Genomic DNA, 461,373 nt, shown 5'->3' with positions numbered 1-461,373 from the left:
GGCGCATCCAACCCAGGGCAACCGGCCAGGCCGAAGGCCAATAATGTTTCGCCATCGCGCTCAAACGCCGACAACCACAGGTCGTGGTGATGCTCGAGCATCGCCAGGGCTTCACCGCCATCGAGCTGCACGGCGAACTTGGCCGACAACTCATGGAACCGTGGATGGTTTTGCAAGGTGGCGAGGATCTGCCCGGCCAACGGTCGGGTGTCGAACAACATCTGAGTGTCGATACCGGCGCTGGGGCTGAGCATCAGGTTGCGCACATCATCGCCAGCCGCGTTGTTCGGGCCCAGGCCTGCGGCCAGCAGCGCGGCGATCAAGGCCTGCTGCTCGGCACCAATCCCGCGAATCTGCAGATTGGCGCGGTTGGTGGCCTCGATCACTCCACCGGCGTAGGCCTGGGCCGCGTCCGCCACGGCCATCGCCTGGGCGGCAGTGATGGCGCCACCGGCCAGTTTGATCCGACAAATGCCGCCATCCAACGCCTGGACAATACGCAGCAACCCCGGACAAGCCGAGGGGCGCAAGGTGTTCAGAGCAGGTGTTGGGTTCACGGGGCTACCGGTTGACGGGTAAAGGCGCGGTATTATGCCTGCTTTGTCCGGCGGCATGAAAAGCCTGCCCGTCGGATGTCGTTCAAGGAATTGATATGTCGCCCTGGCTGACGGTAGTAGGCATCGGTGAAGACGGCTTCAAGGGGCTGGGCAGAAACGCCCGGCACGCCCTGTTGCGCGCCTCCCGGATTATAGGCGGCCAGCGTCAGTTGGACCTGTTGCCGGTGTGTATTCGTGGTGAGCGGCAGTTGTGGCCAAGCCCGTTTTCCCTGGCGCCCGTGTTGGCGCGACGCGGCGAGCCTGTGTGCGTGCTGGCCAGCGGCGACCCGATGTTCTATGGCGTGGGCGCCAGTCTGGCGCGCCAGGTGGCGGCTGAAGAGTTGCTGGTTTTACCGGCGCCGTCGTCGGTGTCGCTGGCGGCGGCGCGGTTGGGCTGGCCATTGCAGGACGTGGTGACGTTGTCAGTGGTTGCGCGGCCGCTGGCGGCGCTGCATGCGCAGCTGGCCAGCGGCGTGCGGTTGCTGGTGTTGAGCAACGATGGCCGCAGCCCTGCGGCGATTGCTTCGCTGTTGGTTGAGTCCGGGTTTGGGGCCAGCCGTGTCAGTGTGTTTGAACACTTGGGCGGCGCGGATGAACAGCGCATTGACGGGCTGGCGGTTGATTGGCCACACGCCTCGGTTGCGGATTTGAATCTCGTAGCCATTGACTGCGTGGCCGACGCCAACACGCCGCGCCTGTCGCGCCTCGCCGGCCTGCCGGACTCAGCCTTCAAACACGACGGCCAACTGACCAAGCGTGACGTGCGCGCCATGACGCTCGCCCGCCTCGCACCGATGCCCGGCGAGTTGCTCTGGGACGTAGGCGCGGGCAGTGGCTCCATCGGCATCGAATGGATGCGTGCCCATCCCAGCTGCCGCGCGCTGGCGATTGAAGCCGACGCAGGCCGTCAAGGCCTGATCGAACATAACCGCGACGCCCTTGGCGTGCCCGGTTTGCAATTGATTCGTGGAAAGGCGCCGGACGTGCTGCACGGACTGGAAGCACCGGACGCGATCTTCATCGGTGGCGGCGTCACCCGTGATGGCGTGCTCGACATGTGCTGGCAGCACCTGCGCCCCGGCGGCCGTTTGGTCGCCAATGCCGTGACGCTGCAAAGCGAAATGACCCTGATGGCCTGGCGCGCAGAGCACGGCGGCGAGCTGACCCGCATTCACGTGGCCCAGGCCCAGCCACTGGGCGAGTTCGACACCTGGCGCCAGGCGTTGCCGATAACCCTGTTGGAAGTGGTCAAGCCGCTATGAAACGCATCCTGCTGTTGGGTGGCGTAACGGAAGCGCTGGCCATCGCCCGCACGCTGGGGCCGCAGCATATCTACAGTTTGGCCGGTGTGGGCCGTGTGCCTACCGATCTCCCCTGCCACGTGCGCGTCGGTGGTTATGGCGGGGCTGAAGGCCTGGCGCAGTTTGTTCGCGATGAAAATGTCAGCTTGATCCTCGACGCCACGCATCCCTATGCGGCTCAGATCAGTGGCAACGCCGCCCTGGCTGCGCAGTTGTGCGACATTCCTTGCTGGGCCTTGCGGCGACCCGCGTGGCAGCCGCAAGCCGGGGATGACTGGCGTGAGGTCAGTGATTGGGCCGAGCTGATTGAAGCGTTGAAACCCTTCAAGCGCCCGTTGTTTACGCTGGGGCGCGAGCCATTGCAGCACCTCGATGAAATCCCCGCCGATCAGTTCTGGACGCTGCGCGCCCTGGATGTGTATCCCGGCAATGCACGCTGTGAAGTGATCGGTGCACGTGGGCCGTTTCTGATCGAAGACGAGCGCGCATTGTTTGAGCGGCGTGGGATTGATGTGTTGATCAGCAAGAACAGTGGCAGTGCGGCCACTGAGCCGAAGCTGGAAGTGGCGCGGGAGCTGGGACTACCGGTGCTTGTCTTGAAGCGCCCCGTGTTGACTGCGGTAGATCGAGAATTCACCACCGTGGCTGCGGTGCTACAGGCAGTCAACACGCTCTAAATACCCCCTTTCCAATGTGGGAGCGGGCTTGCTCGCGAAGGCGGTGGGTCAGTCAATAAATCACTGGCTGACCCACCGTTATCGCGGGCAAGCCCGGCTCCCACATTTGGAGTGTGGCGGGCGCAAAATGTTGGTCAGGCACAAATAGGTGTGGGAGCTGGCTTGCCTGCGATGGCGGTGGGTCAGTGAGCCTGGCCGTTACTGATACACCGCCTTCGCGAGCAAGCCCGCTCCCACATTTGGTTTGTGGCGGGCGCAAAATGTTGGTCAGGCACAAATAGGTGTGGGAGCTGGCTTGCCTGCGATGCGGGCGACTCGGTCTTCCAGCCACGCCAAGGTGATGCCATCGCAGGCAAGCCAGCTCCCACAGGGTTAAGATTGGCAATCTGTGGTTCCCGACTATCATGAAGGCAACCACTGCGACACCAAACCACACCGCCCTTTTTTACTTATCCCCACCGATCAGGCTAAATACGCACCTGATCGCTTAACCCTACGGATTGTCCGCCATGGCCCGTCAACGCTTTGCAATTGTGTGGATCGCCTGCTTTGCAGTGCTGTTCAACGCCTTTGCCATGCCGATGGCGAGTGCGATGCAGCAGTCCAGCGACCCTGTTCAGCAATTGCTGTGGGGCAGCTTTTGCTCCTCCAATGGCGCCAGCCTGAAGACCATTGCCCTGGGCAAGCTGGACATTCCGGCGCCGCAGCAGGACGACCACTCCACCATGCAGCACTGCTGGTGTTGCTCGGGCTCACCGCCTTTGGTGGCCTTGCCGGGGCATGTGCCGCAGTTGTATCTCACGCGTTTTGCGGCGGCGCAGAGTCTGCCGCCGCCTTCATTGCAAGCCCCTACCCCGCGCCAGCAATGGCCGAGCCTCAACCCGCGCGCGTCTCCAACGGTCTGATTTCTTCGCAAGTGAACTGCGTTTAGAACCGTTCTGGAGAACTGCCATGCTCAAATCTTCCCTGCTTCTGGCTGCGTTGTTGCTGCCGGTGTGTGTTGCTGCGAATGCCGATGACTACAAGGCCGGCGACCTGCTGGTCAGCGATCCCTGGTCACAGGAGCTGCCACCGAATGCGCCGACCGTCGCTGCGTATTTCGTGATTCATAACACCGGCGAAACGCCGGACCGCTTGCTTGGCGTCGAGACGCCGGTAGCGGATAAGGCCGAGCTGCACGAGCATGTGATGCAGGGCGACCTGATGAAGATGCAACAAGTGCCCAGCGTTGCCGTGCCGGCCAAAGGGGATCTGACCTTCGCGCCAATGGCCTATCACGTGATGCTGCTGGGCCTCAAAGACCGCAGCCGGCTGGCCGACGGCAAGCAATTCCCACTGACCCTGACGTTCGAAAAAGCCGGCAAGGTTGAAGTGGAAGTTTCGGTGCAGAAAACGCCGCCAGCGGCTGGCCACGAGTCTATGCACGCGCAATAGGCCAACCTCGATGGGCGCCCCTCGCGCCAGGTTATCCGTGCAACGCCGCAAGCCCCCGGGGTTGATGCGCGCCAGCTGGATCAGCCTGTTCGCCATGCTGATGATCTTTATCGGTCCGCTGATTTCCCAAGCGATGCCGATGGATCATCACGCCGGTATGTCGATGGACATGTCCATGGACATGCCCAGCTGCCATGGCGATGCACCGCAACACAGCAAAGCGCCTGACGAGCACCACGTGCTTTGGGAAAAGTGCGGCTATTGCAGCCTGCTTTTCAGTTGCCCGGCCCTGCCCGGCAGCGTGTCTTATGTCACCCTCGCCACCGCGCCGCCGGCCAACGCCCTCACCCCCGCCCCACGCCTGGGCCATGCCCGGCGGAGCATTTTCCCCGGCGCGCGCAGCCGCGCGCCCCCCATCACCGCGTAAGCATTTCACCGCGTTACTTCACACCGGCCGACTTTAGACAGACAGCCGCAGGCTGCTGGCCGTGTTGTTTACGAATGATTGATGGAATTTTTCATGTCCAGGTTTTCTGCTGACACCCGTATGGGATGTACCCCCGTTTTCGCTGTTCTGTGTGGCGCGCTGTTGGTGCCACAGGTACACGCCGATGATCATGAGTTAAGCCCCACGGTGATCACCGCGATTGCTCCCAGCTCGCCGCTGACCGTGATCACCAACCCCAAAGACCCACGCCAGCCGGTGCCGGCCAGCGATGGCGGCGACTACCTCAAGACCATTCCTGGCTTCGCCCTGGTGCGCAACGGCGGCACCAATGGCGACCCGGTGCTGCGCGGCATGTTCGGTTCGCGCCTGAATATCCTCACCAATGGCGGCATGATGCTCGGCGCCTGCCCAGGCCGGATGGACGCACCGACCTCCTACATTTCGCCGGAAACCTACGACAAGCTCACCGTGATCAAAGGCCCGCAAACCGTGCTCTGGGGCCCGGGCGCGTCGGCCGGCACCATTCTGTTCGAGCGTGAGCCGGAGCAGTTCGGCGAGCTGGGCACGCGGGTCAACGCCAGCGTGCTGGCCGGCTCCAACGGGCGCTTCGACAAAGTCATCGATGCCGCCGCCGGCGGGCCGCTGGGCTACGTGCGCGTGATCGGCAACCAGGCACACGCCGATGACTACAAGGACGGCAACAACGACACGGTTGCCTCGCGCTACGACAAGTGGAACGGCGACGTCGCCGTCGGTTTTACCCCCGACGCCGACACCCTGCTGGAACTCACCGCCGGCCGTGGCGATGGCGAAGCGCGTTACGCCGGGCGCGGCATGGACGGCTCGCAGTTCCTGCGCGAAAGCCTGGGCCTGCGCTTCGAAAAATCCAACATCGGCGAGGTGCTGGATAAGGTCGAAGCCCAGGTCTACTACAACTATGCCGATCATGTGATGGACAACTACAGCCTGCGCACGCCGTCCGGCACCGGCATGATGGCAGGTCCCATGGCCTCCAACGTCGACCGCCGCACCCTCGGCGCGCGGATCAAGGCCACCTGGCGTTGGGCCGACGTGCAACTGATCAGCGGCCTGGACGCGCAGACCAACGAACACCGCCAGCGCAGCAGCATGGGCATCGACACCTACAAGGATCTGCCGCGCAACAGGGACGCCAACTTCCACAACTATGGCGTGTTCGGCGAACTGACCTGGTACGCCGCCGACCGTGATCGCCTGATCACCGGCGCGCGCCTGGACCGCGCCTCGGCCAAGGATTTTCGCCAAAGGACCGGTTCAGGAATGATGTCCCGCCCCAACCCGACCGCCGACGACACCCGCGCCGATACGCTGCCGTCGGGCTTTGTGCGCTATGAGCACGACTTGGCCGACAGCCCCACCACCGTCTACGCCGGGCTGGGCCATTCGGAACGTTTCCCGGATTACTGGGAGCTGTTTTCCCCTAAGACCGGCGCGGTCGGTTCAGTGAATGCCTTCGAGGGTGTGAAGCCGGAAAAGACCACCCAACTCGACTTCGGCGCGCAGTACAAAACCGCTGACGTAGAAGCCTGGGCCTCGGCTTATGTCGGCCAGGTGCGCGACTTCATCCTGTTCGACTACAAGCCCGGCATGATGGGCACCACCTCCCAGGCGCGTAACGTCGATGCACGGATCATGGGCGGCGAACTCGGCGCGGCCTACAAGTTGACCCGCCACTGGAAAGCCGATGCCAGCCTCGCCTATGCCTGGGGCAAGAACACCAGCGACGGCAAGGCCCTGCCGCAAATGCCGCCGCTGGACGCGCGTTTCGGCCTGACCTACAGCGAAGACGACTGGAGCGCCGGTGCCTTGTGGCGCGTGGTTGCAGCGCAAAACCGCATCGACCAAAACAAGGGCAACGTGGTCGGCAAGGACTTCGACAAAAGCGGCGGCTTTGGCGTGTTCTCGCTGAACGCGGCGTACCGCATCAATAAGCACTTCAAGGTCAGCACCGGTGTCGACAACCTGTTCGGCAAGGCCTACGCCGAGCACTTGAACCTGGCCGGCAACGCCGGGTTCGGCTATCCGGCCAGCGACCCGCAAGCGATCAAGGAACCGGGGCGCACGCTCTGGACCAAGGTGGACATGAGCTTCTAAGAGCTTCGCGAGCAAGCCCGCTCCCACACTTGGAATGCATTTCAAATGTGGGAGCGGGCTTGCTCGCGAAGGCGGCATAACCGACAAAAATTTTTAAAGCCTTTGCGGAGCACCCGATGACCACTCAAAAGATTTCCTTCTACAACCTGGCCTGGCGCTGGCACTTCTACGCCGGGCTTTTCGTCGCGCCGTTCATGGTGCTGCTAGCCCTCACCGGCATCATCTACCTGTTCAAACCCCAGCTCGACCCGCTGATGTACGGCGAGCTGCTCACCGTGCAAAGCGCCGAACACGCCCTGAGTGCCGACGAGCAATTACAGCGAGCGCAGGCAGCCTTTCCCCAAGGCAAAATCAGTAAATACCTGCCACCGGCCGACGCCACCAGCAGCGCGCAGTTCGTGATGCATGACAACGGCCGCGAAGTGACCGTATTCGTGGACCCGTACCGCGGCACTGTGCTTGGCGAACAGGATGCCAACTACAACCTGCAAGCCATCGCCCGCGCACTCCACGGTGAGCTGATGATCGGCACCGTCGGCGACCGCCTGGTGGAACTCGCCGCCGGTTGGGGCGTGATGCTGGTGGTGTCCGGCCTGTACCTGTGGTGGCCGCGCGGCAAGTCGTCCGCCGGGGTGTTGTGGCCACGGTTCAACGCGCGTGGGCGCGTGTTCTGGCGCGACATGCACGCCGTCGCCGGTTTCTGGGGGGCGGCGTTTTTACTGGTGATGCTGCTCAGCGGCATGACCTGGACCGGCTTCTGGGGCAAGCAATACGCCGCGTTGTGGAATCGCTTTCCGGCGGCGATGTGGAACAACGTGCCGCAGTCGGATCAGCAGGCGCGCAGCCTCAATACCGCCAGCCAGCAAACCGTGCCGTGGGCGATGGAAAACACGCCGATGCCGATGTCCGGCGACCACGCCGAACACATGAACCACGGTGCCATGCAGTCGGGCCCGGCCGCGCCGACCGTGCGCTTGCAACAGGTGGTCGATCTGGCCAATTCACGCAAGGTTGAGCCCGGTTACAGCATCACCTTTCCGAGCACCGCCGACGGCGTGTTCACCGTCGCGGTGTTCGCCAACGACCCACGCAACGACGCCACCCTGCACGTGGACCAATACACCGGCAAGGTGCTCGCCGATGTGCGCTGGGAACACTACAACACGCTGGCGCGCGCCACCGAGACGGGTGTGATGCTGCACGAAGGCAAGATGTTCGGTTGGGTCAACCAACTCATCGTGCTGCTGATCTGCCTGATGATTTTGCTCAGCGCGGTGAGTGGCGTGGTGATCTGGTGGAAACGCCGGCCTGCCGGTGGCCTGGGTGTGCCGCCGCTGCGCCATGACGTGCCGAAGTGGAAAACCGCGATGGTGATCATGCTCGCGCTGGCGATCATTTTCCCCTTGGTCGGCGCTTCATTGATCGCGGTGTGGGCCCTGGATCGGCTGGTGTTGGCGCGTATGTTCAACCAACGTGAATCCACCTCAGGTTCTGCATGAGGCAGGCGAGATGCGCCACCCTGGACGACACCTACAACGACCTGCGCAACCTGGGCAGGATCTTCGACGTGCAGGACGCACCAACGCGTTGATCGCGCAAATGCAAGCGCAAGTTGCCCAGGTGCAAAGGGCTGTTGTTGCTGCTGAGCATGGCGCGCCCGCTCAATGCCTTGATGGCCAGCGAACAGACCCTCGGCCTCAACGCACGCACTGTGCGGTTGAAGGTGTTCCTGGTCGCCTCGTTGATGGCCGCAGTGCTGGTGTCGATCAGCGGCTCCATCGGCTTTGTCGGGCTGATGGTGCCGCACATTGCCCGGCGTCTGGTCGGCGCCGAGCATCGGCGTCTATTGCCGGTGTGCGTGCTGCTGGGCAGTGTGTTCCTGTGTGGGTCGACGTGGCCGCACGCACGCTGATCGCCCCCGAGGACTTGCCGATCGGCGTGGCCACGGCGGCGATTGGCGGGCTGTTTTTTATCGGGCTGATGCGCAAGCGCTGATAACACCTCAGAGTTCGTCCTTGTCCCGGCCGTACTCGACGTCCAGCGGATCAGGTTCAGCCTGCAGGTTGGCTTGCCACGCCTTGCCCAACACCCCTGCGCGGGTCCAGAAGGCGTCGGTTTCCAGCACCGCCAGCTGGCCGGCCGCCCACAAACCGCTGACCAGCGCGCTGGGCAAAACCGACGCACCGGCACTCAGCAATTGCGTCTCGGCCGCCGTGAAACCGGGCACATACTTGAGCAGTGCGCCGCCCCGGCACGTCAGGTACACACTCTCGGCGACCGGGCGGTTGATCTTGACGATATCCAGGTACGACCTCAGCTCGTTGCCGGAGACAAAATTGTTCAGCAGCTTCACTTCCTGAGCTTGCAGGTCCGGCACAGCAGCCATGCCTTTGTAGAAGGCCTGCACGGCGTTAACGGCGTAGCCGAACAGAGGGTGCGCGACCGTGACCTCAAGCCCGGCGCGCTCGAACCGGAACAGTTTCACAATCGTGTCCTGCAGCCAGGCGTGGCGGTCCTCTACGGGTTCAAGTGGCACAAACCCGGTAATCCCGGGACAGGTCAGCACCGCGCCCAGGTATTCGACGCCCTTGAATGGGCCCACCTGTTTGCGAGCCCAGCGCGCCGCGTCATCGGCATGGCTGAACAGCGGCCCGCAAAACGACAGCAAGTGAGGGTTGTGTTCGAACGGCCAGGGTTCGGCATTGGGCTCCCACTGCGCCGTTACGGTCTGCTCCTTGCCCCACACGGTGCTGCGCACCCGCACCTCCAGCGCGCCCTTGGCAGCCAGTTCTTTGACAAAACTTGCGACGGTCGAGCCGCCCTCAAGCAGACGCCGGCCGATGGCGCCCGCCTGGCTGAGCATTGCGTAGGCCAACTGCCGGCCATTTTTATCGACCACATAGCTGAGCAGCGCACCGTCGGCACACAGCAGGTAAAGCGGCAAGCCGCGGCTTCTGGACAGACTGCCGAGGAAGCCGACGCCACCGGCCAACGCCTGGGGAGTGAAGAAACTGGTGGCCATGGCATCGCTGGACGGCGCAATCGCAGCGGTAGAGGCGCACAAATACAGGCCATCCAAGCCATAGCCCTGGGGCAGCAAGCCGTCGGCAAAAACCTGTTCTAGCCGCGTGTAATTCCCGCGTACCAGCGGCAGAGTAGTCATGTAGGCATTTTTATTGACGGACTTGAGCACGTAACCGAACTGTACCTCTGGCCGGGGCGATGCCAATCGTTGTGCATAACGTACGGCGTCGTCGGCGCGGGCAAAGATCGGGCTGCACGGTGCATCGGCGAATACCTGCTTGATCTCCAGGGCCGGCAGTGTCGCCAGATTCGCCACGAAAGGCGCGCTCAAGCGCCGGGCAAACCCCCACAACGCATTGCCCTTGACGACGCGCAGGTCGCCGGCCTTGGCGACCTGGCCGACGAAGTCACCCGGCAGCAGGGTACCGGCCCGCAGTTGGCGTTCGACCTCGGTGTCTACTTGGTTGCCGTTCAGTGGGTTCAGTGGCACCAGACGCGCTTTGAGCGCCGCTTCCTCCACCGAGCCGGTCAACTGGTAACGCAGGATCGTGCCTTGGGGCCCGAACAGGTATTCGCGCTGTATTCGAGGATCACGGTGCAACAGGTTCGACAGCACTGCGGTGGGCAGCATGCTCTGGTAGATAGCCTTTTGGTCGGCAGCTACCAGCATTTGCGTCTCCTCGCCAAGCACCGAGCGGTAGCGCGCAACGATGGTGCTGCCATGGGGATAAAGCCCGCCAGTGACGGCGACATCGGGGTATACCCAGTTCAGCGCAAAACCCTGGGGCGGCACGGCCAATGGGTCGGTCGCCACGTACATGCCATCCGCCTGCCGCAGCAGCACCCCGCCATAGGTGCGGCGGCGTCCCTCGCCGATAATGTCGGCGGCATAACGCGCCGCATCATCCGCGTCGGCGAAGGCCGGGCTCAATCGGCGTCGAGCCAGGTGCTCGTAGCCGGCCCAGGTACGCGATACCACTCCCGGAGTGTCCCAGCACTGGCTGGTATGAATCACCTTGAGTTCACCTCGGTCGGCCCAGTCCCGGACAAAGGCTTGCGTCGTTTTCTGGCCCGAGGCCAACAAGCGTTCGTCATCCTCAAGGAGCCTGTCCACCGGGCCGCCACTTCCCACGTTGAACGGCAGCGACACGTACCGCAGCAAGGCGCCCTCCTGGGTCGAGAAGTACACCGGCAGGGTGGTGCCATTGTTGTATTTCTCGCCTGCACGCTTGGTGTCATAGAGGGCGACGTACAGCACCTTGGGCATCACGAAGTAGCGGGTCAGCCAGGCTGTCGAGGCCGGCACGCCCGCCGGTTGCCACTGCTGCGAACGAAACAATGCGCACAGAACGAACCCGTCCGGAAACTGGAAATCGCCGCCCGCGATCGGGGTAAACACACGGTTGAGCTTGAACAGGGCACTCTGGTCGCCGACACCTGCAACCTCGCTCGCCAAGTACTGCTCGGTGTCCTTGTGCTTGAGAATAAAACCGAAGTAGGCCTGCTCGGCGAGGTTGCGCCCATGAACCCGTGCGTGAAGGTTGCGAGCGGCCGCATCAGCGCTGTCAAACAGCGCGCCGTAGGTCGCGTAGTCAGGCGCGCCGACTCTTGGCGCATAGTCAAAATACGCCGTCCAGTCGTCATAGACCGGTGAGCGCGGGCCCCACAACGCGTTGCCCAGGATCACCCGCAAATCACCGGCTTCGGCCAGCACGATGACCCATTGCGCAGGCTTGACCTGCCCGCTGTCCAGCCGTTGCTGAGCGGAACTGCCACCCGGTTGCGGCGCAGTATGGGTCAGCAGCCGTTGCTCAGCGCTGGAAGAACTGGGCGTGTACGCCAGTAAACAATCCTCGGCGGCCGACAGATAGGCCGGCTGCCCGTGACTGATCACATCGTGGATCTCATCGGCGGAAAAAACCTGCAGGTTGATCAGCGCGTCTTCACGGCTCCAGCGCCGCTGCGCCACCCAACCGGGGTCGACCATCGACAGCGCGGGGTGCGAGCCGTAACGCCCAAAAACCTGATAGGGCTCAGGCGCAATCAACGGGCCTTGCCCATCCGCAGGAAAAAACAGCAGCTGGGCAAACGGGTTGGCATCACTTGCCTCAGGCTCGGTGATAAAGAAACGTCCCTTATCGTCTTTGAGCACGTAGCCGCCATAGGCACGCTCGCGTCGCCGCCCTATCTGCTCGTGCGCATACACCGCTGCATCGTGAGCCGAAATAAAGGCGCGGCTCAACACGGCCCGATATGAACCGTCCAGCACCGCCGACCGGTTGTCCACCGGGCCGAGGGTTCGCCAGAGCAACCCCGCCGCCACTACCGACACCGTCGTTGAGGCAATCACCCGGCGCACATAGCCACGCGGGCTCAGCATGCCGGCCAGCAGCGCGGCCTGGGCGCCGTTGTCGTCACCATCGGCGCCAGCCAGGTCGGTCGCAGAACCGGGCACTTGCAGCTTGAGCAGCGCGCCATCCGACGCCTGCTGATACAGATGCAGCCCACGCGTCTTGTCCTGCAGCGCCAGGGTCGCGCGTGACTGGGTGATAGCGGCAGCCACTTCGGCCGGGGTAAAGAAAGTGGAATACAGCCAGGGTTCACGTGCGGGAATGTCAGCGGCCAAAGGCGTGGCGCGGTAGTAGATAGCCTCCAGTCGAAAGTTGGAGGGCAGGCGTAACTGGCCATCGGCGCGCAACGGGAACCGTGCAGCAGGAGAGAACAACGGCGTGCCAAGTTCCTCGGGGTAAGTGGCCACGTACGCTTCGCCGCGCGTGTGCTTCAGCACAAAGCCCTGGGCTGAGCCTTCAGGGAACAACGCGCGCGCGGCCATCAGCGCCAGCTCTGCGCGCTCGAAGACCGGCGTGCAGAACGGCTGTTCCTCTGTCACCTGGGTGACGGCCGTGTTGATCCGCCAGCCGTGCTTGACCCGTCCGCGCACGCCTCCCCAGTGAGCATTGGCCACCACCACGCGCAAATCGCCAGCTTGCGCGGCCTGCCAGATCAACGACTCGAAGTCCGCAGAGGGCGCGAATGGCTCCTCACCGACAATGCGCTTTCTCAATAGCACTTCGGCCGCCGAGCCACTGCTCACGTATTTGAGCAATGAGCCTTCGGGGCCGCACAGATAGTGCGCCGCCACTGAACGCCGGTGTTCGATGATAAAACGCAGATCGGCAGGCGAGAAAAAACTGACGAACACCGAGGCCTGCTCATCGCTCATGCCGGGGTTGTGCAGCTTCACCTGCGCCATGTCCGGCGGGTGGGAGTGATAGAGCGCCTCGCAGGTATAGCCCTCGGGGGCGATGAAATTATCGTCGGCGTCGGTGGCCAGCACGATCCGATGATCGAAGGTGACGTGCTGGTCGGCCATGGGCGTTGTGGCAAACCAGTGGTGGCCCTGCTTGAGGATCGCGCCACCGAATTCCTTGTCGGCCGATGCGTAATCGGTCTGTTCGTAGGCCCAACGCGCGGCATCGTCCGCGCTGATAAACGGCGGGCTCAAGACCGGCAGGGTCGGCTGCGGCGCAGCGACTCGGGGGGTACGTGGCATACATTCAGTCCTTGGAAAGTGAGGAGCGCTCACTGTTGCACCAACGAGATTCCAGGCGGCGCTAGATAGTTGTCGACCACAGCACCACTTCAGCGCACCCCGTGCACCCACACCCCGCCAGCGCGCCGATCTGGTGCGCATGACCGGCCCGGCAGCGTCCGTCTGCCGCGCAAACAAGCGCCCGCATGCACCTCGGCACAGCCTTTGCAAAAGCCTGTGCAATGCCCTCATAACAACTTGAGTTCCTGGAGATCGCACCATGAAGCGTCGCAGCTTGATCAAGGCTTTCACCCTGTCCGCCTCCATTGCCGCCATGGGGCTGACCTGGACCGTGCAGGCCGCCGAGACCATCAAGGTCGGCATCCTGCACTCGCTGTCCGGGACCATGGCAATCTCCGAGACCTCGCTTAAAGACATGGCGTTGATGACCATTGACGAGATCAACGCCAAGGGCGGTGTGAACGGCAAGATGCTCGAGCCGGTGGTGGTCGACCCTGCATCGAACTGGCCGCTGTTCGCTGAAAAAGGCCGTCAGCTGCTGACCCAGGACAAAGTCGCCGTGGTGTTCGGCTGCTGGACCTCGGTGTCGCGCAAATCCGTGCTGCCGGTGTTCGAAGAACTCAACGGTTTGCTGTTCTACCCCGTGCAGTACGAAGGCGAAGAGATGTCGCCGAACGTGTTCTATACCGGTGCGGCGCCCAACCAACAGGCGATCCCGGCGGTGGAATACCTGATGAGCGAAGAAGGCGGCGGCGCCAAGCGCTTCTTCCTGCTCGGCACCGACTACGTGTACCCGCGCACCACCAACAAAATCCTGCGCTCGTTCCTGCATTCCAAAGGCGTTGCCGACAAAGATATCGAAGAGGTCTACACCCCGTTCGGCCACGCCGATTACCAGACCATCGTGGCCAACATCAAGAAGTTCTCCGCCGGCGGCAAGACCGCGGTGGTCTCAACCGTGAATGGCGATTCCAACGTGCCGTTCTACAAAGAGCTGGCCAACCAGGGTTTGAAAGCCACCGACGTACCGGTGGTGGCCTTCTCCGTGGGTGAAGAAGAACTGCGCGGCATCGACACCAAGCCACTGGTGGGCAACCTCGCCGCCTGGAACTACTTCCAGTCGGTGGAGAACCCGGTGAACAAGAAATTCGTCGCGGACTGGAAGGCCTACGCCAAGGCCCACAACCTGCCGGGCGCGGATAAAGCGGTGACCAACGACCCGATGGAGGCCACTTACGTCGGTATCCATATGTGGGCGCAGGCGGTTGAGAAAGCCAAGTCCACCGACGTCAACAAGGTGCGCGAAGCCATGGCCGGCCAGACCTTCGCCGCGCCGTCGGGCTTCACCCTGACCATGGATAAAACCAACCACCACCTGCACAAGCCGGTGATGATCGGCGAGATTCAGTCTGACGGGCAGTTCTCGGTGGTGTGGCAGACCCAGGAACCGATCCGCGCACAGCCATGGAGCCCGTACATTCCTGGCAATGACAAGAAGCCGGATTATGCGGTGAAGAGCAACTGATCCGAGGGGTGTCGGCACTTGAGTGCCGACACACACCCTGTGGGAGCTGGCTTGCCTGCGATGCAGACGACTCGGTGTATCTGATGCACCGCTATCGCAGGCAAGCCAGCTCCCACATTAGTTCGAGCAAGGCCCACGAATATGCCCACTGCCCTCTACCGCTTCATCCTGGCTACCCTGCTGTTGCTGCCTTTTGCCGCACACGCCAGCGACGCCGAAGACTTCCTCAACGCCAACCCAATGCAACAAGCCAAGCTGCTGCAGGACTGGGCCGCCCAGCCTGACCCGGCGCGCATCGAGCTGGTGGACGCCCTGCAACACGGTCAACTCACGCTCAACGGCGAAACCAAAACCGTGCGCCTGAACAACCGCCTGCGCGGCCTGATCGACAACGTGCAGGCCAGTCAGCAACTGCTCGCCGCCGACCCCAAGGTACGCCTGGCCGCCGCGCAAACCCTGCAAAAAACCGCGCAGCCTGCGCAGCTCAAATTCCTCGACCAGCAAGTGGCCGCCGAAACCAATGAGGACGTGCACACCGCCCTCAGCCTGGCCCTGGCCAACCTGCAATTGGTTGATACCGACCCCGTGGTGCGCCTTGCTGCCGTGCGTTTGCTCGGCAGCACCGGCGACCCGTTGGCGCGCACGCGCCTCGAAGCCTTGCTCGCGCCTGGGGTCGAAACTGACGCCGGCGTGCACACCGCCGCCGAGACCAGCCTGGCGCAGGTCAAACGCAAATTGATGGTCGGCGAGATCCTCGGCCAGGCCTTCAGCGGCATGTCCCTGGGCTCGATCCTGCTGCTCGCGGCCCTGGGCCTGGCGATCACCTTCGGCCTGCTCGGCGTGATCAACATGGCCCACGGCGAAATGCTGATGCTCGGCGCCTATTCGACTTACGTGGTGCAACTGATGATGCAGCGCTACGTGCCTGCGGCCATCGAGTTCTACCCGCTGATCGCGCTGCCGGTGGCGTTTTTTGTCACCGCCGCCATCGGCATGGCCCTGGAACGCACAGTGATTCGTCACCTCTACGGCCGCCCGCTGGAAACCCTGCTCGCCACCTGGGGCATCAGCCTGATGCTGATCCAGTTGGTGCGCCTGGTGTTCGGTGCGCAGAACGTCGAAGTCTCCAACCCGCAGTGGCTGTCGGGCGGCATTCAAGTGCTGCCCAACCTGGTGCTGCCGTACAACCGCATCGTGATCATCGCCTTCGCGCTGTGCGTGGTGGTGCTGACCTGGCTGCTGCTGAACAAGACGCGCCTGGGCCTCAACGTGCGTGCGGTTACCCAGAACCGCAACATGGCCGCCTGCTGCGGCGTGCCCACCGGGCGTGTGGACATGCTCGCCTTTGGCCTGGGCTCCGGCATCGCCGGCCTGGGTGGCGTGGCCCTGAGCCAGATCGGCAACGTCGGCCCGGACCTGGGCCAGAGCTACATCATCGACTCGTTCCTGGTGGTGGTGCTCGGCGGTGTCGGCCAGTTGGCCGGTAGCGTGATGGCCGCCTTCGGGCTGGGCATCGCCAACAAGATTCTCGAACCGCAGATCGGCGCCGTGCTCGGCAAGATCCTGATCCTCGCGCTGATCATTCTGTTTATCCAGAAACGCCCGCAAGGACTCTTCGCACTGAAAGGACGGGTGATCGACTGATGAACCAGCCATTGATGCTTACGGCCACGCAAAAGGCCGGCCCCACGCTGACGATAGCCGTCGGCGCGGTGATCCTGATCCTGCTGCTGGCGTTGCCTTTGTGTTCGCTGCTGGCGCCGGAAAACCCGCTGCATGTGTCGGCCTACACCCTCACGCTGGTGGGCAAAATCCTCTGCTACGCCATCGTCGCCCTGGCCCTGGACCTGGTGTGGGGCTATGCGGGGATGCTGTCCCTCGGCCACGGTTTGTTCTTTGCCCTCGGCGGTTATGCGATGGGCATGTACCTGATGCGCCAGGCGTCCGGCGATGAGCTGCCGGCGTTCATGACCTTTTTGTCGTGGACCGAACTGCCCTGGTATTGGGTCGGCACCGAGCATTTCCTCTGGGCCATGTGCCTGGTGGTGCTGGCGCCGGGGTTGCTGGCGCTGGTGTTCGGCTTTTTCGCCTTCCGCTCGCGGATCAAGGGCGTGTATTTCTCGATCATGACCCAGGCCCTGACCTTCGCCGGGATGCTGCTGTTTTTCCGCAACGAGACCGGGTTTGGTGGCAATAACGGCTTCACCAATTTCCGCAGCATTCTGGGCTTCGGGATTACCGAGCCCGGCACACGGGCGGTGCTATTTTTGGCCACGGTCGTGTTGCTGGTCGCGAGCCTGTACACCGGCTGGCGCCTGGCGCAGAGCAAGTTTGGCCGGGTGCTGACCGCCCTGCGCGATGCCGAAAATCGCCTGATGTTCTGCGGCTATGACCCACGTGGCTTCAAGCTGTTTGTGTGGGTGTTGAGCGCGGTGCTGTGTGGCCTGGCGGGCGCGTTGTATGTGCCGCAAGTGGGCATCATCAACCCCAGCGAAATGTCGCCGACCAACTCCATCGAAGCCGCCGTGTGGGTTGCCTTGGGTGGGCGCGGCACGCTGATCGGGCCATTGCTCGGCGCCGGTGTGGTCAACGGCATGAAGAGCTGGTTCACGGTGGCCTTTCCGGAATACTGGCTGTTCTTTCTGGGGGCGCTGTTCATCCTCGTCACCTTGTATTTGCCCAAGGGCTTGATCGGCCTGTTGAAGAAACGGGGTGAACAATGAGAGTCACAGCGACGGCGGAATTTATGCTCGAACCCATTCTTGAGCCAAACAAAGACGCGGGCAGCAGCCGCGATGCAATCGGCCTCGGCCAGGCCGCCGGCAAGGGCCTGAACACCCGTCACGGCACCATCCTGACCCTGGAAGACATCAGCGTCAGCTTCGACGGTTTCAAGGCGCTCAACGACTTGAACCTGTACATCGGCGTCGGCGAATTGCGCTGCATCATCGGCCCCAACGGCGCGGGCAAGACCACGCTGATGGACGTGATCACTGGCAAGACCCGCCCCAGCCACGGCAAGGCCTGGTTCGGCGAAACCCTCGACCTGACAGGCATGAGCGAAGTGCAGATCGCCCAGGCCGGCATCGGCCGCAAGTTCCAGAAACCCACGGTGTTCGAAGCCCTCAGCGTGTTCGAAAACCTGGAGCTGGCGCAGAAAACCGATAAATCCGTGTGGGCCAGCCTGCGCGCCCGCTTGAGTGGCGAGCAAAAAGACCGCATCGATGAAGTGCTCGACACCCTCCGCCTGAGCGCCTCGGCGCAGCGCCCGGCGGGCCTGCTGTCACACGGGCAAAAGCAGTTCCTGGAGATCGGCATGCTGCTCATGCAAGACCCGCAGCTGTTGCTGCTGGATGAACCCGTGGCGGGCATGACCGACGCCGAAACCGAATTCACCGCCGAACTGTTCAAGCGCCTGGCGGGCAAACATTCGCTGATGGTGGTGGAGCACGACATGGGCTTTGTCGGCTCGATTGCCGACCACGTCACTGTGCTGCACCAGGGCAGCGTGCTGGCTGAAGGCTCGCTGGCACAGGTGCAGGAAAACGAGCGGGTGATCGAGGTTTACCTCGGTCGCTGAGCCAGACAGAGCGCTTACTGTGGGAACCGAATCAATGTGGGAGCTGGCTTGCCTGCGATGGCATCACCTGGGTCCATCAGGCATACCGAGTTGCCTGCATCGCAGGCAAGCCAGCTCCCACAGTTGATCTGGGTCCTACAAGGGAATTGAGGAGAATTTGAACATGCTGCAAGTCGACACGCTGCATCAGTACTACGGCGGTAGCCACATCCTGCGCGGGCTGTCCTTTGACGTGAAGATCGGCGAAGTCACCTGCCTGCTCGGCCGTAACGGTGTGGGCAAGACCACGCTGCTCAAGTGCCTGATGGGTTTGCTGCCGGCCAAAGAGGGCGCGGTGAACTGGGAAGGCAAGGCCATCACCGGGTTCAAACCACATCAACGCGTGCACGCAGGTATCGCCTATGTGCCTCAGGGCCGCGAGATTTTCGGGCGGCTCACCGTGGAAGAAAACCTCCTGATGGGGCTGTCGCGATTCCCCGGCTCCGAGGCCAAGGAAGTACCGGCATTTATCTACGAATTGTTCCCGGTCTTGCTGCAAATGAAACATCGGCGTGGCGGCGATTTGTCCGGTGGCCAGCAGCAACAGCTGGCAATCGGCCGCGCCCTGGCCAGCCGCCCGCGCCTGTTGATCCTCGATGAGCCCACCGAAGGCATCCAGCCGTCGGTGATCAAGGAAATCGGCATGGTGATCAAGAAGCTCGCCGCCCGCGGCGACATGGCGATCCTGCTGGTGGAGCAGTTCTATGACTTCGCCGCCGAGCTGGCGGATCAGTACCTGGTGATGTCACGCGGCGAAATCGTCCAGCAAGGCCGTGGTGAAAATATGGAAAGTGAAGGTGTACGCGGGCTGGTTACCATCTAATCTGTAGCGTCCTGACGATAAGCACTCAACCATGAACCTGCCCGTTTCCCCCGCCCTGTTCACCCCCAGCTGGCATGCCGAGCTGGACCTCGGCTACGCGCGTTTCGGCGACACCACGCGCCCGGTGATGCGCCGCCACCTCGGCCCGCTGCGCGTGCAAAAGCACCTGTACGCCGAGGGCCCCCAGGTGTGCCAGCACATCATCGTGCACCCGCCCGGCGGGATTGCCGGCGGTGATCGCCTGGACATCCGCGCCCATGTTGGCGCCGGTGCCTGGGCGCAATTGACCAGCCCCGGCGCAGCCAAGTGGTACCGCGCCAGCGGCCCGGCCTTTCAACAGCTTGAATTGACCGTGGAAGCGGGCGCCACGCTGGAATGGCTGCCCCAGGAAACCATCGTGTTCAGCGCCGCCCAGGCCGAACTCACCACCCGCATCGACCTGCAAGGCGATGCCCGGCTGTTCTACTGGGATGTCGTCGCCCTCGGCCGCCCCGCCAGTGGCGAGCGTTTTGACCTCGGGCACTTTCAATCGCACCTGGATATCCGCCGCGACGGTCAGTTGCTCTGGCATGAGCGCCAGCGCATTGTGGGCGCCGATGGGTTGCTCGACTCGCCCATCGGGCTGGACGGGCAACCGGTGTTCGCCACGCTGTTGCTCACTGGCGATATCGAGCCTGAGTTACTGGAAAGCTGCCGCGCCCTGCCCCATGCGGTGCGCGGCGACCTGACCCAACTGCCCGGGCTGCTGGTGGCCCGCTGCCTGGCCAGTGAAGCGCTGTTGGCACGGGGCTGGTTGATTGATTTATGGCGTCTGTTGCGCCCGGCGGTACTGGGGCGAGAAGCTGTTTCACCGAGAATCTGGAGCACATGAAGATCTGAAGTGGAACCAGCTCCCACACAAGCCCTTTCCCACATTGATCTTCAGTGTTTTTAAGAATGTTGTTTATGAAGGACCTTGAACCATGGATTTGACCCCACGGGAAAAAGACAAACTGCTGATCTTCACCGCAGGCCTGGTCGCCGAACGCCGCCTGGCACGTGGCGTGAAGCTTAACTACCCGGAGACCATCGCCTACATTTCCGCCGCCTTGATGGAAGGTGCCCGCGATGGCCGCACCGTCGCCGATTTGATGCACTACGGCACCACCCTGCTCAGCCGTGAGCAAGTGATGGAAGGCATCCCGGAAATGATCCCGGATATCCAGGTGGAAGCCACCTTTCCCGACGGCACCAAGCTGGTCACCGTCCACCAGCCTATCGCGTGAGGCCAATCATGATTCGTGATGCAACCGAGCAAGACCTGCCGGCCATTCGAGCCATCTACAACGACGCGGTGCTCAACACCACCGCGATCTGGAACGAACAACCCGTCGACCTGGCCAACCGTCAGGCCTGGTTCTCGGCGCGTCAGGCCCAGGCGTACCCGATTCTGGTGGCGGTGGAAAACGATGAAGTCACCGGCTACGCCTCGTTCGGCGACTGGCGACCCTTCGAAGGCTTTCGCTACAGCGTCGAGCACTCGGTGTATGTGCGCAATGACCAGCGCGGCAAAGGCCTCGGCCAGCGCCTGATGCAAGCGCTGATCGAGCGTGCCCGCAGCGCCGGCAAACACGTGATGGTCGCGGCCATCGAAAGCGGCAACCAGGCGTCTGTTCGCCTGCATGAGCGCCAGGGTTTCATCATCACTGGGCAAATGCCGCAAGTGGGCATCAAGTTCGGCCGCTGGCTGGACCTGACCTTTATGCAACTGACATTGAATCCGGGCGCCGAGCCGCCCAAGGAGTGAGATCGATGAACACGGCTCAACTGCGTCGAGTGAATGCTGAAAGTTTTGCCCATTACCGCCTGGGCTTGATCGAGCTGTTGCTGGACGCGGTGAAGCATGGTGCGTCGGTCGGCTTCATGGCGGACTTCGACGAAGCCCAGGCCCGCGACTATCTGAAGGGCGTACAAGCCAGTATCGAAGACGCCAGCCTGCTGCTGTGGGTGGTGGTGCGCGATGAACAGGTGATCGCCAGCGTGCAATTGGCGCTGTGCCAGAAAGCCAATGGCCTCAACCGCGCCGAAGTGCAAAAACTGTTGGTACACAGCAGCGCCCGCCGCCATGGCCTGGGCCAGCAATTGATGAACACTCTGGAACTCGCCGCGCGCCAGCACAAGCGCGGCCTGCTGTACCTGGACACCGAAGCCGGCTCCGGTGCCGAAGCCTTCTACCAGTCGCTGCGCTACACCAAAATCGGTGAATTGCCCGACTACTGCCAAAGCCCGGACGGGCGCTACAGCCCGACCGCCATCTACTTCAAGACCCTGGGGCAACCTGCATGATTCCTGGTGAATATCAGATCCAGCCTGGCGATATCGAACTGAATGTCGGCCGGCGTACCGTCACCCTCAGCGTGGCCAACAGCGGCGACCGGCCGATCCAGGTCGGCTCGCACTACCATTTTTTCGAGACCAATGACGCGCTGACGTTTGACCGCGCGGCGAGCCGTGGCATGCGCCTGAATATTCCGGCCGGGACGGCGGTGCGGTTTGAGCCGGGGCAGAGTCGCGACATCGAGTTGGTGGATTTGAGCGGCGGGCGGCGGGTGTTTGGGTTTGCCGGACGGATCATGGGCGACCTTTAGGGCCTCATCGGGGGCAAGCCCCCTCCCACATTTTGACCGCGTTCACACATCAAAGGTGGGAGGGGGCTTGCCCCCGATAGCAATTTCACATTCAACACAAATATTTCAGGGCACACACATGAAAATCAGCCGCCAAGCCTACGCCGACATGTACGGCCCCACCGTCGGTGACAAGGTCCGCCTGGCGGACACCGAGCTGTTCGTCGAAGTCGAAAAAGACTTCACTGTTTATGGCGAGGAAGTGAAGTTCGGCGGCGGAAAAGTCATCCGCGACGGCCAGGGCCAAAGCCAGTTGCTCGCCCATGAGGTCGTGGACACGCTGATCACCAACGCGCTGATCATCGACCACTGGGGCATCGTCAAGGCCGACGTCGGCCTGAAGAATGGCCGCATTCACGCGATCGGCAAAGCCGGCAACCCGGATATCCAGCCGGGCGTGACCATGGCCATCGGCGCCAGCACCGAAGTGATCGCCGGTGAAGGCATGATCCTCACCGCCGGCGGCATCGACTCCCACGTGCATTTCATCTGCCCGCAGCAGATCGAAGAAGCACTGACCAGCGGCGTCACCACCATGATTGGCGGCGGCACCGGCCCGGCCACTGGCACCAACGCCACCACTTGTACGTCAGGGCCGTGGCACCTGGCGCGCATGCTTCAGGCCAGCGACTCGTTCCCGATGAACATTGGCTTCACCGGCAAGGGCAACGCCAGTTTGCCGCAGCCCTTGATCGAACAGGTCAAGGCCGGCGCCATCGGTTTGAAGCTGCACGAAGACTGGGGCACCACGCCTGCGAGCATCGATAACTGCCTGAGCGTGGCCGACGAGTATGACGTGCAGGTCGCCATCCACAGCGACACGCTCAATGAATCCGGCTTCGTCGAAACCACGCTCGCCGCGCTCAAGGGCCGCACCATTCACACCTACCACACCGAAGGCGCCGGAGGCGGCCACGCGCCAGACATCATCAAGGCCTGCGGCTTCCCGAATGTGCTGCCCAGTTCCACCAACCCGACCCGGCCGTTCACCCGCAATACCATCGACGAGCACCTGGACATGCTGATGGTCTGCCATCACCTGGACCCCAGCATTGCCGAAGACGTGGCCTTCGCCGAAAGCCGCATCCGCCGCGAGACCATCGCCGCCGAAGACATCCTGCACGACCTCGGCGCGTTCTCGATGATCAGCTCGGACAGCCAGGCCATGGGCCGCGTCGGTGAAGTCATCACGCGCACCTGGCAGACCGCCGACAAGATGAAAAAACAGCGCGGCCCGTTGCCGGGTGACGGCGAAGGCAACGACAACTTCCGCGCCAAGCGCTACATCGCCAAGTACACCATCAACCCGGCGATCACCCACGGCATCAGCCATATTGTCGGCTCTATCGAAGTCGGCAAGTGGGCCGACCTGGTGCTGTGGCGCCCCGCATTTTTTGGCATCAAACCGACCCTGATTCTCAAGGGCGGCGCGATTGCCTCAAGCCTGATGGGCGACGCCAATGCGTCAATTCCCACGCCGCAGCCGGTGCACTACCGCCCCATGTTCGCCAGCTTCGGCAGTTCGTTGCATGCCACCAGCCTGACCTTTATCAGCCAGGCCGCGCAGGCAGCCGGATTGCCCGAAGCCCTGGGCCTGAAAAAGCAGATTGCGGTGGTCAAGGGGTGTCGCGACGTGCAGAAAACCGACCTGATCCACAACGACTACCTGCCGGATATCGAAGTGGACCCACAGACCTATCAGGTCAAGGCCGACGGCGTACTGCTGTGGTGCGAGCCCGCCGACGTGCTGCCAATGGCGCAGCGTTACTTCCTGTTCTGACGCCTCGGCGGCCTAGTCATGGGGTTCTGCGTGGACGTTTGCCAGAGACGGCGGAATGACAGAGGACAGAAACGCGTAATGCTGCACCTTCCCCCCCGGCAGCGCGAGCGCCGGGGGAGCAGGGTGATGTGAAGGCCCATGGTGGGTTCCCTTGGGCGGTGATAAAGCGCTGGAGCTTTTCACCACCCGCCATTGGCCGGACCTATCTATACAGTGCTGCCCTGCAGTGCTCGGCGCCTGAACGCGAGCGGCCCGGCGTCAGCTGTTCCAGTTTTCTCGCGGATCGAACGCGGCCTTTTTCGCCAGCTCCTGCCACAACGCCTTGACCTCATCGTCGCTGCTTTTCGGCATCACGGCCTTGAGCTGCACGAACAGGTAACCGCGCTGCCCGGCCTTGTTCAGCAGGCCATGGCCCTTGGCGCGCATGCGTTGGCCGTTTTGGCTGCCGGCCGGCACCTTGAGGTTGATCTTGCCGGTGAGGGTCGGCACGGCCACTTCCGTGCCCAACGCCAATTCCCACGGCGCCAGGGGCAAGTTGATGATCAGGTTTTCGCCGTCCACTTCAAAGCGTGGGTGCGGCGCAAACTTGATGATCAGGTACAGATCGCCATTGGCACCGCCGCCAATGCCCGGCGCACCCTGGCCCTTGAGGCGGATGCGCTCGCCGTCGGCCACGCCGGCGGGGATCTTCACGTTCAGGCTCTTGGTGGTGTTGCTGACGTGACGACCCGAGGCGTCGTATTGCGGCACCTGGAAGCTGATCTGCTTGGACTCGGTGGACAGCGTCTCTTCAAGGAATACCGACAGCTGCATTTCCACGTCCTGGCCCTTGCGCCCGGTTGGGCGGCGCTGACCGCCGCCAAACGCGTCGCCGCGCGAGCCGAAGATCGAACTGAAGAAGTCCGAAAAGTCGCCCGCGTCCTGGCCGCCGCCAAAGCCGCCACGGCTCTGCCAGCCCGGTGGCCCCTGGAATGGCTGGCCATGTTGGCCGTATTTGCGCAGTTCGTCGTATTCCGCGCGCTTATCGGCGCTTTTAAGCGCCTCATAGGCTTCGGACGCGTCCTTGAATTTCTCTTCGGCGTCTTTTTCCTTGCTCACGTCCGGGTGATATTTGCGTGCGAGCTTGCGATAGGCGGCCTTGATTTCCTTGTCATCGGCGCTCGGCTCGACACCCAGAATCTTGTAGTAGTCTTTGAAATCCATCGGCGGTTCACCATCCTTAATCGAGATCGCACAGCCCGGGGCACAACGTGCGCTGCATTGCACCTGTTGAGTGATGTGGCCTGGGGGTGCGTCAAAGTGTTATCGGCACTAGCCGTATGCAACAGATGTGGGGGCAAATCCCGCACTTTCAAGCACGATTTAACGGATGGTCGGCCTACGCATCCGTGCCCGACTGGCATACACTGCGCGGCCGTTTTTCAACCGGAACCCGATAGACATGAAAAACCCATCCCCAGCCCGTGCCTGCGGTATCGACTTCGGCACGTCCAACTCCACCGTCGGCTGGATCCGCCCCGGCATGGAAACGCTTATTGCGCTGGAGGACGACAAGATCACGTTGCCGTCGGTGGTGTTCTTCAACTTCGAGGAGCGTCGCCCGGTGTACGGTCGCCTGGCCCTGCACGAGTACCTGGAAAACTACGAAGGCCGGCTGATGCGCTCGCTCAAGAGCCTGCTGGGTTCCAAGCTGATCAAGCACGACACCAGCGTACTCGGCACGGCGATGCCGTTCACCGACCTGCTGGCGCTGTTTATCGGCCAGCTCAAGAGCCGCGCCGAAGCCAACGCCGGCCGTGAATTCGAAGAAGTGGTACTGGGCCGCCCGGTGTTCTTCGTCGATGACGACCCGATGGCCGACCAGGAAGCGGAAAACACCCTGGTCGATGTCGCTCGCAAAATCGGCTTCAAGGATATCTCCTTCCAGTACGAACCGATTGCAGCGGCGTTCGACTATGAGTCCACCATTGAGAAGGAAGAGCTGGTACTGATCGTCGACATCGGCGGTGGTACGTCCGACTTCTCGCTGGTGCGCCTGTCACCGGATCGCCGTCACAATGACAACCGTCACGACGACATCCTTGCCACCGGCGGCGTGCACATCGGCGGTACCGACTTTGACAAACAGCTCAGCCTGCAGGGCATGATGCCGCTGTTCGGCTACGGCAGCCGCATGAAAAGCGGCGCCTACATGCCCACCAGCCACCACATGAACCTGGCCACCTGGCACACCATCAACTCGGTGTACTCGCAAAAATCCCAGTTGGCCCTGGGCAGCATGCGCTACGACATCGAAGACACCGGCGGCATCGACCGCCTGTTCAAGCTGATCGAACAGCGCGCCGGGCACTGGCTGGCCATGGAAGTGGAAGAAACCAAGATCCAGCTGACCCACGAGGACAGCCGCCACGTGCTGCTCGACCGGGTTGAGCCGGGCCTGAGCGTTGAGCTGAGCCGCGCGCTGTTCGAGTCGGCGATTGATGGCTTGCTGGAGCGCGTGCGCAACAGCGTCACGCAGCTGCTGACCGATGCGTCGGTCAGTGTCGCGCAGGTGGACACGGTGTTCTTTACCGGCGGTTCCAGCGGCATTCCGGCACTGCGCCACAGCATTTCGGCGATGTTGCCGAATGCACGGCACGTGGAAGGCAACATCTTCGGCAGTATCGGCAGCGGTTTGGCGATCGAGGCCAGCAAGCGTTACGGCAGCTGAGTTTCTGCCCGCGCCGCGTCGCGCCCATCGCGGGCAAGCCCGGCTCCCACATTCATGCGTGTTTTTCCTTTGGGATACCTTTGAATGTGGCAGCGGGCGGGCTCGCGAAGGGCCAGCCCAGGCACTCTCAAGCGCTAGACCATGCCCGCCAGCTTCAGCTCACTCTTCAAATACGCATAGTAGATCGGCCCCGCCACCACACCCGGCAGGCCGAATGCGGCTTCGAACACCAGCATCGCCAGCAACAATTCCCACGACTTGGCACTGATCTGCCCGCCAACGATGCGCGCGTTGAGGAAGTACTCGACCTTGTGGATCACGATCAAGTACCCCAGCGCCGCCACCGCGACCCAAATCGACAGCGACAGCGCGACGATGGTGATCAGCGTATTGGAGATCAGGTTGCCGATCACCGGCAGCAGGCCGACCAGGAAGGTCAGCACGATCAGGGTCTTGGTCAGCGGCAGGTGAATCCCGCACAGCGGCAGCACGATCCCGAGGAAGATCGCAGTGAACACAGTGTTGAGCGCGGCGATCTTGATCTGGGCGAAGACGATGTTGCGAAACGCCTGGACCAACAGGTGCAGGCGGTCGAACAGGGCGGCGGCCAAGGGTTTGCGTTTGGTCAGGTCGGGCACGCGCTGCAGGGCGATGATCGCGCCCAGCACCATGCCGATGAGCAGGGTGACGAACATGTGGGCAGCGTCTTTGCCGACCAGTTGCAGTTCGCTCAAGTGCTTGCTCAGCCAGTCGCCGATGGCCACGCGAAACTCGGCGGCGCTGGCGGGCAGGTAGGCGTCGAGGAACGGCGGCAGCTGGCCGCGCGCGCGATCGACCACGCCCATGAATTTGTCGAGGGAGGCCCCGGGATTTTCCGCTTCGTGGAGCAGGAAACTGATGGCGCCGGCGAAGATCAGGGCCAGCACGCTGACGATCAAGGTGCCGAGCAACGCCACAGCGAGCCAGCGCGCGCGCCGACCTTCGATCAGCCGCTGCAACTGTGGGGTGAGCATGTTGACCAGTTCATAAACCAACAGGCCGGCCAGCAGGCTGGGCAGCAGCTTGAGCGGCAGGACCAGCAATAATCCACCGAAAATGATGATGCAACTGACCAGCAACAACACGTGACGCTGAGAAAACGTTGGCATACAGCCTCAAAACGAACGGCGTTAAAGGATGGGCAGTCTGCCAGCCTTGAGGGAATCAAGCGAGAGGCCAGGGTGTGAATGCGATCAACTGTGGGAGCCGGGCTTGCCCGCGATGCAGGCGCCTCGGTGCAGCAAACTTACCGAGGTGATGCTATCGCAGGCAAGCCAGCTCCCACATTGAGCTCCAGCGTTGGCGAAATCGTGATCAGCCTTTGAGGCAAGTGCTCATAAAGGTCTTGCGTGCATCGCCGGTCAACGCCTTGGTTTTCGCCGTGGCATTGCAGTCTTTCATCTTCTGCTGCTGGGGCGTCAGGGTCTTGGCGTCGTTGGCTGCGGGAGCGGCCTTGAGGCAAGTGCTCATGAATGTTTTGCGCTCGTCGCCGGTCTTGCCTTTGGCTTCGGCGTTGCAGGTGGTCATTTTTTGTTGCTGGGCGGTCTGTGCGGCGGTGGCGGCAAACCCTTGGGAACACAACAGCAGGCCCATCATCAACAGCGGAATACGCAGCATCTTCATGGAGTTTTCTCCCTGTTGCCGTGCCGGGGGGCACGGCCTACGCAGCAGTGTAGTCAAAGCCCGTTACATCTTCATCGGCCACGGATATTAGTTCGACGATACTGCTCCGGCGTACAGCCGGCGTGGCGCTGGAACATCGCGATGAACGCCGAGGCGGTGCTGTAACCAAGGTCAAACGCCACGTGTTGCACGCTGCGCTGGCTGTCGAGGGCTTCAATGGCGGCGAGGTAGCGCAGGCGCTGGCGCCATTCGCCAAAGCTCATGCCCAACTCCCGCACAAATTGCCGCGCCAGGGTGCGTTCGCTCACATGCACGTGCTCGGCCCAATGCGCCAACGGGCGATTGTCCCCGGGTTCGGCCTGCATGCCCTCAAGCACACCGAGCAAGCCGGGGTGGCGCGCATAGGGCAAGAAACAATCGTGAATCGGCGCTTGCTTGAGCTGGTCCACCAGCACCTGCGCCAGGCGCACATCCGCTTCGGTTTGCGCAATATTGACGTCGCGCCGGGCAAAGTCGCTGAGAATCGCCTTGAGAATCTCGCTGATCGCCAGAGTGCACGGCGCCTGCGGCAATTGCTCGCACAGCTGCGGGGCCAGGCCCACCGAGCGATAGACAATTGCCTGGGCATTGTAGGAACTGTGCTCGGTATTTGGCGGGATCCATACTGCGTATTGCGGCGGCGACATAAAACGGCTGCCCGCCACCTCCATGCGCATGACACCACTCGCCGAATAGTCCAGCGAACCCCAGCCATGCCGGTGCGGCGTGCACTCGGTATCGGGGGCGAAATCGGAGTAACGGAAGTAGACGGGGCTTGGCAGGCTGGGGAAATCGGCCAAGCGTACGGTGTGTCTGGGCATATTGTCTGGATACAAAGGTCGGTTGTCTGGATCGCAGTATAGGCTTCGATCCAGACAGGGGATAATCCCGCCTCATCAACACACCTGGTTTCCTTCAATGCAATACGCGTATCCCCTGCTGGCCATCTTTATCTGGGCCGGTAATACCGTGGTCAACAAACTGGCCGTCGGCACCCTCTTTCCGGCAGAAATCGGCTTTTACCGCTGGTTGCTGGCGGCGCTGCTGTTTACCCCGTTCATGCTCAAGCCGGTGATCGCCAACTGGGCGCTGATCCGCCCGAACCTGGGCAAGATCTTCATCCTCGGCGTGTTGGGCATGGCGGTGTATCAAAGCCTGGCCTACTACGCCGCAGCACTGACCTCGGCGACCAACATGGGCATCATCCTCTCGCTGATGCCGTTGATGGCATTGACCGCCGCCATTATCAGCCTCGGCCAGCGCCTGACCTTTGGCGCGCTGACCGGTGCGGTCCTGTCGTTTGCCGGCGTGGTGGTGGTGGTGTCGGCCGGCAGTCTGGGCGCGTTGCTGCAACACGGGCTCAACCTGGGCGACGCGATGATGCTGATCGCCACCCTGGCCTATGCGGTCTACAGCACGCTGCTGAAAAAATGGCAGTTGCGCCTGCCGCCCCTGGTATTGCTGTATTTGCAGGTGCTGGTGGCGGTGGTGGTGCTGTTTCCATTGTTCCTGTTCTCGAACAAGGCTGGCCTGGGCTGGGCGAATATTCCGCTGGTGCTGTATGCCTGCCTGCTCGCCTCGATGCTCGCGCCGTTGGCGTGGATGCATTCGGTGAAGACCTTGGGGCCAAGCCGCACCACGCTGTTTTTCAACCTGTTGCCGTTGATTACCGCGATGATTGCGGCGGTGGTGCTCAAGGAAAAGTTGGCGATGTACCACTTGGTGGGTGGATTGCTGACGTTGGGCGGGGTGATTTTGTCGGAGCGCTGGACCACGCCGGTGCGCAAAGAGGTCAGCGTCGCCTGATAGACCGCTATCGCGGGCAAGCCCGGCTCCCACAGTTAACCGTGTTCCAACCTGGGAGTGGGGGCGAATGTGGGAGCTGGCTTGCCTGCGATGAACGATAACGCGGTCCGCCTGCTAAACCCCCGCCGCCTTCAACCGCTGCGCATGCTCCACAAACAACCGAATCGGCGCCGCCCCCTTGCCCACCAGCCCCATCGACTGGTTGACGATATCAAAGTGGTCCAGCGGGTAGTCATCGCCAATCACCAGCCCCAGGTGTGAGCTGTAGCGCCCGACCATGCCGTCGCACTGGCCCTTTTCGCGCACAAAACTGCGCGCAAACAACCGACAACTGCGGTTCGTGCCGTCCAGCAGGTTACGCCCGCGATCGGTCTTGCCCGGCTGCAAGGTGCCGGACCACGAGTAATAACGCACGCCGTTGACCACCTCGGCGCCCTGCCCGCCCCATGTCGACGGCAAACCCTGGGGAAACTGACGGTTGAACAGCGCCACGCCTTCGCAGGTCAGGGACTGGTGCGAGGCCTGCACATCCACCTTGAAGCGCGGCCCGCGATAGCCGGTCTCAAGCACGCCCATCACCCAGGCAGCCACATGCAGCACCGCGCTCACGAGCCGGCCCTTCCAATGGTCTGCGCGGTAATGAACCTGAAAGTGGTCTGCCAATTCCGAGCCATGGTTAGGCCCGGCCACCGATGTCACCGACGCCACCCATTCCGGGCGCCTGGCCGCCGCATAACGCGCCGTCAGCGAGCCCTGGCTGTGCCCGATCAGGTTGACCTTTTCGGCACCTGTTTCCCGCCGAATGCGCTCGATCTGGGCCAGCAATTGCTCACCGCGCACCTCACTGGCGTTCAGCGGCGCCACCTGCACCGGGAACACCTGCGCGCCGCCCGCCCGCAGCGCCGGAACAATGCCATACCAGTAAGGGAACAGCCCCAGGCGCACAAAGCCCAGCATGCCGGGCACCAACACAAGCGGGTAACGCGTGGCGAGGGATTCGTCCATGCAGCGGATATCCTGATCGGAGAGGCGATACGGTCATCCTAGACCACACGAGATGACCGCCCCATGACCGCTGGCGCTTTAGAAATGCCCCGCCAGGTCGCGCAGCTGGCGCTCGGCTTCCTCACAAGCACGCAGGAACACGCTTTTGTCCGACTCTTCACCTTCGGCGGCGATCACCCGAATGTCATCGATGCCGATGTAACCCAGCGCTGTGCGCAGGTGCGGGTCGGCATGGTTCATCGCCTCGTTTTCGCCACCGGGGCCAAACCCGTTGCCGCCGCGGCGGGTATCGATCTGGTGATTCGCTACAGCCTCGGCGACTACCCGAACCTTTACGGCCAGTGTCTGCTCGATGAGTGCTTTGCGGTGTATGGCGCGCCTGACGTGGTCGCGCGGGCCAGCGCGCAAGTGCCGACGCTGATCAGCGTGCAAGGGGCCGGTTACAGTGCGCTCTGCGTGCCGGGCCGTGAGCGGCATCCGCCGGTGCGCGCGTTTTTCCAGTGGGTGCAGGCGCAAGCGGAGCTGTCCGGCCAGGCACTTTAAAATCCGATAAAACTTTTTGCGTCGCGCAGCACTCACAACTTGGAGCGATCACGCCGGCAGAGCGTGGCGTAAAACCGGATTAGCACCAGGAGATTGAGATGACTGAAGCACATTTGACTGACGTTGCGACCCTGCGCTCACGCGCCCGCCAGAACGTCGAAAACGGCGCCGTCACCGAAGGCTACGACGCTGACCGCGAAGAAATCATTCGCCTGCTCAACGCGTCGCTGGCCACCGAGCTGGTGTGCGTGCTGCGCTACAAACGCCACTACTTCATGGCCACCGGCCTGAAAGCCAGCGTCGCGGCCGACGAGTTTCTGGAGCACGCCACCCAGGAAGCCGAGCACGCCGACAAACTGGCCGAGCGCATCGTGCAACTGGGCGGCGAGCCGGAATTCAACCCCGACCTGCTGTCGAAAAACTCCCACGCTCAATACGTGGCCGGCAACAACCTGAAGGAAATGGTCTACGAAGACCTGGTAGCCGAGCGCATTGCGGTGGATAGCTACCGCGAAATCATCCAATACATCGGCGACAAAGACCCGACCACGCGTCGCATCTTTGAAGAAATCCTGGCCCAGGAAGAAGAACACGCCGACGACATGGCGGATATTCTGCAGGACCTGTAACCCGCCATACCGCTGAACCCTTGTGGGAGCGGGCTTGCTTGCGATAGTGCTGTGTCAGTTGATGAAGATGTCGACTGACTTACCGCTATCGCAGGCGAGCCAGCTCCCACATTTGGTTTTGGGTTTTGGCAGTTACTTTTTCACTGTCTTCAGGGCCTGACGGGGCGGTTTTTTGCCAGCCCTGTAACCCGCCACACCGCCGAACCCCTGTGGGAGCGGGCTTGCTTGCGAAAGCGCTGTGTCAGTTGATGAAGATATCGACTGACTTACCGCTATCGCAGGCAAGCCAGCTCCCACATTTGGTTTTGGGTTTTAGCAGTTACTTCTTCACAGTCTTCAGCGCCTGACGGGGCGGTTTTTTGTCAGCCCTGTAACCCGCCACACCGCCGAACCCTGTGGGAGCGGGCTTGCCCGCGATAGCGGTGGATCAGTTGATGAAGATATCGACTGATCTACCGCTATCGCAGGCAAGCCAGCTCCCACATTTGGTTTTGGGTTTTGGCAGTTACTTTTTCACTGTCTTCGGCGCCTGACGGGGCGGTTTTTTGCCGGCCCTGTAACCCGCCACACCGCCGAACCCCTGTGGGAGCGGGCTTGCCCGCGAAAGCGGTGGATCAGTCAACGAAGATTTCGACTCAACCACCGCCATCGCCGGCAACCCCGCTCCCACATTTAGGTTTTGTCAGCTACTTCACAGTTTTCGGTGCTTTGCCTTCCTTCATCTGCTGCAGCAACGGCGCGCACTGGTTCGGCTCATCGCCGCTCGGTGCTACCAATGCCAGCAACCCGGCCGCTGGGCCGGCGATGACGCCCAGTGCGACCATGCCGGCGCCGCGCAGGGCCAGAGGAATGGCTTTCACGCCCGCATTGGGCTTGATGAACGGCCCGTTGACGTACAGCGGTGAACGCAGGGAGAACAGGCGAAAGCCCTTGGACTCCGGTGTGATGGTGAGATCCAGCTGTTCGGTCGCCATGTTCGCGGTGCCGTCGATGTAGATGATCGCGTTCTCGGTATCGAACACAAACAAGCGAGTCGTGGCCAGGCCGGTCTTGATGCCGAAGTCTGCCGCCGCACAGTTGATCTTCACTTCCTTGTCGCCAAACAGGCGGCCCACCACGTAGTTGCCCACGTTAAGCCCGGCAATTTCCATCAGCCCACGGCTGATCGCGCCATCGTTAATGAGCATTTTCAAGTCGCCGTTGGACGTGCCCAGCAGCGCCGCCACGGAATTGCCGCGCCCGGAAATGTCCGCGTCGCCGTTGAGTTCACCGAAGCTGGTTTTCATCGGTTCGAAGGTTGGGAACAACTGCTTGAGCTTGAAGTTACGCGCGGTGAGTTTGGCGCGACCTTCCATCGGTACGGTGCGGCCGTTCAAGCGAATCTGCGCATCCAGCTTGCCGCCGGCGACGCCGAAACGCAGGGGTTCCAGGCTGAGTTCGCCGTCATTGAGCACCAAGTGGGTGTAGAGATCGGTGAACGGCAATTCGGCGCTGTGCACGATGCGCTTGCCGGTGAACTCCACGTCAGCGTCCATCTCGCGCCAACGCTCGGTGCGGAACTCTTCCACCGGCAGCACTTTGGTGGCCGGTTGCTTGCTTTCACCACCGCGGGCTTTTTGCTTGGCGTTGGAGTCGGCGCCGATCAAGGGCGCAAGGTCCGCCATCAGCAGCTGGTTGGAAACCAACGCGCCACTGAGCTTGGGCCGTGGCTGGCTGGCGACGTAGGCCAGGTTGCCATGGATGTCGCTGTCGCCGATCTTGCCGTTGAAGTTCTCGTAGCGGAATGACGCGCCGCTGGCTTCATGCAGTTTGGCAATCAGGTGGCCGTCAGTGGAATAAGCCGGCGAGTCTGGCAGCGTCACGCCGGTGAGTGGGTACAGGTTGCCCAGGCTGCTGCCGGCGAGTTTCAGGCGCAGGTCCAGGGCGCCAAGATTCAGCGGGTCGGTCAGGGTGCCGGCCAGCGCGATGCTGGTGTCGGCGATTTTCACCTGGGCTTGCAGCGGGAACGGCTTGGCCGCGTCCTGCAAGGCGAGCAGGCCGCCGATCTTGCCAGTGCCCTCGAGTTTCTGGCCGTGGTACTGGCCTTTGACCTTGAGGCCGAACGCGTAGTCCTGTGGCGCCGAACCTTTTTCCAGGGCCTTCTTGGCATCGGCGTCACCGACGATTTCGCCGAAGGGAATCGGTTTGCCCAGCGGGTCAATGATCACGTCCAACTGACTCTTGAGTGTCTGGTCGTCCAGGGTCACGTGGCCCTTGTCGAAGCCGATGGCACCAATGTCCACCACCCAGCTGGACGGCTCGGCGTTGGGGTCTTTGGGATCGAACTTGAAGGTCCAGTTGGCGCGACCGTCGGCCAGGCGCTGCAGGTCTGCACTCGGTTCGGTGAGGTCGATACGTGGAATCACCACACGCTGCGCCAGCAGCGCCAGCGGTGAAATGCGCAGTTCCACGCGTTTGAGCGTGACCATCTGCGGCTTTTTCGACCAGTCCGGGTTGCCCAGCGTCAGGTCTTCAGCGATCACGTGCGGCCATGGCACCCAGGCACGCCAGCCGCCTTCATCGGGCTCACGCGCCCACACCACCGCCAGGTTGCCATTGATGGCAAAGGGGCGATGCAGCTCTTCGGAGACCTTGGCATTGATCGGCGGTTTTAGGCGGTTCCAGTCAAAGAACACCAGCACCAAGACCACCACGGCGATTAACAGAACGAAGCTGGCGCAGCTCCAAGCGACGATTTTACGAGTGCGCGTCATTGCACAGGACTCCTGGTTACGACTGAGGGTGCGCGTTGCCACGCACCTTTTGACTACAGCTTATAAGGCTACGACTGACAAATGGCGTGGGGGTTTAGCCCAAGTACGAATTCCTAGCAAAAAAAGCGACTCCTCCTACAGCTCGAATCGACCAAACCATCAACAATGCACCGGTGTTACCCATGAACGGGTCGAAAATACCCACCATGGTGCAAAACCGCGGGCTTGAGAGGCGCGTTCTAGAGCCTCTGATGGGAACAATCAATTCTGTTGATTATTACCATTGTGTTTATGAACTTTTATATCGACTTATCGAGAGTAGCATTAGCCCTGTACCCACTTTATCGCCCTCCCAAGGAGCAACCCTCATGAAACGTCAAATACTCGCTACCGTTCTGCTGTCTGTCCTGGCTTCCAGCGCCTTTGCCCTGCCAGCCACTGAACAAGCCACTCCACAGAACAAAGCTCAAGCCGTTCAATCCAGCCAAACCCTGGCTCGCAGCGGTTCGCAAGAAGACGAAAACCGTGACTACGCCAAAGGCGCCGTCGCAGAAAATGGTTCGGAACACGCCAACAAACGTGCTTACACCGAAGGCGTTGCTGAAGGTGGCCGTGATCGCCTTGAACAGAAAGGTCTGGTAGAAGGCGGTGCTGAACAAGCCTACAAACGCGCCTACACCGATGGCGTTGCCGAAGGCGGTGCTGATCGTCTGCAAGAACTGCATCAAGCACAGAGCTAAGCCCGTGGTGGCCGAGAAAAAAGCCCGATCAGCCGATCGGGCTTTTGCTTTTTTATAGACTGCCTCACGCTTCACTCCCGCCAAGTTCGACGCCGACGAAGCTGTTTTGCTAGAGTGCGTCGCTGTACTTGCCGACAAAGTCCGCCCGCCGATGCTGCCCCGCGCTGAACAGAAGCAACAGACCCGCCTCGCCTTGATGGACGCAGCCCGCCATCTGATGGAGTGTGGCCGCGGGTTCGGCAGCCTGAGCCTGCGCGAAGTGGCCAAGACCGCCGGCATTGTGCCAACCGGCTTCTATCGCCATTTTGACGACATGGATCAGCTGGGCCTGGTGCTGGTAAGTGAAGTCGGCCAAACCTTCCGCGCCACGATTCGCCTGGTACGCCACAATGAGTTCGTGATGGGCGGCATCATTGATGCGTCCGTGCGGATTTTTCTGGATGTGGTGTCGGCCAACCGATCGCAATTCCTGTTCCTGGCCCGCGAGCAATACGGGGGCTGTCTGGCCGTGCGCCAAGCCATCGCCGCCTTGCGCGAAGACATCACCAGTGACCTGGCGGCTGACCTCACGCTGATGCCCAAGCTCCAGCACCTGGACGCCGAAGGCCTGCACGTGATGGCCGACCTGATCGTCAAAAGTGTATTCGCCACCCTGCCCGACATCATCGACCCGCCGGCCCATGCCCTGCCCGCCCACCTCACGCCCCAGGCGAAAATCACCCAGCAATTGCGCTTTATCTTCATCGGCCTCAAGCATTGGCAAGGCCTGGGCAGCACCGAGTAAGCCGATCAGCCCGCCGCATGAAAACGTTTGGCAGTGGTGTAGTGCTTTTTCCAATAGCGGCTGCTCAATGAATCGATGCGCACGCGTTTGCCGGTGCTGGGCGAATGGATAAATTTGCCTTTGCCCACATACAGGCCGACATGGCTGACCTGCCCGCTGCCATTGCCCTTGAAAAACACCGCATCGCCCGGCTTGAGCGCGGCTCTCTGAACCGTCGCGGCGCTTGATCGGTGCATCTGCGTTGTCGTGCGCGGCAGGCGGATATTGGCTTGGGTCTTGAACAAATAGACCAGCAAGCCGCTGCAATCGAACCCCTGGCCGACGCTGGTGCCGCTGCCGTTATAGGGTGTACCGAGCAACGCATGGGCGCGGTCGATAACACGCGTGATCGACGCGTCAGGCAGGGCATTGGCCGCAACCGTGTCTGCGGCGCACCACAGACCGAGAATGACCAGACACGTGAAGCCTTTGAACATGATCGACGCCGCGGTGGATTAAGGACGGCGAATATCCTAATGAAACAGCGACGAGCTTCTTGAACGCCCTATCCGGCGTTCGTGTAGGTCAATTCCTGGAAAATTCCAGCACGAATCAGATGAAAGAAATTTCATGCGGCGCGCTGCGGATCTCAACGCAAAACGCCCACATCCGGTGCTATAAATCCAGCCACGCACCAATTGAAGGCACTGTCAGAATCGACTGACGCCCTATTCGGTGGCACGCCGGTGCTTGCCTACAAGGATTTCCCACGCGCGTGCGTGATTGGCAAGCACCTTGCTCTAGCACTCTTATCGCTCATAGCTGGAAGCCTCCTGATGCTGGTGATCCACCGCCGAATCGCACCTCAACCTCTCTGGGCCGCTGAGCTGCTGCTGAATTTCGAAGCACGCAGCAAAAGCCGGCTGCGCTGTTTCAGTGCCGACGGCGAAGACGTCGGCCTGTTTCTGGAGCGCGGTCAGCCGCCGTTGCATGATGGTGAGTGCCTACAGGCCGAAGACGGACGCGTCGTACGCGTGGTCGCGCGCCCTGAACAACTGCTGCACGTCACCTGCAGCAGTGCGTTTGAATTGACCCGCGCCGCTTACCACCTCGGCAACCGCCACGTCGCCCTGCAAGTCGGCGACGGCTGGCTACGCCTGCTGGATGACTACGTGCTCAAGGCCATGCTCGAACAGCTCGGCGCGCAGACAGAAACCCTCGAAGCGCCGTTCCAGCCGGAACACGGTGCCTACGGCGGCGGCCATCACCATTCGCGCCATGGCGACGAAGACTTCAACTACCCGCCCAAGCTGCACCAGTTCGGCGTACGTCCATGAACCCAGCCTGGGCGCTGTTGCGTCTGGCCAGTCCGCAATTGCCGATTGGTGGCTACAGCTATTCCCAAGGCCTGGAAATGGCCGTGGAAAATGGCCGCGTCAATGATGCCGCCAGTGCCCGGCGCTGGATCAGCGACCAGTTGCTGCTCAACCTGGCGCGCTTCGAAGCGCCCTTGCTGCTCGCCCATTGCCGCGCGGCGGCGGACCAGGACTGGCCGCGCCTGAAACAGTTGTGTGAAGAACACCGCGCCAGCCGCGAAACCCGCGAGCTGTACCAGGAGAGCCGGCAAATGGGCTACTCCCTGCAGCAACTGCTCAATGGTTTGCCTGAACTGGACGCCGCCGCACGCGCATTTGTAGAAAGCTGCGCCGAACCGCACCTGGCCCTGGGCTGGGCGCTGGCGGCCCGCGCGTGGCAGATCAGCCCTGACGACGCCCTCGCCGCCTGGCTGTGGAGCTGGCTGGAAAATCAGCTCGCCGTGCTGATGAAAACGTTGCCGTTGGGCCAGCAAGCCGCCCAGCGCCTGACCAGTGAGCTGCTGCCGTTGCTGCAACAGGCCCAGCAGGACGCAGCCCGTATCGACCCCAACCATTTCGGCAGCGCCGCGTTCGGCCTGTCCCTGGCGTGCATGGCCCACGAGCGCCAGTACAGCCGCCTGTTCCGTTCCTAAGCCCTTTTACTTCTGTGGAGAAGCACATGAACACACAACCCTTGCGCGTCGGCATCGGCGGCCCGGTGGGCTCCGGCAAGACGGCCCTGACCTTGGCGCTGTGCCTTGCACTGCGTGATCGCTACAACCTGGCCGTGGTGACCAACGACATCTACACCCGCGAAGACGCCGACTTCCTGGTGCGCAACCAGGCCCTGGCGCCGGAGCGCATCATCGGCGTGGAAACCGGCGGCTGCCCGCACACGGCGATTCGTGAAGACGCCTCGATCAATCTTGAAGCGGTGGACCAGCTCAACCGCCGCTTTCCCGGCCTGGACCTGATTCTGGTGGAGTCCGGCGGCGACAACCTGTCGGCCACCTTCAGCCCTGAACTGTCAGACCTGACCATCTACGTGATCGATGTGTCGGCCGGCGACAAGCTGCCGCGCAAGGGCGGGCCCGGTATTTGCAAATCCGACCTGCTGGTGATCAACAAGATCGACCTGGCCCCGCTGGTCGGCGCCTCGCTGGAATTGATGAACAGTGACACTCAGCGTATGCGCAACGGTAAGCCCTTTGTGTTCAGCAACCAGAAAACCGGCGTCGGCCTGGATGAAATCGTCGCCTTTATCGAACGTCAGGGCTTGCTGACCGCAGCCTGATACCACCCTGAAAAGGAGCCTGTTCATGGGTCTCAACAAACTTCTCGCCACCGCAGCCTTGCTGCTCACCCCGGCCCTCGCCTTTGCTCACCCCGGGCACGGCGATAACGGGCTGGTCGCCGGTATCAGCCACCCACTGGGCGGCATTGATCACTTACTGGCCATGGTCGCCGTCGGCCTCTGGGCGGCGCAGCAAAAAGGCAACGCACGCTGGGCGCTGCCTTGCGCCTTTGTCGGCACCATGTTGATTGGCGGCCTGCTGGGCTTTGAAGGCCTGGAGCTTCCGGCGCTGGAAAGCGGGATCGCGGCTTCGGTGCTGGCGCTGGGCCTGGCCGTGGCGCTGGCGGTGCGGCCGCCACTGTTCGTCGCGGTGGCTGCAACGGCGTTGTTTGCCCTGTTCCATGGCGTGGCGCATGGCTTGGAGCTGCCGGACATGTCCAGCCCTTGGGCGTATGCCGCCGGTTTTGTCGGCGCGACGGCGGTGTTGCACGCGGCCGGGTACGCGGTGGTGCGTTTCCTGCCGGCGGCGGCTGCGCCGTTGGTGCGGGTGGCCGGGGCGGCTTCGGCGGCCACGGGGGTTTGGTTGCTGGCGGGCTGATTTGCGGCGCTGCTGAAGGCCTCTTCGCGAGCAAGCCCGCTCCCACATTCGACCGCATTCCAACGCCAGGACGCGGTTAAATGTGGGAGCGGGCTTGCCCGCGATTGCGGTGGCACAGACACCACGCAACTCAAGCCTGCTACCATGCGCGCCTACACCCCTGCCGTGACGACGCCAGCCGATGCCCACCGCTCCAAGTTCCGCCTCCCAGCCTTCGTTGAATGCCGTGCTCGCGCACTTCCATGACCTGATCGTGCCGCTGTGGCAGGGCCCGGGCTGGAATGCCGAGCTGGCGTTGCCCTATGAGGCGCTGGACGCCAATCATCAGCCTTTGCCCCCGCAACGCTACCGGGCCATGGCCTGCGCGCGGCAGCTGTACCTGTTCGCCAGCCTGATCGGCGAGCCGCGGGCGGCCTTTGCCGAAGAGCGCGCGGCGGCGCTGTTTCGCTCCCTGCAACGGCACTTTCACGACGCCGAGCACGGCGGCTGGTTCTACAGCATCGACGCGCACGGCAAGCCGCTGGATAAGCGCAAAGACCTCTACACCCACGCCTTCATCATCTTTGCCTGTGCCCACTACTGGGCCAAAGTGCGTGAGCCATTAGTGGAATCGGTGCTCAATGCGGCGCTGGCCGTGGTCGCCGAACGTTTCGCCACAGGCGACGGCCTGTACGAAGCGGTATTGGAACGCAACTGGTCATCCCTCAAGTCCGGCCCCCTGCAAAACCCGCTGATGCACTTGGCCGAAGGCTTTCTCGCCACCCTGGCCGTGCGTGAAGACGCCGTCACGCAAGATGCACTGCTGGACCTTGCCACGGCCATGCAGAAGCGCTTCATCGACCGCGAGCACGGCGTAATGATGGAGAAACCGCTGGGTGCTGTGGATAACTGGTTTGAGCCCGGCCATCAGTTCGAGTGGTTCTATTTGCTGGCGTCCTCAGACGTGTTGCGCGGCACGCCACTGCACGCCTCGCTGACGCGAGCGTTTGACTACGCCGAGCTCAAGGGTGTGGATAAATCGAGCGGCGCGGTCAGCGGCATGCTCGCCCTGGACGGCACCGTGCGCGATGGCACTCAACGGATCTGGGCCCAGGCTGAATACCTGCGCGCGCTGACCTTGCGGCCCGCCAGCGAGGCAGTGCTGCAACGCCAATTGCTGGCGCTGCAACAGCACTTTTTGCATGACAAAGGCTGGCATGAATGCCTGGATGCCAAGGGTGTTGTGAGCCGACGGGACATGCCGTCGACCACGCCGTATCACTTGGCGACCTGCTATCTGGGTTTGATCCAGCATTTGGGCTGACTTTCAGGGCCGCATCGCGGGCAAGCCCGCTCCCACATTTTGAATGTGTGAACCCATTCAAGTGTGGGAGCTGGCTTGCCTGCGATGGCCCCACCTCGGTCTATCTGCCTGTTAGGCAATCCACTTGCGATCCCCGGTAAAGCTGATCGTCAGCCAGCGCGCCGCATCCGGCGTGCCCAGCGCTGTGGATATCTCTTCGCGCAGCGCGTCGAGGGTCGCGACGTTGCCCACCGGGTAATCCGCCGGCAGCACCACATGAATCTCGATAAACCGCGCCCGCCCGTGCTTTTGCACGTAGGACTCGTAGTCATCGAAACCATGCTTGGCTTGCGCCGCCTCCATCACTTCGCGCACCTTGTCGTCCAAGTGATCGGGCGCAATCCCCAGCACTTCGCGCAAGGCCGGGCGCAGGATCTTGAACGCCGGCGCCAGCATACTCAGGGCCAACAGGATCAAGATCAGCGGGTCGACATACACCGCCCACTCGTCATACCCCTGAGACTTGAGCAACAGCGCCGCGAGAAAGCTGATCAGCAAACCCACCGAGAGCATCGCGTCCACCAGCCAACTGATGTTGTCGAACTGGATCAGCGAAGATTTCAGCGTGCGATTGCGGTAGCGCACGTAGAAGAAGTAGGCGAATTCGACGACGGTAAACACCGCCGCATAAACGATCACCAGCCCCAACTCGATCTCGCGCCCGCCATTGATAATGCCGAACACGCCGTTGAGAAACGCGTAGATGGCGATCAGCAGCAAAAAGCTGCCTTCGATCAGCAATACCATTGGCTCCAGGTGCCAATAGCCAAACTGGAAACGCTCGTTGCTTTTCTTGGCGATCAGCTTGGCCGTGATCAGCATCAACACCTTGATGGCGGTGGCGATCAGCGAGAAAAAGCCGTCGAACAGAATGGATTGGGCGCCAGATATCACACCCGTGACAATCCCGGCGATCGCTACCGCGAACATCAGGATGGTCGATTGTTTGAGCAGTGCCTGCTCACCTCGGTTACTCACATTTCCTCCCGTCAAAACCTTTAAACCGCACAGTGCGGAGGGGTTTTCAGGGGTGGAGTGTACCTTATGTCGTGTTTTGGCCGATTTGACGCCATCGGGGGCAAGCCCCCTCCCACACTCAACCGAGTTTCAACTTTGAAATGCGGTCAAATGTGGGAGGGGGCTTGCCCCCGATGGCAGCGACTCGGTCTTAAGCCTTACTTGGCCCCACGCTCAATCGCAAACCCAGCCCAGGTCTGGCTCACCGGCATCAGCTCCAAGCGGTTGATATTCACGTGCGCCGGGGTGTTCAGCACCCAGAAGATGGTGTCGGCAATGTCCTGCGGCTGGATCGGCTCAGCACCGGCGTAGGTCGCGTCGTAACGCGCCTGGTCGCCGCCGAAGCGCACCAGCGAGAATTCACTCTCGCACAGGCCTGGTTCGATGTTGGTCACGCGCACGCCGGTGCCTTGCAGGTCGCAACGCAGGTTCAGCGAGAACTGCTTCACGAACGCCTTGGAACCGCCATACACGTGGCTGCCCGGGTACGGGTAGCTGCCGGCGATGGAGCCCAGGTTGATGATCCCGGCGCCACGGCCGTGAGCGATCAGGCGCGGCAGCAGCAGGCTGGTGGTGGTCAGCAGGCCTTTGATGTTGGTGTCGACCATGGTTTCCCAATCGTCGAGGCTGCACTTGGGCGCAGGGTCAGTGCCCACGGCCAGGCCGGCGTTGTTGATCAGCCCGCGCAGCTTGGCGAACGAAGGCGGCAGGTTGGCGATGGCGTCTTCCATGCCCTTGCGGTCACGTACGTCCACGACCAGCCCGTGCACTTCGGTCTGCTTGGAAAGCTCTTCGACCAGTGCATTCAAACGGTCGGCACGACGGCCGGTGAGCACCAGTTTCCAACCGGCGTCGGCAAAACGGCGGGCGCAGGCTTCGCCGAAACCTGAGGTTGCGCCAGTAATAAACAGCGTGTCGGACATGGTGTTCTCCTTGCGGGCATCTGGGAAAAAAGTTGCCAGCAGAATGCCCTTACGCCGCGATTGCGGCAACCGCTGTGCACACACCTTCATGTACAGCTGGTCAATTTTTAACCATAGCGAGCGAGGCCTTATAAACCGTGGTCTGCAGCCATATGCGCGCAGGTTATCCACAACTGCGCCCACAGTCTTTGGGGGCAAGTGCAAAAAGCCAAAAGCCGCTGTGTACAAGGCCTGCAGGCAGTTTTAGAAAGTTTTTTGCTTGACCTTGGACGGGCCGTATGTAGGCCCGGTTGACAGATGCAAACTCGAACGATGGCTCCAGGCCAGTCATTCCGGCCTCTGCGGCCGTCTTTCCAGAGTTTAGTCACAGACTTATCCACAGGCCCAGACGACATAAATCGGTCATATACCTGTGTCTTTAAACAGGTTGACAAAGCGCTCGACAGCGCCCGAAAAAACCGCTGATCAATAAACAACCACCGCGCTGCAAGCCACGGTTTTAAAGGCGTTCAGCCAGCTACTCCCACGTTACCCACAGCCGGTTCCACAGCGGATGGGGACAAGTCAAAACTGTGACAAAACAGGGATTTGCGGCGGCTATATGTCGCGCTTTGGAAGGTGGCTGGATTTGTTTTCCACAATTTGGCGGGAAGCCTGTGAACACCCCAAAAACAAATGTGGGAACCGCCTTTATGTAGGAGCCGGGCTTGCCCGCGATAGCGTCACCTCGGTTTGCCTGACAGACCGAGGTGTTCGCATCGCAGGCAAGCCCGCTCCCACATTAAAGCCGGTTCCCACAGGGGTTATTGCATCAAGCCTTCAGATCAGTGCCCACCGAGGTAGGCATTGCGCACTTCCTCGTTCACCAGCAACTCCTTGCCAGTGCCGGTCAGGCGAATCTCGCCGTTGACCATCACATACGCCCGGTCCGACAAGCGCAACGCATGGTTGGCGTTCTGCTCCACCAGGAAGATGGTCATCCCGGTCGCCGCCAGTTCACGCAAGGTCGCGAAGATCTGCTTCACCACAATCGGCGCCAGGCCCAGGCTCGGTTCGTCGAGCAGCAACAGCTTGGGCCGGCTCATCAGCGCGCGGGCGATGGCGAGCATTTGCTGCTCGCCGCCGGACATGGTCATGGCGCGCTGGGTGCGCCGCTCCTTGAGCCGCGGGAACAACTCGAACATGCGCTGCATGTCTTCCTGCGCGTATTTGTCGCCAATCGGGATGGTGCCCATCAGCAGGTTTTCCTCGACGGTCATGTCGGGGAACACCCGCCGCCCTTCCGGCGACTGCGCAATGCCGTTGGAGGCGATGTAGTGGGACGACTTGTGGGTAATGTCGACGCCGTTGTAGAGGATCTGCCCGGACTCGGCGCGCGGCTGGCCGAAGATCGACATCAGCAGCGTGGATTTACCCGCGCCGTTGGAGCCGATCAGGCTGACGGTTTCGCCTTCGTTGATGTGCAGCGAGACTTTTTTCAGGGCCTGGATCGGGCCGTAAAACACGTCCAGCTCCTTCATTTCGAGGATAGGTGCACTCATACCAGCTCCTCTTCGTCGGCGCCCAGGTAGGCGGCAATCACTTTCGGGTCGTTGCGGATCGCGTCCGGGCCGCCTTCGGCGATCACGTTGCCGTGGTCGAGCACCACAATGTGGTCGGAAATACTCATCACCATGCCCATGTCGTGTTCGATCAGCACCACCGTGAGGTCGTGTTCGTCGCGCAGCAGGCGAATCATCGCGCTGAGCGCTTCGGTTTCCTGCGGGTTAAGGCCGGCTGCCGGTTCGTCCAGGCAGATAATCTGCGGCCGGGTGCACATGGCACGGGCGATTTCCAGGCGGCGCTGCTGGCCGTAGGAAAGCTCGCCGGCCAGGCGGTTGGCGCAGTCCACCAGGTCGACCACTTCCAGCCAATAGAAGGCGTGGTCGAGCGCATCGCTCTCGGCCTTGCGGTAGCCCTTGGTGTTGAGGATGCCGGCGAGCATGTTGCGGTTGACCCACATGTGCTGGGCCACCAGCAGGTTCTCCAGCACCGACATTTCCTTGAACAGGCGAATGTTCTGGAAGGTGCGCGCCAGCCCGGCACGGTTGACCAGGTGAGTGCCGCCAAACATCTTGTAGTAAACACGGCTGAAAAAGCTTTTCGGCGACACAAAGTCGGTGACCTTGAAGCGCTCGCCCAACAATTGGATCACGTTGGTCTGCTTGCCGCGGATGTTGAGTTGGATCTTGCCGCCGCTGGCCTTGTAGAAACCGGTCAGGCAGTTGAACACCGTGGTCTTGCCGGCGCCGTTGGGGCCGATCAGGGCGAAGATCGAGTTGCGTTCGACCTTGAGGCTCACATCGCTCAAGGCCTTGATGCCACCGAAGTGCATCATCAAATGTTCCACGGACAGGACGACTTCCTTGCTCATGGCGCCACTCCTTTACGTGGGGTCACACCGGTACGGCTGATGCGAATCAGGCCGCGCGGCCGCCAGATCATCATCACCACCATCAACACGCCAAACAGCAGCACGCGGTACTCCGAGAAGCTGCGCAGCAACTCGGGCGCGACGGTCAACACGAACGCCGCAATCACCACGCCGACCGTCGAGCCCATGCCGCCCAACACCACGATGGCCAGGATCAGTGCCGACTCGAAGAAGGTGAACGACGACGGGTTGACGAAACCCTGGTAGCTGGCGAAAAACACCCCGGCCAGACCGGCCGTGGACGCGCCGATGGTGAACGCCGAGAGCTTGACCAGCACGTGGTTCAGGCCCATGGAGCGGCAGGCGATTTCATCTTCGCGCAAGGCTTCCCAGGCGCGGCCGACCGGCATGCGAGTCAGGCGATGCTTGATGTACAGCACGGCCAGCACCACCAGGAATAGCACGATGTAGATGAACATGAACTTGATGTTGGGGTTGTAATCGATGCCGAAGAACTCATGGAACGGAATCCCACCGTCCTTCGCCTTGCGCCCGAACTCAAGGCCCAGGAAGGTCGGCGAAGGCACCGGCATGCCGTTCGGGCCGCCAGTGAACGACAGCCAGTTATTGAGCACTAGGCGAATGATTTCACCGAAGCCCAAGGTCACGATGGCCAAGTAGTCACCGTGCATTCGCAGCACCGGGAACCCGAGTATGCACCCCGCCAGCGCCGCACAGATGGCCGCCAAGGGCAGCACCGTCCAGAAGCCGAGGCCCAGGTATTGATAACCCAGCGCAAGGCCGTAGGCACCGATGGCGTAGAACGCCACGTAACCCAGGTCGAGCAAACCGGCCAGGCCCACCACGATGTTCAGGCCCAGGCCGAGCAACACATAGATCAACCCGAGGATGACCACCGTGAGCAGGTACTTGTTGGCGAAGATCGGGAAAACGATGGCGATCACGATCAGCGCCGGGATGATCCAGCGCAGCCGCGACTTGTAGTCCGGCGGCAGCACGTGCACGCCAGAACCACTGCTCTCGAAACCCTGCAGAATCTTCAGGCCCTTGGGGGTTTGCAGGAACAGGCTGAGGGCAAAACGGCCAGCCATCACAATGGCAACCAATACGGCCACGCGCGCCGGTTGCAGGTTGAAGCTGTAGCCGTCGAGGACCACGCCGACGATCGGACCGAACACGATCAACGAAATCAGCCCGGCGAGGACCGTATCGACCACACTTTTTTTGATATCAATCGATTTGGCAGCAGACATGTTTACACCTTCGCCACGAGCGGACGACCAAGCAGGCCCTGAGGACGGAAAATCAGAATCACCACCAGCAGGGAGAAACTGAACACGTCTTTGTAGTCAGAGTTGATCAACCCCGAGAACAGCGACTCGGAGATACCCAGGATGATCCCGCCGAGCATGGCCCCAGGCAGGGAGCCGATGCCGCCGAGTACCGCTGCGGTAAACGCCTTGATGCCGATGATGAAGCCGGCGTAGAAGTCGAACGTGCCGTAGTTGAGGGTAATCAGCACGCCGGCCAGGGCCGCCATCGCTGCACCAATCACGAATACGTAGGAAATCACCCGGTCGGTGTTGATGCCCAGGATCGAGGCCATCTTGCGGTCTTGCTGAGTCGCTCGGCACATGCGGCCGAGCTTGGTGTACTTGATGATGTAGGTCAGCAGCCCCATGCCCAGAAACGCGGCCACCAGGATGAACACCTTGGTGTAGGTCAACTGCACGAAACCGCTGCCGATATCGACGCGCCAGGCGCCGGCCAGCAGGGTTGGAATGCCTTGTTGTTTCGCGCCCTGAGCGATCTGCGCATAGTTTTGCAGGATCAGGGAGATGCCGATGGCGCTGATCAGCGGTGCCAGTCGGGTGGAGTTGCGCAGCGGTTTATAGGCGACACGCTCGATGACCCAACCGTAAACGCCGGTGACGACCACGGTGAATATCAGGGTGCCGAGAATGAGCAGCGGGAAGGATTCGATGCCGAAGTAAGCCAGCAGTGCCAGACTGATCGCCGCGAGGTAAGCGGAAATCATATAAACCTCGCCGTGGGCGAAGTTGATCATGCCAATGATGCCGTAGACCATTGTGTAGCCGATGGCGATCAGGCCATAGACCGACCCGAGGGTCAGGCCATTGACCAGTTGCTGCAGGAAAATACCATCCATAACGCAATCTCACGCGGTGAGCACCTGCACACCGGTGGGTGTGCGGCGCTTCTGGAGGAAAAGACAGACTTGTCGCCTGACACGATGGTGCGAGCAACCACACCCCCTGTGGGAGCCGGGCTTGCCCGCGATGACGGACTGACAACCAACACCTGTGTTGAATGTGAAACCGCTATCGCAGGCAAGCCAGCTCCCACAGGGGATCGAGGCGCTTAAACGATCGTGTTTGTTCTTACTTCTGCTTTTCCAGCTGGTGGTATTTGCCGTCTTTATCCCACTGGTAAACCACGTAGTCGGAGATCTTCAGGTCGCCCTTGGCGTCCCAGTTTTTCTCGCCCATCACGGTTTTGACCGGGTGCGATTTCAGCCACTTGGCGGCGTCTTCGCCTTTATTGGACTTGGCGCCGTTGAAACCGGCGGCCAGGGCCTGGATCGAGGCATAGGCGTACAGGGTGTAGCCTTCAGGCTCGGTGCCGTTTTTGCGGAACTCTTCCACGACGGTCTTGCTGTCTGGCAGCAGGCGCGGGTCGGCGCCGAAGGTCATGTAAACGCCGTCTACGTATTGCGCGCCGCCCGCGGTGGCGACCAGTTCGTCGGTCACGATGCCGTCATCGGACATGAACTTGACGTCCTTGAGGCCCGCTTCACGGATCTGGCGCACCAGTGGACCGGCTTCAGGGTGCAGGCCGCCGAAGTACACCACATCAGCACCAGTGGAGCGGATTTTGGTGACCAGGGCGCTGAAGTCTTTCTCGCCACGGGTCAGGCCTTCTTCCAGCACCGGCTTGACGCCACGTTTGGTCAACTGCTGAGCGGTGGCGTCAGCCAGACCTTTGCCGTAGGTGTCTTTGTCGTTGATCACCGCGACTTTCTTGCCCTTGAGCACATCGACAATGTAGTCGCCGGCGACGATGCCTTGCTGGTCGTCACGCCCGCACATACGGAACACCGCGCCCAGGCCACGTTCGGTCACCTGTGGGTTGGTGGAACCCGGGGTGATCATGATGATGCCGGCTTCGTCGTACACCTCGGAGGCCGGGATGGTGTTGGAGGAGCAGAAGTGCCCGACCACGCCGATCACTTTGTCCTGGTCTGCCAGACGGTTGGCGACGGCCACCGCCTGCTTCGGCTCGCAGGCGTCATCGCCGGCCACCAGCTTGAGTTGCTCGCCGTTGATCCCGCCGGCCTTGTTGATCACATCGGCTGCCGCTTGGGCACCCTTCATGTACTGCTCACCGAAAGCTGCGTTGGCGCCCGTCATCGGCCCCGCTACGCCAATCTTCACATCAGCTTGAACAAACGCAGAAACACCCAGCGCCGCTGCAACGGCGAGGGCCAGAAAACCTTTCTTGTAAAACGTCTGGGACATGAGTGGTGCTCCGAGGTTTTTGTTTATTGGCACTACGATTTCACTGCGAACCTTCAACTGAAACTTTCAGGGAAAGCCCAGAGCAAGCCGCGTGCCATTACTTTTTTATTCTTCAAAAAGACACGGTGTCATTGTTATTACAGGCGTTTCGACTCCTTTTGCCAGCACGTGCAACCGTCTAGCACCGAGAGGTGCAACCGACGGAGCAAAAAAGTACAACCCTGGCAGGTCGCACCTGCAACCAGACGGATAAACGACAGTTCCTACGCCTGTAACAATGTGCGTAACGGAACTGCACATTTACAGTGCGTGATTGCTACGACTTGCACCAATACAGATTAGTAGCCGGCTAAGAAAATGCAGGCTTCTGACAGGTATTTCGCTGATCAGATCACGATCCGCAGGCATTGGCCCGCGTGATACAGCGAAAATCCGGCTTCATACAGGCAACTGCGCAAGCCCACCCCGGCCAGCGGTTGCATCGGTGCGAAGGGAATCGGCAAGGCCTGGGCATTCTGGTGACACAAATAGTCGGCAAAGGCCTTGCCCACCACGCTGCCGGTGGTCACGCCGCGTCCGTTATAGCCGGTTACCGCCACCAGGCCCGGCGCGGGTTCGAACAGACGCATCAGGTGATCAGGGGTGAAAGCGATGCAGCCGGTCCAGGTGTATTCCCACTGCACCGATTTGAGGTACGGGAAGTAATGCTGCTGCACCCGATCGGCCCACGCCTTGAGGAACCAGGCGGGTTTCTGATTCCCGTTGCCCAGGCTGCCGAGCAACAGCCGGCCGTCTGCATCGCGGCGGATGCTGCTCAACACCTGGCGTGTGTCCCACGAGCCCTGCCCGCCAGGCAGGATCTGTTGGGCAGCGTCGTCCGTCAGCGGCGCCGAGGCGACCTGGTAGTAATAGCCTGGGAAGAAATTGCGCCGCAGCTCAGTCCATTCGCCTTCGGTGTAGGCATTGGAGGCGATCACCACTTGTGCAGCCTGCACCGAGCCCTGAGCGGTTTGCACCGACCAGGTTGCGCCCTGGCGCTCCAGCCGGGTGACCGGGGAATGATCGAAAAGCTGCCCGCCCAGGCCAACCGCCGCATTCGCCAAACCACTGGTGTAGGCCATCGGGTTCAAGGTGCCCGCACGCCGATCCAGCAATGCGGCGGCGATCTTTTTGGTGCCGGTGGCGTGTTCGCAGGCTTGCCCGGTCAGCAACTCAACCGGCGCGCCACGGCGCTTCCATTGTGCTTCACGACTGCGTAAATCCGCCTCGCCACGGGCGTTGTGCGCCATGTGCAAGGTGCCCTCGCGGCGCAGTTGGCAATCGATGCCGTACTTGTCGATCAGGCTGAACACCAGTGACGGTGCTGCGCCCAACATGCGGTTGAGCTGGCTGCCCACCGCCTCGCCGAAACCGGCTTCGATCTCGTCCGGGGGAATCCACATACCGGCATTCACCAGCCCGACGTTACGCCCCGAACCGCCATGGCCGGTGCGATGGGCCTCCAGCACGGCGACGCTTTTACCTTGCTCCAGCAAATGCACGGCTGCCGACAACCCGGTGATCCCGGCGCCGATCACGCACACATCGACCTTGACCTCGCCCTTGAGCGCGGCCCGGTCCGGGCGGCCAGGGGTAAGGTGTTCCCACAAACATGCTTCGCGTAATGCCATTGCCAGACTCCGATGAGACCTAACAAACCACCATTATTCTGAATTGCGAACTCAATCAACTGTGGGAGCTGGCTTGCCTGCGATAGCGGTGTATCAGTCACCACCGCTATCGCAGGCAAGCCAGCTCCCACATTGACCTCACTGCGGCCTGAAACTCAGTCGAAGGTAATGCCCTGCGCCAGCGGCAACTCCAGCGAGTAATTCACGGTATTGGTCTGGCGACGCATGTAGCCGCGCCACGCATCCGAACCCGACTCGCGCCCGCCGCCAGTCTCTTTCTCACCGCCAAACGCGCCACCAATCTCCGCACCGCTTGGGCCGATGTTGACGTTGGCGATGCCGCAGTCGCTGCCCACCGCCGACATGAACTGCTCGGCTTCACGCACATCGGTAGTGAAGATGCAGGACGACAGGCCTTGCGGGACCGCGTTGTTCAAACGCAGGGCTTCGGCAAAGTCGCTGTAGCCGATCACATACAGAATCGGTGCGAAGGTTTCGGTGCACACCACATCGCTTTGCTCAGGCATTTCCACAATCGCGGGCGACACGTAGTAGGCATTCGGGAATTTATCTTCCAGCTGACGCTTGCCGCCGAACACCTTGCCGCCTTCGCTCAAGGCCTGCTCCAGGGCGTCCTGCATGTTTTCGAAGCCGTGTTTGTCGATCAGCGGACCGATCAGGTTGCCTTCCAGCGGGTGGCCGATGCGCACCTTGGAATAGGCCGCCTTGAGGCGGGTGACGATTTCTTCTTTGACCGATTCATGCGCGATCAGGCGGCGCAGGCTGGTGCAACGCTGGCCGGCGGTGCCGACGGCGCTGAACAGGATGGCGCGTACGGCCATGTCCAGGTCGGCGCTTGGGCCGAGGATCATTGCGTTGTTGCCGCCCAGTTCGAGAATGCTACGGGCGAAGCGGGCGGCGACTTTCGGCGCCACTTCGCGGCCCATGCGGGTGCTGCCGGTGGCGCTGATCAATGCCACGCGCGGGTCATCGACCAGCGCGGCGCCGGCGTCGCGGCCACCGATGATCACCTGGCTCAGGTACTCGGGCGCATCGGTGAATGTTTTCAGCACACGCTCGAACAGCGCCTGGCACGCCAGCGCGGTGAGCGGGGTCTTTTCCGACGGTTTCCAGATCACGGCGTTACCACACACCAGCGCCAGCGTGGTGTTCCACGCCCACACGGCCACCGGGAAGTTGAAGGCGCTGATCACGCCGACCACGCCCAGCGGGTGCCAGGTTTCACGCATATGGTGGCCCGGGCGCTCGGAGGCGATGGTCAAGCCGTACAACTGGCGGGACAGGCCGACGGCGAAGTCGCAGATGTCGATCATTTCCTGCACTTCACCCAGGCCTTCCTGGGTGATCTTGCCGGCTTCCCAGGACACCAGCTCGCCCAGGTCTGCCTTGTATTCGCGCAAGACGTCGCCAAACTGGCGCACCAGTTCGCCACGACGCGGTGCCGGCACCTTGCGCCAAGCCTCGAATGCATGCTCGGCGCGACTGACCTGTTGCTCCACCTCGGCGGCGCCTTCCCAGTGCACACTGCCGATACGGCTGCCGTCGATCGGCGAATGCACGGGTTGTTTACCCGACTGGTACAGCGCCGGGCTCACCCCGAGACGATCAAGCAATGCGGCAACCATGGGTCACTCCTTCAATTTCAAACAGAAAATTCGCGCCGCCACAGACACGGCGATCCAGGCCTTATTTGTAGCTGGCCCAAGACTTGCCAACAAACGACGATTAGGCGAGATATCATTCCGTTTATTCATGCAAAGAATAAAAAGAGGCGTGCCGTGCTGAACAAAAGACATTTGCCCTCGATCACCGCCCTGCAGTGTTTCGAAGCCGCCACCCGCCACCTGAGCTTCACCCGCGCCGCCGAGGAACTGAACCTCACGCAAAGCGCGGTGAGCAAACAGGTCGCGCAGTTGGAAGAGTTGCTGCAACACCTGCTGTTTCGCCGGGTGCGCCGCCGCTTGCAGATGACCCCGGCGGGCGATTTGTACTTGGTGGAAGTGCGAAAAATCCTCACACAGGTGGAGATGTCCACCCATTACCTGCGCTCCTACGGCGGCGAGACCGAAGTGCTGCGGGTGTCCACGCCCTACACCTTCGGCGCGCGCTGGCTGGTGCCGCGCCTTAAAGGCTGGCGTTTGCGCCATCCGCACATCCATTTGGACCTGTGCAACGAGCAGGAGCCGGACGAATTGCTGCAAGGCAAGGCCGACATGGCCTTCTACTTCGGCCAGGGCTCACGGCCCGGCACCGAGAGCCTGAAATTGTTCAGCGAAGAACTGGTGCCGGTGTGCGCGCCGGAAAGCCTCCCTGCGCAGCCGTTCACTGACCCCACGCAACTCAGCGACCTGGTGCTGCTGCAGAACGCCTCGCGGCCCCAAGGCTGGCATGACTGGTTCGCCAGCCAGGGTTTCCACACCGAGCACAGCTACCACGGGCCGCGCTTCGACACCTTCTATATGTGCATTCGCGCGGCGCAAGTGGGCTGCGGCGTGGCCTTGCTGCCGCGCTTTCTGGTGGAAGAAGAATTGGCCGAGGGCAAGCTGGTGATTCCCTGGCAGCACGCGTTGCCCAGCCAGGATGCGTATTACCTGGCGTATCCGGAGCATTCGGCGGAGGTGCCCAAGGTGCGCGATTTTGTGAAGTGGATGATGGAACAGGTTTAGATCTTTTTTGGCTGCACCACCGCCATCGCAGGCAAGCCAGCTCCCACATTTGGAATGCATTTCAAGTGTGGGAGCTGGCTTGCCTGCGATAGGGCCAGTGGCCATTCCGAAAAAATCACTGGCAAAACCCCACGGGTCTATGCGCCACTAGCGCCATTCCTTAATAGTGCGTAAAGGTCGGCGCCCATCGTCGACCCGTCTGGAGATTCCCGTTATGAGCGAGAGTGTGTTTGCCGATCGCATCGTGCAGAACTTGCTCGACACCGACTTCTACAAGCTGACCATGATGCAGGCGGTGCTGCACAACTACCCGAATGTGGAAGTTGAATGGGAGTTTCGTTGCCGCAACAGCGAAGACCTGCGCCCGTACCTGGCGGAAATCCGCTACCAGATCGAGCGCCTCGCCGAGCTGAGCCTGAGCCCGGATCAATTGGGCTTTCTGGAGCGCATCAGCTTCATGAAGCCGGACTTTTTGCGCTTCCTGGGGCTGTTCCGCTTCAACCTGCGCTATGTACAAACCGGCATCGAAAACGGCGAGCTATTCATTCGCCTGCGCGGGCCGTGGCTGCATGTGATCCTGTTTGAAGTGCCGATGCTGGCCATCGTCAGCGAAGTGCGTAACCGCTACCGCTACCAGACCGTGATCCTCGAACAGGCCCGCGAGCAGCTGTACCGCAAATTCGACTGGCTGACCGCCAACGCCAGCAGCGACGAGCTGTCCGAGCTGCAGGTGGCCGACTTCGGCACGCGCCGGCGCTTCTCGTACCGGGTACAGGAAGAAGTGGTCAGCGTGCTCAAGCACGACTTCCCAGGCCGCTTCGTCGGCACCAGCAACGTGCACCTGGCCCGCGAATTCGACATGAAGCCGCTCGGCACCATGGCCCACGAATGGATCATGGCCCACCAGCAACTCGGCCCGCGCCTGATCGACAGCCAGATCGCCGCGCTCGACTGCTGGGTCCGCGAATACCGAGGCCTGCTGGGCATCGCGCTGACCGATTGCATCACCACCGATGCCTTCCTCGGCGACTTCGACTTGTACTTCGCCAAGCTGTTCGACGGCCTGCGCCACGATTCCGGTGACCCGGTGCAGTGGGCAGAAAAGGCCATCGCCCACTACCACAAGCTCGGCATCGAGCCGATGAGCAAGACGCTGGTGTTCTCTGACAGCCTGTCGCTGCCCAAGGCCCTGGAGATTTTCCGCGCGTTGCGCGGTCGCATTAATGTCAGCTTCGGCATCGGCACCAACCTGACCTGTGACATTCCAGGGGTTGAGCCGATGAGCATCGTGCTTAAAATGACGGCCTGCAATGGCCAGCCCGTCGCGAAAATCTCTGATGAAGCGGGCAAGACCCACTGCACCGATCCGAATTTCGTCGCCTATTTGCGTCACGTTTTCAAAGTACCTGCCCTTTCCAGCAAGGAGTGAATCATGCAAGCCGTACAGCGTGAGATTGCGCAGCAGCTCAAGGTCCAAGCCCCGTTCAAGGACCAGGCCGCCCTGGAGGCCGAAGTTGCCCGCCGCGTGACCTTTATCCAGGATTGCCTGCGCAATTCCGGGCTAAAAACCTTGGTGTTGGGCATCAGCGGTGGCGTCGACTCCCTGACCGCAGGCCTGCTGGCCCAACGTGCGATGCACGAACTGCGTGCCAGCAGCGGCGACGAGGCCTACCGTTTCATCGCCGTGCGCCTGCCTTACGAAACCCAGTTCGACGAAATCGACGCCCAGGCTTCGGTGGACTTCATCGAACCGGACGAGCGCCACACTGTGAACATCGGCCCGGCGGTCAAATCCCTGGCCAATGAAGTGGCAGCCTTTGAAGGCAAGGCGGCGGTGTCGCGTGATTTTGTACTGGGCAACACCAAGGCGCGCATGCGCATGGTGGCGCAGTACACCATCGCTGGCGCGGCCGGTGGCCTGGTGATCGGCACCGACCATGCGGCGGAAGCGGTCATGGGCTTTTTCACCAAGTTTGGTGACGGTGCCTGCGACCTGGCGCCGCTGAGCGGGCTGGTGAAAAACCAGGTACGTGCGATTGCTCGGCACTTTGGCGCGCCGGAATCGCTGGTGGAGAAGATCCCGACGGCCGACCTCGAAGACTTGTCGCCAGGCAAGCCGGACGAAGCATCCCACGGCGTGACGTACGCCGAGATTGATGCCTTCCTGCACGGCGAGCCAGTGCGTGAAGAAGCGTTCAAGATCATTTGCGACACGTATCGCAAGACCGAGCACAAGCGGGTCATGCCCTTCGCGCCGTGATACGTATTTTTTTGGCGAGCGGGCCTGTTGTGGCGAACGGGCTTGTTGTGGCGAGCGGGCTTGCCCCGCGTTGGGCTGCGCAGCAGCCCCAGTAAGCCAACCGCGGTGATTCAGTAACACTGAGTTGCAGGTATTTGGGGCCGCTGCGCAGCCCAACGCGGGGCAAGCCCGCTCGCCACAAGGTATTCAACGCCCACAAAAAAGCGCCCCGCAAGGCGCTTTTTTTTCGACCAGGGTCGGCTTACTTGACGGTCACAGTGCCTTTCATCATCGAGATGTGGCCTGGGAACGAGCAGAAGAACGCGTAATCCGTACCGGCGGCCAGTTTCGACACATCGAAGGTCACGGCGTCTTTCTCGCCAGCACCAATGATCTTGGTGTGGGCGATGATGCGCGTGTCGCCGTCTTTGAGGTAATTCTTTTCAATGCCGGCGGCCATGCCGTCGCTGGCGATGCCAGGCATGTCGGCGGCGGAGCTCAGCACCCAGTTATGGCCCATGACGTTCTTCGGCAAGCTGCCGGAGTGTTCCAGGTTTACGGTGAACGTCTTGCAGCTCTTGTCGATGGTGATTTCTTTGGTGTTGAAGGACATCTGGTCGGTGGACTCAACAGTGACCGCGCACTCTGCAGCAAGCAACTGGCCGCTCGCCAGTGTCAGCAGGGAAACAGCAACGATTTTGGCAAACATGTGAATCTCCATGGCAGGGTTTAAAAAACGCGTATTGCGACAAGGGTGCCTCAAGCAGGCCTGAATTCTTATGATCTGAATCAACAGATTGTATACAACTTTAGGCTATCAGACTGATCAACACAATCTACCAGCCAAAGTTCGAACACCTGCTTATGATCGGCTCATCCCCCCTGGAGCCCGCGCCATGCATCTGAATCAACTGTTCAACGGCCTGCTGGCCGCGTACGCCTGCGGTAAGTGAAGGCCAACCGCGCCGCTAAGCTGCTACCATAGCGACCCAAGGCAGCTGCGCGCCGCCACCCTCACCTTCGACCCTAGAGGATCGCCCATGGCCAAACCTAATTACTCCTTCGCCAAACGTCAGAGAGACTTGGCCAAGGAGCAGAAGAAAGAGGAAAAGCTGCAACGCAAGAAAGCCGCTGCAGATGAAGAAGCAAGTGCACTGAACCCGGATGCCGAAGGTGAAGTGGCAACCGACGAAACCGAGACACCGAAAGACCCGGCTGAATAAATTCTGTTGAGGTGAGCAGGCCTTCCCTGCTCGCCTCAATCCACTGCTATTTCAGCGGCATCACCGTCACCCGCACCTCCGGGTCATGGTTCCCTCCTCCCAGAATCACCCCCCGCAACGGCGACACATCCGAGAAATCCCGGCCCCAGGCCAAGGTGATGTGCTCCAGTGCCGGCTGCACATTGTTGGTCGGATCAAAATCTACCCAGCCCGACACCGGGCAATACACCGAAACCCACGCGTGCGATGCATCGGCGCCGATCAGCCGTGGCTGGCCGGGCGGTGGCTGCGTCAGCAGATAGCCACTGATGTACCGCGCCGCCAGGCCACGCGAGCGCAGGCAGGCGAGCATCAGGTGGGCGAAGTCCTGGCACACCCCGCGTCGGCGTTCCAGCACTTCCACCAGCGGCGTGGCGACCTGGGTGGCTTCGGCATCGAAGGTGAACTCGCTGAAAATCTTCTCCATCAACGCCTGCACGCCGAGCAGCAACGGCTCGCCGGGCGGAAAGCAGCTTTCGGAAAACTCGACGAAGGTTTTTTTCAGGTGCACGTAGGGCGATTCGAAGCGATAGCGGCAGGCTTCGATCAGTTCGGCTGACAGCGGCTGGCTGCTGTAAGTCAGGCTGTCGCGGGTTTGATCCCAGGCCGGCGACTGCTGAAAATCCAGCGCAGGCCGCGCCAGCACTTCGACGGTCAGCCCTGCATTCACCAGCAGCTCATCATGGGGCCGTTCGAACGCCAGCCGAGTGATCGGGTTGCCGAACACGTCCAGCTCATCGCGACGCGCCGTCGGCTCCGGGCTGATTTCCAGTTGCTGCGAACTGCAACGCTGCCACGCGCACGGCCGTGGCCACAAGTGCGCCAGCTGCTGCGCCAGCGACACCGGGCTGTCGTAGTGGTAGTGGGTATCGTGAAAAATCTGGTAGCGCGCACTCATCACACCGACACCGTCTGCTGGCTGACATCATCCACATGGGCAAAATGGCGCAACGCCAGGCGATCCGACACTTGCCCACTCTCATCGGCTACCGCTTGCAGCAGGTCAGCCAGGCCGCCCAACGCGGCACGCACGCTCGACTCGCCGAACAGCGGGTTCTCCAGGCAACCGAGGTCGAAACGTGCCAGGCGCTCCACCAGCGGCGCCAGCCCGGTTTCTCGAGGCACACCGAAGTCATCGTTGAGACGACGTAACGTGCGGCTGACCAGTTTCAGCTGGAACAGCACCGCATGCGGGTTCTGCTCATCCAGCAACAACAGGTCAAGTACCGGGATCAACTGCGGCACCGCCAGGTAGCGCGAGCGATAGGTGATGCTGCTGTTACCCAACTCCAGCAACCACTCCAGCCCGGCCTGATCAAACACCGCCACGCCACGCAGGAACGCTGCCAGGCTGCTGCTCAGGAACTGCAGACGCTCGATGCGCCGGCCCATCATCAAGAAGCGCCAGCCTTCATCGCGGGTCATGTCATCCAGGGCAAAGCCGGACAGCGCCGCCAGGGACATCACCAGGCGGTTGAGGAAATCCAGCAGTTCGCCGAAGTCCGGGGTCTCGCTTTCCAGCTCCAGGGCTTCGCGCTGCAGCTCGACCAAGGCCTGCCAGTTTTCCCGCGACAGCTTGCCGCGCACCTGGGACGCCGCCCACTGCAGACGCTGCAGGTTGGCGCGCAGGCTCGATGGCCAGTCATCGCCAAGCAAGGCGGCAAGCAGCCGCTCGGGCAACTCCCCTTCTTCGGGCAGCAAGCGCAGGGTCTCGCCCAGCTCGACCGCCGCCTGCAAGGCCAGCGGGTCGTCACCGTCCACATACCGCGCCAGCACAATCCGCAGCCAGCGCGCACTGTCATCACAGCGCTCGCAGTAACGGCCAAACCAAAACAGGTTTTCCACCACGCGTGACGGCAGGTAGGGGTCGCGGCGCACCAGATCGTGGGCGCCAATTGGCCGCTGCGCGCGCCACTGTTCGCCACCCGCCGTACGCTCGCCCAGCACCCAGGTGTCTTTGCTCGCGCCGCCGCGTTGCATCGATACCACATCGGCGTCGGCCTCGGCCGCCACACGGGTCAGGCCACCGGGCAGCACGCGGTAGCCCTCGTCGCTGGCCACCGCGTACACGCGCATGCCGATGGCGCGGTGTTGCAAATGGTCATCCACGGTATGCCACACCGGCGCCTGGGACAGTTGCGCCAACTCCTGGGCGACATACGCATAAGGTCGCGCACGCATGCGTTCGGCCAGCGCCTGGCGTTGTTCGTCGCTCAAGTCGCGGCCAAATACCGGGGCGAAACTTTGCGATGGAAACGCCGGTTTGATCAGCAGCTCGGGCAGTTTCTCCAGGGCCTCAGCGAGCACCGGCGCCTCACCGCACCACCAGGTGGCGATGGACGGCAGGATCAATTCTTCACCAAACAGGAACTGGTTGATCTTCGGCAAAAAGCCGAGCAAGCCCGGCGATTCCAGCACGCCACTGCCCAGGGCATTGGCCACCAACACATTGCCTTGGCGCACGGCATCCAGCAGGCCGGGCACGCCCAGCGCAGAGTCGGTGCGCAGTTCCAGCGGGTCGCAGAAGTCGTCGTCCAGGCGACGCATGATCGCGTGCACCCGGCGCAGGCCGCTGAGGGTTTTCAGGAACACGGTGCTGTCGCGCACGGTGAGGTCGCCGCCTTCCACCAACGGGTAGCCAAGCTGTCGCGCCAGGTACAGGTGTTCGAAATAGCTCTCGTTGAAACGCCCCGGCGTCAGCAACACGATCAGCGGCGACTGGTCGTCACAGGAAGCCTGGCGGGCCAGGGTTTCCTGCAGCGTGCGGAAGAAACCGGTGAGGTGCTGAACCTGCAGGTCGCGGTACAAATCCGGAAAGGCGCGGGACACGATGGTGCGGTTTTCCAGCGCATAACCGGCGCCCGAAGGCGCCTGGGTACGGTCGGCGGTGACCCACCAGCGGCCATCCGGGGTGCGCGCCAGGTCCACGGCGTACAGGTGCAGAAACGTACCGTCCGGCGGCTGGATGCCCTGGCACGGCCAGAGGAAGTTGTTATGCCCGAACACCAGCTCAGCCGGCAGCAGACCTTCTTTGATCAGAAGCTGCGGGCCATACAGGTCGGCCAACACGGCATTGAGCAGGCGCGCACGCTGGGCGATACCGGCCGACAGGTGCCGCCACTCATCGGCGGCCAGCACATGCGGGAGTAAATCCAGCTCCCACGGGCGATCGGCGCCCTTGGGGTCGGCGTAGACGTTGTAGGTCACGCCGTTTTCCTGGATCTGCCGGGTCAGCAGCGCCTGGCGCTGGGCCAATTGCGCGGGCGCGCTGCGTTGCAGGTGATCAAGCAAGCGCTGCCAATGGGCACGCACCGCGCCGCTGTCGTCCAGCAGTTCGTGGTAAGTGCCCGCAGTCAGCGGGTAACGGTCGAGCAAGTCGGACATGGAACGCTCGGCAGAGGCAAGGGAAGTCAAAGTCACCACAGTCTAATGTGGGAGCGGGCTTGCTCGCGAATACGGCGGGTCAATCAACTCATATATCGACTGATTCACCGCTTTCGCGAGCAAGCCCGCTCTCACATTTGAACAGCATTCAGTCATTTTTATTGGGGAAACGCCGCAAATCCAGGGTCATCGGTAGTTCATCATTGATAACCAAAGGAGGCACGGGCAACTTGCCTGGGCTATGCCCCAAGCGGAAAAACCGCGCCATGCGCCGGCTCTCTGCCTCATTGGCATTCACCGGCAAGCTGTCGTAATTGCGCCCTCCCGGGTGGGCGACGTGGTACTGGCAGCCGCCCAGCGAGCGTTGCATCCAGGTGTCGAGCAGGTCGAACACCAGCGGCGCGTGCACCGCGATGGTCGGCTGCAGGCAGTTGGCCGGTTGCCAGGCGCGGTAGCGCACGCCGGCGACAAACTCACCCACACGCCCGGTGGGCTGCAGGGGCACCGGAATGCCATTGCACGTCAGCAAATAGCGTTGTGGTGGCAGCCCGCTCAGCTTCACCTGCAAGCGCTCAAGCGACGAATCCACATAACGCACCGTGCCGCCCACCGCGCCCTCCTCGCCCAGTACGTGCCAAGGCTCCAGAGCCTGGCGCAGCTCCAGTTCGATGCCGCTGACGGCGTAGTCGCCAACCTTGGGGAAACGGAATTCCAGGTGCGCAGCAAACCATTCGGCGCGCAGCGGGTAACCGGCGGCGTTCAGTTCGACGATCACGTCGGCGAAATCCTGCTCGATGAAGTGCGGCAACAGGAAGCGGTCATGCAGCTCGGTGCCCCAGCGCGCCAGTTTCGGCGGCGCGTACGGCTCACGCCAGAAGCGCGCGACCAAGGCGCGCAGCAGCAATTGCTGGGTCAGGCTCATGCGCGCATGCGGTGGCATTTCAAACGCGCGCAGCTCCAGCAACCCCAGGCGGCCGGTGGCGCCGTCCGGCGAGTAGAGCTTGTCGATGCAGAATTCGGCGCGGTGGGTGTTGCCCGTCACGTCGATCAGCAAGTTACGCAGCAGGCGGTCGACCAGCCACGGCGGGCATTCTTCGCCGGGCTCGGGCATTTGTGCGAAGGCGATTTCCAGCTCGTACAGCGCGTCGTTACGCGCCTCATCCACCCGTGGTGCCTGGGAGGTCGGGCCGATAAACAGCCCGGAAAACAGGTACGACAGCGACGGGTGGTTGTGCCAGTAGCTGATCAAACTGCGCAGCAAGTCCGGGCGGCGCAGGAACGGCGAATCCTTGGGCGTGGCGCCGCCGAGCACAAAGTGGTTCCCACCGCCGGTGCCGGTGTGGCGGCCGTCGATCATGAATTTTTCGGTGGTGAGGCGGGTTTGCCGCGCCTCTTCGTAGAGAAATTCGGTGCGCTCGACCAACTCGTCCCACGTGGCGGACGGCTGCACGTTGACCTCGATCACACCTGGGTCCGGCGTGACCCGGAAGTTGCTCAGGCGCGTGTCGAACGGCGGCTCGTAGCCTTCCAGCAACACCGGGCAGTGCAGTTCTTCGGCGGTGGCTTCAATGGCGGCTACCAGTTCGAGGTAGTCCTCGACGCGCTCCAGCGGCGGCATGAACAGGTAGAGGCGCCCTTCCCGCGCTTCGGCGCACAAGGCGGTGCGGGTCAGCCAGTCGGCGGATTCGTCGACTTTCGGCACGCGCTCATCGCTCGTCGCGGGTTCACCGTGGCTTTGCAACTGCGCGGTGGTCGGCAGCGCCGGCTGATCCTGGTTCGGGTCGGTCGGATGCACGAACGGGTATTCCGCGGCGGTCACCCAAGGCTGCGAGGCCAACGGCAGGCGATAACCCAGCGGCGAATCGCCCGGCACCAGGCGGCAGTGGTTGTCGCGCAGGTACCAGCGCCCACTCTGCCAGCGGTCATTGGCGGCCGTGCGCGCCAGCGGCAGCACTTGGCCGATGACCTTATCCAGGCCCTGGCTGAACACTTTGCGCAGGCGTTCACGCTCCAGGTCGTCGCTCAGCCGTGGGTCTTGGGCGGTGACGTTTTGTGGCAACGCACCTTCGCGCCACAGGTAGTAGAAATTGTCTTCGAAAGCTGGAAACACGAAGCGCGCCGGCAACTTCAGGCGTTCGGCGACGCAGGCCAGGAAGCGCCCGGCCATCACGCCGTCGGCGCCGTAATCTTCCTGTTCATCGGCGATCAGCGCGCTGTTGTGCCAGATCGGCACACCGTCGCGGCGCCAATAGCAATTGAGCGACCAGCGCGGCAGTTGCTCGCCGGGGTACCACTTGCCCTGGCCGAAGTGCACCAGCCCCGTGGGCGCGTAGTGTTTGCGCATGCGCTGGAACAACTCGGCAGACAGGCGACGCTTGTCCGGCCCCAGCGCAGCGGTGTTCCACTCGGCGCCATCGGGGTCGTCGATCGAGACGAAGGTCGGCTCGCCGCCCATGGTCAGGCGTACATCGTCCTTGAGCAGGTCGCCGTCGATCTGCCGGCCCAGTGCCTGGATCGCCAGCCACTGCTCTTCGGTGTAGGGCTTGGTAACCCGAGGCGCTTCCCAGATGCGTTCAACCGACATCTCGTGGGTAAATTCGCACTCGCAAGGCTCCACCAGCCCACTGATCGGCGCGGCGGACGATGGATCGGGACTACAGGCCAACGGGATATGGCCTTCACCGGCAAACAGCCCGGAGGTCGCATCCAGGCCGATCCAGCCGGCGCCGGGCAAATACACTTCGCACCAGGCGTGCAAGTCGGTGAAGTCGACGTCGGTGCCGGACGGGCCGTCGAGGGCTTTGACGTCGGCGGTCAGTTGGATCAGGTAGCCCGACACAAAACGCGCCGCCAGGCCCAAATTGCGCAGCAACTGCACCAACAACCAGGCCGAATCGCGGCAGGAGCCAGAAGCGTTTTCCAGGGTGAACTCCGGGGTTTGCACACCCGGTTCCATGCGGATCAGGTAGCCGATATCAGCAGCCAGGCGTTGGTTGAGGCCGACCAGAAAGTCCACGGCCGGCAAGGGCGTGCGGTCGATGCCGGCCAGGTAGGCGGCGAACTTTGGCGTCAGCGGCAGGGTTTCCAGGTACGGCGCCAGCTCGCGCTGCTCATCGGCGGCGTAGCTGAAAGGGATCTTTTCGGCGTAGGGCTCAAGGAAAAAGTCGAACGGATTGAATACCGCCATCTCGGCGACCAGGTCGACTTCAATGCGCAGCTGGTCAGTCTTTTCCGGGAACACCAGGCGCGCCAGGTAGTTGCCCTGCGGGTCCTGCTGCCAGTTGATGAAGTGCTGCTCGGGCAGCACTTTGAGTGCGTAGGACAAAATCCGCGTGCGGCTATGGGCAGCCGGGCGTAAACGCACGATCTGTGGGCCGAGTTCGACAGCGCGGTCGTAGCGGTAATGCGTAACGTGGTGCAACGCGACATGAATCGACACGGCGGCCTCCTGCGAGCCAGGGCATGGACACAACGCGCGCAAGACTTATGCCAGAGCGGCAGTCATTGCGCTTTATCGTAAGACCCGCTGCAGTACAGCACCAAAACGGCGCCGTCGTCAGTGCATTGGTGCACGTGCTGCACATATTTGTGGCGTGTGTGCGCGGTTGGGGTGGTGAATCTACCCAGTCAAGCAGCCTTGGACGCGTTGCGCAGGCGCCGTACCTCAACCAATTTCCTGACCATCGCCCGATAGCCCTTGCTGTTGATCAGCAACAAACCGAGCAATGGCCAGAACAGGCTTTCGCTGTAGATAAACCAGTGAGGGTGAAACTGCAGCGTCGGAAGCACCACCAGCAAGCACACCACAAAAAAGCCGACCATGCCCCGCACCGCCCAAGCGTGCCCGCGCACGACCAGGAAGTTGCAGTTGACCACGAACAAGGCCGCGAAGATCACCACGAACCACGACACGGTGGCATTGGTGGCCATGGGCACGTCGGCAAAATAGGTGGCGGCCGCCAGGGAAATTGCGCCGGAACCGCCAAGGCAACCGGCGAGAATCACGCCGATGAACGAGGGAAAATGTTCTAGCAAAAAGGGTTTCAATGACGGGACGCCATTCATTATTCAAGCTCCTCGTACAACCCTATCGCCAAGGTTTTGAGCTGTTTGGGGTTGTCTGAGCGCACCAGCCCCCAGACGCTCAGCCCTGCACTGAAAGCGTCGCCGAGCTGGACGATGGTGGCGTGCTTGAGCTGAGTGTGGGTAAAGCGCTTGGGCAAATCGCCGCGCAATTGCAGCAGCTTGCGCATCTTGGTCGACATCTGTGGGTCGGCGATTTTCAGCAGCTCTTTTGTCAGCTTTTCCCGCTCCTGACCGTTCAGGCCTTTGAGCACTTGGCGCAGGGTTTTGCCGGTGGATGCACGGGCCACATTGACCAATTTGACCGTGGTTAGCGCAGACGCGCCCACGCCCACCAAGGCGGCGCCATCCATGATCTTGGTAGCGGTCTGGTACCACTCCTCGTTATCCAGATAATCATTCATGCCAGGGTTGACGATCTCATTGCGGGTGCGAAAGGCCCCCATCAAACAGGACGCCGTACTGGCGGTTGCGCTGGTGTAGCCAATGACGGTGATGACCGAGCTGGCGCCACCGCTGAACGGCACCGCGATGGTGCCGCTTAACATCACCAGCCAACCCAGCACCGCGCCGCCGCAGGACAAGGTGGTGTTGAAGGCTTCGCTGATCAACCGCGACTCGCGCGCGTTATTCATCACTTGGTCAGCAAACTGCGCTGGCGCGACGTATTTCTGCGCCTCACGCACAATGATGCGCTTGGGCTGAATGCTGCAGATGGGCTTGAACTCACGCAGGGTGACGACATTGAAGTCGGCGTCGATATACACCACGCCAGCACCAACGATGTTGGGGTCGGCGTCGATGGCGGCAAATATCCGCGGCAGGTTGAGTTCGCTTTCGATGCGCTGGCGCGCCATGAATTGGGAGCGGTTGGAGTCCATGCCGATGTTGAGCAAGGGGTTGCTCATGGGGGTGATCTTCCTTGATATAGGTGGTGACTGAACTGGCGCTTTCGCGGGCAAGCCCGCTCCCACATTCGACCGCATTCCAAATGGAGAATGCGGTCGAATGTAGGAGCGGGCTTGCTCGCGAAGGCGATTCAATGCGCGCCACCTTAACAAACAGACTACCCCACCGACTAGAAAGCAAAACGCCAGCACGAGGCTGGCGTTTTGCATATTCAGGCTGCGATCAACGCGGCACGACCGGGTTGCTGCCGTCGCGGCCACGCGGCGGCGGGCCGGCGTCGAGTCCCAAATGGCGCCGGCGTCAGTCCAATGGTGCACGCGCTGCACATATTGATGGCGAGCGTGCGAGGCTGCGTGGCGCACCTACCCAGTCAGCGGGCCTTGTGCTTTGCGCTCATGGCTTCGCGCTGGTGGCGGATTTCTCGTAGCTGACGGCGCATTTCCCGATGACGCTTACTGTTGAGCAACAGCAGTCCCAGCATTGGAAACAGCAACCCAATGGCATAGGCAGCCATATGCGGCCGATAGCCATAGGTCGGTAATACGATCAAAAAACACACCACGTAGAAGGCGACGATGGCCCAAACGCCCCAGGTTCTGCCCCTGATCATGACGACGTGGCTGACTGCCAAGAGCAGCCCCAGGACAACCGCCGCTACAAAGGAGTAACGCGCTCGCTCTGGTTCACCGCGAAAAAAGGTACTGGATGCCAATGAAATGGCAGCGGACAGGGAAAAACAGGCAAGGAAAAATGCACAAATAAACGCAGGGAAATACTCAGCCAAAAAAGCTTTTAACGAGACTTGGCGCACCATCACTCAAGCTCCTCGTACAACCCCACTGCAATGGTTCGAATATTGCCGGACAAGGCACTCCCGGTGAAACCGATAGCGGCACCGAGGGAATCCCTGATCTGCGTAATAGTCGCGTGATTGATCTCGGTCGCCGAATAGCGCTTCACCAACTCACCGGAGCGCTGGCGCAACTTCAACAGTTTATTGCTCAGGCTTGGGTCTTTCAGGCTTAGCAACTCTTTGGTGAGCGCCTTACGTTGCTGGCGGGTCAAACCCTTGGACAACTCGTACCAGCTTCTACCGGTCGTTGCTTTTCGAGCCTGCAACAGTCGAACAGTCGTCAGGGTAGAGGCGCCGGCGCCCAACAGCGAGGCCGCGTCCAAGACCGGCATTGCATAGCGATACCATTCCTCGTTGTCCATATCGTCGTTGGCGGTCGGGTCGTTGAGTTCGTTGAACGTTCTCATGCCTCCCACCACGCACTGCGCGGTACTGGCCGCCGCCGCAGTGGCGCCCAGGCCCGCCACCACCAGGCTCGCGCCACCTGTGAACGGTACGGCGACAGTGCCGCTGAACACCACAATCCAACCCAGAATTGCGCCGGCACAAGACAACGTCGTATTGACGGCCTCCCCCACGAGCCGAGACTCACGCGGATTGTTGGTCACCTGATCGGCAAACTGCGCGGGGGCTATGTACTTCTGCGCCTCACGCAAAATGATGCGCTTGGGCTTGATGCTGCAGATGGGCTTGAATTCGCGCAGCGTCACGACATTGAAGTCGGCGTCGATGTACACGACGCCCGCGCCGACGATGCCGGGGTCTGCATCGATGGCCGCAAACAGCCGAGGCAGGTTGATCTGGCTTTCGATGCGCTGGCGCGCCATGAACTGGGAGCGGCTGGAGTCCATGCCGATGTTGAGCAAGGGGTTGCTCATGGGGTGATCTTCCTTGATATAGGTGGTGACTGAACTGGCGCTTTCGCGGGCAAGCCCGGCTCCCACATTTGACCGCATTCCAAATGGAGAACGCGTTCAAATGTGGGAGCAGGCTTGCTCGCGAAGGCGATTCAATGCGCGCCACCTTAACAAACAGACCACCCACCGACTAGAAAGCAAAACGCCAGCACGAGGCTGGCGTTTTGCATATTCAGGCTGCGATCAACGCGGCACGACCGGCTTGCGCGCAGGCTTGCCGCCCTTGCCCTTGGCCGCGTCGGCGCGTTCCTTGGCCGCCTGCTTGTTGCGCGCCATGGCCGCAGCCTTGGCTTGTTCGCGCTTGTCCCACGGGTTGCTACCGTCGCTGCCACGTGGCGGCAGGCCGGTGTGCTGGGTGAGGATCCTGGTGGTGGTTTCCTTGGCGACCTTGTGGCTGCCGGCCGGCGTCGAGTTCTTGCGACGCGCGCTCTGGTAGCTGTCGGTGGCCGGCTGGTGCAGTGGGATCAACTGGTCCTTGCCCGGCCCGATCAGGTCGGCACGGCCCATGCGGGTCAATGCTTCACGCAGCATCGGCCAGCCTTTCGGGTCGTGGTAGCGCAAGAAGGCCTTGTGCAGACGGCGCTGCTCCTCGCTCTTGACGATGGTCACCGCGTCGCTCTTGTAGGTGACCTTGCGTAGCGGGTTCTTGCCCGAGTGGTACATCGCGGTGGCGGTGGCCATTGGCGAGGGGTAGAACGCCTGCACCTGGTCGGCGCGGAAGCCGTTGCCCTTGAGCCACAGGGCCAGGTTCATCATGTCTTCATCGGTGGTGCCCGGGTGGGCCGCGATGAAGTAAGGAATCAGGTACTGCTCCTTGCCCGCTTCCTTGGTGTACTTCTCGAACATGCGCTTGAACTTGTCATAGCTGCCAATGCCCGGCTTCATCATCTGGTTGAGCGGACCTTCCTCGGTGTGTTCCGGGGCGATCTTGAGGTAGCCACCGACGTGGTGGGTCACCAGCTCTTTGACGTATTCCGGCGACTCGACCGCGAGGTCGTAGCGCAGGCCGGAAGCAATCAGAATCTTCTTCACACCCGGCAACGCACGGGCGCTGCGGTACAGCTGGATCAACGACGAGTGGTCGGTGTTCAGGTTCGGGCAAATGCCTGGGAACACGCACGACGGCTTGCGGCACGCGGATTCGATTTCCGGGCTCTTGCAGGCGATGCGGTACATGTTCGCGGTCGGGCCGCCGAGGTCGGAAATCACCCCGGTGAAGCCTGGCACTTTGTCGCGGATCTCTTCGATCTCGCGAATGATCGACTCTTCGGAACGGTTCTGGATGATGCGGCCTTCGTGCTCGGTGATCGAGCAGAAGGTGCAGCCGCCGAAGCAGCCACGCATGATGTTCACCGAGAAGCGGATCATGTCGTAGGCCGGGATCTTCTCCTTGCCGTACACAGGGTGCGGAACACGGGCGTAAGGCATGCCAAACACGTAGTCCATTTCTTCGGTGGTCATCGGAATCGGTGGCGGGTTGAACCACACGTCGACTTCGCCGTGCTTCTGCACCAGGGCGCGGGCGTTGCCTGGGTTGGTTTCCAGGTGCAACACGCGGTTGGCGTGCGCATAGAGCACCGCGTCGCCGCGGACTTTTTCCACCGATGGCAGGCGGATCACGGTCTTGTCGCGGGTCATCTTCGGGCTGGCCAGGATCTGCACGACTTTGGCTTCTTCCGGGTCATCCACCGGGCCTTTCTCTTGCTCGATGGCGCAGGCCTGGGTGTCCTGGGTGTTCACGTACGGGTTGATGATCTTGTCGATCTTGCCCGGACGGTCGATACGCGTGGAGTCCACTTCGTACCAGCCCGCCGGCGTGTCACGGCGAATGAACGCGGTGCCGCGCACGTCGGTGATGTCTTCGATCTTGTGGCCCCACGACAGCCGCTGGGCGACTTCAACGATGGCCCGCTCGGCGTTGCCGTACAGCAGGATATCGGCAGTGGCGTCGATCAGGATCGAGTTGCGCACACGGTCCTGCCAGTAGTCGTAGTGGGCGATGCGGCGCAGGGAAGCCTCGATGCCGCCGAGCACGATCGGCACGTTTTTGTAGGCTTCCTTACAGCGCTGGCTGTACACCAGGCTTGCGCGGTCCGGGCGTTTGCCGGCCATGCCGCCTGGGGTGTAGGCGTCGTCGGAGCGGATTTTTTTGTCGGCGGTGTAGCGGTTGATCATCGAGTCCATGTTGCCGGCCGCGACGCCGAAGAACAGGTTCGGCTCGCCGAGCTTCATAAAGTCGTCTTTGGACTGCCAGTTCGGCTGGGCAATGATCCCGACGCGAAAGCCCTGAGACTCCAGCAGCCGGCCGATGATGGCCATGCCGAACGACGGGTGATCCACGTACGCATCACCGGTGACGATGATGATGTCGCAGGAATCCCAGCCAAGCTGATCCATCTCCTCCCTGCTCATCGGCAGGAATGGCGCAGGACCGAAACATTCGGCCCAGTACTTGGGATAGTCAAATAACGGCTTGGCTGTTTGCATGACGGTGACCGGTGTTGAGATGAAAAATCGCGGGCGCGGAATATAGCACAAAATTTGACCAATTCCGACGGTAATGGTCGGAATTGTGGTGACGCTATCGCGGGCAAGCCCGCTCCCCCTTTTGAAGGTATTCACCGTTCAAGTGTGGGAGCGGGCTTGCCCGCGATGAGGCCTCTACAGGCGCAGGAGAATTATTCGTCGTCGTCGAAGTTGTAACTGCCCGGCGCGAGGTTCTCGAAGCGCGTGTACTTACCGATGAATGCCAGGCGGATAAAGCCGATCGGCCCGTTCCGCTGCTTGCCGATGATGATCTCGGCAATGCCTTTGTGCTCGGTCTCGGGGTGGTACACCTCGTCCCGATACACAAACATGATCACGTCAGCATCCTGCTCGATCGCTCCGGATTCACGCAAGTCGGAGTTCACCGGGCGCTTGTTGGGACGTTGTTCCAGGGAACGGTTGAGCTGCGACAGCGCCACCACCGGGCAGTTGAATTCCTTGGCCAGGGCTTTGAGGGACCGGGAGATTTCGGAAATCTCGTTGGTCCGGTTGTCGCCACTGGAACCCGGGATCTGCATCAGCTGCAGGTAGTCGATCATGATCAGGGCGATGTCACCGTGTTCACGCACCAGGCGGCGAGTACGCGCACGCATCTCCGAGGGGCTGATGCCCGCAGTGTCATCGATGAACAGCTTGCGGTCATTGAGCAGGTTGACCGCCGAGGTCAGGCGCGGCCAATCATCGTCTTCCAGGCGACCGGCACGGACTTTGGTCTGGTCGATCCGCCCGAGCGAGGAAAGCATACGCATGATCAGCGATTCGCCTGGCATCTCGAGGGAGTACACCAGCACGGTCTTGTCGCTGCGCAACACGGCGTTTTCCACCAGGTTCATCGCAAAGGTGGTTTTACCCATGGATGGACGGCCGGCGACGATGATCAAGTCGGACGGCTGCAGGCCGCTGGTCTTCTCGTCGAGGTCGGTGTAGCCGGTGGAGATACCGGTGATGGCGTTGTCGGTGTTGAACAGCGTATCGATCCGGTCGATGGCCTTGGTCAACAGGTCGTTGACGCTGACCGGGCCGCCGGTTTTAGGCCGCGCCTCGGCGATCTGGAAGATCTGGCGTTCGGCTTCGTCGAGGATCTCGGCGGCGGTGCGGCCTTCGGGGTTGAAGGCGCTGTCGGCGATTTCAGTGCTGATGCCGATCAACTGGCGCAGGGTGGCGCGCTCGCGAACGATCTGGGCATACGCCTTGATGTTGGCGACGGACGGCGTGTTTTTCGCCAGTTCGCCCAGGTAACCCAGGCCGCCGACTTGGGAGGTCTGGCCTTCCTTGTCCAGCTGCTCGGCCAGGGTCACCACGTCGATCGGTGAGTTCTGGTCGGCCAGCTTGGCGATGGCGCGGAAGATCAGCCGGTGGTCATGGCGATAGAAATCACCGTCCGAGACTTGATCCAGCACGCGTTCCCAGGCGTTGTTATCCAGCATCAAGCCACCGAGCACGGCCTGTTCGGCCTCGATGGAATGCGGCGGCACCTTCAGGGCAGCGGTTTGCAGATCGTATTGCTCAGGAGCTGAAATATCGTTCATGGCCACTTGGAATTAGGGGATTGTAGAAAAACAAAAGGCACGACCTGTAAACAGGATCGTGCCCGATGTTAACCGCCTGGCACACGGGGTGCCAGTCAGTTAGCTTGCTTTAAGCTGCTACCACGACAACGCGTACGGTGGCTTCAACTTCGGCGTGCAGGTGCACGGCTACGTCGAATTCGCCTACGTTGCGGATGGTGCCGTTCGGCAGACGAACTTCGCTCTTCTGCACTTCAACGCCGGAGGCGGTCAGTGCATCAGCGATGTCGTGGGTGCCGATCGAACCGAACAGCTTGCCTTCGTCACCGGCGGTGGCAGTGATAGTCACTTCCAGCTCAGCCAGTTGGGCAGCGCGAGTTTCGGCCGAAGCTTTTTTGTCTGCTGCTGCTTTTTCCAGCTCAGCACGACGCTCTTCAAACGCAGCCAGGTTGGCAGCGGTTGCAGCGGTGGCTTTGCCGTATGGCAGCAGGTAGTTACGACCGTAGCCGGCCTTAACGTTCACTTTGTCGCCCAGGTTGCCCAGGTTGGCGACTTTTTCCAGAAGGATCAGTTGCATGTGAAAATCCTCTAACTTTTAACCTTCACCGTTCGCGTTATCAGCGTCTTTCGACGCCAGACGACCGCGAAAATCAATCAGGCCGTCGACAATGGCCAAAACCACGAGTAACGGATAGATCAGCTGCATGAACAGCAACAGCGTCACGTACAACCCCACCAGCCAAAACTTGGCCAGGCGCTTTCGCGCAACCAGCCCATGAATCAGGGCCAGTCCGGCAAACACCAGCGGTACGCTGCAAATCGGCGCCAGCAAGGCCATCTGTGGACCGAAGTTCGGTCCGACAACCATGCACGCCAGCAGCAACATCGCCGGCCCCGCGGGAATTCTGATACTGCGAAACTCGCGACCAAAACCACCCGGGTTGTACAACAACGCCTGCCAATAACGCCCAAGAATCAGGCTCAGCACGCTGACGACCTGCAACAATGCCGCAATCAGGCCGGTCAGGACCGGAGCAATCAGTGACACAAACCGCGCTCGCTCATCTACCGACAAATGCTGATAGAGATCCCCGAGGGCCAACGGCAGGATCTTGACGATTTCCTGCGACAGCGCCTCGATTTGCGGGCGGAAAGCCGCGCCAAGCATCACTGAGTACACCAACCCCAATGCCACGCTGACCAGCAGCGTGCGGACCCAGGACTCACTTGCGCGTAAAACCAACGCAAGGCTCGATGACCCCAGCAGTACCAGAAGTACCCGTGGATCACCCATTTGCAGCCACCAGATCAAGGCCGGCAACAAACCCAGGGCAAGAACGCCAAGGGCGTCCTTCAAACCGCGCCGCAGCAGCACAAGGCAACCTGCGGCAGCACCCAACCAATAAAGCAACGGCAATGCCGCACATCCAGCCACTACCAGAGTGGCCTGCACGCGACCGCGCATGATGAACTCAGCTAAGGCGCGCATGCATTCAATCCCTTACTACTTGTCGACTGCCCGGTCTCAGCGGCCGTGGCTGTCGGTGTAGGCCAGCAGGGCCAGGAAGCGGGCGCGCTTGATAGCGGTGGCCAGCTGACGCTGATAACGTGCTTTGGTACCGGTGATACGGCTTGGAACGATTTTGCCGGTCTCGGATACGTAAGCTTTCAGAGTGTTGAGATCTTTGTAATCGATCTCTTTCACGTCTTCAGCGGTGAAGCGGCAGAATTTACGACGACGGAAGAAACGTGCCATTTGATAGGCTCCTTAAAAGGTCCGTGGATTACTCGTCAGCGTTATCGCTGTTGTCGCTGTCATCACTATCAGCGCTTTCGGCGCCTTCGTGCTCAGGACGGTCGCGACGCTCACGGCGCTCACTGCGGTTTTCTTCAGCCTTGAGCATCTCGGATTGGCCGGTAACGGCTTCTTCGCGACGGATGACCAGGTTACGGATCACTGCATCGTTGTAGCGGAAGTTGTCTTCCAGCTCGGCCAGGGCCTTGCCAGTGCACTCAACGTTCAGCATCACGTAGTGAGCCTTGTGAACATTGTTGATTGCGTAGGCCAGTTGACGACGGCCCCAATCTTCCAGACGGTGGATTTTGCCGCCGTCTTCTTCGATCAGCTTGGTGTAACGCTCAACCATGCCGCCGACTTGCTCGCTTTGATCCGGGTGGACCAAAAAGATGATTTCGTAATGACGCATGAATGCTCCTTACGGGTTGTAGCCTGCCGCTCAAAAACGGTCAGACAAGGAGTGAATGACACTTATGGATCTTGCCGCAGGGAGGCACATAGATGCCTGCCAGGAAGGCAAGGGGCGCAATTGTAGAGAAGGGGGAGAAACGGCGCAAGGTGATTGGTGATTATTTGAACAATCTCCAATACACCAAAACAAATGTGGGAGCTGACTTGCCTGCGATGACAATGGCACAGGCAACCTCTCTGCTGACTGACACACCGCCATCGCGGGCAAGCCCGGCTCCCACAGGGTCTTGCGTCGCTCTTAAGCCTTATTTCTTGGCTTTGGCCTTCGCGCCACGCTGGCGCTGGGCTTCGAACAGGCAGACGCCCGTTGCGACTGAAACGTTGAGGCTGCTGACGCTACCGGCCATCGGCAGGTGCACCAGGTAGTCGCAATGCTCACGGGTCAGGCGACGCATGCCTTTGCCTTCGGCCCCCATGATCAGGATGGTCGGGCCGGTGAGGTCCTGGTCGTAAATGCTGACCTCAGCCTCGCCCGCCGTGCCCACGACCCACAGGCCACGCTGCTGGAGTTTCTCCAGGGTGCGCGCCAGGTTGGTCACGGCCACCAGCGGAATCACTTCCGCCGCGCCGCAGGCCACTTTACGCACAACCGGTGTCAGGGTGGCCGACTTGTCTTTGGGCACGATCACTGCCAGCGCGCCGGCAGCATCCGCCGAACGCAGGCAGGCGCCGAGGTTGTGCGGGTCGGTCACGCCGTCCAGTACCAGCAGCAGCAGCGCACCTTCGGTACGGTCGAGCAGCTCGTCGAGCATCGCCTCGCCCCAAACCTGGCTCGGACTGACGTCCGCCACCACGCCCTGGTGAACGCCTTCTACCCACACGTCCATTTCACGACGCTCGGCCTGGCCGATGGCAACTTTATTCTGGGTCGCCAGCTCGACCAGCGCTTGCACGCGCGGCTCGCTGCGACCTTCGGCCAACCACACCTGTTTGACGCGCTTAGGGTGATGACGCAGCAGTGCTTCTACGGCGTGCACGCCGTAGATTTTTTCCAGACTCATGACTTGGCCTTAGGTTTGCGCGACCCGCCGCTTTTCGCGGGGGCCGAACCCGCTTTTGGCGGGCCTTTACGATGTTTGCTCGACTTGCTCGACGGTTTTTCCGCCTCGCGGGACTTTCCCCCAGACGCCGCTTTACCACCGCTTTTGGCTTCGTTGAGCAACTGCTGCTTCAACTCACGGCTCTTGCGCAGCTCGGCGTTTTTCGCCGCAGCATCGCTTGGGCGGTAGGCTTCGGGGGCCTTGTCCTTGGCAGACGAACGACGAGCAGGTTTGGCTGACGCAGGCTCGGCGACCGCTGCTTTAGCAGGAGCGCCTTTGCCTTTGCTTGCCGGCGCAGTCGTCTCAGCGCCACGTTTTTTACGGCCAGTCGGCTCGGCTGGTTTATCTGGCATGCCAAAGTCGATCTTGCGTTCGTCGAGGTCGACGCGCATGACCTGCACTTCCACCGTGTCGCCCAGACGGAAGCTGCGACCGGTGCGCTCGCCCGCCAGGCGGTGATGCACAGGGTCGAAGTGGTAGTAGTCGCCCGGCAACGCGGTAACGTGCACCAGACCTTCGACGTAGATGTCGGTCAGCTCGACGAACAGGCCAAAGCCGGTCACGGCGGTGATCACACCCGGGAACGATTCGCCAACGCGATCCTTCATGAACTCGCACTTGAGCCAGTTCACTACGTCGCGGGTGGCTTCGTCGGCACGGCGCTCGCTCATGGAGCACTGCTCGCCCAACTGTTCCAGGGCTGCTTCGTCGTACGGATAGATCCGCGCCTTCGGAATGGTCATGGCACCGGCGCGCTTGACGTGCGGGGTGTTCTGCTTGGAATGGATCACGCTGCGGATCGCGCGGTGCGTGAGCAGGTCCGGGTAACGGCGAATCGGCGAGGTGAAGTGGGTGTACGCCTCGTAATTCAGGCCGAAGTGGCCCTGGTTATCCGCGCTGTACACCGCCTGGCTCAGAGAGCGCAGCATCACGGTCTGGATCACGTGGTAATCCGGACGGTCCTTGATGCTTGCCAGCAGTGCCTGGTAGTCCTTCGGCGTCGGGCCGCCCTTGCCTTTGTGCAGGGACAGGCCAAGCTCACCGAGGAACGCGCGCAGCTTCTCCAGACGCTCCGGCGGCGGGCCGTCGTGCACGCGGTACAGCGCAGGAATCTCGTGCTTTTTCAGGAATTCGGCAGTGGCCACGTTGGCCGCCAGCATGCATTCCTCGATCAGCTTGTGAGCATCGTTGCGCGTGGTCGGCGTGATTGCGGCGATCTTGCGCTCGGAGCCGAAGACGATTCGGGTTTCCTGGGTTTCAAAGTCGATCGCGCCACGCATATGACGAGCGCCCAGCAATACCTTGTACAGCGAATACAGCTGCTTGAGGTGCGGCACGACATGGCCGTACTCACCGCGCAAGGCTTTGGCTTCGCTGGTTTTCGGCTGTTCCAGAATGGTGCTGACCTTGTTGTAGGTCAGGCGCGCCTGGGAGTGAATCACCGCCTCGTAGAACTGGTAGTCAGTCATTTCGCCGGTTTTCGAGATAGTCATCTCGCACACCATGGCCAAACGGTCGACTTTCGGGTTCAGCGAGCACAGGCCGTTGGACAGCTGCTCAGGCAGCATCGGGATCACGCGCTCTGGGAAGTACACGGAGTTGCCGCGCACCTGAGCTTCGTTATCCAGGGCCGAACCGATCTTCACGTAGCTGGACACGTCGGCAATCGCGACGAACAACTTCCAGCCACCGGAGAACAGGCGCAGCTTGCCAGGCTTGGCTTCGCAGTAAACCGCATCGTCGAAGTCGCGGGCATCTTCGCCATCAATGGTGACGAACGGCAGATGGCGCAGGTCGATGCGTTTTTCTTTGTCTTTCTCTTCCACTTCCGGCTTGAGCTTGGCGGCTTCTTTGAGCACAGCCTCTGGCCAGACGTGAGGGATATCGTAGGTGCGCAACGCAACGTCGATTTCCATGCCCGGCGCCATGTAGTTGCCGACCACTTCAACGATGTCGCCCTGCGGCTGGAAGCGCGCAGTTGGCCAGTGGGTGATTTTCACCTCGACGAACTGGCCGACCTTGGCAGCGCCATTGCGGCCCGGGGTGATCAGCACTTCCTGCTGGACCTTCGGGTTATCCGGCACGACAAAGCCGATGCCGCCTTCTTCGAAGTAACGGCCGACGATGGACTCGTGGGCACGCGACACCACTTCGACGATCACGCCTTCACGGCGACCACGACGGTCGAGGCCGGAAACGCGCGCCAGGGCACGGTCGCCGTCGAACACCAGGCGCATTTGCGCCGGGCTCATGAACAGGTCGTCACTGCCGTCGTCCGGAATCAGGAAACCGAAGCCGTCACGGTGGCCGGCGATGCGGCCAAGGATCAGGTCGAGCTTGTCCACAGGCGCGTAAGTGCCTCGGCGGGTGTAGATCAGTTGGGCATCGCGCTCCATGGCACGCAAACGGCGGCGCAGGGCTTCGAGCTGGTCTTCGGTGGTCAGACCGAATTCTTCAACCAACTGCTCGCGGCTAGCAGGCGAACCACGATCGGCGAGATGCGCCAGGATCAGTTCGCGGCTAGGAATAGGGTTTTCATATTTTTCCGCTTCACGAGCGGCCTCGGGATCGAGGGACTGCCAATCGGCCATTAGAGAGTTTTCACCTTGTCTATATGCGGGTTAGTTTGGCATACGCGTATTGAAACGGGAAATTTCAGGCATCAACAAGCGTTTTATAGGCCTTTGTCGCCCTCGGAACGCACCTTGCACGACCATTGACGAAATTTTCCAGGATTTTTTCATAGCAGGGCTTTACAGCGCAAAATCGCCTCCGTATAGTGCGCGCCATCGACGACGGCAACGTTGTTGATGCTGCCCAGGTGGTGAAATTGGTAGACACGCCAGCTTCAGGTGCTGGTGATCGCAAGGTCGTGGAAGTTCGAGTCTTCTCCTGGGCACCAATTTAAAACTCAAGGTTCTGCCTCGAGTCTCCAAAAACCCGCGAAAGCGGGTTTTTGCGTTTCAGGCCTTTGATTTTTAACGAGAATCTTGATTTATATTTTTGAATCAGGGGTTTACAGATCAAAAAGCCCTCCGTATAGTTCGCTCCATCAACGGCGCAAGCGTTGTTGATAAGCCCAGGTGGTGAAATTGGTAGACACGCCAGCTTCAGGTGCTGGTGATCGCAAGGTCGTGGAAGTTCGAGTCTTCTCCTGGGCACCAAATTCAGATCAAACCCGCGAAAGCGGGTTTTTTCGTTTCCGGGGTTTGAAAACCTGCCTGGCGATTTCCCCGCTTGTCCGCACTTGAGAAGTTTTATCGTTTATCCTTGTAAGGATTTGTTGCACTCAAGTGAGGAAAACCCCGGATGATGATCCGCGATACCCGTCTCAAGACATCCCTTCTGCGTGGCCTGACCATCACTCTGCTCGGCCTGACCCTGCTCTCGCCCGCTGCCTATTCTGCCGACAAGGTTGCACTGACCTTGTACAACGGCCAACACAAGGAGGTCGGCGATGAACTCGCCAAAGCCTTCGAAGCCAAGACCGGCATTCACGTCAATGTGCGCAAGGGCAGCAGCAACCAGCTGGCCAGCCAGGTCGTGGAAGAAGGCGACCGCTCCCCTGCCGACGTGATCTACACCGAAGAGTCGCCGCCACTGAACAAGCTTGGCGAACAAGGCCTGCTGGCGAAGATCGATGCCAGCACCCTCGACGTATTGCCCAAGGATTACGTCGGCAGCAACGGCGACTGGATGGGCGTCACCGCACGCACCCGCGTTGTCGCGTTCAACCCCAAACTGATCGCCGAAAAAGACCTGCCCAAGTCGGTTCTGGATTTCGCCAGCCCCGAGTGGCAAGGCAAAGTCGGCTTCGTCCCTACCAGCGGCGCGTTCCAGGAACAAGCCGTGGCGATCATCAAACTGCACGGCCGCGAAGCCGCTGAAGAATGGCTGACCGGCTTGCGCGCGTTCGGCAAGGTCTACAGCAACAACATGGTCGCCCTCAAGGCTGTGGAAAACGGCGAAGTCGCCACCGTGCTGGTGAATAACTACTACTGGTTTGCCCTGAAGAAGGAAAAAACCAACCTGGATTCCCAGCTGCATTACTTCACCGATGGCGACGCGGGCGGCCTGATCACCGTGTCTTCGGCTGCCGCGCTGAAATCCAGCAAGCACCCCAAGGAAGCCCAACAGTTGCTCGCCTTCATGGCCAGCGAAGAAGGCCAGCGCGTGATCACCAACACCTCGGCCGAATACCCGCTGCGCAAGGGCATGGAATCCAACCGTGGCCTCAAGCCGTTCAGCGAGCTGCAACCACCGAAAGTCACCCCTGCGGACCTTGGCAACGCCGAAGAAGCCCTGGACCTGGAACGTGACGTTGGCTTGAACTGATGAACCCATCGCTATCCGCCCCTGCCTTGCGCGGGGGTTTGAGCCCGCGACGCAAGCGCCCGTCGATCTGGTTGCTGCTCCCCGTCCTGTTTCTGGTTGGCTTGAGCCTGCTGCCGCTGGTCTATGTCGGCACCAAAGCATGGCAGGCGGGCTGGGCGGAGGCGATACACCTTTTGTGGCGCCCCTATGTATTCGGCCTGCTGCGCAACACCCTGGCGCTGATGATTGGCGTGACGGTCGCCTGCGGCGTGATCGGCCTGTCCCTGGCGTGGCTGCTCGAGCGCAGCAACTTGCCCGGGCGGCGCATATGGGGCGTGATCCTGTGCCTGCCGTTTGCGGTGCCGGCGTTTGTCAGCAGCTTTACCTGGGTGTCACTGAGCGCCAACTTCGAAGGCCTGGGCGGGGCGATCCTGGTGATGACCCTGTCCAAATACCCGCTGGTGTTTCTGCCGGTGGCGGCGACGCTGCGCAATCTTGATCCTTCCCTCGAAGAGTCGGCCCGCACCTTGGGGCTGAATCGCTGGGGCGTCTTTTTTCGTATCACACTGCCCTTGCTGTGGCCTTCGCTACTGGCCGGGGCGCTGTTGATTGCTTTGCATATGCTGGTGGAGTTCGGCGCGCTGTCGATCATCGGCCTGCAAACCTTTACCACCGCGATCTACCAACAATTTGAACTCGAATTCAGCAATGCCAACGCCGCGATGCTGTCGGCGGTGTTGCTGGTGATGTGCCTGACACTGCTGTGGCTGGAACTGCGCGTGCGCGGCAAGGGCCGGCACGTGCGCATCGGCCAGGGCGCCGCGCGGCATGCCGAACAGGTCAAGCTGGGCAAGTGGGCCGCCTTGGGTCAGGTGTATTGCCTGGCGCTGGCGATCATTGGCAGCGGTATTCCGCTGGGGATGCTCGGGTATTGGCTGGCGGTGGGCTCATCGGCAGCCTTTCCCGTGGCCGAGATCAGTGAAGCACTGCTGTCGTCGCTGGCACTGTCACTGGGCGGCGCGGCGCTTTGCCTGGTGCTGGCCGTGCCGGTCGGGCTGCTGGTGGTGCGCTACAAAGGCCAACTGGCGATCTGGGCCGAGCGCCTGCCTTACCTGCTGCATGCCCTGCCCGGCTTGGTGATCGCATTGACGCTGGTGTATTTCGCCCTGCATTACGTGCCGGTGCTGTACCAGACTTCCGCGCTGCTTTTGATTGCCTATGCGCTGCTGTTTTTGCCACTGGCACAGGCGCCGATCCGTACGGCCTTGAACAAGGCGGCGCCGCAACTGGAAGAGGCAGCGCGCACGCTGGGCGCCTCGTCGTTCAGCGCGTTTTGCCGGGTGACCTTGCCAATTATTTTCCCGGCATTGGGCGCGGCGTTTGCGCTGGTGTTTCTGGACGCAATGAAGGAATTGACGGCGACGTTGCTGCTCAGTCCGACGGGGTTGAACACGCTGGCGACGGCCGTGTGGGCGCATACTTCGAATGTGGAGTTCGCGGCGGCGGCGCCTTATGCGGCGTTGTTGATTCTGGTGTCAGGGTTGCCGGTGTATCTGCTTACGACTCGGATGTATCTGAGCCGCTGAGACCGCTATCGCAGGCAAGCCAGCTCCCACATTCGAGTGCATTCCAATGTGGGAGCTGGCTTGCCTGCGATAGCGCCGGTACAGGCGGCGCTAAGCCCGAAACTGCCCCAGGCTCGCCTTCAACTGCGCCGCCAACCCATCCAGCACCTTGCCACTGGCGGTAGTCTCAACCACCGCCTGCGCAGCACGCTCGGCCTGGGCATGAATCACCTCGACCCGCCCACGCACCGCGTGCGCACCCTGCGCCTGATGCTCAGCCGCGCGCGTCGCCAACCCAATTGCTGCGTGCACCTGCTCCACTGAAGCCTGCACCGTTTGCTGCAAGCGCACGCTGTCGCGCAGCACCAACAAACCTTCATTGGCCTGACGCCCGGCCTTGCCGATGGTTTCCACCGCCTCGCGCGCGCCTTGCTGCAACGCTACGATGTGCGCCTGGATATCACCGGTCGAGCTTTGGGTTTTACTCGCCAGCGCCCGCACTTCATCGGCCACGACCGCAAAACCACGCCCGGTCTCACCGGCACGCGCCGCTTCGATGGCCGCGTTGAGCGCCAGCAGGTTGGTCTGCTCGGCAATGCCATGAATCACTGTGAGCACCACTTCAATTTGCTCGCTTTGCTGAGCCAGCCGCTCAATGACCTGGGAGCCGGCTTGCACCTGCCCGGCCAACGCTTCGATCAAGCCGCCGACCTCCGCCGACGTCCGCGAGTTTTCGTCCGTGGCCTGGCGAATATCCACCACCTGCTGCAACGCCGCCTGCATCGCGTGGCTTTCGGCCTGGGCCTCATCGGCCATTTGCGACAGCGCGCGCAAGCTCTCGGCCACCTCATCACGCTGCAGGCCCGCCGCCGCATCAGCGCCGGCATTGCGCAACGTCATCGCGCCGATTTCCACGCCGGTGCGCTGGGCCACATCGCCGGCCTCGCGCACGATGGGCTGCAACTTATCCACAAAGCGATTGACCGCCGAGGCCATGTCGCCGATCTCGTCCTTGCTGCTGATTTGCACGCGCTTGGTGAGGTCGCCCTCGCCCGCGGCCAGATCATCCATGGCCGCAATCAGCAGCTTCAGGCGATTGACCACACGGCGCCCCAGCACGACAGCGATCAGCAGCAATACGCCGAACCCAACCATCGCCAGCCCCATGCCGATGCGCCAGCGCAAGGTGCCTGCGGCCTCCTGCACGGCGCTGGTGGTGTTGGCGGCCATCTGCGTGGCGGTGGCTTGCGCAGACTGCAGCCGCGCGCCCATGGAGGCCGCGCTGTCTGCGGCAGCACCCTTAAGACTGTCGCCCACCAGCTGATCGCTGCTGGCGATCAGCGCGGCAAAACGCTTGTCCAGTGCCGCCAGGTCGGTTTCTACCGCCGCGGTCGAAACGCCCATGCGCACCTTGCCAATCTCTACGCCATTGGGGCTGATCGACGCTTCGACGTAGAACACGGCAGGATCATTTTTCGCCGCATCCAGGACTTTATCCAGCGCACGGTCGCCCTGACCTTTGGCCAGTAATGCCTGGTTGATCGGGTTGTCGCGGTTTAGATAACGGGTCAGATGCTCGCCGGCCGCATCGTCGTAAACCACAAACAGCACGTTGGGATTGCGCTGGGCACGCCGGGCGAACTCCGACAGCGTTGGCACGTCGCTGTCCCACATGGCGCGCGGCGCCACCGAGGCCAGCAGTTGTGCCATGTCACTGGCCGAGTCTTGCAGGTCTTTTTCCAGGGTCGCACGCAGTTGCTTCTGCTCATCCTGCAAGCGCGTGGAAAGCCCCGCCGTCAGACGCTGGCGCGTGCTCGAAGACAGACTGTCCAGACTGGAGGTGACTTCCTTGCCGGCTTGCGCCAGCTCGCCGGACAGTTTCTGGCTGTCGATACCCAGGCGGTTGCCCAGATCGGCTTCCAATGCGGTGACCGTGCTCCGCGTCAGAGCGACGGCGACCAGCACTTGCACCAAAAGAGCGATACCAAGGGTAACGAACACCGGCCGCAACAGCCGGCTTTGTAACAATGAGAGAACGGCAGACACTGGAAATCCCTCCACCACGGGTGCCATTAATTTGATAGCACCGCGAAAGAAAGAACCATAGCAAGGGTCGTGCCGTTTGCCAGCCGGATACGAAAAAGGGCTCCCGAAGGAGCCCTTTGCTTTTTACATCAACAGCTTATTAAGCGAACGGGTGACGCAGAACGATGGTTTCGTTGCGGTCCGGGCCCGTCGAAATAATGTCGATTGGCGCACCGATCAGCTCTTCAACGCGCTTGATGTATGCACGGGCGTTGGCTGGCAGCTCTTCCAGGGTTTTGGCACCCACGGTAGACTCGGTCCAGCCCGGCACTTCTTCGTACACAGGCTGCAGGCCCACGTAGCTGTCAGCGTCAGTTGGCGCAACGTCCTTACCGTCTGCATCTTTGTAGCCGACGCAGATGTTGATGGCTTCCAGACCGTCGAGTACGTCCAGTTTGGTCAGGCAGATGCCCGAGATGCTGTTCACATCGATAGCGCGACGCAGGATAACCGCGTCGAACCAGCCGCAACGACGAGCACGGCCGGTGGTGGCGCCGAACTCATGACCTTGCTTGGCCAGGTGCGCGCCGACTTCGTCGAACAGCTCAGTCGGGAACGGGCCCGAACCTACGCGCGTGGTGTAAGCCTTGGTGATGCCCAGGATGTAGTCCAGGAACATCGGGCCGACACCCGAACCGGTAGCAACGCCGCCAGCGGTGGTGTTGGAGCTGGTCACGTACGGGTAGGTGCCGTGGTCGATGTCGAGCAACGAGCCCTGGGCGCCTTCGAACATGATGTCTTTGCCGGCGCGACGCAGGTCGTGCAGCTCAGCCGTCACGTCGAGCATCAGCGGCTTAAGCAGCTCGGCGTACTCTTTGCACTCGGCCAGGGTCTTTTCGAATTCAATGGCCGGCTCTTTGTAGTAACCAACGAGCATGAAGTTGTGGTAGTCCACCAGTTCACGCAGCTTGTCTTCAAAGCGCGGCATGTTGAGCAGGTCGCCCACACGCAGGCCACGACGTGCAACCTTGTCTTCGTAGGCCGGGCCGATGCCGCGACCGGTAGTACCGATCTTCAGCTCGCCACGGGCCTTTTCACGGGCCTGGTCCAGCGCAACGTGGAAGGACAGGATCAGCGGGCAGGACGGGCTGATACGCAGGCGCTCGCGCACCGGCACACCCTTTTCTTCCAGCTTGGTGATCTCGCGCAGCAGGGCGTCAGGTGCAACCACCACGCCGTTGCCGATCAGGCACTGTACGCCTTCGCGCAATACGCCCGACGGGATCAGGTGCAAGACGGTTTTTTCGCCATCGATGACCAGGGTGTGGCCAGCGTTGTGGCCACCTTGGTAGCGCACTACGGCGGCAGCATGTTCGGTCAGCAGATCAACGATCTTGCCTTTGCCCTCATCACCCCATTGGGTGCCCAGGACTACGACATTCTTACCCATAACACTTGTCCTCATTCGCGCAAACTTGGTGCCGGCGATGGCCGGCAGGAAAACTCAAGAAGCCAGTGGCGATACTTGCCAAAGCCCGTTCTGCAGAATCAATTGCCGGTCGCAGTCCGCTTCACGGGCGGCGGCCAATGGCTGCCCAGGCAAAGCCTGGACGACACGCTGACCCTCACTGCGCAACTGGCAAACCTGCTGCCAGAGTGCTGCGTCCGTGCTGTCGGGCATCCAGACGCCACCAGACGGCAGCTCGACCTCAGCACGCCCCAGGGTCACCAGGGTTTTCAAATCGGTGGAAAAGCCGGTTGCCGGACGGGCGCGACCGAAGTCGGCGCCAATATCGTCATAACGACCGCCTTGGGCGATGGCCTGGCCAACACCCGGTACAAACACGGCGAACACCACACCGGTGTGGTAGTGGTAGCCGCGCAATTCGCCCAGGTCAAAATACAGCGGCAGTTGCGGGAAGCGCGCCGACAAACGCTCGGCAATCGCCAGCACGTCATCGAGCGCCGCCAATACAGGCGCCGGCGCATTGGCCAGGCGCTCGCGCGCAGCCACCAGCACTTCACGGCCACCGCACAGGTCAACCAGCGCACGCAGCATGCCGGCGAGGTCAGCAGGTACACCCTCGGTAAGGGCGATCACTTCATCGATAGCCTTGCGTTGCAGGGCATCGAACAACTGCTGCTCCACTTCACCGGACAAACCGGCCGCGCGGGCCAGGCCACGGTAGATACCGACGTGGCCCAGATCCATGTGCACATCCGGCACGTCAGCCAGTTGCAGCATGGCCAGCATCAAGCTGATCACTTCAACGTCGCTGCTCGGGCTGGCATCACCGTACAACTCGGCGCCCAATTGAATCGGGCTACGCGAAGACGACAAGGCACGCGGTTGCGCATGCAGCACGCTGCCGGCATAGCAAAGACGGCTGGGACCTTCGCGGCGCAGGGTGTGCGCATCGATACGGGCCACTTGCGGCGTGATGTCGGCGCGAAAGCCCATTTGCCGACCCGATTGCGGGTCGATGACCTTGAAGGTGCGCAGATCCAGGTCCTGGCCCGCGCCGGTCAGCAGGGATTCCAGGTACTCGATATGGGGGGTCACGACAAACTCGTAACCCCAGCTCTGGAACAGATCCAACACCTGGCGACGCGCTACTTCAATGCGCGCAGCTTCTGGTGGCAGTACTTCTTCGATGCCATCTGGCAGCAGCCAGCGGTCTACCGTTGCCATTACGCCATTCCCCTATGATCCGGGCGGCCAGCCCTCGGCCGAGCCCTGAGTGAAGCAGAAAATGCCCGGCCCCTGCATAAACAACGCGCAAGAACGACGTGACGAATGGCCTGCTAGCGGCCTCGTCGGGCACTTTCCTCGAAAAACCTGTGGCGTCTGCAACGCACCACAACAATCAAACATGCAGACGCAAAAAAGCCGGGAATTTCCCGGCTGCCGCATCATACACCCGTTTTCTGAAAGGATCACCCCGCCAGGCATTTTAGCCGCCCGACGGAGTGTGTCCTACAGAATCACCGGCTGGTTACTTGGACTTTTCCAGGTAGCGGAAGAAGTCGCTGCTTGGGTCCAGCACCATGACGTCGGTTTTGTTCGCGAAGCTTTCACGGTAAGCGCGCAGGCTACGGTAGAACGCGTAGAACTCCTGATCCTGACCGTAAGCCTTGGCGTAGATCGCCGCAGCTTGAGCATCGCCATCACCACGGGCCTCTTCAGACTCGCGATAGGCTTCTGCCAGCAGTACACGGCGCTGACGGTCGGCATCCGCACGGATACCTTCGGCCAACTCGTTACCTTTGGCGCGGTGCTCACGGGCTTCACGCTCACGCTCGGTGCTCATACGCTCGAACACGCTGCGGTTCACTTCCTTAGGCAGGTCGATCGCCTTGACCCGGACATCAACAACCTCGATGCCCAGTTCTTTTTCAGCCATGGTGTTCAGCGAACGCGTGATGTCAGCCATCAGCGCATCACGCTCACCGGACACCACCTCGTGCAGGGTGCGTTTACCGAACTGGTCACGAAGGCCCGATTCCAGACGGCGCGACAAACGCTCGTCGGCAATCTGCTTGAGGCCGGATGTCGCGGTGTAGAAACGCTCGGCATCCTTGACGCGCCACTTGGCGTAGGCGTCAACCATCACGGCTTTCTTTTCCAGGGTCAGGAAGCGCTGTGTCGGTGCATCCAGGGTCATCAGGCGGCCGTCGAACTTGCGCACCTGGTTCACGTAGGGGACTTTCACATGCAGGCCCGGCTGGACATCCGCCTGGACCACACGACCGAATTGCAGCAACACCGCGCGCTCGGTCTGAGACACGATGTAGAAGCAGTTCCAGGCAGCGATGACCACGACGACGCCTACAATCAGGGCGGTCAGCGATTTATTGCTCATCAACGACTCTCCCTGGTACGTGTTTGCTGTTGCAGCAAGTCAGCGGCCGCACGGGCGCTCGCTTCATTGGCAGCAGCGGTCGAACCGGTAGCCGGTGCGCTGGTGCTGCTACGACCACCTTCGATCATCTTGTCCAGCGGCAGGTACAGCAGGTTGTTCTGCCCACCTTTGCTGCCGGTCACGAGAACCTTGCTGGTGTTGCTGAAGACTTCCTGCATGGTGTCCAGGTACAGACGCTCACGCGTGACTTCCGGAGCCTTGCGGTACTCGGCGACCAGCTTGGTGAAGCGATCCGCCTCACCCTTGGCGCGGGAAACCACTTCGTCGCGGTAACCATTGGCATCCTCGAGGATACGCTGGGCCTGACCGCGCGCTTCCGGCACGACGCCGTTGGCATAGGTCTCAGCCTGGTTGCGCGAACGCTGCTCGTCTTCACGGGCGCGGATCACGTCGTCAAAGGCTTCCTGCACTTCGCGCGGTGCAGCTGCGCTCTGTACGTTCACCTGGGTAACGGTGATACCGGTGCGATAAGTGTCGAGGAACCGTTGCAGGCGCTCCTTGATCTCGCTGGCCATCAATTCACGACCTTCGGTCAGCACCTGGTCCATGGCGGTGGAACCGACCACGTGACGCAGTGCACTTTCGGTTGCGTGTTGCAGGCTGATTTCCGGCTGATCAACGTTCAGCACGAAGTCCTGCAGGTTGCTGATCTTGTACTGCACGGTCAGCGGCACTTCGACGATGTTCTCGTCTTCGGTCAGCATCTGGCCCTGCTTGGTATAGGCACGCTCACGCGTGACGTTTTCCATGTACTTCTTGTCGATCGGGGGGAAGTAGATATTCAGGCCCGGGCCGACAGTCTCGTAGTACTTGCCGAAGCGCAGCACCACGGCCTGCTCCTGCTCGTCCACGACGTAAACCGCGCTGTACAGCCACACGGCTGCGAGCACGACAAGACCCAGGCCCAGCAGGCCATAGCCACCGCCCTTGCTTGTGCGACCGCCGTCGTCACCACCACGTTTTTTCCCACCACCGAACAACCCATTCAGGCTTTCCTGCAGCTTTCGGAAGGCCTCGTCGAGATCCGGTGGCCCCTTGCGGTCGCCATTATTGCGGCGCTTACCACCCCAAGGATCCTGATTATTCGAGTTGCCACCCGGCTCATTCCAAGCCATAGCGCTCTCCATCTGATAAAGCAAAGACGCACCCACGGCGCGCCGACCAATGCTACAGAATGCCTGCTACTGCGGCACAACCGCTTTCGGAGGCTTTTATTGCAAAGTGTGTTGTTCGATGAACTCCGTCGGCACCACACCTTCACGGCTGACCAGCCGATTCAGCTCCGAGCGCGGCAATCGAACGGCCAGCAAGCTGACACCTTCTTCGTCGTATTCTTCTTTCTGTACGGCGCCCAGCTCGAAAAACTGTGCACGCAGTCGAGCAAAACGCTGAGGCAAGCGCAAGGTGCCGACAAACAAATCGCTGCCCAGCAACTCGGCAATGGCTTGTTCAAGCAATTCCAAACCACTGCCATCGCGCGCCGACAGCCAGACCCGCTGGGGCTTGCCGTCTTCATCACGCTGAATTTGTGGCTCCACGCCTTCAAGCAAATCGAGTTTGTTATAGACCTCGAGGATCGGCAAGTCCTGTGCACCAATCTCGCCCAGCACCACCATCACCTGCTCGATTTGCAACATGCGATCCGGTTCAGCCGCATCGATCACGTGCAACAGCAGGTCGGAATTGCTGGACTCTTCGAGCGTAGACCGAAACGCCTCGACCAGCTTGTGAGGCAAGTGACGAATGAAACCCACGGTGTCGGCCAGGACAATCGGCCCCAGGTCGTCCAGTTCCAGACGGCGCAAGGTCGGGTCGAGGGTGGCGAACAGTTGGTCGGCCGCGTACACGTCCGATTTCGTCACGTTATTGAACAGGGTGGATTTGCCGGCGTTGGTATAGCCCACCAGGGAAACGGTAGGGATATCCGCCCGCATGCGGCCGCGACGCGATTGCTCACGCTGGCTGCGCACTTTTTCCAGGCGACCCTTGATCTGACGCAGGCGAACCCGCAGCAGACGGCGGTCGGTTTCCAGCTGGGTTTCACCCGGACCGCGCATGCCGATACCGCCACCCTGACGCTCAAGGTGAGTCCAGCCGCGAACCAGCCGGGTGCTCATGTGGTCAAGCTGGGCCAGTTCGACCTGGAGCTTGCCTTCATGGGTACGGGCGCGTTGGGCGAAAATATCGAGAATCAGACCGGTACGGTCGATCACGCGACACTCGAAAACACGTTCGAGGTTACGTTCCTGACTAGGCGTGAGGGTGTGATTGAAGATCACCAGATCGGCTTCTTCAGCATGGACCAGGTCGCGCAGTTCCTCGACCTTGCCGCTGCCGATCAGGAATTTGGCGGTTGGCCGATGACGCGGTACGTTAAAAAACGCAACGGTCTCGGCGCCGGCCGAATTTGCCAACTCCTGAAACTCCTGCGGATCTTCGCGCGCCTCAGGGTCCTGTCCATCCAAGTGAACGAGGATTACTCGCTCACCACCACCGTGGCGCTCAAAGAACAAAGGAGACTCCTATCAGGCGTTACCTGGCTCAGCGTCACCCTGTTCGGTATCAGTTGCGCTAGGCAGACGGATAGGACGAACGGGAACGACTGTCGAGATAGCGTGCTTGTAAACCATCTGGCTGACGGTATTTTTCAGCAGGATCACGAACTGGTCGAACGACTCGATCGTGCCTTGCAGCTTGATCCCGTTGACCAGGTAGATGGAAACCCCCACTTTCTCTTTACGTAAAGTATTCAAGTAAGGGTCTTGTAGCGAATGCCCTTTTGACATGTGCCGCACTCCTTTAAGGATCAATAATAAAATTCGGAAAATAGATAGCTTATGGCCGTCACACCCCCAAGGATAGACGGCAATTGCAAGGACTCAGCTCAATATGGAGACCGTTCCCAAGTATTTCAAGGCGCGTGACAGATTGTCGCTGTCCAGGCTGTCCAGCCAGTGCAAATCGCTCCAGCTGCGCAACCAGGTGAACTGGCGTTTCGCCAATTGGCGCGTGGCAATGATGCCGCGCTCCTGCATTTCGGCTGACGTCAGCTTGCCATCCAGATGATCCCAGACTTGGCGGTAGCCAACAGCACGTATCGACGGCAACCCAGCATGCAGGTCACCTCGGGAACGCAGTGCTACGACCTCATCCACAAACCCCTGTTCCAACATAATTGTGAATCTTTGTGCAATTCGTTCATGCAGCACCTGACGATTTGCCGGAGCAATGGCCAGATTCGCCACAGTATAGGGTAATACTGCCTGTCCAGACGCGCCTGCGTCAGCACTTTGCGCAGTTTGTTTCAGCCGATGTTCAGTCATTGTCTGGCCGCTGACCCGCCAGACTTCCAGGGCGCGAGTGAGTCGCTGCGGGTCATTGGGATGAATGCGCGCCGCCGACACCGGGTCAACCGCCGCCAATTGGTCGTGCAGGGCTTGCCAGCCAAGGCGTGCAGCCTCTTCCTCGAGTTCGGCGCGAACCTGCGCGTCGGCCGGCGGCATATCCGCCAGACCTTCCTGCAACGCCTTGTAGTAGAGCATCGTGCCGCCCACCAGCAGCGGAATATTGCCCCGCGCGGTGATCTCGGCCATGGCGGCCAAGGCATCGGTGCGAAAATCTGCCGCGGAATAGCTCTCGGCCGGGTCGATAATGTCGATCAGCTTATGCGGATACTCGGCCAGCAGCGCTTTTGAAGGCTTGGCCGTGCCGATGTCCATGTCCCGGTAAACCAGGGCAGAGTCGACACTGATCAGCTCGCACGGCAACACCTTGGTCAGCTCGATGGCCAGGTCAGTCTTGCCGGCAGCCGTGGGGCCCATCAGGAAGATTGCGGGGGGCAAGGCGCTCATCAACGGCCGCGCAAGAACAGTTTGTCCAGATCGTCCAGGCCCATTTGGGTCCAGGTCGGTCGGCCGTGGTTGCATTGGCCGCTGCGCTCGGTGTTTTCCATGTCGCGCAGCAAACCGTTCATTTCTGGCAAGGCCAGCCGGCGGTTGGCGCGGATCGCGCCGTGGCAGGCCATGGTGCCGAGCAGTTCGTTGATGTGTGCCTGGATGCGGTCACTGGTGCCGTATTCCATCAGGTCCGCGAGTACGTCGGCGACCAGACGGTTAGCTTCAGCTTGTTTGAGCAGCGCAGGAATCTGGCGGATCGCCAGGGTTTCCGGGCCCAGGCGCTGCAACTCGAACCCCAGTTTCTGGAACACGCTGTGGTGCTCCTCAGCGCAATCGGCTTCACGCTGGCTGACGGCCAGGGATTCGGGCACCAGCAATGGCTGGCCGCTGAGGCCTTCGCTGGCCATGGCGATCTTCAAGCGCTCGTACATGATCCGCTCATGGGCGGCGTGCATGTCCACCAGCACCAGGCCGTGGGCGTTTTCCGCCAGAATGTAGATGCCCTTGAGTTGCGCCAGCGCATAGCCCAGCGGCGGGATATCACCGCCACCTTCTGGCAACGCGACAGCAGTGGGCTCGGCCCCCGGCAGCGGCGCGAAAAACTCGCGATAGGCCGCCTGGGCTTCTGCCACCGGCACTGCCGACTGCGGACGCGGCGTGTATTGATACTGATAACCCGCGCCCGCCCCGGAACCCGGCGCCGTGTAAGCAGGCTGAGGCGGTGGCGATTGCAGCAGGTTGGCCGCCAGGCTCATTTCGCCCTGAGGGCCGAACTCGCCGGCTTCCGGGCCGCTCGGCCGCACCACCGCCGTCACGATCGGCGCAGACAGCTGATCATCCGGGCGCACATCGCCCAGGGCGCGGTGCAAGGTGCCATAAAGGAAGTCATGCACCATGCGCCCGTCACGGAAGCGCACTTCGTGTTTGGTCGGGTGCACGTTGACGTCGACCACCGACGGATCGACTTCAAAAAACAGTACAAACGTAGGATGCCGCCCGTTGAACAGCACGTCGCGGTAGGCCTGGCGCACCGCGTGAGCCACCAGCTTGTCGCGTACCGCGCGGCCATTCACAAAGAAATACTGCAAGTCCGCCTGGCTACGGGAAAAGGTTGGCAAACCCACCCAGCCCCACAGCCGCAAGCCATTGCGTTCGATCTCGATCGGCAGCGCCTGCTCCAGGAAACCCGCGCCGCAGATTGCCGACACACGCCGAGCGCGCGCCGCGTCGTCATGGGCTTCGTGCAGGCTGAGGATGGTCTTGCCGTTATGGCGCAAGTGAAACGCCACGTCGAAACGCGCCAAGGCCAGGCGCTTGATGACTTCTTGCAGGTGATCGAATTCGGTTTTTTCGGCCTTGAGGAATTTGCGCCGCGCCGGGGTATTGAAGAACAGGTCGCGCACTTCCACCGAAGTGCCCACCGGGTGCGCCGCCGGCTGGACCCTGGGCGCCATGTCGCGGCCTTCGGTTTCCACCTGCCAGGCCTGCTCGGCGCTGCGGGTGCGCGAAGTCAGCGTCAGGCGCGCCACCGAGCTGATAGAGGCCAGCGCCTCACCGCGAAAACCCAGGCTCATCACCCGTTCAAGGTCTTCCAGGTCGCGAATCTTGCTGGTGGCGTGACGCGCCAGGGCCAGCGGCAGGTCTTCGGAAGAGATGCCACTGCCGTCGTCGCGCACGCGCAGCAGCTTGACGCCGCCCTGTTCCACGTCGACATCAATGCGCTTGGCGCCGGAGTCGATGCTGTTTTCCAGCAGCTCCTTGATCACCGACGCCGGGCGCTCAACCACCTCGCCCGCGGCAATCTGGTTGGCCAGGCGCGGGCTGAGCAGCTCGATGCGCGAGCCACTGTTCAAGACTGATTCGCTCATTACTGCGCCGCCAATTCGGTGCCAGGGATGGTCAACACCTGGCCGACTTTCAACTCGTCGGTCTTCAGGTTATTGGCGCTGCGCAAGGTAGCGGCCGACACCTGAAAACGCACGGCCAGCATCGCCAGGGTGTCGCCAGGCTGCACGCGATGGTCACGTGGGCCCTGGGCGATTTTCCCGGAGTCACGCAGCCAGGCAATGTAGGTGCCCGGCGGCGGGTTCTGCTGGAAGAACTGGCGAATGCCGGCGCTGATCGAGCGCGCCAACGCCTGCTGGTGGCTGGCGCTGGCCAGCTTCGAGGCTTCGTTGGAGTTGGAGATAAACCCGGTTTCGACCAGGATCGACGGAATGTCCGGCGACTTCAACACCATGAACCCGGCCTGCTCCACGCGCTGCTTGTGCAGCGAGGTCACGCGACCGATGTTGCTCAGGACCTTCTGGCCGACGTTCAAGCTGGAGGTCAGCGAGGCGGTCATCGACAGGTCGAGCAGTACGCCGGCGAGCATTTTGTCTTTGTCGTCGAGGGACACGTTGCCAGCCCCGCCGATCAAGTCGGAACGGTTTTCGCTGTCCGCCAGCCAACGCGCGGTCTCGGACGTGGCGCCGCGATCCGACAGGGCAAACACCGAGGCGCCGAAGGCAGCGGCCGATGGCGCGGCGTCGGCGTGGATCGACACGAACAGGTCGGCGCCCTTCTTGCGAGCGATTTCGGTACGGCCACGCAAAGGAATGAAGTAGTCGCCGGTACGGGTCAGCTCGGCGCGATAGCCTTTCATGCCACTGACCTGACGTTGCAGTTCACGGGCGATGGCCAGCACCACGTCTTTTTCATGCTGGCCGCGCGAGCCGGAGGCGCCCGGGTCTTCACCGCCGTGACCGGCGTCGATCACCACAATAATGTCGCGCTTACCCGCAGGTGCGGGCGGCGGCGGTGGCAGCTTGACCTGAGGCTGCGATGGATTGACCGGCACCGCTGGCACAGTCGCCACGCTTGGCGTCGGCGCAGGCGGCGGCGCGGCATCGGCGGCATTGTCGAACAGATCGACCACCAAGCGGTTGCCATATTGGGCGTTCGGCGCCAGCACAAAGCTTTTCGGGGTCACCGCCTTTTTCAGGTCGATCACCACTCGCAGGTCGGTCGGCGTGCGCTGCGCCGAGCGCATCGAGGTAATCGGCGTGTTGGCGGTGGAGACTTTCAACGGCGCGGCCAGGGTCGCACCGTTGATGTCGATCACCAGGCGATCAGGCGCCGTGAGGGTAAAGACGCTGTGCTGGACCGGGCCAGACAGGTCAAACACCAGTCGCGTGTTATCCGGCGCTCGCCACAGGCGAACACTTTTCACCTGTGAAGCAGCCAGAGCATTGAAAGTCATTGCCGCAAGCAACACCCCTACGACAGCAACCATCGCGCGAAAGCGCATACCTAACCCCACCAATTTTATTTGAATTCCAGTGCCAGAGCGGCGCACCACGACTCACCGCGCGCGCTCTGGGGCAACAACTTCAGCTGACGTCCGTGGCCATGCGGCGTAATGGTAATGGTCAGGTCCGGCTTTGGCAAAAAGCCTGTGCCTTTATCTGGCCACTCGATCAGGCACAAAGCGTCTTCGTCGAAGTAATCACGGATGCCCATGTATTCCAGTTCTTCCGGATCGACCAGACGATACAGGTCGAAATGGAAGGCGCGAACCCTACCGATCTCGTAGGGTTCGACCAGAGTGAACGTCGGGCTTTTTACCGCGCCCGTGTGGCCCAACCCGCGAATAATGCCGCGTGACAGCGTGGTCTTGCCCGCCCCCAGGTCGCCTTCGAGAAAGATCAGCCCCGCGCCGTTCGTGACTTGGGCAATGCGATTTCCGAACGCAACCATGGCGTCTTCATCGCCCAGAAAAAGCGTTACTTCAGACACGGTGACTGCTCCTCCAGCAATTGACGAATGGCAGGTATCAGGTCGCTGGCAGCCAGCCCGCGACCGAAAGTGCCTTGGCGATCCCCCGCCGTGGCGTGCAACCACACCGCCAGGCAGCTGGCTTCATAAGCCGGCATGCCCTGGGCCAGCAACGCGCCGACCAGACCACTCAACACATCGCCCAGGCCCGCCGTGGCCATCGCCGGGTGGCCCTGGTCACAGCGCGAAACACGCCCGTCCGGGCTGGCAATCAAACTGCCAGCACCCTTGAGAATAGCCACTGCATTGAATTTCTGGCTCAACGCGCGCGCCACCTTAAGGCGATCGGCCTGAACCTCGGCTGTCTTCATGCCCATCAAGCGCGCTGCTTCGCCAGGATGTGGCGTGATCACCGAGTTGGCCGGCAGGCTGACGCTGCCGGTAGCCAGTTGATTCAAGGCGTCCGCATCCCAGACTTGCGCCTGTTTGGCGTTGGCGGCGACGGATAACAGGCTTTTGCCCCAGGACGCCTCTGCGAGGCCTGGACCGATGACGATCACCGAAATTTTTTCCAGCAGCCCCATCAACTGATTGGCCGAACTCACGCCAACCGTCATGACTTCCGGCAGGCGCGCCAGTGCGGCGGGGACGTGCTCAGGGCGGGTGGCCAGCGAGACCATGCCCGCGCCGCTGCGCAAGGCGCTTTCGGCGCTCAGCAGCGCGGCGCCGCCAAAGCCGTGGTCGCCGCCGATGACCAGCAGGTGACCGAACTGGCCTTTATGGGCATCCGGGGCGCGTGCAGCCAGTTGCGGCAAATGGCCGTGCAACAGCGGCTGTACGTCGGTTATTGCGTGTTTTGTCTGCGGCATGCGTCTTCAAGCTCCGATGTCTGGCAGAATTATACCTATCTCACCTGCGGTTTCCCTTGTCTCATGCCTGCCATCACCACCGATCTGCTCGCCCTCGCCCAATCGATCAAAGACTGGGGTCGCGAGCTGGGCTTTCAACAAGTCGGCATCAGCGGCCTGGACCTGGCCGAGCATGAACAGCACCTGCAACGCTGGCTCGACGCGGGCTACCACGGCGAGATGGACTACATGGGCGCCCATGGCAGCAAGCGCTCGCACCCCGATGAACTGGTGCCGGGCACGCTGCGCGTGGTCTCGCTGCGCATGGATTATCTGCCAGGCGACACCCAAATGGCGCAGTTGCTGGCCAAGCCAGAAAAAGCCTACATATCCCGTTACGCCCTCGGCCGCGACTACCACAAGCTGATCCGCAAGCGCGTGCAGCAACTGGCCGATCGCATTCAGGCCCAGATCGGCCCGTTTGGCTTTCGCGCGTTTGTCGACAGCGCGCCGGTGCTGGAAAAAGCCATCGCCGAGCAGGCCGGTCTCGGCTGGATCGGCAAAAACACCCTGGTGCTCAATCGCAAGGCCGGCAGCTATTTCTTCCTCAGCGAGCTGTTTGTCGATTTGCCACTGCCGGTAGATCCGCCTCACGCCACCGAGCACTGCGGCCGCTGCACTGCTTGCCTGGATATTTGCCCCACCAACGCGTTTGTCGGCCCCTATGTACTGGACGCACGACGCTGCATTTCCTACCTCACCATCGAGCTCAAAAGCTCGATTCCTGAAGACCTGCGCCCGCTGATCGGCAACCGCGTGTTCGGTTGCGATGACTGTCAGATCGTTTGCCCGTGGAATCGTTTCGCCCGACCTACCGACGAAGGCGATTTCAAGCCTCGGCACAATCTGGATAACGCCGAGCTGGCCGAACTGTTTATGTGGGACGAGGATAAATTCCTCAGCAGCACCGAAGGTTCGCCACTACGCCGCGCCGGTTATGAACGCTGGCTGCGCAACCTGGCCGTGGGCCTGGGCAATGCGCCGTCGAGCATTCCAGTGCTTGAAGCCTTGAAGGCGCGCCGGGATTACCCATCGGACTTGGTGCGCGAACACGTCGAGTGGGCGCTCAACCAGCACGCTACGCGCTAGTGCACGTCGTCGTTGTAGACGAACTTGGGCATTTCCCAGTGAAAACGGATGGCCAGCAGGCGCAACAGAAAGCCGCTGAACAAGGTCAGCAGAATTGCTTGCTCGCTGGGCAACTGCAGATAAAGGCAGAGCATGTAGAACCAGGCGGCAAGGAACGACACGCTGGCGTACAGCTCGCGGCGGAAGATCAGCGGGATGTCGTTGCAGAAAATATCCCGCAGGATGCCGCCAAATACGCCAGTGATCACGCCGCTGACTGACGCCACCAACATGCCGTGGCCCATTTCCAGGGCGGTCATGCAGCCGATCAAGGTGAACGCCACCAGGCCCACGGCGTCCAGCGCCAGGAACAGTGAACGCAGGTGGCGCATCAACGGTGCAATAAAGATCGTCACCAACGCAGCGATGGAGGTCAGCACCAGGTATTCCGGGTGTTTGACCCAGGTCAACGGGTAATGCCCAAGCAACACATCGCGCACCGAACCACCGCCCAATGCCGTGACGCAAGCAATCAGCACCACCCCAAACCAGTCCATGCCACGCCGCCCGGCGGACAGCGCGCCGGTCATGGCTTCGGCGGTGATGGCGATGAGGTAGAGCATCAACAGCATGATGGCGATCCTTGCAATGAGGCGCGCAGTCTAATCATTTGGTGATGGCACCAAAAGGGGGCGCCAGGCGAAAGACCGCGTCAACAGCATCGCAGGCAAGCCAGCTCCCACACTTGAATGCATTCACACATCAAAATGTGGGAGCTGGCTTGCCTGCGATGAGACCAGAGCAGGCTCTGCAGACTCAGGCCTTGATGAAATGCTTACGGTAATGCTGCAGCTCAGCAATCGACTCGCGAATGTCATCCAACGCCAAATGCGTGCTGCCTTTATGGAAGCTGTCTTTGACTTCCGGCGCCCAGCGCGCGGCCAGCTCTTTGAGCGTCGACACATCCAGGTTGCGGTAGTGGAAGTAGCTTTCCAGCGCTTTCATGTGCGTATAAAGGAAGCGGCGATCCTGGCAGATGCTGTTGCCGCAGATCGGCGACTTGCCCTTGGGCACCCATTTTTCCAGGAAGGCGATGGTTTCAGCTTCGGCGTCGCGCATGCTGATGCGGCTGTCTCGCACCCGCTGGGTCAGGCCGGAGTTGCCGTGGGTGCGCGTGTTCCATTCATCCATGGTGGCGAGGACGGCGTCGCTGTGGTGAATGGCGATCACCGGACCTTCGGCCAAGGTGTTGAGATTGCTGTCGGTGACAATCGTCGCCATCTCGATGATGACGTCGGTGTCGGGGTTCAGACCGGTCATTTCCAGATCGATCCAAATCAGGTTCTGTGGGTTTTGCATGGCTTGATTCTCTTGGCACCTTGGCGTAGCTGCGCAGTTTAGCAGGCAGGGGCGTGCTAGACTCGCGACCGTTTTACCTAACTTTTGCATTATCGACACGGAACACCCATGGCCAAACGCCAGCTCAATCGTCGCCAAAACTGGCGCATCGAAAAGATCCAAGGTGAACGCGCAGCGCGCGCCGCCAAACGTGAATCCTCCGCCGTAGAGGCGCTCGAGGGCGGCGACCTGGGCCCCGAACAGACGGGTCTGGTGATCGCGCACTTTGGTGTGCAGGTCGAAGTCGAGGCGCTGGAAGGCGAACTCGCAGGCTCTGTTTCCCGCTGCCACTTGCGCGCCAACCTGCCTGCGCTGGTGACCGGCGACAAGGTCGTGTGGCGCGCCGGCAACCAGGGGATCGGCGTGATCGTCGCCCAGTTGCCCCGCACTACTGAATTGCGGCGCCCTGACAGCCGCGGCCAGCTCAAGCCGGTGGCCGCCAACGTCGACATGATCGTGATCGTGTTCGCGCCACTGCCCGAGCCGCATGCCAATCTGATCGACCGTTACCTGGTCGCGGCCGAGCATGCCGGCATTCGCCCGCTGTTGCTGTTGAACAAATTCGACTTGATCGACGAGCAAAACGCCCCGGCGCTCAACGCGCTGCTGGCGGTCTACCGCACGCTGGGTTACCCGGTGCTGGAAGTCTCGGCGCATCACGGCAATGGCATGGAACAGCTGCAACAGCAGTTGGACGGGCGCATCAGTGTGTTCGTCGGCCAGTCGGGCGTGGGCAAGTCGTCGCTGGTCAACAGCTTGCTGCCAGAAGTCGACACACGCGTGGGCCCGCTGTCGGAACTGTCCGGCCAGGGCACCCACACCACCACCACCGCGCGGTTGTTCCACTTCCCCGGCGGCGGCGAACTGATCGACTCCCCAGGCATCCGTGAATTCGGCCTCGGCCACGTCAGCCGTGCCGATGTGGAAGCGGGTTTCATCGAGTTCAACGACCTGATCGGCACCTGCCGCTTCCGCGACTGCAAACACGACCGCGAGCCTGGTTGTGCACTGCTCAAGGCGCTGGAGGATGGTCGCGTACAGCAGCAGCGCATGAACAGCTATCGGTCGATTATTGCGAGCTTGCCCGAGAGCAGTTACTGAAGATCCATTTCTTGACACACATAAACCAGGGCACTGCAGGCCCTAGCCCATTGATTTAGTAGGAGCAGGCATCAAGAATCCGGACCAACTGGGTGGCTCATACGCACAAGCCAGCTTGTATTCGGATTTCCCGATGCCCATAATTGCTCCGTCACCAGCGAAAGCTGGCAGGAGTCTGGATCCTTTTCGGGGTTGATCCAGCGGCGCAGAAGGGGCGAAGCAAGCTCCGCTGCGTGTCGAATGAAGCCGCCTTCGGGCGGCTTTGCTTTTTGTGGGGAATTAACACTTGGCTCTCTACTGTCACCCCAAACAAGGCGATGTGCTGCTCTGCGACTTCACCCGCGGCTTTGTGGCTCCGGAAATGCTGAAGATCCGCAAAGTCGTAGTGATATCCCCCACCGCAACTCACAGCCGCAAGCTCTGCACGGTGGTGCCGATCTCCTCCACCGCGCCAGATATCCAGCACGACTGGCACCATCTGTTGCGAACCAATCCCCTTCAATCCGATGGCTATAAACAGCTCTGGGTGAAGTGCGACATGATTTATACCGTCAGCTTCGAACGCCTCGACAAACTCCACAGAAAAACACGCGCCAAAGGACGAGAGTATTTCGTGCCGCGCCTGTGCAGCGATGACATGCGAGGCGTAATCAGTGGTATCAAAGCCTACCTGCCACTCTGAGCAGAATTGAAAACGCCCCGATTATCGGGGCGTTTTCATTGATGCTGTGTAAATACCACTAGGAGCCTGGCGCAGGCGCCGTAGGATCTTTCACCCCACCATCATCAAACAGGTTCAGCTTCTGCCGCAGCTCGTGGGCCGGCAGCGGCTCCTGCCCTGGCGGAATCGCGTTCGGGTCGGCCGGCACTTCGCCCGGTGCGCCCTCGCCTTGGGCCGGTGCCGCCGGCGCTGCGCCCTGATCGCCTTCGATCGCACGCTGGGCCTTTTTGGTCAGCACGACAATATCAATCCGACGGTTGATCGGGTTGAACGGGTCTTTAGGATCAAACAGCTGCGACGACGCAAAACCCACCACGCGCGCCACTTGCGGGTCCGGGTAGCTGCCCGCTACCAGCGCACGGCGGGCGGCGTTGGCGCGGTTGGCCGAGAGTTCCCAGTTGCCGAAGTCACCCTGGCCCGCGTACGGCTTGGCGTCGGTGTGGCCGCTGATGCTGATCTTGTTCGGCACCGCCTTGATGGTGTCAGCCATGGCCAGCAGGATGTCTTCAAAGTACGGTTTCAGACGCGCGCTGCCGGAGTCGAACATCGGCCGGTTGGCGGCGTCGGTGATCTGGATGCGCAAGCCTTCCGGCGTGATCTCGAAAGAAATCTGATCCTTGAACTTCAGCAACTGCGGGTTCTCTTCAACCTTGGTCTGCAGTTCCTGCAGCAACAATTCCAGGCGTTCCTGCTCGACCTGCTCGGCCATCGACTCGACGGTGTCGCGCTCGATCGGGATTTTTTCCTGCGGCGCTTCGGTCTTGACCTCCGGGTTGATGGTGCGCTCAGGCGCCAGCTGCGGAGAGCCGCCCAGGTCAATCACAAACGGTGTGCCGCTTTCCGAAAAGCCAATCGGGTCTTTGAAGTAACCGGCGATGGCGATCTTCTGTTCGGGCGTGGCGGTGGACATCAGCCACAGCACCAGGAAGAACGCCATCATCGCCGTGGCAAAGTCGGCGAAGGCGATTTTCCAGGCGCCGCCATGGTGCCCCGCAGCGAAGCGCTTGACGCGCTTGATGATTATCGGCTGGTTGTTTTCCATGATTTAGCGACCGCGAACCGCTTGTTCCAGCTCGGCAAAACTTGGGCGATGTTTCGGGTACAGCACCTTGCGCCCGAACTCCACTGCCAGCGATGGCGGCATGCCGGACGCCGAAGCCACCAGGCAGGCCTTGATCGCTTCGTACAAATTCACTTCTTCCTTGGCATCGTGCGCCAGGGAAGTGGCCAGTGGGCCGAAGAAGCCGTAAGCGGCGAGAATACCGAAGAAGGTACCCACCAGGGCCGCGCCCACGTGCATGCCGATGGCCTTCTGGTCGCCTTCGCCCAGGGATGCCATGGTCACCACGATGCCGAGTACCGCCGCGACGATACCGAAACCGGGCATGCCGTCGGCAACGCCGGTCACGGCGTGGGACGGATGCTCCAGCTCTTCCTTAAGGCTGAACAGCTCCATGTCGAACAGGCCTTCCAACTCGTGCGGCGCCATGTTGCCGGAGGACATGATGCGCAGGTAATCGCAGATGTAGGCAGTCATGCGCTCATCTTTGAGCACCGCCGGGTACTTGGCGAAAATCGGGCTGGCGGCGGCGTCTTCGATGTCGCCCTCGATGGCCATCATGCCCTCGCGACGACTCTTGTTGAGGATCTCGTAGATCAGCCCCAGCACTTCCAAATAAAAGGTGTGGGAGAAGCGCGAGCTGAACATGCCCAGCGACTTCTTGATCACGTGCATGGTCATGTAGCCGGGGTTGGCCTGCAGGAATGCGCCAAACGCGGCACCGCCGATGATCAACACTTCGAAGGGCTGGATCAGCGCGGCAATTTTACCGTGGGACAGGACGTACCCACCGAGCACACTTGCGATGACGACGATGATGCCGATAATTTTAGCCATAGGAGATTGGTACTTGCGCCGTCGGGTTCATGGACATATTGGGTGAAGCTGAAAACTCTTGTTCTACTTATCGGCAAAACTGCGCCAGACTATAGCCCGTTAAGGCGAAAAGCCAATTCGGCCCGTTCCGGGCGTGTAGAACGCAAGTGATGATCGCGCCCCAATCATGGCTAATGAAACGACAGCTCCAACGACAAAACCCACTACCCTCGCGGCTTGGATAAAGCGCCTGGACGATGTGCTGCTGCCTGTTCCTCAGGCTAGTCACGAACGCGTGTGCAAGGCCATCCGCGATAGCCGTAGTTCTTTACGGGATATTGCCGAGCTGATGCAACACAGCCCGGCGCTGGTGCTCAGCGTGATGCGCGAGGCCAACGGCCAGGCCCATGGCAGCCTGTCAGGGCCGGCGGAAAACCTCGAAGTGGCGCTCAACCGCCTTGGCCTCAAACGCGCCGAGGAGTTGCTGGCGCGCCTGCCCTCGGTGCCGGAAAAAGACATTCCGGTGGCCCTGCGCCAACTGCTGCTGGTGAGCCAGCACGCCTCCCAGCAAGCCAACGGTTTGTTCGCCAGCCGCCTCGCGCGGTTGTGGCAAGACATTCATTGGGGCAGCCTACTGTTTCTGTCGCCGCTGTGGCCGATGGCCGTCGCCTACCCCAAGCTTCTGGAAGAATGGGAACTGCGGGTGATCCACAAAGGCCAGTCGGCACACAAGGTCGAACAGGCACTGTTCGGCGTGCGCCTGCTGGACTTGTGCCGCGGCTTGACCGAAGCCTGGCACCTGCCGATCTGGGTCTCCCAAGGCTACAACCTGCTGCTGACCGAACAGCGCTTGCTGGTCAAGGCGCTGCACATCGCCCGTGAAGACGACGCGCTACGCCAACAGCAATTGCTCGACGCCGAACCCAACCTGCGCCGCTGGCTGAACCAGCCGGCCAACACTGTGCTGCTGGCCAACGGCCTGGCGATGTCGGCGCAGGAATCCTGGACCTGCCCGCACACCGAGCGCTGGCAGTACCTCACCGCGCTGTACCTGCAAGAGCCGCTGAGTGACGTGCAGCAACAGGTTCACCAGCAAGCGGTGACCAGCGCACGCACGACCTTGATGCCTGACCTCTGGCACCCGGCGTTGTCGCTGATCTGGCCGTGGCATGTGCAGAAAATCCATCGCGGCCTGTTGCCGGCGCCGCCGCCCACTGCCGAAGCACTCGCCGTGTGGCGCAAGCGTTGCACCGAGCTGCTGGTCGAACCGAGCCGTTTTGCCAATGCCATGCACCTGACCACCTGTGCCCGAGAAGCCTTGGTCGCCAGTGGCATGCAGCGCGTCTTGTTGTTCATGGCGGACCGCGCCTTGAGCACCTTGCGCGTGCACCAGGCCGACGGCTTGCCCAAGGACGCGGCGAACCTGAGCCTGGACGTGGTCAACAGCACGCTGCTGCAGCGCCTGCTGGAAAAGTCTGCCCAGGTACGCCTCACGCCAGACAATCACGCACAGTTCTCGGCCTTGCTGCCGCCGATCCTGCGCCGCCTGTTCAATGGCGAACACCTGTTGCTGCGTTCCTTGAGCTGCAACGGCAAGGTCGTGATGCTGATGGTCGCCGATCAGGGCGGCGGGCCGTTCTCGGAAACCACCGTGCAGGCCTTCGGCAAAACCGCTCAATGCATCGAGAAAGCGCTGCACAGCTTTACCAACCGCAGCGCTTGATGCTTGCGCTACAATCGCCCTCTTTTATCGCCAACAATTGTGCCCAGGAGACCTCACATGCCTGACTTCTCTGGCTTGCCGCTGGTGATCGAGTCCAGCGACCTGCTCGGTCAACTGGATGCCGAACACCTGATTCTGGTGGACCTCACCAGTGCCGCCCGCTACGCCGAAGGGCATATCCCCGGCGCGCATTTCGTTGACCCCAAGCGCACCCAACTGGGCCAGGCGCCCGCACCGGGTTTGCTGCCGCCCAAGGCCGACCTCGAAAAACTGTTCGGCGAACTGGGCCACACCCCGGATGCCACCTACGTGGTCTACGACGACGAAGGCGGCGGCTGGGCCGGGCGCTTCATCTGGATGCTCGACGTGATCGGCCATCAGAAATACCACTACCTGGACGGCGGCCTGCTGGCCTGGCTGGAAGAGAAATACCCAGTTTCCACCGAAGTGCCCGCCCCCGTCGGCGGCCCTGTCAGCCTCACGCTGCATGACGGCCCCACGGCCACTCGCGAATACCTGCAAAGCCGACTCGGCGCAGCCGACCTGGGTATCTGGGATGCCCGCGGCCCGCTGGAATATTCCGGCGAGAAAGTGCTCGCCGCCAAGGGCGGACACATCCCCGGCGCCGTGAACTTCGAATGGACCGCCGGCATGGACAAGGCGCGCAACCTGCGCATCCGCCGCGACATGCCGCAGATCCTCGAAGACCTCGGATTGACCAAAGACAAAGAAATCATCACCCACTGCCAGACTCACCACCGCTCTGGCTTCACCTACCTGGTGGCCAAGGCGCTCGGTTATCCGCGAGTCAAAGGTTATGCCGGTTCCTGGGGCGAATGGGGCAACCACCCCGACACCCCCGTTGAGATTTAAGGTTTAAGGACAGTTAATGAAAAAGCAGTTGTTTATCCTCAGCCAGTACTTGCTGCCGCACCACTTGCTCTCGCGACTGGCCGGCTGCATCGCCGAGTGCCGCGTGCGCTGGTTCAAGAACGCCTTCACCGCCTGGTTCGCCAAGCGCTACCAGGTGGACATGTCTCAAGCCCTGGTTGAAGACTTGACCGCCTACGAGCATTTCAACGCCTTCTTCACCCGCGCCTTGAAAGACGGCGCGCGCCCGCTGGATCAAACCCCAGGCGCGGTACTCAGCCCGGCCGACGGCGCCGTCAGCCAGCTTGGCCCAATCGAACACGGCCGCGTGTTCCAGGCCAAGGGCCACAGTTTCAGCGTGCTGGAATTGCTGGGCGGCGATGCAGCATTGGCTGCACCGTTTATGGGCGGTGATTTCGCCACTATTTATCTGTCGCCAAAGGACTACCACCGCGTGCATATGCCGCTGGCCGGCACGCTTCGCGAGATGGTCTACGTGCCGGGTCGGATTTTCTCGGTCAACCAGACCACTGCCGAAAACGTGCCTGAGCTGTTTGCCCGTAACGAACGTGTCGTCTGCCTGTTCGACACCGAACGCGGCCCGATGGCTGTAGTGTTGGTGGGTGCGATGATCGTCGCGTCGATTGAAACCGTATGGGCCGGGCTGGTGACGCCGCCAAAACGCGAGCTGAAAACCTTCCGCTACGACGAGGCTGCACGCGCACCGATTCACTTGGAGAAAGGCGCGGAGCTGGGCCGCTTCAAGCTGGGTTCGACTGCAATTGTGCTGTTCGGGCCGGATCAGGTTAAGTGGGCTGAACAACTGGTGGCGGGTACGCCGGTGCAGATGGGCCAAGGCATCGCCGCTCCTAAAGCCTGACACCGAACCCAATGTGGGAGGGGGCAAGCCCCCTCCCACATTTTTAACTGCGTTTTGCCAGTTACAACTGACCGTCGCGGTCGCGCAAGCCCAGCAGGTACAACACGCCATCCAGGCCCAACGTCGAGATCGCCTGCTTGGCCGATTGCTTGACCAGCGGCTTGGCGCGGAACGCCACACCCAAGCCGGCAATCGCCAGCATCGGCAAGTCATTGGCGCCGTCACCGACCGCAATGGTCTGTTCCAGACGCAAACCTTCCTTATGCGCCAATTCCCTCAGCAGATCCGCCTTGCGCTGCGCGTCGACAATCGGCTCCACCGCCACGCCCGTCACCTTGCCATCCACCACTTCCAGCTCGTTGGCGAACACATAGTCGATGCCCAGCTTGGCCTGCAGTTGCTTGGCGAAGTAGGTAAAGCCGCCCGATAGAATCGCGGTCTTGTAGCCCAGGCGCTTGAGTTCGGCGAACAAGGTTTCGGCGCCTTCGGTCAGGCGCAGCGAGGCGCCGATCGAGTCCAGCACACCCACATCCAGGCCTTTGAGCAGCGCCAGGCGCTCCTTGAAGCTGGCACGGAAATCCAGCTCACCGGCCATGGCGCGCTCGGTGATTTCAGACACTTGCTCGCCCACACCGGCAGCCTTGGCCAACTCGTCGATGACTTCGGCTTCAATCAGCGTGGAGTCCATGTCGAACACCGCCAGGCGGCGGTTACGGCGGAACAGCGAGTCTTCCTGGAAGGCGATGTCGACATTCAGCTCCTGAGCCACGCTCAAGAACTCGGCGCGCAGCGCTTGCGGGTCCGCCGGTTCGCCGCGCACGGAAAACTCGATGCAGCCCTTGCCCTTGTCGACTGGCGTATCGAGCGGCATGCGACCCGACAGACGGTCGATATGATCAATATTCAACCCGTACTGGGCAGTAATCGAGCTGACGCGCTGCAGCTGCTCGGCGGTGACTTTGCGGGTCAGCAGCGTCACGATGTGGCGTTTTTTGCCCTGGCCGTCGACCCAATGCTGGTAGTCGGCTTCGGAGACCGGGGTGAAACGCACCTGCTGATCGAGCTTATACGCCGTAAACAGGATGTCCTTGAGCACCGACGAAGCCTGTTCGGTACTCGGGATTTCCACGAGGATGCCGAACGACAGGGTGTCGTGGATCACCGCCTGGCCGATGTCGAGAATGTTCACACCACCCTGGGCCAGCACACCGGTAATGGCTGCGGTGAGACCCGGTCGGTCAACACCTGTGATGTTTATCAGGACAATTTCGCGCAAAGCGCACCCCCAGGCTGGAAAAAAACCGCATTCTACCCACTTTCAGTGACCATCGGGCACAGCCAGCGCTTTGCCGGTCCCAGGCCTGTCGCTATACTGCGCGTCAACTTCACGGACTAAAGAGCCGAGCTCAAGTGAACCGGCCTACGCCAGTAAAAACCGATAACTTCTTCCTGCTGATCTTCCGGGCACTGCGCCACCGCCGTGTACCGATCGCATTACGCATCGCCAGCCATAACGTGATCCTGGTCGCTCTGGCCCTGGTGATCTATGCCTGCGTGATGGGCTTGCAGTTCAAGCAGGCCATGCACGAGCAAGCCGACGCCCTGGGCGAGAGCCTGACCACTCAGACCGCCACGTCGGCGACTGAGCTGCTGGTGTCCAACGACATCCTCAGCCTCAACGTGCTGCTCAACAACCTGACCAAGAACCCGTTGGTGGCCCACGCCGCGATCTACAGCGTGGACAACCGGATCATGGCCGAAGCCGGGCAACGCCCGAAAAACGGCCTGCTGGGTGAAGCCGAAGGTTTGTATTCGAGCAATATCACGTTTCAGGATGTGAAGGCCGGCCAACTGCGCATCAGCCTGGACATGCAGCAATTCCAGCAGCCGATGACCATCAGCCTGCAAAGCATGGGCATCCTCAGTGCGATCCTGCTGGCATTGGCCCTGGCCTTGAGCTTGCGCCTGGGCCGGCATATCTCCACGCCGCTGATGCAACTGCGCATCTGGCTGCGCGATATTGACGAACACACCCCGGCCACCGATCGCCAGGATGAGATCGGCGACCTCGCCCGCCAGCTTCACGCCAGCTTCGCTCCCGAGCCGGTAGTGCCCGAGGTCGAACCCGAGCCCGAGTACGACGACACCGATTACGACGACGAACCCGAGTTTGAGGTGCGCGACCTGCGTGATCCGGGCTTTGACGAAAGTGCCCCGGTGGCAGGCCTCAAGCCCGCGCCCCGCCAGGTCATCAAGGCTGAGGAAGATGAACTGGATGATGAAGACCCGTTCTCCGACCTGCGCGATACCTCGGCCGCCCCCCCGGCGGTTGCGCCTAAGCCTGAACCGGCGAAGAACACCGAGCCACAGCACAGTGCCGTATTGGCCGTGCAACTGGGCGCCCAGGACCAACTGCGCCGCCTGCCCCGCGCCCGCCTGACGGAATTGCTGGAACGCTACCGCGACTGCCTGGACCAGGCCGCCTCGCTGTATCAGAGCGAGCTGCACACCCTGAACGACGGCAGCACGCTGATGCTGTTCCACAGCGAAGACAGCGGCGAAGATTACCTGACCAACGCTATTTGCTGCGGCGAGTTGTTGCGCGCACTGGGCCATGCTCTGCAGATCGAAGTGGCCGACAGCGGCATCACCTTGCAACTGCAGCTTGGTTTGACCGTGGGCGATGATCTGTTTGGCATGAGCCAGATCGACCTGCTGCTGACTGAAATCGCCCAGGATGCGCTGGCCTTGTCGCAACACAGCCGCAACCTGCTGCTGGTGGAGCGCAAGATCAGCGAAGACACGCTGATTCGCCAACGCGCGCGTATCCGCCCGATTGCCAGCCCTGAAGGCGCCAGCTGTGTGGAACGCTTGATGGAGCCGTATCCGTCGATGCTGGAGCGGCAGTTGGCGCGGATGCATGAGACCCGTACCAAGTCCTGAGGAACACCGCCAAGCCCACTGAGCAGTGGGCTTGTGGGGGTGCGGGTTTGCTCGAAGGCGGTGTGTCAGTCGCCAGACTTATCGACTGATCCAACGCATTCGCGGGCAAGCCCGCTCCCACAGTTGATCTTCAGCATGGCTCGAATCGCAGACAAACAAAAAGGCCCGCTGAATAAGCGGGCCTTTTGTTTGTCTGCGATTCAGATCAGAACCTGAACACTTCCATGTCCGTACGAATCGGCGTAGCCATCGGCATCTTCGGCTTTTCCGGCGCTGCGGGCTTGGCCTGAGCCGGGGCTTGCTTGCGCGGTGCCTCGGCAATCGGCGGCTGGTTGGCCAATGGCTTGAGCGCCACCGACAACTGCTGCGCCAGATGCTGCAACAACACGCCCTGGGCCTGGACCTGGGACGCGGTGGTGCCGCTGTGTTCTTCCTGCAAATGCACGATGCGGTTATCGCGCACCTGGCCACGGCGGTCGATCAGACGCCACTGCGCGTCGAGGATGGCCGGCTGCGAGGCGCCCGAGTCGAGCCGCGTAATGGTCAGCAACACCTGCACATCCGGAGTAAAGCCGGTTGGCGCAGGCGCGAGCACCACACGCTGACTGTCCAGATGACCGGCCACCTGGCGCAACATCAGCTGGTTGATGTCGGACGACAAGCTGCCCGCCCAACGGCCGTCAGTGGAACCTTGCAGGCTGCCGTCGTTCTGACGTTGCAGCAGGGTTTCGCGTTGCAGGTAATCGGCTACGACTACCGGGCCAAGCAATACGGCCATGCCAGCGGTTTGCGCCGGCTGAGCTGGACTTCCGCTGTCCAGCTGGTACAGCGACACCGGTTGGTGCGTGCTGCAACCCGCCAGCCCCAAAAGGCCAGCGAGCATCAAAAATAAAGGAAGGCGTGGAGCAGTCATCATCCCATCCAGGTGGCTGCCACAAGGCGAACCACAATGTAATACTAAAAATAACCTAAATACGCTCGGCCACGCCGGCGCTGGAAAGGCCATATCATCCGTGAATATGCGCCATGACTCCAGCGCGAAAGCGCCGATCTACGCGTTAAATCGTAGATCGAGGGCTCTAATACGCCTTAAACCGACGTTTCGACCAACAAAGCATCCACTCGCTGGAAGCCCCGCGGCAGTTTGTTACCGCGCCGACCACGCTCACCCTTGTAATGTTCCAGGTCGTCAGCACGCAGCGACAGCGTGCGTTTGCCAGCCTGAAGGACCAGGGTAGAGCCTTCCGGGATCACGGCAATGTCGGTCACGTACTCTTCGCGACTGGCCACCCGCTCCCCGGGAATCCCAATAATCTTGTTGCCCTTGCCTTTACCCAGCTGCGGCAAGTCACTGATCTTGAACACCAGCAGACGCCCTTCGGTGGTCACCGACGCCAGCCAGTTGCTCTCGCGGTCTTCCACTGTGCGCGGCAGGATTACCTTGGCGTTGTTGGGCAAGCTCAACAACGCCTTGCCCGCCTTGTTCTTGGCCTGCAGGTCTTCACCCTTGACCACAAAACCGTATCCCGCGTCGGAAGCGATCACATACAGCGAATCATCATCGGGCAGCAGCACGCATTCGAAACTCGCCCCCGGTGGCGGTGTGAGTCGCCCGGTCAGAGGCTCGCCCTGGCCACGCGCCGAAGGCAACGTGTGCGCCGGCACCGAGTAACTGCGCCCGGTGGAATCGATGAACACTGCAAATTGGTTGGAACGCCCGGCAGCCGCGGTCTTGAAGCCATCCCCGGCCTTGTACGAGAGCCCGGTAGCGTCAATATCATGCCCTTTGGCAGAGCGAACCCAACCCTTTTCCGACAGAACGACGGTAATTTTCTCGTTAGGCAACAGCTCGGTTTCTGTCAGAGCTTTCGCTTCTGCGCGCTCGACGATTGGCGAGCGACGGTCATCACCATAGGTTTCGGCATCTTTGATCAGTTCGCTGCGCACCAGCTTCTTGAGCTTGGCTTCGCTGCCCAGCAGCGCTTGCAGCTTGGCTTGTTCCTTGAGCAGTGCATCCTGCTCGTCGCGCAACTTCATCTCTTCCAGGCGCGCCAACTGACGCAGGCGGGTGTCGAGGATGTAGTCGGCCTGGATCTCACTCAGCTCGAAACGCGCGATCAGTTCGGCTTTCGGGTGCTCGGCGGTACGAATGATGTGGATCACTTCGTCCAGGTTGAGATAAGCAATCAGCAGGCCGTCCAACAGGTGCAGGCGACGCTCGACCTTGTCGAGGCGAAATTGCAGGCGGCGGCGCACGGTTTGTATGCGGAACTCCAGCCACTCCACCAGCAAGTTGCGCAGGTTTTTCAGCTGCGGCTTGCCGTCCAGGCCGATGATGTTGACGTTGACCCGGTAGCTCGACTCCAGGTCGGTACTGGCAAACAGGTGCTGCATCAGCACTTCGTGGTCGACCCGGCTGTTGGTCGGGATGATCACGATGCGGCATGGGTTCTCGTGGTCGGACTCGTCACGCAGGTCAGCGACTTGCGGCAGTTTCGACGGTTTGGCCTGCATCAGCGCGGCGATCTGTTCCAGCACCTTGGCGCCAGACACCTGGTGCGGCAGCGCGGTGACAATAATGTCGCCGTCTTCGATGTGGTACACGGCGCGCATGCGCACCGAACCCTTGCCGGTTTCGTACATCTTCAGCAAGTCGGCGCGCGGTGTGATGATTTCCGCTTCGGTCGGGTAGTCCGGGCCCTGGATATGCTCGCAGAGCTGCTCGACCGTGGCCTTGGGTTCATCCAGCAAGCGTACGCAGGCGGTGGCGACTTCACGCAGGTTGTGCGGCGGCACGTCGGTGGCCATGCCGACCGCGATGCCGGTGGTGCCATTGAGCAGGATATTCGGCAAACGTGCCGGCAACACCAAGGGTTCGTCCAGGGTGCCGTCGAAGTTCGGACCCCAGTTCGCGGTGCCCTGGCCCAACTCGCTGAGCAGCACTTCGGAGTAACGCGACAGGCGCGCTTCGGTGTATCGCATGGCCGCGAAGGACTTGGGATCATCCGGCGCACCCCAGTTACCCTGACCGTCCACCAGCGTGTAGCGGTAGCTGAACGGCTGGGCCATCAGCACCATGGCTTCGTAGCACGCCGAGTCGCCGTGCGGGTGGAACTTGCCGAGCACGTCGCCGACGGTACGCGCCGACTTCTTGTGCTTGGAATCAGCGTCCAGCCCCAACTCACTCATGGCGTAGATGATGCGCCGTTGTACCGGCTTCAGGCCGTCGCCGATATGCGGCAAGGCACGGTCCATGATCACGTACATGGAGTAGTTGAGGTAGGCATTTTCGGTGAAGTCAGCCAGCGACCGGCGTTCTACGCCGTCTAAGCTGTCTGCGAGGATGTCACTCATGCGGGCCTCATCATTGTGTGGTCTGGCGCAGCAGCAATGTGCCGCTGCGCTGGGTAAATTCAAGTTGTTTCAATGCACTCATGCCCAGCAGCACCTGTTCCCCGTCCAAGCCCGGCGCCACGATCGCGCGGACGTCCTGCAGGACGATATCGCCCAGTTTCAGGCGGTCGAGGTGGGTGCGGTAGCCCTGAACACGGCCGTTGGCGGTGCTCAAGGTCACCGGCAGGCCACGTTTAAGCCCGAGGCGGTCGGCCAATTCGGCCGGCACCGCCACATCGGTCGCGCCGGTATCGAGCATAAACTCCACCGGCTGACCATTGATCTGGCCGCTGGCAACAAAATGCCCTTGGCCGTTGCCCAGCAATTTCACTTCGATGTAACCCTCGTGTTGCTGAGAGGTCACCACCGCATTGGGATTTTCCTGACGTGCTTCCCACTGCCCAAAAAACCGCGTAGCCAAAAACAGCCCGGCGCCCCACGCCACAAACATCAGCACACGTCCGGCGCGCTTGCCGGGCGGCTGCCCGCTCATGGCTGGGCGCTCCAGCCGCCGGCAGGCGCGGCGAAACGATAGACCACAGGGCGTTTTTCACCATCGGCACGCGGGCCAAAATTGTTGTCGATCCCCAGCCAGGCGCCCTCTGCATCCACCACCAGGGCTTCGGCCAGGCCGTAGGGCTGGGCATAGCGCCGTTTCGGCATCAGGGTTTCGTCGGCAAACGACCAGCACAGCTCGACTTTGGCGGTGACCGCATCGCGCCGGCAAATCTGAAACGCATTGCGCTCCAGGGTAAACAGCTTGCCGTCAAACAGCGCCAGGTCGGCAAAGTCCTTGGACACAGCCTTGGCGTTGGTGAACTGCGCCGGCTGCACTTCCTGGCCAGCCTCGCTCAACAACACACAGGGACCGTCACAATCCCATACGCTCTGCCCGCGCTTGATCGAGATTAAGCCACGCCGCTCACGCTCGGCCGCCAGCCAAATCTGATTACCGGCAGGATTCACCGCCAGGCCTTCGAACAAAGCGTTGAAGTGCAGCAACATGCCACTGGCGCGGGCTTCACGCACCATGCCGGAGGCGATTTTCAACCATTCAGGGGCGCCCGCCATCGGCACTTGCAGCACCGCCGCATGGGCTTCGCTGACAATGTAGCGGTTGCCGGCGGCATCGCAGGTAATGCCTTCAAAATCGAGGTCGCCACCGCGGATGAATGACGCAGCCTTGGTGCGCGAGCGCAAACCCCAGGGCAAACCGGACTCGGGCACCGGCGGCACGTCAATCTTCACGGTTTCGGCCTGCCAGGTCGGCGCACTGATATCGAGTCGGTAAATCTGGTCGTCATCGCGATCGGACACCGTCCACAGCTCTTGGCCACATACCGCCAGGCCCGACAGGTTACCGCCACGCATGCCGTCCACCGGATGCTCGGATATCAGCTTCAGCTCAGCCACGGGCTCGGCAACCACTTGGGCCGCCGCCAACCCGCTCAACATCAGGATCGCCAGGGCGAAACCTGTGCGCATCAGCCCAGAACCTCGGCCAGGTTGCCTTTGGACTCCAGCCAGGCCTTGCGATCCGGTGCACGTTTTTTCGCCAGCAGCATGTCCATCATTTCCGACGTGCCGGCGAAGTCTTCCAGGGTCAACTGCACCAGGCGCCGCGTGTTCGGGTCCATGGTGGTTTCGCGCAGCTGCGGCGGGTTCATCTCACCCAGGCCTTTGAATCGCGTGACCTGTGGCTTGCCGCGTTTCTTCTCGGCGACCAGGCGGTCAAGGATGCCATCGCGCTCGGCTTCGTCCAGCGCGTAGAAAATCTCTTTGCCCAAATCGATACGGTACAGCGGCGGCATGGCGACGTAGACGTGACCGGCATCCACCAATGGGCGGAAGTGCTGGACGAACAGCGCGCACAGCAACGTGGCGATGTGCAAACCGTCGGAGTCGGCGTCGGCGAGGATGCAGATCTTGCCGTAGCGCAGCTGGCTCATGTCCGCCGCGCCTGGGTCGACGCCGATGGCCACGGCGATGTTGTGCACCTCTTGGCTGGCGAGGACTTCGCTGCCATCGACTTCCCAGGTGTTGAGGATCTTGCCGCGCAACGGCAGGATCGCTTGGAATTCCTTGTCCCGCGCTTGCTTGGCAGAGCCGCCGGCGGAGTCACCTTCGACCAGAAACAGTTCGGAACGCATCGGGTCCTGCCCGGCGCAATCGGCCAGCTTGCCTGGCAATGCCGGGCCTTGGGTGATGCGCTTGCGCTCGACCTTTTTGCTGGCCTTCAAACGGCGGCCGGCGTTATTGATCGCCAACTCGGCCAGGGCCAGGCCCAGCTCCGGGTGCTCGTTGAGCCACAGGCTGAACGCATCTTTGACCACGCCGGAGACAAACGCCGCCGCTTCACGCGACGACAGGCGTTCTTTGGTCTGACCGGAGAATTGCGGCTCCTGCATTTTCATCGACAGCACGAACGCGATGCGCTCCCACACGTCTTCCGGCGCCAGCTTCACGCCGCGCGGCAACAGGCTGCGGTATTCGCAGAATTCGCGCATGGCGTCCAGCAAACCCTGGCGCAAACCGTTGACGTGGGTGCCGCCCTGGGCCGTGGGGATCAGGTTGACGTAGCTTTCCTGCACGCTGTCGCCGCCTTCAGGCAACCACAGCAGCGCCCAGTCGACGGCTTCTTTATGACCGGCCAGGCTGCCGCAGAACGGCTCGTTGGGCAGGCGTTCAAAGTCGCTGACAGAGTCTTCGAGGTAGGAACGCAGGCCGTCTTCGTAATGCCACTCGACCTTCTCGCCGGTGCCTTTGTCTTCAAAGCTGACCAACAGGCCCGGGCACAGAACGGCCTTGGCCTTGAGCACATGCTTGAGGCGGCTGATGGAAAATTTGGGTGAATCGAAGTATTTCGGGTCCGGCGCGAAGTACACGCTGGTGCCGGTGTTGCGCTTGCCAACGCTGCCGATCACTTCCAGGTCGGTGGCTTTGTAGCCATCGGCGAAGGTCATCTGGTACTCGTTACCGTCGCGCTTGACCTTGACCCTGACCTGCGTGGACAGGGCGTTGACCACGGAAATACCCACACCGTGCAAGCCACCGGAAAACTGGTAGTTCTTGTTGGAGAACTTGCCGCCGGCGTGTAGCTTGGTGAGGATCAGCTCGACGCCCGACACACCCTCTTCGGGGTGGATGTCCACCGGCATGCCGCGACCATCGTCGGACACTTCCAGGGAATGGTCGGCGTGCAAGATGACTTGTACCGACTTGGCATGCCCGGCCAAGGCTTCGTCGACGCTGTTGTCGATGACTTCCTGGGCAAGGTGGTTCGGCCGGCTGGTGTCGGTGTACATGCCTGGGCGTTTACGCACCGGGTCGAGGCCCGAGAGGACTTCGATGGCGTCGGCGTTATAAGAGCTAGCGCTGGGAGTGGCCATGGGGTCTCGTCGTGAGTCGTTCGATTAAAAAGTAACCTGCGGCTTTACAGGGCTGCAAAGTCGAAGGATTGATACTGATCTGTACCAATGCCGGCAAAGCTCAACATCGCCGGCAGTTGCCGGGCGAACCCTTGGTAGCCATGGTCGCCACCGGCCTGGATGCGCAAGGCACAGGCCCGGTAATACTGTTGGGCGAGGCGATAATCCAGGGTTTCATCCCCGGTCTGCAACCACACCTGGTAACGCGCGGCGTCCTGCGGGGCTGGCACTTCCAGTTCGGCCAGGGCCGCAACGTGGTCGTGGGTCAGCTCCCAGGTTTCATCGGTATAGAGGTTCTTCTGGGTCCCCAGGTAACCGTCAAACATCCGATGCGGGCTGACCGCCGGGTTGACCAGCAGCGCCTTGAGGCCATGGCGTTCGGCAAGATGGGTTGCATAGTAGCCGCCGAGTGAGCTGCCTACCAGCAGCGGCCGCCCCAGCTGCGCAATCGCGTCTTCCAATTGAGCAATTGCCTTGCGCGGGTGGTGATGCAGCGCCGGCACGCGCAATTGGTCAGCCAGGCCGAGGCTGTCCATCACGGCGATCAACTGACTGGCCTTGTTGGAGGCTGGCGCACTGTTGAAACCGTGGATATACAAAATCGAAGCAGACATGCCGGGCTCTCCGTGCGTCAGCCAAAGAGGCGCAGTTTACAGGGATCGGGGTGGTGTGTGAGGCCCCTATCGTCCAGTCAGAGAAGAACCCATGTGGGAGCGGGCTTGCTCGCGAATACGGAGTGTCAGTCAATACATCGGGTGACTGATACACCGCCTTCGCGAGCAAGCCCGCTCCCACATTTTTAATCAGTGTTTGCAGGGTTTAGTAACCGTTGCTGCCGTAATCGATGGTAAACGCGAAGCCTTCGACCCGCTCTACGCCGGTCTCCAACCGCCCGTCGGCGTGCAGGCGCAGCCAGCGGTAACCCGGCGCTTGCTCGCTGACCTTGAAGTCTTCGCTGCCCGGCGCGAACTGAATGCAGGTGGACGGCGACGCCAGCAAGCGCACCCCGTTGCGATCGCGGTCGATCTCCTGATGCACATGGCCCCAGAGCAGCGCCTTGACCTGCGGAAAGCGCTCGAGCACCGCAAACAAAGCCTCCGGGTTGCGCAGGCCGATGGGCTCCATCCACGCACAGCCGATGGGCACCGGATGATGGTGAAAACACACCAGATGATGACGGGCAGGCGCCTCGCTCAAGGCCTGGGCAAGCAATTGCAGTTGCTGATCTTGCAAGTAACCGGGCACTGAGCCTGGAACAGCCGAATCCAGCAAGGTGACGCGCCAGTTGCCAATGTCGACGACCGGTTCCAGCAAATCACTGTGTTCGGCGGCGAGGGCCATGATCTGCGGCTCGTCGTGATTGCCGGGAATCCAGCGAGCCGGCGCGTCGATCTGTCGGGTCAGGTCGCGAAACTGTTGATAGGACTCAAGCGTGCCGTCCTGGGACAGGTCGCCGGTGGCCAGCAGCAAATCGATCTGCGGCTGTTGCGAGCGCACCAACCCGATCACTCGCTGCAGGCTTTCGCGGGTGTTCATGCCCAGCAGCGTGCCATCGGCCTCGGCATACAGGTGGCTGTCGGACAGCTGCACCAGCAGCGCTGGCGCATCAGGGTTCACGGTGGATACGCTCGGCAAGGCGCTCTCCCAAGGCAATCACAGAAAAGGACAGGTGGGCGATTATGCTAGGGCAGGACGCAAAGAGGAAAGACGCAGTTCACATCTACCGCACGACTTCAAACTCATGGCCCAGGGCCAGGCAGTGGCTCAGCCATTCACCGAGGAACACATTGAGCTGTGCTTTCTCATCGGGTTGGTGCATGAACACGTTCGGGTAAGGATAGATGCTGCGAAAGCGCCGCGCATGTTCGGCGCTGATCACTTCGGCCATGCGCGCATCGTGGTAGACCTGCACCTCCAACTGCGGCACCGGCAGCCACGGCAGGCTGTGCTCCTGACGCACGCGCAGGGTGGTGGTGTACGGGCAGTTGACGATGACTTCAAGAGTCAGCACGCCAAGCATCTGGTCGCCGTGGGTCACGGCAATACGCCGCGCCTCCGGGGTGTGGCGCATGTCGGGCAGCAAGCGCATCAGCCGCGCATAGTTGGCCTCGCAGGCGGCTTGCAACCCGATCAGGTCAACGCGATATCGTTCCCGTGCCTTTACTGCCATAACCCCCTCACTTCCGCGCGATTAAGCGCAAGCCATTGCAGGGCGATAATGCTGGCTGCGTTGGAAATTTTGCCGTCACGCACCGCTTGCAGGGCATCTTCGAAAGCCCAGGTGGTGACGCGGATATCTTCTGCCTCTTCTTCCAGTCCATGGACGCCACCGGCCCCGGTGCTGTCGCAACGGCCCAGGTACAAGTGGACAAATTCGGTACTGCCGCCGGGCGATGGGAAATATTTAGTAATCGGCCACAGCGCGGAGAATGTCAGCCCAGCTTCCTCCTCGGCTTCGCGGTGTGCAACCTCCTCAGGTTCTTCATCCTTGTCGATCAGGCCGGCAACCATTTCTATCAGCCACGGGTTGTCGGTACGGCCCATGGCGCCCACGCGGAATTGCTCGATCAGCACCACTTCATCGCGCTGCGGGTCGTAAGGCAACACGCACACCGCGTCATGCCGAACAAAGACTTCACGGTTGATCACCCGGCTCATGCCGCCATCGAATTTCTCGTGGCGCAGTTGCACGCGATCAAGCTTGTAGAAGCCCTTGTAGGCATTGTCGCGCTGAACAATCTCGATTTTGTTCGGCGTCGATTTAGCAATGTCCGTCATATTCTTCCTCGTTTACGCGGGTGCAATTCGCGCCATCCTAACGCGCCCTTGCCACTTGATGCAGCCCCTTTCCAGTTGCCGGGATAGACGGCGGAGGTCAAACTCACTCTAATCAGCTTAGTGGCGAACTGACGGCTCTGTTCGCAGTCGAAGCGCTACTCTTTTTCGCTTTCCATCGATTTCCGAAGGACGCACATGTCGCTTTTAAAAATCGCCTCCGTGGCTTGTATTGCCTTGACCCTGGGTGCCTGCCAGAGCCTGTTCCAGCCCAGCTACCTGAAGCCGCTGGACACCAAACCGGACGCCTCCGAACAGATCAAACCCGGCTGCGGCAGCCCTGACTGCCCGCTGGTGAACATTGATACCGTGCACTTCCCCAGCGAGCCGCAGCTCGACACGATTGTGGAGCAACGCCTGCTGCAAATGACCCGCACCACGCCCGGCGCCAGCGTGCCGCCGACGCTGAATGCCTACCGGGACAAGTTCCTGCGCGAATCGCCGGACCGCAACAGCATGTACTTGCAGGCCAAGGTACGTGACCAGCATGACGGACTGGTGATCATTGAAGTGTCCAGCTACCTGGACACCGGAGCCGCCCACGGTGAGCCCGGCCGCGGTTTCATCAACTATTCACGCCTGCAGCACAAAGAGCTGAGCCTGACCGACATGCTGCTGCCGGGTCAGGAACAGGCGTTCTGGAACACCGCGAAAGTCGCCCACAACAGCTGGCTGATCAATTCGCAGATGGACCGCGACCCGGAATTCGTGAAGAACTGGCCGTTCCAGAAAACCCCGAACGTGGCCCTGACCAGCGACGGCGTGGTGCTTAAGTACAACGTGGCCACCATTGGCCCGTACGCATTGGGGCTGATCGAAATGACCATCCCCTATGCGCGTCTGACGGGCGTGCTCAAGCCTGAACTAATGCCCGCGCGCCACTAAAGACCCGGCCCAGTATCAACTGCAACAGCCCTGCCAGCACCAGCGCCGGCAGGGTCGCGCCGATATCCGGATACAGGTTGGCCAGCACGTGATACGTGGCGATGCCACCCAGCCAGGCCACCAGCGCCGTCCAGTGCAGGTTGCCAACTGAACCCTGGCCACGGCGGCGCAGGATAAAGTGATCCACCAGCACCACGCCGAACAGCGGCGCGAATACCGAGCCGATCAGCAACAGGAAGTTCTGGTACTGCGCCAACGGCGCGAAGCAGGCGATCAGCGTGCAGATGACGCCGATGGCCAACGCCAGGTGTTCGACCTTCCAACGCAGCAAAATCCCGCTGGAGACTGCCGCCGAGTGAATATCGGCAAAGGCGTTTTCCGACTCGTCCAACAGGATCAGCAACAGCGGAATGCCCAGGCCCGCACCGGCCAGCGCCAGCAACAGCGCATTCACTTCACCGCTTGGCGCGAACGCCAGGGTGTAGGCCACGCCGAGGCTCATCAGCCAGAAATTGCCGATAAAAAAGCCCAGCGCCGTCCCGCCGAATACATTTTTTGCGCGTTTGCCGAAGCGAGAGTAATCGGCAATCAACGGCAGCCACGACAACGGCATGGCGATGGCGATATCAAAACCCACCGCAAACGGCATCGAGCCGTCACCGGATTTTGCCCACAACGCGGCGAGGTCGGCCTTGGCGAACAGGTTCCAGGTCAGCCACAGGCAGGCGGCCAGCAGCAGCCAGATGCCCCACTTGCGCAGGATCTGGCGCACAAAGGTCAGCGGGCCACTGACGGCCAGTAACGTCGCCAAACCGCCGAAAAACAGCGTCCACAGCAAAGGACTCGCCAGCAGGCTACCCTCGCTGAATGCTCGCGTGCCCAGCAAACTGGCGGCGTCGCGCATCACGATGATTTCGAATGAACCCCAGCCGACCAGCTGCAGCAGGTTCAGCAATGCCGGCAGGCTGGCGCCCTTGGCGCCGAGGCTGAGTTTGAGCGCGGCCATGGCGGACAAGCCCGTGTCGCTGCCGATCACGCCAACGGCGGCCAGCAACAGCACGCCCACCAGCGTGCCGAGAAAAATCGCCAGCAGCGAACCGGACAAGCCCAGGCCCGGTGCGAGCAAGGCGCCGGTTTGCAGGACCATCAGGCCGATGCCAAGGGAAAACCACAGGGAAAAGAGATCGCGGGCGCCGAAGACGCGTTTGTCGCTCGGCACCGCTATATCGGGGGAGTAGGTACTCGGTTGAATGCTCAAGGGTGTTATCTCTGAGGGGCATGTGTTGTTTGCTGGATCGCTATCGCGGGCAAGCCCGGCTCCCACATTCAACCGCATTCCAAAGGTAGAACTGGATCAAATGTGGGAGTCGGGCTTGCCCGCGAAGAGGCCCCTACAGGCGCCCGCAATCCCGGATCAGAACTTTTTGTACAGCTGACTGCCTTCCACATTCGACCGCATTCCAAAGGTGGAACTCGATCATGTGGGAGTCGGGCTTGCTCGCGAAGAGGCCCCTACAGGCGCCCGCAATCCCGGATCAGAACTTTTTGTACAGCTGACTGCCTTCCACATCCGACCGCATTCCAAAGGTGGAACTCGATCAATGTGGGAGCGGGCTTGCTCGCGAAGAGGCCCTTACAGGCGCCCGCAATCCCGGATCAGAACTTTTTATACAGCTGACTACCTTCCACATTCGACCGCATTCCAAAGGTGGAACTCGATCAAATGTGGGAGTCGGGCTTGCCCACGATGGCGGCGGTACGGGCATCGCCGCCTATGGATCAGACCTTCTTATAAAGCTGACTACCTTCCTGCTTGAACCGCTGCGCCTGTTCGGCCAAACCCTTGGCCACGTCCACATCCACCGCTTCAATGCGCTGGTTGGCCGCGTACTCACGCACTTCCTGGGTGATCTTCATCGAGCAGAATTTCGGCCCGCACATCGAGCAGAAGTGCGCGACCTTGGCCGAGTCTTTCGGCAAGGTTTCGTCGTGATACGAGCGCGCGGTGTCCGGGTCCAGCCCAAGGTTGAACTGGTCTTCCCAGCGGAACTCGAACCGCGCCTTGCTCAAGGCGTTATCGCGGATCTGCGCTCCCGGATGTCCCTTGGCCAAATCCGCAGCGTGCGCCGCGATCTTGTAGGTGATGATCCCGGTCTTCACGTCATCCTTGTTCGGCAGGCCCAGGTGCTCTTTGGGCGTGACGTAGCAAAGCATCGCGCAACCGAACCAGCCGATCATCGCCGCGCCGATACCGGACGTGATGTGGTCGTAGCCCGGCGCGATGTCGGTGGTCAGCGGGCCGAGGGTGTAGAACGGCGCCTCGTCGCAGCATTCGAGCTGCTTGTCCATGTTCTCTTTGATCAACTGCATCGGCACGTGACCGGGGCCTTCGATCATGGTTTGCACGTCGTGCTTCCAGGCGATCTTGGTCAGCTCGCCCAATGTTTCCAGCTCACCGAATTGCGCGGCGTCGTTGGCGTCGGCAATCGAGCCCGGACGCAGGCCGTCGCCAAGGGAGAAGCTGACGTCATAGGCCTTCATGATTTCGCAGATTTCGTCGAAATGCGTGTAGGTGAAGTTCTCTTTGTGGTGCGCCAGGCACCACTTGGCCATGATCGAACCGCCACGCGAGACGATCCCGGTGACGCGCTTGGCGGTCAGCGGCACGTAGCGCAGCAGCACGCCGGCGTGGATGGTGAAGTAATCGACGCCCTGCTCGGCCTGTTCGATCAGGGTGTCGCGGAACAGCTCCCAGGTCAGGTCTTCAGCGGCGCCGCCGACTTTTTCCAGGGCCTGGTAGATCGGCACGGTACCGATCGGCACCGGCGAGTTGCGGATGATCCACTCGCGGGTTTCATGAATGTGTTTGCCGGTGGACAAGTCCATGACAGTGTCCGAACCCCAGCGAATGCCCCAGGTCAGTTTCGCCACTTCTTCTTCGATGGACGAACCCAAAGCGCTGTTGCCGATATTGCCGTTGATCTTCACCAGGAAGTTACGGCCGATGATCATCGGTTCCAGTTCGGTGTGGTTGATGTTGGCCGGGATGATCGCGCGGCCACGGGCGATTTCTTCGCGCACAAATTCGGGGGTGATGATTTTCGGCACGCTGGCGCCGAAGCTGTGGCCGGCGTGTTGCTGGTCGAGCAGGCCGCTGGCGCGGGCTTCTTCGAGCTTCATGTTTTCGCGGATGGCGACGTATTCCATCTCGGCGGTGATGATGCCTTTGCGCGCGTAGTGCATCTGCGTGACGTTGGCGCCGACCTTGGCGCGGCGCGGGTTTTTCACGTGGGCAAAACGCAGCGCGGTGAGTTCGGCGTCGCTCAGGCGCTGTTGACCGAAGTGCGAGCTCAAGCCCGACAGGCGCTCGGTGTCGCCACGCGACTCGATCCACGGCGAGCGCACATCGCCCAGGCCTTTGCGCACGTCGATGATCACATTCGGGTCGGTGTACGGGCCGGAGGTGTCGTAGACCACCACGGGCGCGTTGATTTCGCCGCCGAAGTCGGTGGGAGTCACGTCCAGGCTGACTTCGCGCATCGGCACACGAATATCCGGACGAGTGCCTTGCACGTAGATTTTTTGCGAGCGGGTAAACGGCTGCACGGAGCCGGAGTCGACCTTGGCCGATTCACTCAAGTGCACGGTGGTTTTCAGTTTTGTACTTTTTATTTCTGTGCTCATCACGGGCTCTCCAACTATCCAGGCGGTGGATTTTTGTCGGAGCGAACCTGTGACGGATGGACGCACTGAAACCAGTGCTGTGCAAGGCACGAGGGCTGTTCGATTGTCGAACAACATCCCGGACGAAGCACAAGAGGACTCGCCGGGTGACGAGAAATCTTGTTCCCTACGCAGGCGCTAACCTGATCAGGTTCAACGGGATCCGGTATTTACCGATCTCAGCCTTCCAACAAGGCACCCCGACAAGAACGCGGCCAGTCTAGACCATGGCGTGGGCAAATTGCCAATGGCGGTGCATTCAGCGTGATGAATGGCGTGATTGCGGGATTGTTGCGCCGGGTCAGCAACACTACACTCGGTTGCCGCCACAATGGCTTGACGCCAGAAATGGCCAGCCTTAGCCTTGGGCGCTAAATTATCGCCGTAATATTCACACTAGGGATCGCCTCATGCTGCGCAAACTCTCACTGGCTCTTGCCGTGTCTTGTGCGACCAATGGAATGGTCTGGGCAGCTGAAGCGCCCTTGTCCGCCAAAACCGATTTGGTCAGCGTCTACCAGGAAGCGGTGAACAACAACGCCGACCTGGCCGCCGCCCGCGCCCAATACGGCGCGCAGAAAGAAGTGGTGCCCCAGGCCCGTGCCGGCTTGCTGCCAAACCTGTCGGCCGGCGCCGACAGCAATAATGTGCGCACCCAGATCGACCGGCCGGCGGCCACCGCCAACCGTGATGCGCACTCCTGGCGCGCAACCTTGAGTCAGCCGCTGTTCCGTGCCGACCGCTGGTTCCAGCTGCAAGCCGCCGAAGCCGTCAACGAGCAGGCCTCGCTGCAGCTCTCGGCCACCGAACAGAACCTGATCCTGCAAAGTGCCGAGAGCTACTTCGCGGTGCTGCGCGCCCAGGACAACCTGGCCTCGACCAAGGCCGAAGAAAACGCCTTCAAGCGTCAGCTCGATCAGTCCAACGAACGCTTTGACGTGGGCCTGTCGGACAAGACCGACGTGCTGCAATCCCAGGCCAGCTACGACACTGCCCGCGCCAACCGCATCGTCGCCCAGCGCCAGGTGGATGACGCCTTCGAAGCGCTGATCACCCTGACCAACCGCGAGTACAACGCCATCCAGGGCATCGTGCACACGCTGCCGGTGCTGCCACCGGCGCCGAATGATGCCAAGGCCTGGGTCGAGACGGCCGGCCGCCAGAACCTCAACCTGCTGGCCAGCAACTACGCGGTCACGGCCGCCGAAGAAACCCTGCGCCAGCGCAAGGCCGGCCACTTGCCGACCCTCGATGCGGTGGCGCAATACGAAAAGGGTGACAACGACGCGCTGGGTTTCAGCAACCCGAATCAACTGCCTATCCCTTACGGCGGTGATGTGTCGCAACGCACCATCGGCCTGCGCCTGAACATCCCGATCTACAGCGGCGGCCTCACCAGCTCGCAAGTGCGCGAATCCTATTCACGCCTCGACCAGAGCGAGCAACAACGCGAAGGCCTGCGCCGCCAAGTGGTGGAAAACACCCGCAACCTGCACCGCGCGGTGAACACCGACGTGGAACAGGTGCAGGCACGCCGCCAGTCGATCATCTCCAACCAGAGCGCGGTGGAAGCCACGGAAATCGGGTATCAGGTGGGCACGCGCAACATCGTCGACGTGCTGGACGCACAGCGCCAGCTCTACTCGTCCGTGCGCAACTACAACAACAGCCGCTACGACTACATCCTCGACAACCTGCGCTTGAAGCAGGCGGCGGGCACGCTGAGCCCGGGCGATTTGCAGGACCTGACGCGCTACCTCAAGGCTGACTACAACCCGGACAAGGACTTCCTGCCGCCGGACCTGGCCAAGGCCGCCGCCGAACAGCTCAAGGCCCGCCCCGGCTACTGAAAACACCTCAAAACCAATGTGGGAGCTGGCTTGCCTGCGACGCAGACACCGCGGTGTATCAGTTACACCCAGGTGATGCTATCGCAGGCAAGCCAGCTCCCACCTTTGGGTCAGCGTTGAATCAGTCTGTCCAGGCCATCCAGCAGGCGCTTGAGCGCGCCCTGGTTGGCCTGCATCACTGCCAGCCCCGCCTGCGCCATCTTGCGCGCGTCCTGCGGCAGCTCGAACAGCTGCCGCACCGCCTCGGCCAAGCCCTGGGCATCATCCACTTCGCGCAACGCCCCGGCCTCGCGCATCATCGCGCTGATTTCGAGGAAGTTGAACAGGTGCGGCCCCATGATCACAGGCTTGGCCAGCGCTGCCGGCTCCAGCGGGTTATGCCCGCCCGTGGGCACCAGGCTGCCGCCGACAAACGCGCTGTCGGCCAGGGCGTAGAGAAACAGCAACTCGCCCATGGTGTCGCCGAGCAGCACCGACGTTTGCGCGGTCACAGGCTCGCCACTGGAACGGCGCACCGTGGCAAAGCCTTGTTGCCCGCACAGCTCGAACATCGGGCCGAAGCGCTCCTGATGACGCGGCACCAGAATCAACAATGCATTGGGATAACTTTCGAGCAGCTGGCGATGCGCAGCCAGGACCACGTCGTCTTCGCCTTCGTGCGTGCTGGCGGCGATCCACACCGGGCGCTCGCTGGCGCCCCATTGCTCACGCAAGGCGGCAGCCCGCACCGTCAGCTCGGGGTCGATGGTCAGGTCGAACTTGATCGAGCCGGTCACCTCGACGGTTTCCGGGCGTGCGCCCAGGCTCAGGAAACGCTGGGCTTCAGTGCGCGTCTGCACCGCGAACAGGCTCATTTGCGCCAGCATCGGCGCCGTCAGCTTGGCTAACCGTGCATAACCCTTGGCCGAACGCGCCGACAACCGCGCATTGGCCAGTGCCACTGGAATACCGCGCTGGGCACAGGCGTGAATATGGTTGGGCCACAATTCGGTTTCCATGATCACGGCGAGCTTAGGTTGCACGCGATCTAGAAAACGCTTGGCCGCGCACGGCAAGTCATACGGCAAGTAGCAATGCTGTACGCGCGGCTCATTGGCGAACAACGCCTGAATGCGCTCGGACCCGGTGGGCGTCATGCAGGTGACGGTGATCGGCAGCGTCGGATGCCGCGCCATCAGCCCGCGAATCATCGGCGCGGCGGCGATGCTTTCACCTACCGATACCGCATGCACCCAGATCCCGCCCGGCTGCATCACCGGCAGGCCATAGGAAAACCGCTCGCCGACGCGCTTGGCGTAGGCCGGCGCCTTGCGCGCACGCAGCCACAGACGTAAAGCCACCAACGGCAGCGCCAGGTAAAACAGACAGCTATAGAGAGTTCTATTCATGGCGGCGGAGTTTATCGGCTTTTTCAGTCGATCGCCTGCAAGCACTCGGCAAATCGTGCAGCCAGAAAGCGCGCTGCGGGACCGAGGTGCTCGTCACGGCGCCAGACCAGTTCCACCACCAGCGCGGGCGGTGTCCATTCACTGTCCAGCTCAACCATTTGTTGTTGATAGGTGGGGTACTGCACGATGTGCCGCGGCAGCCAGGCCCAGCCCAAGCCACTCATCAGCCATTCGGCCAGCACGTAGAAACTGTCGGCGCGCCACACCAGCGGGCTGGCGGCCTCACTGCCGGGGTAGACGCTGGTCTGGGTCGACATCAACAGTTGGCGAAACTGCGCCAGATGCTGGCAGGTCACGTACGGTTGCTTGGCCAGCGGATGATTCACACCGCACACGGTGACCATTTCCACACTGCCCACCACCCGCCGCTCAAGCGCCTCAGGGATTTGGTCGTGATAAAACAACAGGCCCAGGTCGGCCTTGCGCTCCACCAACTTGCGCGCCACATCGCCTTGAGCAGCGCTGGAAAGCTGCACCTCCAGCTGCGGGTATTGCCCGGCGAGCGCCTCGAGGCTGTCGAGTACCGGCTGGAACAGCATGGCCTCGTCCTGGGCCAGGCGCAGGCAGGCTTCCTCGCCACGCGTCAGTGACAGCGCGCGGCCATTGAGCCGTTCACACTGGCGCAATACCTCACGGGCTTCCTCCAGCAACACACTGCCGGCTTCGGTCAGCCGGGGCTGGCGGCCGCTGCTACGCTCAAACAGGCTCAGCCCCAGGTCTGCTTCCAGCAGCGCGATACCGTTGTTCACCGCCGATTGCGCCTTGTGCTGGTCGCGGGCCACCGCCGAAAACGAACGCTGTTCGGCAACGCTGACAAACAGGCGCATCTGGTCCAGGTTCCACTGCACGCTCATGGCTTAACCCATCTTGAATTCGGATAGGTAATGACTTTATCCCATCTGCCGAAGCGTTAGAATGCTGACCTTATTCAAGCACGTCACACACCGAGGATTACCCCATGAATGCCGCCTACCTCTACCTGGCCATCGCCATTTGCTCGGAAGTGATCGCGACCGTGTCCATGAAAGCCGTCAAAGGCTGGAGCACACCGCTTCCCCTGGCGCTGGTCATCGTCGGCTATGGCATTGCGTTCTGGATGCTGACCCTGGTGGTGCGCACCGTGCCGGTGGGCGTGGCGTATGCGGTGTGGGCCGGCATGGGCATCGTGATGGTCAGTGTCGCCGCGCTGTTCATCTATGGGCAAAAGCTCGACCTGCCGGCGATGCTGGGCATGGGCCTGATTGTGCTGGGCGTGGTGGTGATTCAACTGTTCTCGAAAACCGCCGGGCACTGACCGCCACTCAACAGCCTGTATACTGCGCCTCTTGTCTTGAACACTGAGGTCGCCGATGCCATCCGTTATTTCCACCGACGTTCTGATTGTCGGCGCCGGGGTTGCCGGCCTCTGGCTTAACGCGCGCCTGCGCCGCCAGGGGTTTTCCACGGTGTTGGTGGAAAGCGCCACGCTGGGCGGCGGGCAAAGCGTGAAGTCCCAGGGGATCATCCACGGCGGCGCGAAATACGCCCTGCACGGCGCGCTCACCGGCGCGTCCGAAGCGATTGCCGACATGCCGCGCCGCTGGCGCGAGGCGTTGGCGGGTGATGGCGAACTCGATCTGTCCGGCGTGCGCCTGCTGTCCCAAGCCCATTACCTGTGGTCGCCCGGCACACTCGCCGGCAACCTCACCAGCTTCTTCGCCAGCAAGGCCGTGCGTGGCCGGGTCGACCAGGTCAAGGGCGACGAATTGCCGCCGGCCCTGCAGGACCGCCGCTTCAAGGGCAAGGTCTACCGCCTGGCCGAACTGGTGGTCGACGTGCCAAGCCTGATCGAGCGTCTGGCCCAACTGGCGGGTGACGGTTTGCTCGCCGGCCAGCACATCGAACCGCTGCGCGATGGCGACACCCTGGTGGGTTTGAAGGTTGACGGCCGCGAGATTCGCGCCCAGCGCATCGTGCTGAGTGCCGGTGGCGGCACGGCAGATCTGCTCAGCGCCCTGGGCCTGAGCCAGCCCGCCATGCAAAAGCGCCCGCTGCATATGATCATCGCCAAGGGCCCGGGCTTGAAGCCGCTGTATGCGCACTGCCTGGGCGGCGGCACCAAGCCGCGCCTGACCATCACCACCCACCCGGCCGCCGATGGCAACTGGGTGTGGTACATGGGCGGCGATATCGCCGAGGCCGATGGCGTGGCGCGCACACCTGAAGAACAGATCGCCACCGCGCAAAAAGAGCTGGCGCAATTGCTGCCGTGGATCGACATGAGCCAGACGCAATGGGCGACCTTGCGGGTGGACCGTGCCGAGCCGCTGCAGTCGGGCCTGACCCGCCCCGACAATGCGTTCCTTGCCGAAGAGGGCCGCCTGCTGGTGGGCTGGCCGACCAAACTGGCGCTGGCGCCAGACTTCGCTGACCGCGTACTCAACGCCCTGCAACGCGACGGCATCCAGCCGAGCGCCAACAACGACGCCCTGCCCGAGCTGCCAAAACCAGCCCTCGGCCAACCTGCCTGGGAGCACCTGTTGCCATGAGCCTGCCCACCCTGCACGACCTGCATCGCCCCTTGGGCAGCACCGGCCTGCTGGTGTCGCCACTGGGCCTGGGCACCGTAAAACTGGGCCGCGACCAAGGGGTGAAATACCCCAACGGCTTCCAGATTCCTGATGATGAAGAAGCGCGCATGCTGCTGCGCCAGGCGCGCCAGCTGGGTATCAACCTGATCGACACCGCACCGGCTTACGGCCGCAGCGAAGAACGCCTGGGGCCGCTGTTACGCGGCCAACGCAATGACTGGGTGATTGTCAGCAAGGTCGGTGAAGAGTTTGCCGATGGCGTGTCGCAGCATGATTTCAGTGCGGCCCATACGCGGATGTCGATCGAGCGCAGCTTGAAACGACTTGAAACGGATTTTATCGACCTGGTGCTGGTGCACTCCGATGGCAATGACCTGCATATCCTCAATGATTGCGAGGTTTACCAGACCCTGGCGGAGCTGAAAAAAGAGGGCAAGATTCGCGGTTTCGGCTTCTCCGGCAAAACCGTCGAAGGCGGCGTGAAGGCTCTGGAACAAGGTGATTGCGCAATGGTCACCTACAATCTGAACGAACAGAGCGAGAAAACCGTCATTGATTACGCCGCTGCCCATGGCAAAGGCATCCTGGTGAAAAAAGCCCTGGCCAGCGGCCACGTGTGCCTGGAACCTGGAATGGATCCAATTCATGCCAGTTTCATGTTGTTGTTTGCGCAAACGGGCGTCGCCAGTGCTATTGTCGGGACCATTAATCCGCTGCACCTGGCCCATAACGTGGCGACCGCTGCCAAGGTCATTCGTCAACTCTGATGCCGCCGACGCGGCCGACCCCGTCGCAAGAAGGAGCCGACATGCCGCGCACGCTTATTAGAAAAAACCCCAGCAACTTTAAAACACTGCCGCTGCACGTCGAAGCCACCCCCGAAGGCCTGAGTTACCAGAGCGTGGGCATGCCGCTCAACTTCGCCCAGACCCTGCAACGGCGCAAGCCGGTGGAGGTGGCGGACCCCGAGCGTTTCGCCCTGGAACTGGCGAATCTGGGCGTGTCGGTGCGACTGACCCTGCACTGGCAAAACAAGGATTACTGGGTGTTGGTACGCCAACGCCGTCAGGACCGTGGGGACGTGGTGCTCAAGCTGATCTCGGGCTATGTGCCGGCCCACGAATTGAACCTGCCGCTGCACACCGCCATCCAGGAAATTGCCGAAGAATGCCTGCTGGAGACGCCTGAAGGCTGGCTCGGTGGACGCTTCAACGACACCTGGCTGCCGGCGCCCTACTCCACCGCCCTGCATTACCGTGAAGCACTGCCGTTCCGGCTGAGCCCTTTGTCGGGCGCCGCCCGCCCGGTGCGCTGCGCGACCACGCAATTGATCGAGCGCCCGCGGGCCTACGTGCACCTGCCGACGGCGTCGCTGCAATTGATTTATGACTTGCGCCTTGAGGTGCCGAAGGAAGCCAAATCCCTCAGCCTGTTTCATGTGGATGAGCGACTTGAAGGCGACCAGCTGGTAGCCCGGCTGGACCGCAAGCGCCCGGACTTGTACCTGATGCCGCTCAAAGATGGCCAGCCTGTAGCAGAGCTGTACACCGTCAAGAAAGACCAGCTGTATCCAGCCAGCACACGCGGTTTATACCTGGCCGAAAGCTTTGCTCAGCAAGACGGCTGGCTGGTACGTGATGAGCGGATTCGCTGGAAGGATTGGCTCAGGCAACAAGGCCTGGCCCTGCCTGAAAAAGAGTCGAAACTGAAGCGATTGACCGGCAAGGCGCGGCAGATGCTGCGCAAGATTGTGCCGAAGAAAAAAGCCAAGGGGTGAAACCGCTCTAATCTGGGCGCTGGCTTGCCCGGCACCCAGATAAAGCGGCTCCCCCCTTTGACGGTGTTCAGCCCGTAAGCAACCGCTCCAGGCCCACCTTCAACGGCGTAGGCTCAGGCAGCGTGAAACTCGCCAACAGCCGCTGGTTATTGGCCCGCGAATGCCGAATATCCCCCGAGCGGGCCGGGCCGTAAGTGATCGTCGGCAACTGACCCACGACTTCTTCCAGCGCCTGCAATACCTGCTTGAGCGTGGTGGTGCGGTTCCAGCCTACGTTGATCGCACCCAGCGGCGCGTCGGGCGCTTCGATGGCCTGTACCAGCACATCGACCAAATCTTCCACGTACATGAAATCGCGGGTTTGCTCGCCATCACCAAACACGCTGATTGGCACACCCTGCTGCACGCGCTCGCTGAAAATACTGATCACCCCGGAATACGGCGAGGACGGATCCTGGCGTGGCCCGAAGATGTTGAAGAAGCGGAAAATCACCGGCTCCAGGCCATGCTGGCGGCGGTAGAAATCGAAGTAATGCTCACCGGCCAATTTGTCCGACGCATAAGGTGTCAGCGGCGCCTTGGTGGTCTCTTCGTCAATCGACGCGCCCTCACCATTGTTGCCGTACACCGCCGCGCTGGAAGCAAACACCACGCGCTTGACCCCGGCCTTGCGCATCGCTTCGCAGACATTCAGGGTACCGACGAAGTTGCTCTGGTGAGTGCTCACCGGGTCATCCACCGACGCCTGCACCGAGGCCACTGCGGCCAGGTGCACCACGGCGCTCACGCCAACGGCGGCTTGCGCCACCAGCTCGGCATTGGCGACATCACCTTCAATCAGCTGCACACGCGGGTTGCCCAACGCCAGGTTGCTGCGCTTGCCGGTGGACAGGTCATCGAGCACCCGCACGGCATAGCCTTTGGCAAGCAACGCATCAACCAGATGCGAACCGATAAAACCGGCACCGCCGGTGATCAGGACCCACTTATCAGCGTTACTCATTGTTGCGGATCTTCTCGACAATGGCGGTGGTCGAGCTGTTCTCGACCAGGCCGAGCACCTTCACCTTGCCGCCGTAAGCGCCGACGATATCGGCACCCACCACCTGGTCAACGGAGTAGTCGCCGCCCTTGACCAACACATCGGGCTTGACCTGGGCCAGCAGGTTTTCCGGAGTGCCTTCAGAGAAGCTGATCACCCAGTCCACCGCGCCTAGACCGGCCAATACTGCCATGCGCCGATCAACACTGTTGATCGGACGACCCGGGCCTTTCAGGCGGCTGACCGAAGCGTCGTCATTGACCGCCACGATCAGGCGATCGCCTTGGGCTCGCGCCTGCTCCAGGTAGGTCACGTGACCGGCGTGCAGGATGTCGAAACAGCCATTGGTGAACACAATGCTTTCGTTGTGGGCACGCGCATCGTCAATCGCCAGCAGCAATTGCTCGATGGTCAGCACACCGCGCTCGGAGCCTTCGGAGCGCTGGATAGCCCGGCGCAATTCCGGCGCGCTGATGGCCGCGGTGCCCAGCTTGCCGACCACAATGCCCGCCGCCAGATTGGCCAGGGCCACGGCGTGGGGCAACTCCTCACCGGCTGCAATCGAGGCGGCCAGCGTGGAGATTACGGTGTCGCCGGCGCCGGTAACGTCGAACACTTCACGCGCACGCGCCGGCAAGTGCATCGCCGGGTGGCCCGGACGCAGCAGCGTCATGCCGTGCTCGCCACGGGTCACCAGCAAGGCGCCCAGGTCGAGGTCGGCCATCAACGTGGCGCCCTTGGTCACCAGCTCGTGCTCGTCGGCGCAACCGCCGACGATGGCTTCGAACTCGCTGAGGTTGGGCGTGATCAGGCTGGCGCCCCGATAAATCGAGAAGTCCTTGCCCTTGGGATCGGCCAGTACCGGAATGTTGCGGGCCTTGGCGGCCTGGATCAGCATCTGGTGGTTCTTCAGGGCGCCTTTGCCGTAGTCGGACAAGACCAGCACCTTGATGCCTTCAAGCAACGTGTCGACTTGCTCGCTCAGTGCCAGGGCGTCGGTGGCGAAGGGTTCTTCAAAATCAATACGCAGCAATTGCTGGTGACGGCTCATGACCCGCAGCTTGACGGTAGTCGGCTGATGGGCAATGCGCTGGAACAGTGCGCGCACGCCGGCACCGCGCAGGCTGTTGGCCAGGCTGTCGGCGGCTTCGTCGTCGCCGGTCACACCCACCAGGGAGGCCGGGGCGCCGAGAGCGGCAATATTGAGGGCAACGTTGGCAGCGCCACCTGGACGGTCTTCGATTTGCTCGACCTTGACTACCGGTACCGGTGCCTCAGGGGAAATCCGTGAGGTTCCGCCATGCCAGTAACGGTCGAGCATGACATCGCCGACCACCAAGACAGGGGCTTGATCGAATCGCGGCATGGACAACTTCATGGAGCAACCCACATACAAAATGAACAGGGGCGCGATATTAGCACAGGGTTACAGGAGGCTTGTGGAGGGTGTGCACAGAAGATAGTGCGACGGGCCTGCCATTGAATCCACCGAGGAACACATGTGGGAGCGGGCTTGCCCGCGATGGCGGTGAATCAGTCGAAACATCGGTGACTGATACTCCGCTATCGCGGGCAAGCCCGCTCCCACAAGGTTTTAGGTGATGTCGGCCGCGACCGGCGCGTCCAGGCCCATGGCATGCAGGCGGGCGTAATAGCCGTTCTGGGCCAGCAGCTCGGCGTGGGTGCCGCGCTCGACAATCCGACCGTCGTCCATCACCAGGATCAGGTCGGCCTTCTCAATGGTGGAGAGGCGATGCGCAATCACCAACGTCGTGCGGCCCTGCATGACTTTGTCCAGCGCAGCCTGGATGTGCCGCTCGGATTCGGTGTCGAGGGCCGAGGTGGCCTCGTCGAGAATCAACAGCGGCGCGTTCTTGAGCAACGCCCGCGCGATTGCCAGGCGCTGGCGCTGGCCGCCGGACAACAGCACGCCATTTTCGCCAACCTGGGTGTCGAAACCCTTCGGCAACTGGTCGATGAAGTCTTTGGCATAGGCATCCGCCGCCGCCGCTTCAACGTCCGCGCGGGGTGCACCCGCCAGGTCGCCATAGGCGATGTTGTTGGTGACGGTGTCGCTGAATAAGGTCACGTGCTGGGTGACCTGGGCGATGTGCCGGCGCAGGTTGAGCAGCTTGTAGTCTTCGATCTCTACGCCGTCGAGCAGGATTTCACCGCTCTCGTGGTGGTAGAAACGCGGAATCAGGCTGGCCAAGGTCGACTTGCCGCTGCCGGAACGCCCCACCAGCGCGATCATCTGCCCAGGCTCGGCGGTGAAGCTGATGTCCTTGAGCACATGGCGTTCGGTGCCTGGGTAGGTGAAGTTCAGGTGACGCACTTCCAGGCGGCCGCTGACCTTGTCGCGCTCAACGGTGCCGCGGTCGATTTCCTGCTCTTCGTCCAACTGCTCGAAAATGCTTTCAGCGCCGGCCACGCCTTTCTGGATGGTCGAGCTGACTTCCGACAATTGACGGATCGGCTTGGGCAGCAAGCCAGCCAAGGTGATGTAAGCCACCATGTCACCGGCCGATGCGTCACCGCGAAGGTAAAGCACCAGGAACATCAACACTGCCATGGCGGTGTAGATCACCAGTTGCAGCAACGGGGTGTAGATCGCCCCGGTGCGGGTCATGCGCAGTTGCTTGTCGGTGTTGCCCTGGCTGGCCTTGAGGAAACGCTTCTCCTCGTAGACTTCACCGCCGAAGCTGCGCACCACACGGTAGCCCTGGATGGTTTCCGACGCGACGTGAGTCACGTCGCCCATGGCCACCTGGATCTTCTTGCTCTGCTTGCGGAATTTCTTGCTGGCCGTGCTGACCATCACCGCAATCAACGGCAGGATGGCGATCATCACCAGCGTCAGGCGCCAGTTCATGAACAGCAGCGAGGCGAACAGGAAGATCACCGTCATGCCTTCGCGGATCACCACCTTGATGGCGTCGGTCGCCGCACCCGTGACCATGGTCACGTTAAAGGTGATGCGCGAAATCAGGTGCCCGGAGTTGTGGTTGTCGAAGTATCGGTTGGGCAGCGTCAACAGGTTGTTGAACAACTGCACGCGCAGGTCGTGCACCAGGCCCAGGGAAACCTTGGCCAGCAGGTAGTTGCCCAGGAACGAACCCAGGCCCTGCCAGGCTGCGATCAGAATGATCAACAAGGGCACGGCTTGCAGCAATTGCAGGTCACGCAGGAACGGTACGCTGGGGAACAGCACCGCTTCAGGGTTGGACAAACCGTCGACGAAGTACTTGAGGATGTACCCCAGCATGGGCTGGGTCGACGCGAAAATCAGAAATCCGACAATACTCAACGCGAACAAGCCGGCATAGGGCTTAACGTACATGAGCAGGCGGAAGTATATTTTCAAGCTCGAAGGGCTTGCGCTCGGACTGGAGTCGGTCATATCACGCGGCGTTTTGAAAAAGGAGGCTGACTTTAGCACAGCTTCTCTGTTGTACTTGCACCCGGTATGACCCTCGGCCTGGTTGGATCCAGCCGACGACATTATATAGCCACTACTTTAAGATGGTCGGCTTTCTCTATTCTGGAATGGCTTTTCTGTATGCACTCCAAGCGCCTTATTTATGGCTCAAATCGCGTTTTCGACTTCCTGGTCCTATGGATTTTGCCCATTGGCTTGTTGTTGCTTCTGAGTTCATTGTTCTACGTCACCAACCGCAACGTCATGCACCGTCTCTACTACGGCTTTTTCAGTGTGCCGACCTTGTTCCTGCTGTGCCTGCGCCCGCGGGAAATCAAAGAACTGCTGCGCGAACCTTTGATCATTGCGCTTCTGGCATTTTGCGCCTGGGCACTGATCACCGTGCTGTGGAGCCCGCAACCCACCGGCGATTCCAACCTGTTCAAGGTGCCGCTGCAAACCTTCATGCTGTTTGCCGGCTGTGGGCTGTTGCTGCACTACCGCAGCGAGCTGTTCAAACCGATTTTTTTCAGCGCCGCCGTGATTGCCCTGGTGGTGTGCCTGTTCAACCTGGTGGCATTCGCCAAAGGCTTCGTGCCCGGCGTGAGCGTGCGCATGATCGGCGGCCTGGGTGCTCTCGATAACCCGCTGCTCAGCTCCCATCTGTTCGGCTTTTTCTGCATCTATTGGCTGTATGTCTGCATCACCACCCAGCGCTTGCAGGTGTTGTTGTTCAGCGCGCCTGCGCTGGCGGTCATGACGCTCGCGGTGCTGGCCACCGGCTCTCGCACGCCGCTGGTTGCGCTGACGCTGGCCGCCGTGTGGATGGCGTTTGTCAGCCGCAATCGCCGCTCGGCCCTGATGATCGCGGTCCTGGTGCTTGGCGCTGCAGCGCTGCTGCTGTTTTATCCTGAAGCGATTACCGAGCGTGGCAGTTCATACCGTTTTGAATTGTGGGGCATGACCCTGCAGCGTATCGCCGACCATCCGCTGATCGGCCACAGCTACGACTCCGAACTGTCCTTGATCGTGGACGGTTACGAACTGATGGAGCCGCACAGCTTTGCCCTCGGCGTGCTCTATTACGTCGGCATCATCGGCTTTATCCCGTGGATCTTCATGCTCGGCTGGGGCCTGTACAAAGGTTTCAAAGAGCGCGCACAACCGCTGTTTCTGCTGACGTCCGCCCTGCTGGCCTACGGCATCGGCGCCGGTCTGACCGAAGGCGGCGGGATCCTGTCGCGCCCCAAGGAGCATTGGTTCCTGCTGTGGATTCCGCTGGCGCTGATCGCCGGCCTGAGTATCGCCAAGCGCCGTCACAGCCTGCTGAGCATGCGTGTGCAAACGCCCGCACCGCTGGCGTTCGACGCCCTGCGTAAAGGCGCTGCCGTCATCGAGGAAGATGGTCTTGGGCCCAAGGTCCTGCGTCTTGAGGATGGCAGCTTCCTCAAGCTGTTCAGGGCGCGCCGCTGGTACACCTCCGGGGGCTTCAATCCGTATTCGGAACGCTTTGCCAGCAACAGCGAACACCTGCAGCAACTGGGTATCGCGTCACCGCGGATTCTCGATGTGTATAGCTTGCGCGATGGCAGCAGTGCCGTGCGCTATCAGCCACTCCCCGGCCTGACCCTGCGCCAGGCGCTGCAAAGCCTGGACAGCAGCCTGCGAGAATCGCTGATCGAACGCTTTGGCAGGTTCATGGCCCAGTTGCATGAACGCGGCGTGTACTTCCGCTCGCTGCACTTGGGCAACGTTCTGCTGATGGATGATGGTGAGTTCGGCCTGATCGACGTGGCCGACATGCGCCTTTATCCCTCGCCGCTGCGCAACACGCTGCGCCAGCGCAACGTGAAGCATATGCAACGCTACTCGCAGGACCGCAACTGGTTGTTCGAAGCGCACTTTGAACAGTTGGCCAGTGGCTATGCGTTGGTTGCGTCGCCGCAAGCCACGGTCAAAATCCGTGAGCACGTGCTGACCCTGGCACGCCCCGCCGCTTGAAGCACGCCAAGTGCGCCCCGGCGAGGGGCGCACACAGGGTGTGTCAGTCTTTTTCCAGCGGCGAAAAATACAGCCGCGCCAAACCACGCCAGGTTTTCTTGTTCCAGGCCCGAAACGGGATCTGCGCCAACAACTCTCGCGCCAACGCGCGATTGCGGTTGGAGGTCTTGAGGAACATGGAGCTGAGAAACTTGTAACGCACCTCGTCATAGAGCGGGTGGTCACTGAACAACGCGTAAGAACGCAGGATATTGTCGATCATGAATCGGTGGTTCTTGTACGAGTTGGTGGCGTGCTTGCGGTAGCGGGCCATGACCACGTTCAGACCATCGATGAAGTACCCGGCACGGGTGATCTTCAACTCGATCAACAAGTCTTCCAGACGAATCTCGGGGTCAAATCCACCGACCTTTTCCAGCGCCTCACGCCGAATCATCAGCGTGGGTGCCGGCGGATAGGGTTTGCGCTCCAGGAACATGTCATCGAAGTCCAGGCGCCGAAACGGCACGTCGCGGCGCTGGCGCTTCTCGGGAAGCAGTTCGCCTCGCGAATCGATCAGCTCGATGTTACCCGCACAGATACCCACTTCCGGCTTGCCGTCCATGTAAGCCACCTGAGTCGCAATGCGCTCTGGCTTCATGATGTCATCGGAGCCGAACGGCACGATCAGCGGGCCGTGGGAGCGTGCAATAGCGCCATTGAGCGTATTCGTCAGGCCTTGATTCTGCTGGACGCGAAAGTCGAACGTGTAGCGCTCCTGCAGGCGGCGGATGCGCTCGACACTGTCGTCTGTCGAGCCGTCATCGATCACCAGCAGTTCGATGTTGGGGTAGGTCTGGTTCAACACACTGAGGATGCTTTCCTCGATGTACGGGCCGTGGTTGTACGAGGCGATGATCACCGTGACCAAGGGCTGACTCTGGTTCATACGCTGTTCCTGCGTGCTTGGGCCAACCCGGACTCGATCAGCTCCAGGTATTGCTGGCGGAACACCTCAATGTCATGTTGCGCCTGAAGGTACTGGTAAGCCTGGTCGCCCTTTTGCGCGAGCGCCTCATCGGACAGCGCCAGATAGGTGTCCAGCGCCTGGGTCAATTCGGGCACGTTGGCCGGCTCCACCGCCAGGCCACCGGCACCTTCAATCAGTGGCAGCATGGCCGGCACACTGGAGGCGATCACCGGCAGGCGGCCGCTCATGCCTTCCAGCAGCGCCAGGCCCAAGCCTTCAGCCAGCGAGGGCATGGCCCAGATATCGAAAGCGCGCACGTACTGCAGGGCGTTTTCCTTGAAACCCAGCAAGTGCACCCGCCCATCAAGGCCAAGGCTCTGGATCTGCGCGGCCAGGTTGGCCTGCTCACGCCCCGCGCCAATGATGGCGAGTTGCGCCGCAGGGTATTTATCCTTGAGCGCTGCAAACGCCTGCAGCAAATAGGTGTGACCCTTGACCGGAACCAGACGCCCCAGGGCGCCGATCAACCGCACCGAAGGGTCGATGCCCAGTAACTCACGCGCGCGTTCGCGCGAATGCTGCAAGCCTTCGGCCTGCTCGATGTCGATGGCGTTGGTAATCGCGTAGGTATTGCTGTCGGTAAACCCGCACTGGCAGTCCAGCAAGTACTGTTTGACCGCCGGCGAAACCCCGACAAACCGCCAATGCTCGTCGATCCAGCGCTGCGCCTGTTTACGGCGGTAGAGACGGTCATACTCGCCAAAGCCGTGGGAGATCCCGATACACAGTGGAATCTTCAACCAGCGGTTGAGTTGCAACATCATGTTGACCGGCTTGAAGCGGTTGCACACCACCACGTCAAACTGTTCCTTGCGGCAGAACTTATACATCTGCCACATGGCGCGCAGCCTCAAGCCCTTGAGCGCCTTGTCGGAGAAATCGAAGTAGACCGACGTTGCCGCCCGGCTGACCGGGTCCGCAGGCCCGGGTCGGCCACGCAAAAACGCGGCGGTGACTTCGTAGCGGTCCGCAGGCAATGCCTTGACGATCTGTTCGGCCAGGTCGGCAAAATCATGGGATTTAACATTGTAGTCAGGCTGCAATTGCAGGACCTTGAAACGCCGACTCATAACTCTCCTCGATGGAAACCTGTGGCATCAACGACCCACGACGGTTCAGCCGCCAGCGCCTCGACGTACTCGCTGTCGGGCTCCGGTAACCGTGGCCACTGATTACGCTTCCAGCAGACAAAATGGAAATAGGGAAATTCGCGCTCGCCATCCAGGTCATTGGTGAGGCGACCGTTATTCCAGAACCACTGATGCGGGAAGCGATCACTGCCGTCGTGCCATTTGATCACACCGCCCGGCGTACTGAACGCCTCGGTGAACTCACTGCGGCGGCGCCAGGGATTGAGCTTGCCGACCAACTCGAACAACGGTTTCGGAAAATTCTTGCGCCACAGGAAAATCCTGCTGAACGCGCCTTCATCCAGCGCATGATGCGCCTGATCGGTGAAACGCGCTTCCCAATCCTTGATCTGCATGAACACCTGGCGCTTTCTGGCGGTATTGCGCATCAGGCACAAATGGCCGGCGACCCGTCGTTCGTGGGTCGAGAACAAATCATAGCCAGCCAGTCGGTCGGGCGTGAAATAGCGGCGCAGGTCGCCGTAAATAAGGTCCAGGTCGCCGAACGCCCAAAAGTCATACCCCTCGAGGCGATCGGCATGGATATGCCCCAGCGCAGGCTTGATGTCACACAACTTATAAGCCGCTTGCGGGGCAAACGGGATGTTCAACCGTTGTGAAACCAACGCGCAGTAATCGGCAAAGGTAATGCTTTCAATCCTGACGTTGTCCGGAACATTGCTCGGTATCGGGCAGTCGCTGAACAACAGCCAGTCAATATCTGCATTGTGTCGGCAGCTTTCGAGAAAAAACGGCATCCAGAATGGCCAGCGGCCAAAGTACGGAATGAGGAAGAGGATGCGGGGGCACTGATTGATCAAAACGGACTCACTGTCATTTTTTACGGGAGCGCGCTGCGCCCCTCCACGTTACGTAACCTTACTTATGCTTGATGAACCAAAAAAGTTCATGTCGCCTTACAGCCTTGCGGTAAAACTCATTTTCCCCCCAGGGTGAAATGGCCCTTGCGGCCAGTAACCGTTGGATCGCACGCCGCACGCGCCGCTTGAACGGCATCCTGGGCTGCAAGTCATGCATCATGCCCAGCGACATGGCCTTGTCACGCTGTTGTTCGGCAGACACCGGCACGCAAAAAGGCTGCAAGGTGATGCTCGAATCAAAACAGGGTGGCAACGCGATGCCGTTGCCCGAATCGCCCATCGGCCAGCGGTCATTGTCATGCAGGTGATTGGCGTAGCCGAGCAGCGTGGCCGGCTGCCACTCCAGCCCTTGCAGGGCTTGCAGCACGGCCTGCTGTGCGCAGACATGGTCAGGGTGCGGGTCGAGCACCGGATGCGGCAGCACGATAACGTCAGGACGCGCCATCAGCAGCACCGCCCGCAAATCTGCCAGCAGATTATTCCAGGTCGGCCGGCCATCGGCATCCGCAGGCAATGGGAACGGGTTGAATTGGCGAAACACGCGAATGTCGCTCAGCTCGGCCTCTCGGGACGCCACGGCGCGATCAGGCTCGGCCCGCATCGCCGCCAGCTGCAGGCAGAAATACCCCAGCTGCACGCAATTTTCCTGCGGCACACCCGCCCAACGCGGCACGGCGATACTGTCCCAGGCGCGCAACCGGCCCTTGAGGCGTGCAGCCTCGGGCTTGCCCAGGCCCATCTGTTGATAATGCTCGGCTTCGATTTCGCCGGCCGTCAACGTCACGATCCAGGGCTGCGCCGCCTGACTGTACAGGCCAAAGGCGGCAAGCTCGGCATCATCGGCATGGGGCGCAATCACCATCACCCGTTGCTGACTCACGTCGGGCTGGCGAAATACCGACAACACCGGCGTACCTTGCACACGGCAGAACCGGCCACTCAGGCGCAGTTGCCCAGCGAGCAGCGCTTGCGCCTGGCCGGTGAGGTTCAAGTAGCGCAAGCCGTTGACGCCGCGCTCGAACACCTGCCGATCACCCTGTGGCAAGGCGATAAACGGATCAATAAAGCGCCCCAGCAAGCCACTTTTGAGCCGCAGCGCAAGGATCAGCGTCTCGTCGCCCGACAGCTCCAGCGCCTGCTCCAGCAGCAATCGGCCGTTATCCAGAACAACCTTGGGTTGCTCGGTCTCGGCCGCAAAGGCGTACTGATAGTCGTCGCCGGGCGAGTAAAACAGATGGTCGGCAAACCAGGCTTCATGGGCCACCCAGGCCAGGATTGCCAGCAGCAACGGCAGCCACCAGGCCACCGCCACGCCGACGCCGATCAACACCAGCAAACCGACCAGCAGCGCCACGCGCTTGTTGCGGCGATGGCGTTTGAGCAGGGCTTGCTTGCGGCTGGGAGAATCACTCATACCTTGAACACCGGCACCGGGTTGCACCAACGGTCTTTGTACTCGCGGTCTGCCCGGCCAAACGAAAATCGCAGCGGCTTGCCGGCTTCCCGCGCCTGTTCCCAGGCACTTTGCGTATTGAGGAAACTCAGCACGCTACCGGGGCTGAACTCACGCGTCTGAGGGTCTACGCCGCCATTGACGTATTCAACGCTGACCCACTCTGGCGCCTCAACGCGGTAAACCAGCTGAATGGCGATCGGCGCATCGTTGAGGAAAATCACCGAACCGATCAACCATTCACGCAGCAGCTCGATCACCTGCGCCATGCGCTCGGCGCCGGTGGCGGGAAAGCCCCAGCGGCGCTGGAACAAATCACAGTAAATTGCCGCCAGCTCGGCACTGGTGAATGTCTGGACCGCACGCACCACACCGCCCGCCTCTTCCAGCAGACGCAACTCGCGGCGCTGGTTATAGCGAAATTTCTTCGACAGTTCTTCCGGGGTACGCGCCATGGCCAACTGCTCGGTCTGCAGCTGGATGCCGGCAAAACGGCCTTCATTCAGTGCCGACAGGTAGCGCGCGCGATGACGCAACGGGGCTTGGGCATCGGCGGTGGCAGGCAGAATCAACTCGGCATTGCCCAAGTCGAACAAGCCCTTCTTGCCTTTGCGCTTGAGCACATCCTTGGATAACGCCAAGTCCTGGCCCCAGGTCGCAATACAGGCCTTGAGCTCGCCGCCTTGCTCCCACGCCAGGTAGCGCACAGGAATCTCGGCCAGCCCGGCAAGACGCTCAACCACCTGCGGATGGGTGGCAACACTGCCGCCGTAACGCTGCCAGGCGTCGCTGTAGGTGGACGCGTCAACGACGGACCAGCCACGCTCGCGCCAGCCTTGGAATCGATTGAGCATCACGCCCTCGCGGTCAGTTCAGTAACGTGCGGCAGTTGCCAGAAGGCAGCGCGAACCGCCTGGTCCGAGAACTGCTCGTGCAAGCGCTCCAGCATCATCTGGGCGCATTGCGCGTGCTGCTGACGATCCATTGCCGCCAGGTGCCGAAGCCCCTGGCCCAAGTGTTCGGCATCGCCGAAGGGAAACAGGATCCCCACGCCTTCGACCACTTCCCGGGCGCCACCGCACGCTGTTGCCAACAGCGGCACGCCGGCGGCCATGGCCTCCAGCAGTACCATGCCGAAAGGTTCGTGATCGGAACTCAGGGCAAAGGCGTCGAAGGCGCGGAAGTAACGGCGCGCATCCGGCACCTGGCCGAGGAACAGCACCTGTTCGGCAATCCCAAGCTCCCGGGCCAAGGCCTTGAGGTCTTTCTCCAAGCGGCCGGTGCCGAGGATGGCCAGACGACTTTGTGCCGGCAAATGCGGCAGCGCCAGGGCAAACCCCTTGAGCAAGGTGGCCTGGTCCTTGTCCGGGTGCAGGCGGCCAACGTTGCCGACCACCCACTCATCCGGCGACAGCCCCAGCGCATCGCGCGCCGCTTCGGCCGGAACCTGCAGGGCCTGCATGGCGTCGACATCGATGCGGTTGTACAGCGTTTGAATCCGCGCTGCCGGCCAGGCTGGCAAGCAACGGCGCATGTCATCACGCACCGCATCGGACACACCCAGCAGGCTCAAACGCTTGCGGAAAATCGACGCAAACAGCTTGCGGCTGCGGCGCCCATAGTCACCAAACGCATGATGCACACCGATCACCGGCAAGCGCGTGCCGAGCAAGGCGATATAGATCGGCTTGAACCGGTGAGCAATGCAGAAACTGAAATTGCGTGACGCCGCGATCTTGCGCAGCTCACCGATGGCGCCCAGCTTCAGGCCACGAATGGCCTTGGAGCTGAATTCCATGAACAACACTTCATCAGAGGCACAACCGGCCGCCACATCGGGGTCGGCGACCCCGGTGAGAAACACCGTGGTCACCTTGTAGCCCGAGCCTGCGAACAGGCTGGCGTACTGCCGCGCGCAATCGAGGAACGGCCCGTCATAGCCGTGGCAGAACTGCAGGACGTGGCGATCAGCCGACCGAGTCATAAGGGTCCACGCCGTCTTTGACGACCAGGATGTCTTCCATGATCAGGTACTGCAGGTCCGAGCCGAAGAACATGTTCAGCGCGTCGGTCGGCGAGCAGATCATCGCTTCGCCACGACGGTTGAGCGAGGTGTTCAGCGACACGCCGTTGCCGGTGAGTACTTCCAGCTCTTTCATCATGTCGTAGTAGCGCGGGTTGTATTCGCGCTTGAGCACCTGGGCACGGGAGGTACCATCTTCATGGACCACTTCCGGCACGCGGGTTTTCCATTCTTCCGACACTTCAAAGGTGAAGGTCATGAACGGCGCCGGGTGATCGACCTTGATCATCTGCGGCGCAACGGTGTCGAGCATCGACGGGCAGAAAGGCCTCCAGCGCTCGCGGAACTTGATCTGGTGGTTGATGCGATCCGCCACGCCGGTGGCGCTTGGGCAACCAATGATCGAACGACCGCCCAACGCGCGCGGGCCAAACTCCATGCGGCCCTGGAACCAGGCCACCGGGTTGCCGTCGACCATGATCTTGGCGATGCGCTTGGGCATGTTCTCGATCTTGCGCCATACCGGTTTGCTTGCGTGCTTGGCGCACGCGGCGATCACGTCTTCGTTGCTGTAGGACGGGCCGAGGTAGACGTGTTCCATCTTCTCGACCGGTACACCACGGGCGTGGGACACGTAGGCAGCGGCACCCACCGCGGTGCCGGCATCGCCGGACGCCGGCTGCACGAACAGCTCCTTGACGTCATCGCGGGCAATGATCTTCTGGTTGAGCTTGACGTTCAGCGCGCAGCCGCCAGCGAAGGCCAGCTTGCCGGTGTCTTTGAGGATATCGCCCAGGTAGTGGTCGATCATCTGCAGGGCCAGCTTCTCGAACAGCGCTTGCATGCTGGCCGCGTAGTGGATGTACGGCTCGTCGGCGATATCGCCTTCGCGCTTGGGACCCAGCCACTCGATCAGTTTTGGCGAGAAGTAGAACCCCTTGCCCTTCTCTTTGTAGCGACGCAGGCCGATGACGTTGGCGTAGTCGGTGTTGATCACCAGCTCGCCGTTCTCAAACGAGGCCAGGCGCGAGAAATCGTACTTGCTGGCATCGCCATACGGCGCCATGCCCATGACCTTGAACTCGCCGTCGAGCATCTCGAAACCGAGGAACTCGGTGATCGCGCCATACAGGCCGCCGAGGGAATCCGGGTCGTAGAATTCCTTGATCTTGTGGATCTTGCCGTTTTCGCCGTAGCCGAAAAAGGTGGTGGCGTACTCGCCCTTGCCGTCGATCCCCAGGATCGCGGTTTTCTCCTGGAAACCCGAGCAGTGGTAAGCGCTGGAGGCGTGGGCCAGGTGGTGCTCAACCGGTTCAATCTTGATTTTCTTCGGGTCGAAGCCCAGTTGCTCCAGGCACCAGACGATCTTGTTGCGGTAGCGCTTGTAGCGACGGTTGCCCATCAGGATCGCGTCGAGGGCGCGGTCCGGGGCGTACCAGTAACGCTTGGCATAGTGCCAGCGCGCCTCACCGAACAGGCTGATCGGGGCGAACGGAATCGCCACCACATCAACGTCGGAAGGCTTGATACCGGCTTGTTCCAGGCAGAACTTCGCCGACTCGTAGGGCATGCGGTTCTTTGCATGTTTGTCGCGTACGAAGCGCTCTTCTTCGGCGGCCGCGATCAGCTTGCCGTCGATATACAAGGCTGCGGAAGGATCATGGCTAAGGGCGCCGGACAGGCCAAGAATCGTCAATGCCACAGGGGTCTAGCCTCTTTTAGTCTGCATGCAGGCGGGGTGCGCCTGAAAAAAGTGTGCCTCTCGCCTGGACGAGAAACAGCTAAAGGGCGGGATTATAGCGTAAACACGCCACGTGATGATCTAGGGAATGTGGCGACCGGTTGTCACTGCGCCTAGCGGTAGATCGTGTAGGGCAGCACCAGCGTGTCCGCCACACCGGAGGCAATCGCCTCAATGGCGATGATCGGGAACGCATTGCTTTCGCGCGGGGAAAGGTTGAGTCGTTATTGATGGTGCCGCAGCCGGTGAGCAGTGCAAGCGTCAGCACCCATAGAAGGGTGAAACCACGATTCATAGACAACTCCATTTGTCATGGCCGGCTCATGCGCAGCCTCGCTCAAGAACCGCCAGGGCGCCAATAGACGCTGATGTTGCCGTCGTTTGCCTGGCGATAAATCGTGTAGGGCAACACAACGGTATCGGCAACGCCGGACGCTGCAATGTCCAGCAGCACGAAGGGTATCAGTACGCCGGTCGGATCGGGAGCCGCGTGCAGCGCGCAGAAATCAAAGGCCACGCCACTGTAAACGCGAGGTATGGACTGGCAGTACGTTTTGATAAGCCGCAGCTCACGCGCGGTGTCGCCGTCTTTGCGGATGACGCTGTTGACGGTCCCACAACCGCCCACCAGCAGTGCGGCAATGCCCATTGCAGCCGTGATTTTCATTGTGATTGTCCTGTGATCGCCAACGGCCGGCCACGCTATCAGCGAAATGTCGGCTCCCCCACCCAAGTGCATCGCCAAATTGCGTACGAAAAATCCGAAATGGTAAAAACTCAGCATTTCACTAAACTCGCGCCCTTTTGCGCGTTTATGTCTTATGCGCCACGGATTCGGGCTGCCCCATGAAAACCCTCGCTCGCCTCACCCTATTGCTGCCAAGCCTGTTCACCTTGTGCGACACCGCCCAGGCTGAAGACGCAGCCCTGATCCTCGACCCCAGCGTGGTGACCGGTTCACGCAGCGCCAGCCCGACGTTCGACCTTCCGTATTCGGTCGACAGCATCAGCCGTGAGCAGATCAGCGACGGCCAACTCGGCATCAATGCCTCTGAAGCCCTGTCCCGCGTGCCTGGCCTGGTGGTGCAGAACCGTCAAAACTACGCGCAGGACCTGCAGATTTCCTCACGCGGCTTCGGTGCACGCTCGGCGTTTGGCGTGCGCGGCATCAAGCTGATCGCCGACGGCATCCCTGCCAGTACTCCGGATGGCCAGGGCCAGGCCGCCACGTTCAACCTCGACACCGCCGAACGCATCGAAGTGCTGCGCGGCCCGGCCGCCACGCTGTATGGCAGCAATGCCGGCGGCGTGATCCAGATGTTCGCGCGCGATGGCGAAGGCCCGCCGCGCATCGGCGCCGAAACGCTGGTGGGCAGCGACGGCCTGAACAAGAACCACCTGACGGCCGAAGGCGCGGCAAATGGCGCCGGTTTTGTACTCGACGCCTCGCGCATGGACACCGACGGCTACCGCGACCACAGCAGCGCCCGTCGTGACCAGACCTTTGCCAAGCTGAATGTCCACCCGGATGACGACAGCAAACTGGCGCTGATCTACAGCAGCCTGGAGCAAAACGGCACGCAAGACCCGTTGGGCCAGACCTGGGCCGCGTACAAGGCGGACCCGCGCTCGGTGGCGCCCGCCGCCTTGCAGTACAACACGCGAAAAAGTATCGATCATCAGCAATTGGGCCTGAATTACGAGCGCTATATCGGCGATGCAACGCTGCAGGTGAATGCGTATACCGGGCGGCGGAGTGTGATTCAGTATTTGTCGATTCCCGGCGGTACGCCGTCAGACAAGCGCGGTGGCGTGGTGGACTTCGACCGCAAGTTCTACGGCGGCTCCGTCCACTGGCTGCAACCCATCACCAGCGCCCCTGGCGACCTGACCCTGATCACCGGCCTCGACTACGACCGCAGCCAGGATGATCGCCAAGGCTACTCCAACACCCTCAACGGCGTGCACGGCGTCAAAGGCGCGCTGGGCCGCGATGAAATCGACACCGCCACCAGCCTCGACCCGTTCGTGCAGGCCAACTGGCTGCTGGGCGACTGGACCCTGCAAGCCGGCCTGCGCCACAGCACCATGAAGATGGACGTGGACGACCACTTCCTCAGCGATGGCAACGACAGCGGCAACAAGACCTACCAGAAGAACACGCCCTCAGTGAGCGTGATGTATGCCTTCACGCCGGACCTGCATGGCTATGTGAGCGCGGGCAAAGGGTTTGAAACCCCGACCCAGGCGGAGTCGGCGTATTCCAGCAGCTCGAACGGCTTCAATTTCGCGCTCAAGCCGTCGGTCAGCAAGCAGTATGAAATGGGGCTCAAGGCCCGGGTTGGCCAAGACACACGCGTGAATGCTGCGGTGTTCCAGATCACCACCGATGACGAACTGGTCGTGCAGCAATCCAGCGGCGGGCGTACCACCTACCAGAACGCCGGTCGCACCTTGCGCCGTGGCTTCGAACTGAGCCTGGAAAGCCAATTGACCGAACAGTGGAGCACCCACCTCGCCTACACCCGCCTGCACGCCACCTATGACAGCGACTTCGTCAGCGGCGCCAGCACGGCGATCGACAAAGGCAACTACCTGCCCGGCGTGCCCCAGACCACGCTCTTCGCCGAGCTGAACTGGAAACCACGCGACTGGGTCAGCACTGGCCTCGAAGGCATGTACCGCAGCAAAGTCTACGTGGAAGACACCAACCAGCAACGCGCCGCGCCGGCCTACAGCGTGTTCAACTGGCGTGCGCGCTTCGAGCAGAAGGTCGAGCACTGGACCTTCCACCAGACCCTGCGCCTGGATAACTTGCTGGATCGCCAGTACGTGGGTTCGGTGATCGTCGGGGACGGCAACTTCCGCTATTACGAAGCGGCGCCGGGAAGGTCGTGGTACGCGGGGGCGGGGGCCGAATATCAGTTTTGATCAGCCAGCGCAGCGCCTGGTCGACCGTCATCGCGGACAAGCCCGCTCCCACATTCACCTGTAGGAGCGGGCTTGCCCGCGATAGGGCCGAAGGCCCGTCTTAACCGGCGGCGCCGATCTCTTTGGGCAAACGCTGATCGATCAGCTGATACAGCGCGCTGCTCTCGGGCCAGTTGCGCATAAACCGCGCGCGGTCCTTGGCAAACGCCGGCGCGAAGCTGGCAAGTGAGCTGTGCTGACACATGGCGTCCAGGTCGATCAAGGCCCAGCGGTCTGCGTGCCAGAACAGGTTATGGCCTTTGAAGTCACCATGACTGATGCGCTCGCGAATCAGCTCGGCAAACAGATGATCCAGCGCCAGCAGCTCATTTTCTGGCGCGTCACCGCGCTCAACGTACGGCGCGAAACGCTCGATGATGTCCGGCCCGGGCAAGTATTCAGTCACCAGGTACGCCCGGCTGCGCAGCCACAAAAACCGCTTCTCCAACACCGCCAGCGGCTTGGGCGTCGCAATCCCCAGAAACGCCAGGCGGTTGCCTTCGCGCCACGAATGCCAGGCGCGGCTCGGGCGCCAGAAGCGCTTGAGCCAATGGGCAAACCCCTTGATGTTGTAGCGCTTGATCACCAGCGGCCGACCGGCCACCTCAACCTTGCCCACGCTGGCGGCCCCGCCGGTTTTGTACAGATGGCCCTGATCCAGCAATGCGTCGGCCTGCTCCAGCACCGGCAGCATGGCGGCCTCTTCTTCACGGCGAATCGCGCGCAAGGCAAAGGCGCCACGCACGACGCTGAACAGCGTGCAGTCGCGGCCAACCTTGTTCAAGAAGTCCTTCAAGCGCCAGGCGCTGACCTTGCGCACCTGTTTTTCGAGCGCTTCCAGCGGCACGGCATGCTCGCCATTGCTCAGCAGGTAATAGACCAATAATTCTTCGGTAAAGGGTTCGAGGTTTTTCGGCAATTGCGCAAAAAACACCCCGAGGTTTTCCAGTACCCGGTTGCGCGACAGCGGCTTGCCCGCGGCTTCGACACGAATGCCGGCGCCGTCAATCAGGTACAGCTTGCCGTCCTGGCGCAGCAGGTTGTCCAGGTGCAGGTCTTCCTGCCACAGCCCTTTGGCATGCATGTGGGCAATCGCCCCCAGCGCCTCGGCAAGCACGGCTGTTTGTTCGTCCGCCAGCGGCGGCAAGCCTTCAACTGCCTGCCAGGCATCGGCGAGGCTTTCGGCGCCCTCAATGAACTCGAACAGCAGCCAGCCGCCCTCGCCTTCCTGCAAGCCATCGGCCAACAGCTGCGGCGTGGTCAGGCCTTGCTCGGCAAGCAGGCGTACGCCGCTGAGCTCGCGCTGAAAATGACGTGCCGCCTTACTGCCCACCAATAACTTGGCCAGCACCGTGCGCCCGCGCCAGACGCCGGCGCCCACATAACGCTCGCCCGGCAACACACGCAGCAGACTGAGCAATTGCAACTGCCCTGGGCCTGCGGCATCCGCCAGTTCAATGGTCAGCGGCAGGCTGGGCGTGCGGCCGGCTTTTTTCAGCTCGGACAAACGCATCAGCGGTTCTCCTTGTGGCTGCGACGCGCCGTCAGCCGTTCAAACCAGGCGCCCACCTTTGCGCTGTTTTCAGGCTCTGCCAGGTAGGCCGCCAGCAACTGCCGCACTTGCGCGTCCGTCCACTGCGGCGCGCGGCGCAGCAGCGGCTCCAGGTCTTTGACCCGGTCACGTTGGCCGAACAACAGCGGGCGGGTTTTCTCCAGGTCGATCAGCTGCGCAGCGTAACCGTCGCCCAGGGTCTGCAGAAAAATATGCTTGGGATAAAAACAGCCATGCACCTGGCCTACGCTGTGCAGATGACGGGCCAACTGACCGCAGGCCAGCAGAATCGCGCGGTGCTGGGCGTCAGTCAGTTGCGACCACTGTTCCAGCAACGAATCCAGGTCGTTCCAACCGTCCAGGGCACGGGTCAGCAACATCGCGCGGTGTTCGCCGTCGACCTTGCGCTCACCGAAAAACGCGGCCTGCAACGCCGGAATGCCGAGTTTCTGATAACGGCTGATATTGCGAAATTCGCGCGCAAAGGTGGGCTCGCCAAACGGCTTGTGCAGCGTGCGTGTCAGGTAGTTGCTCTGGCGCTTGAGGTAGTAACCCTGCCCTTCAAGCTCCAGGCGAAACACGCTGCTCCAGCCACCCTTGCTGGTATTGGGCTCGTCCACCGCGTCCAGTTGCCTGGCCCACAGGGCGTCGAAGGTTGCCAGACCATGGCGCTCCAGCAGAGCGCGGTCTTCGGCCGCCAGGAAATCACTCATTCGCGTCCCTCGAAAAACTTCACCACGTGGCGAATTCGCTGTTTGTCTGACGCCGTCAGGTGCGTGCGTTGGCGGTATTGCATGTAGAAGCGCAGGCGCTGCGTGGCCGACAAGTGATACTTGGCGACCTTGTCCAGGCAGGCCAGGTCCTTGGTAATTCGGTACTTGAGCCAGAAACCGCGCCAGAAATCACCGTTGGGGCAATCGATGAGGTACAGGGTCTGCTGGTCGTCGACCAGCAGGTTGCGCCACTTCAAATCGTTATGGGTGAAGCGGTGCTCATGCATGGTGCGCGTGTATTCGGCGAGCTGGCGACTGATCACGCTGACCCACTTGGGGTCTTTCAAGCGCGGATCTTTGCGATCAGCCAGCATCGACAGGTCTTCAGTCTTGGGCAGCTCGCGGGTGATCATCGCGCCTCGCGCGTAGGCCAGGCCTTTGCGTTCCAGCCCCCAGGCCACCACGTCGGCGGTGGGAATGCCCCACTTGGCGAAACGCTTGAGGTTCTGCCATTCGGACTTAACCCGAGGCTTGCCCAAGTAGCGGCGCAGGCCCTTGCCGGCACCGACGTAGCGCTTGACGTAGTAATTGATCCCGCCGCGCGCCACCCGAATCACTTCCGACAATGGGTCGCGGGTCAGGCGCTCGCCTTGCAGGGCGAATACCGCTTCGAGGCTGCCGAAATCATCCGCCAGGGCGGCGTAAGCAGGTTCCAGGTTCCAACCCGCCATCAGAGCGCATCCCCGTAGCGTTGTTTACGTGCATAAAGCTTGTCGGCCTTGGTTTGCAGCCACTGCAACAAGGCATTTTCTTCAGCGAGGATCTGGCGCAACGGCTGCTGGAAGTAGCCTTTGAGGAAGCGCAACTTGTCACGACGCGTCAGGCCGATGTCCAGCGCCGAGAAGTACAACGCGGCCAGGTCTTTGTCGCGCCAGCGATGACTGATTTTGTCGCGGGTCTGGGCGCGGTGCAGGTCGATCACCGACAACTTGAAGTTATCAGCCGTCACCGGCGTATCGGTGTGCAACAGGAAGTGGCAGATGTAGCAATCGCGGTGGTTGACCCCACCGCGATGCATCATGCCAGTCATGCGCGCCACCTCGGCGATCAGCGCGCGCTTGAGGCGCGGCGCGGGCGGCTGCTTGAGCCAGTCGATGCTGAAGTCTTCCAGGCTGACAGTCGGCGCCAGTTCTTCAGTGATGATGAACGAGTGCTGGTCGGCCGGGTTGCTGCCGCGCTCGCCGTACGCCACAGCGGTCATGGTCGGCACGCCGATCTGCTGCAGGCGCTGGATGGCCTGCCACTCCTGGCCCGCACCGAGCACCGGCAGCTTGGCGGTGACCAGATTCTTGACGATCTCGCCCCAGCCGATGCCACGGTGGATCTTCACGAAATAGCCACGCCCATCCACCTCGGTGCGCAAGGTACGCCGGGCTTCAAGTTCACGGTACACCTCGCCTTCCAGCCGCTCGACTTCGGCGAAGGCATCACGCCCGGCCCAGAGGGTCTTGAACGGTTCGGCAAGCATCAACTTCATCGCTTTGGCTCCGCCAGAATCACATCCGCCGCGTGCTGCGGCATGCTGTAGAGGTCGGCCGTCTCGGCGTACGCCAACCCATTGCGGCCCCAGGCCGCGCGCTGTGCAGTGTCGGTAAGCATGCGTGTGAGGTAGTGGTTGAGCTGCGTTTGATCGAACGGCTCGTCCAGCACCAACCCACTGTCGGCCTCGCTGATGTAATGGGCGTAACCACACACCGCCGAGACCAGCACCGGCAACCCGGCCACCAGGGCTTCGAGCAACACGGTCCCGGTGTTTTCGTTGTACGCCGGGTGGATCAACAGGTCGGCGCCCAGCAGGAAACGCGGAATATCGCTGCGCCCTTTGAGGAACTGCACGTTATCGCCCAGCCCCAACGTAGCACTCTGCAATTGGAATACTTTGGGGTCGTCCTGGCCAATTACAAACAGACGCGTGCGTTTTTTCAGTTCCGCCGGTAAGGCGGCCACGGCCTTGAGGCTGCGGTCGACGCCCTTGGTCTTGAAACCGGAACCGATTTGCACCAGCAGCAAGTCGTCGCCTGCGAGGTTGAATTCCTGGCGAAAACCTTCGCGGATCTCGGCGGCATTCGGCGGCGCACGGCGGTCCTGGGCGATGCCCGGCGGCAGCAGGTGGAAACGCTCCAGCGGGGTGTCGTAATGCTTGATGAACAGCGGTTGCTGCACTTCAGAGATCATCAGGATTTCAGTCCTGGCGTCCCTGGCGAACACCGCGCGCTCGTACTCGGCAAAGTGGCGGTAACGGCCAAAGCGTTTGTACAGCGAATGACGCAGGTTTTGCGCCTTGTCTTCAAAGCAGCCATCGGCGGCGTAGTACACGTCCAGGCCGGGCATTTTGTTGAAGCCGATCAGACGGTCCACCGGGCGTTTGGCCAGGTCGGCTTCCATCCAGGCGCTGAGCTTTTCATTGCGCCGATGGTTGAAGAACGCCTTGACCGGCGCCACCAGCACTTCGAAGCCGGGCGGAATGTCGCCTTCCCAGATCAGCGTGTAGACACGAATCTGATGGCCGCGCTGCTGGCACTCCAGGGCGATACGCATGAAGTCGCGCTGCAGGCCACCGAAGGGGAAATATTTGTACAGAACAAAAGCCAGTTGCATCAGTGCAGCTCCTCAGCCAGTAACAACGTGCTCAGTCGGCTTGCCACACGCTCAGGGTTCAGGCGCGTGAAGCACAGGGGCGACTCGCGCTTGATGTCGAACCGACGCAGGTCGTCGGCCGTTGGTTGATAGGTACAGTGTTTTTGCAGGCACGGCGCGCACGGGAAGTCGCTGGCCAGGTGAATCTGGCCCTTGCCATAGGCGCCGGTCAGGCCGGGGTTGGTGGGGCCGAACAGGGAAATGGTCGGCACGTCCAACGCAGCGGCCAAGTGACCCAGGCCAGTGTCCACCGCCACGCAGGCACGGGCGCCGGCCAGCACGCGGGCCACGCCGGCCAGGTTGAGCTTGGGCAGCACTTCGGCGTGTTGCAGGCCATGGGCCAGGCGCTCGGCACGCGCCTTTTCGTCGGCATTGCCCCACGGCAACTTCACGTCCACACCCAGGCGGCCCATACGCTCGGCCAGCTCGCGCCAATAGGCTTCGGGCCAATGCTTGGTGTCCCAAGTGGTGCCGTGCAGCAGCAGCACAAATGGTTTTTTCGGCGGCAGGCCGAGCAGCTTTTCAGTGCTCAGGCCGTAGTCGCCCAGCCCTTTGGGCAGGTCGTAGCCCAGCGCAACGGCGAACAGCTGGCGCAAACGCTCCACCGCATGCTGCCCACGGGCCACGGCCAAACGGCGTGAGTAGAAACGCGCAGCGATGGGTTCGCGTGCAGAATGCTTGTCGAAACCCGCGACCGGAGCGCGCACGTAGCGCGTCAGCCAGGCGCTTTTCAGCAGGCCTTGGGCGTCAATCACCAAGTCATACTTGGTCGACTGAACACGCTGCTTGAACCGTCGCCACTCGCCGCTCTTGATGGTTTGCCAGATGTTTTTGCGCCAGCGACGAATTGCCACCGGGATCACCTGGTCCACCGCGGGGTGCCAGGTGGGGATCTCGGCAAAGCCTTCTTCCACCACCCAGTCAAAGCGAATGCCGGGGATCGCCCGCGCTGCGTCGGTCAGTGCCGGCAAGGCGTGGATCACGTCGCCCAGGGATGAGGTCTTGACTACCAGTACTCGCAAACTAACGGACCTCGACCACGGAGCCTTGCAACCGCTGCAACGCGTCGCTGACCGGTTGCGGCAGCAGTTGGCGCAGGCAATTGTAGTGGCCGAAACGGCAAGTACGCTCAAAACACGGACTGCAATCCAGGCCCAGGCGTACCACTTCGACCTTGTCGGCCAACGGCGGTGTGAAGCCAGGCGAGGTCGAGCCGTACACCGCCACCAGTGGGCGGTTCAACGCGGCAGCCACGTGCATCAGGCCGGAGTCGTTGGACACCACCGAGTCGGCGCAGGACAGCAGGTCGATGGCTTCGGCCAGTGACGTGTCGCCACTGAGGTTCACCGCTTCTTCACGCAGCCCAGGGATCAGCCGCTGGCGGATGTCCTCGCCCACCGAGTGATCGTTTTTCGAGCCGAACAACCACACCTGCCAGCCTTCGCGAATCTTCATCTCGGCGACTTTGGCGTAATGCTCCGACGGCCAGCGCTTGGACTCGCCAAACTCCGCGCCTGGGCACAGCGCCAGCACCGGACGGTCGAGCATCAGGCCGAACTTGGCCAGGGCTGCGTCACGGGTCACCGGGTCGATCTGCAAGCTGGGGCGCGGATACGGCATCGGCAGCTCGGCACCAGGCTCGTAGGCCAGGGCCATGAAGCGCTCGATCATCAGCGGGTAGCGTGCTTTGTCGAGGGTGCGCACATCGTTGAGCAATACGTAGCGAAACTCGCCGCGCCAGCCGGTGCGTTTGGGGATGCCGGCGAAATACGGCACCAGCGCCGACTTGAGCGAGTTGGGCAACAGGATCGCCTGGTCGTACTGGCCGACCATGGATTTGCCGATGCGCCGGCGCGTCGCCAATTCGAGGGCACCGTGGCCGAGCGGGAAGCTCAAGGCCTTGCGCACCTGGGGCATGCGCTCGAGGATCGGCCGGCTCCACTCGGGGGCGAGCACGTCGATTTGGCAGTCGGGATGACGCTGTTTCAGGCACTGGAACAGTGTCTGCGCCATCACCATGTCACCGACCCAACTGGGCCCAACGATCAGAATATTCATGTAGTTTCCACAAACGATGCGGGGAGGCTTATGCCTCCCCGCATCGACAATGATTGTAGATCGCGCTTTGTGTGGGAGCTGGCGTGCCTGCGATGGCATCGCTTCGGTATGACTGAAGTACCGAGGCGCCTGCATCGCGGGCAAGCCCGGCTCCCACATAAGGCCGATTTCCACATTAAATTGGCGCCACTCAATTAATCAGCTTAACCCCAGCGCCTGCCAGATTCGCATCACCTGGCGCCGTTCGTCGGCGAACTGATCCCCGGCTACCGTGCCAGCCTCATTTTGCAAGGCCTGGCGGTGCGCGGCGGAACGGTAGGCTTTATACACCTCGCGCAGCAGATGGGCATCGGCGGCGGGCATCAGCCCGACCTGCTCCAGGCCCTCCAGAATGCGGATATTGTCGGTGTAGCGCAGCAACGATGGATGTTGCGCAGACCACGCCAAAGCCGCGTATTGCACCATAAATTCAATATCGACGATACCTCCGGCGTCCTGCTTGAGGTCGAACACCACCGTGGGCTCAAAGGCATTGGCGCCGGTGCCGGCCGCCGTAGACCGGGTGCCCAGGTTGTCGCGCATCTTGGCGCGCATCTCGCTGACCTCCTGGCGCAGCTTGACCAGGTCGCGCTCACGCCCGAGTACTTTAGCGCGGACCTGCTCGAACGCCTGGCCCACATCCTGACTGCCCACCAGCACCCGCGCGCGGATCAGCGCCTGATGTTCCCAGGTCCAGGCCTCATTTTGCTGATAGCGCTCGAAGGCTCCGAGTGAACTCACCAGCAAGCCTGACGCGCCGGATGGGCGCAGGCGCATGTCGACCTCATACAGTTGGCCGGAGTTGGTCTGGGTGGTCAGCAAGTGGATGATGCGCTGGCCCAGGCGCGTGAAGAACTGCGCGCCGTCGATCGGCTTGGCGCCGTCAGTCTCGGCCTGCGGATCACCGTCGTGGATAAACACCAGGTCCAGGTCGGAACCATGCCCCAGCTCGATGCCGCCAACCTTGCCATAACCAACAATGATGAACCCCGGGTCGCACAGCGAACCGTCAAGCCGCTGCGGCGAGCCGTGGCGGGCCACGGTCTGGCGCCACGCCAGGGCCAGTACTTGTTCGAGAATGGCTTCGGCGAGCCAGGTCAGGTAGTCGCTGACTTTCATCAGCGGCAGGCTGCCGGCGATTTCCGAAGCGGCCACGCGCAGACGGTGAGCCAGCTTGAAGTGGCGCAGCGCCTCCATCTGCTGCTCAAGGTCATCCTCGGGAATGCGCGTGAGGCGCTCGCGCAGCTCGGCGGCCAGTTCCGGCGCCAACGGCGGCTTGAACAGGCGGCCTTCGTTGAGCAATTCGTCGAGCAACAGCGGGAAGCGCGTGATCTGTTCGGCGATCCACGGGCTGGCGGCGCACAGTGTGAGCAGACGGCGCAACGCGTCGGGGTTTTCGGTGAGCAGCACCAGATAAGCGGAACGGCGGGCGACGGCTTCGACCAGCGGCAGTACACGTTCAAGCACTAAATCCGGGTTGGCGTGTTCGACGGCCTGGGCCAGCAGACGCGGAATAAAGGCATCCAACCGCTCCCGCCCCAGACGCTGCATGGCACGCAATTGCGGGCTGCCGCGCAAGCCGGCCAGGGCTTTGAGGGCTTTGGGCGCGTCGGTGAAGCCACCTTCCTGCAATTGCAGGCGAGCGGCGTCTTCGTCCTGAGACTCTTCCCACAGCGGCAGCCACTCGCCGCCTACGACCAACTCACTCTCTGCGCCTTCCTCTTCGTCAGGGTCGGCGATGACTTGGCGGAAGTGCCAGTCCACCCGACCGCGCCAATACATCAGGCGCTCATGGAACGCGGACCAATCGGCAAAGCCCAGCATAAAGGCGATACGCGCCTGATCTTCCGGGGTGTCCGGGAGCATTTGCGTCTGGCGGTCGGCGATCGCCTGAATCGCATGCTCGGTGTAACGCAAGAATTCGTAGCCGTTGCGCAACTCGGCAATGACTGCCGCAGGCAAATAGCCCTGCCCTTCGAGGGTGCCGAGCACCTTGAGCAATGGCCGTTGTTGCAGGCTCAGGTCGCGGCCGCCGTGGATCAGCTGGAACGCCTGGGCGATAAATTCCACTTCGCGGATACCACCCGAGCCCAGCTTGATGTTGTCGGCCATGCCTTTGCGCCGCACTTCCTGCTGGATCAGCTGCTTCATGGTGCGCAGCGCTTCGATAGCCGAAAAGTCCAGGTAACGCCGATAGACGAACGGGCGCAGCATATCCAGCAGTTGCGCACCGGCCACCTGGTCACCGGCAACCACGCGCGCCTTGATCATGGCGTAGCGCTCCCAGTCGCGGCCCTGGTCCTGATAGTACTGTTCCAGCGCGTTGAAGCTGAGCACCAGGGCGCCAGCCGAACCGTAGGGGCGCAGGCGCATGTCGACGCGGAACACAAACCCGTCGACCGTCATCGGGTCGAGCGCCTTGATCAGTTTTTGACCAAGCCGGATAAAAAATTCCTGGTTGTCCAGCGCGCGCTTCACGCCCACCGTTTCGCCGCCCTCGGGGTAGGCGAAGATCAGGTCGATATCAGACGACAGGTTCAGCTCCACGGCGCCGAGCTTGCCCATGCCGAGGATGACCATGTGCTGGGCTTCGCCGCTGCGCCGGCCGGTGGGGGTGCCAAATTGCACGCAATGGCGCTGGTACAGCCATTGGTAGGCTTGGTCGATGCTGGCGTCGGCCATGTCGGAAAGGTCGCGACAGGTTTGCACCAGGTCGGCCTGGCGCGTCAGGTCGCGCCAGATGATGCGCACTTGCTGGCGAGTGCGCTGGCGACGCAGCACGCGACCCAGCTCATCTTCTGTTTCGGCCTGTTGCACGGCGCCGGCGATCTGGCCGCACAGCTCGCCGGGCGCAAAGCCGCGGTCCAGCTCGCCCCAGGCCACCAGCTCGAGCAACATCAAAGGGTCACGCAGGCTCTGTTCAATGACAAAATCACTGGCGGCGCACACGCGGGCGAAGTCAGCCCACCGTTGCGGCGTCCAGGCAGAAAGTCCATGATCGTCGTCCAGCGCGGCCACTGCGTCACGAAATGACTGCTCGGCCCGCTGGGCAAAAGGCAAGAGAATGGCCGGTAATGGGGCCAGCGTTGGAAGGCTCATGGTCTATCCTTGATCGGCGCGTAAAAGGCTTGTTGCTGTGAACGCAAGAACCACGCTCGGTGAAGGACTGTCGAACAAAGGTTATAAATAGCTGAAATTAAATTAATCTTGGCAGGCAACATCAAACTTTCACCTTTTCTTGTTCGCAAAAGATCAACAATAACGATTATGCTCACCAGCCAGACCGAGCAATCCACTCGGTCTTGTGTAGTTTTACTACTCGTATATACATTCGAAAGGCTGAAATGGCCGACGATTTGTAGTAAAACTACAGGACGCCGAAGCAACCTTCGGCCATCCAAGAATTTATGTCGTCTGCCCACAAGGCCAGTCGCAAACTTCAGGCAACCGATTCTGGTAGCCTTTCCGCCCTGGAGCAAGCCATGCAAGACCTCGATCCCGTCGAAACCCAGGAATGGCTGGACGCCCTGGAATCGGTTCTCGACAAAGAAGGCGAAGACCGTGCTCACTACCTGATGACCCGTATGGGCGAACTCGCGACCCGCAGCGGCTCGCAATTGCCTTACGCCATCACCACGCCATACCGCAACACCATCCCCGTTACCCACGAAGCACGCATGCCTGGCGACCTGTTCATGGAACGCCGCATTCGCTCGTTGGTACGCTGGAACGCCATGGCGATGGTAATGCGCACGAACTTGAAAGATTCTGACCTGGGCGGTCACATCTCCAGCTTCGCTTCCAGCGCAACCCTGTATGACATCGGCTTCAACTACTTCTTCCAGGCCCCGACCGACGAACACGGCGGCGACCTGATCTACTTCCAGGGCCACACTTCTCCAGGCGTTTACGCCCGTGCGTTCATGGAAGGCCGCATCACCGAAGAACACATGAACAACTTCCGCCAGGAAGTGGACGGTAACGGCCTGTCGTCGTACCCGCACCCTTGGCTGATGCCTGATTTCTGGCAGTTCCCGACTGTGTCCATGGGCTTGGGCCCGATCCAGGCGATCTACCAGGCACGTTTCATGAAGTACCTGGAAGCGCGTGGCTTCATCCCTGAAGGCAAGCAGAAAGTCTGGTGCTTCCTGGGCGACGGCGAGTGTGACGAGCCGGAATCCCTGGGCGCCATCTCCCTGGCCGGCCGCGAGAAGCTCGACAACCTGATCTTCGTCATCAACTGCAACCTGCAGCGCCTCGACGGCCCGGTTCGCGGCAACGGCAAGATCATCCAGGAACTCGAAGGCGTGTTCCGCGGTGCTCAGTGGAACGTGACCAAAGTCATCTGGGGCCGTTTCTGGGACCCACTGCTGGCCAAAGACGTCGACGGTATCCTGCAACGTCGCATGGACGAAGTCATCGACGGCGAGTACCAGAACTACAAAGCCAAAGACGGCGCGTTCGTACGTGAACACTTCTTCAACACGCCTGAACTCAAGGCAATGGTTGCAGACCTGTCCGACGACGAGATCTGGAAACTCAACCGTGGCGGCCACGACCCGTACAAGGTCTACGCGGCGTACCACGAAGCGGTCAACCACAAAGAACAACCGACCGTCATCCTGGCCAAGACCATCAAGGGTTATGGCACCGGTGCCGGCGAAGCGAAGAACACTGCGCACAACACCAAGAAGGTTGATGTTGAAAGCCTGAAGCTGTTCCGCGACCGCTTCGACATCCCGGTCAAGGACGAAGAACTGGAGAACCTGCCGTTCTTCAAGCCAGAGCCAAACAGCGCCGAAGCCCGCTACCTCAGCGAGCGTCGCACTGCACTGGGCGGTTTCGTGCCACAGCGCCGCGCCAAGAGCTTCAACATTCCGACCCCGCCACTCGATACCCTCAAGGCTATCCTGGACGGCTCGGGCGACCGTGAAATCTCCACCACCATGGCCTTCGTGCGGATCCTCGCGCAGCTGGTCAAGGACAAGGAAATCGGTTCGCGTATCGTCCCGATCATCCCGGACGAAGCCCGTACCTTCGGTATGGAAGGCATGTTCCGTCAGTTGGGCATCTACTCCTCCGTCGGCCAGCTCTACGAGCCAGTCGATAAAGACCAGGTGATGTTCTACAAGGAAGACAAAAAGGGCCAGATCCTCGAAGAAGGCATCAACGAAGCGGGCGCCATGAGCTCCTTCATCGCTGCCGGTACTTCCTACTCCAGCCACAACCAGCCGATGCTGCCGTTCTACATCTTCTACTCGATGTTCGGCTTCCAGCGTATCGGCGACCTGGCGTGGGCAGCAGGCGACAGCCGTACCCGTGGCTTCCTGATCGGCGGTACCGCCGGCCGGACCACGCTGAACGGCGAAGGCCTGCAACACGAAGACGGTCACAGCCACATCCTGGCTGCCACCATCCCGAACTGCCGCACCTTTGATCCAACCTACGGCTATGAGCTGGCGGTGATCATCCAGGACGGCATGAAGAAGATGACCGAAGAGCAGCAGGACGTTTTCTACTACATCACCGTGATGAACGAGTCCTACCAGCAGCCAGCCATGCCGGCCGGTGTCGAGGAAGGCATCATCAAGGGCATGTACCTGCTCGAAGAAGACACCAAGGAAGCGGCGCACCACGTACAGCTGATGGGCTCCGGCACCATCCTGCGTGAAGTGCGTGAAGCGGCCAAGATCCTGCGTGAAGAGTTCAACGTCGGCGCTGATGTGTGGAGTGTTACCAGCTTCAACGAACTGCGTCGCGACGGCCTGGCAGTGGAGCGTAACAACCGCCTGCACCCAGGTCAGAAGCCAGCGAAAAGCTACGTCGAAGAGTGCCTGGCCGGCCGTAAAGGTCCAGTCATTGCCTCTACCGACTACATGAAGCTGTTTGCTGAACAGATTCGCCAGTGGGTCCCGTCCAAGGAATTCAAAGTCCTGGGCACCGACGGTTTCGGCCGCAGTGACAGCCGCAAGAAGCTGCGTCACTTCTTCGAAGTTGACCGTCACTTCGTGGTGTTGGCAGCCCTGGAAGCCTTGGCTGACCGTGGTGAGATCGAACCTAAGGTGGTGGCTGACGCTATCGTCAAGTTCGGGATCAACCCGGAAAAACGCAACCCACTGGACTGCTGAGGAGATTTTTTGTGAGCGAACTCATTCGCGTACCTGACATCGGCAGCGGTGAAGGTGAAGTAATCGAGCTGTTTGTGAAGGTCGGCGACACCGTCGAAGCCGACCAGAGCATCCTGACCCTGGAATCGGACAAGGCGAGCATGGAAATCCCTGCTCCCAAGGCCGGCGTGGTCAAAAGCCTGAAAGTGAAGCTGGGCGACCGCCTGAAAGAAGGCGACGAACTGCTGGAACTGGAAATCGAAGGCGCCGCTGACGCGGCCCCTGCGGCGGCTCCTGCTGCCGCTGCTGCACCTGCACCGGCTGCTGAAAAGCCTGCCGCCGCTGCCGAGGCGCCTGCAGCCCCGGCCGCCGCTCCGGCTGAGGCCTCTGTTCAGGACATTCACGTCCCGGACATCGGTTCGTCGGGCAAGGCCAAGATCATCGAGCTGCTGGTCAAGGTCGGCGACACCGTCGAAGCCGACCAGTCGCTGATCACCCTGGAGTCCGACAAGGCCTCCATGGAAATCCCATCGCCGGCTGCCGGCGTGGTGGAAAGCATCGCGGTCAAGCTCGAAGACGAAGTCGGCACTGGCGACTTCATCCTCAAGCTCAAAGTACAAGGCGCTGCGCCGGCTGCTGCTCCAGCACCGGCTGCGGCTGCACCTGCTGCAAAAGCTGAAGCGGCTCCGGCTGCTGCCGCCCCTGCACCGGCTGCGAAAGCCGAGGCTGCACCGGCTCCTGCGGCTGCCGCACCTGCGCCACGCGGTGCCAAGGTTCACGCCGGCCCAGCCGTGCGTCAGCTGGCCCGTGAGTTCGGTGTTGAGCTCAATGCTGTGTCGGCCACTGGCCCGCACGGTCGTGTGCTGAAAGAAGACGTGCAGGTTTACGTCAAGGCCATGATGCAGAAGGCCAAGGAATCTCCGGCTGCCGGCGCTGCTACCGGTGGCGCTGGGATTCCGCCGATTCCGGTCGTGGACTTCAGCCGCTTCGGCGAAACCGAAGAAGTGCCGATGACCCGCCTGATGCAAATCGGCGCGTCGAGCCTGCACCGCAGCTGGCTGAACATTCCGCACGTGACCCAGTTCGACCAGGCCGACATCACCGACCTGGAAGCTTTCCGCGTTGCGCAGAAAGCCGTGGCCGAGAAGGCTGGCGTGAAACTGACCGTGCTGCCACTGCTGCTCAAGGCCTGCGCGCACCTGCTCAAGGAACTGCCGGACTTCAACAGTTCGCTGGCGCCAAGCGGAAAAGCGATCATTCGCAAGAAATACGTGCACATCGGTTTTGCAGTTGATACCCCGGATGGCCTGCTGGTGCCTGTGATCAAGAACGTTGATCAGAAGAGCCTGCTGCAACTGGCTGCTGAAGCGGCTGCACTGGCCGCCAAGGCCCGTGACAAGAAGCTGACTGCAGACGACATGCAAGGCGCGTGCTTCACCATCTCCAGCCTCGGGCACATTGGCGGCACTGGCTTTACGCCGATCGTCAACGCGCCGGAAGTGGCGATCCTGGGTGTGTCCAAGGCCACTATCCAGCCTGTGTGGGACGGTAAAGCGTTCCAACCGAAGCTGATGCTGCCGCTGTCGTTGTCCTACGATCACCGTGTGATCAACGGCGCCGCCGCTGCACGCTTCACACAGCGTCTGAGCCAACTGCTGAACGACATCCGCACCATCCTGCTGTAAGCCGCAAACGGGCCTCCCTTTCACCGGGGAGGCCTGGCTGCACCGATTTCCGAGCGCCACGCTCGTACCTCAACCCCGCCACTTGGCGGGGCTTTTTTTGGCCTGCTTTTTGTCGGGGTAAGGGCTGTAGCGCGTGCGTCAATGCGCCACCCATCACCCGGATTGTAGAAACCGCTCCCGCGGCCGATAACAGCCATATAGCACTTAGCCTTCATCCTCTCTTGTCAGTGCGTGCTGCATGATGCAACCTTGCCGCAGGCGACAGTAAAGAGGGCGTGAGCCCGGCGCCGTGCGCATTTTTCCAAGCGAGTTTCCCCATGAAAAGCCAACCCGATGCCGCCCGTATGGCGGCCGAGGTAGTGACGCAGTTACCGGTGCCTTCGCGCCTCGGCATGCTGCGTTTCGAACGGCTTAATGAGGCAAGCTGGGCGCTGCTGTACCTCGACCCCAATTGCGAGCGCCAGTTTGGTCTGCCGGCGGCCGAGCTGTGCGCCCTGGTCGGCACGCCCTACGCCAGCTTGATGGAACCGCAGGCGCGCTACCAACTGCACGACGCCATCCAGCAACAGCTGACCCAGAGCCCGCATTACCTGGTGCGCTACACCTTGCACACCAGCGACGGGCCTTTAAGCCTGCTGGAAATGGGCGAGACCTACAAACAGCACAATCGCCACCTGCTGCGCGGCTACCTGATGGTGGTCGACGGACTGTTTAGCGAAATCCCCACTGCCGTCCCGACCGCAGACCTGGAAAACCAGAACAGCCGCCTGCAGATCGCCCTGGAACTCAACCAGCGTGCCCAGCAGGAACAGTTGCAGCACCTGGAGCGCGTGCGCGCCCAACAGGAGCTGATCCTGCTGCTGGCTCGCCAGCGCTACACCACGCCCAACTCGCTGCAGGAAGCCGCCGAGCTGATCACCCGCAGCGCGTGCGACATCTACCAGATCGATTGCGCGAGCATCTGGAACCTGGAAGGCCAGCGCCTGGTGCCGATCTCGGCGTACCACCGCGACAACCAACAGCACCACTTGCCTGAAGCGATCGACGCCAGCGGCTTCCCGGACTACCTGGAAGCCCTGCACTCGAGCCGCGCCATCGACGCCACCCACGCGTTGCGTGACCCGCGCACCCGGGAAATGGCCGAAAGCCTGCGCGCCAAGGACGTGCACGCGATGCTCGACGCGAGCATCCGTGTGGATGGCCAAGTCATCGGCGTGCTGTGCCTGGAACAAAGCGGCAGCTCGCGTGCCTGGCAGGCTGATGAGATCGCCTTCGCCGGCGAGCTGGCGGACCAGTTCGCGCAAGTGATCAACAACCACAACCGGCGCGCCGCCACCAGCGCGCTGCACTTGTTCCAGCGGGCAGTGGAGCAAAGCGCCAACGCGTTTCTGCTGGTCAATTGCGACGGCGTGGTCGAGTACGTCAACCCAAGCTTTACCGCGATCACCCAGTACAGCGCCGAAGAAGTCCATGGCCATCGACTGGCGCAGTTGCCGGCCCTGGAAAACCTCAGCGAAATGCTCTTCGACGCACCGTCGAGCCTGGCCAAGAGCAACAGCTGGCAAGGTGAGTTCAAGAGCCGACGCAAAAACCTCGAACCCTACTGGGGCCAGCTGTCGATTTCCAAGGTGTATGGCGACAACCGTGAGTTGACCCACTACATCGGCATCTACGAAGACATCACCCAGACCAAGCTGGCCCAGCAGCGCATCGAGCGCCTGGCCTACACCGACAACCTGACCAACCTGGGCAACCGTCCGGCGTTTATCCGCAACCTGGATGAGCGCTTCGCGCGCGACAGCGACAGCCCGATCAGCCTGTTGCTGGTGGACATCGACAATTTCAAGCGGATCAACGACAGCCTCGGCCACCAGACCGGCGACAAGTTGCTGATCAGCCTGGCCCGGCGCCTGCGCAACAGCCTGAGTGCCAGCGGCAGCCTGGCGCGGTTTGCCAGTAACGAGTTCGCGGTGTTGCTCGACGACACCGACCTGGAGAGTGGCCAACAGGTCGCCAGCCAGTTGCTGGCAACCCTCGACAAACCGATGTTCGTCGACAACCAACTGATCAGTGTCACCGGCTCCGTGGGCCTGGCCTGCGCGCCGTTGCACGGCCGCGACCCGCAAACCCTGATGCGTAACGCCGGGCTGGCCCTGCACAAGGCCAAGGCCAATGGTAAACACCAGGTACAGGTGTTTACCGAGGCGCTGAACGCCGAGGCCAGTTACAAACTGTTTGTGGAAAACAACCTGCGCCGCGCCCTGACCCAAAACGAGCTGGACGTGTTCTATCAGCCCAAGCTGTGCCTGCGCAGCGGCCGGCTGTTGGGCATGGAAGCGCTGTTGCGCTGGAACCACCCGGAAAAGGGCATGATCCGTCCCGACCAGTTCATCAGCGTGGCGGAAGAAACCGGGCTGATCATCCCCATCGGCAAATGGATCGCGCGCCAGGCCTGCCGCATGAGCAAGCAATTGAGCGCCGCCGGCATGGGCAACTTGCAGGTGGCGATCAACCTGTCGCCCAAGCAATTCTCCGACCCGGACCTGGTGGCCTCGATTGCCACCATCCTCAAGGAAGAACAGTTACCCGCGAAACTGCTGGAGCTGGAGCTGACCGAAGGTTTGCTGCTGGAAGCCACCGAAGACACGCGCCTTCAACTGGACCAGCTGAAGAGCTTTGGCCTGACCCTGGCCATGGATGACTTCGGTACCGGCTATTCGTCGCTGAGCTACCTGAAGAAATTCCCCATCGACATCATCAAGATCGATCGCAGCTTTATCCACGAAATCCCGGACAACCAGGACGACATGGAAATCACCTCTGCAGTGATCGCCATGGCCCACAACCTCAAGCTCAAAGTGGTGGCCGAGGGCATCGAAACCTCCGAGCAACTGGCCTTCCTGCGCCGGCATCGTTGCGATGTGGGCCAGGGCTATTTGTTCGACCGGCCGATCCCCGGTGCAGAGCTGCTCGAGAAGCTTAAACGCTACCCGCGCGGGCCAATCGCCTGACAGCGCTGTAACACTCGGGCACACTGGCTGTCTGAATCTTTACCGCTAACTCAACCTGACGAGAGGACTGCTCATGGTCTTGCGCTCGGAAATTCTGGTGAACAAAAACGTGTTGCCCACTCAAGAACAAGCTTTGCCTGGCCGTGAAACCCCGATGGCACTGCCAGAGACGCATTTCGTCAACGGCAACCCGCTGCTCGGCCCCTTTGTCGACAACGTCGAGTTCGCGATCTTCGGCCTCGGTTGTTTCTGGGGTGCCGAACGCCGGTTCTGGCAGCGCGACGGTGTGGTCAGCACCGTGGTCGGCTACGCCGGCGGCTACACGCCGAACCCCACTTACGAAGAAGTCTGCTCGGGCCTGACCGGCCATAGCGAAGTGGTACTGGTGGTGTTCGACCAGGACAAGATCAGCTACGAAGAGCTGCTGAAAATGTTCTGGGAGCTGCACAATCCGACCCAAGGCATGCGCCAGGGCAACGACATCGGCAGCCAATACCGTTCGGTGATCTACGCCGTGAAGCCTGAGCACCTGGAAGCGGCCAAAGCCAGCGCCGAGGCGTATCAGGGCGAGCTGACCAAGGCCGGCCTGGGCACCATCACCACAGAAATCGAAGAAGCACCGACGGTGTACTTCGCCGAGGCGTATCACCAGCAATATCTGGCGAAGAACCCACAGGGCTATTGCGGGATCGGCGGCACGGGCGTGACCTGCCCGATCTAAGCACAACGCAGATCAAAAAATGTGGGAGCGGGCTTGCTCGCGAATGCGGTATATCAGTCGACATATCTGTTAACTGACACTCCGCTTTCGCGAGCAAGCCCGCTCCCACATTTAGTCTTGTGCTTGGCTTGAGATCTGATTACTCAGCGATAAGCCAATCCATCTGCCACCCACCCTGGGTCTGGCCAAGTTTCTTGGACAACCACGGCAGCAGCTCACGCAACTCCTCCTCCAAACCCCACGGCGGGTTGGCAATCGCCAGGCCCGAGCCGGTCAGGGTGTTGGGCGTGTCCAGCGGATGCACCAGCAACTCCACCCGCAGCAACTTCGGCGCACCGGTGCCGGCCAGGTCCTGGTAGAAGCGGCGCAACATGCGCTGGTCTTTCACCGGGTACCAGATCGCCGCAACGGTCTGGCGCATGCGGCTGACCGCTTCCTTGAGGGACGCCGCGCAGCGCTGCATTTCGTCGAGCTTTTCAAACGGCGGATCGATCAGCATCAACGCACGTTTTTCCGGTACCGGCAGCAAGGCGCGCGGCACATGCCAGCCTTCGCCCAAGTGCACTTTGACGCGGCGATCGCCCTTCATGTTGTCCTTGAGCAGCACGCCGTCTTCCGGGTGTTTTTCATTCAACAGGACACGGTCCTGAGGCCGCGTGAGGCGGCGCGCCAGTTCTGGCGAGCCCGGGTAGTAGCGCAACTGGCCATCCGGGTTCATCTCATGCAACACGCGCATGTAGTCGGCGGTCAGCGGCGGCAGGTCGCTCTCGCCCCACAAGCGGGCGATGCCTTCCAGGTATTCACCGGTGCGGTTGGCCTGATCACCTTGCAGGTCGTATAGCCCGATCCCGGCGTGGGTGTCGAGGTAGGCGAACGGCTGCTCCTTGCGCGACATCAGGGCGATGAGGCGGGTCAAGGTCAAGTGTTTGAAGACATCGGCGTGGTTGCCGGCGTGAAAGGCGTGACGATAATTCATGGTTGCTCCTGCGCAGGGGGCGAAGTTTACCTTCTACAGGCGCAAAGGGGCAGAGTGTGGCGAGCGGGCTCACCCCGCGTTGGGCTGCGCAGCAGCCCTGATACGGTCACCGCGTTCTTTTTTTGCCAGAACCCATTGGCAGGTTTTGGGGCCGCTACGCAGCCCGACGCAGGGCAAGCCTGCTCGCCACAACAACCCCTCGCACCGATGACTATTTTCAGCAGGCGCTGCGTCAACTCAACTCTGAGGCCAGATAGTCGGCCAGCGCCCCATGGCTGACATCCGCCCCGCGCGCAAAGCAGGCGACCTTGTGGCGCAAGATCGCAGGCTTGAAAGCGGTATGCAGGTCGGGGCGCTGCTCTTCGAGCCATTGCAGCAAGTTGTCGATCAGCACGTGGGGTGATTGCTCTGCCAGATGCTCCAACAACGAGGCAGGCACTTGCCACCATGGGCTGGTTTTGGCGGCAGTGACCGGGCCAGTCGCAACCGTTAGCGGTTGGCCGTTGATCAGGTAACGCTGAAATACCGGCAACACCTTCCCCGCCTCATCGCCGATGTTTTGCACAATCGGCAGAAATTGACCGCCATCCCAGAAGCGCAAAAACACTTCCTGCCTCTCGGGCAACAGCACCTTGGTCAAGCTTTGCAGGTGCGCGACCACTGTTTCCAGTGGGCTGGACGATACGGCCAGCCAACCCCAGTCCGTAGATTCGGTGGTTGCTATCCAGTCGAGGAATGGGCTTTCGGGCTCGATGATGGCGACGTAAGGCATGACCTCAGTCCACTCAGCATAGGCCGTGCTTGCCCAGATGGGCTGGGGCGGCATACCAGCTGCCATTTTTCGCCAGACATCTACCGGCTTTGCGTCGCTGGCGTTACTGAGAATGACGAAGGCATTCTCAGTCGTCTGAAGGGGACAATGGGTTAACCAAGTTTCTGGTAACAACTGATTCGGCATTAGGTACATTCCATTCAAAGGAGGACGCAAGCAATGATTCGTTTTTCATAACAATTGCTGTCACAAACAAAGCGTCAACAATTACATCTTGAAAAACGCTTGCCTAATCTAGAAACCATCAACACCCTCCCATCCCACAAGTTCTCCCATTACAAGCAAAATAAAAATGCCAAGGACGGAGGCCACTGAACAGACACCTAGACTTTTCAAAATAAATTTGAGCATCTTCGGAAACTCAGCGTAGTCCTCAGCACTAAGACGTCCGTTTTATAGAGTGTGCGGGAAGGGCGAAAGCACCGATCACAGCCCTTATCGCCCACGATCTACTTATAGGATCCCAACCGATACTTCCATCCGAACTTATAACATACCAACTACGCCTTAAGTTCTTTCGTATCTTTTCCATCTTAAAATAAGAAAGATACAAAGCCCACACGGGCACGACACACATCAATAAAAAAACGAAATCGAAAAAATAAAATAGACATCCTGCGCGTCATTTATATGCACCTTGATCCCCTCACTTAAGAGAGCGTTACCCAAGCCAGCCAACATATTTACCTATACCCCACAACGCAACAGCGTACCCTCCCATGCCCATCAAAAAAAACCCCCACAGCCTTAACTCAAGCATTAGTCGACGAGGGACGTTATCCAACTCCTCACGCGTTACGGCTCCATCCTTAATGTGCAACTTTTGAAAGACAAACATTCCCGCGACAGTATTTACGAACAACATCTTGCTGAAAAAATCAGCACCCACAAAAAGCTTACGATAAGAGACCAATCTTGAATTACCCAAACACTGCAATATTTCATCGATTTTACGATATGAAAAATATACCTGTCCTATTAAAACAAGAACACCCCATGCCGCCGCAACCAATAGGCAATACGAATATAAAACGCTAGCGTCTTCCATAATTACTTTATCCCTTCATATACGATCTCCCCCAACTTCCCCCCCAGGCCAGACCCGGCACTCCCCCGATTGCCGATGCAGCTCCCACCACCACCACGCCGCAAACTAACCCACCAACACCAAGCGTTCCTACACCTATAGCTATACACATAGGAGTGGCCCCTAATGCGCCCAAATACGCACCCGCCCCACTGCCTCCAACAGAACCTAAAAAGCTTCCGCCCTCCATGAGTTTCACTTTCTTACACTCCGCAGAACTTCCAACTCGACACGTTTCCTTCACCTTCAATGCGGACTCTGACCCCCCTAGCCCAATACCGATAAACCCGCCGACCTTCATATACTGGATACCGCCAGCCAGCCCCAATCCGTAGATTCGGTGGTTGCTATCCAGTCGAAGAATGGGCTTTCGGGCTCGATCATGGCGACGCAATGCATGACCTCAGTCCATTCGCTGTAAACCGTACCTGCCCAGATTGGATGGGGCGGTAGACCGGCTGAAAGGGTTCGCCAAGCGTCCAAAGGCCTGGCGGCGCTGGCGCTGCTAAAAATGACGAAGAGTTTTTCGGCTGGTTGAATCGAGGAGTGGAATAGCCATGTGCGGGGTATGGACTGCATTAGCATAAATAATGCTCCTTCACGACAAAATATGGCAAAACAATCGGCGAATAACCGAGCGTCTAAGAATATTTATTAAGCCAACCCATATACTCACCAATACACAATAAAGCGATGCAAACCCCAACCAAAAAAAACAAAACATACACCAGTGCTTTTAGTTGAAATCTAAGCCGATAAGGAACGCCTTCAAACTCCTCACGAGTAAACCCGCCGTCTTTTATATGCGTTTCAGGAAACACAAGCATCCCCGCAATCGACAGTACAAAAAACGACCTACTGAAAATCCCGTCCCCAAGAATAAATTGACTACCCAATACAACATTTGACTCACCTAGGCATTCCAATATCTCATTAACTTTAGAGTAAGAAAAATAAACCTGAACCAAAAATGTAAAAAAAATGAACATAAATACGCCTAACCAGCACCACATATAAAATGCGTAAAATTCACCCTTCATTACTTCCCCACCTCATAAATAAAATCTCCGATCCTCTCTCCAGCAAGCGCACCAACGGCGCCACCGGCAGCAGTGCCCGCACCTACAACAACCAAAATACATAAAATGCCTCCTAAACCCGCAGTACCTGCACCTATAGCAACACACACTGTTCCTGCACCCGCTGCTGCGGAAGCACCACCTAACCAGCCAACCGCGGCGTTCCCGACAAAATTCCCTCCTTCTGTATATTTCACTCTTTGACAATTATCTTTACTTCCAACTCGACACGTTTCCTTCACCTTCAATGCGGACGCTGATCCCCCTAGCCCAATACCGACAAACCCGCCGACCTTCATATACTGGCTCGCCCGCGCCACACTTTGAATATGCGTCGCATATCCAGGAATCCCCCCTGACACACCCGCTTTGCTCCAATGATGAACCAAACTACGACTGGAAATCCCCAATGCTTTTTTGAGCTTTGGGTGATCGGCAATGCCAACTCCTTTGCGTACCAGAGGCCCGAGGCTGTTATCCAGTTGAGTTAACAGCTTCTGACGTTTAGAGAAAAATTCTGCACCTTGCAAATTGCCCTGAGCCTGAAAGGTTTTGACGTGCAACTTTTCAAGATCTACGAGGACGGACTTGGTCCGCGTTAAATGATTTTCCACCATGCTGGATCCCACCCCCAACGCCATCGAACTCTGCGCCAAAAAAAGCACCAACCTCTTGCTGGTGCTCAACCATAAACGCCGCCTCGTCATCGCTCATCGGCGTCAGTGCATCGTTCACTTCTTTCGCCGCCTCCATCAGCAATGCCTCTTCACGCGTGCATTGGCTGTTAAGCGGGTCGCTGAGGACGAGCATTTGCCCCGGCCTGGCGTACTGCGTGAGTTGTGGATTGAGGCTGCGAAACCGCTCCAGCACGATCGCACTGGGCGATTCGAACAGCGACTTTTCCAAGGCATCCCGAGACATTGCGCGCTGCACGATATGAAACCCCGGCTCGACGCCAGCAGCTTTCCCGGCAGAGGGTCCCGGACCTTTATTCCCATGCTGCGGGAGGTCACACTGGCCGTTCTTGCAGCGCTCGCACTCTTCGCAAAAAGGTGCGCTACGTTTCAGGCTGGCCACTTGCACGCGGCTTAACGGGGCAGGAACAACCGCCAGCAGCTTTTCCTTTATTCCCGGCATTAACGGCGCCGTTGCGGCAGCGGGCGCGCCGCCAAGCTGAATCGGCACGCTGCTGAAAATCCCACCCGCCGACAGCGTGATCGACTGCCCTCCGGCCTGGATTGTCACGCTCGCACCGGCGTCGATGACGATGCTCTGCCCCGCTCCGATCTGGATGGTGCGACCTGCACGCATCTGCTGCGAGCCACCGACCACCAAATGATCGTCCTGCTTGAGTTCAGTCAGGCGGTTGCCATGGGTAATGCGCTGCTCTTCGCCTTGCAGCTCATGGTGCGACTCGCCGCCCACTTTCACCCGGCGCTGGTTATCCACCTGCACTTGCTGGTTATGCAGCACATGCTGAGTCCAATCGCGCTGGGCACGCAGGTAGATTTCCTCGGCGCCTTTGCGGTCTTCGATGCGCAGCTCGTTGTAACCGCCACCCCCCGGGCTGCTCTGGCTGCGAAAGATGCTGCGGGTCTTGTCTGCCGGCAGGTCAAGGGGCAGAGGGTTCGCCGCGTTGGGCAGGCAGCCCATCACCAGCGGCATGTCCAGGTCACCATTGGCGAACCCCACCAGCACTTCCATACCGACCCTGGGTATCAGCACCGAGCCGTAACGATCATGCGCCCAGCCACTGGCGACACGCAGCCAGCAGCTGGAGTGCTCGTTGTGTTCCCCGTCACGGTCCCAGGCCAGTTGCACCTTGACCCGACCGTATTCGTCGCAATGGATTTCACTGTCGGCAGGCCCGGTAACCACCGCGTGTTGATAACCGCCGATGCTCGGGCGCGGCAATTCAGGCAAGGGCGGGCGGAAAATCACATCCCATGGCACGGCGATAAACGTGTTGTGGTAGCCCTGACGAAAATCTCCCCCTGCCACCTCAGCAACAGCCTCTTCCAGCACCTGAGGTTGTTTGCCCTGATGGGAAACCTGGGTGACCAGCCACAAATCATTCCAGCTTTCTCGCGGGTGCCCGCCAAGCCTGAGGAACCGGCCACTGGCCAAGGCAGGATCATCCCCTTCACCCTGGGCGGCTCTTGAGTCTGTGCGCAGGCGCTCCAAGCCTCGCTGCGCAAGGTATTTGCCATGGGGGCGATCGGAAAAGTGGCCGGGATACTGCTGCATTTCAAGGCGCGGAAGCTGCTCGCCAGCCACGGCACTTTCCAACGTCAGGCGCGGCTTACGAAAATCATAATCGCGCAGGTTTATCGCGGTTGTGCGGGTTTCCAGGTGCATCGCAAAGCGCTTGATCGCCGGTGCCGCCGCCACCATCCCGGAACCGGGGCTGTAGGGAGTGGGCTGTTCGGCCTGGGCGAATACTGTCTGGTCATCACCGAATACCAGCAGGTGCCCATCGGGCGAATGCTGGAAGTGGTAGTGGATGCCCACCTCGGCGCACAGACGTTGAATGAACGCCAGATCAGTCTCGCCGAACTGCACGCAATACTCGCGCAGTGGATAAGTACCGCTCAGGCGAAACTCAAAGCGGTCGCTCAGGATGCCTTGCCCGACCAACACCAGCGCCACAATCTGCGGCACACTCTTGTGCTGAAAAATACGCTGATGACTGCTGTGCGCCAGGTACTTAAGATGCGGCACAAGACGGATCTGATAACGCGTCAGGCGCCGCCCCGACTCGCCCTGCCCGACTCGATAGACCAGGCCATGCACCCCATGCCCCTGCTCATCGAACCCCAGATAGGCCTGGCGATGCAGCAAGCTTTCCAAATCGAGATCGGGCTGTTCGCTGACCAGTTCAAGGTCGATACAGTAAGGCTGACTCAGCGCCTCCTCACCCTGGAAGCTGTAGACCTTGAGGTCGCTGGCAATCCCATCCAGGGTCAGGTTAAACGCACTTTGATTGGCAGGAGCGAACATCCGGTGTTTCTCTGCGAAGGGTAGGCGGCCGATTCTGCACTACGGGTGCGCCCTGCTGAGCACGCCCCAGACAAATCAGTAAATCCCTACGCGCGCGCATCAGAAAGTTCTTCGGACCAACCCAAATCACTCGCAAAAAAAGGCCCGCCGTCCGTAGGACGCGGGCCTTTTTTCCAATTCAACGGGCGCTTAACACCCAACGAATTACTTGTTGAGGTTGTAGTCTTTTTCCGCCGCGTCAAAACGCTCGACCATACCGGCAGTCGGTGCGCCCAGCTTGCTGACGACGTAGATCGCCAGGCTGGCGAAGATAAAGCCCGGGATGATTTCGTACAGGCCCAGCAGCTCGAAGTGCTTCCACACAATCACAGTTACCGCGCCGACCAGGATGCCGGCCAGTGCGCCGTTGCGGGTCATCTGTTTCCAGATCACCGAGATCAGCACCACAGGCCCGAACGCGGCGCCAAAACCGGCCCAGGCGTAGCTCACCAGGCCCAGCACGCGGTTGTTCGGGTTGGCTGCCATGGCAATCGCGATCAGGGCAACCAGCAGCACCATAGCGCGACCGACCCACACCAGCTCAACCTGGGAGGCGTTTTTTCGCAGGAAAGTTTTGTAGAAGTCTTCGGTCAGCGCGCTCGAGCACACCAGCAGTTGGCAGCTCAGGGTACTCATGACCGCAGCCAGAATGGCCGACAACAGCACGCCCGCGATCCACGGGTTGAACAGCAGCTTGGCCAGTTCGATGAACACACGTTCGTGGTTCTCGTTGACCGGGCCGGCCACTTCCGGGTGCGCCGAGAAGTAGGCGATGCCGAAGAAGCCCACCGCCACGGTGCCGCCCAGGCACAGGATCATCCAGGTCATGGAGATGCGACGCGCCTTGGCAATCGACTTCACCGAATCCGCCGCCATGAAGCGCGCGAGGATGTGCGGCTGGCCGAAGTAACCCAGGCCCCAGCCCATCAGCGAAATGATGCCGATGAAGGTGGTGTTTTTCAGCATGTTGAAGTTGTCAGGGTTCTTGGCTTCGATCGCCAGGAACGTGGTGTCGATGCCACCGGTGGCCAGCAACACAATGATCGGCGTCAGGATCAACGCGAAGATCATCAGCGTGGCTTGTACGGTATCTGTCCAACTGACTGCCAGGAAACCACCGACGAACGTGTAGGCAATTGTCGCGGCAGCACCGGCCCACAGGGCGGTCTCGTAGGACATGCCGAAAGTGCTTTCAAACAGACGGGCGCCGGCCACGATGCCGGAAGCGCAATAAATGGTGAAGAACACCAGAATCACCACCGCAGAGATGATCCGCAGCAGGCCGCTTTTGTCTTCGAAACGGCTGGAGAAGTAATCCGGCAGCGTCAGGGCGTCGCCGTTGTGCTCGGTCTGCACCCGCAGGCGGCCGGCCACGAACAACCAATTCAGGTACGCGCCGACGATCAGGCCGATGGCGATCCAGCTTTCCGACAGACCGGACATGTAGATGGCGCCCGGCAGGCCCATCAACAACCAGCCGCTCATATCGGAAGCACCGGCGGACAACGCGGTGACCACGCTGCCGAGGCTGCGACCGCCGAGGATGTAGTCAGAGAGGTTGTTGGTGGAGCGATAGGCCATGAAGCCGATCAACACCATTGCTGCGATGTAGATCACAAATGTGATCAGGGTAGGATTACTTACGCTCATAAGAGTGACGCCCTGGCTTTGTTTTTATGTAGCGACGGTCTGTGTCAGACGGCCACCCGTTGATAAGCGGATAGACGAGACTGCGTGCCGTGCATTTATGACTGGCGTTTCCCCAGGAAAGCCGCCAGCCGATGAACCGAACCTTGCAGGCGGTTGCACCTTGGGCGCGAATGCTATTCAACAAAGCAAATAAGGTGCAACCAGTTTCTTGAGAATAAGTTGCACCTAGACATGTTTAGGCCAAAACCACGGTTTTTTGCTCCTTTTCGGAGCAAGAACAGCCGACCTCAGAAGCAAACGCACCAAGGGAAAGCAGATTTTGCTGAGGGCCGGATTTTTTCCCGATCACGATCAAAAATTTCCTTAACAATTTGGGTTGCACCCGGTTGCACCTCTGCATGGGCAAAGCTAATCTTGCCGCCAGCAGATGCCACGCAGTAGTGGCACCCATGAGGATAAAAAGATGGCAACGACCACCCTTGGGGTCAAACTCGACGACCCGACCCGCGAACGCCTCAAGGCCGCCGCGACCTCCATTGATCGCACGCCGCACTGGCTGATCAAGCAGGCGATTTTCAATTACCTGGAGAAGCTGGAGGGTGGTGCAACCCTGAACGAGCTCAATGGCTTGGGCAGCAAGGACGCGGAGGACGCTGGCGAGGTTCAGCCTGACCACGCCCACCAGTGCTTCCTGGAGTTTGCCGAGAGCATCCTGCCGCAATCGGTACTGCGCGCCTCGATCACCGCCGCCTACCGCCGCCCGGAACCGGAAGTGGTGCCGATGCTGATCGAGCAGGCCCGTCTGCCGCAGCAGATGGCCGAAGCCACCAACAAGCTGGCCGCCTCGATTGCCGAGAAGTTGCGCAATCAGAAGAGCGCCGGCGGCCGTGCCGGTATTGTTCAAGGCCTGCTGCAAGAATTTTCGCTGTCGTCCCAGGAAGGTGTGGCCTTGATGTGCCTGGCCGAAGCGCTGCTGCGCATCCCGGACAAGGGCACGCGCGATGCACTGATCCGCGACAAAATCAGCACTGGCAACTGGCAGCCGCACCTGGGCAACAGCCCGTCGCTGTTCGTCAACGCCGCCACTTGGGGCCTGCTGCTGACCGGCAAACTGGTCGCCACGCACAACGAAGCGGGTTTGACCTCGTCCCTGAGCCGCATTATCGGCAAGAGCGGCGAGCCGATGATTCGCAAGGGCGTCGACATGGCCATGCGCCTGATGGGCGAGCAGTTCGTCACCGGCGAAACCATCGCCGAAGCCCTGGCCAATGCGAGCAAGTTCGAAGCCAAGGGCTTCCGCTATTCCTACGACATGCTCGGCGAAGCCGCGCTGACCGAACACGACGCCCAGAAGTACCTGGCCTCGTACGAACAAGCCATTCACTCCATCGGCAAAGCCTCTCACGGCCGTGGGATTTATGAAGGCCCGGGCATTTCCATCAAGCTCTCGGCACTGCACCCGCGTTACAGCCGTGCTCAGTACGAGCGTGTGATGGACGAGCTGTACCCGCGCCTGCTGTCGCTGACCTTGCTGGCCAAGCACTACGACATTGGCTTGAACATCGACGCCGAAGAAGCCGACCGCCTGGAGCTGTCGCTCGACCTGCTCGAACGCCTGTGCTTCGAGCCGCAACTGACCGGCTGGAACGGCATCGGCTTCGTGATCCAGGCCTACCAGAAACGCTGCCCGTATGTGATCGACTACGTCATCGACCTGGCACGCCGCAGCCGCCATCGCCTGATGATCCGCCTGGTAAAAGGCGCGTACTGGGACAGCGAGATCAAGCGCGCCCAAGTTGAAGGCCTGGAAGGCTACCCGGTGTACACCCGCAAGGTGTACACCGACGTTTCCTACATTGCCTGCGCACGCAAACTGCTGTCGGTGCCGGAAGCCATCTACCCGCAGTTCGCCACGCACAACGCCCACACCCTGTCGGCCATTTACCATATCGCCGGCCAGAACTATTACCCCGGCCAGTACGAGTTCCAATGCCTGCACGGCATGGGTGAGCCGCTGTACGAGCAGGTTGTAGGCAAAGTTTCCGAGGGCAAGCTGAACCGTCCGTGCCGCGTGTACGCACCGGTCGGTACCCACGAAACACTGCTGGCCTACCTGGTGCGTCGCCTGCTGGAAAACGGCGCCAACACCTCGTTCGTCAACCGCATTGCCGACCACACTATTTCGATTCAGGAATTGGTGGCCGATCCAGTGGCCAGCATCGAGCAGATGGCCACGCTGGAAGGCGGCTTCGGCCTGCCACACCCGCGTATCCCACTGCCGCGTGACCTGTATGGCAGCGACCGCGCCAACTCGGCCGGTATCGACCTGGCGAACGAACACCGCCTGGCGTCGTTGTCCTGCGCCTTGCTGGCTACCGCGCATAACGACTGGAAAGCCGCGCCGATGCTGGGCTGCGCCTCCAGCAATGAGCCGGCCGCACCTGTGCTGAACCCCTCCGACCTGCGTGACGTGGTGGGCCATGTACAGGAAGCCACCGTCGAAGACGTCGACAACGCCATTCAATGCGCGATCAATGCCGGCCCGATCTGGCAGGCCACCCCGCCCGCCGAGCGCGCCGCGATCCTGGAACGTGCCGCCGACTTGATGGAAGGCGAGATCCAGCCCTTGATGGGCCTGTTGGCCCGCGAGGCGGGCAAGACCTTCGCCAACGCCATCGCCGAAGTGCGCGAAGCCGTAGACTTCCTGCGCTACTACGCGGTACAGGCGCGTAACGATTTCACCAACGACGCCCACCGCCCATTGGGCCCAGTGGTGTGCATCAGCCCGTGGAACTTCCCGCTGGCCATCTTCAGCGGTCAAGTGGCTGCCGCACTGGCTGCCGGTAACCCGGTATTAGCCAAGCCAGCCGAGCAAACCCCGCTGGTGGCGGCACAAGCCGTGCGCATTTTGCTCGAAGCCGGCATTCCGCAAGGCGTGCTGCAACTGCTGCCGGGCCAGGGCGAAAGCGTCGGTGCCCGCCTGGTGGGGGATGATCGCGTCAAAGGCGTGATGTTCACCGGCTCCACCGAAGTGGCGCGCCTGCTGCAACGCAGCATCGCGGGCCGCCTGGATGCCCAGGGCCGCCCGATTCCGCTGATCGCCGAAACCGGTGGCCAGAACGCAATGATCGTCGACTCTTCGGCGCTGACCGAGCAAGTGGTCATCGACGTTGTGTCCTCGGCCTTCGACAGCGCCGGCCAGCGCTGCTCGGCCCTGCGCGTTCTGTGCCTGCAGGAAGATTCGGCAGACCGTGTGATCGAAATGCTCAAGGGTGCCATGGCTGAATGCCGTCTGGGCAACCCGGAGCGCCTGTCGGTAGACATCGGCCCGGTGATCGACGCCGAAGCCAAGGCTGGCATCGAGAAACACATCCAGGCCATGCGCGACAAAGGCCGCAATGTGTACCAGGTGGCGATTGCCGACGGCGAAGAGATCAAGCGCGGCACCTTCGTGATGCCCACCCTGATCGAGCTGGAAAGCTTCGACGAACTGCAACGCGAGATCTTCGGCCCGGTGCTGCACGTGGTGCGTTACAAGCGCAAAGAGATCGACCAGCTCATCGCGCAGATCAATGCCTCCGGCTACGGCCTGACGCTGGGCGTGCACACCCGCATCGACGAGACCATCGCCAAGGTGATCGACAATGCTCACGCCGGTAACGTCTATGTGAACCGCAACATCGTGGGCGCGGTGGTTGGCGTGCAGCCATTCGGCGGCGAAGGCCTGTCGGGCACTGGCCCGAAAGCCGGTGGGCCGCTGTACCTGTACCGTCTGCTGTCGACTCGTCCTACCGATGCGATCGAACAATCCTTCGTGCGTGGCGACAAGCTGGCCGCGCCGGACGTGCGTCTGCGCGATGCCATGAGCCAACCGCTGACCGCCCTGAAAACCTGGGCCGACAGCCACAAGTTCAGCGAACTGAGCGCCCTGTGCAACCAGTTCGCCGCGCAGTCGCAAAGCGGTATTACCCGCCAGCTGGCCGGCCCGACCGGCGAGCGCAACAGCTACGCGATCCTGCCCCGCGAGCACGTGCTGTGTCTGGCGGACGTGGAAGGTGATCTGCTGACGCAACTGGCGGCGGTATTGGCCGTCGGCGGTTCGGCGGTATGGCCGGAAACTGACCTGACTAAAGCGTTGTTCACACGCCTGCCGAGGGAAGTTCAGGCGAAGATCAAGCGCGTGGCTGACTGGACCAAGGATGAGGTGGTATTCGACGCGGTCCTGCACCACGGTGATTCCGATCAATTGCGTGCGGTGTGCCAGCAAGTGGCGCAGCGTGGTGGGGCGATTGTCGGGGTGCATGGTTTGTCACAGGGCGAGACGGCGATTGCGCTGGAGCGTCTGGTGATTGAGCGGGCGTTGAGTGTTAACACCGCTGCGGCAGGCGGTAACGCCAGCCTGATGACTATCGGCTAACTGACAAAACGCGGAGAAATGTGGGAGCTGGCTTGCCTGCGATAGCGGCGGGTCAGTGACAAAGATGTCGGCTGGCACTGCCTCATCGCAGGCAAGCCAGCTCCCACATTGACCGCGTTCGCAACGCCCTTCTCGCGTTCTGGCTCTGCATCACGCAAATCAATCTTGCTATCCAGCCTCTATTTGCGCACTTAGACTCCGGCCATTCCCTTAAAAGGTAAGCCGCCATGTCCGAGACGCTGCTCAGTTCCCGCAATCTGGCTTTCGAGCTGTACGAAGTCCTCGATGCCGAGGGCCTGACCCAGCGCGAGCGGTTTGCCGAGCACAACCGCGAAACGTTCGATGCCGCCATCAGCACCGCGCGCAGCATTGCCGAAAAGTACTTCGCGCCGCACAACCGCAAGAACGACGAAAACGAACCGCGCTATGAAGACGGCAAGGCGATCCTGATCCCGGACGTCAAACCCGCCGTGGACGCGTTCCTCGAAGCCGGCTTTCTCAACGCCGCGCGCAGCTTCGACGCCGGCGGCATGCAGGTGCCGACCCTGCTGTCGCAAGCCTGTTTTGCGCATTTCCAGTCGGCCAACGCGGCCTCGACCTCCTACCCGTTCCTGACCATGGGCGCCGCCAACCTGATCGAAAGCTTCGGCACCGAGGCGCAGAAGCAGCGCTTCCTGCAGCCAATGATCGAGGGCCGCTTTTTCGGCACCATGGCACTGACCGAGCCGCATGCCGGTTCATCCCTGTCGGATATTCGTACACGCGCAGAGCCAGCGGCTGACGGCAGTTATCGCCTCAAGGGCAACAAGATCTTCATCTCCGGCGGCGACCATTCGTTGTCGGAAAACATCGTGCACATGGTGCTGGCCAAGCTGCCGGATGCGCCGGCCGGGGTGAAGGGTATTTCGCTGTTTATCGTGCCCAAGTTCCTGGTCAACGAGGATGGCAGCCTGGGCGCGCGCAACGATGTGCTGCTGGCCGGGTTGTTCCACAAGATGGGCTGGCGCGGCACCACGTCCACGGCGCTTAACTTCGGCGATAACGGCAATTGCGTCGGCTATCTGGTTGGCAAGCCGCATCAGGGTCTGAGCTGCATGTTCCAGATGATGAACGAGGCGCGCATCGGCGTGGGCATGGGCGCAGTCATGCTCGGTTACGCCGGCTACCTCTACTCGCTGGAATACGCCCGCGAACGCCCACAAGGTCGCCTGCCCGACAGCAAAGACCCAGGCACCGCGCCGGTTTCGATCATCCAGCACGCCGATATCAAGCGCATGCTGCTGACGCAAAAAGCCTACGTCGAAGGCGCCTTCGACCTCGGCCTGTATGCCGCACGGTTGTTCGATGACACCACCACGCTGGAAACCGAAACCGAGCGCAAGCAAGCCCACGAACTGCTCGACCTGCTCACGCCCATCGTCAAATCCTGGCCGTCGGAGTTCTGCCTCAAGGCCAACGAGCTGGCGATCCAGATTCTCGGCGGCCACGGCTACACCCGCGAATACCCGGTGGAGCAGTACTACCGCGACAACCGCCTGAACCCTATCCATGAAGGCACCCACGGCATCCAGTCCCTGGATTTGCTCGGGCGCAAGCTCGCGCAAAACGGCGGCGCGGGCTTGAAGCAACTGATCCGTCTGATCGCCGAAACCGGCGCTCGGGCTCAGGAATACGCCTCACTGACGGCCCTGCGCGAACCGCTGGAGCAATTGGTCAGCCGCCTGCAAAGCGTGACAATTGGCCTGCTGACCGATCTCGCCCAAGGCAAGGTCAACAGCAGCCTGGCGAATTCGGCACTGTATTTGAAGGTGTTCGGGCACACGGTGATTGGCTGGCGCTGGCTGGAACAGGCGATTCGCGCCGAGGAAGGCCTGGCCAAAGGCAATGCGGCGGATGTTGCCTTCTATAAAGGCAAGCTCCAGGCCGCTCGGTACTTCCTGACCTGGGAAGTGCCGAGCTGCCATCATGAACTGGCGATTCTGGAGGCACGCGATGACACGTGCCTGGGGATGCAGGATGCGTGGTTCTAAGGCGTTCCGATCGCCTTGGAAATCACTTCGACCGTGGCGCTGACTTGCTCTTGGTAACGGTCGAGTTCCTGCTGGTGGTGCTTTTGCATTTCGATCTGCTCGGCGCACAGGTTCAGCGCAGCCAGTACCAATAATTTGTCACCGATCAGGGTCGGGTACTTTTTCTTGGTGGTGGCCAGGGAGGCCTTGAGCATGGTCACAGCGTGCATCAGGGTTTGATCTTCCCCGTCCGGCGCCTTGATCGAGTAATCCTCTCCGAGAATCGAAACGACCTTTATGCCTTCATTCATGCGCCGACAGGACCTGCGCTCACACGCTCAACCAGGGCCTGGATGCGTGCGGCGGTAGCGCCGTGCTTTTCTTCCTGTTCCATCAGGTTCAATTGCAGGCTGTCGTTTTCATCCTTGGCGCGGGCCAGTTCGGCCTTGAGGGATTCGTTGCTGCCCAGTAGGTCCTGATTCTGCTGTACCAAGTCGCTGACCAGTTGTTCCAGTTGGCTGAGGGATGCTTCTAACATTTTGATTTCTCGGGCTTTTTCAAAGGGCGGTGACGATAAAGAAAATTCACCTCGGATGCCAGGGTTATCCCAGGCGCGCAGCCCGATATTTAAGGGCCGGGCCGCACTTTCGAGCCTTAGTGACTGCATTTACCCGATCTGGTTCCTGAATCCGCCCAACCCCTCGTCAGATGCGACAAAAACGCACAGCCCCCTTTAGACTTTAGTCCTACGACCGATAGAGGTGGACTGACCGTCTCATGGCCGCACGGATCGCGCTCTCCCCCAGGATTCCCGCATGTCGCTTCGTAATATGAATATCGCTCCGAGGGCCTTCCTCGGCTTTGCGTTGATTGGCGCGTTGATGTTGTTTCTCGGTGTGTTCGCCCTGAACCAAATGAGCAAGATACGCGCTGCCACGGAAGACATCACCCTGGCCAGCGTGCCGAGCATTCGCGCCCTCGACGAGTTCACCCAACTGACCCTGCGCCTGCGGGTATTGTCGTACCGCCTGCTGACCAACCGCGAGCCGGAGATCCAGCAAAAAACCCTCGAAGCTTTTGAGCTGCGTAATCAGCAGATCCGCACCGCCCAGGCTGTCTACGAAAAACTCATCGAGGGTGCTGAAGAGCGTTCAGCCTACGACGAGTACGTGCGCTTGCTCGGTCAATACCATCAGATTGAAGAGCGCATGAAGAGCTTCTCCCAGGCCAATCAAGTCGACGATCTGCGCAAATTGCTCAACACCGAATTGCTCAGCAACGCCGAGCAGGTCAATGCCGTGCTCACGCGCCTGCTGGAGCTCAACAACAAAATGGCCCTGACCACCAATAAGGATGCCGAGGACCAATACAACATGGCCTTCAATATGGTGGTGAGCCTGTTGGTGATCGCTACCCTGCTGACCCTGTTGTTCGCCTGGCTGCTGACCCGCAGCATCACCCTGCCCATTTCCCAGGCACTGGAAGCAGCGGAAGAAGTGGCCGAAGGCAACCTGACCCGCCCGATCAAGGTCGACGGCAACGACGAGGCCGGACGCCTGCTGGCGGCGATGGCCAAGATGCAGGAAAAATTGCGCGACACGCTGCAACGCATTGCCGGCTCGGCTACCCAGTTGGCTTCGGCCGCCGAAGAGCTGAACGCCGTCACCGACGAAAGCGCTCGCGGCCTGACCCAGCAAAACAATGAAATCGAACAAGCCGCCACAGCGGTGAACGAGATGACCAGCGCCGTGGAAGAAGTCGCGCGCAATGCGGTCAGCACTTCAGAAGCCTCGCGCAACGCCACCACCTCCGCCGGTGATGGCCGTGATCTGGTGCAGGAAACCGTCAGCGCCATCGAGCGCATGAGCGGTGATGTGCAGGCCACCGCCACGCTGATTGGCGACCTGGCCAATGAATCGCGTGACATCGGCAAGGTGCTGGACGTGATTCGCGGCCTGGCCGACCAGACCAACCTGCTGGCGCTGAACGCCGCAATTGAAGCCGCACGCGCCGGTGAAGCCGGGCGCGGGTTTGCCGTGGTGGCTGATGAAGTGCGCGCCCTGGCCCATCGCACCCAGCAGTCGACCAGCGAGATCGAGCGGATGATTGGCAGCATTCAGGCCGGCACCGAGCACGCGGTGGATTCGATGCGTAACAGCACCGAACGCGCGGAATCGACATTGAACATCGCCAAAGGCGCGGGCCTGTCGCTGGACACCATCAATACCGCGATTGTGGAGATCAACGAGCGCAACCTGGTGATCGCCAGCGCGGCAGAAGAACAGGCACAGGTGGCGCGGGAAGTGGATCGTAACCTGGTGAACATTCGTGATCTGTCGGTGCAATCGGCCACCGGCGCCAGCCAAACCAGTGCAGCAAGCAGCGAGTTGTCGCGCCTGGCAGTGGATTTAAATGGGATGGTGGGGCGCTTTCGCCTGTAACTGACACACCTGGGTAAAAAATGTGGGAGCGGGCTTGCTCGCGAAGGCGGAGTGTCAGTCACTTGATGTGTAGCTGATACACCGTATTCGCGAGCAAGCCCGCTCCCACATCAGATCTGAGCCAACCCGCAAAAGCTTTTTGACAGCACAGCAATTCAACAGGTTAGAATCGCTGGCACGCAGACTGCATGGTCAGTTTGCGCCCTGTCTTCCCAGTTCTGGAGTACTGCCTTTGAATGCGACGACCATCAACAGCCTGTTCTTGATCGGCGCGTTGCTGGTGGGTGCGAGCATTCTGGTGAGTTCTCTTTCGTCCCGCCTGGGGATCCCGATTCTGGTGATCATCCTGGCCGTGGGCATGATCGCCGGCGTCGATGGCGGCGGCATCATCTTCGACAATTACCCGACCGCCTACCTGGTGGGCAACCTTGCCTTGGCAGTGATCCTGCTCGATGGCGGCTTGCGCACACGGGTGGCGAGTTTTCGCGTGGCACTCTGGCCGGCGTTGTCGCTGGCCACGGTCGGGGTGTTGATCACCACCGGCCTCACCGGCATGGCCGCGGCGTGGCTATTCAACCTCAATATCATTCAAGGCTTGCTGATCGGCGCGATTGTCGGCTCAACCGACGCCGCCGCGGTGTTCTCGCTGCTGGGCGGCAAAGGCCTGAACGAACGGGTGACCGCCAGCCTGGAAATCGAGTCCGGCAGCAACGACCCGATGGCGGTGTTTCTCACCGTGACCCTGATCGACATGCTCGCCACCGGCCAGACCGGCCTGCACTGGAGCCTGCTGACCCACCTGATTCGCGAGTTCGGCATCGGCGGCATCGTCGGTTTGGGCGGCGGCTGGCTGATGCTGCAGATGGTCAACCGCATCAACCTGGCCACCGGCCTGTATCCGATCCTGGTGATCGCCGGTGGCCTGGTGGTGTTCGCCTTGACCAACGCCCTGCACGGCAGCGGCTTCCTCGCCGTGTACCTGTGCGGCTTGGTAATCGGCAACCGCCCGGTGCGTAGCCGCCATGGCATTTTGCATATGCTCGACGGCATGGCCTGGCTGGCACAAATCGGCATGTTCCTGGTGCTGGGCCTGCTGGTCACGCCGCATGACTTACTGCCCATCGCCCTGCCCGCCCTGGGCCTGGCGCTGTGGATGATCCTGTTTGCGCGGCCGCTGTCGGTGATGGTCGGCCTGCTGCCGTTCAAGGCGTTCCACGGGCGCGAAAAAGCCTTTATCGCCTGGGTCGGCCTGCGCGGCGCGGTACCGATCATTCTGGCGGTGTTCCCGCTGATGGCCGGCCTGCCGCACGCGCAGCTGTATTTCAACCTGGCGTTCTTTATCGTGCTGGTTTCGCTGCTGGTGCAGGGCACGAGCCTGCCGTGGGTGGCCAAACTGCTGAAAGTGACCGTACCGCCAGACCCTGCGCCGATCTCCCGCGCCGCCCTGGAAGTGCACGTTACCAGCGAGTGGGAGCTGTTCGTCTACCGTCTGGGCGCAGAAAAATGGTGCATCGGCGCGGCCCTGCGCGAACTGAAAATGCCCGAAGGCACGCGGATCGCCGCGCTGTTCCGTGGCCAGCAACTGCTCCATCCGTCGGGCAGTACGGTGCTTGAAGTCGACGATTTGCTCTGTGTGATCGGCCACGAACACAACCTGCCGGCCCTGGGCAAACTGTTCAGCCAGGCGCCGCAACGCGGTCTCGACCTGCGCTTCTTCGGCGACTTTGTGCTCGAAGGCGACGCCCAGCTGGGCGCGGTGTCGGCCCTGTACGGCCTCAAGCTCGAGGGTATCGACCCGGATATGCCACTGAGTCGCTTCATCACCCAGAAGGTCGGCGGCGCGCCAGTGGTGGGCGACCAAGTGGAATGGAACAACACGCTGTGGACCGTCGCGGTCATGGACGGGAACAGAATCGGAAAAGTCGGCGTCAAATTCCCCGAAGGAAGTCGTCCAGGCCCTGGACTCTTCCTCTAAACTGCGGGGCTATGGCGCCACGCCCCCACCTTCTTTACCTTGCTCGACCGGTATCCATGACAACTCTGCGCACCTTTTTAGCCACTGCCCTGCTGGGCCTGACCCTCTGTGTCGGCAGCGTTTACGCCGCCGACCCGCCCAGCGCCGAGTCCATCCAGCAAACCCTGGACAAACTGCCCGACCGCAAGCTGCCCGACGCCGACATGAAGGCGTTGCAAACCATCCTGCAACAGACCCTGACCTACCTGGGCAACAAGCAGGATTACGAGCAGCGCCTTGTCGACCTCAAGCGCCAGCTCGAAGACGCTCCGCGCCAGACCACTGAAAACCAGCGCGAACTGGTGCGGCTCAAGGCCACTAAAATCATCCCGGTGGCGCAGCGCTACGCCACCCTGCCGGTGCCGCAGCTTGAGCAATTGCTGGTGCAACGCACCACTCAGCAAGGCGATCTGCAAAAAACCGTGGCCGACGCCAACAGCATGTCCGTCGCCGCCCAGACCCGCCCCGAACGCGCCCAGACAGAAATCAGCAACAGCCAGACCCGCATCCAGCAGATCAATTCGATCCTCAAGGCGGGCAAAGACAACGGCAAGACCCTCACCGGCGACCAGCGCAACCAACTGAATGCCGAACTGGCCGCCCTCAATGCCCTGATTCCACTGCGCCGCCAGGAACTGGCCGGCAACAGCCAACTGCAAGACCTGGGCAATAGCCAGCGCGACCTGGCAACCGAGAAAACCAGCCGCCTGGAGCAGGAAATCCAGGACCTGCAAACGCTGATCAATCAGAAACGCCTGGCCCAGTCCCAGCAGACCGTGACCCAACAGTCCATCGAAGCGCAGAAAGCCGGAGGCAGCAGCCTGCTGGCCTCGGAAAGCGCGGCCAACCTCAAACTGTCCGACTACCTGCTCAAGAGTACCGACCGCCTTAACGAGCTGACCCAGGCCAACCTCAAGACCAAGCAGCAACTGGACGCAGTGACGCAAAGCGACTCGGCCCTGGACGAGCAAATCAACGTGCTCAAGGGCAGCCTGCTGCTCTCCAAGATCCTCTACAAGCAGAAACAGGCGCTGCCCCGTCTCACGGTCGACCGCGACCTGGCAGACGATATCGCCAACATTCGCCTGTACCAGTTCGAGATCAACCAGCAACGTGAGCAGATCAACTCACCCAGTGCCTATGTGGATAACTTGCTGGCCAACCAGCCACCGGAAGACGTGACGCCGCAACTGCGCCGCACCTTGCTGGAATTGGCGATCACCCGCAGCGACTTGCTCGAGCGCCTGAGCCGTGAGCTGAGCGCACTGCTGAACGAATCGATCACCCTGCAACTGAACCAGAAACAACTGCTCAGCACCGCCACCACCCTGCGCGCGACGCTGGATGAGCAAATGTTCTGGATCCCCAGCAATAAGCCGCTGGACACCGAGTGGCTGGAAACCGTACCGGCGCACCTGAACAAACAGATCACCACTCTGCCGTGGGCCTCCAGCGTCAGCGAACTCTACGACGGCCTGACCCAGCGCCCGCTGTTGTTCCTGCCACTGCTGCTGTTGATCGGTGCATTGTTGTGGCGGCGTAAAGCGCTGTACCAGCGGCTGAACAAGGTTCACCTGGACATCGGCCACTTCAAGCGCGACAGCCAGTGGCACACGCCGCAGGCCATCCTGATCAACATTCTGCTGGCGATGCCGGTGTCCCTGGGCCTGGCGCTGTGCGGCTACGCGCTGCAGATCGACGCCCGCGGGCAAAACGCCAACCTGGGCGATGCACTGCTGCAGATCGCCCAAGCGTGGCTGGTGTTCTACACCGCATACCGCATCCTGGCGCCGGGCGGCGTGGCGGAACTGCACTTTCGCTGGGAGAAACCCCAGGTTGAATTCCTGCAAGGCTGGGTGCGCAAACTCGGCCTGGTAGTGCTGGCATTGGTGGCCGTAGTGGCCATCGCCGAGCACCAACCCGAGGCACTGGCCGACGACGTGCTGGGTATCGGTGTGGTGTTGACGTGCTACGCGTTGATGGCCTGGTTGCTGGGCCGCCTGCTGCTGAACAGCCCGACCCACGAGAAAGCCTCACTGTTTCGTAAAGCCGTGGGCCTGGTGTTCACCGCCCTGCCCGTCGCCCTGTTTCTGGCGGTGTGCTTTGGCTATTACTACACCGCGCTCAAACTCAGCGACCGCTTGATCAATACCCTGTACCTGCTGATGTTCTGGCTGGTGATCGAAGCCACCTTCGTGCGCGGCCTGGGCGTCGCCGCACGGCGCCTGGCCTACGCGCGCGCACTGGCCAAACGCCAGGCGGCCAAGGAAGCCGGGGATGGCGAAGCGGTGATCGAAGAACCGACCCTGGACATCGAACAGGTCAACGAACAGTCCATGCGCCTGATCCGCCTGGCCCTGCTCGGCGGCTTTATCGCGGCGCTGTACTGGGTGTGGAAAGACCTGATCACCGTGTTCTCCTACCTGGACAACATCACCCTGTACGAATACACCAGCGGCACTGGCGCCAACATCAGCATGGTGCCGATCAGCTTCGGCGACTTGCTGGGTGCGTCGATCATCATCGGCATCACCTTCGCCCTGGCGCGCAACTTGCCGGGTTTGCTGGAAGTGCTGGTGCTGTCCAAGCTGGACCTGGCTCAAGGCAGCGCCTACGCCACAACCACTTTGCTGTCGTACGTGATTGCCGGCGTCGGCTTTGTCTCCACCCTGTCCACGCTCGGCGTGAGCTGGGACAAGTTGCAATGGCTGGTGGCAGCGCTGTCGGTGGGGTTGGGCTTCGGGATGCAGGAGATCTTCGCCAACTTTATCTCCGGCATCATGATCCTGTTCGAACGCCCGGTGCGTATCGGCGACACCATCACCATCGGCAACCTGTCGGGCACGGTCAGCAAGATCCGCATCCGTGCGACGACCATCACCGACTTTGACCGCAAAGACATCATCGTCCCGAACAAGACGTTTATTACCGGGCAACTGATCAACTGGTCGCTGACCGACACCATCACCCGCGTGACCCTGAAACTGGGCGTGGACTACGGCTCCGACCTGGACCTGGTGAAGGAACTCTTACTCAAGGCGGCGCGAGAAAACCCGCGTGTGTTGAAAGAGCCGGAACCCCACGTGTACTTCCTCAACTTCGGCGAAAGCACCCTCGACCACGAATTGCGCATGCACGTGCGCGACCTCGGTGACCGCAACCCGGTGATCGACGAGGTGAACCGCTTTATCAACCGCGAGTTCAAGAACCACCACATCAACATCTCGTTCCGCCAGATGGAGGTTTACCTCAAGAACCTCCACGGCCAGGAATACAAACTGGTGGAAGTCGACACCCCAGCCAAACCCGCCAACGACGGCGGCGTGCAAGAACCACCGCCGAGCAAACTCGACTAACGCGTCTATCCCCAGCAGAATGCTCGGACATTCTGCTGGAGATGGCCGGTGAAAGCCCTCGACGAACTGACCTTCGACAACCGCTTCGCACGCCTGGGCGACGCGTTCTCAACCCACGTACTGCCTGAACCCCTCGATGAGCCGCGCCTTGTGGTGGCGAGCAACGCCGCCATGGCGCTGCTCGACCTCGACCCGGCGGTGGCCGAAACGCCGGTGTTTGCCGAGCTGTTCAGCGGGCACAAGCTGTGGGCCGAAGCGGAGCCGCGGGCGATGGTCTATTCCGGCCACCAGTTTGGCGGCTACACCCCGCAACTGGGCGACGGCCGTGGGCTGTTGCTGGGCGAGGTGTACAACGAGGCCGGCGAACACTGGGACTTGCACCTCAAAGGCGCCGGGATGACGCCTTATTCGCGCATGGGCGACGGCCGCGCGGTGCTGCGCTCTTCGATCCGTGAGTTTCTCGCTTCCGAGGCCTTGCATGCGCTGGGCATTCCCAGCAGCCGCGCCCTGTGCGTGATCGGCTCCAGCACACCCGTCTGGCGCGAGAAACAGGAACGCGGCGCCATGGTGCTGCGCCTTGCGCACAGCCATATCCGCTTCGGGCATTTCGAATATTTTTACTACACCAAAAAGCCCGAGCAGCAGGCTGAACTGGCCGAACACGTGTTGAACCTGCACTACCCCGAGTGCCGCGAGCAGCCCGAGCCGTACTTGGCGATGTTCCGCGAAATCGTCGAGCGCAATGCCGAAATGATCGCCAAATGGCAGGCCTACGGCTTCTGCCACGGCGTGATGAACACCGACAACATGTCGATCCTGGGCATCACCTTCGACTTCGGGCCGTTTGCGTTCCTCGATGACTTTGACGCGCACTTCATCTGCAACCACTCCGATCACGAAGGGCGCTATTCCTTCAGCAATCAGGTGCCCATTGGGCAGTGGAACCTCAGCGCGCTGGCCCAGGCGCTCAAGCCGTTTATCAGTGTTGACGCCTTGAAAGAGGCACTTGGCCTTTACCTGCCGCTGTACCAGGCCCATTACCTGGACTTGATGCGCCGCCGGCTAGGACTGACCACCGCCGAAGACGATGACCAGAAGCTGGTGGAGCAGTTGCTCAAGCTGATGCAAAACAGCGGCGTCGATTACACGCTGTTCTTCCGCCGCTTGGGTGATGAGCCCGCAGCGCAAGCTGTGGCGCGGCTGCGCGATGACTTCGTCGACCTCGCAAGGTTTGATGCCTGGGCCGAACGGTATAAAGCGCGCGTTGCGCGCGACGGGGACTACAGCGAAGTGCAGCGCCGTGAGCGCATGCACGCGGTAAACCCGCTGTACATCCTGCGCAACTACCTTGCACAAAACGCCATCGCCGCCGCCGAATCAGGCGACTACAGCGAAGTACGTCGATTGCATGAAGTGCTGAGCAAACCCTTTGAAGAGCAGGCGGGGATGGAGCAATACGCCCAGCGGCCGCCGGATTGGGGCAAGCATTTGGAGATTAGTTGCTCATCGTAGAGCCGACTAGATGAACGTTTCCACGGAAACGCCAAATCGCTCGGCCAGCCATCTAATCTGCCGCAGATTGAGCTTGCGCTTACCGCTCAGGACTTCCGACACAACCGACTGTGTGCCTACGCCTGGCAGATCACTCTGGTTCAAGCCGTGCTCGCGCATCATTGCGCGCAGCACGTCGACACCACTGGCGACAGGCATCGGGCGATGCTCAAGATCGTAGGCTTCGATCCAGTCACTGAGAATATCCACCAAGCTCATCAGCGGATTTGATTCATCCTCACCGATCAGCTCCAGCAGTTCGTCGAGAGCATTGACCAATACATCGTAATCCGCCTCGTTTTTTGGCTTGCGCAGCAAAGGTGAAACAAATTGCCAATGTTCAGCAGCGAGCCGGATGAGTGCGCTCATCTGATTTTCTCCTTCCAGTTGTCTTGTTCGTATTCACGGTGATCACTCGCATGCAACATCCTTATCGCATCTTGCTATGAAGGTTAAACCCGAAGTCGAATTATCGCAATTTGCTATATTTGCAAACAGACAGATGGCGCAAAACAACACACGCCCCAACAGCCTAGATAGGCGATCTCACATCAGCTTGGGCAAACTGTGAGTGGATGAGTCGTTTGCTCCACACCTTGATAAACCCGGTCGCGGACTCCAACTTCACTCCATGGTCAATTCCAAGGAGCCCTCCATGTCCGAACCTCTCGTCATTCCCTGCCCCCATTGCAACGGCCTCACCGCATCCCCGGCGAGCGCCTGGGTGATGCGCCTAAATGTGGGCGCTGTAAACAGCCGGTGTTGTTGAACAAGCCCTTTGAGTTGAAACAGGGCGACTACGCCAGCCAGATCAAGGGCGATCTGCCGCTGCTGGTGGATGTGTGGGCCGAATGGTGCGGGCCGTGCAAGTCGTTTGCGCCGGTGTTTGAGCAGGCGGCTGGGCAGTTGGAGGGCAAGTGCCGGTTGACCAAGCTCGACAGCGAGGCCAATCAGCAGCTGTCGGCGCAGTTGGGGATTCGCTCGATTCCCAGCTTGATTCTGTTCAAGAACGGCCGCGAGGTTGCGCGCCAGAGTGGGGCATTCCCGTTGCCGCAGTTGATGAGCTGGTTGCGTAGCCAGGGCGTATAACCCAAGCCGAATATTAACTCGGTCAAATGTGGGAGCTGGCTTGCCTGCGATGGCATCCCCTCGGTTTGCCTGACAGACCGGGTTGTCTGCATCGCAGGCAAGCCAGCTCCCACACTGATTGTGTTTTAAGCCCGTGCTACGGGGGTTTCGCGGTCCATCATCTGGCCTACGAGCTGTACGCCCAGCTCGCTTAATTGATGGATGGCCAGGGCAACGTCGCGGTGTTCGCCGCTTAGGTCGTTGGACAGCTTGAGTAATAGCGTGCGCACGGAAGAGAAGGTTTCGTAGCTGTTAAGCACGAGGGTTTCGGTGGGCAGGTTGGGTGCAACGGTATAAAGGTTAACCATGGAACGTCTCCGAGCAGGAGCCGCAACCAGCCGCTACTAAACGGAGGGTGGCAGCTGTACGCAGGTTAGTAGACCGGGGAGACGCAACCGGCGCGCTCGAAAGCGCCCTCCGTACAGCCACCATCACGCTCAGGAAGATCCTGACCGAAGAGTTGCTGTACGTCTCACCACGGGCTACTAAACCCGATCGCTGAACATTCAACGACCGAAGAACCTTAGAGACGCCCATCCAGACGCACAAGCCGGCGGATTCTGGCTTATCTGTAGGCAGCGAGACAAGGCGCAACCCCGCTTGCCAGACGTGTCCTACAGCCTCTGTGAGACAAATCCAAATCCCCCTGCAGGAATGCAAAAACAAATGTGGGAGCTGGCTTGCCTGCGATGCAGGCAACTCGGTTTGCCAGTTAAACCGAGGTGATGCTATCGCAGGCAAGCTAGCTCCCACAGGGTCAGGCGGTGCCGGCAAGGATCACGCGCTTTCCAGCAAGTTATGCAACTCCACAAACTGCTGCGTCAGCTTGTGCCGTGGGTCCAAGTGGATCAGCGGCTTGCTCTCCTGGTGCGACTCGCGCATGCGCACGGAGCTGGCCAGGTACACCGGCAGCACCGGCAGGCCTTCGGCAATCAGCTCATCGAGCATCTGCTGCGGCAGGCTCGCGCGGGCCTGGAACTGGTTGACCACGATGCCTTCCACTTCCAGGCCTTCGTTGTGGTCTTCCTTCAATTCTTCGATTTCCGCCAGCAGTCCATACAGCGCCTGGCGTGAAAAGCTGTCGCAATCGAACGGAATCAATACACGATCAGCGGCAATCAGCGCCGAAACCGCATAAAAATTCAGCGCCGGCGGCGTGTCCAGGTAAATCCGGTCGTAGTCCTCGCTCAGTTCATCGAGCAGCTTTCGCAGCTTGTTGATCTTGTGCTTGGCCTCAAGCTTGGGCTGCAGGTCGGCAAGCTCGGCCGTCGCGGTGATGACGTGCAGGTTGTCGAACGGCGTTTCGTAGATATCCACGCGTTTTTTTTTGGAAAACGGCCCGGATGACAGGGTTTGCTTGAAGAACTCGGCGATGCCCATCGGGATATCGTCGCCGGTCAGCCCGGTGAGGTACTGAGTCGAGTTGGCTTGCGCATCGAGGTCCACCAACAGGGTTCGATAGCCTTCACTGGCGCTGACCGCCGCCAGGTTGCAGGCAATGCTGGACTTGCCAACGCCGCCTTTCTGATTGAACACCACACGCCGCATGGAAAAACCTCCGTGTATCAATGAATGTCCGAGTGTAGAGGGCAAAAGCGCCTGTTAGCTACCTCGTTCATCCATGCACTGGCGCATTGCACGGCCGGATGCGCGATACCCGTAATCCAGCGCCGACAAACTAAAAGGAATACTCCGACAACCCCGTCAGTCCTCGCGTAAAGGACAATCTGTAAATCTTTCCCAGTAAATTGTAATCAGCCGTGAACAATTCTTTACCAAAGTTTGCTAGAAGCCCGCAGCACCGGGATAATGCGCGCCATTCGGCCTGCGTTCCCTGTCCCGGTATTCGGGGCCAACGGCCGCACATGGAAGCCCGCAGGGGCGGGATAACTTCTCAGTGATCACTTTCAACATCGCCCAATGGCGCGCCTGGGCTCCCGGCCTGGAGAGTGCGCACGACTGGCACGCCTGGTGCCAGGCCCCAGTGGCGCTGCCTGCCAGCGATGCTTGGCCTGACGTGTCCTTTTTGCCGGCCATGCAGCGCCGACGCCTGAGCCGCCTGGCACGCATGGCGTTCAGCGTCGGCTGGCCCCTGGCCGAAGGCCTGCAAGACCTGCCGCTGGTGTTTATTTCCCGGCACGGCGAAACCCCGCGCACCCTCGACATCCTCAGTGATCTGGCCGACGGCCAGCCACTGTCGCCGACCCAGTTCAGCCTATCGGTGCATAACGCGGTGATCGGCCTGTGGTCGATCCTGCGCAATGAAACCAGCGAAATGACCGCGCTCGCCGCCGCAGGCGACGGCCTGGAGCACGGCATGCTCGAAGCCGCCGCGCTGCTCAACGAAGGTGCCCCGGCGGTGTTGCTGGTGATCACCGAGGAACAGCCCCCCGAAGCCTATGCTCGCTGGATTCATGACGTGCCCTTCCCCTACGCCCTCGGCCTGCTGCTGACACCGGGCGACGAGTGGCGACTGGAACTAAACAGCGGCGCTGTCCAACTCACTCAAACCCAGTGGCCCCACGCCCTGAACCTGCTACGCACCCTGCTCACCGAACAGGTTGCCTGCCAACATGCCTGGAAGAACCGTGTATGGAACTGGCAACGCAAGCCCTGACCGAAAAACCCCGGGACGCCTATTACTGGCGCCTGTTCGCCACCGCCGCGAGCTTTTTCTTCTTCGGCGTCGGCGGGTTGTGCCTGCGTTTGCTGGTGTTTCCGCTGCTCAGTTGCCTGCCAGGCAGCGCTGAAAAACATCAGCGCCGCGCCCGCCACACCATCAGCAAACTGTTCTGGTTCTTCGTCCGCCTGATGCAGCGCGCCGGCGTGCTGACGTACAGCGTCGAAGGCGCGGAAAAGCTCGGTCGCCCGGGCCAGATGATCATCGCCAACCACCCATCGCTGATCGACGTGGTGTTCCTGATCGGCCTGATGCGCCAGACCAACTGCGTGGTCAAGCAGAGCCTGTTTCAGAACCCGTTCACCCGCGGGCCGGTGCGCGATGCAGGCTATATCAGCAATGACGGCAGCGCCGACATGCTCGACGCCGCCGCCGAGGCGTTACGCCAGGGCCAGACCCTGATCATTTTCCCCGAGGGCACCCGCACCACACCCGGCGCGGCGCCCGCCTTTCATCGCGGTGGCGCCGCCATCGCGCTGCGCGGTGCGACAATCATCACCCCCGTGGTGATCAAGGTCAGCCCTACGACGTTGACCAAGGCAGAACCCTGGTACCGCATTCCCAAACGTCGATTTCACTTCAGTTTGCGCGTGGGTGCCGATATAGAACCACACACCTTTGCCGCACTCGGGCCCGCGCCCCAGGCTTCACGCAAGCTCAACGATTACCTGCACCACTATTTCATTAAGGAGCTCGCCGAAGATGAGCGACCAACACCGCCTTGAGCACGACATAAAGATGCTGATCATCGAGGCCCTGGGCCTGGAAGACATCAGCGTCGACGACATCGGCAGCGAGCAGACCCTGTTCGGCGAAGGCCTGGGCCTGGATTCGGTAGACGCCCTGGAATTGGGCCTGGCGATCCAGAAAAAGTACGGCATCAAGATCGATGCCGACGCCAAAGACACGCGCAATCACTTCACCAACGTGGCCAGCCTTGCGGCGTTCGTCACGGCCAGACAGGCAGCTTGAGACCGGACCATGCAAACTCGTGACGATATTTTCAACACCCTGCGCGACGCCTTGGTGGAACTGTTTGAACTGGAGCCTTCGCGCGTCACCCTCGACGCCAATCTGTACCAGGACCTGGAAATCGACAGCATCGACGCCGTGGACTTGATCGATCACATCAAGCGCCAGACTGGCAAAAAGATCGCCGCCGAAGAATTCAAGGCCGTGCGCACCGTGAACGACGTGGTTGAGGCGGTGTACCGTCTGGTCGCACCTGCCGCATGAGCCGGCTGATCGGCCTTGGCCTGTTGTTGGCGGGGCTGTTGTACCCTTTTGCGGTGTATTACGGCACCGAGCACTTTGCGCCGTGGCAATTCGGCCTGCTGCTGGGCAGCCTGTGGTTGCTGCGCGCGCTGACCGGCGCACGCCGCCCGGGCAGCCGCTGGATGGCGATGGCGGTGATCGTGTTTTGCCTGCTGCTGGCCTGGTTCGACAACCCGCAGCTGCTGCGCTGGTACCCCAGCCTGGTCAGCGTGTTCATGCTGGCGCTGTTCGGCTTGAGTCTGAAATACGGCCCGCCGATGGTCGAGCGCCTGGCCCGCATCACTGAACCGCAACTGCCGCCCGAGGCCATCCGCTATACGCGTCAGGTCACCGTGGTGTGGAGTGTATTTTTTCTGTGTAATGGCCTGCTCGCCGCCGCCCTCACCCTGTGGGCGCCGCTGGGCTGGTGGACGTTGTACAACGGCCTGATCGCCTACGGGCTGATGGGGTTGTTGTTTGCCGTGGAATGGCTGGTACGACAAAGGGTTCGAGGCCGCGTATGAATGGGTTGAAACTTGAGCACCTGCTGCTTGAGCCGCTGCAACAGCGCTGGGTCACCACCGAGCCTGAAATGAACCATGCCCAACTGTGGGCGCACTCCCTGAGCTTGGCGGCGGGCCTGCAAGCGCGCGGCATCCGGCGTTTGGCCGTGCACCTGGAAGACGCCAGCATGTTGGCCATTGCCCTGCTGGGCGCTTGGCGGGCCGGGGTCAGCGTGCTGCTGCCGGCCGACCTGCAACCCCAGACCCGCCAGCGCTGGGACGACGCCGTGGACGCCTGGCTGGTTGAGGCCGCCGATCTCGACACGCTGTACCAGGCGCCGTTGAGCGCCGCCGCGCTCGACCTGGACGCCTGCCACTTGAGCCTGTGCACCTCCGGCTCCAGCGGCGAGCCCAAGCGCATCGACAAGACCCTGCGCCAACTTGCCAACGAAGTGGAAGCGCTGGAGGCCTTGTGGGGCGCAGACCTCAACGACGCCTGCATCATCGGCAGCGTCGCCACCCAGCACATCTACGGGTTGCTGTTCCGGGTGTTGTGGCCGCTGTGCGCCGGGCGCACCTTTGTACGCAAACAACTGGCCTTCCCCGAAGACCTGCAGCGCGCCAGCCGCGAACACCCACAATTTGCCTGGGTCGCCAGCCCCGCGCTGCTCAAACGCATGGGCGACAACCTCGACTGGCCCGCCCTGAGCCACGTGTCGCGGGTATTTTCGTCCGGTGGCGCGCTGCCCATCGAGGCTGCCGGCAGCCTGTACGACCGTTTGCAGCAATGGCCGACGGAAATCCTCGGCAGCTCGGAAACCGGCGGCATTGCCTGGCGCCAAGGCGCGCAGCCGTGGCAGCCGTTTGCCGAGGTAGAACTGAGCCAGGATGCCGACGGCGCCCTGCGCATTGCATCACCTTATCTACCGGCCGGGCACATTGAACAGACCGCCGATGCCGCCCGCATTCACTCTGACGGGCGCTTCGAGTTGCTCGGCCGCCTGGACCGTATCGTCAAGCTGGAAGAGAAACGCATCTCCCTGCCGATGCTCGAACAGGCGCTGATGGCCCACGCCTGGGTCGCCGAAACCCGCCTGGGCGTGGTGCAGGAAAACCGCGCCTCCCTCGGCGCATTGGTGGTGTTGAGCGCCGATGGCCTGCATGCCCTGCGCAATCAAGGCCGCCGCGCCGTCACTCAAACCCTGCGCCAGCATTTGAGCCAACATTGCGAAGCCTTGGCACTGCCGCGTCGCTGGCGGTTGCTGCGCCAGTTGCCGCTGAACAGCCAGGGCAAACTGCCGCAGACCGAGGTAGAGGCGTTGCTGCTGGCACCCCGGCCAAAAGCGCCGGAAGTGCTGGAGCAAGTCGAGGCTGACGGCGAATGGACCGTGCAACTGAGCATCCCGCCGGACCTGGCGTATTTCAGCGGCCACTTCCCGGTCACGCCGGTGTTGCCGGGGGTGGTGCAAGTGGAATGGGCGTTCAACCTCGGCCAGCAACTGCTGGATGTGCCCACGACCTTTGCCGGCATGGAAGTGCTCAAGTTCCAGCAACTGGTGCGCCCCGGCGATCAGGTTGAACTGCACCTGCGCTTCGACCAGGAACGCGGCAAGCTGTATTTTGCCTACCGCAATGGCGTCGCCGCCTGCTCCAGCGGCCGGATAGTGTTGGAGGCGCCAAGTGCATAACCTTTTGTGGCCAGCGGGTTTCCTGTGGCCAGCAGACTTTTTGTGGCGAGCAGGCTTGCCCTGCGCTGGGCTGCGAAGCAGCCCCAGTAAGGTAATCGAGGTGTGTCAGGCATACCGAGTTGGCAGGTTTTTGGGCCGCTTCGCAGCCCAACGCAGGGCAAGCCTGCTCGCCACAATGAGCCCGCTCGCCACAACAAGCGCGCTCACCACAGTAAGTCCGCTACCCGTCGGTTGGGTCAGCCATGCATAACCCCTGCGCGCTCATCCCGGTCTACAACCACGAAGCCGCCGTACCGGCCGTGGTGCACAGCTTGTTGAACAGTGGCCTGCCGTGCCTGCTGGTCGACGACGGCAGCAGCCCGGCGTGCGCGGCGGTATTGGCGCAACTGGCAACGCTCGATAACGTCACCTTGCTGACCTTGCCCAACAACACAGGCAAAGGCGGCGCGGTCATGGCTGGCTTTCGCGAAGCCGCACGCCGGGGCTTCACGCATGCGCTGCAAGTGGACGCCGACGGCCAGCACGACCTGCGCGAAGTCGAGAGCTTTCTCGATACCTCACGCAGGCACCCCGACGCGGTGATCTGCGGCTACCCCGAATACGACGACAGCGTGCCCAAAGGCCGCTTGTACGCGCGCTACCTGACCCACGTATGGGTGTGGATCAACACCCTGTCGCTGCAGATTCGCGACTCGATGTGCGGCTTTCGCGTGTACCCGCTGGCGCCTACGCTCGCGCTGATGGACTCGGCCTACATCGGCACGCACATGGATTTCGATTCCGACATCCTGGTGCGCCTGGCCTGGCGTAACCAGCCGATGCGCTGGCTGCCGACCCAGGTGCATTACCCCGCCGATGGCTTGTCGCACTTCCGCCTGTTCCGCGACAACGTGCGCATCTCGGCCATGCACACGCGGCTGTTTTTCGGCATGTTGGTGCGCGCGCCGATGATTCTGTGGCGACGGTGGCAGGCATGAGCGAGCGCACCAAACACTGGGCCGACCGCGAGGAGCGCGGCAGCTTCTGGCTGATGAAGCTCACTGCCGTCGCCGCCAAGGTCCTCGGCCGTCGCCTGCTGAGCCCTTTGCTGTACAGCATCGTGCTGTACTTTTTCGTGTTCGGCCGCACCGCGCGCCACAGCGCCTGGGAATACCAGCAACGCCTGGCCGACTGGAGCGGGCGCGATGAGCTGCGGCCCACGCATAAAAGAGTCTTCGGCCAGTTCATGGCGTTTGCCGACTCGCTGCTCGACAAACTCGACGTGTGGAACGGCAAGCTGCGCATCGAACAGATCGAAATCAACGACCCGGCGCAATTGCGCGGGCAACTGCGCGGCGAGCGCGGGCAGATGCTGGTGGGCGCGCACCTGGGCAACCTCGAAGTGTGCCGCGCGCTGGCCGAGATCGGTGAGCAAGTCACCATGAACGTGCTGGTGCACACCAAGCACGCCGAGCGTTTCAACCGCCTGCTGGGCGAAGCCGGGGCCACGCATCTGCGCCTGATCCAGGTCAGCGAACTGGACCCGGCGACCATGCTGCTGCTCAGCCAGCGCCTGGACGACGGCGAGTGGCTGGCGATTGCCGGCGACCGCGTGCCGCTGCACGGCGGGCGCAAGGTGCGCGTGGATTTCCTCGGCTTTGACGCGGCGTTCCCGCAAGGCCCGTGGCTGCTGGCCGGGCTGCTCAAATGCCCGGTGAACCTGCTGATGTGCCTGAAGCACGACGGTCGTTATCGCCTGACCATCGAGCCGTTCGCGCAATTGATCGAATGGAAGCGCAGCACCCGCGAGCAGGTCATCGCCCTGTGGACCGCGCGCTACGCCGCACGCCTGGGCCAGTTCTGCCTGGAAGCGCCCCAACAGTGGTTCAACTTTTACCCTTTCTGGAAAACCGATGACGACGCATCTTGAGCCAGTAACCTTTGGCGAACGCGCTTTGCGCATTGAAGACGTGCTGGCCTTGGCCAACCGTCAGGCGCCCACGCAGTTGCAGGGCGACGCCGCGTACCGCCAGCGCATTGCCAAAGGCGCGCAGTTCCTCGACTCGCTGCTGGACAAGGAAGGCGTGATCTACGGCGTGACCACCGGCTACGGCGACTCGTGCGTGGTGGCGGTGCCGTTGCAGCACGTCGAGGCGCTGCCGCGTCATCTGTATACCTTTCACGGTTGCGGCCTGGGCAAATTGCTCGACGCACAAGCCACCCGCGCCGTGCTGGCAGCGCGTTTGCAGTCGCTGTGCCACGGCGTTTCCGGGGTGCGTGTGGAATTGCTCGAGCGTCTGCATGCGTTTCTGGAACACGACGTACTGCCGCTGATTCCGGAAGAAGGCTCGGTGGGCGCCAGCGGTGATTTGACGCCGCTGTCGTACGTGGCCGCGACCTTGTCCGGCGAGCGTGAAGTGATGTTCCGTGGCGAGCGTCGCCAGGCGGCTGACGTGCACCGCGAACTCGGTTGGGAGCCGCTGGTACTGCGCCCCAAGGAAGCCCTGGCCCTGATGAATGGCACTGCCGTCATGACCGGCCTGGCCTGCCTGGCCTTCGCCCGCGCCGACTACCTGCTGCAACTGGCCACGCGCATCACTGCAATGAACGTCGTGGCGCTGCAAGGCAACCCGGAACACTTCGACGAGCGCCTGTTCGCCGCCAAGCCGCACCCGGGGCAAATGCAAGTCGCCGCGTGGCTGCGCAAAGACCTGGCGATTGATGCACCGACCGCCCCGCTGCACCGCCTGCAGGACCGCTACTCGCTGCGCTGCGCACCGCACGTGCTTGGCGTGCTGGCCGACAGCCTGAACTGGCTGCGCTCGTTTATCGAAATCGAACTGAACAGCGCCAACGACAACCCGATCATCGACGCCGAAGAAGAGCGCGTGCTGCACGGCGGGCACTTCTACGGCGGGCACATCGCCTTTGCCATGGACAGCCTCAAGACCCTGGTGGCCAACGTCGCCGACCTGCTCGACCGCCAGCTCGCGCTGCTGGTGGACGTGCGTTACAACCACGGCCTGCCGAGCAACCTGTCCGGCGCGCCGGCCGACCGCGCGATGATCAACCACGGTTTCAAGGCCGTGCAGATCGGCACCAGCGCCTGGACCGCCGAAGCGTTGAAAAACACCATGCCGGCCAGCGTGTTCTCGCGCTCCACCGAGTGCCATAACCAGGACAAAGTGAGCATGGGCACCATCGCCGCCCGCGATGCGATCCGCGTGCTGGAGCTGACCGAGCAAGTCGCCGCCGCCACGCTGCTCGCGGCCAACCAAGGCGTGTGGCTGCGCGCCCAGGCTGAAGATGCACGCGCCCTGCCGCCGGCCTTGGCCGCCATGCATGCAGAACTGGCCAAGGACTTCCCGCCGGTCATCGAAGACCGTGCGCTGGAAGGCGAACTGCGCCTGTGCCTCAAACGTATTGCCGAGCAACACTGGAGGCTGCATGCGTAGCCAGGGCGTGTTGCATTGCGACACTGAAATCCTCGTGCCGTTTTTCGACATCGACACCATGCACGTGGTGTGGCACGGGCATTACGTGAAGTATCTGGAAGTGGCGCGCTGCGCGCTGCTGGACAAGATCGGCCATAACTACACGGCAATGCTCGAGTCCGGCTACGCATGGCCAGTGATCGACATGCAGCTGCGCTACGTGCGCGGCGCGGTGTTCGGCCAGACGATCAATGTGCGCGCCAGTTTGGTGGAGTGGGAGAACCGTTTGAAGGTCAATTACCTGATCACCGACCTCGCCAGCGGCGAACGTCTGACCCGCGCCAGCACCGTGCAAGTGGCGGTAGAAATCGCCAGCCGCGAAATGCAGCTGGCCTCCCCCAACGTCTTTACAGACGCCGTAGAGAGAGCCTTGAAATGAGATTCCCTGTGGGAGCGGGCTTGCCCGCGAAGGTCTTGAGGGCCCTGTGTAGTATCAGACGGTCCGCGTCATCGTTAACGTCCTTCGCGAGCAAGCCCGCTCCCACAGGGATCGCGTTGACTCTGTTATTAAGCATTCCAGGTTTCGCCCATGCTTTTGATCTGCAACAGCTGAGCGATCAGTTGGCCAAGCCCTCGGTGATCCACGGCAACTTCATCCAGGAAAAACACCTGCGCGCCCTGCCCCAACCCCTGGTCAGCAAAGGCACCTTCGTGCTCGCCAAAGACCATGGCCTGCTGTGGCTGTTGAAAACCCCGCTGCAGCAGGACTACCGCATCAGCGCCCAAGGCATCGCGCGCCGTGACGCCAATGGCTGGCAACTGCTGCCAAACAAGAGCGCCGGGGCCGAGCAGAACCGCCTGTTCCTCGCCGTACTCCAAGGCGACAGCAGCGGCCTGCAACGCGACTTCGAATTGCAACTGCAAGGCGAAGCCAAGCAATGGAAGCTGACGCTGATCCCGCGCTCATTGCTGCTCAAGCAGGTCTTCACCCAGATCAATATCGACGGCGGCGAGTTGGTGCAGACCATCCAACTGCTGGAAACCCAAGGCGACAGCACCGTGCTGCGCATGCAGGACAGCACTGCCGCCCAACCGTTAAGCGATGCGGAGCAACACGACTTTGCCCAGTGAGCGCCTGCTGCCGCGCCTGTTCCTGATTCTGCTGGTGGCCGTGCTGGCGCTGGCCGGCTGGCAGTGGCGCCATGGCGCGCCGCTGTCGGCCAACCTGATGGAGCTGGTGCCGGGCAGCACGCCGGATGCGCTTGAGCTCAAAGCCGAACAACGCATGCAGGAGCCGCTGAACCGCGAAATGCTGGTATTGGTCGGGCATGCGGATCGGCAAACAGCCGTGGCGGTGGCGCAGCAATTGGGCGAGCGCTGGCAGGCCAGCGGGCTGTTTGAAAAGGTGCAGTGGAACCTGCAGGCCGACTTGCCGGCCCTGCGCGAGCAATTGCTGCGCGGGCGCCTGGCGATGCTCTCGGCCAAGGACCGCGAACAACTGATCGAGCACCCCGACGCCTTCATCCAACAGCGCGTGCAAGCACTGTTCGACCCCTTCACCGGGTTCAGCCTGGTGCCGAGCCAGGACGACTGGCTGGGCCTGACCGGGCGTATCCAGAACAGCCAGCCGCAACACGGCTCGGTGCAACTGGATATCGGCAGCGGCACCTTGATCGCCGATGCCGACGGCAAAAGCTGGGTGATGTTGCGGGCGCGCACCACCGGCAATGCCTTTGATATGAAACTGCCGGTGCAAGTGGCGGATCTGCTCCAGGCCAGCCGCGCGCAGGCCGGCGAACAGGGCGCGCAATTGCTCGCCGCCAGCGGTTTGCTCTATGCGGCCAATGGGCAGCAGCAGGCGACCCGGGAAATCACCTGGGTAGGCGGCGGCGCCACGCTGGGCATCCTGTTGTTGCTGTTGCTCGCCTTCCGCCGCTGGCGTGTGCTGCTGGCCTTTGTGCCGGTGCTGGTGGGCATGCTGTTTGGCGCGGTGGCCTGTGTGGCGCTGTTCGGCCATATGCATGTGATGACCTTGGTGCTCGGCTCCAGCCTGATCGGCGTGGCGGTGGATTACCCGCTGCATTACCTGTCCAAAAGCTGGAGCCTGCAGCCGTGGCGCAGCTGGCCGGCGTTGCGCCTGACCCTGCCGGGGTTGAGCCTGAGCCTGGCGACCAGTTGCATCGGCTACCTGGCGCTGGCCTGGACGCCGTTCCCGGCGCTGACGCAAATCGCGGTGTTCTCTGCCGCAGGCCTGGTCGGTGCCTACCTGTCAGCCGTGTGCCTGTTGCCCGCGCTGCTCAACGGCGTGGACCTGCGCCCGGCGCAATGGCCGCTGCGCATCGCTGAAGGCCTGTGGCTGCTGCGGGCCACCTTGATCAAACACTTGCCGAGCCCGCTGCTCCTGGCGCTGGTGCTGCTGTTTTGCGCCGGTGGCCTGTGGCACCTGAACAGCAAGAATGATATCCGCCAATGGATCGGCGCCCCGCCGCAATTGCTGCAGGAAGCCCAGGCCGTGGCGCGCATCACCGGGTTCCAGCCCACCAGCCAGTTCTTTCTGGTGCGCGCCGACAATCAGCAGCAGTTGCTCGAACGTCAGGCCGCCCTGGGCCAGCGCCTGGACCAACTGGTGAACATGGACAAGCTGCAGGGCTACCTGGCGCTCAACCAACTGGTCAACCTGCCCGCCGAGCAGCAACAGCTGCGCGACGCGCTCAACCAATTGCCGCAACACTGGCAGCCGCTGTTGGACCTGGGCGTGCCCGCCAGCGCCCTGCACGCCGAAATCGCGCAACTGCAAGCCTTGCCCACCGAAGACATCGACGCGGCGCTGGTCGGCCCGCTCGCCGAGCCTTGGCGCACGCTGTGGCTGGGCCCGGTGGACGGCGGCGTGGCGGCGATGGTCAGCTTGCAAGGCTTGAACAACCCGGCGCTGCTGCGGGTGCAGGCGCTGGACCTGCCTGGCGTGCAGTTGGTGGACCGCCTGGGCGACTTGAACCGGGTGTTCGCCGACACGCAGATCAGCGCCGCTGAATTGAAATTGATGTCGTGCGTGCTGATCGTGCTGTTGCTGATCCTGCCGTTCGGGTTTGGCGGCGCCTTGCGCATCGTCGCCCTGCCGCTGCTCGCGGCGCTGTGCAGCCTGGCCAGCCTGGGTTGGCTGGGCCAGCCACTGACTTTGTTCAGCCTGTTCGGCCTGCTGCTGGTCACGGCGATCAGCGTTGACTACGCGATCTTGATGCGCGAACAGATCGGCGGCCCTGCCGTGAGTCTTTTAGGTACGCTGCTGGCGGCGCTGACGACCTGGTTGTCGTTTGGCCTGCTGGCGGTGTCGAGTACACCGGCCGTGAGCAATTTCGGCCTGTCGGTCAGCCTGGGCCTGGCCTTCAGCTTTATGCTGGCGCCCTGGGCCGGCCATCAGAAGCACGCCTTATGAATGTGATTATCGCCATAGCGGCAAGGAGCCCTCGTGCCCACAGTTGAAATGGAACGTCGCCAGGTGGTGGTGATCGGTGCCGGCCCGTCCGGTGCCATCGCCGCCGCGCTGTTAAAGCGCAACGGGCATGATGTATTGATTATCGAGCGCCAGCATTTTCCACGCTTCTCGATTGGCGAAAGCCTGCTGTCGCACTGCATCGATTTTATCGAAGAAGCCGGCATGCTCGAGGCCGTGCAGGCGGCGGGTTTCCAGGTAAAAACCGGCGCTGCGTTTGCCTGGGGCGAGCGCTACAGCGCGTTTGATTTTGGCGACACGTTCAGCCACGGCAAACCCACCACCTTCCAGGTGCAGCGCGGTGAATTCGACAAATTGCTGGCCGACCAGGCCACCTTGCAAGGCGTCGACATTCGCTACGGCGAAAGCGTCGTCGGTGTGGATTTTTCCGGTGACAGCCGCTACCTGCACGTGCGCCGCGAGAATGGCAGCGAATACCACCTCAAGGCCAAATTTGTGCTCGACGCCAGCGGCTATGGCCGTGTGTTGCCGCGCCTGCTGGACCTTGAGGCGCCATCGAATTTCCCGGTGCGCCAGGCGGTGTTCACTCACGTCGAAGACCGCATCGAACACCCCGGTTTCGACCGCACCAAAATCCTCGTAACCACCCACCCGACCCAGCGTGACATCTGGTTCTGGACCATCCCATTCAGCAACGGCCGCTGCTCGGTGGGCGTGGTCGCAGCGAAGGCGCATTTCGACGGCCGCGACAGCGACCTCGACGCGTGCCTGCGCGGCTTTATCGCTGAAACGCCAAGCCTGGCCGGCGTGCTGCAAAACGCCGTGTGGGACACGCCTGCGCGCACCATCGGCGGCTACTCGGCCAACGTCAAAACCCTGCACGGTCCGGGCTTTGCGCTGCTGGGCAACGCGGCAGAATTCCTCGACCCGGTATTTTCGTCCGGCGTGACCATCGCCATGCGCTCGGCGAGCATGGCGGCAGGCTTGCTGCATCGCCAACTCAAAGGCGAAACAGTGGACTGGCAAACCGAGTTTGCCGAGCCGTTGAAACGCGGCGTCGACACCTTCCGCTGCTACGTCGAAGGCTGGTACGCCGGCACCTTCCAGGATGTGATTTTCCATCCGGGCAGCTCGCCGGACATTCGCCGGATGATCAGCTCGATCCTCGCCGGCTACGCATGGGATGAGCGCAACCCGTTTGTCAGCGAGCCCAAGCGGCGGTTGCGGATGTTGTCGGAGATTTGCGCGAGTGAGCCGGTATGAGCAGTCCAGCGCTGGAAAAAAACTACCTGAGTAAAAACTACGTCGAAGAAACCCGGTTCGGTTTCTGGTTCCTGCGCAGCCACACTTGGCAGCACCACGTGTTGCGCGTGGCGATCAACGACTTGCGCAGCTTGTTCACCGAGCCATTGCCGGCAGCGCCGGTGCTGCTGGACGCCGGTTGCGGCCAGGGCAAGTCGTTCCAGTATTTGCAGCAGGTGTTCGCGCCGCAGCGCCTGATCGGCGTGGATGCCGACCCGCATAGCCTGGCGCTGAGCAAGGCCGAAGCCGAGCGCCAGGGCCTGGCCGTCGAGCTGATCGGCAGTGACTGCGCCACCCTTGAGGTGCCCGACGCCAGCGTCGATATCCTGTTCTGCCACCAGACCTTCCACCATCTGGTGGAACAGCATCGCGCCTTGAAGGAGTTCTACCGCGTGCTCAAGCCGGGCGGCTACCTGCTGTTTGCCGAGTCCACCGAAGCCTATATCGATACCTGGGTGATTCGCTGGCTGTTCCGCCACCCGATGCACGTGCAGAGAAGCGCCGACGAATACCTGGAGATGCTGCGCGAGCAGGGGTTTGAATTCGCCCCGCAGAACGTCTCGTACCCGTATCTGTGGTGGAGCCGTTCCAGTGATTTTGGCCTGCTCGAGCGCTGGGGCCTGCGCAACCCGCCACCGGTGGGCCAGCGCGAAGAGACGCTGGTCAACTGCGTGGCGCGCAAACCTGCAGCGAGCGTCGCACCATGATCCGTCTGCTGTTGATCGGTTGCCTGTTGCTGCTGAGCGCCTGCGCCAGCCAACCGCCGCTGCCCGCAAAAACCCCGGCGCTGGCCTTGCCGATGCAATTGCATGTGCAGCGCCTTTCGGGTGGCCAGAGCCAGGACTGGCTGTTGGTGATCCAGCGCGAAGGCGCGGCCCTTCGCTGGTCGATGATGGACCCGCTGGGCATTCCCCAGGCCCGGCAAAAACTGCTCGATGGCCAGTGGCAGGCCGATGGTCTGCTGCCGCCCAACCCGGCGGCGCGCGAGCTGTTTGCTGCCTTGCTGTTTGCCCTGACTTCATCGGATGACGTGCGCGCGCTTTACCCGAGCGCCCAGGCCATGGACCTCACACGCACGCTGCCGGGCCATTGGCAAATCGTCTATCAGTCTTCAGAGGTGTTCAGCGTGAACATGACGGGCCAACCGCTGAGCTATCGCATCACACCGCTGGGGGTCGCTCGATGACGGCTTATCTGAATGCGCTGGGCGTGATTTGCGCCCTGGGACGCGGCCAGGCCGAGGTCAGCCGCAGCCTGTTTGCCGGCGACTGCTCGGGCATGCGCGCCGAAAGCGGCTGGGTGCCGGAACGCGTGTTGCCGGTCGGCGGCGTGCGCAGCGAGCTGGTGACTATTCCGCTCGAACTGAACCAGCAAAGCAGCCGCAACAACCAGTTGTTGCTGGAAGCGGCGTTGCAGATCGAGGGCGAGATCCGCCAGGCCATTCACACCTATGGCGCCTCGCGAGTCGGTGTGGTGCTGGGCACCAGCACCTCGGGCATCGACGAGGCCAGCCGCGGCATCGCCAATTACCTGCGCGACAAGCAGTTCCCCGGCGACTACGACTACCAGCAACAGGAACTCAGCGCCCCCGCCAACTTCCTCGCCGACTGGCTGCAACTGAGCGGCCCGGCCTATGTGATTTCTACCGCCTGCACCTCCAGCGCCCGCGCGTTGATGAGCGCCCAACGCCTGCTGGATCTGGGCGTGTGCGACGCGGTGATCTGCGGCGGTGTCGACAGCCTGTGCAAGCTGACACTCAACGGTTTTACCGCGCTGGAGGCGGTCTCCAGCGAGCGCTGCAATCCGTTTTCAGTGAACCGCAATGGCATCAATATCGGCGAAGCGGCCGTGCTGTTTCTGATGACCCAACAACCGGCACCGATTGCCCTGCTGGGCAGTGGCGCCAGTTGCGACGCGCACCATATCTCCGCGCCCGAGCCTACCGGCAAAGGCGCATTGCAGGCGATGCGCAAGGCTCTGGCCAGCGCGAAGCTGGTACCCGAGCAGATCGGTTACTTGAACCTGCACGGCACCGCCACCCAGCACAACGACGCCATGGAAAGCCTGGCCGTGGCCAGCCTGTTTCCCCACGGCGTGGCCTGTTCGTCGACCAAACCCATGAGCGGCCACACCCTCGGTGCAGCCGGCGCGCTGGAAGCGGCGTTCTGCTGGCTGAGCCTGACCCACGGCAGCGTGCCGCCGCATGTGTGGGACGGCCAGGCCGACCCGGCGCTGCCCGCCCTTCAATGGACGCAGACCGGCGACACCTTGGAAAAACGCTGCCTGATGAGCAACTCGTTTGCCTTCGGCGGTAACAACGTCAGCCTGATAATCGCAGAGGCCCCATGATTGATTGGCCACTCGCCCAATTGCTGCCCCACGCGGGCGACATGATCCTGATCGACCAGGTGCTGTCGTTCGATGAAGAGCAGATTCACACGCGCCTTACCGTCAAGCCCGGCGGCCTGTTCAACCGCCCGGACGGCAGCCTGCCGGCCTGGGTTGGCATCGAGCTGATGGCGCAGAGCGTCGCCGCGTATGCCGGGTGCCGCGCGCGCCAGAACGGCGAAGCAGTGGAGCTGGGCTTCCTGCTCGGCACGCGTAAGTTCGAGTGCAACGTGGAACACTTTCCGGCAGGCGCCGAACTGCGTATCCACGGCCTGCGCTCGCTGGAAGACGACAACGGCATGGGTGTGTTCGAATGCCACCTCACCGGCGACGGTATCCAGGCCAGCGCGCGCTTGAATGTATTTCGACCGCCCCAGGCGGCCACCTATTTAGATGAATCGAAGGACGAAACGCCATGACTGAATCCGTACTGGTCACCGGCTCCAGCCGTGGCATCGGCCGCGCCATTGCCCTGCGTCTGGCGCAGGCCGGGCATGACATCGTGCTGCATTGCCGCAGCGGCCGCGCGGAAGCGGACGCGGTGCAGGTCGAGATTGAAGCCCTGGGCCGCAAGGCGCGGGTGCTGCAGTTTGACGTGGCCGATCGCGCCAGCTGCAAGCAAATCCTTGAAGCCGACGTGGAGCAGCATGGCGCCTACTACGGCGTGGTGCTCAATGCCGGCCTGACCCGTGACGGCGCGTTCCCGGCCTTGTCCGAAGACGATTGGGACGTGGTGATGCGCACCAATCTCGACGGTTTCTACAACGTGCTGCACCCGGTGATGATGCCGATGATTCGTCGTCGCGCCGCCGGCCGCATTGTGTGCATCACCTCGGTGTCGGGGCTGATCGGCAACCGTGGGCAGGTCAATTACAGCGCGTCGAAGGCCGGTCTGATTGGCGCGGCCAAGGCGCTGGCCATCGAGCTGGGCAAGCGCAAGATCACCGTCAACTGTGTAGCCCCCGGCTTGATCGACACCGCGATGCTGGATGAGAACGTGCCGGTCGAAGAACTGATGAAAATGATCCCGGCGCAGCGCATGGGCACCCCGAAAGAAGTGGCCGGTGCAGTGAATTTCCTGATGTCGGCCGAAGCCGGCTACATCACGCGCCAGGTGTTGGCCGTGAACGGAGGCCTGTGCTGATGAAACGCGTCGTCGTCACCGGCATGGCCGGCATGACCTCCCTGGGCAGCGATTGGGACACCATCGCCGCCAACTTTCGCGCCAACCGCAGCGGCATTCGGCGCATGGACGAGTGGGACCGTTTCACCGAACTGAACACGCGCCTGGCCGGGCCGATTGACGATTTCGTGGTGCCGGCCCACTGGACGCGCAAGCAACTGCGCAGCATGGGCCGCGTGTCGCGCCTGGCAGTGTGGGCGGCGGAGCAGGCGTTGCAGGATGCCGGCTTGCTCGGCGACGAGTCGATCAAGGACGGGCGCATGGGCGTGGCCTGTGGCTCGTCCACCGGCAGCACCGACGAGATCAAGGCATTCGGCAACATGCTGCTGAACTCGGTGGCCGAGGGGCTGAATGCCAACTCCTATGTGCGCATGATGCCGCACACCACGGCAGCGAATATCAGCATCTTTTTTGGCCTTACCGGGCGGCTGATCCCGACGTCCAGCGCCTGCACCAGCGGCAGCCAGGGCATCGGCTATGCGTATGAAGCGATCAAGTTCGGACGCCTGCCGTTGATGCTCGCCGGCGGCGCCGAAGAGCTGTGCCCCACCGAAGCCATGGTGTTTGATGCGCTCTACGCCACCAGCCTGAAAAACGACGCGCCGCAGACCAGCCCACGTCCGTACGACAGCGGCCGTGATGGCCTGGTGATCGGTGAAGGCGGCGGCATGCTGGTGCTCGAAGAACTGGAACACGCGTTGGCGCGCGGTGCGCACATCCACGCCGAACTCGTGGGTTTCGGCAGCAACGCCGACGGCCAGCACACCACCCGCCCGGAGCAGAAAACCATGCGCCGCGCGATGGAGCTGGCCCTGGAAGACGCCGGGCTGGAGCCGTCGGCCATTGGCTACGTCAACGGCCATGGCACCGCCACCGATCAAGGTGATATTGCCGAAACCCTGGCCACCAGCAGCCTGTTCGGCCGCCACATGCCGATCAGTTCGCAGAAGAGCTTCCTTGGTCACACCCTGGGTGCATGCGGCGCGCTGGAGTCGTGGTTCAGCATCGAAATGATGAACCGCGACCAGTACGTACACACCTTCAACCTGGATGTGGTCGACCCGCAATGTGGCGAGCTGGATTACCTGCAGGGCGGCTTTCGCGAGATGCACCACGACTACGTGATGAACAACAACTTTGCGTTTGGCGGCGTCAACACCTCGCTGATTTTCCGTCGCTGGGCCTGATTTTTTTTAATTGATTGGAGAAAATGGAATGTCTTCCTTGCTACGCGCCACCCTGATCACCCTGGCCTTGCTGACCGCCGCCGGTTGCACCAGCAAACCCGTGCTCAACACCCAGCACGAGCTGCCGGCCGGCACTCAGGTGAGCGAAGAAACCATGAAGCAGGTCATCGTCACGGCCCTGCAAAAACGTGAGTGGACCGTGCAGCGTTTCAGCCCACAACTCGTACAGGCCCAGATCACCGTGCGCAACCAGTTCTACGCGGCCATCGACATCCGTTACAGCCGCAACAGCTACGCCATCACCTACCGCGACAGCCGCGACCTGGGCTACAAGGACGGCAAGATCCATCGCAACTACAACCGCTGGGTGAGCATGCTCGATCGCGACATCATGGCGGCGCTGCGCAGCAATGGCGTGGGTAACGCGCCGGGACCTGCGGCGCAGTCGTTTGAGCAGACAGGGGCGTCGAAGCAGAACTGAGGATCGCGGTCCGTCAGAAACGACAAAGGGCGCCTTTCGGCGCCCTCTTCACAAACAGGTTGGCTTGTCATCGCCGCTTCCTGCCTGGCTCTGCGATGGCTGGTTACCCAGGATCCTCAGAGTCTCACAAGCCCCTTTCGGGAACTCGGCCAGTATGCCTGAAAACAACTCGCCTGCAATCGGTGGCAAAGCGCCGCTTATTCCTTACCCACTTCATCGCAACCCCAGCGCACTGCGCACCGCTGCTTTTATCGCTGAAAACTGATCATTGGTGAGCTCCGCGATTTTGTAAGTTCGTTTTCCATGACGGTCTTTGCTTTTGATGCGATCCAGTCGCCCCAGGCTTACGGTCGCCACAATGTCGCACTTCGCCCAGCAGATGGGGTTCGCGCCCTGAAGATGACTGTGTAGCTGCAAATGATGCTCCAGCAGCGTCTGCGGGGCGGTGGTGCTCAAAGGCACAACCGTCACTAAGCCAGTTCCGTTACCTGATATGTGACTTCGCCTACACCACGGCCTTGCGCGTCAACAACTCCACAAACGCCTTCGCCCTCGGCGACTGCGCACCCTTGCGCTGCACCAGCCACACCGCCGTGACCGCTTCCTGATCGAGCAACGTGCGATACACCACGCCATCAATGCGTATGCGCTGGTAAGACGCCGGCAGCACCGACACGCCCAAGCCCGCCGCCACCAACCCGATAATCGTCATCGCTTCCCCGGCTTCCTGAGCGAAGTGCGGGCTGAAGCCGGCGTCACGGGCCAGGTTGAGCAGCTGCGCGTAGAGGCCGCTGCCATAGCTGCGCGGGAAGAATACAAACGGCTCCTGCGCCAGTTGCGCCAGGTGCAAACCGCGCTCGCTGCCTTCCGCCAGCGGGTGGCCGGCGTTCAGTACGGCAACCAGCGGTTCGCGCATCAGCTCGATGACACTCAGCGAATCCGGCAACGGCAGCGGGCGCATCAGGCCGACCTGGATCGATTGATCCACCAACGATTCGGCCACTTCGGTGCTGCTCATTTCCTGCAGGCTCAAGTGCACCGCCGGGAAGGCCTGGCGAAACGCAAAGATCGCCTGCGGAATGCTCGAATTGAAGGGTGCGGAAGACGTGAAACCAATCTTCAGTTCCCCCAGCTCTCCCAACTGGGCACGCCGAGCGACATCCGCGGCCTTGTCGACCTGCGCCAGCACCAGTCGCGCCTCTTGCAGGAACAAGCGCCCGGCCTCACTGAGCTCGACCCGACGATTGGTGCGTTCAAACAAGCGCGCGCCCACCTCTTGCTCCAGGGCCTGGATCTGCTGGCTCAGCGGCGGTTGCGAGATGCCCAGCACCTGCGCGGCGCGGCCGAAATGCAGTTCTTCGGCGACGGCGATGAAGTACCGCAGGTGACGCAATTCCATGCAAACCTCTTTAGGTCGTAAAAGCTATCAAACAGGTCGAACAATATATTGGAAAGAATCATTAGCCAGCTATATTCTTTTTTGCATTGCCAGTCCTGGCAGGCTTTCCCTCGCCGAGGTCCTCGTGAAATCTGCTGTCGCTCCATTCGCTCAAGAAGTCCCGCCTACCGCCCTGGATGAGGTGGTGGCGCAGCTCAACGAGCAATTCATCGAAAAAGGCACGCCAATGTTCATGCGCACCGTGCTGGCGCTGTTCTCCGGTGGGTTTGCCACCTTTGCCCTGCTGTATTGCGTACAGCCGATGATGCCCGCGCTGTCCCACGAGTTTTCCATCAACGCGGCGCAGAGCAGCCTGATCCTGTCAGTCGCCACCGCCATGCTCGCATTTGGCCTGCTGATCACCGGGCCGATTTCCGACACCCTCGGGCGTAAACCGGTAATGGTCGCCGCGCTGTTTTGCGCCGCCCTGGCCACCATCGCCAGCGGCCTGATGCCGTCCTGGGAAGGCATCCTGCTGATGCGTGCGCTGGTGGGCCTGTCCCTGAGCGGCCTGGCAGCCGTCGCGATGACTTACCTGAGCGAAGAGATCCACCCGCAACACATCGGCCTGGCCATGGGCTTGTACATCGGCGGCAACGCGATTGGCGGCATGAGCGGGCGCCTGATCATGGGCGTGCTGATCGACTTCGTCAGTTGGCATACCGCCACGCTGATCATCGGCGCCCTGGCGTTGATCGCTGCCACGGTGTTCTGGAAGATCCTCCCCGAGTCGCGCAACTTCCGCGCCAGCAGCCTCAAACCGCGCAGCCTGGTAGACGGCTTTGTGATGCATTTCAAGGATGCCGGCCTGCCCTGGCTTTTTCTCGAAGCCTTCCTGCTGATGGGCGCGTTCGTGACGATGTTCAACTACATCGGCTATCGCCTGCTGGCGTCGCCTTACGCGTTGAGCCAGGCCGTGGTCGGTCTGCTGTCGCTGGTGTACCTCTCGGGCATCTACAGCTCGGCGAAAATCGGCTCGCTGGCCGACCGCCTCGGCCGGCGGCGCGTGCTGTGGGGCACGATCGTGTTGATGCTTTCGGGCATGTTACTGACCCTGTTCACCCCGCTGTGGCTGGTGGTGCCGGGCATGCTGATCTTTACGTTCGGCTTCTTCGGCGCGCACTCGGTGGCCAGCAGTTGGATCGGTCGGCGCGCGGTCAAGGCCAAGGGGCAGGCGTCGTCGCTGTACCTGTTCTGCTACTACGTGGGCTCAAGCATTGCGGGGACGGCAGGCGGGTTCTTCTGGCACTTTGCCGGGTGGAACGGGATTGGCGGGTTTATCGTGGCGCTGTTGATTGGAGCGTTGCTGGTGGCGCTGAAGCTGGCGAAGCTGCCGCCACTGGGCCATGTGAAAGCCTGAAGATTTCTGGCTTTTAATGTGGGAGGGGGCAAGCCCCCTCCCACATTGGTTTTGCGTTTATTCGTGATACTGGGCGGACAACTCGTGCACCGCGCGCAAGAACGCGCCGGCGTGCTCCGGATTCACTTCCGGGGTGATGCCATGGCCGAGGTTGAACACATGCCCGGTGCCCTTGCCGTAGCTGGCCAGGATGCGGCCGACTTCGGTGCGGATCGCTTCCGGCTTGGCGTAGAGCACGGTCGGGTCCATGTTGCCTTGCAGCGCGACCTGGTTGCCAACGCGACGACGGGCTTCACCGATGTCGCAGGTCCAGTCCAGGCCCAGCGCATCGGCGCCCGCGTCGGCGATGCTTTCCAGCCACAGGCCGCCGCCTTTGGTGAACAGGATGACCGGCACTTTGCGGCCTTCGTGTTCACGGATCAAGCCGCTGACGATCTTGCGCATGTAGGCCAGGGAGAATTCCTGATACGCCGCCGCCGACAGGTTGCCACCCCAGGTATCGAAAATCTGTACCGCTTGCGCGCCGGCCATGATCTGGCCGTTGAGGTAGGCGGTAACCGACTGCGCCAGTTTATCCAGCAACAGGTGCATGGCCTGTGGGTTGTCGTAGAGCATGGCTTTGGTCTTGCGGAAGTCTTTCGACGAGCCGCCTTCGACCATGTAGGTGGCCAGGGTCCACGGGCTGCCAGAGAAGCCGATCAGCGGCACACGGCCATTGAGCTCGCGGCGGATGGTGCTGACCGCGTCCATCACGTAGCCCAGGTCTTTGTGCGGATCGGGGATCGGCAGGGCTTCGATGTCGGCCAGGGTGCTGACGACTTTCTTGAAACGCGGGCCTTCGCCGGTTTCAAAGTACAGGCCTTGGCCCATGGCGTCAGGGATGGTCAGGATGTCGGAGAACAGAATGGCCGCGTCCAGTTGTGGGTAGCGGTCCAGCGGCTGCATCGTGACTTCGCAGGCGAACTCCGGGTTCATGCACAGGCTCATGAAGTCGCCGGCGTGGGCGCGACTGGCGCGGTATTCCGGCAGGTAGCGACCGGCTTGACGCATCATCCACACGGGCGTGACGTCTACGGGTTGCTTGAGCAGGGCACGAAGGAAACGGTCGTTCTTGAGGGCAGTCATGTCGGCATCCGCAAAAAAAGTGCGGGCATTTTCTCAGAGCGCGACGCAAAAGGCACGGAGTGAGCCGTGCCTTTTGTCTATCGGGTCAATTTGTCGCGGACATGGAAGCGCTGCAAAACCAATGTGGGAGGGGGCTTGCCCCCGATTGCAGTGTGTCAGTTTCAGTCTTTGTCACTGAACCACCGCTATCGGGGGCAAGCCCCCTCCCACATTTTGATCCCATTTCAACCTGGGATCAGGGGTCAGACTTGCAGGTAATCCAGGATCCCTTCCGCGGCATTGCGGCCTTCGAAGATCGCGGTTACCACCAGGTCAGAACCGCGCACCATATCGCCACCGGCGAAGATTTTCGGGTTGCTGGTCTGGTGCTTGTACTGGCCTTGTTCCGGGGCTACAACGCGGCCCTGGCTGTCGGTCTGGATTTCGAACTGCTCGAACCACGGCGCCGGGCTTGGGCGGAAACCGAAGGCGATGACCACGGCGTCGGCCGGGATGATCTCTTCGGAACCCGGGATTGGCTCAGGGCTGCGACGGCCACGGGCGTCCGGCTCGCCGAGACGGGTCTCGACCACTTTCACGCCTTCAACACGGTCCTCGCCGACAATAGCGATCGGCTGGCGGTTGTAGAGGAATTTCACGCCCTCTTCCTTGGCGTTCTTCACCTCTTTGCGCGAGCCGGGCATGTTGGCTTCGTCACGGCGGTACGCACAGGTCACCGACTTGGCGCCCTGGCGGATCGAGGTACGGTTGCAGTCCATCGCGGTGTCGCCACCGCCCAGTACCACAACCTTCTTGCCTTTCATGTCGACGAAATCTTCCGGCGACTTTTCAAAGCCCAGGTTGCGGTTGACGTTGGCGATCAGGAAGTCGAGCGCGTCATACACGCCCGGCAGGTCCTCACCGGCAAAGCCGCCTTTCATGTAGGTGTAGGTGCCCATGCCCATGAACACCGCATCGTATTCGGCGAGCAGTTGCTCCATGGTGATGTCTTTGCCGATTTCGGTATTGAGGCGGAACTCGATACCCATGCCGGTGAACACTTCACGACGGTTGCTCAGTACGGTTTTTTCCAGCTTGAACTCGGGGATGCCGAAGGTCAGCAGGCCACCGATTTCCGGGTTCTTGTCGAACACCACCGGTGTTACGCCGCCACGCACCAGCACGTCGGCGCAGCCCAGGCCCGCCGGGCCTGCGCCGATGATCGCAACACGTTTGCCGGTCGGCTTGACCTTGGACATGTCCGGGCGCCAGCCCATGGCGAACGCGGTGTCGGTGATGTACTTCTCCACCGAACCGATGGTCACCGCGCCGAAGCCGTCGTTGAGGGTGCAGGCACCCTCGCACAGACGATCCTGCGGGCACACCCGGCCGCACACCTCCGGCAGGGTGTTGGTCTGGTGCGACAGCTCGGCGGCGGCGAGGATGTTGCCTTCGGCCACAAGCTTCAGCCAATTGGGAATGAAGTTGTGCACCGGGCACTTCCATTCGCAATACGGGTTACCGCAACCCAGGCAGCGGTGGGCCTGGTCGGCCGAGTGCTGGGGTTTGAAGGGTTCGTAGATTTCCACGAACTCTTTCTTGCGTTGACGCAACAGTTTCTTCTTCGGATCTTTGCGCCCGACATCGATGAACTGGAAGTCGTTATTCAGACGTTCAGCCATGTTAAAACCTCATCAAACTCTTCAGGCGCATATCACTGCGGGTTGGCACGGATGCTGGAAAGCAACGATTTCAGGTTGGCAGCCTTGGGCTTGACCAGCCAGAAACGACGCAGGTAGTCATCGAGGTTTTCAGCGAGGTTACGACCCCATTCGCTGTTGGTTTCCTCGACATATTCGTCCAGCACATGCTGCAAGTGGTTGCGATAGGATTCCATCGCTTCGCCGCTGATCCGCTGGATCTCGACCAACTCGTGGTTGACCTTGTCGACGAAGGTGTTGTCCTGGTCGAGCACGTAGGCGAAACCGCCAGTCATGCCCGAGCCGAAGTTGTAACCGGTCTTGCCCAGCACCGCGACAAAACCACCGGTCATGTACTCGCAGCAGTGATCGCCCGTGCCTTCCACCACGGTGTGGGCACCGGAGTTACGCACCGCGAAACGCTCACCGGCCGTACCGGCTGCAAACAGCTTGCCGCCGGTTGCGCCGTACAGGCAGGTGTTGCCGATGATGGCACTGTCTTGAGTCTTGTAGACGCTGCCGACTGGCGGAACGATCACCAGCTTGCCGCCGGTCATGCCCTTGCCCACGTAGTCGTTGGCGTCACCTTCCAGGTACATGTGCAGGCCGCCGGCGTTCCACACGCCGAAGCTCTGGCCCGCAGTGCCCTTGAAACGGAAGGTGATCGGCGCCTTGGCCATGCCCTGGTTGCCGTGCTTGCGCGCGATTTCGCCGGAGATGCGTGCGCCGATGGAACGGTCGCAGTTGCAGATGTCCAGGGCGAATTCGCCACCGCTGGCGTCGTTAATCGAGGCGCTGGCCATGTCGACCATCTTCTCGGCCAGCAGGCCTTTGTCGAACGGCGGGTTGCGGTCCACCTGGCAGAATTGCGGCTTGTCTGCCGGGATGTGATCGCTGCCCAGCAGCGGCGTCAGGTCCAGGTGTTGTTGCTTGGCGGTCTGGCCTTCGAGGATGTCGAGCAGGTCGGTACGCCCGATCAGTTCTTCGAGGGAGCGCACGCCCAGCTTGGCCAGCCACTCACGGGTTTCTTCGGCGACGTAGGTGAAGAAATTCACCACCATGTCGACGGTGCCGATGTAGTGATCCTTGCGCAGCTTCTCGTTCTGAGTCGCCACGCCGGTGGCGCAGTTGTTCAGGTGGCAGATGCGCAGGTATTTGCAGCCCAGGGCGATCATTGGCGCGGTACCGAAGCCGAAGCTTTCGGCGCCGAGGATCGCGGCCTTGATCACGTCGAGGCCGGTTTTCAGGCCGCCGTCGGTCTGCACGCGCACTTTGCCGCGCAGGTCGTTGCCGCGCAGGGTCTGGTGAGTTTCCGCCAGGCCCAGTTCCCACGGCGCACCGGCGTACTTGATGGAGGTCAGCGGCGATGCGCCGGTGCCGCCGTCGTAGCCGGAGATGGTGATCAGGTCGGCATAGGCTTTGGCCACGCCAGCGGCAATGGTGCCCACGCCGGCTTCCGCGACCAGTTTCACCGAGACCAACGCCTGCGGGTTGACTTGTTTCAGGTCGAAAATCAGCTGCGACAAGTCTTCAATCGAGTAGATGTCGTGGTGCGGCGGCGGCGAAATCAGGGTCACGCCCGGCACCGCATAACGCAGCTTGGCAATCAGGCCGTTGACCTTGCCGCCGGGCAGTTGCCCGCCTTCACCCGGCTTGGCGCCCTGGGCGACCTTGATCTGCAGCACTTCGGCGTTGACCAGGTATTCCGGGGTGACACCGAAACGGCCGGTCGCGACCTGCTTGATTTTCGAGCTCTTGATGGTGCCGTAGCGCGCCGGGTCTTCACCGCCTTCGCCGGAGTTGGAACGCGCACCCAGGCGGTTCATGGCTTCGGCCAGGGCTTCGTGAGCCTCAGGCGACAAGGCGCCCAGGGAAATACCGGCAGAGTCGAAACGCTTGAGGATCGATTCCAGCGGCTCGATCTCGTTGATGGCCAGCGGCGTGTCCAGGGTTTTCACCTTGAACAAATCGCGGATCATCGACACCGGACGGTTATCCACCAGCGCGGTGTATTCCTTGAACTTGGCGTAGTCGCCCTGCTGCACGGCGGCTTGCAGGGTGCTGACCACGTCCGGGTTGTAGGCGTGGTATTCGCCACCGTGCACGAACTTGAGCAGGCCGCCTTGCTGGATCGGCTTGCGCGCGCTCCAGGCTTCGGCTGCCAGGGCTTTCTGCTCGGCTTCGATGTCGACGAAACGCGCACCCTTGATGCGGCTCGGCACGCCACGGAAGCTCAGCTCGCAGACTTCTTCGGACAGGCCGATGGCTTCGAACAGCTGCGCGCCGCGGTAGGACGTGACGGTGGAGATGCCCATCTTCGACAGGATCTTCAGCAGGCCCTTGGTGATGCCTTTGCGGTAGTTCTTGAACACCTCATAGAGGTCGCCCAGCACTTCACCAGTGCGGATCAGGTCACCGAGCACTTCGTACGCCAGGAACGGGTACACCGCCGAGGCGCCGAAGCCGATCAACACCGCGAAGTGGTGCGGGTCACGGGCGGTGGCGGTTTCAACCAGGATGTTGGAGTCGCAACGCAGGCCTTTTTCGGTCAGACGGTGGTGCACCGCACCGGTCGCCAACGAGGCGTGGATCGGCAGCTTGCCCGGCGCGATGTGGCGGTCGGTCAGCACGATCTGGGTACGGCCGGCGCGCACGGCTTCTTCGGCCTGGTCGGCGACGTTACGCACCGCGGCTTCAAGGCCGAGGCTCTCGTCGTAGTTCAGGTCGATGATCTGGCGGTCGAAGCCTGGGCGTTCCAGGGTCATCAACGAGCGCCACTTGGCCGGAGACACCACCGGCGAGCTGAGGATCACACGCGAGGCGTGCTCAGGCGATTCCTGGAAGATGTTGCGCTCGGCACCGAGGCACACTTCCAGCGACATCACGATGGCTTCACGCAGCGGGTCGATCGGCGGGTTGGTCACCTGGGCGAACTGCTGGCGGAAGTAGTCGTACGGCGTGCGCACGCGCTGGGACAGCACGGCCATCGGCGTGTCATCGCCCATGGAGCCGACGGCCTCGTAGCCTTGCTCGCCGAGCGGACGCAGCACCTGGTCGCGCTCTTCGAACGTGACCTGATACATCTTCATGTATTGCTTGAGCTGGTCGACGTCATAGAAAGCCGAACCGTGGTCGTTGTCTTCCATGGTCGCCTGGATGCGCAGGGCGTTCTTGCGCAGCCATTGCTTGTAGGGGTGACGCGACTTCAAGCGGTTGTCGATGGCATCGGTGTCGAGGATCTGCCCGGTTTCGGTGTCCACGGCCAGGATCTGGCCAGGGCCGACGCGGCCTTTGGCGATCACGTCTTCAGGCTTGTAGTCCCACACGCCGATTTCCGACGCCAGGGTGATGAAACCGTTGGTGGTGGTGACCCAACGCGCCGGGCGCAGACCGTTACGGTCGAGCAGGCACACCGCGTAGCGGCCGTCGGTCATGACCACGCCCGCCGGGCCGTCCCACGGCTCCATGTGCATCGAGTTGTACTCGTAGAATGCACGCAGGTCCGGGTCCATGGTTTCGACGTTCTGCCACGCTGGCGGAATGATCATGCGCACGCCACGGAACAGGTCGATGCCGCCGGTGACCATCAGTTCGAGCATGTTGTCCATGCTCGAGGAGTCCGAACCCACGCGGTTGACCAGCGGGCCGAGCTCTTCGAGGTCCATCAAATCGTTGGCGAACTTGGTGCGACGGGCCACGGCCCAGTTGCGGTTGCCGGTGATGGTGTTGATCTCGCCGTTGTGGGCGAGGAAGCGGAATGGCTGAGCCAGCGGCCATTTCGGCAGGGTGTTGGTGGAGAAGCGCTGGTGGAACACGCAGATCGCGGTTTGCAGGCGCTCATCGCTCAGGTCTGGATAGAAGGCGGTCAAGTCCGCCGGCATCATCAGGCCTTTATAAATGATGGTCTTGTGCGAAAAGCTGCAGATGTAGTGGTCGGTGTCGGCAGCGTTGGCCACCGACGAACGACGACGCGAGGTGAACAGCTTGATCGCCATGTCCTGGTCGCTCAGGCCTTCGCCTGCGATGAACACTTGTTCGATCTGCGGCAGGCGCTCCAGGGCCAGACGGCCGAGCACGCTGGTGTCGATTGGCACTTTGCGCCAGCCGACGAGCTGCAGGCCGGCAGCCAGGATTTCGCGGTTCATGTTTTCGCGAGCGGCTTCGGCTTTAACCGGGTCCTGGTTGAAAAACACCATGCCCACGGCGTACTGCTTGGGCAGGTCGACCGCAAATTGCTCTTTTGCGACAGCGCGCAGGAACTGGTCGGGCTTTTGAATCAGCAAGCCGCAACCGTCACCGGTCTTGCCGTCGGCGTTGATCCCACCGCGGTGGGTCATGCAGGTCAGGGCCTCGATGGCCGTTTGCAAAAGGGTATGACTGGGCTCGCCCTGCATGTGGGCTATCAGGCCGAAACCGCAGTTATCCTTGAATTCATCGGGTTGGTACAGACCTGCTTTCATAGACACTTTCTCACCAGGCTGCCTCTTATAACGAGGCAAATTTCTTTTCAATTCAACCGGTTACCTTCCACGCCGAACGTACGCCGGCTTAGCGGGGGCAAAAGGGAGGTCATTGTACACACCGACACGAACGCTCACAAATTTAACGACGAAATGTCGCAAATCTATGTCGCATTTATGAAAGGTTTAAAACGATATGCTGTGCTAGTCAAAACTTTTTTAATTTTGACCGCGACGACTCAAAAGCAACGGGCGCAGACACCACAAAGCGCGCGGCCTTCAGGGCTGCACGCTTTTGTAGTTTTTTGAGGTGCCGGGAGAGGCGGCCTGGGTAAGGCCGCCGAATCTTCAGCGAGTTGTTGCCAGTTCCTGTTGGACGCTGGCGACAGTGCGAGGCCAAGGTTTACCAGCCTGAACCTTCGCTGGCAAGGCCTTGATAGCGGATTCAGCTGCTGCACGGCTGGAGAAGTTGCCGTAGGTGATCACGTAGAGAGGCTTGCCGTTGAGCACTTTCTTGAAATAACGGTACTCACCGCCCTGCTCTTTCACGAACGCCTGAGCGTTGGCTTCGGAGCTGGTGCCGAGGATCTGCACCACGAAGTTGCCGGTTGGCTGGCTGGTGTACCAGCTGCTGCCGGCGCCGCCTGCTTTGGCGACAGTCGCCGCAGGTTTCTCGGCAGGCTTGGCAGCCGGTGCCGGCGCTGGCTTGGCGGCTGGCGCCGGTGCAACAGGCTTGGTCACCGGCGCTGGCGCTGGCTTGGCGGTGGCGACAGTCGGTGCAGGGGTCGGCTTGGCAACCGGCGCTGCCGGCTGACCGGCTGGCACGCCCGCAGGCGGCGCGGTAGTGGTCACGGTCGGCGGCGTGGCGCTGGAGCCCTCCACCGGCACACCGTCGTCGCCTTCGGAAATGCCACCGGCTTCTTCGGCGAGCGGGCCACGCATTACCGGCTGGCCAACCATCGGCAGGTTGGTCGGTTGGCCGGAGTTGGCGAATTCGACGTTTGGTGTGGGCTTGCCCAGTGGCAACTGCGCCTGTTCGGTTGGCGCGCCGGCGGTGGCGGGCGCCTTGCTACGGCCAGGGATCAACCAGGCGGCGGCGACAGCGACCACGACAACGGCGGAAATAGCCAATACGTGCTTCTTAGGCATAGTAAACCCCATCTTTGGACGCTTAACCGCAGAGCGGCTTGCAATCATGGCTTCGATCAAGGCATCCCGGGCAACCTGGTTGATGGTGCCAGGCCAGCCGTCGGAGCTTTCGTGAATATCAGAGATCTGCGCAGCGGAGAAAAGTTCGATACCGGCCCCGGCGCCCTCAAGGCGCTGAGCCAGGTATTCGCGGGTTTCTTCCTCTTCGTACGGCTGCAATTCGATGACGTGAAACAGCTCCTGATCACCGCTGATCTGCTCCAGATCGGCGATCAACGACGACTCGCCAAACAGGAACACGTGCGGGCGGCCTTCAGGCGTGCCCGCAGCCAGCGCCAACAGCGCTTCCAGGGCGGATTCGTCGAGCTGCTCGGCGTCGTCCACCAGCAGGTAGACTTCCTGGCCGGTCAGGCCCAACTGCACCACTTGCTTGAGGATCGCGTTCGGCTCGGCATTGGACACGTTCAGCGCCTGGGCCACTTGGCGCAATACGCCCGCCGCGTCACCGGCACCGCGGGCCGACACCACCACGCTCTGTACCGATTGCTTGTTGGTGCTGGCGACCAGTGCCTGGCGCAGCAGGGTCTTGCCGCTGCCCAACGGCCCGGTGACCACCAGCAACAGCTGGCTGTAGCGCGCCAGATGGTGCAACTGGCCAAGCACCGGCTTGCGCTGGGCAGGGAAAAATTTGAAGCCAGGTACCCGCGGAGCAAAAGGGTCGTGGCTTAACTGGTAATGGCCGAGGAACGCCTCGTCGGCATGCAAACTAGTCATCGGGATCTTATTAACCTTTAAGCTGGGCCAGGGCGCGGTAATCCGCTCCCAGCGTGGCCTGTAAAATCTCTTTCGGATAATCGTCGGTCACTACCGCTTCGCCCATGTGGCGCAGCAGCACCAGTCGTAGGCGACCGTCGATCACTTTCTTGTCTATTGCCATATGTTCGAGGAAATCCGCCTCGGTCATCTCCTCAGGAGGAACAACCGGCAAACCGGCGCGCTGGAACAGGCCAATACCCCGATCCCGCTTCTGGGCACTGATCCAGCCCAGGCGTTGCGACATCTCCAACGCCATCACTGTGCCAGCCGCTACGGCTTCCCCATGCAACCACACACCATAGCCCATGTGCGTTTCGATCGCATGGCCGAAGGTGTGACCCAGGTTCAAGGTGGCGCGTACGCCGGACTCCCGCTCGTCGGCATTCACCACCAGCGCCTTGGCGGCGCAGGAGCGGGAAATCGCTTCGGTAAGTGCCACTTGATCCAGAGCGCGCAGGGCGTCCATATGCTCTTCAAGCCAGGTCAGGAACGGCTCGTCGCAGATCAGCCCGTACTTGATGACTTCCGCCAGGCCCGCCGACAGCTCGCGCGGTGGCAACGTGTTCAGCGTCGCGGTGTCGATCAGCACGGCCTGGGGCTGATAGAACGCACCCACCATGTTCTTGCCCAGCGGGTGGTTGATGCCGGTTTTGCCGCCTACCGACGAATCGACCTGGGACAACAAGGTGGTCGGCACCTGGATAAAGTCCACGCCGCGCTGGTAACAGGCCGCCGCAAATCCGGCCATGTCGCCGATCACACCGCCGCCCAGGGCGACTACCGTGGTCCGGCGGTCATGACGCGCAGTCAGCAGGCCATCAAAGATCAGTTGCAGGGTTTCCCAGTTCTTGTGGGCCTCGCCGTCAGGCAGGATCACCGAAATCACCGAGTACGCCGCAAGGCTGCGGCTCAGGCGCTCAAGATACAGCGGCGCGACCGTTTCATTGGAGATGATCGCCACTTGCCGACCGGCAATATGCGGGGCGAGCAACTCGGGCAGGTCCAACAAACCCTCGCCAATATGGATTGGGTAGCTGCGCTCGCCTAGATCGACCTTAAGTGTCTGCATGTGTCCCCGCGTGAAGATGGATATACGATCGGCAACGCTCGGATCTGACGCTGCCTGATGGCTCTACGCCACACCTCGAAGGCTGTTAGCGCGCCGCCGAGAATAGCGCATTTCGGGTCTGGCTTTAACGGGGTGGCAGCTGCTGTAAACGCTCGAGAATGTCGAGAACGACCATTCGCGGCGGCCGCTCATCGGTTTCCACCACCAGATCGGCAATTTCCCGATACAGCGGATCGCGCAGCGCCAGCAAATCCCGCAGGGTTTTTGCCGGGTCAGCGGTGCGCAACAATGGGCGATTCCGGTCGCGGGCGGTGCGACCCACTTGCTGCTCGACTGACGCATGCAGGTAGACCACGCGCCCACCGGCATGCAGCGCCCGGCGGTTTTCATCGCGCATGACAGCGCCGCCGCCGGTGGCCAATACCAAGCCGTCGCAACCGCACAGCTCGGCAATCATCGCCTGCTCGCGGTCGCGAAAGCCCAGTTCGCCTTCCTTATCGAAGATCCATGGGATATTGGCACCCGTGCGCAATTCAATTTCCTTGTCGGAATCTTTGAATGGCAGGCGCAGCTCTTTGGCCAGCAAACGGCCGATGGTGCTTTTTCCAGCCCCCATCGGTCCTACAAGAATCAAATTTCGCACAGAATCAACGACTCACAGCAATCGCCTGGTTATTCATAATACGCGGAGTCAGGAATACCAGCAGCTCGGATTTTCTTTCCGCCATCACATCGCGCCGGAAAAGGCGGCCAAGATACGGCACATCGCCTAAAAATGGCACTTTATCTACCACTTTGCTTTGGGTGTTGGAGAAAACGCCACCGATGACGATGGTCTCGCCATCCTTGACCAGCACCTTGGCGTTGACTTCGTTTTTCTTGATCGGCGGCACGTCGTTGAGCTTGTTCAGGTAGTCGGGCTCATCCTTGGTGACCTTGACCTCCATGATCACCCAGCCATCGGGGGTGATTTGCGGGGTCACCTCCAGCGATAGCGAAGCCTCCTTGAACGACACTGAGGTGGCGCCACTGGAGCTGGATTCCTGATAGGGAATCTCGGTGCCCTTGAGGATCCGTGCCGTTTCCTTGTCGGAAGTGACCACCTTGGGCTGTGAGACGATTTCGCCGTTGCCGGTTTTCTCCATGGCCGTCAGTTCAAGGTCCAGCAACAGGTTGTTGGTGATATAGGCGATGCCCAAGCCGGATGTACCGGTGAGCGCCCCCATGTCGACAAATGGCGAACTGACAGGGTTCTGCGGTGGCTCGGCACCGGCGGCCAAGGGTTTGCTGATGCCTCCAGCGCCCCAATTGGCACGGTTGAGTCGCCCTCCCCAGCGCACGCCGAGGCTTTTGTCGTAATCAACATTGGCCTCGACGATCCGCGCCTCGATCATCACTTGGCGCACCGGGACGTCCAGCTGCGCCACAATCCGGCGCAGCTCTTCGAGGCGCTCGCCAGTCTGGTAGGCAATGATGTTATTGGTGCGGTCATCCACTGCCACGGAACCGCGCTCATCGCCGGCGCCTTCAAGGCCTGTCACCGACTGGAACAGCTTGGCCAGGTCCGCCGCCTTGGCGTAGTTGACCTGCAACAGCTCCCGGCGCAAAGGCGCCAGCTCAGCCATCTGCCTGCGCGATTCCAGCGTGAGCAATTCACGCGCAGCCAGCTCATCGGCAGGTGCCACCAGCAAAACGCCGGCCTTCACCCGCTTATCCAGCCCTTTGGTTTGCAATACCAGGTCCAGCGCCTGGTCCCAGGGCACGTCCTTGAGCCGCAAGGTGATGGAGCCTTGCACTTCATCGCTGGCAACCAGGTTGAGCCCGGCGACATCGGCAATCTGCTGCAATACCGCACGTACATCGATGTTCTGGAAATTGAGGTTCAGCTTGGCGCCGTGGTAGGTGCCTGGTGCCGCGCTGCCAGGCGGCGGCAGCTGGATCAGGTCCACACGAGTGGGCACAGCGAATGCCGTCGGTGCCGTGAACGCTATCCATAGCGCCACACCGAAGGACGAGAAAGTCCATTTCATTGTTTGATTCCGTTATGAGTTGAGTTTCAACACGAGGGTTCGCGGGCGCTCCAGCCACGCGCCCTGTTTATCGGGGAACAGCTCTGCCAGTTCGATGTAGCCGTCATGAATGGCCGTGACCTTGCCGTGGTTCGGCCCCAGGTAGTCGCCAACGGCCAGCCGGTGCACCGTGGAGGCCACACGCAACAGCGCAAAGCTCTGCTCCCCACGGGACAGCGTACCGACCATCTCGAACTGGTCGATGGCGACCTTTTCCAGAGCGCCGCGGACCCGGGCAAGGTCAGGCGCCAGCACCGGGCGTCCGGGCAGGTGATTAACCTGCAATGCGACCGGCTGGAACGGGTCACGCAAGGAAAATGCGTCGTAGACAAATGCTGGCGCCGACTCGAAAACCGAGTCAGGTTCGCCGCGCAGCGACGTGCTCCGGTAGGTCTTCACCAACATGCCAAGGCGCAGCAACGACCCTTCAGAACGAAGCGTGATGTCATGCACGGTAACAATCCGAGACAAGCCGCCCAACGCACTCACGAAGGTAGCCAGGTCGTGGTAAGCCCCAACCACATCGACCTGCACCGGCTCCTCGATGTAAAACGGCCGAGTTTGCTCGTCCAGCACCGTGACACCTTCAACCACCACGCCGTTGGCAGCCACCAGCCGCGCAATTTCATCCAGCAGGGCTGGCATGTCCGGTGCGCCAGACAACTGCCCTAAGGCCCCATCGGTTTTTTCCTGCATCACCTGAGCCGGGTGGGCGCTGCCCTCAAGGCGGGTGGCCAGATCGACCTTCTGCTCGAGTACCTGTTGTAAGGCCTTTTCCTGCGCCTCCCACTCGTGCAAACGCTCGCGTGACGGGCTCAAATAAACGCTATCGCCCACCGCCAGCACCAAGCCTGCCAGCGCACAGCCCAGCAGAAGCTTGCCCGGCAAGGGCCATTTCGAAGCGTTGTGAGAAAACGTGGAAAAGTCGAGCCTGGGCAGGCTCAAGGCTGAGCCTCGGTGGATTCCCCCTGGCGCACCATCAATTGGAATTCGTTACCGCCCCGCTCGCCCTCTGCCCGCACATGCTGAAGCCGAGTGGCGTGGGTACCCTGCGAGGCTTCCAGGCGGCGCATCAGCTGAGCAATGTCCTGGCTGGACTCGGCACTGCCGCTGACACTGATGGTGTCGCCGTTCGCCACCACTTCATGCAGATGGACACCCTCGGGCACCGCGCGGGCCAGTTGATCAAACATCTGCGCGCTGGAAGAGCGAGCGTCATGCAGGTCCTGCACGACTTTCATGCGCGCGGCCAATTGCTGGCTTTGCTCCTGCAAGTCGCCGATGGTCTTGATGCGCGAATCGACGACAGTCACTTCTTTGCTCAGGTGGTTATTGCGTGCGCCCTGCCGGTCGATGGCCTGGTCAATCACCTGGTCCGCCAGCCATAACGCCGCGAAGGCCGCACAGGCAAACGCCAGCAAAAACATCAGAAAGTATTTGCGACGCCGGTCCGCCAGGGCTTGGCGCCAAGGCAAAAGGTTGATTCTTGTCATCAAGCGAAACTCCTCAGGGCCAACCCGCAAGCAATTCCCATCCCGTGGGCATCCACGGCCCATTGTGTGCCATCGACTTGATGACCCGGCGTGAAGCTGGCGAAATCCTGACTGCAAGCGCGCTCCAATGCAAACCCTTCGACATCCACCACCCGTGTCACGAGCCCCGCCAGGGCCAAAACCGCAGTGCGCGCCTCGACCTGCTCCCTCAGGCAGGCAGCCAGTAAAACCTCGACCCGGGCCGGATCCTGGGCCGAGGGGCCGCGCACCTGAAAATCGATGGCTACATCATCCAGCGGGTAAGGAATGTACTGATCGGCCTCCATCTGGATCTTCCAGACCATCTCTTCATCACTGAGCCCGGCCTCCATGTCGATGACCCGCGTGATGACCGACGGGCCCGCTACAGCGACGGCCGCCTGCCGAGCAGACGTACGCAGCCGGGATAACGCCAGGTGCAAGGCTCGCCCTGCCTCTTCAAGGTCCAGCAAGGTGCCGTCGACCATCGCATTCGGCGGCAACACCTGGGTGCTGTAGCCCTGCACCCGGTAACCCGCGGCCGAATGGTCCAGTTCTATCAGCTTGATGCCCGTGTCATTGATGTCGACGCCCAGCAGGGTGTCGGTTTTGCGCCTGAAAAATCCTTTTCTCATAAAACTCCCCAAAACTTTGCCTGTCATACCGCCTGATTGCCGCCGGCCATCGTGCATTCGGTCGACTTGTTTGAGTGGCGTGAATGACGCCCCAAGCCGAAAAATGCTTTAATGCCCAGCGTTTTTTCCCGCTATTTATCTGCTGCTCGGGTCGATCCATCGTTTGCCATGCATGCCCCGACGCCTAACTCATTCTTTTCTCTGGAAATCCAAAAGCCTTGATTCGTCTGCTGAAGTTTTTCGGGTACTCCATTGTCGCGATTGTCTGCGGGCTGCTGCTCGTACTCAGCGGTGCCTACCTCTACCTTAGTCCGGGTTTGCCTTCCGTAGAGGCACTCAGAAGTATCCAGTTGCAGATTCCTTTGCGGGTCTACAGCAGCGACGAAAAACTGATCGCGGAGTTCGGCGAGATGCGCCGCACACCGATCCGTTTCGCCGACATTCCACCCAATTTCATCAATGCCCTGCTGTCGGCAGAAGACGATAATTTCGCCAATCACTACGGCGTTGACCCCAGCAGTCTGGTGCGTGCGGCTACCCAGCTGGTAAAAAGCGGACACATTCAATCCGGTGGCAGCACCATCACCATGCAGGTGGCGAAGAACTTCTTCCTCACCAGCGAGCGCAGTTTTTCGCGCAAGGCCACTGAAATCCTGCTGGCCCTGCAGATCGAACGCCAGCTGACCAAGGACGAGATCCTTGAGCTGTACGTTAACAAGATCTACCTGGGCAACCGCGCCTACGGGATCGAGGCGGCGTCGCAGGTCTACTACGGCAAGTCGATTCGTGACGCCAGCCTGGCGCAAATGGCAATGATTGCCGGCCTGCCCAAGGCCCCATCGCGCTTTAACCCGCTGGCCAACCCGGCGCGCAGCAAAGAGCGCCGCGACTGGATCCTCGGCCGCATGTACAAGCTGGGCAAGATCGATCAGGCCGCCTATGAAAGCGCCGTGGCCGAACCGCTGAATGCCAGCTACCACGTGCCGACGCCGGAGGTGAACGCACCGTACATCGCTGAAATGGCGCGCGCCGAGATGGTCGGCCGTTACGGCAGCGAGGCCTACACCGAAGGCTTCCGCGTGACCACGACCGTTCCCAGCAACTTGCAGGAAATTGCCAACAACGCGGTACGCGATGGCCTTGTCACCTATGACCAGCGCCACGGCTACCGCGGTCCCGAATCCCGCCTGCCAGGCAAGACTTTGAGCGCCTGGATCACTGAACTGGGCAAACAGCGCCCGATCAGCGGCCTGGAGCCCGCCATCGTCACCCAAGTGAAGAAAGATGGCGTGCAGGTGCTGACCCGCTCCGGCGAAGCGCATGTGGCGTGGGACAGCATGAAGTGGGCACGCCCCTTCCTGAACACCAACAGCATGGGCCCGATGCCCAAGCAGCCGTCGGACGTGGCACAGGTGGGTGATTTGATCCGCGTGCAACGCCAGAAAGACGACAGCCTGAAATTCAGCCAGGTCCCTGTGGCCCAAGGCGCGCTGGTGTCCCTGGACCCGCAGAACGGTGCGATCCGTGCTCTGGTCGGCGGTTTTGCCTTCGAGCAGAGCAACTACAACCGTGCCATCCAGGCCAAGCGCCAGCCGGGCTCGAGCTTCAAGCCGTTCGTCTACAGCGCCGCACTGGATAACGGCTACACCGCCGCCAGCCTGGTCAACGACGCCCCGATCGTGTTTGTCGACGAGTACCTGGACAAGGTCTGGCGCCCGAAGAACGACACCAACACCTTCCTCGGCCCGATCCGCATCCGCGAGGCGCTGTACAAGTCGCGTAACCTGGTGTCGATCCGCCTGCTGCAGGCGATGGGCGTGGGCAAAACCATCGACTACATGACGCGTTTCGGCTTCAACAAGTCGGACCTGCCGCCCAACCTGTCCCTGGCCCTCGGCACCGCGACTCTCACGCCGATGGAAATCGCCACGGGCTGGAGCACCTTTGCCAACGGCGGCTACAAGATCTCACCGTACCTGATCGACAAGATCGAAAGCCGCAATGGCGACACCCTGTTTACCGCCAACCCTCCGCGCGTGCCGGGTGACGTGGTCAACGGCGTGGCGGCGCCTGATGGCATCGCGGCGCCGAGCAACGGCGGCATCACCATCGAGCCGACACCGGGCGCAGCGCCAGCCACACCGAACACCGCCGCCGCAAACGAGCCACAAACACCAGCTGTCGCTGAACGCGTAGTGGATGGCCGCACTACGTATATCCTCAACAGCATCCTGGAAGACGTGATCAAGAAAGGCACCGGCCGTCGCGCCCTGGCGCTGGGCCGTGCGGACATCGCCGGCAAGACTGGTACCACCAACGACTCCAAGGACGCCTGGTTCTCCGGCTACAACGCCGACTACGTGACCACCGTGTGGACCGGCTACGACCAGCCGGAAAGCCTGGGTCGCCGCGAGTTTGGTGGCACCGTCGCGCTGCCGATCTGGATGAGCTACATGGGCGCGGCCTTGAAGGACAAGCCGCTGCACACCCAGCCTGAGCCGGAAGGCATTCTCAGCCTGCGGATTGACCCGGTGAGTGGCCGTGCGGCTTCGCCAAGCACGCCGAACGCGTACTTCGAGCTGTTCAAGAGCGAAGACACGCCGCCGTCGGTCAACGAACTGGGCAATGGCGTTGCGCCGGGCAGCCCGCTGCCGGCGGATGAAGGGGCGCCGATCGATTTGTTCTGATCGCGACCTCAAGCTGATGAGGTGCAACATGTGGGAGGGGGCTTGCCCCTCCCACATTTGGATTTCTAAACAGCTCCAGTTAATCGCAGGCAATAAAAAAGCCCCGACTCGCAAGAGCCGGGGCTTTTTGTTGGTGCACTACAACGGCTTAGCCGTTGAACACATCATCCACGCTTTGCAGCGGGTAGTGCTTCGGATACGGCAGGGTCGCCACACCAGTCTCGATCGCGGCTTTGGCCACGGCATCGGAGATCAGGGTGATCAGGCGCTTATCCATTGGTTTAGGGATGATGTACTCACGACCGAACGCCAGTGGAGCACCACCGTACGCATCGCATACATCCTGAGGCACCGGCAGCTTGGCCAGTTCACGCAGAGCATTGGCCGCAGCCACTTTCATCTCTTCGTTGATGCGTTTGGCGCGAACGTCCAGGGCACCACGGAAGATGAACGGGAAGCCCAGTACGTTGTTGACCTGGTTCGGGTAGTCCGAACGGCCGGTGGCCATGATCACGTCGTTACGGGTGGCGTGGGCCAGTTCCGGGGAGATTTCAGGATCAGGGTTGGAGCAGGCGAACACGATCGGGTTGGCCGCCATCGACTTGAGGCCTTCGGCGCTCAGCAGGTTCGGGCCAGACAGGCCGACGAACACGTCTGCACCGTCAAGGGCGTCAGCCAGGGTGCGCTTGTCGGTGGCGTGGGCAAACATCGCCTTGTACTGGTTCAGGTCGGTACGCTCGGACTGAACAACGCCCTTGCTGTCGACCATGAAGATGTTTTCCAGCTTGGCGCCCATGCTCACCAGCAATTTCATGCAGGAGATGGCTGCAGCGCCGGCGCCCAGGCAGACGATTTGCGCGTCAGCCAGGGTTTTGCCGGCGATTTCCAGGGCGTTGATCATGCCGGCCGCGGTAACGATCGCGGTGCCGTGCTGGTCATCGTGGAATACCGGAATGTCGCACTGCTCGATCAGGGCCTTTTCGATCTCGAAGCACTCAGGTGCCTTGATGTCTTCCAGGTTGATGCCACCGAACGTGATGGAAATGCGCTTTACAGTGTCGATGAAAGCCTGCGGGCTTTCGGAATCGACTTCGATGTCGAAAACGTCGATGCCGGCAAAGCGCTTGAACAGCACGCCTTTACCTTCCATGACTGGCTTGGACGCCAATGGGCCAAGGTTGCCCAGGCCGAGAATCGCGGTGCCATCGGAAATCACTGCAACCAGGTTGCCTTTGCCGGTGTACTTGTACGCCAGTTCAGGGTCGCGGGCGATTTCACGTACGGGCTCGGCAACGCCAGGGCTGTAGGCCAGCGACAGGTCGCGGGCGGTGGCAGTGGCTTTGGTGAGCTCTACACTCAGCTTTCCTGGACGAGGATGGGCATGATATTCGAGAGCGGCAGTTTTCAAATCAGACATATCGGCATTCCGCTTTTACTGTTGGTCGACGGACCGCCGAGGATACGCGTGTCGCAAAGTCCCTACAAGACTGGGCAGTCACAGGTGTCAAGGGCCCTGCGCTACGACTTTTGGCCAAGAGCCACGGGATACAAGGGCTCAACTGTTCACAATCGCATTAAAAAATGTCTACAATTTTTTTATTAAAAATGATTTGAATCACGCGCGACCAAATTGCAGGCACAAAAAAGGCGTCCCAAAGGACGCCTTCTTCAACAGCTGACAAAAACCCGGAGGGCTTTTGAGCCTTACTCTGCTGGAGTAGCAGGCTTCTTGCCGAAAGCACCAAAGCGATCTGCGAAGCGCTGTACACGGCCGCCGGTGTCCAGAGTTTTCTGCTTACCGGTGTAGAACGGGTGGCACTCGTTGCATACGTCAGTACCCAGTGGCTTGCACAGGTTCGAACGTGTTTCGAACTTGTTGCCGCAGCTGCAGGTTACTTCGATGGTTTCGTACGCTGGATGGATATCGGCTTTCATGGTGACTTCCTCGGGCTAGCGTGCCGCCACTCGACACTATTGTCGAATACCGCACGTAATTAGGCCGCGGATTCTACCAGACCTTTTTAAACGCGCAAGCGGCGCTTGCGGCCGATTGCCCACATATAAGCCCCTTTCATCAGAAAAACCCCCGACACACCACGATCAATATGGGAGCCGGGTTGTGTTGTGGCGAGCAGGCTCGCCCTGCGCTGGGCTGCAAAGCAGCCCCAATAAAGCTAGTGCGATTTTGCAGTTGAAACTTGCTGCGGGCATCGGGGCCGCTGCGCGCCCCAACGCAGGGCAAGCCTGCTCGCCACAGTGGGCCCGACTCACACGGAAGCGCTGCCTGGTGCAGTAGAGACAGGACACCTCTACCGCAGGTCTGCTAGGCTCCCGCCCCTGCGCCACCGCCTGCCTTTATATGAGATTCCCCGCGTGCCCGACGCCATTTTGCGCCTAGCCCTGCCCTCGCCCCTGCGCCGTCTGTTCGACTACCGAGCCCCCGCCGGCGTGCTGCGGGCACAGTTGCAGCCAGGCATGCGCGTGCGCGTGCCGTTCGGGCGCCGGGAAATGATCGGCATTCTGGTGGAAGTCGCCGACCACAGCGAAGTACCCGCAGAAAAGCTCAAGCCGGCCATCGCGATCCTCGACACCACCGCGCCGCTGCCACCGGCCCTGTTCAAGCTGTGCCTGTGGACCGCCCAGTATTATCAGCACAGCTTGGGCGATACCTTGAGCTGGGCGCTGCCGGTGCTGCTGCGTCAGGGCGAGCTGGCCGAGGCACGCCAGGAGCGCTTCTGGTCGATGGTGCCCGGCGCGCGCCTCGATGACCCGCGCATCGCACGCGCGCCGCGCCAGCGTGAAGCCCTGGCCACGCTGGCGCAGCATCCCCACGGCGTGGCGCATCAGCTATTGAGCAAGCTGATGCTGAGCAAGGACAGCCTCGACCTGCTGCTGGCCAAGGGCTTGGTGCAGGTGGAAATCCGCAAGCACGCCCCCGACCCACGCCACGAACACTGGCTGGCCCAGCCCGAACTGCCGCTGAACACCGAGCAACGTGCTGCTTATGAAGCGATTCGCGCAGGCTTCGACAGCTTCCACGCGTTCCTGCTGGCGGGCGTGACGGGCAGCGGCAAGACCGAAGTCTATCTGCAGCTCATCCGCGAAACCCTGCAGGCCGGCAAGCAGGCGCTGGTGCTGATCCCCGAGATCAACCTGGGCCCGCAAACCCTGGCGCGTTTCGAGCAGCGCTTCAACGCGCGCATCGCCCTGGTGCATTCGGCGGTCAACGACCGCGAGCGCCTGGAGTCCTGGCTGGCCGCGCGGGACGGCGAAGCCGACATTATTATCGGCACCCGCTCGGCGCTGTTCACGCCGATGAAGAACCCCGGGCTGATCATCATCGACGAGGAGCACGACGGCTCCTATAAACAGCAGGAAGGTCTGCGCTACCACGCCCGCGACCTGGCGCTGGTGCGCGCACGCCAGGAAGACATCCCGATTGTGCTGGGCTCGGCCACGCCGTCCCTGGAAAGCCTGCACAACGCCTACACCGGCCGGTACGGGCTGCTGCGCCTGAATGAGCGTGCAGGCGGCGCCAAGCAACCGCGCTTCCTGCGCCTGGATGTAAAAAGCCGTCCACTGGACAGCGGCATTTCCGGGCCGATGCAGCAAGCCATCGGCCAGACCCTCGCCGCCGGCCAGCAAGTGCTGGTGTTTCTCAACCGTCGAGGGTTTGCGCCGACGTTGCTGTGCCATGACTGCGGCTGGATGTCCGAGTGCGAGCGCTGCGATGCGCGCATGACCGTGCACCAGCGCCACGGCGAGCTGCGCTGCCATCACTGCGGCCATGTGGAGCGGGTGCCGCGCCACTGCCCGCAGTGCGGCAAAGTGGATTTGCGCCCAGTGGGCGCGGGCACCGAGCGCGCCGAAGAGCGCCTGGGCATCCTGTTTCCGGACTACCCGGTGCTGCGGGTCGACCGCGACAGCACCTCGCGCAAAGACGCGATGAACCAGCTGTTCGCGACCATCCAGAAAGGCCAGCCGTGCATCCTGATCGGCACGCAGATGCTTGCCAAGGGGCACCACTTTCCACGGGTGACGCTGGTGTCAATCCTGGATGCCGACGGCGGCCTGTTCTCTGGTGATTTCCGCGCCAGCGAGCGCATGGCGCAGCTGATCGTGCAGGTCGCAGGCCGCGCCGGGCGCGCTGAAGAACCGGGCAAAGTGATTATCCAGACGCACCTGGCCGACCATCCGCTGCTGATCCAGCTGACAGAGCAAGGCTACTTCGCCTTCGCCGAACAGGCACTGAGCGAACGCCGCTCTGCCGGCTTGCCGCCCTTCTCACACCTTGCACTGTTGCGGGCCGAAGCCCATAAACCGGGGCAGGCGGAAGGTTTTCTGGATGAGGCGTGCAGCGCCGCCGAACGTTTGCTCGGCGAGTTGGGTCTGACCGGCATCGAATTGCTCGGCCCGGTGCCTGCGCCCATGGAACGCCGCGCCGGGCGTTATCGCGCTCAGCTACTCTTGCAGGCAACGTCCCGCGCGCCCCTGCATCGGCTATTAAGTGGCTGGTTGCTTGCTCTGGAGCAAATGCCCAGTGGCCGCCAGGTGCGATGGTCGTTGGATGTGGACCCGGTAGACCTGTATTGATCACAGGCAAGCCAGCGTCCACATTTTGAAATGTGAACACCTTTAAATGTGGGAGCGGGCTTGCCCGCGATGAGGCCCGCAGGTCCGCCATCTGGTCTGAACGGTTGGCAAGCCCGCCCTCGCCACGGATAATGCCCAGTTTTTCCACCTGCGCATCGCGCGCCGCCGCTTGCGGTCGAAAGAGAACACCATGAAAGACACCATTCGCCAGCTGATCCAACAAGCCCTCACCCAACTCGTCAACGAAGGTGTGTTGCCTGAAGGCCTGACGCCGGCGATCCAGGTGGAAAACACGCGCGACAAGACCCACGGTGACTTCGCCAGCAACATCGCGATGATGCTGTCCAAGCCTGCGGGCATGAAGCCGCGCGACCTGGCGGAAAAAATCATTGCCGCGCTGCCGGCTGACGACAGCGTCACCAAGGCCGAAATCGCCGGCCCAGGCTTCATCAACTTCTTCCAGAACACCCAGGCCCTGGCCTCGCGCCTGGACGCCGCCCTGGCCGACGCCAGGATCGGCGTGCGCAAGGCCGGCCCGCTGCAGCGCGTGGCCATCGACCTGTCGGCACCCAACCTGGCCAAAGAGATGCACGTCGGCCACTTGCGTTCGACCATCATCGGCGACGGCGTGGCGCGGGTGCTGGAGTTCCTCGGCGACACCGTGATCCGTCAGAACCACGTGGGCGACTGGGGCACCCAGTTCGGCATGCTGATGGCCTACCTGCAGGAAAACCCGATCACCAGCAACGAGCTGGCCGACCTGGAAAACTTCTACCGCGCCGCTAAAAAGCGTTTTGACGAATCCGAAGAATTCGCCGACCGCGCCCGTGGCCTGGTGGTCAAGCTGCAAGCCGGTGACGAGGAATGCCTGGCGTTGTGGGGCCGCTTCCGCGAGATCTCGCTGTCGCACTGCCAGGAAATCTACGAGTTGCTCAACGTAAAACTGACCATGGCCGACGTGATGGGCGAAAGCGCCTACAACGACGACCTGATCAACGTGGTCAACGACCTCAAGGCCAAAGGCCTGCTGGTCGAGAGCAACGGCGCGCAGTGCGTGTTCCTCGAAGAATTCAAGACCGCCGACGGCGAGCCGCTGCCGGTGATCATCGTCAAGGCCGATGGCGGCTACCTCTATGCCACCACTGACCTTGCGGCCGTGCGCTACCGCAGCGGCGTGCTCAAGGCCGACCGCGCGCTGTATTTCGTCGACCAGCGCCAGGCCCTGCACTTCCAGCAGGTGTTTGAAGTGGCACGCCGCGCAGGTTTCGTCACCCACCCGATGCACATGGAACACATGGGCTTCGGCACCATGAACGGCGCCGATGGCCGCCCGTTCAAGACCCGCGACGGCGGCACCGTGAAGCTGATCGATCTGCTGAACGAAGCCCAGGAACGTGCCTACAACCTGGTGAAGGAAAAGAACCCGGAACTGGCCGAAGCCGAGCTGCGCAACATCGCCCGCGTGGTGGGCATTGGCGCGGTGAAATACGCCGACCTGTCCAAGCACCGCACCAGCGACTACAGCTTCAACTTCGAACTGATGCTCAACTTTGAAGGCAACACCGCGCCGTACCTGCTGTACGCCTACACTCGCGTCGCCGGTGTGTTCCGCAAGCTGGGCAAGGACTTCAGCGAAGTTGAAGGCCAGATCGTGCTGGATGCCGCGCATGAACAGGAACTGGCGGCCAAACTGGCGCAATTCGGCGAAGTGCTGAACAGCGTCGGTGAGAAAGGCACGCCACATATCCTGTGCACCTATTTGTACGAAGTCGCCGGCCTGTTCTCCAGCTTCTACGAGAACTGCCCGATCCTCACCGCCGACGACGAAGCCCAAAAGCAAAGTCGCCTGCGCCTCGCCGCACTGGCTGGACGGACCCTCAAGCAAGGCCTGGAACTGTTAGGCCTGGAAACCCTGGAGCGTATGTAAGTTGGCTGCCAAGAAAAAACCTGCACCCAAGCGCGGCGCCAGCCGCTATCAAGCCCCGGCAAAGAAGCCTATTCCGGGCTGGTTGTGGATGGCCATCGGCCTGGCGGTCGGTGCGTTCGTTGTGATCCTGATGAAGCTGGAGCCGGGCAAGGGCGATGACGTCAAGCGCGTCAAGCAAGAGCAGCAGAAGGCCACGAAAATGGCCGAAGCCAACAAGACGGCGCCAAGCCCGACTGCACCGGTGAAGCCGAAATACGACTTCTACACGCTGCTGCCGGAATCGGAAGTGATTGTGCCGCCCGACGCCGTGCCGGAGAAAACCCTGCCGACGCCGCAAGTGCCGACCACGCCGGTGACGCCAGCGGAAGCGGCGAAAATCGATACCGCGCGGGCGCAAGCTGCGCTGGCCGGGATCACCCCGCCGCCACCGCCGCCCGTGGCCACCACCAAGGCTGCGCCGGTGACCAAGTTCTTCCTGCAAGCGGGCTCGTTCCCGAAACAGGCGGACGCGGATCGCGTGCGTGCGCAGATCATCCTGCTGGGCCAGGCGGTGACGGTGGAGTCCGGCACGGTGAAGGATGCGACCTGGTATCGCGTGCTGGTGGGGCCGTTCAGCAACCGTGAACAGCTGACCGTGGCGCAGAAGCAACTGGCCGGCGCAGGGTTTAGCAACCTGTTGTTACAACAACGCCAGAGCCGCTGATTCAGAGTCAACGCGGATCAAAATGTGGGAGGGGGCTTGCTCCCGATAGCGGTAGATCAGTCACTATTTTTGGCGACTGATGCACCGCCATCGGGGGCAAGCCCCCTCCCACATTTGGTTTTGCGGTGTGCTTGAGAAGGTGTAAGACCTATAAACACCGCCCGTCCGCCATAACCCTCTACGGTTGAAATCCCTCCCGCCACCCCCATATGAGATTCCATCAGGGCATTTTCGCCCCGCTGCGTGGAGACTCTCCCCTTGACCACCATCGTTTCAGTACGTCGCCACGGCAAAGTCGTCATGGGCGGCGACGGCCAGGTTTCCCTTGGCAACACCGTGATGAAAGGCAACGCCAAAAAGGTGCGTCGTCTATACCACGGGCAGGTTCTCGCGGGCTTTGCCGGCGCTACCGCCGACGCCTTCACCCTCTTCGAGCGTTTCGAGGGCCAGCTGGAAAAACACCAGGGCCACCTCGTTCGCGCCGCGGTCGAACTCGCCAAAGAATGGCGTACCGACCGCTCCCTCAGCCGCCTGGAAGCCATGTTGGCCGTCGCCAACAAAGACGCGTCCTTGATCATCACCGGTAATGGCGATGTGGTTGAGCCTGAACATGGCCTGATCGCCATGGGTTCCGGCGGTGGTTATGCCCAAGCGGCCGCCAGCGCCTTGCTGAAGAAAACCGATCTGTCGGCCCGTGAAGTCGTCGAGACTGCCTTGGGCATTGCCGGCGACATCTGCGTGTTCACCAACCACAACTTCACCATTGAGGAGCAGGACCTCGCCGAGTAAGCCGTAGGCTTATTCCCGCTTGAGGCCGCCAAACACTATGTCCATGACTCCCCGCGAAATCGTCCATGAACTTAACCGCCATATCATCGGCCAGGACGATGCCAAGCGCGCCGTTGCCATTGCGCTGCGTAACCGCTGGCGCCGGATGCAATTGCCGGAAGAATTGCGCGTTGAAGTAACGCCGAAGAACATCCTGATGATCGGCCCGACCGGCGTCGGTAAAACCGAAATCGCCCGGCGCCTGGCCAAACTGGCCAACGCCCCGTTCATCAAGGTCGAAGCCACCAAGTTCACCGAAGTGGGCTATGTGGGCCGCGACGTCGAGTCGATCATCCGTGACCTGGCCGACGCCGCCCTGAAGTTGCTGCGCGAACAGGAAATGACCAAGGTCAGCCACCGCGCCGAAGACGCCGCCGAAGAACGCATCCTCGACGCCCTGCTGCCACCGGCACGCATGGGCTTTAACGAAGATGCCGCGCCGTCGTCCGATTCCAATACCCGCCAGCTGTTCCGCAAGCGCCTGCGTGAAGGCCAGCTGGACGACAAGGAAATCGAGATCGAAGTCGCCGAAGTGTCTGGCGTGGATATTTCCGCACCGCCTGGCATGGAAGAAATGACCAGCCAGCTGCAGAACCTGTTCGCCAACATGGGCAAGGGCAAGAAGAAAAGCCGCAAGCTCAAGGTGAAAGAAGCGCTGAAACTGGTGCGCGACGAGGAAGCCGGGCGCCTGGTGAATGAGGAAGAACTCAAGGCCAAGGCCCTGGAAGCGGTCGAGCAGCACGGCATCGTGTTTATCGACGAGATCGACAAAGTCGCCAAGCGCGGTAACTCCGGTGGCGTCGACGTGTCCCGCGAGGGCGTACAGCGTGACCTGCTGCCGCTGATCGAAGGCTGCACCGTGAACACCAAGCTGGGCATGGTCAAGACCGACCACATCCTCTTTATCGCCTCCGGTGCGTTCCACCTGAGCAAGCCAAGCGATCTGGTGCCGGAGCTGCAAGGCCGTCTGCCGATTCGCGTGGAACTCAAGGCGCTGACCCCGGGCGACTTCGAACGCATCCTCAGCGAGCCGCATGCGTCGCTTACCGAGCAATACCGTGAGCTGCTGAAAACCGAAGGCTTGGGCATCGAATTCTTGCCGGACGGTATCAAGCGCCTGGCGGAGATTGCCTGGCAGGTTAACGAGAAGACCGAGAACATCGGTGCGCGTCGTCTGCACACCTTGCTTGAGCGCCTGCTCGAGGAAGTGTCTTTCAGCGCTGGCGACATGGCCGGTGCGCAGAATGGCGAAGCGATCAAGATCGACGCCGACTACGTCAACAGCCACCTGGGCGAATTGGCGCAGAACGAAGACCTGTCTCGTTATATCCTGTAAGCCTTTTAGAAAAAGGCGTATGTAGGAGCCTGGCTTTTGTGGGAGCTGGCTTGCCTGCGATAGCATCACCTCAGTGTTTCTGAAACACCGAGGTGCCTGCATCGCGGGCAAGCCCGGCTCCCACAGAAGCCCTCCCACATTTTTGAGCCGGTTTCTTCAGGATTATTATCAATGTCGAAATTTCCTACTGCCGTAAACCTGCACAAAACCTCCAACACCCTCGGCCTCACCTACGGGCCCGACGAGGTCTACCAGCTCCCCGCCGAACTATTGCGCACCCACTCACCTTCCGCCGAGGTCCAGGGCCACGGCAAACCCATCCTGCAATTCGGCAAGATCAACGTCAGGCTGATCAAGGTAGAACCGGCCGGTCAGTACGCACTGAAATTGACCTTCGACGACGGCCATGACAGCGGACTGTTCACCTGGGACTACCTCTACCAGTTGGCCGTGCGCCAGGAAGCCCTGTGGGCCGACTATCTTGCTGAGCTCAAAGCAGCCGGTAAAACCCGCGACCCGAGCGAGTCGGTCGTGCGGCTGATGCTCTAACTCAGGCGTCTTGCTCTTTAGAGGGCATTTTCTAATTTCATCTGCTTGAATGCCCTGTCGCGTGGTCAACGATTGGCCCGCTTGCGAAAAAAATTAAACTCGGGTAACCAATGGAACTGGCAAGTTCCCTGCATTTGACGATGCGGTATCAACGGTCACCCGAGTCGCAGTACCAGGCTGGTGTCGTGTATCGAAATTGGGTGCGCAGCAATCGCCGGTACTCGTCTTTCGGACAATGGAGCGTCGTAGATGAGTAACAAGAATAACGATGACTTGAAACGCCAGGCCTCTGAAAACACCCTGGGGCTGAACCCGATCATCGCGTTACGAAAAAAGGACTTACTCGCTTCGGCGAAGATGGTGCTGACCCAAGCCATCAAGCAACCGTTACACAGCGTCAAACACGTCGCGCATTTCGGTGTCGAGTTGAAGAACGTGATGTTCGGCAAATCCGCGCTTGTGCCTGAAGGCGATGACCGTCGCTTCAGCGACCCGGCGTGGAGCCAGAACCCGCTCTACAAACGTTACCTGCAAACCTACCTGGCGTGGCGCAAGGAACTGCACGACTGGATCGGCGACAGCAACCTGTCGGATCAAGACATCAGCCGCGGCCACTTCGTGATCAACCTGATGACCGAAGCCATGGCCCCCACCAACAGCGCGGCCAACCCGGCGGCGGTCAAACGCTTCTTTGAAACCGGCGGCAAAAGCCTGCTCGATGGCTTGTCCCATCTGGCCAAGGACATGTTGCACAACGGCGGCATGCCGAGCCAGGTCAACATGGGTGCCTTCGAAGTGGGCAAGACCCTGGGCACCACCGAAGGCGCCGTGGTCTTTCGCAACGACGTGCTGGAGCTGATCCAGTACAAGCCGATCACCGAACAGGTGCACGAGCGCCCACTGCTGGTGGTGCCGCCGCAGATCAACAAATTCTATGTATTCGACCTGAGCCCGGAAAAAAGCCTGGCGCGCTTTTGCCTGCGTAATGGCCAGCAGACGTTTATCGTCAGCTGGCGCAACCCGACCAAGGCCCAGCGCGAGTGGGGCCTGTCGACCTATATCGAGGCGCTCAAGGAAGCGGTCGATGTGGTCACGGCGATTACCGGCAGCAAAGACATCAACATGCTCGGCGCCTGTTCCGGCGGTATCACCTGCACCGCGCTGCTGGGCCACTACGCGGCGCTGGGGGAGAAGAAGGTCAACGCCCTGACCTTGCTGGTGAGCGTGCTGGACACCACGCTGGACACCCAGGTAGCGCTGTTCGTCGACGAACAGACCCTGGAGGCAGCCAAGCGCCACTCCTACCAGGCCGGCGTGCTGGAGGGCCGCGACATGGCCAAGGTGTTTGCCTGGATGCGCCCCAACGACCTGATCTGGAACTACTGGGTCAATAACTACCTGCTGGGCAACGAGCCGCCGGTGTTCGACATCCTCTTCTGGAACAACGACACCACGCGTTTGCCGGCCGCCTTTCACGGCGACCTGATCGAACTGTTCAAGAACAACCCGCTGGTGCGTGCCAATGCCCTGGAAGTGTGCGGCACGCCGATCGACCTCAAGCAGGTTACCGCCGATATTTACTCACTGGCCGGCACCAACGACCACATTACGCCGTGGCAATCCTGCTACAAGTCGGCGCAGTTGTTTGGCGGCAAGGTCGAGTTTGTGTTGTCCAGCAGTGGGCATATCCAGAGCATCCTCAACCCGCCGGGCAACCCCAAGGCACGCTACCAGACCAGCGATGGCCTGGCGGGCAAGGCGCTGGAATGGCAGGAAAATGCGACCAAACATACTGACTCGTGGTGGCTGCATTGGCAGGTGTGGCAGGCGGAGCGGGCGGGCAAGTTGAAGAAAGCTCCGACAATTTTGGGTAACAAAACCTATGCCGCAGCTGAGGCGGCGCCGGGTACATACGTTCACGAAAGGTAGGCTGGAATGGGATCAAATGTGGGAGCTGGCTTGCCTGCGATGGCATCCACTCGGTAGGCCTGATACACCGCAGCGCCTGCATCGCAGGCAAGCCAGCTCCCACATTGACCGTGTTCCCGCAGGGAAATAGCGCCATTTTGCAGGGTAAGCCCATGCCGCAACCGTTCATCTTCCGTACCATCGACCTGGATGGCCAGGCCATCCGCACGGCGGTACGCCCGGGCAAGCCTCACTTGACGCCGCTGCTGATTTTCAACGGCATCGGCGCCAACCTTGAGCTGGTGTTTCCGTTCGTCCAGGCGCTGGACCCGGATCTGGAAGTGATCGCCTTCGATGTGCCCGGCGTCGGTGGTTCCTCGACGCCGAGTCGGCCCTATCGCTTTCCTGGCCTGGCCAAACTCACCGCGCGCATGCTCGATTACCTCGACTACGGCCAAGTGAATGCCGTGGGTGTGTCCTGGGGCGGCGCGCTCGCGCAGCAGTTCGCCTATGACTACCCGGAGCGCTGCAAAAAACTCATCCTCGCCGCCACCGCCGCCGGTGCATTTATGGTGCCGGGCAAGCCCAAGGTGCTGTGGCTGATGGCAAGCCCACGGCGCTACATCCAACCGTCCCACGTGGTGCGCATCGCGCCGATGATTTATGGCGGCTCGTTCCGGCGTGACGCGAAACTGGCCGCCGAGCACGCCAGCAAAGTGCGCTCGGCCGGCAAGCTCGGCTATTACTGGCAGCTGTTCGCCGGGCTGGGCTGGACCAGCATTCACTGGCTGCACAAGATCCGCCAACCCACGCTGGTGCTGGCGGGCGACGACGACCCGCTGATTCCGCTGATCAATATGCGCATGCTGGCCTGGCGGATTCCCAACGCGCAGTTGCACATCATCGATGACGGTCACCTGTTCCTGATCACCCGGGCCGAAGCCGTGGCGCCGATCATCATGAAGTTTCTCGAAGAGGAGCGCCTGCGGGCCGTGATTCACCCGCGACCGGCCGTGTAAGGACCGCACCGCCGCGCAACTTGCCGAGAACCGACTATGGTTCTGAATTGGCGTGCCCGTTGTTGCCTTGACGAAGGAGTGTTGGCTCATGCGAGAAAGACCCGTGACGAACCCGGCGCCCACCCCTGCCGTGTTCATCAACGCGCAAAATGCAATCACCGGCCTGCGCGGTCGGGATTTGCTGGCGACCCTGCGCAGCGTCGCCGCCCACGGCTTGCGCAACCCGGTGCACACCGCGCGCCACGCCCTGGCGCTGAGTGGTCAGCTGGGCCGCGTGCTGCTGGGCGAAACCGTGCATGAGCCCAACCCCAACGACGCGCGCTTCATTGACCCGACCTGGAAGCTCAACCCGTTGTACCGCCGCAGCCTGCAAGCCTATTTGAGCTGGCAGAAACAAACCCGCCACTGGATCGACGACAGCACCCTCAACCCTGACGATCGCGCCCGCGCGCACTTTGCGTTCTCGCTGCTCAACGATGCGGTGTCGCCCTCCAACACCTTGCTCAACCCACTGGCCGTCAAGGAACTGCTCAACTCCGGCGGCAACAGCGTGGTGCGCGGCGTGAGCAACCTGTTTGATGATTTGCTGCACAACAACGGCCTGCCCCGCCAGGTCAGCAAGCATGCGTTCGAAGTCGGCAAGACCGTGGCGACCACACCCGGCTCGGTGGTGTTTCGCAACGAACTGCTGGAGCTGATCCAGTACAAACCCATGAGCGAAAAACAGTACGCCAAGCCGCTGCTGATCGTGCCGCCGCAAATCAACAAGTACTACATTTTTGACCTCAGCCCAGCCAACAGCTTTGTGCAGTACGCACTGAAAAACGGCCTGCAGACGTTTATGGTCAGCTGGCGCAACCCGGATGTGCGTCACCGTGAATGGGGCCTGTCCACCTACGTCGCCGCGCTGGAAGAAGCGCTGAACGTGTGCCGCGCGATTACCGGGGCCCGCGAAGTCAACCTGATGGGCGCCTGCGCGGGTGGCCTGACCATCGCCGCACTGCAAGGCCATCTGCAAGCCAAGCGCCAGTTGCGACGCATCTCCAGCGCCAGTTACCTGGTGAGTCTGCTGGACAGCCAGATCGACAGCCCCGCCACTCTGTTCGCCGATGAGCAGACCCTGGAAGCCGCCAAGCGCCGTTCCTATCAGCAAGGCGTGCTCGACGGCCGGGACATGGCCAAGGTGTTTGCCTGGATGCGCCCCAACGACCTGATCTGGAACTACTGGATCAACAATTACCTGCTGGGCAAGGAGCCGCCGGCGTTCGACATCCTGTACTGGAACAACGACAACACGCGCCTGCCTGCCGCGCTGCATGGCGACTTGCTGGACTTCTTCAAGCACAACCCGTTGAGCCATCCCGGTGGCCTGGAGGTGTGCGGCACGCCTATCGACCTGCAGAAAGTCACGGTGGACAGCTTCAGCGTCGCGGGCATCAACGACCACATCACGCCGTGGGATGCGGTGTATCGCTCCACGCAATTGCTGGGCGGTGAGCGGCGCTTCGTGCTGTCCAACAGCGGGCATGTGCAGAGCATCCTCAACCCGCCGGGCAACCCCAAGGCCAATTACGTCGAAAACCTCAAGCTGAGCAGCGACCCGCGAGCCTGGTACTACGACGCCCACCACGTCGAAGGCAGCTGGTGGCCGCAGTGGCTGGAGTGGATTCAACAACGCTCCGGCGTGCAGCGCGAAACCCTCACCGCCCTGGGCAACCAGAATTACCCACCGATGGAAGCGGCGCCGGGCACTTACGTGCATGTGCGCTGAGCTCAACGATCACATTAAGAAGACTGGATGAAGACCCGCGACCGTATCCTTGAATGTGCCTTGCAGTTGTTCAACCACAAGGGCGAACCGAACGTGTCGACCATGGAGGTAGCCAATGAAATGGGGATCAGCCCCGGCAACCTCTACTACCACTTCCATGGCAAGGAGCCGTTGGTGCTTGGGCTGTTCGAGCGCTTTCAGAATGAACTGGCGCCGCTGCTTGACCCGCCGGCGGACGCGCAGCTCAGCGCCGAGGATTACTGGCTGTTCCTGCACTTGATCGTCGAGCGCATGGCCCATTACCGGTTCCTGTTTCAGGACCTGTCAAACCTGGCGGGGCGCCTGCCAAAGCTGGCCAAGGGCATTCGCACCTTGCTCACGGCGCTCAAGCGCACGCTGGCGTCGCTGCTTGCGCGCTTGAAGGCGGCGGGGCAGTTGGTCAGTGATACCCAGGCACTGGGGCAATTGGTAGAGCAGATCACCCTGACGCTGCTGTTTTCGCTGGACTACCAGCGCATCCTCGACCGAGAAGGCGAAGTGCGCGTGGTGGTGTACCAGATCATGATGCTGGTGGCGCCGCATCTGTTGCTGCCGGCGCGACAGGCGACCGAAAAATTCGCCCTCAAGTACCTGGATGACATGGATTGAACCTGTGGGACTATGTGGGTAATAAGATCGCCAATAAAAAACGCCCGACCTTCACAGGCCGGGCGTTTTTTGTGCCCTGAAAAAATCAGGACTGACTGGATGGCGTCGGGGTTGCCGGCGATGCAGTCGGGGCAGTAGCAGCGTGCGTCGGTGCGGACACCGAGTTGGCTGTCGAAGCGGTCGGCGCCGGCGTTGCAGGCTTGGCCGCAACCGCTGGTTTTTTCGCTGCAGCAGGCTTCTTGGCGGCGGCTGGTTTTGCCGCTGGCTTGGCCGCCACAGCTTTGGCAGCCGGTTTTGCCGTGGCTGGCTTGGCTGCAGATTTCGCGGCAGGCTTGGCAGCGGGTTTTGCAGCAGCCGTTTTAGCCGCAGGTTTCGCAGCCGCCTTGGCAGCAGGTTTAGCCGCTGGCTTGGCAGTTGCTTTAGCGGCCACGGGTTTAGCAGCAGACTTGGCGGCTGGTTTGGCAGCGGCTGTTTTAGCGGCAGGCTTGGCAGCCGGTTTAGCCGCGGCTTTGGCTGGAGCCTTGGCCGCAGGTTTGGCAGCGGGTTTAGCCGCCGCTTTAACCAGAGGCTTGGTTGCAGCTTTCGCAGCAGGTTTTGCCGCAGCCGTTTTAGCGGCAGGCTTGGCAGCTGGTTTGGCCGCTGCGGCTTTAGCCGGGGCCACTTTTGCGCCCGTGAGTTTTTCGATTTGACGGGTCAGCGTATCGACCTTGCCGTGCAGCGTCTTCAGCTCAGCTTTGCTCGGCACGCCCAGTCGCGAAATGGCACTGTTAAGGCGCTTGTCGAAAGTTTCTTCCAACTTGCCCCACGTGTCAGAAATGCTCGACTTGGCAGAACCCGCACTCGCCTTTGCCGCTTCTACTTTCTTACCGACTGTAGTCTTGGTCAACTTCTCGGCCTTTTCGCCGTCCTTGACCAAAGTCTCGAAGTACTTACCGCCGTCACTGCTAACCTTCGAGTACACGCCTAAACCAGCAAGCCAGATCTTACGGGAATATTTTTCAACTTCCCCGATCCACGAGCTGCCTTCTTTCTGAGTAGTCTTTTTAACAGCCATCCCGATGTCTCCTTAGTGTTTACGCGCGACACGTTCTAGCAATGCCGTCAGCTCTTCGAGCTTAGCAGAGAGTGTCTCAACGTCATGTTTAGACGCAATGCCGATCCGATTCAAGGCACTGGCAACACGCGTGTCAAAAGCTTTTTCAACTTTATCCAGTTGAACTTCAACCAAACCTTTGACGCTTGAGACATTACTCTTTACTTGATCAATCTGACTGTTGGCAGCATCAAGTTGTTCAACGACAACTTTTTTGCCTTTACTTTCAACATGTTGACCAGTCTTAACCAGCTCTTTGAAATAGTCGCTGCCTTCACTGCCGACCTTGGCGTAGGCACCAAGACCTGCCAGCCAGATCTTGCGGGCGTAGCTTTTAACGTCACTCAGGGCGGTGGTCTGAATGTCGATTTTTTTCTTCAAAATAACTTTGGCCATGGTGCACCTCACGCAAATCAGGGTCGAGGAACGGCCCACAGGAGTTGAGGGCTTGGGCACAAAGTAGGGTGAAAAATTAGAATCGGCACCCTAAGCGCACTCGAATCAGGCCAACGCCTTATCCACGGCTTTCTCGATTTCGGATTTGATAGTGCCACTCATGGCCGACATCAACAGGCCGAGTTCCACATCAATGCGCAGCGAATCATCCGCCACAAGTACCGTGCCTTTAACCCCCGACCGTTTGAGCATCAGGGTGTCGCCGGACCACGTGGGCTCAAGGCCATATTGCTCTTTGAGTTTGTGCGCCAACTTCTCGGCCTTCGCCCGCGCGCCTTCTTTACCCAGGGAATGTGCACGCTCTACGGTAATACGGGCCATTGCAATGACTCCTCTTTATAACGACTCAGAACACCTGCCATGCGGCAAAAGGTCTCGGTGACCGTCTATCTTACCTTCAGCCTTGCCAAGACAAAGCAAGCCTTGGGGATTATCATGTCCCGCATTCTCTTTTGGTGACAGCGATATGACTGATCAGCGCAAAGGCAGCGATGCCGAACCCACCACTCACTTCGGCTTCAAGAACGTTCCGGAAAGCCAGAAAGCGGAAAAAGTCGCTGAGGTGTTCCACTCCGTAGCCGCCAAGTACGACCTGATGAACGACGTGCTGTCGGGCGGCATGCACCGCCTGTGGAAGCGCTTCACTATCGAGTTGTCGGGTGTACGCACCGGCAACCGCGTGCTGGACATTGCCGGCGGTACGGGCGACCTGGCCGCCAAGTTCTCCAAGCTCGTCGGCCCGACCGGCCAGGTGGTGCTGGCGGATATCAACGGCTCGATGCTCAAGGTTGGCCGTGATCGCTTGCTGGATAAAGGCGTGGCCGGCAACATCGAATTCGTCCAGGCCGACGCTGAAAAGCTGCCGTTCCCGGACAACCATTTCGACTGCGTGACCATCGCCTTCGGCCTGCGCAACGTAACCCACAAAGAAGACGCGATCCGCTCGATGCTGCGTGTGCTCAAGCCGGGTGGCCGCCTGCTGGTGCTGGAGTTCTCCAAGCCGACCAACGCGCTGATGTCCAAGGTCTACGACACCTACTCGTTCGCCTTCATGCCGTTGATGGGCAAGCTGATCACCAATGACGCCGAGAGCTACCGCTACCTGGCCGAATCGATCCGCATGCACCCCGACCAGGAAACGCTGAAGTCGATGATGGTAGACGCCGGTTTCGACCGCGTGACCTACCACAATATGACCTCGGGCATCGTCGCCCTGCACCGCGGCATCAAACCCTGATGCTGTTCGCAGGCCTTCTCGCCAGCGTTGAACACGGCCTCAACCGTGTGCTGCGCCTGGACAGCACCGCCCTGGCGCGGCTCGCGCACTTGAACGGCAAAATCATTGCCGTCGATTGCACGAGCCCCGCCTTGCAGCTGTTTATCCTGCCCAGCGATGAAGGCGTGCTGCTCGCGACCCAATGGGCCGCCGAAGCCGACTGCACCCTGCGTGCGCCCGCCTCGAGCCTGTTGCACCTGGCGCTGAGCCGCAACAAGACCGCCATCCTCCACGGCCCCGACGTGGAACTGGAAGGCGACAGCGCGGTGCTGATGGACCTGGCCGCCGTGCTGCAAGACCTGGAACTGGATTGGGAATACGAGCTGTCACGCTGGATCGGCCCCGTGGCCACTCAGTTGATCAGCGGGCACCTGCGCAGCCGCTCGCGCTGGTACCAGCAAGGGTTCGCCGCCCTCAACCAGAACCTTGCCGAATACCTGAGCGAAGAATCGCGCACCCTGGTCGGAGAACGGGAAGCGCAAGCGCGCTTTCGCGAACTCGACAAGGCCAAAATCGACCTGGAACGCCTCGAAGCGCGCGTTGAGCGCCTGAGCCGTTCCCTTGATCCAAGCGATAACGCATGAAGCTGCTCGCCGTCCGCCGTCTGTTTCGTATCCAGCGCGTCGTAATCCGCTACCGCCTCGATGACCTGCTGTTCGCCCTGCCCTTGCCGTGGTTTCTGCTGGCGGTGCGCTACGTGCTGCCGTGGCGCTGGTTCCCGCGCAGACCGCTGGAGCTGAGCCGTGGCGCGCGCCTGCGCCTGGCGTTGCAGGATTTGGGGCCGATTTTTATCAAGTTCGGGCAGATCCTCTCCACCCGCCGCGACCTGTTGCCCGAAGACATCGCCGACGAGTTGATGCTGCTGCAGGACCGCGTGCCGCCGTTTGATTCCCAACAGTCGATGAAGCTGATCGAAGAGCAGTTGGGCAAAAAAATCAGCGAAGTATTCAGCCGTTTCGACGTCGACCCGCTGGCCTCGGCCTCGGTCGCGCAAGTGCACGCCGCGCAGCTCAAGACTGGCGAAGAAGTGGTGGTGAAGGTGATTCGCCCCGGCCTCAAGCCGATCATCGGCCAGGACCTGGCGTGGCTGTTCATTCTTGCGCGCGCCGCCGAGCGCTTCTCTGCCGACGCGCGCCTGCTGCACCCGGTGGACGTGGTCGCCGACTACGAAAAAACCATCTACGACGAACTCGACCTGCTGCGCGAGGCCGCCAACGCCAGCCAGCTCAAGCGCAACTTCGAAGGCTCGCAACTGCTGTACGTGCCGCAAGTGTATTGGGACTGGTGCCGCCCCAAAGTGCTGGTGATGGAGCGCATCTACGGCGTGCAGGTCACCGACCTCGCCACCCTGGCCGACCAGCGCACCGACATGAAAATGCTCGCCGAGCGCGGCGTGGAGATCTTCTTTACCCAGGTGTTCCGCGACAGTTTCTTCCACGCCGACATGCACCCCGGCAACATCTTCGTCAGCACCGTCAACCCGTGGAGCCCGCAGTACATTGCGATCGACTGCGGCATCGTCGGCAGCCTGACCCCGGAAGACCAGGATTACCTGGCGCGCAACCTGTTCGCCTTCTTCAAGCGTGACTACCGCCGCGTGGCGCAACTGCACATCGATTCGGGCTGGGTGCCGGCAGAAACCAAGCTCAACGAATTCGAAGCGGCCATCCGCACCGTGTGCGAACCGATCTTTGAAAAACCGTTAAAAGATATTTCATTCGGCCAGGTACTGATGCGCCTGTTCCAGACCGCGCGGCGCTTCAATATGGAAGTGCAGCCGCAACTGGTGCTGCTGCAGAAAACCCTGCTCAACATCGAAGGCCTGGGCCGTCAGCTGTACCCGGACCTCGACCTGTGGAACACCGCGCAGCCGTTTCTGGAGCGCTGGATGCGTGAGCGCGTCAGCCCGAAAACCTTGCTGGGCAACCTGCAAAGCCAGGTTGAGCAACTGCCGCACCTGGCCAACATGACGCGCGACCTGCTGGAGCGCATGTCCCAGCCCCACGCCAAAGACCCCGCGCCGCCCTGGCAGAAGCGCAAGGACGATTGGTTCCTGCGCCTGCTGGGCGCCGCGCACCTGGTCGGCGGCGTAATGCTGGCCATCGGTGGGCCGTTGAACCAACTGGGCCACTGGCCGGCCGGCATCATGGTCGCCGTGGGTGTTTATCTGATCGTGCGTCGATAGCCGATCCGGTTATACACTGTCGCAAATTGCCGGAGCGGAACATGAAAGACTGGCTGGACGAGATCAAATGGGACAGTGACGGCCTGGTGCCGGCCATTGCCCAGGACTACAAGACCGGGCGCGTGCTGATGATGGCCTGGATGAACCGTGAGGCCCTGAGCCTCACTGCCACTGAGCAGCGCGCCATTTACTGGTCACGTTCGCGTGGCAAACTGTGGCGCAAGGGCGAAGAGTCCGGGCACGTGCAAACCCTGCACGAGATGCGCATCGACTGCGACGCCGACGTGGTAATCCTCAAAGTCGAGCAGATCGGCGACATCGCCTGCCACACCGGCCGTCACAGCTGCTTCTATCGCGTGTTCGAGAATGGCGAATGGAAGGTGGTCGAACCGGTGCTCAAAGACCCGCACGCCATTTACTCGGCAGGACACTAGACATGAGCGATACCCTCAACCGCGTGGCCCAGGTGCTGGAAGACCGCAAAGGCGCGGACGCCGACAGCTCCTATGTCGCCAGCCTGTACCACAAGGGTTTGAACAAGATTCTGGAAAAACTCGGCGAGGAATCCGTCGAAACCATCATTGCGGCCAAAGACGCTCAGATCAGCGGCGACTGCAGCGATGTCATCTACGAAACCGCTGACCTATGGTTCCACAGCCTGGTCATGCTCGCCCAACTGGGGCAGCATCCACAGGCCGTGCTGGACGAACTGGACCGTCGCTTCGGCTTGTCCGGGCACGCCGAAAAGGCCTCGCGCCCGTCCGCCTGAATAACTTTTACAGAGGAATTGCAGCATGGGCATTTTTGACTGGAAACACTGGATCGTCATTCTGGTGGTGGTGGTACTGGTGTTCGGCACCAAGAAACTCAAAAACCTGGGCACTGACGTGGGCGAGTCGATCAAGGGCTTTCGCAAAGCCATGAACGACGATGAAAAGCCCGCCGAACCTACCGCCAACCCGGTCCCCCCGGCGCAGCCTGTGCACCCGCAGGCGACCCAGCCGATCACTGAGCGTCGTACCTTCGACGTGCAGGCTGAAAAAGTCCAAGAGCCGACCCGCAAAGACTCGTGAGCACTGACTAATGTTTGGTATCAGCTTCTCTGAACTGCTCCTCGTCGGCCTCGTCGCCCTGCTGGTATTGGGGCCGGAACGCCTGCCCGGTGCCGCGCGCACGGCCGGCCTATGGATCGGGCGCCTGAAACGCAGTTTCAACGCCATCAAACAGGAAGTTGAACGGGAAATCGGCGCCGACGAGATTCGCCGCCAGCTGCACAACGAACATATCCTGTCGTTGGAGCAGGAAGCGCGCAAGATTCTGTCGCCGGTCAATGAGCCGAGCAAACCGACAGAGCCCGTGGCCGAGCACAGCATCGCGCCGCCGGCCGCGGCTGATGCTGCACCGGTGGTGGAACACCCCCCGGCACCCACCGCACCTGCCCCGACAGCGCCAGCGCCGACGCCCGTTGCGTCGCCCGCTCCCCATGACCCTACATTGCCGCCGCGAGCCCCATGAGCGCTGATAAACCGGAAAACGACCAGCACATGCCGCTGGTCTCGCACCTCACCGAGCTGCGTACCCGCCTGCTGCGTTGCGTAGCGGCGATCTTCATCATCTTTGCCGGGCTGTTCGCCTTCACCCAGCAGATCTACACCTTCGTTTCGACACCGCTGCGCCAGTACCTGCCGGCCGGCGCGACGATGATTGCCACCGACGTGTCGTCACCGTTCCTGACGCCGTTGAAGCTGACCATGATGGTTTCGCTGTTCCTGGCGATCCCGGTGATCCTGCACCAGATCTGGGGCTTTATCGCGCCGGGCCTGTACAAGCATGAGAAACGCATCGCGGTGCCATTGCTGGTGTCGAGCATCCTGCTGTTCTACACCGGCATGGCCTTCGCCTATTTCCTGGTGTTCCCGCTGATCTTCAAGTTCTTCGCCGCCGCCACCCCGGCCGGTGTGGAGATGATGACCGACATCACCAGTTACCTCGACTTCGTGATGACGCTGTTCTTCGCCTTTGGCGTGGCCTTTGAAATCCCGGTGGCCGTGGTGCTGCTGGTATGGATCGGCGTGGTTGACGTCAAGTACCTGAAGAAAGTGCGCCCGTACGTGATCATCGGTTGCTTTGTGGTCGGCATGATCCTGACGCCACCGGACATCTTCTCGCAGACCCTGTTGGCTGTGCCGATGTGGATGCTGTTCGAGATCGGCATCCTGTTTGGCAGTTTGATCAGCAAACGTGGCGAGCACCCGGATGACCAACCCGCCGACGACGATCAGCCGCCAGCGACCCAGCCGTGAACCTGCTGCTGCTTGAGGAGGCCGACTTTATCGCGGCCGACCGGGTGATCCTGCGTGATCGGCGCCTGGTGCATATGCAGGACGTCCACCGCGCAGTGGTGGGCGACAACCTGCGTGTGGGGCGCATTGGCGGGCTGATGGGCAACGCCCAACTGCTGCGCCTGGAGCCCGGCGAAGCCGAGCTGCAAGTCAGCTTCGACCTGCAGCCGCCGGCCAAACTGCCGCTGACCCTGCTGCTGGCCCTGCCGCGCCCGAAGATGCTGCGCCGAGTGCTGCAAACCGTCGCAGCCATGGGCGTGCCCAAGGTGGTGCTGGTCAACAGCTACCGCGTGGAGAAGAGCTTCTGGCAAACCCCGTTCCTTGAGCCCGAGGCGATTCGCGAGCAACTGGTTCTGGGTCTGGAGCAGGCGCGCGATACGGTGCTGCCCGAGATCGTTATCGAAAAGCGCTTCAAGCCGTTCGTCGAAGATCGCCTGCCAGCCATGACCGCAGGCACCCTCGGCCTGATCGGCCACCCCGGCGACTACCCAGCTTGCCCGCGTGCGCTGGATGAACCGGTAACGCTGGCCATCGGCCCGGAAGGTGGCTGGATACCCTACGAAGTGGACCTGCTGACCAAAGCCGGCTTGCAACCCGTGCAGCTCGGCGCACGAATCCTGCGCGTAGAAACCGCCGTGACCGCCCTGCTCGCCCGCCTGTTCTAAACCTCGCCGTTTGCTGCCAAGCGGGCTTTTTGTGGCGAGCGGGCTTGCCCGCGTTGGGGCGCGAAGCAGCCCAAAAACGGTCAACTGGGTATGCCTGACATACGGCGTTGCTCTGACTGCGGCTGCTGCGCAGCCCAACGCGGGGCAAGCCCGCTCGCCACAAAAAACCTGCCCACCTCAAAACGCGCAACATGATCCATCGCGCCTACAGAATAGTCCTGCGCAGCCGATAGCCTCTGAATAAGTCCAAGCCTTGTTCAAAGGGAGTTCGCAGTATGTATCGTTGGTTAGCCGAAAAACTGGGGAATGTGAGCGTCAACCGCAAGCTGAGCATTGGCTTTGGCTTGGTGTTAGTCCTGACGTTGTTGACCACCTTCACCGGCTGGACCGGCCTGGGCGATGTGATCAGTCGCGGTGACAAACTGGGCTTTATCTCCAGCCTCAACGGCCTGACCAAAGACCTGCGCCTGGCACGCCTGGACTTCGAAATGCGTCGCGGCGAACAAGGCACGGATGCGGTCAACGGCCTGCTTACCCAGCTGGACAACGGCCTTAAAACCGCACAAACCCTGATCGAGCAACCCGACGACAAGGCCCTGGTGGAGCAACAACAGGAGGCCTTGAACCAATACAAAAAAGCCTTCGCCACCATGGTCCAGGCCGGCCTGAAGCGCGAAGGCGCGCGCAGCAAGCTCGGCGACACCGCCGACAACGCCGTGGCCAAGACCAATGAGGTCGAGAAGGCGCTGCTGCAAGGTGACAGCGTCACCCAGTTCAACAGCGTGGTCGACTTGAGCAAGCTGATCCAGCAATCACGCTTCCAGGTGCGCGGCTACACCTACAGCGCCAAGACGGAGGCCGAGCAGCCTGCCCTGGATGCCATCGACAACGCCCTGAAGAAAATCACTGAACTGGAAGGCCAATTGCCTGCCCAGTACCAGGCCAACTTGCAAGAAGCCGGCGTGTCGCTGCAAGCCTATCGCGCCGCCGTCAGCCAGTACCGCGACTCCCAGGTCGCCAGCGCTGCGGCCCTGAAAATCATGACCGAGCAAGGCGATATCCTGCTGGGCCACAGCGAAAAACTCACCGTCTCGCAAACTGCAGTGCGCGATGCCGACGCGGCGCATGCCAAGCAGCTGTTGCTGCTGGCCACCGTACTGGCGCTGATCTTCGGCGTGGTCGCCGCCTGGGCCATCACGCGCCAAATCGTCATTCCGCTGAGCCAGACCCTCAAAGTCGCTGAGCACGTCGCCTCCGGCGACCTGAGCCACAACCTCAACTCTGCGCGCCAGGATGAGTTGGGGCAGCTGCAACGCGCCACGCAAAGCATGACCGTCGGCCTGCGCGAGCTGATCGGCGGCATCAGCGATGGCGTCACTCAGATCGCCAGCGCCGCCGAGCAACTGTCGGCCGTCACCGAGCAGACCAGCGCGGGGGTCAATAGCCAAAAGGTCGAGACCGACCAGGTGGCCACTGCCATGAATGAAATGGCGGCCACCGTGCAGGAAGTGGCGCGTAACGCCGAGGAAGCCTCTGAAGCCGCCGTGGCCGCTGACCAGCAGGCCCGCGAAGGCGACAAGGTCGTGGGTGAGGCCATCGCCCAGATCGAGCGCCTGGCCACTGAGGTGGGCAATTCCACCGAAGCCATGGGCCATCTGAAGCGCGAAAGCGACAAGATCGGCAGCGTGCTCGACGTGATCAAGTCGGTCGCCCAGCAAACCAACTTGCTGGCGCTTAACGCCGCGATCGAGGCCGCGCGTGCCGGTGAAGCCGGACGTGGCTTTGCCGTGGTCGCCGATGAGGTGCGCAGCCTGGCCCAGCGTACGCAGAAGTCCACTGAAGAGATCGAAGAGCTGATCGTCGGCCTGCAAAGCGGCACCCAGCAGGTGGCCACCATCCTGGACAACAGCCGTGGCCTCACCGACAGCAGCGTCGAGCTGACCCGTCGGGCCGGCAATGCGCTGGGCAATATCACCCGCACGGTCTCGACCATTCAGGCGATGAACTCGCAGATCGCCACCGCCGCCGAGCAGCAGAGTGCCGTGGCCGAAGAGATCAACCGCAGTGTGCTGAATGTGCGCGATGTGTCTGAACAGACCTCTTCGGCCAGTGAGGAAACCGCCGCCTCCAGTGCCGAACTGGCGCGCCTGGGGATTTACTTGCAAACCCTGGTAGGCCGCTTCCGCATCTGAGCCGCCTTGCACGGCGGCCGACCCGGGCCGCCGAACCCATTGAGCGTTTGAGCCTGTTTCGGCTCACCCGCTTGCAGGCACCGTGCCGGAGGAGATTAATCGCGGTGTGATGAGGGTGCGGTGTGCGTCGCCACACACCGCGGCCGCCGGTGCTCAATTGACCCAGTCGAGCCCGGCGTTGAGGTTTACAGGACCTGGCGCAGGAAGGCCTGGGCCCGCGGGTCTTTCGGCGCGTCAAAGAACGCGGCAGGGGACGCGTCTTCCAGCAATTTGCCATGATCGAAAAACAGCACGCGGTCGGCCACTTCGCGGGCAAAACCCATCTCGTGGGTGACGCAGACCATGGTCATGCCTTCCAGGGCGAGGGTCTTCATCACGTCCAGCACTTCACCGACCATTTCCGGGTCCAGCGCCGAAGTGGGCTCGTCAAACAGCATGACCTTGGGTTCCATCGCCAACGCGCGGGCGATGGCCACGCGCTGTTGCTGTCCACCGGACAAACGTGACGGAAACTCGTTGGCCTTTTGCGCAATACCGACCTTTTCGAGCAGCGCCAGGGCCTTGGCCTCGCGCTCTTGTTTGCCGCGCTTGCGCACGACTTTTTGCGCCAGGCACAGGTTTTCCAGCACCGTCATGTGCGGGAACAGGTTGAAATGCTGGAACACCATGCCGACTTCGCGGCGGTAGGCGTTCACGTCGGTTTTCGGGTCAGCCAGTTGCAGGCCGTCGATGCTGACGGAGCCCGAGTCGAATACTTCCAAACCATTCAGGCAACGCAGGAAGGTGGATTTGCCGGAACCCGACGGGCCGATCACTACCAGCACTTCGCCCTTGGCGACTTGGGTGGTGACGTGGTCCACCGCGCGCACCACGTGACCACGGGTGTCGAAGACTTTTACCAGATCGCGGACTTCAATCACTTTGCGCGAGCCTCCGCTCAAGCCGGCTGGCCATTTTCGACAGCGGCAGGTTGATCAGCAGGTACAGGCCTGCCACACAGAACAGGATTTCAAACGGCGAGAACGAGGTGGTGATCACCTCGCGGCCACTTTTGAGCAGCTCGGTAATCGCGATTACCGACACCAGCGACGTGTCCTTGACCAGGCTGATAAATTGCCCGGCCAAAGGCGGCAGCACGCGCTTGAACGCTTGCGGCAATACCACATGGCGCATCGACTGGCTGGCACTCAGGCCCAGCGAACGCGCGGCTTCATTCTGGCCGCGGGTGATCGACTGCACACCGGCGCGCACGATTTCCGCCACATAAGCGCCAGTGAACAGCGACAGCGCCGCGATCCCGGCAAACTCCCGCGACAGATTGAGCACCGTGCCGATGAAAAAATAGAAAATGAAGATCTGCACCAACAGCGGCGTACCGCGTACCAGCTCGACGTAGATCGTCGACAGGTCGCGCAGGGTCGGGTTACTGGACAGACGGCACAGGCCGGTTGCCAAACCGATCGCCAGGCCGAGAATGCCGGACACCACCGAGAGCCACAATGTGGTCCACAAGCCCCACATCAACGGCCCCAGCGCCCAATGCCGGGTGACGCCCACCACGTCGCCCTCGGCGACATCGTCGCCACGCGACACTTGCAGGCTGTTGTCGGCCACGGTGAGCTTTTGCTCGGTGCCGGCGTCGTTGCGCAGGGTCACTTCAGCGACGTCGCCTTTGTGCACCAGTTCCACCACGGTGGAGATGTCGGCGGCGCGCTGCGACGTTTCGGCCTGATAGGCGAAGTACTGCGGCACGCGGTTCCAGCGCCACTCGTAAGACATCAGCGAGGTGGCGTAGTACAACGCGCCAGCCAGGCCAACCAGCACGACCACAGTCAGCAGGTGCCAGGGCCATTGGGCTTTTTTCTGTTTCATTTCACTTTCCGAAGATGTATCGCCTGGCATGCCGTCATCGCGGGCAAGCCCGCTCCCATAAGGGAACGCATTTCAACTGTGGGAGCTGGCTTGCCTGCGATGAAGTCGACTGGGTGTCAGCCCTTATTCCATGTCCTTGAGCCACTCGGCGCTCTTGAACCACTTGTCATGGATGCGATCGTAGGTGCCGTCGTTGCGAATCTGGTGCAGGAAGTTATTGATGTAGTTAAGGCTGTCGTAATCGCCTTTTTTCAGGCCAAACGCCAACGGCTCGAAGGTGAAGGGTTCTTCCAGGAACACCAGTTTGCCGTTGCCGACCTTTTTCTCGGCAACCACGTTGTACGGCGCGTCATACACAAAGGCATCAGCCTTGCCATTGACCACGTCGAGCACGCCTTCCTGCTCGTTGTCGTAGCCGTGGTACTTGGCTTTGGAGATCAGCTTTTTGGCGACCATCTCACCGGTGGTGCCCAGCTTGGAGGTCAGGCGGTATTTCTCATCGTTGAGGTCTTTGTAGGACTTGATGGTGCCTTCCAGGTCCTTGCGAATCAGCAACGTCTGGCCGACCACGATGAAGGGTTCGCTGAAATTGAGTCGCAGGTTGCGTTCCTGAGTCAGGGTCATACCGCTGCCGATCATGTCGAACTTGCCGGTCAGGAAGGCCGGGATGATGCCGTCGTAACCGGTGGACACCAGCTCCAGTTTGACGCCCATCGATTTGGCCATGGCCTTGAGGATGTCGACTTCAAAGCCGATGATGTCACCGCGCTTGTCTGTCATTTCGAACGGCATGTAAGTCGGGTCCATGCCGACTTTCAGCGTGCCGCGCTTGACCGCATCATCGATGGCGCCAGCGTGGGCCGCAGTGGCCGCGACCAGCGCGGTGACGCCGAGCATCAGCATCGAAAGATACTTTTTCATCATCAAGTCCCCTGAACGGTTCTTATAAAGTCGGCGCGCAAAAGGGCTGCACCAATTCGGGGTGCGATCCTACCCCACTCGCTGCCCGTCACAAAGGTTTCACGGGTAAATGTTCCCTGCGTATGTCGGAAAAGCCCCACAACGGTGCAGCAACACGCAGGGTCAGACAGGTTCAGCGGGAGAGCGCGGCAACGTCTTGATAGATAAGTGGTTATGACGATCAATCAATCTCGGCCATCCAGGCGGTGTCCTTGAACCACTTGTCGTGCAGGCGATCGTAGGTCCCGTCCTGAGCCACCTGGCTAAGAAAGTGGTTGATCCAGTTGAGGCTGTCGTAATTACCTTTTTTCAACCCGAACGCCAGAGGCTCGAAGGTGAATGGCTGCTCAAGCGCCAACAGTGTGCGGTTTTCCGGCCGGGCCATTGCGATCAGGTTGTAGGGTGCGTCATGAATGAAGGCATCGGCATTGCCCTCCACCACTTGCCGCACGCCCTCTTCCGCGGTGGCGAAACTGGTTAACCGGGCCGCCCCGAGAAAGCGTCGCGCCGCTGTCTCTGCGGTGGTACCTGCCGTGGCGGCGATCCGATAACCCGCTTCGTCGAGGTCTTCGATACTGGAAATTTTGCCGGCCAGGCTCGGATGCAGCAGCGCGGTTTGGCCAACCACGATGAAGGAGTCGCTGAAATTCAGCTTCAGATTGCGCTCTTGAGTGACCGTCATGCCGCTGCCGATCAGATCGAACTTGTTCGCCATCAGCCCCGGTACCAGGTCGGTATAGGGCATGGTGACCAATTCGAGTTGGACGCCCAAGGCGTGGCTCATGGCCTTGAGCAAATCGATCTCGAAGCCGACGATGCGTCCCTGCTTGTCCGTCATCTCGAAGGGCACATAGGCGGGCGTGGTGCCGACCTTAAGCACGCCACGGCGCACGGCGTCATCCAGGGCGCCGGCACTCAGCAGACCCGCTTACACCCATGCGACAGCGCCTGTCAGCCACGCCCAACAATAGCTTTTGCTCATGATTCCCCCTGTGACCTCGTCAATTCGAGGGGGCGATGCTAACCCAGCCACAGGCACGGCAATACGTCGCGAACAAAGGACTTTTGTTTCGAAATAACAAGGCGTTAGTGCGTAGAGGAAGAAGCGCGAAACGCTGTAGGACCAGCGCTTCAAACGCCCCCCGAGGTGGGCCCTCGGGGGCGTATGAATCAGGCCGGTTGAGCCTGGGACGACAGCGGTTGCAGCGGCAGCAAAGGCGCGTGCGGGTCCGCCTTGATCGAAGCACGCCAGGCGCCGAGCCACTCGGCGTGACCTTCGCTCCAGACTTGCTGGTGCAGGCGAGCCAGGGCGACCGGATCGCTGAGCAGCGCCACGCGCTCGCCGTTGTTGAGGCCGGCAGGGCCGACTTTCAATGCGTGGCGGACACGCTCCTGACGCAGATGCTCGATCGGCTCCGCTTCACGGTGACGCGAGGTCGCCAGGGCGCAGGCCAGCGCATTCTGCTGCGGGTCGACGACCGAACGCACAAACCCGTCGTTCAGCGCGTGCCAACGGTTTTCGTGGGTGTACTTCTCGGTCGACAGCAAGGCCTGCGGCGGATTGTATTCCTCAGGGATCAGGAACAGGCTCTCGTCGCGGGACTTGAGGCCCAGCTTCACGCGGCTGGAAATCACCGACACCGGAATCGACAGCATCAGCGAACCGACAATCGGGATCAGCCACCACAGGAAGCTTGGGTTCAGCCACACCACCAACAACGCCCAGAGGAAGCCGAGCAATGTTTGCGGACCGTGACGTTTGACCGCCTCGCTCCACGGCGTGGAGTCGTCGTCACGCTGCGGCGAGTTCCAGGTCGCAGCCCAGCCGAGGAACGCGGCGAGCACGAAACGGGTGTGGAAGATCATCCGCACCGGCGCCAGCAGCATCGAGAACAGCATCTCCAGCAGCATCGACAAGGTCACCTTGAACTTGCCGCCGAACTCTTTCGCGCCCTTGGCCCAGATCAGGATGATGCTCAGCAACTTAGGCAGGAACAACAGCACGATGGTGGTGGAGAACAGCGCCACCGCCTTGTCCGGATGCCATTGCGGCCACAGCGGGTACAACTGGCGTGGCGCCATGAAGTACTGCGGCTCCATCAGGGTGTTCACCGCCAGCAACGCCGTCGACAGCACCAGGAAGAAGAACCACAACGGCGCCGACAGGTACGACATCACGCCGGTCAGGAACACCGCGCGGTGCACCGGGTGCATGCCTTTTACCAGGAACAGGCGGAAGTTCATCAGGTTACCGTGGCACCAGCGACGGTCACGCTTGAGTTCGTCCAGCAGGTTCGGCGGCAGTTCTTCGTAGCTGCCCGGCAAGTCGTAGGCAATCCACACGCCCCAGCCGGCACGGCGCATCAGCGCTGCTTCAACGAAGTCGTGGGAGAGGATCGCACCGGCAAACGCGCCTTTACCCGGCAACGGCGCCAGGGCGCAGTGCTCGATAAACGGCTTCATGCGGATGATCGCGTTGTGGCCCCAGTAGTGGGATTCACCCAACTGCCAGAAGTGCAGGCCAGCGGTAAACAGCGGGCCGTACACACGGGTGGCGAACTGCTGCATGCGCGCATACAGGGTGTCCATGCCCGACGCACGCGGCGCGGTCTGGATAATCCCGGCATCCGGCGTGGCTTCCATCAGGCGCACCAGGCTGGTCAGGCATTCGCCGCTCATCACGCTGTCGGCGTCGAGGACCACCATGTACTTGTAGTCACCGCCCCAGCGACGGCAGAAGTCGTCGAGGTTGCCGCTTTTGCGTTTGACGCGACGGCGACGGCGGCGATAGAAGATCTTGCCGAACCCCCCGGCTTCGCGGCACACGTCAAGCCAGGCTTGCTGTTCGGCGATGCAGATATCGGCTTCGTTACTGTCACTGAGGACGAAGAAATCGAAACGGTCCAGATCGCCCGTGGCGGCCACCGATTCGAAGGTGGCGCGCAGACCGGCAAATACCCGGGGCACGTCTTCGTTGCAAATCGGCATTACCAGAGCGGTGCGGGCGTCTTTGGGAATCGGCTCGTCACCGGCACTTTTACCGGAAATCCGGTATTTATCGTGACCGGTGAGCAGTTCCAGAAAGCCCATCAGCGCGGTCCAGAAACCGGCCGAGACCCAGCAGAACAAGATCCCGAACATGATCAGGATGCTGGTTTGCAGGGCGTAAGGCAGGACTTGGGTCGCGGTTTGCAGCAAGGTCTGGTTGCGCACTTCGTCGAAGTCGACCAGTGACCAGCCCTGGTACGGCATGATGCCTTTCATGTACCAGCCGGCAACGATGGTCTGACCGAGCATCAAAATCAGCAGGATGTAGCGGCGGATCGAACCGACGGTACGCCAGCGCGCGGCCGGCAGTACACGGTCGTCCTTGGGCGGCTTTGGCGGGTTGGTGCGACCGGTCATCCGGCGCCAACCACGCACCAGAATGTTGGTGCGCCAAGGCTCAGGCACCACTTTGGTCCGACGGATCGGCGGCGTGGCCTTCAGGCAAACCCGGCCGCTGGCGTCGAGCGCAAGCATTTCCGCGTCTTGCAGCTCTTCGGCGGTGTTGAGGGTCAGCCGACGGCCGACCGACGCTTGGGCAGCGTCGGTTGGTGCGTCGAACGTCGCGGACGAAAGCCGCTCATGCAGCTCGCTGAAGGACGTGCAGCCCGCCAGCTCGGCGCGCTGCTCGGCGGTCATCGGGAGGTGCGCCAGGTACTCGGACAGAGTCTCGGGCGTGGCTTGAGAATTACTCATCGGCAGGCAACTGATAGCTCCAGGTTTCGGTCAGGACGTGTTCTGTCTTGGCCGGCTCCGGATTAGAGAGTGGCGTGGCCGGGGCAGCTTCTGGCTGCTTGGCTTCCTTGTCTTTGGCTTCTTTCGCGTCTTTTGCTTCTTTAGCTTCTTTAGCTTCTTTAGCTTCTTTCTTGGCCTGTTTCTCGTGTTGCTTGGCCAGCAGCTTGTCGGCCTTGATCACCTGGGTCGACGCTTTTTCAGGCTCCGGCTGCGGGATGTCCTGGACCAGGGCCGCACGCATTTCAGTCGGTTTGCCTGCGTCCTTGATCTTCATCCGCAGGGTCAGGCGCCAGCCTTTGGTGTGTTCGTTGTAACGCACGCTGTTTTCAACGATTTCGGCGTTGTCGCCGACACTCACTTGGCTGCGCACCGCGGCGTCTGCCGGCAGGGCTTTGAGGGACGGGCCCTCGAAGTCAACCAGGTAGGCCACGCTGCCGTCCGGCTGACGGATCAGGTTGGATTGCTTCACGTCACCGGTCGAACGCAGGGTCTGCTTGACCCAGGCGCTGTCGGCCGGGTGCAGGGCTTTCTCGTCCATGGTCCAGTGCAGGCGGTAGCTGATGTCCAGCGGCTCGCCGACTTTTGGCAGCTCGGCCGGGCTCCAGAACGCAACGATGTTGTCGTTGGTTTCATCGGCGGTCGGAATCTCTACCAAATCGACCGAACCCTTGCCCCAGTCGCCTTCAGGCTCGATCCAGGCGCTTGGGCGCTTGTCGTAGTTGTCGTCCAGGTCTTCGTAGTGGCTGAAGTCGCGGCCACGTTGCAGCAGGCCGAAACCACGCGGGTTTTCGATGGCAAAGTTGCTGACCGACAGGTGTTTAGGGTTGTTCAGAGGGCGCCAGATCCACTCGCCATTGCCGGCATGGATCGACAGACCGCTGGAATCGTGCAGTTCACGACGGTAGTTGAGCACCTTGGACGGCTGGTTCGCACCGAACAGGAACATGCTGGTCAGCGGGGCGACGCCCAGTTTGCTGACCTTGTCGCGCAGGAACATCTGCGATTTGACGTCGACAACGGTGTCGGTGCCAGGGCGCAGGGTCAGGCGATAGGCACCGGTAGCGCGTGGGGAGTCCAGCAAGGCGAAGATCACCAACTGCTTTTCACCCGGTTTCGGACGCTCGATCCAGAATTCGGTGAAACGCGGGAATTCTTCACCGGACGGCAATGCAGTGTCGATCGCCATGCCACGGGCAGACAGGCCATACGACTGGCCTTTGCCGACGACGCGGAAGTAGCTGGCGCCGAGCATGGTCATGATTTCGTCTTGCTTGTCGGGCGTGTTGATCGGGTACAGCACACGGAAACCGGCATAACCCAGCTGTTCAGTGGACTTGGGATCGTATTTCACGTCGCCGAAATCGAAACGCGTCGGGTCGTATTTGATTTCCTGAACGGTGTCGGCGGTGACTTCGTTGATTTTCACCGGCGTGTCGAAGTGCATGCCCTGGTGATAGAAGGACAACTTGAACGGCGTGTTCTGATCGGCCCACTCGGCTTTTTCGTTACGGAAACGAATCTTCTGATAGTCGGCGAATTTCATTTCGCGAAATTCGTTCGGCAGATTGCTGCGCGGAGCTTCGTATTTCTGCCCGGCCAGCTCTTTTGCCTTGGCCGACACATCATCCAGACTGAATGCCCACAGTTGACCCGCGCCGAACAGGCAAAACAGGGCAGAGCCCGTTACCAGTGCGTTTCGTAACCGTTTGGCAGACAATTTTGGTGCATTACAGGGACTAACAATCACGAGCAACCCTCGCCGAAAACAGATCAAAAAACCAACGGCCAGCTATCTATATGCCAGGTTGGCGAGCATTGTTCCGACTCCCTTGGGTCAAAATGATTCCCCATTGGTTTGTCGGACAAGTCTCTACCTAAGTCAAAAATGGACCAAACAACGCTGATCCCCGTAGCGCGCGATTATCTAGTAGCCTGCGAAACAACGCATCAGGGACAACGAAGTATTTGTAGCGAAACCCTGCGTTTTTAGGCATTAACGTCGTTTTTAATACATTCATGTCTGTAAGAGGAAGGTCACAGGGCCATCATTGACCAAATGCACCTGCATATCCGCCCCAAAACGCCCTGACGCCACCTTGCCATGCAATTGTTGCGCTTGTAACAGCAAGTGATCAAAAAGCGCTGCTCCCAGCGCCGGAGGGGCCGCCGTGGAGAAGCTTGGCCGCAGGCCGCTTTTGGTATCCGCCGCCAGGGTGAACTGCGACACCAGCAGCAAACCGCCGCCAATGTCTTTCAAGGACAGGTTCATCTTGCCCTCGTCATCACTGAATACCCGGTAGTTAAGCAGCTTGTGTAACAGTTTGTCGGCGCTCTCTGGGGTATCTGAAGGCTCAACGGCGACCAGCACCAGCAAACCCTGGTCAACAGCGCCTACGACCTCGCCCGCCACTTCGACGCGGGCGCCACGCACCCGTTGCAACAGGCCCTTCATGCTTCTTCTGGCGGCAGATCAAGCAGGCGCCGTGCCATTTCGCCGGTTGCACGCACCAAGGCATCGGTGATGCCGGGCTCGGACGCGGCATGGCCGGCCTCGCGAATCACCTGCAGCTCACTGTTGGGCCACGCCTGATGCAGCTCCCAGGCATTGTCCAGCGGGCAGATCATATCGTAGCGCCCGTGAATGATTACGCCAGGCAAGTGGGCGATCTTGTGCATGTCGCGAATCAGCTGGTTGGGTTCCAGGAAGGAGTTGTTGGTGAAGTAGTGGCATTCGATACGTGCGATCGACAGCGCGCGCTGCGGCTCGGAAAACCGCTCGACATGCTGCGGGCTCGGGCACAGGCCCAGCATGCGGCCTTCCCAGCCGGACCACGCCTTGGCGGCGTGCATCTGGGCGATCTGGTCGTTGCCGGTCAGGCGCTTGTGGTACGCGGCGACCAGGTCGTGGCGCTCATCCGCCGGGATCGGTGCCAGATAGTCCTGCCAGTAATCCGGGAACATGCGGCTCGCGCCTTCCTGGTAAAACCAGTGAATGTCCTGGTCGCGAGCCAGGAAGATCCCGCGCAGGATCAGGCCATGCACGCGCTCGGGATGGGTTTGCGCGTAAGCCAGCGACAGGGTCGAGCCCCAGGAGCCGCCAAACAGCACCCACTTTTCGATGCCCAGGTGTTCGCGAATGCGCTCAAGGTCGGCGACCAGGTCCCAGGTGGTGTTGTTTTCCAGGCTGGCGCGAGGCGTGGAGCGTCCGCAGCCGCGCTGGTCGAAGGTGACAATGCGGTACAGGTTCGGATCAAAGTAGCAGCGGCTCTGGGCGTCGCAGCCGGAGCCCGGGCCACCGTGGATAAAGACGACGGGCAAGCCTTCGGGGGAGCCGCTTTCATCGACGTACAGGGTGTGGGTGTCATCGACGGCCAGATCGTGCCGGGCGTAGGGTTTGATCTGCGGGTACCAAGTCTGCATTGCGCGCTCCGTAGGGTGTCGGGTTCATCCCTGAGGGGACGTCTATTATTTTTGCCGTCTGGCATCATAAACCCGAATTGTGCAATGAGCATGTCCTTGAGCACTTAGACCTGTGTCAGCCCTTCGCTCCCCAGGCAGCGCCTCACGTAGCCCAATAGATAGTCGTAGAGCTGATCCACCTGCGCCACTTGGCCGCGCGCGCGCAAGCAGCCGTGGACCAGGCCTTTGCCGGGATACAACACCGCCTCCACAGTTGCCGCCCGCAGGCGTTCGGCGTACAGCATGCCGTCGTCGCGCAGCGGGTCGAACTGGGCCACGGCGATCAGCGCCTTGGGTAAACCGCTGAAGTCCTTGGCCAGCAGTGGCATGGCATAGGCCGATGGCGTGTCCGCGCCCGGCAGGTAGAGCGCCAGGTAGCAGTCGGTGTCGGCAGTACTGAGCAAGGGCGCATCCATGCAATCACGGCGCGACGGCAGGTCCGCCGCGCCGCCCAAACCTGGGTAAATCAGCACTTGGGCGCGGGGCAGCGGCTGGCCGTCATCGCGCAAACCCAGGCACAACGCCGCAGCCAGATTGCCGCCCGCGCTGTCGCCCATCACCACCAGGCGCTGCAGGTTGATGGCGTGCGGCCCCTGCCCGGCCTGGATGGCCTGCCACACTGCGCGGCAATCCTGGTATGCCGCCGGGAACGGGTGTTCCGGCGCCAGGCGGTAGTCGATGGCGATCACCAGTACTTCAAGCGTGCTGGCCAGCTCGAAGCAGATGAAGTCATGGGAATCCAGCCCGCCGACCACCCAGCCGCCGCCGTGCATATAAAGCAGGCATGGCCAGCCTTCGGTTGGCGTGGGCGCTGAAGGGAGATAGCTGCGCACGCCGACTGCACCGAGGGCAAAGTCAGCGACTTGCAGCCCTGCTGGCTTCGGCGGGGTGAATGCCTGGCACATGCGGTCGTAGTTGCGGCGCAAACCTGCGAGCGACGAGTCGTCGCTGCTGAAGGATTCGGTTTTAGTGACGAAGGCCGCAAGCTGCGGAGAAATCGGATACATGCGCAAATATCCCTAATCGCTGTGGATCCAGTGTGGGAGCTGGCTTGCCTGCGATAGCGGTGTGTCAGCCACTTGTGAATAACCTGATACGCCGCCATCGCGGGCAAGCCCGCTCCCACATTTGCCCTGTGTTGTTTGAGCTACCGTGCGTTGGCTTAGGGTTTGAGGCTGGACTGGACGGCCGCGACGCCATCGCCGCCATCAAACGCTGTCACCCCAGCCAGCCAGCGCTGCAAATCCTCGGGGTGCTCGCGCAGCCATTGCTTGGCCACGTCCTGCGGCGATTGGCGCTCCATGATCGGCACCATCAACTGGCTTTCCTGCGCGGCGGTGAAGGTCAGGTTTGTCAGCAGCCGGTTGGCGTTGGGGCAACGCTCGGCGAAATCCGGCGCGGTCACGGTGGACACCGTGGCCCGGCCTTCGTCAGCGCCAAACACATCTTCGCTGCCGGTGAGGTAAGCCATTTTCATGTTGATGTTCATCGGGTGCGGGGTCCAACCGACAAACACGACAAACTCCTTGCGGTTCACCGCACGCTGCACGGCCGCGAGCATGCCCGCTTCACCGGAGGCAACCAGCTTGAAGCCGCCCAGGCCAAAGTGGTTGGTGTCGATCATTTTCTGGATATCGGTATTCGCGCCACTGCCAGGCTCGATGCCGTAGATCTTGGCGCCCAGCTTGTCCTTGAAACGCGCAATGTCGGCAAAGGTTTTCAGCCCGGCGTCGGCCACGTATTGCGGCACCGCCAGAGTGGCCTGGGCGTCAGACAGGCTGGGCGTGTCGAAGACCTTGACCTGCTTGGCGGCCAGGAATGGCGCGATGTTGTTGTCCATCGCCGGTTTCCAGTAGCCGAGGAAGATATCCAGGCGCTTGTCGCGGATGCCGGCAAAGATGATCTGTTGCACGGCGCTGGTCTGTTTGCTGTCGTAGCCCAAGCCATTGAGCAGCACGTCGGCCATGCCGGAGGTGGCGACCACGTCGGTCCAACTGACCACGCCCATGCGTATGGCTTTGCAGGATGCAGGTTCTGCGGCCATGGCGTTGGCGCTGATCAAAGCCGCGCCGGTGAGGATCAACAACAGTCTTTTCATGCATGAGGTCTCACTCGGCAGCTTTATTGTGGGGAGTGGCGTCTGGCGCGCCCTACCCACAACCTTACCCAGCGGGACCTCTGTTAACACGACCTGTGGCGACCGGCAGTTGCACTGGAGCGACTGTGAGGCCTCATCGCAGGCAAGCCATGTCAGCCGTAACGCTTCTGCCCCCAGGCCAACAACCCTTCCAGCAACTGCTTCAACACCACCCGTGTCGGCTCGGCCAAATCCGGCCGATAACGAAACGGCTCAAACTCCTCCATATAAGCGCTCTGGCACAACTCCAACTGCACCGCGTGAATATCCTGCGCCGGGTCGCCGTAATGGCGAGTGATATGCCCGCCCTTGAAGCGCCCGTTAAGCACATGGGTGTACTGCGAATGCTGAGCGCAGATGCCTTCCAACTGGCTGGCCAGTTCCGGGTCACACGCCGCGCCGTTGAAAGTGCCGAGGTTGAAGTCCGGCAGCTTGCCTTCAAACAGGTGCGGGATCACCGAGCGGATCGAGTGCGCATCAAACAGCAGCGCGTAGCCGAACTCGGCCTTGAGCCGCACCAGTTCCTCTTGCAGGGCGCGGTGGTACGGCCCCCAAATCTTCTGCAGATAGGTGGCGCGCTCCTCGGCGGAAGGCTCCAGGCCTTCGCGAAATAACGGCACGCCGTCGAACAATGTCGCCGGGTACAGCCCCGTAGTGGCGCCGACATACAGCGGCTTGTCGTCCGATGGCCGGTTCAGGTCGATCACAAACCGCGAGTACTCTGCCGACAAGGTGCTGGCGCCCAGATCTTCGGCAAAGTCATACAGCGTGGGAATATGCCAGTCGGTGTCCGGCAGGCTGTGTGCCTCGGGGATCAGCCCGGCTTGCACCGCAGGCGTCAGGCGCAGGCCCGCGTGGGGCATGCTGATCAGCAGCGGCACTCGGCCTTGTTTGAAGTTCAGAACCTTATCCACAGCAGTGCTCCTTAAACAGTGACATCGACGCCGTGGCGCACCACGCGTTTATCCAGTTCGCCGCCCAGCCAGTAGGCCAGGTCGGCGGGGCGATCAATCTGCCAGGCGACAAAGTCGGCGACCTTGCCCACTTCCAGCGAGCCGTGGGTGTCGCCCATGCCCAGCGCGGTAGCCGCGTGTTGCGTGGCGCCGGCCAGGGCTTCTTCCGGGGTCATGCGGAACAGCGTGCAGGCCATGTTCAGCATCAGGCGCACCGACAGCGCCGGCGAGGTGCCGGGGTTGAGGTCGCTGGCGATGGCAATCTTCACGCCGTGCTTGCGCAGCGCATCCATCGGCGGCAGCTGGGTTTCACGCAGAAAGTAGAACGCGCCCGGCAGCAACACGGCGACAGTGCCCGACGCGGCCATGGCGATGGCGTCCTCTTCGGTCATGAATTCCAGATGGTCCGCCGACAGCGCGTGGTAACGCGCGGCCAGGCTTGAGCCATGCAACGAAGAGAGTTGCTCGGCGTGCAGCTTCACTGGCAGGCCAAATTGCTGGGCGACCTTGAACACGCGCTCGACCTGTTCCGGGGAAAACGCCAGGTATTCGCAGAAGGCGTCCACCGCGTCCACCAGCCCTTCGGCCGCCAGGGCCGGCAGCATCTCGTGGCAGATGTGGTCGATGTAATCGTCGGCGCGGTCCTTGTACTCCGGCGGCAATGCGTGCGCTGCCAGGCACGTCGCGCGCACGCTGACCGGCAGCGCTTCGCCGAGGCGACGGATGACCCGCAGCAGTTTGCGCTCGCTGGCCAGGTCCAGGCCGTAGCCGGACTTGATCTCCACCGTGGTCACGCCGTCACGCAGCAAACTGCGCAGGCGCTTGTGCGCGCTGGCAAACAGCTCATCTTCAGTGGCCGCGCGGGTGGCGCGCACGGTGCTGGCAATACCGCCACCCTTGGCCGCGATGTCGGCGTAGCTCACGCCTTCAAGGCGCTGCTCGAATTCGCCGCTGCGATTGCCGCCGAACACCGTGTGGGTGTGGCAGTCGATCAGCCCGGGGGTGACCCACGCGCCTTGCAGGTCGTGCACCTGGGCGTAATCCGCCGTCGGCGCCTGGCTGCGGGGGCCAATCCACTCGATGAGCGAATTGGCAGTGACCATGGCGGCATCCTCGATGATCGAGTATTTGCCGTCTGCCATGGTTGCGACGTGGCAGTGTTGCCAAAGCGTTTTCATCAACGCCTCCCTAAGTTAACGATGAGACAAAGCCGGGTCGTAATGAACCTTGGCCGCTTGCCCGGCAGCGGGTTTGACCCACAGCAGGTAAGCGACGACGAGCAGCACAATCCACACGGCGCCGACCAGCAAAGCGGCTTGGGTGTCCGGGAAGTAACCCAGCACGCCAAACACGAACAGCATGAACACGATGGCCGCTGCGGGCGCATAGGGCCAGAACGGCACCGGGAATTTCAGCGCGGCGGCCTGCTCCCTGGTCATCGAGCGGCGCATCGCGACCTGAGTGAACAGAATCATCAGCCACACCCACACAGTGGCGAAGGTGGCAATCGAGGCGATCACCAGGAACACGTTCTCCGGGATCAGGTAATTGAGCACCACGCCGCCGAGCAACGCCGCGCCCATCACCACCACGGTCATCCATGGCACGCCCTGTTTGGACAGCTGCGCAAAGCCCTTGGGCGCCTGCCCTTGCTGGGCCAGGCCGTACATCATGCGGCCGGCGCCAAAGATGTCGCTGTTGATGGCCGAGACGGCCGCCGAGATCACCACGATGTTAAGGATGGTCGCCGCCGAGCCGATGCCGAGGTTGCTGAAGATCTGCACGAACGGGCTGCCCTGGCTGCCGATCTGCGGCCACGGGTAGATCGCCATCAACACGAACAGCGTCAGCACGTAGAACAGCAGGATGCGCAACGGCACTGCGTTGATCGCCTTGGGGATCACGCGTTGCGGGTCCTTGGCTTCACCGGCGGTGATGCCGATGATTTCGATGCCGCCGAACGCAAACATCACCACCGCGAACGAGGCGATCAGGCCGCCAACGCCGTTGGGCATGAAGCCGCCATGGGCCCACAGGTTGCTGATGCCGCTGGCCTGGGTGTCGCCGGCCGAATGAATGCCGAACAGCATGATGCCGAAACCGCCGAGGATCATCGCCACAATGGCGCCGACCTTGAGCAGCGACAGCCAGAACTCCATCTCGCCAAACACTTTGACGTTGCACAGGTTCAGGCCGCCGATCAAAAACACAATGCCGAGCACCCACACCCAGCGCGCGACCTCGGGAAACCAGAAGCCCATGTAGATGCCGAACGCGGTGACGTCGGCGAGGCAGACGATGATCATTTCAAACGCATAGGTCCAGCCGAGGATAAACCCGGCCATCGGGCCCAGGTAGGTGCTGGCGTACTGGCCGAAGGAGCCTGCAACCGGATTGTGCACAGCCATCTCGCCGAGGGCGCGCATCACCATGAATACGGCGGCGCCGCCGATCAGGTAGGCAAGCAGAACGGCGGGGCCGGCCATCTGAATGGCGGAGGCAGAGCCATAGAACAGCCCGGTGCCGATCGCGGAACCGAGTGCCATGAAGCGAATATGTCGGGCGTTCAGCCCGCGTTTCAAACCCTTTTCTTGCTGGTGCATTTCTCTTCCCTAGTTATTGTTATCCCGAGAAAATTCAAATCGGCGAATGCTCAACCTGTGGGAGCTGGCTTGCCTGCGATGGCGGTATGTCAGTCACACATGTGTCAACTGACAGATAGCTATCGCAGGCAAGCCAGCGCCCACAGTTGGACAGCGGCGAGCTTAGAGGCTCGGCAGCAACTTGGCCGGCACCAGCTCGTTCAGGCAGCGGCTGGCGAGCAGTTCGCTGGCGGCATTGATGTCCGGGGCGAAGAAGCGGTCCTTGTCGTAGAAGCCGACCTTGGCGCGCAGGATGCCACGGGCTTTTTCCAGCTTCGGCGAGGTTTTCAAACCGTCGCGCAGGTCCAGGCCCTGGCACGCGGCCAGCCATTCCACCGCCAGGATGCCACGGGTGTTCTCAGCCATTTCCCACAGGCGTTTGCCCGCAGCCGGGGCCATAGACACGTGGTCTTCCTGGTTCGCCGAAGTCGGCAGGCTATCCACGCTGTGCGGATGGGACAGCGCCTTGTTCTCGCTGGCGAGTGCAGCAGCAGTCACCTGGGCGATCATGAAGCCGGAGTTGACCCCGCCATTGCCCACCAGGAACGGCGGCAATTGCGACATGTGTTTGTCCATCATCAACGAGATACGGCGCTCGCTCAGAGAGCCGATTTCGGCGATCGCCAACGCCATGTTGTCAGCCGCCATGGCCACCGGTTCGGCGTGGAAGTTGCCACCGGAAATCACGTCACCTTCGGCAGCAAACACCAGCGGGTTATCCGACACGGCGTTGGCCTCTACCACCAGCACGTCGGCGGCCTGGCGGAACTGGGTCAGGCAGGCGCCCATGACTTGTGGCTGGCAGCGCAGGGAGTACGGGTCTTGCACCTTGTCGCAGTTCTGGTGCGACTGGGAGACCTGGCTGCTTTCGCCGAGCAGGTCGCGATAGGCCGCAGCCGAATCGATCTGCCCACGTTGGCCACGTGCGGCGTGAATACGCGCGTCGAACGGCGAGCGCGAGCCGAGCACGGCTTCCACGGTCAGCCCGCCGCACGCCAGTGCAGCGGCGAACAAGTCCTCGCCCTCGAACAGGCCGCGCAGCGCATAGGCGGTGGACACCTGGGTGCCGTTGAGCAGGGCCAGGCCTTCTTTCGCGGCAAGGGTCAGCGGCGTCAGGCCTGCGACTTTCAGTGCCTCGGTGGCTTCCAGCCATTCGCCTTTGTAGCGCGCCTTGCCTTCGCCCAGCAGCACCAGGGACATGTGCGCCAACGGCGCCAGGTCGCCCGAAGCGCCGACCGAACCTTTGAGTGGGATGTGCGGGTACACCTCGGCGTTGATCAGTGCGATCAGCGCGTCGATCACCTGGCGGCGAATCCCGGAGAAACCACGGCTCAGGCTGTTGACCTTGAGCACCATGACCAACCGCACCAGCGCGTCGCTGATCGGCTCACCAACGCCGGCGGCGTGGGACAGCACCAGCGAACGCTGGAGGTTTTCCAGGTCTTCGCTGGCGATGCGGGTCGAGGCCAGCAGGCCGAAACCGGTGTTGATGCCATAGGCGGTGCGATTCTCGGCGAGAATCTGCTCCACGCAAGCAACACTGGCTTCGATCTGCGCCGTGGCGCTGTCATCCAGACTGAGGGTTACCGGCTGCTGGTAGATGGCCCGCAGTTGGGCAAGACTCAGTTGGCCTGGAATCAGATTTAGCGCAGTCACATTCATGCTCCTTTGAATTGTTCTTCTGAAATTTTTGAATAAGTAATCAGTGCAAATGGGGTAATACGTGGTGCAGCAAAGCGGTGTCCTTGAGCAACGCGGCGGCGCTGGCGATGTCCGGCGCCAGCCAGCGGTCTTGCTCGTAAGGTGGGACTTTTTCACGTAGCAGACGCCAGGCGCTGTCGGTGCCCGCGCCGAAACGCTGGTCCTTGAGAAACTCGAAGGCCTGGGCCGCCAGCAGGTACTCGATGGCGAGAATCTGGGTGACGTTGGCCAGCAGCTGGTGCAGCTTGAGCGCGGCGTTGGTGCCCATGCTCAGGTGGTCTTCCTGCAGGCCGGAGGTGACGAAGTTGTCGAGCACCGCCGGTTGCGCCAGCTGGCGGTTTTGCCCGCACAGCGAGGCGGCGACGTATTGCACGATCATCATCCCGGAGTTGACGCCTGGGTTGCTGACCAGGAACGCCGGCAAGCCGCTGACGTGCGGGTTGATCAGGCGGTCCAGGCGGCGCTCGGCCACCGAGCCGATTTCGGCCATGGCGATGGCGAGCATGTCGGCCGCCAAGGCCACGGACTGCCCGTGCGGGTTGGCCTGGGACACCACGCGGTAGGTGTCTGGCGTGCCGAGCACCAGCGGGTTGTCGGTGGCGCTGTTGAGTTCGGTCTCGATCTGGCGCGTGGCGTGTTCAACCTGGTCGCGCGCGGCGCCGTGGATTTGCGGGATCGAGCGGATGCTCAAGGCGTCCTGGGTACGAATGCCTTGGCTGCTGGCGATCACTTCACTGCCGTCGAGCAGCGCGCGCAGGTTGATGCCGACTTGCTGCATGCCCGGGTGCGGCTTGAGGGCGATGATGGCTTCGTCAAAGGCGTCGATCTGGCCGCGCTGGGCCTCGAAACTCATGGCGCCGATCACGTCGGCCCATTGCAGCAAATGATGTGCGTCGGCCAGGGCCAGGCAGCTAAGGCCGGTCATGCACGGCGTGCCGTTGACCAGGCACAGGCCGTCTTTGGCGCCGAGTATCACCGGCTGCAAACCTTCTGCCTGTAATGCTTCTTGCGCTGTCACGATCTGACCGCGATAGCTCACCGTGCCGACACCGAGCAACGCCACGCCGACGTGGGCCATGTGAGTCAAGTAACCCACCGAACCCTGGGACGGCACTTGCGGCGTGATGCCGTGGTTGAGCAGCGCCAGCAGCGAATGCACCACCTGTGGGTGCAGGCCGGATTTGCCGTGGCTGTAGTTGATAATTGCCGCGCAAATAATCGCGCGGGTTTGCTCGTCACTCAGCACCGGGCCGACGCCGCAGGCGTGGCTCAGCAAGGTATTGCGCGACAACTGGCTGAGTTGCTCGCCCTTGAGCGACACATTGCACAGCGCGCCCAGGCCGGTGTTCACGCCGTAGGCGCGCTCGCCGCTGGTGACGATGCGCTGCACGATGGCCTGGGCGTTGTCGATGCGCGCCCAGGCGTGGCCCGAGAGTTCGAGCTGCGCACCAAAGCGGGCGACGGCGACCACGTCCTGCCAACGCAGGGGGGCGTCGGCGATGATGATTTTTGCTGCCTGGGACATCTTCATACCTTCTTCAATTCTTGTGCAGCCTTACCGGCCTCTTCGGGGGCAAGCCCCCTTCCACCTTTGAAGGTGTTCACAGTTCAACCTGTGGGAGGGGGCTTGCCCCCGATAGGGCCCGCAGCCTCACCACACAATCGGGCTCAGACCACCGCCGCCCGCCGCTGAACAAACCGGTCCACATACTCATCCGCCGGCGAATGCAGAATCTCGCGCGGCGTGCCGACCTGGATCAGCTTGCCGTCCTTGAGAATCGCAATGCGGTTGCCGATGCGCACGGCTTCGTCGAGGTCGTGGGTGATGAACACGATGGTTTTGTGCAGGGTCTTTTGCAGCTCGAGCAACTGGTCCTGCATCTCGGCGCGGATCAGCGGGTCGAGGGCACTGAAGGCTTCGTCCATCAGGATGATGTCGGTGTCGGCTGCCAAGGCGCGGGCCAGGCCCACACGCTGGCGCATGCCGCCGGACAGCTGGTGCGGGTATTTGTTTTCGTAGCCTTTGAGGCCCACGGTTTCGATCCAGTGCAGCGCGCGTTCGGCGCACACCTGCTTGGTTTCGCCACGCACTTTCAGGCCGTAGGCGACGTTGTCGAGCACGCTCTTGTGGGGCAGCAGGCCGAAGCTCTGGAACACCATGCTGATCTTGTGCCGACGGAATTGGCGCAGGGCTTCCATGTCCAGTTGCAGGATGTCTTCGCCGTCCACCAGGATCGCGCCGCTGGTAGGGTCGATCAGGCGGTTGAAGTGACGCACCAGCGTGGATTTGCCGGAGCCCGACAGGCCCATGATCACGAAGATCTCGCCGGTGCCGATGCTCAGGGACAAGTCGTTGACGCCGACCACGCAACCGGTCTCGGCCAGTACCTGATCCTTGGTCTTGCCTTGGCCCACCATGGCCAGGGCGTCCTTGGAACGGTTGCCGAAAATCTTGAAGACGTTTTTAACTTCAATTTTGCTGACAGTAGTCATTTGCTCGCCTCATGCCGTGGACGACCATAGGCCTGGGTAATGCGGTCGATGACCACTGCGAGAATCACAATCGCCAGCCCGGCTTCGAGGCCACGACCAACGTTGAGGGTCTGGATGCCGACGAGCACGTCTTCACCCAAGCCACGCGCGCCGATCATCGAGGCGATAACCACCATCGATAACGCCATCATGGTGGTCTGGTTGATACCGGCCATGATGCTTGGCAGCGCCAGCGGCAGTTGCACGCCGAACAGTTGCTGCCAGCGGTTGGCACCGAAGGCGTTGATGGCTTCCATGACTTCGCCGTCGACTTGGCGAATGCCCAGGTCGGTCAGGCGAATCAGCGGTGGCGCGGCGTAGATCACCGTGGCGAAAATCGCCGGCACCTTGCCCAGGCCGAACAGCATCAGCACCGGGATCAGGTACACGAAGCTCGGCATGGTTTGCATGATGTCCAGCAACGGCATCAGCACCGAGCGCAGGCGATTGCTGCGCGCCGACAAGATGCCCAGCGGAATGCCGATCAGCACCGAGATCACCGTGGCGACCATCATCAGCGCCAGCGTCTGCATCAGCTTGTCCCACAGGCCAACCGCGCCCACCAGGAACAACAGGCCGACGATCACCGCCGTGGTCACCACCTTGCGGGTGGCATGCCAGGCGATGCCGCCGACGATGACCAGCATCAACCACCAGGGCGCCGCGCGCAGCAACCCTTCCAGGTTGACGATGGCCCACAGCAGGGTGTCGGAGATGTGCCGGAACACATCGCCGTAGTTGGTGACCAGTGAGTCCACCCAACCGTTGACCCAGTCGGCGATGGAAAACGTAAAACTCTCAGGAAACATAGCGTGCTCTCGATCCAGTGGGTTGTGGCCGGGTGTCCGACGAGCCCCTCAGGGTAGTCGGACACGCTTGACCTACAAGGCCGCGTCGATTTTCTTGGCTGCGTCGTCGCTCACCCATGCGTGCCAGACTTCAGGATGTTCCTTGAGGAAAATTTTCGCCAGTTTTGGCGACTCAATTCGCTCTTTGGCCATGCGGCCCAGGTTCTGGTTGAGCAAATCGATAGGCAGGTTGACCTTCTCCAGCACAGCCACCAGCTCTGGCGCTTGCTCGTGGAAGGTATTGGACAAGCCGACCTTGATGCTCACGCTTTTATCCACACCAGGCTTTTCTTGCAGCTTGACCAGGTCGACCTGGCCCATCAGCGGCGTCGGCGACCAGTAGTAGAACAGGATCGGCTCGCCACGCTTGTAGCTCGACAGCACCGCCGCATCCAGCGCCGGGCCGGTGCCTGGGCGGAAGTTGGTGTAGGTGCTTTCCAGGCCGTAGCTTTTGAGCATTTCGCTGTTGTCCAGCTCACAGGTCCAGCCGGCCGGGCAGTTGTAGAAACGGCCTTTGGAAGGCTCTTCCTGGTCCTTGAACACCGAGGCGTATTTGGCCAGGTCAGCGATGTTTTTCAGGTCTGGCGCCTTGGGTTCCAACTTGCGCTTGGCGTCGCCTTCAATCACGTAACGTGGCACGTACCAACCTTCGACGGCACCGACAACGGGCGCGCCAACGCCGACGACTTTGCCGGCCTTCTCGGCCTTGTTCCAGACTTCGCTGCGGCCGACCCACTCTTCGGCAAACACTTGGATGTCGTTGCTGCTCAGGGCGTTTTCCATGGTGATGGAGTTGCCCGGCAAGCTGTCGGTTTTGCAGTCGTAGCCTTTTTCCAGCACGGTTTGCAGGATGTCGGTGAGCAACATGCCGCTTTCCCAGTTCAGGCCTGCGAACTTCACCGGCTTACCGGATTCGCACCAACCGGCCGCCTGTGCGCCAGCGGAGGCGAGCAAGCCTGCAGAGAGCAGCGTAGCCAGCAGGGTCTTATTCATTTTCATTGTTGTGACGCTCCCAATCTTGAAATGGATTACGGCAGTCAGTAGGCATCCTGCCCTGTCCACGTCCCATCAGGCTTGTGCGGCCAGCCCGTTTGTCGTTGGTATAGCGCCCTGCTCTACCGGCAGGATCAGGTGTTCAGGAATTGCGCTGTGCCACTTTTTCGCGGCCCAGTAATACAGCGCGGCGGGCACCACCAGGCCGATGATCCAGGAGATATCGGTGTCGCCAAGGCTGGCGACCAGTGGGCCGGTGTAGAAATGCGTGGAGATGAACGGCATCTGGATCAGCACGCCCAGCACGTAGATGCTGATGCCCATCCAGTTCCAGCGGCCGTAGCGACCATTGGGGTTGGACAGCGCCGGAATGTCGTAGCGCTCTTTGGTGATGCAGTAGAAGTCCACCAGGTTGATCGCGCTCCACGGCGTGAAAAACGCCAGCAGAAACAGGATGAACGCGGAGAAATCCTTGAGAAACGAGTCCTTGCCCAGCAACGCCAGTGCGGCGGCAATCGACACCATCAGGAAGATGTACAGCAGGCGTACCGCACTTGAAATGTGCCGGCTGCCACGAAAGCCGCTGATGATCGTCGCAATCGACATGAAGCTGCCGTAGGCATTGAGCGTGGTCACCGTGACCTTGCCGAAGGCGATGCTGAAATACAGCAGCGCCGCGACAATGCCGGTGCCGCCCAGGCCGACGATAAACGACACTTCGTGGTGGGCGAATTGCGCACCGGCCAGGGCCGCCGCGAACACACCGAACACCATCGACGCCTGCGCCCCGATCACCGAACCCAGGCCAACCGCCCAGAAGGTTTTCGACGCCTGCGTACTGCGCGGCAAGTAGCGGGAGTAGTCCGCCACATACGGGCCGAACGCGATCTGCCAGGACGCCGACAACGAAATCGCCAACAGAAAACTGCTCAGCGAAAAATGCTTGTTGCCCAGCAGCGCACCGACATCGTTTCCGGCGAGCAATTTGTAGAACAGGTAGATGAAGGCAACCACGCCGAGCACGCTGGCGACGCGACCAATACCGTGGATCACGCGGTACCCGAAGACGGTGAACACCATGATCAGCCCGGCGAACAACACGATGCCGACCCAGTCTTCGACGTGCAGCAACTGCGCCACCGCCTGCCCCGCCAGCAGCGAGCCGCTGGCCGAAAAACCGATGTACATCAGGCACACCAGCACCAGCGGGATCACCGCGCCATACACGCCAAACTGCACGCGGCTGGAAATCATCTGCGGCAAGCCCAGTTGCGGGCCTTGCGCCGCATGCAGCGCCATCACGCCGCCGCCCAGCAGTTGGCCGATCAACAGACCGATCAACGACCAGAACACATCACCGCCCAACACCACGGCCAAGGCCCCGGTAACAATCGCAGTGATTTGCAGGTTGGCACCCAGCCACAGGGTGAACTGACTCAATAGACGACCGTGTCTTTCCGCTTCCGGGATGTAGTCGATCGAACGCCTTTCGATCAACGGGGTGGTGCTTGCACGTGCGTCATTTGCAGCCATGTGTGTTCAACCTCTGATGGATTGTTTTTCGGTGGTGCGGGTGAAACAGGTTTTGTGTAAACAGCAGGGCAAATGTGGGAGCTGGCTTGCCTGCGATGGCATCCCCTCGGTTCTGCCGAGAGACCGAGTCGCCCGCATCGCAGGCAAGCCAGCTCCCACACAAACCCACTCCCACCGGAACCTGGCCGTTCGTTACTTGATCATCGGCAGATTGAGGCCCTGTTCCTTGGCGCAGTCGATGGCGATCTGGTAACCGGCATCGGCGTGACGCATCACCCCGGTGGCCGGGTCGTTGTGCAGCACGCGGGCAATGCGCTCCGCCGCTTCGTCGGTGCCGTCGCAGACGATCACCATGCCCGAATGCTGCGAGAAGCCCATGCCTACGCCGCCGCCGTGGTGCAGCGACACCCAGGTTGCGCCGCTGGCGGTGTTGAGCAAGGCATTGAGCAGTGGCCAGTCGGACACGGCGTCGGAACCGTCCTGCATGGCTTCGGTTTCGCGGTTCGGGCTGGCAACCGAGCCAGAGTCGAGGTGGTCACGGCCGATCACCACCGGCGCGGACAGCTCGCCGCTGCGCACCATTTCGTTGAACGCCAGGCCCAGCTTGGCGCGCTGGCCCAGGCCAACCCAGCAGATCCGTGCTGGCAGGCCCTGGAAGCTGATGCGCTCGCGGGCCATGTCCAGCCAGTTGTGCAGGTGGGCGTCGTCGGGGATCAGCTCTTTGACTTTGGCGTCGGTCTTGTAGATGTCTTGCGGGTCGCCGGACAGTGCAGCCCAACGGAACGGGCCGATGCCACGGCAGAACAGTGGGCGGATGTAGGCCGGTACGAAGCCTGGGAAAGCGAAGGCATCTTCCACGCCTTCTTCCTGGGCCATCTGGCGGATGTTGTTGCCGTAGTCGAAGGTCGGGATGCCTTGCTTCTGGAATTCCAGCATGGCTTTGACGTGCACGGCCATCGACTGCTTGGCGGCCTTGATTACAGCAGCCGGTTCGGTCTTGGCGCGAGCGCGGTATTCGTCCCAGGTCCAGCCGGCCGGCAGGTAGCCGTTGAGCGGGTCGTGGGCGCTGGTCTGGTCGGTGACCATGTCCGGGCGCACGCCGCGCTTGACCAGTTCCGGCAGGATTTCCGCCGCGTTACCCAGCAGGGCGATGGAGATGGCCTTGCCTTCCTTGGTGTATTTGGCGATGCGCGCCAGGGCGTCGTCGAGGTCGGTGGCTTGCTCGTCGACATAGCGGCTGCTCAGGCGGAAGTCGATGCTGACCTGCTGGCACTCGATGTTCAGCGAGCAGGCGCCGGCCAGGGTTGCCGCCAACGGCTGCGCGCCGCCCATGCCGCCGAGGCCGGCGGTGAGGACCCAGCGGCCGGTCAGGTCGCTGTTGTAATGCTGGCGACCGGCTTCGACGAAGGTTTCGTAAGTGCCTTGGACGATGCCCTGGCTGCCGATGTAGATCCAGCTGCCGGCGGTCATCTGGCCGTACATGGCCAGGCCCTTGGCATCCAGCTCGTTAAAGTGTTCCCAACTGGCCCAGTGCGGCACCAGGTTGGAGTTGGCGATCAGCACGCGCGGCGCGTTGCTGTGGGTCTTGAACACGCCGACCGGCTTGCCGGATTGCACCAGCAGGGTCTCGTCGTCATTCAGGTTGGTGAGGCTTTCGACGATCTGGTCGTAGCACTCCCAGTTGCGCGCTGCACGGCCGATACCGCCGTACACCACCAATTCTTTCGGGTTCTCGGCCACTTGTGGGTCGAGGTTGTTCATCAGCATGCGCAGCGGCGCTTCAGTCAGCCAGCTTTTGGCGGTGAGCTTGTTACCGCGAGCGGCACGGATTTCGACGTCACGGTACTTTGTAGGCTTGGTCACAGCAGACTCCTCGGCGATCGATGCGCGAACATTGATGGTGCGAAGGAGAGTCTTACGCACACATCTTTACTTGTACATACAAGCATATGCAATCAAGCGGCCAACTTTGCGGGTGAGTTGTTGGGATTTTTTTGGAAGGCGTGTGTAAGCCTTGAAAATTAAGGCTTGGAGGTTTGGTGAAATTTCTTACAGAGGCGTTTTTTTGCGAGGGAGATTGTTCACAACAACGCGGCATTGCGCCACGTTGGGGCGTTCGGTAACAAATTGGTGCGGGACTGGAAACAGATTCTGTGAGCGCCACAGAAGCAAATGTGGGAGGGGGCTTGCCCCCGATTGCAGTACATCAGCCAGCCCATCGGGTACTGATACACCTTAATCGGGGGCAAGCCCCCTCCCACATTTTTTTAACCGCGTGCGGTCAGTTCGATAATGCAGCAGCGGCCACTGACCGAGAGGTCCAACAGGCCAGTGTTACCGTCCACCTGCAGACAATCGTGATGCCCCAGCTTCTGGTCCAGCACCTTCACTTCATCCGCCACGCTGAACACCAGTACCGTCTGCGCCGTCGTGAAAAACCGCTGCACGCCATCAATCCACTGAAAGCGCGCCTGATAACGCTGGGGTGAATAAATCAGGTTGAAATCGCGGATCGGCCCGGTGATCAAGCGGCACGAAACCTCGCTTTCACCACTGAACGCAAAGGGCTGCAGCGGCAATAAACCACGCTGCTCTTCGCCATCCACGGTCAGGACCATGCCTGCACCCTTGATCACGGTGATCACGCGCTGGTAGCCGGCGAAGGTGGAAAACCCACCCGACTCGGCGATATCGGCAATCGACAGGCGCCAGCCGAAGCCATCCAGGCCGGTGCCGGCGTCACGGGTAATTTCTTCGGTGCTGCCGCCGCCGTTTTTCCACGGCATGCGGATGTAATCGGTGGCGCGCCAGACTTTCACTGCACTCATTTACTGAAACGTCCTTCCAGGCTATGGCGGGAACCGGGGTGGATCAAACGCGCGGCGGTCACCGGCTGGCGACCGGACCAGGTACGCCGGCGGATCAACAGGCACGGCTCGCTCGGCTCGATCTGCAGCAGCTTGCACTCCTCGGCATCGGCGAGGATCGCTTCAACCACGTGTTCGCCTTCGGTCAGCGGTGCAACCTGGTTGAGGTAGGCATATGGCGTTTGCTGGGTGAAATCCTGCTGCAAGTAATCCGGCGCCACCAGGGCATTGACGAAACGGTCTTCGATTTGCACCGGAATGTCGTTTTCAAAGTGCACGATCAGCGAGTGGAACACCCGCCCGCCTTCGCGCATTTCCAGGGCGACGGCGCGCTCGGAGCCTGCGGCCTCTTCGCACAAATGGATGACCTGGCAAGTATGCCGATGGCCGCGGGAGGCGATCTCATCGGCAATGTTGTGCACTTCAAACAGCGCCGACTGGCTCTTGGGTTCGGCGACAAACGTGCCGACGCCTTGCATGCGCACCAGCAACCCTTCGGCGGTGAGTTCGCGCAGGGCGCGGTTGATGGTCATGCGGCTGAAGCCCAGCTGGCTGACCAGCTCGCTCTCGGACGGCACGCGGTAATGCGGCGGCCAGTTGCCGTTGAGGATCTGCTGGCTGATCATCTGTTTGACGCGGGCATACAAGGGCGCCGGACTTTCGTCCATGTGGGCAGCCAGCGAAGACTTGGCAGGCGGAGTCGGCACAGGGAATCCTTGCAGGGGGAAAAGATGCATAGATTGCCGGAGTTTACCGAGCAGGCAAACGTCTGTATATGTATATACAAATAAACACACGACCGGGGTGCCTTGATCATGTCCGCTTTCTTTGCCGAACGCGCGCTGCTGCCTAATGGATGGGCCAACGATGTACGCTTTGAAGTCAGCACCGATGGCGTGCTGACCCACGTTGAGCCCAACGCCAGTGCAGACGGCGCCGAACGGCTCAGAGGCCCGGTGTTGGCGGGCATGCCAAACCTGCATTCGCATGCATTCCAGCGCGCCATGGCGGGCCTGGCGGAAGTGGCCGGCAACCCGAATGACAGCTTCTGGACCTGGCGCGATCTGATGTACCGCATGGTCGGCAAGATCAACCCGGACCAACTCCAGATCATCGCGCGCCAGCTGTACATCGAGATGCTCAAGGCCGGTTACACCTCGGTGGCGGAATTTCATTACGTGCATCACGACTTCAGCGGCCAGCCGTATGCCGACCGCACGGAGCTGTCGCGGCAGATCAGCCAGGCGGCCGCCAGCAGCGGGATTGGCCTGACGCTGGTGCCGGTGCTCTACAGCCATTCCGGGTTTGGCGGCCAGGCGCCGAATGAGGGCCAGCGGCGGTTTATCAACAGCACCGAGAACTACCTGGACCTGCAAGCGCGCTTGAAGCCAATCCTCGCCGCGCAGCCGGCGCAGCAGTTGGGCCTGTGCTTCCACTCTCTGCGCGCCGTCACGCCGCAACAAATCAACGACGTCCTGGCCGCCAGCGACAAGACGTGCCCGGTGCATATCCACATCGCCGAGCAGCAAAAAGAGGTCGACGACTGCCTGGCCTGGAGCGGCAAGCGCCCGTTGCAATGGCTGTATGACAACGTTGAGGTGGATGAGCGCTGGTGCCTGGTGCACGCCACGCATGCTGATGCCGACGAAGTGGCGCGCATGGCCGAGAGCCGCGCGATTGCCGGTCTGTGCCTGACCACCGAAGCCAACCTGGGCGACGGGATTTTCCCCGCAGTCGATTTCCTCGCTCAAGGCGGGCGCATGGGCATCGGTTCCGACAGCCATGTGTCGTTGAGTGTGGTGGAAGAATTACGTTGGCTGGAATACGGCCAGCGCCTGCGCGATCAACGGCGCAACCGCTTGTACCGCAGTGATCAGCCGATGGTCGGCCGCACGCTGTTTGATGCCGCGCTGGACGGCGGCGCCCAGGCGCTGGGCCAGCCGATTGGTCGGCTGGAAGTGGGTAAACGCGCGGATTGGATAGTGCTGGACGGCAGCGATCCGTACCTGGCAACGGCAACCGAGGACGGGATTCTCAATCGCTGGCTGTTCGCCGGCGGTGATCGGCAAGTGCGCGATGTGCTGGTCAACGGCAAGTGGGTGGTGCGCGATGGGCGCCATGCCGGTGAAGAGGAAAGCAGCCGGGCATTCACGCAGGTATTGAGGGACTTGCTCGGCTAACCAACGACCCATAACAAATGTGGGAGCTGGCTTGCCTGCGATGCAGACACCTCGGTGTATCAGTTACACCGGGGTGATGCTATCGCAGGCAAACCAGCTCCCACATTAGATTGAGGGTGACCTCAGATTACTGCGAGGTTTTGGCCATCTGCTTGTCCGACGTACGCCAGATTAATCGCGTGGTGTCATACCCTTGCTGGCGCGCCCTGCTCAGCAGGTCTTCGCGGGTGTCGGCATTCACCGTCGGCGTACGTGACAATATCCACATGTAACGCCGGCTTGGGCTGCCGACGATGGCTGTCTTGTAGTCATCGCTGACATACAGCACCCAGTAATCGCCCTTGGCGACGCCCGGCAGCAGCGCCGTGAACCAGTTATTGAATTCCACCCAGAGCTTGTCGGTCTTGCCCGGCACTTGCGGCGTGGCCGTGCCCTTGGCTTCTTCCCACTTCCATTCAGGCGTCAGGCAGCGGTTGAACACCGACATGTCGCCATCGGGCAGCAGCGTGTAGCGGGCTTCGGACTGCGCGCAGTTGCGCTGGAAGTACATGGGCAATCGGGCCAACTCATACCAGGTGCCCTGGTAACGCTTGAGGTTGACGTTGCTTGCTGTCTTGGGTTGCAGATCATCGCCAGAATGGCTGGCGCAGCCTGCCAAAAACAGGCTGGCACAAAGGCAAAAAACAAAACGCATCATTCTTCTTCTCCCGCAGGCTCGCGCCCCGGTTTACTTCAGGCCTTGCCCGGAAAACATCAAAACTTTGTCACCGGCATATTGAACGCTGATAAAGCTGTTTTTATCGCCCCAGGTGCAACTGGACATGCCCAGTGCGCCAGAACAATCGGTCGGTTTGCCCAGCAGCGACTCCACCTCAGCCTTGGCCATGCCAGCCGACAACTTCGCGTAATTTTCTTGGTTGACCTTGCTGCAAGCGGCCAATAGCACGCAAAAAGCCAGCAGGGCGAGACGGCGTAACGACATGGAAAAACTCCTGGAGGGACGAAGCAGCTTGGGTATCTGCCAGAAGCTTAGAAGGGAAAAGAGGTGTCTGGTTCCCGATGAGCAAAAACAAAAAAGCCCCGAAAACGCTGAAACGTTTCGGGGCTTTTTCAACAGTGAACAGCCTCACAACATCGCGGATAAGTTATCGCCGCGTCTTACTTCTTGTGGTAACCGGTCACGCGCTCAACTTCTTCTTTGGAGCCCAGGAACACCGCCACGCGCTGGTGCAGGCCTTCGGGCTGGATGTCGAGGATGCGCTGGTGGCCGTCGGTGGACGCGCCGCCCGCTTGCTCAACCAGAAAGGACATCGGGTTGGCTTCGTACATCAAACGCAACTTGCCAGGCTTGGACGGCTCGCGGCTGTCACGCGGGTACATGAACAAGCCACCACGGGTCAGGATACGGTGCACGTCAGCTACCATCGCGGCGACCCAGCGCATGTTGAAGTTCTTCTTCAGCGGGCCTTCTTCACCTGCCATCAACTCGCCGACGTAGCGAGTCACCGGCTCTTCCCAGTGGCGCTGGTTGGACATGTTGATCGCGAATTCCTGGGTAGAGGCAGGAATAGTGATGTCTTCGTGAGTCAGCACGAAGCTGCCCATTTCACGGTCCAGGGTAAAGCCTTTGACGCCGTCGCCCAGGGTCAGCACCAGCATGGTCTGTGGGCCGTAGATCGCGTAGCCGGCAGCCACTTGCTCGGTGCCTGGCTGCAGGAAGGCCTTTTCGTTCAGGGCTTCGTTCTGGCTCAGGTATTCGTTCGGGCAACGCAGTACCGAGAAGATGGTGCCGACCGGCGCGTTGATGTCGATGTTGGACGAACCGTCCAGTGGGTCGAACACCAGCAGGTAGGCGCCTTTCGGGTATTTGCCCGGGATCTGGTAGGCATTGTCCATTTCTTCGGACGCCATGCCGGCCAGGTGACCACCCCATTCGTTGGCTTCGAGCAGGATCTCGTTGGAGATTACGTCGAGCTTCTTCTGCACTTCGCCTTGGACGTTTTCAGTGCCCATGCTGCCCAGAACACCACCCAGTGCGCCTTTGGACACGGCGTGGCTGATTTCCTTGCAAGCACGCGCCACCACTTCGATAAGGAAGCGCAGATCGGCAGGCGTGTTGTTGCTGCGGGTCTGCTCGATCAAATAGCGACTCAGGGTAACGCGGGACATGTAAGGCTCCGGAGAATGGGGGGCTTAAAAACCCGCGCAGTTTAACGCGAGTCGAGGGTTATTTCCTCTAATCAGAGGATTTAACGCCAATAGAGTTCACGGTTTGGCCGCAGGCGCACGCAACAAACTGTAGGCCATCGCCCCCAGCGCCGCCACACCCAACAGGAGCACGGCCCACAGGCCGAGTTTCTTCCAGTCGGTGCCCACTTCGGGCGATGCGGCAACGCTGGCGCTTTTAACCACAGGGTCACCGCTGACCCTGGCCTGGCCCAACGTCTTGAGGCGCTCGGCGCTGTAGTCGGGAATCAAGGTCGACAAGGGCAGGTTTGCCGCCTTGACCGCGCCATTGCCCAACGCCAGGGTAAACGGCGGCTCACCCCGCGCCAGGAACACCAACTGCGTGGCGCGCACGGCAAAACGCAGGGCTGGCGCCTCAACGCCCAGGCCACCGCCGCGCTCATCCACCTGCAATTTAAGCTCGCCGACAGCCACTCCCGGCAGTTGCAACTCATCCTGCACCACGTCCTGGCCATTCTGGGTCAAGCGGTACAACACGCCATTGCTCAGCGGCTGCCAGGCTTGATTGGCGTCACGGCGCCCCGCCAAGGTGACGGGCGCCAGCGTGTTCGGCTGCTTGAGCTCGATGCGCAGACGCTCGACATGCAGCCCCGTCGGCAACTGCCAGCTGTACTCCCCCGCCTTGAGCCGCGCGCCCGACAATGGCTGCGACCACACCAAGGGCATCGGCAGGCTGCTGCTGGTGGCGCTCACCAGCTTGGCCGAGGTCAGCGTCGGCGCGACCTGGCCCTGCCACACCAGGCGCAGGTAACGCGCCGGTTGCCCCGGCAAACTCACCTCGTGTTGCTCGACACGCTCATCGGCAAACGACAGGCGTGCCACCTGGCCATCGCCCCACGACTCCCAGTGCTGCAAGTCGTCGCTGACCTCAATGCTGAAACGCTGGAAGCCGTCCTGTTCGTGGCTCCAGTCCAGGCTCAGTTGCTGCAATGGCGCCTTGATCGCACTGGCGTCCAGCACCCAGCCGCGCAGCACTTGCTTGCCCGCCTTGGACGGGCGCACTTCGAGCAGCGTGCCTTCGGCCGTGGATTTCATCACCACATCCGGCACGCTTTCGCGCGTGTCGGCGGCGTACAGCGGAAACCACTTCACGTCGGTCACAGTGCGGCTTTCGGTGCGTTGCGCAGATTGGCGTGACAGCGCGTAGGCCTGAGGCTCGCCGGCGGCATTGAACACGCGCACATCGCCGAGATCCGCCTGACGCGCGCTCAGTTGCACAGACAGCGGCAACTCCAGGCGATACCAAGGGCCGTTGCCACTCACCGCCAGCGGCACTTGCGTGGTGAAGTCGGCAGGCGTTTCCTGCGCCCACACCGACGACGTCATACACACGCCCACCGCGATCACGCTCAACTTACCGATCAAGAGGATGCTCCTTCAGTTTCCAACACAGGTTCGGCACGCTTGGGCGGCAGCGGCGCAAAGTAACCCACCACCAGCAGCAACCCACCCACGCCGATAAACGACACGATCCGCGCCAGCCCGCCACGGTTGCTCAGCTCGACGAAGAACAGCTTGGCGACCACCACCGCAATCAGCGCCGCACCGATCAACCACACTTCGCGACGATGGCGCAGATGGCCGCCGATCATCAGCCCGAGGGCGATCAGGGTCCAGACAATCGATAGGCCGGCCTGAACCAGCATCGACTCCAGCAACGCCTCCGGATGGAACGGCACGCCTGCCCAATGGTGGGCAGCGCGCATCACCAGGGCCGTGAAAAAGGCAAACAGCGAAACCCCCGCGACACCTTGGGCGATCAGCTCGGCACGTGGACCGCGCTGCGGCGCTACGCTGCGCGACCACAGGTAAATACCCAGCAACGCGAACAGCAGGCCCAGGTCCAGGGGGCTGAGCAGCGGCACATACGGCAGCGGTTTGGCCGTACCGTCGCTGAAGATATTGGCCAACCAGAACCAGCCTAGCATCAACACCGCCAGCGGCAGCGCGGCGAGCACACGGTATTCACGCGGATACGCCGACACCGGCCATGGCCAGCGGCGTGGCGCAGCCGCCAACACCAGGTACAGACTTGGCAGGATCGCCCAACCCAGCCAGCGCCAGGCATTGTATTCGCTCGACAGCAGCAACAGGCAGTAACGCAGCTCCAGCGCCAGCACGCCGATCAGCATCCAGCAGCCGAGTACGTGAGCGATGCTCAGCACGTTGCTCGGCACCACCGCCGCCAAACGCCGTAGCGCGATGAAGTGCACAACGAACACCGCCAACCAGGCCAGCCAGCCGTACTGCGCCGCCGGGTGGTAATAATCATCGGCTGAGGCCAGCAACACCACGCCCGCCGCCGGCATCAGCAAGGCGCATAACATGCCCAGCGACGCCCAGCGCAAACGTTCGGCCAGCAGCGCCCAGATCGCCACGCTCACCGCCGCGATGCCGAGCAAAAATGGCCCTTGCAGCGCCTGCGGGATAAACCGCAACACTTCACCGATCAGCGCCAGCGTCCACCAGGCCGCGCCCCACACCAGCAGCAGGTCAGACAGGCGTTGCAGTTTCAACACGGCAAACACCGGCGCATGCGGCTCACGCTGCAAGCGCCAGGCGCCGACCAAGGCAGCCAGGCCCAACACCATTGGCGTCCAGAAACCGCTGTGCGCCAAGGGGCGCAAGCCATCACTGCTCAACGGCCCGAGCAGCTGTGGCACCGCCAACAGGAACGAGGCGCCGCCGATCAGTTGCAGCAGCAACCCGAACACGAAGCTCACACGCTGTTGCAGGTAAAGGCTCAGCCAGATAATCAGCAAACCGCTGGCTGCCCAGACGCCGCTGGCGCTTTCCCACGGCAGCACGAACAGCACCGCGAGGTTGATCAGGACCAGACCGGCTAGCAGCACCACCGACAGACCGCGCAGCAGGCCTATGTCGCTGCGCACCTTGTCGTCGCGCACGGCCAGCAGCATGCCGCCGACCAACGCCAGGCCGATCAGCGAGGCGGTCAACAAACCGCTCCAGCCCGCACTGAATACCGCCGCCCCGTTACCGCCCTGCAAGCGCAACAGGAACAACGCGCCACCGAGCAATTGCACGCCAAACGCGGTGAACAGGAAGGTGCGCGAGCCGATGCGCAGGCCGACAAACAACGTCACAAGACCCGCGATTGCCCAACTGATGGCGGTGCCTTGGGTCAGCAGCAGCAACGGTGCAAGCAGGTACAAAAAGCTCAGGCCCAGGCTCGCCAGCACGGGCAGACCTTTGCGCTCCCAGTCCGCCGCCTGCTCGGTCGACGCCTTGCGCAACTGATCGAAGCTGAACAACAGCGCCGCACCCAGCAACAGCGCGCCCAATGGCGCACCGTCAAGCAAGGTCAGTTCGCCTATGCGCAGTTCGCTGAGGAACGCCAGCGCCGAGCCCAATTGCAGCAACAGGCCGAACGCGCGCGCCAGTGGCCGCTGCTGACGCAAGCCGAGCCAGAAAATCCCCGCGCCCTCCACCGCCCACGCCGCAGCCGTCCAGCGTGCGTCGAGGCCCAGCGGAATCGCCAAACTGGCAAAGATCACGCCCAGTGCCAGGCAGGTTTCCGCCAGCAACAACGCCCGCCCGCCACGCAGCCATTGCGCCAGCCCCATGTAGAGGATGCCAAGGCCCAGCGCACTGAATGCGGCGGCAAATTCCAGGTGCTGCACCAGCGCGAACTGCAAACCAAAGCCCACCAACGGGGGGCCGAACAGCATGCTGCCATCGACGTAATCACCCTTGGCCGCCGACCAGCGCAGCAGCGCACCCCGGCTGTCGTCTTCGGGTGCGTCGCTCATCTCAAGCAGTTTGCGCCGGGCGAACAACAGGCCGATGACCAGGTACATCAGGAAAAACACAATCAGAAACGGCTCGGTGCTCCACAGCAGCTCCGGTGTGTAGGAACGCATGCCCCAAGCGAAACCAATACCGAAAGTACCCACGAACCCGATTAGGTTGAGCAAGCGCCAGGCCTTGAACCAGACGATGGCGAGGATGCCGGCGTTGAGCAATGCGAAGTAGCTGAACAACGCCACGTGATTGCCGGCGCCGGTTGACGTGAGAATCGGCGCGGCAAAGCCACCCAACGCCGCTGCGCACGCGAGGCCAAGGGCATCCTGGGTGATCGCCAGGATTGCCGAGAACACCGTGACCGCCACCAGCAGGCCCAGCGCGGCGCCCGGATCGATCAACGGGTGCAAGCGCATTGCGGCGAACACCGTCAGGTACAACACGGCGATGCCGGTGCCTTGCAGCATCAGGCCGTAATTGCTGTTACGCAGCCGCAACCACCACCCCAGGCCCAACAGGCCGATGGCGGCAGCGGCAACCCCGGCGTAACGCAACTCGATCGGCACCACCACGCCTTCGGTGGCATAGCGCAGCAAAAACGCCAGGCCCAGGAACAACAACACCACGCCGACGCGCAGCACGGTGTTACCGCCAAACAGCCAATTGCGTGCGCCACTGATGGCGCGCTCGATCAGGTTGGGGCCGCGGGCAATAGCAGGCTCTTTAGGTTCTGGCGTCGGCGCTGGGGCCCAGACGTCATCCGGCAGCGGCTGGCTCGCCTCGGCAACCACAGCCACAGGCGCCAGTTCGGCGGGCAGCTCCCAGACAAGTTCGGGCTTTGCAACGACAGCAGGAGGTTCAGGCACGGAGGGTTCGACAATCACGCTGTTCGTCGGCGCGGGCACCTCCAGTTGCCGCAGGCGCTCACCCAGCGCAATCAACGCCTTCTGGGTGGTTTCCAACTGACGAGCTTGCTGGTCCGCTTGCGCCGACAGCTTCGCCAGGCGAATGGCCTGGCCAATGCCCAAGCCCAGCAGCGCACCGATACCCGCGTCACTGAACGACTCATCGAGTGTCCAGCCGAGCACCAGGCCAATCAGCATGAAAATCCATTGCATGGTTGATATCCCTAAGCAGCCCGAGGCGGGCAAACCGGGGCCCAGTATATCGACGCGGGGCCAATGTGGGAGGGGGCTTGCCCCCGATAGCGGTGTGCCAGTCGACATATCTGCAAACTGGCACTCCGCTGTCGGGAGCAAGCCCCCTCCCACATGTTGTATTGCGGTGATTAGTCGAGGGCTTTCCAGATTTCGGTCGCGTACTCCCTGATGGTGCGGTCGGACGAGAACCAGCCCATGCGCGCCGTATTCAGCACCGCCGAGCGCCACCACGCCTTGGAGTCATGCCAATGCGCTTCGACCCGCGCCTGGGCGTCCCAGTAGGAATCGAAGTCGGCACATACCAGGAAGCGGTCGTAATCGATCAGCCCGTCGATCAGGCCCACATAGCGGCCGGGATCATCCGGCGAGAACACCCCGCCCCGAATCGCTTGCAACACGTCGTTGAGACGATGGGAGGCAGCAATTTCCGGCCCGGCGTTGAATTCGCCAGCGTGCTTGCGGGCTTCCACCTGCTGAGCACTGAGGCCGAAAATGAACATGTGATCGGCGCCCACGCGCTCGTGCATCTCCACGTTGGCGCCGTCCATGGTGCCGATGGTCAGCGCGCCGTTGAGGCCGAACTTCATGTTGCTGGTGCCCGAGGCTTCAAAGCCGGCCGTGGAGATCTGCTCCGACAAATCCGCCGCCGGAATGATGCTTTCCGCCAGGCTGACGTTGTAGTTGGGCAGGAACACCACCTTGAGCAAACCGCGCACGGTCGGGTCGTTGTTCACGGTGCGGGCGATGTCGTTGGTCAACTTGATGATCAACTTGGCCTGGTGGTAACTCGCCGCAGCCTTGCCGGCGAAGATCTTCACCCGTGGCACCCAGTCGGTGCCCGGCTCGGCGCGGATCGCCTGGTACAACGCCACGGTGTGCAGCAGGTTGAGCAGTTGGCGTTTGTATTCGTGGATGCGTTTGACCTGCACGTCGAACATCGCCGCCGGGTTCACTGAAATACCCAGGCGCTCATGGATGATCTCGGCCAGTGCACGCTTGCTGTGCAGGCGCTGATCGGCAAAGGCTTTACGGAAGGATTGCTTCTCGGCGAAGGTTTCCAGCTCCGTCAGGCGCGTTTCCATGGTGTCGAGAATGTCCGGGCCCAGCGCGTCCACCAGCATATCGGTGAGCTTGGGGTTGGCCTGGTACAGCCAGCGGCGGAAGGTAATGCCGTTGGTTTTATTGTTGATGCGCTCCGGGTACAGCTTGTGCAGCTCGGAGAACACCGTGCTGCGCATCAGCTGGGTGTGCAAGCCAGACACGCCGTTGACGCTATGCGAACCGAGGAACGCCAGGTTACCCATGCGCACGCGGCGGCCGTTGTCTTCTTCGATCAACGACACGGCGCGCAGCACGTCGAAGTCGTGAATGCCCTTGGCCCGTAGCGAGTCGATGTGCTGGGCGTTGATCAGGTAGATGATCTGCATGTGGCGCGGCAGCATGCGTTCCATCAAACCTACAGGCCAGGTTTCCAGCGCTTCGGGCAGCAAGGTGTGGTTGGTGTAGGAAAGGGTTTCAACCGTCACGTCCCACGCCGCTTCCCACGGAATGTCATGCAGGTCGACCAGTTGGCGCATCAGCTCGGCGACGGCAATCGAGGGATGCGTGTCGTTGAGCTGGATGGCGGCGTGTTCGCCCAGGCTCAATACCGAGCCGTGCATGTTTTTGTGGCGGCGCAGCAGATCCTGCAGCGAGGCAGAGACGAAGAAGTATTCCTGGCGCAGACGCAGTTCCTGCCCTGCTTCGGTGCTGTCGGCCGGGTAAAGCACACGGGAGATGCTTTCGGCACGGGCGACTTCGGCGACGGCGCCCAAGTGGTCACCCGCGTTGAAACGCTCCAGGTGCAAGTCTTCCACGGCGCGTGCACGCCACAGGCGCAGGGTGTTGACGCTGGCGCCGCGCCAGCCGACCACGGGGGTGTCATAAGCTACCGCGCGCACGGTTTCATTCGGCGACCACACTTGGATCATCTTGCCGGAAGCGTCCGCCAGGGTTTCGACGCTGCCGCCAAAACCGATGGGGTAAATCACCTCGGCCCGTTCGAATTCCCACGGGTTACCAAAGTCCAGCCAACGCTCGGTCTGCTCCTGTTGCCAGCCATCGACGATCGCCTGGCGAAACAAACCGTGCTCGTAACGAATGCCATAACCGTGGCCGGCAATGCCCAAGGTCGACATGCTTTCCATAAAGCATGCAGCCAGGCGGCCCAGGCCACCGTTGCCAAGCGCCGCGTCGGGCTCCAGCAGGCGGATGCGCTCCAGGTCCACACCGAGTTCGGACAGCGCTTCGCGCGCGATCTCCAGCACGCCGAGGTTGCTCAGGCTGTCGTAGAGCAAACGGCCGATAAGAAATTCCAGGGAAAGGTAATAAACCCGCTTCTGGCCTTTGCGGTAAATACGCCGCGTATGGTCCATCCAGTGATCGACCATCTGGTCGCGGGCGGCCAGGGCAATGGCTTCGAACCAGTCGTGGTCGAAGGCGTGGTCGGGGTCCTTGCCCACCGCGTAGGTGAGTTTGGTCAAGACAGCATCGCGGAATGCGGCTACCTCTGCTTCTCGTGCAAGCGGTTCCTGAGACATCGGTGCGACCTCGGGCGAGATTGAAGTAGTTGCTAGAGCCTAGTCGGTCTGACAGACGGTAGACGCTCTGGTTCGGCAGTATTTTTACTCATTCACCTTTGCGGCAAATTGATGCAGGGGTCGTGCCCAATCGGTGCTTGAGCAGCCTTCGGGCTGAAAACCACAAAATATTGTTCAAAAAACCATCAATCCCGGTATGATCGCGCGCCCGGATACAGCCCCACCTTGGAACCCTGATGAAGCCTCAACTGATCGCCGCCGCGGAACTCGACCGTCTCGAGACCTGGCAGAAATATTCCGCCCACATGTGCGGTGGCTGCGTGTCCAGCTGCTGCACGCTGCCGGTTGAGGTGAAGATCAAGGACCTTATCCGCATTGGCATCGTCGATGAATTCGAGCGCGGCGACCCGCCCAAGAACATCGCCAAGCGCTTGCAGAAAGAAGGCATCGTCGAGCGTTTCAATTCCAAATCCGAGATTTTTACCTTGCAGCGCATGAGCAACAACGATTGCCTGTACCTGGATCGTAAGACGCGCTTCTGCACTATTTATGACAAGCGTCCGGATACGTGCCGCAACCACCCCAAAATCGGGCCGCGGCCGGGGTACTGCGCGTATAAGCCCAAGGAAGTGGTGCGCGAGACCAAGTTCAAGACGCTCGATAAGTTCTGATCCGGGTTTTTGTGGGGTTTCTAAGGCCCCATCGGGGGCAAGCCCCCTCCCACATTGGAACGCATTTCAAAGGTGGGAGGGGGCTTGCCCCCGATAGGGCCGGTACAGCCACCACAAAAATTGCAGGCACAAAAAAACGCCCCCGGCCTTTCGACCGGGGGCGTTTTTCATTCAGCCTGAGTTAACTCAGTTCTTGGCTTTCTTGGCAGCGCGGGTACGCTCGCCTTCGTCCAGGATCTTCTTACGCAGGCGGATCGACTTAGGCGTGACTTCGCACAGCTCGTCGTCCTGGATGAATTCCAGGGCCTGTTCCAGGGTGAAGCGAACAGGTGGAACCAGAGCGATGGTTTCGTCTTTACCCGAAGCACGCATGTTGTCGAGCTTCTTGCCTTTGGTTGGGTTGACGCCCATGTCGTTGTCACGGCTGTTCAGACCAACGATCTGACCGTTGTAGATCTCTTGACCGTGTTCAACGAACAGCTTGCCACGCGCCTGCAGAGTTTCCAGGGAGTAGGTCAGTGCCTTGCCGGTTTCTACCGATACCAGAACACCGTTCTGACGGCCGGACATGTCGCCGGACTTCATGGTGTCGTAGCGATCGAAGATCGAGGTCAGGATGCCAGCACCGTTGGTCAGGGTCAGGAACTGGTTACGGAAACCGATCAGACCACGAGCAGGGATGTTGTATTCCAGACGCACACGGCCTTTGCCATCCGGCACCATGTTGGTCAGGTCGCCCTTACGCAGGCCCATCTCTTCCATGACCTTGCCCTGGGATTCTTCAGGGGTGTCGATGGTGACGTTTTCGAACGGTTCCTGCTTCACGCCGTCAACCTGACGGATGATCACTTCTGGACGACCAACGCCCATTTCGAAGCCTTCGCGACGCATGGTTTCGATCAGTACCGAGAGGTGCAGCTCACCACGGCCGGAAACCTTGAACTTGTCAGCCGAGTCGCCTTCTTCAACGCGCAGTGCAACGTTGTACAGCAGCTCTTTGTCCAGACGTTCCTTGATGTTACGGGACGTCACGAACTTGCCTTCTTTACCGCAGAAAGGCGAGTCGTTTACCTGGAAGGTCATGGAAACGGTTGGCTCGTCAACGGTCAGAGGCTTCATCGCCTCGACGTTGTCCGGCTGGCACAGGGTGTCGGAGATGAACAGCGAGTCCATACCGCTCACGCACACGATGTCACCGGCAAACGCTTCTTCAACGTCGATACGGTGCAGACCGTGGTGCCCCATCAGCTTCAGGATACGGCCGTTGCGTTTCTTGCCGTCGGCGCCGATGGCGACAACCGGGGTGTTCGGCTTGACGCTGCCACGAGCGATACGGCCAACACCGATAACACCCAGGAAGCTGTTGTAGTCCAGTGCCGAGATTTGCATCTGGAACGGACCGTCACGGTCAACTTTTGGCGCCGGTACGTTGTCGACGATCGACTGGTACAGCGGGGTCATGTCTTCAGCCATGTCGGTGTGTTCCAGACCGGCAATGCCGTTCAGGGCCGAGGCGTAAACGACTTTGAAGTCCAGCTGTTCTTCGGTAGCACCCAGGTTGTCGAACAGGTCGAAGATCTGGTCCAGAACCCAGTCCGGACGCGCGCCTGGACGGTCAACCTTGTTGATGCACACGATCGGACGCAGGCCGGCTTCAAACGCCTTCTTGGTCACGAAACGGGTTTGCGGCATAGGGCCGTCTTGAGCGTCAACCAGCAGCAGAACGGAGTCAACCATCGACATTACACGTTCAACTTCGCCGCCGAAGTCGGCGTGGCCCGGGGTGTCCACGATGTTGATGTGGTAGCCGTTCCAGTTGATAGCGGTGTTTTTAGCCAGGATGGTAATACCGCGCTCTTTTTCCTGGTCGTTGGAGTCCATCACGCGCTCGTCGTTGAGCTCGTTGCGCTCCAGGGTGCCGGATTGACGCAGGAGTTTGTCTACCAGGGTGGTTTTACCATGGTCAACGTGAGCAATGATGGCGATGTTACGTAGATTTTCGATCACTTGTGTATCTCGATCAGAGGATTCGGTGTGCTGACAGGTCGTGGCAGCGATTAACAGTAGAGTCAGGCCTTGCCGTTACAGCTTGACGGCAGAGTCGGGGGGCCGGTGACGCAGGCCACAGGCAAACAGCCCCGGGCTCTTAGCTCGGTCGATAAACGCGCACATTGGCATGCCCCTCACTGAGCAAATGGTGGGCATGCAGGCGACTCATCACGCCTTTGTCGCAATACAGCAGGTACTGACGGCTGTTATCCAGTTCCTTGAAACGCGCGTTCAATGCGTAGAACGGCAGCGTTTGCACGTCGATGCCAGCGATTTCCAGCGGCTCATCTTCGGCGGCATCCGGATGACGGATGTCGACGACAATCTGGCCGGCCAGGACTTCGCTGACTTCTTCGATTTGCACATCCTGGCCCAGTTCGTCGATGACGCGATCGATCGGGACCATTTTAGCGTTCTCGAGCGCACGCTCCAGAATCGCCATGTCGAACTGTTGTTCTTCGTACTCCACGCGGTTGCGCTTGGCGTGGGTCTTGGGGTTCACCGAGATGACCCCGCAATATTCAGGCATGTGTTTGGCAAACGCCGCCGTGCCGATTTCTTCGGCCTGGTCGATGATGTCCTGCTTGTGACTGGCGATGAGCGGGCGCAGCACCAGCTTCTCGGTCACGCAGTCGATCAGCGACAGGTTCGGCAGCGTCTGGCTGGAGACCTGGGAAATCGCTTCACCGGTCACCAGCGCGTCGATCTGCAGCTGATCGGCAATCCGCGACGCAGCGCGCAACATCATACGCTTCAATACTACGCCCATATGACTGTTATCGACTTTGCCGAGAATTTCGCCCAGCACTTCCTCAAACGGCACGCTTACGAATAGCACGCGTTGGGAGCTGCCGTACTTCTTCCAGATAAAGTGCGCGACTTCCATCACGCCCAATTCGTGTGCACGCCCGCCCAGATTAAAGAAGCAGAAGTGGCTCATCAGGCCGCGGCGCATGATCTGGTAGGCCGCCACCGTGGAATCGAAACCGCCGGACATCAGTACCAGGGTCTGTTCCAGGGCACCCAGCGGGTAGCCGCCGATGCTGTTGTGCTGGCTGTGGATCACAAACAACCGTTGGTCGCGAATTTCCATGCGCACTTCAATTTGCGGCGCTTTCAGGGAAATTCCGGCAGCGCCGCACTCGCGACGCAGCTTGCTGCCGACGTATTTCTCGACGTCCATGGAGCTGAAGGTGTGCTTGCCGGCGCGCTTGCAGCGCACCGAAAAGATCTTGCCTTCAAGCTCGCTACCGTAGTGCTGCTTGCACTTTTCGGTGATGTCGTCGAAGTCGCCCAGCGGGTACTCATCCACCTGCAGGAAATGCGCGATGCCCGGCATGCAGCTCAGGCGCTCAGTCATGTCCTTCAAGGCTTTGGCGTCGGTGACACGGGTTTCCAGCTCGAGGTTGTCCCACACGCCGTTCACCACCACAGCCGGGTCCAGGTCACGGAGCACGGCACGGATGTTCTTGGCCAACTGACGGATGAAACGCGTCCGTACCGGTCGGCTTTTGATGGTGATCTCGGGGAACACTTTAACGATTAATTTCATGGAAACAGCGCGCGCCGGGCCTGCTGAAAAAGGGGGGCGCGGATTATAGCGGAAATCGCTCAAGGTTTAACCAGTTAATATGCATCAGACACAACGCGCACCAAAACGGGTCATTTGCGCAAATTAACGCTACATTGCAGTGCGTTATTTATTCCGCTTCAGCGGATTGCACCTTTATAGGGGCCATTTTGAGGCAAAAAGGCCATGTTGGCGCACTGGCATGCAATTTGCTCTCTTGTGAGGCAGGTTGCCTTGGTCGAGTATTCGCGCCGGCATCACCCACATTCTAAGGGCTAACTCCACTACCCCAGCCCGAAGCCACCCGGAGGACACCATGTCGAAGTCGGTTCAACTCATCAAAGATCATGACGTTAAATGGATTGATCTGCGCTTCACGGACACTAAAGGTACTCAGCACCACGTGACCATGCCGGCTCGCGACGCGCTGGATGATGCTTTCTTCGAAGAAGGCAAAATGTTCGACGGTTCCTCCATTGCTGGCTGGAAAGGCATCGAAGCCTCCGACATGATCCTGATGCCGGATGACAGCACTGCCGTTCTCGACCCGTTCACCGAAGACCCAACCCTGATCATCGTCTGCGACGTGATCGAGCCTTCGACCATGCAAGGCTACGACCGCGACCCACGTGCGATCGCCAAGCGTGCCGAGGAATACCTGAAGTCGACCGGTATCGGCGACACCGTATTCGTAGGCCCAGAGCCAGAATTCTTCATCTTTGATTCGGTCAAGTTCAAGTCCGACATCTCCGGCTCCATGTTCAAAATCTTCTCCGAACAAGGTTCGTGGATGTCCGACCAGGACATCGAAGGCGGCAACAAAGGCCACCGTCCAGGCATCAAAGGCGGCTACTTCCCGGTTCCGCCGTTCGACCACGACCACGAAATCCGTACCTCCATGTGCAACGCCATGGAAGAAATGGGCCTGGTCATCGAAGTTCACCACCACGAAGTGGCAACTGCCGGCCAGAACGAAATCGGCGTGAAGTTCAACACCCTGGTGGCCAAGGCTGACGAAGTTCAGACCCTCAAGTACTGCGTACACAACGTGGCTGATGCCTACGGCCGTACCGCTACTTTCATGCCTAAGCCGCTGTACGGCGATAACGGCTCGGGTATGCACGTTCACCTGTCCATCGCTAAAGAAGGCAAGAACACCTTCGCTGGCGAAGGTTATGCCGGCCTGTCCGACACCGCCCTGTACTTCATCGGCGGCATCATCAAGCACGGTAAGGCCCTGAACGGCTTCACCAACCCGTCGACCAACTCCTACAAGCGTCTGGTCCCAGGTTTCGAAGCCCCGGTGATGCTAGCTTACTCGGCGCGTAACCGTTCCGCCTCGATCCGTATTCCTTACGTGTCCAGCCCTCGCGCTCGCCGTATCGAAGCGCGCTTCCCGGATCCAGCAGCCAACCCGTACCTGGCCTTCGCTGCCCTGGTCATGGCCGGCCTGGACGGTATCCAGAACAAGATCCACCCTGGCGACGCCGCCGACAAAAACTTGTACGACCTGCCGCCTGAAGAGGCCAAAGAGATCCCACAAGTGTGCGGCAGCCTGAAAGAAGCCCTGGAAGAGCTGGACAAGGGCCGTGCGTTCCTGACCAAAGGCGGCGTATTCAGCGACGACTTCATCGATGCTTACATCGAGCTGAAAAGCGAAGAAGAAATCAAAGTACGCACCTTCGTACACCCACTGGAATACGAGCTGTACTACAGCTGCTGATCCGGTAGCGCCGCTTAAAGCGGCGTGACAAAAAAGGCCTCCTTCGGGAGGCTTTTTTTATGCCTGAAAAATATCGACGCTACCCGCGCGCGCGGCAGAAGGCGGCGGTCGGTGCCAATCAAGGCCATCGTGTTTCTGGCGGCGCTGCGGCACCTGCCACGCCCACCTCTTACATCACGCAGGCAGATTACTGCGCAGACTTACCGCCTCGCCCGACATCCATTCCAATCGAACGCCCGTAGCCTGAGGCACTACTCTGCTCAACGGATCAAATCATGTACAACCGCTCGCTCGCACTCCTCGCCTGCCTGTTCCTGCACGGGTGTGGCGCCCCGCCCAAAGCCCTTGCCCCGATCGAAAGGCAAATCCTGTTGCAAAGCAGCGCATCCTGGGACGGTACGCCTTACACCGGCTACCCCCAAAGCGCCCCGGAGCTGACGCTGTTGAAGCTCAAGATTGCGCCACACACGACCCTCGCCTGGCACACACACCCGATGCCCAACGCTGCCTACATACTCAGTGGCGAACTCACGGTGCAAAGCCGCGACAGCGGTCACGCTCAGGTTTTCAGACAAGGACAGACACTCGCCGAGATGGTCAACATTGTCCATCGAGGCGTCACAGGGGATACACCGGTGGAATTACTGGTGTTTTATGCCGGCAGCCCCGGCATGCCGCTCTCCCACACGGATTGATGCTGGCCTGCGCCACTGACTGCCGGGCGCAGGCGCGCGCAAAAAAATCTCATGCGTGCCGCGCGCCTTCAATAATTACGCGTTATCGTTGGCGACCTTCGAACACGCTCGTGCCTACAGGGGATCGCCTTTGAAACATCGACTCGTACTTGCCTTGCTGTTCGCCAGCGCCACGGCCAGCGCCGCGCCGCCGACACTCGAACCGCTGCTCAACAGCATCGCCGAGCGCTTGACCATCGCCGACCAGGTCGCACTGAGCAAATGGGACAGCCACAAGGCCGTGGAAGATCGACCTCGCGAACAGGCTGTGATCGCCAGCGCGAGAGCCCAGGCCCCCGATTACAAAGTCTCGCCCGAGGCGGCAGAGCAGTTTTTCTCCGCGCAGATTGAGGCGAATAAACTGGTGCAATACACCCGACTGTCCGACTGGCAGTTTAAAGGCAAGGCGCCCGATACGCCGCGCCCAGACCTGACCGGCAAGATTCGCCCTCAACTGGACCAACTGCAAAAACGCATGCTGCAACAATTAGCCGACTTCGGCCCCGAGCGCAGCAACCCGCAGTGCCCGCACTGGGTAGCCCTGGCCGTGCATCAACCGCTTAACGATCCCTTGGTGCAGATCGCGATGACCCGCGCCACGGCCGAGTTGTGCGTCTACACGCCTTGAAGGATAAGGGCCTGCTTCATTGAAGGCCCTTTCCCGAACCTTGGTTAAATCGCGGAAATGTCTGATACATCCCGGGCCATCGGCCCCCTACGATGCAGCGTCCTGCCGCCACTCGCCGATGTCTTTGCGATGAACCTTATCTGTAAGACCCTGTGTTCACTGACGCTCGTGCTCAGCCCGATCGCCGCAGCGCAAAAATCCACGCCGCCTATGACCCTCGACCTTGAGCCCACGGCCTGGACGGTAGAAGCGCCTTACCCGCAAAGCACGATTATCAATGCCCGCATCAATGGCACCGCTGCCCACGACGGCAATTCCAGCATGGCGATCCTGCATGTGGCCTGCTACAGCGCGCCCTTGCGCCCAATGATCTCGCTGCTCACCCACACCGACCAGTTGCATTTCAAACCCGGTATTTATGAAGGCCCGGACGCTCGCTCCACCGGCCCGCTCAGCCTCACCACCGGCGTGCTTCCAGCCCGCACTTACCGCGTAAACGGCTATTACAGCGCCGAGCCCACGCAGCAGCACGGCGTGCTGTTCAAACTCACCATGCCCGCCAACCGCCAAGAGCTGCGCGAGTGGATCACCGATGACATGGGTGGCCAGCGCATCAGGATGACCATTCCCTCCGCCATTCCCGGTGATTCGCCACTGAGCGCCGAGTTCATCCTGCCCAAAGACAGCACAGGCTTGCGCGAGGTCATCAAGCCTTGCCTGAACAATCGAAAAAGCACGCCTAAAAAACCTTCCTGAACAAACCTCGCAAAACTGCACTATATTGGTGCGTAGCGCCGCACCCTTCCCACCCAGACAGCCCATTTTGGTTCGAATCTTCCCGAGTGAGCTGGCAGAACGCCACAGTTTCGCGCCTTAAACCCCTATTTCAGGGCTTTAACGCTTCTTTTCGGAGCCTTGGTTTGGTTTTTGCATTTTCCTTGTATCAGCGTGTGCCTCAAGCCCGCGCCTTGCTCCAAAAGAGGTCCTGATGACCATCAGCGATGCACTGCACCGTTTATTACTCGACAACCTGACCACCGCGACCATTCTGCTCAATGACGACTTGCGTCTTGAGTACATGAACCCGGCGGCGGAGATGCTCCTGGCCATCAGCGGCCAGCGCAGCCATGGGCAGTTCATCAGCGAATTGTTCACCGAGTCGGCCGAAGCCTTGAGCTCGTTGCGCCAGGCGGTGGAGCAGGCACACCCGTTCACCAAGCGCGAAGCGATGCTCACCGCCCTCACCGGCCAGACCCTGACCGTCGACTACGCAGTAACCCCGATCCTGAGCAACGGTGCCACCTTGCTGCTGCTCGAAGTGCACCCGCGCGACCGCCTGCTGCGTATTACTAAAGAAGAAGCGCAGCTGTCCAAGCAGGAAACCAGCAAGATGCTGGTGCGCGGCCTGGCCCATGAGATCAAGAACCCGCTGGGCGGGATTCGCGGCGCCGCGCAATTGCTGGCCCGCGAGCTGCCGGACGAGAACCTCAAGGACTACACCAACGTCATCATCGAAGAAGCCGACCGCCTGCGTAACCTGGTGGACCGCATGCTCGGCTCCAACAAATTGCCGTCGCTGGCGATGACCAACGTGCACGAAGTGCTGGAACGCGTTTGCCAGTTGGTCGAGGCCGAAAGCCAAGGCTGCATCACCCTGGTACGCGACTACGACCCAAGCATTCCAGATGTGTTGATCGACCGCGAACAGATGATCCAGGCCGTGCTCAATATCGTGCGCAACGCCATGCAGGCCATCAGCAGCCAGAACGAGCTGCGCCTGGGCCGCATCAGCCTGCGCACCCGTGCCCTGCGCCAATTCACCATCGGCCATGTGCGCCACCGCCTGGTAACCAAAGTCGAGATCATCGACAACGGCCCGGGCATTCCTGCAGAACTGCAGGAAACCATCTTCTTCCCCATGGTCAGCGGCCGCCCGGACGGTACCGGGCTGGGCCTGGCCATTACCCAGAACATCATCAGCCAGCACCAGGGTTTGATCGAGTGTGAGAGCCATCCCGGTCACACCACCTTCTCGATCTTTCTGCCTCTGGAACAAGGAGCCCCATCGACATGAGCCGTAGTGAAACTGTCTGGATCGTCGATGACGACCGTTCTATCCGCTGGGTCCTCGAGAAAGCCTTGCAACAGGAAGGCATGACCACCCAGAGCTTCGACAGCGCCGACGGGGTGATGAGCCGCCTGGCGCGCCAGCAGCCGGACGTGATCATCTCCGACATCCGCATGCCCGGCGCCAGTGGCCTGGATTTGCTCGCGCGCATCCGCGAGCAGCACCCGCGCCTGCCGGTGATCATCATGACCGCGCACTCGGACCTGGACAGCGCTGTCGCGTCCTACCAGGGCGGCGCCTTTGAGTACTTGCCCAAGCCGTTCGACGTGGACGAGGCCGTGGCGCTGGTCAAGCGCGCCAACCAGCACGCCCAGGAACAACAGAACCAGGAAGCCCCACCGGCCCTGACCCGCACCCCGGAAATCATCGGCGAAGCGCCGGCGATGCAGGAAGTGTTTCGCGCCATCGGGCGCTTGAGCCACTCCAACATCACCGTGCTGATCAACGGCGAATCGGGCACCGGCAAAGAGCTTGTGGCTCATGCCTTGCACCGCCACAGCCCGCGGGCGGCTTCGCCGTTTATCGCGCTGAACATGGCGGCGATTCCCAAGGACTTGATGGAATCCGAGCTGTTCGGCCATGAAAAAGGCGCGTTTACCGGCGCGGCCAACCTGCGTCGCGGGCGCTTTGAACAGGCGGACGGCGGCACGTTGTTCCTCGATGAAATCGGCGACATGCCGGCCGACACCCAAACCCGCTTGCTGCGCGTATTGGCTGACGGTGAGTTCTATCGCGTGGGCGGGCACACGCCGGTGAAGGTCGATGTGCGCATCATTGCAGCGACCCACCAGAACCTCGAAACCCTGGTGCACGCGGGCAAATTCCGTGAGGACTTGTTCCACCGTCTGAACGTGATCCGTATCCACATCCCACGCATGTCGGATCGCCGCGAAGACATTCCGACCCTGGCTCGTCACTTCCTCAGCCGCGCCGCTCAAGAGCTGGCCGTCGAGCCGAAGTTGCTCAAAAGCGAGACCGAGGAATATCTCAAGAATCTGCCGTGGCCGGGCAACGTGCGGCAGCTGGAGAACACCTGCCGCTGGATCACGGTGATGGCATCGGGTCGCGAAGTGCATATCAGCGACCTGCCGCCGGAGCTGCTGAGCCTGCCGCAGGACTCGGCACCGGTGACCAACTGGGAACAGGCGCTGCGCCAGTGGGCCGATCAGGCCTTGGCACGCGGCCAGTCGAACCTGCTCGACAGCGCCGTACCGGCGTTCGAACGGATCATGATCGAAACCGCCTTGAAGCACACCGCCGGCCGCCGCCGCGACGCCGCCGTGCTGTTGGGCTGGGGCCGCAATACCTTGACGCGCAAGATCAAGGAGCTGGGGATGAAGGTCGATGGCGGCGATGATGATGAGGGGGATGAGGGCTGATCACAGCCTTCTCATCCACTGAATATCAAATGTGGGAGGGGGCTTGCCCCCGATTGCGGTGTATCAACCACATACTTGCTGGCTGACACACTGCTATCGGGGGCAAGCCCCCTCCCACATTTGAATCTCCTGCACGTTTGGATCTCCACCAGGCTTCAGACCGTGCACCGCTTCAATGCACCATGAACCGGCATCGGGCACGGATTCAACGCCTGAAACCTCAGCGTCGCTGAAAAAATCTTGAACATCGAAAACGCCAAAGCCCCGTATTTCGGGGCTTTGCGCTTTCTGGCAATTTTTTTGGCACACATTGCAAGTTCTGGCACGCGCCCTGCAATAACCCTTGTACTACCCAGTTTCGGGGACCTTGGTACAGGCAGGCCGAGAATCCCCTCTTTACACCCGGGGTGCTTGATGCGGATCGCGTCGCGCCCCACACCCGTTTCGGGAACCTCGGTACAGGCAGGCCGGGGATTCCCTCTTTAACACCGAAGCCTTTGGCTTCACCCCGTTTTGGGAGCCCTGGTACAGGCAGGCCGGGAACTCCCTTCTTTACACCCGGGGCTTATGTGGCACAGCGCCCGTAGCCCCAGCCCGTTTTGGGAACCTTGGTACAGGCAGGCCGGGGATTCCCTCTTTTATTCCTCGCGCAGATGGATCTGCAACCGCCAGTGGCCATCGGCCTTCTCTCCCCTCCACTCCCCGCGCAACGGCCGAGCCGCCACCAGGTTCAGCAGCAGGCCGCCATCGGTTTTGCGGATGCGCCAGTTCACATCCTTGTCATTGACCTTGAGCTGCCCGCTGGCGGCCTTGCCCAGCGCGTCAAACAGCAGCGCCACGGTGCCGTCGATATGTTCGCCGTGCAGCTTGGGTTCGCTGTTGAACCACACCACCAGGCCGTCCGCCGCGGTCTCGACCTGTTGCAGTTCGACCGGGTCCGGCGTTGTGAGGCGGCCGATCATCAAGCCGATCATCAAACCGACAATCGCCAATGAGCCCAAAACCCTGGGCAATAGCTTCGGTCTTGGGTCGTCTTCGGGGGTAGAATGCAGCGCATCTTTGCCTTCGGAGCCGTGCATGTTTCACGTCATCCTTTTTCAACCAGAAATTCCGCCGAATACCGGCAACGTTATCAGGCTGTGCGCCAACAGTGGCTGCCACCTGCATTTGATCGAGCCTCTGGGCTTCGACATGGACGACAAGCGCCTGCGCCGCGCCGGGCTGGACTACCACGAGTACGCCACGCTCAAGCGCCATGCGGACCTGGCCAGCTGCCTGGAAAGCCTGGGCCACCCGCGGCTGTTCGCGTTCACCACCAAGGGTTCGCGGCCGTTTCATGACGCCAGCTTTGCCGAAGGCGACGCCTTCCTGTTCGGCCCGGAAAGCCGTGGCCTGCCGGCCGAGGTGCTCGACGCCCTGCCCGACGGCCATCGCCTGCGCTTGCCGATGCGTGAGGGCTGCCGCAGCTTGAACCTGTCCAACACCGTGGCCGTCGCCGTCTACGAAGGCTGGCGCCAGCTCGGTTTCAAGTAATACACATAGCAAATGTGGGAGGGGGCTTGTGTGGGAGCTGGGCTTGCCCGCGATGCAGGCACCTCGGTGTATCAGTGATACCCAGGTGACGCTATCGCAGGCAAGCCAGCTCCCACACAAGCCCCCTCCCACATTGGTTACTGCGTCGGGCCCATTACTGAACGGTCGACGAACCTTCTGTTTGCATGCGCTGCAGCTCTTGCGCGTACAGGGCATCGAAGTTCACCGGAGCCAGCATCAGCGCCGGGAACGAGCCACGGGTGACCAGGCTGTCCAGGGTCTCACGGGCATACGGGAACAAGATGTTCGGGCAGAACGCGCCCAGGGTGTGGCTCATCGAAGCCTCGTCCAGGCCCTGGATCAGGAAGATACCGGCCTGTTGCACTTCAGCGATGAAGGCCACTTCTTCGCCGTTCTTGACGGTGACCGACAGGGTCAGCACGACTTCATGGAAGTCGCCTTCGAGTGCCTTTTGACGGGTGTTCAGGTCCAGCGCAACGCTTGGGGTCCACTCCTGACGGAAGATGGCCGGGCTTTTCGGCGCTTCGAACGACAGGTCACGCACGTAGATCCGCTGCAGCGAGAATTGTGGGCCTTGGTCTTGCGCTGCTTCGGTGTTCTGTTGGTCAGTCATCGCAGATCCTTCTTGATCTTGGGGGTCTTTTAGGGGTTAGGAGTCAGACGAGCAGCAGCGCATCAAGCTTACCGGCGCGCTCCAAGGCGAACAGGTCATCGCAACCACCGACATGCTTGTCGCCGATCCAGATCTGCGGCACGGACGTGCGTCCCGCTTTCTTGGTCATCTCGGCGCGCACCTGGGGCTTGCCATCGACCTTGATCTCTTCGAAGGCAACGCCCTTTTTCTCCAGCAAAGCCTTGGCTCGCATGCAGTAAGGGCAATAATCGCTGGAATAAACGACAACCTGGCTCATATCACTTCACCAGCGGCAGGTTATCGGCCTTCCAGCTGCCGATACCGCCGGACAGTTTGGCGGCGGTGAAACCGGTCTTGAGCATCTCGCGGGCGTGGGTGCCGGCGTGCTGGCCTTGGGCGTCGACCAGAATGATGGTCTTGCCTTTGTATTTTTCCAGCTCGGGCAAGCGTGCGATCAGCTTGTCCTGCGGAATGTTCAGGGCGCCGACGATATGGCCGGCGGCAAAATCCTTGGCCGGGCGAATATCCACGACAACGGCCTCATCCTTGTTGACCAGCGCGGTCAGCTCCGACGTGCTCAGGCTGCGGCCACCGCGGCTCATTTCATGAGCGATCAGCAGCGCCAGCAGGATGACAAAGGCACCCGCGAGCAGGTAGTGGGCAGTGGCAAATGCAATCAGGTGATCAACCATCAAGGAGGTTCCAGGGCGTTAAAATGGCGGTAAGTATACACAGCCGTCAGGGGGGGCCAACCCCCGTAAAGCGGTGACGTGGTCGGAACTTCGCTTTAAACTGCCACTCCCTTTTAGATTGCCTTCCTTTATTACCGCCGCGAGAGGATCTATGACTACTACGCCTAAACCTTTGGTCCTGATAATTCTCGATGGCTTCGGACACAGTGAAAGCCACCACGACAACGCCGTGTACTCGGCCAAGAAGCCGGTACTCGACCGCCTGAGCGCCACAGTACCCAACGGATTGATCTCCGGTTCCGGTATGGACGTAGGCCTGCCGGACGGCCAGATGGGCAACTCGGAAGTCGGCCACATGAACCTCGGCGCCGGACGAGTGGTATACCAAGACTTCACACGCGTGACCAAATCGATCCGTGACGGCGAGTTCTTCGAGAACCCGGCCATTTGCGCGGCGGTGGATAAAGCAGTCGCGGCCGGCAAGGCCGTGCACTTCATGGGGCTTCTTTCCGACGGCGGTGTACACAGCCACCAGGACCACCTGGTCGCCATGGCCGAGCTGGCCTTCAAGCGCGGCGCCGACAAAATTTACCTGCACGCTTTCCTCGATGGCCGCGACACCCCGCCAAAAAGCGCCCAGTCGTCCATTGAACTGCTCGACGCCACCTTCGCCGCCCTCGGCAAAGGCCGCATCGCCAGCCTGGTCGGCCGTTACTTTGCCATGGACCGCGATAACCGCTGGGACCGCGTGGCCCAGGCCTACAACCTGATCGTCGACGGCCAGGCCGAATTCAACGCGGCCACCGCCCAGGAAGGCTTGCAAGCCGCCTATGCGCGTGGCGAGAGCGACGAATTCGTCAAAGCCACCACCATCGGCGAGCCAGTGAAAGTCGAAGACGGCGACGCCGTGGTGTTCATGAACTTCCGCGCCGACCGTGCCCGTGAGCTGAGCCATGTATTCGTCGATGCCGGCTTCAAGGACTTCGAGCGCGCACGCCAGCCGAAGGTCGAGTTCGTGATGCTCACCCAATACGCCGCCAACATCCCGGCCCCGTCGGCCTTCGCGCCAGGCAGCCTGGAAAACGTGCTGGGCGATTACCTGGCCAAGAACGGCAAAACCCAGTTGCGCATCGCCGAAACCGAAAAATACGCTCACGTCACCTTCTTCTTCTCCGGCGGGCGTGAAGAACCGTTCCCGGGCGAAGAACGCATCCTTATTCCGTCGCCAAAAGTCGCCACTTATGACCTGCAGCCGGAAATGAGCGCGCCGGAAGTGACCGACAAGATCGTCGATGCCATCGAGCACCAGCGTTACGACGTGATCGTGGTCAACTACGCCAACGGCGACATGGTTGGCCACAGCGGCAACCTGGAAGCGGCCGTAAAAGCCGTGGAATGCCTGGACCTGTGCGTCGGCCGCATCGTCGACGCCCTGGACAAAGTCGGCGGCGAAGCGCTGATCACCGCTGACCACGGCAACTGCGAGCAGATGTCGGATGAATCCACCGGCCAGGCCCACACCGCGCACACCACCGAGCCAGTGCCGTTCATCTATGTTGGCAAGCGCGACTTCAAAGTTCGGCACGGCGGCGTGCTGGCGGACGTGGCGCCGACCATGTTGATGCTGATGGGGCTGGAGAAGCCGAAAGAGATGACCGGCACGTCGATTCTGGTTTGATCCCCAGCATCACCGCAAAACAGTGTGGGAGGGGGCTTGCCCCCGATTACGGTGGGTCAGCTGACACAGAGGTGGCTGATACACCGCTATCGGGGGCAAGCCCCCTCCCACATTGGATCTCCTGTGTTTGGTAGATATCTTTTCGCCATACCAGCGCCACTCGGCACCTATCTTGCCTTCCAGCCCGAATTGGGCGTTTTTTTTGCGGCGCTTGGCGGGCATACTAGGCCGTCCCTTTCCCTGGTGTCGCCCGCCTCTATGCTTCGCGCCTTGATTACCCTCGCTCTAGTCTGCCTGCTCCAACCGGCATTTGCCGATGAGCGCGCACAAACCCAACAACAGTTGGACGCTACGCGTCAGGACATTACCGAGTTGAAGAAACTGCTCGGCAAGCTCCAGGAAGAGAAATCCGGGGTGCAGAAAGACCTGCGCGGTACCGAAACCGAAATGGGCAAGCTTGAGAAGCAGGTCCAGGAGCTACAAAAAGAATTAAAGAAGAGCGAGTCGGAACTGGAGCGACTCGACGCTGAGAAAAAAAAACTCCAGAGCGCACGCGTTGAGCAGCAACGCCTGATTGCGATCCAGGCCCGCGCCGCGTACCAGAGCGGCCGCCAGGAATACCTCAAGCTGCTGCTCAACCAGCAGAACCCGGAAAAATTCGCGCGCACCCTCACCTATTACGACTACCTGAGCAAGGCACGCCTGGCGCAATTGAAGGGTTTTAACGAAACCCTGCGCCAGCTGGCCAACGTCGAGCAGGAAATTGCCGACCAGCAATCGCAACTGCTCGACCAGAAAACCGCCCTCGACACCCAGCGCGACCAGCTGGACAAGGTCCGCAAAGAGCGCCAGCTAGCCCTGGCCAAGCTCAACGACGATGTGAAGGCCCGCGACGCCAAGCTGCAGGCCCGCGAGCAAGACCAGGCTGACCTGGGCAAAGTGCTCAAAACCATCGAGGAAACCCTGGCTCGCCAGGCACGTGAGGCCGAAGAAGCGCGGCAGAAAGCGCTGATCGCCCAGCAGGAAGCGGAAAAAAAGCGTCAGCGTGAAGCCGAACTGGCCGCCACCACCGACGCTCCGGCCCCACGCAAACCGACGCACGCAGCGCCTGGCCCGCTGGTTTCCAGCGCCGGCGAGTCGTTCGGCGGACCTTTTGCTTCAGCGCGTGGAAAACTTCCATGGCCTGTTGATGGTCGACTACTGGCACGCTTCGGTGAAACCCGAGGTGACGATACCCGCGCCAAATGGGACGGGGTCATGATCAGCGCCGCCGCCGGCAGCCAGGTTCATGCCGTTCACGGTGGGCGCGTGGTGTTTGCCGATTGGCTGCGCGGCGCCGGTTTGTTGGTGATTCTTGACCACGGTAATGGCTATTTGAGCCTTTACGGCCACAATCAGACTTTACTCAAGTCGGCAGGTGATGTTGTAAAAGCCGGTGAATCCATCTCCACTGTCGGTAACAGTGGTGGCCAGGACACTCCGGCGCTGTACTTCGCTATTCGTCAGCAGGGCCGCCCGAGCGACCCTGCACAATGGTGCCGTTCCCAAGGATAGGGCCGCATCTACATTAGGAGTTCGTTCGACATGCTGCATTTGTCCCGCCTCACTTCGCTGGCCCTGACGATCGCCCTGGTGATCGGCGCGCCTCTGGCTTTTGCCGACCAGGCCGCTGGGGCTGCACCCGCCGCCACGACCGCGACCACGGCTGCGACCACCAAGGCCCCGCTGCCGCTGGACGAGTTGCGCACCTTTGCCGAGGTCATGGACCGGATCAAGGCAGCCTATGTCGAACCCGTAGACGATAAAACCCTGCTGGAAAATGCCATTAAAGGCATGCTCAGCAACCTCGACCCGCACTCCGCTTACCTGGGCCCGGAAGATTTTGCCGAGTTGCAGGAAAGCACCAGCGGCGAGTTCGGCGGCCTGGGCATCGAAGTCGGCTCCGAAGACGGCCAGATCAAAGTGGTCTCGCCGATCGACGACACGCCGGCGTCCAAAGCTGGCATCCAGGCTGGCGACCTGATCGTGAAGATCAACGGTCAACCGACTCGCGGCCAGACCATGACCGAAGCTGTCGACAAGATGCGTGGCAAGCTCGGCCAGAAAATCACCCTGACCCTGGTGCGCGACGGCGGCAACCCGTTTGACGTGACCCTGGCCCGCGCGACCATCACGGTCAAGAGCGTGAAGAGCCAACTGCTGGAGTCCGGCTACGGCTACATCCGTATCACCCAGTTCCAGGTCAAGACCGGCGACGAAGTGGCCAAGGCCCTGGCCAAGCTGCGCAAAGACAACGGGAAGAAACTCAACGGCATCGTGCTCGACCTGCGTAACAACCCGGGCGGCGTGCTGCAGTCTGCGGTGGAAGTGGTCGACCACTTCATCACCAAGGGCCTGATCGTTTACACCAAAGGCCGCATCGCCAACTCCGAGTTGCGCTTCTCGGCCACCGGCAATGACTTGAGCGAAGGCGTGCCACTGGCAGTGCTGATCAACGGCGGCAGCGCCTCGGCGTCGGAAATCGTCGCCGGTGCCCTGCAGGACCAGAAGCGCGGCGTGCTGATGGGCACCACCAGCTTCGGCAAAGGCTCGGTACAAACCGTGCTGCCGCTGAACAACGACCGCGCATTGAAGATCACCACGGCGCTGTACTACACGCCGAACGGCCGTTCGATTCAGGCGCAGGGCATCGTCCCGGACATCGAAGTGCGTAAAGCCAAGATCACCAACGAAATCGACAGCGAGTACTACAAAGAGGCCGACCTGCAAGGTCACCTGGGCAATGGCAACGGCGGTGCCGACCAGCCAACCGGCAGCGGCGCCAAAGCCAAGCCGATGCCGCAGGACGACGATTACCAACTGGCCCAGGCGCTGAGCCTGCTGAAAGGCCTGAGCATCACGCGCAGCCGTTGATATGCGTTTTGCCCTGATCATCGCCCTGCTGTGCAGCCTGGCAGGCGTCGCCCACGCGACGCCTGACGGCGAGCCACACAAAGCCTACCTGACCCTCATCATCGACGACCTGGGGCAAAACCTGCCTCGGGATCGTCGCGTCTTGGCCCTGCCCGGGCCGGTGACCACGGCGGTGATGCCGGACACGCCCCACGCCGCCGAATTCGCCCGCGAAGCGCACAAGGCCGGCAAGATTGTGATCCTGCATATGCCCATGGACCCGGCCACCGGCCCGTTCGCCTGGCACCCCGAGCTGCCGATCGAAGAACTCGGCAAACGCCTGGACGCCGCGTTCAAGGCCGTGCCCTACACCGCTGGCATCAACAACCATATGGGCAGCCGCATGACTGCCCAACGGGACGCCATGGCCTGGTTGATGGGCGAGCTGCAGCGGCGCAACAAGTTCTTTGTCGACAGCCGCACCAGCGCGCAGACCGTCGCCGCCGCCGAAGCGCAAAAGATTGGTTTGGCGCATGTCTCGCGGGATGTATTCCTTGATGACGAGCGCACCGAGGCGGCCATTACCACGCAACTGCAAACCGCGATCAAGCTGGCGCACAAGCAGGGCTCGGTGGTGATGATCGGCCACCCTTATCCGCAGACGCTGGCGGTGCTGGAGCGCGAGTTGCCCAAGCTCAAGGCTCAGGGCATCGACTGGATTGATATCAAGCTGATGATCAGCGTGCGCGGCAATCAGGCCATGGCCGGGCATGGCAAGAACGGTCAGTACCGTTAGATCAGATGGCGACATTCCCGTGTGGGAGCGGGCTTGCTCGCGAAAGCGGTGGGTCAGTCAGCAGATTCAGTGACTGACACAAGGCTTTCGCGGGCAAGCCCGCTCCCACATTTTTGACCGTGGTTTTCCCGCTGATTGCAGTGCGCCGCATGGGTGCATTTGAAATGCAGTATTACCTGTGGGAGCTGGCTTGCCTGCGATAGCAGTCTTTCAGTGACAACTATTTCAGCTGAACCACCGCTATCGCAGGCAAGCAGCTCCCACAGTAGTTCTTGCCCGTTAGAGGTAGCGCGCCATGATTTCGTCGACCACGCCGTCTTTGCGCAGCTGATCCAGCGCGGCCTGAAGCTTGGCGACCAGCTCGTCCGGCACGTCCTTGTTCAGCGCGAGGTAGAGTTGCGCGCTATTGAAGCGCAACACGGTCTTGAGCCCCGTCACGCCCACCTGACGCGCCAGGTAACGCCCGGCGGGATCACCGGTGGCCCACAGGTCGATCTGGCCATCCAGGAGCTTTTGCGCGTTGTCCTGGTCGCGTAATACCACCAGTGGGTTGAGGCCTTGCTTTTCCAGCGTATCGGCAATGGCGTCGCCTTTGTAGGCGCCGATCTTGTAGCGGCGCGCATGCTCCAGGTCATCCAGCTGGATCTTGCTGTCGGCCTTGGCCAGCAACACCCAATCGTCCGGGCCGATGGGGCCGACCCATTTGAACAGGGCTTCACGGTCCGGCAGGCGCGCCATCACGAATACGCCATAACCAGGTTTTTCCAGGGCGAGTTTGTAGATTCGCTCCCAAGGAAAACGCAGGGTCAGGTTGTAGGAAATGCCAGCACGCTTGAAGGTCTCGCGCACGATGTCCACGGCGATGCCTTCGATGTTCTCGTCCTTGGCGAAGTTCTTGCCGTTTTTTGCCATGTTGTACGGCGGGAAGTTTTCCGTCAGCAACACCAAAGAGGCGTCAGACGGTTCTTCGGCACGGGCCGAGCCTGCCAAAAGCATGGAAGAACTGGCGAGGGCGAGCAGCAGGTGTTTGAACATGAAAGTTACCGGAATCCATGGCAAGCGCAGAGAGTGCCGCGCGCTTGCCATGGTGTCCAGCAGCGTTTAGCGAACGACGATACCGCGCGCCGCCATGTAGGCCTTGGCCTCCGGAACGGTGTATTCGCCAAAGTGGAAAATACTCGCCGCCAGCACCGCGCTGGCGTGGCCTTCGATCACGCCGTCGGCCAGGTGCTGCAGGTTGCCGACACCGCCGGACGCGATGACCGGAATGCCCAGCGCATCGCTGATGGCGCGGGTCACGCCGAGGTCGAAGCCGTTTTTCATGCCGTCCTGGTCCATGCTGGTCAGCAGGATTTCACCGGCGCCCAGGCCTTCCATCTTCATCGCCCACTCCACCGCGTCCAGCCCGGTAGGTTTGCGACCGCCGTGGGTGAAGATCTCCCAGCGCGGGGTTTCGCCAGGCCCTGAGACTTTCTTGGCGTCGATGGCGACCACGATGCACTGCGAACCGAAGTGCTGCGCGGCTTCGCCGACAAACTCCGGGTTGAACACGGCGGCGGTGTTGATCGAGACCTTGTCCGCGCCGGCATTGAGCAGGTTGCGGATGTCTTGCACGGTGCGCACGCCACCGCCCACGGTCAGCGGGATAAACACCTGGCTGGCCATGCGCTCCACGGTATGTAGCGTGGTGTCACGGCCATCGACGCTGGCGGTGATGTCGAGAAAGGTAATCTCGTCGGCACCTTGCTCATCGTAGCGACGGGCGATTTCCACCGGGTCGCCGGCGTCACGGATGTTCTCGAACTTGACGCCCTTGACCACGCGACCGTTGTCGACGTCCAGGCAAGGGATGATGCGTTTGGCCAGCGCCATGGTCAGTCCTCAGCCGTTGTAGGCATCGCAGTAAGCCTGGGCTTCGGCGACGTCCAGGGTACCTTCATAGATCGCGCGGCCGGTGATGGCGCCGATGATGCCAGGCGCCTTGGCGTCCAGCAGCGACTTGATGTCGCCCAGGTTGTGGATGCCACCGGAAGCGATCACTGGAATATTGGTGGCGGCGGCCAACGCGGCGGTGAACGGCACGTTGCAGCCCTGCATCATGCCGTCTTTGGCGATGTCGGTATAAACGATGGCGGACACGCCGTCGGCTTCGAACTGCTTGGCCAGGTCGATCACTTGCACGGTGCTGATTTCAGCCCAGCCGTCAGTGGCGACAAAACCGTCCTTGGCGTCCAGGCCGACAATCACCTTGCCCGGGAACGCGCGGCAGGCCTCGGCAACGAACGCCGGGTCTTTCACGGCCTTGGTGCCAATGATCACGTAGCTCACGCCGGCCTTGACGTAGTGCTCGATGGTTTCCAGGGAGCGAATGCCCCCGCCGATCTGAATCGGCAGGTTCGGGTAGCGCTTGGCGATGGCGGTCACCACCTCGCCGTTGACCGGCTGGCCTTCAAAGGCGCCGTTCAAGTCCACCAGATGCAGACGACGGCAGCCACCTTCTACCCATTTGGCAGCCATGCTCACCGGGTCATCGGAGAACACGGTGGAGTCTTCCATGCGGCCTTGGCGCAGGCGTACACAAGCGCCGTCCTTGAGATCGATAGCGGGGATAATCAGCATCTGGCAAACCTTATTCGATATTCAGCAATGCTTGGGAAATCAGGGTTTCTCAAGCGACCACAAGTCGCTTTCGATGCTTTCGAACCTTTCTTTAAGGAGCGTCTGCGCGTCGAAAATCGCCCTGTTGTAATAGTGCGGCGCCACTTCGGTGGTGAACAACTCAAGAATCTCGGCGACCTCGAACGAGCCCAGCTTGAGCTCGAAGCGGTCCTCCATGAAGCGCTTGATCTTGAGGGTAGCCTCACTCTCCTGCTCGGGGGTGAGGTTCAAGATCGGCTGCTTCGGCTTCCTGGCCATTTACCAGCGACCATCCCAGGCGGCGAAGTTCTGCAGCAACTGCAGGCCATGGGTATGGCTCTTCTCCGGGTGGAATTGCACAGCAAAACGCGAACCTTCGGCCAGCGCTGCGGCGAAGTCGACGCCGTAGTGCCCGCCACCGACCACCTGGCGCGGGTTACCGGCGGCGATGTAGTAGCTGTGCACAAAGTAGAAGCGCGCCATGTCCGGGATTTCGTGCCACAGCGGGTGGTCGACGGTGCGGCGCACCTCGTTCCAGCCCATGTGCGGGACTTTCAGGTGTTCACCGTCTTCGTGCAGGTCCTTGCCAAAGAACTTCACCTGGCCTGGGAACAGGCCGATGCAGTCGACGCCGTCGTTCTCTTCACTGCGCTCGAGCAAGGCTTGCATGCCCACGCAGATGCCGAGGAACGGGCGGTCCTGGCTGACTTCGCGCACCAGGCTGTCAAAGCCCAGGCGGCGGATCTCGGCCATGCAGTCGCGAATCGCGCCAACACCAGGAAATACCACCCGGTCGGCTTCGCGAATCACGTTGGCATCACTGGTGATCAGCACCTTGCCGGCGCCTACGTGCTCGAGGGCCTTGGCCACCGAGTGCAGGTTACCCATGCCGTAATCGATAACCGCGACCGTCTGCATTACAGGACGCCCTTGGTCGAGGGCATTTGCCCGGCCATGCGGTCATCCAGCTCCACGGCCATGCGCAGCGCGCGGCCGAAAGCCTTGAACACGGTTTCGATCTGGTGGTGGGTGTTGGTGCCGCGCAGGTTGTCGATGTGCAGGCTGACCAGCGCATGGTTGACGAAACCCTGGAAAAATTCCTGGAACAGGTCAACGTCAAAGCCGCCCACGGTGGCGCGGGTGTAGGGCACGTGCATCTGCAGGCCTGGGCGGCCGGAGAAGTCGATGACCACACGCGACAGCGCTTCGTCCAGCGGGACATAGGCGTGGCCGTAGCGACGGATGCCTTTTTTGTCGCCGATGGCCTTGGCAAATGCCTGGCCCAACGTGATACCGACGTCTTCCACCGTGTGGTGGTCGTCGATATGCAGGTCGCCCTTGCTGACGATATCCAGGTCGATCAGCCCGTGACGGGCGATCTGGTCCAGCATGTGCTCAAGAAAAGGTACACCGATATCAAATCGGGCCTTTCCGGTGCCATCCAGGTTGATCGAGGCTTTGATCTGGGTTTCCAGAGTGTCGCGCTCGACGGACGCCTTACGTTCGGCCATCACCAGCTCCGCAAAATCATTGGGCGAAAAAGGCAGCCATTATAGGGGCGCGGGCGCTAAACAGAAACATCGAAGGGGATAAGACTGATGGAGTGTCGGCGCTAGACATGTGCGTACAAGTGCATGCTCCAGGATGGTGCGCCCGGCATATTAGCCAAATGCCAGCGCCGGCTTCGCTGTAACATGAGCGCTACGTTTAAAACCTGACGAATACTGAACAGTGACGATACCCAGAGTCTTACGGCGCAGCGGCATTCTCCTCCTGTGGGCGTTGACCTACTACGTGACCGGCATGGCCTCCCTGGCCTTTGATGACCCCATCTCGAAGATGGCGATTATCTGGTTTCCGGCGGGCGTCTCGGTGTCGGCCTTCCTGAGCTCGCGCCGTGCGCACTGGCCGATGCTGTTCCTTGTGTTGTTGATTGCGCGGGTGCTGCTCGGTGCGCACGGCTGGGAGGAGTCACCGGCCGCCATCGCGCTTTCGGCTGAGGCGCTGGCAGGTTCGATTGCCATTGCCTGGCTGGTACGGCGTTTCGCGCGCCGTGGCGACGACCTGCACGCCATCGTGCTGTGGTTGCTGGCGACCGTGGCCATTTGTGGCGTGCAGGCGCTGATCAGGAAGGGCTGGCTGATGCTGGCCGGGGAAACATCACCCCATACGCTGATGACCAACTGGATGTCTGGCGTTAACGGCGTGTTCTTTGCGACCGTTGTGGTCATGAACGTGCTGAACAGCAACCTGCGCGAATTTCCCGTCAGCGCACGGGAGAAACTCGCCGGCGCCGGGTGGCTGCTGCTGCTCGCATTAAATACCTGGTACGTCTTCGGGGCCGCGCCGCACTGGCTCACCAGCATGCTGGACACCGATGCCGGCGCTGCGGTGTATTTCATCCTGGCCTGCCTGCCGATCGCCCTCGCCCTTGCCGTTTGCGTGACCTGGCGCAGCCCTGGAGGCTCGATCGCGCTGCTGGTGCTGGGCAGCATCGTGGTCAATTACACCGATCAGAAGACCGGGCCGTTTTATGTGCCGGGCCTGCTCGAAGGCGAGCCTTTGCTGCTTGCGCAAAGCTACTTGTCCATTACCGCCCTGCTGGTGGTGGTGATACGCCTGATGACGCAATCGGCCAGGCCCTACGACCCGCAAACCGGAAGGCTGGGGGGCGACGGCGTGATGTACCAGTTGCATCCCGAAACAGGCGACATCCTCTGGGACGACAACCTCGATTCGCTGCTGGATATCGGCACCCGGCCCCTGGGCACCATTGAGCAGGTGCTGGCGCGCGTGCACCCCGATGACCGCGAAAAACTCAAACAGCACTGGTCGCCGGACACCCGTACCCACGCCTCATCGCTGGCCTTTCGCATCGACAAAGGCAACGGTGACTGGCTGACCCTTTACGACCAAAGCCCCGGCGCCATGCGCGATGCCAGGGGCCAAGTATTTGTCGGCAACTGGCAAAGCAGTCGCTATTCCTGAACGTTTGCCGATCAGCGTCTACCTGTACGAGTACCTTCATGATTCAGATTGCTTTACTGCTGTTCGGCGTTGAATTCGTCCGATCCAAATTCTGGTTTCTCGGCCTGATCGGTATCGTATGGGGCGTGATGGGCGTTGGCGTGATGATCGACGGCCTGGATGGCGAGTTGTACTTTCCGCTGCGCGCGTTCGGCTTGCTGTTGCTGCTGGAAAGCATTGTCACCCTGAGCGTGGCCGCCAGCGGCGTGGGTACTCAGCGCGCCGTGCTGTATTTCAAGGGCGGGATTTGCTTTTTTGTCGCGGTATTGATTCTTGCCGACAAGGTCTACAGCAACCTGCTGCTGGCGATCATCTTTGGCTTTACCTACTTTGTGATCGGCCTGCTGACCATCACCTCGGCCTGGGTCGTCAGGTTCCCGCGCTGGCGATCATCGTTGATCAGCGGCGGCGCCCAAGTGGTATTCGCCGGGTTGCTGGTCAGCCCGTACCCCATCGCCAACAGTGCCACCGTGTCTTTTTTTCTTGGCGCGCTGATGATCGTCAGCGGCCTGAACACGGTACGCATTGCGCGTCGCGTCAGGCGATTGCGCCATGGCACCTCGACGTTCGAGCTGCTTGCGCCCAGGGACCTGCTATCGGATTTCAAGAAGCTGCCGCCGCAGGAACCGCCGCCGCAGCCTGAGCCGGAGCCTGCCTGCACCGATCCACTGGTGGTGCATATCTGGACGCCGGAAGGCACCGCCAGCGCAACCACCATTCCCCGCCCGATCATCAATCGCTACATCGCGGCCGTGGACGCACAAGGCGTGATTTCAACCGGGCACGCTGCCCTTGAACTGTCACCGTCGGTGTACCTGAGCCTGTATCCGGTTGCTGACATCGATCGCTCACCGTCAGAGTTTTTCCGCATTCTCAAGGCCACCCGCAACAATGACGTGCCGGGCACCTTCCAGCCGGACTACGCCACCGAAGTGGCCAACTGGTGCGATTCGGACCGCAAGATCATTTTTCACCGGTACAGCCGCAAGGCGTTGATTGAGTTTTCCAATAACTATCGCCAACAGGCCACTTACAACCTGACCTACCGCAACTGCTCGAGCAGCGTGGCATTTGCCTTGGAAGCCTCGATGGATGGGGTATTGGCGGAACGCTCGCGACGCTGGCGCTCGGTGTTGCAGACCCTGCTCATGCCGGAACTGTGGATTGCCGCGCAAGTACGCAAGCGCGCCATGACCATGGCCTGGACACCCGGCCTGGTGATGGATTACGCCCGAGCCTTGCGGGTAATCGTGCATCCGGTGCCGCGGCCATGGTTTCAACGCATCCCATGGCGCGGTCAATCAACCAGAGCCTTGCCTGACAAGAAGCAGGATTAGCCCGCTCTGGCTGCCCGAGGCCCGCTCACCTTGCATGAGCGGGCACTGCGCAACGGTTTATCAGTGGAACAATACCGCGGTCTTCTGCAGGGTCACCCACACACCCCATGCCAACGGAATGCCCACTACCAGCCACGCCACGATAGCCAATGGCACGCTGGCGGAAGAAGCCTTCCACTCCAGCGACGTAGAGGCAGTGGCGCCTTTGTCATGGCCCAGCGCCTGTTCGGCAGCCAGTTCCGCGTCGGTCATGAAGTACTTGTCGGCCACCGGGCGCACCAGCAGGTTGCAGATGAAGCCCAGCACCAGCAGGCCGGCGAGGATGTACAAGGTGATGTCATACGCTGCGGCACGTTCAACGCCGATGCTCAACTGATACTCACGCAGGTAGTTGACCAACACCGGGCCCAACACGCCCGCCGCCGCCCAAGCGGTCAACAGGCGACCGTGGATCGCGCCGACCATCTGGGTGCCGAACAGGTCGGCCAGGTACGCCGGAACGGTGGCAAAACCGCCGCCGTACATCGACAGGATGATGCAGAACGCCGCCACGAACAGCGCCACATTGCCCAGGTGCCCCAGGTTCGGGATCAGCGCGTAGAGGGCAAAGCCCAGGGCGAAGAACACGAAGTAGGTATTTTTACGGCCCAGGTAGTCGGAGAACGACGCCCAGAAGAACCGCCCACCGATGTTGAACAGGCTCAACAAGCCGGTGAAGCCTGCGGCGATGGCCGCGATGGATGCCAATTGCCCGGCATCCAGCTGGCCGAACGGCACATCAACACCCAGCAACTTGCCACCGAACACTTCCTGCAGCAGCGGCGACGCCATGCCGAGAATGCCGATACCGGCAGACACGTTCAGGCACAGCACCAGCCACACCAGGCGAAATTGCGGGGTTTTCCACGCCACGTTCACGTGAACGTGACGGTGGGTGATCATCGCATTGCTGGCTTTTTTCGCCGGCGCGGTCCAGCCCTCAGGCTTCCAGCCGGTTGGCGGAACGCGGTACGACAGCGCGCCGCCAATCATGAACACGAAGTAGATCACGGCCATGACCACAAAACTCTGCCACACGCCCACGCTTGTTGGCGAAGCGAAGTGGCCCATCAGCGCTGCGGCCAAGGGTGCACCGACCATTGCGCCGCCGCCAAAGCCCATGATCGCCATGCCGGTGGCCATGCCGCGTTTGTCCGGGAACCACTTGATCAGGGTCGACACGGGCGAGATATAGCCCAGGCCCAGGCCGATACCGCCGATCACGCCGGAGCCGATCCACATCAGCCAGATCTGGTGGGTATAGATGCCCAACGCCGAGATCAACAGACCGCCACACCAGCACAAGGCCGATACAACGCCGGCCTTACGTGGCCCGGCATGTTCCAGCCAGCCGCCCCAGATCGCTGCGGAGCAACCCAGGAAGATGAAGAACAGCGTGTAGATCCAGCCCAGCATGGAGATGGGCCAGTCGCACTGGGACGAGAAGACTTGCGTGATGAAGCTCATGTCCGGCGCGCAGGCGACCGGTGCCGTGATACCCAGCGCTTTGGACAGCGGCAGCCAAAACACCGAGAACCCGTAGGCCATGCCGATGCAGAGGTGGATGGCCAGGGCGGCCGGTGGAACCAGCCAGCGGTTGAACCCTGGCTTGGCGATAATGCGCTCCTTGGACAGGAACGCAGGCTGTGCGGCAGTACTACCAGCCGCAGTGCTTGTGCTCATTGGTGTTTCCCCCAGTTATTAGTATGTGTCCGTCAGGCGCTCTCTCCCTCGGCCTTGCACGCAGAGCGTGGCCGTTGTTGTTGAGTAAAGCTCCTTTTAAGCGCGACGCTGTGTCGCAGACGACAGACGAACCCGCGCAGATTAGCACCAGTGGATGACAGAAAAACCAAACTGATATCACCTTTTTCACGCAACCTGCTCTGCTGGGCGGCAAAATCCGATTTTGCTGCGTCTAGATACAATGTAACGATGCATGAACTGACGCAGGCCGTCGGGCGTTATACTCTGCGGCTAAATTTTGAAATCGACATACAAGGACTCGCCCATGAAAGCGTTCGGCAAAATCCTGGGTCTGGTACTTCTCGGGCTGTTGCTGATCATTGTGGCCCTGGGCTTTGCCCTGACCCACCTCTTCGATCCCAACGATTACAAAGACGAGATCCGCCAGATTGCCCGCGACAAGGCCCACATCGAGCTGACGCTCAATGGCGACATCGGTTGGAGCCTGTTCCCCTGGCTGGGCCTGGAATTGCACGAAGCCAGCGTCGCGACCATGACCAACCCGACTCAGCCGTTTGCCGACCTGCAGATGCTCGGCCTGTCGGTGCGCGTGCTGCCGCTGCTGCGCCGTGAAGTGCAGATGAGCGATGTGCGTGTCGAAGGCCTGAACCTGCGCCTCAACCGCGACAAGCAAGGCCACGGCAACTGGGAGGACATCGGCAAGAACGTGACCGAGAAACCGGCCAATGCGCCGGTGCCTGCCCCCGCGGAAACGCCGGCCGAACCTGAACCGGAAAAACCGCCAAAACCGATCCGCCTGGACATCGACAGCCTGACCATCAACAACGCCCGCGTTGAATACAACGATGAGCAGACCGGCAAACAGTACAGCGCCGAAAGCATCCAGTTGAGCGCCGGTGCCGTGCACGAAGGCGCAAGCATTCCGCTCAAACTCACGGCATTCCTGGGCAGCAACCAGCCGCTGATGCGCGTCAAGACCGAGTTGAACGGCAACCTGCGCATCCAGCGTGCGCTCCAGCGCTACCAGTTCGAAGACATGAAACTGAGCGGCGAAGCCACCGGCGAGCCACTGCTGGGCAAGACCGTAACGTTCTCCACCCAAGGCCAACTGCTGGTGGACTTGGCGGCCAATATTGCCGAATGGACCAACCTTAAACTCTCCGCCAACCAGCTGCGCGCCTTGGGCGAACTGAAGGTCAATGACCTGAACAAAACCCCACAGCTCAGCGGCGCCCTGTCCATTGCCCAGTTTGACCTGGCCAAGTTCCTCGACAGCGTCGGCCACCCGTTGCCGCCGATGGCGGCGGGCAGCCTCAGCAAAGTTGAACTGGTCAGCCGCCTCAAAGGCACGCCCACCAGCGTGGCACTGGAAGACTTGAACCTGAAACTCGACAGCAGCACCTTCACGGGCCGCATCGCTGTAGAGGATTTCGCCAAGCAATCCCTGCGCCTGCAACTCAAAGGCGATACTTTCAACGCCGACAACTACCTGCCGGCCAAGTCCGAAACCGCCAAAGGTGCAGCGGCCGCACGCCAGGCCGAAGTGCAGAACAGCGAGGCCGGCGCCATGGCCGCCGGTGGCACCACACCGCTGCCGGACGCACCGACCAAAGGCGCGTGGAGCACCGACAAGCTGTTGCCACTCACGCGCCTGCGCACGCTGGACGTGGACGCCGACCTGGCCTTCGGCCAACTGACCCTGAGCAAGCTGCCGATCCAGAACGCTGCACTCAAAGCCTCCGGCATCGATGGCCAGCTCAAGCTTGATACCCTCAGCGGCGGCCTCTACAACGGCACCTTCCAGGCCAACGGCACACTCGATGTGCGCCAGGACACCCCGGTGCTCGCGCTGCAAACCCACATCAAGCAAGTGCCGGTTGAGCGCATCCTGCAAGCTCAGGGGCAAACCCCGCCGGTAAAAGGCCAGATCACCCTCGACAGCAACCTCAACGGCCGTGGCAACAGCCAGAAGGCGCTGATCGACAGCCTTAACGGCACTGCCAGCTTTGTGATCAATAACGGCGCGCTGCTCAACGCCAACATTGAACAGCAGCTGTGCACCGGCATCGCACTGCTCAACCGCAAGACCTTGACCACCACGCCACAAGGCAAGGACACGCCGTTCCAGGAACTGCGCGGCAACCTGACCTTGCGCAACGGCGTGGCCAGCAACCCGGACCTGAAAGTGCGTATTCCGGGCCTGACAGTCAACGGCAACGGTGACATCGACCTGCGCGTGCTGGGCATGGATTATCGCGTCGGCATCATCGTCGAAGGCGATACACGCGACGTGCCGGACCCGGCTTGCCAGGTCGGCTCCAACTTCCGGGGCATCGAAGTGCCGCTGCGCTGCCGCGGCCCGCTGGAGCTGGGCGCCAAAGCCTGCCGCCTGGACAAGGACGGCTTGACTCAGGTTGCGGTCAAAGCCGCCGGCAACAAACTCAGCGAGAAGCTCGAAGAGAAACTCGACAAGGTCAACCCGCAGTTGAAAGACGCCCTTAAAGGCCTGTTCAAACGATGAGAAACGAGCAGTTTTCACAGGCAGTGCTGGACTGGTACGACCGCCACGGTCGCCATGACCTGCCCTGGCAACAGGGCATTACGCCTTACCGGGTGTGGGTCTCGGAGATCATGCTGCAACAGACCCAGGTCAGCACCGTGCTCAATTACTTCGACCGGTTCATGGCTTCCCTGCCGACGGTCGAAGCCCTGGCCGCCGCGCCGGAAGACGAAGTGCTGCACCTGTGGACCGGCCTGGGTTACTACACCCGCGCACGCAACCTGCAGAAGACCGCCAAGATCGTCGTCGCCCAATACGGTGGCGAGTTTCCCAAGGACGTCGAAAAGCTCACTGAACTGCCCGGCATCGGGTTATCCACTGCGGGTGCGATCGCCAGCCTGAGCATGGGCCTGCGGGCGCCCATCCTCGACGGCAACGTCAAACGCGTATTGGCGCGCTTTACCGCGCAAGAGGGCTACCCCGGCGAGCCCAAGGTCGCCAAGCAGCTCTGGGCTACCGCAGAGCGCTTTACGCCGCACGATCGCGTCAACGCCTACACCCAGGCGATGATGGACATGGGCGCCACGCTCTGCACCCGCAGCAAACCCAGTTGCCTGCTGTGCCCGCTGGAAAAGGGCTGCGAGGCGCACATGCTCGGTCTGGAGACGCGCTACCCAATCCCCAAGCCGCGCAAAACCATCCCGCAAAAGCGCACGCTGATGCCGATGCTGGCCAACGCCGAGGGCGCAATTCTGCTTTACCGCCGCCCTTCCACGGGCCTGTGGGGCGGTTTGTGGAGCTTGCCGGAGCTCGACGACCTCCAGGACCTGGAACACTTGGCCAACCAGCACGCGCTCGCGCTGGGCACGCCGCATGAACTGCCGGGGCTGATCCACACCTTCAGCCACTTCCAGCTGGCCATCGAACCCTGGCTGGTCCAGGTCGAGGAATCCGCCCATCACGTGGCCGAGGCCGACTGGCTCTGGTATAACCTCGCCACCCCGCCGCGCCTGGGCCTTGCCGCCCCAGTGAAAAAACTGCTGAAGCGCGCGGCCGATGTATTGAACGCAGGAGTTCCGTCATGACCCGCACCATCATGTGCCGCAAGTACCACGAAGAATTGCCTGCCCTGGAGCGCGCACCGTTCCCCGGCGCCAAAGGCCAGGACATCTTCGACAACGTCTCCGCCAAAGCCTGGGCTGACTGGCAAAAACACCAGACCCTGCTGATCAACGAAAAACGCCTGAACATGATGAACGCCGAAGACCGCAAATACCTGCAGGGCGAGATGGACAAGTTCTTTTCTGGCGAGGATTACGCCAAGGCCGACGGCTACGTGCCGCCTGCTCAATAATTGATCAAAAACCGGGGTCGGCACGTAAGCGACGGTAATAATTAAATATTTTTTGAAAACTTGCTTGACGACCCCCTGAAAAACCCGTTTAATGCGCCCCGTTGCCCAGATAGCTCAGTCGGTAGAGCAGGGGATTGAAAATCCCCGTGTCGGCGGTTCGATTCCGTCTCTGGGCACCACCTTTAGTTTTCAGGTGATGCCAAGCACACCTGAAAGCACCCAAGAAACCCGCCTAGTGCGGGTTTTTTGCTTTCTACGGTTCCCAACCGTTCCCTTGTAAGCCCAAACATATGTGAGTAGATTCGTGAGTAGATCCAGTTCGGTCTAGAAATCTACTCACACCAGGACGGCAATACGCCCGCCTGGTGCGGCCTGCAAGGAGGCTGCGTGCCACTCTCAGATACCACCATCCGCACCGCCAAGCCGAAGGACAAGCTGTACCGGCTGACTGACGCCAATGGCCTATGCCTAGAAGTGACCCCGACCGGCTCCAAGCTGTGGCGCTATCGATACCGCTTCAACGGCAGCGCGAAGATGCTGGCGCTCGGCGCATACCCATCGGTCACCCTGCTGAAAGCTCGTCAGCTTCGCGATGGGGCACGCCAGCTACTGATTGAGGGCATAGACCCCGGCGAGCAGAAAAAAACCGCCAAACAAGCACAGAAGGTCGAGGGACTGACTTTCGAGACACTGGCTCGCGAGTGGTTTGCCTATAACGCCCCTCGGTGGGCAGAAAGCACGACCTACAAGGCCAAGCTGTACCTGGAGAATGATTTGATTACAGGTATTGGTTCTCGCCCTGTAAAAGCGATCACCCGGCCTGACCTGGTAGAACTGGTGCGTAAGGTAGAGGCAAGAGGCACGCTCAATGCCGCTGGCAAGATCCGTCAATGGCTACACCAGATATTTCGGTACGGGCTGGCCAAGGGCGTCGTTGACGCCAACCCAGCTACGGATCTGAGCGTGGTAGCAGCACCACCGAAAGCTGCCCGCCATCATCCGCACGTCACCTTTGCTGAACTCCCTGAAATGCTGGCCAAGAGCGAAGCTGCGAATATCCATTCGCTTACCCGGCACGCCATCCGCCTGCTGACGCTAACGGCCGTTCGACCGGGCGAGCTTCGCCAAGCCCCCTGGGCAGAGTTCGACTTGGAGCGCGCAACCTGGACAATTCCAGCCGAACGCATGAAAGCCCGCCGCCCTCACATCGTCCCCCTGCCCCGCCAGGCTGTTGCGATCCTGCGCCAGCTTCAAGAGGTAACCGGGCGATATGAGCTAGTTTTTGCTGGCGCCAACCCTCAGCGCCCTATGAGTGAAAACACCGTCAACAAAGCCCTTCGCCTCATGGGCTACGAAGGACGCCAGACCGGCCACGGTTTCCGGCACTTGCTCAGCACCGAGCTGAATGGACGCGGGTACAACAAGGATTGGATCGAGCGCCAACTCGCTCACGGTGACAGCGACGAAATTCGGGGGACCTACAATCACGCAGCCTATGTCGAGCAGCGCCGGGAAATGATGCAGGCTTGGGCCGACTCAATTGACGCGCAATGCGCTGGCGCCAATGTGGTGAGTATCAAGCGCGCTTGAGACATTGAATTCTAATTAATCATTCCCAGTGAGCACCAAGGGCTCCTTTTTCAAGTCTTGGGCGGTTAACATATTGGTCACGGCTGGTTATTCATACAGTCGATCACATATGAGCTAATCGAATGGCGGAAGCCGGTGGAGACAATCAGATAGGACCTTTCGGGCGAATAAAGCTCGACGGGATCTATTCTGACTGGGCGTCAGGTCACCACCTGAACCCCCGGCTCTTAGCCTTCGAGCTCGCCGCAACCCTAAATACGCTGGCGCCGTTAGCTCAGCCTATTCACTCCCTGAATGCGAGCATCTTTTCAGAAGGTCGTTCCGACAGGAATACTCAGATCACTCACGGCGCGCTAGCCGACTACTTCACCTCAGCCAGCAATGGAAGGCTGGCCATCAACATCTCCACCAGCTCTGGCCCAGTACCTGCGGCTAATGTACTGATATGGCGCAAATGGATTGAGCGCCTAGTTGACGAGGCAACCGCACGCGCGGAGCTCGCCGCTGGATTCGCTCAACCGGCAAACGACAGCGTACCTGTCTCAACGGCAGTCAATGGCTTTGCTGCAACTAGCTACGCCCAGCCCCCCCTGATACCGGGAAACTCCTCGATAGTTCTCAAAGCGCAACAAGCGCAGTTACGCCGCGAGGGTGAAAAGAGCGCCTGCGAACAACTCGACGAGCACCAGATCGCCAGGGAGAGGGCTGAGCAAAAAGTAGTCGAGCTTTCGGCTCAACTCGAAACCAAGACAGCTCAAAACCAACAACTCATTGACGAGATGGAGTTACAGCGCCGCGAGCTCAGCGACGAGCGCAGGGCCAGGCGCGATGCTGAAGACGAAAACATTCGCATGGAGGAACATCTTGAACAGGTCATGGGGCTAGCCGAGTTCATGAACCACGACAATCAACTTTCGCCACCGGACGGGCGCTTGATTGTTGAATGTTGGTGCGATGTCACACAGAACGGAACAACCGCACCAACCGTTGGCTGGAGCGCAATTGTTAACAAGTGGTTTAAAGCAAAAGGGATCACTCTTCCGGCGGTGAAGGTGAAATTATTCGTCACTGCGCTTACTGCCGCTGGACGCAAAAAAGGCGGTTCCATAGCTAGATCAATTAATAAGGGGTGACAGGTTGCAGCCCGCGCCCCACAAGGCCTTCCCTAGTTTGTTTGACAGCAATTCGGCCCACGGGTAACACGTTAAATCCCACCTGTTACCTGTTCCGCCTCAGCCTCTACCGCCAGCATTGTCATCGTCGATTACCAACAACGCCCCAGGAGGCGCAGACGATGACAACTCAAGCCCACCCTATTCGCAAATCAGAACAGCCCACCCAAACAGGCGAACAGCCTCGGCGCTTCATCAAGCTAGGCGAAGTCAAAGCGCTGACCACCCTTTCGACATCCGAGATTTATCGACGCATTGCCGCAGGGCGCTTCCCTAAACAAGTGATGCTTGGGCCGAAGTCCGCCGTATGGATCGAGGCAGAAGTTATTGCCTGGTGCGACTCGTTGGTCGCTCTGCGAGTGGAGGCTGCATAAATGGCCGACCAAAAAAAAGGCCAACCAAATAAGGCCAGCCCAGAAAAAACTCACGTAGAGAATACCAGCGGAACCGCGCAACGCGCTCGCCTTTTGGAGCGCCTGCAAGCTGGTCCGATTGATACCTTCACCGCTATCCGCGAACTGAACATCGTTCGCCCTGGTGCCCGCATCAATGAACTGCGCAGCCTGGGCCATAAGATCCTAACTCACCGCCTTACCCTGACCGACGATCAAGGGCGCACTCATCAGGGCATGGCGCTCTACTACCTCAGCACCAACCCGCCTGCGGAGGTGGCAGCATGAGCGCCCGCATCATTCCCTTCAACTACGAAGGCCAGGCAGTGCGCTTCAATGCTGATGGCTGGCTCCATGCAACGGAGATAGCGGAGCGCTCTGGCAAAGAGCCTGCGCAATGGTTGCGCCTCGACTCGACCAAGGAATACATCCAGCGGCTGTCTGAGCGCATGGAGAAAAGTAATGTGGAGAAATCACACATTACGCTGGTGAAGACCCGCCGCGGCAACACCTCCACCAGCGGTACATGGCTCCATCCCAAGCTGGCGGTGAAGTTCGCTCGCTGGCTCTCTGTGGACTTTGAGATCTGGTGCGACGAGCAGATCGACGCTCTGGTACGTGGTGACCAGGCCAAATGGCAACAGGCCCGCCAGCAATCGGCCGTCGGCTATCGCGGTCTGTGTGAGGCTCTGGCAATCGCTCATGAGGAGAGTGGCAAGACTCCCCAGCGCCACCACTTCATCAACGAAGCCAAACTGATCAACCAGGCGATCACCGGGCAATTCGCCGGCCGCAATCGCGATGAGCTCAGCGCCCATGAGCTGGTGCTGGTTACCTTGATCGAGATCCGCGACGTGCTGCTGATCGGCCAGGGCAAGGACTTCACAGCCCGCAAAGCATCCCTACTGCGCTATGTCCAAAGCCTAACGGCCAAGCACCTCCGGAGTGTTGCGGTATGACAGCTCTGCTCATGATCAGCGATAAACGGTCGATAACTTTTGTTGCAAGCAGTCGTGGTCGTCGGTATGGTTTGCCCGTCGCTGCAAATTCAGCGATCGGGCTTGGTAACCCGCTGAACGTTAGGCGCAACAGCGCCCCCATTACGATTGCAGGCGCTTTTTTTGTGCCCGCAGTTACGTGTTATGGCGGCTGTGCGTGGGAGGCATTCGTGCCTGCCGGGTTCCTAACGTCCCGGTTTACCAACCTGCGCACAGCTGCCACCCATTCGCTTGGTAACGAACGTGGCAGCTCCCTTCTTACGTTAGGAGCTCCACGTATGCCCGCCCTAAATCCGTCTGCGATTCGCGCATTTGCTCACCGCCGCATTGCCCTGAGCGCCCTCCGCGCAAACTCATCACTTTCCGTTCGCCTCGCCCGTTACAACTCCCACATGGTCATCGCTCGTACCCTGGAGTCTGCCGGCGGTGCGCAATGAATACTCCCGCCCGCACCATCCAAGAGATCGCCCACGACACGCTTGAGGATCTCGAAAGCGCCCAGATCGTCCTGCGCAAGGTTGAGGCCGTTCTCTATGCCGCATTGGCAGACAAGGGCACGAGTCAGCACGTCCGCAATCTGGTAGATGTCGCGTGGAACCTAGCCGCTGACGGCGCCAACACCGCCGACTGCAACCGCGAGGCAATTTCCGCCGCACTGTCCGGGCGCGCTGGCCTGAACGCCGGGGGTGAGCTATGAGCCGCTCCTACAAGGAAATAGCCGAGACCGGCGTCCTGGATCTGTACGAAGTGACCAGTGCGCTCGAGAGCGTGCGCGCAATCTTCACGCTGATGCTTGAGACCTTCCGCGAAGACAGCACGCCTCACGCTTTCGCACAGTTGGGCACCCTCGAGATAAGCGACTGGAACACCAAGGTTTATCAGTGGTGCGAGTGCATGGAAAACGAGCTGGATGATGCGAACGCCGAGGCGCGGAAGTCAGCGCCATTGCCGCACTTCCTGCTGGACAAGCGCAGTAACGAGGTGGCCGAGGCGATTTCTACCGAGCGCTCACACGCTACCCGGTGGTGGACGCACTTGAACGAGATGCGGCGCCGCAAGGAACTGCCTGACTGGGTGGCGGCGGGGATCGGCACGCATGATGAACACGATCTGATGCTGGAAAGCCGGAAGGCCGTCAATCAAGCACTATTCGGATCGGACGACCTGGGCGGCGCTCAGCAATATCGCGAGGTCGCCCTATGAGCCAGCACATGCGTTCACATTCGATCCTTTTTATCAGCTCCGCATTTTGTCCAAAGCCACCGCGTACTCACGCGAAGCGCCGACGCCCTGACCTAAGAGGTTAAGCATGAAAATTCAAAACGGCGCATCTGCGTCGACGGGATCGGCTTGCCTGAAAAAAGCCACCGAACTGTTTTACGTCACTCACCCGAAGACGCCCAAGGCGCTGCTGGGGCCGTTCTTGAGCGAGGCCGACGCAGAGTGTGGGCGCGTTGTCATGCGCAGTGCTGACGCTCAGGTGACGGCCTGCCTGGTTGACGGGATCGACGACATCACCCAATGGCATGGCCTGAACAATGGTCAAGTTTGCCGGGCCTTTGCTGGCGCTTATCGCCGGGAGGCCAGTCATGGGTGACGTGACCCCAATCAAGCGCAAAGGCAGTGGCGGCCCACCCGCGGCTGGCGCTCATATCGACAGCGCTAGCTATACGCTGCTGGTGGAAACCCTGGTCGGGTTCCTGGAGCTACGAATCTCAGAGGGCGACCAAGGCCGCCACTGCAATGAGCTGGAGCGCCTGACTCAGAAACTGGAGAACTTGGCCAAGCGGTTTACCCAGCCGAAGGGGGCCGCATGACGGACGCAACGATCCTATTCCGTGATGCGCTCCAAGCCGTCTATGGCCCTCTCGACTGGCTGCCAGAGCCCGACGGTGCAATCCACCGTTTTCGTGTGCCGGAGGATAAGCCCGGCTCGCTCAACGGCTGGTATGTGCTGTACCTGGACGGCATTGCATCCGGCGCTTTCGGCAGTTGGAAAGCCGGCGGCGCCAGCACCTGGTGTAGTCGCGAACCGGTGGACGCTCGCGAAGCGGCCCAGATCCGCGAGCGAGTTGACCTTGCCCGGCGCCAGCGCGGAGCCGAGCAACACCGGCGCCAGCAGCAGGCAGCAGAGAAGGCCAACCACTGGTGGCGCAATGCGCGCCGTGCCTCACCCGACCACCCGTATCTGGTAGCCAAGGCGGTTCGGTCCTACGGTCTGCGCCAGCTTGGCACTGACCTGCTGATCCCGCTGTACCTGGATGGGCGCTTGGTCAACCTGCAACGAATTGCTCCGGACGGCGACAAGCGCTTCCTGTTTGGCGGCCGGATCAAGGGCACCTATTCGCCGCTGGGCATCATCGAGCCAGGTTCTGTGCTTTGCATCTGCGAAGGGTGGGCGACGGCCGCCAGCCTCCACCAGCACGGCGGCTACGTCGTTGCCGCTGCCATGAACGCGGGCAACCTGATCCCGGCGGCGATGAGCCTGCGCGCTCGCTACCCGGGCCAGCCAATCGTCATCGCCGGCGACGACGACCGGCTCACCGATGGCAACCCGGGGCGCGCAGCGGCAAACGCAGCAGCGGCGGCCGTGGGTGGCCAAGTGGCTTTCCCCGAGTGGCCGGAAGGCGCCCCCGATGACCTCACCGACTTCAACGACCTCGCCAACTGGAAACTCGGCCATGTCCAAGCCTGACACCAACGTGATCAACCTTCGGCCGGACGCCGCGACCATTGCGCCAGATCGCCCCTGCTGGGCGGTGTACGAGCATTGGGTAATCAATGAGAAGGGCCGCAAGCTGCGCCCAGGCGTTTACTGGCATAGCTTCAAGCGCGCAGCCGCAGACCAGGACGACGCCGAGGGCGATACCGGCGACCGGCCTATCACTGATGAGTGGATCTCCAGCCCCGTTACCGTCGTTGCCCGCACTACCAATAGCGACGATGGCAGCGAAGGCCGTTTGCTGCGCCTGGTCACAGAAGGCGGCATCAAGGAATGGATCATCGCCATGGAGGTGTTCGGCGGCAGCGGCGAGGACGCCCGGCGTGCCTTGTTCGGGATGGGCGTCATTATCGCCCTCAAGAAACGCGGCACGTTCATGGAGTACCTGCTCGACCAGCATCCTGCAGAAGTGTTTGCCACCACCAGCCGGCCGGGCTGGCATGAGTCAGGCGCGTTCGTGCTGCCTGGGCGAACCATCGGCAGCGCCAATGTGCGGTACCAGGCCAGCAACAAGGCTCAGGTACTTTTCAGCCGGCGCGGCGAGCTGGCGCTGTGGCAATCGGAGGTGGCCGCCAAGTGCGCGGGCAATCCGGTACTGACACTGGCGATCGGCTGCTCACTGGCTGGCCCACTGCTGAGTTTGGTGGGCGTGCTGGGCGGTGGTGTTCACCTGGTGGGGGATAGCTCGAGCGGTAAGTCGCTGGCGCAACTGATCGGATCGTCGGTATGGGGCGACCCGGGCGTGTTCGCCGCCAGTTGGGACATGACCAAGGGCGGCCTGGAGATCGAGGCATCGAGCCGCAATGACACCATCCTGCCCTTGGACGAGATCAAGCGCGCCGACCCCAAGCGCGTTCAGGAAATGGCCTACTCCCTCGCCAACGGCCAGGGCAAAGGCACCATGACCCGCGAGCGCGAAGGCCGTGCCAAATTGAGCTGGCGCCTGCTGACACTCTCCAGCGGCGAGCGCTCACTCTCTGAACACGCGGCCATATCCGGCAATGCCGCCCACGCTGGCGCCGAATTGCGCATGGTCGACGTGAACGCCGGTACTCGGACACACCGGGCCTTTGACGAATTGCACGGGCTTGAGGGAGCGGACTTTCATCGGCAGCTCACCGTAGCGGTCGGCGCCCACCACGGCCACCTTGGGCCAGCCTTTGTCGAGAAGCTGCTCGAGAGCGACGACCGGGCCGGCCTGCTGGAAGACTTCGCCGGAGTACGCGCCAGCTTTGTGGAGGACAACGCCCAGGCCGGCCGCGTAGCTGATCGGTTTGCGGTGATCGCACTGGCCGGTGAAATGGCAATCGCTTATGGCCTGCTGCCTTGGGTGCCGGGTACCGCCCTCGCCGACTGCCGCTTGCTGTACGGCGAATGGCTCAGCAGGGTGGGCAGCGGCAACGCGGAAGACCGACAGATCCTTGCCGGCATCCTGGACTTTATCGACCGCCACGGTAGCAGCCGCTTTTCAGACGTCGACGATCAGACACCTGACACCAAGGTTTTCAACCGGGCCGGTTACTGGGAGCTGGTGGGCACCAACCGCCTGTACCTGTTCAACAAGCCAGCACTCATCGAGGCGGCGCACGGCTATGGCCTGTCTCGCATCATCAAGGCTCTGGAGAGCGCTAACGTCCTCGCACGCCGTGACAACGAGCGTAAAACCAAAAACTACCGCCTCCCTGGTGGTGGCCAGGCGCGTCTCTATGTGATCGATCCAGACATCATGGATCGTGAAGGCGGTGGCGCATGAACGTCACTCAAAGACCAGCAATCCAGATTGCCCAAGTTCACAGGAACCTAGAATCACTGGCAACAGTGGCAACACCGGCAACGGCCTTGTGGGGCGTGGCTTACAGCCGTTGCCACCCTATAAAAAAAGTGGCAACAACTGGCAACGCACACCTCATTTTCAACATAAGAGACCCGCACTTTCCCTTCATTTGGTTATCACTGTTGCCGGTAAAAAACCGGTGGCAACAGTTTGGCAGCATCGGCAACGCCTGGAGGCCACGGTTTACGCGGCTGTTGCCATTGTTGCCGCTGTTGCCGGTGTTTTTGAGATCACAGGAACATTGGATCAGCAGTGATCGGGTCGAGGTGACGGCATGAGCCTCCTTTCCGGTCTGCTCAATCACATGCCGCCAGCTATCTCCGGAGTCGACTCGCCAAAAGTGGATGGCCGGCCTCGCACGCGGTTGGTCCTGGCCAGCCCTGTCGAGCGCACTCCACGGCTCATCACAAGACCACATGCAAGCGCTGCCACTGCCACGCCTCAGTGGCGACAAGCCCGTGACCGCTACCTCAACCACATCATGGTTTGTCGGAGCTGCTACGCACCCACCAGCCGCCATTGCACGGCTGGCGCCGACCTGCGCGCCAGCTACGACGCCACACCTATGGAGGCGCACCAATGACGCCCAGCCTTATCACCCGCTTGTGCAACATCGGTATGAAACCCGGCATCAGCGCCGCCACACAGCTCATCACCACCCGGCGAATCTGTCGCGCCATTGCTGAACAGCTCGACGTTATCCGCAGTGAGCGGCGAGCCCTTCGTCGGCAGGCGGGAAAGTTGAAAGCATTCCTCCCCTTCACCCGGCAGGCCATTGCTGAATTGGAGGAGCGAGCCCAGGAACACCAAGAGGCCACCCGCAGCGGAGCGTGGAGCGCACTCGCTGGGTTTGGCCAGTCCCTGATGTTCGACCGCGAGGGGCTGGCGCAAGCGTTGGGCTTCGACCAGATGTGCGACCTGCTGGGCGTCAACCCAGTACACCGTCAGCAGGCCAGCGCAGACGATGACACCAGCCTTCGCGGAGTGGCCTACCTATCCCGGCTGGAGGACAGCGCCGACCGCAAGAGCGACGAATGGGGCGCCGGTGGCCCGCTGTATCGCGCCTGCCACGCCGCCATGATCCGGTTCATCAGGGAATGCCCAGAAGACCAACTACCCGACCCATTCGCCCCTGGTACGCCGTTCGGCCCAAAGCTGCCACCAGCCCTCAGCATTGTCGGCAACTGACTATTTTCCGCGCCACGTTTTGCGAATCACGAAAACGTGGCGCGCCACAGAGCAACAACACCGGGCACCAGCCCATGATCAGCGCCAGCGGCGCACAGAGGAAACCATGACAGATCAAGACACCAACACCGCAGAGCATAAACCCACGTACCAGGAGCGATTCACCCTTGCGTGCGACACGCAGAAATTCAAACCCTACGAACTGATTCAAGGGCCAGACGCAGGCTACTTGGTGTGGGAGGTCCAGCACGTCCGCAACGGCCAGCAAGTGACCATCGACGGTCCCTACTTCACCGAGGAAGAAGCACGGGTTTCGGCGAACCTTATGCGGGGAACATTCCGCGGCGCCAGGGCAAGCGAAACGATCTACAACCGGGTGTGGAACTACGACCCACGCCAGGAACAGCTGACCATCGACCAGGCGCATATGTCACGCGCAGTGCTCGCAATTCGCCTTGGGCTACCTGCCCCTTCGATCACCGTATAGGAGGCCACATGGCCGCTACCGCATTCGATAACTCCCCTATGACCACCATCAAACTCTACGGACAACTCCGGCAGTTCGGCAGGTCCTACGACCTTGCCGTGCGCACGCCAGCGGAAGCCTTGAAAGCGCTGTGCGTGCAGATTCCAGGCCTTGAGCGATTCATCTCAAACGCCAGGTCGCGCGGACTTGTGTTTGCTGTTTTCCGAGGAAAGAAAAACATCGGGGAGAGTGAGCTCAATTATCAAGGCCATGGCGACATCATTATCGCCCCCGTGATCGTCGGCAGTAAGCGGGCAGGTATCTTGCAAACGATCATAGGGGCCGTACTGATCGTTATGAGCCCTTTCACAAATGGCGCAACACTTGCGCCCGGCATCGCGCTGGCCGCCGGCGGCGTAATTCAGATGTTGAGCCCGCAAGCCCAGGGCTTGAAGTCTAGCGCCGCGCCCGAGAACACTCCTGGCTATGCTTTTGGTAGTGCGAAAAATACCGTGGCGTCGGGCTTGCCCGTGCCTCTTTGCATCGGCCGTCGCCGCTGGGGTGGCGCGATCATCAGCGCCGCCATCTATGCAGAGGACCAGGTATGACCGCCATCGAGTACACCCCAAAAACAACCATCCTACTCAGCGGCTCTTTGGCCAAAAAGTACGGAAGGAGACACACCTATGCGCTTTCCGCTCATGGCGATACGAGGGAGGCATTGAGAGCAATCGATGTAAATCACCCTGGGTTCTTGGGCGACATCGCCCGAGCGCGCTCTATCGGCCTGGAGTTCGCAATTTTCCGTAACAGGAAGAACGTAGGCGAATCCGAGTTGACTCTCGGCGGAGCCAAGGAAATACGGGTGGTTCCAGTGATCACCGGGAGCAAGCGCGCCGGGATACTTCAGACCATCATCGGAATCGTGTTGATCGTGGCCAGTCCGTTCACCAACGGCGCTACGCTTGCCCCAGGCATTGCTCTTGCTGCTGGTGGTGTTATCCAAATGCTCAGCCCCCAGGCCGGCGGCCTGAAGACCAGTGCCGCACCAGAGAACACCCCCGGGTACGCCTTCGGCAGCGCCAAGAACACCACGGCCAGTGGCAACCCGGTGCCGCTCTGTTACGGCAAACGGCGGGTAGGCGGAGCGATCATCAGCGCTGCCATTTACGCAGAAGACCAGATGTAGGGGTGCTGGTGTAAAGTGATCCATCAACCCTGGAGGAAGAAATATGCACAGGATTTTGCTCGCCACCGTCACCTTCGCACTACTGGCTGGATGTTCAAGCACACCAGTAGCGCCTGGCTCTGCAAAGCGGGTGCCCTCCGACAGGGTCTACGCCTATCAGTCAGACATTCCTGGTGGTGCGACACTGGCAGTTAGTCGAGACAACGGCTTTTGGGCGTCTGGCGGCTGCATGGCCACCGTGCTCATCGACGGAAAAAAGGTCGCCCGCATCGACACCGGCGAAATTGTGAAATTCAAGGTCAAGCCAGGTCGGCATATCGTTGGCATTGCCGGCGATGACGAAGGCAACGGCCTCTGTGCAATGCAGATCGGTCAGCCCGTGAAGGAAACGGCAGCCGAGGTAAGCTCAGGAGAAACCCAAAAATTCAGGATTTCGGGTACTCAGAATGGAACGGACATACGCCCAAGCTCCATTTAGTTGACTGGTTGAAACAGACGATATGGTCTCACTCAGACCAAATCGTCTGTTTCGCTAAGCGCATCCAGTACGGGCATTTAGCCCACTTATCATCAAGGAAGAGTAAATGAAATCTCGTGAACTACATACTACACCGACTCTTATTATTACAAACTATAGAATAGTCCCGCATCCCGATGGGAAGTACCTACACAGTTTCACACCGGAAAATACGAATACGGTCTATCAGTTTATTGCGAATCACGAGCCCGTTCTCGAAGAAGGCCAGAGATACAATATTGGCTTCACTGTCGAAGATAATGCGAACTGGGTGGATATTTCCGCAACTGCTAAGGCTGACGATGTTGACCAGTTCAAAAGTCACTACGTTGCACGTCTGCTCGGTGAAGAAAAGCGTTCCGTCGAAACCCAAAAATCTAGGGATCGCGTCCAACATAACGCGACTGACGGTCACTATCTGGGTAAGAAATATGCTTGGCGAATTTACGGTATGGCTGTTGCGCGCGATACCTTCAATGACTACCTGGAGGAAACCAAGCATCCAAGCACTCCATGCCTTACGGAAGGCAGCAAGTCGACCGCCTACAAAGAAGACGGTCTTGCTGCCGCGATGGATCTTTTAATTCAAACAGCCACGAGAGTTAGCGGAAACCGATTCCGCTCACCACTTTTGCCCTCAAAGAAATGGTTCCAGATCAAAGGTATTTCGGCCATCACAGACAAAAAGTAGGTTTTCACCCAATCATTTCACTGAACCCGCCCTACCTGAGCTTCTGGGGTTCAGTGAGTTTAGAAGTAGGCATCCGCTCGCCGATGCCAACTCACTGTCGGCTTTTGTTAACAGGGAGACGGATTGGCCAACCTCTCCCGGGACTAACTTTTGCTAACAGGGGGCGAATGTTGCCGCCGGCGCCAGGCCGATCCGATGTCAACATTTGTCAACTTCGCCCCAAGTCCCGTACTCGAAAAATGTCAGGTTTTGTCAGGTTCTGGAGCCGCCCCAATATCGAGTTTGAGAAGTCGCCGGCGCTGACCAGATAGGCCGACAACCACATTGGCATAACTCCACGCAATTCCCTCGGTGACCGACAATCACACTTATGCGATACACCTCCTAAAAAATGAACAGCGGAAATCTGGGAGAAGTAGCCAGTCAGTCTGAAAAATAAATACATCCCCATTTTCACCTTTCCGGTTGAGACATGCCTGCCGAGGCAAGGGCCTGTAGCAACGCTGCGTGCCTAGCGGTTCAGTTCTGCCGTGGGTTAGAGTGCGCTAACGCCAAGGAGCTGCGCCGTCTCGGCATTCACCGACACCATGCAAAGGGAGAAAAAAACATTGAAGTGGATCAGTGCACTTGAACTAGGGCAGTGGGCCGACACCCTCCAAGGCAGGGATAAGGTGCCCGAGTTGGTGGAGGACTTGATCTGGGCCACCGCCACCAGGGTGCGCCGGCTTCGTTTTTTGCACGGTGACATGGGGCAAGTTCGAGGTTTCGATGGCTATCTCGACGTTGATGCAACATCCCCGTTCGTGCCAGACGGAAAGTCAGTTTGGGAGTTCGGAACCAACGGTGCCGGCAAAACTAAGGCCGAAGCTGACTACAACAAGCGCACCAAGGAAGTCACTGCTGAAGATCGTGCTGAGCACTCCTTGGTTATCGTCTCGCCCAGGACGTGGGACACGCCCCAGGTAAAAATTGAAAACTGGCTTGATGAAAAGAACGAGTTGGGTGAGTGGAAGCGTGTCGTCTACCTCGATGGGCCGCTCCTAGAGAACTGGCTTGCGCAAAGCCCAGCAGTTGCCTCGCGTTGGGCGCGGCATGCATTCAAACGCGCCCCCCAACACGGCGTGCTGAGCACCGATGAGTTCTGGGAGTCTTTTTCTCGCCGCTTCGAGCCTGCGCTGGTTGAAGACGTTCTGCTCGCCGGCCGAGAATCCCAAGCTGAAGACTTGCTGCGAAATTTGACCCAGGGGAGTGGACGACTGGCATTCGCCGCCGACACTACCGACGAGGTTATTGCCTTTGCGGTCGCCGCGATACGCAAGGCGCCCGAGACAGTGCGCAAGCCGCTGGAAGCGCGGACCTTGATCGTTGAGACGGAGGAGGCTGCTCGGCATCTGGTTAATACGAGCACCCTTATCTACTTGCCCCGACTCGCCGCACGCAGCTGCGTAGGAATACTGAAGACTTCGGGGCCAACAGTGATAAGCGCAGGGGCCGAGGACAAAAAGATCGATCATGTCGACTTGGTACGACCGACCAACGCTCAGCTTGGCAAAGCATTCACCTACATGGGTATGTCTGAAAGCGAAGGATATGAGACTGCCCGCACCTGTGGTCGGAGCCTGGCGGTATTGGCTCGACAGAAGCCAAGTGGTACCGCTGAGTTGCCGAGGTGGGTCGGCGATGCTGACGCTTTGATACCGGCCATGTTGGCGGGAGCATGGATCTGCAATGTAGAACATGATCAACAAATCCTCAGTTCGCTCAGCCAGAAACCTTATGATGAAACCGAGGACGACCTGCTCAAATTCCTAAACATGCAGGATTCGCCCATCGAGCGGATAGAAAGTTTGTGGGCGACGAAAGCCCCCGTCGATGCGTTTCTGCACCTCGCTCCTCGCGTTGGGCGCAGGCACCTGGAGCAGTTCAAAGCGGCTCTGATCGCCGTCTTCCAGACGGCTGTGGCGTCTCATAAACCACCCACTGCAGACCAACCCTTCGTGCTGCGCAGCAAGCGTGAACAGGAAACCTCGCACAGTGAACAGCTTAGAAACGGATTGATGACGACACTGCTACATATGGCCGTACTTCATAAGCATGCGGGTTTCACTGTTGCAGGTGGTGATCCGCAAGTTTTCGTAGACGACTTGGTGAGATCGATTCCTGGCCTGTCGAGCGACTCCACATTGATGGCAAGTCTGAGCCAGAATCTTTCGTTGCTTGCGGAGGCATCCCCCAGGTCTTTTCTAGAAGCCCTTGAGCGTCAGCTTGAGGGCGCCTCGCCGAGCATTTTGTCCATTTTCGACGAGCACCCCGGAATGCTCACTCCCGTAACATACCACTGCGGGTTGTTGTGGGCGCTAGAAGTGATCGCCTGGGATGCCAGCTACTTTGAGCGGGCCGTGCTATGCCTTGCCAAGCTTGCGGCGATCGACCCGGGCGGCAAGTTAAGCAACCGGCCCATCAACAGCCTGCGCGCTATATTCCTCTCATGGGTGCCATGCACTTCTGTGAATACAAAGCGTCGGTTGGCTGCTCTGCAATCCATCGTGAACGCCGTCCCGAGCATTGCTTGGCCGCTCCTCGTCTGCTTACTTCCCAGTTCAGGAGATACGAGCTCGCCAACCGAAAAGCCAAAATTTAGAGATTACGAACAGGATCACGGTGAAACCCTGACATATGGTTTGGTCTGGGAGAGCGAGGCCAAAATCATAGCGCTGGCGGTCGACGCAGCAGACTCGACGCCAGAGCGCTGGATCACGTTGATTAACGCGCTCGATCATTTCCAGGAGGATACTTTCGAGGCTACCGTCGAACGGCTCAGTGAGGTGCTGAGCATCGTTGACGCTGATGACCGAACACAAATATGGAAAGCCTTGAACGTGCAGGTCAAGCATCACCAGAAGTATTCGAGCGCGGATTGGGCGATGTCGAAGGAGCGGGCTGAACGCTTGGTGCCGCTAATCAACCAGTACGTGCCAGAAACGCTGGTAGAAAACCATACCTGGTTATTCGATGATTGGACGCCACCTGTGGAAGGCATGGACGACGAAGGCGCCGATTTTTCCCTGCTCATTGAAAATGCCCGTTTGCAGGCCATGAAGGCAGTGTACGAGGCGCTCGGCGTTCAGGGCGTCCTGCAACTGGCGGGCCGCGCTAAGATTCCGCACTTCGTGATTTACTCCGCGTTGCGCCTTGAACTTTCCTACGAGGAACGCCTTGCGTTGTTCATAGGCTTGCTCGCGAGTAGCGTGCAGGAACTAGAGCTCGCAGCTGGAGGAGTCATGGCGGACGGGATCACACGCTTCGAGGAGAGATGGAAAGAGGAGGCGCGTTCTGCGCTTCTAGGCAGTCGCCTGACTGTTGACCGTGTAGCGAGTGTGATCGAGCGTATCCCTGAAAACAAGCAGACATGGCTGTACGTCGAGACCTTCGGAAATGAAGTGGCGCGAGCCTATTGGACCTTCAAATCGCCATATCCCCTCGAAGTGAGCGCCGATGAGCTGCTTTATGCAGTGGCCAAATACCGAGAAGTTGGACGTCCTGTCGCCGCCTTGAGCGCCGTATCCCGTCGACTTGGTGAGATTCCGACACAGGAAGTCTTGTCACTGTTGATGGATGGAGTTGCAGAGCAAAACGCCAAGCCTGGCGCTCATCTGGCCACCAGTTTCTTCGACATTGAAAAGGTCATCAGGGCGTTGGCCGAGCGATCGGACACGACGGTGGAGCAAATGGCGAGCCTAGAGTTTGCCTACCTCCCTCTGCTGCGCGATGAGCCCAAAGCCCTACATCGAATGCTGCTTGAGCAGCCGAGTTTTTTCATGGAGCTGGTGTGTCTGGTGTTCAGAGCCAAGGGGGCAGAGGCGATGGAAGCCTCTGAATCGCAGAAGGGGCGCGCCACTAATGCATACCAGTTGCTGAAAAGCTTGAAGTCCTTGCCAGGACAGACGGATCAAGAGGTCAATCTGGATACATTGCTGGCGTGGTGCCTCGAGCTCCGGCGCCTTGCAGCAGAAAATAATCGGCAGGACATTACTGATCAGTTGATCGGCCAAGTATTGGCCCATGCCCCAATGAGTCTTAAGGATGGCGCCTGGCCACACGAAGCCGTTCGGCATGTCATAGAGACACTCGCTTCTTCGCAGGTAGAGCTCGGGATTCGCATCGAAAGGGTCAACATGCGAGGCGTGTTCTGCAAATCACTCGGAGAGGGTGGCGAACAGGAGCGGGCTTTCGCTCGACAAGCACAGGAATGGGCGCAGGCGTCATTGGATTTCGTACGTACCCACGCAATGCTCGAGCTTATCGCTCGGTCGTGGCTGGTAGATGCTGGACGTGCAGACACGGAGGCAAAGCAGGACGCGATGCGTCATTGATCCGCGGTATGCGCGTTGCCTGGATTTAACGGGGACCAGTTATTTGTTCCCTTTCGCAGGAACGTTGCCTGTTGAGTAGTGGCTCACCTAAGGGCAAGCACCAAAGTATTGTCGCTGTCTCGCTGCTCATCTGGCAACAACAGGTCGCATTTCGGGCAAGTGGCCGATTGCTGTCTTAGTGAAGGAAAGCTTCGGGTCGAAAGCAGCCAGTATCCAACGAGGTATCCACGGATTGACGCTGATACAAGATGGATACCCGGGCGGTGACCAAGCGCGGTGACCACCATAAGTGACCAGTTCCAGCGGCGTGTTTCGCGCAGCTCGTCGCGCACGTCCGTCGCGCATCTGGTCAATGCGCGAAGCCTTCCCCCTTCAAGGTTTCACGCACCCTTCACGCAGCATATTCACGCATAGGGCCGCGTGGTGCCCATGGCAGCCCGCAGATACTCAAGCCTCAGCAACAGCCTCTGGACTGCGCAGTAACTGCGCAAATTGCGCAAATTGCGCACAGGAAGTACGCAGCTCAGTACGCACGGTTGGTACGCACTCGGGTGCGTACAGGCAGCAGGTTCGCACCGAGGTTCGCAACCACCAAGGCGCGAACCAGGCCGGCCACCGGAGCTCAAAAGATTTGATTACCAGGCACAGGTTTCAACTGGAAATTACTCCGTTTTCGGAAAGCTTAGTGAATTGGCCAAGTGGCCCCGTCCAGTCTCTCTTCCCACGACTGTAAAGAGGTAGTACCCAAAATGCTTTTTGCTAGCGTACGATAGGTTTTTTGAATGCCGTGAGATCTGATCCTATGCCTCAAACCAACGTCAAAAAGTCAGGCGACCAGCGAACAAAGTCAATATGCTTTTTTAACAACAAGGGTGGAGTGGGAAAGACTACCCTTGTGGCAAACCTTGCCGCCGAACTCAGTTTAAATCATGGATGCAATGTTTTAGTTATTGATGCCGACCCACAATGCAATCTAACTCAGTATGTCCTGCCAGATGAAGAGTTTCTCACAATATACGGATCAGTAGATCCGCAAACCATTTACAGCGTGATTCATCCCTTGTCGACAGGCAAAGGCTACAGAACAAATTTGCCAATACTAAAATCAAAGAACTTTGGATTCGATATTATAATTGGCGACCCCCGCCTTGCACTTAAAGAAGATCTCTTGGCGCAAGATTGGAGAGATGCCAAAGCTGGAGGAATCCGAGGTTTAAGGACCACTTTGGTGTTTCACAACGTCATAGAGCAAACTCAACAATATGACTACATTTTCTTTGATATGGGGCCATCTCTCGGCGCCATTAACAGAGCTATACTTCTGGCAGTCGACTATTTCTTAGTTCCAATGTCTATTGACATCTTCTCAAGCTGGGCTCTCAAAAATATCGGAGAAGCTGTAAAAGTATGGGAAAAAGATCTTGAATTTGGAATGAAGAACTCTGAAGACCCAACTGAACTACCACAACTAATCAGCAAAAAGCTGAGATTTCTAGGGTATGTAACTCAACAACATAAAGAACGTAGAGAAAAAGAGGGCACTCGGATTGTTGAGGCCTATAACCATATCAGTAAACAGCTACCCGCAGTGGTCAGCAAAAACCTTAGTTACTTTTATCCTAAGTCACTAAATCCGCACATAGGAGAGATTAAGCATTTGGCCAGTCTTGCGCCAAAATCACAAACTCTTCATCAGCCAATGATCAACGTGAGCGCTCTCGGTAGCTATACATTAATGAGAAAGCAAGCTCGAGAAATTTACAGCGCACTTGCTCTACGCTTTCTAGAAAACCTTTCTGTTACAGAGGCCGAACGGACTGAGAGCCAGTAACTATGCGCCCGATAAACCCAGATTTGATTAACGACCTTGCAGAAAAAAGAGCTGCTATTTTTATCGGCGCGGGAGTATCCGCCGGAGTCACAACAGTTGCTGGCGGAAGAATAAAACTATGGTCAAGCTTCTTGGAAGACGCTGCAGACTTGCTTACTGATAAAAAGCTTAAGTCGCACGCGAAGCAGATGATCAAAAGCCAAGACTATTTGATGGCTTGTGAAATGATCAGCCGGGGGATGGGAACTGATGAGTGGAAAAAACTGCTCACTGCTGAATATGCTCAAAGAGGAACACCGACCGAACTGCAAAAAACCTTGATGCAACTAAATCAACGCATCGTTTTAACCACAAACTTCGATCTCTACCTCGAAGGCGCATGGAACGATGTAAACAAAAATGCCACACATCACCCGCACATTGTAAAATCCATAGGCGAAGACTCCTTTCAAGCGTTTAGAGACTCTCAGAGTTATATATTTAAAATCCATGGCTCTATCGATGACATAGACACCATGATTTTCACCAAGAAAGATTATTCAGATAAAGCATATGGAAACTGGGCTTACGCAAAATTCATAGAAACCGTACTTCTTACCCATACAGTACTTTTTGTAGGGTTCTCACTGAGCGACCCAGCAATTTCTCAAGTAATTGAAAATTATGCTCACAACATCCCCAACGCTAGGCCGCATTATATATTTTTGTCAGGCACACACACCGACAAATATGTAGAGATCAATAAAGAGCTTCGAAGGATATTCATCATTCCTTATGACAAGAAGGACAACCATTTAGAACTCACTGAAATATTCAAAAGAATTTCCACATTAGTAGATAGCCGCCGGAGAGAGCTAAGTATTGAGGTAATGAGATCACTCGAGCCTGCGGAGACTCCACCAGACGCGGCAGAGCAGCTCAAAGATGAGCAAGCGCCCTAGCAGCACATTGAAAACAAACTCGACTTATTAGCCATCGATTTCATCTTTGATTTATGGTGAAAGGAGCGTTTAAAAATCCAATCTAATCTTGGAGAGAGTCGCGGTTACCAAATACATGTTTCCACAGTGTTTTGCAGTGGTTTCCATTGGCACCTGGCCAGGCTCAGACCCACGATTCGGCGGCGAATGCCGGCACGCACGATCTGCGCCAGCATTGAGTGATGAATTCAAATAACCGTGTATATCCCAACACACTGGCGCCGGCATTTACTTTGACCACACTTTGACGGATTGCGAGACAGGCATCAGACCAAACACATGCCGGGTGGGCGTCTGAGGTTTATTGCGCGGCCAACCTGTCAAACAAGCGCACCGTGGCCGCTGTTACCCCTGACAGACCTCAGACGGATACGGCGCTTTCGGCCCGCCTACTTTTACCTGGCCTTTACCGAATCGCTGGCGAATGTGAGACAGGCATGAGACGGATTCGGCGAGCGTGACCGAGTGAAAACGCCCATCGGCCAATGCGGGCGGGGCTCACGCATTAGATGCGGGGAAATCCCGTATCACATCGCCAGGGCATTTTGCCGCAGCAGACACAAACCAAGTAAAGGTGATTCCAGGTATTCGCGGCGCCGGTGCTACGCTCTCTCGAAACACGGAGAGCCACCATGACGGATACCAAACTGATCGCCAGCCTGTTCGACCGCCTCAATCAAAACCAACTCGCCCTGGGCGCCGCCGTGGAGGAGCTTTCCAACTGGGTCGAACAGCGCGGATCGGCAGACATTGCCAACAACGTTCGCGGCGCGCTGGAAACGCTTGATGAGAACCTGGCGTTCATTCGCCAGGGCATTGCTGAGCTGACTGTCGCCGGCAGTCTGGGGCAGTCGTGAGGAGGTAAATAATGGCTATTCTGGACAGTTCTGGACGGATCGCGGCGCGGCACGCAACCTGATTCAGGCCGGGAGCCCCAGCGATCAAGGGCTCCGACAGATCGGCGTAGCAGTCCAGATACCCACCACGTCCAGAATTTTGGGCATACCCGCGGCGGGCGGTTCCGAGAGCCGAATCCTTGACCAGCCTTGACGAAATTCTTGACAGGTCTTGACGGATTTATCTGGCGCCACCAGTGGCTGGAACGCTGAAAGCCACGCAGATCAAGGCTTTACGAGCATTCCGGATGCCTGACCAGCACCAGCCTCGTCTAAAATTCTAGGGGCGGCCGTCAAGGTGGATGTTTGATCAATATCCTGGCGCGATAGGGTGGTGAAATACCGGGCCAGACAAATCCTTAGCGCACCAGGCAATACTAGACAGGCACTAGACGGATTTCCGACGACAGACCACGGGAAAACTGCCCGCAGCCCACGCAGCACGCCGCAGCCAGCGTGGAATGTGGTGTCCTGTCGCTAGATGCTCGTCAAGTCTTTGCCGTGGCTTCCAGCGGCCTGACAGCAGGTCGGATCAGGCGGTGAACGAGTTGTTCACCTTGGAGCGGAAACCAGTCCGCGTGCTAGCTCGACCAACCCCCGGATTCCAGGTAGCTGCTCACGTTCCGCTGATAACATCTGCAGGTCATCTGCTGGCCCCCGCTTCATTCCGGCGCCAGCATCAACCGCGCACCGAGGATAGAGCCGTGTCCGTTATTGACTGTGACTATCTGCCCGCCGACAAGGTGGTGTTTCCGCCCGAACTGGCGCTGCTGATTGTCAGGAAGGCGAGAGCAATGGCGGCGGCATTCGAGGAGCAGGCGCTCGACCAGCTCATGAAGGACGCCCGGCGCGCCCTTTCGCGGGAGCTAAGCCAAAGCGCGTAATCAGGGAAATGCGCCTGTAGTCGCCCGCAGCAACTGCTGATTTCTCTATAGATCTCCAGCACCTGCCCTACCGAAATGGGAGCCCTGCCTCGCTGGATTAATTGATTGGGATCGCCCTGACGACATTGAACATCGAGAACATTTTTCCCGCCTGAAGATATGCGAGAAGTATCAGCACATAGGCCACCACGACTAACGAAACCGCAGTCCACTGGCATACGTCCCCTGCCCTCTCGTGCCACTTCAAGCGCTCAGCGAAAAAGTATTGCGCCAGGTAAGTAATGGCGGTCGCTATACCCGTGACGAAAACTGCCCAACCAAGCAATGCCATGGTCAACGCAAGAGCTTCAAGCCCTTCAGGCTTTAGAGCAGACCAAGCAGAGCCTGCAAACGCTAGTAGCGCCGCAGCGGAGCCCCCCGAGACTAAGAAACATGTTTTCAGAGCGTTGGTACTAGCCTCCCAGCCAGACCTGACCATCTCAATATCCCACTGATGCGAATGCTCGGCATCTTGGAGTTCTGTCTCTGGAGAGCCGGTGTTTTGCATCGCATGCCCTTTGAGCTGCTCAAGATACTTATCCAGCGCGTCGACGTTGACGGTCGTAAACCCTTTTTCCTTATTATTTTTCAGATCGGTCTGAAGAACTTCGATCGCTTGCTTAGCATCCATTCCGCCTGGCTCCCATGATTTTGATGTGCGGGATCATATCAGCCGAAAACTCTGGAGCTGTCAGGAAGGTTCGCCGGAATACCGGGTCAGCTACTCCCCATTCACTACCACTACCCTGATCCGGGGTGGTGTGCACTCGGCACACAAGCTGAAATTCGCTGGCTAGGCACAAGCGTGCTATAGATGGAGGTACCCAATCTAGGTTGAGATTTTCTCTGTATGGATATACAGTAATTTTTCACTCGGGCAGCTAGATACTACCGTTTGGCGGAACGTATGGATTATGTTCTTGACTAACGTAGTATCAAGCCGATAATCCGGCACCATTTTCAACACGTCCCTATGGATTGGGGAGAGGGGTTAAACTGTGATCTTCAGCGAACAAAAAGTAGCCCAAATGGCGGCTTACTTTTTGCAAAGACGCGGCGGACGCATGGCCTACATAAAGCTCATGAAGCTGCTTTACCTGGCTGACCGTGAGTCGATGGATCGCTATAGCGCCCCCATGTCGCATGACTCGCACGTCTCTATGGCGCAAGGGCCTGTACTCTCTGCGACGCTCAACCTCATTACAGGTCAAATTGAGTCACCCGCCTGGCGAAGCTGGGTGACCTCCGAGGCAAAATTTGAAGTGTCGTTGAGTCGAGAACTTAACGATCTCGAATTGCTGGATGAGCTTTCTGATGCAGATCTTGAAATCATGGATCATGTCTGGGAGCAGTTCGGCCGAATGAGGCGCTGGGAGCTGGTTGATTACACTCATGACCATCTACCGGAGTGGGTCGATCCGGGTCGTTCATCGACACCGATTAACCCTCGCGCAGTATTCAAGGCGCTTGGCAAGGACGAGCAGCAAGCAGAGTTGCTTGCTCGAGAACTGTTCGAGCGGAAAAGTCTAGGAAGGGCTGTTTCTGAGTTGATCTAATGCCAGGGAATATTGTACGGAAAGGAACTCTACTGATACTCAGCGGCCCAGCCAACCACCTACACATAGTGATGAATGATCCTGTCTATTCTCACGAACATGGGTATGACGGTGTATTGGCTGTAAACATTTCGTCGGTCAAACAAGGTGTCTATCATGACCCTTCGTGCATTTTGACTACGACTTGTCATCCCTTTGTTCGATGGGATAGCTGGGTGGTATATAAAGAAGCCGCGGTATTTGACGCATCCCGCCTTGATTTGAAAGTGGATTCGGGAGAAATCGTTAGCCACCATCCAGTCAGTGATGAGCTTTATGATCGCGTTCGCGCTGGGTTTGAGATCTCCAGACATCTGCCAAGAAAAATCGGCAGATTCATACGCCAAAATAATTTCTGAAATTTGTACTAAGGCCCCGCCCAGTGATGAGCGGGGCCTTTTTACTGGGGCTCACCTCAAAAATGCGAGAGTGGCGACGGCCCCACTCATCGGATTTTATAAATACAAATTTTGAGTACCTTTGAGGCACCTGAGGCACCTGAGGCACCTGAGGCACCTGAGGCACGATAAAAATTGAGCAACAATTCGAAAAGAGAGTAGATTTGTGAGTAGATTCATTAACAAAAACCACAAGACACCATATATTCCGTGCCTTACAGACAGATGTTCGGTTCCGTCTCTGGCACCACTAATTAGTTTCAGGTGGTGCAAACGTCATCTGAAACACACAAAAAACCCGCCAAGTGCGGGTTTTTTGTTGTCTGGAATTTATGCGTTCCACCCAGGGCGATCCACTATCGCCCCGAGCCCATGCAACCGCAGTAAGCCGCCCGGCTACTTCAGCAAAAACACCATCAGCGGATTATCGTTCAGCCGCCCTTCAAAGCTTGGCGCCTGCTGCTCCATCGACGTCCCTTTCAACAGCGCTGCCTCCTTGCGCGGCACAATCACCCAGGATGGCCGTGGCAACGTGGCTAGTTGTTCAAGCTGATTATCAGCGACGAACAGCGGCTGCTCATCGTGATCCAGGTTCATCATGTAGCGCACCGCCCAGGTATCGCGCCCCAGATTGACGAACACCAAGGGGCCTGGATCGGACTCACGCAGCGCTTCAACCTGGCTGACAAACTTGCGCGTATCAAATTGCAGATCCTTGGCGGGGTCTATCACCACCACCAACAGCAGCCACTGCGCCGCCAGTGCGACCACGCTAAGCCACACCAACCGCAATGGACGACGCCAGGCCATCAGCGCCGCCACCTGCAACACCAGCATCGCGCCAATCATCAGCGGTAACGAAACGTCCGGCCAATACCCGTGCTTTTGCCAGGCATGCCGACACACAAACAGCACGACCACGCACAACGCCGGTAGCGCCGCGACAAGCCCTTCGTAGCAGCGGCGCACGCCGATCAGCCAATGTTGCGCCTGAAGCAGCCCATAGGCCGCGACAGCGGCAAACATCGGCACCATCGGCAGAATGTAATAAGCACGCTTGAAGTGCGGCACCGAAAGCCCAAGCAAAATCATCAAGCCACAGGCGCCAAGCCGTACCACCAGCTGAATATCGTCATTGACCCAGCGCTCAGACCAGCGATGACGCAGCGCAATCATCGTGGCCAGCGCGAGCGGCACCACCGGGAAGTAGCGGTACAAACTGAGCTTGAAGTAGAAGTAAAACGGCTCGCCACTCTCATCGAGGCGCCCGCTGACCTGCATCCTGAACACCTCATCGGCAAAGGCGTCGCCCCCGCTGAACCGCGCCAGCTTCATCAACACCCACCAGCAGGCAACCAATAGCGCCAGCGCCACACAACCGTGAATCAGCACCTGCTTGACGCGCTGCCCCGGCCGGCCGAGCGCCCAGTACACGCACACCACGCCACACACCTCGATCAACCCAAGCGGCCCACGAATCGCGAACGCCAGAATGAATAACGGGAACACGGCAAGCTGCCGCACCCGCGAACCCATGCGCTCGCCGCTGTGCAGCAGGTAGAAACTGCCCACACATAGCAATGCGATCATCAGGTCCAGGCACACCGAGCGCGACTTATCGAGCAATTGGGTGGTGAGCAGTGTCAGCAATACCGTCAGCCACGCCCAAGGTCGGCTCAATGGCGCCAGCAAGCGATAGATCAGCGCGATCATGCCCGCCGAGGCAAGCGCCGTCGGCAGGACATTCGCGAGGTGGTTGGGCGCCCCGAACAAGCGGGCAAACACGAAACTGAAAAAGGTCGCGGTCCCCGGGTAGTCCGGGTAAGGCTGACCGTAGGTAGTCGGAAAAAGACTCGCGCCATGGCGAAACATTTCTTGCAGAAACAGCGCCCAACGCCCGTCAAACCCTTGGGGTTGCTCATCCCAGATGCCCAAGGTGAACAGCAGTAAAGCGATCAGAAACAGGCCCAGGGACTCCAGGCGAAAACGGCTGCGGTGATCCATCGAATGTCCTTTCAGGTAGGCTGCGCCGACTCCATGGTGCCGACTCAGCTCCTGAATAGCGCCTGAACAAACCCGAACATTTATGGATTTATCGACCAGCGCGCCACACCAGTGCCGGAATCAGCCGGATGTAGACTAGCTCGCCCATCAGCTCAACGAGGGTTTGCAGAATCACCGCCGTTGCAGCCAGCCCGCGCACGTCTTCCGGCAAAGCCAGCGCAAGCGGCAAGACCACCAGAGAATTGCGGGTCGAGGCACTGAACGTGATCGCCCGCGCAGTCACAGCAGGCAACGCAAACAACCGCGCAGCCAACGCGCCCATCAACGGCGCCAGCAACAAGAAGCCCACGTACACCGGCATCAGCGGCAACAGCAAACCGATATCGCGCACCACCGAGGTGATCTGCGAGCTGATGACCACAAACAGCACCAGCGCCATCGCGGGCACCGGCAGCCAGGCCCAGGCGTCGTTCCACATATTGATCACGCTGGAGCGCCGCGCCAGGAATGTCGTCAGCACCGCCAGCATCATCGGCAGCACAATCAACAGCACAAACGCCTCCACGAACGGCTCTACCGCCACCACGACAGCGGATTGCGCGCCCAGCATGAAACCCAGGTACACCGGCAACAGCACCAGTTGCAGCAGCAACAGCACCGGCGTTGCCGCCAGCATCAGCCGCGAATCGCCTTTACCGATGTGGGTAAACACCACCACGTAGTCGATGCACGGCGTCAGCAACACCAGCAATGCACCCACCAACAGCGCCGGGCGCTCCACCAGGCCACGGGTCAACGCCCACACCAGCAGGGGCACCAGGATGAAATTGGCCAATAACAGCGCCGAGATAAAGCGCTTGTTGCCCAAACCCTGGCGCAGCTCCAGAAACGGGATTTGCAGGAACATCGCATACATCAGCACCGCGATGGCGGGCGTCACCAGCACGCCAAGACCGTGGGCTGACAGCGGCGCAAGCACGCCGAATGCCGCGGCCAGCAGGACGGCAACGAAGTAGAGGAGGATCTGACTGTGTTCGAGGGTGTCGCGGGTCATGGACTGACTTTGGCTGATGAACAGATCGCAAGCCTAAGCACTCAGGGGGGCGAGGTCGAGCATCGCGATATTTGTTACGCCCCTGCCGCGCTAAATTTGTTAATTTCGGTTTCTTATAAAAGCGCGTGGCCCTACAGCCCACACCAAAAGCGCAAGGATCAAGCCGACCTATGAACCTGCCCACTCGACCAGCCCCGGAAGCATTCCGTGAGCCCGCCAACGACGGCTACCCCATCGGCGGCTTCACCTGGCGCCATATCAGAACCGACCCGATACGCCCGGTTGTCATCATCAACGCCGCCACTTCCGTACGCTGCCGCCACTACTCTCGCTTCGCCGATTACCTGTTTGCCAATGGCTTGGACGTCATCACGTACGACTACCGAGGCATAGGCGAGTCCCGCAGTGGCTCGCTGCGCGGCTTCAAGGCGTCGTGGTCGGATTGGGGCGTGCTGGATTTCGAGGCGATGCTGCAGCGCGCGCAACGGGAGTTTCCAGGGCAGCCGATTGAGGTGGTCGGTCACAGCTTTGGAGGCTGTGCGGCGGGGCTTGGCGCTTCCGGCGCGGTGATTCGACGCATCGTCACAGTCGGCGCGCAGTTTGCGTACTGGCGCGACTATGAGGCCAGCGGGCGCTGGCGCATGTTTGCCAAGTGGCATGTGGTGATGCCGCTGGTGACCGCGCTGTATGGCTACTTCCCCGGCAAACGCCTGGGCTGGCTGGAAGACACACCGGCCGGCGTGGTGCACGACTGGGGCACGCCAACCCCCCGGTACGAGACGCGCCCCAGCGGGCGCGCGCTGAATGAGTTGCCGTTTGCCCGCGTGAAGGCGCAGTTGCTGGCGATCAGCATCACCGACGACCCGTTTGGCACGGTGGCGGCGATTGAGCGGCTACTGGGCTATTTCGAACACAGCGAGCGCACGCATCTGCGCATAGCCCCTGAAGATATTGGCGAAAACGCCGTCGGGCATTTCGCCTTTTTCCGCAGTGAATATCAGGACCGGCTGTGGCCGATTGCACTGGCGTGGCTGCAACACGGTGAGTTGATGCAAGGCGCTCCCGGTCAGTGCATTTAGAATCCCTTGGGATTTACCCCCAACCTGCGCTTCAATACCCACCCAGACCCAGTACCCAAGGACGTTGAGCCCATGGCCTCGCCGAACAAGCAGCAAAAACGTGCCCACCGGGCAAAGGCCAAGGCCAAGCAAAACCGTACCCAACGCAGCGTTGCGACCAAGCCGGATGCGTTCGCCGGCGATGACAGCCGCATTGACCTTGAGTCGGTAGATTTGACCGAGTTGTTTATGGAGATGCGCACCGCGGGCGAAACCAGCCAGCAGGCGCTGTGTGCAGTATTCCTGGCGCACCCGTTGCTGGCGCTGGTGCTGGAGCAGGAAGGCGAAGAAGAGGCCACTGACTTCATTCTCGCGGCACTGATCGAGTACCGGCAGTGGGCGACGGACAGTGATGATGAAGCGGCGGCGCTGGCGTGGATCGAGTCGCCGCAGTTTCAGGCCGATTACGTGGCGGCCTCCCAAGCGCTCGCCAACTCAGCAGACTGACACAACACCAAATGTGGGAACGGGCTTGCCCGCGAAAGCGGTGGATCAGTCGCCAGATGTGCTGGCTGATCTACCGTAATCGCGGGCAAGCCCGCTCCCACATTTGAATTGCGATGCATTGCGCAGCGCATTTCATTACATCAATTGAGTACGGCAGCGCCTACCTTCTGCGCCTTGCGACGGCTCGCCACAAACAACCCCGCCAGCACCACCAGCAAGCTCAAAATACCGGTCGCAATAATCTCGACCCGGTGCGCTTCCTGGAACAGCATGATGGTCAGCGTACCGACGATGAACACCATTACCGCGTAGGTCAGGCCAGGGAACAGCCACATCTTGAACACAATCTTCTCGCCCGCAGCCGTGCGCTTCTGGCGCATGCGCAGTTGCGACACCGCGATCACCAGGTACACCAGCAACGCGATGGCGCCGGAGCTTGCCAACAGGAACTCGAACACCGCCGCCGGGGCGACGTAGTTGGCGAACACTGCCAGGAACGCCGCGCCAGTGGACAACAGCACCGCGCAGTAAGGCGTGCCGCTTTTGTTGGTGCGCTTGGACATCGCCGGCGCATCACCGCGACGCCCCAGGGAGAACAGCATGCGCGAGGCGGTGTACAACGCCGAATTAAGGCAGCTGGTCACGGCAACCAATACCACCAGGTCGACGATCAGCTTGGCGTTCGGAATGCCCATGCGTTCCAGCACAGTCTGGTAAGAACCTACGGCCGCCAGGGTCGGATCGTTCCATGGCACCAGCGACACAACAATGAAGATCGAAAGCAGGTAGAACAAACCAATCCGCCAGATCACCGAGTTGGTGGCCTTGGTGATTTGCTGGCCAGGGTTCTTCGATTCGGCCGCAGCGATGGTGACAATCTCGGTGCCCATGAACGAGAACATGGTGGTCAGGATGGCCGCCAATACCGCGCCCATGCCATTAGGCATAAAACCCTGGGTGTCGAACAGGTGTGACACGCCGCTGACCTGACTGGTCGGCAGGAAGCCGAAAATCGCCGCCAGGCCGAGGATCACAAAGCCCACAATCGCCACGACTTTGATCAGCGCAAACCAGAACTCGAATTCACCGTAGTTTTTCACGCTGAACAGGTTGGTTGCCGTGAGCAGCAACGTGATGATCAGGGTAAAGGCCCAGATCGCCACATCGGGGAACCATGCATTAAGGATGGTCGCAGCGGCGTTGGCTTCCAGCGGAATCACCAGCACCCAGAACCACCAGTACAACCAGCCAATGGTGAAACCGGCCCAATGGCCAATCGCGCGGTCGGCGTAGGTGGAGAACGAACCGGTATCCGGTGAAGCTACCGCCATCTCGGCGAGCATGCGCATCACCAATACCACCAACGTGCCCGCAGCGGCGTAAGCCAACAGTACGGCCGGGCCGGCGGCAGCAATCGCGTGGCCGGAGCCAACAAACAAACCGGCACCAATGACGCCGGCAATCGACAGCATGGTGACGTGACGCGGTTTGAGCCCCTGTTCGAGGTCATTGGAGCTTTGCGTACTACTCATTGACACACCTTTACGAGGAATTGCGAAAACGGTCCGCCCGGCCTGCGATCTTTCTCGTGAAAAGAAACCAACGGGGCGTTCTTTATTTTTTACGCAAGATTTGCGCCAAAATATTACAGAGCCGCGATTGACGCGGGCTGTAGGACAATTCAACGTGCGCTGCAAGTCATTGAGAACAATGGCATTCCGCTATAGCGTTACCGTGCGACCCACAATCCAGACGGTCATGCGCACCAAAAACACACACAAAAAGTGCGTGACGCCCCACAAAGGGGCTGATATGGACCGTTTGCCCGGTTAACCCTTCCAACACCCGGCCAAAGCTGGCACCATCGCGCCCTTTTTTACGCAAAGCCTGTGGATTTCTCGGGTTCAAACGTCTGTAGGTTGTTGATGGCGCGACACGCTGCTGCGCCGATGCGACACCCTGCCGCAGGCCACCCGTTAACCGTCCGCAGCGCTGTTGGCTGCCATCCGAACGCTATGCTAGCTTGGCGCCTCGCCAGGAAGGCGGCCCAACAGCAGGAATGCAATGAACACAATGAGGACCGCACATGGCCGAGGCCGCGCCCGCGCTTGAAATCCGCAACTTGCATAAACGCTATGGTGAGCTTGAGGTACTTAAAGGTATCTCGCTGACCGCCCGCGACGGCGACGTGATCTCGATCCTGGGTTCCTCCGGTTCCGGCAAGTCCACCTTCCTGCGCTGCATCAACCTGCTGGAAAACCCGCACCAGGGACAGATCCTGGTCGCCGGCGAAGAACTCAAGCTCAAGGCCGCGAAAAACGGCGAGCTGATGGCCGCCGACGGCAAACAGATCAACCGCCTGCGCAGCGAAATCGGTTTTGTGTTTCAAAACTTTAATCTGTGGCCGCACATGAGCATCCTCGACAACATCATCGAGGCGCCCCGCCGTGTGCTCGGCCAAAGCAAAGCCGAAGCCACGGAAGTGGCCGAAGCCTTGCTGGCCAAGGTCGGCATCGCCGACAAGCGCCACGCCTACCCTGCGCAACTGTCCGGTGGCCAGCAGCAACGGGCGGCCATTGCGCGCACCCTGGCCATGCAGCCCAAGGTCATCCTGTTCGACGAGCCGACATCGGCGCTTGACCCGGAAATGGTCCAGGAAGTACTTAATGTGATCCGCGCGCTGGCCGAAGAAGGCCGCACCATGCTGTTGGTCACCCATGAAATGGGCTTTGCCCGTCAGGTGTCCAGTGAAGTGGTGTTCCTGCACCAGGGCCTGGTCGAAGAGCAAGGATCGCCACAGCAGGTGTTTGAAAACCCGCTTTCGGCGCGCTGCAAACAATTCATGTCCAGCAACCGCTAACGGAGCAACATGCATGCAGAACTATAAAAAATTCCTTCTGGCCGCGGCCGTTTCGATGGCGTTCAGCGCCACGGCCATGGCAGAAACCTTGAAGATGGGGATCGAAGCGGCCTACCCGCCCTTCAACAATAAAGACGCCAGCGGCAACGTCGTCGGCTTCGACAAAGACATCGGCGACGCCCTGTGCGCGAAGATGAAAGTCGAGAAGTGCGAAGTGTATGTGTCCGACTGGGACGGCATCATCCCGGCCCTGAACGCCAAGAAGTTCGACTTCCTGGTGTCCTCGCTGTCGATCACCGATGAGCGCAAGCAGGCCGTCGACTTCACCGACCCGTACTACTCCAACAAGCTGCAATTCATCGCGCCTAAAGCGACTGCGGACTTCAAGACCGACGCGGCCTACCTGAAGGGCAAGGTCATCGGTGCACAGCGCGCGACGCTGGCCGGTACTTACCTGGAAGACAAGCTGCCGGACACCGAGGCCAAGCTTTATGACACCCAGGAAAACGCCTACCTCGACCTGACGTCCGGCCGCCTGGACGGCATCCTCGCCGACAAATACGTGCAGTACGAATGGCTCAAGAGCAAAGACGGTTCGGCCTATGAATTCAAGGGCGACCCCGTTGTAGAAAGCGACAAGATCGGTATCGCCGTACGCAAGGGCGACCCGCTGCGCGAGCGCCTGAACAAAGCTTTGGCAGAGATCAAGGCAGACGGCACCTACAAAAAGATCAACGACAAGTACTTCCCGTTCAGCATCGAATGATCTGAACGGCCTGCCCGACGCGCTGCTTGAGCGCGTCGGCTTTTAGCAATGCCTGCCGCGATATGAAAACACCATGAATTTCGATCTCTACGGATTCGGCCCGGCGCTCGCCGCCGGCGCGCTGATGACCGTCAAACTGGCGCTCACGGCTTTATGCCTGGGGCTGGTGCTGGGCCTTGCCGGCGCATTGGCCAAGACATCGCCCTACAAGCCGTTGCAATGGCTTGGCGGCGTTTACTCGACCATCGTTCGCGGCGTGCCGGAACTGTTGTGGGTGTTGCTGATTTATTTCGGCACGATCAACGCGATGCGCAGCCTGGGTGAAATGCTCGACATTCCCGACCTGTCGCTCAGCGCTTTCGCGGCCGGCGTGATCGCCTTGGGCCTGTGTTTCGGGGCCTACGCCACCGAGGTGTTACGTGGCGCGATCATCGCTATTCCCAAGGGCCATCGCGAAGCCGGTGTGGCATTGGGCCTGTCGAAGTTTCGCATCTTCACCCGCCTGATCATGCCGCAGATGTGGCGCATCGCCCTGCCGGGCCTGGGCAATCTGTTCCTGATCCTGATGAAAGACACCGCGCTGGTCACGGTTATCGGCCTGGAAGAAATCATGCGCCACGCCCAGATCGCGGTCACCGTCACCAAACAGCCGTTCACCTTCTATCTGGTCGCCGCGTTCATTTATCTGGGCCTGACGTCGCTGTCGATGGTCGCTATGCACGTGCTGGAAAAACGCGCCGCCCGCGGCTTCGTGAGGACGACGTAATGGAATGGGAAGTCATCTATAAGTGGCTGCCGAAGTTTATCCAGGGCGCCATTCTGACCCTGGAACTGGTTGGCATTGCCGTGATTCTCGGGCTGATCCTGGCGATCCCGCTGGGCATCGCTCGCTCGTCCAAGCGCTGGTATGTGCGCTCGCTGCCCTACGCGTATATCTTCTTTTTTCGCGGCACCCCGTTGCTGGTGCAGTTGTTCCTGGTCTATTACGGCCTGGCCCAATTCGACGCCGTGCGCGCAAGCTTCATGTGGACGTATCTGCGCGACCCTTTCTGGTGTGCCACGGCCACCATGACCCTGCACACGGCGGCTTATATCGCCGAAATCCTGCGCGGCGCCATCCAGGCTATCCCGCCGGGCGAAATCGAAGCAGCTCGCGCGCTGGGCATGTCCAAGCCGAAAACGCTGTTCTATATCATCCTGCCGCGTGCGGCCCGTATCGGCCTGCCGGCCTACAGCAACGAAGTCATTTTGATGCTCAAGGCCAGCTCGCTCGCGAGCACGGTGACCTTGCTGGAACTGACCGGCATGGCCAGGACCATCATTGCGCGCAACTACCTGACAGTTGAGATGTTCTTCACCGCCGGCGTGTTCTACCTGCTGATTTCCTACATCCTGGTACGCGGCTTCAAACTGCTCGAACGCTGGTTGCGCGTCGATGCTTGCCAGGGACGTTGAGGCGCGCTTCGCGGCGCTGGATGCGTTCCTGATCGAGCACCAAGGGCTGTGGCGACCACGGCCTTTCACGCATCTGCAATTACCCTGGGAATGCGAGTATCCCGAGCTTGGCCAGTGGTTACGCCAGCGCACTTTGGCCGATGCCGAAAGCTGTCACAACTGGCCTCACGCCCTGCCGGCGCCCGCGCCTTTTCCACAGCTGGCCGAACAGGCGCTGCAGCTCAGTGCTGTGGACAGGTTACCGACACAGGCGCTGGAGCCGGCGCGTCATCGACTGAATGTCGACGTACCGGGTCGCAAGTGGCAACAGATCGAAGCCTTCGGCGCCGCACTCAATTTCACCCACACGCCCGCCCATTGGCTGGACTGGTGCGCCGGCAAAGGCCATCTTGGCCGCCGCCTGCTGCAACCCGGCCAGCAGCTGACATGCCTGGAATACGACCCGGCGCTGATCGCCTCCGGCCAGGCATTAAGCGATCACCACCGCTTGCCCGTCACCCATCGCCTGCAAGACGTGATGGCCCAGGTGGCACTCAGCCCCGAACACACACCCGTCGCCCTGCATGCCTGCGGCGACCTGCACGTGCGCCTGCTGCAACTGGCCAGCGCGGCCGGTTGCAAGCAACTGGCACTGGCGCCCTGCTGTTACAACCGCATCAACGCCGACAGCTATCAGGCCGTATCCGGCGCCGCACGCGCATCGCAATTGCGGCTGTCGCTTGATGACCTGGGCCTGCCGTTGAACGAAACCGTGACTGCCGGTAACCGCGTACGCCAGCAACGGGATATCTCCATGGCCCGACGCCTGGGCTTCGATCAGCTACAGCGGCAATTGCGCGGCTGCGACGACTATTTGCCCACGCCGTCCTTGCCTGCCCGCTGGCTGGATCAACCTTTCGCAGACTATTGCCAAGCACTGGCGAGCCTTAAGGGCTTATCCACAGGTGAACAGGATTGGCAGGCGCTGGAAGCGCAGGGCTGGCGCCGGCTGGCCGAGGTCAGAAACCTGGAGTTGGTCCGTGGGTTGTTTCGGCGCCCATTGGAAATGTGGCTGGTGCTGGACCGGGCACTTTTTCTGCTCGAACAGGGCTACAAGGTTGAGATAGGCAGCTTCTGCGAAGCCACGCTGACCCCGCGCAATTTGATGGTGGTGGCTGAGCGCGATTAAGGGGCAAATTTCCTACACGCGCCCTGTGGATAAGTCTGTTGATGAATTCTTTACGAGCGCTGTAACTATCAGCGCTACAGGCCAAAAGCCAAGCTGGTCATTTTTTGTTCACATTATAAAATGCACGCAAAACAGGCAGTTGCAGCGTGTTGAGAACGGCTCCACAAAATGGCTGTTTCGTGACACCCATGACCAACCGATTGTGCATAAGCATCTGGCGTAAAGCGTATAAACCACGCTTAAGCCGTTCTTTTGGGCGCCTTCAACAACCGGCAAATTTCGTTGATATCGTCGCTGGCCAGGTGTTTCGCAACGTTATCCAACGGGTCGGCGGCAAACGCCAGCGCCTCATTGATCGCCATGTCACGGTGAACCTCCAGCGGAGCCTTGCCGAGGTGCTGTTTGAAGGCCTCAACCATGTCCAGGCTGAAAGCATTGCTCTCATCCACCTGATTGACCACCACATGCACCGCAGGCGGGCGTTCACCGGCAAGGTGCGGCGCAAGCAATACATCCAAGTGATCGAGCGTGCCAAGGCACGCGGCATCCGCCTGCACAATCACCAACACCACATCGGCAACGTTCAGCGCTTGATGAAAGTAGACGTTGTTGCCAGCTGGCGTATCGATGATCACCGTTTGCCGCTCGCTCAGGCCCAGCGACAAGAGGCGTTGAGCCAGCCAGGTCGGCTCGTGTTTGAGCCAGCGCTCGAGATTTTCCTGCTGCTGAACATCGATATCGCCAAAGGTAAGCACTTGGCAACCGGCGAAACCGAGCTGTTGCAATGGGCTCCACTGCCCATGCTCCAGGCTGGTGCGGCCGATACCGGGGAGCGCACCACTGACGCCGAAGTGATGATGCAAGGCGTTCTGCGGGTCCAGGTCCAGCGCCACCACCGACTCGCCGTGGCGCTGCAGGCCGCTGCTCAAGGCTGTGGCCAACGTGCTTCGGCCGACACCCCCATTCATCGACACCAGCGCGACGATTTTCGGGCGCAGTGCTGCCAGATCAACGGCGTGAGCGTGTGCGTGGGGGGATGGGTCAGCAGGCACGCTGCCGAAAAAGTGCATGCGCGCATTGATGCCTTGGGCATCGTGGGTGACGTTTTTGCCGAACAACGTCAAAAGCTCTTCACTCAGGCTCATGGCCTACTCCTCACGACGCATCGTAAAGACGTGAAGTTCGGCAAGCAGGCACTTACCGCAGGTCTTATTATTGGCGTCTTAGTGACGCATTCTGTGACAGGTGTGGCGAAGTGTCATTATTTTGATGTTTTGACTGGCCGCTTTTTAGACAAACGGTAAATAGTCAAATAAATGGCCGTGCGCCCTTAGCGCATTCTCGCGCTCAACGCCCGACACAGCGCGTTCACGTCCTGGCATCCGGCGCTATCAAGCACGGGGTCGAGCGGGTCTCGGCCGTAAGCCTGCGCCTCGCTGAACGAGGGATCGCGTTGAACCGTGCCCAACACGGTATCACCCAGGCGCAATTTGAAAACGCCCGCCATGTCCTGGCTGAACGCGTGACCGCCGTCCACCTGATTGATCACGTAAAACCGTTGAGGCGGCGATTCACTTGCAAGGTAGGGCGCAAGTACTTCGTCCATCTTGGCCAATCGGCGAAACGAAGCCGCGTCCGGCTGCACCACCACCAGCACCGCATCCGCCACCGACATTGCCTGGCCGAGATACACCGTGTTGCCCGCAGGGACGTCGATGACCACCGTGTCGTGGCCATTGAGCCCGAGGCCGGCCAAACGCTTGCCGAGAAATTCGAGATCCTGCCCCAGCCAACGATTCAGGCTTTGTTGCTGCACGGCGTCGGTTTCACCAAAGCTGACCAGCCGGCACCCGGCAAACCCCCGTTTGGGCAAGGCTTGCCAGGTTTGATTGAGCAAGCTGGTCGCCCCAAGGCCAGGCAGATCAAACCCCGGGCACAAGTGATGACGCAGCGCGTCTTGCGGGTCCAGGTCCAGCGCCAGCGCTGGATGCCCCTGACGCTGCAAACCGCTGGCAAGCGCGGCGGCCAACGTGCTGCGCCCCACGCCGCCGGTAGCAGAAACAACCACCACCACCTTGGGCGCCGAGGCGTGCGAATACACCTCGCCGCCCGGGCTTTCTACTACTTGAGGTGGGGGAACAGAAGCGGCCGTGCCTTGGTTCAAATGATCCAGCAAACGCTGTAAAGGCTCGGCCACCGAGGGCTCGCGCAAAGAGGGTTCAGCCAGCGCGGTGTAAAGTTTTGAAATGTGATCTGCACGCCCCACTGACTGCTCCTCCCGTTCTAATCGCCGATCAATTAAGGCGCGCATTGTGTGATATCACACTGATGGTGTCAGTATTTTGGTGCTTGTAACAAATTTTTTTCAGATGAGCGGCATGACGCCATTTTTATGGCTTTAAGCCAATATCTAAATATTTCTTTTTAAATCAACGGACTAAGCTTTATTTGTGTGTTTTTTGATCATTTTTTATTTCATTTCAAACGCTCTCAAACCTCTTTCGTGTCAGCGAGCACATAAACCTCAGGCCAACACATAACGAGACAAAACCAAAGCTGCGAGACACAGCCCAGATACCTGCAAGGCATTCAATGACCTCAGCCCACCATTGACGCCCCAGAGGACAGCACCATGACCCCGCACAACTGGAAACACTGCGTCGCCTTAGGCCTGCTTGCCTTGACCTTCGGCGCCCATGCCCACGCAAGTCAAAAACCGGACATCCAGCACGCATTGTCAACCACCGAAGACGCCCGCTCAGGCTGTGGTGTGGTGAATGCACGAATGACCTACCTGGATTCGAAAGGCCGGACACAGGTGTTGGAGTACATGAAATTTACCGACACTTGCGGGGACGGAAATTGGGGCTGATTCGAGGCCCCGCAGACGACGAAAAAGCAGTGATCGCAAAAAAACCTTCGCCTCTGCAAAAATAGTCAGAATTCAGGGGTTTACAGATGCTTGCCAATCGCTATAATCGTCGCCCTAACACGCCGGTATAGCTCAGTTGGTAGAGCAACTGACTTGTAATCAGTAGGTCCCGGGTTCGACTCCTGGTGCCGGCACCATATAAGACGAAGCCCTCACAGCAATGTGAGGGCTTTGTTGTTTCTGGCGTAAGCATCAGCGCCCTCGCTACACACACAGCTGGCCACATCGACTGTGATGTCGTTCGTCTCTGCGCTCATTTGCGCCCTCGCCCTTGGCTGAGGCCTCACCCCTATCAATAGCTTTTGGTCCGGCTGAAAAACGACTTTGCCCTACCGAATGATTGATGGAGAATGCGCCACGGCAAGGAACGCTGCACTTGAGCGGCCCGTCATGCACACATTTCATCATTCAATTACCAACGGAGCGGTGCGTGATTAATCGCGACAATTCATTCGACCTGATCAGGCACCTAGCGGCGCTGGCAGTTCTTGTAAGCCACCACTACGTACTTTCCGGCCAGCAAGAACCCATGTTGCAGGGCTACAACTCGTTAGGGGCGATTGCCGTATTGGCATTCTTCGCCATATCCGGCTTCCTCATCACTCAAAGCTTTCTAAATACTCGCAGCTTCTACCACTACATGGAGAAGCGAATCGCGCGAATTTTTCCTGCCTTGATCGCCTGTGCATTTGTGATGGTGTACCTCTGCGGGCCTGCATTCAGCAAAAACGGTTTGGGCTATGCATTCAGCCTGGAGTCGTTGACAGACTTTTTGAAAGTGTCGGCGTTTGGCCGCGCGGACATAGGCGACATTACCAGCACCTTCATATTTAAAGATTCGTTCAACGGAAGCTTGTGGTCGCTGAAAATTGAGTTTGGCTGCTACGTGCTGCTCGCGTTGGCGCTGCTGGTATTGCGCAGGGCAGCCGTGCCGCTGATCATCGCACTTGCCTTTTGCATAACCACCTACCTATGCAGCACGTCAGCACACCCGATGGCGCCGAAGCTACTGGTGTACTCAACCGTCGGGATTGCATTTTTCATAGGGTCTTCGCTGTATTTCTATCGAGCTGCGTTCAGCAGCGCGAAAGCGAAACTATTGATCGGCATTCTGTCGGCAGCACTTATTCTGGTCTCCCTGAACACACCGTTGGTTATGGTGTTTGCAAGTATCGGGGTAAGTCTTCTGGTGCTGTCACTTGGGACGTTGTGCAAAGATCGAATCATTAAATCTCGATTCGATATTTCGTATGGGATGTATCTCTACGCCTTCCCCGTGCAGCAACTCATGATCAATACGACGGCACTGAGCTTCTACGCTTCAATGCTGGCAACTGCGGTAGTTGTGATCGTGCTGGCCACCTTGTCGTGGCTGTTTATCGAGAAACCTGCACTGAACTATGTGCATCGAAAGTCCCGACACCAGGAAAGCGCTGCAACAATGGCGTAGAGCAGTTTCATGCCGTGATGGTTTGAACCTCGCGGCCTGTTGCCTGGGGTTCTCTGGCTTTCGACACGACTGACGCTCGGCTGCGAACTCAGCGACCGAGCCTGAGAATCCGATTTTGAGGCAGGCGCGAAAAGCCCCACGTAGTCGTTCAACCAACGAACGCGGTAGCTCTCACTCGATAGGGGAGTCTCACCAATAACTGCAACAAATCCGCCCGTATTAACCTCCCCAGTCGTCACGCCTTGGTGATGGTAAAGGCGGTGAAGGTGTTGGAGTCGCCCTGCCATGCTGGGCAATAGGATGTGAATGTGGGGCCGGGGTGGCGCTATCGCGGGCAAGCCCGGCTCCCACGGGGATCGACGTGGGGCGTTTTTTCAGTGCCCCGCGCTTTGGCCGCCGTCCACGTGCAGGATCTCGCCGGTGACGAACCCGGCGTTCTCCAGGTAGATGATTGCCTGAGCAATATCACTCGCTTCGCCCATGTGCCCGACCGGATGCAGGTTGCCCAATGCCGCGTGGGTTTCTTCACCGTGCATCGGCGTCTTGATGATCCCGGGGCTCACCGCGTTCACACGAATGCCGCGTTTGGCGTATTCGATTGCCAGGGATTTGGTCGCTGCGCTCAAGCCGCCTTTGGTCAGCGAGGCCAGCACCGACGGCACACCGTCAATGGCGTGGTCCACCAGGCTGGTGGTGATGTTGACGATGTGCCCGGCGCCCTGTTTGAGCATTTCGGTGATCGCCAGCTGGGTGATGTAGAAGAACCCGTTGAGGTTCACGCCCAGCACATTTTTGTAGTCTTCGTGGGTGTAGCGGGTGAAGGGTTTGGCGACGAAGATACCGGCGTTGTTGACCAGGCTGTCGATGCGGCCAAAGTGCGTCACGCCTTCGCGGATTACGCGCTCGGCGGTGGCCGGGTCGGCGATATCGCCGGCCACGGTAAGAATCTCCGGATCCGTCGACGGCGTGATCGACCGCGAAGTGGCAACCACTCGGTAACCCAGCTGGCGATAAGCCTCGACCGCAGCAGCGCCAAGGCCCTGGGATGCGCCGGTAATCACAACGACTTTTTTCGAATTGCTCATGATGAAACCTCTGTATGGAAAGTGAGATGGTTCAAGCAGCCACGGCGGACGTTTCCCGCAGCATCTGTTCGTAATAACTGACTGATTGCGACCCGCAGACCAGCTGACGACCATTGAGGACCATGGCCGGCACGGCGTTGATGCCGCGCTCGCGGTAGAACGCTTCAAGCTCGCGCACTTCATTGGCGTGGTCGGCAGAGGCCAGCACCCTTCGTGCGTCATCAATGTCCAGCCCGGCCTCGGCGGCTAAACGTGCGAGGGTTTCGTGATCGCTGAGGTTCTGGCCGTCGGTGAAAAAAACGCGCAACAGCATCTTTTTCAACACGATCTGCCGCCCTAGCGGCAACGCCCACAGCAGCAGCCGATGCGCATCGAAGGTGTTGTAGAAGTGGCTGCGTTTTTCCAGGTCAAAGGTGAAACCGATGGCATCGCCGCGCTCCATCAACATCCTTTTGCCGCTGGCGACGTCTTCAGCGCTGCGCCCGTATTTGCGCATCATGTGGGCGACGGCGTTTTCGCCCTCGGCCGGCATGTCAGGGTTGAGTTCGAAGGGTTTAAAGGTCAGTTCAACCTTAACTTCGCCCGCCAGATTGGCGATGGCTTGCTCCAACGCAGTAGCGCCCAGAGCGCACCACGGGCAGACCACATCGGAGATGAAGTCGATGGTGACGGGCGTGCTCATGACGGATTTTCCGCGAGCTGTTTACGGTATTGAGTGGTGGTGACGCCGGCGTAGCCCCAGTTATCGGTATCAACTTCTTCGATGACGATGTGGGTCAAGTCGGGGCGTTTGTTGAGCACGCGTTCGAGGGTTTCAGTGAATTCGGCAATGACCTGGGCTTTTTGCTCCGGGGTAACGCCGTCACGGGTAATGCGCAGGCAGACAAAGGGCATGGCAGTGGCTCCAGTGGCCGGCCATCGGGGTGATGGGCGGGCAAGTGGGGCTAATTTAGGCGTACGCCTGGTGGGGATAAAGATGGGCTGGAGTACTTCATTAGTGACGCGGTGTAACAGATGTATTAGGTAATACCTTCAAGTATCGCGCCTGGCGTTTTTTTCGGTATAACCGACAGCTCTGCGTTGGGACCGGACTTCCATGAACGCCCTGAAACTGATCTGTCTGCTCGTCATTTTCCCGCTATTACTCGCCGCCCTCGGTGTCTGGGAGCGCGAGCGTGCTGCCGAGGCATCCACCAGCATCATCGTCTACAGCGCCAAGGTGAACGCTGCCAAACAGCAGTTGCAGGCGCTGGCGGCGCGAAATCCAGCGGCGCTGGTCGACCTGGGCAAAGAGAAAATCAGCGTGCAACTGGCGCTCTCACGCCTGGATAACGTTGAAGCCGAGCTGCCGACTGCTCATCGCGTAAACCGCGCCCTGAGCGAGCTGGCACCGTGGGTGATCGGCCTGGGGTTGCTCGCAGCGTGCATCGGCCTGGCCGCGCTGGCAGGCACCCAGTGGGCAGGGCAACGCGCGCAGCAGTCGCGGGAGAAATTGCTGCAGGTGTTCTCCCTGGGCAGCCGGCTGTTGCCCTACGGGCTGGTGAGCCATGTGGTGGCAATGGCCGCGACGTTGGCGTTGGTGCTGATTTATGAAGGCCTGGCGATGTGGCATGTGGGACGCCTGGGCAGCGGCGAAGTCAAGTTGATGGCAACACTGGGTGTGTTGGCCGCCTTCAGTGTGTATTCAATCTGGTCGCTGCTTAAACAACTGCGCAACATGCTGGGGATGTTCAAGCCCGAACCGCTGCAAATGTTCGGGCAGGTCGTTACACCGCAGCAGGCACCCGGGTTATGGCGCCACGTACGCGAACTGGCCGGCCAACTGGGTACATTGGCGCCGGATCATATTGTGGTGAGCCTGGCCCAGGGCTTTTACGTGACCTCCAGCGAAGCCAATGTAATGCCCACCGAAACGCGATTGAGCGGGCGCACCCTGCATGTGCCGTTGCTGCACCTGGGCCTGCTGAGCCGCGAAGAAATCGGCGCGGTGATCGGCCACGAGCTGGCGCACTTTGTGGGCGAAGACACCGAGTACAGCCTGCATTTTCTGCCGATCTACGACGGCGTCGACCGCAGCCTGCGGGCGCTGCTGGAAACCATGCAGGCCAGCGACCTGATCCAGGGTTGGCTCATGCGCCCTTCGTTCATGTTCGGCCTGTTTTTCATGCAGCGGTTCGATCACGCAGTGAATCACTGGAGCCGAGAACGCGAGTTACTGGCGGACGCTGCCGGCGCGCGATTGGTGGGCAATGCGGCGGCGGCCTCGGCGTTGTTGCGAATCTCGGTACTGCATGCCCACATCGAGCAGGCTTTGCTGACGCTCTGTGACACGGCCACAGAGGATGACTTGCCCGGCGCGGTGCTGACCGCATTGCGCGACACACCCTTGCAGCTGCCGCCCGAAGCGCTGGACATTCACCAACCCCACCCGACCGACTCTCACCCCTCAAATGGCGAACGCCTGCAAGCCTTACAAGTGCACGTGGAAGACGCCGTGCACCGCGCCACGCGTGCGGTGGATGTAGACGCTGCGAATGCGCAGATCGATGCGTGTTTCAGCGCTCCGCTTAGCGTGCGAGTACAACTTTCCCGCGATCTGAATGCGCTGGCAGAGGCCGAAAACACTGAGCAAACCGAGCTGTTGGAAAGCATGGTCACGTCCACCACAGGCGAATGCTCGCTGCATGAAGGCGGCCGGTGGCGCGGCACGCTGATGGCGGTGTTGGCAGTGCCGTTTGTGTTGCTGGGGTTGGCCATCATGAGTCGGCCCTGGCTTTCCCCGGAAAAATTTAAAGGCACCCCGCTGTCGGCCGTGGGCGCCGGCGCGGCGATCGGCAGCATCGCGCTGATCTTTTTATGGATGGGCATCCGCCGCTTCAAGCGCGCACCGCAAACCGCGCTGCGCCTGACGCCGGAGCATTTTGTGTTCGCCAATCTGACGCACCCCTTGCCCATCGAACACATCGCCGATGTCAGCCTGCAATTTGCCCAAGGCGTGTGGGTCACGGTAGAACTGACGCCCGAAGCGCCATTACCCGAGCGACGTAAAACCGCGTTCGGCGTACCCGGAGCAAGGGTTAACAAGAAGAAACGCCAAGTGCTGCTGCAGATGGCGCAACTGTGCATCGATAACCAGAAAATCGAGCCCTACGAAGGGTTGGCGATGATGCTCAACTACCTGAATGCCTCCCTCGCCCGCAAAATTTTGCACAACCGCCCAGACTGAAGTGCAGGCATAAAAAAACCCCGAACCAGTCGGGGTTTTTTATCGCCTGAAATCAGGCGCGACGCCAAATCAATTAGAAAACGTTGATCGGGTAGTCGGCGAACAGACGGATTTCGTTACCGCCTACGTTGTAGTTGCTGGCGTTGCTGGAGACGCGCAACCAGGACGCACGAGCGCGCAGGCTCAGGTCTTTGGCTGGGCCGCTTTGAACGACGTATTTGAACTGGTTGAAGATCTCACGCTCGGTGCCACTGCCGCGGTTGGAACCGTCGTCAATGTTGGTGCCGCGCACGTAAGCAATGTTGTAGGTCAAGCCAGGCACGCCGAAGGCGCTGAAGTCCAGGCCGTAGCCTGCTTGCCAGGAGCGCTCGTCCTTACCGTTGAAGTCGGACCAGTAGGAGTTGGCCAGCAAGATGGTGTTACCGCCATCGCCGATGCCGCCAGCGTTGCGGTAGCCGCCGTACAGATAACCGGTGTCGCCGGTGCTGCGCTGGTGAGCAAAGGTGAAGCTGTGCGGGCCAACCGCCCAGGTCGCGCCCAGGCTCCAGATTTTGTTGTCGCGAGCGTCGGCGTCACCTTGGTTTTCCAGGGCGAAGCTCTTGTCCAGCTTGGTTTTGTAGCCGTTGAAGTCAAAGGTCAACGATTGCTTCTCTGGCAGGGCCAGTACGTAGTTGACGTTGACGTATTGCTTCTTCAGCACGTCTTGCATGTCGGAGGCGTACAGCGCGGCCGACAGGCTTTCGGTGAATTTGTAGCTACCACCGATGTAATCAATGCTTTTCAGGCGACCGCTGTCGGTGCCTTCGGCGCTCTTGCGCGCTTCCTTGGTGAAGTGACCAGCGTCCAGTTGCAGGCCGGCGATCTCTTTGGAAACGATCGAGGTACCCGTGTAGGTTTCCGACAACAGGCGGGAGTTGTCGTACTGCAGAACAGGGACTGCCGGGAACTGATCACCGTACTTCAGCACAGTGTTGGAAACCCGGAATTTGACGGCTGCGCCGCCCTTGGCCAAATCGTCGGCCGGTGCGCCGTTGCGAGTGGTGCCATCCGCGCGCGTGGTGGCTGCGCCTTCTTTAAAGAAGTCGATACCGCCCGCACCAGCGCGGCCTCGGCCACCATCCAGGCGAATGGCGTATTGGCCGATCACGTCCACACCCACACCGACGGTGCCTTGGGTGAAGCCGGATTCGAACTTACCGATGAAGCCCTGGCCCCACTCGGCTTTGTCTTGCTTGCCGTTTTTGTAGTCACGGCTGATGTAGGCGTTACGTGCTGCGATGTTCAGGTGGCTGTCGTCAACAAAACCCTTGGATTGCTCCTGGTCGTTTGCCATTGCCTGAGTAGCGCTCAAAATCCCCAGAGCGATCAGACCCATCCGTTGCTTCAACATTTCTTATATTCCTTATTACTGGTTGAGTACGCGCTGTGACACCAGGCTCCGTGTCGCTTTTCTGGTGTCGACTTTTTCCGAAAAAAACAAAGCCCGCGGACGACTGAACTGCCGCGGGCCTTTTTTATTGGATAAGTCATGGCGGTTAGCCACAGGCGTTGGGCGCAATCCTATGCGCGCGTTGAACTATGTGTCAATTTCGTGAATCGTCTGTATTTAGGCGAAATAATTCTAAGCAACGGCCTACAGCGCCTGCATGAAAGACAGAAAATCACTCAGAACCGCAAAAAAAACACATTGAGTAACACTTTCCAGAGCCTACATTTTTGGGAATGCATAACGCGCGCAAATGCAAAGCATTACCATTAACGCGCACATTCCTTCCCGAACTTTTTGGATAGATTCCTTCATGCCTGTCTCTCGCCTGACGCCCATCACCCTTGGGCTTTCTGCTCTGCTGTCTGCTGGTTTTGCCTGCGCCGCCACGATTTTGCCGGAAACCTCGATCAGCACCGAAGTTGACGAAGACGACCCACGCGTCAAAGAGACCCACACCGCCACACGCACTGCCACGTCTGTGCGTTATGTGCCGCAGGCCATCGATTCGGTAAAAACCGAAACCCTGCGCGCCTACGGCACCAACGATCTGGGCCAGGCGTTAAGCGGAATTCCCAACGTGAGCAGCGGCGCCGACACGCGCTTTGACAGCCTGCGCATTCGTGGTTTCGACGCAAGCAACGACTTCTACCTGGACGGCATTCGCGACGACAGCCAGTACGTGCGCGACCTGCATAACATCGAACGCATTGAGGTGCTCAAAGGCCCGGCAGCCGTGCTGTACGGGCGCGGCGGTCAGGGCGGGATCGTCAACCGCGTGAGCAAATTGCCCACCGCGGGTCACACCTCCAGCATCGAAGCCCAGGGCGGCAGCGATGATTTGCGCAGCCTGTATGCCGACCTCAGCACCGACCCCACAGACGACATCAGCCTGCGCCTGAACATGGGCAACCAGGACAACAACAGTTTCCGCGACGGCGTCAGTGGCAATCGCCAACTGTTTGCGCCGTCGATGAGCTGGCAACTGACGCCCGACCTCAATTGGTTGGTGCAATACGAATACAGCCGCTACAACCGCACGCCGGACCGCGGTATTCCCGGGGTCAACGGGCGCCCGGCAGACGTGAGCCGTAGCGCCACCTATTTTGATAGCCGCGATTACATCGACGACAAGTCTCAGTCCCTGCGCTCCAGGCTCGCCTATGAACTCAACGCCAACTGGCAACTGCGCCACACCTTGGGCGTGTTCAAGCTCGACAGCGATTTCGACAACACCTACCAGACCGGCTACGACCCGAAAACCAACAGGGTCACGCGCCAGCGCTGGCAGCAGGATTTGACCACCCGCAACGTTTTCAACAACCTTGAGCTGGAAGGCGCTTTCGACACCTTCGGCCTGGAGCACCGCCTGCTCACCGGTCTGGAGCTGGGCAGCCAGCGCCGCGACCCGAAGCTGTATACCGCCACCGCCGTCAACCGTGGCGGCCAAGCCGTGCCGAGCCTGGATCTCAACCAGCCCAACCGCCACCTGAGCCACAACGGGCCGATGAGTCTTTCAAGTTACAACCACACGGAAGTAGAAAGTCGCGCTGTGTACGTGCAGGACCAACTGCGCCTCAACGATCAATGGCAACTGCTGGCAGGCCTGCGGTATGACCATTTCGAAGTGGACACCACCAGCAAGGTGCTCAACACCCGCCAAGCTGTCGATAGCCGCAGCACCAGCCCGCGCGTCGGCCTGGTATGGACGCCACTGGAACATCACTCGTTTTATGCCTCGTGGAGCAAAACCTTCTCCCCCGCGGGCGGTGGCCTGATCGGTATCACGCCCAATGCCGCTGGCAGCGTCAACGACCTGAGCCCCGAACTGACCAAACAGAAGGAAATCGGCGTGAAGAGCGATTGGCTCGACGACCGCCTGAGCACCACCCTCGCCGTGTACGAGCTTGAGCTTTGTAACCGCCGCACCAGCGACCCGCTCGACCGCACCATCACCCTGCTCACCGGCATGCAACGCTCGCGCGGCGTGGAACTGACGGCTACCGGCAAGCTCGTCGGCAATTGGTATGTGCGTGGTGGCATCGGCCTGCAGGATGCCAAAGTCGAGAAGGACAACAATGGCTTTGAAGGCAAGCGCATCAGCGATGTGGCCAAGCGCAATGCCAGCTTGTTTATCACCTGGAAACCCGAGATGGGCTGGTATGCCGAAACCGGTCTGACCCTGGTGGGTGACCGTTACGCCGACAACCTCAACACCGTGGCGCTGCCAGGTTATGGGCGGTGGGACGCATTGGCCGGGTTCCGCCAGAAGCAATGGGACCTACGCGCGGCGCTGAACAATATTGCCGACAAACACTATTACGCTTCGGCCACCAGTGCGGCGCAGATCCAGCCGGGCGAGCCACGTAGCCTGGTTGTAACGGGCACCTACAGTTTCTAAAACCTGACACCCTCATGTACGAGCGGGCTTGGCTGCGATGCCATCGCAGGCAAGCCCGCTGCCATCGCTGATCTCAGTGCCCTTCAGTTTTTCAACAATTCACACAACGCGCGCACTTCATCCTCACTGAACAGCCCCGCCGGGTAACGTTCACTCATCACACGGCGCAAGTCAGCGTGACTGACCCGCCGCGAGCTGTTTGCCTTCAACCAGAGCGCCAACGCATGGATCGCATCACCGTTGACCCGCGTGGGGTGGAACGGGCGCGTGTAGATCAGGTTGATATCGGCATTCATTTCAGCGCTCTCTCCTACTGCGTGAGCGGCTAACTTACTCAAGGTTTGTGACAGAACTGCGCAGTCATCGCCTCGAGTCACTGTGACCACACCGATACAAGAGCTATGCCAATGTCCCGTATTTATAGGCATTCGGATACAAAAAAGCCCGCGGCCGTGCAGGGCCGCGGGCTTGCTATCAGCGCTATGAAGGGGTAGCGCCGCGCTGTTGTTCAGACGCTGTTACAACTGCACTCAGTTTTTGTGCGGCGCCGGCTGTTGTTGGGTCAGGCAATGGATATTGCCGCCACCCAGTAACAGTTCGCGCCCCGGCACCATCACCACTTCGTGCTGCGGGAACAGGTTCTGCAGAATCTGCTTGGCCTGACTGTCCAACGGGTCGTCGAAGCTTGGCGCGATGATGCCGCCGTTGACGATCAGGAAATTCACGTAGGAACCGGCCAACCGCACGCTCGGGTTACGTTCCTGGCTACCGTCCACCGGGTCGACGCCCGCGCACTCGTCTTCGGTGGCATACAGCGGCCCCGGGATCGGCATTTTATGCACTATGAATGCGCGCCCTTGGGCGTCGGTGCTGCTTTGCAGCACATCCATGGCAGCGTGGCAGCGCGCGTAGTTCGGGTCTTGCGGGTCGTCGGTCCACGCCAGCAGCACTTCGCCTGGGCGCACATAGCAGCAGAAGTTATCCACATGGCCATCGGTTTCGTCATTGAACAGACCGTCCGGCAACCAGATGATCTTATCCACAGCCAGATTGGCGCTGAGCACCGCTTCGATGGCCGCGCGATCCAGGTGCGGGTTGCGATTGCGGTTCAACAGGCATTCTTCGGTGGTGATCAACGTGCCTTCCCCGTCCACATGGATCGAGCCACCTTCCAGCACGAAGCCTTCGGTGCGGTAGCGCGGCGCACGTTCGATCTCGAGAATCTTGCCGCCCACCTGCGAGTCACGGTTCCACGGCGCATAGAGGCCGCCGTCGAAACCGCCCCAAGCATTGAAATCCCAGTTCACGCCGCGCACTTCGCCGCTGTTGTTGATCACGAAGGTCGGGCCGGTGTCGCGCACCCAAGCGTCATCGCTGGACATTTCCACCACGCGAATATTCGGCACGTCCAACCGTGCGCGCGCGTTTTCGTATTGCCCGGCCGACACACCCACCGTCACCGGCTCAAAGCGCGCGATGGCCTTGGCCACCGCCACGTGCGCAGCCTGCGCGGGCTTACCACCCAGGCGCCAGTTGTCCGGGCGCTCAGGCCAGATCATCCAGGTTTGAGTCTGTGGAGCCCATTCGGCGGGCATGTAGAAGCCATCGGCGCGAGGTGTGCTGTGCAGGGTGGTCATGGCGTTCAGGGCTCCGAATGGGGTGAAGACCGACTTTATAACGGATAAAAATCGGCTTTAAAAGGAAAAACAGACGATAAACAGAAAGCAATACAGCAGATAACCGATAACAATCGACTATTACAATTGTTCATCCAGCACCTTCGACAGCATGTCGACGAAGAAGTCCACGCTGCGTTTGGACGTGACCATCGGCGGCTTGATCTTGAGGATATTGAGGTAGTCACCCGTAGGCTGCATGAAAATCCCCAGCTCCCGTAACCGGTCACACAGCAACGCCGTTTCTTCGGTGGCCGGTTCCAGGGTAAGGCGGTCGCGCACCAACTCCAGCCCCAGATAGAAGCCGGAGCCATGAACAGCGCCGACCAGCGGGTGACGATCAATCAACTGCTCCAAGCGCGCCTTGAAATGCCCGCCCACCACCTGGGCGTTTTCCCACAGCTTTTCTTCCTGCATCACGTCCAGCACGGCCATGCCGATCTGACAGCTGACTGGGCTGCCCCCCGACGACGAGAAGAAATACCCTTCGGCCTCCAGCGCCTCGGCAATTTCGCGCCGGGTGATCACCGCGCCCAACGGTTGGCCGTTCCCCATGCCCTTGGCCATGGTGATGATGTCCGGCACCACGCCCTGCTCTTCAAAGCCCCAGAAAAAATGGCCCATGCGCCCATAACCCACCTGCACCTCATCGGCGATGCACACGCCGCCCTGGGCGCGCACCCGCGCGTACACCTGCTGCAAATAACCCGGCGGCAGGGAAATGCCCCCCGCATTGCCGTAGACCGGCTCGCATATGAACCCTGCCAACTGGCGTTTACTCGCGGCGATTTTCGCCAGGTTGTGTTCCACGCTTCGCACGTAATCCGGCGTACTGTCCTGCCCACGGAACTCGCCGCGATAGGTGTTCGGCGCGGTCACCGGGTGCACCCAGTCCGGGCGGCTGCTCAACGCCTGCGGGTTGTCGGCAATCGAGGTCGACACCGCATCCGCCGCCACCGACCAGCCGTGGTACGCCTCCAGCACGCTGAGCATGTCGCGCCCGCCGCTGTAGGCCCAGGCCAGGCGAATCGCCAGGTCATTGGCCTCGGTGCCGCTGTTGACCAGAAACACTCGGTCCATGCCCTCTGGCGCCAATGCCAGCAAACGCTCGGAAAACTCGGCAATTGCCGCATAGTGAAAGCGCGAATTGGTGTTGAGCAGCGACCATTGCCGCGCCGCCACCGCCGCCATGCGCGGGTGGCCATGGCCCAGCACGGCGACGTTGTTGAGCATGTCCAGGTAGAAACGGCCCTGCATGTCGATCAGGTGGTTGCGCCAGCCGCGCTCGATGCGCGGCGGGTCGACGTAATAGTGCTTCTGCGAGCGAGCGAAACTGGCATCCCGACGCGCCAGCAGAGCTTCGGGGTCCAGTTCCGGCTCGGCATCACAGGCCAGCCCCAGCAACGTGGCCGGCGACGGGCAGAGGGCTTGCCACGCCGGCGCCCTGGACGGCGTGCAGAACAACGGCGGCTCGAGCTCGGCACGGCATAACTGTACGGTGAGCGGGGCGTGCACCTCACCGAGCAGTTGCCCCTTCACCAGCACCGAGCCCGGTTTCAATGCGGTTTTCACGCCGCCGACACGCAGGCTCAGTTGAGCGGCATGCAAGCACAACAGACCGTCGTCGCCTGGGCGCAACGTACCGCCAAAGGGCGCTTCCAAGACGGTGCCGTGAGGCAGATGCAATTCCACGTGAAGCGGGAAAGTCTGCGGCTCGACGGCACTGTCGGCGCGCGTTCGCGACAACCGGTATTGCCCATACCGGCTGGCCGCCAACCCATGCACGGTCGCCGCTTCATCCAGCAACCGGCGGTCTATGCCGGGCAACTCCCAATTGCCGGCCTCGAAATGCGGGCTGAGTACGCCCAGGTCGATCAGCGCAAACTCACGCCCCACCAGGCCAGGCAGCAACGGCGCGAAGTCTTGGTCGGCCATCGGCGGCAACGCTTCTGCGACACAGCTCAGGATCGCCGCCTCCATCAGCGCATACGGCACCGAGGTCGCCACATGAAAAATTTCCCACTCGTGCTCGGCATTTTTCAGCAGGTAAGTGTTGTCAGGATCAAGGCGTTGCTGCTGTTCGCTGCTGAGCACCAGCACCGCCGCGCGCGCCACGATCAGCGGCCATAACGCCTGTAATTCCTCGCGCTGCAATGGCGTCACCGCGTGGCAGGCCTGGATCGCCGGCAGGATGGCAAAGGGGTCTCCATCGGCATGGTGCAACAGCGCCGCGCAGGTCACCGACAGGTCGGCAATGCGCCAGGTGTGCACCAAATCGCCGAAATCAATCACGCCCTGGACCTGCCAATGCCGCTGGGCGTCGCGCTGCCAGACGACGTTGTCATCGGTGATGTCCAGGTGTACGGCTTGCCACGGCAGGTGATCGACCAAAGGCTGAAGGCGCGCGTGTACGTGGTTGGCCGCGCGCTCGATGGCGTCGCGGTGCGGCAGGTTATCCAGGTTGGCCAGCAGGTGCGTGATCAGTGCATGGGCGTGGCGCGGGTCCCATTGCAACGTGCGGTCCAGGCCCGGGTGCTCGAAATGCTCCAGTGCGCGGCTGACCTGTCCACACAACTCACCGAAGCCTGCGATTACGTCACGGCCCAGGTGCGGCAGCTGCGTCAGGGGCTGGCCGTCGATATAGTCAAGCAACCGCAGGTGCACGGTTTGCCCGCCCACGGTGACGGTCAGCAGGTCTTCCCCGGTCAGTGCGCGGTTCACCTTGGGCACGCGCACGTGCGCTTGCAGGTTATTGAGGGCGGCGTGCTGGGCCTGCAGTTCAACGGCGGCGTAGTCGCCCCGGCAGATCTTCAGAACAAAGCGGCCACGCTCGCTGTCAACTCGGTAATTGAGGTCTTGTTGGCTGCCCAGCGACTGCAACGCGCCCGTCAAACCGTAATGTTGCTCGAGCAATTGCGCGGCTTGATCGGCGCTTATTTGTGGGCAAGGCAAACTGGCACGATGGATCAATGTGGCGAGCAACATTGTGGCGACCTCTGCTTTTTCAGGCGCCTATATCGCCATTGTTCGGGGCTGTTAATCAACCCCTCACGCATACCGGGCTTGCGCCGTCCCGATTCACAACTCAAGCTATGCCAACTTCGCCAAGTCTTCGTCTAAGGAAAAGGCCCTCGACATGCGTATTCTCATCACCGGCGGTGCCGGTTTTATCGGTTCCGCCCTGGTTCGTCACCTGATTCAAAACACCGAGCACGAAGTGCTCAACCTGGACAAACTCACCTACGCCGGCAACCTGGAATCGCTGACCAGCATTGCGTCCAATAGCCGCTATGAGTTCGTGCAGGCCGATATCATCGACCAGGCCGCGGTCAGCGCCGTGATTGCGCGCTTTGAGCCTCAGGCAATCATGCACCTGGCGGCCGAGTCGCACGTAGACCGCTCCATTGATGGCCCGTCGGATTTTATCCAGACCAACATCGTCGGCACCTACAGCTTGCTGGAAGCCACTCGCGCTTACTGGCAAACGCTGGAAGAGCCGGCCAAGAGCGCGTTTCGCTTTCACCATATCTCTACCGATGAGGTTTATGGCGACCTGCACGGCGTGGACGACCTGTTCACTGAAACCACGCCTTACGCGCCCAGCTCGCCGTACTCGGCCAGCAAGGCGGCGTCCGACCACCTGGTCCGCGCGTGGCAGCGCACTTACGGTTTGCCGGTGCTGCTGACCAACTGCTCGAACAACTACGGGCCGTTCCACTTCCCCGAAAAGCTGATCCCGCTGGTCATCCTCAACGCCCTCGCCGGCAAGCCACTGCCGGTCTACGGTGATGGCTTGCAAGTGCGCGACTGGCTGTTCGTCGAAGATCACGCTCGCGCGCTGTTCAAAGTGGTTACCGAAGGTGTGGTGGGCGAGACCTACAACATCGGCGGCCACAACGAGCAGAAGAATATCGACGTGGTACGCGGCATTTGTGGCCTGCTCGAAGAACTGGCACCCAATCGCCCGGCGGGCGTGGAAAAATTCACCGACCTGATCACTTTCGTCAAGGATCGCCCGGGCCACGATCAGCGCTACGCGATCGATGCCAGCAAGATTGAGCACGAACTGGGTTGGGTGCCCGAAGAAACCTTCGAAACCGGCCTGCGCAAAACGGTGCAGTGGTACCTCGATAACCTCGACTGGTGCCGCCGCGTCCAGGACGGCAGCTATCAAGGTGAGCGCCTGGGTAACACCGAGCCAAAAGACCTGATCGCATAACAACAGCATCACGCACCACAGCTAGGCATAATGCGCCTGTCCCCACAGGCGCATGATTCCCATGACTCCACCCCTTCCGCGAAGACCCCGCTGGCGCAGCCTCGCCCTGTTGGCGTTGTGCCTGGCACCGCTGCTGTGGCCGCTGGAACACCTGGCCGAGCGTTATTACGGCAGCGAACTGGCCAGTCAAAACCGCCAGACCCTCGACCTCTACGTCGCCAACCTGCTCGGCACCCTGCACCGCTATGAAGTGCTGCCCCAGATTCTGGGTGACTTGCCGGCCCTGCGCACCGCGCTGGATGCGCCCGATGTCAGCACCAACCTGGTCAACGCCAACCTGTTGCTCAAGAACGTCGCCGCCCAGGCCGGGGTGGAAGTGATGTACCTGATGGACACCACCGGCAAAACGCTCGCCGCCTCCAACTGGGACAAGCAGGACAGCTTTGTCGGGCGCAATTTCTCGTTTCGCCCCTATTTCAGCGAAGCCATGGCCGGGCGCCTGGGCCGGTTTTTCGGCCTGGGCACCACGTCGGCCAAACGCGGCTACTTCTTCGCCGCCGCCGTGCGCGATGGCGACAAGATCATCGGCGTGCTGGTGGTCAAGGTCGACCTGGACCATACCGAAAGCCTGTGGGGCAAAACCCCGGAACAACTGCTGGTGACGGACCACAACGGCGTGGTGATCCTTACGTCGCGCCCGCAATGGCGATTCCGTGCGACACGGCCGCTGACTGCCGAAGAGCGCCAAGCCATCATCGCGATCCAGCCCTACCCAACGCGCGACCCACAGCCGCTGGCCTTGAGTACGACGGCGTGGCTGCGCCAATCCTCGGCCATTGCCGAAACCGGCTGGACAGTGGAAATTCTGGCGCCGCGCTCGCTGATCAATCGCCCGGTGCGCACGGTGGTAGCGGTCGGCGGCGCCACGTTGCTGGTACTGATGCTGCTGCTGGGCTTGATGATGCAGCGCCGTCGCCATTATCTGGAACGCATCGCGTTTGAAGCCAAGGCGCGCCGCGAACTGGAAGCCCGCGTGATCGAGCGCACCAGCGACCTTGAAGGCCTCAACCGGCGTCTGAAGCAGGAAGTGCTTGAGCGCGAACACGCCCAGCAGGAGCTGGTTCGTGCCCAGGACGATCTGGTGCAAGCCGGCAAACTGTCAGCGCTGGGGACCATGTCGGCGAGCATCAGCCACGAACTCAATCAACCGCTCGCGGCGATTCGTAGCTATGCAGAAAACGCCGAAATCCTGCTCGACCACGAGCGCACCAATGACGCTCGCGGCAACCTCAAACTGATCAGCGAACTGACCGGGCGCATGGCCTCGATCATCGCGCATCTGCGCGCGTTCGCCCGCCGCGACCGCCACGCACCGGAAAGCGTGGCCCTGCAACCGGCGCTGGACGATGCATTGGCGTTGCTGGCCAAGCGGCGACGCTCGATGGAAGTCGAGCTGATCCGTGATTTGCCAGAAGCAACCCTGTGGGTACAAGCCGGCGAAACCCGTCTGCGCCAGGTACTCGGCAACTTGCTGGCTAACGCCCTCGACGCCCTCACCGAAAAAGGCCCGCCGCGCAAACTCTGGTTGAGTGCCCAAACCACCGAACAGGGCGTCAACCTGTACATTCGCGACAACGGTCCAGGTTTTTGCATGGAAGCCCTGGGCCGCGCCAGCGAGCCGTTCTACACAACCAAGACGCGCACCCAGGGCCTTGGGTTGGGGCTGGCAATTTGTGACACGTTGATGCGTGCCTTTGGCGGCGAATTGCTGTTTGCCAACCACAAGGAAGGCGGCGCGCTGTTAACCTTGAAATTGCGTGCCGGCTCGCCGGGCGTCAGTCTGCAACCGTCCGAGGACCGCAGTGTATGAGTATCGATAACCAGATTCAGGTGGTGTTGATCGACGACGATCCACACCTGCGTCAGGCCCTGTGCCAGACCCTGGACCTGGCCGGGCTGAACGTCCTGACCCTGGGCGAAGCCACCGGCCTCACTGCGCGCCTGTCGCGGGACTGGCCGGGCGTGGTGGTCAGCGACATCCGCATGCCTGGCATGGACGGCCTGGAGTTGCTCGCCGAACTGCACGGCCAGGACCCGGAACTGCCAGTGCTGTTGATCACCGGCCACGGCGACGTGCCGCTGGCGGTGCAAGCCATGCGGGCCGGCGCCTATGACTTTCTTGAAAAACCCTTCGCCAGCGATGCCCTGCTCGACAGCGTGCGCCGCGCCCTGGCCCTGCGCCGCCTGGTGCTGGACAACCGCAGCCTGCGCCTGGCCCTCAGTGACCGTCAGCAATTGAGCACGCGCCTGGTCGGGCATTCGCCGCAAATGCTGCGCCTGCGCGAGCAGATCGGCGCCCTGGCCGCGACCCGCGCCGACGTGCTGATCCTCGGCGAAACCGGCGCCGGCAAAGAGGTGGTGGCGCGTGCGCTGCACGACCTGTCCAGCCGACGCAGCGGGCCATTTGTGGCGATCAACGCCGGCGCCCTGGCGGAATCGGTGGTCGAGAGCGAGCTGTTCGGCCATGAGCCGGGGGCATTTACCGGCGCGCAGAAACGCCGTATCGGCAAATTCGAATTCGCCAACGGCGGCACGCTGTTTCTCGATGAAATCGAAAGCATGAGCCTGGACGTGCAGGTCAAGCTGTTGCGCCTGCTGCAGGAGCGCGTGGTGGAACGCCTGGGGGGCAATCAACTGATCCCGCTGGATATCCGCATCATCGCTGCCACCAAGGAAGACCTGCGCCAGGCTGCCGATCAGGGCCGCTTTCGCGCCGACTTGTATTACCGCCTCAATGTGGCACCGCTGCGCATTCCACCGTTGCGCGAGCGCGGCGAGGATGCCTTGATGCTGTTTCAACACTTTGCCGACGAGGCCAGCAGCCGTCACGGCCTGCCGCTTAACGAACTGCAACCGGGCCAGCGCGCGCTGCTGCTGCGCCATAGCTGGCCCGGCAATGTGCGCGAACTGCAGAATGCGGCAGAACGCTTTGCCCTGGGGCTCGAGCTGGCACTGGACGCCACGGCGGACAACCCTGCCGCTGGCGTCCTGACCTCCACGCCGGGCGGTCTGAGCGAACAAGTCGAGCAGTTCGAAAAAAGCCTGATCGCCGCTGAGCTGACCCGCCCTCACAGCTCGGTGCGCAGCCTCGCGGAAGCCTTGGGCATACCGCGCAAAACCCTGCACGACAAACTGCGCAAGCACGGCCTGAACTTCGCCGACAGCGCCAGCCACAGCGCCGACGACGAATGACCCCGCCCACTCGCCAAGAGGCCGCCATGAGCCGCGACAGCCGTTACCTGGAATCCATCCTGCACCACGACATCCCGCTTACCCGGGAAATGGGCCTCAAGGTGCTCGACTGGCAACACGGCCAATTGCAGCTGCACCTGCCCTTGCAAGCCAATATCAACCACAAGAGCACCATGTTCGGCGGCAGCCTGTATTGCGGCGCCGTGCTGGCGGGCTGGGGCTGGCTGCACCTGCAATTGCGTGAAGAAGGCATCGAAGACGGGCATATCGTGATTCAGGAAGGGCAGATCAGCTATCCGCTGCCCGTCACACGGGATGCGACGGTGGTGTGCAGGGCGCCGGAGGAGAAGGTGTGGAAGCGTTTTGTGGCGACGTATAACCGTTATGGTCGCGCGCGGCTGACGCTGGAGACGTGGATTGTGAATGAGGGGAGTGAGGAGCGCGCGGTGGCGTTCACTGGCCAGTACGTCTTGCACCGTTAACCGCCACCCCCCAAAAAATATGGGAGCTGGATTACCACGGTATCTACACAATCTCGAATGGCGACACCACCCTCCGTGGCGAGCGGGCTTGCCCCGCGTTGGGTTGCGAAGCAGCCCTAAAACCTGAAACTGCGGTCTATAAGCAGAGCGCGGTGTTCTTATTGGGGCCGCTTCGCAGCCCAACGCGGGGCTTGCCCCGCTCGCCACGAAAGGTCGCCTGCTACCTATTTTGCGGTTATCGGAAGTTATGTAGATACGCTGCGATAGCGGTCTGACAGTCACAGCGTTGGTGGCTGATCTATTGAAATCGCAGGCAAGCCAGCTCCCACATTGAATCTACGCCGGGCTCAAGATCTCGCCAGGGTCAGCAGGCGTTCCCGCCATGCGGCCTTGGCCGGCAGCGCCAAAAAGAACGGGTTCAACAACGATTCACGCGCCGGATAGCTGAACGGCTCACCACTCAACTCCAACACCTCGCCGCCCGCGCCTTCCAACACGCCCTGGGCCGCTGCGGTGTCCCATTGCGACGTCGGCGCCAAACGTGGGTAGCAATCGGCACTGCCTTCGGCCAACAGGCAGAATTTCAGCGAGCTGCCGATATTCGCCAGCTTCAACGCTCCCAGGCCTTCGCTCAAGCCGTGCAGCAGGCGCTCCTGTTCAGGGCTGCTGTGGCGACGGCTGGCAACCACGGTGAAAACTTCACCCGCTGCCGGCGTCTGGCGTACCTGTATCTGCTTGGGTGCTTCGTTCACATCAGAACGCCACGCCCCCAGCCCCGCGCCACCGAAGTAGCAACGGCCACTGGTGGGCATCGATACCACGCCAAACACCACGCGGCCTTGTTCGATCAAGGCGATATTGACGGTGAACTCTTCGCTGCCAGAGATAAATTCCTTGGTGCCATCCAGCGGGTCAACCAGCCACCAGCGCTGCCAGCCCGCACGCACACTTTGGTCGATATCCGCGTCTTCTTCGGACAGCACCGGAATGCTCGGGTCGAGCGCGGTAAGGCCGGCGAGAATCAGATGGTGAGCGGCCAGGTCCGCTGCCGTCACCGGCGAGTCATCCGACTTGGAGGTGACCGCCACGTCGGCGCGCCAATACGGCAGGATCACTTCACCGGCCTGACGGGCCAGCTCAATCACAGGGGCAATAAACGGGTGGCCTAAAAACAGTTCGCTCATGCGATAAACGCTCCACGCTGGGTCAACAGGTCTCGTACCAGATACAGTGCCGCCAGGGCGCGCCCCTCGCTGAACTGCTCATTTTGCGCAAGCTGCGACAGCTCGCGCAGGTTAACCCGATCGACCCGCATCGGCTCAGGCTCATCGCCTTCCAGGCGCTCTTCGTACAGATCGGTGGCCAACACCACCTGGATTTTCTGGCTCATGTAGCCGGGCGACAACGACAGCTCGGTGATGTGTTCCAACTGACGCGCGCCATAACCGGCCTCTTCCTTGAGTTCACGGTTGGCCGCCGCCAGTACGTCTTCGCCGGGTTCGATCAGCCCCTTGGGCAACGACACCTCATATTCATCGGTGCCGCCGCAGTACTCTTCCACCAGCAACGCATGATCGTCGTCAATCATCGCCACGATCATCACCGCGCCGTAGCCGGCACCGCGGCCTACCAGGCGCTCGTAGGTCCGTTCAACGCCATTGGAAAAGCGCAATTGCACTTCCTCCACGCGGAACAAACGGCTACTGGCGACTATTTCGCGGGCGAGGACGGTGGGTTTCTGGCGCATAAGCGGCTCCTTGGCGTGATCGGGTTACTATACCGTGGCTTTTCCGATTGTCTGTGTCGGATATCTTTACTTACATGAGAACACCCCATGCCCTCTTTGCCCTGGCACGCCATCGACACCGTCCTGCTGGACATGGACGGCACCTTGCTCGACCTGCATTTCGACAACCATTTCTGGATGGAGCACCTGCCCCAGCGCTACGCCGAGCTGCACGGCGTGAGCCGCGCCATGGCCGATATGGAATTGCAGCCACTGTTCGAGCGTAACGCGGGACAGTTGCAATGGTATTGCCTGGATTTCTGGAGCACGGAGCTGAATATTCCGGTGCGCGAACTCAAGTTGGAAACGGCCCACCTGATTGCCCTGCGCCCGGACGCGGATACCTTTCTGGCGGCGATCAAACAGGCCGGCAAGCGCGTGATTCTGATCACCAACGCGCATCGTGATTCGCTGTCTTTGAAGTTGGAACGCATTGAACTGGCGCCGTATTTCGAGCGGTTGATCAGCTCCCATGACTATGGTTTTCCCAAGGAAGACCCACAATTCTGGGCAGCCCTGCACGCCGACATCCACTTCGACCCGGCCCGTAGCCTGTTTATCGATGACACCTTGCCGATCCTGCGCAGCGCGCGCGATTTTGGCGTGGGGCATCTGCTGGCAGTGAAAGAACCGGACAGCAAGAAGGGGCCAAAGGACACGGCAGAGTTTGCGGCGGTGGGGGATTACCGGGATCTGATCGCCGGGCTCTAATCAAAAGTGGGAGCGGCCTTGTGTGGGCGCCGGGCTTGCCCGCGATATCGGCACCTCGGTTTATCAATGACACCGAGGTGATGCTATCGCAGGCAAGCCAGCTCCCACACAAACCCGCTCCCACCGTTGGGCCCGCGTATTACTCAGGAATGCGCAGTGTCTGCCCTGGGTAAATTTTGTTCACATCTTTGAGCAATGGCTTGTTGGCCTCAAAGATCTTGTTGTACTGGTTGGCGTTGCCGTACATCGCCAGGGAAATCGCGCTCAGCGTATCGCCCTTTTTCACGACGACGAAACGGGCAGCTGTCACAGCCGGGCCGGTCACGGTGATCTGGTCTTCTACACTGCCAACACCTGCGATGTTGCCTGCAGCCAGGATGATTTTTTCTTTCTCTTCCTGAGTGGCAACTTCACCCTTCACGGTGACCTTGTCGCCATCAACGGTTGCGGTGATATTCGGGTTTCCGAGCCCGACATCGCTGATGTGTTTCTTCAACTCATCACTTGCGTTGGCGTTACCCGGCGTCAACAGGTCAATAAGCTTCTCGCCTGCTTCCTTAACAAAGCTAAAAATACTCATGGTGCGCTCTCCTTGGGTTTTTAAGTTCCAGATGCCCAAGACTAGACCAGTCCTGCTGTCTTGGGTTCCAGGCCGACCAAAGACCCAAACGCGCTAGAATCCCCCGCCATTGGAATAAGCCCGGAGCGAAGATGGACATCAAACAGTTGAAATTCCTCATCGCCCTCGACGAGACGCGCCACTTCGGCCAGGCGGCCGCGCGCTGCCATATCACCCAGCCGACCCTGTCGATGCGCTTGCGTAACCTGGAAGAAGAGCTGGACTTGCCGCTGGTCAATCGTGGCCAGCGCTTTGAAGGCTTTACCGCGCCGGGCGAACGCGTGCTGGCGTGGGCGCGTACGGTGCTGGCGGCCTATGACGGCTTGCAGGCCGAAGCGGCGGCCTGTCGCGGCAATCTGGTCGGCACCTTGCGCCTGGGTGTGGTGCCGTTGTCGAGCTTCGATCCCTTGGCCTTGATGAAGCAACTGCACGAAGAGCATCCGAGCCTGCGCTTTGAACTGTCGGCATTGAGCTCCGAGCAAATCCTCGAACAGCTGGCGAGCAACCGCCTGGACCTCGGCGTGTCCTACCTGGAGCGCCTGGATAACGAGCGCTTCGACTCGCTGGCCTTGGGCGAAACCCGCATGGGCCTGCTCTACGACCAACGTTTTTTCAGCTTCGGCGACAAGCCATTGAGCTGGGAAGCGCTGATCGAACTGCCGCTGGGCATGCTCACCAGCGGCATGCATTTCCGTCAGTCCATCGACCACAACTTCCACAGTCGCGGGCTCCACCCGCAACCGCTGCTGCAAACCGATGCCGTGCATCAATTGTTACAAGCCGTTCACGGCGGCCTGTGTTGCGCGGTGATGCCACTGGACGGCGGCCTGGATGCACTGACTGAGCACCTGCGCCTGCAACCCATTGAAGACGCTCACACATTGGCTCGCCTAGGGCTGATCATGCGTCGCAGCGCACCGCGTTCGGCATTGGCGGAAGCCTGTTTCGCGCTGTTTCAAAAATCGCAGCAAGAGCCTTGATCGACGCCATCTATCGATAGATCAGTACTGGCGATTAGACGCGACCCTTTGTCGCGCCTAGTCTAAACACTGATCAATCCGCCGGTGGTACTGCCACATGAACGCCAAGCGCCCACTCTGCGCGGCCCCCGCCCTCGAAACGCCCGCGCCCGCCTCCAGCCAGAGCTACCAGTTTTGCAACCTCGAACACACAGAAGTCGCCAGCACAGCGTTGGCGGAAGAAGTGGCGTTGGCGATTGCCTATAACGACATCAGCCAGGCGGTCATGTTGGTGACGCCCACGGACCTGGAAGATTTTATCGTCGGCTTCAGCATCGGCAGCGGCATTATCGCCGACGTTAGCGACATATATGACTTGAAACTCAGCGGTTCGGGCTCCGCCCAGTACGCTCAGGTGCAAATTTCCAGTCGTGCCTTCTGGAACCTCAAGCAGCAGCGCCGCCAATTGGCAGGCACCAGTGGCTGCGGTTTGTGCGGTGTCGAGGCGGTGGAGCAAGCCCTGCCAGACCTTCAAGTGCTGCCCGGCGCGCCTTTGCCACCCGCCGAATGGCTCGACGGCCTGCGCCAGCGCATCAGCGCGTTCCAGCCGTTGGGCCAATACAGCGGCGCAGTGCATGCGGCGGTATTTATGAATAATCAGGGCGAATTGCTGATGGGCCGCGAAGACATCGGCCGGCATAACGCCCTGGATAAGCTGATCGGCGCCTTGATCCGCCAAAAGATTCCGACCGACGGCGGCCTGGCGATTGTCACCAGTCGCTGCAGCCTCGAATTAATCCAGAAAGTTCTGCGCGCAGGCATCCAAACCTTGGTCAGCCTGTCGTCGCCCACTGGCCTCGCCTTGCAATGGGCCCGCCGACACAACCTCAATCTCATCCACCTGCCGCAGAAAAGTGCGCCGCGGGTCTACAGCCCTGCGATGGAGAACCAGTCATGAGCCAGCACCACCAAGCCGACCAAACCCCGACTCCGCGCTACAAGCCCTACAAAGGCCCGGCTGGCGGCTGGGGCGCGCTGATCAGCGTGGCGCAGGCCTGGTTGACCAGCGACAACGCGCTGAAAAACCTGCGCATGATGCTCAAGACCAACCAGAACGGCGGTTTCGACTGCCCGGGCTGCGCCTGGGGCGACTCGCCGGAAAGCGGCATGGTCAAGTTCTGCGAAAACGGCGCCAAGGCGGTCAACTGGGAAGCCACCAAACGCCGCGTGGATGCCGCATTTTTTGCCAAGCACAGCGTCACCGCACTGCTGGAGCAAAGCGATTATTGGCTGGAATACCAGGGCCGTCTGACCGAGCCGATGCGCTATGACGCCGAAACTGACCGCTACACGCCGATCAGCTGGGAAGCGGCGTTCGACCTGGTCGGCAAGCACCTCAACGCACTGCCAAGCCCGGACATGGCCGAGTTCTACACCTCGGGCCGCGCCAGCAACGAAGCGGCGTACCTGTATCAGCTGTTTGTGCGCGCCTATGGCACCAACAACTTCCCGGACTGCTCGAACATGTGCCACGAAGCCAGCGGCGTAGCCCTGGCGCAAAGCGTGGGGGTTGGCAAAGGCACGGTGACCTTTGACGACTTCGAACACGCCGATGCGATTTTCGTATGGGGCCAGAACCCCGGCACCAACCACCCGCGCATGCTCGAACCGTTGCGTGAGGCAGTTAAACGCGGCGCTCAGGTGGTGTGCATCAACCCGCTGAAAGAGCGCGGCCTGGAACGCTTCCAGCACCCGCAACACCCGCTGGAAATGCTCACCAACGGCGACAAGCCGACCAACACCGCCTACTTCCGCCCGGCACTGGGCGGCGACATGGCCATCCTGCGCGGCATGGCCAAGTTCCTGCTGCTGTGGGAGCGCCTGGCCCAGGCCGAAGGCAAAGAAGCCGTGTTCGATCACGACTTCCTCAACGAGCACACCACCAACGTGCTGGAGTACCTCGGCCAGATCGATGACACCTCGTGGGATGAGATCGTCGAGCAGTCCGGCCTGACCCTGGTGGAGATCGAGCAAGCGGCGCGCATGTACGCCAAAGGCAAGAACGTGATCATGTGCTGGGCGATGGGCATCACCCAGCATCGCCACTCAGTGCCGACCATCCAGGAAATCGCCAACCTGATGCTGCTGCGCGGCAACATCGGCCGCCCAGGCGCCGGCCTGTGCCCGGTGCGCGGCCACAGCAACGTGCAGGGCGACCGCACCATGGGCATCAACGAACGCCCACCCGTGGCATTCCTCGATTCCCTGGAACGGCGCTTCCAGTTCCAGGTGCCGCGCCACAATGGCCATAACGTCGTGGAAGCCATCCACGCGATGCTCGAAGGCCGCTCCAAAGTGTTTATCGGCCTGGGCGGTAACTTCGCCCAAGCCACGCCCGATAGCCCGCGCACCTTTGAAGCGCTGCGCAGCTGCGACCTGACCGTGCAGATCAGCACCAAGCTCAACCGCAGCCATTTGATGCACGGTAAAGACGCGCTGATCCTGCCGTGCCTGGGCCGTACCGACATCGATATCCAGGCCGACGGCCCGCAAGCGGTCACGGTGGAAGACTCGTTCAGCATGGTTCACGGCTCCAATGGCCAACTGCAGCCACTGTCGAAGCTGATGAAATCCGAGCCTGCGATTCTTGCCGGCATTGCTGCCGCAACCCTGGGCAGCAAACCGGTGGACTGGAACTGGCTGGTCGCCGACTACGGGCGCATCCGCGACCTGATCGCCGACACCATCCCAGGCTTCAAGGACTTCAACGAGCGCATCAAACACCCGGGCGGTTTCTACCTGGGCAACTCCGCCGGCGCACGCCGCTGGAACACGCCCTCGGGCCGCGCCAATTTCCGCCCCAACGTGCTGCCCAAAGACTTGATCCACGAACGCACCCACGCCACGGGCCGGGTGCCGGACCTGATCATGCAGTCGATGCGCTCTCACGATCAGTACAACACCACCATTTACGGCCTGGACGACCGCTACCGTGGCGTGAAAGGTCAGCGTGACGTGTTGTTCGTCAATGAAGCCGACATCATCCGCCTGGGCTTCAAGCCCGGGCAGAAAGCCGACATCGTTTCGCTGTGGGAAGATGGCCGTGAACGCCGAGTGAAGGGCTTTACGTTGCTGGCGTTTGATATTCCGGCGGGGCAGGCAGCCGCTTACTACCCGGAAGTGAACCCGCTGGTGCCGCTGGAGAGCACCGGTGATGGCAGCCATACGCCGACATCGAAGTTTGTGGCGATCCGTCTGGAAGCAGCGAGTGCGACCGGGTTGATCATGGCACGCTCGGCCTGACCGAGACCCGTTGTGGCGAGCGGGCTTGTTGCGACACCGGGACCGATTGTGGCGAGCGGGCTTGCCCCGCGTTGGGCTGCGTAGCAGCCCCTGGTCCAGGCACTGCCTTCTGACTGACAGAATGCGGTGACATTATCAGGGGCCGCTTCGCAGCCCAACGCGGGGCAAGCCCGCTCACCACAACAGGCCGCTCGCCATGGCTACTAAAAACCCAAGGCACAAAAAAGGCCGCTTTTGCATAAAAGCGGCCGTTCCGAAGTAGTTAAAGACTCGCAAAAACAACTTAAGTTCCCCATACAAAACAGCAACTTAGAGAATTGTATACAACCTGTACCACTGGTCGGTTTTCGATTGTCAGCATCCCGATACAACCTCAGGATCGCGCCGTCATCCTCTTGAGGTCTCTCTATGAAGTTTTCCTCGATTCTCTTGTTGTCCCTTGGCCTGGTCAGTGGCGCAGCCATGGCCGGTGGCACCACCGAAGCCGGTGTGGGCGGCGCATTGGGCGGGGTTCTAGGTTCGGTTGTTGGCCAGCAGGTCGGCGGTAACACCGGTTCGGCCATCGGCGCGGCGCTGGGCGGCGCGGGCGGCAGTGCAGTCGGCGCTGACAAGCGCAGCCGTGGTGAAGCAGCCATTGGCGGCGCACTCGGCGCGGCAGGCGGCAACGTGGTGGGCCGCAGCATGGGTGGCAACACCGGCAGCCTGATCGGCGCAGCCGCAGGCGGCGGTGCAGGTGGCGCGCTGGGCAACTACATGGGCAACAAGAGCGATGACGACGACCGTCGCTATCGCGGGCGGGATAACCGTCGCTATGACCGTGATGACCATCGTGGCCGTGGCCATGCGTACGGGCATCGCAAGAACAAGCATCACTACCGTCACCGTTAAGCCAACGGTCCAAGGCACACGGAAACTCCCTGTGTGAGCCGGGCTTGCCCGCGATAGCGTTGGGTCAGGAAGCGCAACTAAACCTGAACCACCGCTATCGCAGGCAAGCCAGCTGCCACATTTGAGCCTCATTGGTCACAATGGCTGCCTCACACCACCAGTCGCTGCAACGCCTCGCGCAACCGCCCCGGAATCGTCACCGGCTGGTTCGACGCGCGGTCCACAAAGACGTGCACAAAGCGCCCCGCCGCACAGGCATCGTCTTCGCCTGACTTGAACACCGCCAACTCATACTGCACCGAGCTGTTGCCCAACTTGCCCACGCGCAGGCCAATCTCTATGCGATCGGGAAACGCGATCGACGCAAAGTAATCGCACGCCGAACTCACCACAAACCCCACCACTTCACCGTCGTGAATATCCAACCCACCCTCTTCAATCAGGTAAGTATTCACCGCCGTGTCGAAGAAGCTGTAGTAGGTGACATTGTTCACGTGACCATACACATCGTTATCGTGCCAACGCGTGATGATCGGTTGGAAGTGACGGTAGTCAGCGCGTTGCGGCATCGAATCAGACATGTGCAGCTCTCATGAGTGGATTTACAGGTCGTTCAGATGGGCTTGGGCCCATTCACGCACCTCGGCGTAGGGATACGCCTCCAGCGCAGCGAAGCCCGGAATACCCCGCGCCTTCAACTTGGTAAACAGCGGCACGCTGATACCACCGAGGAATCGTGTCAATCGCTCCGCGCCCGGCAGTTGCCCGGTGTGCTCATGATGCCTGTGGATAAAATCACCGCACAGCGCCATGAAGTTTTTATCCACAAGCGCTGGCAAACTCGGCGGCGGCGGTAAATGCGCCACGTGGCCATGGCATACCGAGCAATGCCCGCAGCGCAGCGGCGCATTTTCATCGCCAAAGTAATGGGCCAAACGCTGGCCCAGGCATTCTTCGGTGGCAAACAGATCGAGCATGGCATGGATCCGCGCCACCTCCGTCACCTCGTGCTGCTTGAAGCCTGTGTATAACTCCTCGCTCAACGCCTGTGGGTCGAACTCGGTGTGCAGCAAGCTGTAAACCTCCGTCATCTGCTTGCTTTCCAGCTCGATCAGACCCTGCTCCTGGAAGTAATCCAGCGCTTTCACCACCCGGCTGCGCTCGGCATTGTGCTGTTGGTACAGCGCGTCGAAATCCACGGTCGCCCAGGTTCTGGCGCGACTGCATACCGCAATGATCGCCGCGACAAACTGCTGTCGCTCGCCGGAGAAACGCGCCAGCAAGGCCTCGGGTTCGATCAGGTACTTGAAGCGGTACTCGGCGTAAAAAGCATAACGCGGCGCAGTCACGCCCTTGAGCTCCAACTGCACCAGCAGCGTTTTCAGTGGCAGCTCGCGGATGTTGCTGTGGTCCGACAGCGACCTCAACAAAAACTCCCACTGCCCCTCGCCGCGCGCCGCCTGCAACTCCTCCAGCACACGGAGAATGCCCGCCTGCTCCGGCGTGTCGCCGTACACGAAGTTTTCCAGCACATTGAGGCTGTCGCGGTTGGCCAGCACCAGGCAATCGGACGGCTGCCCGTCACGCCCTGCACGGCCGATTTCCTGGCTGTAGTTCTCAATGGATTTAGGCAGGTCGAAGTGCACCACATTGCGGATGTCACTTTTATCGATGCCCATGCCGAATGCGATGGTGGCGACGATGCAATTGGAGCGCCCACCCATGAAACGCTGCTGGATACCCTCGCGTTTGTCGTGGGGCAAACCGGCGTGATAAGCCTCGGCCTGAATGCCGTTGCGGTTCAGATGTTCGGCGATCTGCTCAGCAGTTTTCTGCAAGGTGACGTAGACGATACTTGGCTGATTGGCTCGCTCGCTCATCCATTCGACCAGGCGCCGACGTTTGTCATGCCCGCTCACCGGCTCCACCAGCAGGTTGAGATTGGGCCGGTAGAAGCCTGTGGTGATGACATCGTCCGGCGCAATGGCGAACTTCGCCTGCATGTCTGCAATCACCTTGGGCGTGGCTGTAGCCGTCAGCAGCAGCGCTTGTGGGATATTGAACTGACGCTGGTAGTCCGGCAGCTTCAAATAGTCCGGACGGAAGTTGTGGCCCCACTCGGAAATACAGTGCGCCTCGTCCACCACCAGCAACGAAATCTGCACGCTTTGCAGGAAGTTACGGAAGCGCTCGTTCTTCAGGCGCTCCACGGAAATCATCAGAATTTTCAGCTCGCCCGAACGCGCCCGGGCCATCACATCATTGGCGTCCTCGCGGCTCTGCGCCGAATCAATACTGCCGGCGCAAATGCCATGGCGTTGCAGGAAACCCAGCTGGTCCTGCATCAACGCCAACAACGGCGACACCACGAGCGTCAGGTGCGGCAACAGCACCGCCGACAGCTGATAACACAACGACTTGCCCGAGCCGGTGGGGAAAATAGCAGCGGCCGAACGACCGGCCAGTACGGCGCTGACCGCCTCTTCCTGGCCCAAACGAAACTGTGGATAACCAAAGACCTGTTGGAGGGTGTTGTGCATAAGCTGTCACTCCATTGACCGCTGAAACGAGCCCAAAACATAGACCAGCGCGCTCAGCGAATCGAGAAAGGTCACAAGGAAAAAAGAGACAGGATGATACACAGGGTGACGCGCTGGCCTAGGGCCAATAAGACATATTCGACAGCGGGTGTAGGACCATCACAAAACAAATGTGGGAGGAGGCTTCCTCGCGACAGTAATGGTGCAATCGATAAATGTCTGACTGATGGGCCGCCATCGGGAGCAAGTGCTTCCCGCAATTTGATGGATGCGGCCCACAAAAATCACAGTCAAACCGTAAATGCCGGAAAGCTTTGTGAGAAACGGCAAAACACCGCGTAGTACCCTTCCCAAACTGCTCAAAACACCTGCTCAACCCTCTACATAAATGCCCTTTGCATGACCGAAACTAGCGGTCTCTCTACTCTCCCGGCAGAAACAGCGTGAACTTTTATCTAGAGTTAACATTGATCGTCGCCCTTCAATTGCTTACCTTTTGGTTGATCAAAAACTACAGGTATCGGATGGGCTTCGGGCTGACCTTTCTGGCCGGTGGGCTGGTACTGATATTCGCACCCACGCCTGACCTGGCTATATTCGGCCATGAACTCATCAACAGCACCATCACCTATATCATTCTCTTCACCGGCATCGCCTTGATCCTGGAGCGAAACAAACATCGGCGCGTAATAACGCCCGCCCCAATCCACCCACTCCTGCGTGCCCCCACCATGAACCTGGCCCCCAACTTCCCCGAAGACCCCGTCATGCAGCAGCTCCTGCAATTGCTGCACGAAGAAATCGGCCTGCCGAAGCACAAGACCCTTCGCCTTGAAACCTCGCTCAACTTCGACCTTGGCTGCGACCGCGCCGAGGCCAAGCAATTCATGGAAGCGCTGGAGCAGGATTTTGCAGTCGATCTGGGCGACTACGATGCCTACCGTTACTTCCAACCGCCGGTGTTCGATGTGTTCCTCAAACGCCGCGCCAAAGGCCGAGGCGATAAAGTGCCGCTGACCATTGGCATGCTCTACCTGGCCATCAAGACCCATAGCTGGGACACCCAGACTCTGGAAAACCTCAGTTGATCTGAACAACACTGAGGCTCACATGTGGGAGCGGGCTTGCTCGCGAAGGCGGTGTGTCAGGCAGAGTATTTCTCACTGATCCACCGCATTCGCGAGCAAGCCCGCTCCCACATTGGCGATGCGCTAACCTGGCGAATTGCCTACATACCAAGGACCGTACATGGACGTATTAATGGGCCTGCTGGCCGCCCTGCTCTGGGGTGGCACGGACTTTCTTGTGGGTCTCAATGCCCGGGCTGTCGGCGTTAAACGCGCGGTGTACTTCGGCCAAGCCCTCGGTTTCCTGATCATGACCTTGCTGCTGGTCATCTTCCCGGCCTACCTGCTCAAATCCCTGAATGCCCCGTTGAGCGTCTGGCTCCTGGGCATCGCGGCCGCGCTGCTCACCGTCTCGGGCGCCCTCGCGCTGTCCAAGGCTTTCGCTCTGGGCAAAGCGGCCATCGTCGCGCCGCTGGTGACGTCGTACGGCGTGGTCACGACGCTGCTGTCCTGGGCCAGCGGCGAACACATCAGCCTGGTCCAACTAGGCTGCATCGGCGTGTGCGTGGTGGGCGTGATCCTGTCCAGCATCCACAAGGACAACGGCGTCCCGCACAACCACCCACGCCTGTCCATTGCCTACGCCATGCTCGCCGCCTTGCTGTACGGCACCAGCTTCTGGCTGCAAGGTCGCTACACGCTGCCAGCACTGGGACCGATCACCATGTTGTGGCTGGGTTACCTGGTAGGCCTGTGCGTGCTGGTGGTGATGGTGCTGAAGATCAAAGATGGCCTGAAGATTCCACCGCTGAAAAACTGCGCGACATTGACCGGTGCGAGCTTGATGAACCTCGGAGGTTTCTCGGCGTTTTCGTGGGGGGCAATGGCGGGATCGGTTTCGGTTGTGACGGTGATCAGTACATTGTCGGGTGGGATTGCGGCGGTAATGGGATTTGTGTTTTTCAAGGAACGGTTGTCGGCGGTGCAAGTGTTGGGCGTTGCATTAGTGCTGGCCGGCGCAGTGGTTTTGCACATCGCCGACTAACCTTTCGCGCATAAAAAAGCCGCCCACTAGGGGCGGCTTTTAACAGCTTGAACCTTACAACTTAGGCCCGGCCGCCTTGATCGCATCGCTCACTTCAAACTTCTTGAAGTTCTCGATGAACAGACCCGCCAGCGCTTTCGCCGCTTCGTCGTAGGCAGCCTTGTCAGCCCAGGTGTTACGTGGGTTCAACAGGCCAGTCTCAACGCCCGGTACGGCCAATGGCACGTCGAGGTTGATGGTGTCCAGGTGTTCGGTCTCAGCGCCGATCAACGCGCCGCTCTGGATCGCTGCGATCACGCCGCGAGTGGTCGGGATGTTGAAGCGTTTGCCGACGCCGTAGCCGCCGCCGGTCCAGCCGGTGTTGACCAGGTAGACCTTGGAGCCGAAGCCGCGCACGCGCTTGATCAGCAGCTCTGCGTACTCGCCGGCCGGGCGCGGGAAGAACGGCGCGCCGAAGCAGGTGGAGAAGGTCGACTTGATGCCGCTGCCCGAACCCATTTCGGTCGAGCCCACCAGCGCGGTGTAGCCGGACAGGAAGTGGTAAGCCGCTTGTTCTTCGCTGAGGATGGACACGGGCGGCAGTACGCCGGTCAGGTCGCAGGTCAGGAAGATTACCGCGTTTGGCTCACCGCCCAGGTTCTTCTCGGAACGCTTGGCAACGTGCTCCAGCGGGTACGCGGCACGGCTGTTCTGGGTCAGGCTGACGTTGGTGTAGTCGGCGTGCTTGGCATCGTCGATCACCACGTTTTCGAGCACGGTGCCGTGCTTGATGGCTTTCCAGATAACCGGCTCGTTCTTCTCGGAGAGATCGATGCACTTGGCATAGCAACCGCCTTCGATGTTGAACACCACGCCTTCGCCCCAGCCATGTTCGTCGTCACCGATCAGGTAACGGCTTTCGTCGGCGGACAGGGTGGTTTTACCGGTGCCCGACAGACCGAAGAACAGGGTCACGTCGCCTTCTTCGCCGATGTTGGCGGCGCAGTGCATAGGCAGCACGTCAGCAGCCGGCAGCAGGAAGTTCTGCACCGAGAACATGGCTTTTTTCATTTCACCGGCGTAACGCATGCCGGCGATCAGGACTTTTTTCTGTGCGAAGTTGAGGATCACGCAACCGTCGGAGTTAGTGCCGTCACGCTCTGGCACACACTCGAAATTGGCCACGTTAAGCACTTGCCACTCATCACGGCCGGCCGGGTTGTACTGGGCCGGGTTGATGAACAGGCAACGACCGAACAGGTTCTGCCAGGCAGTCTGGGTGGTCATTTTCACGGGCAGGTAGTGGTCTTCTGCAGCCCCTACGTGAACGTGGGAAACGAAATGCTCTTGCGCGTTGTTGAACGCCTCGACGCGAGCCCACAGCGCATCGAACTTGTCGGCTGGGAACTTGCGGTTGATCGGGCCCCAGGCAATGGCGTCCTGGGTGGTGGGCTCTTCAATGATGAAGCGGTCGACCGGAGAACGGCCGGTACGGTGACCGGTTTCTACGACCAGCGCGCCGGTATCGGCAAGCACGCCTTCACCGCGCTGCAGGGCTTCTTTGACCAGATCGTCAACACTCAGATCGGTGTATACGGCGTTATTGGCTTGCGTCATGAGGTTCCCCGTCGGCCTATGGCCGAGTGCTCCAAACGTTTTGTAGTAGAAAGTTGCGCACTACTACCGCGAAAAAAGTGGGCCGGATTATGCCAGAAAAGCCCAAAAAGAGTAGGGCCCTCCCGTCAGAACTGCGCTAATCCGGCATTTGTCAGGTGATTTACCTGTGCTTAAACGTTTTAGTGGCGGGTGTCGGAAGGGGTGTCGATGCCTGCGCCGGCGAATAATTGGGCTACATCGGCGGCATCGAACAGGTAACGCTGATTGCAGAACTGGCAGTCGATCTCGATATTGCCACCGTGTTCCACCACCAGATTCTGCGCATCTTCCAGGCCCAGACTGACCAGGGCATTCGCCGAACGCTCGCGCGAGCAGCTGCAACGGAAGCGCAGGCCCTGTTGGTCGAACAGGCGCACGGCCTCTTCGTGGTACAGGCGATGCAGAATGGTTTCGTTGTCCAGGCCCAGCAGCTCTTCAGCAGTCAGAGTGCCAGCCAGGGCGGTCAGCTTGCGCCAGCTGTCGGTGCGCTCATCGTCGTCCTTGATGCGGTCGGCCGGCAATTGTTGCAGCAGCAGGCCACGGGCGCGCTTGCCGTCGGCATTCAGCCAGAACTTGGTACCCACCTGCTGAGACATCACGAAATAGTTGGTGAAGCAGTCCGACAGGGTTTCGCCGTCGAGATCGACGATGCCCTGGTAGCGCTGGCCTTCCGTCGGGTCGACGGTAATCGCCAGTACGCCGTTGGCCATCAGGTCAGACAGCGTGGCGTCCGGCGCGATCAGGTCGGCGTCGTAACGGGCCAGGCCGCGAATTTCGCGCTCGCTGGAGCACTCGATCATCAGCATCGGCACTGGGCCTTCGGAACGCGCCTGCAAAATCAGCAAACCGTCGAACTTCATGGTGCCCACCAGCAGCGATGCCGCCGCCATCAGCTCACCGAGCAACTGCGCAACCGGCTCCGGATAGGGATGCTTGGCGAGGACTTCGGCATAGCTGCGCTCCAGCGAGACCAGTTCGCCGCGGGCGTCGTTCTCGTCGAAGATGAAGCGTTGGGTGAAGTCGGTATCCGGTAGATCAGTCATAGGTCTGGGTATCTGAATTGATGACAAAATGATTACAAGGTTTATAAAATTAAACGCTTTAGCACCATCTTGGTGCGGCTTTCTCCTGGAAACGGAGAGCTAAATAGAGCGAAGAGGAACAGTTTATGAACAATCCGGGTTTGTTCCAAGCCAAGTGGAACCTCCGGCGATGGGCACTGTGCAATCTACTCGCTATCGGACTGCTGTGTTTTTGGCTGTGGCCCACGGGCCAGATGCTGTGTGTGATTTTCGACGAATGGCTGTTTCACCTGCTCAATGACCCGCTGGCGAGTCATTCGACCTGGCTGCATGTGTGGGCCGTGGCCAGTCTGCGACCATTTGACGCGGTGGTCGGCGTGATTTTGCTGACGTTGCTGATTCGCGGAGATTGGGTGTTCAGGGCGATTGAAGTGCGCCAGGCATTTTTCGGCTTTTTCGGGATTCTGCTGCTGTTGCTGTTCATCCGCATGCTGTTTTCCAAACTCGCGGCGCAGATGGGCTGGCAGCACAGCAGCCCGTCGATGGTGATCAGCGGGGCGATTCATATGAGTGACTATTTCCCTGGTCTGGAAAAAACCTGGGAGCTGAAGGACCGTTCGAGCCAGAGCTTCCCCGGCGATCACGCATCGGTATTGCTGATCTGGGGCATGTTCATGACGGTGTTTGCCAAGCGCATCGGCCAGGTGCTGGTGATCTGGGGCTTGGCCCTGTTGTTCATGATGCCGCGGCTGGTGGCCGGCGCGCACTGGGGGCAAGACGATTATATCGGCGGGGTATTGCTGGCCCTGTTGGCGCTGGGATGGGGGTATTACACGCCGTTTGCGGCGAAGGTGTCGAATGGGTTGCTGCGACTGACGGCGCCAATCTTCGGTTTGCTCGGTAAGCTGCCGGTGATCGGGCGATTGAGCGTGATGCGCACTGCCGCCTGACGAAGTAGATTCATGTAGGAGCTGGCTTGCCTGCGATTGCGGTGGGTCAGTGACGGAAAGACTGGCTGGCCTGACGCTATCGCTGGCAAGCCAGCTCCCACATTTGATCTCCATTGACCTGGAGATGTGCGCTGTCAATCATCATTACCACTGCCGCGAAACTTGAACAAATCGCGACGCTGCTTCTTACTCGGCTTGCCATCGGTCGTCATACCGGTAGCCCCGGCCTTGCGCATGGCGGCCGCATTTTCGCGTTTGGCGATACTGGCCTCGGTTTCGGTGTACAACGCCTGCGCTTCGGGCGCGCCGCGGCGCACAACGGACAAGGCTTGCACCACGACGGTCTTCTCATCAAACCCAGCCCGAATCTGCAGCTCATCACCGACGCGCGGCTCCTTGCCCGGCTTGCAGCGTTCACCGCGATGGTGCACTTTGCCGCTTTCGATAGCGGCTTTGGCCAGGGCACGGGTTTTAAAGAAGCGCGCTGCCCACAGCCACTTGTCCAAACGGACTTTTTCTTCCTCTTCCTGCTTTTGAGCCACTTGAATTCCTCGCTCTGAAAAATGTCGCAACTTTACCGTTGAAGCCCTTCGACGCATAAACCCCAACGCTCACCTAAGATACGCCAGGCACCACCCTGTTTTTGCGAGGATACGCCGTGACAGACTTCCCCATTTCACTCACCTCGCCAAACCAGCGTTGCGTGGGTTGCCAGCAAAGCGAACCCCTGGGTTTCGATTTCGCGTTCGCCTATCAGCCTATCGTAGATCTTCGAGACCATTCGATCTTCGCCCACGAAGCGTTGGTGCGGGGCCCGCAAGGCGAAGGCGCGCTGTCGGTGCTGGGCCAGGTCAACGCAAGCAACCGTTACCGCTTTGACCAGCGGTGTCGTACCCAAGCGATTGCCGGGGCCGCTGCCTTAGGTATGCAAACCCATCTTTCGATCAATTTCATGCCCAATGCCGTGTACCGGCCCGAGCTGTGTATTCGCAGCACCCTGGAGGCGGCCCGCGCGCACAACTTTCCGCTGAACCAGCTGATTTTTGAAACGCTGGAAAGCGAGCACGTAGATAACTATCGCCATTTGACCAATATTCTGCGTGAATACCGCGAATTCGGCTTCAAGACCGCCATCGACGATTTCGGTGCGGGCTATTCGGGGCTGAACCTGCTGGCCGATTTCCAACCTGACCTGATCAAACTCGACATGGCGCTGATTCGCGATGTCGACAAGGATCGTGTCCGTCAGGTAATCGTCCAGGGGATTGTCACAATCTGTGAGCAGTTGGGCGTTACTGTCATTGCCGAAGGCATCGAAAGTGCCGGCGAGCGCGACTTCCTGTCCGACTGCGGAATATTTCTGATGCAGGGTTACTGGTTCGCCAAGCCTGCATTCAAAGCCCTGGCCGAGGTTTCACCACAGGCCTGGGCGAACTGATCGGTTACCCATATTGAAGACATTTGACCATTTGACCGTTGTGGGTCTGCGTGAGTGGGTGGCACTTCCCGACTTGGGAGTGGCTGGCCTGCGCGCAAAGATCGACACCGGTGCCAGTACCTCGAGCCTGCACGCCACCGATATCGAGCCATTTGAGCGCGACGGTGAGAAGTGGGTGCGCTTTACCGCGCACCTGGGCAGCGTGGTGCAACTGCGTCACCGCCGCTGCGAGGCGCCGGTGGTGACAATGAAAACCATCAAGAGCTCTAACGGCCATGCGCAGGTGCGCTATGTGATCAGCACCACCCTCGCGCTGGGTGATCGGGTGTGGCGAGTGGAGTTCACTCTCGCCTGTCGCAAGGCCATGCGTTACCGCCTGTTGCTGGGTTCCAAGGCGCTGATTGACGGCCACTTGGTGGTCAGTCCAGGCGTCAAGTACGTTCAAGACAAGCCGGTGTTCCCGGTCTCTACTATTTCTGCCCCAGGTGCTGCATGAAGATTGCTGTGCTGTCGCGAAACCCGCGTCTGTATTCCACCCGCCGCCTGGTTGAGGCCGGCACCGAACGTGGCCACGAAATGGTGGTGATCGACACGTTGCGTGCCTATATGAACATTGCCAGCCACAAGCCGCAGATCCATTACCGGGGCAAACCGCTGGAAGGCTTTGATGCGGTGATCCCGCGCATCGGTGCCTCGGTGACGTTTTATGGCTGCGCGGTGTTGCGCCAGTTTGAAATGATGGGCGTATTCCCCCTCAATGAATCGGTAGCCATTGCCCGCTCGCGCGACAAACTGCGCTCATTGCAATTGCTCTCGCGGCGCGGTATCGGCCTGCCGGTGACCGGCTTTGCCCACTCCCCCGATGACATTCCCGACCTGATCGACATGGTCAACGGCGCGCCGCTGGTGATCAAAGTACTGGAAGGCACCCAAGGCATCGGCGTGGTGCTGTGCGAAACCGCGACTGCTGCCGAATCGGTGATCGAGGCATTCATGGGCCTCAAGCAGAACATCATGGTGCAGGAATACATCAAGGAAGCCGGCGGTGCGGACATCCGCTGCTTCGTGGTGGGTGACAAGGTAATTGCGGCAATGAAACGCCAGGCCAAGCCGGGGGAATTCCGTTCCAACCTGCACCGTGGCGGCAGCGCCAGCCTGATCAAGATCACACCGGAAGAACGCATGACCGCGCTGCGGGCGGCCAAAGTGATGGGGCTGGCGGTAGCGGGTGTGGATATCCTGCGCTCCAACCACGGGCCACTGGTGATGGAAGTGAACTCATCGCCGGGCTTGGAAGGCATTGAAACCACCACCGGCAAGGATGTGGCGGGCATCATCATTCAGCATCTGGAAAAGAATGGTGGGCCGAATATGACGCGCACCAAGGGCAAGGGCTGATACGCGGCAAGCGTTGCCACCCTGCAAAAACAATGTGGGAGCGGGCTTGCTCGCGAAGGCGGAGTGTCAGTCGATGAATTTATTGACTGGTCTACCGCATTCGCGGGCAAGCCCGCTCCCACATTTTTGATCTTTGTTGTTTGTTAGACAGCGTCCCTGGGCAGCATCAGCCCCAACGGCAAGCGCACCCGTGCTTCCAGACCACCGTCCGGCCGGTTGCGCAATTCAACATTGCCGCCGTGCATTGAAGCAATCCGCCGCACAATCGCTAATCCCAAGCCCGTGCCCTTGCCACCCCGGGCACGGTCACCACGGGTGAACGGGTTGAAGATGCCTTCCAGTTCCGCCGGGTCGATCCCCGTACCGCGGTCCATCACACTCAACACCACATAAGGCGCAGTACTGTCGCCGGACACATACGCCGCCACTTCCACATCGGAACCGGCATGGTGCAAGGCGTTGCCGATGAGGTTGTTGAGCAGGCGTTTCATCGACACCCGCCGCAAGGCAAACGGCTGAATCGGCTCCAGGCGCATGCGCACCTGTTCGCCATTCTGGTTGTAGGGCGCCACCACCTCGCGCACCAGGTCCGTCAGGTCGACTTCCTCGACCACTTCGTCGCGGCCATCACGGATAAACGCCAGGAACTGATCGAGAATCGCGTCCATGTCTTCGATGTCACGCACCATGTCATCCGTGAGGTCGTTATGGTTGCCCATCAACTCCAGGGACAACCGCAACCGTGTCAACGGTGTGCGCAGGTCGTGAGACACGCCCGCCAGCATCAGCTCGCGTTCGCGCCCGGCCTGTTCAACGTCTTCCGCCATCTGGTTGAAGGCGCCATACACTTCGGTCATCTCACTGGGCGTATCGCTGACCGGCAGGCGCACACTGCGCCCCTGCCCCAGTTGGCGCGCGGCAAAGACCAGGCGTTTGAGTGGCTGGTTGAGCTGGCGCACGAAAATCCAGGCGGACGCCGTTGAAAGCAAGCCAATCGCCAGGAACCAGCCCAGCACGTTCCAGATCTTCTGTCCCCGCAACGGGTGCGGGTAAAGCGGCACTTTGATCCACGCGTCGCCCAGGCTCGGCGCCCTCACCCACAGCGCAGGCGAAACATGCATGCGCAATCGCACCTCGGTGTCGTCCCCCAGCTCAGCCTGCATCTGGCGCTGATAAATCTCGCTGTAGGGCCAATGCTGCTCGCCTTCAGGTACACCGGCGCCGTCGACTCTAATCAGCGTCGATGCCTTGGCCACCTTTTCACGGTTTTCGGGATCGACGGCCCAATAGGCACGAAGCGTCAGGGCGACGCCGTGGCTGTACTGCCGATCCACCAGCACGTCTTCGTTCATCAACAGATAAACCAGCGTCAGTGCCTTGGAAAACAGAACGACGATCAGCACCAGCCAAAGGGTGCGTGAAAAGAAACTTTGCGGGAACCACAACGGGGTTTTCATAGGAAACGGCTGGACACCTTGCAGAAACGAGCGGCGCTCGCAGAATTGCAGACGCCGGGCATCCCGTTGACTCTCATGGAGTCAAACGCCGGATGCCCGCGCCTGCAAATCATCGGTCACTTGGTTGCGGTGCCATCCGGCACGAACACATAACCCACACCCCACACCGTCTGGATATAGCGTGGCTTGGACGGGTCCGGCTCGATCATGCGGCGCAGACGGGAAATCTGCACGTCGATGGAGCGCTCCAGAGCATCCCACTCCCGGCCACGGGCCAGGTTCATCAGTTTGTCGCGCGTCAGCGGCTGGCGCGCGTTCATCACCAGGGCCTTTAGTACGGCGAACTCACCGGTGGTCAGCATGTGCACTTCTTCGCCACGCTTGAGCTCACGGGTGGCCAGCGACAGTTCATAGTCGCCAAAGGTGACGCTTTCGTCTTCGCTGCCTGGCGCGCCGGGTACCGGGGCTGCCTGACGGCGCAACACGGCTTTGACCCGGGCCATCAGCTCGTCCGGGTTGAACGGCTTGGCCAGGTAATCATCAGCGCCCAGCTCAAGGCCCTTGATGCGGCTCAGCTCATCGCCCTTGGCGGTAAGCATGATGATGGGAATCTGGTTGTTCGCACCGCGCAGGCGTTTGCAGGCGGTGAGGCCGTCTTCGCCGGGCAGCATCAGGTCGAGTACGACCAGATTGAACACTTCGCGCCCCAACAGGCGGTCCATCTGCTCGGTGTTCGGCACCGCGCGGGCACGGTAGCCCTTGGAGTTGAAAAAACGCTCCAGCAGGCTGCTCAGCCCCGGATCGTCATCAACGATGAGAATTTTTTCGCCTTCAGCAGTTTGTGCAGTGCTGCTCATTAGATGCTCCTCTTATCTCGGCGCGCATTATGGCGTAGCTGCCGTTATACGCACCGTGTGCATTGTTAGCAGATTTTTCCTCTACCGCCAGCGAACGCGCGCCCTGCAACCTTCGGCGCAATCCCCCCCAGCTGCAGAACGCTGGTTATAATGCGCCGCCTTTGCGCTGAGCAATGTCAGACTTTACTGCTTGCTGCCTCGCTATTTTTTACCGCGACGGGCAGCAATTTTCCGATTTCGAGGGTCAACAGGCTGCCTTTTGACCCAGGTAGCGGCGCCAGTCGGGCCGCTCAACCAGCCTTGCAACGCCTTGTTTTCCGGGCCTGCGAGCTGCTTTCAGAATTTCAGGTGGTTTTATGGACAGCATCAACAGCCGCATCGCCGAGGAACTCGGCGTACGCCCACAACAGGTCGAAGCGGCCGTCGCTCTACTGGATGAAGGCTCCACGGTGCCCTTCATCGCCCGTTACCGTAAAGAAGTGACCGGCAGCCTCGACGACATCCAGCTGCGGCACCTGGAAGAGCGCTTGCGCTACCTGCGAGAACTCGACGAACGGCGCATCAGCATCCTCGCCAGCATCGAGGAGCAAGGCAAGCTGACCCCGCAACTGGAACGCGACATCAAACTCGCCGACACCAAGACCCGCCTCGAAGACCTTTACCTGCCGTACAAACAGAAGCGCCGCACCAAGGGCCAGATCGCCCTGGAAGCCGGCCTGGGTGACCTGGCGGACGGCCTGTTCAACGACCCGTCGCTGACCCCGGAAACCGAAGCCGCGCGCTTCATCAACGCCGAAAAAGGCGTCGCCGACGTCAAGGCGGCCCTCGAAGGCGCCAAGTACATCCTCATGGAGCGTTTTGCCGAAGACGCCAACTTGCTGGAAAAACTGCGTAACTACCTGAAACAGGAAGCCACCCTCAGCGCCCGCGTCATCGCCGGCAAAGAAGAGGAAGGCGCCAAGTTCCGCGACTATTTCGAGCACGACGAACCGCTCAAGAGCATGCCGTCGCACCGCGCACTGGCCATTTTCCGCGGCCGCAACGAAGGTATTCTCAGCTCCGCGCTGAAGGTCGGCGACGAGCTGCCGGGCACCATGCACCCGTGCGAAGGCATGATCGGTCAACAATTCGGCATCCAGAATCAGAACCGTCCGGCGGACAAGTGGCTCGGTGAAGTCGTGCGCTGGACCTGGAAGGTCAAGCTCTACACCCACCTGGAAACCGACCTGCTCGGCGAGCTGCGCGACGGCGCCGAAACCGAAGCGATCAATGTTTTCGCCCACAACCTGCACGACCTGCTGCTGGCCGCGCCGGCCGGCCCGCGTGCGACCCTGGGCCTCGATCCGGGCCTGCGTACCGGCTGCAAAGTGGCCGTGGTCGACGCCACGGGCAAGCTGCTGGACCACGCCACCGTGTATCCGCACGTGCCGCACAACAAGTGGGACCAGACCCTCGCCATCCTGGCCGCGCTGTGCGCCAAGCACGCCGTGGACCTGATCGCCATCGGCAACGGCACCGCCAGCCGTGAAACCGACAAGCTGGCCGCCGAGCTGATCAAAAAATACCCAGCCATGAAGATGACCAAAGTCATGGTCTCCGAGGCCGGCGCGTCGGTGTACTCGGCGTCGGAACTGGCCTCCAAGGAATTCCCGGACCTCGACGTATCGATCCGTGGCGCCGTCTCCATTGCTCGCCGCCTGCAAGACCCGCTGGCCGAGCTGGTGAAGATCGACCCTAAATCCATCGGTGTGGGCCAGTACCAGCACGACGTGTCGCAGCTGAAACTGGCACGCGGTCTGGATGCGGTGGTGGAAGACTGCGTGAACAAGGTCGGCGTGGATGTGAACACTGCCTCTGTCGCTCTGCTGGCCCGTATTTCCGGCCTCAACTCCACGCTGGCGCAGAACATCGTCACTCACCGCGACGAAAACGGCGCGTTCAAAACCCGCGCTGCGCTGAAAAAAGTCGCACGCCTGGGCGAAAAAACCTTTGAACAGGCCGCCGGCTTCCTACGCGTAATGAACGGCGACAACCCGCTGGACGCTTCGGCGGTTCACCCGGAAGCCTACCCGCTGGTACAGCGCATTGCTGCCGAGACCGACCGCGACATCCGCTCGCTGATCGGCGACGCCGCGTTCCTCAAGCGCCTGGATCCAAAGAAGTACACCGACGAAACCTTCGGCGTGCCGACCATCACCGACATTCTGCAAGAGCTGGAAAAACCTGGCCGTGACCCGCGTCCCGAGTTCAAGACCGCCGAGTTCCAGGACGGCGTCGAAGACCTCAAGGACTTGCAATTGGGCATGATCCTCGAAGGCGTGGTCACCAACGTGACCAACTTCGGCGCGTTTGTGGACATCGGCGTGCATCAGGACGGTTTGGTGCATATCTCCGCGCTTTCGGAGAAGTTCATCAAAGACCCTCGCGAAGCGGTGAAAGCCGGTGATGTGGTCAAGGTCAAGGTCATGGAAGTCGACATTCCACGCAAACGCGTTGGCTTGTCGATGCGCATGAGCGACACCCCCGGCGAGAAAATCGACGGTGCCCGTGGCGCTCGCCCAGGCTCGGCGCCACGCCAGTCGCAGAACAACGCACCGCGCAAAGAAACCGCCACCGCAGCGCCTAGCAACAACGCGATGGCGTCGCTGTTCGCCAACGCCAAACAGTTGAAGAAACGCTGATGGAAATCCCGGCCGGTTTGACCCAGAGCGCGTTCAGCGAGCTGATCGGCTGTCGCCTGCAACGCCTGGACGAGGGCGTTGCCGAGGTGGCCCTGACCCTGGAGCCGCAGCTGCGCAACCGTGCAGGCAAGCTCCACGGCGGGGCGATTTTCAGCCTGGTGGACATCACCATGGGGCTGGCCTGTTCCAGCTCCCATGGCTTCGACCAGCAGAGCGCGACCATCGAGTGCAAAATCAACTATATCCGTGCCGTGTCAGACGGCGACGTGCTGTGCACCAGCCGTATTATCCACGCAGGTCGACGCACGTTGGTGGTTGAAGCAGAGGTGTATCAGGACGACAAACTGGTCGCAAAAGCACAAGGCACATTCGCTGTCCTATAGCTCCCCGCCCTCGATTTGAGTTAATTTCGGCGCTGCGACAACAGCGTCGGAATTTTCTTGCTGCGCTATAGCCCAATTCATGGAGTGAAGTAGGCTTTTTCAAAGCGGGTCAAATCGACTCAAAACCAGGCGATAACGCCAGTTTTAACTTCACCCTTGTAGACCGTCCTGCCCACCCCCATATTGGGGCGACTGACGCGTGAAGGAATCCAACTTGAGCGAACTTCTCAACCGCCGCCTGGCCCTGCTCGGCAAGCGCGAACACCTCTCCCTGCTAGAGCAATGCTTGCACGGCATCGAGCGCGAATGCCTACGCGTCACGGGTGAGGGTCGCCTGGCACAAACGCCGCACCCCGAAGCCCTGGGCGCCGCGTTGACCAACGAATTGATCACCACCGACTACTCGGAATCGCTGCTGGAGTTCATCACCCCAGCCCTGCCCAACCCGGCCGATACCCTGAGCAGCCTGGACAAGATCCATCGCTTTGCCTACAGCAAACTCGGCAACGAGTACCTGTGGAGCCCGTCGATGCCGTGCCCGTTGCCGGCCGAGGAAGATATTCCGATTGCCTACTACGGCACCTCCAATATCGGCCAGCTCAAATACGTTTACCGCAAGGGCCTGGCCCTGCGTTACGGCAAGACCATGCAGTGCATCGCCGGCATTCACTACAACTTTTCCCTGCCGGAGCAGTTGTGGCCCTTGCTCAAGGAGACTGAAGGTTTCGTCGGCACCGACCGCGACTACCAGTCCACGGCCTACATTGCGTTGATCCGTAACTTCCGTCGCTACAGCTGGCTGCTGATGTACCTGTTCGGTGCCTCGCCAGCGCTGGACGCCGGTTTCCTGCGCGGTCGCTCGCACCAGTTGGAAGTGCTGGACGCCGACACGCTGTACCTGCCGTACGCCACCAGCTTGCGCATGAGCGACCTGGGTTACCAGAGCAACGCCCAGGCCGGCCTCACGCCGTGCTACAACGATCTGGCGAGCTACACCGACAGCCTGCGCGAAGCGGTGGCAACGCCCTACGCGCCCTACGTCGAAGTCGGCACCCATAAGGACGGTGAGTGGGTTCAGCTCAACACCAACATCCTGCAGATCGAAAACGAGTACTACTCCAACATTCGCCCCAAGCGCGTGACCTACACCGGCGAGCGCCCCATCCAGGCGCTGGTGGCCCGTGGCATCCAGTACATCGAAGTGCGTTGCCTGGACATCAACCCGTTCCTGCCGATGGGTATCGACCTGCCGGAGTCGCGCTTCCTCGACGCGTTCCTGCTGTATTGCGCACTGAACGACAGCCCGCTGTTCGCCAACAACGAGTGCGGCAATGCCACCTCCAACTTCCTCAGCGTGGTCAAGGAAGGCCGCCGTCCGGGCCTGCAATTGCAGCGTCAGGGCCAGCCTGTGGACATGAAGGAATGGGCCACCGAGCTGCTGGAGCAGATTGCGCCGTTGGCGGCGTTGCTGGATCAGAGCCATGGCATTACCGAGCACAGCGAGGCGCTGGACGCTCAGTTGGCGAAGGTCAAGGATCCGTCCCTGACGCCGTCGGCCCAAGTGTTGGCAGCGATGGCCGAGCGCAAGGAAAGCTTTGCGCAATTCTCCCTGCACCAGAGCGAGGTGCACGCCGAGCATTTCCGTAAAGAGCCGCTGCCAGCCGACGAGCAGGCGCGTTTTGAAGAACTGGCGCGCACGTCGCTGGCGCAACAGGCGGAACTGGAGCAGAACGAGGTCGGCGACTTTGATGTGTTCGTCGGGTCGTACCAGGCGAGCATCCTGGCGATCAGTAACTAACTGAAGCCGAACCCGGCTCAACATGTGGGGGGGCTTGCCCCCGATAGCAGAGTGTCAGTCACCTATCAGTGATTGATCTACCGCCATCGGGGGCAAGCCCCCTCCCACATTTGCCCTCGTCTGATTGAATACCTGCGGTCACTCTTCTTCTAATAAGCTAATTCGAAAACGTTATTTATTTTCGAGTTCTTAGATCATTTAGTCTCCTCACACGCCGACCCTCGGCCGCCTGATTGAGGAGCTTCCCCTTGAAACTGCTTACCCCTCTGCGCCTCTTGGCTGCATTGTCCCTGGCCGGTGCCAGCCTGTTTGCCCAGGCGGCAGATGTCACCATCGCTTATCAAACCACCGTAGACCCGGCGAAAGTCGCCCAGGCCGACGGCGCGTACGAAAAAGCCACTAACGCCAAGATCGACTGGCGCAAATTCGACAATGGCGCCGACATCATCGCCGCCATCGCTTCCGGCGACGTGCAGATCGGCTACCTCGGTTCCAGCCCGCTGACCGCTGCCGTCACCCGCAAAGTCCCGGTGGAAACCTTCCTCGTCGCCACCCAGATCGGCGGCGCCGAAGCCTTGGTGGCGCGCAATGGTTCGGGGATCAACAGCCCGCAGGACCTGATCGGCAAAAAGATCGCCGTGCCGTTCGTGTCCACCGGCCACTACAGCCTGTTGGCCGCGCTGAAGCACTGGAACATCGACCCTTCGAAAGTGACCATCCTCAACCTCGCGCCACCGGCCATCATCGCCGCCTGGAAGCGCGGCGACATCGACGCCACCTACGTGTGGGACCCCGCCCTGGGCGTGGCCAAGGAAAACGGCAAGGTGCTGATCACCTCCGGCGAACTGGCCAAGTTCGGCGCGCCGACTTTCGATGCGTGGATCGTGCGCAAAGACTTCGCCGAGAAGCACCCGGAAATCGTCACCGCTTTCGCCAAAGTCACGCTGGACGCCTACGCCGCATACCGCAAAGACCCACAAGCGTGGCTCGCCGACACAGGCAACGTCGACAAGCTGGTCAAGCTTTCCGGCGCCAAGGCCAGTGACATCCCGCTGCTGCTGCAAGGCAACGTCTACCCGCTGGCCGCTGATCAGGTGACCCTGCTGGGCGCCCCGACCACCAAGGCTGTGACCGACACCGCCGCGTTTCTCAAGGAGCAAGGCAAAGTCGACGCCGTGCTGCCGGACTACGCCCCTTACGTCAGCGCCAAGTTCATCACTCACTGATTCAAGGAGTTCATTGCGATGGCCTTGCTACAACTGGAGCGCATCAGCGCACAGTACCCAGGCGCCACAGAACCGGTACTGTCTGATATTTCACTGGACCTTGGGCCCCAGCAATTGCTGGTGGCCCTCGGCCCGTCCGGCAGTGGCAAGACCTCGCTGTTGAACCTGATTGCCGGTTTCGTCGAACCCTCTGCCGGGCGTATCACCCTCGACGGCGTGCCGGTCAAAGGCCCCAGCGCCGAGCGCGGCGTGGTGTTCCAGGACGACGCCTTGCTGCCCTGGCAGGACGTGTTGGCCAACGTCGGTTTCGGCCTTGAACTGGCCGGCGTGCCCAAGGCCCAGCGCGAAATCCGCGCCCGGGAAATGCTCGCGCTGGTCGACCTCGCCGGTTTCGACAGTCGCCGTATCTGGCAACTCTCCGGCGGCCAAAAGCAACGCGTGGGCCTGGCCCGCGCGCTGGCGGCCGACCCGCGTGTATTGCTGATGGACGAACCCTTCGGCGCCCTCGACGCCTTCACCCGCGAACAGATGCAGGAATTGCTCCTGCAAGTCTGGCGGCGCACGGCCAAGCCGGTGTTCCTGATTACCCACGACATCGAAGAGGCGGTGTTCCTCGCCACCGATTTGATCCTGTTGGCGCCCAACCCGGGCCAGATCGTCGAGCGTCTGCACCTGGACTTCGGCCAGCGCTACGCCGCCGGTGAATCGGCGCGCGCGATCAAGTCCGACCCACGCTTTATCGAAACCCGCGAGCACGTGCTGGGCAAAGTGTTCTCGCAACGGCAGGTGTCCGCATGAGCAGTTACGAACTCCCCGCCACCGCCGCCAAGCCGGTGGCTCACGCCGTTATTCCGGTGCGTCGCAGCCTGAGCACACGCTGGATCAGCGTGCTCACGTTGTTTGCCTTGTTGGCACTCTGGTGGGCGGTGACTGCCACCGGTTTGATCGAACCGCTGTTCCTGCCACCACCGTCCGCCGTGCTGCAAAAAGGCTGGCTGCTGGCGACCACCGGCTACATGGATTCCACCTTGTGGCAGCACTTGGGCGCGAGCCTGCAGCGCATCGGTCTGGGGCTGGGTTTTGCGGTGCTGACCGCCGTGCCGGTGGGCATTGCCATCGGTGCCAACCGTATTGCGCGCGGCATTCTCGACCCGCTGATTGAATTTTACCGGCCGATTCCACCGCTGGCTTATCTGCCGCTGATCGTGATCTGGTGCGGCATCGGCGAATTGTCCAAGGTGCTGCTGATTTACCTCGCGATCTTCGCGCCTATCGCCATCGCCACCGCGACCGGCGTGCGCACCGTCGACCCGGCCAAGCTGCGGGCCGCGCAGTCGTTGGGCGCCACCCGTGCCCAATTGATTCGCCACGTGATCCTGCCGAGCGCCCTGCCCGAGATCCTCACCGGTGTGCGCATCGGCCTGGGCGTAGGCTGGTCGACCTTGGTTGCGGCCGAGTTGATCGCCGCCACCAGCGGCCTGGGTTTTATGGTGCAGTCGGCGGCGCAGTTCCTGGTCACCGATGTGGTGGTGCTGGGGATTCTGGTGATCGCCCTGATCGCCTTCGCCATGGAAATGGGCCTGCGTGCCCTGCAGCGTAAATGGGTGCCTTGGCATGGCCAGGCACATTGAGTGAGAAGAGCATGAGCAGCCTGACCGTTACGCCATTAAGCACCGCCCTGGGCGCCCAGATCAGTGGCGTCGATATCACCCAGCCGCTGAACCTGGAACAGCGCGACGCCATCGAGCAGGCGTTGCTCACCCACTCGGTACTGTTCTTCCGTGGCCAAGCCGTCACCCCGCAGCAACAGGCGCGGTTCGCGGCAAATTTTGGCGACCTGCACATTCACCCGATTTACCCCAACGTGCCGGAGCAGCCCGAAGTGCTGATCCTGGATACCGCCGTGACCGACGTGCGTGACAACGCCGTATCGCACACCGACGTGACCTTCCTGCCCACGCCGGCCCTCGGCGCGGTGCTCAGCGCCAAGCTGCTGCCGGCGTTTGGTGGCGACACGTTGTGGGCCAGTGGCATTGCGGCGTATGAGGCGCTGTCGGCGCCGTTCAAGCGCTTGCTCGATGGCCTGACTGCCACACACGACTTCACCAAATCCTTCCCGCTGGAGCGTTTTGGCAACACCGCCGAAGACCTGGCGCGCTGGGAAGAAACCCGCAAGAAAAACCCGCCGCTGTCGCACCCGGTAGTGCGCACGCACCCGGTGAGTGGGCGCAAGTCGCTGTTTGTCAGTGATGGGTTTACCACCAAGATCAATGAGCTGGAGCCGGCCGAAAGCGAAGCGATTTTGAAGCTGTTGTTTGCTCATGCGACACGGCCAGAATTCACCATCCGCTGGCGCTGGCAGGAGAATGACGTAGCGTTCTGGGACAACCGCGTGACCCAGCATTACGCGGTCGATGACTACCGGCCGCAACGGCGGGTGATGCACCGCGCAACGATTCTGGGCGACGTGCCCTTTTAAGCCAGGCACCACATTCATCGACTGACCCACCGCCATCGCGGGCAAGCCCGGCTCCCACAGTGATCGAGTCGTGGCGAATAAATTTGCCACGCTGAAGAGCAAAAATGTGGGAGGGGACTTGTCCCCGATAGCGCTGGGTCAGTCAACGGGTCACGTGACTGACACCGCCATCGGGGGCAAGCCCCCTCCCACATTGGCCCGGTGCTATCAGGTTATTCAGCGGTCGATGGTTTTTCCCACAGGTTGATCCCGCCTTCCTGGGCAAACCGATCGATTTCCGCCAGTTCCTCGACACTGAAGCTCAAGTTCTGCAGCGCCCCGACGTTTTCAATGATCTGCTCCGGCCGGCTTGCGCCGATCAGCGCACTGGTCACCCGTGGGTCACGCAGGGTCCAGGCCAGCGCCAGTTGCGCCAGGCTCTGGCCGCGACGCTTGGCGATTTCATTCAGCGCGCGCACGTGGGCGATGTTGGCTTCGGACAAGTGCTTGGCCTGCAGCGAACCACCCCCTGGACGATTAACCCGCGCATCCGCCGGCACGCCGTTGAGGTACTTGTCGGTGAGCAAACCCTGGGCCAGCGGCGTGAACGCAATCACCCCGGCACCGAGTTCTTCGGTGGTGTCCAGCAGGTCTTTTTCCACCCAGCGATTGAGCAGGTTGTAGGCCGGTTGGTGGATCAGCAACGGCACTTTCCATTCTTGAAGCAGCGCAGCCATCTCGCGGGTTTTCACGCCGGAATAAGACGAGATACCGATGTACAGCGCCTTGCCCTGTTGCACGGCGGTGGCGAGGGCGCTGGCGGTTTCTTCCAGCGGCGTGTCGGCATCAAAACGGTGGGAGTAAAAAATATCCACGTAGTCGACGCCCAGGCGTTGCAGGCTCTGGTCCAGGCTCGCCAATACGTATTTGCGCGAACCGCCGCCCTGGCCATAAGGGCCGGGCCACATGTCCCAGCCGGCTTTGCTGGAGATGATCAGCTCATCGCGATAGTGCTTGAAGTCTTCGCGCAGCAAACGGCCGAAGTTGATCTCGGCGCTGCCGTAGGGCGGGCCGTAGTTGTTGGCCAGGTCGAAGTGGTTGATGCCCAGGTCGAACGCGGTGCGCAGCAACGCGCGCTGGGTGTCGATCGGGGTGCTGTCGCCAAAGTTGTGCCACAGCCCCAGGGACAGTGCAGGCAGCACCAATCCACTGCGGCCTACGCGGCGATAAGGGATAGATTCATAGCGGTTTTCGGCAGCAATGTACGTCATCGAATCCTCTCTGGGCTTAGGGCAAATAAGGCCTGGGAATAAGGTTATTCCCAGGCCTTTTAAGCCGCTGAATCGCTTAACTATGCCCGTCTCTTTTACAGCAATTTCCTACCAAAGTGGAACGACGTAGCTGACATAGAATCGGTTTTCATCTTGCACAGTGGCACCGGTAATGTCCGGGCTGGCGTGGGCATTTTTCCAGGTTACGCCCAGGCCCTTGAGGGTGCCGGTGGGTACTTGGTAGGCCACCGCGATGTTGCGTTCCCATTCGCTGGTGTCGCCCTGCGCAGTGCGGATGTCATCGCCGTGGGCATAGGCGGCAGAGAATGTCAGGCCGGTGAGGCCCAGCTTGCCGAAGTCATATTTGTACTGCGCCAGCCAGGTACGCTCGCCGGCGTGCTGGAATTTGTTCAGCTGCATGTTGGTCAGCGCCGGCGTGTCCGCACCTGAACCTGGGCCCTGGCGTGCGTCACCGCTGTTCAGGCCCGAATCCAGGTACGGGAAGTCGCTGTCGCCGCTGTTTTTCTGGATACCAAGGCCAACGGTATGGCCGTCCAGGCTGTAGCTCTCCAGCAAGCTGGCGGTGGTCTGGTTGATGCGGCCTTTGCTGGTGCCGTCACCGTAGAGGCCGGCCCCGGCGAAGTCTTTGTCGCCATCGGCGTTGGCGCCCACACCCAGGCTGCGGAACACGCGCACGTCGGTGTCGAATGCACCCACGGCCACCGCGTCATGCCGCTTGGCACCGAGGAAGAACTGCTGGTAGTAATCCTCAAGGTTGGAATACCACAGGCTGACGGTGGTGTTCTGAATGCCGGTGTAGTCCGCACCGCCGAACAGGAAGCGGTCGCTTTCTTTGGTGCCACCGGCGGTGATCATGCCTTGGTCGCCGGTTTCGTTGCGGATCTTGGTCTTGAAGATATCGCCGCCGGTGAAGGTGAAATCGCTAAGGTCCTTGGACACCAGCTGCACACCGGTGTTGGTCTGCTGGTACAGGCGCCCGTCGGTGTTGGCCAGCACCGGGTTGTTGCCGTACAGCGTGCCCACGCGCAGCTCATCCTTGGCAAAGCGCATCTTGAACGTGGGGCTCAGCACGCCAAACTGGTCGGCGGATTTGCCGTCGTCCAACGGGAACATGCTGCCGGGGTAGCGGCCCTGGTGATCCTTGTCATTGAGGTCACCACCGGAATCCAGTTTCAAGCCATAGAAGGCCTGCAGATCAAGGCCAAAACCAACCGGCCCATCGGTGTAGCCCGACTTGAAGTTGAACTCGAAACCCTGGCCCCAATCACGAATGCTGTGGGCCTTGGCGTTGCTGTTCACCACATCACGCCCTTGCTGGTTGAGGTAGCGGTTGAGCAAGGTCACATCGGCGTGGCTGTCGTCGATAAAATCGGCGTGGGCGGACAGCATAAAGCTCGCCATGGCGACACCCACCACGGGGCTTATTAACGTCTTCATTGTTACCGGTCTCCGTCACTGTTCTGAAATGAAAGCGTCAAACGCTTCACACAATTACGCAGTGGCCAGATGACAGTTGCGCGTCAAAGCGCGGCTTCAACGAATGAAATTAAATTTAAGAAAGCCCCGTAGAACGGGGCTTTGCGGGCTTTTTTGTGGGAGCGGGCTTGCCCGCGATGCAGGCAACTCGGTGTCTCTCAAACACCGAGCTGATGCGTTCGCGGGCGAGCACAGGGAACTAGCGCACCAAGTGCAGGAACTGCAGGTGCCGCTCGTACTGGTCAAGGATGTCGTTGATGATCTGCTCCTTGGTGTAGCCCACCAGATCGTAGTCCTGACTGCCCTCGCTCAAGTGCACTTCCGCCCGGTAGTAACGGCGGTTGTTGAGCTGCTTGGAGCCCATGCCGCCGCGCGCAAACGACGGCGTGAAATAGCCACGCATCTGCACTTGATACACGAACGGATGCTCTTCGCCGTGGCCGATTTCCAGGCTGACGCTGTCGTTGGACGGGTCGGGCTGGGTGACGACGCTGAGGCCTTTTTCGACAAACACCGCCGTCACTTCTTCGATCGCCGGACGCACGGTGGTTTCAAGGAAGCGGTACACCTCATCGCGCGACGGAAAATGCACCGCCTGGCTCAGGCGCTGGCGCCAACCGCCGGTGCCCTTGCGTGAGCCCGATACCGGCGCCAGCGAATGCAACTGGGCAATCTGCTTTTGCGATTCGAGGTGGAACGCCTTGTGCAGCCCCCACATCATCAGCAGCAGGATCAGCGAGAACGGCAACGAGGTCAGCACCACCGCCGACTTCAGCGAATCGATGCTGCCGGCAAACAGCAAGGCACTGGTGACCAATGCAGTCATCGCGCCCCAGAACACGCGCAGCCATTTCGGCCCGTCTTCATCGGCGTTACCGCCTTTGGACGATAAGGTCGACAGCACCACGGTGCCGGAGTCGGCCGAGGTGACGAAGAACACGAAGCTGATGAACACCGTGACCGCGATGACCGTCTTGCTCCACGGGTAGGTTTCCAGCAGCAAGTAAAGGCTCATCGACGGGTCATCGATGGCCGACTGGCCGAGGGCGGTCAAGCCGTGGTTGAGCACTTGGTCGATGGCGCTGTTGCCGAAGATCGACATCCACGCCAGGGTAAAGCCCAGCGGGATCAGCAGCACGCCGAACACGAACTCACGGATGGTGCGCCCGCGGGAAATACGTGCGATGAACAGGCCCACGAACGGCGACCATGCAATCCACCAGGCCCAGTAGAACACCGTCCAACCGCCCAGCCAGTCGCTGGGTTTGTCGTAGGCGTACACATCGAAACTCTTGGTCGGCAAGGCGCCGAGGTAGTCGCCGATGTTCTGGATCAAGGTATTGAGCAAGTGCTGGGTGGGCCCGGCGAACAACACAAACAGCAGCAGCGCGCAGGCCAGCAGCATGTTGATGTCGGACATCACCCGCACGCCCTTGTCGACACCGGAGACGGCGACGAGGATCGCGGCGCCCATCATCAGCGTGATCAGGCCGACCTGAATCCACTGGGTGTGAGCAATGCCGAACAGGTAATCCAGCCCGGAATTGAGGTGCAACACGCCAAAGCCCATGTCGGCGCCCAGGCCGAACACGGTGGCGATGATGCCGAAGCCATCCACTGCGTAGCCGATGGGGCCGTTGATGCGTTTGCCGATCAGCGGGTACAGCGCCGAGCGCAGCGCCAGCGGCAGGTTATGCCGGTAGGCGAAATACGCCAGGGCCATGCCAACAAAAGCAAACACGCCCCAACCGTGCAGGCCCCAGTGCAGAAACAGGATCTGCATGGCCTGGCGCGCGGCATCGGCGTTCATCGGCGCGCCTTGGGGCGGCTGCACCAGGTGTGTCAGCGGCTCGGACACGCAGAAGAAGAACAGCGTGATGCTGATCCCGGCGGCGAACAGCATGCCGGCCCAGGACAGATAGCTGAATTCGGGCTCGTCGTGGTCGGCACCGAGTTTTATCTTGCCGTAGCCCGATAGCGCGGTGACCACCACGAAGACCAGATACAGCGTCATCGCGAGCATGTAGTACCAGCCGACCGTGTTGGCCGCCCAGTTTTGCGCAGCCAGCAGCCAGGCACCGGCCTGTTGCGGGATAGCGATGACGGTGATGCCAAATAGCAGGATGAAACTGGCGGCAAAGTAGAAGACGGGCGCATTCATGCGCACCATGCCGCTGGATGGGGTGGAAGATGCACTCATGAACGATGCACCCCTAGGGTGTGGGATATGGCTGTAAATAACGGACTCAGCAAAGGTAAGCCTCCTGTTGTGAGCGGGCAGCGAACCACCGGTTTAACTTGAACGAACATTCAAGTTAAACATGAATAGGCGGTTTGGGACTAATCGCAGGGCTGAGTGGTAGGTCATTCCTACACTAGCTCAGGGATTGGTATGACGGGTGCGCGAGGTAAATCGTTCAGCGATTTCGGGGAGAAACCTTCTCGGATTTGCAATGTGATCCAATGTGGGAGCTGGCTTGCCTGCGATGGCGGTGGGTCAGCAACACGTCTGTCGCCTGATACACCGCTATCGCAGGCAAGCCAGCTCCCACCTTCGACCAGCGCGTGGCTCAAAAACTATTTCTGCGCCCCATCCTCATGCTGCAAATTCGCCTGCGTGATATTCGCCCCCGCCGGCACACTGCGGGTCAGCCACACGTTGCCGCCAATCGTCGAGCCCTTGCCGATGGTGATCCGCCCCAGGATCGTCGCCCCGGCGTAGATCACCACATCATCTTCAACAATCGGATGGCGTGGATGGCCCTTCTGCAACTGCCCGTCCTCATCCGCCGGGAAGCGCTTGGCGCCCAACGTCACTGCCTGATAAATGCGCACCCGCTCGCCGATGATCGCGGTTTCGCCAATCACCACACCCGTCCCATGATCGATAAAGAAACTCTGGCCGATCTGCGCGCCCGGGTGAATGTCGATACCCGTGGCCGAGTGCGCGATCTCCGCGCTGATCCGCGCCAACAGCGGCAGCCCGGCGCGGTACAGATGGTGCGCCAGGCGATGGTGAATCACCGCCAGAATCCCCGGATAGCACAACAGCACTTCATCCACACTGCGCGCGGCGGGGTCGCCGTGGTAGGCGGCCAGCACGTCGGTGTCCAGCAGGCTGCGCAGCGACGGCAGGGCCAGGGCAAAATCCTGGATCAGGCGGATCGCCAGGGCATCGACCTCGCCGTCATCCTTGCCGCCCTGGCGTGCGGCGTAACGCAGCTCCAGGCGCGCCTGGCCGAGCAGGGCATTCAAGGCGACGTCGAGGGTGTGGCCGACGTAAAAGTCTTCACTTTCTTCACGCAAGTCCACCGGCCCCAGGCGCATCGGGAACAACGCGCCGCACAGCGACTCAAGAATCTGCGCCACGGCCTCGCGCGACGGCAATTCGCGGCCGCCGTGCTCGCCACTCAAGCGGCCATTGCGCGTTCGCCACTGGTCCCGGGCGCTGCGCAGCTGGCTGACGATGGTCTGCAATTGCCAATGGCTGGAACGCTCACTCACGGTATTCACTCCTGACGAATTGCCCATCACTTTACGGTATGCACCCAGACGGCCCTTAAGAACCAATGGTGTGATGCTAAGAACTAACCGACATAAGCGATTGGCGGTTGCCGGTTGAAAAGTGCCTGCCTATAGTCGCCCCATCACTTAGCCACTGTGCGTCGCCATGATCAAACAACAGCTCGACCGTTTTAACCGCCTGGACCTGCTGGGCGGTGTCACTGCCCTGGAAAAACTCGAGCGGCTGTCGACCTGGCTGGGCAGGGACATTTACGTCAAGCGCGATGACACCACGCCACTGGCCATGGGCGGCAACAAGCTGCGCAAACTCGAATACCTGGCTGCCGATGCCCTCGCTCAAGGCGCCGACACCCTGGTGACCGCCGGCGCGATCCAGTCCAACCATGTGCGCCAGACTGCTGCGCTGGCCGCCAAGTTGGGCCTGGGTTGCGTGGCACTGCTGGAGAACCCGACCGGCACCGAAGACCCGAACTACCTGGGCAACGGCAATCGCCTGTTGCTGGAGCTGTTTGACGCCAAAGTAGAACGGGTCGAGAACCTCGACAACGTTGACGACCAACTCAATGCCCTCGCCGATCGCCTGCGCAGCAACGGCAAAAAGCCCTACCTGGTGCCGATCGGCGGTTCGAATGCACTCGGGGCGCTGGGTTACGTGCGCGCCGGGCTGGAGCTAGCCGGGCAGATCGAAGCCAGCGGCATTGAGTTCGCCGCCGTGGTACTCGCCTCCGGCAGTGCGGGCACCCACAGTGGCCTCGCCCTGGCGTTGAGCGAAGTGCTGCCAAATTTGCCGGTGGTGGGCATTACCGTGTCGCGCACCGAGCAAGCTCAGTTCCCGAAAGTGCAGAGCCTGGCCGAACGCACCGCCGAGTTGCTCGGCGTGGGCGTGCCCGACGCATTCAAAGTGATCCTGTGGGACGAATATTTCGGCCCGCGCTACGGCGAACCGAACGCCGGCACCCTGGCCGCGGTCAAGTTACTGGCAAGCCAGGAAGGCCTTCTGCTGGACCCGGTGTATACGGGCAAGGCCATGGCCGGCTTGCTCGATGGCATCGGTCGCCAGCGGTTTGAGGACGGGCCGATTATTTTCCTGCACACCGGCGGAGCGCCGGCGTTGTTTGCGTATGACTCCGTGTTTAACTGAATAAACACGGATCAAAATGTGGGAGCTGGCTTGCCTGCGATAGCGGTCAGGCAGCTACAAAAATGTTGGCTCATACACCGCTATCGCGGGCAAGCCCGCTCCCACATTGGATTGATTGCATATTCTAAAAACGCATAACAAATTAGATTTATATTATTTTCAAGTCTTAAAAACTGGCTTTATAGTCGCGCCGAAGGCGAAGACGCGCTTCGCGCTTTAAGGCAGGATACGACTACTGCGTCACCTGCTTCGCTCAACATAAAAAACACAGGGGCTGTTCATGACTATTTCTGTATTCCGTCGCACGTTGCTGGTTGGCACATTGGGCTTGGCACTCGGGGCTGGTCTGATGGGCCAGGCCATCGCTGGTGAGCAGCTGGACACCATCAAGAAGGCCGGCGAGATCAAGATCGGCCTGGAAGGCACCTACCCGCCGTTCAGCTTCGTCGATGAAAGCGGCAAGCTCAGCGGTTTCGAAGTCGAGCTGTCCGAAGCGCTGGCCAAAGAGCTGGGCGTCAAGGTCAAGCTGCAAGCCACACCGTGGGACGGCATCCTCGCGGCCCTGGAATCCAAGCGCCTGGACGCCGTGGTCAACCAAGTGACCATCTCCGAAGAGCGCAAGAAGAAGTACGACTTCTCCAAGCCTTACACCGTTTCCGGTATCCAGGCGCTGGTGCTGAAGAAAAACGTCGACGCCATCAAAACCGCCGACGACCTGGCCGGCAAAAAAGTCGGCGTAGGCCTGGGCACCAACTACGAACAATGGCTCAAGGACAACCAACCCAAAGCCATCATCAAGACCTATAACGATGACCCTACCAAGTTCCAGGACCTGCGGATCGGGCGCATCGACGCCATCCTGATCGACCGTCTGGCCGCGCTGGAATACGCCAAGAAAGCCCCGGACACTGCTGCCGCCGGTGATGCTTTCTCCCGTCAGGAAGCCGGCATTGCCCTGCGCAAAGGCGAGCCTGAACTGCTCGACGCCGTGAACAAGGCCCTCGACAAACTGCGTGCCGACGGCACCTTGAAGAAGCTGTCCGAGAAATACTTCAACGCTGACGTCACTCAATAATGGAAGCAGGTTTCCAACTCGCGCTGGACTCCGCGCCCTTTCTGCTCAAGGGCGCGTACTACACGGTGATTCTTAGCCTCGGCGGGATGTTTTTCGGCTTGCTGCTGGGCTTTGGCCTGGCCTTGATGCGTTTGTCGCGCTTCAAGTTGGTCAGTTGGATCGCCCGCGTCTACGTGTCGTTCTTTCGCGGCACGCCCTTGCTGGTGCAGCTGTTCCTGATCTACTACGGCTTACCGCAAGTGGGCATCGAGCTGGACCCGATCCCGGCCGCCATGATTGGCTTTTCGCTGAACATGGCGGCTTACGCCTGTGAAATCCTGCGCGCCGCCATCAGCTCCATCGAACGCGGCCAATGGGAAGCTGCAGCCAGTATCGGCATGACCCGCGCGCAGACCCTGCGCCGGGCCATCCTGCCGCAGGCCATGCGCACGGCCTTGCCGCCATTGGGCAACAGCTTTATTTCGCTGGTAAAAGACACGGCGCTGGCCGCTACCATCCAGGTGCCCGAGCTGTTCCGCCAGGCCCAATTGGTGTCTGCGCGCACCTTCGAAATCTTCACCATGTACCTCTCCGCTGCCCTGATCTACTGGATCCTGGCGAGCATCCTGGCGCATTTTCAGAACCGCCTGGAAGACCGGGTCAACCGGCATGACCTGGAGTCTTGAAGCATGATCGTGGTTGAAAAACTGACCAAACAATTCAAGGGTCAGGTGGTACTCAACGGGATCGACCTTGAGGTCAAGGAAGGCGAAGTTGTCGCCATCATTGGCCCCAGTGGTTCCGGCAAGACCACCTTCCTGCGCTGCCTGAACTTCCTCGAAGAACCCACCAGCGGTCGCATCAAGGTGGGTGACATCGAGATCGACAGCAGCAAGCCGCTCAACCAGCAACAAGGCCTGGTGCGACGCTTGCGCCAGCACGTGGGTTTTGTGTTCCAGAACTTCAACCTGTTCCCACACCGCACCGCGCTGGAAAACGTCATCGAAGGCCCGATGGTGGTCAAGAAGATGCCTCGCGAAGCAGCCACCGAACTGGGCCGCACGCTGCTGGCCAGGGTCGGTCTGGCGGGCAAGGAAGGGTCTTACCCGCGGCGCTTGTCCGGTGGCCAGCAACAGCGCGTAGCAATCGCCCGTGCATTGGCCATGGAGCCGGAGGTGATTCTGTTTGACGAACCCACCTCGGCACTCGACCCGGAGCTGGTTGGTGAAGTACTGGCGACCATCCGCAGCCTGGCCGAAGAAAACCGCACCATGGTCATCGTCACCCACGAAATGAGCTTCGCCCGGGATGTGGCCAACCGGGTGATCTTCTTCGACAAGGGCGTGATCGTCGAACAGGGCGAGGCCAAGGCGCTGTTTGCCAACCCCAAGGAAGAACGCACCAAGCAGTTCCTGAGCAAGTTTCTGGCCCACTGACACCCCGAAAAACCTAGGTGGGCGCTGGCTTGCCTGCGATGCAGGCACCTCGGTGTGTCAGTCACACCGCAGCGATGCTATCGCAGGCAAGCCAGCGCCCACCTAAGCGCGTTCCTACATAAAATCCTCGCGATAACGAATAAAACGCACCGCCGCACCCACCTTAAAATCCCCTGCCTCGTCAGCTCTTTCTGAATCTGCTCCAACCCGCCGTTTAGCCCTTTGCCGCCATTGACGCCCGCCGGCCAACCCTCTTATCTAGGGCCCAGAGGATTGGATCCTATCCCGGCTATTCACTGAATCGTTCCTTTCGGCACCCGGCGCACACTCGCGCCACGGGCGCCGGAACGATTGCTGCTGGCTGCATCAAGGAGATGACTTATGACGCGCACTGCACCCTCGGCCATGCTTACCGCCCCGACATTGCCCCAGGCTAATCGATACGGTATCAACGCCCTCGCCGCCGCCCAACTGCAGGTGGATATCGCCCCCTACCCCGGCATGGAGGAAGGCGACCTGATCGAGCTGTTCTGGAACAACTGCTTTGCCGACTCCCGGCGCGTGAGCGCGTGCAGAATCGGCACATCCACCCGCCTGCGCATCCCGCAAAGCTTTGTGCAGGATGGTTCGGCGCAGATTCACTATCAGGTCATGCAGATCGGCCACGGCCCGGCCCGTTCGGCGGTCACGCACGTGCGGGTCAAGACCTGCCCACCCGGCGGCCAGCCGTCGCCTCGGTTCAGTGACGAAAACCAGAACCTTGCGCCCGTCAGCCTGCCCGACATGATCCGCCGCTACGGCATCAACGGTAGTCAGGTGCGACGCGGCATTCCGCTGAGCATCGAGCCGTACGCGCATATGGCCACCGGCGACGCCATCACCCTGCGTTGGGGCGACGTGCGTCTGGACCTGCCGACGATCCAGAGCAAAGACGTCGGTCTGACGGTGCAGGTGTGGGTGCCCTCTGCGGTGATTGTCGAAGCGGGCGACGACTGCCGGCTGGACGTGACGTACTGCATTCTGGACCGCGTCGGCAATAATTCGCGCTGGGCACCCGCGCGCACGTTGAACATCGCCGCCTGCTCGTCGCAGGCGCCGGCCCGCCCGGCCGGGGCCACGTCGACCTACCAACCACGTCAGCCCGGTTCTCCCTGCGAACCTGGGTAACAGACCTTCTATGCATATTCCTAAAAGTTAGTTTATTTAAAGATTTAACACGCTTAGGGTATATGCACCGGACCACCGGACATCTCTGATTTTTCTGTTTTTATTTCATTGAATGCGAGGTCGGTATGGTCAGAATTACCCCGGTGCATAACGCCAGGGCATTACGTGCAGCCAAGGAGCGGCGCTGATGTCTAACTTGGCTCTAACACCCCCCCAGAGTGATCTGGACGTAGCCCCACTGCTGTTGCCGGCGGCTGTGCTGCGCGACGACGCGCAAGCGTTGAGCGCAGCCCACGAACTGGCTCAGGCCGCGCGCCTGCAAGCGGCCAAGCGCGACCAGCAGCGCAAGCTGCCCTGGGCGCAGCTTGAGCAGTTCACCCGCAGCGGGCTCGGCAGTATTTCCATTCCCCGTGAATACGGTGGCCCACAGGTATCGTTCGTGACCCTGGCCGAGGTGTTCGCGATCATCAGCGCGGCAGACCCGGCCCTCGGGCAGATCCCGCAGAACCACTTCGGCATCCTGCATCTGCTGCAGGGCGCTGCCACCGAACGCCAGAAAAAACAGCTGTTCCAGAGCGTCCTCGACGGCTGGCGCATCGGTAATGGCGGCCCGGAACGCGGCACCAAAAACACCCTGGAACTCAAAGCGCGGCTCACCGCCCAAGGCGATGGCTACGTGGTCAGCGGCCAGAAGTTCTACTCCACCGGCGCGCTGTTTGCCCATTGGGTGGCGGTGAAGGCGTTGAACGATGACGGCAAACAAGTCATGGCCTTTGTGCGCCGTGGCACGCAAGGGCTGCGCATCGTTGACGATTGGTCGGGCTTCGGCCAACGCACCACCGCCAGCGGCACCGTGCTGCTTGACCGGGTACCGGTGGACGCCGAGCTGGTGATAGAGAACTGGCGCATCGGCGAAAGCCCGAACATCCAGGGCGCCGTCTCGCAATTGATCCAGGCGGCCATCGACGCCGGCATCGCCCGCGGCGCTCTGGATGACACCATCGCCTTCGTGCGTGAACGCTCGCGCCCATGGATCGACGCCAAGGTCGAACGCGCCAGCGATGACCTGTATGTGATCGCCGATATCGGCAAGCTGAACATCGAACTGCATGCCGCCGAGGCACTGCTGCGCAAGGCCGGCAAGGTACTGGACGAGGTCAGCGCTGCGCCGATCACCGCGCAATCCGCCGCGCGCGCGTCGATTGCCGTGGCCGAAGCGAAAGTGCTGACCACCGAAGTGTCGCTGCAGGTCAGCGAAAAGCTCTTCGAGCTGGCCGGCAGTCGCGCCACCCTCGCTGAATTCAACCTCGACCGTCATTGGCGCAACGCCCGCGTGCACACCCTGCACGACCCGGTGCGCTGGAAATATCACGCCATCGGCGCCTATCGCCTGAACGGCACGTTGCCGGCTCGTCATTCCTGGATCTGACCGACCAGACATCTGGAGAACATCATGACTTTCTCTACAAACGTCGCGGTTATCACCAGCGACGAACAAGCCCTTATTGTCGCCAGCGACCTGGCCGAAGACTTGGGTCGCGACAGTGCCCAGCGCGACCGCGAACGCCGCCTGCCCCTGCCCGAGCTGGATGTGTTTTCGCGCTCCGGCCTGTGGGGCATCAGCGTGCCGAAGGAACACGGCGGCGCGGGTGTGTCCAACGTCACCCTGGCCAAGGTCATTGCGCTGATTGCCCAGGCGGACGCCTCGCTGGGCCAGATCCCGCAAAACCATTTTTATGCCCTGGAAGTGCTGCGCGTGAATGGCAGCCCGGCGCAGCAAAAACGCCTGTACGCCGAGGTGCTCGCGGGCCAACGTTTCGGCAACGCCTTGGCGGAGCTGGGTACCAAAACTGCCCACGACCGGGTGACCCAAATCACCCGCGACGGCGACGGTTTTCGTATCACCGGCCGCAAGTTCTACTCCACCGGCGCCATCTACGCGCAACGCATCCCCACCTCGGTGGTGGATGAACACGGCGTGCAGCAACTGGCATTTGTGCCGCGCGACAGCGAAGGCCTGACGGTCATCGACGACTGGAGCGGCTTCGGCCAGCGCACTACCGGCAGCGGCTCCGTGGTGTTCGACAACGTGTGGGTTGCCGCACAGGATGTGGTCCCGTTTCAGAGCGCTTTCGAGCGCCCGACCACAGTCGGCCCGCTGGCGCAGATCCTTCACGCCGCCATCGACACCGGCATCGCCCGCGCCGCCTTCGAGGATGCGCTGCATTTTGTGCGCACCAAGACCCGGCCGTGGATCGACTCCGGCAACGACAAGGCCACTGAAGACCCGCTCACCTTGAAAAGCTTCGGCCACCTGAGCATCCGCCTGCACGCCGCCGAGGCATTGCTGGAACGCTCCGGTGAGTTCCTCGACCGCGCCCAGGCCGACAGCACTGCCGAAACCGTCGCAGCAGCGTCCATCGCCGTCGCCGAAGTGCGCGCCTTGAGCACTGAAATTTCCCTGGCCGCCGGCAGCACCTTGTTCGAACTGGCCGGCAGCCAGGCGACCCTGGCCGAACACGGCCTTGACCGCCACTGGCGCAACGCCCGCGTGCACACCCTGCACGACCCGGTGCGCTGGAAGTACCATGCGGTGGGCAATTACTACCTCAACGATGAAAACCCGCCACTGCGGGGGACCATCTGATGGCCAAGAAAAAAATCCTGCTCAATGCCTTCAACATGAACTGCATCGGGCACATCAACCACGGCCTGTGGACGCATCCACGGGACACCTCGACGCAGTACAAAACCCTCCAATACTGGACCGACCTGGCGCAGACCCTGGAGCGCGGGTTGTTCGACGGTTTGTTCATCGCCGACATTGTCGGCGTGTACGACGTCTACCAGCACTCCATCGACGTGCCGCTCAAAGAGTCGATCCAGCTGCCGGTCAACGACCCGTTGCTGCTGGTCTCGGCCATGGCGGCCGTCACCCAAAACCTCGGCTTCGGCCTCACCGCCAACCTCACCTACGAGCCGCCGTATCTGTTCGCCCGACGCATGTCCACCCTCGACCACCTGAGCCGTGGCCGGGTCGGCTGGAACATCGTCACCGGCTACCTCGACAGCGCCGCCAAGGCCATGGGCCTGACCGAACAGGTCGAGCATGACCGGCGCTATGACCAGGCCGATGAATACCTGCAAGTGCTGTACAAACTCTGGGAAGGCAGCTGGGAAGACGACGCGGTCATCAACGATCCACAGCAACGGGTCTATGCGCAGCCCGGCAAGGTGCACAAGGTTGAGCACCACGGCGAGTTCTATCAGGTCGAGGGTTATCACCTTTGCGAGCCGTCGCCGCAACGCACGCCGGTGCTGTTCCAGGCCGGCAGCTCGGAGCGCGGCTTGCTGTTCGCCGGGCGTCATGCCGAGTGCGTATTCATCAGCGGGCAGAACAAGGCCGCCACCAAGGTCCAGGTGGACAAGGTGCGCGCCAGTGCGGCCCAGGCGGGGCGCAACCCGGAGGACATCAAGGTGTTCATGGGCCTCAACGTGATCGTGGGCGCCACCGAAGAACTGGCCTGGGCCAAGCACGCCGAGTACGTGAGCTATGCCAGCCCGGAAGCCGGTGTGGCGCACTTCTCGGCCTCTACGGCAATCGACTTTGCTCAATACGAAATCGATGAACCGATCCAGTACGTGAAGAGCAACGCGATTCAGTCGGCCACCAAGAACCTGCAAAGCAACGATTGGACGCGGCGCAAATTGCTCGAGCAGCACGCCCTCGGCGGGCGCTACATCACCTTGGTCGGCTCACCGGAACAGGTCGCTGACGAGCTGGAATCGTGGATCAGCGAAACCGGGCTGGATGGCTTCAACCTGACGCGCATTGTCACGCCGGAAAGCTATGTGGACTTCATTGATCTGGTGGTGCCGGAGTTGCAGAAGCGTGGGTCGTACAAGACGGCTTATGAAGCCGGCACCTTGCGCGAAAAAGTCTTCCATGGCTCCGCGCGCTTACCCGAACAACACACCGGTTCCACCTACCGACACTGAACCAAAACTGTGGGAGCTGGCTTGCCTGCGATGGCGGTCTGTCAGGCACATTTTTTTTGCTGGCCCACCGCTATCGCAGGCAAGCCAGCTCCCACAGTTGACCGAATTGTTTGCACTCACACCTTATGACTGGAAATCGATTATGAAAAAGACCCTGCTCACCCACCCAGTCAAAGCACTGGCCCTGGCCCTCGGCTTATTCAGCTCAGCGGTATTCGCCGCCGATGCACCGCTGAAAGTCGGCACCACCGCCGCCTTCGCGATTCCCCTGGAAGCCGCCGTCGCCGAAGCCGACAAGCAAGGCCTGAAGGTCGAACTGGTGGAGTTCACCGACTGGATCGCGCCCAACGTCAGCCTCGCCGCCGGCGACATCGACGTGAACTACTTCCAGCACATTCCGTTCCTGGAAAACGCCAAGGCTGCCGCCGGGTTCGACCTGGTGCCGTATGCGCCGGGCATCATCAATAACGTTGGCCTGTATTCGAAGAAGTACAAAAGCTTCAACGACCTGCCTCAGGGCGCCAGCGTGGCGATCGCCAACGACCCGATCAACAGCGGTCGCGGCCTGCAACTGCTGGCCAAGGCCGGGCTGATCACGCTCAAGCCGGGCGTGGGTTACAAGGCCTCCGAAGAAGACATCATCGCCAACCCGAAGAAGATCAAGATCCTGCAAGTGGAAGCCGTGCAGCTGGTGCGCGCCTATGACGACGCCGACCTGGTGCAGGGTTACCCGGCCTACATCCGTCTGTCCAAGACCTTCGATGCGGAGTCGGCGCTGCTGTTCGACGGCCTCGATCACCCGGAATACGTGATCCAGTTTGTGGTCCAGCCCAAAAGCAAAACCGACCCGCGCGTGATCAAGTTCGTCGACATCTACCAGCACTCGCCGGTGGTACGCGCCGCGCTGGATAAATCCCTCGGCAAGCTCTACCAAGTCGGCTGGGAAGATAAAAAATGACCGCCGCCAACGCCCAACTGCGCGACCTGGGCACCGCGCCCAGGGACGCCGAGCAGACAGAACTGCACCCGGATTTGAACCGCGCCCATGTGCGGTTTATCAACCTGGGCAAAACCTATGACGGCAGCGTGCATGCCTTACAAGGCATTGACCTGGCGATCCAGCGCGGTGAGGTATTCGGCATCATCGGCCGCAGCGGCGCCGGCAAATCCTCGCTGATCCGCACCATCAACCGCCTGGAGCAACCCAGCAGCGGGCGCGTGCTGATCGATCAGGTGGACATCGGCGAGTACGACGAAGACCGCCTGGTCGCGTTGCGTCGGCGCATCGGCATGATCTTCCAGCACTTCAACCTGATGTCGGCCAAAACGGTGTGGCAGAACGTCGAGCTGCCGCTGAAGGTCGCCGGCGTGCCCAAGCTGCAGCGCGAGCAAAAGGTGCATGAGCTGCTGGAGCTGGTGGGTTTGCAGGACAAGCACAAGGCTTATCCCGCGCAGCTGTCCGGCGGGCAGAAACAGCGTGTCGGCATTGCCCGTTCGCTGGTGCACGACCCACAGATTCTGCTGTGCGACGAAGCCACCTCGGCCCTCGACCCGGAAACCACTCAGTCGATCCTCGGCCTGCTGCGCGAAATCAACAAACGCCTGGGCCTGACCATCGTGTTGATCACCCACGAGATGGCGGTGATCCGTGAAATCTGCGACCGCGTGGTGGTGCTTGAGCACGGTCGAATCGTAGAGCAAGGCCCAGTGTGGCAAGTATTCGGCAACCCGCAGCATGAGGTCAGCAAAACCCTGCTGGCGCCGCTGCAACACGGGCTGCCGGAAGAACTGCAAAACCGCCTGCAACTCACCCAGACATCGGCCGACGCCGCGTTGGTGCTGCGTTTGCAGTTCACCGGCAGCGATACCGACGAACCCGACCTGGCCGCGCTGTTCAGCGCCCTTGGCGGGCGCGTGCGCTTGCTGCAAGGCGGCGTGGAACGCATTCAGGGGCATGCCTTGGGGCAATTACTGTTGGCGGTGAATGGCTCGCCGCACAACGCACAAGCACTGCGCACCCTGGCCGGGCGTTGGGCGCAACAGGTGGAGGTGCTGGGCTATGTGGTTTGATCGTTTATTGCAGGGCGCCATCGACACCCTATTGATGGTGGGCGTGTCGTCGTTGATCGCGCTGTTGGTGGGTATTCCGCTGGCGGTGTTTCTGGTCACCAGCGACAAGGGCGGCATCTACCAGGCACCGGCGCTGAACCGCGTGCTCGGCGCGTTCGTCAATCTGTTCCGCTCCATTCCGTTTCTGATCCTGATGGTGGCGCTGATCCCGTTTACCCGGCTGATTGTCGGCACCACCTATGGTGTGTGGGCGGCCGTTGTCCCTTTGACCATCGCCGCCACGCCGTTTTTCGCGCGGATCGCCGAGGTGAGCCTGCGCGAAGTGGACCACGGTTTGATCGAAGCCGCGCAGGCCATGGGCTGCCGCCGCTGGCACATCATCTGGCACGTGCTGTTGCCAGAGGCGCTGCCGGGGATTGTGGGCGGGTTCACGATCACGCTGGTGACCATGATCAACTCGTCAGCCATGGCGGGCGCCATCGGCGCAGGCGGCCTGGGTGACATTGCCTACCGCTACGGCTATCAGCGTTTCGATACGCAGATCATGCTCACCGTGATTGTGTTGCTGGTGATTCTCGTCGCGGTGATTCAGTTGGGCGGCGATCGCCTGGCTCGGGTGCTGAACAAGCGGTGAGGTATAGTCGGGCGATCTCAGCGCCCGGTATTCCCCGCCATGACCCTCAAGCCCGACGACCTCAACCAGATCACCTCCATCACCCTCGGCCACTACAACAAGGTGGCCGAGGACTTCCGTGAGGGCACCCGCGATCACGATGTCAGCCAGAACATCGACGCGCTGCTGCGCCATATCCAGGGTACAGCGCCGTTTACCGTGCTGGATTTCGGCTGCGGGCCGGGGCGTGATCTGCAGACATTTACGCGCATGGGTCATATCGCCGTGGGGCTCGATGGCTGCGAACGGTTTGCGCAAATGGCCCGCGAGGACAGTGGCTGTGAAGTGCTGCAGCAGGACTTTCTCAAGCTGGACCTGCCGACCGAACGCTTCGACGGGGTGTTTGCCAATGCGGTGTTGTTCCATATTCCCAAGCAGGAGCTGCCACGGGTGCTCAAGCAGTTACGTGGGGCGCTGAAGCCTGGTGGCGTGCTGTTCAGTTCCAACCCGCGCGGTGAAAACCTGGAAGGCTGGAACGGGCCTCGCTATGGGTCTTATCACGACCTTGAAACCTGGCAGGGTCTGCTGGCGGCGGCCGGGTTTGTGGAGCTGGAGCATTACTACCGACCGGCCGGGTTGCCGAGGGAACAGCAGCCTTGGTTGGCGAGTGTGTGGCGCAAACTGTAGATTTTCGTCGTCTGGCCCGGTCCTATCGCAGGCAAGCCAGCTCCCACATTTGGAATGCATTTCAACTGTGGGAGCTGGCTTGCCTGCGATGAGGCCTTACCGGCAAAGCTAATCCACCTGATACACCCTAGGTTTTTCACCCTCTACCAACGCCGTCACACTGCGCCCGGCATAGCCCTGGTTTTCCTCAGCCGAGAAATTCGCCACCAACCGCGTGCCATCGGCAAACGTGGTTTCCTGCACCTGTTTGTCGGCCGTCAACCAGCGAAACCCTGTCATCGCCTGAGTCGCCAGGCGTTGATGCAACGGCCGAAAAAACCGGTCCTGGCGCTGTATCAACGGTATCCGCTGCTTAAGCGTCGCCGCACTCAAGTGATACAGCGGCGGCACGTTGTAGAGCAGCTGGGTCAACTCATTTTCAGCCCGCACATTGCTCAGCTTCAAACTGTCGAACAACCAATGATGCGTGGTGATCACCGAGCCGTGGAACACCGCCTGATACAACGGCAGGCGCATCGTCGGGTCGAAATACACGCTGCGAAACGGCTCGTTGAGCGGCACGGGCTTGAAGAAGACCGTCGGTTGCTCCGGCGGGTACCAGTTACCTACGTAGTAAGGCGATTGCTTGTCTTGGGTCATCTCGCGATCACCCCAGCCAATCACTGGCGTCTGCATGCCGTGGGCAAACAGAATGCCTTGGGCTGTCACCGCATTGCCGTCTTCGGAGCCGGAGGGCAGTTTGAGCACGGTGTTGAGCCAACGCGACGCGTCGATATTGCCTTCAGCGTTTTGCGCCTGGGTCATTGGCGCGCCGTCACGGTAACTGTCGAAAACCATGCTGGTGGCGTAGGCATCCAGGAACCAGGCGTTAAAACCGGCTTTGGCTTGCACCGCTTTCACCCGCGCTTCCAGTAACGGCCGCACGCAGCGCGGGTCGGTGTAATGGCCCGATTGCTGGAAGCCGGTCTTGAGCTTGCCGTCCTTCAACACGATGGCGCAGTTGCGATAAGCCTTGGTGCCCAGGTGCGCGGTGGTCCAGTCCGGGTTTTCGGTGATGGACAGTGCGGTTTCATAGGAGTCGTAGGGCGCCATCAAGTAGCCCGCGTTGACCCCCGCCTGAATCGCTTCGGGGTGCCAGAGGCCGCCTTCCCAACCTTCGCCCAACGTCAGCAGCAGCCGCTGGAGCCCCGCGTCTTGCAGCGACTTCAGGGTCTTGGCCGACAGGGTGCTGCCCCAAGTGGCAGGGCTGTCGGTCAAGGCGCCGGCAAATGCCGTGGCCAGTTCATGCCGGAGTGCGCCATACCCCTCGGCAAGTTGGCGCATGTTCGGCTCGTCGCTGGCCTGCCAGGTTTGCCGGGCCTTTTTGTTGATCGCCGCGTTGAGCCCACGCAGCAAAACCGTCTTTTGGTAGCGATCCAACGTGCCAGCCTGCGTCAGCACCTGCGTGGTCTCTTTGTCCAGCAAGCCCTTGAGTTCGTGGCCGCGCAGCACCTTCACCAGCAGCGGCCAGTCGCGCACATCCTGGGGCCCTAACAGGTCATTGCCCCACAGATAGACGTGGCTGGCACCCAGCAGCTTTTCAGCCTCGGGGGTCTGACGCAGTTTGTCCGCAAGCGGTTCATAACGGCCCTGCTCCACCCGCCATTGGCGATAGCGCTTGGCCCCGGCCAGCGGGTCGGCATCGCCCAGGTGCAGGCGCAGCGTCATCGGCGCGGTGGGTTGCAGTGCGGTGAATTCATGGGATGCCAACAGCGCCAGACCGTTGCCATCGGCCTGCCACGCCAGGCGATTGTTATAGGGGTTGGTCAGCAACCAATTGAGCGTAAAGCGCCCATGGTCCACGCCCCATAGCGGTAGGCTCAGATCCTGGGTGGTGTTGACCTCGCCCTGTTCCAGCAAAAACGCCTGCCAGAGGGTGTTACCCGCCGGCACGTAATGCCCTTCGGCCAAGGGCCAGATCAAGCCTTTGCCCATGGCCTCGGCGGGTTGGCGCAACAGCGCCAATTGGCCCGGCTCGCGTGCGTTGATGGTCAGTTCAAGGTCGCGCTGCTCAAGGCGCGCGGTCAGGTGGAAGGCGCCGCTGTCCCACTGCCAAGTGGCTTGCCCGGTATCGGCCTGCACATCGGTGACCGCGTGCGCCGCCACACCGCTTGAGGCCTGCACTGCGGCCTCGCCCGCCGGGGTGACGCGCAGCGCCAGCGTGGCGGGGTCGAGTTCGACCCGCCAGAGGGCGTTTTCCAGCACGGTGCCAGCGAAAAGTCGGGGAGACAGCAACAGGCAAAAAATCAGCACTAAACGGCGCATGACACGGGCCTTCCAAAACGCAAACAGGCCCGGAGGGTAAAACACTTACTGCCAGACGAATGTAGGGAAAGTGTTTCCAGGAGCCTTCCCACATCCTTGCAGGAAGGCGCCGAGGGTCAGGCCTGTTCTTTTTTCGGCTCGCGAATCTTGTACCAGGCCACATAAAGCGCTGGCAGGAACAACAGCGTCAGCAAGGTGGCGATGATGATCCCGCCAATCATCGCGTAGGCCATCGGCCCCCAGAACACTTCCCGCGCAATCGGGATCATGCCCAGGCTGGCTGCCGCAGCGGTCAGCAGGATGGGACGGCGCCGGTGCTCTGTGGCTTCCACCACGGCATCCCACGGCGTGTAGCCGTCGCGTTCATACGCATCGATCTGCGTCACCAGAATCACCGAGTTACGGATGATGATGCCGATCAGCGCGAGGATGCCGAGGATCGCCACAAAGCCCATGGGCGTGCCCGTGGGGATCAGCGCCAGCACCACGCCGATCAGCCCGAGCGGCGCGACACTGGCCACCAGGAACATCTTCTGCACGCTGTGCAGCTGGATCATCAGGAACGTGGCCATCAGGAACAGCATCAACGGCACCACTTTGGCGATAGGGCCTTGGGCCTTGCCGCTCTCTTCGACGGTGCCGCCGGTGGCGACTTTGTAGCCCACCGGCAGGCCGGCGCTGAACGTGTCGATTTCGGGCTTGAGTTGCTTGACCAGGTCGGTCGGTTGCATCTCATCACGCACCGAAGCCTTGACGGTGATGGTTGGCTTGCGGTCGCGACGCCACACCAGCGGCTGTTCCAGCTCATACCGCACGGTGGCGAAGGCCAGCAACGGAATCGAGGTGCCGTTGGGCGTGACAATCTGCAGGTTCTGCAAGGTTTCCGGGGTGCCGCGTTCGGCATCTTCGGCGCGGCCGACCACGTTGATCAGGTAGATATCGTCGTGCACTTGGGTCACCGAAGCACCGCTGACCACGCTGTTCATCAACTGCGCCACGTCTTCCGACGACAGCCCCAATTGCCGCGCCTTGTCCTGGGCAATGTCCACGCGCAGCACTTTGCCCGGCTCGTTCCAGTCGTAAATGATCTCGCCCAGGTGAGTGTTTTTATCCAGCAAGGTCGCCAGTTCAATGGCGTGCTTGCGCACCTGGTCGGTGTCCTTGCCAGACACGCGATACTGGATCGGCCGCCCAACCGGCGGGCCCATTTCCAGTGGCTGCACATAGCTGCCGATGCCGACAAAGTCATCGCGCAGGCGTTTTTGCAGGCGCGCAATCAACGCGCCGCGCTCTTCCAGGCCTTTGCTGACGATCACCAACTGCGCGTAGTAGGGGTTTTCCAACTGCTGGTCGAGGGGCAGGTAGAAACGAATTGCGCCCTGGCCGATATAGGTGCTCCAGCGCGCGATATCCGGATCGTCCTTGATGATCGCCTCAAGGCGGTCGACCGCCTTGCGCGTTTCGTTGATCGAGGCGTTTTGCGGCAGGTTAAGGTCGACGAGAATTTCCGGACGGTCCGATGACGGGAAAAACTGGTTCTGCACAAACTGCATGGAGAACACCGACGCCGCAAACAGCCCTACGGTGATGCCGATGGCCCACCAGCGGTTGCGCATGGCCCAGAGCATGCCGCCATTGAACGCGCGACCGATGCGCCCCGGCTCTTTGTTTTCGGGTTTAACGTTGGCGCTGAGGATATGCACGCCAATCACCGGCGCAAACAGCACCGCCACCACCCACGACACCAGCATCGCCACGGCAATCACCGCAAACAGCGTGAAGGTGTACTCGCCCGCCGAGCTGGCGTTGAGGCCGATAGGCACAAAGCCGGCGACGGTCACCAGCGTGCCGGTGAGCATCGGGAACGCGGTCGAGGTATAGGCGTAGGTCGCCGCCTGTTCCTTGGTTTCGCCTTTTTCCAGGCGCGTGATCATCATCTCCACGGTGATCATCGCGTCGTCCACCAACAGGCCAAGGGCGATGATCAACGCGCCCAGCGACACGCGCTGCATGGTGATGCCGCTGTATTCCATGAACACGAACACCAGCGCCAGCACCAACGGAATCGAGCACGCCACCACCAACCCGGCACGCATGCCAAGGCTGATAAAGCTCACCACCAGCACGATGATGACGGCTTCAAACAGCGCGCTGGTAAAGCCGCCGACGGCCTCTTCCACCACTTCCGCCTGGTCGGAGACTTTGTGCACGCCCACGCCCACCGGCAGGTCAGCCGTCAACTCATCCATGCGCGTGTGCAGGGCCTTGCCGAATGACTGGATATTGCCGCCCTTCTGCATGGCGATGGCCAAGCCAATCGCCGGCTGGCCATTGAAACGGAACATCGGCCGCGCCGGGTCGACATAGCCACGGCTGATGTCGGCAATGTCGGCCAAACGGTAGAAACGGTCATTGAGGCGCAGGTTGACGTTGGCCAGGTCCTTTTCGGAGGCAAATTGCCCCGAGGTGCGCACCGAAATCCGCTCCGGCCCGGCCTCGATCACCCCGGCCGGGGTCACCGCGTTCTGCGACTGCAGGCTTTGTACGACCTGGCGCTGGTCAATCCCCAACGCTGCCAGTTTGCGCGTGGAAAAATTCAGGTAGATCACTTCGTCCTGCTGGCCGATCATCTCGACCTTGCCCAGGCCGGGCACCGAGCGGATCTCGGCGCGCACTTGCTCTACGTAATCACGCAGCTGGCGCATCGACAGGCCATCACCGGTAAACGCGTAGACCGAACCGAACACGTCACCGAACTCATCGTTGAACGACGGCCCCTGCAAGCCTTGGGGGAAGGTGCCGCGAATGTCATCGATCTTCTTGCGCACCTGGTACCAGATATCCGGAATCGCCTTGGCGCTGGTGGTGTCTTTGAGGAACACGAACACCGTGGACTCGCCCGGCCGCGTGTAGCTTTTCACGTAGTCGAGGGAGTCGAGTTCTTCGAGTTTTTTCTCGATGCGGTCAGTGACCTGCTTGAGGGTTTCTTCCTGGGTCGCGCCCGGCCAGCGGGTCTGGATCACCATGGTTTTGATGGTGAACGAGGGGTCTTCCTCGCGGCCAAGGTTCATGTAGGAGAACACGCCCATCAGCAGCGCGACGAACATCAGGTACCAGACGAAGGACTGATGCTTGAGGGCCCAGTCGGATAAGTTGAAGCTCCCTTTCATCGCGGGCTGTCCTCGTCGATTTTGACTTTTTGCCCGGGTTTCAGGCTGTTCACGCCAGCGGTGACGATGCGTTCGCCGGGTTTGACGCCGCCATTGAGCACGGCGCTGTCGGCATCGCGGCTGACCACCGTGACGTCACGCGGCTGCACGGTCTGGCTGTGGGTGTCGAGCAGCCAGATGCGGGTCTTGCCGTCAACTTCCTGCAAGGCGCTCACCGGCAGTTGGATACGGGGTGCGACGGCGGTGCTCAAGGTCACGCTGATAGCGGTGCCCAGGCGGAAGGCTGGCGGTGTTTCGGTCAGGGTCAATCGCGCACGACGGGTGCGCGTGGCGCTTTGGGCCTGAGGCTCGATTTCACGCACGATGGCGGTGGTGTTGACGCTCGGGTCGAGTTGGCCTGCGACCACAAACACCACATCGGTGGGCAGGCGCTCAGCCAGGCCGGCCGGCAGGTCGATTACCGCCTCCTTGATGTCCGGGCGCGCGAGGGTCACCACTTGCTGGCCGGCGCTGACGACCTGGCCAGCCTCGGCGTTCCAGGCGGTGACGATACCGGCGTGGTCGGTGCGCAGTTCGGCGTAGTTGAGCTGGTCCTTGGCCTGGTTGACCGAAGCCTTGGCCTGGTCGAGGGTGGCCTGGGTGGTTTTCAGGTCGGTCTGGGCCACGTCCAGTTGAGCCTGGGCGCCGACACCACGGTTGAACAATTCCTGCTGACGGCGGGCGTTGGCCTGGGCGTTGATGAACTGCGCCTGCACGCGGGCGAGGTCGCCTTGGGCGGCGCGCAATTGGTTTTGCTGATCGGTGGGATCGAGCACGGCGAGCAAGGCGCCCTTCTCCACTTCGGCGCCCACGTCCACCGCGCGGCGGGCGATACGGCCGGGTACGCGAAAGCCCAGGTTACTTTCATAGCGGGCCTGGATGGTGCCGGCGAAGCGGCCGAGGTTTTCCTGGTCTTCGGCTTTGACTTCCATCGACAACACCGGGCGCACGGGCTCGGGCGGCGGTTCTTTCTTGGAGCAGGCGGCCACCAACAGGCTGGCGGCGAGCAGAGCCGTCAGGCGCTTCATGGCTGGGCTCCTTGCTGGGCGATCTCGACCAGCATGCCGGGGTGCAACAATTGTCCGCCGGCCACCACGACTTTTTCGCCGCCTTTGAGCCCGTCGCCAATAATCACTTTGCCGGTGAGGTAACGCGCCACGCTGACCTTGTGCAACTGCGCCTTGCCGTCACCGTCGATCAGCCACACGGCGGGTTCGTTGAGGTCTTTGGTCAAGGCCGACCACGGCAGCTCGATGCTGGCCTTGGCCGGGCCATTGGCGGTGGCGCTGACCACCGAGCCCAACTGCATGCCCTTGGGCAGCGATTGCAGGGCGATTTTGACTTGCACGGTGCCGGTATTGGCCGCCACCGCCGGCGTGACCTCGCGAACCTTGCCCACGGCCTTGATGTTCGGGTTATCCAGCAGGCTGACCGTGATCGGTGCATCCGGCGGCGGCTCTACCAGCAGCGACTCATAGACATTGAACACCGCATCGCGATCGCCATCGGTGGCCAGGCTGAAAATCGGCACGGTGGCCTGCACGACCTGGCCGACTTCCGCCTGGCGCGCGGTAATCACACCGGGCGCATCGGCGATCAGCGAGGTATAACCGAGTTGTTCACGGGCGTTGGCGAGCTGGGCTTGCGCGGCGGCCAGGGCGCTTTGGCTGCTGCGCAGCGCGGCTTGGGCGGCGTCGTATTCGCTGCGGCTGGTGTAGCCCTTGGGCAGCAGTTTTTCCTGGCGAACGAAGGCGGCGGCGGTTTGCTTGACGCGGGCCTGCTCGGCCACAACCTGGGCCTGAGCGGAATCGACGTTGGTCTGCTGGTCCTTGGGATCGAGCTTGGCCAGCACTTGCTTGGCGGTCACACGGTCACCCACGTCGACCATGCGCTGGATGATTTTGCCACCCACGCGAAAGGACAAATCGGTTTGCACACGGGCCTGGATATCGCCGGTCAGGGTGACTGCCGCGGCGAAATCCGCCGGCTGCACCGTCTGCACAAAAACCCGCGAATGCTCCTTGGGCTCGGCCTTTTCCTGACCACAGCCGCTCAGCAGCGCCAAGAGGCCAAGGCTGAGTAAAACTATCGAAGTGCGACCGCCCATGCAGGCTCCTTTTGCGTGATGCCGACTTGCCAGTGTGTATGCGACTGTGAGCTTAGATCAGGGTTCCTTATCTGCATGGAGGATCCCATACTCCAATGGTTCCCACGTCGACTGAATACCTATGTTGAAAACCCTGGCGGTGGCCAATTACCGCTCGATCAATAAATTGGTGGTGCCCCTGGACCGGCTGAACCTGGTCACCGGCCCCAATGGCAGCGGCAAGTCCAACCTGTACCGCGCCTTGCGCCTGCTGGCGGAAACCGCCCAGGGCGGCGTCATCAATGCGCTGGCCCGTGAAGGCGGGCTGGATTCAACCTTCTGGGCCGGGCCGGAAACCATCAGCCGACGCATGCGTGAGGGCGAAGTCGCCGTACAAGCCACCACCCGCCAGAACGTGAAGCGTCTGCGCCTGGGATTTGCCGGGGAGGATTTCAGCTACGCCATCTCCATGGGGTTGCCGTCACCCGGTATCAGTTATTTCTCCCTGGACCCCGAAATAAAAAAAGAATGCATCTGGGCCGGCCACCTCTATCGCCCCGCCAGCTTGCTGGTGCAGCGCTCCGGGCCGATGGTTCGGGCACGTGAGGGGCGCAACTGGGATGTACTGGCCCAGCACACACCCGATTACCACAGCCTGTTTGATCAGGTCGGCAGCCTGCGCGGCTCGCCGGAGGTGTTGTTGCTGCGCGAAAGCATTCGCGGCTGGCGCTTTTATGATCACTTTCGCAGCGACGTGGACGCGCCCGTTCGCCAACCACAATTGGGCACGCGCACGCCGGTGTTGCATCACGACGGGCGCGATTTGGCGGCGGCGTTGCAGACCATCCGCGAAATCGGCGACCTAGAGGCCTTACAGCGTGCGGTCAGCGATGCATTCCCCGGCGCACGCCTGAATATCCAGCCGTTGCAGGGCGGGCGCTTTGCGATTGAGTTTTATCAGGAAGGCTTGCTGCGGCCCTTGTCGGCGGCGGAGTTGTCGGACGGCACCTTGCGTTATCTATTGTTGATCGCGGCGCTGCTCACGCCTCGGCCGCCGACCATGATGGTACTGAACGAGCCGGAAACCAGCCTGCACCCGGATTTGTTGCCGGCGTTGGCGCGTTTGATTATCCAGGCGTCCCAGCATTGCCAGGTGTGGGTGGTGTCGCATGCCAGCCGGTTGATCGCAGCGTTGCAACAGGATGAAGGGTGTAATTCGATTGTGTTGGAGAAGGTGATGGGCGAGACGCGGATTGTGGGGCAAGGGATGCTGGATGCGCCGGCGTGGCATTGGCCGGAGTAGGTGCAGTGACTGCACTGGCCTCTTCGCGGGCAAGCCCGCTCCCACATTAGCCTGCATTCCAAGGTTCGAACTCGGTCAAGGGTGGGAGCTGGCTTGCCTGCGATAGCGGTAGAACGTGGCATTGGCCGGAATAAGTGGTGATTGCACCGGCCTCTTCGCGGGCAAGCCCGCTCCCACATTAGCCTGCATTCCAAGGTTGGAACTCGGTCAAAGGTGGGAGCTGGATTGCCTGCGATAGCGGTAGAACGTGGTATTGGCCGGAGTAGGTGCCGTGATTGCACTGGCCTCTTCGCGGGCAAGCCCGCTCCCACATTAGCCTGCATTCCAAGGTTGGAACTCGGTCAAAGGTGGGAGCTGGCTTGCCTGCGATAGCGGTAGAACGTGGCATTGGCCGGAATAAGTGGTGATTGCACTGGCCTCTTCGCGGGCAAGCCCGCTCCCACATTAGCCTGCATTCCAAGGTTGGAACTCGGTCAAAGGTGGGAGCTGGCTTGCCTGCGATAGCGGTAGAACAGTCAGCGCGGGATCAACCCTGCCACTTACCGCCCTCAACAATCACACTCTCAGGTTTGGTGTCATCGCTCAGCTCTTTACGCACATATTGGTCGTACAGCTTGAGCAGGAACTTCTCCTCGCCCAACTTCGCCAACTCGGTATTCACCCAGTCGCGCAGTTCGATGTTGCCCTTCTTCACGGCCGGCGCAATCGGTGCTTCATCACCGAGTTTTTCTTCCAGCACGCGGTAGCCCGGGTTCTGCTTGGCCCAGCTGAACAGCACCAGGTTGTCTTGCGCGTACGCATCGCCACGGCCAGCCGACAGCGCTTGCAGGGACTCGGAGTTTTTCTCGAACTTGAGCAGTTTCCAGTCCGGGTGGTTTTTGGTCAGCCAGATATCGGCGGTGGTGCCGGTGGTGACGATGGTGGTGCGGGTGGCCAGGTCATCCAGGCTTTTCACCGAGCTGTCCTGCGGCACCAGGGCTTGCACCGCCACTTTCAGGTTGGGGTTGGTGAAGTCCACCGCTTCCTTGCGCTCCGGCGTTACGGTCATGTTGGCAAGGATCAGGTCGACCTTGTCGCTCTGCAGGAACGGAATACGGCTGGCCGGCTCGACGGCGACAAACTCGACCTTGTTTTCATCGCCCAGCAAATCCTTGGCAAATTGACGGCCGATATCCGTATCGAAGCCGACGTAACGACCGGCTTCGTTCACAAAACCGAACGGCGGTTTGTCGGTGAATACGCCGACGATCAGCTTGTCGCGCGCCTTGATCTTGTCGATGTAGCTGGCGGCCGCAGTCGCAGGTTTGGCAGGCTCTTCGGCCTTTTTATCGCAGCCGGCCAGTAAGGCGACGGCCAACAGTGGCAGCAGTAGTTTTTTCATATCAGCTCCAATTCCTTGGTTTTCTTGGGCAGTGTTGAAACAAAGGAGAACTTCTCCAGAAACTGCTGCGCGCGTGCGGTTTGCGGGTTCGTAAAGAATTCTTCGGGGGTGTTGTGTTCGAGGATGCGACCGGCCTCCATGAACACCACGCGATCAGCGACGGCGCGGGCGAAGGCCATTTCATGGGTGACGATCAACAAGGTCATGCCGTCGCGGGCCAGGCCCTGAATCACTTCCAGCACTTCCTTGACCATTTCCGGGTCGAGGGCGGCGGTGACTTCGTCAAACAGCATCACTTGCGGGTTCATGCACAGCGAACGGACGATGGCGATGCGTTGCTGCTGACCACCTGACAACTGGCGTGGGAAGGCGTCACGCTTGTCGGCCAGGCCAACGCGTTCGAGTAATTTTTCCGCCTGGGCACGGGCTTCGCGAGGCGCGCGTTTTTGCACTTTCAGCGGGCCGAGCAGGATGTTGTCGAGCACGCTCATGTGCGGGAACAGGTGGTAACTCTGGAACACCATGCCCACGTCCTGGCGCACCTGGCGCCAATCGGTATTTTTGTCCAGCAGCTCTTTGCCGGCAAAACGCAGGCTGCCGCTGTGCGCCATTTCCAGGCCGTTGAGGCAGCGCAGCAAGGTGCTTTTGCCGCAGCCGCTGGGGCCGAGGATCACCACCACTTCGCCGCTTTGCACGCTCAGGTCGATGCCCTTGAGCACCTGCTGCTCGCCGAAGAATTTGTTGAAAGCCTGGAACTCGATCAATGCGCTCATGCTTGGGCCCAGCGCCGTTCCAGCACCTTGGAGGCGGCTGACAACGGGTAGCAGATAAAGAAGAAAAACAGGAACAGCACGCCGTAGATCAGTACTGACTCATAGGTGCGCTCGATGATTTGCTGGCCGACCTTGATCACGTCCACCACGCCGATCAGCACCGCCAGCGAGCTGGTCTTGATGATGCGCGTGTAGACGTTGATGGTTGGCGGCGTCATGCGCTTGAGGGCTTGGGGTAGCAACACGTAGCCGTACAGCTGCGGGTCGGACAGACCAATCGACAAGCCCGCTTCGCGCTGGCCACGCGGCAGCGAATGCAGCGCGCCGCGTACCACTTCGCCGACCTCGCTGGCGCCCCACAACGACAGCACCAGCACCGCGCACCAGAAGCTCGGGATGCTCAGGCCAAAGAAAATCGGCAGGCCGAAAAACAGCAGGTACAACCACACCAGCACCGGAATCGCCCGGAACAGCTCCAGGTACACCCGCAACACCGCGTTGATCAGCGTGTTATTCAGCGTGCGCAGCACGCCATACAGCACCCCGCCGACGGTGCTGAAGGCAATGCTCAAAAATGAAATCGACAGCGTCTGCGCAGCGCCCTTGCCCAGTTGCGGCAACGACACCCACAACAACTCAAGACCCGAACTGGCCATGCTGGAGCCTCCTTTCCAGGCGGCTGAGCAGCAGCGACAGCGGCAAAAACAACAGCACGCAAATCAGCGTCAGCACGGCGAGCATTTCGTAGGTTTTGTAGTAGAGCGCGATGTAGCTCTTGGTGGTGTAGAGAATCTCCGGCACCGCCACGGCCGACACCACGGTGGTCTCCTTGAGCAGAAAGATGAAATTGGCGAACAGCGCCGGCAGGCTGAGGATGCCGGCCTGAGGCAGGATCACATGGCGCAGCAGCTGCCAGTCGGACAGGCCGATGGACTTGCCCGACTCGATCTGCGCCAGCGGTACCGCTTCCACACCGGCGCGCAGCACTTCGGTGAGGTAGGCGCCGCCGAGGAAGGTCATGGTGATGATCGCCGCCCAGAACCCGGAGATATTGAACCCCAGCGCCGGCAAGGCGAAGTACACTAAGAACAGTTGGATCAGCAGCGGCGTGTTGCGCGCCAGCTCCACATACAGCGCCACCAGGCGCGACAGGTACGGCGTGCGAAACACCAGCAGCGCTGCGTTGATCAGTGCCACCAGCAACGAGGTGGCAATGGCGATCAGGCCCACTTGCAGCGTCACCCCCACGGCGTTGAGAAACGCCGGCAAGGTGCTGAGGATAAAAGCGAAATCGAAGGTCATCTTGAGTCCATGACGCCGCAAGGGTAATGCAGCGCGCGCAGTCCGATCCGGCGTGGGTAACGCCGGGTAGCGCGAACTTTAAAGGTATAAAAAGTAAAATTTAAATACCCAAATAGCATATTGATATCACCCAAAAAGATAACCGCCGGATTCGCGGGTTGTCCGGGTGGCGACTATGGTTGGGGGTCTGAGATTCGAGGGATTGAACCATGAACGAAGTGAAGCCGATTGATCCGCAGGAGCTGGTGAAGTGGCTGATGGCGTTGCGCCGGGCGGTCAACACAAAAAACATGTAAGCCTGCGCAAATCAAATGTGGGAGGGGGCTTGCCCCCTTCCACATTTATTGCACTCCAAATTCCAGGCATAAAAAAACGCCGACGCTATGTGAGCCGTCGGCGTTCAAACCTTGAAGGGGGTTTGGTTTACATCAGAACGCCGGTACGACGGCGCCTTTGTACTTGGAATCGATGAACGCTTTGACTTCAGGGCTGGTCAGGGCCTTGGCCAGCTTCTGGATAGCGTCGCTGTCCTTGTTGTCCGGGCGTGCCACCAGGAAGTTCACGTACGGCGACTTGGCGTCTTCGATGATCAGCGCGTCTTTGGCTGGGTTCAGGCCAGCTTCCAGCGCGTAGTTGGTGTTGATCAAGTCCAGGTCAACCTGGTCCAGCACGCGTGGCAACAGCGCCGATTCCAGCTCTTTGAATTTCAGGTGTTTCGGGTTGCTGGCGATGTCTTTCGGCGTGGCCAGGGCATTGCTTGGGTCTTTCAGGGTAATCACACCGGCTTTCTGCAACAGCAACAGGGCGCGGCCGCTGTTGGAGCCTTCGTTCGGGATGGCCACGGTGGCGCCATCTTTGAGCTCGGAAATATTCTTGATCTTCTTCGAGTAACCGCCGAAAGGTTCAACGTGCACGCCGACCACAGTGACCAGGTTGGTGCCCTTGCCCTTGTTGAAGTTTTCCAGGTACGGCAGGGTCTGGAAGTAGTTGGCATCCAGACGCTTCTCGGCCACTTGCACGTTAGGTTGCACGTAGTCGGTGAATACTTTGATCTCCAGGTCTACGCCTTCTTTGGCCAGGGTCGGTTTGACCAGCTCAAGGATCTCGGCGTGCGGGATCGGCGTGGCGGCAACCACCAGTTTCTCGTTGGCCTGGGCGAAGCTTGCAGTCAGGGCAGCCGCCAGTGCGGTAAACAACAGAACCTTTTTCATGCAGTGTCCTTATCGAAATTCCGGGGCGTCTCTGACGACCGTTTTTATGGTGTGCCAGCGAAGTGCTATCGCGGCGTGGAGTGGACAATACCTAGATTTTTTATTCCCGAACAATATCTTTTATTCACTTTGATATTCCATTTTGCTCATGTAGCTGCTGTTCATTTAGAAAGCTGAGCAAGGTTTGCCGCTCGGCGGCGCTGGCACTCGCGAAGATCCGCCGCACCTGTTCCAGTGGCGAGCCCGCCACCGGCAGGTTGAGATGTTCGGGCAAAATCTCATCACCACTGCTCACCAGCAACGCAAAGTGAATAACGTTTTCCAGCTCGCGGGTATTGCCCGGCCAGCTGTGGTGTTCCAACACACGCTGAGCGGCGTCGCTGATCAGCGGCACCGGCAGGTCCAGGCGCTGGCTGTAGATGCCGAGAAAATATTCAGCCAGCGACAGAATGTCGCCGACGCGCTCGCGCAGGGCGGGCAGGTCGAGCTGGCCTTCACTCAAGTAATGGAACAGACGCTCGTGAAACTTGCCCGCCGCCACGGCCTGGGCGAGGTCGATGCTGGTGGCCGCAACCAGGCGCACATCCACCGGGCTGGGCTGGTGGGCGCCAACGCGGGTGACTTCGTGATTTTCCAGGGCGGCGAGCAATTTCACCTGGATCGGCAACGGCAAGTCGCCGATCTCATCCAGGTACAAGGTGCCGCCGTTGGCCGACCCGAACCACCCGGCCCGACTGCTCGCCGCGCCGCTGTGGCTGCCGGCCGCGTAGCCAAACAGTTCGGCATCGGCGTAAGTGGGGCTGATCGCGCCGCAGTTGACCGAGACAAACAACCCAGTGCGGTCGCTGCCACGGTGAATATGCCGCGCCAGCAGCTCCTTGCCGCTGCCAGTCTCACCGCGAATCAACACCGGCAAGGCGCGGGGCGCCAGGCTTTCCAGGTTTTCACGCAATTGGCGCGAGCGCGGGTCGACAAACACCAGGGCCTTGGCGCGGATGCTCAGCGGGCTTTTTTCGGCGTCGGGGAAGGTCAGCAAGGGCTGGCCGAAGGTTTCATGACTCATGGCAGGCTCCCGCCCCAAATCCACTCAGGGACGGGGCGTTGAAAAATGTTCATGCAGTACGCCGGGCGTGGTGCTCAAGGCGGTTTTGCAGGCGATAGAGGTAGGCGAAGCCCTGCTCCCAGCGCTGGTGGCCGGACTTCACATTGATATGGCCGGCGCCGGACAGAATCCCGGCCTCCGCGCCCCAATTGCGCGCCAGTTCCAGGGCCCGCGGGGCGCTGACGGCGCTGTCGTTGTCGGAGCTGACCACTTGGCTGGGAAACGGCAGCAGGTCGCTCGGGATCGGCGCGAAGTTGCGCAAGGCCGGTGAACAGGCCGGGCGTTCGACATCCGCCGGAGCCACCAGCAAAGCGCCGCGGACCTGACGCAAAAAGTGCACCGGCGCAGTGGCGGCCCAATGCGCGACGGTGATGCAACCCAGGCTATGGGCGATCAGGATCACGGGAGTGCTGTCGGCGGCGATGGCCTCGGCGAGTGCGGCCACCCAGTCTTCGCGACGCGGCGTCAGCCAATCGGCCTGCTCCACCCGCGCGCTGTTGGGCAGGCTGTTCTGCCAATGGGTTTGCCAATGATCTTCTGGCGATCCTTGCCAGCCCGGCACGATCAGATAACGAATCGACTCGCTGTGCATGGGTGTGCCCTCCTGCAGCGTTTAACGTTGCTGACCAGTATAGGGATGGGGGTTATATTCGTTAAGGAATAAGAAGCTATTTATTAATAACCAAAATCTCAAACCCATCGCAGATCAAAATGTGGGAGCGGGCTTGCTCGCGAATGCGGTGCATCAGTCGGCGCATCTGCTACTGACCCACCGTATTCGCGAGCAAGCCCGCTCCCACATAGACCTCATTTCACATCGAGCTTCAACGGAATTCCAGGCAAAAAAAAAGGCCGCACCCTGCCAAGGAAACGGCCAAAAAATTGTCGAGGCATTTGAAACTAACGTGCAGTAATCACCGACAACTTGGTAATCCCCGCGCGTTCGATAGACGCCATGGCTCGCGCCACTTCGCCGTAGTTCACTCCATTGTCAGCCTGCAGTTGCACCCGCACATCGGGGTCCTTGGCCTTGGCCGCCTGCAGGTTGAATTCCAGCAGGTCCGGCTGGATTTCGTCCTTGTTGATAAACAGTTTGCCGGCGCCGTCGATACTCACCACCAGCGGGTCCTTTTGCTCAACCGGCGCCACGGCTTGGGTCTTGGGCAGGTTGATCGGGATCGCGTTGGTCAACAGCGGCGCAGTGACGATAAACACCACCAGCAGCACCAGCATCACGTCCACCAGCGGCGTCACGTTGATCTCGCTCAGCACCTCGTCACTGTCTTGTGTGGAAAAGGCCATCTCACGACGCCTCCTTTACTTTCTGCGGGTTGCCAGCTGCGCTTTTGGTCAGCGCAGGGTGCAGCAGCACCCGGAAGGAATTCTTCTGCGCCAGGCTGTAGAAGTCGTGGGCAAAGTCATCCAGGTCAGCAGCCGTCAGCTTCAGGCGGCGCAGGAAATAGTTGTAGACCAGCACCGCCGGCACCGCGACGGCGATCCCCACACCGGTGGCCACCAGCGCCGCACCAATCGGGCCGGCCACGGTTTCCAGGCTGGCGGAGCCGGCGGCGCTGATGCCTTTCAACGCTTCCATGATCCCCCACACGGTGCCGAACAGGCCGATAAACGGCGAGGTGCTGCCGATACTGGCGACCACGGCCAGGCCGGTTTCCAGCGAGCGACGCTCACGCACGATCTGCTGACGCAGGGCGCGTTCGAGGCGGTCCTGGTGGTTGATGGCCTGGCTCAGGTCCGCGGCGTGTGGCGCGTCACCAACCTGGATCGCGGCATAACCGGCCTGGGCCACGCGCGCTGCGGCGCCGGGCTGGGTTTCGGCCAGTTCAGCAGCCGAGTCGAGACTCGACGCCGCCCAGAACTGTTTGTGGAATTTGCGATCCTGGGCTTTGAGGCGACCAAACTGCACGCCCTTGAGCAAGGCGAAGCCCCAGGTGGCGACCGAAAAGGCCACCAGCAGCCAGATCACCGCGCTTTCGATGGATTCAACTGGAGATGCTAATGCCATGATGTTTTCCCTCTGTGCAGGTCGCGGCGTGTCCAACACACCGCTGCCGAATAGTTAGTGAATCTTGAAATCGATCGGTACGCTGACCCAGCCGTCCTGGGCCACATCGCCCTGCTTGGCCGGCACGAAGCTCCAACGCTTCACGGCGGTCAGTGCGGCGTCATCGAGTTGCTGGCGACCGCTGCTTTTCTGGACCTGGATCTCGCCCGGCTTGCCGCTGGCCAACACATGCACCCTGAGCAACACCGTGCCTTCCCAACCGCGACGCTGGGCCAGTGACGGGTACTCCGGCGCCGGGTTCTTCAGGTACGCGGCGTTCGCCGAAGCGGGTGTAACCGGGGCCGGCGACGGTGGCGCGGCTGGCGCGGGCGGTGCAGGTGGCGCCGGCGTAGGTGGCGCGGGCGGTTGCTCGACCGGTTTGGGTGCAGGCTTGGGCTCGGGCTTGGGCACCGGTTTGGGTTTAGGCTTCGGAATCGGTTTTGGCGGCGCCGGCTTGGCAGCCAACTCATCCACCACCGGCGGCGGCTCGACCACAGGTGGCGGTGGCGGCGGCACGGGCGGTGGCGGTTCAACCACCGGCGGCGCCGGCTGGGAAAATTCGATCGTCATCGGCGGGATTTCCGGCGGCACGATCGGCAATACCGGCGTCGGCTTCTGGCTCACCCAATAGATCACCGCACCGTGCAGCGCCAACACCAGCAAGCCGAGCAGCAGCCCTTCGCGACGGCTCGAGAAGCGCTTCGGGGTTTTCTGCAAACGCAACTGCCCCAACGGCGCCCGATGCGGCCGGCCAAGGTCGACCAACTCACCACCCGGTGCCTGGCGCCATTGCGCCTCGGGTGCACTGGCGGCGGTCTGGACATTGCCCATTGATTCACTCCCCACGGTCTTCACACAAAAAAACCGACAGGCCTGCCTTGGCGGCCGTCGAGGGCTGAATCATCGGGGCCAGACGCTTATCTCTTAAAGTAATCTTTAAAGTTATACATAGATCTAAATTGAATATGAGAAACATCCTGAAACGCCAAAGCCACGGCCTGCGCGGCCTGTGGCGAAGGTGCTGTTTTTCGATGCTTTTCAGGCATAAAAAATATTCAGTGAAGGCATCGATTGTGGCGGGTGGGCTTGCCCCGCGTTGGATTGCGCAGCAGACCCACTGGGAGATAACGCGGTGTCAGGCATATCGGTTTGGCAGGCTTTGGGGCGGCTACGCAGCCCAACGCGGGGCAAGGCCGCTCGCCACGAACGCGGCGCTCGGCGACAGGTTTACGCAGGGCTGTTGGCGCATAACTCGAGCAATTGGCGTTGCAACGTCTGCCCGGCTGCGCCCAACCCGCTGCGGCCGTATAACGCCAGGCGCACGCCTTGCACCGTGGGCAACCCGCTGTCCTCGCCGAGCACCACGTGCCCAGGCTGCACCACCCGGCGTGGTAACAGGCTGATGCCGAGCCCCGCCGCCACTGCCGAACACACGCTGGCCAGGCCGGCGCTGGAATAGCCGATGCGCCAGCGCCAGCCACCCACTTCCAGGTGATGCAGCATTTCATTGCGATACAACCCGCCCACCGGAAACGCCACCAGGGGCAACGGGTCGCGGCCCAAGGACGGCATGCTGCGGCTGTCGACCCAGCACAGGGGCTCCGGCCACGACGCCAGGCAGTCGTCGCTGTCACCCATTTGCTTGACCAGCAACACGTCGAACTCACCTGCACGGTATTGACGCTGCAGCTCCGGGCCGAGGCCGCTGGTGACTTCCAGGCGCACGCGCGGGTAGGCCACCACGAACGACGACAGCAACGGCATCAGCCGTTCAGCGGCAAAGTCTTCTGGCACCCCCAGGCGCAGCACGCCGTCGCTTTGCTGAGTGATCAGCACGTCGGCAGCCTCTTCATGCAGCGCGAGGATGCGCCGCGCGTACGCCAGCAAGCGCTCACCCTCGGCGGTGGCCACCACGCGGCGCTGATCGCGGTCGAGCAACTGGCACGCCACGGCCTCTTCCAGGCGGCGGATCTGCTGGCTCACGGTGGACTGGGTCACGTGCAGGCGCTCGGCGGCGCGGGTGAAATTGCCGCAATCCACCACGGCGACAAAACTGCGTAACAACACGGGGTCGAACATGGCGCTTCACCATTGCGTTTGCCACTGGTTGGCATGGTTATATTTAATTTCAGAATACCTCGCGAGCTGCCCATACTTCCTGCCTCTTTTGCACACCGAAAAGGTCTTGCATGCCGCTCAACCCTTCATTCATGAGCAGACTCGCCGGTTGGGGCCTGCTGGTCGTGCTTGGCCTGAACCTACGGCCGATCCTCAGTTCCATCAGCCCGTTGCTCGGCGAGATTCGCCAGGCCACAGGCCTGAGTTTCCAGAGCAGTGCCCTGCTTACCAGCCTGCCCGTGGTGTGCATGGGCCTGGTGGCGCTGGTCGGCGTACGCGTAGAGGCGCGACTGGGCGAGCGGCGCGGTATCGCTTTGGGCTTGATGATGATTCTGCTGGCGTGCCTGGTGCGCTGGTTGATGGGCCAGGCGTCGGCGTTGCTGGTCACGGCCTTGCTCGGCGGCGCCGGTGTGGCGCTGATTCAGGCGTTGGTGCCGGCGATGATCAAGCGCGAATTCCATCACCGTGTGCCGGTGGCGATGGGTGTGTATTCAGCGTCGTTGATGGCCGGCGGCGGGCTGGCCGCACTGCTCAGCCCGGTGGTGGCCACGCATTTCCAGCAATGGCAGGCGGGGTTGGGCGTGTGGCTGTTGCCGGCGCTGGGGGCGTTGCTGTTGTGGGCCTGGTTGCCGTTGGGTGCGCCGCGCAATCCTCACATGGCGCCCACATTCAAAGGCCTGCGCAATCGTCGCGCGTGGCTGCTGGCGCTGTATTTCGGTTTGGTGAACTGCGGCTACATGAGCCTGGTGGCGTGGCTGCCTGCGTACTATCAGCAACTGGGCTGGGGCGTATTGCCGAGCGGTTCGTTGCTGGCCTTCATGACCATCTTCCAGGTGATCGCCGCGCTGTTGATGCCGGTGCTGGCGCAACGCGGTGTCGACCGTCGTCCGTTGCTGGGCATCAGCCTGTTGGCGCAAACCATCGGCTATCTGGGCCTGATCATCGCGCCGCTGGACTATCCGCACCTGTGGGTGGCGCTGTGCGGCTTCGGCCTGGGCGCGTGTTTCGCCCTGAGCCTGCTGCTGACCCTCGACCATCACCGGGACCCACGCCAAGCTGGGCAACTGGCCGCCTTCGTGCAAGGCGTGGGCTTTCTGATCAACGCGGTTTCACCGTGGCTGACCGGCTGGCTGCGCCAACTCACCGGCGGCTTTGTCAGCGCCTGGGTGGTGCTGACGGTAACCGCGGTGGCGATGCTGCTGGTGACACGGGTGTTCAGCCCGGCCACCTATCGCGCCGCGCCCGCTCTATAGATATGCATTTAAGATCTAATTTAAACAATAATGCTGCGTTGACGGAATAAGGAGTCACCTTAAAATCGGCGTTCTTTCACAGGACTCCGGGCACACCATGGACCTTCGCCAACTGCGCTACTTCATCGCTCTTAACGAGCACCGCAGTTTCGTGCGCGCCGCCGACGCCATGGGCATCACCCAACCCGCCTTCAGCCGCAGCATCCAGGCCCTGGAACAGGAATTCGGTTGCGTGCTGGTGGACCGCGCCCACAAAGAACTGCGCCCCACCCCGGAAGGCCAGGTGGTACTGCAACACGCGCTGAGCCTGGTGCAAGGCGCGGCGCTGCTTAGCCATGAAGTCACGCGCATGACCAAGCTCGATGCCGGCGAAGTGCGGTTTGGCAGCGATGCGGTGGCGGCCGTCAACTTGGTGCCCGAGGCGCTGGCACGCTTTATCGGCGTCTACCCCAAGGTCCGCAGTGTGTTGCAGGTAGCTAACTGGGAACACCTCGGGCGCAGCCTGAGTCGCAAAGAAATCGAATTTTTTATCGCCGATGTGCGCCATTTCGAAGCCGACCCTAACTTCCACACCCAAGCCCTGAGGCCTCGGCGCAGCGTCTTTTTCTGCCGCAACGGGCACCCGCTGCTGGCCAAGGACAGCCTGTCCACCAACGACCTGTTCGACTACCCGCTGGCCACGCCGTTGATCGCACCCGGCATTCGCAAACTGCTGGCCAACCTGAGCGGACGCATCGACTTCAGTCCTGCCATCGAACTTGAGCAGTTCGCCGCGCTGACCCACATCGTGCGCCACTCCGACGCCATAGGCCTGGGCACTGAAGAGGCCTTCGTCGACGCGTTCGCCCGAGGCGACTTGCAGGTGCTGCACTGGCGCAACCTGCCGCACGCCCTGGACAATTTGAACAACCGCAGCGGGGTGATCAGCCGCGCTGGGGTGCGTTTGTCGCCTGCGGCGAAGGCGCTGACCGAAACCCTTCTTGCGGTGGAAAGCCAAGGCGGTTGGCCCGCGCAAAGGTGCCGAAATCGTTGAAGCGCACGCCCATCTCGCGCATTACCTTGTGCGCCACCCTGGCGGTCATCTGGCGGATGTAAAACGGCTCTTTCACCACAAAATGGTGGATGCCATGGGTGCTGCCGAAGTTGAAGCAAAAGGCTTGCAGCGGCCACATCCACCAGGGGTTGAGCACCTGGGTTTGCTGGATCACATTGCCCAGCTCCACATCACCGTAGTAGTGCATGTTGGAGCTGACAAAGTGCAGGCAGAAGGTGCGCAGCACGTTGGGGCCAATGATCACCACCGCGGCGATGTCGATCACTTGCATCACCTGCAAGGTGCCGGCTGACCAGGCGATCGGCGCGCCCATCAGGCTGGCGACGCCATTGGCCGCATGAAAGCCCAAAAACACATACCACGCGCCCCAATGCAGCAGCGCCAAGGGCGCGTACACCAACAGCGAGCGCTTGAGGATGTTGAATTTGTGCTTCCAGGTCCTGGCGCGCAGCATGCGGATGAACGCCGACATGAGGTTGTCACCCACCATCAGCAACCGCGCCAGGCCCCACGGCTCGCCATTGGTGATGGCGCGCTCTTCCATATCGGTCTCGGTGCCGGACACCTTGTGATGATTGAGGTGCAGATGCCGGCGTATCCACGGGTTGATGGTGCTCGGGCGCGCCAGCCATACCAGGCCCATCATCAGGTTGTGGGGCAGGCGTTGCTTGCGAAAGTACATGCTGTGGATCAGGTCGTGTTCCAGCTCGTGGGTCAGCGAGGCGAGGAAGGCATTGAGCAGCAGGCATACCCACCACGCCATGTGGCCGCTGATGTAGAGCGCCGCCGAGCCGAGCATGCCCAGCAAGGCAAACGCCAGAATGCCCGCGCCCAGGGCGTCCTGGTGCCGCAGCCAGGGGTGCTGCTGGCGTAATCTGGCCCCTTCGGCGAGCACCACGTCACGGATATGCGCTGAACGCTGTTGTGCGTTCATCTGCTGGGGACTTGCAGAAGTACCGTCCATGCTTCCATCCTCTTGGTTATTGATTGATGCATCCTGGCCCAAGCGGTGCGCCAGGGCATCAGCCCCACACGCCAACCTGTTGACCGCAAGCGCCAATCGTCATGCCCGAAGCCACTTCCCTCGCCAGCTGGACCCGCGCCCTGCGCAAGCAGCTCGACGCCCTGGACCTCGACAGCGCCGCCCTGTGCGCGCAAGCCGGGCTCGACCCGCAGCAGATGGACGACCCCAACGCGCGCTATCCGCTGTCGGCCACCACGCGGTTATGGGCACTGGCCGTGCAGGCCAGCGGCGACCCGGCCATCGGCTTGCGGGTGTCGCGGTTTGTCAGCCCGACCACCTTTCATGCGCTGGGTTATGCGTTGGTGGCCAGCGGCAGCCTGCGCGAGGTGTTCGAGCGGATCGTGCGTTATCACCAAGTGGTCAGCGATGCGCTGACGCTGGAGCTTAGTCGAGAGGGCGAGCGCTATTGCTTTCGCCTGCTGCAACCCGTCGGCAGCCCGGCACCGGCGCTGGAAGCGATTGATGCGTTTGCAGCGATCTATGTGCGCACCTGCCGAAATCGGCTCGGCCGTGAGTACGCGCCGCTGGCGGTGTACCTGCAGCGCCCGGAGCCGGCCGACCCCACGCCGTGGCACACGGTGTTTCGCGCACCGGTGTTCTTTGGCGCCGAGGAAGACCGCCTGGAGTTTGCCGCGCGGGACTTCGACAGCCACTTGGATGACGCCAACCCGGAGTTGGCCGAACACAATGAAACCGTGCTCAAACGCACCCTCGCCCAGCTGCAACCGCTGACCTGGGAGCGCAAGGTGCGCGCGGCCATCGAGGCGCAATTGCCGGAGGGTGAGCCGAGTGCCGAACGGATCGCCCAGGCGTTGCATTTGAGTTTGCGCAGCTTGCAACGGCATCTGGCCGATGAAGGCTGCCGGTTTGACGCGTTGCTCAATGAATGTCGGGAGAATCTCGCGCTGCTGCACTTGCGGGATCCGCAGTGCTCATTGGCCGAGATCAGCCACTTGCTTGGGTTTGCCGATACCAGCAGTTTCAATCGGGCGTTCAAGCGCTGGACGGGGATGACGCCGGGGCAGTTTCGGGATGGGTTGCGTTAGGTAGGGCCTCTTCGGGGGCAAGCCCCCTCCCACATTTGACTGCGTTAACAAATCAAAAGGTGGGAGCGGGCTTGCTCGCGAAGGCGGTGGATCAGGCCATGCACATCCTGGATCAATCAGCGCCCACGATCGCGGCGCAGTAACTTTCTTGCCCGCGCCGCCAGCGCCTTGGCATCAAAGGGCTTGAGCAAATAATCATCTTCATGCAATTCCAACCCGCGCAGCCGGTCTTCAATCCCGCCCGGCGTGGTCAGGAACAACACCGGCGTCTCGCCCTTCAACCGAATAGCCTGCTGCAACTTCCAGGCGTTCAAGCCCGGCAACATCACATCCAGAATCACCAGCTCGTACTCGGTACTCTCCACGAAGCGCAACGCTGCCATGCCATTGGCTGCGACCTCCACGGTGTAGCCGGCCTCGTTCAAACCCCGGGCCATCCGCTGTGCCTCTTCGGTTTCATGTTCCACTAACAGCACGCGCATAACACACCTCGATTGATCAGGTTTGCAGGCTATCACCCTCAGGTCTGCGCCGCCTCACGCAAGCGATGAGCATCGAGGATTTCAATTTCCCCGTAGCCCAGGCGCACGACGCCCTGGGCTTGCAGGTCCTTGAGCAAGGCGTTGGTGGTCTGGCGTGACAGGCTCAACATCGCCGCCAGGTCTTCCTGGGGCAGTTGCAGCACACGTTTTGAGTGCTCGGTATCGCCGTAACCTTCAACGATCATCAGTAAACGGTGCGCCAGCCGCACCGAGGCCGGCATCAGGCTCAGGTGCTCGATATTGATAAAGCTCAGGCGCAGTTTCTGGCTCATCAGCAAGGCCAGGTCGCGCCAGTATTGCGGGGACTCATCAAGGATGTTCAGCAACGCCTGCTGCGGCACCTGCAACAGCGTGCACGGCCCCACGGCGCAGGCGTCGTGGGTGCGCGGCAAGCTGTCGAACAGGCAGATTTCGCCGAACCAATACGGCCGCTCTACCAGGCTCAATAGCGCTTCCTTACCGTGCTCGTTCACCGCGCTGATGCGCAGCGTGCCGTCGAGCACCGCATACAGGCCACAGGGTGGGTCACCGCGCTTGAACAGGTATTGCCCCGCCGCCAGCTGGCGCTGCCGGGCACTGGCCAGCAGGCTATGCTGAAAAGAGGCAGGCAAGTGACTGAACCAATGACCGCTGGCCAGCTGCGCGCGCCATTTCTCTGTGTCCATGCGAACTCCGAAGATTGTCGCCCAGCTGACAGTCAGTCACAGGCTGGCAGGGCATGATCAAGCATCCTACAGGAGGAACAACAATGAAAAGCCTCGTCGAGCACCTCAGTCAATACGCCGCCTACCACCGCGACCCGCGCAATATCGCCAGCCACTTTGTCGGCATCCCGCTGATCGTGGTCGCCCTGGCGGTGCTGTTGTCGCGCCCCGAATGGGCCGTCGGTAGCCTGTGGATATCTCCGGCAGTGCTACTCGCGCTGTTTTCGGCATGGTTTTACTTGCGCCTGGAACTGGCGCTGGGCGTGCTGATGACGGTGTTGATGGGCCTGTCGGTGTGGGCCGGGCATGCGCTGGCGGCGCAGAGCACAGCGGTGTGGCTGGGCAGCGGCATAGGGATGTTTGTGGTGGGCTGGGCGATTCAGTTTGTCGGGCACTACTACGAAGGCAGGAAGCCGGCGTTTGTGGATGATGTGTCGGGATTGATTGTGGGGCCGTTGTTTGTGGTCGCGGAGTTGGCGTTTGTGCTGGGGTTGCGGCATGACCTCAAGGAGCAGATTGAGGCGCGGTCCGGCCCGGTAGAACGCCGCGATCTAAAGCCGAGCAAGGTCTGAATGTGGGAGCTGGCTTGCCTGCGATGCAGGCACTTCGGTGTCTCAGTCACACCGCAGTGATGCTATCGCAGGCAAGCCAGCTCCCACACAAGCCCGCTCCCACAGGGGTCATGCGGTGTTTTTAAGCTTTTTGCCAGACCTTGGGTTTGAAGAACAGGGTCTCGCCACGCGCCAGGCCCGTCAGGCTGTCGTGGTCTTTGACCACTTCGGCCTCGATCAACTCGCTTTGGCCTTCGACCTTCAGCGTCACCCGTGTAGTGGCGCCCAACGGCCGAATATCCCGCACTTCAGCCGCGTGGTGATCGTCCAGTTCATGGCGCGACAACGACACTTCATGCGGGCGGAACAGCACGTGCTGGTCCTCACCCAAATGCAGGCGGTTGGAATCCCCCAGGAAGTGGTACACAAAATCGCTGGCCGGGTTCTCGTAGACTTCGCCCGGTGAACCGATCTGTTCGATCACGCCCTTGTTCATCACCACAATGCGGTCGGCGACTTCCATGGCCTCTTCCTGGTCGTGGGTCACGAACACCGAGGTCAGGTTGATGTCTTCGTGCAGACGCGCCAGCCAGCGGCGCAGCTCTTTACGCACCTTGGCGTCGAGGGCGCCGAACGGCTCATCCAGCAGCAACACTTTGGGCTCGACCGCCAGGGCGCGGGCCAGGGCGATACGCTGGCGCTGGCCACCGGAGAGTTGTTCCGGGTAGCGATCCGACAGCCAATCCAGCTGCACCATGTTCAGCAACTCGTGAACCTTGACCGCGATCTGGCTTTCGTTCGGGCGCTGGTTTTTCGGTTTCATGCGCAGGCCGAAAGCGACGTTGTCGAACACAGTCATGTGGCGGAACAGCGCGTAGTGCTGGAACACAAAACCGACGTTGCGATCACGCACGTCGTGGCCGGACACGTCTTCGCCGTGGAACACGATGCTGCCGGCATCCGGGGTTTCCAGGCCGGCAATGATGCGCAGCAAGGTGGTCTTGCCGCAGCCGGACGGGCCCAGCAACGCCACCAGCTCGCCACTCTGGATGTCCAGATTGATGCTGTTCAGGGCCTTGAAGGCGTTGAAATTCTTGCTGACATTACGGACTTCAATCGACATGACTTATTCCTCACCGGCGCTTTTGCGCAGGCGGTTGATACGGTTCTCGCTCCACTGCTTGAGCAGCAGGATGAAGAGCGCCAGGATCAGCAACAGGCTCGCGACGGCAAACGCGGCAACGTGGTTGTATTCGTTGTAGAGGATCTCGACGTGCAGCGGCAAGGTGTTGGTCACGCCGCGAATGTGGCCGGACACCACCGACACCGCGCCGAACTCACCCATGGCCCGTGCGGTACACAGCACCACGCCGTAGATCAGGCCCCACTTGATGTTCGGCACGGTCACATGCCAGAACATCTGCCAGCCATTGGCACCGAGCAGGCGCGCGGCCTCTTCTTCCTGGGTACCCTGCTCCTGCATCAGCGGGATCAGTTCACGGGCCACGAACGGCACCGTCACGAAGATGGTCGCCAGCACAATGCCCGGCAAGGCGAACACGATCTGGATGTCATGGTCTTGCAGCCAGGGGCCAAAGAACCCCTGGGCGCCGAACATCAACACGTAGACCAGACCGGCGATCACCGGCGATACCGAGAACGGCAGGTCGATCAGCGTGACCAGGATGCTCTTGCCACGGAATGAGTATTTGCTCACGCACCAGGCGGCGCTGACGCCGAACACCACGTTGAGCGGCACCGAAATCACCACGGCGATCACCGTCAGCTTCAGTGCCGACAGCGCGTCGGGTTCCAGGATCGCGGTGAAGAACGCGCCAAGGCCGTTCTTCAAACCCTGGGACACCACGATAAACAGCGGCAACAGCAGGAACAGGAAGAACACCAGCCAGCCGAGGCTGATCAGGATGCGTCGCGACACCGCGCTGCCACGACGGGCGGCGTTGGCCGAAGACGCGGCGGAAATAGACGATTGGGACATGTTCCGCGCCTCCTTATGGGTGTTCGATGCGCCGCTGCAGCAAGTTGATCAGCAGCAGCAAAACAAAGGAAACCACCAGCATCAGTACACCGATGGAGGTGGCGCCGTGGTAGTCGTACTGGTCGAGCTTGACCATGATCAGCAGCGGCAGGATCTCGGTTTTCATCGGCATGTTGCCCGCGATGAAAATCACCGAACCGTACTCACCAACGCCACGGGCGAAGGCCAGCGCGAAGCCGGTCAGCCAGGCGGGCAGCAACGCAGGCACGAGGATGTAGCGAAACACCTGCAAGGGCTTGGCGCCGAGACACGCGGCGGCTTCTTCGATTTCCCGGGGGATATCGGCCAACACCGGCTGCACCGTGCGCACCACGAATGGCAGCGTGACGAAGGTCAGCGCCAGGGTGATGCCCAGCGGGGTGTAGGCGATTTTGAAGCCCAGGTCAGCGGCGAACTGGCCGACCAGGCCGGTGGGGGTGTAGAGCGCAGTCAGTGCGATGCCGGCAACGGCGGTGGGCAGTGCGAAGGGCAGGTCGATCATCGCATCGATGATCTTGCGGCCGGGAAAGGTGTAGCGCACCAGCACCCAGGCCAGCAGCGTACCGATCACGCCGTTGATGATGGCGGCATACAGCGCCGTGCCGAAGCTCAGTTTCAACGCCGCCAGCACACGCGGAGCGGAGATGATGTTCCAGAACTGATCCCAAGTGAGTTGAGCGGCATGTACAAACATCGCCGCCAGGGGGATGAGTACGATCAGGCTGAGGTACACCACGGTGTAGCCCAGCGTCAGCCCGAAGCCGGGTATGACGGGGGAAATACGACGCGACATAAGAGTCCTTGGTTAGCGGGTAGATACCACTATAGGAGCGAGCTTGTGTGGGAGCTGGCTCTTCTGTGGGAGCCGGGCTTGCCCGCGATGCAGGCACCTCGGTGTGTCAGTCACACCGGGGTGATGCTATCGCAGGCAAGCCAGCTCCCACACAAGCCCGGCTCCCACAGAAAGCTGGCTCCTACAGTTTAATTTGGCTTACTGCGCCGAGTAGATCTGGTCGAACACGCCACCGTCATTGAAGAATTTCGGTTGGGCAGTTTTCCAGCCGCCGAAGTCTTTGTCGATAGTCACCAGGTCCAGTTTCGGGAACTGCTGGGCGTATTTGGCGGCGACTTTCTCATCGCGTGGGCGGTAGAAGTTCTTCGCCGCAATCTCCTGGCCAGCCGGGCTGTACAGGTGCTTGAGGTATTCGGTGGCGATTTCGGTGTTGCCCTTTTTCTCGGCGTTCTTGTCGACCACGGCCACTGGCGGCTCGGCGAGGATCGACAGCGAAGGTACGACGATGTCGAACTTGTCGGCGCCGCCGTCTTCTTTCAGCGCCAGGAACGCTTCGTTTTCCCAGGCCAGCAACACGTCACCCTGACCGTTGTTGACGAAGGTGATGGTCGAACCGCGCGCGCCGGTGTCGAGGATCGGCACGTGCTTGAACAGCTCTTTCACGTATTCCTGGGCCTTGGCTTCGCTGCCACCGGCTTTCAGGCCGTAGGCCCAGGCGGCGAGGAAGTTCCAGCGGGCGCCGCCGGAGGTTTTCGGGTTCGGGGTGATCACGGACACGTCTTTCTTGATCAGGTCGCCCCAATCCTTGATGCCTTTAGGGTTGCCCTTGCGCACCAGGAACACGATGGTCGAGGTGTAGGGCGTGCTGGCGTCCGGCAGGCGGGTTTGCCAGTTTTCCGGCAGGGTCTTGCCCAGTTTGGCGATTTCGTCGATGTCGCCGGCCAGGGCCAGGGTCACCACGTCGGCGCGCAGGCCGTCGATCACCGCTCGGCCCTGTTTGCCCGAGCCGCCGTGGGATTGCTGGATCTTGACGTTGTCGCCGGGGTGGGACTGTTTCCAGAAGGTGGTGAACTCAGCGTTGTAGTCCTGGTACAGCTCACGGGTCGGGTCATACGAGACGTTGAGCAACTCGTAGTCCTTGGCAACAGCGGAACCGGCAAACACGGCACTGGCCAGTGCGGCCAGGGCGTAACGGCGAATCGACGACATAGAAGGCTCCTGAAATTCTGGGGTGTTGGCTTTTTCTTATAGTTGCGGGTCTAGCATGTGAATCGCCGTTGTTGCTCAGCTCGGTTTGTTACCCGGGTTCTGCAAACGGAATTTTTCCTTGCGTTCGATCTGTACCACTTGGGCGTTATGCACAGTGATTTCCACCGCGCCAAACCGCAGGTCGCGCAAGGCGCTCTGGATCTCACGCAAAATGGCTGCTTCGTCCTGGCCGTCGACGCTACGTAGAGATGCGCTCATGGTCTCGCTCCTGAAATGAATAGTGCCTGGCAGTGGCGGCACTGCTTGCGGCGTGAGGGCGATAGTAGATAAGCGCGGATATTCTTAAAAATACTATTTAAGAATGTTTATATAACCAGAAAGAATTTTCTGGCAGGACGTGGGGTTGCGAAGGTTTTGGTACTGAAAATACTGATACCCAGGCGCGGCTGAAGCCTGTGGGAGCCGGGCTTGCCCGCGATGGCGGTGTGTCAGGCACGAAATATTTCGCCTGAAAGGCCCTTATCGCGGGCAAGCCCGGCTCCCACATTGACCGAGTTTTGCCTATCGGATAGCGGGTGCCCGATGCCAATCAATCTCCTGTGCCGGCATCGGCCGCCCAAACCAATACCCCTGCCCCATATCGCATTCCTGCTCCAACAAGAACCGCGCCTGGTCCACTTGCTCGATGCCTTCGGCGTGCACCTGCATGCCCATGCTTTTCGCCAGGGCGATTACCACGCGCACAATCGCCGCATCGTCCTCATCCCATGGCAGCCCGGCGACAAAGCCCTGGTCGATCTTGAGCTTCTGCACCGGCAGGCGCTTGAGGCGCAGCAGTGACGAATAGCCGGTGCCAAAGTCGTCGATGGCCAGGCGCAAGCCCAGTTCACGCAGGCGGTGCAGCTGCTCAAGGGCCACTTCCGGATCATCCATCACCGCGCTCTCGGTTACTTCCAGCTCCAGGAACGCCGGATCGAGGCCGGTGGCGTGCAGCACCTGAGCGACTTGCTCGTACAGCTCGCGCCGGGCAAACAGC

Annotated in this window: 393 protein-coding genes, 4 tRNA genes, 13 pseudogenes and 1 riboswitch (2 of these 411 running past the window's edge); of the genes and pseudogenes, 203 read left to right on the top strand and 207 right to left on the bottom strand. The window is 60.9% G+C overall.

The window, feature by feature from the left end:
- Positions 1–614: the start of a precorrin-3B synthase gene (gene cobG / locus ABWL43_RS03015; RefSeq protein WP_404486662.1), read on the bottom strand. The gene continues 733 nt to the left of window position 1, outside the view; 614 of the gene's 1,347 nt are visible here — the first part of the coding sequence; the start codon lies at positions 612–614; the stop codon falls past the left edge of the window.
- A gap of 38 nt (positions 615–652) precedes the next feature.
- On the opposite strand from cobG, the gene cbiE reads away from it, so the two are divergent.
- From cbiE to ABWL43_RS02970, 9 genes and pseudogenes are all read left to right on the top strand, one after another.
- Positions 653–1,858 carry a precorrin-6y C5,15-methyltransferase (decarboxylating) subunit CbiE gene (cbiE, locus tag ABWL43_RS03010; protein ID WP_404486660.1) on the top strand — a complete coding sequence of 402 codons (1,206 nt, stop codon included), beginning with the start codon at positions 653–655 and terminating at the stop codon, positions 1,856–1,858.
- The gene (locus tag ABWL43_RS03005; RefSeq protein WP_404486658.1) at positions 1,855–2,574 is read left to right on the top strand and encodes a cobalt-precorrin-6A reductase; all 720 of its coding nucleotides are present in this window, start codon (positions 1,855–1,857) and stop codon (positions 2,572–2,574) included. The genes cbiE and ABWL43_RS03005 overlap by 4 nt, the downstream gene beginning before the upstream one ends.
- A 509-nt stretch (positions 2,575–3,083) precedes the next feature.
- On the top strand, positions 3,084–3,479 hold the full coding sequence (locus ABWL43_RS03000) for a DUF2946 domain-containing protein (protein WP_106577683.1): 396 nt from the start codon (positions 3,084–3,086) through the stop codon (positions 3,477–3,479).
- A 46-nt stretch (positions 3,480–3,525) separates the two neighbouring features.
- Complete coding sequence (locus tag ABWL43_RS02995; protein WP_369301531.1) at positions 3,526–4,008, top strand: copper chaperone PCu(A)C; 483 nt, start codon at positions 3,526–3,528, stop codon at positions 4,006–4,008.
- 64 nt (positions 4,009–4,072) lie between these two features.
- Positions 4,073–4,435 carry a DUF2946 domain-containing protein gene (locus tag ABWL43_RS02990; protein ID WP_404488358.1) on the top strand — a complete coding sequence of 121 codons (363 nt, stop codon included), beginning with the start codon at positions 4,073–4,075 and terminating at the stop codon, positions 4,433–4,435.
- A gap of 93 nt (positions 4,436–4,528) precedes the next feature.
- Positions 4,529–6,589 carry a TonB-dependent copper receptor gene (locus ABWL43_RS02985; protein WP_404486655.1) on the top strand — a complete coding sequence of 687 codons (2,061 nt, stop codon included), beginning with the start codon at positions 4,529–4,531 and terminating at the stop codon, positions 6,587–6,589.
- A 116-nt stretch (positions 6,590–6,705) separates the two neighbouring features.
- Positions 6,706–8,088, top strand: coding sequence for a PepSY-associated TM helix domain-containing protein (locus ABWL43_RS02980; protein WP_404486653.1), 1,383 nt, complete (start codon positions 6,706–6,708; stop codon positions 8,086–8,088).
- A 14-nt stretch (positions 8,089–8,102) separates the two neighbouring features.
- Positions 8,103–8,230 (top strand): annotated as a pseudogene (locus tag ABWL43_RS02975) (iron ABC transporter substrate-binding protein); the annotation flags it as partial.
- Positions 8,217–8,584: pseudogene (locus tag ABWL43_RS02970) on the top strand (FecCD family ABC transporter permease); the annotation flags it as partial. The pseudogenes ABWL43_RS02975 and ABWL43_RS02970, both read left to right, overlap by 14 nt.
- Positions 8,585–8,591: 7 nt before the next feature.
- Here the strand turns inward: ABWL43_RS02970 and ABWL43_RS02965 are convergent.
- The gene (locus tag ABWL43_RS02965) at positions 8,592–13,166 is read right to left on the bottom strand and encodes a hypothetical protein (protein WP_404486651.1); all 4,575 of its coding nucleotides are present in this window, start codon (positions 13,164–13,166) and stop codon (positions 8,592–8,594) included.
- A 259-nt stretch (positions 13,167–13,425) separates the two neighbouring features.
- On the opposite strand from ABWL43_RS02965, the gene urtA reads away from it, so the two are divergent.
- The 11 genes from urtA to ureC all read left to right on the top strand — a co-directional run bounded on the left by urtA (position 13,426) and on the right by ureC (position 23,579).
- Positions 13,426–14,691 (top strand): urea ABC transporter substrate-binding protein, encoded by a 1,266-nt coding sequence (urtA, locus tag ABWL43_RS02960; protein WP_404486649.1) that lies wholly within the window; start codon positions 13,426–13,428, stop codon positions 14,689–14,691.
- 141 nt (positions 14,692–14,832) lie between these two features.
- Positions 14,833–16,335, top strand: a complete 1,503-nt coding sequence (urtB, locus tag ABWL43_RS02955) for an urea ABC transporter permease subunit UrtB (RefSeq protein WP_404486647.1) — start codon at positions 14,833–14,835, stop codon at positions 16,333–16,335.
- Entirely contained in the window at positions 16,335–17,414 is a 1,080-nt protein-coding gene (urtC, locus tag ABWL43_RS02950) for an urea ABC transporter permease subunit UrtC (RefSeq protein ID WP_404486645.1), read from the top strand. Before urtB ends, urtC begins: the two co-directional genes overlap by 1 nt.
- Entirely contained in the window at positions 17,411–18,271 is an 861-nt protein-coding gene (gene urtD, locus ABWL43_RS02945) for an urea ABC transporter ATP-binding protein UrtD (protein WP_145160253.1), read from the top strand. The genes urtC and urtD overlap by 4 nt, the downstream gene beginning before the upstream one ends.
- A 163-nt stretch (positions 18,272–18,434) precedes the next feature.
- Positions 18,435–19,133 (top strand): urea ABC transporter ATP-binding subunit UrtE, encoded by a 699-nt coding sequence (urtE, locus tag ABWL43_RS02940; RefSeq protein ID WP_145160251.1) that lies wholly within the window; start codon positions 18,435–18,437, stop codon positions 19,131–19,133.
- A gap of 31 nt (positions 19,134–19,164) precedes the next feature.
- The gene (locus ABWL43_RS02935; RefSeq protein ID WP_404486642.1) at positions 19,165–20,004 is read left to right on the top strand and encodes an urease accessory protein UreD; all 840 of its coding nucleotides are present in this window, start codon (positions 19,165–19,167) and stop codon (positions 20,002–20,004) included.
- A 91-nt stretch (positions 20,005–20,095) separates the two neighbouring features.
- Positions 20,096–20,398 carry an urease subunit gamma gene (gene ureA / locus ABWL43_RS02930; protein WP_003171437.1) on the top strand — a complete coding sequence of 101 codons (303 nt, stop codon included), beginning with the start codon at positions 20,096–20,098 and terminating at the stop codon, positions 20,396–20,398.
- 8 nt (positions 20,399–20,406) lie between these two features.
- Positions 20,407–20,919, top strand: a complete 513-nt coding sequence (locus tag ABWL43_RS02925; RefSeq protein ID WP_404486640.1) for a GNAT family N-acetyltransferase — start codon at positions 20,407–20,409, stop codon at positions 20,917–20,919.
- A gap of 5 nt (positions 20,920–20,924) precedes the next feature.
- Positions 20,925–21,458 carry a GNAT family N-acetyltransferase gene (locus ABWL43_RS02920; RefSeq protein WP_145160245.1) on the top strand — a complete coding sequence of 178 codons (534 nt, stop codon included), beginning with the start codon at positions 20,925–20,927 and terminating at the stop codon, positions 21,456–21,458.
- Positions 21,455–21,760, top strand: coding sequence for an urease subunit beta (locus tag ABWL43_RS02915; RefSeq protein WP_145160242.1), 306 nt, complete (start codon positions 21,455–21,457; stop codon positions 21,758–21,760). The genes ABWL43_RS02920 and ABWL43_RS02915 overlap by 4 nt, the downstream gene beginning before the upstream one ends.
- A gap of 118 nt (positions 21,761–21,878) precedes the next feature.
- Positions 21,879–23,579, top strand: a complete 1,701-nt coding sequence (gene ureC, locus ABWL43_RS02910) for an urease subunit alpha (protein WP_145160240.1) — start codon at positions 21,879–21,881, stop codon at positions 23,577–23,579.
- A gap of 258 nt (positions 23,580–23,837) precedes the next feature.
- Here ureC and ABWL43_RS02905 read toward each other — a convergent pair whose 3' ends face one another.
- Positions 23,838–24,782, bottom strand: coding sequence for a DnaJ C-terminal domain-containing protein (locus tag ABWL43_RS02905; RefSeq protein WP_404486637.1), 945 nt, complete (start codon positions 24,780–24,782; stop codon positions 23,838–23,840).
- 238 nt (positions 24,783–25,020) lie between these two features.
- On the opposite strand from ABWL43_RS02905, the gene ABWL43_RS02900 reads away from it, so the two are divergent.
- The gene (locus ABWL43_RS02900) at positions 25,021–26,289 is read left to right on the top strand and encodes an Hsp70 family protein (protein WP_012721959.1); all 1,269 of its coding nucleotides are present in this window, start codon (positions 25,021–25,023) and stop codon (positions 26,287–26,289) included.
- A gap of 134 nt (positions 26,290–26,423) precedes the next feature.
- On the opposite strand, the gene ABWL43_RS02895 is transcribed toward ABWL43_RS02900, so the two are convergent.
- From ABWL43_RS02895 to ABWL43_RS02885, 3 genes are all read right to left on the bottom strand, one after another.
- Positions 26,424–27,437 carry an AI-2E family transporter gene (locus ABWL43_RS02895; protein ID WP_145160234.1) on the bottom strand — a complete coding sequence of 338 codons (1,014 nt, stop codon included), beginning with the start codon at positions 27,435–27,437 and terminating at the stop codon, positions 26,424–26,426.
- Positions 27,438–27,642: 205 nt separating this feature from the next.
- The gene (locus ABWL43_RS02890; RefSeq protein WP_145160232.1) at positions 27,643–27,951 is read right to left on the bottom strand and encodes a PsiF family protein; all 309 of its coding nucleotides are present in this window, start codon (positions 27,949–27,951) and stop codon (positions 27,643–27,645) included.
- A 71-nt stretch (positions 27,952–28,022) separates the two neighbouring features.
- Positions 28,023–28,811 (bottom strand): helix-turn-helix transcriptional regulator, encoded by a 789-nt coding sequence (locus ABWL43_RS02885; RefSeq protein WP_369301540.1) that lies wholly within the window; start codon positions 28,809–28,811, stop codon positions 28,023–28,025.
- A 97-nt stretch (positions 28,812–28,908) separates the two neighbouring features.
- On the opposite strand from ABWL43_RS02885, the gene ABWL43_RS02880 reads away from it, so the two are divergent.
- A complete protein-coding gene (locus tag ABWL43_RS02880) occupies positions 28,909–29,796 on the top strand; it encodes a DMT family transporter (protein ID WP_404486634.1) in 888 nt (295 codons plus the stop codon).
- A gap of 114 nt (positions 29,797–29,910) precedes the next feature.
- Here ABWL43_RS02880 and ABWL43_RS02875 read toward each other — a convergent pair whose 3' ends face one another.
- Positions 29,911–30,801 carry an esterase/lipase family protein gene (locus ABWL43_RS02875; protein WP_404486632.1) on the bottom strand — a complete coding sequence of 297 codons (891 nt, stop codon included), beginning with the start codon at positions 30,799–30,801 and terminating at the stop codon, positions 29,911–29,913.
- A 78-nt stretch (positions 30,802–30,879) separates the two neighbouring features.
- Positions 30,880–31,095 (bottom strand): annotated as a pseudogene (locus ABWL43_RS02870) (NAD(P)H-dependent oxidoreductase); the annotation flags it as partial.
- Here ABWL43_RS02870 and ABWL43_RS02865 point away from each other — a divergent pair.
- Positions 31,084–31,344 (top strand): annotated as a pseudogene (locus ABWL43_RS02865) (LysR family transcriptional regulator); the annotation flags it as partial. The pseudogenes ABWL43_RS02870 and ABWL43_RS02865 sit on opposite strands and share 12 nt — an antisense overlap.
- A 98-nt stretch (positions 31,345–31,442) precedes the next feature.
- Positions 31,443–31,973, top strand: coding sequence for a bacterioferritin (locus ABWL43_RS02860; protein ID WP_106577657.1), 531 nt, complete (start codon positions 31,443–31,445; stop codon positions 31,971–31,973).
- A gap of 686 nt (positions 31,974–32,659) precedes the next feature.
- Here the strand turns inward: ABWL43_RS02860 and ABWL43_RS02855 are convergent.
- Positions 32,660–34,726, bottom strand: a complete 2,067-nt coding sequence (locus tag ABWL43_RS02855; RefSeq protein ID WP_262210658.1) for an AsmA family protein — start codon at positions 34,724–34,726, stop codon at positions 32,660–32,662.
- A 368-nt stretch (positions 34,727–35,094) separates the two neighbouring features.
- Between ABWL43_RS02855 and ABWL43_RS02850 the strand changes: the two genes are divergently transcribed.
- Both ABWL43_RS02850 and ABWL43_RS02845 read left to right on the top strand, forming a co-directional pair.
- Positions 35,095–35,466: a hypothetical protein gene (locus ABWL43_RS02850; RefSeq protein ID WP_404486629.1), complete on the top strand. Its 372-nt coding sequence runs from the start codon at positions 35,095–35,097 to the stop codon at positions 35,464–35,466.
- Positions 35,467–35,617: 151 nt separating this feature from the next.
- On the top strand, positions 35,618–36,250 hold the full coding sequence (locus ABWL43_RS02845) for a TetR family transcriptional regulator (protein WP_145160221.1): 633 nt from the start codon (positions 35,618–35,620) through the stop codon (positions 36,248–36,250).
- Positions 36,251–36,255: 5 nt separating this feature from the next.
- On the opposite strand, the gene ABWL43_RS02840 is transcribed toward ABWL43_RS02845, so the two are convergent.
- Complete coding sequence (locus ABWL43_RS02840) at positions 36,256–36,726, bottom strand: C40 family peptidase (RefSeq protein WP_242199007.1); 471 nt, start codon at positions 36,724–36,726, stop codon at positions 36,256–36,258.
- Positions 36,727–37,065: 339 nt separating this feature from the next.
- On the opposite strand from ABWL43_RS02840, the gene ureE reads away from it, so the two are divergent.
- The 5 genes from ureE (at position 37,066) to ABWL43_RS02815 (ending at position 40,779) form a co-directional block, all read left to right on the top strand.
- Positions 37,066–37,566 (top strand): urease accessory protein UreE, encoded by a 501-nt coding sequence (gene ureE, locus ABWL43_RS02835; protein ID WP_145160215.1) that lies wholly within the window; start codon positions 37,066–37,068, stop codon positions 37,564–37,566.
- Complete coding sequence (locus ABWL43_RS02830) at positions 37,563–38,237, top strand: urease accessory protein UreF (protein WP_404486626.1); 675 nt, start codon at positions 37,563–37,565, stop codon at positions 38,235–38,237. Before ureE ends, ABWL43_RS02830 begins: the two co-directional genes overlap by 4 nt.
- Before the next feature lie 26 nt (positions 38,238–38,263).
- Positions 38,264–38,878 carry an urease accessory protein UreG gene (gene ureG, locus ABWL43_RS02825; protein WP_017849719.1) on the top strand — a complete coding sequence of 205 codons (615 nt, stop codon included), beginning with the start codon at positions 38,264–38,266 and terminating at the stop codon, positions 38,876–38,878.
- A gap of 25 nt (positions 38,879–38,903) precedes the next feature.
- Positions 38,904–39,476, top strand: a complete 573-nt coding sequence (locus ABWL43_RS02820) for a HupE/UreJ family protein (protein WP_119737876.1) — start codon at positions 38,904–38,906, stop codon at positions 39,474–39,476.
- 181 nt (positions 39,477–39,657) lie between these two features.
- Positions 39,658–40,779, top strand: coding sequence for an AGE family epimerase/isomerase (locus ABWL43_RS02815; RefSeq protein WP_404486623.1), 1,122 nt, complete (start codon positions 39,658–39,660; stop codon positions 40,777–40,779).
- 111 nt (positions 40,780–40,890) lie between these two features.
- Here the strand turns inward: ABWL43_RS02815 and ABWL43_RS02810 are convergent, their stop codons facing one another.
- From ABWL43_RS02810 to ABWL43_RS02770, 9 genes are all read right to left on the bottom strand, one after another.
- Positions 40,891–41,796 carry a cation diffusion facilitator family transporter gene (locus ABWL43_RS02810; protein WP_145160207.1) on the bottom strand — a complete coding sequence of 302 codons (906 nt, stop codon included), beginning with the start codon at positions 41,794–41,796 and terminating at the stop codon, positions 40,891–40,893.
- 197 nt (positions 41,797–41,993) lie between these two features.
- The gene (locus ABWL43_RS02805; RefSeq protein WP_064450434.1) at positions 41,994–42,758 is read right to left on the bottom strand and encodes an SDR family oxidoreductase; all 765 of its coding nucleotides are present in this window, start codon (positions 42,756–42,758) and stop codon (positions 41,994–41,996) included.
- Positions 42,759–43,582: 824 nt separating this feature from the next.
- Positions 43,583–44,299 (bottom strand): ABC transporter ATP-binding protein, encoded by a 717-nt coding sequence (locus ABWL43_RS02800; RefSeq protein ID WP_145160205.1) that lies wholly within the window; start codon positions 44,297–44,299, stop codon positions 43,583–43,585.
- Complete coding sequence (locus tag ABWL43_RS02795) at positions 44,296–45,171, bottom strand: ABC transporter ATP-binding protein (protein ID WP_145160203.1); 876 nt, start codon at positions 45,169–45,171, stop codon at positions 44,296–44,298. Before ABWL43_RS02795 ends, ABWL43_RS02800 begins: the two co-directional genes overlap by 4 nt.
- Positions 45,168–46,445 (bottom strand): high-affinity branched-chain amino acid ABC transporter permease LivM, encoded by a 1,278-nt coding sequence (gene livM, locus ABWL43_RS02790; protein ID WP_145160201.1) that lies wholly within the window; start codon positions 46,443–46,445, stop codon positions 45,168–45,170. The genes ABWL43_RS02795 and livM overlap by 4 nt, the downstream gene beginning before the upstream one ends.
- A 2-nt stretch (positions 46,446–46,447) precedes the next feature.
- The gene (locus ABWL43_RS02785; protein ID WP_053254074.1) at positions 46,448–47,362 is read right to left on the bottom strand and encodes an ABC transporter permease subunit; all 915 of its coding nucleotides are present in this window, start codon (positions 47,360–47,362) and stop codon (positions 46,448–46,450) included.
- Between the two features lie 232 nt (positions 47,363–47,594).
- Positions 47,595–48,731 carry a branched-chain amino acid ABC transporter substrate-binding protein gene (locus ABWL43_RS02780; protein ID WP_145160199.1) on the bottom strand — a complete coding sequence of 379 codons (1,137 nt, stop codon included), beginning with the start codon at positions 48,729–48,731 and terminating at the stop codon, positions 47,595–47,597.
- A 386-nt stretch (positions 48,732–49,117) separates the two neighbouring features.
- Complete coding sequence (locus ABWL43_RS02775) at positions 49,118–50,401, bottom strand: FAD-binding oxidoreductase (protein WP_262210669.1); 1,284 nt, start codon at positions 50,399–50,401, stop codon at positions 49,118–49,120.
- Positions 50,402–50,556: 155 nt separating this feature from the next.
- Positions 50,557–52,047, bottom strand: coding sequence for an aldehyde dehydrogenase family protein (locus ABWL43_RS02770; RefSeq protein ID WP_242198994.1), 1,491 nt, complete (start codon positions 52,045–52,047; stop codon positions 50,557–50,559).
- A gap of 153 nt (positions 52,048–52,200) precedes the next feature.
- Between ABWL43_RS02770 and ABWL43_RS02765 the strand changes: the two genes are divergently transcribed.
- The 3 genes from ABWL43_RS02765 to nadE all read left to right on the top strand — a co-directional run bounded on the left by ABWL43_RS02765 (position 52,201) and on the right by nadE (position 55,348).
- On the top strand, positions 52,201–53,088 hold the full coding sequence (locus ABWL43_RS02765; protein WP_242198992.1) for a LysR family transcriptional regulator: 888 nt from the start codon (positions 52,201–52,203) through the stop codon (positions 53,086–53,088).
- Positions 53,089–53,302: 214 nt separating this feature from the next.
- Entirely contained in the window at positions 53,303–54,517 is a 1,215-nt protein-coding gene (gene pncB / locus ABWL43_RS02760) for a nicotinate phosphoribosyltransferase (RefSeq protein WP_065900159.1), read from the top strand.
- A 3-nt stretch (positions 54,518–54,520) separates the two neighbouring features.
- On the top strand, positions 54,521–55,348 hold the full coding sequence (gene nadE / locus ABWL43_RS02755; protein WP_106577642.1) for an ammonia-dependent NAD(+) synthetase: 828 nt from the start codon (positions 54,521–54,523) through the stop codon (positions 55,346–55,348).
- A gap of 241 nt (positions 55,349–55,589) precedes the next feature.
- Here the strand turns inward: nadE and azu are convergent, their stop codons facing one another.
- Positions 55,590–56,036: an azurin gene (azu, locus tag ABWL43_RS02750; protein WP_404486619.1), complete on the bottom strand. Its 447-nt coding sequence runs from the start codon at positions 56,034–56,036 to the stop codon at positions 55,590–55,592.
- 331 nt (positions 56,037–56,367) lie between these two features.
- Here azu and ABWL43_RS02745 point away from each other — a divergent pair, with 331 nt between their 5' ends.
- The gene (locus ABWL43_RS02745) at positions 56,368–56,550 is read left to right on the top strand and encodes a hypothetical protein (RefSeq protein ID WP_106577640.1); all 183 of its coding nucleotides are present in this window, start codon (positions 56,368–56,370) and stop codon (positions 56,548–56,550) included.
- A gap of 46 nt (positions 56,551–56,596) precedes the next feature.
- Here ABWL43_RS02745 and ABWL43_RS02740 read toward each other — a convergent pair whose 3' ends face one another.
- The 15 genes from ABWL43_RS02740 to rnr form a co-directional block, all read right to left on the bottom strand.
- Positions 56,597–57,487: a transglutaminase N-terminal domain-containing protein gene (locus ABWL43_RS02740; RefSeq protein ID WP_404486617.1), complete on the bottom strand. Its 891-nt coding sequence runs from the start codon at positions 57,485–57,487 to the stop codon at positions 56,597–56,599.
- Positions 57,487–59,973 (bottom strand): circularly permuted type 2 ATP-grasp protein, encoded by a 2,487-nt coding sequence (locus ABWL43_RS02735; protein WP_262208773.1) that lies wholly within the window; start codon positions 59,971–59,973, stop codon positions 57,487–57,489. The genes ABWL43_RS02740 and ABWL43_RS02735 overlap by 1 nt, the downstream gene beginning before the upstream one ends.
- Before the next feature lie 148 nt (positions 59,974–60,121).
- A complete protein-coding gene (locus tag ABWL43_RS02730; protein ID WP_404486615.1) occupies positions 60,122–63,412 on the bottom strand; it encodes a DUF2126 domain-containing protein in 3,291 nt (1,096 codons plus the stop codon).
- 188 nt (positions 63,413–63,600) lie between these two features.
- Entirely contained in the window at positions 63,601–64,038 is a 438-nt protein-coding gene (locus tag ABWL43_RS02725; RefSeq protein ID WP_242198981.1) for a hypothetical protein, read from the bottom strand.
- The gene (locus ABWL43_RS02720; RefSeq protein WP_262208769.1) at positions 64,038–64,964 is read right to left on the bottom strand and encodes an NAD synthetase; all 927 of its coding nucleotides are present in this window, start codon (positions 64,962–64,964) and stop codon (positions 64,038–64,040) included. The genes ABWL43_RS02725 and ABWL43_RS02720 overlap by 1 nt, the downstream gene beginning before the upstream one ends.
- 371 nt (positions 64,965–65,335) lie before the next feature.
- Positions 65,336–65,779, bottom strand: a complete 444-nt coding sequence (locus tag ABWL43_RS02715) for a hypothetical protein (protein ID WP_404486613.1) — start codon at positions 65,777–65,779, stop codon at positions 65,336–65,338.
- The gene (locus ABWL43_RS02710) at positions 65,779–66,696 is read right to left on the bottom strand and encodes an NAD synthetase (RefSeq protein WP_404486611.1); all 918 of its coding nucleotides are present in this window, start codon (positions 66,694–66,696) and stop codon (positions 65,779–65,781) included. Before ABWL43_RS02710 ends, ABWL43_RS02715 begins: the two co-directional genes overlap by 1 nt.
- 222 nt (positions 66,697–66,918) lie before the next feature.
- Positions 66,919–69,222 (bottom strand): YgiQ family radical SAM protein, encoded by a 2,304-nt coding sequence (locus ABWL43_RS02705; RefSeq protein WP_197625740.1) that lies wholly within the window; start codon positions 69,220–69,222, stop codon positions 66,919–66,921.
- Between the two features lie 191 nt (positions 69,223–69,413).
- On the bottom strand, positions 69,414–70,811 hold the full coding sequence (gene dnaB, locus ABWL43_RS02700) for a replicative DNA helicase (RefSeq protein ID WP_017526410.1): 1,398 nt from the start codon (positions 70,809–70,811) through the stop codon (positions 69,414–69,416).
- Between the two features lie 109 nt (positions 70,812–70,920).
- Positions 70,921–71,367 carry a 50S ribosomal protein L9 gene (rplI, locus tag ABWL43_RS02695; RefSeq protein WP_003171376.1) on the bottom strand — a complete coding sequence of 149 codons (447 nt, stop codon included), beginning with the start codon at positions 71,365–71,367 and terminating at the stop codon, positions 70,921–70,923.
- 18 nt (positions 71,368–71,385) lie between these two features.
- Entirely contained in the window at positions 71,386–72,279 is an 894-nt protein-coding gene (locus ABWL43_RS02690) for a hypothetical protein (protein WP_145160173.1), read from the bottom strand.
- Positions 72,280–72,315: 36 nt separating this feature from the next.
- Complete coding sequence (rpsR, locus tag ABWL43_RS02685) at positions 72,316–72,546, bottom strand: 30S ribosomal protein S18 (protein ID WP_002551829.1); 231 nt, start codon at positions 72,544–72,546, stop codon at positions 72,316–72,318.
- A gap of 28 nt (positions 72,547–72,574) precedes the next feature.
- A complete protein-coding gene (rpsF, locus tag ABWL43_RS02680) occupies positions 72,575–72,997 on the bottom strand; it encodes a 30S ribosomal protein S6 (RefSeq protein ID WP_003217491.1) in 423 nt (140 codons plus the stop codon).
- Positions 72,998–73,304: 307 nt separating this feature from the next.
- On the bottom strand, positions 73,305–74,060 hold the full coding sequence (gene rlmB / locus ABWL43_RS02675; protein WP_404486606.1) for a 23S rRNA (guanosine(2251)-2'-O)-methyltransferase RlmB: 756 nt from the start codon (positions 74,058–74,060) through the stop codon (positions 73,305–73,307).
- Positions 74,057–76,690: a ribonuclease R gene (rnr, locus tag ABWL43_RS02670; RefSeq protein WP_404486604.1), complete on the bottom strand. Its 2,634-nt coding sequence runs from the start codon at positions 76,688–76,690 to the stop codon at positions 74,057–74,059. Before rnr ends, rlmB begins: the two co-directional genes overlap by 4 nt.
- Before the next feature lie 224 nt (positions 76,691–76,914).
- Between rnr and ABWL43_RS02665 the strand changes: the two genes are divergently transcribed.
- From ABWL43_RS02665 to ABWL43_RS02650, 4 genes are all read left to right on the top strand, one after another.
- A tRNA-Leu gene (locus ABWL43_RS02665) sits at positions 76,915–77,001 on the top strand.
- Between the two features lie 175 nt (positions 77,002–77,176).
- Positions 77,177–77,263: transfer RNA gene (locus ABWL43_RS02660), tRNA-Leu, on the top strand.
- 145 nt (positions 77,264–77,408) lie between these two features.
- On the top strand, positions 77,409–78,434 hold the full coding sequence (locus ABWL43_RS02655) for an iron ABC transporter substrate-binding protein (protein ID WP_404486602.1): 1,026 nt from the start codon (positions 77,409–77,411) through the stop codon (positions 78,432–78,434).
- Positions 78,434–79,999 carry an ABC transporter permease gene (locus tag ABWL43_RS02650; protein ID WP_404486600.1) on the top strand — a complete coding sequence of 522 codons (1,566 nt, stop codon included), beginning with the start codon at positions 78,434–78,436 and terminating at the stop codon, positions 79,997–79,999. The genes ABWL43_RS02655 and ABWL43_RS02650 overlap by 1 nt, the downstream gene beginning before the upstream one ends.
- 90 nt (positions 80,000–80,089) lie before the next feature.
- Here ABWL43_RS02650 and ABWL43_RS02645 read toward each other — a convergent pair.
- From ABWL43_RS02645 to ABWL43_RS02585, 13 genes and pseudogenes are all read right to left on the bottom strand, one after another.
- Positions 80,090–80,605: pseudogene (locus ABWL43_RS02645) on the bottom strand (methyl-accepting chemotaxis protein); the annotation flags it as partial.
- Between the two features lie 390 nt (positions 80,606–80,995).
- A pseudogene (locus tag ABWL43_RS02640) lies at positions 80,996–81,049 on the bottom strand (hypothetical protein); the annotation flags it as partial.
- Between the two features lie 1,114 nt (positions 81,050–82,163).
- The gene (locus ABWL43_RS02635; protein ID WP_122718812.1) at positions 82,164–83,453 is read right to left on the bottom strand and encodes an adenylosuccinate synthase; all 1,290 of its coding nucleotides are present in this window, start codon (positions 83,451–83,453) and stop codon (positions 82,164–82,166) included.
- 54 nt (positions 83,454–83,507) lie between these two features.
- Positions 83,508–84,695, bottom strand: coding sequence for an ATP phosphoribosyltransferase regulatory subunit (locus ABWL43_RS02630; RefSeq protein WP_145160163.1), 1,188 nt, complete (start codon positions 84,693–84,695; stop codon positions 83,508–83,510).
- Between the two features lie 304 nt (positions 84,696–84,999).
- Positions 85,000–85,866, bottom strand: a complete 867-nt coding sequence (hflC, locus tag ABWL43_RS02625) for a protease modulator HflC (RefSeq protein WP_017138460.1) — start codon at positions 85,864–85,866, stop codon at positions 85,000–85,002.
- Positions 85,866–87,041 carry an FtsH protease activity modulator HflK gene (gene hflK, locus ABWL43_RS02620; RefSeq protein ID WP_106577626.1) on the bottom strand — a complete coding sequence of 392 codons (1,176 nt, stop codon included), beginning with the start codon at positions 87,039–87,041 and terminating at the stop codon, positions 85,866–85,868. The genes hflC and hflK overlap by 1 nt, the downstream gene beginning before the upstream one ends.
- Positions 87,042–87,137: 96 nt before the next feature.
- Positions 87,138–88,439, bottom strand: a complete 1,302-nt coding sequence (gene hflX, locus ABWL43_RS02615) for a ribosome rescue GTPase HflX (RefSeq protein WP_106577625.1) — start codon at positions 88,437–88,439, stop codon at positions 87,138–87,140.
- A 12-nt stretch (positions 88,440–88,451) separates the two neighbouring features.
- Entirely contained in the window at positions 88,452–88,712 is a 261-nt protein-coding gene (gene hfq, locus ABWL43_RS02610) for an RNA chaperone Hfq (RefSeq protein WP_083355553.1), read from the bottom strand.
- A 93-nt stretch (positions 88,713–88,805) separates the two neighbouring features.
- A complete protein-coding gene (miaA, locus tag ABWL43_RS02605; protein WP_145160161.1) occupies positions 88,806–89,777 on the bottom strand; it encodes a tRNA (adenosine(37)-N6)-dimethylallyltransferase MiaA in 972 nt (323 codons plus the stop codon).
- Positions 89,777–91,690 carry a DNA mismatch repair endonuclease MutL gene (gene mutL, locus ABWL43_RS02600; protein WP_404486596.1) on the bottom strand — a complete coding sequence of 638 codons (1,914 nt, stop codon included), beginning with the start codon at positions 91,688–91,690 and terminating at the stop codon, positions 89,777–89,779. Before mutL ends, miaA begins: the two co-directional genes overlap by 1 nt.
- A complete protein-coding gene (locus ABWL43_RS02595; protein WP_106577622.1) occupies positions 91,690–93,111 on the bottom strand; it encodes an N-acetylmuramoyl-L-alanine amidase in 1,422 nt (473 codons plus the stop codon). The genes mutL and ABWL43_RS02595 overlap by 1 nt, the downstream gene beginning before the upstream one ends.
- A 17-nt stretch (positions 93,112–93,128) precedes the next feature.
- A complete protein-coding gene (gene tsaE / locus ABWL43_RS02590) occupies positions 93,129–93,599 on the bottom strand; it encodes a tRNA (adenosine(37)-N6)-threonylcarbamoyltransferase complex ATPase subunit type 1 TsaE (protein WP_404486594.1) in 471 nt (156 codons plus the stop codon).
- Positions 93,587–94,447, bottom strand: a complete 861-nt coding sequence (locus ABWL43_RS02585; protein ID WP_404486592.1) for an NAD(P)H-hydrate dehydratase — start codon at positions 94,445–94,447, stop codon at positions 93,587–93,589. The genes tsaE and ABWL43_RS02585 overlap by 13 nt, the downstream gene beginning before the upstream one ends.
- A 63-nt stretch (positions 94,448–94,510) precedes the next feature.
- Between ABWL43_RS02585 and queG the strand changes: the two genes are divergently transcribed.
- Positions 94,511–95,575: a tRNA epoxyqueuosine(34) reductase QueG gene (queG, locus tag ABWL43_RS02580; RefSeq protein ID WP_404486590.1), complete on the top strand. Its 1,065-nt coding sequence runs from the start codon at positions 94,511–94,513 to the stop codon at positions 95,573–95,575.
- Here queG and ABWL43_RS02575 read toward each other — a convergent pair.
- Together ABWL43_RS02575 and orn are read right to left on the bottom strand one after the other, a co-directional pair.
- The gene (locus ABWL43_RS02575; protein WP_177410090.1) at positions 95,572–96,189 is read right to left on the bottom strand and encodes a trimeric intracellular cation channel family protein; all 618 of its coding nucleotides are present in this window, start codon (positions 96,187–96,189) and stop codon (positions 95,572–95,574) included. The two genes, queG and ABWL43_RS02575, sit on opposite strands and share 4 nt — an antisense overlap.
- A 181-nt stretch (positions 96,190–96,370) precedes the next feature.
- Entirely contained in the window at positions 96,371–96,913 is a 543-nt protein-coding gene (orn, locus tag ABWL43_RS02570) for an oligoribonuclease (protein WP_124416282.1), read from the bottom strand.
- Between the two features lie 108 nt (positions 96,914–97,021).
- Here orn and rsgA point away from each other — a divergent pair, with 108 nt between their 5' ends.
- Both rsgA and ABWL43_RS02560 read left to right on the top strand, forming a co-directional pair.
- The gene (rsgA, locus tag ABWL43_RS02565) at positions 97,022–98,053 is read left to right on the top strand and encodes a small ribosomal subunit biogenesis GTPase RsgA (RefSeq protein ID WP_262208748.1); all 1,032 of its coding nucleotides are present in this window, start codon (positions 97,022–97,024) and stop codon (positions 98,051–98,053) included.
- Positions 98,054–98,339: 286 nt separating this feature from the next.
- Positions 98,340–98,735 carry a type II toxin-antitoxin system PemK/MazF family toxin gene (locus ABWL43_RS02560; protein ID WP_404486587.1) on the top strand — a complete coding sequence of 132 codons (396 nt, stop codon included), beginning with the start codon at positions 98,340–98,342 and terminating at the stop codon, positions 98,733–98,735.
- A 58-nt stretch (positions 98,736–98,793) separates the two neighbouring features.
- Here ABWL43_RS02560 and motB read toward each other — a convergent pair whose 3' ends face one another.
- Both motB and motA read right to left on the bottom strand, forming a co-directional pair.
- On the bottom strand, positions 98,794–99,816 hold the full coding sequence (gene motB / locus ABWL43_RS02555; protein ID WP_145160146.1) for a flagellar motor protein MotB: 1,023 nt from the start codon (positions 99,814–99,816) through the stop codon (positions 98,794–98,796).
- A 3-nt stretch (positions 99,817–99,819) separates the two neighbouring features.
- A complete protein-coding gene (gene motA / locus ABWL43_RS02550; protein ID WP_017138472.1) occupies positions 99,820–100,671 on the bottom strand; it encodes a flagellar motor stator protein MotA in 852 nt (283 codons plus the stop codon).
- 166 nt (positions 100,672–100,837) lie between these two features.
- On the opposite strand from motA, the gene ABWL43_RS02545 reads away from it, so the two are divergent.
- From ABWL43_RS02545 to asd, 3 genes are read left to right on the top strand one after another with little or no spacing between them, the layout of a single operon-like run.
- On the top strand, positions 100,838–102,373 hold the full coding sequence (locus ABWL43_RS02545; RefSeq protein WP_262209710.1) for an HDOD domain-containing protein: 1,536 nt from the start codon (positions 100,838–100,840) through the stop codon (positions 102,371–102,373).
- A 57-nt stretch (positions 102,374–102,430) separates the two neighbouring features.
- Positions 102,431–103,246, top strand: coding sequence for a rhodanese-like domain-containing protein (locus tag ABWL43_RS02540; RefSeq protein WP_242198946.1), 816 nt, complete (start codon positions 102,431–102,433; stop codon positions 103,244–103,246).
- A gap of 16 nt (positions 103,247–103,262) precedes the next feature.
- The gene (asd, locus tag ABWL43_RS02535) at positions 103,263–104,123 is read left to right on the top strand and encodes an archaetidylserine decarboxylase (protein WP_404486584.1); all 861 of its coding nucleotides are present in this window, start codon (positions 103,263–103,265) and stop codon (positions 104,121–104,123) included.
- Between the two features lie 61 nt (positions 104,124–104,184).
- On the opposite strand, the gene serB is transcribed toward asd, so the two are convergent.
- On the bottom strand, positions 104,185–105,399 hold the full coding sequence (serB, locus tag ABWL43_RS02530; RefSeq protein ID WP_404486582.1) for a phosphoserine phosphatase SerB: 1,215 nt from the start codon (positions 105,397–105,399) through the stop codon (positions 104,185–104,187).
- A gap of 134 nt (positions 105,400–105,533) precedes the next feature.
- Here serB and ABWL43_RS02525 point away from each other — a divergent pair, with 134 nt between their 5' ends.
- The gene (locus ABWL43_RS02525; protein ID WP_404486580.1) at positions 105,534–107,066 is read left to right on the top strand and encodes an AhpA/YtjB family protein; all 1,533 of its coding nucleotides are present in this window, start codon (positions 105,534–105,536) and stop codon (positions 107,064–107,066) included.
- A 205-nt stretch (positions 107,067–107,271) separates the two neighbouring features.
- Here ABWL43_RS02525 and ABWL43_RS02520 read toward each other — a convergent pair whose 3' ends face one another.
- The 9 genes from ABWL43_RS02520 to ABWL43_RS02480 form a co-directional block, all read right to left on the bottom strand.
- A complete protein-coding gene (locus ABWL43_RS02520) occupies positions 107,272–107,979 on the bottom strand; it encodes a membrane integrity-associated transporter subunit PqiC (RefSeq protein ID WP_145160133.1) in 708 nt (235 codons plus the stop codon).
- 176 nt (positions 107,980–108,155) lie between these two features.
- On the bottom strand, positions 108,156–110,420 hold the full coding sequence (gene parC, locus ABWL43_RS02515) for a DNA topoisomerase IV subunit A (protein WP_404486578.1): 2,265 nt from the start codon (positions 110,418–110,420) through the stop codon (positions 108,156–108,158).
- Positions 110,421–110,430: 10 nt separating this feature from the next.
- Entirely contained in the window at positions 110,431–110,952 is a 522-nt protein-coding gene (locus tag ABWL43_RS02510) for a TIGR02281 family clan AA aspartic protease (protein ID WP_145160129.1), read from the bottom strand.
- Complete coding sequence (locus ABWL43_RS02505) at positions 110,949–111,944, bottom strand: esterase-like activity of phytase family protein (RefSeq protein ID WP_404486576.1); 996 nt, start codon at positions 111,942–111,944, stop codon at positions 110,949–110,951. The genes ABWL43_RS02510 and ABWL43_RS02505 overlap by 4 nt, the downstream gene beginning before the upstream one ends.
- Positions 111,944–113,848: a DNA topoisomerase IV subunit B gene (gene parE / locus ABWL43_RS02500; RefSeq protein WP_145160125.1), complete on the bottom strand. Its 1,905-nt coding sequence runs from the start codon at positions 113,846–113,848 to the stop codon at positions 111,944–111,946. The genes ABWL43_RS02505 and parE overlap by 1 nt, the downstream gene beginning before the upstream one ends.
- A gap of 44 nt (positions 113,849–113,892) precedes the next feature.
- Positions 113,893–114,501 carry a YqiA/YcfP family alpha/beta fold hydrolase gene (locus tag ABWL43_RS02495; RefSeq protein ID WP_404486574.1) on the bottom strand — a complete coding sequence of 203 codons (609 nt, stop codon included), beginning with the start codon at positions 114,499–114,501 and terminating at the stop codon, positions 113,893–113,895.
- 205 nt (positions 114,502–114,706) lie between these two features.
- Positions 114,707–115,522: a 3',5'-cyclic-AMP phosphodiesterase gene (gene cpdA / locus ABWL43_RS02490; RefSeq protein WP_145160121.1), complete on the bottom strand. Its 816-nt coding sequence runs from the start codon at positions 115,520–115,522 to the stop codon at positions 114,707–114,709.
- 85 nt (positions 115,523–115,607) lie between these two features.
- Positions 115,608–116,057: a DUF1249 domain-containing protein gene (locus ABWL43_RS02485; RefSeq protein WP_003209507.1), complete on the bottom strand. Its 450-nt coding sequence runs from the start codon at positions 116,055–116,057 to the stop codon at positions 115,608–115,610.
- A complete protein-coding gene (locus ABWL43_RS02480) occupies positions 116,048–116,665 on the bottom strand; it encodes an NUDIX domain-containing protein (protein WP_145160119.1) in 618 nt (205 codons plus the stop codon). The genes ABWL43_RS02485 and ABWL43_RS02480 overlap by 10 nt, the downstream gene beginning before the upstream one ends.
- Positions 116,666–116,860: 195 nt before the next feature.
- Here ABWL43_RS02480 and ABWL43_RS02475 point away from each other — a divergent pair, with 195 nt between their 5' ends.
- A complete protein-coding gene (locus ABWL43_RS02475) occupies positions 116,861–117,607 on the top strand; it encodes an RsiV family protein (protein ID WP_242198933.1) in 747 nt (248 codons plus the stop codon).
- Here the strand turns inward: ABWL43_RS02475 and cytX are convergent.
- Both cytX and thiC read right to left on the bottom strand, forming a co-directional pair.
- Positions 117,576–118,865, bottom strand: coding sequence for a putative hydroxymethylpyrimidine transporter CytX (gene cytX, locus ABWL43_RS02470; protein ID WP_404486571.1), 1,290 nt, complete (start codon positions 118,863–118,865; stop codon positions 117,576–117,578). The two genes, ABWL43_RS02475 and cytX, sit on opposite strands and share 32 nt — an antisense overlap.
- A gap of 521 nt (positions 118,866–119,386) precedes the next feature.
- A complete protein-coding gene (thiC, locus tag ABWL43_RS02465; protein WP_404486569.1) occupies positions 119,387–121,291 on the bottom strand; it encodes a phosphomethylpyrimidine synthase ThiC in 1,905 nt (634 codons plus the stop codon).
- Between the two features lie 146 nt (positions 121,292–121,437).
- A riboswitch (TPP riboswitch) is annotated at positions 121,438–121,543 on the bottom strand.
- A gap of 197 nt (positions 121,544–121,740) precedes the next feature.
- On the opposite strand from thiC, the gene ABWL43_RS02460 reads away from it, so the two are divergent.
- Entirely contained in the window at positions 121,741–123,180 is a 1,440-nt protein-coding gene (locus ABWL43_RS02460; protein WP_404486567.1) for a TolC family outer membrane protein, read from the top strand.
- Positions 123,181–123,290: 110 nt separating this feature from the next.
- Here ABWL43_RS02460 and waaA read toward each other — a convergent pair whose 3' ends face one another.
- Positions 123,291–124,568 carry a lipid IV(A) 3-deoxy-D-manno-octulosonic acid transferase gene (waaA, locus tag ABWL43_RS02455; RefSeq protein WP_404486565.1) on the bottom strand — a complete coding sequence of 426 codons (1,278 nt, stop codon included), beginning with the start codon at positions 124,566–124,568 and terminating at the stop codon, positions 123,291–123,293.
- 23 nt (positions 124,569–124,591) lie between these two features.
- Complete coding sequence (locus ABWL43_RS02450; RefSeq protein WP_404486563.1) at positions 124,592–125,482, bottom strand: LysR family transcriptional regulator; 891 nt, start codon at positions 125,480–125,482, stop codon at positions 124,592–124,594.
- A gap of 104 nt (positions 125,483–125,586) precedes the next feature.
- Here ABWL43_RS02450 and ABWL43_RS02445 point away from each other — a divergent pair, with 104 nt between their 5' ends.
- Genes ABWL43_RS02445 through ABWL43_RS02430 form a run of 4 tightly spaced genes read left to right on the top strand, consistent with a single transcriptional unit; the run spans position 125,587 to position 128,975 of the window.
- Positions 125,587–125,922 (top strand): multidrug efflux SMR transporter, encoded by a 336-nt coding sequence (locus ABWL43_RS02445; protein ID WP_106577597.1) that lies wholly within the window; start codon positions 125,587–125,589, stop codon positions 125,920–125,922.
- Positions 125,923–125,977: 55 nt separating this feature from the next.
- Positions 125,978–127,156, top strand: coding sequence for an FAD-binding oxidoreductase (locus ABWL43_RS02440; protein ID WP_242198923.1), 1,179 nt, complete (start codon positions 125,978–125,980; stop codon positions 127,154–127,156).
- A complete protein-coding gene (locus tag ABWL43_RS02435) occupies positions 127,153–127,965 on the top strand; it encodes an aldo/keto reductase (RefSeq protein ID WP_262209729.1) in 813 nt (270 codons plus the stop codon). Before ABWL43_RS02440 ends, ABWL43_RS02435 begins: the two co-directional genes overlap by 4 nt.
- Positions 127,966–128,006: 41 nt before the next feature.
- Positions 128,007–128,975, top strand: coding sequence for a metal ABC transporter ATPase (locus ABWL43_RS02430; RefSeq protein WP_404486560.1), 969 nt, complete (start codon positions 128,007–128,009; stop codon positions 128,973–128,975).
- 67 nt (positions 128,976–129,042) lie between these two features.
- Here the strand turns inward: ABWL43_RS02430 and ABWL43_RS02425 are convergent, their stop codons facing one another.
- From ABWL43_RS02425 to msbA, 3 genes are all read right to left on the bottom strand, one after another.
- The gene (locus ABWL43_RS02425) at positions 129,043–129,978 is read right to left on the bottom strand and encodes an NAD-dependent epimerase/dehydratase family protein (RefSeq protein WP_145160105.1); all 936 of its coding nucleotides are present in this window, start codon (positions 129,976–129,978) and stop codon (positions 129,043–129,045) included.
- Positions 129,971–131,395: a bifunctional D-glycero-beta-D-manno-heptose-7-phosphate kinase/D-glycero-beta-D-manno-heptose 1-phosphate adenylyltransferase HldE gene (gene hldE / locus ABWL43_RS02420; RefSeq protein ID WP_145160103.1), complete on the bottom strand. Its 1,425-nt coding sequence runs from the start codon at positions 131,393–131,395 to the stop codon at positions 129,971–129,973. The genes ABWL43_RS02425 and hldE overlap by 8 nt, the downstream gene beginning before the upstream one ends.
- A 216-nt stretch (positions 131,396–131,611) precedes the next feature.
- A complete protein-coding gene (gene msbA / locus ABWL43_RS02415; protein WP_145160101.1) occupies positions 131,612–133,417 on the bottom strand; it encodes a lipid A export permease/ATP-binding protein MsbA in 1,806 nt (601 codons plus the stop codon).
- Between the two features lie 159 nt (positions 133,418–133,576).
- Between msbA and ABWL43_RS02410 the strand changes: the two genes are divergently transcribed.
- Positions 133,577–135,436 (top strand): O-antigen ligase family protein, encoded by a 1,860-nt coding sequence (locus ABWL43_RS02410; protein ID WP_369301589.1) that lies wholly within the window; start codon positions 133,577–133,579, stop codon positions 135,434–135,436.
- A 43-nt stretch (positions 135,437–135,479) separates the two neighbouring features.
- On the opposite strand, the gene ABWL43_RS02405 is transcribed toward ABWL43_RS02410, so the two are convergent.
- The 8 genes from ABWL43_RS02405 to ABWL43_RS02370 all read right to left on the bottom strand — a co-directional run bounded on the left by ABWL43_RS02405 (position 135,480) and on the right by ABWL43_RS02370 (position 144,340).
- Positions 135,480–136,364, bottom strand: a complete 885-nt coding sequence (locus ABWL43_RS02405) for a glycosyltransferase (RefSeq protein ID WP_404486557.1) — start codon at positions 136,362–136,364, stop codon at positions 135,480–135,482.
- Positions 136,361–137,515: a glycosyltransferase family 4 protein gene (locus ABWL43_RS02400; protein ID WP_404486555.1), complete on the bottom strand. Its 1,155-nt coding sequence runs from the start codon at positions 137,513–137,515 to the stop codon at positions 136,361–136,363. The genes ABWL43_RS02405 and ABWL43_RS02400 overlap by 4 nt, the downstream gene beginning before the upstream one ends.
- Positions 137,512–138,396, bottom strand: a complete 885-nt coding sequence (locus ABWL43_RS02395; protein ID WP_242198901.1) for a DUF6625 family protein — start codon at positions 138,394–138,396, stop codon at positions 137,512–137,514. Before ABWL43_RS02395 ends, ABWL43_RS02400 begins: the two co-directional genes overlap by 4 nt.
- 58 nt (positions 138,397–138,454) lie before the next feature.
- The gene (locus ABWL43_RS02390) at positions 138,455–139,870 is read right to left on the bottom strand and encodes a PIG-L deacetylase family protein (RefSeq protein WP_404486553.1); all 1,416 of its coding nucleotides are present in this window, start codon (positions 139,868–139,870) and stop codon (positions 138,455–138,457) included.
- The gene (locus ABWL43_RS02385; RefSeq protein ID WP_404486551.1) at positions 139,867–140,763 is read right to left on the bottom strand and encodes an antimicrobial resistance protein Mig-14; all 897 of its coding nucleotides are present in this window, start codon (positions 140,761–140,763) and stop codon (positions 139,867–139,869) included. Before ABWL43_RS02385 ends, ABWL43_RS02390 begins: the two co-directional genes overlap by 4 nt.
- Positions 140,763–141,893 carry a glycosyltransferase gene (locus tag ABWL43_RS02380; RefSeq protein WP_242198893.1) on the bottom strand — a complete coding sequence of 377 codons (1,131 nt, stop codon included), beginning with the start codon at positions 141,891–141,893 and terminating at the stop codon, positions 140,763–140,765. Before ABWL43_RS02380 ends, ABWL43_RS02385 begins: the two co-directional genes overlap by 1 nt.
- The gene (locus tag ABWL43_RS02375; RefSeq protein WP_119737974.1) at positions 141,877–143,634 is read right to left on the bottom strand and encodes a carbamoyltransferase; all 1,758 of its coding nucleotides are present in this window, start codon (positions 143,632–143,634) and stop codon (positions 141,877–141,879) included. Before ABWL43_RS02375 ends, ABWL43_RS02380 begins: the two co-directional genes overlap by 17 nt.
- Positions 143,635–144,010: 376 nt before the next feature.
- Positions 144,011–144,340: a YceK/YidQ family lipoprotein gene (locus ABWL43_RS02370; RefSeq protein WP_242198891.1), complete on the bottom strand. Its 330-nt coding sequence runs from the start codon at positions 144,338–144,340 to the stop codon at positions 144,011–144,013.
- 179 nt (positions 144,341–144,519) lie between these two features.
- On the opposite strand from ABWL43_RS02370, the gene ABWL43_RS02365 reads away from it, so the two are divergent.
- On the top strand, positions 144,520–146,604 hold the full coding sequence (locus ABWL43_RS02365) for a TonB-dependent receptor family protein (protein ID WP_404486549.1): 2,085 nt from the start codon (positions 144,520–144,522) through the stop codon (positions 146,602–146,604).
- A 100-nt stretch (positions 146,605–146,704) separates the two neighbouring features.
- On the opposite strand, the gene ABWL43_RS02360 is transcribed toward ABWL43_RS02365, so the two are convergent.
- From ABWL43_RS02360 to glnE, 8 genes are all read right to left on the bottom strand, one after another.
- Complete coding sequence (locus ABWL43_RS02360; protein ID WP_404486547.1) at positions 146,705–148,156, bottom strand: lipopolysaccharide kinase InaA family protein; 1,452 nt, start codon at positions 148,154–148,156, stop codon at positions 146,705–146,707.
- Positions 148,156–148,908 (bottom strand): lipopolysaccharide kinase InaA family protein, encoded by a 753-nt coding sequence (locus ABWL43_RS02355; protein ID WP_404486545.1) that lies wholly within the window; start codon positions 148,906–148,908, stop codon positions 148,156–148,158. Before ABWL43_RS02355 ends, ABWL43_RS02360 begins: the two co-directional genes overlap by 1 nt.
- Positions 148,905–149,639, bottom strand: coding sequence for a lipopolysaccharide kinase InaA family protein (locus ABWL43_RS02350; RefSeq protein ID WP_145160075.1), 735 nt, complete (start codon positions 149,637–149,639; stop codon positions 148,905–148,907). Before ABWL43_RS02350 ends, ABWL43_RS02355 begins: the two co-directional genes overlap by 4 nt.
- Entirely contained in the window at positions 149,639–150,445 is an 807-nt protein-coding gene (gene rfaP / locus ABWL43_RS02345) for a lipopolysaccharide core heptose(I) kinase RfaP (RefSeq protein ID WP_145160073.1), read from the bottom strand. The genes ABWL43_RS02350 and rfaP overlap by 1 nt, the downstream gene beginning before the upstream one ends.
- Positions 150,442–151,566 (bottom strand): glycosyltransferase family 4 protein, encoded by a 1,125-nt coding sequence (locus ABWL43_RS02340; RefSeq protein ID WP_145160071.1) that lies wholly within the window; start codon positions 151,564–151,566, stop codon positions 150,442–150,444. Before ABWL43_RS02340 ends, rfaP begins: the two co-directional genes overlap by 4 nt.
- Complete coding sequence (gene waaC / locus ABWL43_RS02335; protein ID WP_262209742.1) at positions 151,566–152,627, bottom strand: lipopolysaccharide heptosyltransferase I; 1,062 nt, start codon at positions 152,625–152,627, stop codon at positions 151,566–151,568. Before waaC ends, ABWL43_RS02340 begins: the two co-directional genes overlap by 1 nt.
- A 1-nt stretch (position 152,628) precedes the next feature.
- Positions 152,629–153,663: a lipopolysaccharide heptosyltransferase II gene (waaF, locus tag ABWL43_RS02330; RefSeq protein ID WP_404486542.1), complete on the bottom strand. Its 1,035-nt coding sequence runs from the start codon at positions 153,661–153,663 to the stop codon at positions 152,629–152,631.
- 198 nt (positions 153,664–153,861) lie between these two features.
- A complete protein-coding gene (gene glnE, locus ABWL43_RS02325) occupies positions 153,862–156,801 on the bottom strand; it encodes a bifunctional [glutamate--ammonia ligase]-adenylyl-L-tyrosine phosphorylase/[glutamate--ammonia-ligase] adenylyltransferase (protein ID WP_404486540.1) in 2,940 nt (979 codons plus the stop codon).
- 383 nt (positions 156,802–157,184) lie between these two features.
- Here glnE and aceE point away from each other — a divergent pair, with 383 nt between their 5' ends.
- The 4 genes from aceE (at position 157,185) to msrA (ending at position 165,226) form a co-directional block, all read left to right on the top strand.
- Positions 157,185–159,830, top strand: coding sequence for a pyruvate dehydrogenase (acetyl-transferring), homodimeric type (gene aceE, locus ABWL43_RS02320; protein WP_124416260.1), 2,646 nt, complete (start codon positions 157,185–157,187; stop codon positions 159,828–159,830).
- A gap of 11 nt (positions 159,831–159,841) precedes the next feature.
- Positions 159,842–161,494, top strand: coding sequence for a dihydrolipoyllysine-residue acetyltransferase (gene aceF, locus ABWL43_RS02315; RefSeq protein WP_404486538.1), 1,653 nt, complete (start codon positions 159,842–159,844; stop codon positions 161,492–161,494).
- A 317-nt stretch (positions 161,495–161,811) separates the two neighbouring features.
- Positions 161,812–164,505 (top strand): putative bifunctional diguanylate cyclase/phosphodiesterase, encoded by a 2,694-nt coding sequence (locus tag ABWL43_RS02310; protein ID WP_404486536.1) that lies wholly within the window; start codon positions 161,812–161,814, stop codon positions 164,503–164,505.
- 73 nt (positions 164,506–164,578) lie between these two features.
- On the top strand, positions 164,579–165,226 hold the full coding sequence (gene msrA / locus ABWL43_RS02305; RefSeq protein ID WP_106577569.1) for a peptide-methionine (S)-S-oxide reductase MsrA: 648 nt from the start codon (positions 164,579–164,581) through the stop codon (positions 165,224–165,226).
- Between the two features lie 139 nt (positions 165,227–165,365).
- Here the strand turns inward: msrA and ABWL43_RS02300 are convergent, their stop codons facing one another.
- The 7 genes and pseudogenes from ABWL43_RS02300 to putP form a co-directional block, all read right to left on the bottom strand.
- On the bottom strand, positions 165,366–166,202 hold the full coding sequence (locus tag ABWL43_RS02300) for a 23S rRNA (adenine(2030)-N(6))-methyltransferase RlmJ (RefSeq protein ID WP_016975658.1): 837 nt from the start codon (positions 166,200–166,202) through the stop codon (positions 165,366–165,368).
- 232 nt (positions 166,203–166,434) lie between these two features.
- A complete protein-coding gene (locus ABWL43_RS02295) occupies positions 166,435–167,160 on the bottom strand; it encodes a DUF4123 domain-containing protein (protein WP_404486534.1) in 726 nt (241 codons plus the stop codon).
- A 535-nt stretch (positions 167,161–167,695) separates the two neighbouring features.
- A complete protein-coding gene (locus tag ABWL43_RS02290; protein ID WP_404486532.1) occupies positions 167,696–168,082 on the bottom strand; it encodes a hypothetical protein in 387 nt (128 codons plus the stop codon).
- A 680-nt stretch (positions 168,083–168,762) separates the two neighbouring features.
- The gene (locus tag ABWL43_RS02285) at positions 168,763–169,161 is read right to left on the bottom strand and encodes a hypothetical protein (protein WP_404486530.1); all 399 of its coding nucleotides are present in this window, start codon (positions 169,159–169,161) and stop codon (positions 168,763–168,765) included.
- The gene (locus ABWL43_RS02280) at positions 169,161–169,817 is read right to left on the bottom strand and encodes a hypothetical protein (protein ID WP_404486529.1); all 657 of its coding nucleotides are present in this window, start codon (positions 169,815–169,817) and stop codon (positions 169,161–169,163) included. The genes ABWL43_RS02285 and ABWL43_RS02280 overlap by 1 nt, the downstream gene beginning before the upstream one ends.
- A 379-nt stretch (positions 169,818–170,196) precedes the next feature.
- Positions 170,197–172,200 (bottom strand): annotated as a pseudogene (tssI, locus tag ABWL43_RS02275) (type VI secretion system tip protein TssI/VgrG); the annotation flags it as partial.
- Positions 172,201–172,404: 204 nt separating this feature from the next.
- Entirely contained in the window at positions 172,405–173,889 is a 1,485-nt protein-coding gene (gene putP, locus ABWL43_RS02270) for a sodium/proline symporter PutP (RefSeq protein ID WP_145160050.1), read from the bottom strand.
- A 463-nt stretch (positions 173,890–174,352) separates the two neighbouring features.
- On the opposite strand from putP, the gene putA reads away from it, so the two are divergent.
- Both putA and ABWL43_RS02260 read left to right on the top strand, forming a co-directional pair.
- Positions 174,353–178,306, top strand: a complete 3,954-nt coding sequence (gene putA / locus ABWL43_RS02265; protein ID WP_404486527.1) for a trifunctional transcriptional regulator/proline dehydrogenase/L-glutamate gamma-semialdehyde dehydrogenase — start codon at positions 174,353–174,355, stop codon at positions 178,304–178,306.
- 227 nt (positions 178,307–178,533) lie between these two features.
- Positions 178,534–180,336, top strand: a complete 1,803-nt coding sequence (locus tag ABWL43_RS02260) for an acyl-CoA dehydrogenase (RefSeq protein WP_404486525.1) — start codon at positions 178,534–178,536, stop codon at positions 180,334–180,336.
- Here ABWL43_RS02260 and ABWL43_RS02255 read toward each other — a convergent pair.
- Both ABWL43_RS02255 and ABWL43_RS02250 read right to left on the bottom strand, forming a co-directional pair.
- Complete coding sequence (locus ABWL43_RS02255) at positions 180,333–180,626, bottom strand: cell division protein ZapA (protein WP_119738009.1); 294 nt, start codon at positions 180,624–180,626, stop codon at positions 180,333–180,335. The genes ABWL43_RS02260 and ABWL43_RS02255 overlap by 4 nt on opposite strands.
- A complete protein-coding gene (locus ABWL43_RS02250) occupies positions 180,623–180,853 on the bottom strand; it encodes a hypothetical protein (RefSeq protein WP_038844376.1) in 231 nt (76 codons plus the stop codon). The genes ABWL43_RS02255 and ABWL43_RS02250 overlap by 4 nt, the downstream gene beginning before the upstream one ends.
- Before the next feature lie 277 nt (positions 180,854–181,130).
- Between ABWL43_RS02250 and ABWL43_RS02245 the strand changes: the two are divergent.
- From ABWL43_RS02245 to selO, 5 genes and pseudogenes are all read left to right on the top strand, one after another.
- Positions 181,131–181,853: pseudogene (locus ABWL43_RS02245) on the top strand (MCP four helix bundle domain-containing protein); the annotation flags it as partial.
- A 30-nt stretch (positions 181,854–181,883) separates the two neighbouring features.
- Complete coding sequence (locus ABWL43_RS02240) at positions 181,884–182,756, top strand: methyl-accepting chemotaxis protein (protein ID WP_371924132.1); 873 nt, start codon at positions 181,884–181,886, stop codon at positions 182,754–182,756.
- A gap of 232 nt (positions 182,757–182,988) precedes the next feature.
- Positions 182,989–184,731, top strand: a complete 1,743-nt coding sequence (locus ABWL43_RS02235) for a potassium/proton antiporter (RefSeq protein WP_106577559.1) — start codon at positions 182,989–182,991, stop codon at positions 184,729–184,731.
- 56 nt (positions 184,732–184,787) lie between these two features.
- Positions 184,788–188,126 carry a mechanosensitive channel MscK gene (gene mscK / locus ABWL43_RS02230; RefSeq protein ID WP_242198854.1) on the top strand — a complete coding sequence of 1,113 codons (3,339 nt, stop codon included), beginning with the start codon at positions 184,788–184,790 and terminating at the stop codon, positions 188,124–188,126.
- Between the two features lie 48 nt (positions 188,127–188,174).
- Complete coding sequence (gene selO / locus ABWL43_RS02225) at positions 188,175–189,638, top strand: protein adenylyltransferase SelO (RefSeq protein WP_404486522.1); 1,464 nt, start codon at positions 188,175–188,177, stop codon at positions 189,636–189,638.
- Between the two features lie 6 nt (positions 189,639–189,644).
- Here the strand turns inward: selO and ABWL43_RS02220 are convergent, their stop codons facing one another.
- Entirely contained in the window at positions 189,645–190,046 is a 402-nt protein-coding gene (locus ABWL43_RS02220; RefSeq protein ID WP_404486520.1) for a type II toxin-antitoxin system HigA family antitoxin, read from the bottom strand.
- A 286-nt stretch (positions 190,047–190,332) separates the two neighbouring features.
- Here ABWL43_RS02220 and trxC point away from each other — a divergent pair.
- Positions 190,333–190,766, top strand: a pseudogene (trxC, locus tag ABWL43_RS02215) (thioredoxin TrxC).
- 125 nt (positions 190,767–190,891) lie between these two features.
- Here trxC and ABWL43_RS02210 read toward each other — a convergent pair.
- Positions 190,892–191,113, bottom strand: coding sequence for a DUF6124 family protein (locus ABWL43_RS02210; RefSeq protein WP_145160035.1), 222 nt, complete (start codon positions 191,111–191,113; stop codon positions 190,892–190,894).
- A gap of 469 nt (positions 191,114–191,582) precedes the next feature.
- Positions 191,583–192,353, bottom strand: a complete 771-nt coding sequence (locus tag ABWL43_RS02205; protein ID WP_404486518.1) for a ParA family protein — start codon at positions 192,351–192,353, stop codon at positions 191,583–191,585.
- Between the two features lie 349 nt (positions 192,354–192,702).
- Here ABWL43_RS02205 and ABWL43_RS02200 point away from each other — a divergent pair, with 349 nt between their 5' ends.
- From ABWL43_RS02200 to ABWL43_RS02105, 20 genes are all read left to right on the top strand, one after another.
- On the top strand, positions 192,703–193,422 hold the full coding sequence (locus ABWL43_RS02200; protein ID WP_262207956.1) for a beta-ketoacyl synthase chain length factor: 720 nt from the start codon (positions 192,703–192,705) through the stop codon (positions 193,420–193,422).
- A complete protein-coding gene (locus ABWL43_RS02195; RefSeq protein WP_242198848.1) occupies positions 193,398–194,210 on the top strand; it encodes a 1-acyl-sn-glycerol-3-phosphate acyltransferase in 813 nt (270 codons plus the stop codon). Before ABWL43_RS02200 ends, ABWL43_RS02195 begins: the two co-directional genes overlap by 25 nt.
- Entirely contained in the window at positions 194,188–194,457 is a 270-nt protein-coding gene (locus ABWL43_RS02190; RefSeq protein ID WP_010213712.1) for a phosphopantetheine-binding protein, read from the top strand. The genes ABWL43_RS02195 and ABWL43_RS02190 overlap by 23 nt, the downstream gene beginning before the upstream one ends.
- A 9-nt stretch (positions 194,458–194,466) precedes the next feature.
- Positions 194,467–194,721: an acyl carrier protein gene (locus ABWL43_RS02185; RefSeq protein ID WP_106577551.1), complete on the top strand. Its 255-nt coding sequence runs from the start codon at positions 194,467–194,469 to the stop codon at positions 194,719–194,721.
- The gene (locus ABWL43_RS02180) at positions 194,718–195,263 is read left to right on the top strand and encodes a hypothetical protein (protein WP_404486515.1); all 546 of its coding nucleotides are present in this window, start codon (positions 194,718–194,720) and stop codon (positions 195,261–195,263) included. Before ABWL43_RS02185 ends, ABWL43_RS02180 begins: the two co-directional genes overlap by 4 nt.
- Positions 195,260–196,930, top strand: coding sequence for an AMP-binding protein (locus ABWL43_RS02175; protein ID WP_404486513.1), 1,671 nt, complete (start codon positions 195,260–195,262; stop codon positions 196,928–196,930). The genes ABWL43_RS02180 and ABWL43_RS02175 overlap by 4 nt, the downstream gene beginning before the upstream one ends.
- A 242-nt stretch (positions 196,931–197,172) precedes the next feature.
- Complete coding sequence (locus ABWL43_RS02170; RefSeq protein WP_145160027.1) at positions 197,173–197,907, top strand: glycosyltransferase family 2 protein; 735 nt, start codon at positions 197,173–197,175, stop codon at positions 197,905–197,907.
- The gene (locus ABWL43_RS02165) at positions 197,904–198,839 is read left to right on the top strand and encodes a glycosyl transferase (protein WP_404486511.1); all 936 of its coding nucleotides are present in this window, start codon (positions 197,904–197,906) and stop codon (positions 198,837–198,839) included. Before ABWL43_RS02170 ends, ABWL43_RS02165 begins: the two co-directional genes overlap by 4 nt.
- Positions 198,823–200,364 carry a histidine ammonia-lyase gene (gene hutH, locus ABWL43_RS02160; protein ID WP_404486509.1) on the top strand — a complete coding sequence of 514 codons (1,542 nt, stop codon included), beginning with the start codon at positions 198,823–198,825 and terminating at the stop codon, positions 200,362–200,364. The genes ABWL43_RS02165 and hutH (ABWL43_RS02160) overlap by 17 nt, the downstream gene beginning before the upstream one ends.
- Positions 200,357–200,782 carry a thioesterase family protein gene (locus ABWL43_RS02155; RefSeq protein WP_262207963.1) on the top strand — a complete coding sequence of 142 codons (426 nt, stop codon included), beginning with the start codon at positions 200,357–200,359 and terminating at the stop codon, positions 200,780–200,782. The genes hutH (ABWL43_RS02160) and ABWL43_RS02155 overlap by 8 nt, the downstream gene beginning before the upstream one ends.
- Positions 200,779–201,474: an outer membrane lipoprotein carrier protein LolA gene (locus tag ABWL43_RS02150; protein WP_262207964.1), complete on the top strand. Its 696-nt coding sequence runs from the start codon at positions 200,779–200,781 to the stop codon at positions 201,472–201,474. Before ABWL43_RS02155 ends, ABWL43_RS02150 begins: the two co-directional genes overlap by 4 nt.
- Entirely contained in the window at positions 201,464–203,776 is a 2,313-nt protein-coding gene (locus ABWL43_RS02145) for an MMPL family transporter (protein WP_404486506.1), read from the top strand. Before ABWL43_RS02150 ends, ABWL43_RS02145 begins: the two co-directional genes overlap by 11 nt.
- A 33-nt stretch (positions 203,777–203,809) precedes the next feature.
- The gene (locus ABWL43_RS02140; RefSeq protein WP_404486505.1) at positions 203,810–205,057 is read left to right on the top strand and encodes an NAD(P)/FAD-dependent oxidoreductase; all 1,248 of its coding nucleotides are present in this window, start codon (positions 203,810–203,812) and stop codon (positions 205,055–205,057) included.
- An 11-nt stretch (positions 205,058–205,068) separates the two neighbouring features.
- The gene (locus tag ABWL43_RS02135) at positions 205,069–205,803 is read left to right on the top strand and encodes a class I SAM-dependent methyltransferase (protein ID WP_404488356.1); all 735 of its coding nucleotides are present in this window, start codon (positions 205,069–205,071) and stop codon (positions 205,801–205,803) included.
- Positions 205,800–206,282 carry a hypothetical protein gene (locus ABWL43_RS02130; RefSeq protein WP_242198826.1) on the top strand — a complete coding sequence of 161 codons (483 nt, stop codon included), beginning with the start codon at positions 205,800–205,802 and terminating at the stop codon, positions 206,280–206,282. The genes ABWL43_RS02135 and ABWL43_RS02130 overlap by 4 nt, the downstream gene beginning before the upstream one ends.
- Entirely contained in the window at positions 206,279–207,445 is a 1,167-nt protein-coding gene (locus ABWL43_RS02125) for a beta-ketoacyl-[acyl-carrier-protein] synthase family protein (RefSeq protein WP_404486502.1), read from the top strand. The genes ABWL43_RS02130 and ABWL43_RS02125 overlap by 4 nt, the downstream gene beginning before the upstream one ends.
- A complete protein-coding gene (locus ABWL43_RS02120) occupies positions 207,442–207,903 on the top strand; it encodes a hotdog family protein (protein WP_145160007.1) in 462 nt (153 codons plus the stop codon). The genes ABWL43_RS02125 and ABWL43_RS02120 overlap by 4 nt, the downstream gene beginning before the upstream one ends.
- Positions 207,900–208,628 carry a 3-oxoacyl-ACP reductase FabG gene (gene fabG, locus ABWL43_RS02115; RefSeq protein ID WP_404486500.1) on the top strand — a complete coding sequence of 243 codons (729 nt, stop codon included), beginning with the start codon at positions 207,900–207,902 and terminating at the stop codon, positions 208,626–208,628. The genes ABWL43_RS02120 and fabG overlap by 4 nt, the downstream gene beginning before the upstream one ends.
- The gene (locus ABWL43_RS02110) at positions 208,628–209,854 is read left to right on the top strand and encodes a beta-ketoacyl-ACP synthase (RefSeq protein WP_106577537.1); all 1,227 of its coding nucleotides are present in this window, start codon (positions 208,628–208,630) and stop codon (positions 209,852–209,854) included. The genes fabG and ABWL43_RS02110 overlap by 1 nt, the downstream gene beginning before the upstream one ends.
- A gap of 28 nt (positions 209,855–209,882) precedes the next feature.
- Positions 209,883–210,335 carry a hypothetical protein gene (locus tag ABWL43_RS02105; RefSeq protein WP_145160003.1) on the top strand — a complete coding sequence of 151 codons (453 nt, stop codon included), beginning with the start codon at positions 209,883–209,885 and terminating at the stop codon, positions 210,333–210,335.
- 213 nt (positions 210,336–210,548) lie between these two features.
- Here the strand turns inward: ABWL43_RS02105 and ABWL43_RS02100 are convergent, their stop codons facing one another.
- Positions 210,549–210,830, bottom strand: a complete 282-nt coding sequence (locus ABWL43_RS02100; RefSeq protein WP_404488355.1) for a type II toxin-antitoxin system PemK/MazF family toxin — start codon at positions 210,828–210,830, stop codon at positions 210,549–210,551.
- 10 nt (positions 210,831–210,840) lie between these two features.
- Complete coding sequence (locus tag ABWL43_RS02095; RefSeq protein WP_106577534.1) at positions 210,841–211,734, bottom strand: LysR family transcriptional regulator; 894 nt, start codon at positions 211,732–211,734, stop codon at positions 210,841–210,843.
- A 172-nt stretch (positions 211,735–211,906) separates the two neighbouring features.
- Here ABWL43_RS02095 and ABWL43_RS02090 point away from each other — a divergent pair, with 172 nt between their 5' ends.
- Complete coding sequence (locus ABWL43_RS02090; protein WP_370004712.1) at positions 211,907–213,133, top strand: MFS transporter; 1,227 nt, start codon at positions 211,907–211,909, stop codon at positions 213,131–213,133.
- 57 nt (positions 213,134–213,190) lie between these two features.
- On the opposite strand, the gene hemE is transcribed toward ABWL43_RS02090, so the two are convergent.
- From hemE to pilM, 10 genes and pseudogenes are all read right to left on the bottom strand, one after another.
- Positions 213,191–214,258 carry a uroporphyrinogen decarboxylase gene (gene hemE / locus ABWL43_RS02085; protein ID WP_106577532.1) on the bottom strand — a complete coding sequence of 356 codons (1,068 nt, stop codon included), beginning with the start codon at positions 214,256–214,258 and terminating at the stop codon, positions 213,191–213,193.
- A 242-nt stretch (positions 214,259–214,500) separates the two neighbouring features.
- A complete protein-coding gene (locus ABWL43_RS02080; protein WP_003171228.1) occupies positions 214,501–215,919 on the bottom strand; it encodes an FAD-dependent oxidoreductase in 1,419 nt (472 codons plus the stop codon).
- A 32-nt stretch (positions 215,920–215,951) separates the two neighbouring features.
- Positions 215,952–220,397 carry a glutamate synthase large subunit gene (gltB, locus tag ABWL43_RS02075; protein ID WP_404486497.1) on the bottom strand — a complete coding sequence of 1,482 codons (4,446 nt, stop codon included), beginning with the start codon at positions 220,395–220,397 and terminating at the stop codon, positions 215,952–215,954.
- 348 nt (positions 220,398–220,745) lie between these two features.
- A complete protein-coding gene (locus tag ABWL43_RS02070) occupies positions 220,746–222,320 on the bottom strand; it encodes an SPOR domain-containing protein (RefSeq protein ID WP_404486495.1) in 1,575 nt (524 codons plus the stop codon).
- 10 nt (positions 222,321–222,330) lie between these two features.
- Positions 222,331–223,431 carry a 3-dehydroquinate synthase gene (aroB, locus tag ABWL43_RS02065; protein ID WP_404486493.1) on the bottom strand — a complete coding sequence of 367 codons (1,101 nt, stop codon included), beginning with the start codon at positions 223,429–223,431 and terminating at the stop codon, positions 222,331–222,333.
- A gap of 124 nt (positions 223,432–223,555) precedes the next feature.
- Positions 223,556–224,074, bottom strand: a complete 519-nt coding sequence (gene aroK, locus ABWL43_RS02060) for a shikimate kinase AroK (protein WP_145159987.1) — start codon at positions 224,072–224,074, stop codon at positions 223,556–223,558.
- 4 nt (positions 224,075–224,078) lie between these two features.
- A pseudogene (locus tag ABWL43_RS02055) lies at positions 224,079–225,332 on the bottom strand (type IV pilus secretin PilQ); the annotation flags it as partial.
- A 141-nt stretch (positions 225,333–225,473) separates the two neighbouring features.
- Positions 225,474–226,445 (bottom strand): pilus assembly protein PilP, encoded by a 972-nt coding sequence (locus ABWL43_RS02050; RefSeq protein WP_404486491.1) that lies wholly within the window; start codon positions 226,443–226,445, stop codon positions 225,474–225,476.
- On the bottom strand, positions 226,442–226,993 hold the full coding sequence (locus ABWL43_RS02045) for a PilN domain-containing protein (RefSeq protein ID WP_106577526.1): 552 nt from the start codon (positions 226,991–226,993) through the stop codon (positions 226,442–226,444). The genes ABWL43_RS02050 and ABWL43_RS02045 overlap by 4 nt, the downstream gene beginning before the upstream one ends.
- Entirely contained in the window at positions 226,993–227,646 is a 654-nt protein-coding gene (pilM, locus tag ABWL43_RS02040; protein ID WP_404486489.1) for a type IV pilus assembly protein PilM, read from the bottom strand. Before pilM ends, ABWL43_RS02045 begins: the two co-directional genes overlap by 1 nt.
- 221 nt (positions 227,647–227,867) lie before the next feature.
- Here pilM and ABWL43_RS02035 point away from each other — a divergent pair, with 221 nt between their 5' ends.
- Entirely contained in the window at positions 227,868–230,333 is a 2,466-nt protein-coding gene (locus tag ABWL43_RS02035; protein WP_404488352.1) for a penicillin-binding protein 1A, read from the top strand.
- A 148-nt stretch (positions 230,334–230,481) separates the two neighbouring features.
- On the opposite strand, the gene ABWL43_RS02030 is transcribed toward ABWL43_RS02035, so the two are convergent.
- Positions 230,482–231,750: a malic enzyme-like NAD(P)-binding protein gene (locus ABWL43_RS02030; protein WP_056860619.1), complete on the bottom strand. Its 1,269-nt coding sequence runs from the start codon at positions 231,748–231,750 to the stop codon at positions 230,482–230,484.
- Positions 231,751–232,037: 287 nt separating this feature from the next.
- The gene (gene rpmE / locus ABWL43_RS02025) at positions 232,038–232,268 is read right to left on the bottom strand and encodes a 50S ribosomal protein L31 (RefSeq protein ID WP_049710411.1); all 231 of its coding nucleotides are present in this window, start codon (positions 232,266–232,268) and stop codon (positions 232,038–232,040) included.
- Positions 232,269–232,706: 438 nt separating this feature from the next.
- Between rpmE and ABWL43_RS02020 the strand changes: the two genes are divergently transcribed.
- From ABWL43_RS02020 to ABWL43_RS01975, 10 genes are all read left to right on the top strand, one after another.
- Positions 232,707–234,926, top strand: coding sequence for a primosomal protein N' (locus ABWL43_RS02020; protein WP_404486487.1), 2,220 nt, complete (start codon positions 232,707–232,709; stop codon positions 234,924–234,926).
- A gap of 190 nt (positions 234,927–235,116) precedes the next feature.
- On the top strand, positions 235,117–236,853 hold the full coding sequence (argS, locus tag ABWL43_RS02015) for an arginine--tRNA ligase (RefSeq protein WP_242198799.1): 1,737 nt from the start codon (positions 235,117–235,119) through the stop codon (positions 236,851–236,853).
- Position 236,854: 1 nt separating this feature from the next.
- Positions 236,855–237,556 (top strand): SPOR domain-containing protein, encoded by a 702-nt coding sequence (locus ABWL43_RS02010; RefSeq protein ID WP_053253947.1) that lies wholly within the window; start codon positions 236,855–236,857, stop codon positions 237,554–237,556.
- A gap of 258 nt (positions 237,557–237,814) precedes the next feature.
- The gene (gene hslV / locus ABWL43_RS02005) at positions 237,815–238,345 is read left to right on the top strand and encodes an ATP-dependent protease subunit HslV (protein ID WP_003237338.1); all 531 of its coding nucleotides are present in this window, start codon (positions 237,815–237,817) and stop codon (positions 238,343–238,345) included.
- A 37-nt stretch (positions 238,346–238,382) separates the two neighbouring features.
- Positions 238,383–239,720: an ATP-dependent protease ATPase subunit HslU gene (gene hslU, locus ABWL43_RS02000; protein ID WP_008439258.1), complete on the top strand. Its 1,338-nt coding sequence runs from the start codon at positions 238,383–238,385 to the stop codon at positions 239,718–239,720.
- Between the two features lie 171 nt (positions 239,721–239,891).
- Positions 239,892–240,269: a gamma-butyrobetaine hydroxylase-like domain-containing protein gene (locus ABWL43_RS01995; RefSeq protein WP_145159973.1), complete on the top strand. Its 378-nt coding sequence runs from the start codon at positions 239,892–239,894 to the stop codon at positions 240,267–240,269.
- A gap of 249 nt (positions 240,270–240,518) precedes the next feature.
- On the top strand, positions 240,519–242,198 hold the full coding sequence (gene phaC, locus ABWL43_RS01990) for a class II poly(R)-hydroxyalkanoic acid synthase (RefSeq protein WP_404486483.1): 1,680 nt from the start codon (positions 240,519–240,521) through the stop codon (positions 242,196–242,198).
- Between the two features lie 152 nt (positions 242,199–242,350).
- A complete protein-coding gene (gene phaZ / locus ABWL43_RS01985; protein ID WP_106577519.1) occupies positions 242,351–243,196 on the top strand; it encodes a poly(3-hydroxyalkanoate) depolymerase in 846 nt (281 codons plus the stop codon).
- An 88-nt stretch (positions 243,197–243,284) separates the two neighbouring features.
- A complete protein-coding gene (gene phaC / locus ABWL43_RS01980; RefSeq protein WP_145159969.1) occupies positions 243,285–244,967 on the top strand; it encodes a class II poly(R)-hydroxyalkanoic acid synthase in 1,683 nt (560 codons plus the stop codon).
- 27 nt (positions 244,968–244,994) lie between these two features.
- Entirely contained in the window at positions 244,995–245,615 is a 621-nt protein-coding gene (locus tag ABWL43_RS01975) for a TetR/AcrR family transcriptional regulator (protein ID WP_404486481.1), read from the top strand.
- Positions 245,616–245,700: 85 nt separating this feature from the next.
- On the opposite strand, the gene ABWL43_RS01970 is transcribed toward ABWL43_RS01975, so the two are convergent.
- The 3 genes from ABWL43_RS01970 to ABWL43_RS01960 form a co-directional block, all read right to left on the bottom strand.
- Positions 245,701–246,669, bottom strand: coding sequence for a phasin family protein (locus ABWL43_RS01970; RefSeq protein WP_404486479.1), 969 nt, complete (start codon positions 246,667–246,669; stop codon positions 245,701–245,703).
- Positions 246,670–246,681: 12 nt separating this feature from the next.
- Complete coding sequence (locus tag ABWL43_RS01965; protein WP_145159963.1) at positions 246,682–247,104, bottom strand: phasin family protein; 423 nt, start codon at positions 247,102–247,104, stop codon at positions 246,682–246,684.
- Between the two features lie 105 nt (positions 247,105–247,209).
- Positions 247,210–247,485: a polyhydroxyalkanoic acid system family protein gene (locus tag ABWL43_RS01960; RefSeq protein WP_106577514.1), complete on the bottom strand. Its 276-nt coding sequence runs from the start codon at positions 247,483–247,485 to the stop codon at positions 247,210–247,212.
- 145 nt (positions 247,486–247,630) lie between these two features.
- On the opposite strand from ABWL43_RS01960, the gene ubiE reads away from it, so the two are divergent.
- The 11 genes and pseudogenes from ubiE (at position 247,631) to ABWL43_RS01905 (ending at position 255,824) form a co-directional block, all read left to right on the top strand.
- Entirely contained in the window at positions 247,631–248,401 is a 771-nt protein-coding gene (ubiE, locus tag ABWL43_RS01955; RefSeq protein ID WP_106577513.1) for a bifunctional demethylmenaquinone methyltransferase/2-methoxy-6-polyprenyl-1,4-benzoquinol methylase UbiE, read from the top strand.
- On the top strand, positions 248,401–249,024 hold the full coding sequence (locus ABWL43_RS01950) for an SCP2 domain-containing protein (protein ID WP_145159959.1): 624 nt from the start codon (positions 248,401–248,403) through the stop codon (positions 249,022–249,024). The genes ubiE and ABWL43_RS01950 overlap by 1 nt, the downstream gene beginning before the upstream one ends.
- Positions 249,021–250,625, top strand: coding sequence for a ubiquinone biosynthesis regulatory protein kinase UbiB (gene ubiB / locus ABWL43_RS01945; RefSeq protein WP_145159957.1), 1,605 nt, complete (start codon positions 249,021–249,023; stop codon positions 250,623–250,625). The genes ABWL43_RS01950 and ubiB overlap by 4 nt, the downstream gene beginning before the upstream one ends.
- Before the next feature lie 41 nt (positions 250,626–250,666).
- Positions 250,667–251,059, top strand: coding sequence for a phosphoribosyl-AMP cyclohydrolase (hisI, locus tag ABWL43_RS01940; protein ID WP_012721796.1), 393 nt, complete (start codon positions 250,667–250,669; stop codon positions 251,057–251,059).
- A 2-nt stretch (positions 251,060–251,061) separates the two neighbouring features.
- On the top strand, positions 251,062–251,394 hold the full coding sequence (locus ABWL43_RS01935) for a phosphoribosyl-ATP diphosphatase (RefSeq protein ID WP_003209299.1): 333 nt from the start codon (positions 251,062–251,064) through the stop codon (positions 251,392–251,394).
- Between the two features lie 25 nt (positions 251,395–251,419).
- Entirely contained in the window at positions 251,420–251,698 is a 279-nt protein-coding gene (locus tag ABWL43_RS01930) for a twin-arginine translocase TatA/TatE family subunit (protein ID WP_057010636.1), read from the top strand.
- 10 nt (positions 251,699–251,708) lie between these two features.
- Positions 251,709–252,140 carry a Sec-independent protein translocase protein TatB gene (gene tatB / locus ABWL43_RS01925; RefSeq protein WP_404486475.1) on the top strand — a complete coding sequence of 144 codons (432 nt, stop codon included), beginning with the start codon at positions 251,709–251,711 and terminating at the stop codon, positions 252,138–252,140.
- Positions 252,137–252,928 carry a twin-arginine translocase subunit TatC gene (gene tatC, locus ABWL43_RS01920; RefSeq protein ID WP_106577507.1) on the top strand — a complete coding sequence of 264 codons (792 nt, stop codon included), beginning with the start codon at positions 252,137–252,139 and terminating at the stop codon, positions 252,926–252,928. The genes tatB and tatC overlap by 4 nt, the downstream gene beginning before the upstream one ends.
- Positions 252,925–253,632 carry a 16S rRNA (uracil(1498)-N(3))-methyltransferase gene (locus tag ABWL43_RS01915; RefSeq protein ID WP_145159953.1) on the top strand — a complete coding sequence of 236 codons (708 nt, stop codon included), beginning with the start codon at positions 252,925–252,927 and terminating at the stop codon, positions 253,630–253,632. The genes tatC and ABWL43_RS01915 overlap by 4 nt, the downstream gene beginning before the upstream one ends.
- A gap of 275 nt (positions 253,633–253,907) precedes the next feature.
- Positions 253,908–254,939 (top strand): annotated as a pseudogene (locus ABWL43_RS01910) (methyl-accepting chemotaxis protein); the annotation flags it as partial.
- A gap of 21 nt (positions 254,940–254,960) precedes the next feature.
- Entirely contained in the window at positions 254,961–255,824 is an 864-nt protein-coding gene (locus ABWL43_RS01905) for a methyl-accepting chemotaxis protein (RefSeq protein ID WP_370004708.1), read from the top strand.
- 185 nt (positions 255,825–256,009) lie between these two features.
- On the opposite strand, the gene ABWL43_RS01900 is transcribed toward ABWL43_RS01905, so the two are convergent.
- The 22 genes and pseudogenes from ABWL43_RS01900 to hutC all read right to left on the bottom strand — a co-directional run bounded on the left by ABWL43_RS01900 (position 256,010) and on the right by hutC (position 282,769).
- Positions 256,010–256,744, bottom strand: a complete 735-nt coding sequence (locus tag ABWL43_RS01900; protein WP_145159949.1) for an amino acid ABC transporter ATP-binding protein — start codon at positions 256,742–256,744, stop codon at positions 256,010–256,012.
- Positions 256,737–257,696 (bottom strand): amino acid ABC transporter permease, encoded by a 960-nt coding sequence (locus tag ABWL43_RS01895; RefSeq protein WP_145159947.1) that lies wholly within the window; start codon positions 257,694–257,696, stop codon positions 256,737–256,739. The genes ABWL43_RS01900 and ABWL43_RS01895 overlap by 8 nt, the downstream gene beginning before the upstream one ends.
- Positions 257,697–257,819: 123 nt before the next feature.
- A complete protein-coding gene (locus ABWL43_RS01890) occupies positions 257,820–258,617 on the bottom strand; it encodes a transporter substrate-binding domain-containing protein (RefSeq protein WP_145159945.1) in 798 nt (265 codons plus the stop codon).
- A gap of 220 nt (positions 258,618–258,837) precedes the next feature.
- The gene (locus ABWL43_RS01885; protein WP_404488350.1) at positions 258,838–259,578 is read right to left on the bottom strand and encodes a transporter substrate-binding domain-containing protein; all 741 of its coding nucleotides are present in this window, start codon (positions 259,576–259,578) and stop codon (positions 258,838–258,840) included.
- 246 nt (positions 259,579–259,824) lie between these two features.
- Positions 259,825–262,397, bottom strand: a pseudogene (gene mdoH / locus ABWL43_RS01880) (glucans biosynthesis glucosyltransferase MdoH); the annotation flags it as partial.
- Positions 262,390–264,183 carry a glucan biosynthesis protein G gene (locus ABWL43_RS01875; protein WP_347341007.1) on the bottom strand — a complete coding sequence of 598 codons (1,794 nt, stop codon included), beginning with the start codon at positions 264,181–264,183 and terminating at the stop codon, positions 262,390–262,392. The gene ABWL43_RS01875 and the pseudogene mdoH, both read right to left, overlap by 8 nt.
- A gap of 267 nt (positions 264,184–264,450) precedes the next feature.
- Positions 264,451–264,888, bottom strand: coding sequence for a D-aminoacyl-tRNA deacylase (gene dtd / locus ABWL43_RS01870; protein WP_145159937.1), 438 nt, complete (start codon positions 264,886–264,888; stop codon positions 264,451–264,453).
- The gene (pip, locus tag ABWL43_RS01865) at positions 264,885–265,856 is read right to left on the bottom strand and encodes a prolyl aminopeptidase (protein ID WP_119738084.1); all 972 of its coding nucleotides are present in this window, start codon (positions 265,854–265,856) and stop codon (positions 264,885–264,887) included. The genes dtd and pip overlap by 4 nt, the downstream gene beginning before the upstream one ends.
- 104 nt (positions 265,857–265,960) lie before the next feature.
- Positions 265,961–266,902 (bottom strand): alpha/beta hydrolase, encoded by a 942-nt coding sequence (locus tag ABWL43_RS01860; RefSeq protein WP_369301652.1) that lies wholly within the window; start codon positions 266,900–266,902, stop codon positions 265,961–265,963.
- 155 nt (positions 266,903–267,057) lie between these two features.
- A complete protein-coding gene (gene choX, locus ABWL43_RS01855) occupies positions 267,058–267,993 on the bottom strand; it encodes a choline ABC transporter substrate-binding protein (protein WP_369301653.1) in 936 nt (311 codons plus the stop codon).
- 152 nt (positions 267,994–268,145) lie between these two features.
- On the bottom strand, positions 268,146–268,946 hold the full coding sequence (hutG, locus tag ABWL43_RS01850; protein ID WP_404486468.1) for an N-formylglutamate deformylase: 801 nt from the start codon (positions 268,944–268,946) through the stop codon (positions 268,146–268,148).
- A gap of 11 nt (positions 268,947–268,957) precedes the next feature.
- Complete coding sequence (gene hutI, locus ABWL43_RS01845; RefSeq protein ID WP_404486466.1) at positions 268,958–270,163, bottom strand: imidazolonepropionase; 1,206 nt, start codon at positions 270,161–270,163, stop codon at positions 268,958–268,960.
- Between the two features lie 15 nt (positions 270,164–270,178).
- Positions 270,179–271,588 carry an amino acid permease gene (locus tag ABWL43_RS01840; RefSeq protein ID WP_404486464.1) on the bottom strand — a complete coding sequence of 470 codons (1,410 nt, stop codon included), beginning with the start codon at positions 271,586–271,588 and terminating at the stop codon, positions 270,179–270,181.
- 162 nt (positions 271,589–271,750) lie between these two features.
- Complete coding sequence (hutH, locus tag ABWL43_RS01835) at positions 271,751–273,289, bottom strand: histidine ammonia-lyase (RefSeq protein WP_369301656.1); 1,539 nt, start codon at positions 273,287–273,289, stop codon at positions 271,751–271,753.
- Positions 273,290–273,329: 40 nt separating this feature from the next.
- On the bottom strand, positions 273,330–274,853 hold the full coding sequence (gene hutH / locus ABWL43_RS01830) for a histidine ammonia-lyase (RefSeq protein ID WP_404486461.1): 1,524 nt from the start codon (positions 274,851–274,853) through the stop codon (positions 273,330–273,332).
- A gap of 143 nt (positions 274,854–274,996) precedes the next feature.
- On the bottom strand, positions 274,997–275,821 hold the full coding sequence (locus ABWL43_RS01825; RefSeq protein ID WP_106577492.1) for a glycine betaine/L-proline ABC transporter ATP-binding protein: 825 nt from the start codon (positions 275,819–275,821) through the stop codon (positions 274,997–274,999).
- Positions 275,818–276,669: a proline/glycine betaine ABC transporter permease gene (locus ABWL43_RS01820; RefSeq protein ID WP_145159921.1), complete on the bottom strand. Its 852-nt coding sequence runs from the start codon at positions 276,667–276,669 to the stop codon at positions 275,818–275,820. Before ABWL43_RS01820 ends, ABWL43_RS01825 begins: the two co-directional genes overlap by 4 nt.
- A 72-nt stretch (positions 276,670–276,741) precedes the next feature.
- On the bottom strand, positions 276,742–277,707 hold the full coding sequence (locus ABWL43_RS01815; protein WP_404486459.1) for an ABC transporter substrate-binding protein: 966 nt from the start codon (positions 277,705–277,707) through the stop codon (positions 276,742–276,744).
- Between the two features lie 69 nt (positions 277,708–277,776).
- A complete protein-coding gene (locus ABWL43_RS01810; RefSeq protein WP_145159918.1) occupies positions 277,777–279,234 on the bottom strand; it encodes a cytosine permease in 1,458 nt (485 codons plus the stop codon).
- 192 nt (positions 279,235–279,426) lie between these two features.
- Entirely contained in the window at positions 279,427–281,097 is a 1,671-nt protein-coding gene (gene hutU / locus ABWL43_RS01805; RefSeq protein ID WP_094949334.1) for a urocanate hydratase, read from the bottom strand.
- A gap of 404 nt (positions 281,098–281,501) precedes the next feature.
- Complete coding sequence (locus ABWL43_RS01800; RefSeq protein WP_145159916.1) at positions 281,502–282,062, bottom strand: HutD family protein; 561 nt, start codon at positions 282,060–282,062, stop codon at positions 281,502–281,504.
- Positions 282,059–282,769, bottom strand: coding sequence for a histidine utilization repressor (gene hutC / locus ABWL43_RS01795; RefSeq protein ID WP_232000148.1), 711 nt, complete (start codon positions 282,767–282,769; stop codon positions 282,059–282,061). The genes ABWL43_RS01800 and hutC overlap by 4 nt, the downstream gene beginning before the upstream one ends.
- 147 nt (positions 282,770–282,916) lie before the next feature.
- On the opposite strand from hutC, the gene ABWL43_RS01790 reads away from it, so the two are divergent.
- Complete coding sequence (locus tag ABWL43_RS01790; RefSeq protein ID WP_404486456.1) at positions 282,917–284,281, top strand: formimidoylglutamate deiminase; 1,365 nt, start codon at positions 282,917–282,919, stop codon at positions 284,279–284,281.
- Between the two features lie 127 nt (positions 284,282–284,408).
- Here ABWL43_RS01790 and ABWL43_RS01785 read toward each other — a convergent pair whose 3' ends face one another.
- The 6 genes from ABWL43_RS01785 to ABWL43_RS01760 form a co-directional block, all read right to left on the bottom strand.
- Positions 284,409–284,978: a lipocalin family protein gene (locus tag ABWL43_RS01785; protein WP_145159912.1), complete on the bottom strand. Its 570-nt coding sequence runs from the start codon at positions 284,976–284,978 to the stop codon at positions 284,409–284,411.
- Positions 284,979–285,008: 30 nt separating this feature from the next.
- On the bottom strand, positions 285,009–285,263 hold the full coding sequence (locus ABWL43_RS01780; RefSeq protein ID WP_017849914.1) for a hypothetical protein: 255 nt from the start codon (positions 285,261–285,263) through the stop codon (positions 285,009–285,011).
- Between the two features lie 176 nt (positions 285,264–285,439).
- Positions 285,440–286,450 carry a class 1 fructose-bisphosphatase gene (locus ABWL43_RS01775; protein ID WP_053253909.1) on the bottom strand — a complete coding sequence of 337 codons (1,011 nt, stop codon included), beginning with the start codon at positions 286,448–286,450 and terminating at the stop codon, positions 285,440–285,442.
- Positions 286,451–286,546: 96 nt separating this feature from the next.
- Complete coding sequence (locus ABWL43_RS01770) at positions 286,547–287,890, bottom strand: DUF3999 domain-containing protein (protein WP_404488348.1); 1,344 nt, start codon at positions 287,888–287,890, stop codon at positions 286,547–286,549.
- Positions 287,890–291,408, bottom strand: a complete 3,519-nt coding sequence (locus ABWL43_RS01765) for a DUF2339 domain-containing protein (protein WP_404486453.1) — start codon at positions 291,406–291,408, stop codon at positions 287,890–287,892. The genes ABWL43_RS01770 and ABWL43_RS01765 overlap by 1 nt, the downstream gene beginning before the upstream one ends.
- A 170-nt stretch (positions 291,409–291,578) precedes the next feature.
- Positions 291,579–294,029, bottom strand: coding sequence for a glycogen/starch/alpha-glucan phosphorylase (locus tag ABWL43_RS01760; protein ID WP_262208047.1), 2,451 nt, complete (start codon positions 294,027–294,029; stop codon positions 291,579–291,581).
- A 236-nt stretch (positions 294,030–294,265) separates the two neighbouring features.
- Between ABWL43_RS01760 and ABWL43_RS01755 the strand changes: the two genes are divergently transcribed.
- The gene (locus ABWL43_RS01755) at positions 294,266–294,700 is read left to right on the top strand and encodes a YkgJ family cysteine cluster protein (RefSeq protein ID WP_017529542.1); all 435 of its coding nucleotides are present in this window, start codon (positions 294,266–294,268) and stop codon (positions 294,698–294,700) included.
- A 186-nt stretch (positions 294,701–294,886) separates the two neighbouring features.
- On the opposite strand, the gene typA is transcribed toward ABWL43_RS01755, so the two are convergent.
- The gene (gene typA / locus ABWL43_RS01750) at positions 294,887–296,707 is read right to left on the bottom strand and encodes a translational GTPase TypA (protein ID WP_032890153.1); all 1,821 of its coding nucleotides are present in this window, start codon (positions 296,705–296,707) and stop codon (positions 294,887–294,889) included.
- 139 nt (positions 296,708–296,846) lie between these two features.
- Entirely contained in the window at positions 296,847–298,301 is a 1,455-nt protein-coding gene (thiI, locus tag ABWL43_RS01745; protein WP_106577484.1) for a tRNA uracil 4-sulfurtransferase ThiI, read from the bottom strand.
- Positions 298,302–298,635: 334 nt separating this feature from the next.
- Between thiI and glnA the strand changes: the two genes are divergently transcribed.
- The 6 genes from glnA (at position 298,636) to ntrC (ending at position 304,911) form a co-directional block, all read left to right on the top strand.
- A complete protein-coding gene (glnA, locus tag ABWL43_RS01740) occupies positions 298,636–300,042 on the top strand; it encodes a glutamate--ammonia ligase (protein ID WP_034117297.1) in 1,407 nt (468 codons plus the stop codon).
- Between the two features lie 275 nt (positions 300,043–300,317).
- Complete coding sequence (locus tag ABWL43_RS01735) at positions 300,318–300,737, top strand: cupin domain-containing protein (protein WP_404486449.1); 420 nt, start codon at positions 300,318–300,320, stop codon at positions 300,735–300,737.
- Positions 300,738–300,867: 130 nt separating this feature from the next.
- Complete coding sequence (locus tag ABWL43_RS01730; protein ID WP_119738110.1) at positions 300,868–301,404, top strand: chorismate mutase; 537 nt, start codon at positions 300,868–300,870, stop codon at positions 301,402–301,404.
- A 129-nt stretch (positions 301,405–301,533) separates the two neighbouring features.
- The gene (locus ABWL43_RS01725; RefSeq protein ID WP_404486447.1) at positions 301,534–302,160 is read left to right on the top strand and encodes a hypothetical protein; all 627 of its coding nucleotides are present in this window, start codon (positions 301,534–301,536) and stop codon (positions 302,158–302,160) included.
- Between the two features lie 232 nt (positions 302,161–302,392).
- Positions 302,393–303,478 carry a nitrogen regulation protein NR(II) gene (glnL, locus tag ABWL43_RS01720; protein WP_016979130.1) on the top strand — a complete coding sequence of 362 codons (1,086 nt, stop codon included), beginning with the start codon at positions 302,393–302,395 and terminating at the stop codon, positions 303,476–303,478.
- Positions 303,475–304,911, top strand: coding sequence for a nitrogen regulation protein NR(I) (gene ntrC / locus ABWL43_RS01715; RefSeq protein ID WP_003218003.1), 1,437 nt, complete (start codon positions 303,475–303,477; stop codon positions 304,909–304,911). The genes glnL and ntrC overlap by 4 nt, the downstream gene beginning before the upstream one ends.
- A gap of 638 nt (positions 304,912–305,549) precedes the next feature.
- Here ntrC and ABWL43_RS01710 read toward each other — a convergent pair.
- Positions 305,550–305,990 (bottom strand): hypothetical protein, encoded by a 441-nt coding sequence (locus ABWL43_RS01710; RefSeq protein ID WP_404486445.1) that lies wholly within the window; start codon positions 305,988–305,990, stop codon positions 305,550–305,552.
- On the opposite strand from ABWL43_RS01710, the gene ABWL43_RS01705 reads away from it, so the two are divergent.
- Positions 305,989–306,444 carry a tRNA (cytidine(34)-2'-O)-methyltransferase gene (locus ABWL43_RS01705; RefSeq protein ID WP_003171120.1) on the top strand — a complete coding sequence of 152 codons (456 nt, stop codon included), beginning with the start codon at positions 305,989–305,991 and terminating at the stop codon, positions 306,442–306,444. The genes ABWL43_RS01710 and ABWL43_RS01705 overlap by 2 nt on opposite strands.
- Positions 306,445–306,598: 154 nt before the next feature.
- Here the strand turns inward: ABWL43_RS01705 and secB are convergent, their stop codons facing one another.
- The 3 genes from secB to ABWL43_RS01690 are packed head-to-tail and all read right to left on the bottom strand — an operon-like array spanning position 306,599 to position 307,791.
- Positions 306,599–307,078 carry a protein-export chaperone SecB gene (secB, locus tag ABWL43_RS01700; RefSeq protein WP_106577478.1) on the bottom strand — a complete coding sequence of 160 codons (480 nt, stop codon included), beginning with the start codon at positions 307,076–307,078 and terminating at the stop codon, positions 306,599–306,601.
- A gap of 43 nt (positions 307,079–307,121) precedes the next feature.
- Positions 307,122–307,376, bottom strand: coding sequence for a glutaredoxin 3 (grxC, locus tag ABWL43_RS01695; RefSeq protein WP_053253893.1), 255 nt, complete (start codon positions 307,374–307,376; stop codon positions 307,122–307,124).
- A gap of 1 nt (position 307,377) precedes the next feature.
- Positions 307,378–307,791 (bottom strand): rhodanese-like domain-containing protein, encoded by a 414-nt coding sequence (locus tag ABWL43_RS01690; RefSeq protein WP_145159895.1) that lies wholly within the window; start codon positions 307,789–307,791, stop codon positions 307,378–307,380.
- Positions 307,792–307,942: 151 nt separating this feature from the next.
- Here ABWL43_RS01690 and gpmI point away from each other — a divergent pair, with 151 nt between their 5' ends.
- From gpmI to ABWL43_RS01670, 4 genes are all read left to right on the top strand, one after another.
- A complete protein-coding gene (gpmI, locus tag ABWL43_RS01685; protein WP_404486442.1) occupies positions 307,943–309,469 on the top strand; it encodes a 2,3-bisphosphoglycerate-independent phosphoglycerate mutase in 1,527 nt (508 codons plus the stop codon).
- Positions 309,470–309,727: 258 nt separating this feature from the next.
- Positions 309,728–311,023, top strand: a complete 1,296-nt coding sequence (locus ABWL43_RS01680) for a murein hydrolase activator EnvC family protein (protein ID WP_404486440.1) — start codon at positions 309,728–309,730, stop codon at positions 311,021–311,023.
- Positions 311,024–311,053: 30 nt separating this feature from the next.
- Entirely contained in the window at positions 311,054–312,382 is a 1,329-nt protein-coding gene (locus tag ABWL43_RS01675) for a S41 family peptidase (protein WP_145159889.1), read from the top strand.
- 1 nt (position 312,383) lies between these two features.
- Positions 312,384–313,157 carry a divergent polysaccharide deacetylase family protein gene (locus tag ABWL43_RS01670; protein WP_106577473.1) on the top strand — a complete coding sequence of 258 codons (774 nt, stop codon included), beginning with the start codon at positions 312,384–312,386 and terminating at the stop codon, positions 313,155–313,157.
- 279 nt (positions 313,158–313,436) lie between these two features.
- On the opposite strand, the gene ABWL43_RS01665 is transcribed toward ABWL43_RS01670, so the two are convergent.
- From ABWL43_RS01665 to hisB, 6 genes are all read right to left on the bottom strand, one after another.
- Positions 313,437–314,192: an ABC transporter substrate-binding protein gene (locus tag ABWL43_RS01665; RefSeq protein WP_145159885.1), complete on the bottom strand. Its 756-nt coding sequence runs from the start codon at positions 314,190–314,192 to the stop codon at positions 313,437–313,439.
- A gap of 66 nt (positions 314,193–314,258) precedes the next feature.
- Positions 314,259–315,029 (bottom strand): imidazole glycerol phosphate synthase subunit HisF, encoded by a 771-nt coding sequence (hisF, locus tag ABWL43_RS01660; protein WP_003171107.1) that lies wholly within the window; start codon positions 315,027–315,029, stop codon positions 314,259–314,261.
- Positions 315,030–315,038: 9 nt separating this feature from the next.
- Positions 315,039–315,776: a 1-(5-phosphoribosyl)-5-[(5-phosphoribosylamino)methylideneamino]imidazole-4-carboxamide isomerase gene (gene hisA / locus ABWL43_RS01655; RefSeq protein WP_145159883.1), complete on the bottom strand. Its 738-nt coding sequence runs from the start codon at positions 315,774–315,776 to the stop codon at positions 315,039–315,041.
- A 39-nt stretch (positions 315,777–315,815) separates the two neighbouring features.
- The gene (locus tag ABWL43_RS01650) at positions 315,816–316,073 is read right to left on the bottom strand and encodes a DUF2164 domain-containing protein (RefSeq protein ID WP_145159881.1); all 258 of its coding nucleotides are present in this window, start codon (positions 316,071–316,073) and stop codon (positions 315,816–315,818) included.
- Positions 316,074–316,712, bottom strand: coding sequence for an imidazole glycerol phosphate synthase subunit HisH (hisH, locus tag ABWL43_RS01645; RefSeq protein WP_262208058.1), 639 nt, complete (start codon positions 316,710–316,712; stop codon positions 316,074–316,076).
- Positions 316,712–317,305: an imidazoleglycerol-phosphate dehydratase HisB gene (hisB, locus tag ABWL43_RS01640; protein WP_003218037.1), complete on the bottom strand. Its 594-nt coding sequence runs from the start codon at positions 317,303–317,305 to the stop codon at positions 316,712–316,714. Before hisB ends, hisH begins: the two co-directional genes overlap by 1 nt.
- 220 nt (positions 317,306–317,525) lie before the next feature.
- On the opposite strand from hisB, the gene ABWL43_RS01635 reads away from it, so the two are divergent.
- On the top strand, positions 317,526–318,782 hold the full coding sequence (locus ABWL43_RS01635; RefSeq protein WP_404486435.1) for an MASE1 domain-containing protein: 1,257 nt from the start codon (positions 317,526–317,528) through the stop codon (positions 318,780–318,782).
- Positions 318,783–318,820: 38 nt separating this feature from the next.
- Positions 318,821–320,158 carry an HdeD family acid-resistance protein gene (locus tag ABWL43_RS01630; protein WP_145159874.1) on the top strand — a complete coding sequence of 446 codons (1,338 nt, stop codon included), beginning with the start codon at positions 318,821–318,823 and terminating at the stop codon, positions 320,156–320,158.
- A 60-nt stretch (positions 320,159–320,218) separates the two neighbouring features.
- Here ABWL43_RS01630 and ABWL43_RS01625 read toward each other — a convergent pair whose 3' ends face one another.
- Entirely contained in the window at positions 320,219–321,880 is a 1,662-nt protein-coding gene (locus ABWL43_RS01625; RefSeq protein WP_145159872.1) for an OFA family MFS transporter, read from the bottom strand.
- Positions 321,881–322,205: 325 nt separating this feature from the next.
- Between ABWL43_RS01625 and ABWL43_RS01620 the strand changes: the two genes are divergently transcribed.
- The 27 genes and pseudogenes from ABWL43_RS01620 (at position 322,206) to ABWL43_RS01490 (ending at position 347,498) form a co-directional block, all read left to right on the top strand.
- Entirely contained in the window at positions 322,206–324,422 is a 2,217-nt protein-coding gene (locus ABWL43_RS01620) for an AsmA family protein (protein WP_404486432.1), read from the top strand.
- A complete protein-coding gene (gene mutY / locus ABWL43_RS01615; protein ID WP_106577464.1) occupies positions 324,419–325,486 on the top strand; it encodes an A/G-specific adenine glycosylase in 1,068 nt (355 codons plus the stop codon). Before ABWL43_RS01620 ends, mutY begins: the two co-directional genes overlap by 4 nt.
- Positions 325,483–325,755, top strand: coding sequence for an oxidative damage protection protein (locus ABWL43_RS01610; RefSeq protein WP_106577463.1), 273 nt, complete (start codon positions 325,483–325,485; stop codon positions 325,753–325,755). The genes mutY and ABWL43_RS01610 overlap by 4 nt, the downstream gene beginning before the upstream one ends.
- Before the next feature lie 103 nt (positions 325,756–325,858).
- Positions 325,859–325,934, top strand: a tRNA-Phe gene (locus ABWL43_RS01605).
- A gap of 208 nt (positions 325,935–326,142) precedes the next feature.
- Positions 326,143–327,345, top strand: a complete 1,203-nt coding sequence (locus ABWL43_RS01600) for a tyrosine-type recombinase/integrase (RefSeq protein WP_404486429.1) — start codon at positions 326,143–326,145, stop codon at positions 327,343–327,345.
- Between the two features lie 122 nt (positions 327,346–327,467).
- Positions 327,468–328,478 (top strand): hypothetical protein, encoded by a 1,011-nt coding sequence (locus ABWL43_RS01595; protein ID WP_191946998.1) that lies wholly within the window; start codon positions 327,468–327,470, stop codon positions 328,476–328,478.
- Positions 328,479–328,639: 161 nt separating this feature from the next.
- A complete protein-coding gene (locus ABWL43_RS01590; protein ID WP_191946999.1) occupies positions 328,640–328,891 on the top strand; it encodes an AlpA family transcriptional regulator in 252 nt (83 codons plus the stop codon).
- Positions 328,892–329,197 carry a helix-turn-helix domain-containing protein gene (locus ABWL43_RS01585; RefSeq protein WP_404486426.1) on the top strand — a complete coding sequence of 102 codons (306 nt, stop codon included), beginning with the start codon at positions 328,892–328,894 and terminating at the stop codon, positions 329,195–329,197.
- Positions 329,194–329,868 (top strand): KilA-N domain-containing protein, encoded by a 675-nt coding sequence (locus ABWL43_RS01580; RefSeq protein ID WP_404486425.1) that lies wholly within the window; start codon positions 329,194–329,196, stop codon positions 329,866–329,868. The genes ABWL43_RS01585 and ABWL43_RS01580 overlap by 4 nt, the downstream gene beginning before the upstream one ends.
- 472 nt (positions 329,869–330,340) lie before the next feature.
- Positions 330,341–330,604, top strand: coding sequence for a hypothetical protein (locus ABWL43_RS01575; RefSeq protein WP_404486423.1), 264 nt, complete (start codon positions 330,341–330,343; stop codon positions 330,602–330,604).
- Complete coding sequence (locus ABWL43_RS01570) at positions 330,601–331,110, top strand: hypothetical protein (protein WP_404486421.1); 510 nt, start codon at positions 330,601–330,603, stop codon at positions 331,108–331,110. The genes ABWL43_RS01575 and ABWL43_RS01570 overlap by 4 nt, the downstream gene beginning before the upstream one ends.
- 106 nt (positions 331,111–331,216) lie before the next feature.
- Complete coding sequence (locus ABWL43_RS01565) at positions 331,217–331,504, top strand: hypothetical protein (protein WP_404486419.1); 288 nt, start codon at positions 331,217–331,219, stop codon at positions 331,502–331,504.
- Positions 331,497–331,724, top strand: coding sequence for a hypothetical protein (locus ABWL43_RS01560; RefSeq protein WP_404486417.1), 228 nt, complete (start codon positions 331,497–331,499; stop codon positions 331,722–331,724). Before ABWL43_RS01565 ends, ABWL43_RS01560 begins: the two co-directional genes overlap by 8 nt.
- Positions 331,721–332,602 carry a toprim domain-containing protein gene (locus tag ABWL43_RS01555; RefSeq protein WP_404486415.1) on the top strand — a complete coding sequence of 294 codons (882 nt, stop codon included), beginning with the start codon at positions 331,721–331,723 and terminating at the stop codon, positions 332,600–332,602. Before ABWL43_RS01560 ends, ABWL43_RS01555 begins: the two co-directional genes overlap by 4 nt.
- Positions 332,589–334,382 (top strand): DUF927 domain-containing protein, encoded by a 1,794-nt coding sequence (locus ABWL43_RS01550; protein ID WP_090292730.1) that lies wholly within the window; start codon positions 332,589–332,591, stop codon positions 334,380–334,382. Before ABWL43_RS01555 ends, ABWL43_RS01550 begins: the two co-directional genes overlap by 14 nt.
- Entirely contained in the window at positions 334,372–334,719 is a 348-nt protein-coding gene (locus tag ABWL43_RS01545) for a hypothetical protein (protein WP_404486413.1), read from the top strand. The genes ABWL43_RS01550 and ABWL43_RS01545 overlap by 11 nt, the downstream gene beginning before the upstream one ends.
- A 323-nt stretch (positions 334,720–335,042) precedes the next feature.
- The gene (locus ABWL43_RS01540) at positions 335,043–335,651 is read left to right on the top strand and encodes a hypothetical protein (RefSeq protein ID WP_404486411.1); all 609 of its coding nucleotides are present in this window, start codon (positions 335,043–335,045) and stop codon (positions 335,649–335,651) included.
- A 106-nt stretch (positions 335,652–335,757) separates the two neighbouring features.
- Positions 335,758–336,138, top strand: a complete 381-nt coding sequence (locus tag ABWL43_RS01535; protein ID WP_404486409.1) for a hypothetical protein — start codon at positions 335,758–335,760, stop codon at positions 336,136–336,138.
- Between the two features lie 8 nt (positions 336,139–336,146).
- Positions 336,147–336,725 carry a tail assembly protein gene (locus tag ABWL43_RS01530; RefSeq protein WP_404486407.1) on the top strand — a complete coding sequence of 193 codons (579 nt, stop codon included), beginning with the start codon at positions 336,147–336,149 and terminating at the stop codon, positions 336,723–336,725.
- On the top strand, positions 336,722–337,306 hold the full coding sequence (locus ABWL43_RS01525) for a tail assembly protein (RefSeq protein WP_094774304.1): 585 nt from the start codon (positions 336,722–336,724) through the stop codon (positions 337,304–337,306). The genes ABWL43_RS01530 and ABWL43_RS01525 overlap by 4 nt, the downstream gene beginning before the upstream one ends.
- A 43-nt stretch (positions 337,307–337,349) precedes the next feature.
- Positions 337,350–337,784 carry a hypothetical protein gene (locus tag ABWL43_RS01520; RefSeq protein ID WP_404486405.1) on the top strand — a complete coding sequence of 145 codons (435 nt, stop codon included), beginning with the start codon at positions 337,350–337,352 and terminating at the stop codon, positions 337,782–337,784.
- Between the two features lie 106 nt (positions 337,785–337,890).
- Positions 337,891–338,514: a hypothetical protein gene (locus ABWL43_RS01515; RefSeq protein WP_404486403.1), complete on the top strand. Its 624-nt coding sequence runs from the start codon at positions 337,891–337,893 to the stop codon at positions 338,512–338,514.
- A 608-nt stretch (positions 338,515–339,122) separates the two neighbouring features.
- On the top strand, positions 339,123–342,887 hold the full coding sequence (locus ABWL43_RS01510; RefSeq protein ID WP_404486401.1) for a hypothetical protein: 3,765 nt from the start codon (positions 339,123–339,125) through the stop codon (positions 342,885–342,887).
- 802 nt (positions 342,888–343,689) lie between these two features.
- Positions 343,690–344,718: a ParA family protein gene (locus tag ABWL43_RS01505; RefSeq protein ID WP_404486399.1), complete on the top strand. Its 1,029-nt coding sequence runs from the start codon at positions 343,690–343,692 to the stop codon at positions 344,716–344,718.
- A gap of 2 nt (positions 344,719–344,720) precedes the next feature.
- Positions 344,721–345,659, top strand: a complete 939-nt coding sequence (locus ABWL43_RS01500) for an SIR2 family protein (protein WP_404486397.1) — start codon at positions 344,721–344,723, stop codon at positions 345,657–345,659.
- 671 nt (positions 345,660–346,330) lie between these two features.
- Positions 346,331–346,555, top strand: coding sequence for a hypothetical protein (locus ABWL43_RS01495; protein ID WP_404486395.1), 225 nt, complete (start codon positions 346,331–346,333; stop codon positions 346,553–346,555).
- A gap of 743 nt (positions 346,556–347,298) precedes the next feature.
- Positions 347,299–347,498: pseudogene (locus tag ABWL43_RS01490) on the top strand (hypothetical protein).
- A 77-nt stretch (positions 347,499–347,575) separates the two neighbouring features.
- Here ABWL43_RS01490 and ABWL43_RS01485 read toward each other — a convergent pair.
- The gene (locus ABWL43_RS01485) at positions 347,576–348,148 is read right to left on the bottom strand and encodes a hypothetical protein (RefSeq protein WP_404486393.1); all 573 of its coding nucleotides are present in this window, start codon (positions 348,146–348,148) and stop codon (positions 347,576–347,578) included.
- A 367-nt stretch (positions 348,149–348,515) separates the two neighbouring features.
- Between ABWL43_RS01485 and ABWL43_RS01480 the strand changes: the two genes are divergently transcribed.
- Positions 348,516–349,073, top strand: coding sequence for a Panacea domain-containing protein (locus ABWL43_RS01480; protein WP_275968017.1), 558 nt, complete (start codon positions 348,516–348,518; stop codon positions 349,071–349,073).
- Between the two features lie 833 nt (positions 349,074–349,906).
- Here ABWL43_RS01480 and ABWL43_RS01475 read toward each other — a convergent pair.
- Together ABWL43_RS01475 and ABWL43_RS01470 are read right to left on the bottom strand one after the other, a co-directional pair.
- Positions 349,907–351,514, bottom strand: coding sequence for an ArnT family glycosyltransferase (locus ABWL43_RS01475; protein ID WP_404486392.1), 1,608 nt, complete (start codon positions 351,512–351,514; stop codon positions 349,907–349,909).
- Positions 351,515–351,602: 88 nt separating this feature from the next.
- Positions 351,603–352,568, bottom strand: coding sequence for an arsenic resistance protein (locus ABWL43_RS01470; RefSeq protein ID WP_262208066.1), 966 nt, complete (start codon positions 352,566–352,568; stop codon positions 351,603–351,605).
- Positions 352,569–352,738: 170 nt separating this feature from the next.
- On the opposite strand from ABWL43_RS01470, the gene ABWL43_RS01465 reads away from it, so the two are divergent.
- Both ABWL43_RS01465 and ABWL43_RS01460 read left to right on the top strand, forming a co-directional pair.
- On the top strand, positions 352,739–353,647 hold the full coding sequence (locus ABWL43_RS01465) for an alpha/beta fold hydrolase (RefSeq protein ID WP_404486390.1): 909 nt from the start codon (positions 352,739–352,741) through the stop codon (positions 353,645–353,647).
- A 72-nt stretch (positions 353,648–353,719) separates the two neighbouring features.
- The gene (locus ABWL43_RS01460) at positions 353,720–354,133 is read left to right on the top strand and encodes a hypothetical protein (protein WP_369301679.1); all 414 of its coding nucleotides are present in this window, start codon (positions 353,720–353,722) and stop codon (positions 354,131–354,133) included.
- 140 nt (positions 354,134–354,273) lie between these two features.
- Here the strand turns inward: ABWL43_RS01460 and gabP are convergent, their stop codons facing one another.
- Positions 354,274–355,665 carry a GABA permease gene (gabP, locus tag ABWL43_RS01455; RefSeq protein WP_145159859.1) on the bottom strand — a complete coding sequence of 464 codons (1,392 nt, stop codon included), beginning with the start codon at positions 355,663–355,665 and terminating at the stop codon, positions 354,274–354,276.
- A gap of 554 nt (positions 355,666–356,219) precedes the next feature.
- On the opposite strand from gabP, the gene ABWL43_RS01450 reads away from it, so the two are divergent.
- The 5 genes from ABWL43_RS01450 (at position 356,220) to ABWL43_RS01430 (ending at position 360,382) form a co-directional block, all read left to right on the top strand.
- On the top strand, positions 356,220–356,993 hold the full coding sequence (locus ABWL43_RS01450) for an ABC transporter ATP-binding protein (RefSeq protein WP_106577457.1): 774 nt from the start codon (positions 356,220–356,222) through the stop codon (positions 356,991–356,993).
- A 13-nt stretch (positions 356,994–357,006) separates the two neighbouring features.
- Complete coding sequence (locus tag ABWL43_RS01445; protein ID WP_003187758.1) at positions 357,007–357,759, top strand: ABC transporter substrate-binding protein; 753 nt, start codon at positions 357,007–357,009, stop codon at positions 357,757–357,759.
- 73 nt (positions 357,760–357,832) lie between these two features.
- Positions 357,833–358,525 (top strand): ABC transporter permease, encoded by a 693-nt coding sequence (locus tag ABWL43_RS01440; RefSeq protein ID WP_119738133.1) that lies wholly within the window; start codon positions 357,833–357,835, stop codon positions 358,523–358,525.
- Positions 358,525–359,214 carry an ABC transporter permease gene (locus ABWL43_RS01435; RefSeq protein ID WP_106577455.1) on the top strand — a complete coding sequence of 230 codons (690 nt, stop codon included), beginning with the start codon at positions 358,525–358,527 and terminating at the stop codon, positions 359,212–359,214. Before ABWL43_RS01440 ends, ABWL43_RS01435 begins: the two co-directional genes overlap by 1 nt.
- Positions 359,195–360,382 (top strand): methyltransferase, encoded by a 1,188-nt coding sequence (locus ABWL43_RS01430; protein ID WP_404486386.1) that lies wholly within the window; start codon positions 359,195–359,197, stop codon positions 360,380–360,382. Before ABWL43_RS01435 ends, ABWL43_RS01430 begins: the two co-directional genes overlap by 20 nt.
- A 239-nt stretch (positions 360,383–360,621) precedes the next feature.
- Here the strand turns inward: ABWL43_RS01430 and bcsQ (ABWL43_RS01425) are convergent, their stop codons facing one another.
- Both bcsQ (ABWL43_RS01425) and bcsQ (ABWL43_RS01420) read right to left on the bottom strand, forming a co-directional pair.
- Positions 360,622–361,527, bottom strand: coding sequence for a cellulose biosynthesis protein BcsQ (bcsQ, locus tag ABWL43_RS01425; protein ID WP_404486384.1), 906 nt, complete (start codon positions 361,525–361,527; stop codon positions 360,622–360,624).
- A 185-nt stretch (positions 361,528–361,712) separates the two neighbouring features.
- Positions 361,713–362,579: a cellulose biosynthesis protein BcsQ gene (gene bcsQ, locus ABWL43_RS01420; RefSeq protein WP_404486383.1), complete on the bottom strand. Its 867-nt coding sequence runs from the start codon at positions 362,577–362,579 to the stop codon at positions 361,713–361,715.
- Positions 362,580–363,014: 435 nt separating this feature from the next.
- On the opposite strand from bcsQ (ABWL43_RS01420), the gene ABWL43_RS01415 reads away from it, so the two are divergent.
- The 3 genes from ABWL43_RS01415 to ABWL43_RS01405 all read left to right on the top strand — a co-directional run bounded on the left by ABWL43_RS01415 (position 363,015) and on the right by ABWL43_RS01405 (position 364,764).
- Positions 363,015–363,254: a DUF2790 domain-containing protein gene (locus ABWL43_RS01415; protein ID WP_404486381.1), complete on the top strand. Its 240-nt coding sequence runs from the start codon at positions 363,015–363,017 to the stop codon at positions 363,252–363,254.
- Between the two features lie 121 nt (positions 363,255–363,375).
- A tRNA-Thr gene (locus ABWL43_RS01410) sits at positions 363,376–363,451 on the top strand.
- Between the two features lie 293 nt (positions 363,452–363,744).
- Positions 363,745–364,764, top strand: coding sequence for an acyltransferase family protein (locus tag ABWL43_RS01405; RefSeq protein ID WP_404486379.1), 1,020 nt, complete (start codon positions 363,745–363,747; stop codon positions 364,762–364,764).
- A gap of 374 nt (positions 364,765–365,138) precedes the next feature.
- Here the strand turns inward: ABWL43_RS01405 and ABWL43_RS01400 are convergent, their stop codons facing one another.
- Genes ABWL43_RS01400 through ABWL43_RS01390 form a run of 3 tightly spaced genes read right to left on the bottom strand, consistent with a single transcriptional unit; the run spans position 365,139 to position 366,743 of the window.
- Positions 365,139–365,849 carry an SDR family NAD(P)-dependent oxidoreductase gene (locus tag ABWL43_RS01400; protein ID WP_404486377.1) on the bottom strand — a complete coding sequence of 237 codons (711 nt, stop codon included), beginning with the start codon at positions 365,847–365,849 and terminating at the stop codon, positions 365,139–365,141.
- 31 nt (positions 365,850–365,880) lie between these two features.
- Positions 365,881–366,531 carry a DsbA family oxidoreductase gene (locus ABWL43_RS01395; protein WP_404486375.1) on the bottom strand — a complete coding sequence of 217 codons (651 nt, stop codon included), beginning with the start codon at positions 366,529–366,531 and terminating at the stop codon, positions 365,881–365,883.
- The gene (locus tag ABWL43_RS01390; protein WP_404486373.1) at positions 366,528–366,743 is read right to left on the bottom strand and encodes a 4-oxalocrotonate tautomerase family protein; all 216 of its coding nucleotides are present in this window, start codon (positions 366,741–366,743) and stop codon (positions 366,528–366,530) included. The genes ABWL43_RS01395 and ABWL43_RS01390 overlap by 4 nt, the downstream gene beginning before the upstream one ends.
- 202 nt (positions 366,744–366,945) lie before the next feature.
- Here ABWL43_RS01390 and ABWL43_RS01385 point away from each other — a divergent pair, with 202 nt between their 5' ends.
- Positions 366,946–369,075 carry a M48 family metallopeptidase gene (locus ABWL43_RS01385; protein WP_404486371.1) on the top strand — a complete coding sequence of 710 codons (2,130 nt, stop codon included), beginning with the start codon at positions 366,946–366,948 and terminating at the stop codon, positions 369,073–369,075.
- Between the two features lie 73 nt (positions 369,076–369,148).
- Here the strand turns inward: ABWL43_RS01385 and ABWL43_RS01380 are convergent, their stop codons facing one another.
- Complete coding sequence (locus tag ABWL43_RS01380; RefSeq protein ID WP_404486369.1) at positions 369,149–370,465, bottom strand: OprD family porin; 1,317 nt, start codon at positions 370,463–370,465, stop codon at positions 369,149–369,151.
- Between the two features lie 409 nt (positions 370,466–370,874).
- Between ABWL43_RS01380 and ABWL43_RS01375 the strand changes: the two genes are divergently transcribed.
- The gene (locus ABWL43_RS01375) at positions 370,875–372,962 is read left to right on the top strand and encodes a TonB-dependent receptor (protein WP_404486367.1); all 2,088 of its coding nucleotides are present in this window, start codon (positions 370,875–370,877) and stop codon (positions 372,960–372,962) included.
- Between the two features lie 83 nt (positions 372,963–373,045).
- Here the strand turns inward: ABWL43_RS01375 and ABWL43_RS01370 are convergent, their stop codons facing one another.
- The 3 genes from ABWL43_RS01370 to ABWL43_RS01360 all read right to left on the bottom strand — a co-directional run bounded on the left by ABWL43_RS01370 (position 373,046) and on the right by ABWL43_RS01360 (position 377,623).
- Positions 373,046–373,258 (bottom strand): hypothetical protein, encoded by a 213-nt coding sequence (locus tag ABWL43_RS01370; RefSeq protein ID WP_404486366.1) that lies wholly within the window; start codon positions 373,256–373,258, stop codon positions 373,046–373,048.
- Between the two features lie 234 nt (positions 373,259–373,492).
- On the bottom strand, positions 373,493–374,599 hold the full coding sequence (gene aguA / locus ABWL43_RS01365; protein ID WP_404486364.1) for an agmatine deiminase: 1,107 nt from the start codon (positions 374,597–374,599) through the stop codon (positions 373,493–373,495).
- A gap of 120 nt (positions 374,600–374,719) precedes the next feature.
- A complete protein-coding gene (locus tag ABWL43_RS01360; RefSeq protein WP_404486362.1) occupies positions 374,720–377,623 on the bottom strand; it encodes an aminotransferase in 2,904 nt (967 codons plus the stop codon).
- A gap of 151 nt (positions 377,624–377,774) precedes the next feature.
- Between ABWL43_RS01360 and rfbB the strand changes: the two genes are divergently transcribed.
- From rfbB to ABWL43_RS01340, 4 genes are all read left to right on the top strand, one after another.
- Positions 377,775–378,857 carry a dTDP-glucose 4,6-dehydratase gene (gene rfbB, locus ABWL43_RS01355; RefSeq protein ID WP_145159837.1) on the top strand — a complete coding sequence of 361 codons (1,083 nt, stop codon included), beginning with the start codon at positions 377,775–377,777 and terminating at the stop codon, positions 378,855–378,857.
- Between the two features lie 61 nt (positions 378,858–378,918).
- Positions 378,919–380,727, top strand: coding sequence for an ATP-binding protein (locus ABWL43_RS01350; protein ID WP_262208090.1), 1,809 nt, complete (start codon positions 378,919–378,921; stop codon positions 380,725–380,727).
- The gene (locus tag ABWL43_RS01345) at positions 380,724–382,109 is read left to right on the top strand and encodes a sigma-54-dependent transcriptional regulator (protein ID WP_404486359.1); all 1,386 of its coding nucleotides are present in this window, start codon (positions 380,724–380,726) and stop codon (positions 382,107–382,109) included. Before ABWL43_RS01350 ends, ABWL43_RS01345 begins: the two co-directional genes overlap by 4 nt.
- A 26-nt stretch (positions 382,110–382,135) precedes the next feature.
- Positions 382,136–382,591 (top strand): thioesterase domain-containing protein, encoded by a 456-nt coding sequence (locus ABWL43_RS01340; protein WP_106577429.1) that lies wholly within the window; start codon positions 382,136–382,138, stop codon positions 382,589–382,591.
- Positions 382,592–382,938: 347 nt separating this feature from the next.
- On the opposite strand, the gene cysQ is transcribed toward ABWL43_RS01340, so the two are convergent.
- Both cysQ and nudE read right to left on the bottom strand, forming a co-directional pair.
- Entirely contained in the window at positions 382,939–383,775 is an 837-nt protein-coding gene (gene cysQ / locus ABWL43_RS01335; protein WP_404486357.1) for a 3'(2'),5'-bisphosphate nucleotidase CysQ, read from the bottom strand.
- Entirely contained in the window at positions 383,772–384,338 is a 567-nt protein-coding gene (gene nudE, locus ABWL43_RS01330) for an ADP compounds hydrolase NudE (RefSeq protein ID WP_106577427.1), read from the bottom strand. The genes cysQ and nudE overlap by 4 nt, the downstream gene beginning before the upstream one ends.
- A gap of 87 nt (positions 384,339–384,425) precedes the next feature.
- Between nudE and yrfG the strand changes: the two genes are divergently transcribed.
- A complete protein-coding gene (gene yrfG / locus ABWL43_RS01325; RefSeq protein ID WP_262208093.1) occupies positions 384,426–385,088 on the top strand; it encodes a GMP/IMP nucleotidase in 663 nt (220 codons plus the stop codon).
- Positions 385,089–385,227: 139 nt separating this feature from the next.
- Here yrfG and lysM read toward each other — a convergent pair whose 3' ends face one another.
- Entirely contained in the window at positions 385,228–385,668 is a 441-nt protein-coding gene (gene lysM, locus ABWL43_RS01320; RefSeq protein WP_404486355.1) for a peptidoglycan-binding protein LysM, read from the bottom strand.
- A 131-nt stretch (positions 385,669–385,799) separates the two neighbouring features.
- Here lysM and ABWL43_RS01315 point away from each other — a divergent pair, with 131 nt between their 5' ends.
- The 4 genes from ABWL43_RS01315 to ABWL43_RS01300 all read left to right on the top strand — a co-directional run bounded on the left by ABWL43_RS01315 (position 385,800) and on the right by ABWL43_RS01300 (position 390,857).
- Positions 385,800–386,687, top strand: a complete 888-nt coding sequence (locus ABWL43_RS01315; RefSeq protein ID WP_242198682.1) for a LysR family transcriptional regulator — start codon at positions 385,800–385,802, stop codon at positions 386,685–386,687.
- Positions 386,688–386,784: 97 nt separating this feature from the next.
- A complete protein-coding gene (gene fdhD / locus ABWL43_RS01310; RefSeq protein WP_404486352.1) occupies positions 386,785–387,624 on the top strand; it encodes a formate dehydrogenase accessory sulfurtransferase FdhD in 840 nt (279 codons plus the stop codon).
- On the top strand, positions 387,621–389,969 hold the full coding sequence (locus ABWL43_RS01305; RefSeq protein WP_404486350.1) for an FdhF/YdeP family oxidoreductase: 2,349 nt from the start codon (positions 387,621–387,623) through the stop codon (positions 389,967–389,969). Before fdhD ends, ABWL43_RS01305 begins: the two co-directional genes overlap by 4 nt.
- A 408-nt stretch (positions 389,970–390,377) precedes the next feature.
- A complete protein-coding gene (locus ABWL43_RS01300; RefSeq protein ID WP_145159820.1) occupies positions 390,378–390,857 on the top strand; it encodes a glycine zipper domain-containing protein in 480 nt (159 codons plus the stop codon).
- A 149-nt stretch (positions 390,858–391,006) separates the two neighbouring features.
- Here ABWL43_RS01300 and ABWL43_RS01295 read toward each other — a convergent pair whose 3' ends face one another.
- From ABWL43_RS01295 to ABWL43_RS01285, 3 genes are all read right to left on the bottom strand, one after another.
- Positions 391,007–391,438, bottom strand: a complete 432-nt coding sequence (locus ABWL43_RS01295) for a thioesterase family protein (RefSeq protein WP_262208100.1) — start codon at positions 391,436–391,438, stop codon at positions 391,007–391,009.
- Positions 391,439–391,459: 21 nt separating this feature from the next.
- The gene (locus tag ABWL43_RS01290) at positions 391,460–393,397 is read right to left on the bottom strand and encodes an ATP-dependent DNA helicase RecQ (protein WP_404486347.1); all 1,938 of its coding nucleotides are present in this window, start codon (positions 393,395–393,397) and stop codon (positions 391,460–391,462) included.
- A gap of 461 nt (positions 393,398–393,858) precedes the next feature.
- Positions 393,859–394,191, bottom strand: coding sequence for a hypothetical protein (locus ABWL43_RS01285; protein ID WP_404488514.1), 333 nt, complete (start codon positions 394,189–394,191; stop codon positions 393,859–393,861).
- Here ABWL43_RS01285 and ABWL43_RS01280 point away from each other — a divergent pair.
- The gene (locus tag ABWL43_RS01280; protein WP_145159808.1) at positions 394,129–394,485 is read left to right on the top strand and encodes a DUF1493 family protein; all 357 of its coding nucleotides are present in this window, start codon (positions 394,129–394,131) and stop codon (positions 394,483–394,485) included. The two genes, ABWL43_RS01285 and ABWL43_RS01280, sit on opposite strands and share 63 nt — an antisense overlap.
- A 160-nt stretch (positions 394,486–394,645) precedes the next feature.
- Positions 394,646–395,509, top strand: a complete 864-nt coding sequence (locus ABWL43_RS01275; protein ID WP_404486345.1) for a DMT family transporter — start codon at positions 394,646–394,648, stop codon at positions 395,507–395,509.
- 54 nt (positions 395,510–395,563) lie between these two features.
- Here ABWL43_RS01275 and ABWL43_RS01270 read toward each other — a convergent pair whose 3' ends face one another.
- A complete protein-coding gene (locus ABWL43_RS01270) occupies positions 395,564–397,105 on the bottom strand; it encodes a phosphoenolpyruvate carboxykinase (protein ID WP_404486343.1) in 1,542 nt (513 codons plus the stop codon).
- A 179-nt stretch (positions 397,106–397,284) separates the two neighbouring features.
- Positions 397,285–398,187: an Hsp33 family molecular chaperone HslO gene (gene hslO / locus ABWL43_RS01265; RefSeq protein WP_145159804.1), complete on the bottom strand. Its 903-nt coding sequence runs from the start codon at positions 398,185–398,187 to the stop codon at positions 397,285–397,287.
- A 125-nt stretch (positions 398,188–398,312) separates the two neighbouring features.
- On the opposite strand from hslO, the gene ABWL43_RS01260 reads away from it, so the two are divergent.
- A complete protein-coding gene (locus tag ABWL43_RS01260) occupies positions 398,313–399,116 on the top strand; it encodes a phosphatase PAP2 family protein (protein ID WP_404486340.1) in 804 nt (267 codons plus the stop codon).
- Between the two features lie 134 nt (positions 399,117–399,250).
- On the opposite strand, the gene ABWL43_RS01255 is transcribed toward ABWL43_RS01260, so the two are convergent.
- The gene (locus tag ABWL43_RS01255) at positions 399,251–399,658 is read right to left on the bottom strand and encodes an RNA-binding S4 domain-containing protein (protein ID WP_053255749.1); all 408 of its coding nucleotides are present in this window, start codon (positions 399,656–399,658) and stop codon (positions 399,251–399,253) included.
- Positions 399,659–399,774: 116 nt separating this feature from the next.
- On the opposite strand from ABWL43_RS01255, the gene ABWL43_RS01250 reads away from it, so the two are divergent.
- From ABWL43_RS01250 to rimK, 3 genes are read left to right on the top strand one after another with little or no spacing between them, the layout of a single operon-like run.
- Positions 399,775–400,554 (top strand): EAL domain-containing protein, encoded by a 780-nt coding sequence (locus ABWL43_RS01250; protein WP_262208127.1) that lies wholly within the window; start codon positions 399,775–399,777, stop codon positions 400,552–400,554.
- 31 nt (positions 400,555–400,585) lie between these two features.
- Positions 400,586–401,050 (top strand): ATP-dependent zinc protease, encoded by a 465-nt coding sequence (locus ABWL43_RS01245; RefSeq protein WP_370004704.1) that lies wholly within the window; start codon positions 400,586–400,588, stop codon positions 401,048–401,050.
- Positions 401,047–401,952: a 30S ribosomal protein S6--L-glutamate ligase gene (gene rimK, locus ABWL43_RS01240; protein ID WP_025855543.1), complete on the top strand. Its 906-nt coding sequence runs from the start codon at positions 401,047–401,049 to the stop codon at positions 401,950–401,952. The genes ABWL43_RS01245 and rimK overlap by 4 nt, the downstream gene beginning before the upstream one ends.
- 143 nt (positions 401,953–402,095) lie before the next feature.
- Here rimK and ABWL43_RS01235 read toward each other — a convergent pair whose 3' ends face one another.
- On the bottom strand, positions 402,096–403,409 hold the full coding sequence (locus tag ABWL43_RS01235) for an ATP-binding protein (RefSeq protein ID WP_145159800.1): 1,314 nt from the start codon (positions 403,407–403,409) through the stop codon (positions 402,096–402,098).
- Between the two features lie 116 nt (positions 403,410–403,525).
- Positions 403,526–404,266: a two-component system response regulator OmpR gene (gene ompR, locus ABWL43_RS01230; protein WP_053255745.1), complete on the bottom strand. Its 741-nt coding sequence runs from the start codon at positions 404,264–404,266 to the stop codon at positions 403,526–403,528.
- A gap of 356 nt (positions 404,267–404,622) precedes the next feature.
- Here ompR and ABWL43_RS01225 point away from each other — a divergent pair, with 356 nt between their 5' ends.
- From ABWL43_RS01225 to tauD, 7 genes are all read left to right on the top strand, one after another.
- Positions 404,623–406,947: a Tex family protein gene (locus tag ABWL43_RS01225; protein WP_119738198.1), complete on the top strand. Its 2,325-nt coding sequence runs from the start codon at positions 404,623–404,625 to the stop codon at positions 406,945–406,947.
- Entirely contained in the window at positions 406,947–407,330 is a 384-nt protein-coding gene (locus ABWL43_RS01220; protein WP_404486337.1) for a PaaI family thioesterase, read from the top strand. Before ABWL43_RS01225 ends, ABWL43_RS01220 begins: the two co-directional genes overlap by 1 nt.
- Positions 407,331–407,544: 214 nt before the next feature.
- A complete protein-coding gene (gene gshA, locus ABWL43_RS01215; protein WP_404486335.1) occupies positions 407,545–409,128 on the top strand; it encodes a glutamate--cysteine ligase in 1,584 nt (527 codons plus the stop codon).
- A gap of 248 nt (positions 409,129–409,376) precedes the next feature.
- Positions 409,377–410,354 carry a taurine ABC transporter substrate-binding protein gene (tauA, locus tag ABWL43_RS01210; protein ID WP_145159794.1) on the top strand — a complete coding sequence of 326 codons (978 nt, stop codon included), beginning with the start codon at positions 409,377–409,379 and terminating at the stop codon, positions 410,352–410,354.
- Between the two features lie 18 nt (positions 410,355–410,372).
- Positions 410,373–411,152 (top strand): taurine ABC transporter ATP-binding subunit, encoded by a 780-nt coding sequence (gene tauB / locus ABWL43_RS01205; RefSeq protein ID WP_404486333.1) that lies wholly within the window; start codon positions 410,373–410,375, stop codon positions 411,150–411,152.
- Positions 411,149–411,985 (top strand): taurine ABC transporter permease TauC, encoded by an 837-nt coding sequence (tauC, locus tag ABWL43_RS01200; RefSeq protein WP_404486331.1) that lies wholly within the window; start codon positions 411,149–411,151, stop codon positions 411,983–411,985. The genes tauB and tauC overlap by 4 nt, the downstream gene beginning before the upstream one ends.
- Positions 411,986–411,996: 11 nt before the next feature.
- A complete protein-coding gene (gene tauD / locus ABWL43_RS01195) occupies positions 411,997–412,833 on the top strand; it encodes a taurine dioxygenase (RefSeq protein WP_404486329.1) in 837 nt (278 codons plus the stop codon).
- A gap of 212 nt (positions 412,834–413,045) precedes the next feature.
- Here tauD and mgrA read toward each other — a convergent pair whose 3' ends face one another.
- The 4 genes from mgrA to epsC all read right to left on the bottom strand — a co-directional run bounded on the left by mgrA (position 413,046) and on the right by epsC (position 419,084).
- Positions 413,046–414,083: an L-glyceraldehyde 3-phosphate reductase gene (gene mgrA, locus ABWL43_RS01190; protein ID WP_369301786.1), complete on the bottom strand. Its 1,038-nt coding sequence runs from the start codon at positions 414,081–414,083 to the stop codon at positions 413,046–413,048.
- Positions 414,084–414,191: 108 nt separating this feature from the next.
- On the bottom strand, positions 414,192–415,541 hold the full coding sequence (locus tag ABWL43_RS01185) for an OprD family outer membrane porin (RefSeq protein WP_145159784.1): 1,350 nt from the start codon (positions 415,539–415,541) through the stop codon (positions 414,192–414,194).
- A 238-nt stretch (positions 415,542–415,779) separates the two neighbouring features.
- Positions 415,780–417,741 carry a choline transporter BetT gene (betT, locus tag ABWL43_RS01180; RefSeq protein ID WP_178119672.1) on the bottom strand — a complete coding sequence of 654 codons (1,962 nt, stop codon included), beginning with the start codon at positions 417,739–417,741 and terminating at the stop codon, positions 415,780–415,782.
- Between the two features lie 416 nt (positions 417,742–418,157).
- Positions 418,158–419,084: a serine O-acetyltransferase EpsC gene (epsC, locus tag ABWL43_RS01175; protein WP_404486327.1), complete on the bottom strand. Its 927-nt coding sequence runs from the start codon at positions 419,082–419,084 to the stop codon at positions 418,158–418,160.
- A 166-nt stretch (positions 419,085–419,250) separates the two neighbouring features.
- Between epsC and ABWL43_RS01170 the strand changes: the two genes are divergently transcribed.
- The 12 genes from ABWL43_RS01170 (at position 419,251) to ABWL43_RS01115 (ending at position 431,272) form a co-directional block, all read left to right on the top strand.
- Entirely contained in the window at positions 419,251–420,246 is a 996-nt protein-coding gene (locus tag ABWL43_RS01170; RefSeq protein ID WP_404486326.1) for a D-cysteine desulfhydrase, read from the top strand.
- A 280-nt stretch (positions 420,247–420,526) separates the two neighbouring features.
- The gene (tcyJ, locus tag ABWL43_RS01165) at positions 420,527–421,321 is read left to right on the top strand and encodes a cystine ABC transporter substrate-binding protein (RefSeq protein WP_145159776.1); all 795 of its coding nucleotides are present in this window, start codon (positions 420,527–420,529) and stop codon (positions 421,319–421,321) included.
- Positions 421,321–421,986 (top strand): cystine ABC transporter permease, encoded by a 666-nt coding sequence (tcyL, locus tag ABWL43_RS01160; protein ID WP_106577395.1) that lies wholly within the window; start codon positions 421,321–421,323, stop codon positions 421,984–421,986. Before tcyJ ends, tcyL begins: the two co-directional genes overlap by 1 nt.
- 3 nt (positions 421,987–421,989) lie before the next feature.
- Positions 421,990–422,736, top strand: coding sequence for an L-cystine ABC transporter ATP-binding protein TcyN (tcyN, locus tag ABWL43_RS01155; protein ID WP_262208138.1), 747 nt, complete (start codon positions 421,990–421,992; stop codon positions 422,734–422,736).
- Positions 422,737–423,117: 381 nt separating this feature from the next.
- A complete protein-coding gene (locus tag ABWL43_RS01150) occupies positions 423,118–423,903 on the top strand; it encodes a hypothetical protein (protein WP_404486323.1) in 786 nt (261 codons plus the stop codon).
- 187 nt (positions 423,904–424,090) lie between these two features.
- The gene (locus tag ABWL43_RS01145) at positions 424,091–425,332 is read left to right on the top strand and encodes an SfnB family sulfur acquisition oxidoreductase (protein ID WP_242201416.1); all 1,242 of its coding nucleotides are present in this window, start codon (positions 424,091–424,093) and stop codon (positions 425,330–425,332) included.
- A gap of 24 nt (positions 425,333–425,356) precedes the next feature.
- Positions 425,357–426,550 carry an SfnB family sulfur acquisition oxidoreductase gene (locus ABWL43_RS01140; protein ID WP_404486321.1) on the top strand — a complete coding sequence of 398 codons (1,194 nt, stop codon included), beginning with the start codon at positions 425,357–425,359 and terminating at the stop codon, positions 426,548–426,550.
- Complete coding sequence (locus tag ABWL43_RS01135) at positions 426,550–427,902, top strand: LLM class flavin-dependent oxidoreductase (protein ID WP_404486319.1); 1,353 nt, start codon at positions 426,550–426,552, stop codon at positions 427,900–427,902. The genes ABWL43_RS01140 and ABWL43_RS01135 overlap by 1 nt, the downstream gene beginning before the upstream one ends.
- A gap of 142 nt (positions 427,903–428,044) precedes the next feature.
- Complete coding sequence (locus ABWL43_RS01130; protein ID WP_404486317.1) at positions 428,045–428,860, top strand: MetQ/NlpA family ABC transporter substrate-binding protein; 816 nt, start codon at positions 428,045–428,047, stop codon at positions 428,858–428,860.
- Positions 428,857–429,972: a methionine ABC transporter ATP-binding protein gene (locus tag ABWL43_RS01125; RefSeq protein WP_404486315.1), complete on the top strand. Its 1,116-nt coding sequence runs from the start codon at positions 428,857–428,859 to the stop codon at positions 429,970–429,972. Before ABWL43_RS01130 ends, ABWL43_RS01125 begins: the two co-directional genes overlap by 4 nt.
- Positions 429,962–430,606 carry a methionine ABC transporter permease gene (locus ABWL43_RS01120; RefSeq protein ID WP_071482532.1) on the top strand — a complete coding sequence of 215 codons (645 nt, stop codon included), beginning with the start codon at positions 429,962–429,964 and terminating at the stop codon, positions 430,604–430,606. The genes ABWL43_RS01125 and ABWL43_RS01120 overlap by 11 nt, the downstream gene beginning before the upstream one ends.
- A 39-nt stretch (positions 430,607–430,645) precedes the next feature.
- Entirely contained in the window at positions 430,646–431,272 is a 627-nt protein-coding gene (locus ABWL43_RS01115) for a class I SAM-dependent methyltransferase (protein ID WP_404486313.1), read from the top strand.
- Positions 431,273–431,380: 108 nt separating this feature from the next.
- Here ABWL43_RS01115 and ABWL43_RS01110 read toward each other — a convergent pair whose 3' ends face one another.
- The 4 genes from ABWL43_RS01110 to ABWL43_RS01095 all read right to left on the bottom strand — a co-directional run bounded on the left by ABWL43_RS01110 (position 431,381) and on the right by ABWL43_RS01095 (position 438,892).
- Complete coding sequence (locus ABWL43_RS01110; protein ID WP_404486311.1) at positions 431,381–433,576, bottom strand: glycoside hydrolase; 2,196 nt, start codon at positions 433,574–433,576, stop codon at positions 431,381–431,383.
- 116 nt (positions 433,577–433,692) lie between these two features.
- The gene (locus ABWL43_RS01105) at positions 433,693–436,746 is read right to left on the bottom strand and encodes an efflux RND transporter permease subunit (protein ID WP_369301797.1); all 3,054 of its coding nucleotides are present in this window, start codon (positions 436,744–436,746) and stop codon (positions 433,693–433,695) included.
- On the bottom strand, positions 436,743–437,813 hold the full coding sequence (locus ABWL43_RS01100) for an efflux RND transporter periplasmic adaptor subunit (RefSeq protein WP_404486309.1): 1,071 nt from the start codon (positions 437,811–437,813) through the stop codon (positions 436,743–436,745). The genes ABWL43_RS01105 and ABWL43_RS01100 overlap by 4 nt, the downstream gene beginning before the upstream one ends.
- On the bottom strand, positions 437,810–438,892 hold the full coding sequence (locus ABWL43_RS01095; RefSeq protein WP_404486308.1) for an efflux RND transporter periplasmic adaptor subunit: 1,083 nt from the start codon (positions 438,890–438,892) through the stop codon (positions 437,810–437,812). The genes ABWL43_RS01100 and ABWL43_RS01095 overlap by 4 nt, the downstream gene beginning before the upstream one ends.
- A 121-nt stretch (positions 438,893–439,013) precedes the next feature.
- Here ABWL43_RS01095 and ABWL43_RS01090 point away from each other — a divergent pair, with 121 nt between their 5' ends.
- A complete protein-coding gene (locus ABWL43_RS01090) occupies positions 439,014–440,174 on the top strand; it encodes an AAA family ATPase (RefSeq protein ID WP_404486306.1) in 1,161 nt (386 codons plus the stop codon).
- A gap of 526 nt (positions 440,175–440,700) precedes the next feature.
- Here ABWL43_RS01090 and ABWL43_RS01085 read toward each other — a convergent pair.
- The 11 genes from ABWL43_RS01085 to ABWL43_RS01035 all read right to left on the bottom strand — a co-directional run bounded on the left by ABWL43_RS01085 (position 440,701) and on the right by ABWL43_RS01035 (position 450,084).
- Positions 440,701–441,555 carry a transporter substrate-binding domain-containing protein gene (locus ABWL43_RS01085; protein WP_404486304.1) on the bottom strand — a complete coding sequence of 285 codons (855 nt, stop codon included), beginning with the start codon at positions 441,553–441,555 and terminating at the stop codon, positions 440,701–440,703.
- Complete coding sequence (locus ABWL43_RS01080; RefSeq protein WP_404486302.1) at positions 441,552–442,328, bottom strand: amino acid ABC transporter ATP-binding protein; 777 nt, start codon at positions 442,326–442,328, stop codon at positions 441,552–441,554. The genes ABWL43_RS01085 and ABWL43_RS01080 overlap by 4 nt, the downstream gene beginning before the upstream one ends.
- Complete coding sequence (locus ABWL43_RS01075; protein WP_032884905.1) at positions 442,325–442,984, bottom strand: amino acid ABC transporter permease; 660 nt, start codon at positions 442,982–442,984, stop codon at positions 442,325–442,327. Before ABWL43_RS01075 ends, ABWL43_RS01080 begins: the two co-directional genes overlap by 4 nt.
- Positions 442,965–443,630, bottom strand: coding sequence for an amino acid ABC transporter permease (locus ABWL43_RS01070; RefSeq protein WP_404486299.1), 666 nt, complete (start codon positions 443,628–443,630; stop codon positions 442,965–442,967). Before ABWL43_RS01070 ends, ABWL43_RS01075 begins: the two co-directional genes overlap by 20 nt.
- Positions 443,631–444,058: 428 nt before the next feature.
- Positions 444,059–444,841 carry a MetQ/NlpA family ABC transporter substrate-binding protein gene (locus ABWL43_RS01065; protein ID WP_145159742.1) on the bottom strand — a complete coding sequence of 261 codons (783 nt, stop codon included), beginning with the start codon at positions 444,839–444,841 and terminating at the stop codon, positions 444,059–444,061.
- Between the two features lie 124 nt (positions 444,842–444,965).
- Positions 444,966–445,904 carry a sigma 54-interacting transcriptional regulator gene (locus ABWL43_RS01060; RefSeq protein ID WP_404486297.1) on the bottom strand — a complete coding sequence of 313 codons (939 nt, stop codon included), beginning with the start codon at positions 445,902–445,904 and terminating at the stop codon, positions 444,966–444,968.
- 49 nt (positions 445,905–445,953) lie between these two features.
- Complete coding sequence (locus ABWL43_RS01055) at positions 445,954–446,535, bottom strand: alpha/beta hydrolase (RefSeq protein ID WP_119738240.1); 582 nt, start codon at positions 446,533–446,535, stop codon at positions 445,954–445,956.
- 308 nt (positions 446,536–446,843) lie between these two features.
- A complete protein-coding gene (locus ABWL43_RS01050) occupies positions 446,844–447,245 on the bottom strand; it encodes a biopolymer transporter ExbD (RefSeq protein ID WP_145159738.1) in 402 nt (133 codons plus the stop codon).
- A 1-nt stretch (position 447,246) separates the two neighbouring features.
- Positions 447,247–447,969 (bottom strand): MotA/TolQ/ExbB proton channel family protein, encoded by a 723-nt coding sequence (locus tag ABWL43_RS01045; protein WP_404488345.1) that lies wholly within the window; start codon positions 447,967–447,969, stop codon positions 447,247–447,249.
- A 51-nt stretch (positions 447,970–448,020) separates the two neighbouring features.
- Positions 448,021–448,836, bottom strand: coding sequence for an energy transducer TonB (locus ABWL43_RS01040; protein ID WP_404486295.1), 816 nt, complete (start codon positions 448,834–448,836; stop codon positions 448,021–448,023).
- 396 nt (positions 448,837–449,232) lie between these two features.
- The gene (locus tag ABWL43_RS01035) at positions 449,233–450,084 is read right to left on the bottom strand and encodes a LysR family transcriptional regulator (RefSeq protein ID WP_262208169.1); all 852 of its coding nucleotides are present in this window, start codon (positions 450,082–450,084) and stop codon (positions 449,233–449,235) included.
- A gap of 110 nt (positions 450,085–450,194) precedes the next feature.
- On the opposite strand from ABWL43_RS01035, the gene ABWL43_RS01030 reads away from it, so the two are divergent.
- Together ABWL43_RS01030 and ABWL43_RS01025 are read left to right on the top strand one after the other, a co-directional pair.
- A complete protein-coding gene (locus ABWL43_RS01030; RefSeq protein WP_404486293.1) occupies positions 450,195–451,376 on the top strand; it encodes a CynX/NimT family MFS transporter in 1,182 nt (393 codons plus the stop codon).
- A 97-nt stretch (positions 451,377–451,473) separates the two neighbouring features.
- Positions 451,474–452,409, top strand: a complete 936-nt coding sequence (locus ABWL43_RS01025; RefSeq protein WP_404486291.1) for a LysR family transcriptional regulator — start codon at positions 451,474–451,476, stop codon at positions 452,407–452,409.
- Here ABWL43_RS01025 and ABWL43_RS01020 read toward each other — a convergent pair.
- A complete protein-coding gene (locus ABWL43_RS01020; RefSeq protein ID WP_404486289.1) occupies positions 452,300–453,394 on the bottom strand; it encodes a fatty acid desaturase in 1,095 nt (364 codons plus the stop codon). The genes ABWL43_RS01025 and ABWL43_RS01020 overlap by 110 nt on opposite strands.
- A gap of 101 nt (positions 453,395–453,495) precedes the next feature.
- On the opposite strand from ABWL43_RS01020, the gene ABWL43_RS01015 reads away from it, so the two are divergent.
- Positions 453,496–454,500: an AraC family transcriptional regulator gene (locus ABWL43_RS01015; protein WP_145159709.1), complete on the top strand. Its 1,005-nt coding sequence runs from the start codon at positions 453,496–453,498 to the stop codon at positions 454,498–454,500.
- Positions 454,501–454,616: 116 nt separating this feature from the next.
- Here ABWL43_RS01015 and ABWL43_RS01010 read toward each other — a convergent pair whose 3' ends face one another.
- A complete protein-coding gene (locus ABWL43_RS01010; RefSeq protein ID WP_119738264.1) occupies positions 454,617–454,982 on the bottom strand; it encodes a response regulator in 366 nt (121 codons plus the stop codon).
- A gap of 38 nt (positions 454,983–455,020) precedes the next feature.
- A complete protein-coding gene (locus ABWL43_RS01005; protein WP_404486286.1) occupies positions 455,021–455,707 on the bottom strand; it encodes a Crp/Fnr family transcriptional regulator in 687 nt (228 codons plus the stop codon).
- Between the two features lie 83 nt (positions 455,708–455,790).
- Here ABWL43_RS01005 and ABWL43_RS01000 point away from each other — a divergent pair, with 83 nt between their 5' ends.
- The gene (locus ABWL43_RS01000; protein ID WP_404486284.1) at positions 455,791–456,318 is read left to right on the top strand and encodes a DUF962 domain-containing protein; all 528 of its coding nucleotides are present in this window, start codon (positions 455,791–455,793) and stop codon (positions 456,316–456,318) included.
- Between the two features lie 121 nt (positions 456,319–456,439).
- Here the strand turns inward: ABWL43_RS01000 and ABWL43_RS00995 are convergent, their stop codons facing one another.
- The 6 genes from ABWL43_RS00995 to dibA form a co-directional block, all read right to left on the bottom strand.
- Entirely contained in the window at positions 456,440–457,420 is a 981-nt protein-coding gene (locus ABWL43_RS00995; RefSeq protein ID WP_404486282.1) for a sulfate/molybdate ABC transporter ATP-binding protein, read from the bottom strand.
- A 3-nt stretch (positions 457,421–457,423) separates the two neighbouring features.
- On the bottom strand, positions 457,424–458,296 hold the full coding sequence (gene cysW / locus ABWL43_RS00990; protein WP_003218139.1) for a sulfate ABC transporter permease subunit CysW: 873 nt from the start codon (positions 458,294–458,296) through the stop codon (positions 457,424–457,426).
- Positions 458,297–458,309: 13 nt separating this feature from the next.
- A complete protein-coding gene (gene cysT, locus ABWL43_RS00985; protein ID WP_003218141.1) occupies positions 458,310–459,128 on the bottom strand; it encodes a sulfate ABC transporter permease subunit CysT in 819 nt (272 codons plus the stop codon).
- Between the two features lie 198 nt (positions 459,129–459,326).
- Positions 459,327–460,337 carry a sulfate ABC transporter substrate-binding protein gene (locus tag ABWL43_RS00980; protein ID WP_106577355.1) on the bottom strand — a complete coding sequence of 337 codons (1,011 nt, stop codon included), beginning with the start codon at positions 460,335–460,337 and terminating at the stop codon, positions 459,327–459,329.
- A gap of 75 nt (positions 460,338–460,412) precedes the next feature.
- On the bottom strand, positions 460,413–460,595 hold the full coding sequence (gene oscA, locus ABWL43_RS00975; protein WP_003170956.1) for a sulfur starvation response protein OscA: 183 nt from the start codon (positions 460,593–460,595) through the stop codon (positions 460,413–460,415).
- Positions 460,596–460,898: 303 nt separating this feature from the next.
- On the bottom strand, positions 460,899–461,373 hold the end of the coding sequence (gene dibA, locus ABWL43_RS00970; RefSeq protein WP_404486279.1) for a phosphodiesterase DibA. 1,436 nt of this gene lie beyond the right edge of the window; only the last 475 of its 1,911 coding nucleotides appear in the window; its start codon lies beyond the right edge, outside the window — the gene reads right to left on this strand; its stop codon occupies positions 460,899–460,901.

This window comes from Pseudomonas sp. HT11, from assembly GCF_044875395.1.
GTDB lineage: Bacteria > Pseudomonadota > Gammaproteobacteria > Pseudomonadales > Pseudomonadaceae > Aquipseudomonas.
This window is presented reverse-complemented; position numbering and strand designations above follow the sequence as displayed.

Coding starts and splice junctions, on each gene's coding strand:
- tatC (WP_106577507.1), top strand. CDS start 252,137: ATGAGCGCTGATAAACCGGAAAACGACCAGCACATGCCGCTGGTCTCG.
- ABWL43_RS01975 (WP_404486481.1), top strand. CDS start 244,995: ATGAAGACCCGCGACCGTATCCTTGAATGTGCCTTGCAGTTGTTCAAC.
- ABWL43_RS02740 (WP_404486617.1), bottom strand. CDS start 57,487: ATGAGTGCGCGCTACCAGATTTTTCACGATACCCACTACCACTACGAC.
- ABWL43_RS01315 (WP_242198682.1), top strand. CDS start 385,800: ATGGACATCAAACAGTTGAAATTCCTCATCGCCCTCGACGAGACGCGC.
- thiC (WP_404486569.1), bottom strand. CDS start 121,291: ATGAGCACAGAAATAAAAAGTACAAAACTGAAAACCACCGTGCACTTG.
- ABWL43_RS02655 (WP_404486602.1), top strand. CDS start 77,409: ATGATGATCCGCGATACCCGTCTCAAGACATCCCTTCTGCGTGGCCTG.
- ABWL43_RS02220 (WP_404486520.1), bottom strand. CDS start 190,046: ATGAGCGCACTCATCCGGCTCGCTGCTGAACATTGGCAATTTGTTTCA.
- ABWL43_RS02285 (WP_404486530.1), bottom strand. CDS start 169,161: ATGAAGGGTGAATTTTACGCATTTTATATGTGGTGCTGGTTAGGCGTA.
- ABWL43_RS02360 (WP_404486547.1), bottom strand. CDS start 148,156: ATGCGTTTGTCCGAGCTGAAAAAAGCCGGCCGCACGCCCAGCCTGCCG.
- ABWL43_RS01780 (WP_017849914.1), bottom strand. CDS start 285,263: ATGTCGTTACGCCGTCTCGCCCTGCTGGCTTTTTGCGTGCTATTGGCC.
- ABWL43_RS02545 (WP_262209710.1), top strand. CDS start 100,838: ATGGCTAATGAAACGACAGCTCCAACGACAAAACCCACTACCCTCGCG.
- ABWL43_RS02445 (WP_106577597.1), top strand. CDS start 125,587: ATGAATGCCGCCTACCTCTACCTGGCCATCGCCATTTGCTCGGAAGTG.
- ABWL43_RS02995 (WP_369301531.1), top strand. CDS start 3,526: ATGCTCAAATCTTCCCTGCTTCTGGCTGCGTTGTTGCTGCCGGTGTGT.
- ABWL43_RS01010 (WP_119738264.1), bottom strand. CDS start 454,982: ATGCGCGTGCTGTTAGTGGAACATGAAACCGAAGAGGCACAGCGGATG.
- waaA (WP_404486565.1), bottom strand. CDS start 124,568: ATGAATAGAACTCTCTATAGCTGTCTGTTTTACCTGGCGCTGCCGTTG.
- ABWL43_RS02735 (WP_262208773.1), bottom strand. CDS start 59,973: ATGTCCGACTTGCTCGACCGTTACCCGCTGACTGCGGGCACTTACCAC.
- ABWL43_RS02205 (WP_404486518.1), bottom strand. CDS start 192,353: ATGCGGCGTGTGGTGTTCAATCAGAAAGGCGGCGTTGGCAAGTCCAGC.
- ABWL43_RS01220 (WP_404486337.1), top strand. CDS start 406,947: ATGGAAATCCCGGCCGGTTTGACCCAGAGCGCGTTCAGCGAGCTGATC.
- ABWL43_RS01035 (WP_262208169.1), bottom strand. CDS start 450,084: ATGTTCGACCCCGTGTTGTTACGCAGTTTTGTCGCCGTGGTGGATTGC.
- betT (WP_178119672.1), bottom strand. CDS start 417,741: ATGAATGCGCCCGTCTTCTACTTTGCCGCCAGTTTCATCCTGCTATTT.
- livM (WP_145160201.1), bottom strand. CDS start 46,445: ATGTCTGCTGCCAAATCGATTGATATCAAAAAAAGTGTGGTCGATACG.
- rlmB (WP_404486606.1), bottom strand. CDS start 74,060: ATGAGTCTGGAAAAAATCTACGGCGTGCACGCCGTAGAAGCACTGCTG.
- ABWL43_RS01185 (WP_145159784.1), bottom strand. CDS start 415,541: ATGAAGACGTTAATAAGCCCCGTGGTGGGTGTCGCCATGGCGAGCTTT.
- fabG (WP_404486500.1), top strand. CDS start 207,900: ATGACTGAATCCGTACTGGTCACCGGCTCCAGCCGTGGCATCGGCCGC.
- ABWL43_RS01675 (WP_145159889.1), top strand. CDS start 311,054: ATGCTGCATTTGTCCCGCCTCACTTCGCTGGCCCTGACGATCGCCCTG.
- tcyJ (WP_145159776.1), top strand. CDS start 420,527: ATGACTATTTCTGTATTCCGTCGCACGTTGCTGGTTGGCACATTGGGC.
- ABWL43_RS01445 (WP_003187758.1), top strand. CDS start 357,007: ATGCAGAACTATAAAAAATTCCTTCTGGCCGCGGCCGTTTCGATGGCG.
- ABWL43_RS02710 (WP_404486611.1), bottom strand. CDS start 66,696: ATGAGCAACCCCTTGCTCAACATCGGCATGGACTCCAGCCGCTCCCAG.
- ABWL43_RS01800 (WP_145159916.1), bottom strand. CDS start 282,062: ATGAGTGCAGTGAAAGTCTGGCGCGCCACCGATTACATCCGCATGCCG.
- ABWL43_RS02380 (WP_242198893.1), bottom strand. CDS start 141,893: ATGACTCGGTCGGCTGATCGCCACGTCCTGCAGTTCTGCCACGGCTAT.
- ABWL43_RS01030 (WP_404486293.1), top strand. CDS start 450,195: ATGCCGCTCAACCCTTCATTCATGAGCAGACTCGCCGGTTGGGGCCTG.
- miaA (WP_145160161.1), bottom strand. CDS start 89,777: ATGAGCGCCTTGCCCCCCGCAATCTTCCTGATGGGCCCCACGGCTGCC.
- ABWL43_RS02460 (WP_404486567.1), top strand. CDS start 121,741: ATGCTGCGCAAACTCTCACTGGCTCTTGCCGTGTCTTGTGCGACCAAT.
- ABWL43_RS01450 (WP_106577457.1), top strand. CDS start 356,220: ATGGCCGAGGCCGCGCCCGCGCTTGAAATCCGCAACTTGCATAAACGC.
- ABWL43_RS01495 (WP_404486395.1), top strand. CDS start 346,331: ATGACGGATACCAAACTGATCGCCAGCCTGTTCGACCGCCTCAATCAA.
- ABWL43_RS01070 (WP_404486299.1), bottom strand. CDS start 443,630: ATGACCTTCGATTTCGCTTTTATCCTCAGCACCTTGCCGGCGTTTCTC.
- ABWL43_RS01890 (WP_145159945.1), bottom strand. CDS start 258,617: ATGAAAAAGTATCTTTCGATGCTGATGCTCGGCGTCACCGCGCTGGTC.
- ompR (WP_053255745.1), bottom strand. CDS start 404,266: ATGAGCAGCACTGCACAAACTGCTGAAGGCGAAAAAATTCTCATCGTT.
- azu (WP_404486619.1), bottom strand. CDS start 56,036: ATGTTTGCCAAAATCGTTGCTGTTTCCCTGCTGACACTGGCGAGCGGC.
- ABWL43_RS01650 (WP_145159881.1), bottom strand. CDS start 316,073: ATGGCCAGGAAGCCGAAGCAGCCGATCTTGAACCTCACCCCCGAGCAG.
- ABWL43_RS01380 (WP_404486369.1), bottom strand. CDS start 370,465: ATGTTGAAGCAACGGATGGGTCTGATCGCTCTGGGGATTTTGAGCGCT.
- ABWL43_RS01725 (WP_404486447.1), top strand. CDS start 301,534: ATGAACCTTATCTGTAAGACCCTGTGTTCACTGACGCTCGTGCTCAGC.
- ABWL43_RS02165 (WP_404486511.1), top strand. CDS start 197,904: ATGAGCGAGCGCACCAAACACTGGGCCGACCGCGAGGAGCGCGGCAGC.
- ABWL43_RS02895 (WP_145160234.1), bottom strand. CDS start 27,437: ATGCCAACGTTTTCTCAGCGTCACGTGTTGTTGCTGGTCAGTTGCATC.
- ABWL43_RS02505 (WP_404486576.1), bottom strand. CDS start 111,944: ATGCGCACAGGTTTCGCCCTGGCGATCCTGATGTTGAGCGGGTTGGCG.
- ABWL43_RS02690 (WP_145160173.1), bottom strand. CDS start 72,279: ATGCGCGCCTTAGCTGAGTTCATCATGCGCGGTCGCGTGCAGGCCACT.
- ABWL43_RS02800 (WP_145160205.1), bottom strand. CDS start 44,299: ATGAGTGCACCTATCCTCGAAATGAAGGAGCTGGACGTGTTTTACGGC.
- ABWL43_RS02815 (WP_404486623.1), top strand. CDS start 39,658: ATGCCCACCGCTCCAAGTTCCGCCTCCCAGCCTTCGTTGAATGCCGTG.
- ABWL43_RS01585 (WP_404486426.1), top strand. CDS start 328,892: ATGGCCGACCAAAAAAAAGGCCAACCAAATAAGGCCAGCCCAGAAAAA.
- ABWL43_RS01400 (WP_404486377.1), bottom strand. CDS start 365,849: ATGAGCAATTCGAAAAAAGTCGTTGTGATTACCGGCGCATCCCAGGGC.
- glnE (WP_404486540.1), bottom strand. CDS start 156,801: ATGAGCCTTCCAACGCTGGCCCCATTACCGGCCATTCTCTTGCCTTTT.
- ABWL43_RS02250 (WP_038844376.1), bottom strand. CDS start 180,853: ATGTTAGAAGCATCCCTCAGCCAACTGGAACAACTGGTCAGCGACTTG.
- ABWL43_RS01535 (WP_404486409.1), top strand. CDS start 335,758: ATGACAGATCAAGACACCAACACCGCAGAGCATAAACCCACGTACCAG.
- ABWL43_RS02495 (WP_404486574.1), bottom strand. CDS start 114,501: ATGTCTGCTTCGATTTTGTATATCCACGGTTTCAACAGTGCGCCAGCC.
- ABWL43_RS01860 (WP_369301652.1), bottom strand. CDS start 266,902: ATGTATCCGATTTCTCCGCAGCTTGCGGCCTTCGTCACTAAAACCGAA.
- hisF (WP_003171107.1), bottom strand. CDS start 315,029: ATGGCGCTGGCCAAACGCATCATCCCTTGCCTGGACGTCGACAACGGT.
- ABWL43_RS01565 (WP_404486419.1), top strand. CDS start 331,217: ATGAAAATTCAAAACGGCGCATCTGCGTCGACGGGATCGGCTTGCCTG.
- ABWL43_RS01130 (WP_404486317.1), top strand. CDS start 428,045: ATGAAAAAGACCCTGCTCACCCACCCAGTCAAAGCACTGGCCCTGGCC.
- asd (WP_404486584.1), top strand. CDS start 103,263: ATGAAAAAGCAGTTGTTTATCCTCAGCCAGTACTTGCTGCCGCACCAC.
- ABWL43_RS02175 (WP_404486513.1), top strand. CDS start 195,260: ATGAATGGGTTGAAACTTGAGCACCTGCTGCTTGAGCCGCTGCAACAG.
- ABWL43_RS02110 (WP_106577537.1), top strand. CDS start 208,628: ATGAAACGCGTCGTCGTCACCGGCATGGCCGGCATGACCTCCCTGGGC.
- cysW (WP_003218139.1), bottom strand. CDS start 458,296: ATGTCCCAATCGTCTATTTCCGCCGCGTCTTCGGCCAACGCCGCCCGT.
- rpsF (WP_003217491.1), bottom strand. CDS start 72,997: ATGCGTCATTACGAAATCATCTTTTTGGTCCACCCGGATCAAAGCGAG.
- ubiE (WP_106577513.1), top strand. CDS start 247,631: ATGACTGATCAGCGCAAAGGCAGCGATGCCGAACCCACCACTCACTTC.
- ABWL43_RS02715 (WP_404486613.1), bottom strand. CDS start 65,779: ATGGTGCGCCAAGTCTCGTTAAAAGCTTTTTTGGCTGAGTATTTCCCT.
- motB (WP_145160146.1), bottom strand. CDS start 99,816: ATGGAAAACAACCAGCCGATAATCATCAAGCGCGTCAAGCGCTTCGCT.
- ABWL43_RS02770 (WP_242198994.1), bottom strand. CDS start 52,047: ATGGTTGCCGCATTGCTTGATCGTCTCGGGGTGAGCCCGGCGCTGTAC.
- ABWL43_RS02795 (WP_145160203.1), bottom strand. CDS start 45,171: ATGAGCAAGGAAGTCGTCCTGTCCGTGGAACATTTGATGATGCACTTC.
- mutY (WP_106577464.1), top strand. CDS start 324,419: ATGAGAAACGAGCAGTTTTCACAGGCAGTGCTGGACTGGTACGACCGC.
- rnr (WP_404486604.1), bottom strand. CDS start 76,690: ATGGCCGATTGGCAGTCCCTCGATCCCGAGGCCGCTCGTGAAGCGGAA.
- phaC (WP_145159969.1), top strand. CDS start 243,285: ATGCGAGAAAGACCCGTGACGAACCCGGCGCCCACCCCTGCCGTGTTC.
- ABWL43_RS01075 (WP_032884905.1), bottom strand. CDS start 442,984: ATGGCCAGTTCGGGTCTTGAGTTGTTGTGGGTGTCGTTGCCGCAACTG.
- ABWL43_RS02485 (WP_003209507.1), bottom strand. CDS start 116,057: ATGGCAGTAAAGGCACGGGAACGATATCGCGTTGACCTGATCGGGTTG.
- ABWL43_RS02405 (WP_404486557.1), bottom strand. CDS start 136,364: ATGAACCAGAGTCAGCCCTTGGTCACGGTGATCATCGCCTCGTACAAC.
- ABWL43_RS01580 (WP_404486425.1), top strand. CDS start 329,194: ATGAGCGCCCGCATCATTCCCTTCAACTACGAAGGCCAGGCAGTGCGC.
- rfbB (WP_145159837.1), top strand. CDS start 377,775: ATGCGTATTCTCATCACCGGCGGTGCCGGTTTTATCGGTTCCGCCCTG.
- ABWL43_RS03005 (WP_404486658.1), top strand. CDS start 1,855: ATGAAACGCATCCTGCTGTTGGGTGGCGTAACGGAAGCGCTGGCCATC.
- ABWL43_RS02635 (WP_122718812.1), bottom strand. CDS start 83,453: ATGGGTAAGAATGTCGTAGTCCTGGGCACCCAATGGGGTGATGAGGGC.
- ABWL43_RS01930 (WP_057010636.1), top strand. CDS start 251,420: ATGGGCATTTTTGACTGGAAACACTGGATCGTCATTCTGGTGGTGGTG.
- ABWL43_RS01415 (WP_404486381.1), top strand. CDS start 363,015: ATGACCCCGCACAACTGGAAACACTGCGTCGCCTTAGGCCTGCTTGCC.
- ABWL43_RS02840 (WP_242199007.1), bottom strand. CDS start 36,726: ATGTTCAAAGGCTTCACGTGTCTGGTCATTCTCGGTCTGTGGTGCGCC.
- ABWL43_RS02785 (WP_053254074.1), bottom strand. CDS start 47,362: ATGGATGGTATTTTCCTGCAGCAACTGGTCAATGGCCTGACCCTCGGG.
- hutH (WP_404486509.1), top strand. CDS start 198,823: ATGACGACGCATCTTGAGCCAGTAACCTTTGGCGAACGCGCTTTGCGC.
- ABWL43_RS02310 (WP_404486536.1), top strand. CDS start 161,812: ATGAAAAGCCAACCCGATGCCGCCCGTATGGCGGCCGAGGTAGTGACG.
- ABWL43_RS02900 (WP_012721959.1), top strand. CDS start 25,021: ATGAAAAACCCATCCCCAGCCCGTGCCTGCGGTATCGACTTCGGCACG.
- ABWL43_RS01760 (WP_262208047.1), bottom strand. CDS start 294,029: ATGTCTCAGGAACCGCTTGCACGAGAAGCAGAGGTAGCCGCATTCCGC.
- thiI (WP_106577484.1), bottom strand. CDS start 298,301: ATGAAATTAATCGTTAAAGTGTTCCCCGAGATCACCATCAAAAGCCGA.
- queG (WP_404486590.1), top strand. CDS start 94,511: ATGCCTGCCATCACCACCGATCTGCTCGCCCTCGCCCAATCGATCAAA.
- ABWL43_RS01590 (WP_191946999.1), top strand. CDS start 328,640: ATGACAACTCAAGCCCACCCTATTCGCAAATCAGAACAGCCCACCCAA.
- rpmE (WP_049710411.1), bottom strand. CDS start 232,268: ATGAAAGCCGATATCCATCCAGCGTACGAAACCATCGAAGTAACCTGC.
- ABWL43_RS02510 (WP_145160129.1), bottom strand. CDS start 110,952: ATGAGCGGGCAGCCGCCCGGCAAGCGCGCCGGACGTGTGCTGATGTTT.
- tauB (WP_404486333.1), top strand. CDS start 410,373: ATGGCCTTGCTACAACTGGAGCGCATCAGCGCACAGTACCCAGGCGCC.
- ABWL43_RS01085 (WP_404486304.1), bottom strand. CDS start 441,555: ATGAAAAAACTACTGCTGCCACTGTTGGCCGTCGCCTTACTGGCCGGC.
- ABWL43_RS02260 (WP_404486525.1), top strand. CDS start 178,534: ATGTCCGAGACGCTGCTCAGTTCCCGCAATCTGGCTTTCGAGCTGTAC.
- cysQ (WP_404486357.1), bottom strand. CDS start 383,775: ATGAGCGAACTGTTTTTAGGCCACCCGTTTATTGCCCCTGTGATTGAG.
- tcyL (WP_106577395.1), top strand. CDS start 421,321: ATGGAAGCAGGTTTCCAACTCGCGCTGGACTCCGCGCCCTTTCTGCTC.
- ABWL43_RS01630 (WP_145159874.1), top strand. CDS start 318,821: ATGATTCAGATTGCTTTACTGCTGTTCGGCGTTGAATTCGTCCGATCC.
- rsgA (WP_262208748.1), top strand. CDS start 97,022: ATGGCCAAACGCCAGCTCAATCGTCGCCAAAACTGGCGCATCGAAAAG.
- ABWL43_RS02355 (WP_404486545.1), bottom strand. CDS start 148,908: ATGAGTGATTTCCTGGCGGCCGAAGACCGCGCTCTGCTGGAGCGCCAT.
- ABWL43_RS01935 (WP_003209299.1), top strand. CDS start 251,062: ATGAGCGATACCCTCAACCGCGTGGCCCAGGTGCTGGAAGACCGCAAA.
- ABWL43_RS01015 (WP_145159709.1), top strand. CDS start 453,496: ATGCCCGAAGCCACTTCCCTCGCCAGCTGGACCCGCGCCCTGCGCAAG.
- ABWL43_RS01370 (WP_404486366.1), bottom strand. CDS start 373,258: ATGAATGCCGATATCAACCTGATCTACACGCGCCCGTTCCACCCCACG.
- ureA (WP_003171437.1), top strand. CDS start 20,096: ATGGATTTGACCCCACGGGAAAAAGACAAACTGCTGATCTTCACCGCA.
- tauD (WP_404486329.1), top strand. CDS start 411,997: ATGAGCAGCCTGACCGTTACGCCATTAAGCACCGCCCTGGGCGCCCAG.
- ABWL43_RS01960 (WP_106577514.1), bottom strand. CDS start 247,485: ATGGCCCGTATTACCGTAGAGCGTGCACATTCCCTGGGTAAAGAAGGC.
- ABWL43_RS01100 (WP_404486309.1), bottom strand. CDS start 437,813: ATGAAGCGCCTGACGGCTCTGCTCGCCGCCAGCCTGTTGGTGGCCGCC.
- rpsR (WP_002551829.1), bottom strand. CDS start 72,546: ATGGCACGTTTCTTCCGTCGTCGTAAATTCTGCCGCTTCACCGCTGAA.
- hslU (WP_008439258.1), top strand. CDS start 238,383: ATGTCCATGACTCCCCGCGAAATCGTCCATGAACTTAACCGCCATATC.
- ABWL43_RS01680 (WP_404486440.1), top strand. CDS start 309,728: ATGCTTCGCGCCTTGATTACCCTCGCTCTAGTCTGCCTGCTCCAACCG.
- tatB (WP_404486475.1), top strand. CDS start 251,709: ATGTTTGGTATCAGCTTCTCTGAACTGCTCCTCGTCGGCCTCGTCGCC.
- ubiB (WP_145159957.1), top strand. CDS start 249,021: ATGAAGCTGCTCGCCGTCCGCCGTCTGTTTCGTATCCAGCGCGTCGTA.
- ABWL43_RS01290 (WP_404486347.1), bottom strand. CDS start 393,397: ATGCACAACACCCTCCAACAGGTCTTTGGTTATCCACAGTTTCGTTTG.
- ABWL43_RS02780 (WP_145160199.1), bottom strand. CDS start 48,731: ATGTCCCAGACGTTTTACAAGAAAGGTTTTCTGGCCCTCGCCGTTGCA.
- ABWL43_RS01755 (WP_017529542.1), top strand. CDS start 294,266: ATGAAGCCTCAACTGATCGCCGCCGCGGAACTCGACCGTCTCGAGACC.
- putP (WP_145160050.1), bottom strand. CDS start 173,889: ATGAGCGTAAGTAATCCTACCCTGATCACATTTGTGATCTACATCGCA.
- ABWL43_RS02095 (WP_106577534.1), bottom strand. CDS start 211,734: ATGGAATTGCGTCACCTGCGGTACTTCATCGCCGTCGCCGAAGAACTG.
- ABWL43_RS01095 (WP_404486308.1), bottom strand. CDS start 438,892: ATGGGCGGTCGCACTTCGATAGTTTTACTCAGCCTTGGCCTCTTGGCG.
- parE (WP_145160125.1), bottom strand. CDS start 113,848: ATGGCCACTCCCAGCGCTAGCTCTTATAACGCCGACGCCATCGAAGTC.
- ABWL43_RS02480 (WP_145160119.1), bottom strand. CDS start 116,665: ATGACGGACATTGCTAAATCGACGCCGAACAAAATCGAGATTGTTCAG.
- ABWL43_RS01300 (WP_145159820.1), top strand. CDS start 390,378: ATGAAGTTTTCCTCGATTCTCTTGTTGTCCCTTGGCCTGGTCAGTGGC.
- nadE (WP_106577642.1), top strand. CDS start 54,521: ATGCAAGCCGTACAGCGTGAGATTGCGCAGCAGCTCAAGGTCCAAGCC.
- pip (WP_119738084.1), bottom strand. CDS start 265,856: ATGCAGACTTGGTACCCGCAGATCAAACCCTACGCCCGGCACGATCTG.
- aguA (WP_404486364.1), bottom strand. CDS start 374,599: ATGACCACCCTGCACAGCACACCTCGCGCCGATGGCTTCTACATGCCC.
- ABWL43_RS01225 (WP_119738198.1), top strand. CDS start 404,623: ATGGACAGCATCAACAGCCGCATCGCCGAGGAACTCGGCGTACGCCCA.
- ntrC (WP_003218003.1), top strand. CDS start 303,475: ATGAGCCGTAGTGAAACTGTCTGGATCGTCGATGACGACCGTTCTATC.
- ABWL43_RS01905 (WP_370004708.1), top strand. CDS start 254,961: ATGACCGTCGGCCTGCGCGAGCTGATCGGCGGCATCAGCGATGGCGTC.
- ABWL43_RS01500 (WP_404486397.1), top strand. CDS start 344,721: ATGCGCCCGATAAACCCAGATTTGATTAACGACCTTGCAGAAAAAAGA.
- gpmI (WP_404486442.1), top strand. CDS start 307,943: ATGACTACTACGCCTAAACCTTTGGTCCTGATAATTCTCGATGGCTTC.
- ABWL43_RS02540 (WP_242198946.1), top strand. CDS start 102,431: ATGCCTGACTTCTCTGGCTTGCCGCTGGTGATCGAGTCCAGCGACCTG.
- ABWL43_RS01360 (WP_404486362.1), bottom strand. CDS start 377,623: ATGTTGCTCGCCACATTGATCCATCGTGCCAGTTTGCCTTGCCCACAA.
- ABWL43_RS02080 (WP_003171228.1), bottom strand. CDS start 215,919: ATGGCTGAACGTCTGAATAACGACTTCCAGTTCATCGATGTCGGGCGC.
- ABWL43_RS01560 (WP_404486417.1), top strand. CDS start 331,497: ATGGGTGACGTGACCCCAATCAAGCGCAAAGGCAGTGGCGGCCCACCC.
- ABWL43_RS02925 (WP_404486640.1), top strand. CDS start 20,407: ATGATTCGTGATGCAACCGAGCAAGACCTGCCGGCCATTCGAGCCATC.
- ABWL43_RS02520 (WP_145160133.1), bottom strand. CDS start 107,979: ATGACTGCTCCACGCCTTCCTTTATTTTTGATGCTCGCTGGCCTTTTG.
- pncB (WP_065900159.1), top strand. CDS start 53,303: ATGAGCGAGAGTGTGTTTGCCGATCGCATCGTGCAGAACTTGCTCGAC.
- ABWL43_RS02915 (WP_145160242.1), top strand. CDS start 21,455: ATGATTCCTGGTGAATATCAGATCCAGCCTGGCGATATCGAACTGAAT.
- ABWL43_RS01520 (WP_404486405.1), top strand. CDS start 337,350: ATGCACAGGATTTTGCTCGCCACCGTCACCTTCGCACTACTGGCTGGA.
- ABWL43_RS02170 (WP_145160027.1), top strand. CDS start 197,173: ATGCATAACCCCTGCGCGCTCATCCCGGTCTACAACCACGAAGCCGCC.
- ABWL43_RS01005 (WP_404486286.1), bottom strand. CDS start 455,707: ATGGACACAGAGAAATGGCGCGCGCAGCTGGCCAGCGGTCATTGGTTC.
- hisH (WP_262208058.1), bottom strand. CDS start 316,712: ATGCAGACGGTCGCGGTTATCGATTACGGCATGGGTAACCTGCACTCG.
- pilM (WP_404486489.1), bottom strand. CDS start 227,646: ATGAGAAAAGGATTTTTCAGGCGCAAAACCGACACCCTGCTGGGCGTC.
- aceE (WP_124416260.1), top strand. CDS start 157,185: ATGCAAGACCTCGATCCCGTCGAAACCCAGGAATGGCTGGACGCCCTG.
- ABWL43_RS01460 (WP_369301679.1), top strand. CDS start 353,720: ATGGCCTCGCCGAACAAGCAGCAAAAACGTGCCCACCGGGCAAAGGCC.
- ABWL43_RS01235 (WP_145159800.1), bottom strand. CDS start 403,409: ATGAAAACCCCGTTGTGGTTCCCGCAAAGTTTCTTTTCACGCACCCTT.
- fdhD (WP_404486352.1), top strand. CDS start 386,785: ATGAACGCCAAGCGCCCACTCTGCGCGGCCCCCGCCCTCGAAACGCCC.
- ABWL43_RS01690 (WP_145159895.1), bottom strand. CDS start 307,791: ATGGTTGATCACCTGATTGCATTTGCCACTGCCCACTACCTGCTCGCG.
- mgrA (WP_369301786.1), bottom strand. CDS start 414,083: ATGACGTACATTGCTGCCGAAAACCGCTATGAATCTATCCCTTATCGC.
- urtA (WP_404486649.1), top strand. CDS start 13,426: ATGAAGCGTCGCAGCTTGATCAAGGCTTTCACCCTGTCCGCCTCCATT.
- secB (WP_106577478.1), bottom strand. CDS start 307,078: ATGACTGACCAACAGAACACCGAAGCAGCGCAAGACCAAGGCCCACAA.
- motA (WP_017138472.1), bottom strand. CDS start 100,671: ATGGCTAAAATTATCGGCATCATCGTCGTCATCGCAAGTGTGCTCGGT.
- ABWL43_RS01895 (WP_145159947.1), bottom strand. CDS start 257,696: ATGAAACAGAAAAAAGCCCAATGGCCCTGGCACCTGCTGACTGTGGTC.
- ABWL43_RS01090 (WP_404486306.1), top strand. CDS start 439,014: ATGTTGAAAACCCTGGCGGTGGCCAATTACCGCTCGATCAATAAATTG.
- ABWL43_RS01395 (WP_404486375.1), bottom strand. CDS start 366,531: ATGAGCACGCCCGTCACCATCGACTTCATCTCCGATGTGGTCTGCCCG.
- ABWL43_RS01125 (WP_404486315.1), top strand. CDS start 428,857: ATGACCGCCGCCAACGCCCAACTGCGCGACCTGGGCACCGCGCCCAGG.
- ABWL43_RS02150 (WP_262207964.1), top strand. CDS start 200,779: ATGAGATTCCCTGTGGGAGCGGGCTTGCCCGCGAAGGTCTTGAGGGCC.
- ABWL43_RS02935 (WP_404486642.1), top strand. CDS start 19,165: ATGAACCTGCCCGTTTCCCCCGCCCTGTTCACCCCCAGCTGGCATGCC.
- ABWL43_RS01610 (WP_106577463.1), top strand. CDS start 325,483: ATGACCCGCACCATCATGTGCCGCAAGTACCACGAAGAATTGCCTGCC.
- grxC (WP_053253893.1), bottom strand. CDS start 307,376: ATGAGCCAGGTTGTCGTTTATTCCAGCGATTATTGCCCTTACTGCATG.
- phaZ (WP_106577519.1), top strand. CDS start 242,351: ATGCCGCAACCGTTCATCTTCCGTACCATCGACCTGGATGGCCAGGCC.
- ABWL43_RS01970 (WP_404486479.1), bottom strand. CDS start 246,669: ATGGCTGTTAAAAAGACTACTCAGAAAGAAGGCAGCTCGTGGATCGGG.
- urtC (WP_404486645.1), top strand. CDS start 16,335: ATGAACCAGCCATTGATGCTTACGGCCACGCAAAAGGCCGGCCCCACG.
- ABWL43_RS02400 (WP_404486555.1), bottom strand. CDS start 137,515: ATGAGTCGGCGTTTCAAGGTCCTGCAATTGCAGCCTGACTACAATGTT.
- ABWL43_RS02350 (WP_145160075.1), bottom strand. CDS start 149,639: ATGGCGGGTTGGAACCTGGAACCTGCTTACGCCGCCCTGGCGGATGAT.
- ABWL43_RS02630 (WP_145160163.1), bottom strand. CDS start 84,695: ATGGCAACGGTAGACCGCTGGCTGCTGCCAGATGGCATCGAAGAAGTA.
- ABWL43_RS01550 (WP_090292730.1), top strand. CDS start 332,589: ATGTCCAAGCCTGACACCAACGTGATCAACCTTCGGCCGGACGCCGCG.
- ABWL43_RS00980 (WP_106577355.1), bottom strand. CDS start 460,337: ATGTCGTCGATTCGCCGTTACGCCCTGGCCGCACTGGCCAGTGCCGTG.
- ABWL43_RS01840 (WP_404486464.1), bottom strand. CDS start 271,588: ATGCACCAGCAAGAAAAGGGTTTGAAACGCGGGCTGAACGCCCGACAT.
- ABWL43_RS01530 (WP_404486407.1), top strand. CDS start 336,147: ATGGCCGCTACCGCATTCGATAACTCCCCTATGACCACCATCAAACTC.
- ABWL43_RS02845 (WP_145160221.1), top strand. CDS start 35,618: ATGCTGCCCCGCGCTGAACAGAAGCAACAGACCCGCCTCGCCTTGATG.
- ABWL43_RS01765 (WP_404486453.1), bottom strand. CDS start 291,408: ATGCAATGGATTTTCATGCTGATTGGCCTGGTGCTCGGCTGGACACTC.
- glnL (WP_016979130.1), top strand. CDS start 302,393: ATGACCATCAGCGATGCACTGCACCGTTTATTACTCGACAACCTGACC.
- ABWL43_RS02720 (WP_262208769.1), bottom strand. CDS start 64,964: ATGAGCAACCCCTTGCTCAACATCGGCATGGACTCCAACCGCTCCCAA.
- ABWL43_RS01465 (WP_404486390.1), top strand. CDS start 352,739: ATGAACCTGCCCACTCGACCAGCCCCGGAAGCATTCCGTGAGCCCGCC.
- cysT (WP_003218141.1), bottom strand. CDS start 459,128: ATGTCGCGTCGTATTTCCCCCGTCATACCCGGCTTCGGGCTGACGCTG.
- ABWL43_RS01145 (WP_242201416.1), top strand. CDS start 424,091: ATGTCTAACTTGGCTCTAACACCCCCCCAGAGTGATCTGGACGTAGCC.
- ABWL43_RS01345 (WP_404486359.1), top strand. CDS start 380,724: ATGAGTATCGATAACCAGATTCAGGTGGTGTTGATCGACGACGATCCA.
- ABWL43_RS01280 (WP_145159808.1), top strand. CDS start 394,129: ATGAACCTGGCCCCCAACTTCCCCGAAGACCCCGTCATGCAGCAGCTC.
- ABWL43_RS02120 (WP_145160007.1), top strand. CDS start 207,442: ATGATTGATTGGCCACTCGCCCAATTGCTGCCCCACGCGGGCGACATG.
- hisA (WP_145159883.1), bottom strand. CDS start 315,776: ATGCTGATTATCCCCGCTATCGATCTCAAGGACGGCGCTTGTGTACGC.
- ABWL43_RS01055 (WP_119738240.1), bottom strand. CDS start 446,535: ATGCACAGCGAGTCGATTCGTTATCTGATCGTGCCGGGCTGGCAAGGA.
- ABWL43_RS02725 (WP_242198981.1), bottom strand. CDS start 64,038: ATGAATGGCGTCCCGTCATTGAAACCCTTTTTGCTAGAACATTTTCCC.
- hutH (WP_369301656.1), bottom strand. CDS start 273,289: ATGAATGTGACTGCGCTAAATCTGATTCCAGGCCAACTGAGTCTTGCC.
- ABWL43_RS01620 (WP_404486432.1), top strand. CDS start 322,206: ATGAAAGCGTTCGGCAAAATCCTGGGTCTGGTACTTCTCGGGCTGTTG.
- ABWL43_RS01965 (WP_145159963.1), bottom strand. CDS start 247,104: ATGGCCAAAGTTATTTTGAAGAAAAAAATCGACATTCAGACCACCGCC.
- hflC (WP_017138460.1), bottom strand. CDS start 85,866: ATGAGCAATAAATCGCTGACCGCCCTGATTGTAGGCGTCGTCGTGGTC.
- ABWL43_RS01025 (WP_404486291.1), top strand. CDS start 451,474: ATGGACCTTCGCCAACTGCGCTACTTCATCGCTCTTAACGAGCACCGC.
- ABWL43_RS01040 (WP_404486295.1), bottom strand. CDS start 448,836: ATGGGCAATGTCCAGACCGCCGCCAGTGCACCCGAGGCGCAATGGCGC.
- ABWL43_RS02860 (WP_106577657.1), top strand. CDS start 31,443: ATGACTGAAGCACATTTGACTGACGTTGCGACCCTGCGCTCACGCGCC.
- ABWL43_RS02880 (WP_404486634.1), top strand. CDS start 28,909: ATGCAATACGCGTATCCCCTGCTGGCCATCTTTATCTGGGCCGGTAAT.
- ABWL43_RS02595 (WP_106577622.1), bottom strand. CDS start 93,111: ATGCGCTTTCGCGCGATGGTTGCTGTCGTAGGGGTGTTGCTTGCGGCA.
- orn (WP_124416282.1), bottom strand. CDS start 96,913: ATGCAAAACCCACAGAACCTGATTTGGATCGATCTGGAAATGACCGGT.
- ABWL43_RS01275 (WP_404486345.1), top strand. CDS start 394,646: ATGGACGTATTAATGGGCCTGCTGGCCGCCCTGCTCTGGGGTGGCACG.
- ABWL43_RS02180 (WP_404486515.1), top strand. CDS start 194,718: ATGAGCCGGCTGATCGGCCTTGGCCTGTTGTTGGCGGGGCTGTTGTAC.
- hfq (WP_083355553.1), bottom strand. CDS start 88,712: ATGTCAAAAGGGCATTCGCTACAAGACCCTTACTTGAATACTTTACGT.
- ABWL43_RS01505 (WP_404486399.1), top strand. CDS start 343,690: ATGCCTCAAACCAACGTCAAAAAGTCAGGCGACCAGCGAACAAAGTCA.
- ABWL43_RS01475 (WP_404486392.1), bottom strand. CDS start 351,514: ATGGATCACCGCAGCCGTTTTCGCCTGGAGTCCCTGGGCCTGTTTCTG.
- mscK (WP_242198854.1), top strand. CDS start 184,788: ATGACAACTCTGCGCACCTTTTTAGCCACTGCCCTGCTGGGCCTGACC.
- hutI (WP_404486466.1), bottom strand. CDS start 270,163: ATGAAAACGCTTTGGCAACACTGCCACGTCGCAACCATGGCAGACGGC.
- ABWL43_RS01995 (WP_145159973.1), top strand. CDS start 239,892: ATGTCGAAATTTCCTACTGCCGTAAACCTGCACAAAACCTCCAACACC.
- ABWL43_RS01115 (WP_404486313.1), top strand. CDS start 430,646: ATGACCCTCAAGCCCGACGACCTCAACCAGATCACCTCCATCACCCTC.
- urtE (WP_145160251.1), top strand. CDS start 18,435: ATGCTGCAAGTCGACACGCTGCATCAGTACTACGGCGGTAGCCACATC.
- ABWL43_RS02430 (WP_404486560.1), top strand. CDS start 128,007: ATGCCGCGCACGCTTATTAGAAAAAACCCCAGCAACTTTAAAACACTG.
- ABWL43_RS01270 (WP_404486343.1), bottom strand. CDS start 397,105: ATGACGCAAGCCAATAACGCCGTATACACCGATCTGAGTGTTGACGAT.
- ABWL43_RS02965 (WP_404486651.1), bottom strand. CDS start 13,166: ATGCCACGTACCCCCCGAGTCGCTGCGCCGCAGCCGACCCTGCCGGTC.
- hutC (WP_232000148.1), bottom strand. CDS start 282,769: ATGGACGAAAGTCCGGCGCCCTTGTATGCCCGCGTCAAACAGATGATC.
- ABWL43_RS02820 (WP_119737876.1), top strand. CDS start 38,904: ATGGGTCTCAACAAACTTCTCGCCACCGCAGCCTTGCTGCTCACCCCG.
- hflK (WP_106577626.1), bottom strand. CDS start 87,041: ATGGCTTGGAATGAGCCGGGTGGCAACTCGAATAATCAGGATCCTTGG.
- argS (WP_242198799.1), top strand. CDS start 235,117: ATGAAAGACACCATTCGCCAGCTGATCCAACAAGCCCTCACCCAACTC.
- ABWL43_RS02280 (WP_404486529.1), bottom strand. CDS start 169,817: ATGGTGGAAAATCATTTAACGCGGACCAAGTCCGTCCTCGTAGATCTT.
- ABWL43_RS01430 (WP_404486386.1), top strand. CDS start 359,195: ATGCTTGCCAGGGACGTTGAGGCGCGCTTCGCGGCGCTGGATGCGTTC.
- ABWL43_RS02340 (WP_145160071.1), bottom strand. CDS start 151,566: ATGCAACTGGCTTTTGTTCTGTACAAATATTTCCCCTTCGGTGGCCTG.
- hisB (WP_003218037.1), bottom strand. CDS start 317,305: ATGGCCGAACGTAAGGCGTCCGTCGAGCGCGACACTCTGGAAACCCAG.
- ABWL43_RS01710 (WP_404486445.1), bottom strand. CDS start 305,990: ATGCACGGCTCCGAAGGCAAAGATGCGCTGCATTCTACCCCCGAAGAC.
- ABWL43_RS02195 (WP_242198848.1), top strand. CDS start 193,398: ATGGAACTGGCAACGCAAGCCCTGACCGAAAAACCCCGGGACGCCTAT.
- ABWL43_RS01825 (WP_106577492.1), bottom strand. CDS start 275,821: ATGACTACTGTCAGCAAAATTGAAGTTAAAAACGTCTTCAAGATTTTC.
- ABWL43_RS01570 (WP_404486421.1), top strand. CDS start 330,601: ATGAGCCGCTCCTACAAGGAAATAGCCGAGACCGGCGTCCTGGATCTG.
- ABWL43_RS01820 (WP_145159921.1), bottom strand. CDS start 276,669: ATGTTTCCTGAGAGTTTTACGTTTTCCATCGCCGACTGGGTCAACGGT.
- ABWL43_RS01105 (WP_369301797.1), bottom strand. CDS start 436,746: ATGAAAGGGAGCTTCAACTTATCCGACTGGGCCCTCAAGCATCAGTCC.
- ABWL43_RS02365 (WP_404486549.1), top strand. CDS start 144,520: ATGAAAACCCTCGCTCGCCTCACCCTATTGCTGCCAAGCCTGTTCACC.
- ABWL43_RS02155 (WP_262207963.1), top strand. CDS start 200,357: ATGCGTAGCCAGGGCGTGTTGCATTGCGACACTGAAATCCTCGTGCCG.
- ABWL43_RS01950 (WP_145159959.1), top strand. CDS start 248,401: ATGCTGTTCGCAGGCCTTCTCGCCAGCGTTGAACACGGCCTCAACCGT.
- ABWL43_RS01385 (WP_404486371.1), top strand. CDS start 366,946: ATGAACGCCCTGAAACTGATCTGTCTGCTCGTCATTTTCCCGCTATTA.
- ABWL43_RS02130 (WP_242198826.1), top strand. CDS start 205,800: ATGATCCGTCTGCTGTTGATCGGTTGCCTGTTGCTGCTGAGCGCCTGC.
- oscA (WP_003170956.1), bottom strand. CDS start 460,595: ATGAGCGCATCTCTACGTAGCGTCGACGGCCAGGACGAAGCAGCCATT.
- ABWL43_RS01170 (WP_404486326.1), top strand. CDS start 419,251: ATGATCAAACAACAGCTCGACCGTTTTAACCGCCTGGACCTGCTGGGC.
- glnA (WP_034117297.1), top strand. CDS start 298,636: ATGTCGAAGTCGGTTCAACTCATCAAAGATCATGACGTTAAATGGATT.
- ABWL43_RS01665 (WP_145159885.1), bottom strand. CDS start 314,192: ATGTTCAAACACCTGCTGCTCGCCCTCGCCAGTTCTTCCATGCTTTTG.
- tcyN (WP_262208138.1), top strand. CDS start 421,990: ATGATCGTGGTTGAAAAACTGACCAAACAATTCAAGGGTCAGGTGGTA.
- ABWL43_RS02850 (WP_404486629.1), top strand. CDS start 35,095: ATGAAACGTCAAATACTCGCTACCGTTCTGCTGTCTGTCCTGGCTTCC.
- ABWL43_RS02475 (WP_242198933.1), top strand. CDS start 116,861: ATGTCGCTTTTAAAAATCGCCTCCGTGGCTTGTATTGCCTTGACCCTG.
- ABWL43_RS01390 (WP_404486373.1), bottom strand. CDS start 366,743: ATGCCCTTTGTCTGCCTGCGCATTACCCGTGACGGCGTTACCCCGGAG.
- ureC (WP_145160240.1), top strand. CDS start 21,879: ATGAAAATCAGCCGCCAAGCCTACGCCGACATGTACGGCCCCACCGTC.
- msbA (WP_145160101.1), bottom strand. CDS start 133,417: ATGACCGACTCCAGTCCGAGCGCAAGCCCTTCGAGCTTGAAAATATAC.
- ABWL43_RS02185 (WP_106577551.1), top strand. CDS start 194,467: ATGCAAACTCGTGACGATATTTTCAACACCCTGCGCGACGCCTTGGTG.
- ABWL43_RS01110 (WP_404486311.1), bottom strand. CDS start 433,576: ATGCGCCGTTTAGTGCTGATTTTTTGCCTGTTGCTGTCTCCCCGACTT.
- ABWL43_RS02855 (WP_262210658.1), bottom strand. CDS start 34,726: ATGACGCGCACTCGTAAAATCGTCGCTTGGAGCTGCGCCAGCTTCGTT.
- parC (WP_404486578.1), bottom strand. CDS start 110,420: ATGAGTGACATCCTCGCAGACAGCTTAGACGGCGTAGAACGCCGGTCG.
- ABWL43_RS02920 (WP_145160245.1), top strand. CDS start 20,925: ATGAACACGGCTCAACTGCGTCGAGTGAATGCTGAAAGTTTTGCCCAT.
- ABWL43_RS02435 (WP_262209729.1), top strand. CDS start 127,153: ATGAGCCTGCCCACCCTGCACGACCTGCATCGCCCCTTGGGCAGCACC.
- ABWL43_RS01785 (WP_145159912.1), bottom strand. CDS start 284,978: ATGATGCGTTTTGTTTTTTGCCTTTGTGCCAGCCTGTTTTTGGCAGGC.
- ABWL43_RS02830 (WP_404486626.1), top strand. CDS start 37,563: ATGAACCCAGCCTGGGCGCTGTTGCGTCTGGCCAGTCCGCAATTGCCG.
- hutH (WP_404486461.1), bottom strand. CDS start 274,853: ATGTCCCAGGCAGCAAAAATCATCATCGCCGACGCCCCCCTGCGTTGG.
- ABWL43_RS02775 (WP_262210669.1), bottom strand. CDS start 50,401: ATGGCATTACGCGAAGCATGTTTGTGGGAACACCTTACCCCTGGCCGC.
- cbiE (WP_404486660.1), top strand. CDS start 653: ATGTCGCCCTGGCTGACGGTAGTAGGCATCGGTGAAGACGGCTTCAAG.
- ABWL43_RS01050 (WP_145159738.1), bottom strand. CDS start 447,245: ATGGCCTTTTCCACACAAGACAGTGACGAGGTGCTGAGCGAGATCAAC.
- dnaB (WP_017526410.1), bottom strand. CDS start 70,811: ATGAACGATATTTCAGCTCCTGAGCAATACGATCTGCAAACCGCTGCC.
- ABWL43_RS02450 (WP_404486563.1), bottom strand. CDS start 125,482: ATGAGCGTGCAGTGGAACCTGGACCAGATGCGCCTGTTTGTCAGCGTT.
- ABWL43_RS01625 (WP_145159872.1), bottom strand. CDS start 321,880: ATGAGCACAAGCACTGCGGCTGGTAGTACTGCCGCACAGCCTGCGTTC.
- ABWL43_RS01470 (WP_262208066.1), bottom strand. CDS start 352,568: ATGACCCGCGACACCCTCGAACACAGTCAGATCCTCCTCTACTTCGTT.
- ABWL43_RS02125 (WP_404486502.1), top strand. CDS start 206,279: ATGACGGCTTATCTGAATGCGCTGGGCGTGATTTGCGCCCTGGGACGC.
- ABWL43_RS02745 (WP_106577640.1), top strand. CDS start 56,368: ATGGCCAAACCTAATTACTCCTTCGCCAAACGTCAGAGAGACTTGGCC.
- ABWL43_RS01135 (WP_404486319.1), top strand. CDS start 426,550: ATGGCCAAGAAAAAAATCCTGCTCAATGCCTTCAACATGAACTGCATC.
- gabP (WP_145159859.1), bottom strand. CDS start 355,665: ATGAGTAGTACGCAAAGCTCCAATGACCTCGAACAGGGGCTCAAACCG.
- ABWL43_RS02805 (WP_064450434.1), bottom strand. CDS start 42,758: ATGTCCGACACGCTGTTTATTACTGGCGCAACCTCAGGTTTCGGCGAA.
- ABWL43_RS01440 (WP_119738133.1), top strand. CDS start 357,833: ATGAATTTCGATCTCTACGGATTCGGCCCGGCGCTCGCCGCCGGCGCG.
- ABWL43_RS02440 (WP_242198923.1), top strand. CDS start 125,978: ATGCCATCCGTTATTTCCACCGACGTTCTGATTGTCGGCGCCGGGGTT.
- ABWL43_RS01065 (WP_145159742.1), bottom strand. CDS start 444,841: ATGAAAAAGGTTCTGTTGTTTACCGCACTGGCGGCTGCCCTGACTGCA.
- ABWL43_RS01540 (WP_404486411.1), top strand. CDS start 335,043: ATGACGCCCAGCCTTATCACCCGCTTGTGCAACATCGGTATGAAACCC.
- ABWL43_RS02875 (WP_404486632.1), bottom strand. CDS start 30,801: ATGGACGAATCCCTCGCCACGCGTTACCCGCTTGTGTTGGTGCCCGGC.
- ABWL43_RS01350 (WP_262208090.1), top strand. CDS start 378,919: ATGACTCCACCCCTTCCGCGAAGACCCCGCTGGCGCAGCCTCGCCCTG.
- urtB (WP_404486647.1), top strand. CDS start 14,833: ATGCCCACTGCCCTCTACCGCTTCATCCTGGCTACCCTGCTGTTGCTG.
- ABWL43_RS01705 (WP_003171120.1), top strand. CDS start 305,989: ATGTTTCACGTCATCCTTTTTCAACCAGAAATTCCGCCGAATACCGGC.
- ABWL43_RS02705 (WP_197625740.1), bottom strand. CDS start 69,222: ATGCAAACAGCCAAGCCGTTATTTGACTATCCCAAGTACTGGGCCGAA.
- putA (WP_404486527.1), top strand. CDS start 174,353: ATGGCAACGACCACCCTTGGGGTCAAACTCGACGACCCGACCCGCGAA.
- ABWL43_RS02210 (WP_145160035.1), bottom strand. CDS start 191,113: ATGGTTAACCTTTATACCGTTGCACCCAACCTGCCCACCGAAACCCTC.
- ABWL43_RS01735 (WP_404486449.1), top strand. CDS start 300,318: ATGTACAACCGCTCGCTCGCACTCCTCGCCTGCCTGTTCCTGCACGGG.
- ABWL43_RS00995 (WP_404486282.1), bottom strand. CDS start 457,420: ATGTCGATTGAAGTCCGTAATGTCAGCAAGAATTTCAACGCCTTCAAG.
- tauC (WP_404486331.1), top strand. CDS start 411,149: ATGAGCAGTTACGAACTCCCCGCCACCGCCGCCAAGCCGGTGGCTCAC.
- ureG (WP_017849719.1), top strand. CDS start 38,264: ATGAACACACAACCCTTGCGCGTCGGCATCGGCGGCCCGGTGGGCTCC.
- ABWL43_RS02425 (WP_145160105.1), bottom strand. CDS start 129,978: ATGAGTAACGCTGATAAGTGGGTCCTGATCACCGGCGGTGCCGGTTTT.
- ABWL43_RS02390 (WP_404486553.1), bottom strand. CDS start 139,870: ATGAGTGATTCTCCCAGCCGCAAGCAAGCCCTGCTCAAACGCCATCGC.
- ABWL43_RS01080 (WP_404486302.1), bottom strand. CDS start 442,328: ATGAGCGCATTGATCGAGTTCCAGGCTTTCAACAAATTCTTCGGCGAG.
- ABWL43_RS01295 (WP_262208100.1), bottom strand. CDS start 391,438: ATGTCTGATTCGATGCCGCAACGCGCTGACTACCGTCACTTCCAACCG.
- ABWL43_RS01340 (WP_106577429.1), top strand. CDS start 382,136: ATGAGCCGCGACAGCCGTTACCTGGAATCCATCCTGCACCACGACATC.
- ABWL43_RS01815 (WP_404486459.1), bottom strand. CDS start 277,707: ATGAAAATGAATAAGACCCTGCTGGCTACGCTGCTCTCTGCAGGCTTG.
- rfaP (WP_145160073.1), bottom strand. CDS start 150,445: ATGAAGTTGATGCTTGCCGAACCGTTCAAGACCCTCTGGGCCGGGCGT.
- ABWL43_RS02980 (WP_404486653.1), top strand. CDS start 6,706: ATGACCACTCAAAAGATTTCCTTCTACAACCTGGCCTGGCGCTGGCAC.
- lysM (WP_404486355.1), bottom strand. CDS start 385,668: ATGAGTATTTTTAGCTTTGTTAAGGAAGCAGGCGAGAAGCTTATTGAC.
- ABWL43_RS02240 (WP_371924132.1), top strand. CDS start 181,884: ATGGCCAAGATGCAGGAAAAATTGCGCGACACGCTGCAACGCATTGCC.
- ABWL43_RS02410 (WP_369301589.1), top strand. CDS start 133,577: ATGCACTCCAAGCGCCTTATTTATGGCTCAAATCGCGTTTTCGACTTC.
- ABWL43_RS01375 (WP_404486367.1), top strand. CDS start 370,875: ATGCCTGTCTCTCGCCTGACGCCCATCACCCTTGGGCTTTCTGCTCTG.
- ABWL43_RS01020 (WP_404486289.1), bottom strand. CDS start 453,394: ATGGACGGTACTTCTGCAAGTCCCCAGCAGATGAACGCACAACAGCGT.
- ABWL43_RS02190 (WP_010213712.1), top strand. CDS start 194,188: ATGAGCGACCAACACCGCCTTGAGCACGACATAAAGATGCTGATCATC.
- nudE (WP_106577427.1), bottom strand. CDS start 384,338: ATGCGCCAGAAACCCACCGTCCTCGCCCGCGAAATAGTCGCCAGTAGC.
- ABWL43_RS01260 (WP_404486340.1), top strand. CDS start 398,313: ATGAACAATCCGGGTTTGTTCCAAGCCAAGTGGAACCTCCGGCGATGG.
- rplI (WP_003171376.1), bottom strand. CDS start 71,367: ATGCAACTGATCCTTCTGGAAAAAGTCGCCAACCTGGGCAACCTGGGC.
- ABWL43_RS01595 (WP_191946998.1), top strand. CDS start 327,468: ATGGCGGAAGCCGGTGGAGACAATCAGATAGGACCTTTCGGGCGAATA.
- ABWL43_RS02905 (WP_404486637.1), bottom strand. CDS start 24,782: ATGGATTTCAAAGACTACTACAAGATTCTGGGTGTCGAGCCGAGCGCC.
- ABWL43_RS02255 (WP_119738009.1), bottom strand. CDS start 180,626: ATGAATGAAGGCATAAAGGTCGTTTCGATTCTCGGAGAGGATTACTCG.
- ABWL43_RS01555 (WP_404486415.1), top strand. CDS start 331,721: ATGACGGACGCAACGATCCTATTCCGTGATGCGCTCCAAGCCGTCTAT.
- hisI (WP_012721796.1), top strand. CDS start 250,667: ATGAAAGACTGGCTGGACGAGATCAAATGGGACAGTGACGGCCTGGTG.
- ABWL43_RS02650 (WP_404486600.1), top strand. CDS start 78,434: ATGAACCCATCGCTATCCGCCCCTGCCTTGCGCGGGGGTTTGAGCCCG.
- ABWL43_RS01305 (WP_404486350.1), top strand. CDS start 387,621: ATGAGCCAGCACCACCAAGCCGACCAAACCCCGACTCCGCGCTACAAG.
- ABWL43_RS01790 (WP_404486456.1), top strand. CDS start 282,917: ATGTCCGCTTTCTTTGCCGAACGCGCGCTGCTGCCTAATGGATGGGCC.
- ABWL43_RS01670 (WP_106577473.1), top strand. CDS start 312,384: ATGCGTTTTGCCCTGATCATCGCCCTGCTGTGCAGCCTGGCAGGCGTC.
- choX (WP_369301653.1), bottom strand. CDS start 267,993: ATGAAAAGACTGTTGTTGATCCTCACCGGCGCGGCTTTGATCAGCGCC.
- ABWL43_RS02370 (WP_242198891.1), bottom strand. CDS start 144,340: ATGAAAATCACGGCTGCAATGGGCATTGCCGCACTGCTGGTGGGCGGT.
- ABWL43_RS02070 (WP_404486495.1), bottom strand. CDS start 222,320: ATGACTAGTTTGCATGCCGACGAGGCGTTCCTCGGCCATTACCAGTTA.
- ABWL43_RS01525 (WP_094774304.1), top strand. CDS start 336,722: ATGACCGCCATCGAGTACACCCCAAAAACAACCATCCTACTCAGCGGC.
- ABWL43_RS02890 (WP_145160232.1), bottom strand. CDS start 27,951: ATGAAGATGCTGCGTATTCCGCTGTTGATGATGGGCCTGCTGTTGTGT.
- phaC (WP_404486483.1), top strand. CDS start 240,519: ATGAGTAACAAGAATAACGATGACTTGAAACGCCAGGCCTCTGAAAAC.
- bcsQ (WP_404486384.1), bottom strand. CDS start 361,527: ATGAGCCTGAGTGAAGAGCTTTTGACGTTGTTCGGCAAAAACGTCACC.
- aroB (WP_404486493.1), bottom strand. CDS start 223,431: ATGCAGACACTTAAGGTCGATCTAGGCGAGCGCAGCTACCCAATCCAT.
- mutL (WP_404486596.1), bottom strand. CDS start 91,690: ATGAGCGAATCAGTCTTGAACAGTGGCTCGCGCATCGAGCTGCTCAGC.
- ABWL43_RS02985 (WP_404486655.1), top strand. CDS start 4,529: ATGTCCAGGTTTTCTGCTGACACCCGTATGGGATGTACCCCCGTTTTC.
- ABWL43_RS01120 (WP_071482532.1), top strand. CDS start 429,962: ATGTGGTTTGATCGTTTATTGCAGGGCGCCATCGACACCCTATTGATG.
- ABWL43_RS01140 (WP_404486321.1), top strand. CDS start 425,357: ATGACTTTCTCTACAAACGTCGCGGTTATCACCAGCGACGAACAAGCC.
- ABWL43_RS01060 (WP_404486297.1), bottom strand. CDS start 445,904: ATGAGTCATGAAACCTTCGGCCAGCCCTTGCTGACCTTCCCCGACGCC.
- ABWL43_RS01775 (WP_053253909.1), bottom strand. CDS start 286,450: ATGTCCCGCGTTACCCTGAGTCGCTATTTGATCGAGCAGACCCGCAGC.
- dtd (WP_145159937.1), bottom strand. CDS start 264,888: ATGAAGGGCCTGTTGCAACGGGTGCGTGGCGCCCGCGTCGAAGTGGCG.
- yrfG (WP_262208093.1), top strand. CDS start 384,426: ATGCCCTCTTTGCCCTGGCACGCCATCGACACCGTCCTGCTGGACATG.
- ABWL43_RS02030 (WP_056860619.1), bottom strand. CDS start 231,750: ATGTCTGATTTGAAAACTGCCGCTCTCGAATATCATGCCCATCCTCGT.
- ABWL43_RS01485 (WP_404486393.1), bottom strand. CDS start 348,148: ATGGATGCTAAGCAAGCGATCGAAGTTCTTCAGACCGATCTGAAAAAT.
- rimK (WP_025855543.1), top strand. CDS start 401,047: ATGAAGATTGCTGTGCTGTCGCGAAACCCGCGTCTGTATTCCACCCGC.
- waaF (WP_404486542.1), bottom strand. CDS start 153,663: ATGAATATTCTGATCGTTGGGCCCAGTTGGGTCGGTGACATGGTGATG.
- ABWL43_RS02885 (WP_369301540.1), bottom strand. CDS start 28,811: ATGCCCAGACACACCGTACGCTTGGCCGATTTCCCCAGCCTGCCAAGC.
- ureE (WP_145160215.1), top strand. CDS start 37,066: ATGCTGGTGATCCACCGCCGAATCGCACCTCAACCTCTCTGGGCCGCT.
- ABWL43_RS01150 (WP_404486323.1), top strand. CDS start 423,118: ATGACGCGCACTGCACCCTCGGCCATGCTTACCGCCCCGACATTGCCC.
- ABWL43_RS02385 (WP_404486551.1), bottom strand. CDS start 140,763: ATGCTCAATCGATTCCAAGGCTGGCGCGAGCGTGGCTGGTCCGTCGTT.
- ABWL43_RS02295 (WP_404486534.1), bottom strand. CDS start 167,160: ATGCCGAATCAGTTGTTACCAGAAACTTGGTTAACCCATTGTCCCCTT.
- ABWL43_RS02990 (WP_404488358.1), top strand. CDS start 4,073: ATGCGCGCCAGCTGGATCAGCCTGTTCGCCATGCTGATGATCTTTATC.
- hslO (WP_145159804.1), bottom strand. CDS start 398,187: ATGACTGATCTACCGGATACCGACTTCACCCAACGCTTCATCTTCGAC.
- msrA (WP_106577569.1), top strand. CDS start 164,579: ATGGTCTTGCGCTCGGAAATTCTGGTGAACAAAAACGTGTTGCCCACT.
- ABWL43_RS01515 (WP_404486403.1), top strand. CDS start 337,891: ATGAAATCTCGTGAACTACATACTACACCGACTCTTATTATTACAAAC.
- ABWL43_RS02585 (WP_404486592.1), bottom strand. CDS start 94,447: ATGCCGCAGACAAAACACGCAATAACCGACGTACAGCCGCTGTTGCAC.
- ABWL43_RS01435 (WP_106577455.1), top strand. CDS start 358,525: ATGGAATGGGAAGTCATCTATAAGTGGCTGCCGAAGTTTATCCAGGGC.
- ABWL43_RS02045 (WP_106577526.1), bottom strand. CDS start 226,993: ATGACAAGAATCAACCTTTTGCCTTGGCGCCAAGCCCTGGCGGACCGG.
- ABWL43_RS01000 (WP_404486284.1), top strand. CDS start 455,791: ATGAAAAGCCTCGTCGAGCACCTCAGTCAATACGCCGCCTACCACCGC.
- urtD (WP_145160253.1), top strand. CDS start 17,411: ATGAGAGTCACAGCGACGGCGGAATTTATGCTCGAACCCATTCTTGAG.
- ABWL43_RS02105 (WP_145160003.1), top strand. CDS start 209,883: ATGTCTTCCTTGCTACGCGCCACCCTGATCACCCTGGCCTTGCTGACC.
- ABWL43_RS01575 (WP_404486423.1), top strand. CDS start 330,341: ATGAATACTCCCGCCCGCACCATCCAAGAGATCGCCCACGACACGCTT.
- ABWL43_RS01810 (WP_145159918.1), bottom strand. CDS start 279,234: ATGGCTGCAAATGACGCACGTGCAAGCACCACCCCGTTGATCGAAAGG.
- gltB (WP_404486497.1), bottom strand. CDS start 220,397: ATGAAAGCAGGTCTGTACCAACCCGATGAATTCAAGGATAACTGCGGT.
- hemE (WP_106577532.1), bottom strand. CDS start 214,258: ATGACTGCCCTCAAGAACGACCGTTTCCTTCGTGCCCTGCTCAAGCAA.
- ABWL43_RS02300 (WP_016975658.1), bottom strand. CDS start 166,202: ATGAATTATCGTCACGCCTTTCACGCCGGCAACCACGCCGATGTCTTC.
- ABWL43_RS03000 (WP_106577683.1), top strand. CDS start 3,084: ATGGCCCGTCAACGCTTTGCAATTGTGTGGATCGCCTGCTTTGCAGTG.
- ABWL43_RS02290 (WP_404486532.1), bottom strand. CDS start 168,082: ATGGAAGACGCTAGCGTTTTATATTCGTATTGCCTATTGGTTGCGGCG.
- hldE (WP_145160103.1), bottom strand. CDS start 131,395: ATGAAGTTGTCCATGCCGCGATTCGATCAAGCCCCTGTCTTGGTGGTC.